Source organism: Sulfitobacter sp. CW3, from assembly GCF_019392245.1.
Lineage (GTDB): Bacteria > Pseudomonadota > Alphaproteobacteria > Rhodobacterales > Rhodobacteraceae > Sulfitobacter.
The window spans coordinates 1-459,185 of the sequence record NZ_JAHXRL010000004.1 but is presented as its reverse complement, the minus strand read 5'-3'; the positions used below and the strand labels follow the sequence as shown (position 1 = coordinate 459,185).

441 protein-coding genes, 2 pseudogenes and 2 riboswitches (1 of these 445 running past the window's edge) are annotated in these 459,185 nt (G+C 56.7%); of the genes and pseudogenes, 218 read left to right on the top strand and 225 right to left on the bottom strand.

Features of this window, described 5'->3' with window-relative positions; translation table 11 throughout:
• From KZZ06_RS12300 to KZZ06_RS12270, 7 genes are all read right to left on the bottom strand, one after another.
• Nucleotides 1-902, bottom strand: partial view of a pitrilysin family protein gene (locus KZZ06_RS12300; protein ID WP_219580348.1) — the 5' portion only. Its footprint begins 415 nt before the window's first position; only the first 902 of its 1,317 coding nucleotides appear in the window; its start codon is at nt 900-902; the stop codon falls past the left edge of the window.
• Nucleotides 899-2,242: a pitrilysin family protein gene (locus KZZ06_RS12295; protein WP_219580346.1), complete on the bottom strand. Its 1,344-nt coding sequence runs from the start codon at nt 2,240-2,242 to the stop codon at nt 899-901. The genes KZZ06_RS12300 and KZZ06_RS12295 overlap by 4 nt, the downstream gene beginning before the upstream one ends.
• A 124-nt stretch (nt 2,243-2,366) precedes the next feature.
• Nucleotides 2,367-2,870, bottom strand: a complete 504-nt coding sequence (locus KZZ06_RS12290) for a DUF3035 domain-containing protein (RefSeq protein WP_219580344.1) — start codon at nt 2,868-2,870, stop codon at nt 2,367-2,369.
• A gap of 51 nt (nt 2,871-2,921) precedes the next feature.
• Nucleotides 2,922-3,419, bottom strand: coding sequence for a signal peptidase II (gene lspA, locus KZZ06_RS12285; RefSeq protein ID WP_219580342.1), 498 nt, complete (start codon nt 3,417-3,419; stop codon nt 2,922-2,924).
• Between the two features lie 29 nt (nt 3,420-3,448).
• Nucleotides 3,449-5,035, bottom strand: a complete 1,587-nt coding sequence (gene purH / locus KZZ06_RS12280; RefSeq protein ID WP_219580341.1) for a bifunctional phosphoribosylaminoimidazolecarboxamide formyltransferase/IMP cyclohydrolase — start codon at nt 5,033-5,035, stop codon at nt 3,449-3,451.
• A gap of 15 nt (nt 5,036-5,050) precedes the next feature.
• Nucleotides 5,051-6,799 carry a heparinase II/III family protein gene (locus KZZ06_RS12275; RefSeq protein ID WP_219580339.1) on the bottom strand — a complete coding sequence of 583 codons (1,749 nt, stop codon included), beginning with the start codon at nt 6,797-6,799 and terminating at the stop codon, nt 5,051-5,053.
• Between the two features lie 114 nt (nt 6,800-6,913).
• Nucleotides 6,914-8,185: an RsmB/NOP family class I SAM-dependent RNA methyltransferase gene (locus KZZ06_RS12270; RefSeq protein WP_219580337.1), complete on the bottom strand. Its 1,272-nt coding sequence runs from the start codon at nt 8,183-8,185 to the stop codon at nt 6,914-6,916.
• 90 nt (nt 8,186-8,275) lie between these two features.
• Between KZZ06_RS12270 and KZZ06_RS12265 the strand changes: the two genes are divergently transcribed.
• Nucleotides 8,276-8,554 carry a DUF1674 domain-containing protein gene (locus tag KZZ06_RS12265; protein ID WP_219580464.1) on the top strand — a complete coding sequence of 93 codons (279 nt, stop codon included), beginning with the start codon at nt 8,276-8,278 and terminating at the stop codon, nt 8,552-8,554.
• A gap of 66 nt (nt 8,555-8,620) precedes the next feature.
• Here the strand turns inward: KZZ06_RS12265 and dapB are convergent, their stop codons facing one another.
• Nucleotides 8,621-9,436 (bottom strand): 4-hydroxy-tetrahydrodipicolinate reductase, encoded by an 816-nt coding sequence (gene dapB, locus KZZ06_RS12260; RefSeq protein WP_219580335.1) that lies wholly within the window; start codon nt 9,434-9,436, stop codon nt 8,621-8,623.
• Nucleotides 9,437-9,515: 79 nt separating this feature from the next.
• Here dapB and rbfA point away from each other — a divergent pair, with 79 nt between their 5' ends.
• From rbfA to KZZ06_RS12215, 9 genes are all read left to right on the top strand, one after another.
• A complete protein-coding gene (rbfA, locus tag KZZ06_RS12255) occupies nt 9,516-9,950 on the top strand; it encodes a 30S ribosome-binding factor RbfA (RefSeq protein ID WP_219580463.1) in 435 nt (144 codons plus the stop codon).
• A complete protein-coding gene (locus tag KZZ06_RS12250; RefSeq protein ID WP_219580334.1) occupies nt 9,947-10,687 on the top strand; it encodes a phosphodiester glycosidase family protein in 741 nt (246 codons plus the stop codon). The genes rbfA and KZZ06_RS12250 overlap by 4 nt, the downstream gene beginning before the upstream one ends.
• Nucleotides 10,688-10,808: 121 nt before the next feature.
• On the top strand, nt 10,809-11,726 hold the full coding sequence (gene truB / locus KZZ06_RS12245) for a tRNA pseudouridine(55) synthase TruB (protein WP_219580333.1): 918 nt from the start codon (nt 10,809-10,811) through the stop codon (nt 11,724-11,726).
• Entirely contained in the window at nt 11,723-12,232 is a 510-nt protein-coding gene (locus KZZ06_RS12240) for a DUF1643 domain-containing protein (RefSeq protein ID WP_219580332.1), read from the top strand. The genes truB and KZZ06_RS12240 overlap by 4 nt, the downstream gene beginning before the upstream one ends.
• A gap of 109 nt (nt 12,233-12,341) precedes the next feature.
• Nucleotides 12,342-13,295 carry a calcium-binding protein gene (locus KZZ06_RS12235; RefSeq protein WP_219580330.1) on the top strand — a complete coding sequence of 318 codons (954 nt, stop codon included), beginning with the start codon at nt 12,342-12,344 and terminating at the stop codon, nt 13,293-13,295.
• 201 nt (nt 13,296-13,496) lie between these two features.
• Nucleotides 13,497-13,766, top strand: coding sequence for a 30S ribosomal protein S15 (gene rpsO / locus KZZ06_RS12230; protein ID WP_093916536.1), 270 nt, complete (start codon nt 13,497-13,499; stop codon nt 13,764-13,766).
• Nucleotides 13,767-13,891: 125 nt separating this feature from the next.
• Entirely contained in the window at nt 13,892-14,371 is a 480-nt protein-coding gene (locus tag KZZ06_RS12225; RefSeq protein WP_219580329.1) for a GNAT family N-acetyltransferase, read from the top strand.
• A 258-nt stretch (nt 14,372-14,629) separates the two neighbouring features.
• Entirely contained in the window at nt 14,630-16,765 is a 2,136-nt protein-coding gene (gene pnp, locus KZZ06_RS12220; RefSeq protein WP_219580328.1) for a polyribonucleotide nucleotidyltransferase, read from the top strand.
• Nucleotides 16,766-16,900: 135 nt separating this feature from the next.
• On the top strand, nt 16,901-17,617 hold the full coding sequence (locus tag KZZ06_RS12215) for a glycosyltransferase family 25 protein (protein WP_219580327.1): 717 nt from the start codon (nt 16,901-16,903) through the stop codon (nt 17,615-17,617).
• Between the two features lie 7 nt (nt 17,618-17,624).
• On the opposite strand, the gene KZZ06_RS12210 is transcribed toward KZZ06_RS12215, so the two are convergent.
• Nucleotides 17,625-18,278: a peroxiredoxin gene (locus tag KZZ06_RS12210; protein WP_219580326.1), complete on the bottom strand. Its 654-nt coding sequence runs from the start codon at nt 18,276-18,278 to the stop codon at nt 17,625-17,627.
• 163 nt (nt 18,279-18,441) lie between these two features.
• On the opposite strand from KZZ06_RS12210, the gene KZZ06_RS12205 reads away from it, so the two are divergent.
• Nucleotides 18,442-19,881: an aldehyde dehydrogenase family protein gene (locus tag KZZ06_RS12205; protein WP_219580324.1), complete on the top strand. Its 1,440-nt coding sequence runs from the start codon at nt 18,442-18,444 to the stop codon at nt 19,879-19,881.
• A gap of 131 nt (nt 19,882-20,012) precedes the next feature.
• Complete coding sequence (locus KZZ06_RS12200; protein WP_219580322.1) at nt 20,013-20,849, top strand: alpha-1,2-fucosyltransferase; 837 nt, start codon at nt 20,013-20,015, stop codon at nt 20,847-20,849.
• 13 nt (nt 20,850-20,862) lie between these two features.
• On the opposite strand, the gene KZZ06_RS12195 is transcribed toward KZZ06_RS12200, so the two are convergent.
• Entirely contained in the window at nt 20,863-21,510 is a 648-nt protein-coding gene (locus KZZ06_RS12195) for a pseudouridine synthase (RefSeq protein ID WP_219580321.1), read from the bottom strand.
• A 58-nt stretch (nt 21,511-21,568) separates the two neighbouring features.
• Here KZZ06_RS12195 and KZZ06_RS12190 point away from each other — a divergent pair, with 58 nt between their 5' ends.
• Nucleotides 21,569-21,979 carry a nuclear transport factor 2 family protein gene (locus KZZ06_RS12190; RefSeq protein WP_219580319.1) on the top strand — a complete coding sequence of 137 codons (411 nt, stop codon included), beginning with the start codon at nt 21,569-21,571 and terminating at the stop codon, nt 21,977-21,979.
• Nucleotides 21,980-22,007: 28 nt separating this feature from the next.
• Here KZZ06_RS12190 and rarD read toward each other — a convergent pair whose 3' ends face one another.
• The 9 genes from rarD to KZZ06_RS12145 form a co-directional block, all read right to left on the bottom strand.
• Nucleotides 22,008-22,928 carry an EamA family transporter RarD gene (gene rarD / locus KZZ06_RS12185; RefSeq protein WP_219580318.1) on the bottom strand — a complete coding sequence of 307 codons (921 nt, stop codon included), beginning with the start codon at nt 22,926-22,928 and terminating at the stop codon, nt 22,008-22,010.
• A 52-nt stretch (nt 22,929-22,980) separates the two neighbouring features.
• The gene (locus KZZ06_RS12180) at nt 22,981-25,425 is read right to left on the bottom strand and encodes an FAD-dependent oxidoreductase (protein ID WP_219580317.1); all 2,445 of its coding nucleotides are present in this window, start codon (nt 25,423-25,425) and stop codon (nt 22,981-22,983) included.
• Nucleotides 25,426-25,437: 12 nt separating this feature from the next.
• Nucleotides 25,438-26,328, bottom strand: coding sequence for a homocysteine S-methyltransferase family protein (locus KZZ06_RS12175; protein ID WP_219580315.1), 891 nt, complete (start codon nt 26,326-26,328; stop codon nt 25,438-25,440).
• A gap of 62 nt (nt 26,329-26,390) precedes the next feature.
• Entirely contained in the window at nt 26,391-28,838 is a 2,448-nt protein-coding gene (locus KZZ06_RS12170) for an FAD-dependent oxidoreductase (protein ID WP_219580314.1), read from the bottom strand.
• On the bottom strand, nt 28,831-29,214 hold the full coding sequence (locus tag KZZ06_RS12165) for a GFA family protein (protein WP_219580313.1): 384 nt from the start codon (nt 29,212-29,214) through the stop codon (nt 28,831-28,833). The genes KZZ06_RS12170 and KZZ06_RS12165 overlap by 8 nt, the downstream gene beginning before the upstream one ends.
• A gap of 2 nt (nt 29,215-29,216) precedes the next feature.
• Entirely contained in the window at nt 29,217-29,840 is a 624-nt protein-coding gene (locus KZZ06_RS12160; protein WP_219580312.1) for a LysE family translocator, read from the bottom strand.
• Nucleotides 29,840-30,412: a helix-turn-helix domain-containing protein gene (locus KZZ06_RS12155; RefSeq protein ID WP_219580311.1), complete on the bottom strand. Its 573-nt coding sequence runs from the start codon at nt 30,410-30,412 to the stop codon at nt 29,840-29,842. The genes KZZ06_RS12160 and KZZ06_RS12155 overlap by 1 nt, the downstream gene beginning before the upstream one ends.
• Before the next feature lie 67 nt (nt 30,413-30,479).
• Nucleotides 30,480-30,938: a GAF domain-containing protein gene (locus KZZ06_RS12150; RefSeq protein ID WP_219580309.1), complete on the bottom strand. Its 459-nt coding sequence runs from the start codon at nt 30,936-30,938 to the stop codon at nt 30,480-30,482.
• A gap of 77 nt (nt 30,939-31,015) precedes the next feature.
• Nucleotides 31,016-32,188, bottom strand: a complete 1,173-nt coding sequence (locus KZZ06_RS12145) for an acetyl-CoA C-acyltransferase (RefSeq protein WP_219580308.1) — start codon at nt 32,186-32,188, stop codon at nt 31,016-31,018.
• A gap of 88 nt (nt 32,189-32,276) precedes the next feature.
• Between KZZ06_RS12145 and KZZ06_RS12140 the strand changes: the two genes are divergently transcribed.
• From KZZ06_RS12140 to ggt, 3 genes are all read left to right on the top strand, one after another.
• Nucleotides 32,277-32,612 carry an STAS domain-containing protein gene (locus tag KZZ06_RS12140; protein ID WP_219580307.1) on the top strand — a complete coding sequence of 112 codons (336 nt, stop codon included), beginning with the start codon at nt 32,277-32,279 and terminating at the stop codon, nt 32,610-32,612.
• Between the two features lie 2 nt (nt 32,613-32,614).
• Complete coding sequence (locus KZZ06_RS12135; protein ID WP_219580306.1) at nt 32,615-33,121, top strand: ATP-binding protein; 507 nt, start codon at nt 32,615-32,617, stop codon at nt 33,119-33,121.
• A gap of 280 nt (nt 33,122-33,401) precedes the next feature.
• Nucleotides 33,402-34,979, top strand: coding sequence for a gamma-glutamyltransferase (ggt, locus tag KZZ06_RS12130; protein ID WP_219580305.1), 1,578 nt, complete (start codon nt 33,402-33,404; stop codon nt 34,977-34,979).
• Between the two features lie 43 nt (nt 34,980-35,022).
• Here ggt and hspQ read toward each other — a convergent pair whose 3' ends face one another.
• A complete protein-coding gene (hspQ, locus tag KZZ06_RS12125; protein WP_219580304.1) occupies nt 35,023-35,349 on the bottom strand; it encodes a heat shock protein HspQ in 327 nt (108 codons plus the stop codon).
• An 84-nt stretch (nt 35,350-35,433) separates the two neighbouring features.
• Between hspQ and KZZ06_RS12120 the strand changes: the two genes are divergently transcribed.
• Entirely contained in the window at nt 35,434-36,315 is an 882-nt protein-coding gene (locus tag KZZ06_RS12120; RefSeq protein ID WP_219580303.1) for an AEC family transporter, read from the top strand.
• A gap of 71 nt (nt 36,316-36,386) precedes the next feature.
• The gene (locus KZZ06_RS12115; protein ID WP_219580302.1) at nt 36,387-36,980 is read left to right on the top strand and encodes a lytic transglycosylase; all 594 of its coding nucleotides are present in this window, start codon (nt 36,387-36,389) and stop codon (nt 36,978-36,980) included.
• A gap of 331 nt (nt 36,981-37,311) precedes the next feature.
• Here KZZ06_RS12115 and KZZ06_RS12110 read toward each other — a convergent pair whose 3' ends face one another.
• From KZZ06_RS12110 to KZZ06_RS12095, 4 genes are all read right to left on the bottom strand, one after another.
• A complete protein-coding gene (locus KZZ06_RS12110) occupies nt 37,312-37,917 on the bottom strand; it encodes an outer membrane lipoprotein carrier protein LolA (protein WP_219580301.1) in 606 nt (201 codons plus the stop codon).
• A 158-nt stretch (nt 37,918-38,075) separates the two neighbouring features.
• Nucleotides 38,076-40,937, bottom strand: a complete 2,862-nt coding sequence (locus tag KZZ06_RS12105; RefSeq protein WP_219580300.1) for a DNA translocase FtsK — start codon at nt 40,935-40,937, stop codon at nt 38,076-38,078.
• Nucleotides 40,938-40,954: 17 nt separating this feature from the next.
• Nucleotides 40,955-42,139: an aminotransferase class I/II-fold pyridoxal phosphate-dependent enzyme gene (locus KZZ06_RS12100; protein ID WP_219580299.1), complete on the bottom strand. Its 1,185-nt coding sequence runs from the start codon at nt 42,137-42,139 to the stop codon at nt 40,955-40,957.
• Nucleotides 42,140-42,246: 107 nt separating this feature from the next.
• Nucleotides 42,247-43,575: an amidase gene (locus tag KZZ06_RS12095; RefSeq protein WP_219580298.1), complete on the bottom strand. Its 1,329-nt coding sequence runs from the start codon at nt 43,573-43,575 to the stop codon at nt 42,247-42,249.
• Nucleotides 43,576-43,661: 86 nt separating this feature from the next.
• Between KZZ06_RS12095 and KZZ06_RS12090 the strand changes: the two genes are divergently transcribed.
• Nucleotides 43,662-44,888, top strand: coding sequence for an FAD-dependent monooxygenase (locus KZZ06_RS12090; RefSeq protein ID WP_219580297.1), 1,227 nt, complete (start codon nt 43,662-43,664; stop codon nt 44,886-44,888).
• Nucleotides 44,889-44,892: 4 nt separating this feature from the next.
• Here the strand turns inward: KZZ06_RS12090 and KZZ06_RS12085 are convergent, their stop codons facing one another.
• The 5 genes from KZZ06_RS12085 to KZZ06_RS12065 all read right to left on the bottom strand — a co-directional run bounded on the left by KZZ06_RS12085 (nt 44,893) and on the right by KZZ06_RS12065 (nt 48,425).
• Nucleotides 44,893-45,078 carry a Trm112 family protein gene (locus KZZ06_RS12085; protein ID WP_257884323.1) on the bottom strand — a complete coding sequence of 62 codons (186 nt, stop codon included), beginning with the start codon at nt 45,076-45,078 and terminating at the stop codon, nt 44,893-44,895.
• Nucleotides 45,075-45,719, bottom strand: a complete 645-nt coding sequence (locus KZZ06_RS12080) for an LON peptidase substrate-binding domain-containing protein (protein WP_219580296.1) — start codon at nt 45,717-45,719, stop codon at nt 45,075-45,077. Before KZZ06_RS12080 ends, KZZ06_RS12085 begins: the two co-directional genes overlap by 4 nt.
• Before the next feature lie 27 nt (nt 45,720-45,746).
• Nucleotides 45,747-46,661, bottom strand: a complete 915-nt coding sequence (gene trxA / locus KZZ06_RS12075; protein WP_219580295.1) for a thioredoxin — start codon at nt 46,659-46,661, stop codon at nt 45,747-45,749.
• Between the two features lie 52 nt (nt 46,662-46,713).
• Complete coding sequence (locus KZZ06_RS12070; protein ID WP_219580294.1) at nt 46,714-47,502, bottom strand: exodeoxyribonuclease III; 789 nt, start codon at nt 47,500-47,502, stop codon at nt 46,714-46,716.
• Nucleotides 47,503-47,738: 236 nt separating this feature from the next.
• A complete protein-coding gene (locus KZZ06_RS12065; RefSeq protein ID WP_219580293.1) occupies nt 47,739-48,425 on the bottom strand; it encodes a response regulator transcription factor in 687 nt (228 codons plus the stop codon).
• Nucleotides 48,426-48,591: 166 nt separating this feature from the next.
• Here KZZ06_RS12065 and ribA point away from each other — a divergent pair, with 166 nt between their 5' ends.
• Nucleotides 48,592-49,680, top strand: a complete 1,089-nt coding sequence (gene ribA / locus KZZ06_RS12060) for a GTP cyclohydrolase II (RefSeq protein WP_219580292.1) — start codon at nt 48,592-48,594, stop codon at nt 49,678-49,680.
• Nucleotides 49,677-50,171 carry a L,D-transpeptidase gene (locus tag KZZ06_RS12055; protein WP_219580291.1) on the top strand — a complete coding sequence of 165 codons (495 nt, stop codon included), beginning with the start codon at nt 49,677-49,679 and terminating at the stop codon, nt 50,169-50,171. The genes ribA and KZZ06_RS12055 overlap by 4 nt, the downstream gene beginning before the upstream one ends.
• Before the next feature lie 41 nt (nt 50,172-50,212).
• Here KZZ06_RS12055 and KZZ06_RS12050 read toward each other — a convergent pair whose 3' ends face one another.
• A complete protein-coding gene (locus KZZ06_RS12050; RefSeq protein WP_219580289.1) occupies nt 50,213-50,866 on the bottom strand; it encodes a YggS family pyridoxal phosphate-dependent enzyme in 654 nt (217 codons plus the stop codon).
• 100 nt (nt 50,867-50,966) lie between these two features.
• Nucleotides 50,967-51,857: a porin gene (locus tag KZZ06_RS12045; RefSeq protein WP_219580288.1), complete on the bottom strand. Its 891-nt coding sequence runs from the start codon at nt 51,855-51,857 to the stop codon at nt 50,967-50,969.
• Between the two features lie 296 nt (nt 51,858-52,153).
• Between KZZ06_RS12045 and KZZ06_RS12040 the strand changes: the two genes are divergently transcribed.
• The 5 genes from KZZ06_RS12040 (at nt 52,154) to KZZ06_RS12020 (ending at nt 57,375) form a co-directional block, all read left to right on the top strand.
• Nucleotides 52,154-52,651, top strand: a complete 498-nt coding sequence (locus KZZ06_RS12040) for a DUF3576 domain-containing protein (RefSeq protein WP_219580287.1) — start codon at nt 52,154-52,156, stop codon at nt 52,649-52,651.
• A gap of 87 nt (nt 52,652-52,738) precedes the next feature.
• A complete protein-coding gene (gene leuS / locus KZZ06_RS12035; RefSeq protein WP_219580286.1) occupies nt 52,739-55,285 on the top strand; it encodes a leucine--tRNA ligase in 2,547 nt (848 codons plus the stop codon).
• A complete protein-coding gene (gene lptE / locus KZZ06_RS12030) occupies nt 55,272-55,757 on the top strand; it encodes an LPS assembly lipoprotein LptE (RefSeq protein ID WP_219580285.1) in 486 nt (161 codons plus the stop codon). Before leuS ends, lptE begins: the two co-directional genes overlap by 14 nt.
• Complete coding sequence (gene holA / locus KZZ06_RS12025) at nt 55,754-56,752, top strand: DNA polymerase III subunit delta (RefSeq protein WP_219580284.1); 999 nt, start codon at nt 55,754-55,756, stop codon at nt 56,750-56,752. Before lptE ends, holA begins: the two co-directional genes overlap by 4 nt.
• A 32-nt stretch (nt 56,753-56,784) precedes the next feature.
• A complete protein-coding gene (locus tag KZZ06_RS12020) occupies nt 56,785-57,375 on the top strand; it encodes a glutathione S-transferase family protein (RefSeq protein WP_219580283.1) in 591 nt (196 codons plus the stop codon).
• Here KZZ06_RS12020 and KZZ06_RS12015 read toward each other — a convergent pair.
• From KZZ06_RS12015 to KZZ06_RS12005, 3 genes are all read right to left on the bottom strand, one after another.
• The gene (locus KZZ06_RS12015; protein WP_219580282.1) at nt 57,372-58,571 is read right to left on the bottom strand and encodes a TIGR03862 family flavoprotein; all 1,200 of its coding nucleotides are present in this window, start codon (nt 58,569-58,571) and stop codon (nt 57,372-57,374) included. The two genes, KZZ06_RS12020 and KZZ06_RS12015, sit on opposite strands and share 4 nt — an antisense overlap.
• A gap of 192 nt (nt 58,572-58,763) precedes the next feature.
• Nucleotides 58,764-59,396, bottom strand: coding sequence for an enoyl-CoA hydratase/isomerase family protein (locus KZZ06_RS12010; RefSeq protein WP_219580281.1), 633 nt, complete (start codon nt 59,394-59,396; stop codon nt 58,764-58,766).
• Nucleotides 59,393-60,142: an SDR family oxidoreductase gene (locus KZZ06_RS12005; RefSeq protein ID WP_219580280.1), complete on the bottom strand. Its 750-nt coding sequence runs from the start codon at nt 60,140-60,142 to the stop codon at nt 59,393-59,395. Before KZZ06_RS12005 ends, KZZ06_RS12010 begins: the two co-directional genes overlap by 4 nt.
• Before the next feature lie 206 nt (nt 60,143-60,348).
• Here KZZ06_RS12005 and KZZ06_RS12000 point away from each other — a divergent pair, with 206 nt between their 5' ends.
• The 6 genes from KZZ06_RS12000 to lpxK all read left to right on the top strand — a co-directional run bounded on the left by KZZ06_RS12000 (nt 60,349) and on the right by lpxK (nt 66,614).
• Nucleotides 60,349-61,890, top strand: coding sequence for a DUF2125 domain-containing protein (locus tag KZZ06_RS12000; RefSeq protein ID WP_257884322.1), 1,542 nt, complete (start codon nt 60,349-60,351; stop codon nt 61,888-61,890).
• An 88-nt stretch (nt 61,891-61,978) separates the two neighbouring features.
• Nucleotides 61,979-63,325, top strand: coding sequence for a TldD/PmbA family protein (locus KZZ06_RS11995; RefSeq protein ID WP_219580279.1), 1,347 nt, complete (start codon nt 61,979-61,981; stop codon nt 63,323-63,325).
• Nucleotides 63,312-64,091, top strand: coding sequence for a 3'(2'),5'-bisphosphate nucleotidase CysQ (locus tag KZZ06_RS11990; protein ID WP_219580278.1), 780 nt, complete (start codon nt 63,312-63,314; stop codon nt 64,089-64,091). The genes KZZ06_RS11995 and KZZ06_RS11990 overlap by 14 nt, the downstream gene beginning before the upstream one ends.
• 54 nt (nt 64,092-64,145) lie before the next feature.
• Nucleotides 64,146-64,388, top strand: coding sequence for a DUF4170 domain-containing protein (locus KZZ06_RS11985; protein WP_037228020.1), 243 nt, complete (start codon nt 64,146-64,148; stop codon nt 64,386-64,388).
• A gap of 7 nt (nt 64,389-64,395) precedes the next feature.
• Complete coding sequence (locus tag KZZ06_RS11980) at nt 64,396-65,625, top strand: 3-deoxy-D-manno-octulosonic acid transferase (protein ID WP_219580277.1); 1,230 nt, start codon at nt 64,396-64,398, stop codon at nt 65,623-65,625.
• Nucleotides 65,622-66,614 (top strand): tetraacyldisaccharide 4'-kinase, encoded by a 993-nt coding sequence (lpxK, locus tag KZZ06_RS11975; protein WP_219580276.1) that lies wholly within the window; start codon nt 65,622-65,624, stop codon nt 66,612-66,614. The genes KZZ06_RS11980 and lpxK overlap by 4 nt, the downstream gene beginning before the upstream one ends.
• A gap of 60 nt (nt 66,615-66,674) precedes the next feature.
• On the opposite strand, the gene KZZ06_RS11970 is transcribed toward lpxK, so the two are convergent.
• Genes KZZ06_RS11970 through KZZ06_RS11960 form a run of 3 tightly spaced genes read right to left on the bottom strand, consistent with a single transcriptional unit; the run spans nt 66,675 to nt 68,999 of the window.
• Nucleotides 66,675-67,793, bottom strand: coding sequence for a CaiB/BaiF CoA-transferase family protein (locus tag KZZ06_RS11970; RefSeq protein WP_219580275.1), 1,119 nt, complete (start codon nt 67,791-67,793; stop codon nt 66,675-66,677).
• Nucleotides 67,793-68,476, bottom strand: a complete 684-nt coding sequence (locus KZZ06_RS11965; protein WP_219580274.1) for a DsbA family protein — start codon at nt 68,474-68,476, stop codon at nt 67,793-67,795. Before KZZ06_RS11965 ends, KZZ06_RS11970 begins: the two co-directional genes overlap by 1 nt.
• A 13-nt stretch (nt 68,477-68,489) precedes the next feature.
• On the bottom strand, nt 68,490-68,999 hold the full coding sequence (locus tag KZZ06_RS11960) for a DUF721 domain-containing protein (RefSeq protein WP_219580273.1): 510 nt from the start codon (nt 68,997-68,999) through the stop codon (nt 68,490-68,492).
• Between the two features lie 106 nt (nt 69,000-69,105).
• Here KZZ06_RS11960 and mutY point away from each other — a divergent pair, with 106 nt between their 5' ends.
• The 3 genes from mutY (at nt 69,106) to KZZ06_RS11945 (ending at nt 71,894) form a co-directional block, all read left to right on the top strand.
• Nucleotides 69,106-70,170 (top strand): A/G-specific adenine glycosylase, encoded by a 1,065-nt coding sequence (gene mutY, locus KZZ06_RS11955; RefSeq protein WP_219580272.1) that lies wholly within the window; start codon nt 69,106-69,108, stop codon nt 70,168-70,170.
• 74 nt (nt 70,171-70,244) lie between these two features.
• Complete coding sequence (locus KZZ06_RS11950; protein WP_219580271.1) at nt 70,245-71,396, top strand: alkane 1-monooxygenase; 1,152 nt, start codon at nt 70,245-70,247, stop codon at nt 71,394-71,396.
• A 60-nt stretch (nt 71,397-71,456) separates the two neighbouring features.
• A complete protein-coding gene (locus tag KZZ06_RS11945) occupies nt 71,457-71,894 on the top strand; it encodes a response regulator (protein WP_219580270.1) in 438 nt (145 codons plus the stop codon).
• A 129-nt stretch (nt 71,895-72,023) separates the two neighbouring features.
• On the opposite strand, the gene KZZ06_RS11940 is transcribed toward KZZ06_RS11945, so the two are convergent.
• The 3 genes from KZZ06_RS11940 to KZZ06_RS11930 form a co-directional block, all read right to left on the bottom strand.
• Nucleotides 72,024-73,124, bottom strand: a complete 1,101-nt coding sequence (locus tag KZZ06_RS11940) for a site-specific DNA-methyltransferase (protein WP_219580269.1) — start codon at nt 73,122-73,124, stop codon at nt 72,024-72,026.
• Nucleotides 73,125-73,225: 101 nt separating this feature from the next.
• Nucleotides 73,226-73,843 carry a ribonuclease HII gene (locus KZZ06_RS11935; protein ID WP_219580268.1) on the bottom strand — a complete coding sequence of 206 codons (618 nt, stop codon included), beginning with the start codon at nt 73,841-73,843 and terminating at the stop codon, nt 73,226-73,228.
• A 176-nt stretch (nt 73,844-74,019) separates the two neighbouring features.
• Nucleotides 74,020-74,526, bottom strand: a complete 507-nt coding sequence (locus tag KZZ06_RS11930; protein WP_219580267.1) for a hypothetical protein — start codon at nt 74,524-74,526, stop codon at nt 74,020-74,022.
• A gap of 186 nt (nt 74,527-74,712) precedes the next feature.
• On the opposite strand from KZZ06_RS11930, the gene KZZ06_RS11925 reads away from it, so the two are divergent.
• From KZZ06_RS11925 to KZZ06_RS11905, 5 genes are all read left to right on the top strand, one after another.
• Nucleotides 74,713-75,006 carry a hypothetical protein gene (locus tag KZZ06_RS11925; protein WP_219580266.1) on the top strand — a complete coding sequence of 98 codons (294 nt, stop codon included), beginning with the start codon at nt 74,713-74,715 and terminating at the stop codon, nt 75,004-75,006.
• Nucleotides 74,978-75,682: a hypothetical protein gene (locus tag KZZ06_RS11920; RefSeq protein WP_219580265.1), complete on the top strand. Its 705-nt coding sequence runs from the start codon at nt 74,978-74,980 to the stop codon at nt 75,680-75,682. Before KZZ06_RS11925 ends, KZZ06_RS11920 begins: the two co-directional genes overlap by 29 nt.
• Before the next feature lie 127 nt (nt 75,683-75,809).
• Nucleotides 75,810-76,586: an aldolase/citrate lyase family protein gene (locus tag KZZ06_RS11915; protein WP_219580264.1), complete on the top strand. Its 777-nt coding sequence runs from the start codon at nt 75,810-75,812 to the stop codon at nt 76,584-76,586.
• Nucleotides 76,583-77,758, top strand: coding sequence for an MFS transporter (locus tag KZZ06_RS11910; RefSeq protein ID WP_219580263.1), 1,176 nt, complete (start codon nt 76,583-76,585; stop codon nt 77,756-77,758). The genes KZZ06_RS11915 and KZZ06_RS11910 overlap by 4 nt, the downstream gene beginning before the upstream one ends.
• A 76-nt stretch (nt 77,759-77,834) precedes the next feature.
• Entirely contained in the window at nt 77,835-78,857 is a 1,023-nt protein-coding gene (locus KZZ06_RS11905) for an aspartate-semialdehyde dehydrogenase (protein WP_219580261.1), read from the top strand.
• Between the two features lie 106 nt (nt 78,858-78,963).
• Here KZZ06_RS11905 and KZZ06_RS11900 read toward each other — a convergent pair whose 3' ends face one another.
• Both KZZ06_RS11900 and KZZ06_RS11895 read right to left on the bottom strand, forming a co-directional pair.
• Nucleotides 78,964-79,560 (bottom strand): hypothetical protein, encoded by a 597-nt coding sequence (locus KZZ06_RS11900; protein WP_219580260.1) that lies wholly within the window; start codon nt 79,558-79,560, stop codon nt 78,964-78,966.
• Nucleotides 79,561-79,634: 74 nt separating this feature from the next.
• Nucleotides 79,635-80,285: a carbonic anhydrase gene (locus KZZ06_RS11895; RefSeq protein WP_219580259.1), complete on the bottom strand. Its 651-nt coding sequence runs from the start codon at nt 80,283-80,285 to the stop codon at nt 79,635-79,637.
• Nucleotides 80,286-80,432: 147 nt separating this feature from the next.
• On the opposite strand from KZZ06_RS11895, the gene KZZ06_RS11890 reads away from it, so the two are divergent.
• The 3 genes from KZZ06_RS11890 (at nt 80,433) to KZZ06_RS11880 (ending at nt 83,056) form a co-directional block, all read left to right on the top strand.
• A complete protein-coding gene (locus KZZ06_RS11890) occupies nt 80,433-80,810 on the top strand; it encodes a hypothetical protein (RefSeq protein ID WP_257884320.1) in 378 nt (125 codons plus the stop codon).
• Nucleotides 80,811-80,879: 69 nt separating this feature from the next.
• A complete protein-coding gene (locus KZZ06_RS11885) occupies nt 80,880-82,262 on the top strand; it encodes a M17 family metallopeptidase (protein WP_219580258.1) in 1,383 nt (460 codons plus the stop codon).
• Nucleotides 82,259-83,056, top strand: a complete 798-nt coding sequence (locus tag KZZ06_RS11880; protein ID WP_219580257.1) for an NlpC/P60 family protein — start codon at nt 82,259-82,261, stop codon at nt 83,054-83,056. The genes KZZ06_RS11885 and KZZ06_RS11880 overlap by 4 nt, the downstream gene beginning before the upstream one ends.
• Nucleotides 83,057-83,086: 30 nt before the next feature.
• On the opposite strand, the gene KZZ06_RS11875 is transcribed toward KZZ06_RS11880, so the two are convergent.
• Nucleotides 83,087-83,437: a DUF2794 domain-containing protein gene (locus KZZ06_RS11875; RefSeq protein WP_219580256.1), complete on the bottom strand. Its 351-nt coding sequence runs from the start codon at nt 83,435-83,437 to the stop codon at nt 83,087-83,089.
• Nucleotides 83,438-83,554: 117 nt separating this feature from the next.
• Here KZZ06_RS11875 and paaI point away from each other — a divergent pair, with 117 nt between their 5' ends.
• The 8 genes from paaI (at nt 83,555) to KZZ06_RS11835 (ending at nt 90,371) form a co-directional block, all read left to right on the top strand.
• Nucleotides 83,555-83,992, top strand: a complete 438-nt coding sequence (gene paaI, locus KZZ06_RS11870) for a hydroxyphenylacetyl-CoA thioesterase PaaI (RefSeq protein WP_219580255.1) — start codon at nt 83,555-83,557, stop codon at nt 83,990-83,992.
• A complete protein-coding gene (gene paaK / locus KZZ06_RS11865; RefSeq protein WP_219580253.1) occupies nt 83,989-85,299 on the top strand; it encodes a phenylacetate--CoA ligase PaaK in 1,311 nt (436 codons plus the stop codon). Before paaI ends, paaK begins: the two co-directional genes overlap by 4 nt.
• Before the next feature lie 112 nt (nt 85,300-85,411).
• Nucleotides 85,412-86,386 carry an iron exporter MbfA gene (gene mbfA, locus KZZ06_RS11860; protein WP_219580252.1) on the top strand — a complete coding sequence of 325 codons (975 nt, stop codon included), beginning with the start codon at nt 85,412-85,414 and terminating at the stop codon, nt 86,384-86,386.
• 48 nt (nt 86,387-86,434) lie between these two features.
• Entirely contained in the window at nt 86,435-87,364 is a 930-nt protein-coding gene (locus tag KZZ06_RS11855) for an AEC family transporter (protein WP_219580250.1), read from the top strand.
• 103 nt (nt 87,365-87,467) lie between these two features.
• A complete protein-coding gene (gene fghA, locus KZZ06_RS11850; protein WP_219580248.1) occupies nt 87,468-88,301 on the top strand; it encodes an S-formylglutathione hydrolase in 834 nt (277 codons plus the stop codon).
• Between the two features lie 8 nt (nt 88,302-88,309).
• Nucleotides 88,310-88,759 (top strand): YaiI/YqxD family protein, encoded by a 450-nt coding sequence (locus KZZ06_RS11845; RefSeq protein ID WP_219580247.1) that lies wholly within the window; start codon nt 88,310-88,312, stop codon nt 88,757-88,759.
• 74 nt (nt 88,760-88,833) lie between these two features.
• Complete coding sequence (locus tag KZZ06_RS11840; RefSeq protein ID WP_219580245.1) at nt 88,834-89,454, top strand: HAD family phosphatase; 621 nt, start codon at nt 88,834-88,836, stop codon at nt 89,452-89,454.
• Complete coding sequence (locus tag KZZ06_RS11835) at nt 89,451-90,371, top strand: ornithine cyclodeaminase family protein (protein ID WP_219580244.1); 921 nt, start codon at nt 89,451-89,453, stop codon at nt 90,369-90,371. Before KZZ06_RS11840 ends, KZZ06_RS11835 begins: the two co-directional genes overlap by 4 nt.
• A gap of 37 nt (nt 90,372-90,408) precedes the next feature.
• Here KZZ06_RS11835 and KZZ06_RS11830 read toward each other — a convergent pair whose 3' ends face one another.
• Nucleotides 90,409-91,650 carry an MFS transporter gene (locus tag KZZ06_RS11830; protein WP_219580242.1) on the bottom strand — a complete coding sequence of 414 codons (1,242 nt, stop codon included), beginning with the start codon at nt 91,648-91,650 and terminating at the stop codon, nt 90,409-90,411.
• Nucleotides 91,651-91,777: 127 nt separating this feature from the next.
• Here KZZ06_RS11830 and zapE point away from each other — a divergent pair, with 127 nt between their 5' ends.
• Nucleotides 91,778-92,836, top strand: coding sequence for a cell division protein ZapE (gene zapE / locus KZZ06_RS11825; protein ID WP_219580241.1), 1,059 nt, complete (start codon nt 91,778-91,780; stop codon nt 92,834-92,836).
• Here the strand turns inward: zapE and KZZ06_RS11820 are convergent.
• From KZZ06_RS11820 to KZZ06_RS11800, 5 genes are all read right to left on the bottom strand, one after another.
• Entirely contained in the window at nt 92,833-93,540 is a 708-nt protein-coding gene (locus tag KZZ06_RS11820; RefSeq protein ID WP_219580240.1) for a hypothetical protein, read from the bottom strand. The two genes, zapE and KZZ06_RS11820, sit on opposite strands and share 4 nt — an antisense overlap.
• A 94-nt stretch (nt 93,541-93,634) precedes the next feature.
• Nucleotides 93,635-94,909, bottom strand: coding sequence for a folylpolyglutamate synthase/dihydrofolate synthase family protein (locus KZZ06_RS11815; RefSeq protein WP_219580239.1), 1,275 nt, complete (start codon nt 94,907-94,909; stop codon nt 93,635-93,637).
• Nucleotides 94,906-95,850: an acetyl-CoA carboxylase, carboxyltransferase subunit beta gene (accD, locus tag KZZ06_RS11810; protein ID WP_219580458.1), complete on the bottom strand. Its 945-nt coding sequence runs from the start codon at nt 95,848-95,850 to the stop codon at nt 94,906-94,908. The genes KZZ06_RS11815 and accD overlap by 4 nt, the downstream gene beginning before the upstream one ends.
• A 57-nt stretch (nt 95,851-95,907) precedes the next feature.
• Entirely contained in the window at nt 95,908-96,798 is an 891-nt protein-coding gene (locus KZZ06_RS11805; RefSeq protein ID WP_219580238.1) for a CPBP family intramembrane glutamic endopeptidase, read from the bottom strand.
• Nucleotides 96,798-99,896 carry an ABC transporter transmembrane domain-containing protein gene (locus tag KZZ06_RS11800; RefSeq protein ID WP_219580237.1) on the bottom strand — a complete coding sequence of 1,033 codons (3,099 nt, stop codon included), beginning with the start codon at nt 99,894-99,896 and terminating at the stop codon, nt 96,798-96,800. The genes KZZ06_RS11805 and KZZ06_RS11800 overlap by 1 nt, the downstream gene beginning before the upstream one ends.
• 151 nt (nt 99,897-100,047) lie before the next feature.
• Between KZZ06_RS11800 and ilvD the strand changes: the two genes are divergently transcribed.
• From ilvD to KZZ06_RS11780, 4 genes are all read left to right on the top strand, one after another.
• Complete coding sequence (gene ilvD, locus KZZ06_RS11795) at nt 100,048-101,814, top strand: dihydroxy-acid dehydratase (protein ID WP_219580236.1); 1,767 nt, start codon at nt 100,048-100,050, stop codon at nt 101,812-101,814.
• Nucleotides 101,795-102,397 (top strand): hypothetical protein, encoded by a 603-nt coding sequence (locus KZZ06_RS11790; protein WP_219580235.1) that lies wholly within the window; start codon nt 101,795-101,797, stop codon nt 102,395-102,397. Before ilvD ends, KZZ06_RS11790 begins: the two co-directional genes overlap by 20 nt.
• A 95-nt stretch (nt 102,398-102,492) precedes the next feature.
• Nucleotides 102,493-103,266 (top strand): DUF6478 family protein, encoded by a 774-nt coding sequence (locus tag KZZ06_RS11785; protein ID WP_219580234.1) that lies wholly within the window; start codon nt 102,493-102,495, stop codon nt 103,264-103,266.
• A 10-nt stretch (nt 103,267-103,276) separates the two neighbouring features.
• Nucleotides 103,277-103,648, top strand: a complete 372-nt coding sequence (locus tag KZZ06_RS11780; protein WP_219580233.1) for a hypothetical protein — start codon at nt 103,277-103,279, stop codon at nt 103,646-103,648.
• A gap of 203 nt (nt 103,649-103,851) precedes the next feature.
• Here the strand turns inward: KZZ06_RS11780 and KZZ06_RS11775 are convergent, their stop codons facing one another.
• From KZZ06_RS11775 to gpmI, 3 genes are read right to left on the bottom strand one after another with little or no spacing between them, the layout of a single operon-like run.
• Nucleotides 103,852-105,189 carry a S41 family peptidase gene (locus KZZ06_RS11775; protein WP_219580232.1) on the bottom strand — a complete coding sequence of 446 codons (1,338 nt, stop codon included), beginning with the start codon at nt 105,187-105,189 and terminating at the stop codon, nt 103,852-103,854.
• Nucleotides 105,190-105,193: 4 nt separating this feature from the next.
• On the bottom strand, nt 105,194-106,324 hold the full coding sequence (locus KZZ06_RS11770) for a murein hydrolase activator EnvC (protein ID WP_219580231.1): 1,131 nt from the start codon (nt 106,322-106,324) through the stop codon (nt 105,194-105,196).
• On the bottom strand, nt 106,321-107,841 hold the full coding sequence (gene gpmI, locus KZZ06_RS11765; protein WP_219580230.1) for a 2,3-bisphosphoglycerate-independent phosphoglycerate mutase: 1,521 nt from the start codon (nt 107,839-107,841) through the stop codon (nt 106,321-106,323). Before gpmI ends, KZZ06_RS11770 begins: the two co-directional genes overlap by 4 nt.
• 184 nt (nt 107,842-108,025) lie before the next feature.
• On the opposite strand from gpmI, the gene KZZ06_RS11760 reads away from it, so the two are divergent.
• From KZZ06_RS11760 to polA, 3 genes are all read left to right on the top strand, one after another.
• The gene (locus KZZ06_RS11760) at nt 108,026-108,205 is read left to right on the top strand and encodes a zinc-finger domain-containing protein (protein ID WP_219580229.1); all 180 of its coding nucleotides are present in this window, start codon (nt 108,026-108,028) and stop codon (nt 108,203-108,205) included.
• A 23-nt stretch (nt 108,206-108,228) separates the two neighbouring features.
• On the top strand, nt 108,229-108,876 hold the full coding sequence (locus KZZ06_RS11755) for a TIGR02117 family protein (protein ID WP_308340018.1): 648 nt from the start codon (nt 108,229-108,231) through the stop codon (nt 108,874-108,876).
• A gap of 126 nt (nt 108,877-109,002) precedes the next feature.
• Nucleotides 109,003-111,801, top strand: a complete 2,799-nt coding sequence (polA, locus tag KZZ06_RS11750) for a DNA polymerase I (RefSeq protein WP_219580228.1) — start codon at nt 109,003-109,005, stop codon at nt 111,799-111,801.
• Between the two features lie 168 nt (nt 111,802-111,969).
• On the opposite strand, the gene KZZ06_RS11745 is transcribed toward polA, so the two are convergent.
• From KZZ06_RS11745 to KZZ06_RS11735, 3 genes are all read right to left on the bottom strand, one after another.
• Entirely contained in the window at nt 111,970-112,203 is a 234-nt protein-coding gene (locus tag KZZ06_RS11745; RefSeq protein ID WP_219580227.1) for a DUF2798 domain-containing protein, read from the bottom strand.
• Nucleotides 112,200-112,955, bottom strand: coding sequence for a hydroxypyruvate isomerase family protein (locus KZZ06_RS11740; RefSeq protein WP_219580226.1), 756 nt, complete (start codon nt 112,953-112,955; stop codon nt 112,200-112,202). Before KZZ06_RS11740 ends, KZZ06_RS11745 begins: the two co-directional genes overlap by 4 nt.
• Before the next feature lie 74 nt (nt 112,956-113,029).
• Nucleotides 113,030-113,608 (bottom strand): DUF1285 domain-containing protein, encoded by a 579-nt coding sequence (locus KZZ06_RS11735; protein WP_219580225.1) that lies wholly within the window; start codon nt 113,606-113,608, stop codon nt 113,030-113,032.
• Between the two features lie 70 nt (nt 113,609-113,678).
• Here KZZ06_RS11735 and KZZ06_RS11730 point away from each other — a divergent pair, with 70 nt between their 5' ends.
• From KZZ06_RS11730 to KZZ06_RS11710, 5 genes are all read left to right on the top strand, one after another.
• A complete protein-coding gene (locus KZZ06_RS11730) occupies nt 113,679-114,686 on the top strand; it encodes a MoxR family ATPase (RefSeq protein WP_219580224.1) in 1,008 nt (335 codons plus the stop codon).
• Complete coding sequence (locus KZZ06_RS11725; RefSeq protein ID WP_219580223.1) at nt 114,683-115,567, top strand: DUF58 domain-containing protein; 885 nt, start codon at nt 114,683-114,685, stop codon at nt 115,565-115,567. Before KZZ06_RS11730 ends, KZZ06_RS11725 begins: the two co-directional genes overlap by 4 nt.
• Entirely contained in the window at nt 115,564-118,326 is a 2,763-nt protein-coding gene (locus KZZ06_RS11720; protein ID WP_219580222.1) for a DUF4159 domain-containing protein, read from the top strand. Before KZZ06_RS11725 ends, KZZ06_RS11720 begins: the two co-directional genes overlap by 4 nt.
• Complete coding sequence (locus tag KZZ06_RS11715) at nt 118,323-120,368, top strand: hypothetical protein (protein WP_219580221.1); 2,046 nt, start codon at nt 118,323-118,325, stop codon at nt 120,366-120,368. The genes KZZ06_RS11720 and KZZ06_RS11715 overlap by 4 nt, the downstream gene beginning before the upstream one ends.
• A 97-nt stretch (nt 120,369-120,465) precedes the next feature.
• Nucleotides 120,466-122,637: a response regulator gene (locus tag KZZ06_RS11710; protein WP_219580220.1), complete on the top strand. Its 2,172-nt coding sequence runs from the start codon at nt 120,466-120,468 to the stop codon at nt 122,635-122,637.
• On the opposite strand, the gene yaaA is transcribed toward KZZ06_RS11710, so the two are convergent.
• The 4 genes from yaaA to KZZ06_RS11690 form a co-directional block, all read right to left on the bottom strand.
• On the bottom strand, nt 122,622-123,401 hold the full coding sequence (yaaA, locus tag KZZ06_RS11705; protein WP_219580219.1) for a peroxide stress protein YaaA: 780 nt from the start codon (nt 123,399-123,401) through the stop codon (nt 122,622-122,624). The genes KZZ06_RS11710 and yaaA overlap by 16 nt on opposite strands.
• A 30-nt stretch (nt 123,402-123,431) precedes the next feature.
• A complete protein-coding gene (gene recQ / locus KZZ06_RS11700; protein ID WP_219580218.1) occupies nt 123,432-125,477 on the bottom strand; it encodes a DNA helicase RecQ in 2,046 nt (681 codons plus the stop codon).
• 108 nt (nt 125,478-125,585) lie between these two features.
• The gene (locus KZZ06_RS11695) at nt 125,586-125,873 is read right to left on the bottom strand and encodes a YggT family protein (RefSeq protein WP_219580217.1); all 288 of its coding nucleotides are present in this window, start codon (nt 125,871-125,873) and stop codon (nt 125,586-125,588) included.
• A gap of 76 nt (nt 125,874-125,949) precedes the next feature.
• On the bottom strand, nt 125,950-126,429 hold the full coding sequence (locus KZZ06_RS11690; protein WP_308340017.1) for a BLUF domain-containing protein: 480 nt from the start codon (nt 126,427-126,429) through the stop codon (nt 125,950-125,952).
• A 28-nt stretch (nt 126,430-126,457) separates the two neighbouring features.
• Here KZZ06_RS11690 and KZZ06_RS11685 point away from each other — a divergent pair, with 28 nt between their 5' ends.
• The 6 genes from KZZ06_RS11685 (at nt 126,458) to KZZ06_RS11660 (ending at nt 132,136) form a co-directional block, all read left to right on the top strand.
• Entirely contained in the window at nt 126,458-127,831 is a 1,374-nt protein-coding gene (locus KZZ06_RS11685) for an MFS transporter (RefSeq protein WP_219580215.1), read from the top strand.
• The gene (gene mepA / locus KZZ06_RS11680; RefSeq protein WP_219580214.1) at nt 127,828-128,763 is read left to right on the top strand and encodes a penicillin-insensitive murein endopeptidase; all 936 of its coding nucleotides are present in this window, start codon (nt 127,828-127,830) and stop codon (nt 128,761-128,763) included. Before KZZ06_RS11685 ends, mepA begins: the two co-directional genes overlap by 4 nt.
• A gap of 65 nt (nt 128,764-128,828) precedes the next feature.
• Nucleotides 128,829-129,629, top strand: coding sequence for an esterase-like activity of phytase family protein (locus tag KZZ06_RS11675; protein ID WP_219580213.1), 801 nt, complete (start codon nt 128,829-128,831; stop codon nt 129,627-129,629).
• Between the two features lie 90 nt (nt 129,630-129,719).
• The gene (locus KZZ06_RS11670; RefSeq protein ID WP_219580212.1) at nt 129,720-130,340 is read left to right on the top strand and encodes a queuosine precursor transporter; all 621 of its coding nucleotides are present in this window, start codon (nt 129,720-129,722) and stop codon (nt 130,338-130,340) included.
• A 380-nt stretch (nt 130,341-130,720) separates the two neighbouring features.
• On the top strand, nt 130,721-131,143 hold the full coding sequence (gene arfB / locus KZZ06_RS11665) for an alternative ribosome rescue aminoacyl-tRNA hydrolase ArfB (RefSeq protein WP_219580211.1): 423 nt from the start codon (nt 130,721-130,723) through the stop codon (nt 131,141-131,143).
• Nucleotides 131,144-131,224: 81 nt separating this feature from the next.
• A complete protein-coding gene (locus KZZ06_RS11660) occupies nt 131,225-132,136 on the top strand; it encodes a DMT family transporter (protein ID WP_219580210.1) in 912 nt (303 codons plus the stop codon).
• Here KZZ06_RS11660 and pncB read toward each other — a convergent pair.
• A complete protein-coding gene (gene pncB / locus KZZ06_RS11655) occupies nt 132,126-133,418 on the bottom strand; it encodes a nicotinate phosphoribosyltransferase (RefSeq protein WP_219580209.1) in 1,293 nt (430 codons plus the stop codon). The two genes, KZZ06_RS11660 and pncB, sit on opposite strands and share 11 nt — an antisense overlap.
• A 124-nt stretch (nt 133,419-133,542) precedes the next feature.
• Between pncB and KZZ06_RS11650 the strand changes: the two genes are divergently transcribed.
• Nucleotides 133,543-134,202 carry a MarC family protein gene (locus KZZ06_RS11650; protein WP_219580208.1) on the top strand — a complete coding sequence of 220 codons (660 nt, stop codon included), beginning with the start codon at nt 133,543-133,545 and terminating at the stop codon, nt 134,200-134,202.
• Here KZZ06_RS11650 and pncA read toward each other — a convergent pair.
• Nucleotides 134,183-134,785 carry a bifunctional nicotinamidase/pyrazinamidase gene (gene pncA / locus KZZ06_RS11645; RefSeq protein ID WP_219580207.1) on the bottom strand — a complete coding sequence of 201 codons (603 nt, stop codon included), beginning with the start codon at nt 134,783-134,785 and terminating at the stop codon, nt 134,183-134,185. The genes KZZ06_RS11650 and pncA overlap by 20 nt on opposite strands.
• A gap of 105 nt (nt 134,786-134,890) precedes the next feature.
• On the opposite strand from pncA, the gene KZZ06_RS11640 reads away from it, so the two are divergent.
• From KZZ06_RS11640 to KZZ06_RS11630, 3 genes are all read left to right on the top strand, one after another.
• Complete coding sequence (locus KZZ06_RS11640) at nt 134,891-135,790, top strand: rhodanese-related sulfurtransferase (RefSeq protein WP_219580206.1); 900 nt, start codon at nt 134,891-134,893, stop codon at nt 135,788-135,790.
• Nucleotides 135,791-135,886: 96 nt separating this feature from the next.
• A complete protein-coding gene (locus KZZ06_RS11635; protein ID WP_219580205.1) occupies nt 135,887-136,708 on the top strand; it encodes a flagellar motor protein MotB in 822 nt (273 codons plus the stop codon).
• A 101-nt stretch (nt 136,709-136,809) separates the two neighbouring features.
• A complete protein-coding gene (locus KZZ06_RS11630; RefSeq protein WP_219580204.1) occupies nt 136,810-138,168 on the top strand; it encodes a flagellar hook protein FlgE in 1,359 nt (452 codons plus the stop codon).
• Here the strand turns inward: KZZ06_RS11630 and KZZ06_RS22660 are convergent.
• The 4 genes and pseudogenes from KZZ06_RS22660 to KZZ06_RS22730 form a co-directional block, all read right to left on the bottom strand.
• Nucleotides 138,129-138,215, bottom strand: a pseudogene (locus KZZ06_RS22660) (flagellin); the annotation flags it as partial. The gene KZZ06_RS11630 and the pseudogene KZZ06_RS22660 overlap by 40 nt on opposite strands.
• 199 nt (nt 138,216-138,414) lie before the next feature.
• Nucleotides 138,415-138,771 (bottom strand): flagellar biosynthesis protein FlgN, encoded by a 357-nt coding sequence (locus KZZ06_RS11625; RefSeq protein ID WP_257884319.1) that lies wholly within the window; start codon nt 138,769-138,771, stop codon nt 138,415-138,417.
• A complete protein-coding gene (locus KZZ06_RS11620; protein WP_219580203.1) occupies nt 138,755-139,039 on the bottom strand; it encodes a rod-binding protein in 285 nt (94 codons plus the stop codon). The genes KZZ06_RS11625 and KZZ06_RS11620 overlap by 17 nt, the downstream gene beginning before the upstream one ends.
• 385 nt (nt 139,040-139,424) lie before the next feature.
• Nucleotides 139,425-139,559, bottom strand: a complete 135-nt coding sequence (locus tag KZZ06_RS22730; protein WP_368858719.1) for a (2Fe-2S)-binding protein — start codon at nt 139,557-139,559, stop codon at nt 139,425-139,427.
• Nucleotides 139,560-140,422: 863 nt separating this feature from the next.
• Here KZZ06_RS22730 and KZZ06_RS22725 point away from each other — a divergent pair.
• Both KZZ06_RS22725 and KZZ06_RS11605 read left to right on the top strand, forming a co-directional pair.
• Nucleotides 140,423-141,028 carry a flagellar hook-length control protein FliK gene (locus tag KZZ06_RS22725; RefSeq protein ID WP_368858720.1) on the top strand — a complete coding sequence of 202 codons (606 nt, stop codon included), beginning with the start codon at nt 140,423-140,425 and terminating at the stop codon, nt 141,026-141,028.
• Nucleotides 141,029-141,040: 12 nt separating this feature from the next.
• Complete coding sequence (locus KZZ06_RS11605) at nt 141,041-141,706, top strand: flagellar hook capping FlgD N-terminal domain-containing protein (protein WP_219580200.1); 666 nt, start codon at nt 141,041-141,043, stop codon at nt 141,704-141,706.
• On the opposite strand, the gene KZZ06_RS11600 is transcribed toward KZZ06_RS11605, so the two are convergent.
• The 6 genes from KZZ06_RS11600 to KZZ06_RS11575 form a co-directional block, all read right to left on the bottom strand.
• On the bottom strand, nt 141,703-143,022 hold the full coding sequence (locus KZZ06_RS11600; RefSeq protein ID WP_219580198.1) for a UDP-glucose/GDP-mannose dehydrogenase family protein: 1,320 nt from the start codon (nt 143,020-143,022) through the stop codon (nt 141,703-141,705). The two genes, KZZ06_RS11605 and KZZ06_RS11600, sit on opposite strands and share 4 nt — an antisense overlap.
• A gap of 61 nt (nt 143,023-143,083) precedes the next feature.
• Nucleotides 143,084-144,412, bottom strand: a complete 1,329-nt coding sequence (locus KZZ06_RS11595) for an FAD-binding oxidoreductase (protein ID WP_219580197.1) — start codon at nt 144,410-144,412, stop codon at nt 143,084-143,086.
• Entirely contained in the window at nt 144,409-145,230 is an 822-nt protein-coding gene (locus tag KZZ06_RS11590) for an ABC transporter permease (protein ID WP_219580196.1), read from the bottom strand. The genes KZZ06_RS11595 and KZZ06_RS11590 overlap by 4 nt, the downstream gene beginning before the upstream one ends.
• Entirely contained in the window at nt 145,227-146,102 is an 876-nt protein-coding gene (locus KZZ06_RS11585) for an ABC transporter permease subunit (RefSeq protein ID WP_219580195.1), read from the bottom strand. Before KZZ06_RS11585 ends, KZZ06_RS11590 begins: the two co-directional genes overlap by 4 nt.
• A 2-nt stretch (nt 146,103-146,104) precedes the next feature.
• Nucleotides 146,105-147,232 carry an ABC transporter ATP-binding protein gene (locus KZZ06_RS11580; protein ID WP_219580194.1) on the bottom strand — a complete coding sequence of 376 codons (1,128 nt, stop codon included), beginning with the start codon at nt 147,230-147,232 and terminating at the stop codon, nt 146,105-146,107.
• Nucleotides 147,233-147,316: 84 nt separating this feature from the next.
• Nucleotides 147,317-148,402, bottom strand: coding sequence for a polyamine ABC transporter substrate-binding protein (locus KZZ06_RS11575; protein WP_219580193.1), 1,086 nt, complete (start codon nt 148,400-148,402; stop codon nt 147,317-147,319).
• 146 nt (nt 148,403-148,548) lie between these two features.
• On the opposite strand from KZZ06_RS11575, the gene KZZ06_RS11570 reads away from it, so the two are divergent.
• The gene (locus KZZ06_RS11570; protein ID WP_219580192.1) at nt 148,549-149,229 is read left to right on the top strand and encodes a GntR family transcriptional regulator; all 681 of its coding nucleotides are present in this window, start codon (nt 148,549-148,551) and stop codon (nt 149,227-149,229) included.
• A gap of 93 nt (nt 149,230-149,322) precedes the next feature.
• Nucleotides 149,323-150,753, top strand: coding sequence for an aspartate aminotransferase family protein (locus KZZ06_RS11565; protein WP_219580191.1), 1,431 nt, complete (start codon nt 149,323-149,325; stop codon nt 150,751-150,753).
• Between the two features lie 33 nt (nt 150,754-150,786).
• Here KZZ06_RS11565 and argE read toward each other — a convergent pair whose 3' ends face one another.
• Entirely contained in the window at nt 150,787-151,941 is a 1,155-nt protein-coding gene (gene argE, locus KZZ06_RS11560) for an acetylornithine deacetylase (protein ID WP_219580190.1), read from the bottom strand.
• Nucleotides 151,938-153,119 carry a M24 family metallopeptidase gene (locus KZZ06_RS11555; protein WP_219580188.1) on the bottom strand — a complete coding sequence of 394 codons (1,182 nt, stop codon included), beginning with the start codon at nt 153,117-153,119 and terminating at the stop codon, nt 151,938-151,940. Before KZZ06_RS11555 ends, argE begins: the two co-directional genes overlap by 4 nt.
• Before the next feature lie 253 nt (nt 153,120-153,372).
• Here KZZ06_RS11555 and KZZ06_RS11550 point away from each other — a divergent pair, with 253 nt between their 5' ends.
• From KZZ06_RS11550 to KZZ06_RS11535, 4 genes are all read left to right on the top strand, one after another.
• The gene (locus tag KZZ06_RS11550) at nt 153,373-154,473 is read left to right on the top strand and encodes an ABC transporter ATP-binding protein (RefSeq protein ID WP_219580187.1); all 1,101 of its coding nucleotides are present in this window, start codon (nt 153,373-153,375) and stop codon (nt 154,471-154,473) included.
• Between the two features lie 110 nt (nt 154,474-154,583).
• Nucleotides 154,584-155,699: an extracellular solute-binding protein gene (locus tag KZZ06_RS11545; protein ID WP_219580186.1), complete on the top strand. Its 1,116-nt coding sequence runs from the start codon at nt 154,584-154,586 to the stop codon at nt 155,697-155,699.
• 98 nt (nt 155,700-155,797) lie between these two features.
• Entirely contained in the window at nt 155,798-157,495 is a 1,698-nt protein-coding gene (locus tag KZZ06_RS11540) for an ABC transporter permease (protein ID WP_219580185.1), read from the top strand.
• A gap of 4 nt (nt 157,496-157,499) precedes the next feature.
• The gene (locus KZZ06_RS11535) at nt 157,500-158,678 is read left to right on the top strand and encodes an ABC transporter permease (RefSeq protein ID WP_219580184.1); all 1,179 of its coding nucleotides are present in this window, start codon (nt 157,500-157,502) and stop codon (nt 158,676-158,678) included.
• A 71-nt stretch (nt 158,679-158,749) separates the two neighbouring features.
• Here KZZ06_RS11535 and KZZ06_RS11530 read toward each other — a convergent pair whose 3' ends face one another.
• The 5 genes from KZZ06_RS11530 to dapE all read right to left on the bottom strand — a co-directional run bounded on the left by KZZ06_RS11530 (nt 158,750) and on the right by dapE (nt 164,499).
• Complete coding sequence (locus KZZ06_RS11530) at nt 158,750-159,979, bottom strand: lytic murein transglycosylase (protein WP_219580183.1); 1,230 nt, start codon at nt 159,977-159,979, stop codon at nt 158,750-158,752.
• A gap of 82 nt (nt 159,980-160,061) precedes the next feature.
• The gene (gene rnr / locus KZZ06_RS11525) at nt 160,062-162,329 is read right to left on the bottom strand and encodes a ribonuclease R (RefSeq protein ID WP_219580182.1); all 2,268 of its coding nucleotides are present in this window, start codon (nt 162,327-162,329) and stop codon (nt 160,062-160,064) included.
• A 3-nt stretch (nt 162,330-162,332) separates the two neighbouring features.
• Entirely contained in the window at nt 162,333-162,914 is a 582-nt protein-coding gene (locus KZZ06_RS11520; RefSeq protein WP_219580451.1) for a TIGR04282 family arsenosugar biosynthesis glycosyltransferase, read from the bottom strand.
• Nucleotides 162,915-162,934: 20 nt separating this feature from the next.
• A complete protein-coding gene (locus KZZ06_RS11515) occupies nt 162,935-163,357 on the bottom strand; it encodes a GNAT family N-acetyltransferase (protein WP_219580181.1) in 423 nt (140 codons plus the stop codon).
• Nucleotides 163,354-164,499 carry a succinyl-diaminopimelate desuccinylase gene (dapE, locus tag KZZ06_RS11510; RefSeq protein WP_219580180.1) on the bottom strand — a complete coding sequence of 382 codons (1,146 nt, stop codon included), beginning with the start codon at nt 164,497-164,499 and terminating at the stop codon, nt 163,354-163,356. Before dapE ends, KZZ06_RS11515 begins: the two co-directional genes overlap by 4 nt.
• Nucleotides 164,500-164,864: 365 nt before the next feature.
• Here dapE and KZZ06_RS11505 point away from each other — a divergent pair, with 365 nt between their 5' ends.
• Nucleotides 164,865-165,959 (top strand): Hint domain-containing protein, encoded by a 1,095-nt coding sequence (locus KZZ06_RS11505; protein ID WP_219580179.1) that lies wholly within the window; start codon nt 164,865-164,867, stop codon nt 165,957-165,959.
• Here the strand turns inward: KZZ06_RS11505 and KZZ06_RS11500 are convergent, their stop codons facing one another.
• From KZZ06_RS11500 to dapD, 3 genes are all read right to left on the bottom strand, one after another.
• Nucleotides 165,960-166,298: a hypothetical protein gene (locus tag KZZ06_RS11500; protein WP_219580178.1), complete on the bottom strand. Its 339-nt coding sequence runs from the start codon at nt 166,296-166,298 to the stop codon at nt 165,960-165,962. It lies immediately after the preceding gene.
• A gap of 61 nt (nt 166,299-166,359) precedes the next feature.
• Nucleotides 166,360-166,611 carry a GlsB/YeaQ/YmgE family stress response membrane protein gene (locus KZZ06_RS11495; RefSeq protein ID WP_219580177.1) on the bottom strand — a complete coding sequence of 84 codons (252 nt, stop codon included), beginning with the start codon at nt 166,609-166,611 and terminating at the stop codon, nt 166,360-166,362.
• Between the two features lie 64 nt (nt 166,612-166,675).
• On the bottom strand, nt 166,676-167,503 hold the full coding sequence (gene dapD / locus KZZ06_RS11490; protein WP_219580176.1) for a 2,3,4,5-tetrahydropyridine-2,6-dicarboxylate N-succinyltransferase: 828 nt from the start codon (nt 167,501-167,503) through the stop codon (nt 166,676-166,678).
• A 140-nt stretch (nt 167,504-167,643) separates the two neighbouring features.
• On the opposite strand from dapD, the gene KZZ06_RS11485 reads away from it, so the two are divergent.
• Nucleotides 167,644-168,486 (top strand): LOG family protein, encoded by an 843-nt coding sequence (locus KZZ06_RS11485; protein WP_219580175.1) that lies wholly within the window; start codon nt 167,644-167,646, stop codon nt 168,484-168,486.
• A gap of 24 nt (nt 168,487-168,510) precedes the next feature.
• On the opposite strand, the gene KZZ06_RS11480 is transcribed toward KZZ06_RS11485, so the two are convergent.
• The 3 genes from KZZ06_RS11480 to KZZ06_RS11470 form a co-directional block, all read right to left on the bottom strand.
• Entirely contained in the window at nt 168,511-168,723 is a 213-nt protein-coding gene (locus tag KZZ06_RS11480; RefSeq protein ID WP_219580174.1) for a hypothetical protein, read from the bottom strand.
• A gap of 187 nt (nt 168,724-168,910) precedes the next feature.
• The gene (gene rlmN, locus KZZ06_RS11475) at nt 168,911-170,086 is read right to left on the bottom strand and encodes a 23S rRNA (adenine(2503)-C(2))-methyltransferase RlmN (protein WP_219580173.1); all 1,176 of its coding nucleotides are present in this window, start codon (nt 170,084-170,086) and stop codon (nt 168,911-168,913) included.
• Nucleotides 170,087-170,258: 172 nt separating this feature from the next.
• Complete coding sequence (locus KZZ06_RS11470) at nt 170,259-170,789, bottom strand: invasion associated locus B family protein (RefSeq protein ID WP_219580172.1); 531 nt, start codon at nt 170,787-170,789, stop codon at nt 170,259-170,261.
• Between the two features lie 174 nt (nt 170,790-170,963).
• Between KZZ06_RS11470 and KZZ06_RS11465 the strand changes: the two genes are divergently transcribed.
• Nucleotides 170,964-171,944 carry an asparaginase gene (locus tag KZZ06_RS11465; RefSeq protein WP_219580171.1) on the top strand — a complete coding sequence of 327 codons (981 nt, stop codon included), beginning with the start codon at nt 170,964-170,966 and terminating at the stop codon, nt 171,942-171,944.
• A gap of 69 nt (nt 171,945-172,013) precedes the next feature.
• Here KZZ06_RS11465 and serB read toward each other — a convergent pair whose 3' ends face one another.
• Nucleotides 172,014-172,889 carry a phosphoserine phosphatase SerB gene (gene serB, locus KZZ06_RS11460; protein ID WP_219580170.1) on the bottom strand — a complete coding sequence of 292 codons (876 nt, stop codon included), beginning with the start codon at nt 172,887-172,889 and terminating at the stop codon, nt 172,014-172,016.
• Nucleotides 172,890-173,045: 156 nt separating this feature from the next.
• On the opposite strand from serB, the gene KZZ06_RS11455 reads away from it, so the two are divergent.
• A complete protein-coding gene (locus KZZ06_RS11455) occupies nt 173,046-174,185 on the top strand; it encodes a phosphoserine transaminase (RefSeq protein ID WP_219580169.1) in 1,140 nt (379 codons plus the stop codon).
• 81 nt (nt 174,186-174,266) lie between these two features.
• On the top strand, nt 174,267-175,862 hold the full coding sequence (gene serA, locus KZZ06_RS11450; RefSeq protein WP_219580168.1) for a phosphoglycerate dehydrogenase: 1,596 nt from the start codon (nt 174,267-174,269) through the stop codon (nt 175,860-175,862).
• A gap of 53 nt (nt 175,863-175,915) precedes the next feature.
• On the opposite strand, the gene KZZ06_RS11445 is transcribed toward serA, so the two are convergent.
• A complete protein-coding gene (locus KZZ06_RS11445) occupies nt 175,916-176,503 on the bottom strand; it encodes a LysE family translocator (RefSeq protein WP_219580167.1) in 588 nt (195 codons plus the stop codon).
• A gap of 139 nt (nt 176,504-176,642) precedes the next feature.
• Between KZZ06_RS11445 and KZZ06_RS11440 the strand changes: the two genes are divergently transcribed.
• Nucleotides 176,643-177,377, top strand: a complete 735-nt coding sequence (locus KZZ06_RS11440) for a metallophosphoesterase family protein (RefSeq protein ID WP_219580166.1) — start codon at nt 176,643-176,645, stop codon at nt 177,375-177,377.
• Between the two features lie 59 nt (nt 177,378-177,436).
• Here KZZ06_RS11440 and tdh read toward each other — a convergent pair whose 3' ends face one another.
• From tdh to ubiE, 5 genes are all read right to left on the bottom strand, one after another.
• A complete protein-coding gene (tdh, locus tag KZZ06_RS11435) occupies nt 177,437-178,480 on the bottom strand; it encodes an L-threonine 3-dehydrogenase (RefSeq protein ID WP_219580164.1) in 1,044 nt (347 codons plus the stop codon).
• On the bottom strand, nt 178,477-179,664 hold the full coding sequence (locus KZZ06_RS11430; protein ID WP_219580163.1) for a glycine C-acetyltransferase: 1,188 nt from the start codon (nt 179,662-179,664) through the stop codon (nt 178,477-178,479). The genes tdh and KZZ06_RS11430 overlap by 4 nt, the downstream gene beginning before the upstream one ends.
• A 94-nt stretch (nt 179,665-179,758) precedes the next feature.
• Entirely contained in the window at nt 179,759-180,325 is a 567-nt protein-coding gene (locus KZZ06_RS11425; RefSeq protein ID WP_219580162.1) for a helix-turn-helix domain-containing protein, read from the bottom strand.
• 114 nt (nt 180,326-180,439) lie between these two features.
• Nucleotides 180,440-181,972 carry a 2-polyprenylphenol 6-hydroxylase gene (gene ubiB, locus KZZ06_RS11420; RefSeq protein WP_219580161.1) on the bottom strand — a complete coding sequence of 511 codons (1,533 nt, stop codon included), beginning with the start codon at nt 181,970-181,972 and terminating at the stop codon, nt 180,440-180,442.
• A gap of 1 nt (nt 181,973) precedes the next feature.
• The gene (gene ubiE, locus KZZ06_RS11415; RefSeq protein ID WP_219580160.1) at nt 181,974-182,726 is read right to left on the bottom strand and encodes a bifunctional demethylmenaquinone methyltransferase/2-methoxy-6-polyprenyl-1,4-benzoquinol methylase UbiE; all 753 of its coding nucleotides are present in this window, start codon (nt 182,724-182,726) and stop codon (nt 181,974-181,976) included.
• Nucleotides 182,727-182,815: 89 nt separating this feature from the next.
• Here ubiE and mutM point away from each other — a divergent pair, with 89 nt between their 5' ends.
• The 8 genes from mutM (at nt 182,816) to gyrB (ending at nt 192,339) form a co-directional block, all read left to right on the top strand.
• The gene (gene mutM / locus KZZ06_RS11410; RefSeq protein WP_219580159.1) at nt 182,816-183,667 is read left to right on the top strand and encodes a bifunctional DNA-formamidopyrimidine glycosylase/DNA-(apurinic or apyrimidinic site) lyase; all 852 of its coding nucleotides are present in this window, start codon (nt 182,816-182,818) and stop codon (nt 183,665-183,667) included.
• A 65-nt stretch (nt 183,668-183,732) separates the two neighbouring features.
• Nucleotides 183,733-184,509, top strand: a complete 777-nt coding sequence (locus KZZ06_RS11405) for an enoyl-CoA hydratase (RefSeq protein WP_219580158.1) — start codon at nt 183,733-183,735, stop codon at nt 184,507-184,509.
• A 167-nt stretch (nt 184,510-184,676) separates the two neighbouring features.
• Complete coding sequence (rpsT, locus tag KZZ06_RS11400) at nt 184,677-184,940, top strand: 30S ribosomal protein S20 (protein WP_093916616.1); 264 nt, start codon at nt 184,677-184,679, stop codon at nt 184,938-184,940.
• Between the two features lie 519 nt (nt 184,941-185,459).
• Nucleotides 185,460-186,818, top strand: a complete 1,359-nt coding sequence (gene dnaA, locus KZZ06_RS11395) for a chromosomal replication initiator protein DnaA (protein ID WP_219580157.1) — start codon at nt 185,460-185,462, stop codon at nt 186,816-186,818.
• 134 nt (nt 186,819-186,952) lie between these two features.
• On the top strand, nt 186,953-188,071 hold the full coding sequence (dnaN, locus tag KZZ06_RS11390) for a DNA polymerase III subunit beta (protein ID WP_219580156.1): 1,119 nt from the start codon (nt 186,953-186,955) through the stop codon (nt 188,069-188,071).
• 60 nt (nt 188,072-188,131) lie between these two features.
• Nucleotides 188,132-189,229 carry a DNA replication/repair protein RecF gene (gene recF / locus KZZ06_RS11385; protein ID WP_219580155.1) on the top strand — a complete coding sequence of 366 codons (1,098 nt, stop codon included), beginning with the start codon at nt 188,132-188,134 and terminating at the stop codon, nt 189,227-189,229.
• Nucleotides 189,226-189,846 carry a LysE family translocator gene (locus KZZ06_RS11380; protein ID WP_219580154.1) on the top strand — a complete coding sequence of 207 codons (621 nt, stop codon included), beginning with the start codon at nt 189,226-189,228 and terminating at the stop codon, nt 189,844-189,846. Before recF ends, KZZ06_RS11380 begins: the two co-directional genes overlap by 4 nt.
• A gap of 78 nt (nt 189,847-189,924) precedes the next feature.
• The gene (gyrB, locus tag KZZ06_RS11375; RefSeq protein ID WP_219580153.1) at nt 189,925-192,339 is read left to right on the top strand and encodes a DNA topoisomerase (ATP-hydrolyzing) subunit B; all 2,415 of its coding nucleotides are present in this window, start codon (nt 189,925-189,927) and stop codon (nt 192,337-192,339) included.
• Between the two features lie 71 nt (nt 192,340-192,410).
• On the opposite strand, the gene KZZ06_RS11370 is transcribed toward gyrB, so the two are convergent.
• Nucleotides 192,411-193,058, bottom strand: coding sequence for an acyltransferase (locus tag KZZ06_RS11370; protein ID WP_219580152.1), 648 nt, complete (start codon nt 193,056-193,058; stop codon nt 192,411-192,413).
• Between the two features lie 134 nt (nt 193,059-193,192).
• Here KZZ06_RS11370 and KZZ06_RS11365 point away from each other — a divergent pair, with 134 nt between their 5' ends.
• The 3 genes from KZZ06_RS11365 to KZZ06_RS11355 are packed head-to-tail and all read left to right on the top strand — an operon-like array spanning nt 193,193 to nt 197,192.
• On the top strand, nt 193,193-195,700 hold the full coding sequence (locus KZZ06_RS11365; protein WP_219580151.1) for a glycosyltransferase: 2,508 nt from the start codon (nt 193,193-193,195) through the stop codon (nt 195,698-195,700).
• On the top strand, nt 195,700-196,434 hold the full coding sequence (locus tag KZZ06_RS11360) for a CatB-related O-acetyltransferase (RefSeq protein ID WP_219580150.1): 735 nt from the start codon (nt 195,700-195,702) through the stop codon (nt 196,432-196,434). Before KZZ06_RS11365 ends, KZZ06_RS11360 begins: the two co-directional genes overlap by 1 nt.
• Nucleotides 196,431-197,192 (top strand): sulfotransferase family 2 domain-containing protein, encoded by a 762-nt coding sequence (locus KZZ06_RS11355; RefSeq protein ID WP_219580149.1) that lies wholly within the window; start codon nt 196,431-196,433, stop codon nt 197,190-197,192. The genes KZZ06_RS11360 and KZZ06_RS11355 overlap by 4 nt, the downstream gene beginning before the upstream one ends.
• 8 nt (nt 197,193-197,200) lie before the next feature.
• Here the strand turns inward: KZZ06_RS11355 and KZZ06_RS11350 are convergent, their stop codons facing one another.
• Nucleotides 197,201-198,124 carry a glycosyltransferase gene (locus KZZ06_RS11350; protein WP_257884317.1) on the bottom strand — a complete coding sequence of 308 codons (924 nt, stop codon included), beginning with the start codon at nt 198,122-198,124 and terminating at the stop codon, nt 197,201-197,203.
• Between the two features lie 81 nt (nt 198,125-198,205).
• On the opposite strand from KZZ06_RS11350, the gene KZZ06_RS11345 reads away from it, so the two are divergent.
• From KZZ06_RS11345 to KZZ06_RS11330, 4 genes are read left to right on the top strand one after another with little or no spacing between them, the layout of a single operon-like run.
• The gene (locus tag KZZ06_RS11345; RefSeq protein ID WP_219580148.1) at nt 198,206-199,564 is read left to right on the top strand and encodes a capsule biosynthesis protein; all 1,359 of its coding nucleotides are present in this window, start codon (nt 198,206-198,208) and stop codon (nt 199,562-199,564) included.
• 9 nt (nt 199,565-199,573) lie between these two features.
• Nucleotides 199,574-200,230 (top strand): ABC transporter ATP-binding protein, encoded by a 657-nt coding sequence (locus tag KZZ06_RS11340; RefSeq protein ID WP_219580147.1) that lies wholly within the window; start codon nt 199,574-199,576, stop codon nt 200,228-200,230.
• Between the two features lie 28 nt (nt 200,231-200,258).
• Nucleotides 200,259-201,176 carry a sulfotransferase gene (locus KZZ06_RS11335; RefSeq protein WP_219580146.1) on the top strand — a complete coding sequence of 306 codons (918 nt, stop codon included), beginning with the start codon at nt 200,259-200,261 and terminating at the stop codon, nt 201,174-201,176.
• A gap of 52 nt (nt 201,177-201,228) precedes the next feature.
• Entirely contained in the window at nt 201,229-201,984 is a 756-nt protein-coding gene (locus tag KZZ06_RS11330; protein WP_219580145.1) for an ABC transporter permease, read from the top strand.
• A 30-nt stretch (nt 201,985-202,014) separates the two neighbouring features.
• Here KZZ06_RS11330 and KZZ06_RS11325 read toward each other — a convergent pair whose 3' ends face one another.
• Nucleotides 202,015-204,507: a calcium-binding protein gene (locus KZZ06_RS11325; RefSeq protein WP_219580144.1), complete on the bottom strand. Its 2,493-nt coding sequence runs from the start codon at nt 204,505-204,507 to the stop codon at nt 202,015-202,017.
• A 122-nt stretch (nt 204,508-204,629) separates the two neighbouring features.
• Nucleotides 204,630-206,030, bottom strand: a complete 1,401-nt coding sequence (locus tag KZZ06_RS11320; RefSeq protein ID WP_219580143.1) for a DUF2793 domain-containing protein — start codon at nt 206,028-206,030, stop codon at nt 204,630-204,632.
• Nucleotides 206,031-206,171: 141 nt separating this feature from the next.
• Here KZZ06_RS11320 and KZZ06_RS11315 point away from each other — a divergent pair, with 141 nt between their 5' ends.
• The 4 genes from KZZ06_RS11315 (at nt 206,172) to KZZ06_RS11300 (ending at nt 209,999) form a co-directional block, all read left to right on the top strand.
• Nucleotides 206,172-206,945 (top strand): enoyl-CoA hydratase-related protein, encoded by a 774-nt coding sequence (locus KZZ06_RS11315; protein ID WP_219580142.1) that lies wholly within the window; start codon nt 206,172-206,174, stop codon nt 206,943-206,945.
• Between the two features lie 10 nt (nt 206,946-206,955).
• A complete protein-coding gene (locus KZZ06_RS11310) occupies nt 206,956-208,101 on the top strand; it encodes a CaiB/BaiF CoA-transferase family protein (protein ID WP_219580141.1) in 1,146 nt (381 codons plus the stop codon).
• Between the two features lie 187 nt (nt 208,102-208,288).
• Complete coding sequence (gene idi / locus KZZ06_RS11305; protein WP_219580140.1) at nt 208,289-208,807, top strand: isopentenyl-diphosphate delta-isomerase; 519 nt, start codon at nt 208,289-208,291, stop codon at nt 208,805-208,807.
• Nucleotides 208,808-209,075: 268 nt separating this feature from the next.
• Nucleotides 209,076-209,999, top strand: a complete 924-nt coding sequence (locus KZZ06_RS11300; protein WP_219580139.1) for a carbohydrate kinase — start codon at nt 209,076-209,078, stop codon at nt 209,997-209,999.
• Here KZZ06_RS11300 and KZZ06_RS11295 read toward each other — a convergent pair.
• The 5 genes from KZZ06_RS11295 to KZZ06_RS11275 all read right to left on the bottom strand — a co-directional run bounded on the left by KZZ06_RS11295 (nt 209,985) and on the right by KZZ06_RS11275 (nt 214,308).
• On the bottom strand, nt 209,985-211,400 hold the full coding sequence (locus KZZ06_RS11295; protein WP_219580138.1) for a hypothetical protein: 1,416 nt from the start codon (nt 211,398-211,400) through the stop codon (nt 209,985-209,987). The two genes, KZZ06_RS11300 and KZZ06_RS11295, sit on opposite strands and share 15 nt — an antisense overlap.
• Nucleotides 211,401-211,414: 14 nt before the next feature.
• Nucleotides 211,415-212,182, bottom strand: coding sequence for a class I SAM-dependent methyltransferase (locus tag KZZ06_RS11290; RefSeq protein ID WP_219580137.1), 768 nt, complete (start codon nt 212,180-212,182; stop codon nt 211,415-211,417).
• The gene (locus KZZ06_RS11285) at nt 212,179-212,583 is read right to left on the bottom strand and encodes a GtrA family protein (protein WP_219580136.1); all 405 of its coding nucleotides are present in this window, start codon (nt 212,581-212,583) and stop codon (nt 212,179-212,181) included. Before KZZ06_RS11285 ends, KZZ06_RS11290 begins: the two co-directional genes overlap by 4 nt.
• Nucleotides 212,583-213,533 (bottom strand): glycosyltransferase family 2 protein, encoded by a 951-nt coding sequence (locus KZZ06_RS11280; protein WP_219580135.1) that lies wholly within the window; start codon nt 213,531-213,533, stop codon nt 212,583-212,585. Before KZZ06_RS11280 ends, KZZ06_RS11285 begins: the two co-directional genes overlap by 1 nt.
• Before the next feature lie 217 nt (nt 213,534-213,750).
• Nucleotides 213,751-214,308 carry a TetR/AcrR family transcriptional regulator gene (locus KZZ06_RS11275; RefSeq protein ID WP_257884316.1) on the bottom strand — a complete coding sequence of 186 codons (558 nt, stop codon included), beginning with the start codon at nt 214,306-214,308 and terminating at the stop codon, nt 213,751-213,753.
• Between the two features lie 59 nt (nt 214,309-214,367).
• Here KZZ06_RS11275 and KZZ06_RS11270 point away from each other — a divergent pair, with 59 nt between their 5' ends.
• A complete protein-coding gene (locus KZZ06_RS11270; protein WP_219580134.1) occupies nt 214,368-215,414 on the top strand; it encodes an alcohol dehydrogenase family protein in 1,047 nt (348 codons plus the stop codon).
• 190 nt (nt 215,415-215,604) lie between these two features.
• Here KZZ06_RS11270 and KZZ06_RS11265 read toward each other — a convergent pair whose 3' ends face one another.
• The 3 genes from KZZ06_RS11265 to KZZ06_RS11255 all read right to left on the bottom strand — a co-directional run bounded on the left by KZZ06_RS11265 (nt 215,605) and on the right by KZZ06_RS11255 (nt 219,649).
• Nucleotides 215,605-216,795, bottom strand: a complete 1,191-nt coding sequence (locus KZZ06_RS11265; protein WP_219580446.1) for a polysaccharide biosynthesis/export family protein — start codon at nt 216,793-216,795, stop codon at nt 215,605-215,607.
• A 77-nt stretch (nt 216,796-216,872) separates the two neighbouring features.
• Nucleotides 216,873-217,532, bottom strand: coding sequence for a YjbF family lipoprotein (locus KZZ06_RS11260; RefSeq protein ID WP_219580133.1), 660 nt, complete (start codon nt 217,530-217,532; stop codon nt 216,873-216,875).
• Nucleotides 217,529-219,649 (bottom strand): YjbH domain-containing protein, encoded by a 2,121-nt coding sequence (locus tag KZZ06_RS11255; RefSeq protein ID WP_219580132.1) that lies wholly within the window; start codon nt 219,647-219,649, stop codon nt 217,529-217,531. Before KZZ06_RS11255 ends, KZZ06_RS11260 begins: the two co-directional genes overlap by 4 nt.
• A gap of 140 nt (nt 219,650-219,789) precedes the next feature.
• Here KZZ06_RS11255 and KZZ06_RS11250 point away from each other — a divergent pair, with 140 nt between their 5' ends.
• Together KZZ06_RS11250 and KZZ06_RS11245 are read left to right on the top strand one after the other, a co-directional pair.
• The gene (locus KZZ06_RS11250; RefSeq protein ID WP_219580131.1) at nt 219,790-220,515 is read left to right on the top strand and encodes a metallophosphoesterase; all 726 of its coding nucleotides are present in this window, start codon (nt 219,790-219,792) and stop codon (nt 220,513-220,515) included.
• A gap of 95 nt (nt 220,516-220,610) precedes the next feature.
• Nucleotides 220,611-221,282 (top strand): sugar transferase, encoded by a 672-nt coding sequence (locus KZZ06_RS11245; RefSeq protein ID WP_219580130.1) that lies wholly within the window; start codon nt 220,611-220,613, stop codon nt 221,280-221,282.
• Between the two features lie 35 nt (nt 221,283-221,317).
• Here the strand turns inward: KZZ06_RS11245 and KZZ06_RS11240 are convergent, their stop codons facing one another.
• Nucleotides 221,318-221,587: a hypothetical protein gene (locus KZZ06_RS11240; RefSeq protein ID WP_219580129.1), complete on the bottom strand. Its 270-nt coding sequence runs from the start codon at nt 221,585-221,587 to the stop codon at nt 221,318-221,320.
• A 115-nt stretch (nt 221,588-221,702) separates the two neighbouring features.
• On the bottom strand, nt 221,703-224,381 hold the full coding sequence (gene secA / locus KZZ06_RS11235) for a preprotein translocase subunit SecA (protein WP_219580128.1): 2,679 nt from the start codon (nt 224,379-224,381) through the stop codon (nt 221,703-221,705).
• Between the two features lie 175 nt (nt 224,382-224,556).
• Between secA and KZZ06_RS11230 the strand changes: the two genes are divergently transcribed.
• The 5 genes from KZZ06_RS11230 to KZZ06_RS11210 all read left to right on the top strand — a co-directional run bounded on the left by KZZ06_RS11230 (nt 224,557) and on the right by KZZ06_RS11210 (nt 229,069).
• On the top strand, nt 224,557-225,405 hold the full coding sequence (locus KZZ06_RS11230; RefSeq protein WP_219580127.1) for a peptidylprolyl isomerase: 849 nt from the start codon (nt 224,557-224,559) through the stop codon (nt 225,403-225,405).
• A 6-nt stretch (nt 225,406-225,411) separates the two neighbouring features.
• Nucleotides 225,412-226,638, top strand: coding sequence for a bifunctional glutamate N-acetyltransferase/amino-acid acetyltransferase ArgJ (gene argJ / locus KZZ06_RS11225; protein WP_219580126.1), 1,227 nt, complete (start codon nt 225,412-225,414; stop codon nt 226,636-226,638).
• Nucleotides 226,635-227,033, top strand: a complete 399-nt coding sequence (gene mutT, locus KZZ06_RS11220) for an 8-oxo-dGTP diphosphatase MutT (protein WP_219580125.1) — start codon at nt 226,635-226,637, stop codon at nt 227,031-227,033. The genes argJ and mutT overlap by 4 nt, the downstream gene beginning before the upstream one ends.
• Before the next feature lie 327 nt (nt 227,034-227,360).
• Nucleotides 227,361-228,281, top strand: a complete 921-nt coding sequence (locus tag KZZ06_RS11215; RefSeq protein WP_219580124.1) for a diacylglycerol kinase family protein — start codon at nt 227,361-227,363, stop codon at nt 228,279-228,281.
• Nucleotides 228,278-229,069 (top strand): metallophosphoesterase, encoded by a 792-nt coding sequence (locus tag KZZ06_RS11210; RefSeq protein ID WP_219580123.1) that lies wholly within the window; start codon nt 228,278-228,280, stop codon nt 229,067-229,069. The genes KZZ06_RS11215 and KZZ06_RS11210 overlap by 4 nt, the downstream gene beginning before the upstream one ends.
• A 12-nt stretch (nt 229,070-229,081) precedes the next feature.
• Here KZZ06_RS11210 and infB read toward each other — a convergent pair whose 3' ends face one another.
• The 6 genes from infB to pip form a co-directional block, all read right to left on the bottom strand.
• Nucleotides 229,082-231,568, bottom strand: a complete 2,487-nt coding sequence (gene infB / locus KZZ06_RS11205) for a translation initiation factor IF-2 (RefSeq protein WP_219580122.1) — start codon at nt 231,566-231,568, stop codon at nt 229,082-229,084.
• 9 nt (nt 231,569-231,577) lie between these two features.
• Nucleotides 231,578-232,198, bottom strand: coding sequence for an RNA-binding protein (locus tag KZZ06_RS11200; RefSeq protein WP_219580121.1), 621 nt, complete (start codon nt 232,196-232,198; stop codon nt 231,578-231,580).
• 21 nt (nt 232,199-232,219) lie between these two features.
• Nucleotides 232,220-233,845, bottom strand: a complete 1,626-nt coding sequence (gene nusA / locus KZZ06_RS11195; protein WP_219580120.1) for a transcription termination factor NusA — start codon at nt 233,843-233,845, stop codon at nt 232,220-232,222.
• Entirely contained in the window at nt 233,846-234,424 is a 579-nt protein-coding gene (gene rimP / locus KZZ06_RS11190; RefSeq protein WP_219580119.1) for a ribosome maturation factor RimP, read from the bottom strand.
• A 149-nt stretch (nt 234,425-234,573) separates the two neighbouring features.
• Nucleotides 234,574-235,428, bottom strand: a complete 855-nt coding sequence (locus KZZ06_RS11185; protein ID WP_219580118.1) for an ABC transporter substrate-binding protein — start codon at nt 235,426-235,428, stop codon at nt 234,574-234,576.
• The gene (pip, locus tag KZZ06_RS11180; protein WP_219580117.1) at nt 235,425-236,396 is read right to left on the bottom strand and encodes a prolyl aminopeptidase; all 972 of its coding nucleotides are present in this window, start codon (nt 236,394-236,396) and stop codon (nt 235,425-235,427) included. The genes KZZ06_RS11185 and pip overlap by 4 nt, the downstream gene beginning before the upstream one ends.
• Before the next feature lie 48 nt (nt 236,397-236,444).
• Here pip and ubiG point away from each other — a divergent pair, with 48 nt between their 5' ends.
• Nucleotides 236,445-237,191 carry a bifunctional 2-polyprenyl-6-hydroxyphenol methylase/3-demethylubiquinol 3-O-methyltransferase UbiG gene (gene ubiG, locus KZZ06_RS11175; protein ID WP_219580116.1) on the top strand — a complete coding sequence of 249 codons (747 nt, stop codon included), beginning with the start codon at nt 236,445-236,447 and terminating at the stop codon, nt 237,189-237,191.
• Here the strand turns inward: ubiG and KZZ06_RS11170 are convergent.
• The 4 genes from KZZ06_RS11170 to KZZ06_RS11155 are packed head-to-tail and all read right to left on the bottom strand — an operon-like array spanning nt 237,188 to nt 239,486.
• Complete coding sequence (locus tag KZZ06_RS11170; RefSeq protein ID WP_093916315.1) at nt 237,188-237,625, bottom strand: MarR family winged helix-turn-helix transcriptional regulator; 438 nt, start codon at nt 237,623-237,625, stop codon at nt 237,188-237,190. The two genes, ubiG and KZZ06_RS11170, sit on opposite strands and share 4 nt — an antisense overlap.
• 7 nt (nt 237,626-237,632) lie before the next feature.
• Nucleotides 237,633-238,463 (bottom strand): carbon-nitrogen hydrolase family protein, encoded by an 831-nt coding sequence (locus KZZ06_RS11165; protein ID WP_219580115.1) that lies wholly within the window; start codon nt 238,461-238,463, stop codon nt 237,633-237,635.
• Nucleotides 238,463-238,720 (bottom strand): glutaredoxin 3, encoded by a 258-nt coding sequence (gene grxC, locus KZZ06_RS11160; RefSeq protein WP_219580114.1) that lies wholly within the window; start codon nt 238,718-238,720, stop codon nt 238,463-238,465. Before grxC ends, KZZ06_RS11165 begins: the two co-directional genes overlap by 1 nt.
• Nucleotides 238,721-238,757: 37 nt before the next feature.
• Nucleotides 238,758-239,486, bottom strand: a complete 729-nt coding sequence (locus tag KZZ06_RS11155) for a ComF family protein (RefSeq protein WP_219580113.1) — start codon at nt 239,484-239,486, stop codon at nt 238,758-238,760.
• 18 nt (nt 239,487-239,504) lie between these two features.
• On the opposite strand from KZZ06_RS11155, the gene KZZ06_RS11150 reads away from it, so the two are divergent.
• Together KZZ06_RS11150 and hemH are read left to right on the top strand one after the other, a co-directional pair.
• The gene (locus KZZ06_RS11150) at nt 239,505-240,323 is read left to right on the top strand and encodes an SAM-dependent methyltransferase (RefSeq protein WP_219580112.1); all 819 of its coding nucleotides are present in this window, start codon (nt 239,505-239,507) and stop codon (nt 240,321-240,323) included.
• 53 nt (nt 240,324-240,376) lie between these two features.
• A complete protein-coding gene (gene hemH, locus KZZ06_RS11145; RefSeq protein WP_219580111.1) occupies nt 240,377-241,423 on the top strand; it encodes a ferrochelatase in 1,047 nt (348 codons plus the stop codon).
• Nucleotides 241,424-241,554: 131 nt separating this feature from the next.
• Here the strand turns inward: hemH and KZZ06_RS11140 are convergent, their stop codons facing one another.
• Nucleotides 241,555-241,734, bottom strand: a complete 180-nt coding sequence (locus KZZ06_RS11140) for a hypothetical protein (protein WP_219580110.1) — start codon at nt 241,732-241,734, stop codon at nt 241,555-241,557.
• Nucleotides 241,735-241,874: 140 nt separating this feature from the next.
• Nucleotides 241,875-242,480 carry a L,D-transpeptidase gene (locus tag KZZ06_RS11135; RefSeq protein ID WP_219580109.1) on the bottom strand — a complete coding sequence of 202 codons (606 nt, stop codon included), beginning with the start codon at nt 242,478-242,480 and terminating at the stop codon, nt 241,875-241,877.
• Between the two features lie 171 nt (nt 242,481-242,651).
• Here KZZ06_RS11135 and KZZ06_RS11130 point away from each other — a divergent pair, with 171 nt between their 5' ends.
• Nucleotides 242,652-243,161 carry a CAP domain-containing protein gene (locus KZZ06_RS11130; RefSeq protein ID WP_219580108.1) on the top strand — a complete coding sequence of 170 codons (510 nt, stop codon included), beginning with the start codon at nt 242,652-242,654 and terminating at the stop codon, nt 243,159-243,161.
• Between the two features lie 39 nt (nt 243,162-243,200).
• On the opposite strand, the gene KZZ06_RS11125 is transcribed toward KZZ06_RS11130, so the two are convergent.
• The 8 genes from KZZ06_RS11125 to KZZ06_RS11090 form a co-directional block, all read right to left on the bottom strand.
• On the bottom strand, nt 243,201-243,701 hold the full coding sequence (locus KZZ06_RS11125; RefSeq protein WP_219580107.1) for a murein L,D-transpeptidase family protein: 501 nt from the start codon (nt 243,699-243,701) through the stop codon (nt 243,201-243,203).
• 85 nt (nt 243,702-243,786) lie between these two features.
• Nucleotides 243,787-244,560 carry an ion transporter gene (locus KZZ06_RS11120; protein WP_219580106.1) on the bottom strand — a complete coding sequence of 258 codons (774 nt, stop codon included), beginning with the start codon at nt 244,558-244,560 and terminating at the stop codon, nt 243,787-243,789.
• Nucleotides 244,561-244,572: 12 nt separating this feature from the next.
• The gene (locus tag KZZ06_RS11115; RefSeq protein WP_219580105.1) at nt 244,573-245,811 is read right to left on the bottom strand and encodes a class I SAM-dependent RNA methyltransferase; all 1,239 of its coding nucleotides are present in this window, start codon (nt 245,809-245,811) and stop codon (nt 244,573-244,575) included.
• Nucleotides 245,812-245,850: 39 nt separating this feature from the next.
• The gene (locus KZZ06_RS11110) at nt 245,851-247,680 is read right to left on the bottom strand and encodes an ABC transporter ATP-binding protein (RefSeq protein ID WP_219580104.1); all 1,830 of its coding nucleotides are present in this window, start codon (nt 247,678-247,680) and stop codon (nt 245,851-245,853) included.
• A gap of 2 nt (nt 247,681-247,682) precedes the next feature.
• Entirely contained in the window at nt 247,683-249,518 is a 1,836-nt protein-coding gene (locus tag KZZ06_RS11105; protein ID WP_219580103.1) for an ABC transporter ATP-binding protein, read from the bottom strand.
• A 67-nt stretch (nt 249,519-249,585) separates the two neighbouring features.
• A complete protein-coding gene (locus KZZ06_RS11100) occupies nt 249,586-250,770 on the bottom strand; it encodes a CCA tRNA nucleotidyltransferase (protein WP_219580102.1) in 1,185 nt (394 codons plus the stop codon).
• Nucleotides 250,749-251,291, bottom strand: coding sequence for a CoA pyrophosphatase (locus KZZ06_RS11095; RefSeq protein ID WP_219580442.1), 543 nt, complete (start codon nt 251,289-251,291; stop codon nt 250,749-250,751). Before KZZ06_RS11095 ends, KZZ06_RS11100 begins: the two co-directional genes overlap by 22 nt.
• A gap of 43 nt (nt 251,292-251,334) precedes the next feature.
• Entirely contained in the window at nt 251,335-252,321 is a 987-nt protein-coding gene (locus tag KZZ06_RS11090; protein WP_219580101.1) for an Hsp33 family molecular chaperone HslO, read from the bottom strand.
• Between the two features lie 77 nt (nt 252,322-252,398).
• Between KZZ06_RS11090 and KZZ06_RS11085 the strand changes: the two genes are divergently transcribed.
• Nucleotides 252,399-252,845, top strand: coding sequence for an NUDIX hydrolase (locus KZZ06_RS11085; RefSeq protein ID WP_219580100.1), 447 nt, complete (start codon nt 252,399-252,401; stop codon nt 252,843-252,845).
• On the opposite strand, the gene KZZ06_RS11080 is transcribed toward KZZ06_RS11085, so the two are convergent.
• Entirely contained in the window at nt 252,832-254,094 is a 1,263-nt protein-coding gene (locus KZZ06_RS11080; RefSeq protein WP_257884314.1) for a PP2C family protein-serine/threonine phosphatase, read from the bottom strand. The genes KZZ06_RS11085 and KZZ06_RS11080 overlap by 14 nt on opposite strands.
• Nucleotides 254,095-254,246: 152 nt before the next feature.
• Between KZZ06_RS11080 and KZZ06_RS11075 the strand changes: the two genes are divergently transcribed.
• Nucleotides 254,247-254,579: an Hpt domain-containing protein gene (locus KZZ06_RS11075; RefSeq protein WP_219580099.1), complete on the top strand. Its 333-nt coding sequence runs from the start codon at nt 254,247-254,249 to the stop codon at nt 254,577-254,579.
• Nucleotide 254,580: 1 nt separating this feature from the next.
• Here the strand turns inward: KZZ06_RS11075 and ilvA are convergent, their stop codons facing one another.
• On the bottom strand, nt 254,581-255,813 hold the full coding sequence (gene ilvA, locus KZZ06_RS11070; protein ID WP_219580098.1) for a threonine ammonia-lyase IlvA: 1,233 nt from the start codon (nt 255,811-255,813) through the stop codon (nt 254,581-254,583).
• A 124-nt stretch (nt 255,814-255,937) separates the two neighbouring features.
• Here ilvA and KZZ06_RS11065 point away from each other — a divergent pair, with 124 nt between their 5' ends.
• Nucleotides 255,938-257,158: an argininosuccinate synthase gene (locus KZZ06_RS11065; protein WP_219580097.1), complete on the top strand. Its 1,221-nt coding sequence runs from the start codon at nt 255,938-255,940 to the stop codon at nt 257,156-257,158.
• Nucleotides 257,159-257,246: 88 nt separating this feature from the next.
• Here KZZ06_RS11065 and KZZ06_RS11060 read toward each other — a convergent pair whose 3' ends face one another.
• Together KZZ06_RS11060 and KZZ06_RS11055 are read right to left on the bottom strand one after the other, a co-directional pair.
• On the bottom strand, nt 257,247-257,939 hold the full coding sequence (locus KZZ06_RS11060) for a sulfotransferase (protein WP_219580096.1): 693 nt from the start codon (nt 257,937-257,939) through the stop codon (nt 257,247-257,249).
• Nucleotides 257,939-258,847, bottom strand: coding sequence for a D-amino acid aminotransferase (locus tag KZZ06_RS11055; protein WP_219580095.1), 909 nt, complete (start codon nt 258,845-258,847; stop codon nt 257,939-257,941). Before KZZ06_RS11055 ends, KZZ06_RS11060 begins: the two co-directional genes overlap by 1 nt.
• 147 nt (nt 258,848-258,994) lie before the next feature.
• Here KZZ06_RS11055 and msrA point away from each other — a divergent pair, with 147 nt between their 5' ends.
• Complete coding sequence (gene msrA / locus KZZ06_RS11050) at nt 258,995-259,660, top strand: peptide-methionine (S)-S-oxide reductase MsrA (RefSeq protein ID WP_219580094.1); 666 nt, start codon at nt 258,995-258,997, stop codon at nt 259,658-259,660.
• On the opposite strand, the gene KZZ06_RS11045 is transcribed toward msrA, so the two are convergent.
• On the bottom strand, nt 259,650-260,537 hold the full coding sequence (locus KZZ06_RS11045) for a ribokinase (protein ID WP_219580093.1): 888 nt from the start codon (nt 260,535-260,537) through the stop codon (nt 259,650-259,652). The two genes, msrA and KZZ06_RS11045, sit on opposite strands and share 11 nt — an antisense overlap.
• The gene (locus KZZ06_RS11040; RefSeq protein WP_219580092.1) at nt 260,534-262,792 is read right to left on the bottom strand and encodes an NADP-dependent malic enzyme; all 2,259 of its coding nucleotides are present in this window, start codon (nt 262,790-262,792) and stop codon (nt 260,534-260,536) included. The genes KZZ06_RS11045 and KZZ06_RS11040 overlap by 4 nt, the downstream gene beginning before the upstream one ends.
• Before the next feature lie 253 nt (nt 262,793-263,045).
• Here KZZ06_RS11040 and mutS point away from each other — a divergent pair, with 253 nt between their 5' ends.
• The gene (mutS, locus tag KZZ06_RS11035) at nt 263,046-265,667 is read left to right on the top strand and encodes a DNA mismatch repair protein MutS (protein WP_219580441.1); all 2,622 of its coding nucleotides are present in this window, start codon (nt 263,046-263,048) and stop codon (nt 265,665-265,667) included.
• Nucleotides 265,668-265,734: 67 nt separating this feature from the next.
• Here mutS and KZZ06_RS11030 read toward each other — a convergent pair whose 3' ends face one another.
• Both KZZ06_RS11030 and hrcA read right to left on the bottom strand, forming a co-directional pair.
• Nucleotides 265,735-266,298 carry a nucleotide exchange factor GrpE gene (locus KZZ06_RS11030; protein ID WP_219580091.1) on the bottom strand — a complete coding sequence of 188 codons (564 nt, stop codon included), beginning with the start codon at nt 266,296-266,298 and terminating at the stop codon, nt 265,735-265,737.
• Nucleotides 266,299-266,307: 9 nt separating this feature from the next.
• On the bottom strand, nt 266,308-267,342 hold the full coding sequence (hrcA, locus tag KZZ06_RS11025; RefSeq protein ID WP_257884313.1) for a heat-inducible transcriptional repressor HrcA: 1,035 nt from the start codon (nt 267,340-267,342) through the stop codon (nt 266,308-266,310).
• A 129-nt stretch (nt 267,343-267,471) separates the two neighbouring features.
• Here hrcA and rph point away from each other — a divergent pair, with 129 nt between their 5' ends.
• Genes rph through hemW form a run of 3 tightly spaced genes read left to right on the top strand, consistent with a single transcriptional unit; the run spans nt 267,472 to nt 269,943 of the window.
• Nucleotides 267,472-268,185: a ribonuclease PH gene (gene rph / locus KZZ06_RS11020; RefSeq protein ID WP_219580089.1), complete on the top strand. Its 714-nt coding sequence runs from the start codon at nt 267,472-267,474 to the stop codon at nt 268,183-268,185.
• The gene (gene rdgB, locus KZZ06_RS11015) at nt 268,182-268,793 is read left to right on the top strand and encodes an RdgB/HAM1 family non-canonical purine NTP pyrophosphatase (RefSeq protein WP_219580088.1); all 612 of its coding nucleotides are present in this window, start codon (nt 268,182-268,184) and stop codon (nt 268,791-268,793) included. Before rph ends, rdgB begins: the two co-directional genes overlap by 4 nt.
• Complete coding sequence (gene hemW, locus KZZ06_RS11010; RefSeq protein WP_219580087.1) at nt 268,786-269,943, top strand: radical SAM family heme chaperone HemW; 1,158 nt, start codon at nt 268,786-268,788, stop codon at nt 269,941-269,943. Before rdgB ends, hemW begins: the two co-directional genes overlap by 8 nt.
• Here hemW and KZZ06_RS11005 read toward each other — a convergent pair.
• The 7 genes from KZZ06_RS11005 to KZZ06_RS10975 form a co-directional block, all read right to left on the bottom strand.
• The gene (locus KZZ06_RS11005; protein WP_219580086.1) at nt 269,940-270,827 is read right to left on the bottom strand and encodes a ParB/RepB/Spo0J family partition protein; all 888 of its coding nucleotides are present in this window, start codon (nt 270,825-270,827) and stop codon (nt 269,940-269,942) included. The two genes, hemW and KZZ06_RS11005, sit on opposite strands and share 4 nt — an antisense overlap.
• Nucleotides 270,828-270,837: 10 nt before the next feature.
• Nucleotides 270,838-271,638 (bottom strand): ParA family protein, encoded by an 801-nt coding sequence (locus KZZ06_RS11000; RefSeq protein WP_219580085.1) that lies wholly within the window; start codon nt 271,636-271,638, stop codon nt 270,838-270,840.
• Complete coding sequence (rsmG, locus tag KZZ06_RS10995) at nt 271,631-272,239, bottom strand: 16S rRNA (guanine(527)-N(7))-methyltransferase RsmG (RefSeq protein ID WP_219580084.1); 609 nt, start codon at nt 272,237-272,239, stop codon at nt 271,631-271,633. The genes KZZ06_RS11000 and rsmG overlap by 8 nt, the downstream gene beginning before the upstream one ends.
• Nucleotides 272,236-274,107 (bottom strand): tRNA uridine-5-carboxymethylaminomethyl(34) synthesis enzyme MnmG, encoded by a 1,872-nt coding sequence (mnmG, locus tag KZZ06_RS10990; RefSeq protein WP_219580083.1) that lies wholly within the window; start codon nt 274,105-274,107, stop codon nt 272,236-272,238. Before mnmG ends, rsmG begins: the two co-directional genes overlap by 4 nt.
• A gap of 5 nt (nt 274,108-274,112) precedes the next feature.
• Nucleotides 274,113-275,399 carry a tRNA uridine-5-carboxymethylaminomethyl(34) synthesis GTPase MnmE gene (gene mnmE / locus KZZ06_RS10985; protein WP_219580082.1) on the bottom strand — a complete coding sequence of 429 codons (1,287 nt, stop codon included), beginning with the start codon at nt 275,397-275,399 and terminating at the stop codon, nt 274,113-274,115.
• Nucleotides 275,400-275,429: 30 nt separating this feature from the next.
• Nucleotides 275,430-276,701: a transcription termination factor Rho gene (gene rho, locus KZZ06_RS10980; protein WP_219580081.1), complete on the bottom strand. Its 1,272-nt coding sequence runs from the start codon at nt 276,699-276,701 to the stop codon at nt 275,430-275,432.
• Between the two features lie 125 nt (nt 276,702-276,826).
• A complete protein-coding gene (locus tag KZZ06_RS10975) occupies nt 276,827-277,276 on the bottom strand; it encodes a CopD family protein (protein WP_219580080.1) in 450 nt (149 codons plus the stop codon).
• A 402-nt stretch (nt 277,277-277,678) separates the two neighbouring features.
• Here KZZ06_RS10975 and KZZ06_RS10970 point away from each other — a divergent pair, with 402 nt between their 5' ends.
• Genes KZZ06_RS10970 through dnaQ form a run of 4 tightly spaced genes read left to right on the top strand, consistent with a single transcriptional unit; the run spans nt 277,679 to nt 280,377 of the window.
• Nucleotides 277,679-278,278, top strand: a complete 600-nt coding sequence (locus tag KZZ06_RS10970) for a nucleoside triphosphate pyrophosphatase (RefSeq protein WP_219580079.1) — start codon at nt 277,679-277,681, stop codon at nt 278,276-278,278.
• The gene (locus KZZ06_RS10965) at nt 278,275-279,108 is read left to right on the top strand and encodes a shikimate dehydrogenase (protein ID WP_219580078.1); all 834 of its coding nucleotides are present in this window, start codon (nt 278,275-278,277) and stop codon (nt 279,106-279,108) included. The genes KZZ06_RS10970 and KZZ06_RS10965 overlap by 4 nt, the downstream gene beginning before the upstream one ends.
• The gene (gene coaE, locus KZZ06_RS10960) at nt 279,108-279,698 is read left to right on the top strand and encodes a dephospho-CoA kinase (protein ID WP_219580077.1); all 591 of its coding nucleotides are present in this window, start codon (nt 279,108-279,110) and stop codon (nt 279,696-279,698) included. The genes KZZ06_RS10965 and coaE overlap by 1 nt, the downstream gene beginning before the upstream one ends.
• A complete protein-coding gene (gene dnaQ, locus KZZ06_RS10955) occupies nt 279,691-280,377 on the top strand; it encodes a DNA polymerase III subunit epsilon (RefSeq protein WP_219580076.1) in 687 nt (228 codons plus the stop codon). Before coaE ends, dnaQ begins: the two co-directional genes overlap by 8 nt.
• Here dnaQ and secB read toward each other — a convergent pair.
• The gene (gene secB / locus KZZ06_RS10950) at nt 280,374-280,865 is read right to left on the bottom strand and encodes a protein-export chaperone SecB (RefSeq protein ID WP_219580075.1); all 492 of its coding nucleotides are present in this window, start codon (nt 280,863-280,865) and stop codon (nt 280,374-280,376) included. The two genes, dnaQ and secB, sit on opposite strands and share 4 nt — an antisense overlap.
• A gap of 63 nt (nt 280,866-280,928) precedes the next feature.
• Nucleotides 280,929-281,426: an FxsA family protein gene (locus KZZ06_RS10945; protein ID WP_219580074.1), complete on the bottom strand. Its 498-nt coding sequence runs from the start codon at nt 281,424-281,426 to the stop codon at nt 280,929-280,931.
• Nucleotides 281,427-281,528: 102 nt separating this feature from the next.
• Here KZZ06_RS10945 and KZZ06_RS10940 point away from each other — a divergent pair, with 102 nt between their 5' ends.
• The 3 genes from KZZ06_RS10940 to KZZ06_RS10930 are packed head-to-tail and all read left to right on the top strand — an operon-like array spanning nt 281,529 to nt 283,797.
• Nucleotides 281,529-282,188: a Tim44/TimA family putative adaptor protein gene (locus tag KZZ06_RS10940; RefSeq protein ID WP_219580073.1), complete on the top strand. Its 660-nt coding sequence runs from the start codon at nt 281,529-281,531 to the stop codon at nt 282,186-282,188.
• A 20-nt stretch (nt 282,189-282,208) separates the two neighbouring features.
• Entirely contained in the window at nt 282,209-283,219 is a 1,011-nt protein-coding gene (locus tag KZZ06_RS10935) for a murein transglycosylase A (protein WP_219580440.1), read from the top strand.
• Complete coding sequence (locus KZZ06_RS10930) at nt 283,216-283,797, top strand: Smr/MutS family protein (protein WP_219580072.1); 582 nt, start codon at nt 283,216-283,218, stop codon at nt 283,795-283,797. Before KZZ06_RS10935 ends, KZZ06_RS10930 begins: the two co-directional genes overlap by 4 nt.
• Here KZZ06_RS10930 and KZZ06_RS10925 read toward each other — a convergent pair.
• From KZZ06_RS10925 to regB, 11 genes are all read right to left on the bottom strand, one after another.
• Nucleotides 283,788-285,014: an MFS transporter gene (locus KZZ06_RS10925; RefSeq protein WP_219580071.1), complete on the bottom strand. Its 1,227-nt coding sequence runs from the start codon at nt 285,012-285,014 to the stop codon at nt 283,788-283,790. The genes KZZ06_RS10930 and KZZ06_RS10925 overlap by 10 nt on opposite strands.
• Before the next feature lie 38 nt (nt 285,015-285,052).
• The gene (gene hslU / locus KZZ06_RS10920) at nt 285,053-286,360 is read right to left on the bottom strand and encodes an ATP-dependent protease ATPase subunit HslU (RefSeq protein ID WP_219580070.1); all 1,308 of its coding nucleotides are present in this window, start codon (nt 286,358-286,360) and stop codon (nt 285,053-285,055) included.
• On the bottom strand, nt 286,357-286,914 hold the full coding sequence (gene hslV, locus KZZ06_RS10915) for an ATP-dependent protease subunit HslV (RefSeq protein ID WP_219580069.1): 558 nt from the start codon (nt 286,912-286,914) through the stop codon (nt 286,357-286,359). The genes hslU and hslV overlap by 4 nt, the downstream gene beginning before the upstream one ends.
• Nucleotides 286,915-287,082: 168 nt before the next feature.
• Entirely contained in the window at nt 287,083-287,403 is a 321-nt protein-coding gene (gene trxA, locus KZZ06_RS10910; RefSeq protein ID WP_219580068.1) for a thioredoxin, read from the bottom strand.
• A 37-nt stretch (nt 287,404-287,440) separates the two neighbouring features.
• Entirely contained in the window at nt 287,441-290,818 is a 3,378-nt protein-coding gene (addA, locus tag KZZ06_RS10905) for a double-strand break repair helicase AddA (protein ID WP_219580067.1), read from the bottom strand.
• Nucleotides 290,815-293,778 (bottom strand): double-strand break repair protein AddB, encoded by a 2,964-nt coding sequence (addB, locus tag KZZ06_RS10900; RefSeq protein WP_219580066.1) that lies wholly within the window; start codon nt 293,776-293,778, stop codon nt 290,815-290,817. Before addB ends, addA begins: the two co-directional genes overlap by 4 nt.
• Nucleotides 293,771-294,463, bottom strand: coding sequence for a nucleotidyltransferase family protein (locus tag KZZ06_RS10895; RefSeq protein ID WP_219580065.1), 693 nt, complete (start codon nt 294,461-294,463; stop codon nt 293,771-293,773). Before KZZ06_RS10895 ends, addB begins: the two co-directional genes overlap by 8 nt.
• Entirely contained in the window at nt 294,439-295,443 is a 1,005-nt protein-coding gene (locus tag KZZ06_RS10890) for an aminoglycoside phosphotransferase family protein (protein WP_219580438.1), read from the bottom strand. Before KZZ06_RS10890 ends, KZZ06_RS10895 begins: the two co-directional genes overlap by 25 nt.
• On the bottom strand, nt 295,440-295,910 hold the full coding sequence (tsaE, locus tag KZZ06_RS10885) for a tRNA (adenosine(37)-N6)-threonylcarbamoyltransferase complex ATPase subunit type 1 TsaE (protein ID WP_219580064.1): 471 nt from the start codon (nt 295,908-295,910) through the stop codon (nt 295,440-295,442). The genes KZZ06_RS10890 and tsaE overlap by 4 nt, the downstream gene beginning before the upstream one ends.
• Nucleotides 295,911-295,960: 50 nt before the next feature.
• Complete coding sequence (locus KZZ06_RS10880; RefSeq protein WP_219580063.1) at nt 295,961-297,472, bottom strand: PAS-domain containing protein; 1,512 nt, start codon at nt 297,470-297,472, stop codon at nt 295,961-295,963.
• A 96-nt stretch (nt 297,473-297,568) separates the two neighbouring features.
• The gene (gene regB / locus KZZ06_RS10875) at nt 297,569-298,960 is read right to left on the bottom strand and encodes a sensor histidine kinase RegB (RefSeq protein WP_219580062.1); all 1,392 of its coding nucleotides are present in this window, start codon (nt 298,958-298,960) and stop codon (nt 297,569-297,571) included.
• 100 nt (nt 298,961-299,060) lie between these two features.
• Between regB and KZZ06_RS10870 the strand changes: the two genes are divergently transcribed.
• Nucleotides 299,061-299,678, top strand: a complete 618-nt coding sequence (locus KZZ06_RS10870; RefSeq protein WP_219580061.1) for an SCO family protein — start codon at nt 299,061-299,063, stop codon at nt 299,676-299,678.
• A 78-nt stretch (nt 299,679-299,756) separates the two neighbouring features.
• A complete protein-coding gene (locus KZZ06_RS10865) occupies nt 299,757-300,311 on the top strand; it encodes an ActR/PrrA/RegA family redox response regulator transcription factor (RefSeq protein WP_219580060.1) in 555 nt (184 codons plus the stop codon).
• 3 nt (nt 300,312-300,314) lie between these two features.
• Here KZZ06_RS10865 and KZZ06_RS10860 read toward each other — a convergent pair whose 3' ends face one another.
• Nucleotides 300,315-300,800 carry a GNAT family N-acetyltransferase gene (locus KZZ06_RS10860; RefSeq protein ID WP_219580059.1) on the bottom strand — a complete coding sequence of 162 codons (486 nt, stop codon included), beginning with the start codon at nt 300,798-300,800 and terminating at the stop codon, nt 300,315-300,317.
• Nucleotides 300,797-301,393 carry an HD domain-containing protein gene (locus tag KZZ06_RS10855; protein WP_219580058.1) on the bottom strand — a complete coding sequence of 199 codons (597 nt, stop codon included), beginning with the start codon at nt 301,391-301,393 and terminating at the stop codon, nt 300,797-300,799. The genes KZZ06_RS10860 and KZZ06_RS10855 overlap by 4 nt, the downstream gene beginning before the upstream one ends.
• 186 nt (nt 301,394-301,579) lie before the next feature.
• Here KZZ06_RS10855 and ahcY point away from each other — a divergent pair, with 186 nt between their 5' ends.
• Complete coding sequence (gene ahcY / locus KZZ06_RS10850) at nt 301,580-302,968, top strand: adenosylhomocysteinase (RefSeq protein WP_219580057.1); 1,389 nt, start codon at nt 301,580-301,582, stop codon at nt 302,966-302,968.
• A gap of 166 nt (nt 302,969-303,134) precedes the next feature.
• Nucleotides 303,135-304,295 carry a pyridoxal phosphate-dependent aminotransferase gene (locus KZZ06_RS10845; RefSeq protein WP_219580056.1) on the top strand — a complete coding sequence of 387 codons (1,161 nt, stop codon included), beginning with the start codon at nt 303,135-303,137 and terminating at the stop codon, nt 304,293-304,295.
• Here the strand turns inward: KZZ06_RS10845 and KZZ06_RS10840 are convergent.
• Complete coding sequence (locus KZZ06_RS10840; RefSeq protein WP_219580055.1) at nt 304,292-305,407, bottom strand: aminotransferase class V-fold PLP-dependent enzyme; 1,116 nt, start codon at nt 305,405-305,407, stop codon at nt 304,292-304,294. The two genes, KZZ06_RS10845 and KZZ06_RS10840, sit on opposite strands and share 4 nt — an antisense overlap.
• A 120-nt stretch (nt 305,408-305,527) precedes the next feature.
• Between KZZ06_RS10840 and KZZ06_RS10835 the strand changes: the two genes are divergently transcribed.
• From KZZ06_RS10835 to KZZ06_RS10820, 4 genes are read left to right on the top strand one after another with little or no spacing between them, the layout of a single operon-like run.
• On the top strand, nt 305,528-306,319 hold the full coding sequence (locus KZZ06_RS10835; RefSeq protein ID WP_219580054.1) for a cyclase family protein: 792 nt from the start codon (nt 305,528-305,530) through the stop codon (nt 306,317-306,319).
• Nucleotides 306,320-306,375: 56 nt separating this feature from the next.
• Entirely contained in the window at nt 306,376-306,858 is a 483-nt protein-coding gene (locus tag KZZ06_RS10830; RefSeq protein ID WP_219580053.1) for a MarR family winged helix-turn-helix transcriptional regulator, read from the top strand.
• A gap of 10 nt (nt 306,859-306,868) precedes the next feature.
• A complete protein-coding gene (locus KZZ06_RS10825) occupies nt 306,869-309,007 on the top strand; it encodes an indolepyruvate ferredoxin oxidoreductase subunit alpha (RefSeq protein WP_219580052.1) in 2,139 nt (712 codons plus the stop codon).
• Nucleotides 309,004-310,536 carry an indolepyruvate oxidoreductase subunit beta family protein gene (locus KZZ06_RS10820; RefSeq protein WP_219580051.1) on the top strand — a complete coding sequence of 511 codons (1,533 nt, stop codon included), beginning with the start codon at nt 309,004-309,006 and terminating at the stop codon, nt 310,534-310,536. Before KZZ06_RS10825 ends, KZZ06_RS10820 begins: the two co-directional genes overlap by 4 nt.
• Here KZZ06_RS10820 and KZZ06_RS10815 read toward each other — a convergent pair.
• The 6 genes from KZZ06_RS10815 to xylF all read right to left on the bottom strand — a co-directional run bounded on the left by KZZ06_RS10815 (nt 310,510) and on the right by xylF (nt 317,217).
• Nucleotides 310,510-311,202: a DUF1045 domain-containing protein gene (locus tag KZZ06_RS10815; RefSeq protein ID WP_219580050.1), complete on the bottom strand. Its 693-nt coding sequence runs from the start codon at nt 311,200-311,202 to the stop codon at nt 310,510-310,512. The genes KZZ06_RS10820 and KZZ06_RS10815 overlap by 27 nt on opposite strands.
• Nucleotides 311,203-311,233: 31 nt before the next feature.
• Complete coding sequence (gene xylA / locus KZZ06_RS10810) at nt 311,234-312,532, bottom strand: xylose isomerase (RefSeq protein WP_219580049.1); 1,299 nt, start codon at nt 312,530-312,532, stop codon at nt 311,234-311,236.
• A gap of 22 nt (nt 312,533-312,554) precedes the next feature.
• On the bottom strand, nt 312,555-313,988 hold the full coding sequence (gene xylB / locus KZZ06_RS10805) for a xylulokinase (RefSeq protein WP_219580048.1): 1,434 nt from the start codon (nt 313,986-313,988) through the stop codon (nt 312,555-312,557).
• A 21-nt stretch (nt 313,989-314,009) separates the two neighbouring features.
• Complete coding sequence (locus tag KZZ06_RS10800; RefSeq protein WP_219580047.1) at nt 314,010-314,753, bottom strand: ATP-binding cassette domain-containing protein; 744 nt, start codon at nt 314,751-314,753, stop codon at nt 314,010-314,012.
• A gap of 1 nt (nt 314,754) precedes the next feature.
• On the bottom strand, nt 314,755-316,068 hold the full coding sequence (locus tag KZZ06_RS10795; protein WP_219580046.1) for a sugar ABC transporter permease: 1,314 nt from the start codon (nt 316,066-316,068) through the stop codon (nt 314,755-314,757).
• 126 nt (nt 316,069-316,194) lie between these two features.
• A complete protein-coding gene (gene xylF / locus KZZ06_RS10790) occupies nt 316,195-317,217 on the bottom strand; it encodes a D-xylose ABC transporter substrate-binding protein (protein WP_219580045.1) in 1,023 nt (340 codons plus the stop codon).
• Nucleotides 317,218-317,497: 280 nt separating this feature from the next.
• Here xylF and KZZ06_RS10785 point away from each other — a divergent pair, with 280 nt between their 5' ends.
• A complete protein-coding gene (locus tag KZZ06_RS10785) occupies nt 317,498-318,697 on the top strand; it encodes an ROK family protein (protein WP_219580044.1) in 1,200 nt (399 codons plus the stop codon).
• The gene (locus KZZ06_RS10780) at nt 318,694-320,208 is read left to right on the top strand and encodes a CRTAC1 family protein (protein WP_219580043.1); all 1,515 of its coding nucleotides are present in this window, start codon (nt 318,694-318,696) and stop codon (nt 320,206-320,208) included. The genes KZZ06_RS10785 and KZZ06_RS10780 overlap by 4 nt, the downstream gene beginning before the upstream one ends.
• Here the strand turns inward: KZZ06_RS10780 and KZZ06_RS10775 are convergent.
• Nucleotides 320,205-321,557 carry a cytochrome-c peroxidase gene (locus KZZ06_RS10775; protein ID WP_219580042.1) on the bottom strand — a complete coding sequence of 451 codons (1,353 nt, stop codon included), beginning with the start codon at nt 321,555-321,557 and terminating at the stop codon, nt 320,205-320,207. The two genes, KZZ06_RS10780 and KZZ06_RS10775, sit on opposite strands and share 4 nt — an antisense overlap.
• Nucleotides 321,558-321,783: 226 nt before the next feature.
• On the opposite strand from KZZ06_RS10775, the gene KZZ06_RS10770 reads away from it, so the two are divergent.
• A complete protein-coding gene (locus KZZ06_RS10770; protein ID WP_219580041.1) occupies nt 321,784-322,125 on the top strand; it encodes a DUF2853 family protein in 342 nt (113 codons plus the stop codon).
• A gap of 253 nt (nt 322,126-322,378) precedes the next feature.
• On the opposite strand, the gene KZZ06_RS10765 is transcribed toward KZZ06_RS10770, so the two are convergent.
• Genes KZZ06_RS10765 through tsaD form a run of 4 tightly spaced genes read right to left on the bottom strand, consistent with a single transcriptional unit; the run spans nt 322,379 to nt 325,107 of the window.
• A complete protein-coding gene (locus KZZ06_RS10765) occupies nt 322,379-322,798 on the bottom strand; it encodes an EVE domain-containing protein (protein ID WP_219580040.1) in 420 nt (139 codons plus the stop codon).
• Complete coding sequence (locus KZZ06_RS10760; RefSeq protein WP_219580039.1) at nt 322,798-323,070, bottom strand: YciI family protein; 273 nt, start codon at nt 323,068-323,070, stop codon at nt 322,798-322,800. Before KZZ06_RS10760 ends, KZZ06_RS10765 begins: the two co-directional genes overlap by 1 nt.
• A 1-nt stretch (nt 323,071) precedes the next feature.
• On the bottom strand, nt 323,072-324,025 hold the full coding sequence (locus KZZ06_RS10755) for an NAD(P)H-dependent glycerol-3-phosphate dehydrogenase (RefSeq protein WP_219580038.1): 954 nt from the start codon (nt 324,023-324,025) through the stop codon (nt 323,072-323,074).
• Nucleotides 324,022-325,107, bottom strand: a complete 1,086-nt coding sequence (tsaD, locus tag KZZ06_RS10750) for a tRNA (adenosine(37)-N6)-threonylcarbamoyltransferase complex transferase subunit TsaD (RefSeq protein WP_219580037.1) — start codon at nt 325,105-325,107, stop codon at nt 324,022-324,024. Before tsaD ends, KZZ06_RS10755 begins: the two co-directional genes overlap by 4 nt.
• An 80-nt stretch (nt 325,108-325,187) precedes the next feature.
• On the opposite strand from tsaD, the gene KZZ06_RS10745 reads away from it, so the two are divergent.
• Nucleotides 325,188-325,892, top strand: a complete 705-nt coding sequence (locus KZZ06_RS10745; protein ID WP_219580036.1) for a uroporphyrinogen-III synthase — start codon at nt 325,188-325,190, stop codon at nt 325,890-325,892.
• Here the strand turns inward: KZZ06_RS10745 and KZZ06_RS10740 are convergent.
• Nucleotides 325,884-326,465, bottom strand: a complete 582-nt coding sequence (locus tag KZZ06_RS10740; protein ID WP_219580035.1) for a hypothetical protein — start codon at nt 326,463-326,465, stop codon at nt 325,884-325,886. The two genes, KZZ06_RS10745 and KZZ06_RS10740, sit on opposite strands and share 9 nt — an antisense overlap.
• On the opposite strand from KZZ06_RS10740, the gene KZZ06_RS10735 reads away from it, so the two are divergent.
• The 6 genes from KZZ06_RS10735 to KZZ06_RS10710 all read left to right on the top strand — a co-directional run bounded on the left by KZZ06_RS10735 (nt 326,431) and on the right by KZZ06_RS10710 (nt 333,262).
• On the top strand, nt 326,431-327,369 hold the full coding sequence (locus KZZ06_RS10735; protein ID WP_308340016.1) for a mitofilin family membrane protein: 939 nt from the start codon (nt 326,431-326,433) through the stop codon (nt 327,367-327,369). The genes KZZ06_RS10740 and KZZ06_RS10735 overlap by 35 nt on opposite strands.
• 10 nt (nt 327,370-327,379) lie before the next feature.
• Nucleotides 327,380-328,888 carry a heme biosynthesis protein HemY gene (locus KZZ06_RS10730; RefSeq protein ID WP_219580034.1) on the top strand — a complete coding sequence of 503 codons (1,509 nt, stop codon included), beginning with the start codon at nt 327,380-327,382 and terminating at the stop codon, nt 328,886-328,888.
• A gap of 164 nt (nt 328,889-329,052) precedes the next feature.
• Nucleotides 329,053-331,299, top strand: a complete 2,247-nt coding sequence (locus tag KZZ06_RS10725) for a heavy metal translocating P-type ATPase (protein WP_308340015.1) — start codon at nt 329,053-329,055, stop codon at nt 331,297-331,299.
• Between the two features lie 70 nt (nt 331,300-331,369).
• A complete protein-coding gene (locus tag KZZ06_RS10720; RefSeq protein WP_219580033.1) occupies nt 331,370-332,074 on the top strand; it encodes a fumarylacetoacetate hydrolase family protein in 705 nt (234 codons plus the stop codon).
• Nucleotides 332,071-332,718, top strand: a complete 648-nt coding sequence (gene maiA, locus KZZ06_RS10715) for a maleylacetoacetate isomerase (protein WP_219580032.1) — start codon at nt 332,071-332,073, stop codon at nt 332,716-332,718. Before KZZ06_RS10720 ends, maiA begins: the two co-directional genes overlap by 4 nt.
• 76 nt (nt 332,719-332,794) lie before the next feature.
• Nucleotides 332,795-333,262 carry a cytochrome c family protein gene (locus KZZ06_RS10710; protein WP_219580031.1) on the top strand — a complete coding sequence of 156 codons (468 nt, stop codon included), beginning with the start codon at nt 332,795-332,797 and terminating at the stop codon, nt 333,260-333,262.
• 68 nt (nt 333,263-333,330) lie between these two features.
• Here KZZ06_RS10710 and KZZ06_RS10705 read toward each other — a convergent pair whose 3' ends face one another.
• The 8 genes from KZZ06_RS10705 to KZZ06_RS10670 all read right to left on the bottom strand — a co-directional run bounded on the left by KZZ06_RS10705 (nt 333,331) and on the right by KZZ06_RS10670 (nt 341,245).
• Nucleotides 333,331-334,707 carry a tetratricopeptide repeat protein gene (locus KZZ06_RS10705; protein WP_219580030.1) on the bottom strand — a complete coding sequence of 459 codons (1,377 nt, stop codon included), beginning with the start codon at nt 334,705-334,707 and terminating at the stop codon, nt 333,331-333,333.
• Nucleotides 334,704-335,510, bottom strand: coding sequence for an alpha/beta fold hydrolase (locus KZZ06_RS10700; RefSeq protein WP_219580029.1), 807 nt, complete (start codon nt 335,508-335,510; stop codon nt 334,704-334,706). The genes KZZ06_RS10705 and KZZ06_RS10700 overlap by 4 nt, the downstream gene beginning before the upstream one ends.
• On the bottom strand, nt 335,503-336,498 hold the full coding sequence (locus KZZ06_RS10695) for a P1 family peptidase (RefSeq protein ID WP_219580028.1): 996 nt from the start codon (nt 336,496-336,498) through the stop codon (nt 335,503-335,505). Before KZZ06_RS10695 ends, KZZ06_RS10700 begins: the two co-directional genes overlap by 8 nt.
• Before the next feature lie 65 nt (nt 336,499-336,563).
• Nucleotides 336,564-337,310 carry an SDR family oxidoreductase gene (locus KZZ06_RS10690; RefSeq protein ID WP_219580027.1) on the bottom strand — a complete coding sequence of 249 codons (747 nt, stop codon included), beginning with the start codon at nt 337,308-337,310 and terminating at the stop codon, nt 336,564-336,566.
• A gap of 116 nt (nt 337,311-337,426) precedes the next feature.
• Nucleotides 337,427-337,891: a GNAT family N-acetyltransferase gene (locus KZZ06_RS10685; RefSeq protein ID WP_219580026.1), complete on the bottom strand. Its 465-nt coding sequence runs from the start codon at nt 337,889-337,891 to the stop codon at nt 337,427-337,429.
• Entirely contained in the window at nt 337,888-339,489 is a 1,602-nt protein-coding gene (locus tag KZZ06_RS10680) for an ABC transporter ATP-binding protein (RefSeq protein WP_219580025.1), read from the bottom strand. The genes KZZ06_RS10685 and KZZ06_RS10680 overlap by 4 nt, the downstream gene beginning before the upstream one ends.
• Nucleotides 339,486-340,301 (bottom strand): ABC transporter permease, encoded by an 816-nt coding sequence (locus tag KZZ06_RS10675; RefSeq protein ID WP_219580024.1) that lies wholly within the window; start codon nt 340,299-340,301, stop codon nt 339,486-339,488. The genes KZZ06_RS10680 and KZZ06_RS10675 overlap by 4 nt, the downstream gene beginning before the upstream one ends.
• Nucleotides 340,298-341,245, bottom strand: coding sequence for an ABC transporter permease (locus tag KZZ06_RS10670; protein WP_219580023.1), 948 nt, complete (start codon nt 341,243-341,245; stop codon nt 340,298-340,300). The genes KZZ06_RS10675 and KZZ06_RS10670 overlap by 4 nt, the downstream gene beginning before the upstream one ends.
• Before the next feature lie 179 nt (nt 341,246-341,424).
• Between KZZ06_RS10670 and KZZ06_RS10665 the strand changes: the two genes are divergently transcribed.
• Nucleotides 341,425-341,871, top strand: coding sequence for an HdeA/HdeB family chaperone (locus KZZ06_RS10665; RefSeq protein ID WP_219580022.1), 447 nt, complete (start codon nt 341,425-341,427; stop codon nt 341,869-341,871).
• Between the two features lie 195 nt (nt 341,872-342,066).
• Here KZZ06_RS10665 and KZZ06_RS10660 read toward each other — a convergent pair whose 3' ends face one another.
• The gene (locus KZZ06_RS10660) at nt 342,067-343,545 is read right to left on the bottom strand and encodes an ABC transporter substrate-binding protein (RefSeq protein ID WP_219580021.1); all 1,479 of its coding nucleotides are present in this window, start codon (nt 343,543-343,545) and stop codon (nt 342,067-342,069) included.
• A gap of 146 nt (nt 343,546-343,691) precedes the next feature.
• On the opposite strand from KZZ06_RS10660, the gene KZZ06_RS10655 reads away from it, so the two are divergent.
• A complete protein-coding gene (locus tag KZZ06_RS10655; protein WP_219580020.1) occupies nt 343,692-344,963 on the top strand; it encodes an Hsp70 family protein in 1,272 nt (423 codons plus the stop codon).
• Nucleotides 344,964-344,966: 3 nt separating this feature from the next.
• Here the strand turns inward: KZZ06_RS10655 and KZZ06_RS10650 are convergent, their stop codons facing one another.
• Complete coding sequence (locus KZZ06_RS10650) at nt 344,967-346,247, bottom strand: acetylornithine deacetylase/succinyl-diaminopimelate desuccinylase family protein (protein WP_219580019.1); 1,281 nt, start codon at nt 346,245-346,247, stop codon at nt 344,967-344,969.
• A 100-nt stretch (nt 346,248-346,347) separates the two neighbouring features.
• Entirely contained in the window at nt 346,348-347,598 is a 1,251-nt protein-coding gene (locus KZZ06_RS10645; RefSeq protein ID WP_219580018.1) for an aminotransferase class V-fold PLP-dependent enzyme, read from the bottom strand.
• A 145-nt stretch (nt 347,599-347,743) separates the two neighbouring features.
• Here KZZ06_RS10645 and KZZ06_RS10640 point away from each other — a divergent pair, with 145 nt between their 5' ends.
• Entirely contained in the window at nt 347,744-348,595 is an 852-nt protein-coding gene (locus tag KZZ06_RS10640; protein ID WP_219580017.1) for a formate/nitrite transporter family protein, read from the top strand.
• A 79-nt stretch (nt 348,596-348,674) separates the two neighbouring features.
• Nucleotides 348,675-349,595 carry a YihY/virulence factor BrkB family protein gene (locus tag KZZ06_RS10635; protein WP_257884312.1) on the top strand — a complete coding sequence of 307 codons (921 nt, stop codon included), beginning with the start codon at nt 348,675-348,677 and terminating at the stop codon, nt 349,593-349,595.
• 83 nt (nt 349,596-349,678) lie between these two features.
• Here KZZ06_RS10635 and KZZ06_RS10630 read toward each other — a convergent pair whose 3' ends face one another.
• The 4 genes from KZZ06_RS10630 to KZZ06_RS10615 form a co-directional block, all read right to left on the bottom strand.
• A complete protein-coding gene (locus KZZ06_RS10630; RefSeq protein ID WP_219580016.1) occupies nt 349,679-350,056 on the bottom strand; it encodes a hypothetical protein in 378 nt (125 codons plus the stop codon).
• Complete coding sequence (locus KZZ06_RS10625) at nt 350,056-350,373, bottom strand: YqjD family protein (protein WP_219580015.1); 318 nt, start codon at nt 350,371-350,373, stop codon at nt 350,056-350,058. The genes KZZ06_RS10630 and KZZ06_RS10625 overlap by 1 nt, the downstream gene beginning before the upstream one ends.
• A 133-nt stretch (nt 350,374-350,506) precedes the next feature.
• The gene (locus KZZ06_RS10620; protein ID WP_219580014.1) at nt 350,507-351,409 is read right to left on the bottom strand and encodes a glycosyltransferase family 2 protein; all 903 of its coding nucleotides are present in this window, start codon (nt 351,407-351,409) and stop codon (nt 350,507-350,509) included.
• Nucleotides 351,410-351,551: 142 nt separating this feature from the next.
• On the bottom strand, nt 351,552-352,361 hold the full coding sequence (locus KZZ06_RS10615) for a response regulator (protein ID WP_219580013.1): 810 nt from the start codon (nt 352,359-352,361) through the stop codon (nt 351,552-351,554).
• 103 nt (nt 352,362-352,464) lie between these two features.
• Between KZZ06_RS10615 and KZZ06_RS10610 the strand changes: the two genes are divergently transcribed.
• The 4 genes from KZZ06_RS10610 to KZZ06_RS10595 all read left to right on the top strand — a co-directional run bounded on the left by KZZ06_RS10610 (nt 352,465) and on the right by KZZ06_RS10595 (nt 355,359).
• The gene (locus KZZ06_RS10610) at nt 352,465-352,620 is read left to right on the top strand and encodes a NepR family anti-sigma factor (protein ID WP_219580012.1); all 156 of its coding nucleotides are present in this window, start codon (nt 352,465-352,467) and stop codon (nt 352,618-352,620) included.
• On the top strand, nt 352,617-353,174 hold the full coding sequence (locus KZZ06_RS10605; protein WP_219580011.1) for an RNA polymerase sigma factor: 558 nt from the start codon (nt 352,617-352,619) through the stop codon (nt 353,172-353,174). The genes KZZ06_RS10610 and KZZ06_RS10605 overlap by 4 nt, the downstream gene beginning before the upstream one ends.
• 2 nt (nt 353,175-353,176) lie before the next feature.
• Nucleotides 353,177-354,898 carry a sensor histidine kinase gene (locus KZZ06_RS10600; RefSeq protein WP_219580010.1) on the top strand — a complete coding sequence of 574 codons (1,722 nt, stop codon included), beginning with the start codon at nt 353,177-353,179 and terminating at the stop codon, nt 354,896-354,898.
• Between the two features lie 302 nt (nt 354,899-355,200).
• Nucleotides 355,201-355,359, top strand: a complete 159-nt coding sequence (locus tag KZZ06_RS10595; protein WP_219580009.1) for a hypothetical protein — start codon at nt 355,201-355,203, stop codon at nt 355,357-355,359.
• Between the two features lie 19 nt (nt 355,360-355,378).
• Here the strand turns inward: KZZ06_RS10595 and KZZ06_RS10590 are convergent, their stop codons facing one another.
• A complete protein-coding gene (locus KZZ06_RS10590) occupies nt 355,379-355,930 on the bottom strand; it encodes a cupin domain-containing protein (protein WP_219580008.1) in 552 nt (183 codons plus the stop codon).
• Between the two features lie 179 nt (nt 355,931-356,109).
• On the opposite strand from KZZ06_RS10590, the gene gabT reads away from it, so the two are divergent.
• Entirely contained in the window at nt 356,110-357,495 is a 1,386-nt protein-coding gene (gabT, locus tag KZZ06_RS10585) for a 4-aminobutyrate--2-oxoglutarate transaminase (protein ID WP_219580007.1), read from the top strand.
• Nucleotides 357,496-357,615: 120 nt separating this feature from the next.
• Here gabT and KZZ06_RS10580 read toward each other — a convergent pair whose 3' ends face one another.
• Nucleotides 357,616-359,232: an FMN-binding glutamate synthase family protein gene (locus KZZ06_RS10580; RefSeq protein WP_219580006.1), complete on the bottom strand. Its 1,617-nt coding sequence runs from the start codon at nt 359,230-359,232 to the stop codon at nt 357,616-357,618.
• Nucleotides 359,233-359,677: 445 nt separating this feature from the next.
• On the opposite strand from KZZ06_RS10580, the gene KZZ06_RS10575 reads away from it, so the two are divergent.
• The 7 genes from KZZ06_RS10575 (at nt 359,678) to KZZ06_RS10545 (ending at nt 371,443) form a co-directional block, all read left to right on the top strand.
• Complete coding sequence (locus KZZ06_RS10575) at nt 359,678-360,637, top strand: TAXI family TRAP transporter solute-binding subunit (protein WP_219580005.1); 960 nt, start codon at nt 359,678-359,680, stop codon at nt 360,635-360,637.
• 126 nt (nt 360,638-360,763) lie between these two features.
• Nucleotides 360,764-363,532 (top strand): TRAP transporter permease, encoded by a 2,769-nt coding sequence (locus KZZ06_RS10570; RefSeq protein WP_219580004.1) that lies wholly within the window; start codon nt 360,764-360,766, stop codon nt 363,530-363,532.
• Nucleotides 363,533-363,701: 169 nt separating this feature from the next.
• A complete protein-coding gene (locus tag KZZ06_RS10565) occupies nt 363,702-364,814 on the top strand; it encodes a carbon-nitrogen hydrolase family protein (protein ID WP_219580003.1) in 1,113 nt (370 codons plus the stop codon).
• Between the two features lie 78 nt (nt 364,815-364,892).
• On the top strand, nt 364,893-367,631 hold the full coding sequence (locus KZZ06_RS10560) for an aminotransferase class I/II-fold pyridoxal phosphate-dependent enzyme (RefSeq protein WP_219580002.1): 2,739 nt from the start codon (nt 364,893-364,895) through the stop codon (nt 367,629-367,631).
• Between the two features lie 17 nt (nt 367,632-367,648).
• A complete protein-coding gene (locus tag KZZ06_RS10555) occupies nt 367,649-369,109 on the top strand; it encodes a biotin carboxylase (RefSeq protein ID WP_219580001.1) in 1,461 nt (486 codons plus the stop codon).
• A gap of 18 nt (nt 369,110-369,127) precedes the next feature.
• Nucleotides 369,128-370,099, top strand: a complete 972-nt coding sequence (locus KZZ06_RS10550; protein WP_219580000.1) for a C45 family autoproteolytic acyltransferase/hydolase — start codon at nt 369,128-369,130, stop codon at nt 370,097-370,099.
• Between the two features lie 21 nt (nt 370,100-370,120).
• Nucleotides 370,121-371,443 carry an aspartate aminotransferase family protein gene (locus tag KZZ06_RS10545; RefSeq protein ID WP_219579999.1) on the top strand — a complete coding sequence of 441 codons (1,323 nt, stop codon included), beginning with the start codon at nt 370,121-370,123 and terminating at the stop codon, nt 371,441-371,443.
• A gap of 54 nt (nt 371,444-371,497) precedes the next feature.
• Here the strand turns inward: KZZ06_RS10545 and KZZ06_RS10540 are convergent, their stop codons facing one another.
• Nucleotides 371,498-372,058 (bottom strand): type 1 glutamine amidotransferase domain-containing protein, encoded by a 561-nt coding sequence (locus KZZ06_RS10540; protein ID WP_219579998.1) that lies wholly within the window; start codon nt 372,056-372,058, stop codon nt 371,498-371,500.
• 166 nt (nt 372,059-372,224) lie between these two features.
• Between KZZ06_RS10540 and KZZ06_RS10535 the strand changes: the two genes are divergently transcribed.
• From KZZ06_RS10535 to KZZ06_RS10505, 7 genes are all read left to right on the top strand, one after another.
• The gene (locus tag KZZ06_RS10535) at nt 372,225-372,872 is read left to right on the top strand and encodes a paraquat-inducible protein A (RefSeq protein ID WP_219579997.1); all 648 of its coding nucleotides are present in this window, start codon (nt 372,225-372,227) and stop codon (nt 372,870-372,872) included.
• 11 nt (nt 372,873-372,883) lie between these two features.
• Nucleotides 372,884-373,489, top strand: a complete 606-nt coding sequence (locus tag KZZ06_RS10530) for a paraquat-inducible protein A (protein WP_219580430.1) — start codon at nt 372,884-372,886, stop codon at nt 373,487-373,489.
• Nucleotides 373,482-375,566, top strand: a complete 2,085-nt coding sequence (locus KZZ06_RS10525; RefSeq protein ID WP_257884311.1) for an MlaD family protein — start codon at nt 373,482-373,484, stop codon at nt 375,564-375,566. Before KZZ06_RS10530 ends, KZZ06_RS10525 begins: the two co-directional genes overlap by 8 nt.
• A gap of 3 nt (nt 375,567-375,569) precedes the next feature.
• Entirely contained in the window at nt 375,570-376,133 is a 564-nt protein-coding gene (locus KZZ06_RS10520) for a membrane integrity-associated transporter subunit PqiC (protein ID WP_219579996.1), read from the top strand.
• A 233-nt stretch (nt 376,134-376,366) separates the two neighbouring features.
• Nucleotides 376,367-378,496, top strand: coding sequence for a polysaccharide biosynthesis tyrosine autokinase (locus tag KZZ06_RS10515; RefSeq protein WP_219579995.1), 2,130 nt, complete (start codon nt 376,367-376,369; stop codon nt 378,494-378,496).
• A 115-nt stretch (nt 378,497-378,611) separates the two neighbouring features.
• Entirely contained in the window at nt 378,612-379,619 is a 1,008-nt protein-coding gene (locus tag KZZ06_RS10510; protein ID WP_219579994.1) for a hypothetical protein, read from the top strand.
• Nucleotides 379,620-379,635: 16 nt separating this feature from the next.
• Nucleotides 379,636-381,198, top strand: a complete 1,563-nt coding sequence (locus KZZ06_RS10505; RefSeq protein ID WP_219579993.1) for a substrate-binding domain-containing protein — start codon at nt 379,636-379,638, stop codon at nt 381,196-381,198.
• Here KZZ06_RS10505 and KZZ06_RS10500 read toward each other — a convergent pair.
• From KZZ06_RS10500 to dnaK, 4 genes are all read right to left on the bottom strand, one after another.
• Entirely contained in the window at nt 381,195-381,803 is a 609-nt protein-coding gene (locus KZZ06_RS10500; protein ID WP_306664392.1) for a hemerythrin domain-containing protein, read from the bottom strand. The two genes, KZZ06_RS10505 and KZZ06_RS10500, sit on opposite strands and share 4 nt — an antisense overlap.
• A 45-nt stretch (nt 381,804-381,848) precedes the next feature.
• Nucleotides 381,849-382,610, bottom strand: coding sequence for a DNA repair protein RadC (gene radC, locus KZZ06_RS10495; protein ID WP_219579992.1), 762 nt, complete (start codon nt 382,608-382,610; stop codon nt 381,849-381,851).
• Between the two features lie 97 nt (nt 382,611-382,707).
• The gene (gene dnaJ, locus KZZ06_RS10490; protein ID WP_219579991.1) at nt 382,708-383,859 is read right to left on the bottom strand and encodes a molecular chaperone DnaJ; all 1,152 of its coding nucleotides are present in this window, start codon (nt 383,857-383,859) and stop codon (nt 382,708-382,710) included.
• Nucleotides 383,860-383,936: 77 nt separating this feature from the next.
• Complete coding sequence (dnaK, locus tag KZZ06_RS10485; protein ID WP_219579990.1) at nt 383,937-385,844, bottom strand: molecular chaperone DnaK; 1,908 nt, start codon at nt 385,842-385,844, stop codon at nt 383,937-383,939.
• Nucleotides 385,845-386,054: 210 nt separating this feature from the next.
• Between dnaK and KZZ06_RS10480 the strand changes: the two genes are divergently transcribed.
• On the top strand, nt 386,055-386,657 hold the full coding sequence (locus tag KZZ06_RS10480) for an alpha-ketoglutarate-dependent dioxygenase AlkB (protein WP_219579989.1): 603 nt from the start codon (nt 386,055-386,057) through the stop codon (nt 386,655-386,657).
• A gap of 1 nt (nt 386,658) precedes the next feature.
• Here the strand turns inward: KZZ06_RS10480 and KZZ06_RS10475 are convergent, their stop codons facing one another.
• Nucleotides 386,659-387,483, bottom strand: coding sequence for an ABC transporter permease (locus KZZ06_RS10475; RefSeq protein ID WP_219579988.1), 825 nt, complete (start codon nt 387,481-387,483; stop codon nt 386,659-386,661).
• Between the two features lie 113 nt (nt 387,484-387,596).
• Between KZZ06_RS10475 and cysQ the strand changes: the two genes are divergently transcribed.
• The 9 genes from cysQ (at nt 387,597) to KZZ06_RS10430 (ending at nt 397,826) form a co-directional block, all read left to right on the top strand.
• A complete protein-coding gene (gene cysQ / locus KZZ06_RS10470; protein ID WP_219579987.1) occupies nt 387,597-388,394 on the top strand; it encodes a 3'(2'),5'-bisphosphate nucleotidase CysQ in 798 nt (265 codons plus the stop codon).
• The gene (locus tag KZZ06_RS10465) at nt 388,394-389,194 is read left to right on the top strand and encodes a 3-deoxy-manno-octulosonate cytidylyltransferase (protein WP_219579986.1); all 801 of its coding nucleotides are present in this window, start codon (nt 388,394-388,396) and stop codon (nt 389,192-389,194) included. The genes cysQ and KZZ06_RS10465 overlap by 1 nt, the downstream gene beginning before the upstream one ends.
• Entirely contained in the window at nt 389,191-390,423 is a 1,233-nt protein-coding gene (locus KZZ06_RS10460) for a glycosyltransferase family 2 protein (RefSeq protein WP_219579985.1), read from the top strand. The genes KZZ06_RS10465 and KZZ06_RS10460 overlap by 4 nt, the downstream gene beginning before the upstream one ends.
• A 108-nt stretch (nt 390,424-390,531) precedes the next feature.
• Nucleotides 390,532-391,425, top strand: a complete 894-nt coding sequence (galU, locus tag KZZ06_RS10455) for a UTP--glucose-1-phosphate uridylyltransferase GalU (RefSeq protein ID WP_219579984.1) — start codon at nt 390,532-390,534, stop codon at nt 391,423-391,425.
• Between the two features lie 20 nt (nt 391,426-391,445).
• Nucleotides 391,446-392,429 carry a UDP-glucose 4-epimerase GalE gene (gene galE, locus KZZ06_RS10450; RefSeq protein ID WP_219579983.1) on the top strand — a complete coding sequence of 328 codons (984 nt, stop codon included), beginning with the start codon at nt 391,446-391,448 and terminating at the stop codon, nt 392,427-392,429.
• A 1-nt stretch (nt 392,430) separates the two neighbouring features.
• Nucleotides 392,431-393,627 (top strand): glycosyltransferase family 1 protein, encoded by a 1,197-nt coding sequence (locus KZZ06_RS10445; protein ID WP_219579982.1) that lies wholly within the window; start codon nt 392,431-392,433, stop codon nt 393,625-393,627.
• Between the two features lie 64 nt (nt 393,628-393,691).
• Entirely contained in the window at nt 393,692-394,702 is a 1,011-nt protein-coding gene (locus KZZ06_RS10440) for a glycosyltransferase family 2 protein (protein ID WP_219579981.1), read from the top strand.
• Nucleotides 394,699-396,396, top strand: a complete 1,698-nt coding sequence (locus KZZ06_RS10435; RefSeq protein WP_219579980.1) for a beta-1,6-N-acetylglucosaminyltransferase — start codon at nt 394,699-394,701, stop codon at nt 396,394-396,396. The genes KZZ06_RS10440 and KZZ06_RS10435 overlap by 4 nt, the downstream gene beginning before the upstream one ends.
• Before the next feature lie 2 nt (nt 396,397-396,398).
• Complete coding sequence (locus tag KZZ06_RS10430) at nt 396,399-397,826, top strand: sulfotransferase domain-containing protein (RefSeq protein WP_219579979.1); 1,428 nt, start codon at nt 396,399-396,401, stop codon at nt 397,824-397,826.
• An 8-nt stretch (nt 397,827-397,834) separates the two neighbouring features.
• On the opposite strand, the gene KZZ06_RS10425 is transcribed toward KZZ06_RS10430, so the two are convergent.
• From KZZ06_RS10425 to cobO, 16 genes are all read right to left on the bottom strand, one after another.
• Complete coding sequence (locus KZZ06_RS10425; protein ID WP_219579978.1) at nt 397,835-398,299, bottom strand: PTS sugar transporter subunit IIA; 465 nt, start codon at nt 398,297-398,299, stop codon at nt 397,835-397,837.
• A 43-nt stretch (nt 398,300-398,342) separates the two neighbouring features.
• Complete coding sequence (gene raiA / locus KZZ06_RS10420) at nt 398,343-398,909, bottom strand: ribosome-associated translation inhibitor RaiA (RefSeq protein WP_219579977.1); 567 nt, start codon at nt 398,907-398,909, stop codon at nt 398,343-398,345.
• 252 nt (nt 398,910-399,161) lie between these two features.
• Entirely contained in the window at nt 399,162-399,920 is a 759-nt protein-coding gene (gene lptB / locus KZZ06_RS10415) for an LPS export ABC transporter ATP-binding protein (protein ID WP_219579976.1), read from the bottom strand.
• Nucleotides 399,920-400,405, bottom strand: a complete 486-nt coding sequence (locus KZZ06_RS10410; protein ID WP_219579975.1) for an LptA/OstA family protein — start codon at nt 400,403-400,405, stop codon at nt 399,920-399,922. Before KZZ06_RS10410 ends, lptB begins: the two co-directional genes overlap by 1 nt.
• Before the next feature lie 5 nt (nt 400,406-400,410).
• The gene (lptC, locus tag KZZ06_RS10405) at nt 400,411-401,019 is read right to left on the bottom strand and encodes an LPS export ABC transporter periplasmic protein LptC (protein ID WP_219579974.1); all 609 of its coding nucleotides are present in this window, start codon (nt 401,017-401,019) and stop codon (nt 400,411-400,413) included.
• Between the two features lie 5 nt (nt 401,020-401,024).
• On the bottom strand, nt 401,025-401,987 hold the full coding sequence (locus KZZ06_RS10400; protein ID WP_219579973.1) for an SIS domain-containing protein: 963 nt from the start codon (nt 401,985-401,987) through the stop codon (nt 401,025-401,027).
• Entirely contained in the window at nt 401,984-402,598 is a 615-nt protein-coding gene (locus KZZ06_RS10395; RefSeq protein WP_219579972.1) for a ribonuclease D, read from the bottom strand. The genes KZZ06_RS10400 and KZZ06_RS10395 overlap by 4 nt, the downstream gene beginning before the upstream one ends.
• 55 nt (nt 402,599-402,653) lie before the next feature.
• Nucleotides 402,654-403,424: a PaaX family transcriptional regulator C-terminal domain-containing protein gene (locus KZZ06_RS10390; RefSeq protein ID WP_219579971.1), complete on the bottom strand. Its 771-nt coding sequence runs from the start codon at nt 403,422-403,424 to the stop codon at nt 402,654-402,656.
• Nucleotides 403,414-405,438 carry a phenylacetic acid degradation bifunctional protein PaaZ gene (gene paaZ / locus KZZ06_RS10385; RefSeq protein WP_219579970.1) on the bottom strand — a complete coding sequence of 675 codons (2,025 nt, stop codon included), beginning with the start codon at nt 405,436-405,438 and terminating at the stop codon, nt 403,414-403,416. The genes KZZ06_RS10390 and paaZ overlap by 11 nt, the downstream gene beginning before the upstream one ends.
• Nucleotides 405,439-405,448: 10 nt before the next feature.
• Complete coding sequence (locus KZZ06_RS10380; protein WP_219579969.1) at nt 405,449-406,513, bottom strand: ferredoxin--NADP reductase; 1,065 nt, start codon at nt 406,511-406,513, stop codon at nt 405,449-405,451.
• A 3-nt stretch (nt 406,514-406,516) separates the two neighbouring features.
• The gene (paaD, locus tag KZZ06_RS10375) at nt 406,517-406,984 is read right to left on the bottom strand and encodes a 1,2-phenylacetyl-CoA epoxidase subunit PaaD (RefSeq protein WP_219579968.1); all 468 of its coding nucleotides are present in this window, start codon (nt 406,982-406,984) and stop codon (nt 406,517-406,519) included.
• Entirely contained in the window at nt 406,978-407,700 is a 723-nt protein-coding gene (gene paaC / locus KZZ06_RS10370; RefSeq protein ID WP_219580426.1) for a 1,2-phenylacetyl-CoA epoxidase subunit PaaC, read from the bottom strand. Before paaC ends, paaD begins: the two co-directional genes overlap by 7 nt.
• A gap of 29 nt (nt 407,701-407,729) precedes the next feature.
• Entirely contained in the window at nt 407,730-408,023 is a 294-nt protein-coding gene (gene paaB / locus KZZ06_RS10365) for a 1,2-phenylacetyl-CoA epoxidase subunit PaaB (protein ID WP_219579967.1), read from the bottom strand.
• A 6-nt stretch (nt 408,024-408,029) separates the two neighbouring features.
• Nucleotides 408,030-409,022, bottom strand: coding sequence for a 1,2-phenylacetyl-CoA epoxidase subunit PaaA (paaA, locus tag KZZ06_RS10360; RefSeq protein WP_219579966.1), 993 nt, complete (start codon nt 409,020-409,022; stop codon nt 408,030-408,032).
• A gap of 30 nt (nt 409,023-409,052) precedes the next feature.
• The gene (gene pcaF, locus KZZ06_RS10355) at nt 409,053-410,258 is read right to left on the bottom strand and encodes a 3-oxoadipyl-CoA thiolase (RefSeq protein WP_219579965.1); all 1,206 of its coding nucleotides are present in this window, start codon (nt 410,256-410,258) and stop codon (nt 409,053-409,055) included.
• 225 nt (nt 410,259-410,483) lie between these two features.
• Complete coding sequence (cobO, locus tag KZZ06_RS10350) at nt 410,484-411,095, bottom strand: cob(I)yrinic acid a,c-diamide adenosyltransferase (protein ID WP_219579964.1); 612 nt, start codon at nt 411,093-411,095, stop codon at nt 410,484-410,486.
• A gap of 37 nt (nt 411,096-411,132) precedes the next feature.
• Nucleotides 411,133-411,340, top strand: a riboswitch (cobalamin riboswitch).
• 93 nt (nt 411,341-411,433) lie between these two features.
• Between cobO and KZZ06_RS10345 the strand changes: the two genes are divergently transcribed.
• Genes KZZ06_RS10345 through cobJ form a run of 7 tightly spaced genes read left to right on the top strand, consistent with a single transcriptional unit; the run spans nt 411,434 to nt 419,456 of the window.
• On the top strand, nt 411,434-411,841 hold the full coding sequence (locus KZZ06_RS10345; protein WP_219579963.1) for a DUF1636 domain-containing protein: 408 nt from the start codon (nt 411,434-411,436) through the stop codon (nt 411,839-411,841).
• A 1-nt stretch (nt 411,842) separates the two neighbouring features.
• Nucleotides 411,843-412,901, top strand: coding sequence for a cobalamin biosynthesis protein CobW (gene cobW, locus KZZ06_RS10340; protein ID WP_219579962.1), 1,059 nt, complete (start codon nt 411,843-411,845; stop codon nt 412,899-412,901).
• A gap of 6 nt (nt 412,902-412,907) precedes the next feature.
• Complete coding sequence (cobN, locus tag KZZ06_RS10335) at nt 412,908-416,225, top strand: cobaltochelatase subunit CobN (RefSeq protein WP_219579961.1); 3,318 nt, start codon at nt 412,908-412,910, stop codon at nt 416,223-416,225.
• Nucleotides 416,174-417,346, top strand: a complete 1,173-nt coding sequence (locus tag KZZ06_RS10330; protein WP_257884310.1) for a cobalamin biosynthesis protein CobG — start codon at nt 416,174-416,176, stop codon at nt 417,344-417,346. The genes cobN and KZZ06_RS10330 overlap by 52 nt, the downstream gene beginning before the upstream one ends.
• Nucleotides 417,347-417,352: 6 nt before the next feature.
• Nucleotides 417,353-417,982, top strand: coding sequence for a precorrin-8X methylmutase (locus KZZ06_RS10325; RefSeq protein WP_219579960.1), 630 nt, complete (start codon nt 417,353-417,355; stop codon nt 417,980-417,982).
• Entirely contained in the window at nt 417,979-418,707 is a 729-nt protein-coding gene (gene cobI / locus KZZ06_RS10320; RefSeq protein ID WP_219579959.1) for a precorrin-2 C(20)-methyltransferase, read from the top strand. The genes KZZ06_RS10325 and cobI overlap by 4 nt, the downstream gene beginning before the upstream one ends.
• The gene (gene cobJ / locus KZZ06_RS10315) at nt 418,704-419,456 is read left to right on the top strand and encodes a precorrin-3B C(17)-methyltransferase (protein ID WP_219579958.1); all 753 of its coding nucleotides are present in this window, start codon (nt 418,704-418,706) and stop codon (nt 419,454-419,456) included. Before cobI ends, cobJ begins: the two co-directional genes overlap by 4 nt.
• Here the strand turns inward: cobJ and KZZ06_RS10310 are convergent.
• Nucleotides 419,429-420,184 carry a cobalt-precorrin-6A reductase gene (locus KZZ06_RS10310; RefSeq protein ID WP_219579957.1) on the bottom strand — a complete coding sequence of 252 codons (756 nt, stop codon included), beginning with the start codon at nt 420,182-420,184 and terminating at the stop codon, nt 419,429-419,431. The two genes, cobJ and KZZ06_RS10310, sit on opposite strands and share 28 nt — an antisense overlap.
• Between KZZ06_RS10310 and cbiE the strand changes: the two genes are divergently transcribed.
• The 11 genes from cbiE to KZZ06_RS10255 all read left to right on the top strand — a co-directional run bounded on the left by cbiE (nt 420,183) and on the right by KZZ06_RS10255 (nt 429,176).
• The gene (gene cbiE / locus KZZ06_RS10305; RefSeq protein ID WP_219579956.1) at nt 420,183-421,382 is read left to right on the top strand and encodes a precorrin-6y C5,15-methyltransferase (decarboxylating) subunit CbiE; all 1,200 of its coding nucleotides are present in this window, start codon (nt 420,183-420,185) and stop codon (nt 421,380-421,382) included. The genes KZZ06_RS10310 and cbiE overlap by 2 nt on opposite strands.
• Entirely contained in the window at nt 421,379-421,741 is a 363-nt protein-coding gene (locus tag KZZ06_RS10300; protein ID WP_219579955.1) for a cobalamin biosynthesis protein, read from the top strand. The genes cbiE and KZZ06_RS10300 overlap by 4 nt, the downstream gene beginning before the upstream one ends.
• On the top strand, nt 421,738-422,532 hold the full coding sequence (gene cobM, locus KZZ06_RS10295) for a precorrin-4 C(11)-methyltransferase (protein WP_219579954.1): 795 nt from the start codon (nt 421,738-421,740) through the stop codon (nt 422,530-422,532). Before KZZ06_RS10300 ends, cobM begins: the two co-directional genes overlap by 4 nt.
• Nucleotides 422,525-423,859 (top strand): cobyrinate a,c-diamide synthase, encoded by a 1,335-nt coding sequence (locus tag KZZ06_RS10290; RefSeq protein ID WP_219579953.1) that lies wholly within the window; start codon nt 422,525-422,527, stop codon nt 423,857-423,859. Before cobM ends, KZZ06_RS10290 begins: the two co-directional genes overlap by 8 nt.
• Nucleotides 423,856-424,581, top strand: coding sequence for a uroporphyrinogen-III C-methyltransferase (gene cobA, locus KZZ06_RS10285; protein WP_219579952.1), 726 nt, complete (start codon nt 423,856-423,858; stop codon nt 424,579-424,581). Before KZZ06_RS10290 ends, cobA begins: the two co-directional genes overlap by 4 nt.
• Nucleotides 424,578-425,351 (top strand): precorrin-6A synthase (deacetylating), encoded by a 774-nt coding sequence (gene cobF, locus KZZ06_RS10280; RefSeq protein ID WP_219579951.1) that lies wholly within the window; start codon nt 424,578-424,580, stop codon nt 425,349-425,351. The genes cobA and cobF overlap by 4 nt, the downstream gene beginning before the upstream one ends.
• Nucleotides 425,352-425,410: 59 nt before the next feature.
• A riboswitch (cobalamin riboswitch) is annotated at nt 425,411-425,610 on the top strand.
• Nucleotides 425,611-425,751: 141 nt separating this feature from the next.
• Entirely contained in the window at nt 425,752-426,537 is a 786-nt protein-coding gene (locus KZZ06_RS10275) for a DUF4198 domain-containing protein (protein ID WP_219579950.1), read from the top strand.
• Nucleotides 426,538-426,544: 7 nt separating this feature from the next.
• On the top strand, nt 426,545-427,162 hold the full coding sequence (gene cbiM / locus KZZ06_RS10270) for a cobalt transporter CbiM (RefSeq protein WP_219579949.1): 618 nt from the start codon (nt 426,545-426,547) through the stop codon (nt 427,160-427,162).
• Nucleotides 427,159-427,743, top strand: coding sequence for a cobalt ABC transporter permease (locus KZZ06_RS10265; RefSeq protein WP_219579948.1), 585 nt, complete (start codon nt 427,159-427,161; stop codon nt 427,741-427,743). The genes cbiM and KZZ06_RS10265 overlap by 4 nt, the downstream gene beginning before the upstream one ends.
• 3 nt (nt 427,744-427,746) lie before the next feature.
• Nucleotides 427,747-428,535 carry a cobalt ECF transporter T component CbiQ gene (cbiQ, locus tag KZZ06_RS10260; protein WP_219579947.1) on the top strand — a complete coding sequence of 263 codons (789 nt, stop codon included), beginning with the start codon at nt 427,747-427,749 and terminating at the stop codon, nt 428,533-428,535.
• On the top strand, nt 428,526-429,176 hold the full coding sequence (locus KZZ06_RS10255) for an energy-coupling factor ABC transporter ATP-binding protein (protein WP_219579946.1): 651 nt from the start codon (nt 428,526-428,528) through the stop codon (nt 429,174-429,176). Before cbiQ ends, KZZ06_RS10255 begins: the two co-directional genes overlap by 10 nt.
• 10 nt (nt 429,177-429,186) lie before the next feature.
• On the opposite strand, the gene KZZ06_RS10250 is transcribed toward KZZ06_RS10255, so the two are convergent.
• From KZZ06_RS10250 to KZZ06_RS10180, 15 genes are all read right to left on the bottom strand, one after another.
• Nucleotides 429,187-430,425: an MFS transporter gene (locus KZZ06_RS10250; protein ID WP_219579945.1), complete on the bottom strand. Its 1,239-nt coding sequence runs from the start codon at nt 430,423-430,425 to the stop codon at nt 429,187-429,189.
• Nucleotides 430,426-430,487: 62 nt separating this feature from the next.
• Nucleotides 430,488-431,237, bottom strand: a complete 750-nt coding sequence (gene cobS, locus KZZ06_RS10245) for an adenosylcobinamide-GDP ribazoletransferase (protein WP_219579944.1) — start codon at nt 431,235-431,237, stop codon at nt 430,488-430,490.
• A complete protein-coding gene (gene cobT, locus KZZ06_RS10240) occupies nt 431,234-432,244 on the bottom strand; it encodes a nicotinate-nucleotide--dimethylbenzimidazole phosphoribosyltransferase (RefSeq protein WP_219579943.1) in 1,011 nt (336 codons plus the stop codon). The genes cobS and cobT overlap by 4 nt, the downstream gene beginning before the upstream one ends.
• Complete coding sequence (gene cobU / locus KZZ06_RS10235) at nt 432,228-432,752, bottom strand: bifunctional adenosylcobinamide kinase/adenosylcobinamide-phosphate guanylyltransferase (RefSeq protein WP_219579942.1); 525 nt, start codon at nt 432,750-432,752, stop codon at nt 432,228-432,230. Before cobU ends, cobT begins: the two co-directional genes overlap by 17 nt.
• 82 nt (nt 432,753-432,834) lie before the next feature.
• Nucleotides 432,835-434,988 carry an ATP-binding protein gene (locus tag KZZ06_RS10230; RefSeq protein ID WP_219579941.1) on the bottom strand — a complete coding sequence of 718 codons (2,154 nt, stop codon included), beginning with the start codon at nt 434,986-434,988 and terminating at the stop codon, nt 432,835-432,837.
• A gap of 162 nt (nt 434,989-435,150) precedes the next feature.
• Nucleotides 435,151-436,257 carry a pyrroloquinoline quinone biosynthesis protein PqqE gene (pqqE, locus tag KZZ06_RS10225; protein ID WP_219579940.1) on the bottom strand — a complete coding sequence of 369 codons (1,107 nt, stop codon included), beginning with the start codon at nt 436,255-436,257 and terminating at the stop codon, nt 435,151-435,153.
• Entirely contained in the window at nt 436,254-436,529 is a 276-nt protein-coding gene (gene pqqD / locus KZZ06_RS10220; RefSeq protein ID WP_308340014.1) for a pyrroloquinoline quinone biosynthesis peptide chaperone PqqD, read from the bottom strand. Before pqqD ends, pqqE begins: the two co-directional genes overlap by 4 nt.
• A gap of 1 nt (nt 436,530) precedes the next feature.
• Nucleotides 436,531-437,280, bottom strand: a complete 750-nt coding sequence (gene pqqC, locus KZZ06_RS10215; protein ID WP_219579938.1) for a pyrroloquinoline-quinone synthase PqqC — start codon at nt 437,278-437,280, stop codon at nt 436,531-436,533.
• 1 nt (nt 437,281) lies between these two features.
• Nucleotides 437,282-438,175, bottom strand: coding sequence for a pyrroloquinoline quinone biosynthesis protein PqqB (gene pqqB / locus KZZ06_RS10210; RefSeq protein ID WP_219579937.1), 894 nt, complete (start codon nt 438,173-438,175; stop codon nt 437,282-437,284).
• A gap of 24 nt (nt 438,176-438,199) precedes the next feature.
• A complete protein-coding gene (pqqA, locus tag KZZ06_RS10205) occupies nt 438,200-438,304 on the bottom strand; it encodes a pyrroloquinoline quinone precursor peptide PqqA (protein ID WP_093916145.1) in 105 nt (34 codons plus the stop codon).
• A gap of 101 nt (nt 438,305-438,405) precedes the next feature.
• Entirely contained in the window at nt 438,406-439,089 is a 684-nt protein-coding gene (locus KZZ06_RS10200) for a response regulator transcription factor (RefSeq protein ID WP_219579936.1), read from the bottom strand.
• Between the two features lie 9 nt (nt 439,090-439,098).
• Nucleotides 439,099-440,700, bottom strand: a complete 1,602-nt coding sequence (locus KZZ06_RS10195; RefSeq protein ID WP_308340013.1) for a HAMP domain-containing sensor histidine kinase — start codon at nt 440,698-440,700, stop codon at nt 439,099-439,101.
• Between the two features lie 4 nt (nt 440,701-440,704).
• On the bottom strand, nt 440,705-441,496 hold the full coding sequence (locus KZZ06_RS10190; RefSeq protein WP_219580421.1) for an ABC transporter permease: 792 nt from the start codon (nt 441,494-441,496) through the stop codon (nt 440,705-440,707).
• A gap of 2 nt (nt 441,497-441,498) precedes the next feature.
• Nucleotides 441,499-442,218: an ABC transporter ATP-binding protein gene (locus tag KZZ06_RS10185; RefSeq protein WP_219579935.1), complete on the bottom strand. Its 720-nt coding sequence runs from the start codon at nt 442,216-442,218 to the stop codon at nt 441,499-441,501.
• Nucleotides 442,219-442,413: 195 nt separating this feature from the next.
• A complete protein-coding gene (locus KZZ06_RS10180; RefSeq protein ID WP_219579934.1) occupies nt 442,414-443,628 on the bottom strand; it encodes an MFS transporter in 1,215 nt (404 codons plus the stop codon).
• Nucleotides 443,629-443,829: 201 nt separating this feature from the next.
• Between KZZ06_RS10180 and KZZ06_RS10175 the strand changes: the two genes are divergently transcribed.
• The 13 genes from KZZ06_RS10175 (at nt 443,830) to KZZ06_RS10115 (ending at nt 456,129) form a co-directional block, all read left to right on the top strand.
• Nucleotides 443,830-444,747: a hypothetical protein gene (locus KZZ06_RS10175; protein WP_219579933.1), complete on the top strand. Its 918-nt coding sequence runs from the start codon at nt 443,830-443,832 to the stop codon at nt 444,745-444,747.
• Between the two features lie 96 nt (nt 444,748-444,843).
• The gene (locus KZZ06_RS10170) at nt 444,844-445,800 is read left to right on the top strand and encodes a MoxR family ATPase (RefSeq protein ID WP_219579932.1); all 957 of its coding nucleotides are present in this window, start codon (nt 444,844-444,846) and stop codon (nt 445,798-445,800) included.
• A complete protein-coding gene (locus KZZ06_RS10165) occupies nt 445,797-446,702 on the top strand; it encodes a DUF58 domain-containing protein (RefSeq protein WP_219579931.1) in 906 nt (301 codons plus the stop codon). Before KZZ06_RS10170 ends, KZZ06_RS10165 begins: the two co-directional genes overlap by 4 nt.
• Entirely contained in the window at nt 446,699-447,067 is a 369-nt protein-coding gene (locus KZZ06_RS10160; RefSeq protein WP_219579930.1) for a hypothetical protein, read from the top strand. Before KZZ06_RS10165 ends, KZZ06_RS10160 begins: the two co-directional genes overlap by 4 nt.
• Nucleotides 447,060-448,022 (top strand): VWA domain-containing protein, encoded by a 963-nt coding sequence (locus tag KZZ06_RS10155; RefSeq protein WP_219579929.1) that lies wholly within the window; start codon nt 447,060-447,062, stop codon nt 448,020-448,022. The genes KZZ06_RS10160 and KZZ06_RS10155 overlap by 8 nt, the downstream gene beginning before the upstream one ends.
• The gene (locus tag KZZ06_RS10150; protein ID WP_308340012.1) at nt 448,004-448,918 is read left to right on the top strand and encodes a VWA domain-containing protein; all 915 of its coding nucleotides are present in this window, start codon (nt 448,004-448,006) and stop codon (nt 448,916-448,918) included. The genes KZZ06_RS10155 and KZZ06_RS10150 overlap by 19 nt, the downstream gene beginning before the upstream one ends.
• Nucleotides 448,915-449,589, top strand: coding sequence for a hypothetical protein (locus KZZ06_RS10145; protein ID WP_219579928.1), 675 nt, complete (start codon nt 448,915-448,917; stop codon nt 449,587-449,589). Before KZZ06_RS10150 ends, KZZ06_RS10145 begins: the two co-directional genes overlap by 4 nt.
• Nucleotides 449,586-450,809, top strand: a complete 1,224-nt coding sequence (locus tag KZZ06_RS10140) for a hypothetical protein (RefSeq protein ID WP_219579927.1) — start codon at nt 449,586-449,588, stop codon at nt 450,807-450,809. Before KZZ06_RS10145 ends, KZZ06_RS10140 begins: the two co-directional genes overlap by 4 nt.
• A gap of 115 nt (nt 450,810-450,924) precedes the next feature.
• Nucleotides 450,925-451,644 (top strand): response regulator transcription factor, encoded by a 720-nt coding sequence (locus KZZ06_RS10135; RefSeq protein WP_219579926.1) that lies wholly within the window; start codon nt 450,925-450,927, stop codon nt 451,642-451,644.
• Between the two features lie 2 nt (nt 451,645-451,646).
• Nucleotides 451,647-452,813 (top strand): FIST N-terminal domain-containing protein, encoded by a 1,167-nt coding sequence (locus KZZ06_RS10130; RefSeq protein WP_219579925.1) that lies wholly within the window; start codon nt 451,647-451,649, stop codon nt 452,811-452,813.
• Nucleotides 452,814-452,815: 2 nt separating this feature from the next.
• Complete coding sequence (locus KZZ06_RS10125) at nt 452,816-455,053, top strand: PAS-domain containing protein (RefSeq protein ID WP_219580418.1); 2,238 nt, start codon at nt 452,816-452,818, stop codon at nt 455,051-455,053.
• A gap of 63 nt (nt 455,054-455,116) precedes the next feature.
• Nucleotides 455,117-455,779 (top strand): hypothetical protein, encoded by a 663-nt coding sequence (locus tag KZZ06_RS10120; protein ID WP_219579924.1) that lies wholly within the window; start codon nt 455,117-455,119, stop codon nt 455,777-455,779.
• Nucleotides 455,776-456,129, top strand: a complete 354-nt coding sequence (locus KZZ06_RS10115; RefSeq protein WP_219579923.1) for a hypothetical protein — start codon at nt 455,776-455,778, stop codon at nt 456,127-456,129. Before KZZ06_RS10120 ends, KZZ06_RS10115 begins: the two co-directional genes overlap by 4 nt.
• Nucleotides 456,130-456,182: 53 nt before the next feature.
• Here KZZ06_RS10115 and KZZ06_RS10110 read toward each other — a convergent pair whose 3' ends face one another.
• A complete protein-coding gene (locus KZZ06_RS10110; protein ID WP_219579922.1) occupies nt 456,183-456,998 on the bottom strand; it encodes a quinoprotein dehydrogenase-associated SoxYZ-like carrier in 816 nt (271 codons plus the stop codon).
• Between the two features lie 126 nt (nt 456,999-457,124).
• Here KZZ06_RS10110 and KZZ06_RS10105 point away from each other — a divergent pair, with 126 nt between their 5' ends.
• A complete protein-coding gene (locus KZZ06_RS10105) occupies nt 457,125-458,222 on the top strand; it encodes a quinoprotein relay system zinc metallohydrolase 2 (RefSeq protein ID WP_257884309.1) in 1,098 nt (365 codons plus the stop codon).
• 10 nt (nt 458,223-458,232) lie between these two features.
• Here the strand turns inward: KZZ06_RS10105 and KZZ06_RS10100 are convergent, their stop codons facing one another.
• Nucleotides 458,233-458,817, bottom strand: a complete 585-nt coding sequence (locus KZZ06_RS10100) for a hypothetical protein (protein WP_257884308.1) — start codon at nt 458,815-458,817, stop codon at nt 458,233-458,235.
• A 204-nt stretch (nt 458,818-459,021) separates the two neighbouring features.
• On the opposite strand from KZZ06_RS10100, the pseudogene KZZ06_RS10095 reads away from it, so the two are divergent.
• Nucleotides 459,022-459,185: pseudogene (locus KZZ06_RS10095) on the top strand (S-(hydroxymethyl)glutathione dehydrogenase); the annotation flags it as partial.

The window sequence follows — 459,185 nt, the reverse complement described above, 5'->3', positions numbered from 1 at the left end:
CGTTTTTCACGCACCTCAGCCATCAGACGGCTTTCAAACGATCCCCCGCCCAAAATGTGGTTCATCACGGTGGCCGCAAACCAATCCTCGTCTTTATGCGCGATCCCCTTTTGCGCAAACAGCGCCACGGATTGCGGCGTCGGGAAATCAACGACCGTAACACCGGATGGTATGTTCACATCCGCAGGCGCTGGCAGCGGCGCGCCTGTTTCAGGCAACCCGCCCAGCAAATCATCCAGCAACAAGCCCAATGCCTGAGGCGTAATATCCCCCGCAACCCCGATAAAAATACGATCACGGGTAAGAACATCGCGATGCGCCGCGACCAGATCATCGCGCGTCAAAGCTGACACTGTATTCACCGAACCACTTAACGAAGAGCCGTAAGGATGATCCCCATAAAGCAACCCATCCATGGTTTTACGGGCAATATCGCCGGGGTCTTTCGCGCTCGACCGGATGCTCAACAGCACTTGATCCCGCACCCGTTCAATCGCATCGGCATCAAAGCTGGGGTTTTGCAGGGCCTCTTTTAACAGGGCCACCGATGCGTCCTGATTTTCGGTCAGAAACCGCGCCGACACATTCAGCTCATCATCATCGACGCTGAACCTAAAACTGGATGCCAGCCCCTCCGACGCCCGTGCGAACTCTCGCGCATCCATGCTGCCCGCGCCTTCTTCCAGCAGGGCAGTCATCAAGTTGATCGCGCCGCGTTTGCCAGCGGCTTCAGGGGACGCACCGCCACGAAACGATATATCCAGCGCCACAAAGGGGATCGACGGTTCTTCTACCAGCCACGCCTTCAGGCCGCCGGGGGATGTGACCTCCTGAATATTCACCTCGGCCCGGGCGGGCACGGCCACCAGCACGGTCAGAATAAATGCGTAAATCAGTCTCATTGGGTCACCTCTTCGCGCATCAACCATCCCGTGACAGATGCCTCGGGGTTAAAAACATCGCGGGCTGCTTGCATGATGTCCTCGGCTGTTACGGCCTCAAGAACATCCGGCCAATCCTGCACATCCTGTACGCTCAACCCGATTGCCAATGCACCGCCATAGCGGTTGGCGACTCTTTCTGCGTTGTCGCGAGAATAAACCTGTTCGGCACGCATTTGCGCTTTGATCCGCTTCAACTGCTCGGGATCGACACCCTCTTTCATAAAGGTCGAAATGGCGGCATCCATCGCGTTTTCGGCGGCCTCCAGCGTCACATCGGGGCGCGGTACAACGACCAGATCAAAGGTTGTGTCGTCCAACGACCGACCTTGGTAATAAGCCGAAGAATATGTAACGATCTGCGCATCAAACTGCAGCTTTTCCGCCAGATAGGATGTTGTCCCACCCCCCAGAATTTCTGCCAGCATCGTCAAAGCGGCTGCTGTTTTTTGGTCCCCCGGATCGCGTTCCTGTGCCAGATAGGACCGGCTGACATATTCCTGTGCGACACGCGGATCGCGAAAGATGACGCGCCGTTCGGCAGTTTGCGGCGGCTCTTGGGTACGCAGCCGCTCTGGAAGGTGCGGGTTGGCAGGGATCACGCCGTAATATTGTTCGGCCAGGCGGTGAACCTCTTTTGGTTCGACATCACCGGACACCACCAAAATTGCGTTGTTTGGCGAATAATACAGCTCATAAAAGCCAAGCGCGTCTTCCAGATCAAGCGCCTGCATTTCGTGCATCCAGCCAATCACTGGCGTGCCATAGCGATGGTTCAGATATTGCGCCGCGTTCATTTGCTCTTGGAACAGCGCACCGGGGTCATTCTCGGTACGTTGGTTACGTTCCTCGATGATGACATCGCGTTCGGTTGCGATGTTATCAGGCGTCAGGCGGATGTTTTTCATCCGGTCCGATTCCATTTGCATCATCAGTTCCAGACGGTCCGCCGCGACACGTTGGAAATATGCCGTGTAATCGTAGCTGGTAAATGCGTTGTCACGGCCACCGTTCTTGGCGACCGTCGCTGAAAATTCACCCGACGCCATTTTATCGGTCGCTTTGAACAATAGATGCTCAAGGAAATGCGCGACACCTGATGATCCCTTGGGTTCGTCCGCAGATCCTGCCCGATACCAGACCATTTGCTGAACCGAAGGGGATCGGTGATCCTCGATGACCACGACCTCCATCCCGTTGTCCAAGGTGAAATGCGTTACGGCTTCATTCTGGGCCGCAACAGCGAACGAGGCGGGCAGCAAAAATGAAACGAACGCGGCCAAAGCCGGAAATCTGATCATGGTTGGTCCTTTGAGCAGGGTCCTGTGTGACCCTACTTACGCCACCCCACCGTGCAATCAAGAGACCTAACAGATTTGTAATTTCGCCGCACCCGCCAGACGGCGGCATGACGCGCGTATTTGATCAATCAGCCGGTGGTGCAGAAGGTGTGCGTGCGCCTGCACTGCGCCAGCGCGCGGCCTCGGCCTCGGCATCAAGAGACTGCCCGCGGTAGGCCTGATTGTAGCGATCCGTCGGGACGATCTTGAACTGCGTGAACCGCGCCTTGCGTTTGCGGAATGCCGCGTCCGATTCAGCCAGCTCTTGACGGATTTCAGGTGTCACGCCAAAGCGGCTGGCCTGCTGGACCAAGGCCCCATCGCTGGCCGGAATACCGCCCGCTGTCGCCTCGGGTCGGCCGCCAAAGGCTGCGATACCTTCGGCAATGGCATTGCGATCCGTCAGGTTTGCCTGTCCGGGTGTCGGTGTCGGAAGATCGGTATAATTGGCAGGTTCCACCAAGGGTTTCACAGGTTGAACCATGAATTCATCAGGCCCCATGGCCGATCCACGAATTTCACGCAAGCCATCGTTGGCGCAGCCAGCAAGCGCAAGCGATATCAAAACAAGAGCGGCGACAATGCGCATGACGGGTCTCCTTGAGGTCTGCACATACCTACCGCAGGCAGGCGGCAAATGTCACTGGCCTTTTTTAAGGGGTTTATTGGACGCAGTCTTGGAATCGGACGTAAAGAATATCAATCCGAAAGCACCCGCAAAGATAAACACATCCGCGATGTTAAAGACGAACGGGTTGTTGATCCCGCAGCAGGACATGTTCAGAAAATCAAGAACATAGCCATATAGCAGCCGGTCCACGACATTCGCCAATGCACCGCCGATCAGCAAGCCCGCGCTAACCTTGGCCCAATAGCCCATGGCGTGCCGGTAGGCCCAAACCAGAATACCCAGACATATCGCGCAAGCCAGCGCGATCAAAATCCACCGGCTTGCGTCAGAACCGTCGCCAAACAAGCCAAAGTTGATGCCCCGGTTTTCCCCGTAGCGGAAATTGATCAAGGGCGGCAGCACATCAATCGTGCGGATACGGCTTAGCTCCATCGCGTGGATCACGATGTATTTGCTAAGCTGATCCAGAATAAAGGCCGTGAAACCAGCCCAGAAAATGATACGCATACCGACCCTTGTAACCTGTACTTTGACCCTTAGTGCCGGAAATGACGCATGCCGGTAAAGACCATGGCCAGCCCTGCCTCGTCCGCCGCTGAAATCACCTCGTCATCGCGCATGGAACCACCGGGCTGGATCAGTGCTGTCGCACCGGCCTCGGCTGCGGTGATCAGACCGTCCGCAAAGGGGAAGAACGCATCGGATGCCACAACCGACCCTTGGGTCAATGGCGCGGGCAGGCCCATGACTTCGGCCATGTCTTGTGCCTTGCGTGCCGCGATACGCGTGCTGTCAACGCGGCTCATCTGGCCGGCACCAACGCCAACGGTCGCACCGTCTTTGACATAGATGATCGCGTTGGATTTGACGTGTTTGGCAACGGTCCATGCAAACATCATATCGGCCAGTTCCTGATCCGACGGCTGGCGCTTGGTCACGATCTTCAGATCGTCCATGGTGATCCGGCCAACGTCCTTGTCCTGCACCAGATAGCCGCCCGAAACCTGACGGAACGCCAGCGCAGCCACTGTCGGGTCCGCCAGACCGTTGCTGGTCAGCAAACGCAGGTTCTTTTTCTTGGCAAAGATCGCCTTGGCGTCGTCGGTCGCACCGGGGGCAATCACAACTTCGGTAAAGATTTCGCTGATCGCTTCGGCGGTTTCGCCGTCCAGCGTCTGGTTCAGCGCGATAATCCCACCAAAGGCCGACGTGCGGTCGCAATCGAATGCACGGGAATAGGCATCCACCATCGACGTACCACGCGCCACACCGCAAGGGTTCGCGTGCTTGATGATCGCGCAGGCAGGCCCTTGGGCCGGATCAAATTCGCTGACCAGCTCATAGGCTGCATCCGTGTCGTTGATGTTATTATAGGACAGTTCTTTGCCCTGATGCTGGGTTGCCGTCGCAACGCCGGGGCGGTTCGAGCCGTCTGTGTAAAAGGCCGCCGACTGGTGCGGGTTTTCGCCATAGCGCAAGGTCTGCGCCAATGTGCCACCAACAGTGCGACGCCGCGGCGTGCCGCCAACCTGTGCTGCCATCCATGTGCTAACAGCTGTGTCATAGGCCGCTGTGCGGGCATATGCTGTCTGTGCCAACCGCTGACGCAGGGCGTAAGATGTCTGGCCGTTGTTCTCGCCCAGCTCCTTGATCACGACCGCGTAATCTTCGACATCGACGATCACGTTAACAAAGCCGTGGTTCTTCGCGGCAGAACGGATCATCGCAGGGCCACCGATGTCGATGTTCTCGATCACTTCACCGTATTCGGCACCTTTGGCGACTGTTTCTTCGAACGGGTACAGATTGACCACCACCAGATCGATTGCGCCGATTCCGTGCTTGTCCATCGCCGCGACATGTTCGTCATTGTCGCGCAAAGCCAGCAAACCGCCATGCACCACTGGGTGCAGGGTCTTGACCCGACCGTCCATCATTTCGGGAAATCCTGTAACCTCGGATACGTCCTTTACGGCCAGACCGGCGTCGCGCAATGCTTTGGCGGTGCCGCCGGTGCTTAGCAATTCAACCCCGTGGGATACCAACGCCTGACCTAGTTCGACCAATCCGGTCTTGTCAGAAACAGAAAGAAGCGCGCGGGATACGGGGTACAAATCGGGCATAAGGGGTTCCTTGGGTCAGTCTTGGTCATCATACGGATCGTCTAGTGACAGATCTCGCACGCCAATCGCAGTTTCCTGCGCTTTGGACAAGGACCACCTGACCCGCGTTGCATATGTTGTGGCGCGCCCGGCAAGCACAATTTGCAAAGATGCGCGCGGTCTTAGGCGATTGCGTTCAAGGTAAACGCTTGGTTCCAAAGACAGTTTATGGGTGCCATCGTGACGGAACACCCAAATCTCTCCGCTTTTCTGCGCCATCGAAATTGCAGCCCCGCCCAGATCAAGCGTCGCATCAACGTCGGGATGCAGATGGAAACGAATCTCGAACGGGATGCCCTTCAGCTTTACCGCGTCCATTTCACGGTCAAACTGGCGCTTTTCGGAATCTTTGAGGGCCAGCAGCATATCTTCGCCCGCGACGGCACGGCCATCATAGGTCAGTTCGATCGTGCGGGCGTGGGTCAGCCCAAAGCCCGCGACATACCCATTATGTGCGCCCTGAAACTTTGTGCCATCGCCCATAGCCTCAATTTCAACGGGGACATATGTCGGGCCTTCGATCAATGCCTCTTGGCCGGTGTGGCGATCCGGACCGGCCAGTCGCGCGCTGGAATATCCCCCCAGCGACAGCGCAGAATGCGATGGTGTCGCGCGCCCGGCCCTGCGCCACTCAGCGCCGAACGAAGCGCCCGAACCGCAGTTAACGATCAATGGCCTGCGCCCCGATGTCAGCTCGAACGCGAGGGCAGAGGCATGGGCATTAACCGATTCTTCCCCAGTGGGCGGCGTGCTTGCGTCAATGATCACACTGGTGCGCCCCGCAGAAAGCCGCGCATAGCCCATCGACAGCCCATCAGGCTGCCGCGTTTTGATCTTGGCCGTTGATAGCGCATGATCCAACCAGCCCTCTGCCCCGCGCCCACCACCGTGAAACCGTGCCAGACTGCCATCCGAATGGCGCAAGGTCCGCAAGGTCGGCGCGATACGCTCGATCGCGGCCATATGCGCCTTGGGGGTGCCGCGCCCTGCATCGCTCAGCGCGGCTGCGGCCCAGCTTAGCAAGGTAAATACCTGTAACAACTCTTCGGGGTTGCGCGTTGGCAGCCCGCCCTGTTCGTCGATCCGGGCATCGCATTCACGTGCCAACGCCTTGATCGCCGGATCGGCCAGATTTTCCAGCCCCTCCAATGAAAGCGCCGCATAAATCAACCCGGTCAACGCCTCAAACCGCGGCAATCCGGGGGCCGCAGCCTGCCAGCGGCGCGACAGAAAATAGGTCTGGCTGGCCAAAGACCGATAGAAGGCGTCACTTTCGTCTTGCTCGGTGCCGCGCAACACAAACAGGGCATGGTTGATCCAGCGGATCAACCGCCGCCCGGTCAGATCAGGCGTCCAGCCGATCCCGCGCCCTTTTCCGAACTGGTCAATCCAGCCCCAAAGCCACTTCTGGGCCGTTTCGCGGGCTTTGTGATCACCGACAGCGGCCAGATCATCCAACCATGCAAAGCCGTGCAATTCCTCGGCAAAATCGTGATCCGGGATGGCAACGTCCCAAAGTGCCACCCCATCAGGTGCCTGGATCAGCGTACCCGAAAACAGCAGGTTTCCTGCAATAAGCTGCCTGCCACGGGCAAAGGATCCAATCGTACGCGGTTCGGGCGACGACACGAAACCTTTGGCTTGCACGCGCATTTTAGACGCTGAGCGCGCGTGCCAACGATTTAAAAAGCGTGTTTTTCGTGCCTGAAAACTGGTACTCATCATACTGCTGTCCCTGTACGCTCTGGTGGCGTTTGGGAAACCATACGCGCAGATTTCCCCCAAGTCACCGCATTTTGACCAACAGTTTTTGCAGCCTTGCCATTTCAGGCAAAACCGTCAGCCCGCTTTGCGCAAACACGCAATATAAAAGCCGTCCATGCCACCGCGGTCAGCCCAATAATCAGGCCGCAACCTTAGCCCCCCTTCGGAGCTGATCCACGCAGGATCAACGCCGTCGATATCCAGTGCTGTGCGATCAACCGACATATCAGGATGCCGCTCTAGCGCCTCGTCGACTTGGACTTCGCCCTCGTCCGGCAACAGTGAACAAGTACAAAACACCAAGCGTCCACCGGGATTCAGCAAGGACCACGCGTGATCAATCATCTCGGATTGCAGCTCGATCAGCTCTGCGAATTCGGAACCGTCTTTAGCGTGCGGCAGGTCGGGGTGGCGGCGGATCGTTCCGGTCGCGGAACAAGGCGCATCCAGCAAGATCGCATCAAACTGCCCCTCGAACTGGCGCGCATCAACGACGACGACCTTGGCGGGCAGATGCACACGGGCAAGGTTTTCACGCACGCGCTGCATCCGTGGCTTTGAACTATCAACGGCAGTGACCTGCGCCCCTGCGGCGGCCAGTTGCATCGTTTTACCGCCGGGTGCGGCGCATAGATCCAGAACGGCCTCGCCTTTTTGCGGGGCCAGTATTTTGACGGGCAAGGCAGCAGCGGCATCCTGTACCCACCAGTCACCTTCGGCAAATCCGGGCATTGCAGTCACTTGCCCCGCATCCGTCACGCGCACCGACCCTGTGGGCAACACCACACCGCCAACAGCCTCGGCCAAGGCTGCGGGGTCTTTTTTGGCCGTCAGATCAAGCGGCGCACCCGCAAAATGGGCGGCTTCGATACCTGTCATGGCCTCGGCTCCCCAGGCTTCGACCAGCGGGCCGCGCAGCCACTTGGGCAAACGGGGGGAGCGCAATGCCTCCCACGCCTCGGGCCCTTCTGTTGCGATCTTGCGCAATACGGCGTTGGTCAGCCCCTTGAGGTGACCCAGCTTTTTGTGGCTGGCGACCAGTTCGACCATCGCATTCACAACACCATGCGCCGCACCACCTTGGCATAATTCAACCGTTCCGACCCGCAACGCATTGCGCACGGTCAGCGGCGGGTATTTCGACAGATGTTTTTGCAACAACCGATCCGCGCGTTCCATCCCGCGCAAGGTATCCAGCGCCAGCCGCTGTGCGCGGGCGCGATCATCGGGGGGCAGCTTGTCCAAGGCCCCTGCGGCCAACAGCTCGGACATCAGGCTTTCTTCTCCTAAAATCATATCCAGAAGATAAACCGCACTTCTGCGGGCCTGAACGCCGGTATCTGACATGCGAAACGCCTTTTTGCTTGGACCGCCCGGGTTGTCTGAGCGCATGTACGGCGTATATCAAGGGGGCCGTAGCCTCAAGAGGATGAGATGATGACCACAGCTGGCCAAAAACCGATGCCGCGCCCGCCCCATGATCCCCAGCCGATGCCGGAACCCGGCCCGGATTTACCGCCAACGCCAACACCGGGGCCGCTGCCCATGATCACACAAGAGCTGCCCCCGGCGGCGCAACGCGCGTTGGCCGAGGCAGCAGAGCGCCGCAAAAAAGCGCAAGAGATGGAACTGCCCCCCGAGCTGGGCGGCAGAAACGGACCAGAGCCCGTGCGCTATGGCGATTGGGAGAAAAAGGGAATCGCTGTCGATTTTTAACCAACAGCGATTCTAGCAAAGCAAAGGTGCAAAGCGTTTAGGGTTGCTTTGAACCAATGGGACGTTTCAGTCGTTCAGGCCCAAGACATCCAGCATATCATATTGGCCGGGTGATTTGCCCTGCCCCCAAAGCGCCGCCTTTATCGCGCCGCGCGCGAAAACCGCGCGATCAGATGCGATGTGCCGCAATATGATCCGCTCGCCTGCCGCAGCAAATAACACGTCGTGTTCACCGACGATGTCACCGCCGCGAATCGCGGTAAATCCGATATCGCCCCGTTTACGCGCGCCCGTGATGCCATCGCGGCCCCGATCCGAGACATCGGCCAATGCAACGCCGCGCCCCTCGGCCGCGGCTTCGCCCAACATCAGGGCAGTGCCGGAAGGGGCATCAACTTTCTGGTTGTGATGTGCCTCGATGATTTCGATATCGAAATCTTCGTCCAACGCGGCTGCGACACGTTTTGTAAGTTGCGTCAGCAAATTAACGCCAAGGCTCATATTGCCTGCACGAACGATCACTGCCTGATGCGATGCGGGTTCAAGCTGGGCGATCTGCGCATCGGTCATGCCCGTCGTGCCGATCACATGAACCGTGCCCGCCTGTGCAGCAATCGCCGCAAATGCCAGCGTCGCCTCGGGCGCGGTAAAGTCGATGACAGCCTGCGCAGGGGCAATCGCCGCCTGCGGATCATCTGTGACAATCACACCCAAGGCCGCACCGCCCATGGCCACGCCAACGTCCTGACCGACCCAAGGATGCCCCGCACGTTCAAGCGCGCCCACCAAATGCACACGGTCATTGGCAGAAACCTGCCCAATCAACATCTGGCCCATCCGGCCCGAAGCGCCTGTAATCGTGATGCCGGGTGTATTGCTCATGCTGTGCTCCTCTTTCATGCTTGGTTTAGCGCGTGGCGACCTGCTTGGCAAAACCTCAGCGACCCCTTAGATGAAGCATATGGCAAAGAACAAGACTCATGAGGGCTCGGGCCCCACTCAACGGCAACTCCGCGTCGGCGAAACCATTCGCCGCGCCTTGTCTGATGTATTGGCGCGCGGCGATGTCCACGACCCAGAACTCAACCGGCTGTCGATCACAGTAGGCGAGGTCCGCGCGTCCTCGGACCTCAAGATCGCCACCGCCTTTGTCTTGCCTTTGGGCGGCGAAGGCCGCGAGGACGTTCTAAAGCTGCTGGCCCGCAACAAGGGTGAACTGCGGCGACTGCTCTCGAAGAAACTGGTCCTGAAATTCGCGCCCGATCTGCGTTTTCAACTGGACGAGACCTTTGACCGGATGGACGACACCCGGCGCATGCTGGCACAAGACGTGGTCCGCCGCGATGCAGATGCCCCTGATTCGGATCCAGACGATACGAACCCAGACGCGTCATGACACGCCTGCTGGCCATCGCTGTGCTGCTAGGGTGGACGGCATGCCAAGCTGGCGCTGAAACCTGCCGCAACGAGATCTATGAAGGCAACAAGTACAGTGTCTGCGAGGTCGACCTGAACAGCGATAAGCTGGGGCTGTTTTTATATGCTGCCGATGGCAGTCCCTACGGGTATTTCAGCACATTGGACAAGGCGCTGAAAGAACAGGGCAAACGGCTTGGCTTTGCTATGAATGCCGGCATGTATCACGAAAATCGCGCGCCGGTTGGCTATTACCTAGAAAACGGCGAACAAGTGCAGCGGGTGATCAGCAGCGCAGGGCCGGGCAATTTCGGCTTGGTTCCCAATGGCGTTTTATGCCTGCGAGCAGGCCGCGCTGATGTGTTTGAGACCAAACGGTTCATGCGCCAAGCCCCCAAGTGCACAAGCGCCACTCAATCCGGCCCGATGCTGGTGATCGACGGCAAATTGCATCCAAAGTTTCTGAAAGACGGGACCTCGCGCTATGTGCGCAATGGTGTCGGGACCAGCGCCGATGGAAAGAAAGCATATTTCGCGATCTCGAACGAGGTGGTGAACTTTTATGATTTCGGTGTGTTCTTCCGTGACGGGCTAAAGCTGCCCAACGCGCTGTATTTTGACGGGAACATCTCGCGGATGCGCGCGCCCGAACTGGGGCGCAACGACATTGGGTTTAGCCCGCTGGGGCCGATTATTGGCGTCGTGGCCGATCAATAGGGCCGCGAAACAAGAACTTTTATGCCTTCGGCGAGGATTTTTTTCCATTTGGAATGAAGTCGGTCTGGGCAAATATGGCAGCACTTTGATAGGACGCAGCCAAATCAGATAGGGTTAAAACATGGCGCGCAGACGCAAGGGACGGGATATTTCAGGTTGGTTGGTGGTGGACAAACCTGCCGGACCGACATCGACCACTGTGGTGAACAAGGTGCGGTGGGCGCTGAACGCCAACAAAGCCGGGCATGCGGGCACGCTAGACCCTGATGCGACAGGTGTTTTGGCGATTGCCTTGGGCGAAGCGACGAAAACCGTTCCCTTCATCACCGATGCATTGAAAGCGTACGAGTTCACTGTGCGCCTAGGTGTGTCGACCAATACCGATGATGCGGAAGGCGAAGTGCTGGAAACCAGCGACCTGCGCCCAGATGACGAGACAATCAAGTCGGCATTGGCGGGTTTCATCGGTGATATCGAACAGGTGCCACCCCAGTTTTCAGCCGTAAAAGTGGACGGGCAACGCGCCTATAAGCTTGCCCGCGAGGGTGAGACCATGGACCTTGCGGCACGCCCCCTTTGGGTGGAAAGCCTTTTGTTGATCGACCGGCCTGACGCCGATCATGTGACGTTGGAAATGGTCTGCGGCAAAGGCGGCTATGTCCGGTCTATCGCACGTGATTTGGGGCAAGCCTTGGGATGTCTGGGCCATGTCCGTGAACTGCGCCGCATATGGTCTGGACCCTTCGATGCCAGTGACGGGCTGACCATGGAACAGATCGAAGAGATGGCCCGCACGGATGCATTGGATGCGCATCTTTTACCGCTGGAGAAAGGGTTACAAGATTTGCCCGAGGTGAAAGCAACTGCGGAAGGGGCCGTGCGCCTGCGCAACGGCAACCCCGGCATGGTGATCGCCCATAACGTGGAATATGGCGACGAGGTTTGGGCGTCCTTCGAGGGGCGCGCGGTGGCTGTTGGCCGTTTCAAAGCGGGCGAACTGCATCCCTCTCGTGTGTTCAACAATCCCCAGGACACGTGATTACCCGCCGCCATATCAAAGGCGACGCGCCATCGGTCGCGGTTTATTCCGACTGTGAAAGATACCGTTACAGCCTCAGCCGGGTTTGGGATCCGGCGGGGTCCAAAGTCTTGTTCGTGATGCTGAACCCGTCAAAGGCGACCGAGGCGGCAAATGACCCCACCGTCGAAAGATGTGAACGCCGAGCACGTGCTTTGGGGTTTGGTGCATTTCAGGTGACGAATATTTTTGCGTGGCGTGAAACCAGCCCGCATTTGATGCGCAAGGCACAAGCGCCGGTGGGCGCGGATAATGACACCATATTGCTGCAAGCTGCGGCGTGGGCAGATACCGTGATTGCAGCCTGGGGCACACATGGCGCGCATCTGGGTCGTGGCCCTGCCGTTAAGGGTTTGCTCAGAAATCAGGGCATACCCATGTTCCATCTGGGGCTGTCCAAAGACGGCCATCCAAAACACCCTTTATATATTTCCTATGCGCAGCAACCGGTTGCGTGGCTGGATTAGGACGGCCTTAACCATAAAGTAGTTTTGATTTTGACCTGAGGACGGGAATATGGGCATTTCTTCTTGGGGTGATGCGTCTTGCGCGGGTCAATGAAATTGGAATTCTGCAATGTTGTTCTTGGCCGGTTTGATGGGTTTGGTGGCAGTGGGGGCGGCGGCCTTTGTCGATATCAGCCCCGATGGTGATCAGGACGAGGAATCCTTATCCGAAGATACGAATGATACAAACGGGATGGTACTCTCGGGAGGGAGCGGGGCAGACCTGTTGAGCGGCGATGCCGGTGATGACCAAATCGGTGGGAACGCGGGTGACGATCTGATCGCGGGTCAAAGCGGCGACGATTATGCACGTGGCGACGCGGGCAATGATACCGTCACGGGCGACGCGGGAAATGACGATCTGCATGGTAATGATGGTGATGACCTGATCGAGGGCGGCAGCGACGATGACAGCCTGTTTGGCCATAACGGCAATGATGTATTGTACGGTGGTACAGGAAATGATTCGCTCGTGGGATCCGCAGGCGAGGACGTGCTGTTTGGCGATGACGATGACGACACGCTGCTTGGTGGTTTGGACGATGATACCCTCATCGGTGGGCAGGGTGCGGATGCGCTGTTTGGCGGCTGGGGTAATGATCTGATCATCGGGGTCGAGGATGATCCGGATGTTGATGGCATTACCGACGACGATGCGGGCGATTTTCTGAATGGTGGCGGCGGCGACGATACCATTGTTGCGGGCCAAAATGACATTGTCACAGCCGGGGACGGCGCTGATAAAATTATCATTGGTGATTGGATCACCGACGGGAATGCCCCCCTGATAGAGGATTTCGAGCGCGAGGATGACAGCCTGTTGCTGGTTTGGGACGACCGCAGCGCAGACTATGACGAGCCCGAGGTTTCAGTCGATCCTGACCCAGACTATCTGGATCAAACGCTGGTGCGCATGAACGGGGTAATTGTAGCGTCTGTGAAAAGCGCGAACATTTTGACCGCCGCAGATGTTTCGATTGTCCCGCTGACCTCCGCCATTGCAGCCGGGCTCGCCTTGAGCTGATCTGACGCGCTTGGCTGGCGTAAATCTGATTTCAACCATTGTCGAAAGCGGCATCGCAATAAAGTCTTTGCCAAGCATCCAAAACTTTCCTATACGCGCCCATCGCCCGCTGATTCAAAACGGTGGGGATACTCCATGGGCCAGTGCTGGACGACATCCCGGCCTGCGCCATTACCTTAACCTTTTGAAAAGGAGACCCCGATGTCGATTACGCTAGAAGAAAAAGCACGCGTCATGAAAGAATTTGGCACCAAAGAAGGCGACACAGGTTCGCCCGAAGTACAGGTTGCCATTCTGTCCTCGCGCATTGCAACGCTGACCGAGCACTTCAAAACCCACAAGAAAGACAACCACGGTCGCCGTGGTCTGTTGAAAATGGTTGCGACGCGCCGGAAGCTTTTGGATTACGTCAAAGGTAAAGATGACGCCCGTTATCAAGACCTGATCAAACGTCTGGGCCTGCGCCGCTAATTTAGCACTGCATTCCTATTACGAATTGAACCGCACCTTGGAGACAAGGGGCGGTTTTTTCGTTAAAGCGGGTCTGCTGAACAGTCCGTTCAGCCTTCAATCACCAGCACGCGCATTAGGCCAAAATGACCCGGAACATCATCAAGATCAGGCCATTGGAGCCAACAGACGGCCCCCAAGCCGTGCAGGTATTTTTCGACGCAATTCACCGCGGAACGGCAGATGTGTATTCAGCTGAACAACGCCAAGCCTGGGCGGGCACCAGCCCCGACACAGACGGGTGGCGGAACAGGTTTGTCGGTGTGCAGGGGTTTGCGGCGGAAACCGCCGGTCAATTGGTGGGGTTCATGACAATTGATGAAACGGGTTACAGCGATCTGGCTTTTGTCAGCCCCAATGCAATGGGTCAGGGCATCGGCCGTAAACTATATGATGCAGTGGAACAGCGCGCACGCGCGTTTGGCGTGAAGCTCGCGACCACTCAGGCCAGCAAAAAGGCGAGACCGTTTTTTGAACGCATGGGCTGGTCGGTCGATTGTGCCCAAACTGTTGAAAAGGGCGGAGTGACGCTGACAAATTACAAAATGTCCAAGGCGCTGTCGTAAACGCCTTTCCGTTCGCACCCTGCAAAACAATTACGCCCGCTTGCTCATAGAATTCAGGGGCGCGGCGCAAACGCTGCCTTTCAGCGCAGATAATCGCCAGATCAACGCTTCTCTTCCCATCGCATGCAAACTCCTGTATGGCCGCACAATCTGAAAGCCGGCGCCCGGACTCCAGCGCCCGACAAAGAAGATACCGGAGTCAGGGGGAATATGCCCCCTACGCAAATGGCCCAACGCGGGCCGAAACAGGAAACGTAGATGTTTAATGTAACGACAAAATCCATGCAGTGGGGCGAAGAAACGCTGACACTGGAAACAGGCAAAGTGGCCCGTCAGGCAGACGGTTCGGTTATCGCGACACTGGGCGAAACCAGCGTCATGGCCAACGTCACTTTTGCACGTCAGCAAAAGCCCGGTCAGGACTTCTTCCCGCTGACCGTTCACTACCAAGAGAAATACTATGCCGCCGGTAAAGTACCGGGTGGCTTTTTCAAACGTGAGGCCCGCCCCACCGAGAAAGAAACACTGACAGCCCGTTTGATCGACCGTCCGATCCGCCCGCTGTTCGTTCCCGGCTTCAAAAACGAAGTTCTGGTGATGTGTACCGTTCTATCGCACGATCTGGTTAACGACCCCGATATGGTCGCCATGATCGCTGCATCCGCAGCGCTGACCATTTCCGGCGCGCCGTTCCGTGGCCCGATTGCCGCGTGCCGCGTTGGTTTTGAAGATGGCGATTACATCCTGAACCCGACCGTTGACGACATGCAGGACCTGCGCCTGAAGCCTGAACAGCGTCTTGATCTGGTGGTTGCCGGTACCAAAGAAGCCGTGATGATGGTTGAATCCGAAGCCTACGAGCTGTCGGAAGAAGAGATGCTGGGTGCGGTTAAATTCGCCCACGAGCAGATCCAGCCTGTTATCGACCTGATCATTGATCTGGCCGAAGACACCGCGAAAGAGCCGTTTGATTTCCAGCCTGTTGACTATTCGGACCTGTCCGCTGCCGTCAAAGCCGCTGGCGAAGACGCAATGCGCGCTGCCTTTGCAATTGCCGACAAGCAAGAGCGCACCGCCGCTGTTGCAGCCGCACGCGAAACCATCAAAGCAGCCCTGACCGACGAGCAAAAAGACGATGCGAACCTTGGTTCCGCTTTGAAAAAGCTTGAAGCGTCTATCCTGCGCGGTGACGTTGTTAAGACAGGCACACGCATCGACGGTCGCAAGACTGACGAAATCCGTGAAATCGTATCCGAGACAGGCATCCTGTCGCGCACACACGGTTCCGCCCTGTTCACACGTGGCGAAACTCAAGGTCTGGTTGTGACCACATTGGGCACCGGCGACGACGAACAGTTCATCGATGCACTGCACGGCAACTTCAAATCCAACTTCCTGCTGCACTATAACTTCCCTCCCTACTCGGTTGGTGAAGTTGGTCGCGTGTCCGGCCCTGGCCGTCGCGAAATCGGTCACGGTAAGCTGGCTTGGCGTGCGTTGCAGGCAGTTCTGCCGGCTTCCACCGACTTCCCTTACACCATCCGCGTTGTGTCCGAGATCACTGAATCGAACGGCTCTTCCTCGATGGCGTCGGTTTGTGGTGGTTCCTTGTCCATGATGGACGCAGGTGTACCGTTGAAAGCGCCAGTCGCTGGTGTTGCCATGGGTCTGATCCTCGAAGAAGACGGTTCCTATGCGATCCTGTCCGACATCTTGGGTGACGAAGACCACCTTGGCGACATGGACTTTAAAGTGGCCGGTACCGAAGCAGGTATCACGTCGCTGCAAATGGACATCAAGATCGCAGGCATCACGCCAGAGATCATGGAAAAAGCCTTGGCCCAAGCCAAAGCTGGCCGCGTTCACATCCTTGGTGAGATGAACAAAGCACTGTCCGGCGCGGGTGAATTCTCGGTCCACGCACCACGCATTGAAACGATGCAGATCCCAACCGACAAGATCCGTGAAGTTATCGGTTCCGGTGGTAAAGTGATCCGCGAAATCGTTGAAGTGTCCGGTGCCAAGGTCGACATCAACGACGAAGGCATCATCAAGATCGCATCGCCAAACGGCGACTCGATCAAGAAAGCCTATGACATGATCTGGTCCATCGTGGCCGAGCCTGAAGAAGGTGCGGTTTACACCGGTACCGTCGTCAAGATCGTTGATTTCGGTGCATTCGTGAACTTCTTTGGCAAGCGCGACGGTCTGGTCCACGTGTCCCAGATCGAAAACCGCCGCCTGAACCACCCTTCGGATGTTCTGAAGGAAGGTCAGGAAGTGAAAGTCAAACTTCTGGGCTTTGACGATCGCGGCAAGGTGCGCCTGTCGATGAAAGTCGTCGATCAGGAAACTGGCGAAGAAATCAAAAAAGAAGAAGGTGCCGAGGAGTAATCCTTAGCCGCTTTCGAAAACGACAAAGCCCCGGTGGAAACGCCGGGGCTTTTTGCTTTTGCGCCCTGGGCGTAGACATTCCGACCCGCCATATCAAAGCTTTGAAAACCCCATAAAACGGGTTATTCCACGCCAATGAACACACTTATCATCCACATGCCCGGCAGCACTGAACGGCGTCCCAATGCCGAAAAGCTGCTACGCGATTTCCCCGATGCACAGCTTGTTGACGCCGTCGATGGTCGTGATCCGGCCCAAGTGGCTGATCTGCGGATTTTTCCCGGCAACCTGCAAAAGCCGGCCTATCCCTTTGCGATGAAGGGCGGCGAGATGGGGTGTTTTGCCAGCCACCGCAAATGCTGGCAGATGATCGTGGATAACGGTTGGGACTATGCAATCGTGGCCGAGGATGACGTGGCAGTTTCATTGCCAGACTTCGCCCGTAGCCTGTCGATGATCGCGGCCCACATGACCCCCGAGATGTTCATCCGCCTGCCCTTTAAGAACCGCGAGAAGACAGGCACCATCATTGCCGTTGACGGCGACACTCGGCTGCTGCTGCCGCGAAAAATCGGTTTGCAAACAGGCTGTCAGGTCGTGGGCCGCGAGGCAGCAAAACGCCTGCTGGCGAAATCGGAACAGATTGACCGCCCCATTGATACATGGTTGCAAATGCACTGGGTCACCGGACAGCCGGTCCACACGCTGCTGCCGAACGGGCTAACCGAGATTGCAGGGCAAATCGGCGGGTCCACCATCCAACAAAAAACCCGCACCAGCGGTAAGCTGATGCGGGAAATCAAGCGCGCGTGGTATCGCGCGCAGGTCAGACTACGGCCACAACGACCCTAAGCTGCCCTTATTTGGGTGCTTTGGTTGTGCGCAGATACGGCAGAACCGTTGTGAATTCACCAAACTTGGTCTTGGCATCGCTATCCGAGACAGATGTCGGGATGATCACGTCATCGCCCACATTCCAGTTCGCAGGCGTTGCCACGCCTTTGCCAGACGACATTTGCAAACCGTCGAGCGCGCGCAGGACTTCGGCAAAGTTACGGCCAACCGACATCGGATAAGTCATCGACAGCTTCAGCTTTTTGTCAGGCCCCACGATGAACACGGCGCGCACAGTCGCGCTGTCGTTTGGTGTGCGACCATCGGGCATGTAAGCTTCGGCTGGCAGCATGTCGAACGCCTTGGCGACCTTCAAATCTTCGTCAGCGATAATCGGGAAACCCGCTTTGGCTTTGGCGAAACCTTCGATGTCGTTCTTCCATTTCTTGTGCTCTTCGGCACTGTCCACGGAAATACCCATCACTTTCGTGCCCCGCTTGGCCCATTCATCGGCCAGTTGCGCCACGGCACCGAATTCGGTCGTGCAAACCGGCGTAAAGTCCTTGGGATGCGAGAAAAGGATCGCCCAGCTGTCCCCAACCCATTCGTGCAGATTGATCATGCCCTGATCGGTTTCGACGGTCATGTCCGGGATTGTATCGTTGATACGCAAAGCCATTTTAAAGTCTCCTGTCGTTGTTAAACTTCATATTCTATAATCTATATATGTCTTTCTCAGACCTGTGAAAGGCCTCACTTGCAGGTGCGACACTGTGGTGACATGGTGTGCGCAAATGGCAAGGGCAACCCCCGTGCTGCGATATCATAAAAGGAGCTTTCCAATGCTAGAGAAACGCGAGTTCTATATTAACGGCGAATGGGTTTCGCCCGCAAAGCCAAATGATTACCACGTGATCGACCCGTCCACCGAAGAACCCTGTGCGGTTATTTCCCTTGGTGATCAGACAGATACAGATGCAGCAGTAGCCGCCGCCAAGGCTGCGCTGCCCGGTTGGATGGCCACCCCACCTGCCGAACGTATCGCCCTGCTGGAAAAGCTGCTTGAGATTTATCAAGCCCGCGCCGAAGATCTGGCCACAGCCATGAGCACCGAAATGGGTGCCCCGCTTGAACTGTCCCGCACATCGCAGGTTGGTGCCGGCACATGGCACCTCAGCAACTTCATCAAGGCCGCGAAAGAGTTCAAATTCGAACAGCCTCTTGGCGATCACGCCCCGAACGACCGCATCATCCGCGAGGCGGTTGGCGTTGCAGCGCTGATCACCCCTTGGAACTGGCCAATGAACCAGGTCACCCTCAAGGTCGGTGCCGCCGTCGTTGCGGGGTGCACCATGGTCCTGAAACCGTCCGAGGAAAGCCCGCTGGACGCCATGATCTTTGCCGAAATGATGGACGAAGCGGGTTTCCCCAAAGGTGTGTTCAACCTTGTGAACGGTAACGGCGTCGGTGTCGGCAGCCAGTTGTCCTGCCACAAAGATATCGACATGGTCAGCTTTACCGGCTCCACACGCGCGGGCACGCTGATTTCCAAAGCTGCTGCAGATACGCTTAAGAAAGTGCATCTGGAATTGGGCGGCAAAGGCGCGAACCTGATCTTTAACGATGCGGATGACAAGGCGGTCAAACGCGGCGTTCTGCACATGATGAACAACACCGGCCAGTCGTGTAACGCGCCCAGCCGTATGTTGGTGCAGTCCGATGTCTATGACAAAGCCGTCGAAGAAGCGGGCAAAGTGGCAGCGCAAGTGACCGTAGGCCCCGCATCCCAAGAAGGTCGCCACATTGGCCCCGTCGTTAACGAAACCCAGTTCAACAAGATTCAGGACCTGATCCAAAAAGGCATCGACGAAGGTGCGCGTTTGGTCGCTGGCGGCACGGGTCGCCCTGACGGGTTGAACCGTGGTTTCTTTGTTAAACCGACAGTGTTCGCTGATGTGACGCCAGACATGACCATCGCCCGCGAGGAAATCTTTGGTCCGGTTCTGTCAATCATGAAGTTCGACACCGAAGAGCAAGCCGTTCAGATCGCGAATGACACGGTCTATGGCCTGACCAACTATGTCCAAAGCCAAGATGGCGCACGTCGTAACCGTCTGGCCCGTCAGCTGCGGTCCGGCATGGTCGAAATGAACGGCCAAGGCCGTGCAGCAGGGTCGCCTTTTGGTGGCATGAAACAGTCCGGCAACGGTCGCGAAGGCGGCATGTACGGGATCGAGGATTTCACCGAAATCAAAGCGGTCTCCGGCTGGGCTGCTGAATAAAGACATGTGATTTTAAGGGGGCCGCCTATACTGGGTGGCCCCTTTTCTTTTGGCGGCGCGTGATGTCGCCAATGATTTCCTATCCAGACGTCTTTTGGTAAAAGCCATCTAAATCATATCAGGGGATCGCGATGATCTACGCACGACTGCATGGCCGTTTGGGAAATCAGATGTTTCAATACGCCGCCGCCCGGGGATTGGCGGCGCGTCTTGATGTGCCGTTCACGCTGGATACCCGCCGCGCTGTCCACAAAGGCGAAGGCGGGCTGACCCGCGTATTTGATCTGGACCTGACGACACCGCAGAACCTGCCGCCCGCACAGCATGAACGGCCCCTTGCGTATTACATCTGGCGTGGCCTTGGCCTTGCGCCCAAAATCTACCGCGAGAAAGGGTTGGGCTATAATCCCGCCTTTGAGGCCCTGCCCGATGGCACCTATCTGCACGGCTACTGGCAATGCGAACGCTACTTTGCTGCCATTGCCGATGATATCCGCGCGGCCTTTGTACCGCGCCACCCGATGTCGTCACAAAATGCCGAGATGGCACAGCGGATCGCCTCGGGCCCGTCTGTATCCCTGCATGTACGGCGTGGGGATTACCTTGCTTTGGGGGCGCATGGCACCTGCGATCAGGCCTATTACGAGGCGGCTCTTGCCGCTGTCACGGACGGGCTGGAAACGCCGACAGTTTATGTTTTTTCTGATGATCCGCAATGGGCCAAAGACAACCTGCCACTGCCTTTCGAAAAGGTGGTCGTCGATTTCAACGGCCCCGATACCGATTACGAAGACCTGCGGCTGATGTCGCGGTGCCAGCACAATGTCATCGCGAATTCATCGTTCAGCTGGTGGGGGGCGTGGTTGAATACGAACCCTGATAAACGCGTCGCAGGACCTATCAAATGGTTCAACGATCCAAAGCTGAACAACCCCGATATTCTGCCCGACCGCTGGATCAAAATCTGATCACGCAGCCTTGCTAGAATGGTGCGGGTGCCCTGACTTTGGTGGATCGCCCGCCTTGCGGATGGTTGAAGCGCAGTTCCTCTGAATGCAGCATCATGCGCGGAAAATCCAAGGCAGGACCCGTGGCGTAAAACGGATCACCCAGTATCGGATGGCCCAAGCTGAGCATGTGAACCCGCAACTGATGGCTGCGGCCGGTTTTGGGCGACAGGCGGATGCGCGATGTGTCGCCTTCGTCCTTCAAAAGCCGCCAGTCCGTTTGCGCGGATTTGCCGGTTTCATGGCACACCATCTGAAGCGGCCGGTTCGGCCAGTCCACGATCAGCGGCAGATCAATCGTTCCCGACTTTTCCTCGGGCACGCCCCAGACACGTGCGACATAGGTCTTGCGGGTCATGCGCTTTTCGAACTGCAACCCCAGATGCCGCTGCGCATAGGGCGTCAGCGCAAAGATCATCACACCCGATGTGTCACGGTCCAACCGGTGCACCAGCAAGGCGTCCGGAAATACCGCCTGCACACGTGAAATCAGGCAGTCGGCCAGATGCGGCCCCTTGCCGGGAACCGACAGCAAACCTGCGGGTTTATCGACCAGCAATACTTCGGCGTCTTCGTGCAAAACCACCAAAGGATCTTGCGGCGGGTTATATTCTGTTTCCATACCTGTCCGTCTCAGATGTAGGGTGGTTTTTCAACCCACCTGCTGCAAAGGACCGACCATGCACCCTACAATTACCAATATGATCGACGTCGTCGCCAAAGGCGAAGCCGACAAGATCGCGCCGCTACTGGCAGAGGACGTCACATTCATGCCGCCGACCTATTACAAGACATGGACAGGCCGCGCGCCTGTTGCAGCTGTATTGGGGCATGTGGGGCAAGTGTTCAGCGATTTCAAATACCGTCGCATTATGGGTGAAGGCAACGACTGGGCGCTAGAGTTTCAATGCAAGATCGGCGATCTGGATGCCGTAGGCGTTGATCTGATCACATTGGGCGACGACGGGTTGATCGCCAAGTTCGAGGTCGCCATGCGCCCGCATAAATCCATCGGTGCGTTGCGTGATGCAATGAATGCACGGGTGATGAAAGACCCCAGTTTCCTCGCCTTCAAAGACGCGCTTTCATGAGGCGTTTGGGGGGCGGTAAACGGCCCCCCTATTTGTGCCGCATCTGACGGAACAACGAGATCGAATAGATCACCAGCGCCGCCCAGATCATCGGAAACGCGATCATCCGCGCGCGGCCAAAGGGTTCATCGAATACCAGCACCGCACACAGAAAGATCATCGTCGGCGCGATATATTGCAGGATGCCGATTGTGGACAGGCGCAACCGCTTGGCCCCGTTGGCATACAGGATCAACGGCACAGCCGTGACCAGACCGCAGCCAAACAGCATCCACGTGTCAAAAGGTGTCCCTTGCAAGAAATGCGTTTGACCCGTGGCACTAAGATACCCCAGATAGATCAATGCCGGGATCAACAGGATCAACACCTCAAGCAAGAACCCTTGGTTCGGGCCGATCGGCAGCCGTTTCTTGGCCAACGCATACAAGCCAAAGGTCAACGTCAAGCTAAGCGCCACCCAAGGGAATTTCCCTGAATCGACCGTCAAAATCCCCACGGCAACCGCCGCCAAGGCAATCGCGGCCATTTGCAGTTTTGACAGGCGTTCGCCCAGTAATACCGACGCTAACAAGATGCTGAACAACGGGTTGATATAATAGCCCAACGACGCATCCAGCGCGTGGCCCGAATTGACCGCCCAGATGTAGATGCCCCAGTTGATCGAAATCAGCGACGCCGTCACGCAGCCCATCAGCAAGGTGCGCGGGGACCGGAATGCCTCGCGCAGGGTGGCCGTGCGGCCCAGCAGGATCAGCACCAGCGCACCAACGGGGACCGACCAGATGATCCGATGCACAACGATTTCGGCAGCAGGGATATGGGCAATCGCCTTCATATACAGCGGCAAAAACCCCCACATGACATAGGCCCCGACCGCAAAGCCAAGCCCTTGGGGCGTGTCCTCTGACGTTGGCTTGTGATCGGCAGAAAGCGTATCCGGGTTGCGCATTTTTGGTCTCCTATGTCCCTTGCTTACGCGTCGGGTCAGCAGACCGCCACCCTCAAACTTTGACGCGTTCCGACGATGGATCATACATCGGTTTTAGCGACACTTCGGCCTTAACCCGCGTCCCCGCGATGTCGATCTCATACCCGGATGCCAACACCTGCGCTGGCGTCTCTGTCGCGCAGGGGACATAGCCCAGACCGACAGCCGCGCCCAAATGGTGCCCATACGCACCCGACGACAGATATCCGACAATCTGGCCGTCCCGCAAAACCGGCTCGTTGTGATACAGCAGCGGTTCGGGGTCGGTCAGTTTGAACTGCACCATCCGCCGTTCCAGCCCGCTTTCCTTTTTGCGTAACACCGCATCGCGCCCGATGAACGCTGGCTTGTCGGTTTTCACCGCAAAGCCAAGCCCGGCCTCTAGCACGTGATCCTCGCTGGTGATGTCGTGACCGAAATGGCGGAACCCTTTTTCGATGCGGGCGCTGTCCATCATGTGCATCCCGCACAGCTTTGCCCCGATGTCCTGCCCCGCAGCCATCACTGTCTCGAACGCGTGGGCGGCCATGTCGGCACTGACGTAGACCTCCCACCCCAATTCCCCCACATAGGTCACGCGGTGCACGCGCGCGGTGCCCATGCCCAGCTCGATCTCTTGGGCCGTGCCAAAAGGGTTCACCGCGTTGGTAAAATCATTCGGGCTGATCGCCTGCATCAGCTTGCGCGCGTTTGGCCCCATGACGGCCAGCACGGCCTCGCCCGCCGTCACATCGGTGATGACCACATTAAAATCGCCCTGATGGCGACGCATCCAGGTCTCATCTGCCAGACGTGTCGCGGCAGGGGTGACCACCAGATAGGCCGTATCTGACAGGCGCGTGATTGTGACATCCGCCTCGATCCCGGCGCGGTCATTCAGGAACTGCGTATAGACAATCTTGCCCACCGGCACGTCATATTGACCGCCCCCGATATGGTTCAGGAACGCCGTCGCATCGCGCCCTTCGACACGGATTTTGCCAAATGATGACATGTCATAGAGACCGACATTGCTGCGCACCGCCGCAAGTTCATCAGCCACGTTGCCAAAGAAGTTTTGCCGCTTCCAGCTATACTCGTATTCAGGCGTCTGGCCGGGGTTTGCGAACCAGTTGGCACGTTCCCACCCTGCCAGTTCCCCCATCACGGCGCCATGTTCCAGCAATTGGGTATGAAACGGCGTCCGCCTGATCCCGCGCGCGGTGGCCTTTTGCCGATAGGGGTAGTGGTCGGCATATAGCAGGCCGAGCGTCTCGCGCGCACGTTCCACGAGATAGGTTTTGTTGCCCTGAAACGGTTGCATCCGGGCAATATCGACATCGCCCAAATCAAAGGGTTTTGCCCCCTCGTCCATCCATTGCGCCAACGCCATACCCGCGCCACCAGCGGACTGAATACCGATTGAATTGAACCCCGCAGCGACCCAGACATTGTCCATCTCGGGGGCCAGCCCCAGATGATAGGCATCGTCAGGGGTAAAGCTTTCTGGTCCGTTAAAGAACGTATGAATCCCGGCCTCTGCCAACATCGGCATACGGTTTACGGCGGCCTCTAGGATCGGTTCAAAGTGATCGAAATCCTCGGGCAGTTGGTCGAATTCGAAACTGTCAGGAATGCCCTGCATCCCCCATGGTTTCGAGACCGGTTCAAACGCCCCCAGCATGATCTTGCCCGCGTCATATTTATAGTAGGCGCATTCATCAGGCACCCGCAGCACCGGCAACTGCTCAAGCCCCTTGATCGGCTCGGACACGATATAGAAATGTTCGCAGGCTTGCAGCGGGATGCTGGTCCCCAACATGCGGCCAACATCGTGGCCCCACATGCCCGCGCAATTGACCACATGATCGCAGGTGATCTCGCCCTCGGTGCCGTCGTCTGTTGTATAGGCAACACCCGTAACACGCCGCCCCGAGCGCAACGCTTTGGTAACCTTGACCCGTTCGAATATCTGCGCCCCGCGTTGCCGCGCGCCTTTGGCCAGTGCCAGCGCGATATTGCCCGGATCACCCTGCCCGTCCTTGTCCAGATATACACCGCCCGTCACGCCATCCGTGTTCAGATGCGGATAGCAGGCTTTGACGTCGTCGGGTCCGATTTCCTCTACGTCCACGCCAAAGGCCCGCGCCATCGCCGCCGAGCGAAAGATTTCCTCGCGACGTTCATCCGTCAGCGCCACCGTGATTGACCCGCAGCGTTTGAACCCCGTAGCGACGCCTGTTTCGGCTTCCAGATCGCCGTACAGCTCTTGGCTGTACTTTGCCAATCGCGTCATATTCGCGCTGGCCCTAAGCTGCGCAATCAAACCCGCAGCATGCCAAGTCGTCCCCGATGTGAGCTGCTTGCGTTCCAGCAGAACCACATCTTTCCACCCCAGTTTGGTTAGGTGATAGGCGACAGAACATCCAATGACGCCCCCCCCGATGATAACAACACGCGCATGAGAGGGGAGAGCCATAAGATGATTTCCTTAGACGATGGTGTGACCCGCCGCGCGCAACCGCCCGGCGATTTCTTTGATATGGGCGGGGCCGACTTCGCAGCAACCGCCCACGATGGTGGCCCCTTGGTCGATCCAGCCCATGACGTGATCGGCATAGGCGGCGGGCGTCAGATCGCGCCGCGCGCTTAGGGCATCGACAGTGGGCTTGTCTTCCAGAAATTCCTGCGTGATCTTTTCGAACCCGTTGGCATAGGCCCCGAAAGGCAGACCAGCGGTTTTCAGAATATCCAAGGCAGGCTTGATCGCTTCGGGCGCTGAGCAGTTGATCAACACCGCTGAAGCCTTGCCAATATGGGGCAACACATCAGCCAAAGGTTCGCCCGAGCGCAGGCGCGTGCCGTCTTGGTCATCGACCGACAAGGCCACCCAGACCGGCAAACCCGTTTCCAACGAAGCATCAAGAATGCTGCGTGCATGGGAAACGGACACGACCGTTTCGCACAGGATCAGGTCCGACATCGGCGCAGTCATCTGTGCCTTTTCGCGGTAAATTTTGACCGCTTCATCATAATCCGGGTGCAGATCCGGACGGTAGCTGGCCTTGATCGGTCCAATCGCACCGGCAACGCGCGCGCCATCAAAGTCTGCCGCAGCGGCCTTGGCTTCGGCCATTGCAGCGTCATTCAATTCGGCAAAGCGGCTCTCGTAGGGTGTGCCCTCCAGCCGGTCACAGAAGATCGCGTAGGTGTTGGATGTCGCGATGGTGGCCCCTGCGGCAAAGTAATCGCGGTGCACGGTCTCGACCATACCGGGGTGGTCGACCATGACCTGCGTGCCCCAAAGCGGCGTTGCCTTGTCGCCGGCACGGTGGACCAGTTCTTGGCCCATGCCGCCATCAAGAAGGGTGATTTCTGTCATAACGTCTCCTGCTGAGCGGGAATTTTTCAAAAATTCCGACCCGTTTTCTTCAAAGAAAACGACTACGCCCGCAGGCGTTCGTTTTCCGGATCCCACAGCGGTTGGTCCGCCTGAACAATTGCGCGACACTTGGTGCCGAAGATATCCACGTAGACCTCTGTTCCGACGCTCGCAAGGTCGGCCCGCAGCATCCCGAAAGCGATTGATTTGTTCACACGGTATCCCCAATCACCCGAGGTCGTTTCGCCAACCACCTCGCCGTCGTGCCAGAGCGTAGACATATAAGGCGCATCCTGATCACCCGCTTCGACAACCAACGTGACAAAGCGTTTTGAAACCCCTTGCTGCTGTTCATTTTGCAAAGCGGCTTTGCCCGGGAAGTCTTGCGGTTTGTCTAGTTTCACGAACCGGTCCAGCCCGCCTTGCAGCAGGGTATAATCCGTAGACAAATCGCCCTTCCACGCGCGATAGCCTTTTTCCATCCGCAGTGAATTCAGCGCCCACATGCCAAACGCCTTTGCCCCGGCGGCAATCACCGCATCATAAATCACTGGCATGTCTGCGTTGGCTGCGTGGATTTCCCACCCCAGCTCGCCGGCAAAGCTGACCCGCACCAAGGTGCAGTTTATGCCGGCGACAGTCGCAGTTTGATGCGACAGCCATGTGGCAGACAGGTCGGCCTGCGTATCCAGCACCACGAACAGATCACGTGACTGCGGGCCTGTAACGATCAGCGTCGAGAAGTCACGGTTATGGTCCATCAGCGTCAGGCCAGCGTCCTGCGCGGGGCGCAGCACATCGAAATCGTGCCACTGTGCCGAAGCGGCGGTGATCAGCGTAAAGTCATCATCGCCGTGGCGCAGGCAGGACATTTCGGTCACAACCCGCCCGCGGTCATCTGCGAAATAGGCAAGGTTCATGCGCCCGATCTTGGGCAGCCCGCCTGTAATCCGTTCCCGCAGCCATTCTGCAGCGCCTGCACCGGACAAGCTGAAGCGCGAGAACCCCGGCAGGTCCAGCACACCGACATGATCGCGCACGGCCTCGCATTCCTCGCGGATGCGCTGTGCCCATGGGCCATTGCGGTCCCATGTCTGTGTCGCTTCTTCCGACACATCATCGCCCGGTTGCGCGAACCAATTGGCGCGTTCCCAGCCGTTGTAGGGACCCATTTGCCCGCCTTGGGCGATGATCCGGTCATGCACGGGCGACAGTTTTTTGTTGCGGCCTGCGGGCCATGTATGCCGCGGGAAATGCATGGCGTATTCGTGGCCGTACACCTCGATCGCTTTTTGGTTCGCGTAATCCTGATCGGTGTAGTCGGTATAGCGGCGCGGGTCCGTTGCCCACATATCCCATTCGGTCTGGCCTTGGGTGATCCATTCGGCCAGCACTTTGCCCGCGCCACCACCTTGGGTGATGCCAAAGGTAAACACGCAAGCCTCGTACGCATTGGGCACGCCGGGCATGGGCCCAAGCAGGGGCAGACCATCCGGCGCATAGGGGATCGGGCCGTTGATCACGCGCCCCACGCCGGCCGTCCCAAGAAGCGGCACACGCGCCATTGCGTCCTCGATGTACCATTCCAGCCGTTCCAGATCGTCGGGATATAGTTGGAATGAGAAATCATCAGGCATCGGATCATCGGGTTGCATCCAATGGCCTTTGCAGTTCCGCTCGTAGGGGCCAAGGTTCAGGCCGTATTTATCCTGCCGCAGGTAGTAAGAGCTGTCGACGTCGCGCAACAGCGGCACCTTGTGGCCGTGCGCTTGGGTCCATTCCTTAAGCTCGGGGATGTCATCGGTCAGGAAATACTGATGGCTCATCGTCGCCATGGGGACCGTGCGCCCGCCATAGGGTTTGAACCATTCGCCCACGCGCTGCGCATAATACCCCGCCGCGTTCACCACCTTTTCGCAGCGGATATCGCCCTTGGCCGTGTGTACGATCCATTCGCCATTCTCGCGGCTTACGCCCGTCGCGGGGCAAAACCGTTCGATCCGTGCGCCCATGTCACGGGCCCCTTTGGCCAATGCTTGGGTCAGCTGAGCGGGGTCAATATCCCCATCATCGGGGTCATACAGGCCGCCCGCCAGATCATGGGTTTCGATAAAGGGGTATTTTTCCTTGATCGCGGCAAGGTCCATCATCTCGAGGTTTAGACCCTGATAATTGCCCATGGAGCAGGCGCGCTCGAACTCCATCATGCGGTTTTTGCCGTGGGCCAACCGGACCGATCCGGTGACGTGGTAATTCATCGGATAATCGACTTCGTCTGCCAGCCCCTTGTACAGTTCAAGCGAATAGCGCTGCATGTTCATCACGGCCCATGAAGTGCTGAAACTCGGGCAGTTCCCTGCCGCATGCCATGTCGATCCGGCGGTCAGTTCATTCTTTTCCAGCAAGACGCAATCCGTCCAGCCCATTTTGGCCAAATGGTACAGGGATGACACGCCGACGACACCGCCGCCGATGATGACAACCCGTGCTGTGGTTGGAAACTCAGCCATCTTCTTGCTCCTCTTGGGGGACACCATCGATGATGTCGTAATAATCGCCCTTGTCCGCGACAAAGATATGCCGCGTCAGATGCAAACCTGTGGGTCCATCAACCGCGCCAAGGGAAACGCCCATGTCCGGGTCGGCGTCTGATTTCCAGAACAGGAAGCTGCCACAGGTTGGGCAAAATCCGCGACGCACGCCGGGCGAAGACGTGTACCACTTTGGTGACCCTGATATTTTCAGCCCGTCGTCCAAAACCTGAACCGCCGCCCAATAATGCCCCGACTGCTTGCGACACTGGGTGCAATGACACGCAGCAGGGTCCCGCGCTGGCGCGTCAGCCTGAAACGTGATCGCACCACATAGGCAGCTTCCTTGAAGCATCGTCATCCCCTGCCTGCCGGCGCAGATGCGGCACCCAGCAAGATGCCATACAGGATAAAGCTGCCAGCCATCACACGGCGCACCCATACATTAAGCACCGCGCCCATCGCTGCGCGTCCCAGGCCCGCACCAAGGGCGGTAAACCCGGTATAGCTAAGGGCCGTGAGCGTCAGTGCGGTGGGCACAATCACCACCATTTGTTCCCAGATCGGAACGTCTGGCTGCACGAACTGACTGAACGCCGCCAAGTAGCCTGCAACCGATTTGGGGTTGATCGTGGCGATGGCAAAGGCGCGAAGGTAGATTGACCGCGTAGGCCGGTCCACGATGCTAACGGCCTTTTTTGCGTTCATCCATCCGCGAATGCCAAGGTAGATCAAAAACCCCGCACCAATCAGTTTCGCCACATTAAATGCAGTCTCGGACGCCGCAATCAGGGCGGTGATGCCAAACGCCGAGAGAACCAAAAACAACGAGGCCTGTGTCAATATCCCCAAGACGCCGATCATCGCGCGCTTGAAACCCAAGTTCATGCCGTTGTTGATACAATTGACCGCGTTCGGGCCAGGTGTGGTCACGAACACCACCCAGAACAACGCGAATATGATCCATGCCTCAAAGCTCATTAATACACCGGGGGGGCAATGACCCATATCGCAACAGCGGGGTCAGGGTTGGGGTTTGCCCAGCGAAAAGGCTCTCCGCGTACGCGGAAACTGTCGCCGGGGTTAAGAGTGTGGTTCGTGCCGTCGATCTCGATCTCAAGGCTGCCTGCGATCAGATATCCAACCTCTTGGGTGGGACGCACGACCAGATCCTTGATCCGACTAAAGGGCAGAAACGTCGAATGGACCATTTCAAAGTCATCGGTCAGATCAGGGGACAGCAATTCTTCGACCAGCCCTGCCACTGAGGATCCGATAGGGCGGCGGGCACCCTTGCGCACAATGAACCCCGCCTCGTTTGCGGGGGCGGCCGCATGCCGAAACAGCATCGACACGGACACCCCTAACGCTTTTGCGATATGGCGCAGGTCGGTGATGGAAGGCTCGGAGAGGTCACGTTCAACCTGGCTCATCCAGCCAACAGAACGGTTTAGGGTCTCGGCAAGATCATGCAGCGTCAGCCCACGTGCCTTGCGCAAAGCGCGCAAATCGGCACCGAGCGTTTGGGACGTGGAAAGAGGTGCGTGTTGCACTGTGCTGCATCCGTGAAATTGCTGCTTGTTTTTTCACGCTGCCCCAGCTTCGTGAAAAAATCCAGAACTATTTCACGGCAGCAAAGCAGTTTTTTAAGATGGCTTGGAATTGGTCAGCATCTGTTTGGGTAAAGGCATCGGGTTGATTGCTGTCGATATCGAAAACGCCGATCAAGCCACCGGCACCGTTCCAAACCGGCAGAACCAGCTCTGACCGCGTGGAGCTTGCGCAGGCAATATGCCCATCAAACGCATCGACATCGGCAACCAACTGGGTCTGCCCCGTGCGCGCCGCAGCACCGCAAACACCACGGGAAAACGGAATGACCAAGCATCCATGCCCACCTTGATACGGCCCGATCTTCAACAGCTCTGGTTCGGTCACCCGATAAAACCCCGTCCAATCGAACCTGTCATCGGCGTGGTGAACCTCGCACGCGACTGTGGCCATCAAGGCGACCGCATCGGTTTCGCCATCGGTCAGCGATTGCAGCGTTGTGGCGAGGGTAGCGTAGTCGATATTCATGTGACACCTTTTGAAACAACGGTTGAAGGGGGCTGTCTGCCCCCCTATCCCCCCGAGGATTTTTATCCATTTGGAAATTAAGGGCGCTCAATCGCGATGGCCGTTCCTTCGCCACCCCCGATACAAATCGCCGCGATGCCACGTTTAAGACCACGCTTTTCCAGTGCATTCAGAAGCGTGACGATAATGCGAGCCCCTGACGCGCCAATCGGGTGGCCCAGCGCGCAGGCACCACCGTTCACGTTCACGATATCATGGGACAGGCCCATCTCGTGCATGAAAGCGAGCGGGACAACGGCGAAGGCTTCGTTAACCTCCCACAGATCTACGTCTTCTTTTTGCCACCCCAATCTGTCGAGCAGTTTTTGTGCGGCGGGCACTGGGGCGGTGGTGAAAAGACCGGGGGCCTGAGCGTGGCTGGCGTGGCCCATAATATGGGCGCGAACGGTCAGCCCTTGATCAGCTGCCGCTTGTTCGGAGGCGAGCACAAGAGCCGCCGCACCATCGGATATCGACGAAGAGTTTGCGGCAGTGACCGTGCCACCCTCGCGAAAGGCCGGCTTGAGGTTCGGTATCTTCTCGGGCCGCGCATTCGCAGGTTGCTCGTCTGCGCTGACGGTCGAGCTGCCTTTGCGCGTGACAAGCTCCATCTGCGCGATCTCGTCATCGAAAGCGCCGCTGGATTGTGCCTCTAGCGCGCGCGACAGGGACGCGAGGGCATAGTCATCCTGAATGGCGCGGGTAAATTGAAACGTCTCGGCGCAGTCTTCGGCGAAGGTGCCCATGAGGCGACCTTTGTCATAGGCGTCTTCGAGACCGTCGAGAAACATATGGTCGATGACCTGAGCATGGCCCAAGCGGGCCCCGCCACGCATTTTCGGCAAAACGTAAGGCGCGTTTGTCATGCTTTCCATGCCGCCCGCGACCATCACATTTGTGTGGCCCAATGCAATCTGATCAAAGGCGATCATCGCGGCTTTCATCCCGGAGCCACACATCTTGTTGAGCGTCGTGGCGGGCACCTCTTCGCCAAGGCCAGCCTTGAAACCGGCCTGACGCGCAGGTGCTTGGCCTTGGCCGGCGGGCAAAACGCAGCCCATCAGAACCTCGTCTACGGTTTTAGCCCCGGCACCGTCCAACGCGGCCTTGATCGCGTGACCGCCAAGGTCGGCGGCGGTCATATCTGCGAAAATACCCTGAAACCCACCCATTGGCGTGCGCGACGCACCTGCAATGACAACTTTTTGCACTTTGAACTCCCCCCAAAGAATTAAAAACCGAATCGTAAGACATCTGCCGTATCCAGCGGGGATACTGCATTATCTTTGGGACCAGAATATGAGACTTTCGGCCGAAACAGAAGAGCTACTGCAAGTGGTGACGGTTCTTGACGATCGAATTGACGCTGCCGTCGCGTTAGAGTTCAAGGAAAATGTGCGGCAAATAACCGAAACCGCGCCAGCAACGGTCATATTGGACCTAAGTGCGGTGGTATTCATTGATTCCAGCGGGTTGGGCGCAATCGTCGCCACGATGAAACACCTTGCACCCCAGCGCACCCTCGTACTTGCCGGGCTTACAGCGCCTGTGGACCGTGTCTTTCGTCTGACGCGCATGGACAGTGTGTTTTCGCTGTATCCGACACTCAGCCACGCCCTGGAAGATCTATCGTAGCAATGGTCGCACGCAATCAAGGGGATAAAGTTGGTCGTGACAACGCGTTTGTGGGCGTATTCGAGATGTCGCTTGCGGGCAGAACGCAGGCCGTCAGGGATGCCCTAACGACGTGTCGGGCACATCTGTCCACGATCTGCAGAAACTCAGAAAAATTAGATGACATCGAATTGGTGATCGCGGAGACGCTCAATAATATTGTTGAGCATGCTTTGGCAGAGCGACAAGACGATGCACCGATCCAGATATCCTGTACGCAAGACGGCGATCTGATCTCGCTTGTTTTCAAAGATTCCGGCATCCCGTTTGCCAATCATACACCGCCGGGCCCGAAGCAAGTCGGAACCATCGCTCACGCGAAATCGCTACCGGAAGGGGGATACGGCTGGGGCCTGATCCACCACTTGGCGCACGACATCTCTTATGTCAGGGTGAACCAGCACAATGTGCTAACCATCGTCTTTGATGGGGTCACATCCATCACTGACAACGCGCAAAAGCCTTCTTAATAAGGCTGCGCTTGCAGCACCCGTCCGCACACTGCGGCACAAATGGACATGCTGTTCCACCCTTTCACCCCAAAAGTGCCGCGGCGGCATCATAGTTTTGCCCAGCTTTGAGGTCATACGTAGCGGCGTAGCTGCAACAAAGCTTCCCTCAGCATCGTGTTTTATAGCCCCCACCCAGTGCGCGATGCTGAGGACTTACCCATCCAGAAAATATTGGTTTTCCATCCTGCAGCGCGCTAGGTTCCGTAAAAAGAACCACCGCAACAGGAACAATTTCATCATGCGCGACTTTCAACTTCCCGGACGGTCCCCCGTTCTGGCGACAAATGGCATGTGTGCCACGTCCCATCCCTTGGCCGCCAAAACAGCGATCAACATTCTGGAACAAGGCGGCAATGCGATGGATGCCGCCATTGCTGGTGCCGTTTTGTTAGGGATTTGCGAACCGCAAATGACAGGAATCGGCGGGGATTGCTTTGTGCTGTATTCCCCTGCTGGCAGCGACGATGTGCATGCGCTGAACGGTTCGGGCCGTGCGCCACAAGCGTTGAACGCGGCGATCTTGCGGGACGCAGGCGAAACAACTGTGCCTTTGACCAGCCCGCATGCTGTATCAATTCCCGGCGCGATGGATGCATTCTGCACGCTGTCCAACGATATTGGTAAACTGGGCCTTGATACGCTGCTCGCACCTGCAATTCACTATGCTGAAAATGGCGTGCCGGTCGCAGCACGCGTGGCATTTGACTGGGCCAATGACGCGGGCACATTGCAGGGCAAGGCACGCGACGTTTACCTCATGAACGGCAAGGCCCCGCAATCTGGTGCAATCTTTCGCGCGCCCGGCCAAGCCGAAGTGCTGCGCCGTGTTGCCAAAGATGGCCGCGACGCATTCTATACCGGCGAAATCGCAGAAGACATGGTTGCAGCACTTGGCAAGCTAGGCGGTCTGCACACGACCGAAGATTTTGCCAATACCGCCTGCACCTATGGTGACCCCATTGCGGCGACCTATAAAGACCTCGAAGTGTTGGAACATGCGCCAAACGGCCAAGGGGCGACCGCGCTTTTGATGATGAATATGCTGAGCCATTTCGACATCGCATCAATGGATCCGCTAGGTGCAGAACGTGTGCACATCGAGGCAGAGGCCGCCAAGCTGGCCTATGACGCGCGCAACCGTTTCCTTGCCGATCACGATCACACATCGCGTCTGGAACACATGCTGGACCCGGCAACCGCACAGAAACTGGCCGCGCTGATTAATCCGGCCAAGGCGATGGCCGACCCAAAACCACTGTCCGAAGCCGTTCACAAGGATACCATCTATATCACTGTGGTCGACAAGGATGGCATGGCGGTTTCGCTGATCTATTCGATTTTCCACGGCTTCGGGTCCGGCATTGCGTCCGACAAATTCGGCATCTTGCTGCAAAACCGTGGCGCGGGCTTTACCCTTGAAGAAGGGCACGTGAACGAGCTGCAAGGCGGCAAGCGCCCAATGCACACGATTATTCCCGGCATGATCCGCCAGAATGGCAAGGTGATGATGCCGTTCGGCGTCATGGGCGGGGCGTATCAACCCAACGGTCACGCGCGGTTGGTCTCAAACCTGATCGACTTTGGCATGGACCCACAGACCGCCATTGATGCGCCCCGGGCGTTCACCGACAAGGGCATCTTGAGCGTCGAAAGCGGATATTCCGACGATGTCCGCGCCAAGCTGTCGGACATGGGCCATAGGGTCGCGATTCCCCGAACAGCGATCGGCGGCGCACAGGCGATCAAGCTGCGCAGCGATGGTGTTCTAGAAGGTGCAAGTGACCCGCGCAAAGACGGCTGCGCATTGGGGTACTAAACAACAGCGGAGGGCGTGGAAACGCGCCTTCCGGCTTACCGGCTTAGTTCAGCTGGAAATGCAGGGGGTATGCGCCATCGGTCAACGGGCCGAACAAATCGGGGATGTCAGGATGTTCAACAGGTTCGCCAGAATAATCCGCGACCAGGTTCTGTTCTGACACATACGCCACGTAATAACTTTGGTCGTTTTCAGCCAGCAGATGATAGTACGGCTGGTCTTTTATCGGTCGGCTGTCTTCGGGAATCGCTTCGTACCATTCATCGGTATTGGCAAATTCAGGATCGACATCAAAAATCACGCCGCGAAACGGGTGTTTTTTGTGGCGAACGATCTGGCCCAGATGATATTTTGCGCGTGTTCTAATCATAACATTGATGCACCTACCTTTCGTTAGTAGTCCCTTCAAGGGGCATTTGTCCAATGTCCGAGCCCAAAGATAAGGAAACAGTGCGTGAACCTAACGCTAACAGTGCTTGAGATCGTCGCCCCGGTGTTCCTGCTTGCCGGGATTGGCTTTGCGTGGGTGAAGCTTGGCTTTGAATATCGCATCCAATTTGTCACCCAATTGGCGATGACCCTATCCGTGCCCTGCCTGATCTTTGTGTCCCTCATGAACACACAGATTGAACCCGCTGCGCTGACCGCTTTGTCGCTGGCGACAGTGGTTGCCTATGGTGGTGTCACATTGACGGCGGCGGCAGTTGTCTGGGGCATGGGTCTAAATCGCCGGACCTATCTGGCACCGTTGATTTTTGGCAATACGGGCAATCTGGGCCTGCCTTTGGCGCTGTTTGCCTTTGGGGATGCGGGGCTTAGCTATGCGGTGGTTGTGTTCGCGGTCATGGCAATATGGTCGTTCACCTTTGGCATTTGGCTGGTCGCCGGCGCAGGGTCATTCGGCAAAGTCATGCGCGAACCGCTGGTTTGGGGCACGCTACTGGGCGCGCTGTTTCTGGTGCAAGGCTGGCAAACGCCCAAGTTTCTGACAAACACGCTCAGCCTGTTGGGGCAGATGGCGATCCCGATGATGCTGATCACCTTGGGCGTTGCCGTGGCGCGATTGACGCCCGGCGGCATTGGTCGTGCGGTTGTACTGTCGGCGATCAAGCTGGTTATTTGCGTCGCAATCGCGTGGACAGCAGGCATGTATTTTGAGCTGGATCACACGGCGCTTGGCGTTCTGGTGCTGCAGGTTGCCACCCCCGTCGCCGTCACGTCATATTTGCTGGCTGAAAAATACGGTGCCGACGCGCAATCGGTGGCAGGGCTGGTTGTCGCATCGACATTGATGTCGGTGGCCGCCTTGCCAATTCTGCTAGCGTTTTTGTTATAAATTTTCAGTGGGCGCACCCGTGGAAATCTGGTAAACTATCCAAAATAATAAAACGACAAAGCGAGAGGCCGATGAGCAGAACCTTTTGCGCCCTAATAATTGCTGTGTTTTTAGCATCTTGTGGTGGAGGCGGTCCCTCCAATGCCCCAAGGGAGTTGGATAACGCGTGTACGATTCTTAAGGAGCGCCCGAATTACTACAAAGCTTTCAGGAAAAGCGAACGCCGTTGGGGCGTTCCTGTGCACGTCCAGATGGCCACGATCCATCAGGAAAGCAGATTCGTCGCCGATGCGCGCACACCGTTTCGCTATGTGATCGGTGTGATCCCGATGGGGCGCCAGTCCAGCGCCTTTGGCTATAGTCAGGCGCTTGATGCCACGTGGGACGAGTATTTGAGGGAAGCCGGACGCCGCTTTGCCAAGCGCGACCAGATTGATGACGCGGCCGATTTCATGGGCTGGTACATGACCAAAAGCCGTACAAAAAACGGTATCGGCTTACATGATGCGCAAAACCAGTATCTTGCGTATCACGAAGGCAACACCGGTTTTGCGCGCCGTACCTATAACTCAAAGCCATGGCTGATCGAGGTCGCACGCAAAGTACAAATGCGCGCCGATATGTATCAAGGTCAAATCGAGAGTTGCCGCCTGCGTCGTTGGTAAAGCAAAGGGCCCGGGGAATCGATTGGTGAGCTCTGATACCAGGACCATCGGTCTGGTATCAGAGCAGGGCTGAATCCACGCGTTGTCCCGGCAGCCCGGTGCTGGCACATCACGGTGCACCACTTCGCGCTTTGCCTCTCGCCGTGTTATTGGGTTCGTTCATGCTCGTGTCGGGCATGGTTATGCTTGTCCTACGCGGACATCGACAAGGCCGAAATCCCCCGCGCCAGAGTAAAGAAACCTCGTCCCGACCCGTTGAAATTGCGAGACGGCACGAGGCTCTAGAACATAAATTGCAAGAGGGTTTAGTGTATCCCCCCGGCCCTTTTGGTTAGCGATTTACGGGAGGTGCCTTGCCGCTGACATCAAATATACTATTCGCCAGCGCGCCGCCCTTTTTCAGCTCGCCCAGAACAACAGTGGTCTGGCTGCCATTGCCGTCATTGATCACCCACTGGCGCAGTTCGACGGGATTACCCGTAAACTTAAGTTCAATATTGCCATATTCAGGGTGTTCAGGGTCTTGGGCCCGCACGGTTGTCGATGTCCCATCATAGCTGTGGCCCGTCACCATTTTCGCCTGCCCCAAGTTCACATCTGCCGCCAAAATTATCGAAAGCGGCGTCTTTGACAGCGGATATGTTTCCGCCGGTTGGTTCGACTTTTTGTCGTAGATGACAACGGTGTTGCTACCTGCGATCACGATGCCCGTATCAGGCGCGTTATATTCAAAACGCACTTTGCCGGGACGTTTGATATAAATTACACCGGTGCTGATCGATCCATCATCGTTGATCTGGGTGAAATCGCCCTGTGCGGTCTTCATCGCGTTCAGATAGCTTGAAATCGCATTCAAGGGCAGCTTTTCGGCAGCCGCAGGAAGTGCTGCCGCCAGACCAAGGCCGAAAGCCAGAACAGTGGTGGTCACAAAACGCATCTAAGTATTCCTATTATTATTCAGGTGCCTCACCCCAGACATAGGGTTTTGTGCGATGATATGCGATATCACGCGGCATGATATCGCCTAACAGCCCATAAACGAAACGGGGCCAGCCCGTTTCCAAGCCAACCCCGCATCCAAGTCTTTCGTTCCGGTTACCCTTGCTCGGGTACCAGTATTTCGCGTTTACCGACGTGGTTTGCAGGGGAAACGAGGCCCTGCTCTTCCATCTGCTCGACCAGCCGTGCGGCTTTGTTATAGCCGATCGCCAGTTTGCGCTGGATGTACGAGGTCGAACATTTGCGATCTTTTATCACGATCGCGACGGCGGTGTCATACAGCGCGTCTTCACCATCGGTGTTGCCACCCAGACCCAAAACGGCATCAATGCTGCCCTCTTGATCGTCAGATGGTCCTTCAACCACGCCCGAAACATAGTCCGGTTCGCCATAAGCCTTCAGGTGGTTCACGATTTCTTCGACTTCTTCATCGGATACGAACGGCCCGTGGCAACGGACAATTTTGGACCCGCCCGCCATGTACAGCATATCACCCATACCCAGCAGTTGCTCTGCGCCCATTTCACCAAGAATGGTCCGCGAGTCGATCTTGGACGTTACCTGAAACGAAATCCGCGTTGGAAAGTTCGCCTTGATCGTACCGGTAATTACGTCAACCGACGGGCGTTGCGTGGCCATAATCAGGTGGATACCCGAGGCACGCGCCATCTGCGCAAGCCGCTGAATACAGGCTTCGATCTCTTTGCCCGCAACCATCATCAGATCGGCCATCTCATCGACGATGACGACAATATAAGGCAATGTTTCGGGCTTGAATTCATCCGTCTCGAAGATGGGTTCGCCGGTTTCTTCGTCAAATCCAGTTTGCACTGTGCGGCTGAACAACTCGTCTTTGGCCAGCGCTTCGCGCACGCGGCCATTATAGCCTTCGATATTGCGCACGCCCATTTTGGACATTTTGCGATACCGTTCTTCCATCTCGCCCACTGTCCATTTCAGCGCGACAACAGCCTTTTTCGGGTCGGTCACAACGGGGGACAGCAAATGCGGGATACCGTCATAAACCGACAGCTCCAGCATCTTGGGATCGATCATGATCATCCGGCATTCTTCGGGTGTCAGCTTGTACAGCAATGACAAGATCATCGTATTGATCGCCACCGATTTACCCGACCCCGTTGTACCCGCAATCAACAGGTGGGGCATCTTGGCAAGGTTCGCGACCACAGGATCGCCACCAATATCTTTGCCCAAGGCAAGCGGCAGGCGCATGGTGCTGTCGCCGAAATCACGGGCGGCCAGAATTTCACGCAGAACAACTTTCTCGCGGTTTTCGTTTGGCAATTCGATACCGATGACGCTGCGACCCGGAACAGTCGAAACACGGGCGGACAATGCGGCCATGGACCGGGCGATGTCATCCGCCAAACCGATCACACGGCTGGCCTTCAAACCGGGTGCCGGTTCAAGTTCGTACATTGTGACAACGGGGCCCGGACGCACGGCAACGATTTCGCCCTTAACGCCATAGTCATCCAGCACGTTTTCCAGCATGCGCGCATTTTCTTCCAGCGCGTCATCGCTCAGGTGCAGCCGTTCAACGACATCCGGGCTTTCAAGCAGGTTCAGCGGTGGCAATTCGAAACCGGGGTGCGTGTCCTCAAACGTCAGGCCGGGCTGGGCCTCGGCTTGGGCTTTTTTGCTGGGTTGGATCGCTTTGCGGATCGGTTGCTGGACAACTTTCCGCGGTGCCGCGACAGGGATACTCATCGCGTCATCGACCGCTGCCTCTTGCAGTGGCAAAGCCTCGTCTTCGCGGTAGGCCATAGTATCCGCGGCGATATCCGTTTCGTGCTGGAACTGCGCATTGGACAGGCCCGAAACCGTCAAAGGCGGCTCGACGCGGGCCGCACCTGTCAGGGGCGGCTCTTCGCGCATGTGATTGCGCGGGGTCGGATCAAGAACGAGCGGATCAGGGCCACGGCCGCGACCACGTGTCAGCGGTGTTGTTGTCGGTGTGTGCACCGCATTGGCAGTGCGAACGCGGCTTTTGATGACATCAGCGATCTTTGATTTGATCCGGTCATCACTGGGGGCTTGGTCGATTTCAACATCGGACCAATCCTCGACCAGCTCGGGTTCCGGCATTGGACCGGCCCGTTTTACCAGCGCCGGCATTTTGGCCAGCAGGCCGGTTTTCGGGGCTGCAAACGGGGTTGGCGCTGTCGCATATTGTGCCTGCGACGCTGCAAATTCCGCGTCTTCTTCTGCCTCGACCCGGTTGCGTTCACGGCGCTCGGATTGGCGCGCTTGCACCTTTTGTGCGGCCACAACCGCGCCAGACGCCCCACGGCCCAGCAAATTCATCAAACCCGCATAGACCATAATCACACCCACCAGCATGAACCGGAAAATGCGGCTCAGCTCGGCCTTGGTGAAACCCATAACAAACGCGCCAAGCGCAAGGATCGCCGGCCCCATCAGCACTGACATCATTTTGATCGTAAAGATCGACCCGATAGGCAAGATCGTCAGGATCGCCCCCATCACCGTATCGCCAAACAGCCCGCCCAGACCAAAGCTGTGGGTCTGAAGCCACTGTGCATCGGGGGTCAAAGTTGCCCCATAGATCGAACAAAGTGCCACCGCGATCGGCGCAAAGATCAAGCGCCCCATCGCGCGATCAGCACCACGGTGCAACGCAAACCGCGCACCCCAGGCCAGCAGGATCGCGGCAACAGCCCACGCGCCCCAACCCACAATCATAAACAACGGTGCAGCCAGCGATGCGCCCATGCGGCCCAGCCAGTTTTGTGCAGGCGCGTCGGTGGACACCATCCAGTTGGGATCATCCGGCGTGTAGCTGCCGATCATCATTGCCGCCATCAGACCCAGCACAATCAGCCCGACGCCCAGCAATTCCTTGCCGCGTTTTTCAATCGCCTCGGCCATCTTGCTGTCCAGCAGGGGGTCGCGTCCGCGTGTCTGATATGCCATTGCTCTGATCCCTCGTCTTATTCTGGATAGAGACAATCACGGATCGCTTGGATCCCGCGCGTTGTCTCTTCTATTGGGGCGACCATGGCCACCCGGATATATTTCTTGCCGGGGTTTTCCCCGTTCACGGTCTGCGCCAAATAGCCGCCGGGCAGTACCCGCACACCGGTTTCGCGCCACAGTTTCAGCGCCGCGGCCTCGTCATCCTCGACCGGAAGCCAAAGAAAGAACCCCGCCTCGGGGCTGACGTATCCGGGCACATTGCCCAAAATGCGGTCGGCCACTTCGTATTTCTCGATATAAAGCGCACGGTTTTCCGCCACGTGTTCTTCGTCTGCCCACACTGCTGCAGCAGCGGCCTGCAAAGGCAACGGCAACGGCGCGCCTGCATAATTGCGCAGCTGCTTGATCTCGCGCATGGTGTTCGGCCCGCTCGCGACAAAGCCTGCCCGCAGGCCCGGCAAGTTCGACCGTTTTGACAGCGAATGGAAAATCACAACGCGGTCGGGGTCAGCGCCAACTTCTTGTGCGACCTGCAAGGCACCGACGGGCGGCGTATCGCGGTAAATCTCGGAATAGCATTCATCGGCGAAAATCTTGAAATCGTATTTCTCGGCCAGCGCCAGCAATTCGGTCCAGTATTCACGGCTTGCCACTGCGCCCTGCGGGTTGGCGGGCGAACAAATATAGGCGGCCGTGGTCCGGTTCAGCACGTCCTCCGGCAGGTTGGCAAAGTCAGGCAGATGGCCGGTTTCCAGCGTTGCCGGGACCATAACCGGATCAGCGGCACCGGAAATCGCCGCGATCATATAGACCTGATAAAACGGGTTCGGCATCAAAATCGCCGGCTTTTGGCCGTTCTTGGTTTCAGGGCAAACAGCCATCACAGCATTATACAGCCCTTCGCGCGTGCCGTTCAGCGCCATGACTTGCGTGTCGGCATCCACCGTCACGTCATAGCGGCGCTTGATCCAATCAGCGATGGCGCCACGCAATTCTGGCGATCCATCGTTGGGGGGATAGCTGTTAAATCCGGCGGCGTTTTGCACGATGACATCAGTAACCCAGGCCGGAAACGCATGTTTCGGCTCGCCTATCGTCATATGAATAGGCACACCGCCACCTTCATGCACGTCAAGCAATGCACGTAGACGCGGCCACGCATGGGCCGGAAGGTTCGAAAACCGCTCGGGGTACAACATCAAAACTGCCTCGGGTTCGGGATCATAAGCGCCCCGTTTCTTCCAAACTACCCAAGGGCTTGCCTCACGTCCAGAGAATCTAGGACATCAGGCAGCTTTTGTGTCTTTTAGGCCAATGCCTCTTGTGCTGCTGCCGCCAGACGTAACAGGCGTTCCTCGGCACCCGGTGCTGCCATCATCATCAACCCGCAAGACGCAGTGCCGGTCGGCAAGGTCATTGCGCAGACCCCCATCAGGTTGCCGATACGCGTGTTGCGCAATGCCAACAGGTTGGCCGACACGTAATAGTCGTGGTCGTCCTCCAGCCTTTCCAACTTGGGCGGCAGGATCGGGGCGGTCGGCAAGATCACCGCGTCAAAGCCGGCGGTCGCACGGGCATAGAGCTTGCGTATCGCCTCCAGCTTGGCCCAAGCGGCAACATAATCGGGGCCGGAATGGCTTTTACCCAGCCGGAACCGCTCAAGGATTTCCGCAAACATCGCGTCCGGATTTTCCTCGATTACGTCGCGCCACAGGCCATAGGCTTCGGCGGTGAACAAACAGCCACTTAGCGGCATCGCGTTTTCCAGATCGGCGAAGTTCAGGTCCTCGACAATGGCACCGGCGTCCTTCAGTTTTTCGACCGCGGAGGCAAAGGCGGCTGCGGGTATGTCCGCCACATCATCCATCGCGACTGTGCGCAAAACCCCGAACCGGCGACCTTCCAGATCAACGCTGGATAAATCAGCCGGTTTCGTCCCCTCAAGCGCGGCTAGCAAAAGGCCCGCATCTTCGACCGACCGGCACAGCGGCCCCACCGTATCGAATTGCTTGGCAAGGGGCACAACGCCCTCCAACGACACACGACCTGCCGTGGTTTTCAGCCCGACCAGATCATTCCACGCCGCCGGAATGCGCACCGAACCGCCCGTGTCAGACCCGATCGCCGCAGCAGCCAGACCAAATGCGACCGATGCCGCCGCCCCCGACGAAGACCCCCCCGAAACGGCCCCATGATCGTTCACACATGGGGGCGTTGCGGTTGACGGATTGTGGCCCAAACCCGAAAATGCCAGCTCGCTCATGTGGGTTTTGCCAAGGCAGACCAACCCCATCGCCGTCGCGTTTTTCAAAACTTCGGCATCGTCCTGCGGAATGCGGTCTTTCAACAGCAAAGACCCCGCTTCGGTCGCCACATCGGCGGTATCGAACAAGTCTTTCCAGCTGATTGGTACACCATCCAAAGGCGACAACCGCTGCCCTGCCTTAGCGCGAACCGATGCGGCGCTGGCCTCGGACATGGCGCGGCCGGCTGTGACGCGGGCGTAAATCTGGTCTCGCAACGGGTGCGCTTCGATTGCATCCAGATATGTTTTGCACAAACCAACCGGATCAATTTGTCCGTCCTCAATGCCCCGTCCCAAATCCGCCGCAGTCATTGTAAGCCAGTCTTGCATATCGATCCCTCGTTAATGTGCTGAAACGAACGGTAGCGGCGGTTGCACGCATGGACAATCCCTGACGCAAGACCATATTGAAGCACATGGAGTTTGACACAGATATCGCAATCGTTGGCGGTGGGCTGAACGGCCCCGCCTTGGGTTTGGCACTGGCCCAGATCGGCCTGCGGGCAACCATTATTGACCGGTTGGAAAGCGATGTGCGCAAAGACACCGGTTTCGACGGGCGATCCTATGCGCTGGCACTGACATCCACGCGGTTGCTGGACGGTATCGGTGTCTGGGGCGACGTGGCAGAAAATGCCCAGCCGATGCTTGAGATCAAAGTAACCGACGGGCGCGCAGGCGAAGGGCCATCGCCGTTTTTCATGCATTTCGATCATGCCGAGATCGAAGAAGGCCCGATGGGTCATATGGTCGAAGACCGCTATTTGCGCCGCGCATTGGCCGATGCAACCCAAGCCGCCGAAGGTATTACGCTGCTGAATGGCGAAGACGTCATAGCGCAGGATGTGGACGCATCGGGTGTCACGCTGACATTGGCCAGCGGCAAAACCGTGCGGGCAAAGCTGCTGGTTGGCGCGGATGGCCGCGGTTCGGGCACAGCCATGCGCGCAGGTATCAAACGTATCGGTTGGGGCTATGCGCAAACTGCGCTGGTCTGTGCGATTTTGCATGAAAAACCCCACGACGGGGTCGCGCATCAGTTCTTTATGCCCCCCGGCCCGCTTGCGATCTTACCGTTGACCGAAAATCGTTCTTCTATCGTTTGGAGCGAAACCACAGATAACGCCGCCCGGATCAATGCGTTGCCCGATGACGCCTATCTGAATGTTTTGCGCCCGAGGTTTGGCGACTTTCTGGGTGAAATATCACTGGCTGGCGCGCGCTTTACCTATCCGCTGAGCCTGTCACTGGCGCACGCCATGGTCGCCGACCGCGTTGCGCTGCTGGGCGATGCGGCGCATGGCGTCCACCCAATCGCGGGCCAAGGGTTGAATGCGGGGATGCGCGATGTCGCGGCCTTGGCCGAGGTGATTGCAGACGCGCTGCGCCGTGGTCAGGACGTGGGTAGTGCTACGGTTTTGGATCAATACCAAATCTGGAGACGCTTTGATAACACCGCGCTTGCGCTAGCTACTGACAGCTTTAACCGGTTATTCTCAAACGATAATTCATTACTTCGAATCGCGCGTGATGTGGGGATGGCAGCCATCAATGCACTGCCCGGTGCGCGGCGCGGATTTATCCGCGAAGCTGCGGGATTAACCGGGGAACTGCCCCGTTTAATGCGGGGCAAACCGCTATAGGTGGCTAGTCCAACACCCGCGCTTCGTCGACCAGCATGACCGGGATGCCGTTGCGGATCGGATAGGCCAGCCCTGCCGCCTTGGACACCAGTTCTTGGTTTTCGGCGTCATAGATCAGCGTGGTTTGCGTGCGCGGACAAATCAGCGCCTCCAGCATACGGCGGTCAAATTGTATCTCTTCGCGGCTCAATTCATCATCTCCCCTTCATGGCCACCACGCAGGGTGTATTCAATCAATGTCAGCAGTGTTTCACGGCGCGTCGAAAGCGACGGTGCCTCGAGCAGGGCCTGCTTGTCCTCGGATTCGAGGTCCAGCATCATCGACAGTGAATTGATCAGCAATTCATCATCCGCTTCTTGTAACGTATCCCAATCCGCCGACAGGTTGCGCGCATCGAAATAGCGGCCAAGCGTGTCGAGAAAGTGATCGCGGTCAAAATCGACGTCTTCTTCGTCTTTGCCCAGATCCCGTTCAAACCCGTCCCAGCTTACGTCGCAGCGGCGGTAGGGTGTGAACCCTTCGACCTCTTGCACAACACGGAAACGAGATACCCCGCCAAGGGTAATCATATAGCGCCCGTCTTCCGTCTCGGAGAACTGGGTAATCCGGCCCGCGCAGCCAATGGTTTGTAGACCGGGCCCGTCGCGGCCCGGCACAACATTCGGCTGAACCATCCCGATCAGGCGGCCAGACGTCTTCAAGCTGTCCTCGATCATTTGCAGATATCGGGGCTCAAAAATATGTAGCGGCAACCGCGAGCGGGGCAACAACAATGCCCCGCCCAGCGGAAAAATCGCGATCGTATCTGGCAGCTCTGATTGCTTTATCATGAGGCTCTATCTAGTGCGTGAGACACCTTAAGCAAATATCATCGAGCTAAGCTTGCGACGGCCATTCAGCGCGATCGGGTCATTTGCCTTCAGTGCATCGAATATGGTGAAAAGCTGTGTCTTGGCGGCCCCGTCATTCCATTCACGATCCTTGCCAAACAAGGTCAGCAAATGGTCAACGGCACCCTGAACTTCACCATGCGCATAAAGCGCTGTGGCCAGATCAAACCGCGCTTGCAGATCATCGGGGTTGGCATCCACAGCCGTCTGCAATTCGGCAACAGGACCAGCACCGGCAGCCTGACGGGCCAGTTCCAGCTGCGCATGCGCCGCTTCAAGCTCGGGTGATGTCGAGATTTCAATGGGCGCACCGTTCAGATGCGCTTCGGCTTCGTCCAGCTTATCCAGCGCGATATAGGCGCGCACCATGCCGCCGTAAGCACCTGCGTGGTTGGGGTCTTCGCCCAGAATGGCAGCAAAGGTATCAGCGGCGTCCTGCGCTGCGCCCTCGGCCAGCATGTCTTCGGCAGCGGCAACGGCCTCGTCCAACGCGGCACCGGGGGCCTCCCCGCCACTGGCCTTGATCACACGTTCGATAAAGGCTGTGATCTCGGACTGTGGCTGTGCGCCTTGGAAGCCGTCAACCGGTTGGCCCTTGTAGAACGCATAGACCGTTGGCAGCGATTGAATTTGCATTTGCCCGACGATTTGCTGGGCTTCGTCCGCGTTGATCTTGACCATCTTGACCGCGCCCTTGGCTGCGCGCACCGCGTCTTCCAGCATCGGGCCAAGCGTCTTGCAAGGGCCGCACCACGGCGCCCAAAAATCAACGATAACCGGAACGTCTTGCGATGCCTCGACCACATCGGCCATGAACGTCGCCTCGGTCGTGTCTTTGATCAGGTTTGCGTCTTGCGCAGGCGAAAGGTTCAAATCCATCATATCAATATCCTCACTTGGGGTTGCTCTCTATATGTGAGCACGCCCCGCTATTTCAAAGGTCGAATGTCGCAAAGACTGGTACGTGGTCGCTGGGTTTTTCCCAACCGCGCACATCACGCAAGATTTTGCTGGAATGCGCTGCGTTGGAAATATCAGGTGTCGCCCAAACATGGTCAAGCCGCCGGCCCTTGTCGGCGGCATCCCAATCCTTGGCGCGATATGACCACCAACTGTACAAATTGCCCTCGGGGATGTCTTGGCGCGTGATATCGACAAAACCGCCCGCGTTCTGCGTTTCGGCCAGTTTTTCCACCTCGATCGGGGTGTGGCTGACCACCTTAAGAAGCTGTTTATGCCCCCATACGTCATCCTCGCGCGGGGCGATGTTCAGATCACCAACAAGGATGGATTTCTGCGGCTTGTCGCTGTGAAACCAGTCCCGCATATCCGCCAGATAATCCAGCTTCTGGCCAAATTTCTCGTTCACTTCGCGGTCGGCCACATCGCCACCTGCGGGAACATAAAAGTTCTGGATGGTCACGCCGTTTTCCAGTCTGGCCGCGACATGACGCGCATGGCCTAATGTCGCAAAATCCTGATCACCCGCATCCTCAAGCGGCAGACGCGATAGAATGGCAACGCCATTATACCCCTTCTGCCCGCGGGCAACCATGTGGGTATAGCCCGCTGCATGAAACGCTTCGGTCGGGATTTTATCAACCGGGCTTTTGCATTCCTGCAAGCACAGCACATCCGGCCCGTGGTCTTGTAGCAGCTTCAGCACAAGCGGCTCGCGCAGTCGAACCGAGTTAATATTCCATGTCGCTAGCGTAAATGGCAAAGAACCGTCCCCCAAATCAGATCGCGCGCACCCTAGCGCGAAACCGGCCGTGGCCACCATGGCGAATTGATCGGGATGCCGGACAAAAAAAGACCGGGCACAAAGGCCCGGCCTAGTCCAACAGGGAGGTATGTATCAATTCCCGGATACAATAGTCGGGTTCAAACCGATTGGCGGGTCATGAAAACCCCGCCACTCGGGATTATAACGGCCACAAGGCCGCTTTGGTTCCGCCGTCAGGAAATTAATCTATAACCACCTGATTCAGTTACCAGAATTCGTGCATTCGAGGGGTCAGGCTCGATCTTTTGACGCAACCGGTAAATATGGGTTTCAAGCGTGTGCGTGGTGACGCCCGCATTATATCCCCACACCTCGTGCAACAGGGTATCGCGCGGCACGACGCCAGCCGCAGAGCGGTACAGAAACTTCAAGATATTGGTTTCTTTTTCGGTCAGACGAATTTTCTTATCGTCCTCGGTTATCAGCAGTTTCGCAGAGGGTTTGAACGTATACGGGCCAAGCTGGAAAATCGCTTCTTCGGATTGTTCGTGTTGGCGCAGCTGTGCGCGAATGCGGGCCAGAAGGACCGGAAACTTGAATGGCTTGGTGACGTAATCATTGGCACCCGCGTCCAGACCCATGATCGTATCCGCGTCGCTGTCATGGCCCGTTAGCATCAAAATCGGGCTTTTCACGCCTTGGGTACGCAGATCACGGCACAAATCACGGCCATCAATGTCGGGCAGTCCAACATCAAGGATCACCAGATCATACAGCGCCTCGGCGGCCCGAGACTTGGCATCAGCCCCGTTGGCAGCTTCGAAAACGTCAAAGTCTTCGGTCAGCAATAATTGCTCGCTCAACGCATCGCGCAGGTCGTCATCATCGTCGACAAGCAGGATTTTTTTCAACTGGGCCATATTCGCTCATCCTCTTTAACTTATCTAAAGGTGTGTTCACAAACCTGTGTGACAAGGGGCACAGCCAATTATTCACAGGACCGTGCACAAAACACGGCAAATGTTTCAATTTGGGGGCAACTCACTTAAGTATCTTAAAATAACCGATGCGAAAGATTACACGAAGATGGCATTTAGTCCCGATATCACCGAACAGCTGGCCCGGGCGCGGGCAGATCTGCGTATGGGCGTGCCTGTCGTTTTTCTGGGCGATGCCCCCGTTCTGGTAATCGCCGCTGAAACATTGACACCGCAACGCTTGTCCGACCTTCTTGCGCTTGGCGGGGAACCGGTTTTGGCAATCACGTCGCGGCGCGCCGAAACCCTCAAGGCACGTGCCTATGATGGTACCCTCGCCCGTGTTGTGCTGCCGCCTGATGCAACGCCAAGATGGGTGCAGTCTATCGCCGATCCGGCGGACGATCTGCGCAGCCCGATGAAAGGGCCGCTGAAATGCGCGCGCGGCGGGGATGCCACGGCCCATGGTGCTGCGCTGCAACTGGTCAAATCGGCGCGCTTGCTGCCCGCCGCCATCGTGCTGGACCTGCCTGATGCTGCCGGATTTGCGGCCACACACGGCCTGACAACACTGTCATTGCGCGCCGCGCTGCCCGTTCTTGCCGCCCGCAGCCCCTTGCATCCTGTGGTTAACGCACGTCTCCCGATGGAGGCGTCAGAGGCCGGACGACTGCATATTTTCCGTCCCGATGATGGCGGCGAAGAACATTATGCCATCGAAGTTGGCCGCCCAGATCGCGCCAAACCGGTGCTGGCACGGTTGCACTCTGCCTGTTTTACCGGCGATGTGATGGGCAGCCTAAAATGCGATTGCGGGCCGCAGTTGCACGCAGCACTTGCCCAAATGGGGGCCGAAGGGCACGGCGTCTTACTATACATGAACCAAGAGGGTCGCGGCATCGGGCTGGCGAATAAAATGCGCGCCTATTCCTTGCAAGATCAAGGGTTTGACACCGTTGAAGCAAACCACCGCTTGGGCTTTGAAGACGATGAGCGCGATTTTCGCCTTGGGTCTGACATACTGAAATCTTTGGGCTTTTCGGCTGTACGGCTGTTGACGAACAACCCCCGCAAAGTCGAGATGATGGAGGCCAGCGGCATCAAAGTGGCCGAACGCGTTGCGCTAAAGGTGGGGGAAAACCGCCATAATACCGCATATCTTGCGACCAAGGCTGCCAAGTCCGGGCATCTTCTGTGACATCTGATGATATGGTCCTGACCCCCACGGGGCTGCGGTTTCAAGGCAACGTCTATCCCTGCACAATCGGTAAAACCGGCATCACCTCACATAAAAAAGAAGGCGACGGGGCGACCCCGCGCGGCGTCCACAGGATCGTTGGCATGCTGTATCGTCCTGATCGGCTGGCCCGGCCCACCGATTGGGCGAAACCGATTGGACCGCTGGATTTATGGTCTGATGACGTCAATGACAGCGACTATAACAAAATGGTCCGGGCGCCATATGCGCACCGCCATGAACAGCTTCGCCGCGCTGATCCGTTATATGACCTGATCATTCTGACCGACTGGAACTGGCCTATCGCCGTAAAGGGACGTGGTTCGGCGATCTTTATTCACCAATACCGCAGACCCGGCTTCCCGACCGAGGGGTGTATTGCCCTCTCACGGGCGCATCTGCACAGCATTGCGCCAATGATCAAACAGCACACCCGTCTGATCGTCGCGTAGGGTGGGTGCTAATCCACCACCCGCTTAACCCGCCAAGCCCGTTAACCAGCCACCCGTTCACCAAATATCGCCGATCCGACACGAACATGCGTCGCACCCAATGCGATCGCTTTCTCAAAGTCGCTGCTCATACCCATTGAAAGGCCATCCAGCCCGTTGCGCGCGGCGATCTTGGCCAGCAGCGCGAAATGCAAAGCTGCTTCTTCGTCCACTGGCGGAATACACATCAAGCCGCGAACGGGCAGGTCAAGCCCCTGACATTCCTTGATAAATGCGTCAGCTTGCGCTGGCATGACGCCCGCCTTCTGATCTTCTTCGCCGGTGTTCACTTGGATAAACATATCGGAACATTGACCCAGTTCTTGGGCCAGTCGGGCTAGGCTTGTGGCCAGCTTTGGACGGTCCAACGTGTGAATAGCATCGAAAAGCGCCATCGCAGCACGCGCCTTGTTCGATTGCAGCGGTCCGATCAAATGCAGATCAACCCCGTCGAACTGCTGTTTGAAATCGGGCCATTTTCCTTCGGCTTCTTGCACGCGATTTTCGCCAAAGCAGCGATGGCCCTGTTCAAGTACGGCCTGAACCCGCGCATTTGGCTGAACTTTGCTAACAGCTATCAATGTGACGCTGCCCGGCGCGCGGCCTGCGTCTTTTTCCGCGTTCTCAATACGTGTGGTAATGTCGTGCAAGCTCATATTTCGCCCTCTGTTTCTGATCGCACAGAACAACAGCTATGCACAAAAGAAAAGGGGCAGACCAAAGGCCTGCCCCAAATCGATAAGTATTCAGATCAACTTAGAAGTTGAAGCGAACACCCAAGTCTGCGCGTGTAGCACCGGTCAGACGCTTCGCAACACCACCACGCAGCGATGTACCGCCGCCCAGGTCGTGGTTAAAGTCGATGCCGTAGCCTGTGTCGGGCTGGTTTTCGGCGTCTGCAACATATGCTTCGATGTTCGTGGCTGCGCCAACGTCAAAGCTTGCGGCCAGAACGATGTGGTCACCGTTTGTGCCGTTGTCAGCATAGGCCAGAGTTACGTCTGCCATGCCCAGCTTGCTGCTTACAGTAGCTGCCAGCTCGGTGTCTGTTGCCAGGTTGGAGTCTTGTGCACCCAAAGCGAACGTGAAGCCAGCCATGGAGTAGGAAACATAGCCCGCAACGCGGTCATTGTCGTCGGACGCGGACAAGTGCATGCCCCAGTCACCCATGGAGTACATCAGTTCGAAACCGTTGGCACCGGCTGCGCCGTCACCACCGGAGGAGTATGCATCGGCGTTGTAGGCATAGGCTGTGTAGTCATAGCCCAGACCGGTCAGACCGAGGTCGATTGGGTACATGCCAGGCATGAATTCCAGAGCGCCGAAGATGTTACCAACGCCAACTTCCAGACCACCGGTGCGCGCGAAGAAGCGTACGCCGTTGAGGCCTGTGCCCGATGGGCTGAATGCGTTGTCGGAGTTGTTTTGCTGAATGCGAGCACGTGCACCGAATGTGACGCCTGCGTCAGATTCTGCAGTTGCGTCGATTTGCAAACGGAAACGGCTTGTTACGTTTGTGGTGCTTACGCCAGCTACGCTGTCGTCATACTGCACACCAAAACGTGCGTAGCCACCAAATGTTACGTCTGCTGCTGCTACGCCGGCGGTCGCGACCAGGGCTGTTGTAGCGAAGAGAACTTTTTTCATGAGTTATCCCTCGGTTTGAATTCATATGCCCAGACCGGGGAATCCGGAAAGGGTATGAGGGGTCTTGTCCGCCTTTGCCCCTGTTTTGGCAAGGATCGTGCTTGGGTTTGCCACAATGTTGGAGACTCTGATGCAGCTTTGCCACAGTGCCAGGAACGCGTCACTTAAGCAAACGGGGCGGCCTCTCAACACCAAGCACGGCGAAACGCCTTATACTATTGACGTGATTACATTGCGCTTGCCGATAGTACCCTGCTTGTTTAGACCAGTGTCCAAATAGGCAAAGGACGGCTGGAATGGCGCACGCTTCGGTATTTAAATCCACAATCGCCTTTATGGCGTTGGCAACCTTAGGTGCTTGCAGTGGCTTCGGCTTTGGCCCGCCCCAAGGCCCCTCTGCAGAAGAAAGAGCGGGCGCGAACGTTCCGGGTAATATTGAGACAAACACCGAAAATACGATTTGGTCGATATTCAACCGCAAGAACACTGACACCAGCGTATCTGTTAACAAATACCTGTGGTCCGCATCGCTAGAAGTGCTGAACTTTTTGCCGATCCAGTCGATTGATCCTTACACAGGTGTGATTGTCACAGGATACGGTACGCCACCCGGCAGCGGCCAATCATACCGCGCAACTGTTCTGATCGATGATCCGGCCCTTGATGGGCGGTCTTTGAACATCGCGCTGCAAACACGCGGCGGCCGCATGGTAAACAAAGCGACGTCTCGCGCTGTAGAAGATGCTATTCTGAGCCGCGCCCGCGAGATGCGGATTGCCGATAACAAATTCTAAGCCCGCACTTAACACATTCTCCATTCCAACGCCGGGCCACGCGCTAGTCGCTCGCTCGGCGTTTTTCGTTTGATAAGGTCTGCCAAGATGTCCCGCTATTCCCCCGCCGAAATCGAATCCCGCTGGCAAACCGCCTGGGAAAAAGACGATATATTCAAAGCTGTCCGTTCTGCCGACAAGCCAAAGTATTACGTGCTTGAGATGTTCCCCTATCCGTCGGGGCGCATCCACATGGGCCACGTGCGCAACTATACGATGGGTGACGTGATCGCGCGCTACAAGATCGCAACGGGCCACAACGTATTGCACCCAATGGGCTGGGACGCCTTTGGGATGCCCGCCGAAAACGCGGCGATGGCCATCGGCGGCCACCCCAAAGACTGGACATATGGCAACATCGCCGACATGCGCGGCCAGATGAAACCGCTGGGACTGTCCATCGACTGGTCTCGCGAATTTGCCACATGTGATCCGGAATACTATGGCCAGCAACAAGCGTTGTTCCTTGATTTCCTTGAGGAAGGTCTGGTCTACCGTAAGAACGCCATCGTGAACTGGGATCCGGTCGACATGACCGTTCTGGCCAATGAACAGGTCGAGGCCGGTCGCGGCTGGCGGTCAGGCGCGCTGGTTGAACGGCGCGAGCTGACGCAGTGGTTCTTCAAAATCTCGGATCACTCCGAAGAATTGCTGAACGCGCTTGATACTCTTGATAACTGGCCCGCCAAGGTCAAACTGATGCAGGCCAACTGGATCGGCAAATCGCGCGGCCTGCAATTTGCGTTCTCGACCATTGATGCGCCGGACGGTTTTGACCGGATCGAAGTCTACACAACCCGGCCCGATACGTTGCTCGGTGCCAGTTTCGTCGGCATTTCACCCGATCACCCGCTTGCCAAGACGCTTGAGAAAGATAACCCCGAAATCGCCGCGTTCTGCACGGAATGCCGCAAGGGGGGCACCACCGAAGAAGCGATTGAAACTGCGGAAAAGCTGGGAATGGATACCGGTCTGCGCGTGCGCCATCCCTTTGATACGTCATGGGAATTGCCGGTTTATATCGCTAACTTTATCCTGATGGATTACGGCACGGGTGCCATCTTTGGCTGCCCTGCGCACGATCAGCGTGATTTTGAATTCGCAACGAAATATGGTTTGCCCATCACATCGACCTTCCTGCCCTCCGAAGACGCTGATCCCAAAGTGACCGAAGCCTACGTTCCGGCGAAATCGGAACGCGTATATTACAACGGTGGCTTTGCAGGCGAGCAATGGCAAACCGGAGACGAGGCCATCGCGACAGCGATTGAGGCATGCGAAGCAAAAGGCGTCGGTCAAGGCGTGACCAAATACCGTCTGCGCGACTGGGGCTTGTCCCGCCAGCGCTATTGGGGCTGCCCGATTCCCGTTGTGCATTGCAACGATTGCGGCGTCGTTCCCGAAAAGAAAGAGAACCTGCCGATAGAACTGCCCTATGACGTCAGCTTTGATGTGCCGGGCAATCCGCTGGACCGCCATCCGACATGGCGCGACTGTGCCTGCCCGTCCTGTGGCGCGCCCGCAAAGCGTGAAACCGATACAATGGACACGTTCGTCGATTCGTCGTGGTACTTCGCCCGCTTTACCGCGCCCCACGCCGATACCCCGACTGTCATGGAAGACGCTGAATATTGGATGAACGTCGATCAATATATCGGCGGCATCGAACACGCGATCCTTCACCTGCTTTATTCGCGCTTCTTTGCCCGCGCGATGCAGATCACGGGGCACCTGCCAGAAAAGGCGATTGAGCCCTTTGATGCGCTGTTCACCCAAGGCATGGTGACCCACGAGATTTACCAAACCAAAGGCGAGAACGGCCGCCCCGTCTATCACCTGCCCGAGGACGTAACCGACGGCAAGCTTGCCGATGGTACCCCGGTAGAGATCATTCCGTCAGCGAAGATGTCGAAGTCGAAAAAGAACGTCGTCGATCCGCTGGGCATTATTGCCAGCTATGGCGCAGATACAGCGCGCTGGTTTGTTCTGTCTGATTCCCCCCCAGAACGGGACGTGGAATGGACAGCTTCCGGTGCCGAAGCCTCGTATAAACACCTTGGCCGGGTCTGGAATATCTCGAACCGGATCACCGAAATGGCGCAAGATGCCAGCGGCGAAGGCGATGACGACCTGCTGCGCGCCATGCACAAAACCATTCACGATGTGACAATGGGCGTCGAATCCTTTGGCTTTAACGCAGCCATTGCCAAGCTTTACGCTTTCACTGCGGCGCTGCATAAATCCAAGGCCGGACACGCCGCACAGCGCGAGGCCATCATGACCCTTGCACAGCTTATGGCCCCGATGACCCCGCACCTGTCGGAAGAAATCTGGGCTGCACAAGGCGGCGCGGGCCTGATCACCACGTCCCCATGGCCCAAAGCGTCAGAAAAGATGTTGGTTGATGATACCGTGACGCTGCCGATCCAGATCAACGGCAAACGGCGCGCCGAAATTCAGGTGCCCGCCGATATGTCGAAAGAAGAGGTTGAAAAGATCGCGCTGAGCCACGAAGCTGTTATTCGTACCCTTGATGGTGCCACGCCTAAAAAGGTGATCGTAGTGCCCGGACGGATCGTCAATGTCGTTGCCTAACCGCCGCCTTATGCTGGCGCTGCCCTTGCTGGCGCTGGCCGCTTGCGGGTTTCAACCCGTCTATGGCCCCGGTGGCGCGGGTACAGCCTTGCAAAACAGTGTTGCAGTGGACGCGCCAGACGATGCGTTCACCTATACGCTGGTCCGCGAGATCGAGACGCGGTTGGGCCGCCCTGCTGCGGCCAAATACGGACTGGCGCTAACCGTGACCACCAGCGAGGAAGGTCTGGCGATTGATACCGCCGACAACACCAGACGCTACAACCTGATTGGCAAAGCCGACTTTGCGCTGCGCGACCTTGGTACCGGGCAAATCGTTTCGTCCGGTAACGTCGAAAACTTTACCGGCTATTCCGCGACCGGGTCCACCGTTGCGACCCTTGCCGCTGAACGCGATGCCCAGGTGCGCTTGATGACAATGCTGGCCGACCAGATCGTGACCCGGCTTTATGCGGCTGACCTGACCCAATGAAACTGCCGCCCCGCGACGCCACTGCCTATTTCAAAAAGCCCGACCCGAACAAAACAGGGCTGCTGATCTACGGCAGCGATGCGATGCGCGTCGCCCTGAAACGGCAGGAATTCCTTAAGGCGTTGCTGGGTGCCAATGCCGAAGAAGAAATGCGGCTGACCCGTATCCAAGCCGCCGACCTGCGCCGTGATCCGCCAATGCTGCTGGATGCGTTAAAGGCGGTTGGCTTCTTTCCCGGCCCCCGCGCTGCTTTTGTCGAAGACGCGAACGACAACATTGCCAAAATACTGATCGACGCGCTGGCCGATTGGCAGCCGGGCGATGCGCAAATCGTGGTGACCGCTGGCGATCTCAAGAAAACGTCAAAGGTTCTTAAGGCGTTCGAGGCGCATAAAACCGCCTTTGCTACGCCCATTTATGACAATCCACCCGACCGTGCCGAGATCGAGCGTATATTGTCCGAGGCCAAGCTAAGCCCCGAACCCGATGCAATGGGATCGCTCAGCGAACTTGCCCGCGTGCTGGACCCCGGTGATTTTCGCCAGATGGTCGAAAAGATCACCCTATACAAGATCGGCGATCATGGCCCCCTGACCGCCGAAGACGTTGGCAATTGCGCGCCCACCTCAACCGAGGCCGAAGTTGACGATATCCTGCACGTCGTGGCCGAAGCCCGTGCTGGCGACATCGGGCCGGTGATGGCAAAACTGCAAGCGCAAGGCGTGAATGCCGTTACCTTGATCATTATGGCCACGCGCCATTTTCGCACACTTTACCGCATCGCCAGCAACCCCGGCGGGCAGATATGGGGTGTCCGCGACCGCGACCGCGCCATGCGTCAGGCCAAAAGCTGGGGCGCGGCCAAGCTGGAAACCGCGTTGACCGTGTTGACGGATACCGATCTGACGCTGCGGTCAGCGGGCCAACATGCGCCCACGATGGCGCTGGTTGAACGTGCCTTTATCCGGCTGGCAATGTTGGGCGCGCAACGCTAACTTTGGTCGAAATTCCTAGGGGGGACACGTAAATGTACAAAGTCATCGGAGCCACCAAATCCCGCGCGATGCGCGTCATGTGGATGTTAGAAGAACTGGGTCAACCCTACGAGCAGGTCGTCTGCGGCCCAGGGTCGGACGAGGCGAAGAAATACAATCCGTCCGGGAAAATCCCCGCATTGGTCGATGGCGATGACGATCTGACGGATTCCGTGGCGATCATGCAGTATCTGGCCGACAAGCACGGCCAACTGACAGCCCCAGCAGGTACGCCCGCACGCGCCCGCCAAGATGCCATGACCTTGTGGCTGATTGATGAAATGGACGCGATCCTGTGGGCCGCGGCCAAACACAGCTTTGTCTTCCCGGAAGAGCACCGCGTTCCCGAAATCAAGCCCAGCCTGAAAGCCGAATTCGCACGCTCGGCCAAGGTATTGTCAGACAAAATTGACGGACCATTCTTAATGGGTGACACGATCACCGTGCCCGATCTGCTGGCCACCCATTGCATCAACTGGTCCATCGGCGCGGGGTTCGACCGCGTGGATGATAAACTGGGTGCCTGGGCGAAATCGATGCGCGACCGCCCCGCGTTCAAAGCGGCCGCAACCAAAGAAGGCTAGTCCTTTTGCGCCCAAGCGGCGGCATGTTGCCCCGCCCATCGGCCTGTCGCAAGGCAGGCCGAAATCAGATAGCCGCCTGTCGGGGCCTCCCAATCCAGCATCTCGCCAGCGACGAAAACACCGGGCCGGCCACGCAGCATAAGCGTGTCATCCACGGCATCGAATTTCACCCCGCCCGCCGTCGAAATCGCCTGATCCATCGGGCGCAAACCCTCGTGTTTGACCGGTAGCGCCTTGAGCAGTCTGGCCAGTTTCTTGCTATCCTGTGGCAAAGGCCGCGCCATTTCCTGCAATACAGCGATCTTGACCGGCTCAAGCTTCAGCGCTTTGCGCATGAAGTTTGCCGTGCTCATCTTGCCGCGCGGCTGGTCCAGCTTTGCCGTCAATGCCTCGACCGTTTGATCGGGCAAAAGGTCCAGCATCAAGGGGTGCCCCTCGCGCACGCCGCGCGACACAGTATAGACGCCGCCGCCCTCAAACCCGTGACGCGAGATCATCGCCTCGCCCCGTGAACGGTAGGTACCCGACTTAAGCGCGATTCCCTTGAGGGCCGTACCGAAATGCGCCGCCATATGTGATGACCATTCCATCGCAATGCCAGCGTTTGCGGGCGCAAAGGGGGTGAACGGCGTATCGCTGGCCAGAACCTTGGCCCATTCACCGGTTGACCCAAGCCGTGCCCAGCTGGCCCCGCCCATCGCCAAAACAGTCACATCGGGCTGCAACATCTGGGTGCCTTCCGGTGTGTCGAAAACCAGCTTGTCGTCGTCCCAGCCGGTCCAGCGCCAACGCGTGTTCATCTGAACACCGGCCTGTGACAGGCGCACAAGCCAGGCCCGCAACAGCGGCGATGCCTTCATCACGGTTGGGAAAACGCGGCCCGTTGAACCTGTGAACACCTCTTGCCCCAGCCCGGTGCCCCATGCCTGCACAGCGTCCCCGTCAAACGCTGATATGATCGGCGCAAGCGGGTCTTTGGCATTCGTGAAAGCGTTCATAAACGTATCATGGGGTTCGACCTTGGTCAGGTTCAGCCCGGATTTCCCCGCCATCAGAAATTTACGTCCAACCGACGGTTTGTGATCGCAAACAGTGACCGACATCCCCGCCTCTGACAGCATTTCGGCGGCCATCAGCCCCGCAGGACCCGCGCCAATTACGACAGCCTGCTTTTGTGTCTGTGCTACAGTGGTCATAAAGATACCTTTGCGGAAAATACGAACCTAAGGACTTGCCTTAACCCGAGTGAAAGCTGATTGCACGATGATGCTGATGAATGACCCCCACCGGGAGAACACCGATGCGACTTTTCTTCATTCTGACGACCTTGGCCGCCCTAACTGCATGTGGCGTGCCCTTCGTACCGTTTATCTAAGGGACGAACGGCCCTAGCCGTCTAACAATCCGGGCTGTGCTGCGCACATTGCTTTGATGCCCGCCGCAATCTCGGGTGTCGCCGCAATAGTGTCAGCGGCGATCTGATGCGCCGTCTCTAGCAGGGCTTCGGGTTCGACAATGCGGTCGACCAGCCCAAACAACAACGCATCCTCTGCGGTGATCTTTTGGCCACCCATCAAGATCAGCTTGGTCCGGGCAGGCCCGATCAAAGCAGCCATGCGACCAGGATCACTGGGTTGCGGCAAAAACCCCAGCTTCATCACCGGATAGAAGAACTTGGCCGTGGGCACTGCAATGCGCAGATCACTGGCCAGCGCCATCCCCATCGCCCCGCCAGCAAGCGTGCCGTTCATCGCGCAGATACTAAGCCCCGGCAGCGCCGCAATGGCCCCCGACAGCCGTTCCCAAATGTCGGATACGGCAAGACCCGCGCGGGCTTCGTCCAGATCGGCACCTGCGCTAAAAACCTTGCCTTGGCCGGTCAGGATCACAGCGCGTGCCGCCTGTGCATCCTCCATAAACTCGGCCAATGACACCAGCATGTCATGCGTCAGGGAATTGGCCTTTTCGGGCCGGTTCAGGGTTGCCGTCCAGATGTCACCCTCGCGGGTATAATCGATCATATCAGCCCGATCTCTTTGCGCAGGCTCTCGTCACGCAGGGATATTTCCTCGCCGCAGAACCGATCTGCTGCGGGGCTGCACATCCAAAGCAGCGCGCGGGCAGGCCAATCGGCGGGAATGTGGTCTTCCCATGCCAGTTCACTGACCGGATTGATGCCGCTTGCCTTGATCTCGCGTTGCATTTGGGTGGCGACGGTGCCGGGTGACAAACCAATGACGCGAATGCCATTGGCGCTTTCCTCAAGATGGGCGGATCTGCCCAGCATATTCACCGCAGCTTTGGACGCGCAATAAGCGCTCCATGCCTCGATCGCGTTATGCGCGGCACCGGAACTTACGGTCAAAATCGTCCCGCCACCGGCGTCTTTCATCACGGGCAACGCGGCGCGCATCCCGTTATAAACACCCTTGAGGTTGATATCGATGGCCAGCCCCCATTGGTCAGGGTCGGAATCTGCCAAATGCGTGATCGGATCGATGACACCGGCATTGTTGATCAGCACATCCAGACGACCAAACTCTTGCATCGTTTTATCAACCGCTGACGCCATTTCCCCAAAGCGGGCAACGTTGCAGGGGATCGCGATGGCCTGATGGCCGATCTCGCCTGCCAGATCAGCGATGGCATCTTGGGATCGCGCCAACAGCACCACATTCGCCCCTGCTTTGGCGAAACTGCGTGCAGCTTCTGCCCCGATACCGCGGCTTGCGCCCGTGATCATCACTGTCTTGCCTGTCATTTCCATGTCAATTCTCCCAAGTTTCAGCGTTTTATGGCTCGTAAATTTACCAATCAAATGTATTTAGTCGATACTTAGCACCTGCATAAACCGATACCAGCCCAAAGCCCAACCTTGGCCAAAAACTGCTTTGCCTTGTATGGTGGCCAATGCCAATTATCTATTAGGCGTAGACGAACCGGCACCGGTACGCATTCGACAAAGGAATTTTAATGATGATCCGAGTTCACACCATTTTGGGCTGTTCAGCTCTTGCCCTTTTGTCGACGGCGCAGATCGTAGCGGCAGATATCACCCCCAAGGACGTATGGCAGGATTGGCGCAGCCATATGCAGGGCACGGGCTACCTGCTGACGGCGAACGAAAGCATGGCAGGTAACAGGCTGACGGTCAGCGACCTGCGGCTGGAACCGGTCACCAAGGACGAACAGGGGCAAATGTCCCTGTCCCTTGGCAGCATCAGCTTTGAACAGAATGACGACGGTAGTGTCGCCGTACTGCTGCCCTCCGTGATGCCCTTCTCGTTTACCACGACCCCGACAACGATGGATGCGGAGCCCGTCAATATGACGTTGACCATCACCCAGTCGGGCCAAGCGATGACAGTCAGTGGCACGCCCACCAATATGACCAGCATCTATACCGCCGGAACTGTCGGGCTGAGCATTGATCAGATGACAGTGGGGGATGAAACGCTGGACGCTGACACGATCCAGATGACCATGGCGATGCAGGATGTTCAAAGCAGAACAGAAAGCACATTGGGCGCAATGCGCGATTACGCGCAAACTGCGACGATCGGTTCCATCATCTATGACCTGAAATTCAAGAACCCTAATGAACCCGCGACCGCTATGGCCCAAGGCACGTCGGCCGACCTCAGCTTTAAGTCCAACGGTCTTTTGCCGCTGGCGCTGGCACAGGTCAGCGATATGACGGGGCTGTTGCGTGCGGGAATGGACGTTGCAGGCACCATGACTGCAGGCAACAGCACCATGACCGTAGATATTGAAGACCCAAATAGCGGGAATATGGCCATCGCGATGGCCGCCGAAAGCGGCACGCTTACCTTTGAAACCAGCGCCGAGGGGATCAGCTATGCTGGCACCCGCGAAGGCATGACCGTTTCGGTGCAGCCGGCGGAATTCCCGTTCCTGCTGTCCTTTGCCATGGAAAATGCCTCCTTTAACCTAAGCGCGCCAGCGATGAAGTCAGACACACCGCAACATTTTGCCTTGGGTCTGAACCTGACCGATTTCACCATGTCGGATATGGTCTGGGGCATGCTAAATCCCCAAGGCACCTTGCCGCGTGACCCGGCCTCTGTTGCGCTGGATATGACGGGAACGGCGACGATGCTGTCCGATTATCTGGACATGCAGAATGCAGGCCAAATGGCTGGCACCATGGAGATGCCCGCCCTACCGGAAAGCGTTAAGCTGAATTCGCTGATCGTTGATGCGCTTGGCGCGCGACTGACAGGCTTTGGTGCTGCGACCTTTGAAAACGCAGGCCCCACCGCACAAGATAGCACGCCGAAACCCACAGGGGCTGTTAACCTCAAACTGGTTGGCGGGAATACCCTGTTGAATACGCTGGTCGATTCCGGGTTGTTGCCCGCGCAAACCGCGATGGGCGCGCGTATGGTGATGGCGATGTTTGCGATACCCGGCGACGGGGATGACACGCTTGAAACCAAAATCGAATTCACCCGGTCCGGCGCAATTCTGGCGAATGGCCAACGGATTAAATAGGCCGCTCTGTCTTTGCCCCGCAGCCCGGTCCCTTGCAGACAGGGACCGGGGCCGATAGCTACCCTGTGAAAGCTCAAGGAATATCCAAATGTCGCAATCCATTGATGCGCTGACCAAAGCGCTCTTGCATGCAGCCAAAAACGCTGGTGCCGATAGTGCTGACGCCATGGCCGTACGCGGCACATCGGTTAGTGTCGACGTGCGCGGCGGCGCATTGGAGCAGGCTGAACGGGCCGAAGGGGTAGACATCGGCCTGCGTGTTTTCGTGGGCAAGCGGTCGGCCAATGTGTCCGCGTCCGACACATCCACTCGCACAATCGAGGAAATGGCCACCCGCGCCGTCGCCATGGCGAAAGAAGCGCCAGAAGACCCCTATTCCGGTTTGGCCGATCCTGATCAACTATCCACAAGCTGGGACATCGACGCGTTAGAGCTGTCCGACCCGACCCCCGAACCATCGCCACAGACGTTGCAAGATGACGCAGCGCGGGCCGAAGCCGCAGGTCTAGGCGTCAAAGGGATTTCGCAAATACAATCCGCCAGCGCGGCCTATGGCGAACAACAGGTGTACCTAGCCGCCAGCAACGGTTTTGAGGGGGGATACACCCGCACGGATCGGGGGCTGTCTTGTGTCGCGATTGCGGGCAGTGGCACCGCGATGGAACGTGATTATGATGGCGACAGCCGCATTTTTCAGGCCGATCTACGCAGCCCCGAAGACATCGGCACCTTGGCCGCGCAACGCACACTAGAACGGATGGATGCGCGCAAACCGCCAACAGGTGCCTATCCGGTTTTGTTTGACGAACGTATTTCCTCGACACTGATCGGGCACCTTCTGGCCGCTGTCAGCGGGTCGGCAATTTCGCGCGGTGCGTCGTGGCTGCGGGATGCGATGGGCGAACAGGTGTTGCCTGACGGCCTTTCGATTATCGAAGACCCCCATCGCCCCCGCACATCCGGATCACGCCCCTTTGACGGCGAAGGCCTGCCCACAAATCGGCGCGTCATCGTTGAAAACGGGACATTAAAAGGCTGGACGCTTGATCTGGCAACGGCACGCAAGCTGGAAATGGCCCCGACAGGCAACGCCGCACGCGGCCCCGGATCAAACCCCAGCCCCGCTGTGTGGAACATCGAACTGACCCAAGGCGATGCGACACGGGACGACCTGATCAAACAGATGGGAACCGGCTTGCTGGTTACCTCGATGATTGGGTCCACGATCAACCCGAATACCGGCGATTATTCGCGCGGTGCGTCCGGCCTGTGGATCGAAAATGGCGAAATCACCCATGCGATCAACGAATGCACCATCGCAGGCAATTTGCGCGACATGTTGGGCAGCATTATCCCCGCAAACGACGCACGCACGCATCTGAGCCGCGTTGTGCCGTCGCTTCTGGTTCCGGGAATGACCCTTGCCGGTGCATGATCTTGGCCTTTTGATCGACTGCGCCCGCAAGGCTGGCCAGATTGCCACGTCCTTTGCGGGGCAAACAGCGAAACGCTGGGACAAGCCGGGCGATGCCGGCCCGGTCACCGAGGCCGATCTGGCCGTGAATGCAATGTTGCATGAAACCCTGACGGCAGCACGCCCCGATTATGGCTGGCTGTCCGAGGAAAGCGAAGATGGCGCAGGGCGGCTGGATCAATCCCACGTCTTTATTGTGGACCCGATAGACGGCACGCGCAGCTTTATCGAGGGCGCCGATACGTGGTCGCATTCCCTTGCCATCGCGCGGGACGGCGAAATCACCGCCGCTGTGGTGTTTCTGCCAATGCTCGATAGGCTTTATGCCGCCTCATTGGGCGGTGGTGCCACGCTGAACGATCAAACGATCATCGCGTCTGGGACCAAAGGCCTTGAGAACGCGACCATACTTGCCACGAAACCCGTCATGGAAAAGCAGCATTGGATCGCCGGCGATCCCGGCTTTAAACGTGCGCATCGACCGTCATTGGCCTACCGGCTGGGGCTTGTGGGGCAAGGGCGGTTTGATGGCATGGTGACATTGCGCCAAAGCTGGGAATGGGACATCGCCGCCGGGGCTTTGATCGTAACCGAGGCGGGCGGGCACTGCACCGACAAATCCGGGGCATCTTTACGTTTTAACAACCCTGATCCGCGACTAAATGGCGTATTGGCGGCCGGTGCGTCGATCCATGCGGATTTGCTTGCTAGCCTTGCCCAGACGTGACCCATTGCCTTAGATAACGGCATCGGCATTCATCCGAGAACAAAGGACTGCACTATGACCCAACGCCTACACCTCGTCTTTGGCGGAGAACTGGTTTCGCCAACCGGAACAGCGTTTAAAAATGTAGATGACATTCACGTGGTCGGCATTTTCCCGAATTACGCCAGCGCCTATGATGCCTGGAAGAACGAGGCGCAGCGCACCGTAGATAATGCCCATATGCGGTACTTTATCGCGCATCTGCATCGTTTGCGCGACGAAGAAGCCGCTGCATCCTCGACCGAAGAACTGGGTTAAGCCACACATGGCGCGGTCGCTAGGGCTGACAGCGTATCGCGCCTATTCGGGGCGGGGTTCCCCATCGCCGTTCACCCCTGTGGCCGAACGCCCGGAGGATGAACTGGTGTGGTGCCACGCGCCCGAACCCGGCAGCTTGCTGGCCATTCAAGACCTTGCCACGCGCCTGTGTCGCAGCCGTTCAGGACTGCGCGTGTTGATCACCCTGCCGAAAGACGATGCCGGAGCCAAACGCCCGGCATCTACACATGCTGATGTGATCATTGACGATCTGCCTGACGATCACCCCACGTCCGTGGCTGCATTCATGGATCACTGGAAACCCAATGCATGTATCTGGGCCTGGGGAAAACTGCGTCCGAACCTGATTTTGGCGGCGGCCCAGCGGCACTGTCCATTGTTTTTGATCGATGCGGACAGCGGCGGGTTTGACGGGCGCCGCGACAGATGGATGGGCGATCTTACCTTCGATTTACTGTCGCATTTCTCGGCTATTTTCGCGCGGTCCGACGCTGGCTTTACACGGCTGGTCCGTCTCGGCCTTTCGCGTGATCACATCGAAATGACCTCTGCGCTTCAACCAGGCGGGCAGGCGCTTCCTTGCATCGATTCTGACATGGCGGATCTGTCTGCCACCTTGGTCGGGCGGCCCGTCTGGTTTGCCAATCAGATCCTAGAAGACGAGCTTTCCACCGTTCTGAGGGCACATCGTCAGGCGTTGCGGTTATCCCACCGGTTGCTGTTGATTGTGATGCCCGCCGACCCTCGGCAGGCCGACAGTTTTGCCAAGACCATGACCGATCAGGAATTCCGCGTTTTCAGGTGGGGGGATCAGGGATACCCGGACAGCTCGACGCAAATTATGCTGGCAGATGATCCGGCTGAAATCGGGCTGTTCTATCGTCTGGCACCGGTGTCTTTTCTGGGCAGCTCCCTACACAGCGGTCCCGGCGGCTGTGACCCGTTCGAGGCCGCAGCCCTTGGATCAGCGGTTCTTTATGGTCCAAAGGTGCGGCGGTTTTTACCCTCCTACACCCGTCTTGCAGCGGAAGGGGCAGCCCGGATTGTGAACGACGCAACGGCCCTTGGGACTGCCGTCAGCCGTTTGATCGCGCCGGATCAAGCGGCGGTCATGGCCCACGCAGGATGGGACGTGATCAGCCGGGGCGCGGCCCTGACGGACAAGGTGATTGATCTGGTCCAAGAAACCCTTGACCAGCAAGAGGCCCACAGATGAAGCGCGCACCGTCATTTTGGCATCTGCCCAAACCCGACTGGCGCGCGCGCCTGTTGCAGCCTCTTGGCGCGTTATACGCCAAAGCCACGGCGCGGCGTCTGGCAAATGGATCGCCCGTGCAGCTGGATATTCCTGTGGTTTGCGTTGGTAACATCAATGCAGGTGGCACGGGCAAGACCCCGACCGTGATTGCGGTGGTCGAACATCTACGAAATATTTACCACACCCCGCATGTGGTTTCCCGCGGGTACGGGGGCACCGAAAAAGGGCCGCTTTTGGTTGATCCGTCAAAACATTCTGCAGCGCAGGTCGGGGATGAACCGCTGCTGCTGGCAGCCTTTGCGGATGTCTGGGTTTCGCAGGACCGCGCTGCAGGGGCCCGTGCAGCAGCGGCTGCAGGGGCAAGCGTTGTTGTGCTGGATGACGGCTTTCAGAATCCGGCACTAAAGCAGGATCTAAGCATCGTTGTGGTGGATGCGGCCAAGGGGTTTGGCAACGGGCTTTGCCTGCCAGCCGGCCCCCTGCGCGAACCTGTGCAAACGGGGTTGGCAAGGGCAGACGTGCTGCTTTCCATTGGTACGCCAACGGATCAGGCAACGTTTGAAGGCACCCCGCTTCCCGCCGGTCTGCCGCATGTGCAGGCGGAACTCGCGCCGTTGCAAACCGGCATGGACTGGTCTGATACACGGGCGTTGGCCTTTGCCGGAATTGGCCACCCGGAGAAGTTTTTTGCCACCCTGCGCGCGCTTGGTGCTGACATTGTCCACGCCGAGGCACTGGATGATCACCAGCCGCTGACACGCGCGCTGATGACACGCTTGGAAGCAGATGCCGCTGTTAGGGGCGCGCAATTGGTGACCACGGAAAAAGACGCCGTTCGCCTGCCGGCGGCATTCAGGATGAAGGTGATCACCCTGCCGGTGCGGTTGAAGATGGCCGACGATAACGCCATCATCCAAGCCTTGAACGCACTTCCCAAGCCCACGTAGGGAGCCGGAATTTTCAAAAAATTCCGACCCGTTTTATTTCAAAGAAAACGCCCGCGCGGCCTAGCCAATATCATCTTCACCTAGCTTGGGTGCCGCGCGATGCAGCGCCAGTTCGGCCCCTGAAAACACGAAGGGGGATCTGATGCCCGGCACGCCGTCCAGTTCGACTTTCATGCCACGTGCGATGACCTGAGGATCGTTGAACATATCCTCCATGTCGTTGATCGGCCCGGCAGGCACGCCTTTTTCCTCGCAGGCGGCCAGCAGATCATCGCGGGTACGCTGGCGCGTCGCATCATTCAACCGGCGGATCATCTCGGGGCGGTTCGCCACGCGATCGGCATTCTTGGCGTAATCCGGGGCGACGGCCATGTCATCCAGCCCAAGCATGCGGCACAGACGTTGGAACTGACCATCATTACCCGTCGCGATAATCAGATGACCATCTGAGGATTCGAACACTTCGTAGGGTGTCAGGTTGGGGTGCGCGTTGCCCATGCGATGCGGGGCCTTGCCCGTGGTCAGATAGTTCATCGCCTGATTGCCCGTGACGGCCACAGCGCAGTCCAGCAATGCCATATCGATATGCTGGCCAACGCCGGTTTGGCTGCGCTGATGAACGGCGGCAAGGATCGCGGTCGTCGCGTAGATACCCGTGAAAATATCCGTGATCGCCATGCCGTGTTTTTGGGGCTGGCCGTCCGCTTCTCCGGTGATCGACATCAGGCCGGACATCCCCTGGATGATAAAGTCATAGCCCGCGCGATGCGCATAGGGGCCGTCTTGGCCGAAGCCAGTGATCGAACAATAGATAAGCTTGGGGAATTGTTCGGACAGGCTGGCGTAGTCCATGCCATATTTTGCCAATCCGCCGGTTTTGAAATTCTCGATCAGAATATCAGCATCGGCCAAAAGCTCTTTCATTTTGGCCTGACCCTCGTCTGTGGTCAGGTCAACGACAACCGAGGCCTTGCCCCGGTTGGCCGAATGAAAATAGGACGCCGATTTATCATCGCCCCGTTCAATAAAGGGAGGACCCCACTGCCGGGTGTCATCGCCCGCAGGGCTTTCCACTTTGATGACTTCGCAGCCAAGATCCGAGAGTGTCTGACCGGCCCAAGGGCCTGCCAGAATGCGCGCCAGCTCAATTACCTTGAGCCCTTCGAGTGGGGCCGCCATCAGTCAGCCAAGGCTGCGTCGATGATTTCCTTCATCTCGGCATAGGGCATGTTCGAATATTTTTTGCCGTTGATGATAAAGCTTGGCGTGCTGGTAATATCGTCGGTCTTTTGGTTCTCTTCCCACCAGGCGACCAGCGTTTGTGCTTTTTCGCCGTCCTGCAAACAGGCCTCGAGCGTATCGTTTTCGATCCCTGCAAGGCGGCCAATTTTACGCAGCTCTTCCACGATTGCGGCAGGTTCACCCGCGCGGACCCATTCGGACTGACCCTTGTAGATCAGATCGGCAATGCCGTGGAATTTTTCCTGACCACCGCAACGCGCCACCATGGATGCCCACAAACCGTAACGGTCAAAATATACTTCGCGGTAGGTAAAGCCGATTTTATTGGTATCGATATAATCAGCCTTCAATTGCTTGTACGCGCCTTGGTCGAAAGCGGCACAATGCGGGCAGGTGAACGACGCGTATTCGACGATCTGCACAGCAGACTCTGGATTGCCGAGGCTCATTTCCTGAATCGTTGATGTATCCACATCGGCTGCTTCTGCTGACTGTGCATTTGCGGCCCCCGCAATGGGGTTAAGCTGGGTACTGTTCGTCGCGTCTGTACCGCTAAATACGAACCAGCCGCCCACGGCGACGGCAGCCACAGCCGCAAGAATAGGGAAAGTGCGTTTCATCTGATTTCCTTTGTCAGCGTTTTGTCTTGTTCAATATGTTCTCGCCCAGACGTGCAAGGGCATCGCGCAGGCTTTCGTCGCCCATTGCGCCAACCGCTTCGGTCGCGCGCTGGCGAATGATCGGGTCATCCAGTTGTTCTTTGCGGGTTTTGGGCTTTGCCTCGAATGCAACTTGTCCTTCGGCAAATCCTGTCGCCGCCGTTTGCGTGACCCGCACGCGGGCGATCGCGTTATAGCCGTAGACCGCGTTCACCTTGGCGCGCAGTTGTTCCTTTTGCATTTCCAGCATCGGCGCGTTCGACCCTGTCGTAAGCAAAGTCAGCGTCGCGCCCATACCAGCGCGCCCATAGCTCACCTCGACCGGTCTCGAGATCGACGAGACATCCTCGCCCACGATCTCGGCCCATTGGGTCAATAAACGCGATTGCGCGAATCCACGGGTTTCGCTGGCCTGACGGATCTTGGCCGAAAGCAGGCTATCTGTGCGTTTAAACCCTTTTGTACTGGAACGCCGCGGCGGCATGACTATCTTTCTTTCGTGAATAACGGCTAACACTATAGCGATGTGCCACAACATAACGATACTGCGCCGCATCGCCAGCCCATCCCCACCGCAAAGGCCATAAAGATTGCGTGACACTAACGAAACAAGCGACCTACCGCACATCTTGCTGAAGTGGTACGATGTTCATGCCCGCACAATGCCGTGGCGTGTCGCTCCGGCGGACCGGAAAGCAGGCCAGCACCCCGATCCCTATCGCATATGGTTAAGCGAGGTGATGCTCCAGCAAACCACTGTGGCCACAGTACGCGACTATTTTCAGCGATTTATCGCGCGTTGGCCCACGGTCGCTGATCTGGCTGCCGCACAAGATGCAGATGTCATGGGGGAATGGGCCGGGTTGGGCTATTATGCACGTGCGCGAAACTTGCTGAAATGCGCCCGCGCTGTGGTTGCCGATCATGGCGGACAGTTCCCCGCCGATCACGCCCAGCTGCTTAAGCTGCCCGGCATTGGCCCCTACACCGCAGCCGCCATTTCATCGATTGCGTTTGATCTGCCCCACGCGGTTCTTGATGGCAACGTAGAGCGCGTGCTGGCCCGTATTTACGATATTCACACGCCGCTGCCCGCAGCCAAGCCCGAACTGATGGACCACGCCATCGCCCTGACCCCAACAGACCGTCCCGGCGACTATGCACAAGCGGTGATGGATTTGGGGGCCACCATCTGCACCCCGAAATCCCCCGCTTGCGGCATATGCCCGTGGCGCGCCCCTTGTCTTGCGCGGCAACGTGGCACTGCGCCCGAACTGCCGAAAAAGACCCCGAAAAAACCCAAACCCATCCGCCACGGCACCGTGTATTTAACCCGGCGTTATGATGGCGCATGGTTGCTGGAAACCCGCCCCGACAAGGGGCTGCTGGGTGGTATGCTGGGGTGGCCCGGTTCCGACTGGATCGACGCCGGCGAGGACCGACCCCAAGGCACGCCACCCGCCGCCGCCGATTGGCAGACCGTGCCCGGCGAGGTGCGCCACACCTTTACCCATTTCCATCTGATGCTGACCGTCATGTATGCCGCAAACCCGCAAGACATCTTGCATCCCGATGCCCAATTCATCGCACCCGATCAATTCCGCCCGTCCGACCTGCCCACGGTCATGCGCAAGGCATTTGATTTAATCCGGTAGCGGCAGCAAGCCACAGTGACAGTGCATGATCAAATACGTTATGATGAGACAGTGATTTTAAAGGCTACACCAGCATGACCACAAAGATCCCCGACATCAGCCCCCAGCAGTTGGCTCATATCAAACGCGCCGTGCCGTTTGCGTTGTCCTTTCTGCTGGTGCCCTTGGTGTGGATCACCGCCTTTATCGGCGGCTGGACTGTTGTGCTTTTGCCAATTGTTACGTGGTATTTGTTTTCAATAATCGACAGTTTTCTGGGGCTGAACCTAGATAACGCCGACCCCGAAGCAACGGATGACGATCTTTTTTGGTATCGCATGATCACGCTGCTTTGGATGCCCGCGCAATTTCTGACGCTGTTCGGGCTGCTTTGGTATGTGCCACAGGCCGACCATTTAGGCGGCTGGGAGAAATTCTTTGTGTTTTTTGGGGTCGGTGTGATGACCGGAACCATTGGCATAAATTACGCCCATGAATTGATGCATCAAAAGAACAAGATCGAACGGTTTTGGGCCGATGCGCTTTTGGCGATGGTTCTATATTCGCATTTCCGGTCTGAACATTTGCTAGTGCACCACCGCTATGTGGCCACGCCCCGTGATCCCGTAACGGCGCATTATAGCGAAGGATTTTATCGGTTTTTCCCACGCGTATTGCGCCAAAGTTTGCGGTCCTCATTTCGCGCTGAAAAGGCGATGTTGGCCCGCAAAGACCGCCTTTGGACCGACCGGCGCAACCCGTTTTTCAGATACTGGGCGTTGCAAGCAACGTTCCTATTTCTGGCGATCCTATTGGGCGGCTGGGTCGGTCTACTGTTGTTCTTGGTACAGGCCGGCACCGCGATCTGGCAGCTTGAGTTGGTGAATTACGTTGAACATTATGGCCTGACCCGCAAACATCTAGGCGACGGCAAATATGAACACGTGCACCCGCGTCATTCGTGGAATGCGGCCCACCGCGCCTCGAACTGGCTGCTGATCAATTTGCAGCGTCATTCGGACCACCATTACAAACCTGATCGCCGGTTTCCGGTGCTGCAAAATTACGGCCAAGAGGCTGCGCCACAATTGCCCTATGGGTATCCGGTGATGACCGTCATGGCGATGATGCCTCGGGTCTGGCGACGGGTGATGAACCCGCGCGTTCGTAAGTGGCGCGAAATGTATTACCCCGAAATCACGGACTGGACGAACTACAACAAAGGGACGACCCCCTACCCGCGTTGACGCCTTTTTAATCTGCGTCTGCCATAGCTGAAACCATTCTGGGTCATGGTGGGGGTTTTCATGCCACGTCAGCAAAACGCACAATTCATCGAACGCACAAAGGTGCCGCCTGCCTGCTTGATCATCGAAGACAGCACATTCGATCAAATCAAAATGACCCGTATGATCAACAAAAACATATCGGGCACGCAGATCTATGTGGCAACGACGCTGCGAGAGGCGCGGCAGACATTGGCAAAATACCCGATATCGGTGATCTTGCTCGACAATCACTTGCCCGATGGCCTTGGCGCGGATTTCGCCGTCGAACTGGCAGAGCTCAAGATTTTCTCGCATATCGCTGTGGTCATGGTCAGCGATTGGCCGACCCCCTTTATGTGGGCCAAGGCGGCGACAGCTGGCGTTCTGCATGTCGTGAACAAGTCAGAGTTCGGCCAACAATATGTGCTGGATGCCTTCAAACATGCCCAGAAAAAGACAAAACCGCGTCTGCACTAGGGTGCCGCACAACGAAAAAGACCCCGCCAAACAGGCGGGGCCAAGGTGAGTGCTCCCTGAGGCGTGCATTCATACAGAAGGACGCGGGGCACCGGCGGTGTTCATAAAACTTGTGTGAAAAGGCGTGGCCTAGTTGGCCATTTCCGCCCTGATTTGCTGGCGCAAGATATCGATCGGCACGCGTTTGCCGTCTTTCTTGTAGCACCAGTATGTCCATCCATTACAGCTGGGTGCCTTCTCATAGGCGGCCCCCACTTGGTGAATGGATCCTTTGACCTCGTTACCGATCAACGTGCCATCAGCACGAACCTTGGCCGAATAACGACCATTCAACGAATATAGCTCTTCGCCCGGGCGCAGCATGCCGCGTTCAACCAACTGGCCAAACGGCACACGCGGCTCGGCCCGCTTGGATGTTGTGGTCTGCAACGCTTCTTTGTCGAACTTGCGAACAGACTTGATGCGCTTTTCAGCAACCTTACGGTACGCTTCTTCACGCTCGATCCCGATGAAATCACGGCCCAGCATCTTGGCGACAGCACCGGTGGTACCCGTGCCAAAAAACGGATCCAGAACAACGTCGCCCGGGTTGGTCGAACCCACCAAGATACGGTGCAGCAGGCTTTCGGGTTTTTGCGTTGGATGTGCTTTGTCACCGGCGTCGTCTTTCAGACGCTCATGGCCATTACAGATCGGCAAAACCCAATCGCTGCGCATCTGGATGCCTTCGTTCAGCGCTTTCAACGCCTCATAGTTAAACGTGTATTTCGCGTTCTCGTCTTTCCCCGCCCAGATCATCGTCTCGTGCGCATTGGTAAAGCGTTTGCCGCGAAAGTTCGGCATCGGGTTGGATTTGCGCCAAACAACGTCATTCAAGATCCAGTACCCTTGGTCTTGCAACGCAGCACCGACACGGAAGATGTTATGATAGCTGCCGATAACCCAGATTGCGCCATTCGGCTTTAGCAACCGGCGTGCGGCCTTAAGCCAGGCGCGGGTGAATTCATCATATACTGCAAAGCTCGCAAACTGGTCCCATGCGTCATCGACGGCATCAACCTTCGAGTTGTCAGGGCGATGCAAATCACCCCGCAATTGCAGGTTATACGGCGGGTCCGCAAAGATCAGATCGACTGATCCCTCGGGCAGCGCATTCATCGCATCAATGCAATCGCCCGCAATAATTGTATTCAAGGGAAGTGCCTCAGCACCCTTTGTCATCGTCTTCATAATATCTGCCTCTGCCCCGGCACATTGTGTGCTCTTGGTTAAGACTAAGATGCCCTGACAGATGATTCGTGGTCAATTTCTTTTTTGAATCAACTAGTTAGTTATTTTCCTTGATACAACATATTGTGTACGGGCTTGAACAAACGTCTATGGTGTGGGGTTACCCCAAGATTTCGAAGCGCCTCTATGTGTCTTTTTGACCCGTATCCCATGTTGGTTTCCCATCCATAGCCCGGGTGCTGTTGCGCCAATGACAACATGACATGATCCCGACATATTTTCGCCATGATTGACGCCGCCGAAATCGATTGAGACCGCGCATCCCCTTTGATGATGGTCTGCGCTTTGATCTTCAGGTCGCGCGGCAGCATATTGCCATCAACCAGTGCAAAGTCAGCGGGCTGTTTCAGCCCATCCAACGCACGCACCATCGCAAGATGGCTGGCCCGTAAAATATTCAGCTCTTCAATTTCCGCGACCGATGCATGGGCAATGCTCACATCAGCGACTTGCATGATCTCCTCATACAAACGCTCCCGCGCCTTTTTGCTCAGCTTCTTTGAATCGTTCAATCCATCGGGGATACGGGACGGGTCCAATACAACAGCTGCCGCGGTCACGGGCCCGGCCAATGGCCCGCGGCCAACTTCGTCTACTCCTGCAACGCGCATATATCCGCGCGTATAGGCGTCACTCTCGAATTCAAAATCTGGTCCCATCCCGCCCTGAAACCCCAGACGTCACCGATTCTCAACCCCTAGGTCTTCTCTGGCTCAACAATATCCTCGCCGAAGGCGCACATCCGCGCCACGGACTAACGTTAAAAAGGGAGAAGTGCCCGAACACCTCTCCCTTCAATCCGGATGAACTCAAGGTTCCCCGGCTTTAGCGCGGGTTACCCCCGCGCCAAACTGTATCCAGCACCGCGCAGACACCGGGCATCATAGCCACTGCGGGTGCCTTGGAACGTTCTGATCGTCTGCGCACAATGCTGCGGCAACCGGTTCGCATGACGGAAATTCTTCTGCAGACAGCGGCTGCCAAACATCACCACCTGACCGCGACGGGTGTCATAGCTTCGAAAACAGCTTTGCGGCAAAAGCTTGCTGTCTTGCCGCTGGTGGCGTTTCTGCTCGCGGTACTTCTGCGGCAACGGCCGTGGTTGTACCCTATCGCGCGTTACGACGTGGCCGCGGTTTACGTGACCTTGATTGGCATGCTCACGATTTTGACGGTCTTTGTTATTGTCGTGAATAATCTTGCCGACAATTGCCACGCCCAACACGCCCGCCGCTATTCGCGCCAAATCACGGTTTCGATCCCCTGCCGCGGCTGATGTCGCACTTAAACCGGTGATCGCGATTGAAAGCGCGGCGATGGTTGCAATAAATTTATGGTACATGGTCTGATCCTTTCAAAACGGGCACGGGTCCAGACCCATGCAAAGCCAAAACTGTTTTCGGCCTCTGGGGTCAAATTGGGCTCTCCTCCATCAGACAGGCAATAACAGCCCGATGTTATCGGATATCAACGCGCCCAGCCCCGATGGATATTGAATACCCAAGCATAAAAGCGCACAGTTTCAGGCATGAAACACACGCTATATACCTTGGTGATAACCGCCGCCCTTAGCTTGGCCGCTTTGCCGGTTCAGGCTGCCGGGTGCTATGCGGATTATAAGGCGAAACAGGAAAACCCGCTGCGGCTCCACTACGGCGTCGCGCAAATCACGGGGGAGTGCAGCATAAACTCTGCCCACGCCCAACTGTCACAACGCCTCGCGGCCAACGGCTGGACATTGCTAAACATCGTCTCGGTGTTTGGCGATGATGGACTAACCCAAAGGAAAGACAGTGCCGGACCAAACTTCCTCCGCTTCTGAGATGCGCCGCGCCGGTGGCCGGTTTGTCGGCGGTGGAATTGCCGCCGTTACGCTGATTTTGCTGATCGGTGCAGGGCTGCTACTCTGGGCCCTGCCCGATGCCAATGCGTTTAATGCGCAGGTCGAACGCATCTTTGTCGAAAACGATGACCTGACAACCCAAGCCGAAATCAAGTTGCTCGAAATCCTCGCGCAATCCGGCACCGCATTTTCCGAGACACTGGCCAGCTACCGCATTGTCATCATCGTCTTGCTCGTGTTCGCCACAGCAATGCTCATCGCCGCCCTCGTTTTTCTGATCATGCTCGTCGGCTTCAACCGCCGTATGGCCCAAATCGAACGCGTCGGTATCCAAGTAAACTCCCTGCTCATCAGCCGCGAGGAAAACACCGTCTATCTTAACAACCTCGGCTTCAAGCTGACAGCCGCCGCGATGGAAACCATGTCCGTCCTTGCCGAAGCGCGCATGGACGATGATGTTCTGTCAGGGTCAGAAATCGAAGGCGTCATCTCAGGCCGCAACGCTTCAGACTGTGACGAAGCAGCAGGTGCCACGCGGATCAAGCGGTTGCGCGACACACTTGGCAATCAGATTGTATCGGAACTGCTGGTTAAAAACATCGCCCGCCGAGGCTATATGCTGGCCATCGACAAGGACGTGATCAAGGTTCTCTGACCTTTTCATTTTGCCAACTAAACTCCGGGGGAGCCGCCAAATGGCGGCGGGGGCAGCGCCCCCACTGGACAGTGGTCAATTCATCACCCTAGTGTGCGTTTGAATTACATTGCCAAGGAACACGCCCATGCCAGCCCCTCATAATCCGTTCAAGCAAGCGCTCGAAAACGGCAAAACGGTTTTCGGCTGTTGGCTGGGCCTTGCCGACCCGTATAGCGCCGAACTGATGGGGACAGCGGGCTTTGATTGGCTTGTGATCGACGGCGAACATTCCCCCAACGATTTGCGCTCAATTCTCGCCCAGCTACAAGTTCTCGAAGCGTCGTCCAGCCATCCTGTTGTCCGCGTCCCGATTGGCGAAACCTACTTGATCAAACAAATCCTTGATGCAGGCGCGCAGACCATTTTGGTCCCCATGGTTGATAATGCCGACCAAGCCAGACAGCTCGTGCGTGACGTTACCTATCCGCCCCATGGCAACCGTGGTGTCGGCTATGCCTTGTCCCGCGCGGCACAGTTTTCAAAGATCGCCGATTACGGGCTGACCGCAGACGAACAGATTTGCCTTTTGGTGCAGGTAGAAAGCCGCAAAGGTCTTGAGAACCTTGATGAAATCCTCGCAGTTGACGGGATCGACGGCGTGTTCATCGGCCCCGCCGATCTTGCCGCCGATATGGGGCATATGGGCAATGCAACACATCCTGATGTGATGGCCGCAATTATGGGGGCCATTGCCAAGATTGATGCCTCGGGCAAAGCTGCCGGCATCCTATCGACCCAAGACGACATGACCCATGCCGCGATCAAGGCAGGCGCGCGCTTTGTCGCTGTTGGGGCTGATATCCTGATCCTTAGCCACGCAGCGCAGTCCTTGGCCACAAAATGGAATGATACACTCAAATGACACGCGGCATCGCCCTGCTGGGCTTGGGCTATATCCTTAGCCAGTTTTTTCGCGCCTTTCTGGCTGTCCTTAGCCCTGCGCTCAGGTCCGATATCGGTGCCGGGCCAGAGGACCTCGCCTTTGCGTCGGGGCTGTGGTTCTTTGCTTTCGCCGCCATGCAACTGCCCGTCGGGTGGGCGCTGGATACCGTCGGGCCGCGCCGGACGGCCGCAGCGCTTTTGTTGATCGGCGGCGGCGGTGGTGCTGCTGTGTTTGCTTTGGCGACGGTACCCCTGCACATCCACATTGCAATGGTTTTGATCGGGATCGGCTGTGCGCCTGTCTTGATGGCGTCTTACTATATCTTTGCCCGTGAATATCCGCCCGCCCGTTTCGTGGTTCTGGCGTCTGTCATGGTCGGCGTAGGGACCTGCGGCAACCTTGTGGCGTCCTATCCCATGGCCATTGCCGCGGAAACAATCGGCTGGCGCGCGTCGTTGTGGGCGCTTTGCGCCATCACCAGCCTGACAGCCTTCGGCATTTGGGCGGTGGTGAACGACCCGGCCACCCCCGAAGGCGAAGCGCGCGGCAGCCTTTTGGCGGTTTTCAAGATCAAAGCGTTGTGGTTCATTTTTCCGATTATGGCCGTCAGCTATGCCCAAGTGGGCGCGCTGCGGGGCCTTTGGATCGGTCCCTATTTCGAAGACGTGTTTGGCGCGGATGCGCATCAAATCGGTTTGGCGACGTTGTTAATGGGGGCGGCCATGGTTGCCGGTACATTCGCCTACGGCCCGCTTGACCGCATGGTGGGCAGCACGAAATGGGTCGTCGTCGCAGGCACCACCCTGAACCTATTGGCCTTGTTGGGACTGATCTTTTTCCCAGCAAGCGGTGTGATACTGGCAACGTTCCTGATGGCCGCTATCGGCTTTTTCGGCGCAACCTATGCTGTGATCATCTCGCACGGGCGCAGCTTTCTACCGCCTCAGCTTATCGGGCGGGGCATGACCTTGTTGAATCTGTGCAGCATCGGCGGCGTGGGCGTGGCGCAGTTTTTATCAGGTCGCGCCTTTGGTGCCAGTCAACCTGCAATCACCGCGCAGGCACCGTATGTCGTGATTTTCACCTTGTTCGCCGGGATGATGGCCGCAGGGTTGTTTGTCTATCTGTTTTCGCGTGACACAACCCATTAACGCGCACCCCCTTTCCCCGCCCCGCCAAGCGGTATAAGACGCGCGCACCATCACATTTTAGTATTGGAGTTTTAAGATGGGTTATCGCGTCGTCATCGCGGGTGCCACTGGTAATGTGGGCCGTGAAATGCTGAACATTCTGGCCGAGCGCCACTTCCCTGTGGATGAGATCGTGGCACTTGCCTCGCGCAAATCTATGGGATCCGAAGTCAGCTTTGGCGATAAGACACTCAAGACGAAAGACCTTGATACGTTCGATTTCACGGGCTGGGACATGGCGTTGTTCGCCGTAGGGTCCGAGGCGACCAAGAAATACGCACCCAAGGCCGCCAAGGCTGGTTGCGTGGTCATCGATAACTCGTCGCTGTACCGCTATGATGCGGATATTCCGTTGATCGTCCCCGAGGTAAACCCGCAGGCAATCCACGGGTATTCCAAGAAAAACATCATCGCGAACCCGAATTGTTCGACTGCTCAGATGGTTGTTGCCCTCAAGCCGCTGCATGATCGTGCCACGATCAAGCGCGTTGTCGTGTCGACCTATCAGTCGGTGTCCGGTGCGGGCAAAGACGGTATGGACGAGCTGTGGGATCAGACAAAATCGATCTACAACCCGACCGATGACAAGCCTGCGCGCAAGTTCACCAAGCAGATTGCATTCAACGTGATCCCGCATATCGACGTCTTTATGGACAGCGGCGATACGAAAGAAGAATGGAAGATGATGGTCGAGACGAAGAAAATCGTCGACCCCAAAATCAAAGTCACCGCGACTTGCGTCCGTGTCCCTGTCTTCGTCGGCCACGCCGAATCGATCAACATCGAATTCGAAGACCACCTGGACGAAAACGAGGCCCGCGACATCCTGCGCGAAGCCCCCGGCGTCATGGTGATCGACAAGCGTGAAGACGGTGGATACGTGACCCCCGTTGAATGTGCCGGCGATTTCGCGACGTTCATCAGCCGCATCCGTCAGGACAGCACAATCGACAACGGCATTAACCTGTGGTGCGTTAGCGACAACCTGCGCAAGGGCGCTGCGTTGAACGCCGTGCAGATCGCAGAACTGCTGGGCCGTGAAGTGCTGAAAAAAGGCTAAGCGCCTAGGTTATTTGACAATCAAGGGCTCGCGTATTTCGCGGGCCCTTTTGCATTTTGCGAAACACAGGGCGGGGTTATCGGCCGCCTCAGCAAGCCCGCCAGCCCTAGGCCGCTTGTTGAGCGATTTCGTCTGTGGCGAAGTCGAACCAAAGTTCACCCTGTCTGTATTCGCCTTTGATAAGATGCCCAGGTCGGTGCACTTCGGGAAAATCATCCGCCCAGTCACGGAAACGGTCATTCGTCAGGATAACGGCACCCATGTCGCGTGCGGCATTCAAGATGTATGGGTCTGCGGGCGTCCCTTTTGGCACAACCATCACGTTTTCCAGTGGTAAGTTCAGCAGCCGGCTCATCGCCTTGTCATCACGATACTCACCAGAAAAAAGATAGCCCGCATTTGCGTCAAACATGACGCCCAGATGAAAGCCCTGCTTTTTCAGATGATTAACAACGTCCTGCACGCATTCGACACGCGGCGTGCCGTCGCGCCAATACATCACGTTAGACCCGTCAATCACGATTAACCTGCCCGCCGATGCGGCCTGCCTCGTGCGCCATTTCCGCGTTTCGCTAAACAAAATGACGATGCTTGCAACGGCGCAGGGCCCCGCGATCAGAATAGCATCCGACCAAACGGGGGAAGACATCGACAAAACGACGCCACCCAAAGAGACGAGAAGCAATACAACGGATACAATCATAACGCGAGAAAACCACCCCGCGCGTTCATGGGCAAGTACAAATAAATGTACTGCCCATTTTCCGCCGATCGCAGTTATACGGGCAAGAACACTTCCTTGTCCGCGCTATAACACTCAAGCCCGCCTTCGCCGATGTCCGTCCACAATCCGTGCACCGTCAGCTTGCCGTCTTTGACCTTTTCCGCAATCCACGGAAAGGTCATCAGGTTCTCAAGTGACGTCATAACGGCGTGTTTCTCAAGCTGGCGTACCTGTTCCGCACGGTCCTCGATGTCAGCGACAATCTCATATTTCGGGCGAAGGATATCCATCCAACGGCCGACAAAGCTGCTTTTTTCATCCAGTTGCGGGGCTTTGCCCTGACACATATCGATGCAGCCCTGCACGCCGCCGCAGTTGGAATGCCCCAATACGATCAGGTGCGCGACCTTGAGCGATTGCACAGCATATTCCACCGCCGCAGAGGTCCCGTGCTGCTGGCCATCGGGGCTGAACGCCGGCACCAGGTTCGCAATATTGCGGTGAATAAAGAATTCGCCCTGATCCGCGCCGAAAATCGACGTGACGTGAACGCGGCTGTCACAGCAGGAAATTACCATCGCGCGCGGATGTTGTCCGTCGCTGGCAAGACGCCGATACCACGCTTGGTTTTCGGCATAAGTGGTTGCTTTCCAACCATGATATCTTTGCACTAGATAAGATGGCAGTGGTTTCGCGTCATCCATAATATAGCTCAATCCTTTTAGGTCTCGCCGTAACTACACTGAATTTGCATCGTATTCGAGCAAAAAGGCGCTTTGACCTCAACGATTTGAACACGACTTACCACATATACAAGACCGGTCGTGGGGACATTTTTACGGGGTGATGAAATGCAAGTTCTGCAAATGCGACCGACCGAACAGGTCTGTGTCGACCAAGAACGGTTAGGTACGCTTTACAAGCAACTGGGCGCAACTGACGCTGAAGACGTGGTTTGCCGCGCGATGGAGGAGCTGGCTTTGCGAATCTCGCATTGTGACCGACTGTACCGCACGTCCGATTGGCTGGAACTGCGCAAAAACAGTCGATCCTTGATCGCCATTGCCGAACAGGTTGGTTTGCAAAAACTTGCAGCCGTCGCGCATGATGTCATGCAATCGGTCGACCAGAATGACGAAGTCGCAATTGCCGCGACCCTGACACGGCTTGTCCGCGTGGGGGAACGTTCATTGACCGCCATTTGGGATACGCAGGACATGTCAATCTGACGGGCTTGCGGCTGGCTGGGATACCACTAGGCTGCTGCGAAAGCTGCATGTCCAAAAAGGTAGTACTCAATGCTCGCAAAATTCGCCGACCCGAAATCTCATGCCATTCCGCTGCACCTCGTATCCGAGGACCAGCTTGATAATTGGCTGGGCGGCCAACCTGCATCGGTATCCAGCTGGATTGCGGCAAACAGTTTCACTGGTGCCTTGGGTCAAGCATTGGTTTTCCCAACGGCTGATGGTTCGGTTCAGATGGCAATCGCCGGATATGGCACCGAAACATCGCGAAAGCGGGGGCGTTTTCACCTCGCAGGGGCCGCCGCGAAGCTGCCTAAAGGCGCGTATCAGTTAGAAACGGATTTACCTCAAGAAACGCTGGCAAACGAAACTTTGGGCTGGCTGCTTTCGGCGTATCGCTTTGACCGCTATGCGAAGTCCGCCACCACGCAAGCCGAACTAATCGCCCCGGATGGGGTAAATGCCGACCTGCTGGTTGCGCTCGCCAGTGGGGAAATGCTGACCCGCGATCTGATCAATACCCCCGCCTCTGACATGGGGCCACCAGATCTGGAGAAAGCGGCGCGTGACCTTGCGAAGGCGCATGGCGCAGATATCAGCGTTGTCACTGGCGATGATCTGCTCACCCAGAACTTGCCGATGATCCACGCCGTTGGTCGCGCCGCCGACCGCGCGCCGCGGCTGATCGACATGCGTTGGGGGAAATCCGGCAAAAAACTGACCTTGGTGGGCAAGGGGGTGTGCTTTGACACCGGCGGGCTAAACCTGAAACCATCCGCCTCCATGGGATTGATGAAAAAGGACATGGGCGGTGCTGCGGCAGTGCTAGGTCTGGCCCATATGATCATGGCAACGGGCATGAATATTCAACTGCGCGTGCTGATCCCTGCGGTCGAAAACTCGGTCTCCTCCAATTCGTTCCGGCCCCAAGATATCTTAACATCGCGCAAGGGACTGACGGTCGAGATTAACAATACCGATGCCGAGGGACGCTTGGTTCTGGCAGATGCCCTTGCCCTCGCAGACGAGGAAAAGCCCGATCAAATCATTTCAATGGCTACCCTGACGGGCGCTGCGCGGGTCGCTGTCGGCCCCGATCTTGCACCCTATTTCAGTGACAGCCCGACATTCGTTTCAGCCTTGGAAAAAGCCGCAGAAACGCACGCGGATCCGGTTTGGCGGATGCCCTTTCACACCCCCTATGAAACCATGATTGAACCGGGTGTTGCCGATCTTGATAATGCGCCTTCCGGTGGTTTTGCCGGTTGTATCACTGCGGCTTTGTTCTTGCGGCGCTTTGTAACGGACAGCCCTTATGCGCATTTTGACATCTACGGCTGGCAGCCAACCGCTGCCCCGGCGCGCCCCAAAGGGGGAATGGGCCAAGCCAACCGCGCCTTATATGCAACCATTGAGACACTGTTCCAGAAATGACCGACTTTCGCCTGACGCCAGACCCTACCCTCGTTCGTCAAGACCACCCCGGCCAAATCGGGGCACCCCTAGCCGATCTATGCCGAAGCCCGGAAGGGGCACGGGACCGTCAGGCAATCTTTGGGGACCCTCTTACGATTTTGGCCAGGGTTGATGGTTGGTGTTATGTCCAACTTAGCAAAGACGGCTACTGCGGGTTTATCAACGAAACCTTCATCGGGGCGAAAACCCAACCCACCCATGCCGTGACCGCCCCTGCCACTCACGCGTATCTTGCGCCTGATTTCAAATCGCCGGATCAAACATCGCTGACGTTAGGCAGCCAGATCACCGTTCTGGAACACGATGATAGTTTTGCGCAGACGGCACTGGGGTACATCCCGATGCAACACCTCAGCGCGGCCAGCACTGTTGCGCCAGACCCCGGCAATGTCGCCGAACTGTTTTTGGGCACGCCGTATCTTTGGGGTGGGAACAGCCGCTGGGGTATTGATTGCTCTGGCCTTGTTCAGGCAGCCTCCCTTGCCTGTGGCATTCCCTGCCCCGGCGATAGCGATCAACAACTGGCGATGTTTGGCGATCACTTACCGCTGCATTCAGACTTCAAACGCAATGATCTGTTGTTCTGGAAGGGGCATGTCGCGCTCGTGCTTGAACCTGATCTACTGATCCACGCGAATGCCCATAAGATGGCCGTAACGCTAGAGCCGATCTCAGCAGCGATTGACCGTATCGCCAAAACCGACGGTGCGATGACAGGGCACAAACGTCTCACGTCTTCCAAATGGCCTTAAATCCATAGTCGCTGTCGACCAAGTGCACCGCTAACTGTCAATCGCACGGATCAGCTTGCGCTCTAACACGCGCAGCACCGCGCTTAATTCCTGCCCACGGCGCAGCACCTGCCCGTTAGGGCCAAGCACGGAATACATCCCTTGCTTCAGCCGCATCTTGGGCCGCTTTTCGATACGGTACAGCGGCATTTCTGCGGTCCTGCGAAACACCGAAAATATTGCAACATCCTGCAAACATGAAATGCCGTAGTCACGCCATTCACCCGCAGCAACCATGCGGCCATATAGTGACAATATCGGAGATAGCTCGGTCCGGTGAAACGCAACTTGCTCGGGCGTGCGTTCGTTTTTGGTGTTTGAGTGGTGTAAGTGCAACGTCATACTTTAACAGTTGCGTCGATCACGGCCCAAATCAAGCTTTATGTCAGATGAAATATCTTGAATGTGTTACAATATCTGTGCAACGAATGTAATTATGAAACATAAAGGCCGCCCAACATGACACCCCAAACCCGTGCCGAGAAATCTGCAGCTGCAATGTGGGCCACCGATAAGGCCAGCCAAAATCTGGGCATGCGGATCGATCATATTGCGCCCGGTACGGCGCATCTTTCGATGATGGTGACGGATAACATGTTGAACGGACACGGAATTTGCCATGGCGGCTATATCTTTACACTGGCCGACAGCGCCTTTGCATTTGCCTGCAACAGCTACAACCAGCTTGTCGTGGCCCAGCAGAATCAGATCACTTATCTTGCCCCCGGCAAGCCTGACGAGCGCCTGACGGCTACAGCGGCTGAACAGTCAAAGACCGGGCGATCCGGTGTATATGACGTGACTGTCACGGGGGAGGATGGCCGCATAATCGCGCTATTCCGTGGCTTGTCACGCACCATAAAAGGCCAGCATTTCGAGGAGGAAATGACCACATGAAAGACCTCACCCCCGCCCGTGAAAGCCTTGATCCTATTGAGATTACCAGCCGGGATGAGATAAGCGCGTTGCAGTTGGACCGTCTGAAATGGTCCTTGCGGCATGCCTATGACAACGTGCCGTTCTATCGCAAAAAATTTGATGATGCGGGGGTGCATCCCGACGATCTGCACGACCTCAGCGATCTGGCCAAATTCCCCTTTACGGTCAAAACCGACCTGCGCGACAACTACCCCTTTGGCATGTTTGCCGTCCCGCGCGAACAGCTTGCGCGCATCCATGCGTCCTCTGGCACCACGGGCCAGCCGACGGTCGTTGGATACACGAAAAACGACCTTGAAAACTGGGGCAGCGTCGTTGCCCGGTCCTTGCGCGCCGCTGGTTTGAAACCGGGCGACATGCTGCACAATGCCTATGGGTATGGGTTGTTCACAGGCGGTTTGGGCATTCATTTAGGGGCCGACAAGCTGGGTATCAGCACGGTTCCCATCTCGGGCGGGATGACCCCGCGCCAGGTCCGCCTGATCGAGGATTTCAAGCCCAATGGCATCACGGTCACCCCGTCCTATGCCCTGTCTATTTTGGACGAATACGCCCGCCAAGGCATCGACCCGCGCCAATCCTCGCTAGACGTGGGGATATTTGGGGCCGAACCGTGGACCAACGCCATGCGGGTCGAGATCGAACAAGCCTTTGATATGCATGCCGTTGATATATATGGACTATCCGAGATTATGGGGCCGGGTGTTTCCTGCGAATGCGTCGAGTCCAAAGATGGCCTGCACATCTGGGAAGACCATTTTTACCCTGAAATCATCAACCCCGAGACCGGTCAGCCCGTTGCAGACGGCGAAAAAGGCGAGCTGGTTTTTACGTCTCTGACGAAAGAGGCGTTTCCGATTATCCGCTACCGCACCCGCGATCTGACCCGCCTTTTGGCCGGCTCCGCCCGCAGCATGCGCCGGATGGAAAAGGTCACAGGGCGCAGCGACGACATGATTATTCTGCGCGGGGTCAACGTATTCCCCACACAGATCGAAGAAGCGTTGATGACCATCACCGATCTCGCCCCGCATTTCCAAATCGAACTGTCCAAACCCGACCGCATGGACCAGATGCGCGTGTTATGTGAGTGCGCCCACCTTGATATCAACGAAAACGCCCGCACTGCCGCCGCCGCGGCCTTGGCGGTGCAGATCAAGGAAACCGTGGGCATCAGCGTCAAAATTGACGTCAGCGATGTGGGCGGCATTCCCCGCTCCGAGGGTAAAGCAGTGCGGATTATCGACAAACGGCCAAAACCCTAACCCGCGACATCATAGAAACGATATGTCGCGATCCTTCGCCGAGATGGAAATGGAACTTGAAACAAGGAGCCATCAAGTTTAGAATTATTCTAAACGAAATTGCAGGTGCCACATGCTATTTTCACTTAATCGCAAGCGTTTCAAAGATTTGTCCGAGCAGGAAATCATCGCCCTCGCGATCTCTTCCGAGGAAGACGATGCGCGTATCTATCGCGGGTACGCGGAAAACCTCCGCGAAGAATTTCCCGACAGCGCTGCCATTTTCGAAGGCATGGCAGCCGAGGAAGACGGTCACCGGCAACGGTTGATCGACCTGCACACCAAACATTTTGGCCCGACAATTCCCCTGATCCGCCGCGAACATGTGTCGGGCTATTATGCCCGCACACCCGTCTGGCTGATCGAAAACCTTGGCCTTGACCGCATCCGCGCAGAAGCCGCCGCAATGGAAAAATCCGCCGAGAATTTCTACCTACAGGCTGCTGCCCGCACGACCGACGCTTCCACGCGCAAACTGTTGGGCGATCTGGCCGCCGCAGAAGCGGGCCACCAACGCACGGCCGATGACCTCGCCGCGACCCACCTGAACGAAGACATCATCAGCAAGGAAGACAGCGAGGCACACCGTCAATTCGTGCTGACTTGGGTGCAGCCGGGTTTGGCGGGCTTGATGGATGGCTCGGTCTCGACCCTCGCACCGATCTTTGCCACAGCATTCGCGACACAGGACACTTGGACGACATTTCTGGTGGGCCTCGCTGCCTCGTTGGGGGCAGGCATCTCAATGGGCTTCACCGAAGCGGCCTCGGACGATGGTCAGATTTCGGGTCGCGGCTCCCCGATTAAACGCGGCTTATCCGCTGGCATCATGACGGCACTTGGCGGCTTGGGCCATGCATTACCCTATTTGATCACCGATTTCTGGACAGCGACAATCATCGCCTTCGCCGTTGTATTTGTTGAACTTTGGGCCATTGCATGGATCCAAAACCGCTATATGAACACGCCGTTTTTCCGGGCGGCCTTTCAGGTGGTCTTAGGCGGTGCATTGGTCTTCGCGGTCGGCGTCGTGATTGGGTCAGGTTAACCGCAACACGCAGTTGCACCTGCCCCGGTTGCCCGCTACCAATTTCATATGTTGGCGATCCTCCTCAAAACACTGCCGTTTTTCGCGCTGATCGGTCTGGGCTACTGGGCCGGGCGCACACGTTTCTTCACAGCCGAGGCAACGGCCTACCTGACCAAATTCGTATTCTACTTTGCCCTCTCCGCGATGCTCTTTCATTTCTCAGCAAACCTGTCCCTGGCCGAGGTATGGGACAGCCGCCTTGTTGCGGCGTATTTATGGGGAACGGCATTTGTCTATGGCATCGCAACCATCGTCGGCTTCCTGCGCAATCTGGACATCGCCAGTACCGCGATGGAAGCCCAATGCGCCGTCATCGGTAACACCGGTTTTCTGGGCGTGCCCATGCTCACCCTTCTTTTGGGGCCACAGGCGATCGGCCCCGTCGTGCTGGCCCTCGCCGTCGACCTGATCGTCTTTTCCAGCCTGATTGTCATCCTTATTACGGGCAGCCGCGATGGCCAGATGAGCCTGCGCATTTTACGAACAATCAGCATCGGCCTTGTGAAAAACCCGATGATTGTCGCAATATCCTTGGGCTTCGTCTGGTCCGGCCTGCGCATCCCTATTCCAGCACCCATGAACGATTTCCTGGTCATCTTGGGTGGTGCCGCGACCCCCGGTGCGCTTTTCGCAATCGGTGCTTCGCTTGCCTCAAAATCGGCGGAAAAACTGCAGGTGGCCGGATGGCTGACCTTTTGCAAACTGGTGCTACACCCAACCTTTGTTGCCATGGCTGCTCTGTGGTTCTTTAAGGTCGACCCGTACAAAGCCGGCGTTATCATCGCGGCGGCCTCCCTACCCGTTGCGGGCAATGTCTATATGCTAGCCCAACACTATAACGTCGGCCCTGCCCGCGTATCCGCCGCCATCTTGGTATCGACCGTGCTCAGTATCGGGACAGTCAGCGCAGTCATCGCGTGGGTGACGACATTCTGATCTTCACCCTTTTTCAAATACTCATGGCACAACGCCGCCCCCTTGCCGCATCGGACAATGCAAGTTAGCCATAACCCAACAGCGCATTACAGGAGTAAGCCCAATGAAAACCATTTCAGAGAACGCCAGCTTCCACGGCAAACAAGGCGTCTATTCCCACGCCTCGACGTCCTGCAACTGCGACATGACCTTCGCGCTCTTTCTCCCCGAGGAAGCCGAGCATGGGCCTGTGCCGCTGCTTTGGTTCCTCTCGGGGCTGACCTGCACCCATGAAAACGCCATGACCAAGGCCGGCGCGCAGGCTTGGGCGGCCGAGCACGGCATCGCCGTCGTTTTCCCCGACACCTCCCCAAGGGGGGATAACGTGGCAGATGATGATGCCTACGATCTGGGTAAAGGGGCGGGGTTCTATGTAAACGCGACCCAAGAGCCATGGCAGCCGAACTTCCAAATGTGGAGCTATATCGCCGATGAGTTGCCCGTCCTTCTGGCTGAAAACTTCTCGCTGGATATGGATCGCCAAGCCATCTGCGGACACTCAATGGGCGGACACGGCGCGCTGACCTTGGCGATGAATATCGAAGGTCGCTTCAAATCCGTGTCGGCCTTTGCCCCAATTGCAAACCCTTCCGACAGCGACTGGGGCCGCAAACAGCTCACCGCGTATCTCGGATCAGACACGGCCACGTGGGCCAAACATGATGCAACACTTTTGATGGCCGAAAAGGGCTTTGACGGGCCGGTTTTGATCGACCAAGGTACGGATGACCAATTCCTTGACCTGCTCAAGCCCGAAGCTTTAGCCGCCGCGATTGCCAAGCGCCGTCAAAACGCGATCTTCCGGATGCAACCGGGCTATGATCACAGCTATTTCTTCATCTCGACCTTCATGGAAGACCATATCGCCTTCCATGCTGATGCGCTCTACGCGGATTGAACCCTACCATGACAGCCCTCTATATTGACGCAGACGCCTGCCCGGTAAAAGCCGAAGCCGAACGTGTGGCCACCCGTCACAAAATCCGGATGTTCATCGTTTCAAATGGCGGCTTGCGGCCCTCACAGAACCCGCTGGTTGAGAACGTCATCGTGCCAGACGGCCCCGACGTTGCTGATATCTGGATTGCGGATCGCTGCGGTGCCGGCGATGTGGTTGTCACGGGTGATATCCCCCTTGCCGCGCGCTGCGTCGAAGCGGGGGCGCGTGTGCTAAAACATAACGGTGAGGCACTGACGGCGGCGAATATCGGAAACGTCCTAGCAACCCGCGATCTGATGGCCGATCTGCGCGCCGCAGATCCCTTTCGCCAAGGCGGCGGTAAGGGCTTTACAAAAGCGGACCGCTCCCGTTTTCTGGAAGCATTGGAGCGGGAAATTCGAGCGGCTCAGCGGTAGCGCGGGCCGTTTTCTTCAAAAGAAAACGCACCGGAATTTTTGAAAATTCCGCCTTCAACCCAAAGGGAAAGCGCATGCAGCCAACCGCAGTCGTATTTGATATCGGAAATGTCTTGATCGAATGGCAACCCGAAAGGTTTTTCGATTCCGTCATTGGCGAAACCCGCCGCAAAGAGATGTTTGCCGCAGTTGACCTGCACGCGATGAATGACCGCGTCGACAGTGGTGAACATTTTACCGACACGATATATGCCACCGCCGATGCGACCCCGGCTTGGCGCGATGAAATTCGGCTTTGGCATGACCGCTGGATTGAAATGGCCGCACCGGTCATTCCCCATTCCCTTCGGCTTATGAAGGCGCTTCAAGCCAAGGGTGTTCCCGTATTTTCGCTGACCAATTTCGGCATCCAGTCTTATGATCTGGCGGCCATACACTATCCATTTCTACGCGAATTCGACCGCGACTTTATCTCGGGTCACATGCGCATGATCAAACCCGATCCGAACATCTATGCCATGCTGGAAAATCAAAGCGGTTTGGCCCCTGAAAACCTGATCTTTACCGACGACCGGCCAGATAACATCGCCGCTGCGGCGGCCCGTGGATGGCACACGCATCTGTTCACTGATCCTTCAGGCTGGGCCGCGCGTCTGGTATCCGAAGGGCTGCTCTCTCAAGAAGACGCAGCATGACACGGATCGACATCATCCCTTTCGCCGAAGGTGAGGCGACCCTCGACTGGATCGGCCTGACCGACGCGTTGGCGGCTGGCCACACACTGCCCAAGGCCGAAATCGCCGATACTTTTCTGTACCGCGGTGATGATACGCTTTTGAACCGTGCCGCCTGGATCGATGGTCTGGGCCTCGCCGTTAAATCCGCCACCATTTTTCCCGGTAACCCGGCAAATGGCGATCCAATGGTGAATGGCGGCGTTTCGCTTTATTCAGACAGCAACGGCACGCTAGAGGCGCTGGTCGATTTCCATCTTGTCACCAAGTGGAAAACGGCTGGTGACAGCCTGCTTGCCGCGCGTAGGCTGGCGCGCCCGGACAGCCGCAATATCCTGATCCTTGGCGCAGGCACCCAAGGGCGGGGCCTGCATTCAGCATACTCCGCCGCTTTTCCCGATGCGGAATTTACCGTCTGGAACCGTACAGCTGACAACGCCAAAGCGATGGCCGCCGAGATACCTAACCTAACGATTGCTCAGGACCTTGAGCAGGCAGTACGGCACGCTGACATCATCACCTCTGCCACGATGGCCACCAGCCCGTTTATCAAAGGGGAATGGCTACAACCCGGCCAACACCTAGATCTGATCGGTGCATATCGCCCCGACATGCGCGAAGCAGATGATGCCGCACTGACCCGCGCGCGCATCTTTGTCGATAGCCTGGACACGACAGTCGACCATATCGGCGAGTTGAAGATTCCCATCACCGACGGCGTCATTTCGCGCGATACAATCATCGCCGACTATTACAATCTGGATAAATTCACCCGAACTTCGGATGATGAAATCACCCTGTTCAAAAATGGCGGCGGGGCACATTTGGATCTGATGACCAGCCGCTATATCCTTGATCGCTGGCGCACCCGCCGGTGATTTGATTGCTCTGACCCTGATATGACGTGCCGCCAGCCTAGGCGGTCACCAACCCATCAAGCCGCTTTTCACGGATCGGCAGATGAACAATTGCGCTGAACGCACCCACGGCAACGCCGATCCACCAAACCGTCGTGTATCCACCATAGGCATCATACATCCGCCCCCCAAGCCATACGCCCATAAAACTGCCCAGTTGGTGGCTGAAAAACACGATGCCATACAGCGTCCCCATATAGCGCAGCCCATAAATATGAGCCACCAATCCACTGGTCAGCGGCACGGTCGCCAACCAAAGCGACCCCATCGCGATCGAGAACAGGATCACGGACAGCGGTGTTATCGGCAACAAGATAAAGGCGGCCGAAACCAGGGTACGCGCTGTATAAATGCCTGCCAACAGATATTTTTTAGAATACCGCTTGCCCGCCCAACCGGCCAGCAGCACCCCCACGATGTTCGCCAATCCAATCAAGGAAATAGCGATAGCCCCCAAGGCGGATGTCGTCGTGATTCCGATGCTGTGCAAAATGCCACCGACCATAATCGGGCCGCAAAGCTCGGTCACGAAAGCGGGAAAATGTGCTGTGATAAAGGCCAACTGATAGCCACACGAGAAAAATCCGACAAAAATCAACGTGAAAGACGGGTCTTTAAACGCCTTAACCAAAATCTGACCCAAGCTTTCCTCAAGCTCGGCTTTGCTGGCCAGCTCTGGTGCCCGCATAAGCGGCAGGGTCAGGATCATCGCCAAAATCGCGCCAGCAAACACCATGAACGTGGTTTGCCACGTCAAAAACCCAAGCATCCATTCAGCCACAGGGGCACCGAACACCTGCCCCGCACTGCCCGCCGCCGTTACAATCGCCAATGACATAGACCGGTTTTCGGCCGTTGATGCGCGCCCGACCACCGCGAGGATCACGCCAAAACCCGTGCCCGCGATACCAAAACCAACCAGCCAAGCATAAGTTTGATGTTCAATCGGGGATACAGAATTGGCCGAAAGCACCAAGCCGACGGCATAAACGACTGAACCAATGACGATGGCGCGGCGATCGCCGATCTTTTCCGCCAACGCGCCAAAGATGGGCTGCCCGAAGCCCCAAGCAAGGTTCTGGATCGCAATCGCCAGTGAAAACTCGCTCCGAAGCCAGCCGAACTCGGCCGCAATCGGAATCTGGAACACGCCGAACGACGCGCGGATGGCAAAGCTGACCATGATGATCAAGCACCCAACAATCAAAACCGGGGTGAATATCGATGGGTTCTTTTCCAAGTGCGTAATCCTTTTTGCGATCAACGGCACCCTACATTTGCGCGGGCGGGCGTCAATTCAAATTGGACGTCGGTCGTGATGCATCCACGTTCTTTTCAAACGCTTGGGCAGCATGTAAGCCTCTGTCATGACAGATTTGCGTACTCTTTACGATCAGCGTGTAGCCGACGGCACCCTGGCCCCCGATCCCGCCCAAGAAGCGGTGCTGCCCGAATTTGACCGCATAAGAAATGCCCTGCTTAACCCTGAAAAAAAGGGGTTCTTCAAACGCGCACCCGAGCCGCCTAAAGGCCTTTATCTTTGGGGTGGTGTTGGGCGCGGCAAATCAATGCTGATGGATATGTTTGCAAATAACATGGGCGGTATACCCGCCCGGCGCGTCCATTTTCATGCGTTTATGCAGGAAATACACAGCGCAATGCACGAAGCGCGCAAAACCGGCGTTGATGATGCAATTGCCCCCGTTGCCGCGGATGTTGCCGCCTCCGTCAAAGTTCTGGCATTTGATGAAATGCAGATCACCGACATCACCGACGCCATGATTGTCGGGCGGCTGTTTCAGGCGCTTTTTGCTGCAGGTGTTGTGGTTGTGACCACATCGAATCGTATACCTGACGATCTTTACAAAGACGGGCTGAACCGCCAACTTTTCCTACCCTTTATCGAGCTTATCAAGGAAAAGATGGTGGTTTGGGAGCTGACCAGCCCACGCGATTACCGGCAAGACAGGCTGGCGGGATCGCAATCTTATTTCACGCCGGTTAACGCAGAAAGCCGTGCCGCGATGGATGCTGTTTGGGATGATCTGACAGGGGGTGACGGCGAAGAGCTAACGCTGCGGGTCAAAGGCCGCGATGTGGTTATCCCCCAGTTTCGCAATGGCATCGCCCGTGCGGGATTTCATGCATTATGCGGCCAACCGCTGGGGGCAGCGGACTATCTAAGCCTTGCCGAAGCGTGCCGCGTTTTGCTGTTGGACAACATTCCGTCCTTGGGCCGCGCAAACTTTAACGAAGCAAAGCGTTTCGTCACCCTGATCGACGCGCTTTATGAGGCCAAAGTACGTCTGATCTGCTCTGCTGCCGCCAGTCCGGAGATGTTGTACCTAGAAGGCGAAGGCACTTTCGAGTTTGAACGGACAGCATCGCGCCTAAGGGAAATGCAGGCAGAGGGTTGGGGCGGCTAAAACCCCGGAATTTCAATCATTTGGCCGACCTGTGCTTCGGCTATTCGGTTAAACGTGTCATTTGCCCCAGCGATACGCATATGGTCCAGCGGATCGCCATAATAGGCCAGCGATAGCCCTGCCAGACTATCCGATAAACGAAGCGGATGCTGTTGAGAGGCCTGCAAAGCGGCAGTTGATAGTGGCTTATCTACTGCGTCATTGTGTTTTGCAGCGACCAGAACAGACCGAAGCAAGCTTGGTGTATCCAGCCGCCCGGATAGAGTTGCGAGCGGCGGCGGAACTTCAAAGTGGCCTTTGGATGCGGCACTGTTTAGCAGGGAATCTATATATGCATCGGATTTTCCAGCCGTGATGGCCCAGACCAAGTAGGATTCCAGCGCATAACCCGATCGGGTATCATCAAACGCCCGTGTAACCGTGCTGATTAAGCCAGCCACGTCCGTTTCCGATTTGGAATGCATCTTGTGCAAAACGACTGCGGGCTGCGAACCCATCCCAGAAATGCGTGCGGCATGTAGCGGTAGATCTGGATCAGACAGCGCCGTTTCAGTGATGGATTCCGGAAACGGGACTGCGGCCAGATGAAGAGAAGATAGATCACGATCCGACATCAAGACACCGCTGGCAACGATGAAGATCAAGCAGAGCAGGGCCGCAAAAATCAGCCGGCCCACATTATGCTTTTCTTGAAATTCCACCATCAGATCGGCCCCAAAGACAAAGAAAACTGTCTTTGAACCCTACGGCCTCAAGCGCAATAAACTGTAAACACTCTCAATTTTAGAGACGACAATTCTAACCGTTTTCGCGCAATACACCGCCAGCAAGATACAGTGATCCGCAGATCAAAACCCGCGCGGTAGGGTCATCGGCTAGAATATCAACAAGGGCCTGATACACCGAAGGGGCTTCCTCTGCCTGCATCCCCACCGCACGGGCCGCTTGCGCGGTTTCATGCGCGGGCAACGTGGCAGCTTCGCCCGGAATTGACACCGCGACCAGCTTTTCCGCCTGCATCGCAAGGGGGCGTAGATAGCCTGCAATGTCCTTGGTGTTCAGCATACCGCAGATCAAATAGGTCGCACGTTTGGGCATGGACCCCAACAGATCGGCAATTGCCTCTCCGGCTGCAGGGTTGTGCCCACCGTCCAACCAAAGTTCAGCGTTTTCAGCGGTTTCGACCAATGGCCCCGACTTGAGGTGCTGCATGCGTGCGGGCCATTGCGCGCGGGTGACTGCAACCTCGCAGTGGTCATCCGCGATGCCAAGCAGGCGCAAAGCGGCAAGGGCTGCCCCTGCATTGTTAATTTGATGCGCACCCAGCAAGTTTGGCCTTGGCAGATCCAGCAAACCTTTTTCGTCCTGATAGACCATGCGCCCGGCCTCCGGCCCGACATGCCACTGCTGGCCGTAAGCCAACAGTGGCGCGTGGTGGCGCGCCGCCTCGGCTTCGATCACATCCATCGCTTCGTCTTGCTGAGGACCGACGACACAAGGCACGCGGCGTTTTATAATGCCCGCTTTCTCACCCGCGATCTGACCCAAGGTATCGCCAAGATATTGCTGATGATCGATCGAAACCGGCGTGATCACCGTCAGGGCGGGGGTATCTACCACGTTGGTGGCATCCAAACGCCCGCCCAGCCCGACCTCGAGCAACGTATAATCCGCAGGGGTACGTGAAAACGCAAGCAAGGCCGCGCAGGTCGTGATTTCGAAATAGGTGATGTTACCACCGCCATTCGCAGCATAACATTCATCAAGCACGGCGGTCAGGTCGGCTTCGGTAATCAGATCGCCGGCGACCCTGATACGTTCATGAAACCGCGCCAGATGCGGCGACGTATAAGCATGCACACGATGACCTGCCGATTCCAGCCCGGCGCGGATCATCGCCTGAGTTGACCCCTTGCCATTCGTGCCCGCGATGTGAATCACGGGCGGCAGGTTATTTTGCGGATTGCCCAATGCATCCAACAGTCGCCACATCCGATCAAGGGTCAAGTCGATGATCTTTGGGTGCAGCGCCATCATCCGCGCCAGCACGTCATCAGATGTCTGTTGGATCATTTTTTGGGTGCTTCTGCCTTGCCTTCCGACGTCAACGCGTGGGGCAAATCGCCGCCCTCTGTGGGCGCAGGCAGGTCACCACGCACGGCGGGGGGCAGCCCCAGCAGCATACGCGTGATGGTGATCAGTTCCTCCCGCAGCTGAGGCCGCGGCGTCACGCGGTCCAGCATACCATGATCCAGCAGATATTCAGCGCGCTGGAACCCTTCTGGCAGTTTCTCACCGATGGTCTGTTCAATCACGCGCGCACCGGCAAAGCCGATCAATGCGTTGGGTTCAGCGATATGAACATCGCCCAGCATCGCATAGCTGGCCGTAACACCACCCGTCGTCGGATGGGTCAACACCACGATATAGGGCAAACCCGCCTCTTTCAGCATCTGCACGGCGATTGTCGTGCGCGGCATCTGCATCAGGCCCAGAATGCCCTCTTGCATGCGCGCGCCGCCAGCAGCCGAAAACAGGATCAGCGGGCGCTTAAGCTTAACCGCCTCTTGGGCGGCGGCAATGATCGCGTTGCCGACATACATACCCATGGAGCCGGCCATAAAGGAAAAATCCTGACCGGCGGCAACGATGGGCGTGCGGCCGATTTCACCTGTCACAACAAGCATGGCCTCGGCTTCGCCGGTCTGCTTTTGCGCGGCTTTCAAACGATCAGGATATTTCTTTTGATCGCGAAAATGCAGCGGGTCGGTGACGGGTGCCGGCACTTTGACCTCGGTGAAAATGCCGCCGTCAAAAAGCGCCTGAAACCGTTCACGCGGCGTGATCGCCATGTGATGGCCGCAGTTGGTGCAAACGTTCAAATTGTTCGACACCTCACGGTGAAACAACATGGTCCCGCATTCATCGCATTTCGTCCAAAGATTATCCGGCGTCTCGCGGCGCGAGAAAATCGAATTGATGCGTGGGCGAACGTAGTTATTGATCCAGTTCATGGTGAACCTCTGCTCCAGTTTCATTCCCGAGATATGCTGCTCTGGCGTAAATTGCAATCAACGGCGGATCGCCAACCTTGCCGCCAGCCAACTGATCAACATCAACACAAAATCAACCGGAAGCCACGCCCGTACTGCTTCGGCGTCCGCCATACTGAAAGGGGTCAGATACAGCGCAAGCCCAGACAGATCATCCGGCATGGATGTGATAAGAATGGCCGTCACGTTGTTGCAAAAGTGCACGGCAATCGCGGGGCCAAGGCTGCCCGAACGTGCAGTCAGGTCTGCCATCAACATCCCGAACACCCCCGCCCACAGTGCGACGATCAACGCATTTTCACCTGCGTCATTTGGCAAATAGTGACCAAGCGCAAAAAGAAAGGACGGCAGGACCATCCATACAAGCGGTGAATTGAAACGTGCCGCCAACTGTTGCTGGACATACCCGCGAAACACGATTTCTTCGGCGCTGGTCTGTAAAAACACCGCCGCAAGCGACAAAGGCAGCAGTAACAGCCATTTCCCCAGTTCCAGATTGGGAACGTAGGGTTCCCCCAAATCCCAAGGGGGCAATACAAAGACGACCGCGCCGACAATCACCAGCATGCGCACAACCGCAGAGAACTGCGAAACCGCAAGGCCAAGCGGCCCGATCAAACTGGCGAACGACCGACGATGAAGAACCCGCGCCACAATCGTGACGCCCAGCGTCATCAACCCAAAGCTGCCCAACAACAAAAACATCGCAGCCGGTGTTTTGCCTGTCAGCAGGTCATCAAAAAACGCGCTGTTTTGCGGGCCAACCATGTTGAAAACCAGCGTGAACAACATGTTATTTAGCAACAGATAGATGGCCGAGGCCGCTAAAAACCCAACCAGAACACGCCACAACGCGGCAGTCGGAACCGCTGCTGCAATGAAATTCCGGTGCGGGGCATAGGCGCGCATCAACTGCTTTCCCCTTTGGTGGGTTGCTGCTCTCTTTGCTCTCGGGGGATATCAATAGCCGCGGCACGCAACAGATCTGCCGCGCCCGACAAGTGCGAAGAAACCGTTCGAAGCAAGCTTAGCAAAATCACTTTGTCATTCTCAACAACCGACCGGAACTGTTCGCCGCCAATCCGCATGAATTTACTATCCTCAAGGGCAATAAAATCGAACTGGCGCGGCTCGTCCATAATGACGGCAAGATCGCCGATCAGGCGGCCTTCTTCAACCGTTGATACATGGTGCATTTCGCCGTTTTCATCCTTCCAGAACAGTTCGCTTGTGCCTGAAAGGCATAGATAAACCGCATCAGGCCGTTCACCCTGACTAAAGATCGTTTGCCCCTTTGCCACTGCGAACCATTGTGCGGCAAACGCCAAAAGCCGTTGATTTCGGGGGGTAAGGTTTTTGAACAGCTCATTATGCGAGACTATTTCCAGCTTGCGGCGCAAATCACCCGATATGCTATCGCCGTGATGCGGTGCCTCGCTTTTCGCCACACCATCAATGCGCCCGCCTTTGATCTCGATAAACATATCGAATTCCTCTGGCCGAGAGAACGTAGCATCAAGGTAAATCTGCGTGGTGTCCGGCAACAAAGTGCTAAGTCTGTCGCGCACGATGGACAGGCGTTCCCCGTCCTGCTCGGCAAGCGATTGATCCAGAACCATTATGTCTGGTCTCTTAATCGCGGCACGGCTGAACGCCGCCCTTTCCTGAAATTCGGTCGAGATATTTGACCCGGCAATTTGGGTCGGGATATTGAATGCGTTGACCGTCACATCCTGTTTCATACCATGTTCCTTGAACACATCCGACACGACATCCATCACCAGATCAGCCCGCAACCCTGCGACCTGTGATATCCGCCCATAGAGCGCATTTTCCAGAATGCTGAAACGCGGCAGATACGTTTCAGGCGCGATTGGCACAAACATATCTTTGGTTCTCTCGCGCATCTTCTGGCCCTGATGCTTGCGAATTTCCAAAATTTCACGCTTGAACGGTTCGGGGAAAGCCGGGCCGATCTGTTCAGCGGTAAAGGCGAACGGAACGGTCAATAACAGTGCGAATTCATCCTCGTTTAGCGCCTCATCCCCCTGATTACGCCGCCGCAACGCGATATCGACCAATTTTTCGTACAGCTCTTCATCGATGTCTAGCGCTGTAAACAACGGGTGATCCGTGCCGTCGTGCCCAAAGGTGTGGTGCAACGCCTCGACCACGGTTTGCGAGATTGCGATACCTTGTTCGGCAAGGCCCAGATCAAAAACCATCGCCAGAAAGCTGCGTTCCATTGCAAGCGCGGTCTGGGAAATACTGCGTATAGGGGCCGCGAACATCAGGTTGCCACCCAAGGGCAGCGACGGGTTGAATTCATCAGGGTCGAACCGGTAAATGGCCGTATCAAGCCCCTGTTTTTTAAGCCTTTCATAGATTTCATCTCGCAAGCCAACAATTTTCTCAGCAAGCTCGGGTCGGTCGTTCGGGTCCATATAATCCGTGACCATGCGTCTGAACATGATCTCTTTGGTCCCGATAGAGCTGACCAGTTGGTACCACCAGTGATTGATGTCCTCGCGCGAATTCAGTTCTGCCAGTCCGGGGTCCAGCCAATCTGCTTGGGTGCTATCCGGGCTGTTGCCCGCGCGGATAGCTTCGATCGCATCCCAGTTCTTTTTCTTGGGGTCCCACGGCACGGTTTTCGGGCTGGTACGCAAAGACATCAACAGGTTGTCGCCGATCGTCCCCTGGAACAGATAAGGGTGCGCATGGGCGTAACCGATACGCGCCGCCAGAACGGCCTGATGCAAATCGGCCAGATCATGCCCGGCCAGCGTTATCGATCCGCGCGTCGGGCTGATCTCTCGGGTTAGTAATTCGGCCAACGCCCTGCGTTCGGATTGGTTGGGCATCTGGATGGCAACGCGCGCGCCCATTGGAATGTCCAAGTTAATGTCGTCCAGCAGCAAATTCCCGTCCGGACTGCGCACCGACACATGGTTCAGAGTGATCGGCCCTTTTAGATGCGGAATTTCCTTGGGCTCGCCCTCGAACAGATGCGCGGGGATCATGTTGTTCGGGGCAAAGCGTTCGGTCACGGTCTCCCAGCGGATGGCCATATCCTGCGTCTGGTTGTAGTAGGTCAGCAGCTCTTTCCACGGGCTTGATAGGTCTTTGTACGCAGCAAGCGCAGCCACAAGCGCGCCCACCGTAATGCTGCCGGCGATGACCAGATAGCCGCCCACGGCGTAAAAGAAGAACGGCGTCAGCTGGGTAATGAAGTTATTGAGAAACTTCATGAAAAACTTTTTCTGGTAGATCTGGAAACGGATATTGAACAGCGATCCTAGACGGTCGGTAAATTTGGCCAACCTAAACCGCCAGCCCCCATTTGTTCGCAAATCGGTGATACCCGCCGCTGTTTCACCGATCTCGGATGACAGGGCGCGTACCTCTTTGATCCGCGCCTTGTTCAACTGGTTGATCTGCCGTTGCAGCATCGGAATCAGATAGGCCTGCAATGGGATCAGCGCCACACCAGCCAGACCGAACCAAAAAGATTGTATAAACAAAAACAACAAGATGATCAGCATTTGACCCGCTTGGAACACCGGTTGGGCAACCGCGTCACCCATCAACCCGCCCATCGGCTCGGCCTCTGATGTGACCATCGACACCAGCTCGCCTTGGCTTGTGTTGCTGTAATAGCTGCGCGGAAACCGCATCATCCGTGAAATCAGCTGATACCGGAACCGCCGCAAAAGCCGCTCGGACAAAACGCCCTTCATCGTGTTCAGCCGCATTTTCATCAGACCGTGCACCAAGACTGATGCCAGATAAGCAAAACACAAAGTCAGCAGGAACTGCACCTGAGTCAGTTCAACGCCAAAGACGTTGATCGCGTTCGATTCTGCACCGATGGCATCGTTGATAATGCGCTTGGGCAGCTCAAGTGTGATGTAAAGAAAGGGGAAGGTGACAAGTGTCAGGATCAAAAGAACGATCTGATCTCGGCTAGAATATTTCCATATAAAGGAAAAAATCGATCGCTCCATGCGGGTCCACTTTCGCTGGGCAGGCGTCACGCCTGGGGGTCCGAGAGAACCTAAGGCCACACGGCACTCTATTCAACCGACCGCTTGAGCCTTGCAGCGAAACGGCTGGATGGCTATTCCGGTGTAAATGTCCAATCAGGGAGGCGTGCTGATGTCCACCAACAACCGTTTTGATAAATCCAAATTGCCAAGCCGGCACGTAACCGAAGGACCAGAGCGCGCGCCGCACCGGTCATATTACTATGCTATGGGGATGACCGAAGAAGAAATTCACCAGCCGCTTGTTGGCGTTGCCACCTGCTGGAACGAGGCCGCGCCTTGTAACATCTCGCTGAACCGTCAGGCCCAAGCGGTCAAAATCGGCGTGCGCGCCCAACAAGGTACGCCACGCGAATTCACCACCATCACGGTAACCGACGGTATCGCGATGGGCCACGAAGGCATGCGGTCATCGCTTGCTTCGCGCGAGGCGATTGCCGACACGGTCGAACTGACCATGCGCGGCCACTGTTATGACGCGATTGTGGGTCTTGCCGGTTGTGACAAATCCCTGCCGGGCATGATGATGGCAATGATCCGTCTGAACGTTCCGTCTGTCTTTTTGTACGGTGGGTCGATCCTGCCGGGCAAAGCGCCCGAAGGTGCAGACGTGCCTGCAGATTTCGCAAGCCGCGATTTGACCGTCCAAGACATGTTCGAAGCGGTTGGTAATTTCCAGAACGGCACCATGTCACAGGCCGCACTTGAGATTCTTGAGCGTGTCGCCTGCCCGACCGCAGGTGCCTGTGGCGGTCAGTTCACCGCCAACACAATGGCCTGTGTGTCCGAGGCAATCGGCCTTGCGCTGATGAATTCGTCGGGCATGCCAGCCCCTTATGTTTCCCGCGATGCCTATGCCGAAGCGTCCGGCGAAGCGGTCATGAACCTGATCGAAAAGAATATTCGCGCCCGCGACATCTGCACCCGCCAAGCGTTCGAAAACGCGGCGCGTATCGTCGCGTGTACTGGCGGTTCGACCAATGCTGGCCTGCACCTGCCTGCGATGGCACACGAAGCTGGCATTGATTTCTTCCTTGATGACGTTTGCGAAATCTTCCGCGACACCCCTTACTTTGTCGACATGAAGCCGGGCGGCTCGCATGTTGCAAAAGACCTGTATGACGCGGGCGGTGTGCCCGTTGTGATGAAAGAACTGCGCAAAGCGGGTCTGATCCACACCGATTGTATCACAGCTTCGGGTCGCTCCATCGGCGAAGAGCTGGACATGATCGAACGCGAGGCAGACGGCAAAGTCATCCACGCTATTTCCGATCCCATCAGCAAGACCGGCGGCGTTGTCGGCCTCAAAGGCAACCTTGCCCCCGAAGGTGCCATCGTGAAAATCGCTGGTATGTCCGAGGAAGACATCGTCTTTACCGGCCCTGCGTTGATCTTTGAGTGCGAGCAAGACGCGTTCGAAGCCGTCCAAAACCGCGCCTACAAAGAGGGTGACGTGTTCGTTATCCGCAACGAAGGTCCGGCTGGCGGCCCCGGCATGCGTGAAATGCTGGCGACAACAGCGGCCCTGTCCGGTCAGGGCATGGGTAAAAAAGTCGCGTTGATCACCGACGGTCGCTTCTCGGGGGCCACACGCGGCTTTTGCGTGGGCCATGTCGGACCCGAAGCGGCATACGGAGGGCCTATCGCCCTGCTGCAAGAGGGCGATATGATCACCCTGAACGCCATCGAGGGGTCCATCAGCGTTGACGTAAGTGACGAGGAAATGGCCAAGCGCAAAGCCGCATGGCCGGGTGCACGTAAAACCAACTACCAAAGCGGTGCATTGTGGAAATACGCGCAGCTTGTTGGCCCAACCTATCTGGGTGCCGTGACGCATCCCGGTGCAAAGGCGGAAACCCATGACTACATGGACCTTTAAAGGTTCGGTAGCCGCGATTGGATTTATGACCCTGACAGCTTGCGAAGCTGATCAGGGTCAATTCAGCCTCGTTTCAAAAAACACATCCACTGCGCCCGTGACACGGGGTGTGATGGCCGGGGGCGCGGTTCTGGTCGCGCCATCCGGGTTTTGCATTGATCAGGCCAGCCTAACCTCCGACTTTCTGGTGATGATGGGCTGCGATCTTTTGGGGGCGCGTGCCGCTGCCGGGTCTGCGCCGCTTGGGCTGATTACCATCAGCTTGGCGGATACCGATACTGGAACGCTGCCCTCGGCAAAAGAGATCGCCGCTGCCAGCGGGCTAAAAAACATCACCACCGTTAAGGCGACCAAGGATATAGTCACCTTCCGCGCCGTCGGAAAAATACCGGTTGGGGGTCTTTCACCGACCCATTGGCGTGGTGCTGCGCGCATCAGCAACAAGATTGCAGGGATTGCGGTTTACGGACCCGAAAATGGCGTGATCACCACCAATGCCGGCCACGATATCTTGATCAAACTGGCAGAGAACAGCATCCAAGCAACACCGAAGACTGCGAAAGAAGCACCGCTCGGAAACTGACCACCCAACCCATGCGGCAATTCATTTGAACCAATGCGCTTCAAAGGATAGAGTTCTGCGACATCGACTACCGAAAAACGGGGCAGCAGGCACATATGGCCAAATTTGGCACTCAGCTTTTGAACGCCGCATTATCTAAATGGGTTTTGCGGAAATGGGCGCGTAATGCCCAGAAAGCGACCGATGTTCCCTTGGAAACACTACGGCGGCAAACTCAGGAAGCTTGGGCATTAAAGACGCGGCTGGACAGCTTTATTCAAGCCGCCCAAGAACGCACGGCACTGCCCATCGTGGGCTCTACAAAGTTCAGCAAGCCACATGATACGGACTGGTTTTGGCGTCCTATGTTGTGGCGTGTCCCGCTGCCTGTGCAGGGTCTGTCCTCGGTTAAACCAAAGGCAAAACTCGGCGATGAAGTAACCGTTTTCCACGATTGCTCATTGTCAGAACTGGGCATCCGGCAATTGCGCAACCTGCGCGAGGAAGACCTGGCCCCTTACGGCCTGCGCCTTGATGTTTTTCGATTTGACGGGTCGTTCCTTTCGATTGTTCTGGATCTGCCGGATGGCTGCGTCGAAGGTTTGAAACGCACACATCTTTTGCAGATGCGCACCATCGTCGAGATGGAAAAACCAATCGAGATATTTGCGCGATTGAATATTCGCCATGGGCCGAACACCGAACAAATCGTCCGCGAACTACCCGTTCATCAACCGGACGTGATGGTCGAATTCGATCTGGCCTATTCCACCATAAACGAAAAGCGGGTGGAAAAGGCGTGGATCGATCTGATTTTTGAGGGCCCCGAAATGAACGAAATCATTTTGCGTGATCTAACATTCTCGCGTCGGCCCCGCGCCCAGCTTTAGGAGTTTTTGGATGAGCACTTTGAAACTGACCAAAACCCGCATGCTTGAAGGGATGTGGCAGGGCATCATCTCTGGTTCGGGTGACGACAAGCCCGACATCGCCGTCACCCATGACAACGTGAATGTACCGGATTTCAAACTGGCCAAAAGCGACACGGCAGACCACTGGTCTTTGACCATCCCCGTGCCTGCGACCGCGATTGCGGATGGTATTCACGTTATTCTGGTCACCGACAGTGAGGCCGGTCAGAAAATCGGCGACATCGTCATTATCGGGGATGACGTGACCAACATCGATCAGCGGGCAGAGCTGGAACTGCTCCGCGCCGAGCTTGAGATGTTGAAACGCGCATTCCGTCGGCATTGCATCGAAACAACCTAAGGGGCCGTATCGCGCCCCTGACCCTCCCAATTTAGTCCCTCGGCTGCGCTATGCAGAAGGCGAATTTCGTCGCTTCGCAAGCTGTCTGACCGCGCAAAATGCTGCGCAGCATTTTTTCTATGCCGCGCAGCGAAAAGGCCGCCCTATCATGGGGCGGCCTTTCGTTTTCATTCAACCTGCAAAGGCTATCGTGCCCTTGAGGATCAGTTCTTGGGACCCAAAGCGGACAGCCCCTTGAGGATGTCAATCGCATAGGCCAATTGGTAATCCTCTTCCCGCAAAGCCGCCGCTTCTTCGGCCTTTTCACGATCCGCCATGATCTGCTCGATCTCGTCTTCTGTCAGGCTGTCGTTGTTCAGGCTCCCGCGCAGGTCGGCCTCTGACCGCAGAGGGCGGCTGTTTGCGGCATCATCCTCTTCACCAGCAGGCTTGAGCGGAGGCTGCGCGACAACGATATCAGGCGATACACCAACTGCCTGAATAGACCGGCCCGACGGCGTATAATACCGTGCGGTGGTCAGGCGCATGGCGCTATCCCCGCGCAATGGCATGATGGTCTGAACCGACCCCTTGCCAAAGCTTTTGGTGCCCACAACAATCGCGCGATGGTGATCTTGCAACGCGCCCGCGACAATCTCGGACGCGGATGCAGACCCGCCGTTGATCAACACAACAATGGGTTTGCCTTGCGCCAGATCACCGGGTGTGGCGTTGGTCCGGTCACTGTCGGCTGCGTCGCGGCCACGTGTGCTGACGATCTCGCCTTCCTCAAGGAACGCATCCGAAACGGCGATGGCCTGGTTCAGCAAACCGCCCGGGTTGTTGCGCAGATCGATGACGATGCCGCTGACCTTGTCGATACCACCGGCGGCTTCGATCTGTTCTTCCAGACCTTCCTTAAGCTTGGGATAGGTTTGTTCGTTGAACGTCGTGACACGCATCACGACCGCGTTGCCGACCGTGCGGCTGCGTACGGCAGTCAACTGGATCGTGTCGCGGATCAGGGACACGTCAAACGGCTCGCTCTCGCCTTCGCGCACGACGGTGATAACGATTTCTGAGCCAACCGGCCCGCGCATCAATTCAACCGCATCATCCAACGTCAGACCCAGCAGGCTTTCTCCGTCGACATGCGTGATAAAATCACCAGCCTCGATCCCCGCCTCAGAGGCAGGTGTTTCGTCAATCGGCGAGACGACTTTGACAAAGCCTTCCTCCTGGGTGACCTCGATGCCCAACCCGCCAAATTCACCGCGGGTCTGGTCGCGCATCTTCAGCGCGTCCTTGGGCGACAGATAGCTGGAATGCGGATCAAGGGACGTCAGCATCCCGTTGATCGCAGCCTCGATCAGTTCCTCTGTGTCGACTTCCTCAACATATTGGGCGCGGATGCGTTCGAAAATGTCGCCAAACAAATCGAGCTGCTCATAGACATTGCTGGTTTTAACGGCTTCCTGCGCCAGCAAAGGGCCCGCGATTTGCGTCGTTGCGATCACGCCTGCCAGCGTGCCACCAACGGCGGCCATCACAAATTTCTTCATATGCTCATTCATCCTTGTCGGTTAGGAACCATTCTGCCGGGTCCTGTGGGATATTATTCTCTCTTACTTCTATGTAGAGCGTTTCTGAACGCTCGACACCAGCCCCATCACTAATAGGTGACAAGGCATTATCACTGCTTAACGACGGTGCCCCCATCAGACCAATCGGCGTTCCCGCCGCGATCACCTGACCCGCCGTACCATAGACCGTATCCAAGCCTGCCAACACAAATAGGGTATTTGCGCGCGGCTCAAGGATGATCACGTTGCCAAGATCCAAAAGCTCGCCAGTATAGCGGATTGTTGCTGCTGTCGGAGTGGTCACAATGGCACGGGGCCGCGTTGCCAGTATCATGCCGGGGCGGACGACGCCTGCCGCGTCCGCCTCGTTGGCAGCGCGCAAAACAAGGCCTTGCACCGGCAAAGGCAACTCTCCCACTTGGCCATCGATGTGCAAGGGGGCGGGTGCAATCTGGTCGGTCGTCATTTCCGATAGACCGCTGGCAAAGCCTGACAACGTTTCCGACGTCGAGATCAAGATCGCCGTGCGCACCGGGTCTTCTGTGAACCGCGTGGGCAGCTCGGTGCGGTTGGCCATGGCTTTGTTCAGCTCGGTGCGGGCGCGCTGTATTTCCGTCAACCCGTCTTGAAGCCGCTGCGCAGCATCCGTTTGCAGCGCCCGCAGGGTTTGCACGTCTTCCAAATCCTGCCGCAGCTTGTCAGCGCGGGCATTCAATGCAGGCGTCAATTCGGCCAGCAACATGCCAGCGCGGGCCGTGCCAATGGGGCCGGCGGGATGCAAAAATAACGTTGGCGATGGATTGCCACCGATGCTTTGCAACACGCCCAGCAACTGCGCCACCTCGCCGTCGCGGGCCTCCAGCCGTTTGCTAAGCTGGGCCTCGTTTATCGCGGCTTGGCGCAGCCCTTCACGCATGGCACCCAATCCGACCTCGAACGCTTGGATCGTTTGAGTCAACGCCTGAACCCGGTCACGGGCACCCTCTGCGGCATCCAGTTTCGCGGATGCCCGTTCAAGATCGCCCATCGCACGGCGCGCCTGATCGGCCGCCTGGGTCTGCGCAAAAGCACCCAAAGGCCAGATCAGCAGAAAAAGGACGGCAATCCGCATCATTCCAACAGGGACTTTCCAGTCATCTCGGCAGGCTGTTCCATCCCCATCAATTGCAAAACCGTCGGGGCCAGATCGGCCAACCGCCCGGTGCGCAATTGGGCACCAGCAGGGCCGCCGACAACGGCGACCGGTACGGGGTTCAATGTATGCGCCGTATGCGCCCCACCCGTTTCGGGATCGATCATCGTTTCGCAATTGCCATGATCCGCGGTGATGATCATCGCACCGCCCACGGCATCTAGCGCCTTCAAAACGCGGCCCAACCCCTGATCCACGGCCTCGCAGGCGGTGATCGCAGCCCCCAGATCGCCCGTGTGCCCGACCATATCGGGGTTCGCGTAATTGACCACAATCAGATCATAGCCGTCTGTGATTGCGTCGACCAAACTGTCCGTTACCTGTGCCGATGACATCTCGGGTTGCAAATCATAGGTCGCGACATCGGGCGACTTGGGCATAAAGCGGTCTTCACCGGTGGCGGGGGTTTCCTCGCCTCCGTTCAAAAAGAACGTCACGTGAGGGTATTTTTCCGTCTCTGCCAACCGGAACTGACGCAAACCATGCTGCGCCACCCAAGACCCTAGCGTGTTCACGATCTGCGGCTTGGGATACATCGTCGAGGTATAAATGCTGTGCGCTTCTGAATATTCGGCCATCCCCATCAAGGCAGCCCAGTCCGGTCTGACGCCTGTCGCAAACACCTCGAAATCAGGGGCACCGATGGCCGCCATAATCTCGCGGGCGCGATCGGCGCGGAAATTCAGACAGAATACCCCGTCGCCACCCTTGGCACCCGCATAGCCGGCAATAACCGTTGGCTGAATGAATTCATCGTTTTCGCCACGCTCATAGGCCGCATTTACCGCCTCAATCGCCGTAGCGGCCGTTGTTTCGCCCTGCCCCTGAACAATCGCACGGTAAGCTTTGGCAACGCGGTCCCAACGGTTATCGCGGTCCATGGCGAAATAGCGGCCCGTGACAGTCGCGATTTGCACGCCGCCGGGCAGTTGTTCATTCAACGTCTCAAAATACCCGAGCGCCGATCTTGGGGCCACATCGCGGCCATCGGTCAAGGCATGAATCACCACGGGAATGCCTTGGTCGTGCAACGCGTTTACAGCGGCAATCATGTGGGACAAATGACCATGCACCCCGCCATCCGACACCAAGCCCATCAGATGCGCCGTGCCGCCGGTTTTTTTCAGCTTGTCGATAAAATCCAGCAGCGGCGGGTTCTTGGCAAAGCTGCCCTGCTCGATCGCGAGGTCGATCTGGCCCAAATCCATCGCCACAACGCGCCCAGCACCAATATTGGTGTGCCCGACCTCGGAATTGCCCATCTGCCCCTTGGGCAAGCCGACATCAGGCCCGAAAGTGGTCAACGTGGCATTGGGGCAATTCTGCATGATCCAATCAAAATTCGGGGTTTTCGCCAGCAAAGGCGCGTTACCCTCGGCGTCGGCGCGCTGCCCCCATCCATCCAAGATGCACAATACGACGGGTTTGGGGGGTGCCATGTGACGATTGCTCCGAAAATTAAAGATGTTTTGCATCTTTTAACTGTAGATTACCCTATGGTGAACCCAATTCATTCTAGATTACAAACTTGTAGAGTTCAGCCGCCCAAAACATGGCCCACCCCTTGCCCTGACGGCTTGGTTTGGTCATAACGATAGCGCATCCAAAGCCAAGGACGACCACATGACATTGCAAGCCCCCGAAACCCGCATCGTGAACACATGGCGCGTCGCTTGCGACGGCGGCGAAGGCGCTTTGGGCCACCCGCGCGTCTGGCTGCAAATCCCGCATGACAAAGGCTGGGTTGAATGCGGCTATTGCGACTGCAAATTCATCCACCAAGATTTTGAGGGCAAAGTCTGAGGCAACACGCAAGATGGTTGGGCGTGCTTGCACTTGTGCCCGCCCTCTATGTGATGGCCGCCATTTTTGGCGCAGTTATCCCCGGCAGCGTAACGCCTGACAGCTCTGAAAAAACACGCAATATTTTGCTGGTCAGCGGCCCGATCCACTATGATCTGGTGCTGCCGCTTGACGAGATGTCGCTGAAACGGTTCGCCCCGCTGGCGGCCAAAGGCATCTGGCTGGATCATCCTGCCGCCGAGTGGCTGGTGGTTGGTTGGGGCGCACGTCATTTCTATACGCAGACCCGAACCCTGAGCGATCTAAATCTGCCCGCGATCTGGCGTGGCATTATCGGGGATAGCTCTGTTTTGCGCTTTGACATTGCAGGCGCGCTTGCTGACGATCTGGATGCAAGACATCTGAAGCTCTCCGATACGGAATACGCGGCCCTGCTGGATGAGGTTTGGGACAGTTTATCGACCGACACAGATGGCCAGCCTGTCAGTGCCGCAGTCGATGGATTTAATCAGACCGATGGTTTTTTCGCCGCCAAGGGGCAGTTTAACATTCTGCGCACCTGCAATGTCTGGATCGGTGACAGACTGCGGGCCGCCGGCCTGCGGTTCGGCATCTGGACGCCAATGCCCCTGTCGGTCAGTCTCTCCTTTGATCTTTACCACGCGGAATGACGTAAGGACCGGACGCTCCGCGGGGAGTTTATTTGGCAAAATGAAATAGGCACCTGAGCAGAATGGCGGCTGGCAGGCGCGGATGCTTCGTGGCAAAAGGGGGCAATCACCAAGGGGAGCACTGATATGTCCGGCACATTTGGCAAGGGTCACCATCTGCATTTGATCGACGGATCGGCGTTTATTTTTCGCGCCTATCACGCGCTGCCCCCGTTGACGCGCAAATCGGACGGATTGCCAATCGGCGCGGTCGCTGGTTTTTGCAACATGCTGCACCGCTATGTTGAAGGGAACACTGGCCCAGATGCGCCGACACATGCCGCTGTGATTTTTGACAAGGGCAGCCACACGTTTCGCAACGACATGTACGACCTGTACAAAGCCAACCGCGAAGCCATGCCCGAGGATTTGCGCCCCCAGATGCCTCTGACCCGCACCGCGACAGAGGCCTTTAATATCGCGTGCAAGGAAAAGGAAGGCTATGAGGCCGATGACATCATCGCGACCTTGGCTGTTCAGGCCCGGGCCGCTGGCGGGCGGTGTACCATCATCAGTTCGGACAAGGACCTGATGCAACTGGTGGGCGGCGGTGTGGAAATGCTGGACGCCATGAAAAACAGGACCATCGACCGCGAGGGCGTGTTTGAAAAGTTCGGCGTTTATCCTGAACGCGTCGTTGATGTGCAGGCTTTGGCAGGTGATTCAGTCGATAACGTGCCGGGCGCGCCCGGTATCGGCATTAAAACGGCGGCGTTGCTGATCAATGAATACGGTGATCTGGATGCTCTGTTGGCGCGGGCCGAAGAGATTAAACAGCCCAAACGGCGCCAGACGTTGATTGACCATGCGGATCAAATTCGCCTGTCGCGCAAGCTGGTCTTGCTGGACGACAACACGCCGCTCGACTTTACGCTCGACGACCTTGAGGTGCGCGAACCTGACGCTGACAAGCTGCTGGGCTTTTTAGCTGAAATGGAATTCCGCACGCTATCCAAGCGCGTCGCAGAAGTGCTGGGCAAAGAGGCCCCGGTGATTGAGGATCCGAAGGTCGATGAAAATCGCCCCGAAGTGGCGGAAGTCCCTTTTGATCAGGCAGGTTATGAACAGGTAAGCGACGCCAAAACGTTGCAAGCTTGGATCGACCGGATTTACGAGTTCGGCTATGTCGCGGTGGACACCGAGACGACCGGCCTTGATGAAATGGTCGCCGATCTGGTGGGCATTTCCCTGTGCGTTGAGCCGGGCAAAGCCTGCTATATCCCGTTGATCCACAAAACCCATTCCGCTGACGATTTGTTCGGCTCGGATGATCTGGCTGAGGGGCAGATGCAGACCGAGGAAGCCCTGCGCATGCTGACGCCGGTGCTGACCGATCCATCGATCATCAAGATCGGCCAGAACATGAAATACGACAGCAAGATTTTCGCGCAGGTCGGTATTGCGGTCGCGCCGATTGATGACACGATGCTGATGTCCTACGTCATGCATGCCGGATTGCATGGGCACGGGATGGACACGCTATCGGAACGCTATCTGGGCCACACCCCGATCCCGATCAAACCGCTGCTGGGGTCCGGTAAATCCGCGATCACCTTTGACAAGGTGCCGCTTGCCGATGCGGTGCCTTATGCCGCCGAAGATGCCGATATCACGTTGCGTCTGTGGCAATTGTTCAAGCCGCAATTGCACCGCGTACAGGTAACCAAGGTGTACGAAACCCTTGAGCGCCCCTTGGTACCGGTTCTGGCCGCGATGGAGCGGTCTGGCATCAAGGTTGACCGCGATACACTTAGCCGGATGTCCAATGCCTTTGCCCAGAAAATGGCGGGCTTGGAAGACGAGATCTACGAGATGGTCGGGCGCAAGTTCAATGTTGGATCGCCCGCACAGGTCGGCGAGGTTCTATTCGACGACATGGGCCTTGAGGGCGGAAAAAAAGGTGCGAACGGGAAATATTCGACCGGCGCGGACATATTGGAAGACCTTGCCACCGAACATGATTTCCCCCGGCGCATTCTGGATTGGCGGCAACTGTCCAAGCTGAAATCGACCTATACGGACGCGCTTCAGACGCACATCAACAAGGACACGGGCCGCGTTCACACGTCTTATTCGATTGCAGGGGCATCGACGGGCCGATTGGCATCGACGGATCCAAACCTGCAAAACATCCCCGTCCGATCCGAGGAAGGCCGCCGCATCCGCGAAGCATTCGTTGCCGAAGAAGGTAAGGTTTTGGTCGCACTCGATTATTCGCAGATCGAATTGCGCATTCTAGCCCATATCGCCAACATCCCTGCCCTAAAGCAAGCGTTCAAAGACGGCCTGGATATCCACGCGATGACCGCGTCCGAGATGTTTGATGTTCCGTTGGATGAGATGACGCCAGATGTGCGCCGTCAGGCCAAGGCGATCAACTTTGGTGTAATTTACGGCATTTCCGGCTTTGGTCTGGCGCGTAATCTGCGCATTCCACGCGCCGAAGCACAGGGGTTCATCGACCGCTATTTCGAACGTTTCCCCGGCATTCGGACCTATATGGACGACACCAAAGCATTCGCCAAAGAGCACGGGTACGTTCAGACGCTCTTTGGTCGCAAGATCAACACGCCCGAGATTGCTGCCAAAGGACCCCGCGCCGGTTTTGCCCAGCGCGCGGCGATAAACGCCCCGATTCAAGGGACCGCCGCCGATGTCATTCGCCGCGCCATGATCCGCATGCCCGATGCGATCAAGGATATCCCTGCAACGATGTTGCTACAGGTTCACGATGAACTGCTGTTCGAGGTAGAAAAAGGGGCCGAAGACGATTTGATCAAGGCGGCCCGTGATGTGATGGAGAACGCAGCCGATCCGGTGGTCAAGCTGGATGTAAAGCTGACCGTTGATGCTGGCGTCGGCGCGAATTGGGCCGAGGCGCATTAATTTGCGCCCGGCTAGACGGAACTGAACCCAACTTGGCGTGGTAACGTCGCAGTTTTTTGGAAAGGATCAGGGCGGTTGAAAGATCGGCCATCGGGACTGCGTCGGCCTAAACTGTCAAAGCACGTATAAAGGGGCCGCAGCATTCTGGATGCTGTGGTCTTTTGTGCATTAGGCGGGCCCGTCTTTGAGCAACTTGGCAACGATGCGCCGCGTTAGGGGTGCGACGACCAAGACGGTCGGGAACGCCACCAGCCAACTGGTGATCCACGCACCAATCCACAAACCAAACAGACCCTCAGCAAATCCTGCTGTGCGCAAAATCGCGATCCCTGAAACGATAAAAGACATCAACCCAGATAGGATAAATCCAAAAACAACCGGGGCAAATCTTGCGGGTATCATAGCATTTTCATCCAGTTCAGGCTGTCTTCGGTTTTGGGGTCCGGGTTGTATTCACCGCTGATCCAACCATCATATCCCGCGCCAGCCATCGCTGCAAACAGCGCAGCAAAATCGATATCACCGCTGCCAGGCGTACCACGGTCCGGGCTGTCGCCGATCTGGACATGAACGATATCAGCGCAATACGCGTTGAAGGTTTCAATCGCATCACCGTGGATCATAGCCGCATGATAGCTGTCGTATTGCAGGCCGACATTATCCATCGACACCGCGTCCAGAACCCGTTCGGCCAACGCATAATCGTTCAAAAAATATCCCGGCATCGCCACAGGGTTTAGCGGTTCGATCGTCAACGTCAGGCCGTCTGGCGCAGATTTTGCTGCCCAGATCAGATTGCGGTAAAAGGTATCAAACGCTTCGTCACCTTGTGCATTACCGGCCATCACATGCACAAACCGGGCATCCAACGCCTCGGCATAGCGGAACGCACGTGCCATATCTTTGCGAAAGGTATCAACAAGATCGGGAACCGCAGCGAACCCACGCGGCTGCCCCTCCGAGGCCCGCGGCGGCGCGTTGATCAAAACAAGCTCCAGCCCGTTCGCCGCACAGGCGGCTTTGGTCTCGGCCAGTGGTTCATCATAAGGAAAGAGCACCTCGACCCCTTTAAACCCTGCACGTGCCGCAGCGTTGAACCGGTCAAGATAAGGCAGCTCTTGCCACAAAAGGCTTATATTTGCGGCAGGTTTCATGGATTTCAGGCTCGTTTTATGTTGCGTTAGCCATTGCTAGCAAAATCACGTGAAAAGGCAAACGTAACACGCATCTATTCGGGTAATTCATTTGACGGGATCAGCCCGAAAAACTGGCCACTCGACCAAACGCCAAACCAGCCGTCGTGATGTTCACCCAGATCCACAAGCCGGTAAAAGCTTTTGCGATCGATCAGCGCCTCCAGGTTACGGCGGACACGGACATAGGGCGACGGCTCTCCGGTCTCGGGATCGCGTACAACACGGATCGGCAGATCCTCACTGGCCGTCGCGATATCATCAAGGTTGGTCTGAAATGTAAGCTTCTGTGCGCGCCCTTTGCCTTCGACCTCGAAATCAATGGCAATGAATGGCGCATCCTCGACACGAATCCCTACCTTCTCCACCGGCGTGACAAGGAAGTATTTGTCGCCCTCACGGATCAAAATTGACGCAAACAGCTTGACCAGACCCCGCCTTCCAATGGGCGTGCCTTCGTGAAACCAGGTACCGTCGCGCTTGATCTCCATGTCGATATCGCCACAAAATGGCGGGTTCCAGCTCTCTACTGGCGGCAATCCGCGTGTTTTTGCAGCAGAAACAGACGCAGCAAGGCCCGCCGCTGTCGGGGTCACGGTTTTTTGTCCATTCATTGCTTTTGCCATTCCCAGTTCACAAGATACACTTACATCTAACCTATATAAATCAGAGGACGCAAAAGTCATGACCGAAGCCAGCGATATGGTAGCAGATATTGAAGCCCTCGGCGACAAGCTGGCACAGGCCAAGGCGTCGATCACCAATCGCTTTATCGGGCAAGAGCGCGTTGTCGACCTGACATTGGCCGCGCTGCTGTGCGGCGGCCACGGCTTGCTGATCGGGTTGCCCGGTCTTGGCAAAACACGTTTGGTCGAAACCCTAGGCACCGTGATGGGCCTGGATGCCAACCGCGTGCAGTTCACGCCCGATCTGATGCCGGCCGATATTCTGGGGTCCGAGGTGTTGGATACAGCCGCCGATGGCAGCCGCGCGTTTCGTTTCATCGAGGGGCCGATATTCTGCCAATTGCTGATGGCCGACGAGATCAACCGTGCCTCGCCGCGCACGCAATCCGCCTTGTTGCAGGCGATGCAGGAGAAGACCGTGACCGTCGCTGGACAAGACCGCCCGCTTGGCGCGCCTTTTCATGTTCTGGCCACGCAAAACCCCATTGAGCAAGAAGGTACCTATCCCCTGCCCGAAGCCCAGCTTGACCGTTTTCTAGTGCAGATCGACGTTGCCTATCCTGATCGCAAGACCGAGCGTGAGATTTTGCTGGCCACAACCGGCGAAGGTGATGCGCAGGCAAGTCAGGTGTTCTCGGCAGCGGAATTGTTGGCCGCGCAAGCCTTGTTGCGCCGCATGCCTGTCGGTGACAGCGTGGTGGAATTGATCCTTGATCTGGTCCGGGCCTTCCGCCCAGACGAGGCAGACGCAAGCGCGCGCGTGCGCGAAACCGTCGCCTGGGGCCCCGGCCCCCGTGCCGCGCAGGCGTTGATGCTGACAGTACGGGCCCGCGCCTTGTTGCAGGGGCGCTTGGCCCCCTCTGCAGAAGACGTGATTGATATGGCGCGTCCGGTCCTAAGCCACCGGATGGCATTGAACTTTGCGGCGCGCGCACGTGGCGACAGCCTGAACGAGCTGATTGACAGCACCGCGGCCAGCCTGACCGGGAAAAAGGCCGCAGCGTGATCACCCCAGCAACCCTTCGCGCAAATGCTGAAGATCAGGCAGCCCGTTTTCCTGACCTATTGGCACGCGCGGAACATTTGGCCGGTGCTGTGCTGCTAGGATCGCACGGGCGCCGGCGCGCAGGGGGCGGCGATGATTTTTGGCAGTACCGCCCCGCACAGGCAGGCGACAGCCGCCGCCGCATTGACCATCGTCGTTCAGCACGGGGCGATCAGGAATTCGTGCGCGAACACGAATGGCAAATCGCGCAATCGGTCATGTTATGGATCGACCAAGGGGCCTCGATGCGCTTTTCCTCGGACCCGAACCTGCCGCAAAAGGCAGACCGCGCACGGTTGCTGGGCCTTGCTGTCGCGATTCTGTTGCAGCGCGGCGGTGAACGCGTGGGCCTGACAGGAACCGCCTTGCCCCCACGTTCCGGCAGGCCCCAGTTGTTGCGGCTTGCCGAATTGCTGTCTCAGGACAGCGCCGACGATTATGCCCCGCCCGAACACCGTGCCATGATCCCCCATGCGCGGGCCGTGTTTATCTCGGATTTTATGGGTGACCTTGACGGGATAACCCTTGCGTTGACCAAGGCCGCGGATCGGGGTGTTCGGGGCGTATTGTGCCATCTACTTGACCCGTCCGAGGAAGCTTTTCCGTTTTCGGGCAGAACCATATTTGAAAGCGTTGGCGGGACGCTGCGCCATGAGACACTCAAGGCCAACGATCTGAAATCCCGCTATCTTGAACGTCTTGCCGAACGTAAATCCGAACTTCAGCGCCTATGTGCGGTGACGGGTTGGCACTATGGCCTGCACCATACAAACACCTCTGCGCAATCCGCACTGCTGTGGCTATATTCTGCGCTGGATACACGCGTGGGGGCGGCAGCATGACGATTTTGGGCGGCATCGGGTTTTCGGCACCATGGCTGTTGCTGGGGCTTATCGCGCTGCCTATTCTTTGGCTTATCCTACGCGCCGTTCCCCCTGCGCCAATCCGCCAACGGTTTCCCGGCGTTGCATTGCTGCTGGGGCTAACCGACGACGAAAGCGTTTCTGACCGCACCCCGTGGTGGTTGCTGCTGTTACGCATGTTTGCCGTTGCGGCGATTATCATCGGACTGGCTGGCCCCGTTTTGAACCCCCACGACCAGCAGGCCGACGGGTCCGGCCGCTTGCTGATTGTGCTGGACGGATCATGGGCCGGTGCAACGCGCTGGCAGCAACAGTCGCAGGTCATCGACGCGCAGCTCACCCGTGCCGCCCGTGCCAACCGGACCGTGGGTTTTTTGACCCTCACCCGCCCCGAAGAACCCGCGTTCCAATCCGCAAATGTGTGGCGCACGCGGTTGGCGGGGTTGCAGCCCGCACCTTGGCAACCGTCAGATGCCGACGTGATCCGCGCGATTGAAATCACCAAGGCATTAGACGGGTTCGACACGCTTTGGTTCAGTGACGGTCTGGAGTACCCAAGCCGAAATGACATGTTGGATGCGCTTCAAAACCAAGGGTCGGTCGATGTCTATCAAACCGGCGCAAATGTGCTGGCTATGGTCCCTGCCAGCTACAAGGACGGCGCCATTACCTTGACCGTCAAACGTGCTGTCGCGGGTCCAACCAGCGAAGTTACGTTGAACGCCCAAGGTCGCGACCCCGCGGGCAATGCCCGCATCCTTGCCACCGTGCCCGCCCAATTCGATGATGGCGCAACCCAAGCCACTGCCGCGCTGTCCTTACCCGCCGAACTGCGTGCCCGGATCACGCGCTTTGACATCGCGGGGCAACGATCGGCCGGGGCGACAACGCTGGTGGACGACGGATTGCGCCGCCGCGAGGTTGCCCTGATTGCAGGCCGCGAAAACCGCGAAGGGTTAGAGCTGCTGTCGCCCTTGCACTATATCGAACGCGCCCTTGCCCCGACCGCCGACATCATTGACGGGTCTCTTGCCGAAGTTCTGCCCGCCAACCCCGATGTGATCGTGCTGGCCGACATCGCCACCCTGTCCGAGGCTGAACAAGCCCCCTTGCAGCAATGGATCGAGGCCGGAGGCATGTTGGTGCGTTTTGCCGGCCCGCGCATTGCCGCCAGTGATATTTCGCGCGACACCGAAGACCCGCTGATGCCCGTTCGTCTGCGCGCGGGTGGCCGCAGTGTCGGCGGCGCGATGAGCTGGGGAGAGCCGAAGTCACTGGATAGTTTCCGCGAAACCTCGCCCTTCTTTGGCCTAGATATCCCTGACGATGTGGTCGTTTCGGCCCAAGTCGTCGCGCAGCCGGACCCGACCCTTGCCGACCGGGTCATTGCGTCGCTCAGCGACGGCACGCCGCTGGTGACGCGCAAAGCGTTGGGTCAGGGCCAAGTCGTCTTGTTCCACGTCACGGCCACCGCCGAATGGTCAACCTTGCCGCTGTCTGGGGTGTTCGTTCAAATGATGGAAAGGCTGGCAATCTCCTCCTCTGCCGCCTCTGTTGAGGCGCAGGATTTACAGGGCACAACATGGACGCCCTTGCGCATAATGGACGGGTTTGGCCAGCTAGAAGACGCAGGCAACCTGCCCGGTGTTGATGGGGCTGATCTGGCATCAGCCGCCGCCGGTCCCGACCTGCGGCCGGGCATCTACGCCTCAGGCGACCGCCGGATCGCCCGCAACGTGGTCACTGACGATACAGCACTGACACCCACCACTTGGCCCGCCGATGTGCCCGTCCACGGCCTGTATGTCGCGCCCGAAATGCCGCTCGCCGGGTGGCTGCTAAGCCTGTCACTGTTGCTGCTGCTGGCCGATGTCGTCGCATCATTGGCCCTGTCCGGACGGTTGTTGAAACGCAGCAATATTGCCGCCATTCTTTTGGTTCCGTTGATGCAAATCCCAGCCCCTGCCGATGCTCAATCGGCAGACGACTTTGCCCTGAACGCGACCGCAGAAATGACGCTGGCCTATGTCATCACCGGAAGCCCCTCCATCGACACGCTGTCAGAGGCGGGATTGCGCGGGCTTTCGGATACGTTGTTTTTCCGCACATCGGTTGAACCCGCGAACCCCATCGGCGTGAACCTTGAGACTGACGAGCTGGCGTTTTTCCCGATGCTGTATTGGCCTATCACCCCCGACCAACCCCGCCCGTCGGGGGATGCCTATGCGAAACTGAATGCTTATCTGCGGTCCGGGGGGCTGATCCTGTTCGATACGCGTGACGCTGATATTTCGGGCTATGGCGGGGCAAGCGCGAACGGTCGCAAACTGCAAGACCTTGCTGCACCGCTGGATATTCCACCGCTTGAACCGCTGCCCAGTGACCATGTGCTGACCCGCACCTTTTATCTGCTACAGGATTTTCCCGGCCGCTATACGGGCCGCGATATCTGGGTCGAAGCGTCCCCCCCTGACGCCGAACAGGTCGAAGGAATGCCCTTTCGCAACCTGAATGACGGCGTCACACCGGTTGTGATCGGCGGCAATGATTGGGCCGCAGCTTGGGCGGTTTCATCCAATGGCGCACCGATGGTGCCCGTGGGGCGCGGCTTTGGTGGCGAACGTCAACGCGAATTGGCGTACCGCTTTGGTGTCAATCTGGTCATGCATGTGCTGACCGGCAATTATAAATCGGATCAGGTCCATGTGCCTGCGCTGTTGGATCGGTTGGGCCAATGACGTCGGCCATCGTTTTCAATCCAATGATCCCCATGCCGTTGCTGGCCATGGTTGCCGCGATTGCCCTTGCTGCGGTCATCTTGGCCGTGATGCGTGGCTTGCAAGGCTGGGCGTTGCGCGGGCTTGCCATGCTGGTTGTGCTTGCCGCGCTGTCTGGCCCGTCCTTTCAACAAGAAGACCGCGCGCCGCTGAGCGACATCGTGATCATGCTCGAAGACAGCAGCGCCAGCCAGAAGCTGGGCGGGCGTGAAGAGCAAAGCGTGCAGGCAGCAGACGCCTTGGCTGCGACAATCGCCGCACGCGACAACACCGAATTGCGCCGCGTTCAAATCCCCGACGGCCCCGGCGATACCGGCACACAGCTGATGACAGCACTTGCCGACGCATTGGCCGAAGAACCCCGCGCCCGGATTGCCGGCATTCTGGCGGTCAGCGATGGCCGCATTCACGACGCGGATTTACCCGTTGATCTGCCTGCCCCCCTGCATCTACTGATGACTGGCAAGGAAACCGATTGGGATCGCCGCCTGACCGTTCGAAATGCCCCCGCCTTTGCGATTATTGGTGAACCTGTAACCCTGACCCTGCGGATTGATGATCTGGGCGCGGCCCCCGATTTGGGCGGCCTTGCGCAGCTGGACATATCAGTTGACGCACAAGAGCCGCAGTCGTTTCGGGTGCCCATTGGTCAGGACCTCGACCTGCCTGTCACGCTGCCCCATGGCGGGCGTAACGTGATCCGGTTTTCCCTGCCAGAAGCAGAAGGAGAATTGACGGACCGCAATAACGCGGCGCTGATCCAGATGAACGGTGTCCGTGACCGCTTGCGCGTGTTGCTGGTCAGCGGCGAACCGCATCCGGGCGGGCGTACATGGCGCAATCTGCTGAAATCCGATAGCTCTGTAGATCTGGTGCATTTCACCATCCTGCGCCCCCCAGAGAAGCAAGACGGCGTGCCGGTTGACGAGCTGTCTTTGATAGCCTTCCCAACCCGCGAATTGTTTATGGAAAAGATTGATGATTTCGATCTGATTATCTTTGACCGATACAAGCGGCGCGGCATTTTGCCGGGGCTGTATCTTGAAAACGTTGCCAATTATGTACGTCAGGGCGGTGCCGTTTTGGTGGCCGCAGGGCGCGATTTCGCGAGTGCCGACAGTCTGTTCCGGTCGCCCCTTGGCACTGTTCTGCCCGCGACCCCATCGGCCCGCGTCATCGAAGAACCGTTTCTGCCCCTCGTATCCGATCTGGGTGACCGCCACCCCGTGACGGCCAACCTACCCGGACGCGGTGACTGGGGGCGTTGGCTGCGCCAGATTGAGGTCTCCAACACCAAAGGCTCTGTCGTGATGACAGGTCAGGGCGACCGCCCTTTGCTGATCTTGGACCGGGTGGAAAAGGGCCGTGTGGCGCTGCTGGCCTCGGATCATGCCTGGCTTTGGAACCGCGGTTACGAGGGCGGCGGCCCGCAGCTTGAATTGCTGCGCCGCCTTGCCCACTGGATGATGAAAGAACCCGAGCTAGAAGAAGAGGCGCTGACAGCCACCGCCGACGGGCAAACCATGCGTATCATCCGCAGGACATTGGGTGACGCGGTTCCTCCGGTCACCATCACGACCCCCGATGGGACCACCGTTGAGATGACGTTAACGGAAACAGCGCCCGGTGTGTTTGAAGGGATGTTCGAGGGGCCGGAAATCGGGCTGTACCGCCTTGAGAACGGCGATCAGGTCAGCGTCATTGGTCTTGGCCCTGCCGCGCCGCGTGAATTCATTGATACAATTGCCAGCGGTGAAACGATGGCCCCGATACTGGCGGCAATGCGCGGGGGCGTGGCCCGCATCGAAGACGGGTTGCCCCGTATTCGCGAGGTCAGGGCCGGACGCCCAGCTGCAGGGCGCGGATGGATCGGCCTGACCCCGCGCGACGCCTATGAGACCCGCGATGTGCGGCAGACGCCGATCCTGCCCGGTTGGCTGGTCCTGTTGCTAAGCGCGGCCCTGATCATCGCGGCATGGCTGCGCGAAGGGCGGCGGAGCTAAGGAAAACGACCTGCATCCTCGCACGTCTTAAACAGTTGTTCACCTCGTTCGCTGAATGTCTGTTACCTAACAGAACACCACGGATTCGGAGCGGGGCATGAACCTGGCAGACAAGCTGACGCAGGAGCGGCGCGGACGTCTTGCGGCGGAGCGGATGCTTGAGCTGAAACAGGCCGAGCTATTTGCGGCAAATCGCAAGCTGGGTCTGCACGCGCAGAAACTAACCGATGAAATTGTCGAAACCCGTGCCGAAGTGGAAAACATTCGCGGCGAAAACCAGCGCGTGAAATCCGACCTGAGCGCCGCGCGCGAAAAAATCGAACTAACGGAACGCAGGCTTTGGCAATCGATTGAGACGATCAAAGACGGCTTTGCTTTGTTCAGCGTAAACAATGAATTGATCATGGCCAACCGTGCGTATCTAGCGGTTTTTGACGGGCTGGAATTGATCAGCGCAGGGGTGAATTACGTGACGATCCTGCAGGTCCTGACCGAGGAAGGGATCGTGAATACCGGCGATCTGTCCACGAAAAGCTGGCGACGTCTGATGACAGAGCGGCTGCAGGATTCCGACCCCGAACCTACCGTAATACAATTGTGGAACGGCCGGCACATTAAGCTGGTTGACCAGCGCGGGCCAAGCGGCGACATGGTTTCGCTCGGGCTCGATATCACTGCAACCGTCGAATACGAACGCCAACTGCAAGAGGCCAGCGCCATTGCAGAAAGCGCCAGCCGCGCGAAATCGGCATTCCTGGCCAACATGAGCCACGAAATCAGGACCCCGATGAACGGTGTTGTGGGTATGGCCGATGTTTTACGCGACACTAAACTGGACGAAGATCAGCAACTATACGTCGATACGATCAAAAACTCGGGCGAAGCATTGTTGGTGATCATCAATGATGTTCTCGATTATTCTAAAATCGAAGCTAAAAAGCTGGATCTCCATCTCGAGCCCTTCGATCTGGAACGTACGATCCAAGAAGTGATCATGCTGTTGCAACCGCTTGCCCGTGAAAAAGATCTGGGCCTTGCATTGGACTATGATTTATTCATGCCCACACAACTGGTTGGCGATCCCGGGCGCATCCGGCAGGTTTTGACCAACCTTATGGGGAACGCGGTGAAATTCACCAGCGAGGGTCACGTTCTGGTTCGTGTGACAGGCGTACCGGACGCCGAAACCGGCAAGGTGATGGTCAAAATCGCGATCGAAGACACAGGTATCGGCATCGCACCGGCCATGATTGATCACATATTTGGCGAATTCAATCAGGTCGAAAACGAACGGAATCGCAAGTTTGACGGAACCGGGCTGGGCCTGGCGATCTGTCAAAGGCTGATCCAGATGATGAACGGCGATGTATGGGTCACCTCGCAAGAACAGGTTGGATCGTGTTTTGGGTTTGAACTGCCGCTAAAGGCCGCAGGCCAGATCAACACCTCGCATCCGCCACTGCCCAAAAAATTGCGGCATGTCATGGTGGTCGAGACTGAAACGATAAACCGTTCTATTTTGCTGAAACAGCTTGAACAGCTTGGCCTTAAGGTAACCTGCTGTGACACCGGTGAAGCGGCATTGGAACAGATTGGGCCCGACGTCGATCTTATCCTCGCCGATCACATCATGGCGAATATGGATGGGTTCCAGCTTGCGACCGAAATGCGCGCACGCGACCACCAGTGCGACATTATCATTGTCAGCTCGAACTCGGGGCGTGCTGAAAAAAATCCTGCACGCAAACTGATAAAGTCGGTTCTGAAAAAGCCAATTCCACACAGTGATCTGCTCGCTCAACTGGCTACCGTCAGTATATCCCCCGGCGGCACCGTCCAGACCGAGCCGCGCAAAATGCGCATCTTGGCGGCCGAAGACAACAAAACCAACCAGCTTGTTTTCTGCAAAATGATCCAACATCTTGATGTCGATCTAAAGCTTGCCAACAATGGCGAAGAAGCCGTCGCTTTGTTTGAAACCTTTGAGCCCGATATGATATTTATGGATATCTCGATGCCCAAAATGGATGGCAAAGAGGCGACTGCCACCATTCGCAAGCTTGAAGAGAAAATGGACCGCCGCTGCCCTATCGTTGCGCTAACTGCACACGCGATGGAGGGCGACGACAAAGGTATCTTGGCCGCCGGGCTGGACCATTATCTGACAAAGCCGCTGCGCAAACCTGACATCACCGCCCAGATCATGGAGCATCAGCCCGAAAACACATTACCGCTGATCATAGAAAGCGATCATCAGGAGGCGGGGTAAGGCCGCAGGAATACCGGTTTTTCAGGTGTCGACAGATCTTGTTGCCATTCATATCCGCCGATATCGAAATCGCTGAGAGATTCTGGATCTTTCAAACGGTTCTGGATGACAAAACGCGCCATGGCCCCGCGCGCTTTCTTGGCGTAGAAGCTCACGATTTTTGGGCCCTTAGCGTCGCCTTTATCCTCCATGAACTGGGGGGTAATGACGTCCAGCTTGAGCGCCTTTAGGTCGACAGCCCCGAAGTATTCCTGACTGGCACAATTGATCAATGCACTGCTGCCCGTCGTTTCAGCCTGTTCATTCAACGCCAACGACAGCTTGGCCCCCCAATATTCGTACAGGTTTTTGCCCCGTTGGGTCTTGAGCCTGCTGCCCATCTCAAGGCGATAGGGCTGGATACCGTCCAAAGGGCGCAACACACCATAAAGCCCTGAAAGAATGCGCAAATGCTCTTGGGCATAGGCCAGCTCATCCTCCTCAAGGCTCGCCGCTTCGAGGCCTTGATAGGTGTCACCGGCAAATGCCAATGCGGCCGGGCGCAGGGCGTCACCACTAGGGCTGTCTTGATAACTGGCGAAACGATCACGGTTCAGCTTGGCCAAATTATCACTGAGATGCATAAGCGATTTCAGTTCACCCACGCTAAGATCGCGCGCAGAACGCACCAAATCTGCCGCATCACCCAACATATCAGGCGTCGTCATTTGCACATCACGTGCGTCCCAGTTCATCTTTTTGGCAGGCGAAATAACAGTGAGCATGGTCATCCTCTTTTTGGCACACCCCGTGACTTAGCCCGCCTCCCTCAGAACGTCCAGAAATGCGGGGCCAAACCTTTCGGCACGCTTATCCCCTAGCAGACGTTCAAGAGCGGTGTCGTCGGCGTTTCGCAGTTGCGCAACCTTGGCCAACAGCGAAGCAGAGCAACTCAGCGGCTTGTCGGTTCCGGCAGCACCCCGCGCCAATTCCGCCTGCACCTCCAGCAAGCGGTCATAGACTGTTCCGGCCTCGCGCCCGGCCAGTTTGCGACGGGTCGGATGCATCTCTTGAGACGCCCCGTTGATCACGTCCAGAAACGCACGCCCGTAGCTTTCCAGTTTCTTTGCACCGACACCACCAACACGGGCCATGGCATCCAAACTGTCAGGCCGCTTTTCGGCCATTTCGATCAAAGTGCGGTCATTGAAAATGATATAGGCGGGTACTTTGGCAGCTTCTGCCAGCCCGCGCCTTTTAGCCTTCAACGCGGAAAGCAGCGGCGCGTCTTCCTCACTGACCAGCATCTTGACGGCTGGGCGGCGCGTGGCACCCGCAGCGCGTATGCTATCACGGCGCAGGGAAATCTGCGCTTCGCCCCGCAAAATAGGCAACGCAGCATCCGTCATGCGCAGCGCCCCGTGGCGTTCTGCGTCGGGGCGCACCAAATCATGCCCCATCATTTGCCGAAAAACTGCCTGCCACTGCCGTTTGTCATATTCAGTCCCCACCCCGTAGGTTGGCAAGCTGGTATGACCTCGTTCGCGAATTTTGTCAGTCTCATTCCCAAGCAAGATATCGATCAGATGACCGGATCCAAACCATTCATCCGTGCGCAGCATCGCGGACAGCGCTTTGCGCACCGCAGTCGTACCATCGAAAACATCTGCTGGGGTATCACATAGATCGCACCGCCCGCAGGAAATTTCGGTTTCGTCGAAATATCCCAACAAGGTTTTGCGCCGACATTCCAACGCTTCTGCGAGACCTAACAGCGCATTCAGACGGCCATGATCGGCGGTCCGCCGTTCTGGAGGTGCTATCCCTTCGTCAATCTGGCTGCGGCGCAATCGAATGTCATCCGACCCAAAAAGCGTGAGCGTCTCGGCGGGGGAACCGTCCCGGCCTGCGCGGCCAATTTCCTGATAATACGCTTCGATCGATTTCGGCAAATCGGCGTGCGCGACCCATCTGATGTCCGGCTTGTCGATGCCCATGCCAAACGCAACCGTGGCAACAACAATCAGCCCGTCTTCTTGCTGGAAACGCCGCTCGGCAATACGGCGGTCCTCGGCTTCCATACCGCCATGGTAATGCAAGGCAACATGCCCCTCATCCCGCAAGGCCTTGGCAAGCCCTTCAGTTTTGGCACGTGTCCCGCAATAAACAATGCCCGACTGGCCCTTTCGCCCTGCCGCGAAATTCAGAATTTGCGCACGCGGGGAGTTTTTAGCCGCAAATGCCAGATGGATATTGGGGCGATCAAAACCCCGCAAAAATGCACGCGGGCCCGCGCCGTCGAACAGCTTTTGTACGATCTCGACCTGGGTCTCAGCATCGGCCGTCGCCGTGAATGCCGCCAAGGGCACATTCAATGCCCTGCGCAATTCCCCGATGCGCAAATAGTCAGGGCGGAAATCATGACCCCATTGGCTGACGCAATGCGCCTCATCTACCGCGATCATTGACACGCCAACGCGCTTGAGCATGCCGATCACAGATCCTGCCGCCAACCGTTCCGGCGCCATATAAAGCAGCTTCAGCGTCCCCGCCTCGAGCCCCTCCCAGACCGCATCGGTTTCTTCTGGCGTATTCCCCGAAGTAAGCGCCCCCGCACCAACACCAAGTTCTTGCAGCGCCCTGACCTGATCGCGCATCAATGCAATCAGCGGTGAGATAACAACCGTTACCCCCTCGCGAAGCAGCGCAGGCATTTGAAAGCAAAGGGATTTACCGCCCCCCGTCGGCATGATGGCAAGAACATTTTCGCCCGCAGTTACCGCCTCGACGATCTCTTGCTGGCCGGGGCGGAATCCGTCGAAACCGAATACGTCACGTAAAAGCGTGGCAGCGCCTGACATGGAAAACCTAACTATGTTCTGCTCGTTGGGCGCAGACTCCCACACTCAGAAACAAGGGACAATACCCATGCTTCTCTGGCTTTCCAAATATCCTCCCCGAAGGGTCGTTTAGTAAAACAGTGCTGCGTTATTTATCAAAAGGATACGTAAAATCGCGACCGAGATCAAAACAACCAGCGGTGCAAGATCAAGCCCGCCCATCACTGGCAAAAAGCTACGTACGCGGCGATAGACCGGCTCTAGCAAGCGGTTTAGCCCGTCCCAAATCTGCGCGACCAGTGGCTGCCGCAAATTCAATACCTGAAAGTTGATCAACCAGCTCATGATCACATGGGCGATGATGACGAACCACACGATATTCAACAGCAGCATCAGAATTTGGAACAACGATGTCATGGCTCGACCTTTTTATTGACTGGAATGCAGTTAAGCAGCCCCCCGCGAAAGAGCAAGGGCAGCGATAGACCTATCATTACATCGAATTAATCACGACTGAAAAATCCAGCTCGCTCACCAGTTCCATCGTCCACTCAGGGAAATAGCGCTCTGATATCTGCTTTTCGTCAAGTATCTTGAAGCCGCTATGCCGTTCATCGGCACGGATTTTCTCGATAAGGTCTCGTACCTTAGCCTCTTCACCTTCTAACGCCTGGCAAAAATTGCGACCGTTATAAGCCAATGCGCCGGTGATCCCCAGCTCGCGGTTTTTCACTTGGGATTTTGCCGCAATCTGATTGACCGCTTCTTTCGAAACGGAAGGGCGGGCGGTGCTAAAGTATAAAATACGGATCATATAAAGCTCGAAATAACTCAGATACTCCAAATGGAATATAGACGCGTCCCAAAAATGCAAACCGCTTTTGCCCGATATATCCACCCGGGTCTTCGTTCTACCTCTTAGTGTTATGCGCGGCACACAAAACGTTCCTTGCGCGGCGGCACCCCACTGCACTACCGTCCCTCAAAACCGGAGAGCACAAATGGCGACGATTTCATCACGGAAAAAAATCTGGGGCTGGTATTTCTTTGATTGGGCAAGCCAGCCATTTAATACGCTGCTTTTGACCTTTATTTTCGGTCCCTATTTCGCACAAACAGCCACTGCATCTTTGATTGATGGCGGGATGCCCGTGGATTTGGCCAAGGCGCAGGCGCAAGCATATTGGGGCTATGGGCTTGCCGTCGCGGGTATTTCCATCGCAATTCTTGCGCCCCTGCTGGGTGCTGTGGCGGATTCAACCGGCAAACGCATGCCATGGATTTGGCTGTTCTCAGCCCTCTACGTGATCGGCTCCGCAGCCCTTTGGTGGACCGCGCCGCAGGATTTCTCGGTCATTTGGGCGCTGTTATTCTTTGGTATCGGCCTCATCGGAATGGAATTCGCCACGATTTTCACCAATTCCTATCTACCCGAACTTTCGCCCGATCCCGCTGAGAGAGGGCGCATTTCAGGATCAGGCTGGGGGTTTGGATATGTAGGCGGTGTTGTCGCGCTGATCGTGATGATTTTCTTGTTTCAGGCCGGTGACACTGGAAAGACGATGCTGGGGCTCGACCCTGCTTTCGGCCTTGATCACACCACCAAGGCCGACACACGGATCGTTGGGCCGCTCACCGCAATCTGGTACGTTGTGTTCATGATCCCCTTCTTTTTGTACATTCGCGATACGCCAAAGCCGGATGCCGAAAAATACATTGTGGGCAAGGCGTTGTCTGACCTGAGCCGCACCCTTAAAAATTTACCGCAGCATCCCTCGCTTCTGGCCTATCTTGGGTCGTCCATGTTTTACCGCGACGCGTTGAACGGCATGTACACGTTTGGCGGCATCTATGCACTTGGTGTGTTGAATTGGTCGATCATCGACATCGGCATCTTTGGTATCCTTGCGGCTGTTTCAGGTGCCGTTTTTTGCTGGATTGGCGGGCGTGTTGACCGCGCAATCGGGCCTATGCCGGTCATCGTTGTTTGCTGTATTATCCTGATCGCAACGGCTTGTTTGATCATTTCGCTTACACCGACGTCGGTTATGGGCTTTGCCCTAAGCGACGGGTCGGCCCTGCCTGACATCTTGTTCTACATTGCTGGTGCATTGATCGGTGCCGCGGGCGGCGCGTTGCAGGCATCCTCTCGCAACATGTTGACCTGGCAAGGCAACCCTGACCGCATGACCGAAGCGTTTGGTCTTTACGCGCTTTCTGGCAAAGCAACAGCGTTTCTGGCACCGGCGCTGATTGCGATTGCAAGCGATTTAACCGGAAGTCAAAGGTTAGGCATTACACCCGTGGTTGGGCTCTTCATACTTGGCCTAATTCTGTTAATATGGGTCAAACCGAATGGAGATTTCGAAAAATGATCGTTTCCCGTTTTTTGGCCGGTATAACCCTGGCTTTGGCAATAACCGCATGTAGCGGGACACCGTCCCAGCCAAACCGGCAGGCATCCCAGATTTTGCCGACCATCGGATCCTCCGGCGGTGCGCTAAGCAATGTTGAGGCCAAGAAACTTTTCGGTGCAAAAAGCGGCGGATCACGGCAAAGCCCGGCGGCCTTTGGCAGCTATGCCAAGGGGTGTGTAGCGGGCGCACAGCAATTGCCGGAAACGGGGCCCACGTGGCAGGCCATGCGTTTGTCGCGCAACCGGAACTGGGCCCACCCAGAGACGATCGATTTTGTCAAAAAATTAAGCGCAAAAGCGGCGCAGCAGCCCGGCTGGAACGGGATTTATGTGGGCGACATGAGCCAACCACGTGGCGGCCCGATGCTGACCGGCCATGCCAGTCACCAGATGGGTCTGGACGCCGATATCTGGATGTTGCCGCCCCAGTCGCTGAACCTAAGCCGCGCTGAGCGCGAAGAAATTTCGTCGATCTCGATGCGCCGAGCGAAAGGGGCCTACGTCAACAGCAGCTGGACCCGACAACACCACGAAGTCTTGAAAGCAGCGGCATCCGACCCCCGCGTCGCCCGTATTTTCGTCTTTCCCGGGGCAAAGGTCCAAATGTGCGCGGATGAAAAAGGCGACCGCAGCTGGCTGCGCAAAATTCGCCCGTGGTATGGGCACCATTATCATTTCCATGTTCGCCTAAGCTGCCCAAATGGGGCACGCGGTTGCGTAGATCAAGCGCCGCCCCCTGCCGGTGATGGGTGCGCCGATGCGCGGCAATGGCAGGCGAATATCCTGAACCCACCACCGCCAAATCCCAATCCGCCAAAACGCAAACCTAAACGCGAACTGGTCTTGGCCGATTTGCCTGCGCAATGCCAATCAGTACTGGAAGCGAACTGAACCTTATCAGCCTCATGCTTACCCTACTTCTAACCTCGGCCGTTTTCGCGGCCGGGGATAAACCTGTGTTGCATCTCGAGTCAGAATTTATCTGGTACGACAACGCATCTTGGTTCGGCGGCTTTTCTGGGGTGGAGCTTTCGCCTGACGGCCAGTCGTTGACCATTGTCACGGATCGCGGTCGCATTGTTCAGGCCACCCTGCACCGAGAGGCGGGTTCAATCACATCGGCCGAGATCACCCATTCTGTCGCGATCCGGGATGAGGCTGGCAAGATATTGCGTAAACCTTTCACCGATGCAGAAGGATTGGCGATTGCACCCGATGGCCAACACTATGTCAGCTTTGAAGGGCAGCACCGAATCGTAAAACTGGACATGGAAAATGGCGTAACAACACCTTTCGTCACTTTTCCCGCATCAGATTTCGACGCTGAAAATAGCGGTCTTGAGGCATTGGCCGTCGGTGCAGACGGTACGATCTACGCCATCGCCGAACAATCGAAAGGTGATCATTTTCCGCTCTTTGCCTTTAAAGACGGGGAACAGGTAGTCGCGGCTCAAATCCCCAGAAACGGCCCCTTTCTGCCGGTTGGGGCGGACTTCGATGCAAATGGCCGGCTCTATCTGCTGGAGCGTACCGTGACGCCGCTGGGGTTTAGAACCCGGATCAGACGCATCGATCTTGATGCCCCGACGCCGCACAGCGTTACGCTCATTCAGACCTTGCCGGCGCGGTATGATAACCTCGAAGGTATCTCCGTTTGGGCGGATGCATCCGGCAGAACCTACCTTACGCTTGTCTCAGACGACAATTTCATGCCGTTCCAGAACACCCAGATCATCGAGTTTTCGGTCATCGATTAGCTTGCAAGACTCAGATCAACCCCTTAAGGCGGCTTTGTCTGCGATCCCCGCAGGCCAAGTCGCCGCACCCTTGCAAAAAACGGTTAACACATGACACGCACATATCTTCCCGGCATTATTGCCATGGCCGCCATTGTTGTGGCCTCCAATATTCTCGTTCAATTCCTCTATGGGCAATGGCTCACTTGGGGCGCGTTTACCTATCCTCTCGCCTTTCTGGTGACGGACATCATGAACCGCGTTTACGGCCAAGCCGCCGCACGGCGCGTGGTTCTGGTGGGTTTCGTCGTTGGTTTGGTCTGCTCTTTGATCGGCACACAGATCATGGGCGAGTTTGGCCCGCTGGTGACAATCCGGATCGCCATCGGTTCCGGTGCTGCCTTTCTGGTGGCACAGCTTCTTGATGTCGCGATTTTTTCGGCCCTTCGGGACGGTAAATGGTGGCGCGCGCCGCTTGCCAGCACATTGATCGGCAGCACCGTCGATACGGTACTGTTCTTTTCGATCGCATTCTCGGGTGCGTTGACGTTTATCAGCCCCTTAACAGACGTATCTTGGGCGACCGAAGCGCTGCCATTGCTTGGCAGTGGGCCTGTTGCACCGCTGTGGGTATCGCTTGCTGTGGCTGATTGGGCGGTGAAACTTAGCCTCGCGTTGATCGCCTTGGTCCCTTTCCGCTTGATCACTGCACGGCTGCTGCCCGCGCGCTAGACCACGTTCAAACGACCCCTGCGGGCGCAAAGATGATGCCAAAGACTGGCCACATCTTTGCGCCCGCATGCATTTCACGACCTCAAAAAACGTTTTGCCTTTTGCCCATCCTGTGCAAAGCTTTGGGTGAGTTCAACAAATGTAAAGGAGGTGATCCAGTGTCAAGAACGGTATTGGAGCGAGGTGTCGGAACAGCTTGGGAGGACAACCGCTAGGGCAGCCCTTAGTGGTCAGAACCTTGGGTGGATCGCTGATCTAACCGATCCCACCTCCGTAAACCATTCGATTGGGCCGCTCTTTTCGGGGCGGCCCTTTTCGCATTCTTCGGGCTCTTTCACTTGGGAACTTGCGATGCGATACTGCCCCCAAGGAGACCGCCCGTGCTGCACATCACCGACGATATTGCCATTCAAGACTGGGAGCTGACCGAAAGCTTTATGCGGGCGTCCGGCCCCGGTGGGCAGAACGTGAACAAGGTCTCAAGCGCGGTTGAATTGAGGTTCGAGGCCGCGACCTCGCCTTCGTTAACCAACCCCGTGAAAACCCGTCTGCGCAGGCTGGCGGGTCGCCGGTGGACCAACGAGGGGGCGTTGGTCATCCAATGTGACGAGACGCGAAGCCAAGCCCGCAACCGCGAAATCGCGCGTGACCGGTTGAAAGAACTGATCAAATCAGCGCTGACCCCGCCCAAACGTCGCATCCCGACCCGGCCAACACTGGGGTCGAAAAAGCGACGCCTGAAGGAAAAGAAAGTCCGCGGAGAAGTTAAGGCCCTGCGTGGCAAGGTTGATCCGGCCAAGTGATCCAATGCGCCAAGCAGATTGCGATGGTGATACGGCGGCTGTCTGCTAGGGTTGGTCCGAGCCCATTTTAGGATCGACATCATGCCGAGGAACCGCACCACCCTCGCGATCACCTTTTCGCTGATCGCTTTGGTTTTGTTCGATCTTATGGGTCTGATCATCAAACATCTGTCACCACATTACGGCGCTGCGGAATTGTCAGCCTACCGGAATATTGCGGGCCTGATCCCCGCAGGTATTGCGCTTTGGATGTCGTCAGGCTGGCATCAAAACGGGCGCATTCTAAAAATACGTCAGTGGCGGTTTGCCCTTTTGCGCGGCATTATCCTGACCTTTGCGCAGTATTTCTTTTATCTGTCGCTGGGGCTGCTAAGTTTTGCGACCGCATCAACGATCACATATGCCAATGCACCGATTATGGTGGCGCTTGCGGTGGTACTGCTTGGTGAAAAGGTTGGCGCGCTCAGATGGGGTGCGGTGCTTTTGGGTTTTGCAGGGGTGATTATGGTCGTCGGACCGGGCAGCGACAGCTTTCGGCCTGCGGCCCTTTTACCGCTTGCGGCGGCGGCATGCTATGCGTTGGTGGCGGTGACGACCCGCATGATGGACGACGATGTGCCCAGCGCGCTGATCAATCTTTATTCTTCCGGTCTTGCAGCGATCGGATCGCTGGCGCTTGCGTTTTTCACGGCCGGCTTTACCCCGCTGGCGTCGGGCACCGACCTGCTGTGGATTGTCGGCATGGGCGCGTTTGGCGGAACAGCCGTGTTATTCCTGATCATGTCTTACCGACTGACTGAACAAAGCAATCTGGCCCCGTTCAGCTATTTCGGCATCCCGCTGGCGTTTGCCCTTGGCTGGATTTTCTACGATGAGGCACCGTGGTCCGATCTGTTCCCCGGTGCCTTGTTCATCGTCGTCGGTGGATTGCTCATCGTGTGGCGCGAACGCAAAATCAGCCAAATGAGGCAACGATCATCGCCTAAACGATGACCTTTTGCGCATCCTGTTCACCAACCTGAAAAACACGCTTGTAGCGGTCGATCTCGCTTTGCGGGCCCATCGCCTTGTTGGGGTTATCCGACAGTTTAACCGTCGGTTTCCCGTTCGCAGCGACAGCCTTGCAGACAAGGCTAAAGGGGGCCAGCGCGTCATCAGGCACCAGGTTTCGGAAGTCATTGGTCAACAAGGTGCCCCAACCGAATGATACCGTCGCCTTATTCGCAAATTGCGTGTGCAGCTCTTTGATTTTGGCGACGTCTAGGCCGTCGCTAAAGATGATCCGCTTGCTGCTTGGGTCCTCGCCCCGCGACTTCCACCAATCGATGGCAGTCTGTGCGGCCGTGGCAGGATCGCCGCTGTCGATGCGAATGCCGGTCCAGCCAGCTAGCCAATCAGGCGCGTTGTCCAGGAACCCTTTGGTCCCGTAGGTGTCAGGCAGGATGATCCGCAGATTGCCATCATGTTCTTCGTGCCAATCTTGCAATACATCATAGGGGGCCTGCGCCAGTGCGGCATCATCTTTAGCCAATGCGGCGTAAACCATCGGCAGTTCATGGGCGTTGGTCCCGATCGCCTCGACCTCGCGCTCCATCGCGATTTTGCAGTTTGATGTACCGGTAAAGGCCTTTCCCAGCCCTTCTTGCATGGCCTGAACACACCAGTCCTGCCACAAGAATGAATGACGGCGGCGTGTGCCGAAATCAGCGATGGATAGGCCCGGAATCTTGCGAAGTTCCTCGATCTTTTCCCACACGCGGGTCATGCCGCGCGCGTAAAGAATTTGCAGTTCGAATTTGCCCATTCTGCCCAGAACCGCACGGCCTCGCAGCTCCATCAAAACCGCAAGGGCTGGGATTTCCCACAGCATCACCTCGGGCCATGTTCCCTCGAACGTCAGCTCGTACTGGTCGCCTTTGCGTTCCAGATGATAGGGCGGCAAACGCAGCCCCTCGAACCACTCCATGAAATCGGGGCGGAACATCTGGCGTTTGCCGTAAAACGTGTTGCCCCGCAGCCAAGTGCTTTCTCCGCGGCTTAGGGAGAGAGAGCGGATATGATCCAATTGCTCGCGCAACTCGCCTTCGTCAATCAGGTCAGCAAGGGGAATATGCTTTGACCGGTTGATCAGGCTGAACGTAACCTGGGTTTCTGGCTTGTTGCGAAATACCGATTGGCACATCAACAATTTGTAGAAATCCGTATCGATCAGCGACCGAACAATCGGGTCGATCTTCCACTTGTGATTCCAGACGCGGCTGGCGATATCGACCATGATCTTAGGCTCCGTTAGGCGGTGTGTTTGTGACGCATCCCGATTGACGGGGCAAGGGAATAGCCGCTGACATGGCCATAAACCTATGTTATCGCAGGAAGCATCCCCCAAATAGGTCCGCGTTATGCTGGAATGGCCCAATCTACTACGAGAACTGATCACACTGTTTGTTGTGATTGATCCCATCGGCAGTTTGCCGGTCTTCCTTTACGCGACGGCGCATGTACCCAAAGAGCTGCACCGCAGTTTTGCCCTGCGCGCGGTCTTGGTGGCCGGGGTTGTGTTGCTGGCCTTCTTGATCGGCGGGCAGTTCTTGTTGGAATCTCTGGGGTTGCGGCTTGGATCGTTTCAGGTGGCCGGCGGCATCGTGCTGTTTCTATTCGCGCTTAGTATGATTTTTGGCGAACCCAAACCGACACAAGAGATAGAAGCCGCCGAACGCGATCACCTTGCCGGTGCGGTGTTTCCTTTGGCAATGCCATCTATCGCGTCGCCGGGTGCGATGCTGGCCATTGTCATTTTGACAGATAATCACAGCAACCCCGTATCAGATCAGATCATCACGGCGGCGCTTTTGCTGCTGGTACTGGCCGTTACTTTGGCGCTTTTGCTGATGGCTGGCAAAATTGGGCGGCTGATGGGCACCACAGGGGCCAGCGTGATCAGCCGCGTTATGGGGATTATTCTGGCGACTGTGGCGGTCGACGCCACCTTGGGTGGCCTCGACGCGCTTGGCATTCTAAATCTATCGCCGGTGGCCCAACCTACGCTTGGGTCAGGGTAACCCCGGCAGCGACCATCCCATCGATGGCGGCGGCAAGGGACCCGTTTAGATCAATCGCACGGCAAAGATCCTGCCTGACCTCGACGTTAAAGCCCAATTTTGCGGCATCAACCGCCGAATAATTAACGCAGAAATCCAAGGCCAGACCTACGATTACCAAATCCGTTATGCCACGGCTCCGCAGATAGCCATCCAGCCCGGTTGGCGTGGTGTGATCGTTCTCAAAGAATGCTGAATAGCTGTCGATGTCAGGATTATAGCCCTTGCGAATGATCAGATCGGCCGCTGTGTCATTCAGGTCGGCGTGAAACTGGCCCCCATTGGTGCCCTGAACACAATGATCCGGCCAAAGAACCTGTGGGCCATAGGGCATTTCGATCATCTCATACGGCCCTTTCCCCGCATGCGAAGACGCAAAAGACGAATGCCTCGCAGGATGCCAGTCTTGGGTGAGAATGACCGCGTCCACATCCGCCATAAGGTCATTGATCCGCTCGATGATCTCATCCCCTTGGGGAACCTCCAGCGCTCCGCCCGGGCAAAAGTCATTTTGGACGTCGATCACGATCAATGCTTTGGTCATACTGATTTCTCCTTGTCATAGCTCGCGATACCATATCTTCGCGATCACGTCAGGGTCGAAAGCCCCCTCTTGCCTGAGGCGCGCAGGGGGCGTATCTGAGCGCCCATGTATATCATCGCCGCTCTTTATCACTTTACCCGCTTCAACGATCCTGATGGCCTGCGCGCGCCGCTTAAGGCGCTGTGCGATGCGCAGGACGTCAAAGGCACCTTGCTGGTCGCTGGCGAAGGGATCAATGGCACCATCGCCGGCCCACGTGCCGGAATTGATGTGGTGATCGCACACATCAAATCCTTGCCGGGTTGCGACGGGTTGGAGTGGAAGGAAAGCACCGCGAAAACCCCGCCTTTCGGCAAAATGAAAGTCCGCCTGAAGCGTGAAATCGTCACCATGGGGCAACCTGATGTCGATCCAACCGACCGCGTCGGCCACTATGTCGAAGCCGCTGATTGGAACGATTTGATCAACCGTGATGATGTCGCTGTGATCGATACCCGCAATGACTATGAGGTATCTATCGGGACATTTGACGGCGCGATTGACCCGCAAACCAAAAGCTTTGGTGAGTTCCCCGCATGGTGGCAGGAAAACAAACACCGTTTTCACAATAAAAAGATCGCGATGTTTTGTACCGGCGGTATTCGCTGTGAAAAATCAACAAATTACCTTGTTGGTCAGGGCGTCGAAGATGTGTTCCACCTCAAGGGCGGCATTCTGAAATATCTTGAGAATGTACCCCAAGAAGACAGCAGCTGGCAGGGCGAATGTTTCGTTTTTGACAACCGGGTAAGCGTAGGTCACGGGCTGAAAGAGGGCCCTCATATGCTGTGCCACGGCTGCCGTAGGCCAATATTGCCGCAGGATACAGCCCGCGAGGGGTATGAGGCCGGCGTGAGCTGCCACCAATGTGTCGACGAGACATCTGACGCCGACAAAGTCCGCTTTCGCGAACGCCAGCACCAAATCATGTTGGCGCGCGACCGCGGTGAGGACCACCTTAGCTAGTCAAAACCCGGCCAGAATACTGACAATTAAAGATGTTAAGCCGGCTGTAACACCTCCTCTTTAGACCTGACCTTGGGTGAAAAAAGGGTAGTGAGAATGGCGGCGCAAGCAAATGCGGCACCAGTCATCATTAAACGTAAAAAAGTAATCAAAGGCGGCGGGCACCATGGGGGTGCTTGGAAAGTCGCTTATGCGGACTTCGTGACCGCAATGATGGCCTTTTTTATGTTGATGTGGCTGCTGAACGCGACAACAGAACAACAACGTAAGGGGCTTGCTGATTATTTTTCCCCTTCGATCCCTATCATGCGGGTTTCCGGTGGTGGTGACGGTGCGCTGTCTGGTGATAGCATTTTCACAGAAATGACTGTGCCCAAAAATGGCACCGGCGCGTCAGGTGCAGAAGACCAAGCCAAAGGCCAAGACGCGAATGCCGGACCAGACAGCGAAGGCGAGAACGAGCGTTTCAAAGTGGTGGATGAAACGCTCATGGGGCGCGGCGGTGAATCCATGGTGATGGACGAGCTGAAACGCCACGTGATCACAAAGGTCACCGACGAAGGCATGATTATCGAGCTGTTCGACGTCGAGGACACAACCCTGTTCAAACCGGGTACGGATACGGCGTCTCCGCTTCTTGAACAGCTGCTCTATGTCATCGCCGACGCGGTCAAAGTTGTTGTGAATGACATTTCAGTGGCTGGATATGTCCGTTCCAATCCAATTGTAGCGATTGAGAACCCTGTTTGGGATCTGTCGTCGCGGCGTGCGACCGAAACCCGGAAGCTGCTTGAAAAACATCTGGACGATCCGAAAAGGGTACAAAAAGTAATAGGTTACGCAGACAGGAAGCCAGAAACCGAAAACACAATGGATGTGCGCAACAACCGGCTACAGGTGATTTTGCTGCGGGAATAACGGCCGAGAACTATAGTGTATTTTATCTGTTAGTCAGGCGTTAAGTCAGAAGCGCCTATGTGTTGAACCAACATCGATTGGAACAACAGAAAGGCTAGCGCATGACAATTTCATCTTCGCTCAACGCAGGGGTTGCAGGATTACAGGCCAACGCAACGCGTTTGGCCGCCGTTTCGGACAACATCGCGAACTCATCCACATATGGCTATAAGCGTGTCGTCACTGACTTTAATTCATTGGTGCTCAGCGACGGCATCAGTGGCTATACCGCAGGTGGTGTGCGTGCCTCTTCCAACCGATTGGTAAGCGAAAGCGGGGCTGTAATCAGCACGTCGAACTCAACCGATCTGGCAGTCCGAGGACGTGGTTTTCTGCCGGTCACCACAAAAAGTGCCTTTGAGGCCGACCCAAACGGCGACAGCAGCGGTCAGATGATGCTTGCCACGACCGGTTCATTCCGGCTGGATTCAGATGGATTGCTAACGACCGAAACTGGCCTTCTATTGCTTGGGTGGCCCGCAAATCAGGATGGGAGTGTTCCAAACTTCCCCCGCGATACGAACGACGGGCTAAGCCCGGTCCAATTCGCACTGAGCTTAAGTGGCGACCCTACTACCAAAGTTAATATGAGTCTGAACTTGCCAGCAACAGCGACAGAGGCGAACGGCTCAGGCGAGTCGCAGGTGCTGTCGATCGAATACTTCGACAACCTAGGTACCTCGAAAAGTATCTCGATGGAGTTCGCCCCGACCGTTCCAGCGTCGGGCGCATCTAATGAATGGACCGCGATTCTGACAGACTCGGCCCAAGGTGGCGCAGTGGTCGGTGAATACGTCATTACCTTTGACGACAGTCGCACGTCCGGGGGCACAATTGGCTCTGTCACGACAGTATCAGGTGGCGGCTACGACCCTGTTACCGGCGCGATGATTATCAATGCTGCCAGCGGTCCGATCGAATTCAACATCGGTGCCGTCAACAGCGGAACCGGGCTTTCTCAACTCTCCGACAGTTTTGCGCCGATTGCACTTACTAAAGACGGGTCCCCGGTTGGTAATATGGCATCGGTCGAAGTCGACGCGAATGGATACGTGAATGTTCTGTATGACAATGGATTGCGCAAGACGATCTATCAGATCCCATTGGTCGACTTGCCAAACGCCGAAGGGCTCGTTTCTCTGGACGCTCAAACTTACATGATCTCCCCCGAAAGTGGCGCATACTTTCTTTGGGATGCGGGTGACGGACCTACGGGTGACATCAAGAGCTATGCCCGAGAAGAATCCACAACCGATGTGGCAACAGAGCTTACCACAATGATCCGTACACAGCGCGCCTATTCGTCAAACGCAAAAGTCATCCAGACCGTTGAGTTGTCTTTCGCTGTGTTGATGTCTTTACCTGTCGAAATTGCGCTTTGTGTCGCAGACAGGTCCTTATTGATGGAACGAAGAGTTTGAAGCGCAACCATTGCGCCGTTGTTTGTGTTAATGCTCGACATGAACATGTTCCTTTAGTCAATGACGCTTTGCGTCCGTTTGCGGCCCTCCCCCCTGGGGCTGGACCAAAATGCCATTCTGACCTGTGCACACATTCAACTACAAAATGGTGCGCCATCCGACCTCGGATGCACGGCCACCATGTTCTTGTTCCGCTTAACAGCTCCCTAATAAAGGCGGGCCCAATGACCCGCATTTGATTCAAAATCAGGCGCGCCTCTCGACCGACGTTTTGGGCGCGACCTCTACAATGCATTTGTCGCCATTTTTATCGTATGTCTCGAGGGACGCCTGAACCCGACGAAAAGCCGCCATCCGGCGCGTGACTTTTCGGATACCCTCAAGCGCATTATTCAAAAGCTCTTGGTTCCGCTTCACCTTCACATCCAACAGCTTGAGTTGCGTGTCATCATCCACCTCTGCACTATTCAATGCCTCAATGAGGGCCTCTTTTCTATCCGCCATACTTGTTAGCAGGTCTAGTTTACCCTTAATCAATGCAGACCGCTCGGCCTCCAAAACGTCGTCTAGTGACTCAATTAATGTATCAATCTGTTTGGTCATGGGTTCTGTCTCTCAATGCTTCAAATAGGGTTTCCGTGAGGCCAATACCGCCGGCTTTAACAATTTGCATCGCCTGCTGTTGCAGCAAAAATGACCCAAATTGCTCTTCTCCTGCCCCCCCTCCGAAACTGTCCCGGGATTTTCCAAGCCCGGCAGATTTTAGCATTTCAGCCAGAAACGTCGCTTCAAGTTTTTGGGCAGTTTCATAAAGACGTTTCTGCGGGCCAACCTTGTGGCCTGATCCGCCCCGTATCTCCGGGATATCCATGTCATTATTCCTTAAATTGCACCTACTTTCCTGATCATGCTCAGAAAGCGGTAAACAACCGGTAACTATCTCTCGTCATAGTCACGACAAACCGAAATACCATTTTGGAGAAGATAGATGCAGTTGTCAGATGCTCTCAGTCCCGTGAAAAGCAATGGGGCAAAAGCAGATCGCCAATCAGCAGGGTCAAACAGCGCTGTTCAGACTGTGCCCCCTGCGACAGGTGCCAAGACTATGCAATTCTCAGCGATATTTTCAGGGCTGTCTCAAGCGGATGAAGCACGTGAGACGCGTGATACTTCAACTGAAGACGTAAGCGCTAAAGACAATGAAACTGATGAAACGCACCCTAAAGAGCGTGGTGGTGCCGACGTCGAAACGGCGTCTACTTCCCCGGAAAAACGGGCTCAGGGTGAGCTAGACGATAATACAAGCAACATGATTGACGAGGCCCCGCTGGAAATTGCCGCTCGCGCCTCGAAAGCGCAGTCAACCACCGAAAAGAGCATACCAAAGGCACACCGCGTCCAAAGCCTTGCCGAGGTGTCACTGTGGCCTAAAGCTGATCAAATCCAGAAGCATATTGGGCCTGCTGCCAATAGTTCCAGCCGCTTAGACGGGGATGGCACTGTTCACGCACCCCATCTGGTCGCCCCCCCGCCCGCCGCCACATCAGTAAGTGAATATGGGCTGCAAAAGGAGCCAGCAAAAAGTTTCGACTTTGACAAAGCTCTATCACAACCTGCTGATCGAGAGCCAAAATCTACTGAAAATGCCCCCGCCCCAAAATCCGTGGGCCGTGACGAGGCGATTCCTCGGTCAGTTCCAACAAACAGCCGCGGCTCCGAAACACCGCGCCAGAATCAGACGCGCCCGACAATAAATCCCGTTGGTGCCCGCCTTTTGAACGTACCTGCGGGCCTAACATCAAAAGAAACCGAGCATTTTAGTGGCAACCCGATAAAGCAGGTTTCAAAGACCTCAGGCACGCCAGACGTGCAAAAAGCGGAAGCCTTGCCAAACACTTTGGATGAGAAAAAACCCTCGCTGACGGGGCCAATCTCTCCTCGGGCTGCTTCAAACGCAAACACTGCACTTAACCTGACATCTGGACAAACGACCTCTCGGAGAGAGGTGCGAATCCCAACCACGGCACCACAGCATGATGGCCAAACGGAAATTCGGCTTGATCACCCTCAGTCAGCACAAGCCGGGGCCGCACATCGTACCTTAAGTGCCGGTCATATTCTTTCGACCGTCCCCGACGGGCAATTACCGCCCACTCTTACGTCGGGAACAACCGCGGCAAAGACCGGTCGCGAAGCGCGAGATAGCTTACCCAATACGGATGGATCTGAGCCCGAAGCCGTCGCAATTGACAAAATGCGGGCCCCTTTGGCTGCGGTCCAAACGCGTGCGCCGCTCATGGCAAGATCATTCGCACTCCCTCATCAATCAAGCGATACGGCGACGAGCCTCGGATTGGGGTCGTCCGATGAAAATCCGGAAAGTGAGCTGATACAAACTCAGCTGACAGAGCAGTCTCGTAACGTTTCGCAGACGCCAACCCAAGTAGCGGCGAAAGCTGGCATCCCGCAACATATCCCGCGGCAATTGGCCGAGGTTATACACACGAGCGGAAGCAAATCAGTGGATGTCGCACTGAACCCCGAAGAGCTTGGCCGCGTTAGATTGTCGATCAGCCAGGCCGAAGGGGGTCTTGTCGTGAATGTTCAAGCTGAACGCCCCGAGACTCTCGATATGCTGCGACGAAATATTGATCAGCTGGACCAAGAATTGAAACTACTTGGGTATGCCGATCCTGGTTTTTCTTTTAGCCATGAAGGCGGCGACGCAAACCAAGAACGTGATGGCATAGGCACCGAAAACTCAATTGCAGCAGATCAGCAAGAGGCACCCGTCGATGATGCCGTTGCTGATAATCGGTCAAGTCCGCTGAATAACGCCGGCCTTGATATCCGCTTATAAGGAAAGATTTACATGACAGTCACCGAAACAACCTTCACCGCGCCTACAAATCAAGCCTCAGCAACTGCCGTAAAACCCAAAAGCGTCATATCGTCTGACTTTGAAACGTTTCTGCAAATGCTGACCACCCAGGCGCGCTATCAAGATCCGCTGGAACCAATTGATTCATCTGAATACTCGGCACAGCTGGCGCAATTCTCTATGGTCGAACAGCAAGTCCTTTCCAACGACCTGCTGACCGCATTGTCAACACAGCTTAGCGGTGGCGGCATCAGTCAGATCGCAAGCTGGATCGGGATGGAAGCACGAACAACTGCCCCTGTCGAATATAACGGATCGCCCATTACTGTCCTGCCGACCGCAACAGCGGGTGCAGATCGCGCGGAGCTCGTGGCTTACAATGCCCAAGGTGCAGAAGTGCAGCGCGGCCTTATCCCCGTCTCTAACGATCCTGTTCAGTGGGCCAGTGTTTCTTCAACTGGCGCAGCTTTGCCCAACGGGAATTACAGCTTCAAGGTAGAAAGCTTTAAAGCCGGGGAATCGATCGGCGAAACCGATGCCACAACATATTCACGTATCACCGAAGCGCGAATTGAAGGGGGTGCCACGCATCTGGTCCTTGCAGGGGGTAGTAAGATCGCAACAACCGACGTCACTGCGTTACGAGAAGCTGATTAAACCCCGAAACCTTCGCGACCAATCGAAACATAGGCGCTAAAACCGGCGTTTTTCGCGTCTTTGGGGGAATAGATGTTGCGCAAATCGGCCATGGTTGGCGTCGCCATGCGTTCAGCCATTCGATTCAGGTCTAGCGCCCTGAATTCATTCCACTCGGTCAGAATAACCAACGCATCAGCATTTTCCACAGCCTGATACGCGTCTTCGATCCATGAAACACCGGGCAGCAATGCCTCGCCTTCGTGCTTGCCTTGCGGGTCCACCACACGAACCTTTGCGCCGTTCCCGACAAGCGCCGGAACGATAGTCAGGCTTGGTGCATCGCGCATATCATCTGTGTTGGGTTTAAAAGTAACGCCAAGAACGGCAATTGTTTTGCCATTTACCGATCCGCCACAGATATCGACCACTTTATCGACCATTCTGCGCTTTACCTCGTCGTTCACCTTGATCACTGTTTCGGTCAACTGCATCGGGACTGAATGATCCTGGCCCATGCGCGCCAGTGCCTGAGTATCCTTTGGAAAACAGCTCCCGCCATAACCGGGTCCGGCATGCAGGAACTTGGAGCCAATCCGGTTATCAAGGCCCATCCCCTTGGATACCATTTTAACATCTGCACCGGTACGCTCGCAAAGCGATGCGATCTCGTTGATGAATGTGATTTTCATCGCGAGAAAGGCGTTAGCCGCATATTTTATCATCTCGGCGCTTTCGAGATCCGTAAACATGATCGCAAATTCACGCAGCGACAACGGGCGATAGATCGCGCCCATTACTTCGGCTGCCCGCGCGTCTTCAACGCCGACAACAACACGGTCCGGGCGCATGAAATCATCAATCGCGGCACCTTCGCGCAGAAACTCGGGGTTCGACGCAATATCAAACTCGGCACTGGGGTTTGCCTTGGAAATCGTCTCTTGGACCTTACGGTTTGTCCCGACTGGGACTGTCGATTTAGTCACGATCACCGCATACTCGGTGAGCGCATTCGCAATCTCGGTCGCAGCGGCCATGACATAGGTCAGATCAGCATGTCCATCGCCCCGGCGCGTCGGCGTACCAACCGCGATGAACACAGCATCGGCACCGTCAACTGCGGCCTGCAAATCTACGGAAAAGGAAAGGCGGCCAGCACTCACATTCTTGGCCATCAGATCATCGAGGCCGGGCTCGTAAATCGGAACGATCCCTTGTTCAAGCTGCGCTATCTTATTGGGGTCTTTGTCGACGCAAACAACATCGTGACCAAAGTCTGAAAAACAAACACCAGAAACCAAACCAACGTAGCCCGTGCCAATCATCGCAATTTTCATCGGTCTAACCCCGTAAACTCAATTGATAAAAGTTGATAAGAAGCACGTTAGGAAAAATGCTCTATCGATCCGCGAGCCCATACCACAAATAGGCGAACGGCAACAACGCCCGCCGAAAGCCGCCCAGCTCAAATCGGGTTAATGGCGTTTTAATCGCGATCGGGAAAGGTAACTTGTCGGTCTCTCCGAGGATCGTGTGGGCCGCGAGCGCGCCACAATAGGTACCCATCGCAACGCCGTTTCCATGATAACAAAGGCTTGCAAACATCCCTTTATTGTCAGGTACTTCCCCAACAAACGGCATATGTTCGCGGGAAAGACAGACCATTCCCGACCAGCTGTGCGGTGTCTCAACATGTCGCCACGCAGGAAAGAACTGTTCAAAATCCCGCCTGACATTGGCAATCGCATACTTTTCTGCCGACGGGCCTGTCATTAATCCACCACGCATCCCAAACAGCATCCGGCGGTCCGGCATCAGCCTGAAATAATGCAGCAGGTATCGGCTGTCATAGACCATTTGATTGCTAAACCAGCCTGCGGCCTTGATCTCTTCGTCGGTCAACGGACGGGTGACGATCACGCTTGATTGCGCAGGCATATACCGGCCCGCCATCCAATCTGGCAGGTCTTCCGAGGAATATCCGTTCGTGGCAATCAGCAAATTCTTGGCTTTGACGGAGCCGCTTTTCGTCTGAACCTGATAGCCGCTTGATGTCTTGACGATGTTTTGCGCCGTCGTTTCATGGTAAATGACCGCGCCTGCCTGCCCGGCTGCGGCTGCCAAACCCGTTACATATTTTCGCGGGTTCAGGGCAAAACCAGCGGGAATTGTAAGTCCGCCGTGAAAATCGCCACGCAGCCCGTGATCTGCAAGCTCGCGCTTCTCGATCAGCGTCGCCTCAAGGCCGTAGTTCTCTTTGATTTCCGGAACGCGGGCACGCAAAGCCGTCATATCTTTGGCGCGATGCGCCAGCTCTGTTTCGCCGTCAGAATGGCGGTCAATCTCGATATTGTGTTCTTTGGTTAACGTATCCACCAAATTGATCGCAGCCAGTTCAGCGCGCCGAAAGGCAAGCCGGCTGTCGCGACCGAACTTCCGGTCAAGCGCTTGATCGCTTAACCGGCCCCCGCCAAGACAACAAAAGCCGCCGTTGCGCCCCGAGGCACCCCATCCGACATAGCGGCTTTCTAGAACAAGGACCTTTACACCCGCCTGCGCCAGATGCAGGGCCGCAGACAACCCCGTGAACCCACCGCCGATGATCGCGACGTCGCAGGTTTCATCCCGGTCCAAAGCGGGGCGTTCGACAGCCTCGCAAGTTTCATCCCACCAACAATTCGCCCGTGGCGCATCGCTATAAGCGAACTCGTCGTAAATATGCTTCACGTTGCCCCGCGTTCCGCTGCCTGCATGTCTTGTTGTGCTTTGACTGCATTACGTTTGGAAATCAACGAAGCACTAATCACGCCCACTGTCACGATACCAATCATCAGCGTCGATAATGCGTTGATCTCGGGGGACACACCCAAACGTACCGCGCTCCAGATCTTGATCGGGAGGGTAGTTGACGACGGGCCAGTGGTAAACGACGCAATCACCAAATCATCCAGCGACAAGGTGAACGCAAGCAACCAACCCGAAATCACGGCCGGTGCGATGATGGGCAACGTCACAAGGCGAAACGCATCGAACGGCGAACACCCCAGATCAAGGGCCGCTTCCTCGAGCGAGCGATCGAATGACACCAGGCGCGATGAGACAACGACCGACACGTAACACATTGAAAACGTTGTGTGTGCCAGAACGATGGTGAGCACGCCGCGGTCCAATCCTATTCCGATGAACAACAGCAAAAGCGACAGGCCAGTGATCACTTCGGGCATTACGAGCGGCGCATAAATCATGCCCGAGAATAAAGTACGGCCCAAGAACCGACCGCCCCGTACCAACACATAGGCCGCCATTGTACCCAGTATCGTCGCCAAGGTTGACGACGCCACAGCTACCTTAAGCGTGACCATCGCGGCATCCAGAAACGCGTCGTTCTGGACCAGCTCGCCATACCATTTGGTCGAAAACCCTGCCCAGACTGTCACCAGTTTCGAGCTGTTGAAGCTATAGATGACCAACAAGACCATCGGCAGGTACAAAAACGCGAACCCAAGGGTCAGCGACGTGACGTTGAACCAGCTTGTACGTCTCATGTTTCAGCCTCCGCTTGGCGCTGCTGGTTGCGCTGGAACAGGATGATCGGCACGATCAGGATCAGCAACAAGATCACAGCGACAGCACTGGCCACCGGCCAATCGCGGTTGTTAAAGAATTCCTCGAACAGCACCTTGCCGATCATCAATGTACCAGAACCGCCCAAAAGCGATGGGATAACGAACTCGCCCAACGCCGGGATAAAGACCAGAAAACAACCCGCGATGATGCCGTTACGAGACAGCGGAATTGTCACCAGCCAGAACGCCTTGATGCGCGAACATCCCAGATCTTCGGCCGCTTCGATCAATGATTCATCCAACCGGTCAAGCGCGGCGTAAATGGGCAGGATCATAAACGGCAGATAGGTATAGACGATCCCGATGTAGACAGCAGTTGTCGTGTTCATGATGGTCAGAGGCGCGGAAATCAGGCCCGTCCACAACAAAAACTGGTTAAGGAAACCCTCGTTGCTCAGGATGCCGACCCACGCATAAACGCGGATCAAAAAGCTGGTCCAGAACGGCAGGATCACCAGCATCATCAAGGTGGGCCGCCACTCTTCGGGGGCGCGCGCCATTCCATATGCCATCGGATACCCGACCAACAGCGCCAGAACCGTCGAAATCAATGCGATCTTAAGGCTGCTTAGATAGGCCTTCCAATACAGATCATCCGTCGTCAGAAAAACAAAGTTCTCAAAATCAAAGGCTTTGATCATCTGCCCAAAGCCGTCTTTCATCGTCGGCGTATAGGGCGGAATTGACAGCGCCAAATCAGATAGCGATATCTTGAACACAATAAAGAACGGGATCAGAAACAGCGCCAACAGCCAGGCATAGGGCACCGCGATCAGGAAAAAGCGCCGCATATTCATTGCTCTAGCAGCACGCCAGCGGTCGCGCTCCACGAGATCCAGACTTTGTCTTCCCAGGTGATACTGCGCCGGGAAAGACGACGGGTATTTGCTGTCTGCGCCTTGATGATTTGCCCACCCGTCAGTTGAACGTGATAGGTGCTGAGGTTGCCCAGATACGCGATATCCAACACGCTGCCCTGTACGGCATTCTTTGCATCTTCGGGCTTTTCGGTCGTGATCGAAATCTTTTCCGGCCTAATGGCAAGATGCGCTTTTTGCCCATCGCTGAACGGCACATCCGAGGTCGCCATAAACGGTGCCTCGTTCTCGGCCCAAGCAAGAGAATACACACCATCACCCGTAGGTTTGGCCGTTCCTTCGATAATGTTCACGTCCCCGATAAAATCAGCAACGTAAACTGAATTAGGTGCCTCATAGATACCATCGGGCGTCGCGACCTGAATAATGCGCCCTTCGTCCATCACCGCGACCCGGCTTGCGACGGTCATCGCCTCTTCTTGGTCATGGGTCACGATAACAAATGTCGTGCCCGTGCCCTCTTGAATATCCATTAGTTCAAATTGGGTATCTTGCCTCAATTTCTTGTCCAACGCGCCAAGCGGTTCATCCAACAGCAACAACTTTGGAGCCTTCGCCAAGGACCGCGCAAGGGCCACGCGCTGGCGCTGGCCACCTGAAATCTGATGCGGCTTCCGACCTGCAAATTTGGTCAATCGCGTCAGCTTGAGCATCTCTTCGACACGGGCCGCAATGGAGCGTTTGTCCATATCGCCCCGCTTGAGGCCAAAGGCGATGTTCTCCCAAACGCTAAGATGTGGAAACAATGCATAGGACTGGAACATCATGTTCACGGCCCGCTTGTTGGGTGGAATACCGGCAATATTCTTGCCCGCCAGTTCCATTTTGCCCGATGTCGGGTTTTCGAAACCTGCCAACATACGCATCATCGTTGTCTTGCCGCAGCCCGATGGCCCCAGCAAAGCAAAGAATTCTTTCTCGTAGATGTTCAGTGTCAGATCATCGATCGCGGTGAAATCACCAAACTTCTTGGTGACGTTTTCAAACCGGATCAACGGCTTTTCATTCGGGTCATCCCAAGGGGCAAATATTTTCTGGCTCACTTAGGGGCATTCCTTTGAACAGTCCGGCAGGCGGCGGGGGCAGCAAAGGGCAAGGCCGAATAGCCCTGCCCCGTTATAATCGGCTTAGGTGCCGGATTTAACCTTGGTCCAAAGACGCGTCACAACACGTTGGACTTTGGGCGCATAGGGCGACGTGGTATAAAGGTTTTCCAGTGTCGCCGCGTCTGGGTAAATCGCTGGATCCCCGATCACGTCTTCCACCAGAAACTCCTGGCTCGCCTTGTTGCCGTTAGCATAATAAACATAGTTCGACGCTGCGGCCATGTTTTGTGCATCCATGATGAAGTTCAGGAATTTATGCGCAGCGTCCGGATTGGGCGCGTCCACAGGGATCGCCATGTTGTCAAACCACATCAAAGCACCTTCTTTCGGTGCATAGTATTCGATCTCGACGCCGTTATCGGCCTCTGCTGCGCGGTCGCGCGCCTGCAAAATGTCGCCTGACCATCCAAAGGCCACACAGATATCACCGTTGGCCAATGCGTTAATATATTCAGAGCTGTGGAATTTTTGTACGTACGGTGCCACGGCAGCCAGTACAGGTTCGGCCTTGGCGATGGTTTCCGGATCTTGCGCATCGGGGTCTTCGCCCAGGAATTTCAGCGCAGCGGGGATCATTTCAGCCGGCGCATCCAGGAAATGAACGCCGCATTCGGCTAGCTTTTCCATGTTCGACGGATCCAGCACCAATGCCAGCGAATCTACTGGTGCATCTTCGCCGAGAACTTCTTTGACCTTGTTGATGTTCACGCCGAAGCCAGTGGTGCCCCACATATAGTTGATCGCATATTCGTTACCGGGGTCATATTTTGACACGCGATTATCGATCACGTCCCACATGTTGCCGATGTTCGAAAGTTTGGATTTATCGAGCTTCTGGAACGCACCCGCCGAAATCTGACGTTGCAAGAATGTGCCCGATGGCACGACGACATCATAACCCGACCCGCCAGCCAGCATTTTGGTTTCAAGCACCTCGTTGCTGTCAAAGACATCATAGATGAGATCAATGCCAGTTTCGGTTTCGAATTTCTCAAGCAGCGATTCGTCGATGTAGTCGGACCAGTTATAGACCCGCACTTCTTCGCCCAGCGCGCTTGTGGCGATCATTGCAGTGGCCGCAACGCCACCTAGAATACGATATTTCATTCTTTGCTCCCGTTAGATAGGCTTGGTTGATCCAGGCCTTTGATCAATTTGATCAAGTTTTGCGTCTTACGACAAGATAATTTATGATTTCACGCAGGCGCAGATAGCGCAAGCAACACGAGCTGAACAGTTTTTGGGCATATTGAATGATCCGTTCTGACGTACAAACACCACCGGTGCCAATCCAAGTTGAGGGCGCAAGAATTCCGGCACATCAACATGTCTATCAGCAGTTGCGCAGTCAGATATTGTTTGGCGATCTGGCACCGGGGCAACCCGTGACGATTCAAGGGCTGATCACGGCGCTGGGCGCAGGCATGACCCCGGTCCGAGAAGCATTACGCCGCTTGATTGCCGAAGGCGCGTTAGTGCATCAGGGAAACCGCCGTGTCTCGGTACCTGTCCTGTCGCCAGATGGCGTTGAGGAGCTTGGTTTTATGCGAAAAACGCTAGAGGCCGAGCTTGCTCACCGTGCAGCAACCCGCATGACCAAAGATATTTTGGAAGCCCTAAAGCAGACCGATGATGCGCTGAATGATGCCATTTTGCGCGGCGATATTGGCGAATATTTGACGCAAAACTATCAGTTCCATTCCGATATTTACCGCTGTGCAGATGCACCGATAATGGCCGAAACCGTTGATCGCTTGTGGCTGCGCTTTGGTCCTTCCTTGCGGGTCGTATGTGGGCGCTTTGGAACATCCAACCTCCCCGACAAACACGCCGACCTACTGGACGCTTTTCGCGTGAAAGACCCTGATGCTGCCGCCCAAGCAATGGCCGAGGATGTCAGCCAAGGTATCCGTCAAATTCAAGCTTCTGTCTAATCCACCACTGATTTGACGTGATTCGATTGACTCCGCATAATTTGATCATATTCTGCGCTTAATCGTCCCCCCACACTTCTGAGGTGCATATCTATGTCCTATATTACCAATCACTTGCCCACGGCTGAATTGCAGACGCTGGACGCCGCGCATCACATGCACCCTTTCACGACGAATGATGAATTGGCCGCCAAAGGCGCGCGGATCATCACCAAAGCCAAAGGCGTTTACCTGACCGACAGCGAGGGAAATGAAATCCTTGACGGGATGGCTGGCCTTTGGTGCGTGAACATTGGCTATGGCCGTCAGGAAATGGCCGATGTCGCAGCGCGCCAGATGCTTGAACTGAACTATTACAACACGTTCTTCATGACCTCGCATGTGCCTGCAATCGCATTGGCCACAGAGATCGCGAAACTTGCCCCCGGTGATCTGAACCACGTGTTCTTTGCCGGTTCCGGGTCCGAGGCGAACGATACCAACATCCGCATGGTGCGCACCTATTGGGCGATGAAGGGGAAACCGGAAAAATCCCACATCATCAGCCGCAAGAACGCTTATCACGGGTCGTCGATGGGTTCGGGATCGCTGGGCGGGATGACCTATATGCACGAACAAGGCGGCATGCCGATCCCTGGCATCCACCACATCAACCAGCCCGATTGGTGGGCCGAAGGCGGCGATCAAACACCCGAGGCATTCGGCCTTGCCCGCGCGCAGGAGCTTGAGGCGAAAATCCTTGAACTGGGCGCAGACAATGTTGCCGCATTTATTGGCGAACCCATCCAAGGTGCCGGCGGTGTTATCATACCCCCCAGCACCTACTGGCCCGAAATCCAGCGCATTTGCGACAAATACAACGTTCTGATCATCGCAGACGAAGTAATCTGCGGATTTGGTCGCACCGGCAATTGGTTCGGCTCGCAAACCATGGGGATCAAACCCCACATCATGACAATCGCCAAAGGCCTCAGCTCTGGCTACCAGCCCATTGGTGGATCGATTGTTTGCGATGAAATCGCCGAAGTTATCGGTTCAGGCGAATTCAACCACGGCTACACCTATTCCGGCCATCCGGTTTGTTCCGCCGTCGCGTTGGAAAACCTGCGCATCATGCAAGATGAGAAAATCCTGGATCACGTCAATAACGTGGCTGCGCCCGCCCTGCAGGAAGGGTTGGACAAACTGGCCGAACACCCACTTGTGGGCGGCGTTAACGTATCGGGCATGATGGCATCCCTGCCCCTTAGCCCACGCAAGGAAACGCGGTCAAAATTCGCGGGGGCCGCTGGCACCGTCGGCTATATGTGTCGGGAACGCTGCTTTGCCAACAATCTGGTGATGCGCCATGTTGGTGACCGGATGATCATTTCCCCACCGCTGGTCATCACGCCCGAGGAAATCAACATCTTTATGACCCGTGCCACGAAAGCGCTGGATGAAACCTATACCGCGCTCAAGGATGAAAATCTGTTTCATGCGGCCGAAGACCACATCCACGATGCTGATTCGCCTTTGGGCTAAACGGCATTCGGGGCGCGAGGTATCCTTGCGCCCCTACACCAATTTCTGACCAAGACGTTCCAACATTCCCAAGCAGGCACCAAGCTGATCCAGGCTGACGAATTCATCGGGCTTATGCGCCTGTGCAATTGATCCTGGCCCGCAAACGACCACATCCATGCCCATTTGCTGAAACAGGCCTGCCTCGGTTCCGAACGGGACAACGTCAGCCCCGTTCGCCCCTACCAAACCCGCCACAAGATCACGCGCGGCATTTTCGCTCATCGGCTCAAGGCCCACGACCTCGCCCAATGTTTCGGTCGAGATATCGGCCAACGGGTACACCGCGCGCATTTGCGGCAGCAAATCCTGTTCGACAAACGCTTCCATCGTCTCTTTGACAAAGCGCAAGTCATGCGTTTGCACCGGGCGGAACTCCCAATCGACCTCGGCCTTTCCGACAATCACGTTATGCGCATGACCACCTTGGATCCGGCCAATGTTGATTGTGGTATAGGGCGGGTCAAAGCGGCTGCCGTCGGGGACACGGGCGCGCAAATCCTCGCGCAGCGCCATCAACCGTGTGACATAGCGCACCGCATATTCGGCGGCATTTACCCCCAGATCGGGCGAGGATCCGTGCCCCTCAAGCCCTTCAAACCGTGTCGTATATTCACAGCAGCCTTTATGGCCCTCGATCACGCGCATCTCGGTCGGCTCGCCGATAATGGCGATGTCGGGTTTGATCCCAAGGCGATTCAGCTCGGGTATCAACGCCTGCGCGCCCAGACATCCGGTTTCCTCGTCGTAGGTAAAGGCGAAATGCACGGGGCGTTTCAGGGGCAGCGTGGCGTAATGTTCCGCCATCACAACGCTTGCTGCAATGAACCCCTTCATATCGCAGGTGCCGCGCCCATAAAGCCGCCCTTCGGCCTCGCGCATCTGGAACGGATCGCTTGACCAATCCTGATCGGTCACCGGCACCACATCGGAATGCCCCGACAGCAACACGCCGCCCGGTACATCCGGCCCCAATGTCGCGAACAACGTAGCCTTGGATCCGGTTTCGTCGCCAAAGATATGAGTCCGCGCGCCCAGCGATTGCAGCCGCCCCGACAAATCGATGATCAGCTCAAGATTGCTATCGGTCGAAACGGTCGGGTAGGCGATCAACCGGTCCAGCAGATCAACGGTGGCTTGCAACGTCATTTAACGAACATCTGCCGGGGTCGGTTACAGAAGGTTTCCGCAGCGCCATCTTCGCGGATGCGGATGCTTTCGGTGATCTCGATCCCCCAATCCTTCATCCAAAGGCCGGGCATGAAATGGAAGGTCATATTCGGCTCAAGCACGGTTTCATCCTCGGCGCGCAGCGATATCGTGCGTTCGCCCCAATCAGGCGGATAGCTAAGACCGATGGGATAGCCGCAGCGCGCGCCGCGTTCGATCCCAGCCTTTTCCAGCGGTGCCGCCAGCGCATTCGCCACGTCACATGCCCGATTACCAGCACGGGCTTTGTCCAACCCGGCCTCCAACCCTTCGACCAGTGCGGCCTCGGCCCGTTTCAGGAAATCGGGCGGCGTCCCAAGGAACAGCGTCCGGCAAAACGGTGCATGATAACGGCGATAGCAGCCTGAAATCTCAAAGAATGTCGCCTCGCCCGTTGCGAAGGGTCTGCCATCCCATGTCAAATGCGGCGCGGCTGCGTCTGACCCAGACGGCAAAAGCGGGACGATCGCCGGATAATCACCCCACGCCCCGTCAACGCCGCGGATCGCATCGCGGTAAATCTCGGCAACGATTTCATTTTTGGGAACACCCGGTTCAACCCGTTCGATCAAACCGTCGACAATCTTTTCCGAAATCAACGCCGCTTTGCGCATGAACGCCAGTTCCGGTTCAGATTTAACCGTCCGCTTCCAATTCACCAAAGCAGTCGCATCAACGACTTGCGCTTTGGGCAGGCTCTCACAAAGTGACGCATGCGCCTTGGCTGAGTAATAGTAGTTGTCCATTTCGACGCCAATGCGCCCCGCCTCTACCCCTGCGGCGGCCAGATGAACCGCCAGATCCTGCATCGGGTGCCGTTCCGTGGATTGCACAAAACCGTCTGCGTAACCCCGTACAGAATCGGGGGCCATCCAGACGGTGCGCAACGCGCCATTGGTGTCTTGGTTGCGGCCCCACCAGATCGGATCGGCGTCCGGCAACACGATTACGCCTTGATGCACATAAAATGACCATCCGTCGTATCCTGTCAGCCACGCTTGGTTGCTGGGGTCAGTCACAAACAACGCGTCCAATCCCCGCGTCGCCATTTCGCTGCGCACCAGTTCAAGGCGGCGGCTGTATTCTATTGCGGTAAACGGAAGGTCGATGGCGGGCATTATTGATATCCTTAAACAACGTATCACGCAGCAGCTTGGGCCAGCTTTTTCGTAGCGGCAATGAAATAACGAAACCGGACCTGCCTAATCTGCAGTCAGATCAACTGAATTTGCTAAAATAGCGGGAATTTGTCCTGCAATTGCCCGGATTTCCATCAAACTGGTGATAATTGGTTGCAAACCACGACTCGGACGGTTTTAACTTTCTGTCAACAAGGGCGCATGAACGTCAAAATAAACGGGGAGCCAGCTTTTGGCAGATACTTCAGCAACGAATGCGTTTGTAGAATTCGAACGTGTACAGAAAAGCTATGACGGTGAAAATCTTGTCGTCAAAGACCTGAACCTATCGATGCCAAAGGGCGAATTTCTGACAATGCTAGGGCCATCGGGATCGGGCAAAACGACCTGTCTGATGATGCTTGCAGGGTTTGAAACGGCCACCCACGGCGATATTCGCCTTGATGGGAAATCGATCAACAACATCCCGCCACACAAGCGCGGCATTGGCATGGTGTTCCAAAACTATGCGTTGTTTCCGCATATGACAGTGGCCGAAAACCTTTCGTTCCCGTTGGAAGTCCGCAAGATGGGCAAGTCCGACCGCGAGGAAAAGGTTAAGATCGCACTGGACCGCGTGCAAATGGGCGACTTTGGCGGTCGCCGCCCTGCCCAGCTTTCTGGTGGTCAACAGCAGCGTGTCGCCTTGGCGCGCGCCTTGGTGTTTGAACCCGAGCTGGTCTTGATGGACGAACCGCTTGGTGCCTTGGACAAACAACTGCGTGAAACCTTGCAGTTTGAAATCACGCATCTTGCCCACGAATTGGGCATCACCGTGGTCTATGTGACCCACGACCAGACCGAAGCCCTGACAATGTCAGACCGCGTGGCCGTTTTTGAAAATGGTCGCATCCAGCAATTGGCCCCGCCGGATTTGCTGTATGAAGAGCCTGAAAACAGCTTTGTCGCGCAGTTCATTGGCGAAAATAACACGCTGGAAGGCGTGGTAAAAGAAATCAAAGGCGGCACATGTCTGGTGCAGCTGGACGGTGGCGGCCTGATCGAAGCGAAACCGATCAACGTGACCCAAGCAGGCGAACGCACCCGCGTTTCGATCCGCCCCGAACGCGTTGAGTTCAACAAAGATCGCATGCCCGAAGGCGCGCACACGCTGAAAGCCGAAGTGCTTGAGTTCGTCTATATGGGCGACATTTTCCGCACCCGGCTGCGCGTTGCTGGCACTGATAACTTTATCATCAAAACCCGCAACGCACCCGATCAGGTGCGCTTGAAGCCGGGCCAACAGATCGAAATCGGTTGGCTGGCAGAGGATTGCCGTGCGCTTGACGCCTAAGTCAAGAGACGGACTGTGGCCCTAAAATAGGGCCGCACACCAAGAGGCTGTGGTTAAGCCCGTTATCACATCCTCAAGAACTAAACGGGCAATAGTTGGGAGACTATCTAATGAAATTTACAACAACGCTACTCGCTTCTTCCGCGATTGTTGGCGCTGGTACATTGGCCTTTGCCGATGCACACGGCAACATGGCAAAAGATATGACACTTGTTTCCTGGGGTGGCGCATACCAAGCCAGCCAAGATAAAGCATATGTTCAGCCCTATCTGGGCATGCACTCCGATGTGACAGCAGTATGGGACGAAAGCTCGGCTGAAGCCGTGGCCAAACTGCGCGCCATGAACGAAGCTGGCAACGTGACATGGGATCTGGTCGACGTCGTAGCGGCCGATGCCATTCGTCTGTGTGACGAAGGCTTGGCAATGGAAATCGACGCCGACGAAGTGCTGGCAGCAGCACCCGATGGCACATCCGCATCCGACGACTTTGGCGACCTGTTGGTCAGCGACTGCTTTATTCCGCAGATCGTTTATTCGACCACATTCGGTTACCGCACAGACATGGTAGGCGACACGCCTCCTTCGAAAATCTGTGACGTGTTCGATCTGGAAGCATACCCAGGCAAGCGTTCCTTGGAAAAGCGTCCAATCAACAACATGGAATGGGCGTTGCTTTGTGACGGCGTTGCAAAAGCCGACGTATATGACGTTCTGGCCACACCAGAAGGTCAGGAAAAGGCTCTGGCCAAACTGGATACCATCAAAGACGACGTTATCTGGTGGTCCGCTGGCGCTGACACGCCCCAACTGCTGGCCGATGGCGAAATCGTTATGGGTTCCACCTACAACGGTCGTCTGTTCAGCGTGATCGAAGAGCAAAAGCAACCCGTTGCAATGCTTTGGGACGCACAGGTGTTTGACCTTGACGGTTGGATCATTCCAGCAGGCCTGCCAGCAGATCGTCTGGCCCGCGTCATGGACTTTGTGAAATTCGCGACAGACACACAGCGTCTGGCCGATCAATCGCAATACATCAGCTACGGTCCTGCCCGTTTGTCCTCCGCTCCTATGGTTGGCAAGCACGCAGATCTGGGCATCGACATGGCACCACACATGCCAACAGATCCCAACAACGCACAGAACACGTTCCTGTATAACTACGAATTCTGGGCTGACTACCGCGACGATATCGACGCGAAGTTCCAGGCATGGTTGGCGCAATAAGCGTCTAGACCTACCGGGAGAGGGCCAGCACGGCCCTCTCCACCTCTATCGTTTCTACCTTTCCGACTTTCACGACGATCCAACCCCATGGGGCCGATATGAGCGATGTAAACAACGCGACCACAGCACCAAATTCCGCCCTTGCCGCGGAACGCGCCGAAGATGAATACACCGGCCCAATGCTTGCCGCCGATGGCACACCGCTCAAGCGCAGCTTGAACCGCGCATTACGCCGCCAAAAGATCAGTGCGCTTTTGCTAATCGCGCCTTTGTTGATCTTTGTGTTGGTCACGTTCGTTGCACCAATCGCAGATATGTTATTTCGGTCTGTCGAAAACAAGATCGTCCAAGATACCCTTCCCCGCACCACGACCGAGCTGAAAAACTGGGATAGTGAAGGCGGCGAATTACCCGATCAAGCGGTCTATAAATCGTTGTACCAAGACATATACGTCGCCCAGGAACGCAAGTTGCACACCCGTCTGGGGTCTCGTCTTAACTATGAACTGACCGGTGCGTCGTCCTTGTTCCGCAAATCCGGCCGCGGCGTTGATGACATCGGCGAAGTCTACCAAGACCAGTTCGAAGACCTGAACGCCTTTTGGAAAAAGGGCGAAAACTGGAACGACGTCCTAGGCTCCGACGCATGGCTTGCCACCATGAAAGACTGGAAGAAAGCCTCGGGCGATGCACAGCCACCCTTTGAAATGCGCGACGGTATTGCCGACATCCTGCCGCAAACCGCCAACTACTATCTGATCTTCGCCGATTTCGTCCAAAACGAAGACAACGATAACCTCTACAAAGAAGATCCATGGCCGCTGGTTTATTCCGCTTTCTATGATGATTTGACCGGGCCGACAGCCGAACAAATCGCCGCCTATGCGGGCCCCGGTGCCACAGAATTGGCCCAAGCCGCCGCAGCCGCGCCAAGCTTTGACAGCGTCGATTACGCACAAGCCTTTGCCGATATCGACAAAGACTGGGTGGAACTGCCGATCTGGCAAACGATTGCGACCTATAGCCCTCGGTTCACCAACGGGTATTTTCTGAATGCAGTCGACATGCAGAAAACCCCCGACGGCCCTGCCCTGCGCCCCGACGACGAACGCATTTACTGGACCCTGTTCAAGCGGACCCTGTTCATGTCAGTTTGCATTACGCTTAGCTGTATTTTGCTGGGCTATCCCGTGGGCTGGATCTTGGCCAACCTGCCCGCACGCACGGCAAACCTGCTGATGATCCTTGTGCTGTTGCCGTTTTGGACATCGCTCCTTGTGCGCACCTCGGCTTGGAAGGTCATGCTGCAACAACAAGGGGTCATCAATGATACGCTCGTCTGGCTGGGCGTCGTCGCCGATGACAGCCGTCTGGCGCTGATCAACAACCAGACAGGCACGATTATCGCGATGACGCATATCCTGCTGCCCTTCATGATCTTGCCGCTGTATTCGGTGATGAAAACAGTGCCGCCCAGCTATCTGCGCGCTGCAAAATCGCTGGGTGCCACCAATTGGACGGCGTTCTGGCGGGTCTACTTTCCACAATCCGTGCCGGGTATCGGTGCCGGGTCGATCCTCGTGTTCATCCTGTCCATCGGCTATTACATCACCCCTGAAATCGTGGGCGGCAGAACCGGTACATTCATCTCGAACCGTATCGCCTATCACATCTCCAGCTCTCTGAACTGGGGTCTTGCGGCGGCATTGGGTGCCATCCTGCTCGCGGTCGTTCTGGGTCTCTACTATGCCTATGACAAGATCGTCGGCATCGATAACGTGAAACTGGGGGGCTAAGGACATGGTCGCACTCACACCAATCTCTCGCAAACCCGTCTCGTTCTATGTGCCCGTGGCCGCCGCGGCAGGGGCCATTGCTGGTCTCTTTGTTGGCACTGCTAATGGCAGCGGTTTTCTAGGTGTTATCATCGGTGCCATCATCGCCGGCGCGCTGGCCTTTTTGCTCACGCAGATTGTCAAAAACGAAAAGCTAGGCCGCTGGGCCACCACGATCATCGTGGCGGGTGTCGGCTATTTCATGGCAGGCATTCCCGGCCTGATCATCGGCGCTGCCTTTGGGTGGTTCTTTGGCTGGTTCAGCTTTTGGCTCTACGAGGGCCGCTACCGCGCCAAAGTCGCACCCTATCTGACCCCCGGTCAGGTGCTGTGGCACTTTGCATTTCGGGTCATCTGCGGGGCGATCTTTGTCTTCCTCATCACGCCAATTCTGGTGGTGATGCCCCTCAGCTTCAACGCCGAGAATTTCTTTACCTTCACCCCCGAAATGCTCAGCTTTGACCCCGCAGGATACTCGCTCAAACATTACCGCGATTTCTTTAATAGCTCGGACTGGCAAGGGGCCGTGTGGAACTCGATCAAAATCGCACCTGCCGCGACATTCCTTTCCGTCTCCTTCGGCACACTCGCGGCAATCGGGCTTAGCCAGCAACACGTGCCTTTCCGCCGCGCGATCATGGCAATCCTGATCTCACCAATGATCGTACCGCTGATCATTTCTGCGGCAGGCATGTACTTCTTCTACAGTCGTGTTGGCCTGCAAGGTACCTATCTGGGCGTGGTGCTGGCGCATGCCGCGCTTGGCATCCCCTTTGTCATCATCACAGTCACGGCAACCCTCGTGGGCTTTGACCGCTCACTTACCCGCGCTGCGGCAAACATGGGCGCGAACCCGGTAACAACCTTCTTCCGCGTGCAAATGCCACTGATCTTGCCCGGTGTGATCTCGGGTGGCCTCTTCGCCTTCATCACCTCATTCGACGAAGTCGTCGTGGTTCTCTTCGTCGGCTCAGCTGGCCAGAAAACACTACCGTGGCAAATGTTCACGGGCCTGCGTGAACAGATCAGCCCAACCATTCTGGCGGTTGCAACCATTCTGGTGGGTATCTCGATCTGCTTGCTGACTGTGGTCGAATTGCTTCGTCGCAGATCGGAACGCCTGCGGGGCATGTCCCCGACCTAAGGTCTTCCAAATGGACTAAAATCCTCGCCGAAGGCATGCCCAAAACCCTCTGGGGTTTTGGGTTTTCTTTTCTAGCGGACCGCCCGAACCCTCTCCAACAACCTAAGCGACGCATAGCCGTCTGGCAAAAGCCCCTGTGCTGTTTGAAAATTCCGTACAGCATTGATCGTCAACGGGCCGATTTTGGCGTCAACCTTCACCGTATCAAACCCAAGCGCGGTTAGCTCCGTTTGCAGCTCAATCCGCTCATCATAGGTCAGCGCACGATCTTGCAGCGGCCAGCCATGTGCAATCGGCGGCCCCCCGACGATCCTGTCGCTTAAATGGCCGACCCCGATCACATAGGCATCCGCAGTATTATACCGTTCGATCACCGCGAAATTCGAAAAGATCATAAATGCAGCACCCTCCGCGCCGCCGGGCAGCAAAATGGACGCAGGCCCGTGATTGGGAATGGTGCCGCCGCTCATATCCGTGATGCCAATCGCTGCCCATTCTGCCGGGGTTTTCAAAGTCTCGCGATCTGCCAGCAGGTAATCGAACCCGTCGGGCAGCGTCACCTCGACACCCCAGGGCTGCTGATACGTCCAACCAAAGTGTTTGAGATAGGCCGCCGTCGATGCCAGCGCGTCGCGGGGGTCATCACCCCAAATATCACGCTTGCCATCTTTGGTGAAATCGACCGCGTGGCGTTGAAACGACGATGGCATGAACTGCGTATGCCCCATCGCCCCAGCCCAACTGCCGGTCATCTTGGCAGGGCTGGTATCGCCCGCCTGCAAAATTCTCAACGCCTCCAACAGTTCGGCTTCAAAGAATGCCTGTCGCCGCCCGTCATACGCCAATGACGCCAGTGATCCGATCACCCCGTCCCTGCCACGGAACGTCCCATAGGCGCTTTCCAGCCCCCAAATGGCGACGACGACTTCTTTATCGACGCCGTATTGCGCTTCGATGTCAGCAAGTGCTGCGCTCTGACGTTCAAGCGCAGCTTTCCCGTTCGCGATCCTTAAATCTGAGGTCGCCGTTTCCAGATATTCCCAAATGGTTTTGGTAAACTCGGACTGGTTGCGATCTCTGCGAATGACATTTTCATCATAGGTAATGCCCTTAATCGCCGCATCGAATACATCGGGTCTAATCCCCGCATCCAAGGCACGCGGGCGAAAATCAACCAACCAGTGTTGAAGACCTGCATCATTTCCGGCCACGCTATGATCCGGCGCAGTTTGGGCCGCAACAGGTGCCACCCCCTGCCCCAAGGCAAACAACGCGGCCAGCACCAAAACCCGAGCATTCATTATCAGTCCCCTACGCTACTTCTCGGCACGAGCGTATCGATTAACTAACGCCCCAGAAAGCCCCGCCAAGATGATGCGCAGGCTACCGCCGTGTCCGTTTGACCTTGCGTTTGACCTTGTCAGCTTTGCGCTTGGCTTTGACGCCTTTGCGTTTGGGGTTTGTCCTTCCGGCTGGCCCGCGACCCCCGCGCCCGCCTTGCGGCAGCGCCTTGCCTTCCAGCGTCAACAGCTCAAGCGCGATGCCACCGGTGACAGGCACCGCTTCGGTCAGGCGCACCGTCACACGTTGACCGATGCCGATCAAAATCCCGGTGTCAGACCCCATCAGAGTGTTCGCCTCGGGATCGAAATGGAAATATTCGCGACCCAAGGACCGCATGGGCAACAACCCATCCGCACCAGTTTCATCCAGTTTCACAAAAGCCCCGAACCGCGCGATCCCGCTGATCCGGCCCGAGAATTCGTTGCCCACACGCTCGGACAGATAAGCAGCCAGATAGCGGTCCGTTGTGTCCCGTTCCGCCGTCATTGAACGACGTTCGGTATCCGAAATATGCGCGCCCGTTTGTTCGATCTCTTCGATGTCTTGGGGCGACAGGCCATCCTTGCCCCAGCCATGCGCCGTGATCAATGCGCGGTGAACAATCAGATCGGAATAGCGCCGGATGGGCGAGGTGAAATGCGCATAAGACCGCAACGCCAAGCCAAAGTGCCCGATATGTGCGGGGCCGTAATAAGCTTGGGTCATCGACCGCAACGTGGATAGGTTGATCAACTCGGCGTCATCCGTGCCAGCCGCGTCGTTCAGCAGCTTGTTCAGATGGCGTGTGTGCAGCACTTGGCCCTTGCCCAGCGTGAATCCAGACGCCTGCGCCGTTTCACGCAAGGCATCCAGTTTGGCCAATGTCGGTTCTTCGTGGATGCGGAACAACAGCGGCGTTTTCTTTGCCACCAAGGTTTCGGCGGCCGCGACATTCGCCAGCACCATGAATTCTTCGATCAGACGGTGCGCATCCAAACGCTCCTTGAAATTCACCGATTTGACTGTCCCGTCCGGGCCCAGTTCGATCCGCCGCTCCGGCAGGTCCAGATCAAGCGGCTCGCGCTCGGCTCTGGCCGTTTTCAGCGCGGCATAAGCGGCGTAAATCGGTTTCAGAACAGGCTCTAACAAAGGGCCGGTGCGATCGTTCGGGCGACCCTCGATTGCGTCTTGGACTTCTTCATAGTGCAGCGACGCAGGGGAACGCATCAAGCCGCGGTGAAAGCTGTGGCTAATCTTTTGACCCTTTGCGTCCAGCACCATGCGCACGGCGATACAAGGCCGCGGTACGCCTTCGTGCAGGGAACACAGATCACCCGACAGGCGGTCTGGCAACATCGGCACCACACGGTCGGGGAAATAGGTGGAATTGCCGCGTTTGCGCGCCTCGCGGTCCAACGCCGATCCGGGTGTGACATAGGCCGCCACATCCGCAATCGCGACCCAAACCACATGGCCGCCCTCGTTCTTGGGGTCCTCATCCGCATGGGCATAGCACGCGTCGTCGTGATCCCGGGCATCGGACGGATCGATCGTAATCAGCGGCATGTCACGCAGATCTTCGCGACCTTTCAAGCCAACGGGCTTGGCCGCGTCTGCTTGGGCGATCACATCATCCGGGAATGCATCTGGAATACCGTGCTGATGGATGGCGATCAACGATACGGCTTTGGGTGCTGACGGATCGCCTAAACGGTCCACAATCCGCGCGCGGGGCAGACCCATGCGGCCCTTGGGGCCAGCTTGTTCGGCCTCGACCAGCTCGCCGTCCTTGGCCCCATAGGTCGCGTCTGATGCGACAGTCCATTCCTTGTCGCCGCCTTTGTCGATGGGAACAATCCGGCCGCCTTCGGTTGTCTTGCGAAAGATACCCAGCACCTTTTGTGGATTGGACCCAATACGGCGGATCAATCGCGCCTCGTAATGATAATCCTCGCCGGTTACCAAAGCCAGGCGCGCCAGAATGCGGTCGCCCGCCCCCAATGCGGGGTCCGAAGCGCGGGGGATGACCAACACGACAGGTTCCACCCCCTCGCCCGCCCATTCCATCGGCTTGGCAAATAGATCACCATCATTGTCAGGGCCAGTGATCTGCAAAACAGACACCGGCGGCAGGCGATCAGGATCGCTATAGCTGCGTTTGCGCTTTTCCAGATGGCCTTCGGCTTCCAGCTCTTTTAGCACACGCTTTAGATCGATACGCGCAGCACCTTTGATCCCGAAGGCCTTTGCGATGTCACGCTTGGCGGTCAGGGTTGGATTGGCGGCGATCCAATCAAGGATCTCGGGCTTGGATGGTATTTTGCTCATGCTTTAGCAGGTAGCACGCGCACCCCGGTTCGTCATGGGCAAATCGTCGATTGTATCTACGTCTTGCAAAGTCGCGACTTGGGCAATGCGGTGATCTGGTAGCGTCGCGATGGTATCAGCCAGCGCATGTTCCGACGACCAACGCACGCCATCAAACAAACCGGGCGGCACAGCGCGGGCGCGTTTCAACCCGATCAACCAGTACCCGCCGTCCGGTGCGGGCCCGAAAACGGCATCATGCCCGCCCAACGCATGAAACGCCTTGGCGATTTCTGCGCGGTTGATGCCGGGAATATCCGCACCAATCACACAGACAGGCCCCGCAGGTGCCCCCCGCAACATCCGCGCCATACGGTCCCCCAGATTGCCCTGCCCCTGCGGTGCCCGCGCAATATGCTCGGGCCAAACGCGACTGCTAAGGCCCGCGCGATCAGGTGTCACAGCAAGCACGACGTTCCAGCGCGGGTCTTGGATATTGCGGATCAAGCGACGGGTTTGATGACGAAACCACCACGCGGCTGCGGTCATCCCCAGATCACGGCCCAAGCGGGTTTTCACCCTACCGGGACGTGGTTCTTTGACCATGACAACCAGCGTGCCCCGTTTCACAGGGACAGCACCATTTCACGGTGGTCGATCCCCGCATCGTCAAAGACCGGCCCCTGCGCGACAAAGCCAAGTTTTTCATAGAAACCCAAAGCATGAAGCTGCGCGCCCAGCTTGACTGTTTTGACAGCTGCGTGTTGGCGTGCCTCGTCAATGGCAGCGTGGATCAAGGCGGCCCCAAGCCCGGTGCCGCGATGCGCTTTCAATACGCAGACGCGGCCAATTTTGGCGACTTCACCTTTGATATGCAGGCGGGCCGTCCCGATGGGAATGGCGTTTTCCGTCGCGAGGATGTGAATGCCCCCAGCATCCAGATCATCCATTTCCTCTGCTTCTGAAACGCCCTGTTCTTCGATAAACACGATCCGCCGCAGCAGATGGCAACTGGCCAGATCATCGCTGACTGCAATCTCTACGCTCATGCGAAATAATCCGTCAGAATCCGTGTGTAGATCGCCTTGAGCTGGTGAATCTGCGCAATCTCGACGTTTTCATCCACCGCATGCATGGATTGCCCGACAAGGCCGAATTCAACGACCGGACAGTGGTTTTTCACAAACCGCGCGTCAGATGTGCCACCTGTCGTCGACAGTTCGGGGGTAACGCCTGTTTCGGCGGCGACCGCCTTGGACACCAGATCAGACAACGCACCCGGCGGAGTGATAAAGCTTTCGCCGGAAATCTTTACCTTCAGCTCGACAACCACGCCGAACGCCTCGCGAATGGCGGCAACCTGTTCTTCCAGCCATTCCGTCAGGCTGGCACCCGAATGAGTATCGTTGAACCGGATATTAACCGTGCCACGGCATTCCGCAGGAATAACATTGGTCGCCGGATTTCCGGTATCAACCGTGACCACCGCCAGCGTGGACGGGTCGAAATGGTCGGTCCCCTCATCAAGGGTGTGCGACGCAAGCTGATCCATCAACCGCACCATCGCAGGCAGCGGGTTATTGGCGCGGTGCGGATAGGCCGAATGGCCCTGTTTGCCGACGATACGGAAATGCGCATTCAGCGATCCACGGCGGCCAATCTTGATCATTTCGCCCATTTTATTGGGGCATGTCGGCTCACCTACCAGACAAACATCCATTCTCTCGCCAGCCTGCGCCATATAGTCCAGCAAGGCACTCGTGCCATCGATGCCCTCGGCTTCCTCGTCGCCAGTGATGGCCAGCACGATCGACCCGTCCGGGGGCGTATCGCGCACGAAATCCACTGCAGCCGCGGCAAAGGCCGCAACACCGGATTTCATATCCGTTGTGCCGCGCCCGTACATAACCCCGTCTTTGATTTCTGCACCAAAGGGCGGATAGGTCCAATCCGCCTCGTTCCCGATTGGCACCACATCGGTATGCCCGTTGAACCCGAAACAGCGCGTATTGCCCTTGTTCCCCCAGCGGGCAAACAGATTGCGAATACCGCCACGGTCCGCCCACGCGCATTCAAAACCTGCGCCGCTTAGCAAATCATACAGAATATCCAAGGCCCCTGCATCCGCAGGCGTCACCGAAGGGCATTTCACCAGCTTTGCGGTAAGATCAACGGGGTCAATATTCGGCATTTTCGGATCCTTTAGGTATGATTTCTATTGGTTTCCTTACACTTGTGGCGAAAAAGGCGCGGTGCCAAGGGGGATGACCATGAAAATGATAACAGTCGACCAATTTCCGTGCTACCTTGGGCACAATAATATTACCCGAGGCAGGGCATCAGCAGGCATGACACCGGAAAACCGGGTCATCCATCAATACCAGATTTGACCATTTGCGGGCGTAGACCGTGTGGGTCGTGCTGACATGTATCGTCTCAACTACAGATTAAGGTGGCAAGCATGGTATCAGCGTCAAAGCATCCCATAAGAACGGTCCAAGGATATCGCATTGCTACACCGCCATTACATTATTCGCTAACATGGTGGTCTAGCCGATGACGTGGATTGCACTGGCACATAACGAGGATCGGCGGTTTTCGCCGTTAGGTCTGGGAACCGACAAACGTGACGCCCCTGTTTGCGGCACCAGCCAAGACGACCTGCTCACGCGCGGCAGTATCATGTTCGAAACTCGGCAAGCCCCCGATGGCAAACCAAAGCTGTTGCTTGGGTATAAATCAACCTTTCCATGGCTGCGCAGCCTGACATTTCAGGCCATTCCAGGTGGCGGCGTCGCCTTGGTTCAGGTGCAGGGCGATGACATCGCCCATGCCGCGATCCAACACAAAGACAGCGGCCGTAACGATGTTATGCGCATGACCTATTCATGGGACAGCACCGCGAAATGGGGACGCCTTGCGATGGAGGACCCTGAAAACAACCGCATCGCGACGGTTGCCGTTCCCAACCCCAAACCGATCTTGGTCGATGACCTGCGCAATATGATATTGGGTCGCGGTGATCAGGAAATTGCATCCGACGTGATCTTTGCGGCAGTTTCCGACCAGATTGAACCCATTGGCCCCATGCCGTCGCTTTTGCCGTCGACGCCGCTTGCCACGCCGTGGGGGTTCAAACCGCTATCCACCCTCAAACGCGGCGACACTGTCACCACGCAGGGGTCTGGCGTTGTGCCTGTGTTGGAAACCGTCTTTAGAACCGTGCCAGCCTGCGGCAGTTTCGCGCCGATCCGGTTGCGCGCGCCCTATTTCGGGCTGCAACAGGATATCATTGTCGCCCCTGATCAACGGTTGGTCATTGATGGGCCCGAGGTCGAATATCTGTTTAGCAAAGAGGCTGTGCTGATCCCAGCGCGCCATCTGGTCAACGGGTTCGCCGCCATGCGAGAAACCTGCGGGCCGACGATTACCTATGCGCAGATTTTACTGCCGTCTCATGAGACAATGATCGCCGCCGGCACACCCGCAGAAAGCCTGTATATCGGACGCCTGCGCCGCCAGCCCGATCAGATGGCCAACAGCGTTCTGGCCGGCTTTGACCGGAGCCTGCTGCCCGAACATGGCCAGCCTGCCCATACTGTATTGAAACGGTTTGAAGCGATCACCTTGGCCAGTCGCCGCGCAGCCTGATCAGTCGAAAAACGGTGTCATCTGCGCAATAATGACCGAATTTTCGTCCAAAGCCCGTGCCATCAAGGCGCGCTCTTCTTCGTCGATCTCGTGACCTTCGGCCTCGCGTTCAGCCAATGTGCCGTATCCGGTCACATCCAGCGGGTTGGTGTCCGCCTGCTTTAGGATCGCCACTGTTTCACGCACGGCTTCGGCCTCGTCGATACCAGAGGCAAAGCACATCAATGCGGCACCAGTTGCCTTGTCTGGCAACCCGTCACCGTCTTTGCGCCCGATCTCGACCAGCAAGGTATAGACTTGCTGACGTGATGGTTTCTTGGTTTTTTTCTGGTCAGACATAAAAAGGGCCACCGCATAAAGATGTGGCAGCCCTAGCGTGTTCTGACCTGTCTGAAAAGGGTCAGCTGCGTCCGCGCAGGGCGCGCCAGCTCCAAATCACCAAACATGCACCGACCAAACCAACGAAAAGCTGGGTCAACCATGCATCAGCGGCATAGATATCAAGCAAGCCAAGAATAAAGTTCAGCACCACGGCACCGACGATGCCCAAACCGATGTTAGTCAGTATTCCGGTGTTCGCCTTCATGATCATGCTGGCAATCCAGCCTGCCATGCCGCCGACAAAGATAGAGCCGATAAATCCCAAACCCATAACTGCTTTCCCTTTTCTGATGCCTTTGGCGATTCAATCGCCAAAGGTATTGTTTCGTTCCGTTTTAGTCGCGCAACAGTTCGTTGATCGACGTTTTTGAACGGGTCTTTTCGTCCACGCGCTTAACGATCACGGCGCAGTACAAGTTCACGCCGTTTTTCGAAGGCATGGAACCCGCGACGACGACCGAACCGGCTGGCACTTCACCATACATGACTTCGCCGGTGTCACGGTCAAGAATTTTGGTGGACTGACCGATGAACACGCCCATGCCCAGCACAGACCCTTCGCGCACGATGCAACCTTCAACCACTTCGGAGCGCGCCCCGATAAAGCAGTTGTCTTCGATGATTGTCGGGCCAGCCTGCATGGGTTCCAGCACGCCGCCGATACCAACACCGCCGGACAGGTGGACGTTTTTACCGATCTGGGCACAGGATCCAACCGTGGCCCAGGTATCAACCATCGTGCCACTGTCGACATAAGCGCCAATGTTCACAAAGGATGGCATCAACACAACGCCCGGCGCGATATAGGCCGATTTGCGCACAACGCAGTTTGGAACGGCGCGGAAACCGGCGGTTTTCCATTCGTCATCGCCCCAGCCTTTGAATTTGCTATCGACCTTATCCCACCAGCCTGCGCCTTGTGGGCCGCCCGACTGATGCTCCATGTCTTTGATGCGAAAGCCCAGCAAAACGGCCTTTTTCGCCCACTGGTTCACATGCCAATCGCCGTTTTCCTGCTTTTCAGCGACGCGCAGTTTGCCGCTGTCCAGCGCGGCCAATGTGGATTCGATCGCGTCGCGCTGTTCGCCTGTGGTGGCGGACGTAATGGTGTCGCGGGCATCCCACGCAGCTTCGATTGCAGTTTCAAGTTGGGCGTTAGACATAGGGTAAGCTCCGGAATATGGGATCAGGTGTTGGGCATGGCTATACCCCCGTCACGTTGTTCACGCAATCATAACGGCTGGCGTGGTCATTTGCACTGAACGCAGGCATGTTAGCGACAACGATCAGACCGGAGAATTTGATGACCGAAGACATACGCCACCCTTTGCGCGACGCTGTCGCCGACAGCGCCAAAGCCAAGGAAGTCCCAGATACGCCGCAAACCCGTGCGCCCGCCTATCGACTGGCATTTACCGACCAGGAATTCATGGGCCGCGATGCTTTGCGTCCGGTCAGATTGCAGCTGGAACTGCTTAAGCCCGAGATGGGGCTGGACGCCCACGGCATCACATCAACGATTGTGCTGTTCGGTGGCGCACGCATTCCAAAACCAGCCGACAAAGACAAGGCGCGGACCAAAACACTGGCCGATCTATCGCATTTCTACGAGGAAGCACGTGAATTTGCGCGCCTGATGACGCTGAAATCACTGGAAACAAATGGTTGCGAAAATGTCATCGTGACGGGCGGTGGCCCCGGCGTGATGGAGGCAGGCAATCACGGGGCCGTTGACGCGGGCGGGCGGTCCATCGGATTGAACATCGTGCTTCCGTTTGAACAGGCCCCAAACGCTTATGTCACGCCAGAGCTGTGTTTTAACTTTCACTACTTCGCGATCCGCAAAATGCATTTCCTAATGCGGGCGCGTGCGATTTGCGTTTTTCCAGGGGGCTTTGGCACCATGGATGAAACATTCGAGGCGTTGACCCTTATTCAAACCGGCCGCATGTCGCGGGTGCCGTTTTTGCTATTCGGGCGCGCCTTCTGGGAAAAGATCATAAACTGGGATGCACTGGCCGACGCCGGCACCATCTCAGCCGAGGATCTCGACCTATTCAGGTTTGTTGAATCTGCTGACGAAGCGATGCACGTGATTGATAATTGGGAAACCGCACCAGCACGGGATGCTTTGCCCGGCAGGTAGTCCCCCAAGGCTGCGACCTGTCAATCAGGCGCACAGCTCGGCAGGCAACGTACATACTTTTACGTGATGCGGAAGGGTCTCAAGGATATGACCGTTTTCCGTATCACGTACGCTGTAGCCAAACCCGGCCAACCGATGCTTCCATTCGCGAAAAGACAACGCGCGCTCGCGTTCACGGATGATCAGATCCATCACTTCGGCAGTGATGAAGGCGTCATTTTGGATGATGATAGCCATTTTTAATGCTCCCAATTGTGAGGTTGATGGAAGCATTATCTTTGGGACGATGTTTTAACGTCTGCTAAACGATGGGGGCGCAATGCACGGTCAACAGCATCGGCACCTACATTTAATATCGCTGAATTTAGTTAACTTTCGCCGCGTCATTAGCAGATCATCATCAGCACTTGATCGGGTTTCAAGCTTACAAACCTGCGTCTGCCTCGATCTGCTTGCGCGATTTGCGCGCCCGTTCGGTCGCTGATTTCAACTGCCCGCATGCCGCCATGATGTCTTCACCCCGTGGTTTACGAACGGGCGACGCATAGCCTGCCTTATAGACGATCTCGGAGAACGCACGAATACGGTTGTTCGACGATCGTTTATAAGGCGCACCGGGCCATTCGTTGAACGGGATCAGGTTGATCTTGGCCGGTATCCCACGGATCAATTCGATCAGACGATGCGCATCAGCGTCACTGTCGTTCACCCCGTCCAGCATCACATATTCAAAGGTGATCCGCTCGGAATTGCTGACCTTTGGATAGGCGCGCAGTGCCTCGACCAATTCGGCAATGTTCCAACGTTTGTTGATCGGCACCAACTTGTCGCGCACTTCGTCCGTGGTCGCGTGGAACGAGATGGCCAGCTGACAGCCGATTTCCTGCGCTGTGCGGGCGATTTCGGGCACCACACCTGACGTCGACAAGGTAATGCGGCGGCGCGACAGCTGGATGCCTTCTGGGTCCATCGCGATTTTCATCGCATCGCGCACATTCTCAAAGTTATACAGTGGTTCGCCCATGCCCATCAGAACAATATTCGACAACAACCGTGGCGCATCAGTAATCGTACCGGGAACAGGCCATTCGCCCAGATCATCCCGCGCGACCATCACCTGACCAATAATTTCGGCCGCGGTCAGGTTGCGCACCAGTTTCTGTGTGCCGGTGTGGCAGAACGAACAGGTCAACGTGCACCCAACCTGAGAGCTGACACACAATGTGCCGCGCCCTTCTTCGGGAATATAAACCACCTCAACCTCGTGCCCGCCTGCAATGCGGACCAGATACTTGCGTGTGCCATCTTCTGACACCTGCTTGGTCACCACCTCTGGCACGGCGATCACGAATTTCTCAGCCAGCTCAGCGCGAAAGGCCTTGGACAGATTGGTCATGTCCGCAAAATCACGCGTACCCCATTGATAGATCCACTGCCAAATCTGGCCGACCCGCATCTTGGCCTGCTTTTCCGGCATACCATGGGCAATCAGAACCTCGCGCATCGCGTCGCGCGTCAAACCGACAACGTTAATCGGCCCCTCCGGCAACTTGCGCGGAATGGTCATAACATCTTGGGTGATCGGCGCGGTCGCAGACATGGGGATTCTCCGGGATGTGTGTTTCAGCGCTCTATATAGGCATTCGCGCCCAGATCAAAAGGAAAGGCATCGTTCCGGTAAACTCGGGCCAAGCACGACGTGCCGTTTTAGCCCCCAAAACGTGAAAAGGCCCCGCCAACCCGCGAGGCCCCTTTAAAAATTGTCTAAGGTCTTAGCCGCCGCAACGCTTAGCCGCGTCTTCTACTGCCGCCGTAAAGCCAAGCAGCGAAAATGTATCTTTGGTTTGCGTACCGCGACCGGAACGCCCGGTCATAACCGCATCCGCGCCGCGTTTCATCGCTGTGATGATTTTCGTGTCATCCTCTGCGGTCGCAGGCCATGCCCACTCGCCGTCGGTAAACAGCTCGAACGTGGTGCCGCTGATATCCATGTTCACGGTAGATCCAGATGCGAACGGGTACCCGCCCGTAAACGCAACCTGCCCCTTGGCCCCTGCGCTTGGACGGTAAAATACCATCAACAGCGTCTGCCCACGGTTCACAGCAACAACCCGCCCATCGCGCGAGTTCACCATTTCCTTGGGCGTTGAAACACCCCAGCATTCGGTTGGATTGTCTTCGACGAACACGCTCCAATCGGTTTCCGCGGCGACACGATTTGTGCTTTGCGACTGCGCCAACGCGCTACCAGCAGCGAACCCTGTCAGAGCCACGGCAAAGCCAATTGTTCTCAATTTCATCATTTACCTAGGCCTCCAGCCGCCATGATCCTCAACATTTTACCAACTCCATCGGCAGCCTTTCAGGAAGCGCTCTTTAAAGGAACTGTATTTCTCTCGACAACAAGCATATTAACGCCAAACAGGCGACCTGCGAAACCCTGATTGGCAGGAATTCGCCCAAGAAAAGGACGAAACATGACCCAACCAGCCCCCTTTGCAGAGATTTGGCGCGGTGCTTTCCTTGAAAGCGTACATTCAGGCCATGCGGTTGTGTGTGATGACAGCGGTGAAATCCTCCACGCATGGGGAAACCCCGAGACGGTTATTCTCCCGCGGTCTTCGGCCAAGATGATCCAGGCATTGCCGCTTGTCCGCTCTGGTGCCGCAGATGCCATGGGGCTGGGCACCCAACACCTTGCCCTTGCTTGCGCCTCACATCAGGCGGCCGACCTGCACACCGGAATTATCGGGAAATGGCTGGATACGATGGGGCTGTCTGACAGCGATTTTCGCTGCGGGGCCGCGGTTCCGGGCGATATCGATGCGCGTGACGCCCTGATCCGCGCCTACGAACAGCCGTGCCAAATTCATCACGAATGCTCTGGCAAACACGCCGGGTTTCTCACCGTGAACAAACACTTGGGCGGCCCTGCGGACTACGAAAAACCCGATCACCCCGTGCAAAAAGCCTGCCTCGAGGCGTTCGAAGAGGTCACAGGCCGCAGCACATTCGGCTACGGGATCGACGGATGTTCCGTGCCCAACTTTTCAACCACCCTGCATGGTATGGCCCGCGCGATGGCCCATTTCGCAGCCGCACCTGATGGCTCAGCCGAGGCACGCCTGCATCAAGCAATGCGCTTACATCCGGAATTGGTGGCCGGCGAAACCCGGTCTTGCACGGATCTTATGCGCGCGATGGATGGAAAAGTCGCAATCAAAACAGGGGCCGAAGGGTTCTTCATCGCGATCCTGCCCGAACAAAAAATCGGCGTCGCACTCAAAGCAGCCTGCGGCACCCCGCGCGCTGCCGCCTGTGCAATCGCGTCCATTCTGGTGAAACTCGGAGCCCTCGACCCGAACCACCCCGAAGCGCTGAAATACCGCAATGCCCCCATCGTAAACCGGCGTGACATTATCACAGGCAGCCTGAAACCAGCGCCGACATTCGCCTGAAAAACGCGCGCCCCATTCCAAATGGTCTAAAATCCCGGGGTATGGGGCAGCGCCCCATGCACCCATCAACTATGCGATAAATTCGTCTTTGGCATAGCCCTGCACGTATAACAGCGCCGTAAGATCGCCAAAGTTGATCCGCACATCGCATTCCGCAGCCACAGCGGGTTTGGCATGCAGGGCAACGCCCATGCCAGCGCGGTGCAACATGCCCAGATCATTCGCACCGTCGCCAACCGCCAGCACATCGGCCTCAGCCAAACCCAGCCGCGCCGTGATCGCTTCCAGCGCATCCACCTTGGCCTGCTTGCCCAAGATCGGGTCGCGCACATGCCCCGTCAGCTTGCCACCATCAACCAACAGCGTATTCGCCCGGTTTTCATCAAAACCTAATGCCTGCGCCACAGATGCTGTGAACGCTGTAAATCCGCCTGACACCAGTGCCGCATAGGCCCCGTTCGCCTTCATCGTCGCCAACAGTGTTTTGCCACCCGGCATATAGGTAATCCGCTGCGCCAGAACCTGCCCGATGACAGTCTCGTCCAACCCGGCAAGCAACCCCACGCGTTCACGCAGCGCGCCCTCGAAATCCAGCTCGCCGTTCATGGCGCGCGCTGTGATATCCTTGACCCGCTCACCAACGCCCGCCTCATCGGCCAGCTCGTCAATGCATTCTTGCTGGATCATCGTGCTGTCCATATCGGCCAGCAGCATTTTCTTGCGCCGCCCTTCTGCAGGCACAATAATCAAATCAACGCCCATCCCCTGACACTCGGCCCAGATATCCCAGCGATTTCCAGGCATGCGCATCATGTCAAAACTCGCCGCCTCGTCCGGGGCCAGCCAAACCGCATCACCGCCCCCCCATGCGTTACGCAAACTATCGACCAATGCGGCGTCCAGTCGTGGTCGATCAGGGGAGGTTAACAAAGTCACACTATGCATCGTCGAGTTTCCGATCCGCGTCAGAGCTGTCGTAAAAAGGCAATCAAGCGGCGTTCTAGCGATACTTTCCGGCTTGTGCCAGACCGTCTGCACCTCTAGATGCAGCGGTGGGACACCCTTCCCCAACGAAGGGCGCTTATCTGAAAGGGTAGCTAAATGGCTATTACGACACCGACCTCGCGGCCTATGAATCCGCGTTTTTCCTCTGGCCCGTGCGCCAAACCCCCCGCATATGATCTGACCAAGCTTGCAAGCGCGCCTTTGGGCCGCAGCCACCGCGCTGCACCGGGCAAAGCAAAACTGCTTGCCGCGATCGAAACCACCCGTGAAATTCTGGGCGTACCTGCTGATTATAAAATCGGCATCGTGCCCGCATCCGATACTGGTGCCTACGAGATGGCCATGTGGACCATGCTGGGCGAACGCCCCGCTGAAATGGTCGCGTGGGAATCATTCGGCGCTGGCTGGGTGACCGATGCTGTCAAACAGCTCAAAATCGAACATACCGTCCACACCGCTGATTACGGTCAGATCGTGGATATGGCGTCGCTCAACTATGACAACGACGTTTGTTTTACTTGGAACGGCACCACCTCCGGCGTGCGCATGCCCACCGGTGACGTGATTCCCTCAGACCGCAAAGGCCTGACCCTGTGTGATGCGACATCCGCTGCCTTCGCCATGGACCTGCCATGGGACAAGCTGGATGTGACCACCTTTAGCTGGCAGAAAGTTCTGGGCGGCGAAGCGGCACATGGCATGCTGATCCTCAGCCCGCGCGCTGTTGAGCGGTTGGAAAACTACACACCTGCATGGCCCCTGCCCAAGATTTTCCGCCTCACCAAAGGTGGCAAGCTGGTCGACGGCATCTTTAAGGGCGAAACCATCAACACGCCTTCCATGCTTTGCGTCGAAGATTACTTGCTGGCGCTGGATTGGGCGAAATCCGTTGGTGGCCTGCAAGGGTTGATCGGCCGCGCCGATGCCAACACCGCTGCAATTGCCAAGTTTGTGCAAGACCATGACTGGATCGATTTCCTTGCCACCGATCCGGCGACACGGTCCAACACATCTGTCTGCCTCAAGTTCACAGATGACCGCATTACAGACGGTGCCGCATTCGCCAAGGCCGTTGCAAAACGCCTTGCCGACGAAGACGTAGCACTGGACGTTGGTGCCTACCGCGATGCCCCTCCCGGCCTGCGCATCTGGTGCGGCGGCACGGTTGAAACCTCGGATATCGGGGCGATGCTACCGTGGCTTGCTTGGGCTTTTGAGTCCGAAATCAACGCATAATTCCGGGTTCCCCACCCTGCGTCGCGCGTAGGGTGGGTGCCAACCCACACCCCCATTCTATCTCATAAAGGAGCGCCAATCATGGCCCCCAAAGTTCTCATTTCCGACAGCCTGTCCGAAGCCGCCGTTCAAATCTTCAAAGACCGCGGCATCGAAGTCGATTTCCAACCCAACCTGGGCAAAGACAAAGAAAAACTGGCTGCCATCATCGGCGACTACGATGGCCTTGCCATCCGCTCGGCGACCAAAGTAACCGAAGCGATCCTCGCGAACGCGACCAACCTCAAGGTTATCGCCCGCGCCGGTATCGGCACCGACAACATCGACAAAGACGCCGCATCGAAAAAAGGTGTGATCGTCATGAACACGCCTTTCGGCAACATGATCACCACCGCCGAACACGCCATCGCGATGATGTTCGCCGTGGCGCGTCAAATCCCCGAAGCATCCGCATCGACACACGCCGGCAAATGGGAAAAGTCCAAGTTCATGGGCGTCGAGCTGACCGGCAAGACACTTGGCGTGATCGGCGCGGGCAACATCGGTGGCATCGTCTGTGACCGTGCGCGCGGCCTGAAGATGAAAGTCGTCGCCTATGACCCCTTCCTGAGCGAAGAAAAAGCCCAGAAAATGGGTGTCGAAAAGGTCGAGCTTGACGAATTGTTGTCCCGCGCTGATTTCATCACGCTGCACGTGCCCTACACCGATCAAACCGCCAACATCCTGTCCAAGGAAGCCTTGGCCAAGACCAAGAAAGGCGTACGCATCATCAACTGTGCCCGCGGTGGCCTGGTGGACGAAGAAGCATTGGCCGAAGCGTTGAAATCCGGCCATGTCGCTGGCGCTGCCTTTGACGTTTTCAAGGAAGAACCCGCAACCGAAAACGTATTGTTCGGCTTGCCAAACGTGGTCTGCACCCCGCACCTTGGGGCTGCCACGACCGAAGCACAGGAAAACGTGGCCCTGCAAGTCGCCGAACAAATGTCCGACTACCTGCTGACAGGCGCTGTTTCCAACGCGCTGAACATGCCATCGGTTACAGCTGAAGAAGCCAAAGTTATGGGCCCGTGGATCACACTGTCCGGCCACCTTGGTGCATTCATCGGCCAAATGACGGACGAGCCGATCAAGGCGATCAACATCCTGTACGACGGCCAAGTGTCTGAAATGAACCTGAACGCGCTGAACTGTGCAGTTGTTGCAGGCATCATGAAACGCGCCAACCCTGACGTGAACATGGTCAGCGCGCCCGTGGTTGCCCGTGAAAAAGGCATCCAGATCAGCACCACAAACCAGGACAAATCCGGCGTATTCGACGGCTATGTCAAGGTAACGGTTGTGACCGAAAAGCGTGAACGGTCGATCGCTGGCACGGTCTTCTCGGATGGCAAACCACGGTTCATCCAGATCAAAGGCATCAACATCGACGCCGAAATCGGTGCGCATATGCTCTACACCACCAACGAAGACGTCCCCGGCATCATCGGCACCTTGGGCCAGACGCTTGGCGCAAACGGCGTGAACATCGCGAACTTTACCTTGGGCCGCTCGGCCGCCAAAGGCGAAGCGATTGCACTTCTGTATATCGACGATGTGGTCCCACCAGCGGCGATCAAAGAATTGCAGGCCACCGGGCTCTTCACCCAAGTCAAAGAGCTTGAATTCGACGTCGCCTAAAATTAGCTACCTTAAACATCGAAAGCGCCCCCACCCAGGGGCGCTTTTTGCATTCAACCCATCAGCATCCAGATTGCGACGCTGGCCAAGGTTACCCCGAAACAGATGTTCAAAACCCGTGCTGATCTGCCATCGCGAAAATGCAAAGCAATACGTTCACCAAGAATCGTCCAGATCAGGAACGCGACAAAGTTGTTCAGCGTAAATATGACTGCGATCCAAACGACGTCGGTCCAATCGGCTGATGCCGGTAAAAACTGCGAATACATCAATGTCATGATCACATAGGCCTTGGGGTTAAGCGCCAACAATGCCGCGCCACCGACGAACCCAACCGGCACGCCATCCAGCGCGGGGTCACTGGACTGCGCCCTTAGGAACGTCATCGCGAGATATAAAACATACGCCGCCCCCAACACCCGGATCAGGTCAAACAAGCGCGGAAACTGCTCCATCGCTGCGGCAAACCCCAGCCCCACTGCCCCCGCCACGATGATTGTCGCGACGTGGTAGCCAAAATTGGCAGGCAACGTCGCACGAAGCCCATAGCGTGCACCAGTCGCTGCGAAAAAGATATTGCCGGGACCGGGGCTGTAGGCCAGCGGAAATAGAAATAGTAAAAGCGCGATCAGCATTTCCATGGGTCGGGCTCCTTTTAACCCTGTTTACCCGAACCAGCGTCCCAGTATCGACCCGTTTCTTGCTGGGAAAGCGCTGGCTTGGCTTTCCCTTTCCAAGTGGATCAGGCATCATAGAGCCAAGCAAAAAGGAAACGCGTTCATGTCCACGCCCATCTATGCCGTCGGTGATATCCACGGCCAACTCGACGATCTGCACCGCGTTCTGGAACTGATCGAAACCGACGGCGGCAAAGACGCCGAAATCGTGTTTCTAGGTGACTACGTCGATCGCGGCCCCGACAGTAAAGGCGTCGTTGATTTGCTAATGACAGGCATCAACGCGGGCCGTAACTGGACCGCAATACGCGGCAATCACGACCGCTATTTTACGCGGTTTCTCGACGATCAAACGGTGTTTGATCCCGCCACACGGGCCGATCTGTTCTGGATGAACCCACGTTTGGGCGGTGATAAAACCCTGCTCTCTTACGGCGTCGTCGGAGAAGACTACGCACCCGTTGATCCAATCCACAAAGCAGCGCTCGAGGCCGTTCCCCAATCACATCGTGATTTCTTGGACAATCTGCCGAACATCCACACAACAGATCACCTGATTTTCGCCCACGCAGGCTTGCGCTACGGTGTCCCGATCGAGGACCAAATCGAAGACGATCTGATCTGGATACGCGGCGATTGGCTGACTGAACATCATGACTTCGGCCGCCCTGTTGTGCATGGACATACCGCCGTCGACTACCCCGAACACCATGGATACCGCATCAACCTCGACGCCGGTGCGGGCTATTTCAAACCGCTCCAAGCCGCTGTTTTCGAAGGGTCGGACGTGCATGTTATTTCCGAAAAAGGCAGAGCCCCGCTCCGTCCGGGAACCTAATTCCAAATGGACCTAAATCCCGGGGGAGTCTCGGCATCGCCGGGACGGGGGCTGGCCCCCTAAACCCCGGTCCAATCCAGAATGACCTTGCCGGACAAACCCGATTTCATCGCCGCGAAGCCAGCTTCAAAATCATCCGCGCCAAACCGGTGCGTAATGATTTTTGACACGTCCAAGCCATTTTCCAGCATGGCAATCATCTTGTACCACGTCTCAAAAATCTCGCGGCCATAGACACCTTTGATGGTAATCGCCTTGAAAACGATACGGCTCCAATCGACTGGGGATTTGCCCGGCGGAATGCCCAGCATGGCGATGCGACCACCCATGGTCATCGCCTCAACCATTTGATCGAACGCCATCTGATTGCCAGACATCTCCATCCCGACGTCAAAACCTTGCTTCATTTTCAGCTTTGCAATCACATCGCGCAGGTCTTCTTTGGCGACGTTAACGGGCGTCACATCTGCGACCTGTGCCGCCAATTCCAACCTTGCCGCATTCACGTCCGTGATCGCAACATGACGCGCACCAACATGACGCGCGACGGCGGCGGCCATGATTCCGATGGGCCCAGCCCCTGTAATCAAGACATCCTCGCCCACCAGATCAAAGCTAAGCGCGGTGTGAACGGCATTGCCAAGCGGATCAAGAATAGCCCCGATGTCGTCAGGAATTTCATCTGGCAACGGCACGACGTTAAAGGCAGGCAAACGCAGGTATTGCGCAAATGCCCCTTGTTCATTCACCCCGATGCCACGTGTCGCCGGATCAAGATGGAACTTACCTGATCGTGACTGCCGCGATGTCTTGCCGATCAAATGCCCCTCGCCGGAACACCGCTGACCGATGCTCAGATCGGTAACATTGCGCCCAAGCTCCACAATCTCTCCGGCAAATTCATGGCCGGTGATCAGCGGCACAGGCACGGTGTCTTGCGCCCAATCATCCCAGTTCCAGATATGGATGTCGGTCCCGCAGATGCCGGTCTTGTTTATCTTAATCAGCACGTCATCTGGCCCGATTTCAGGCACAGGCGCACGGGTCATCCACAACCCTTCGCGTGGCTCTGACTTGCACAGCGCTTTCATCTGGTTGCTCATGACAAGACACCGCAGGCTTTGCCCGCCACCTCGAACGCCACCAACGCGCGGTCCAGCTCGTCCTTGGTTAACGCCGCATTCATTTGCGTCCTGATACGCGCCTGCCCGCGGGGAACGACCGGGAAAAAGAAACCGCTGACATAGACCCCTTCGTCGAACAAGCGGGTGGCCATGTCTTGTGCCAATTGGGCCTCGCCCAGCATCACGGGAATGATCGGATGTTCGCCGGGCAACAGGTCAAAACCCAGTTCGGTCAACCCTTTACGCCAATACGCTGCGTTCTCGAATAGCTGCGCGCGCAGGTCATCGCCCTGCTCTACCAGTTCCAGCGCTTTGATGCCGGCCATCACAATCGACGGCGGCAACGAGTTCGAGAACAGATAGGGCCGCGCGCGCTGGCGCAACAGATCAATCACCGGCTGCGGGCCTGCGATATAGCCGCCAATCGCACCGCCAAGCGCCTTGCCCAGCGTACCGGTCAGAATATCCACATCGACGTCGAAATGTGCCGGCGTCCCCGCACCCTTTGGCCCCATGAATCCGGTCGAATGGCAATCATCGACCATCACCAGTGCCTCGTATTTTTGGGCAAGGCGGGTGATGTCGGGCAGGTTGGCCAGATAGCCATCCATGCTGAACACGCCATCCGTTGCGATCATAATGAAACGCGCACCTTCTTCACGGGCCAGTTTCAGCTGCCCCTCAAGATCGTTCATATCAGAGTTCGCATAGCGATAACGCTTGGCCTTACACAGGCGGATGCCGTCAATAATCGACGCATGGTTCAGGCTGTCTGAAATAATTGCGTCTTCGGGCCCGAAAAGCGGCTCGAACAGCCCGCCGTTTGCATCGAAACAGGCCGCAAACAGAATAGAATCGTCCTTGCCCAGAAACTTTGCCAGCTTCTGCTCAAGCTCGCGGTGGATGTCTTGGGTGCCGCAGATGAACCGGACGGATGCCATGCCAAAGCCCTTGGGGCCCATCGCATCTTGAGCGGCTTTGATCAAATCGGGATGGTCCGCCAAGCCCAGGTAATTATTGGCACAAAGGTTGATAACCTGATGCCCAGCGACGGTGATGTTCCCCGATTGGGCAGAGGTGATTAACCGCTCTCGCTTCATCATCCCGTCGGCGTCGATCTGCGAAAGTGTGGTCGCGATGTGATCTAGATAGGTTTGGGTCATGGCAAAGCTCCTTTTCTAAAGCCTCTACCATAACGGAATGCAATCCGGGAATAGAGAATATCCCATATGGCGGAAAATTTCCTATATTTTGGAATTACGCATCCTGAACAACCAAAAACGCCCGAACCGAACCGTTGATTGCTTTAATCGCATGAGGCACATCGGCTGGGTAGCGTGCCGTGTCGCCAGTGTGGATTATGCTTTCGGCATCCCCGCTTTGCAGGCCAGCCGTGCCTTGGATAATCGTCAGATGCTCGCGCGCACCACGGGTATGGGGCTGGCTGTCCAGAATGCCGCCCTCATCAATCAAAAGCTCGTAAACCTCGTGTTTTCCTGCCTCTTCGGGCGGAGAAAGGATGCGGATGTGGCAGCCTGATCCTAGATTATGGATCGTAGGCACCTCGGCTGCGCGCAGCACTTCGATCTGAGCCGGGCTTTGCGTATTGCCCAAAAGGCCAGCAAAATCCACCTGCAGAGCCCGTGTCAGGTTCCACAGCGTGGCAATGGTTGGGCTGCTTTCACCCCGTTCGATTTGACTGACCATTGACCGCGACACGCCGGAAAGTTTGGCCACTGCATCAAGGCTAAGCCCCTGACCGGTACGGGCCGATTTCAGGCGTGCAGGCAATTGGGTCAGAATGGCGTCAGATTTATCCGTCATAGTGGATAACTGCACATTGAGGGTCACCACTGTCAATGGGCGTGTTTTTTGCAAAGCGCCGGGGGTTTTGCACCCCCGGACCCCCGCAGGATATTTATGAGCCAGAGAAGAGGGTTAGAAGAACCAATCGGCAAGTGCGGCGATAGAGAGCGCGCCAATCGCACCGAGGACAGCGGCAAGGGCGACCCAGCGTTTAAAGCCGTTTCTTGGCGGTTCCGCTTCGTTTTGTTGGCGGATCAATGCCGCTTCGACCAGGCTGGGCAAGCGGGGGCCAAAACGCGCCAGAACAAGCGCGGTATTGGTCAGATCGCGCAGGACGGCCTTAGGACCGATGGATTTTGAGATGTAATCGGTGACAATCGGGCTGGAAACTTGCCAAATGTTTATATGCGGGTTGAGCGAACGCGCCACCCCTTCGACCACAACCATTGTGCGTTGCAGCAAGATCAGTTCGGTTCGGGTTTCCATGCCAAAACGTTCAGTGACTTCGAACAGGTATGTCAGCAATCGGGCCATCGAAATGCGCGTGGCGTCCATGCCGAATATCGGCTCACCCACCGCACGCAGGGCGCGGGCGAATTCATCGACGTCTTTATCTGCTGGTACATAGCCCGCTTCGAAATGGACCTCGGCGACGCGTTTGTAGTCTTTGCGGATGAAGCCAAACAGGATTTCGGCGTAAACACGACGGGTGTATTCATCGATGTGGCCCATGATGCCAAAATCATAGGCGATAATATTGCCGTTCGGCGCGACCTTGAGGTTGCCCTGGTGCATGTCTGCGTGGAAATAACCGTCGCGCAATGCGTGGTTCAGGAACAGCTGCAACACACGATCGCCAAGCGCCACACGGTCATGGCCGGCAGCATCAATCGCCGCATTGTCGCCCATCGGAACACCGTCGGCCCATTCAAGGGTCATCACCCGGCGCGCCGAAAATTCCCAATTGATCGCGGGAAGTTGAAAGCCCGCGTCGTTCTTGGTGTTCGCTGCAAATTCCGAAGCAGCTGACGATTCGAGCCGCAGATCAAGTTCGCCACGCACGACACCGTCGAAATGTTCGATGACCTCAGTCGGGTGCAAACGGCGCGACCCGGGCGAGAAAATTTCGACCATGCGCGCGGCGAGGTAAAAGGCGTCGATATCCTTGCGAAACGCCTTTTCGATGCCGGGGCGCAGAACCTTGACCGCGACGTCCTGTCCGGTTTCGGCCACCGTGGCGCGATGGACCTGCGCAATTGATGCGGCGGCAACGGGTTCGCTGAAATCGGAAAAAATCGCATCGACAGGCAGGCCAAGTTCTTTTTCGACCTCGGCTTTGGCCTTTTCAATCGAAAACGGCGGCAGTTTGTCCTGGAGCACGCGCAATTGCACCGCCAGTTCATCGCCCACAACATCAGGGCGGGTCGACAGGACCTGACCGAACTTGATGTAAGCAGGCCCAAGCGCGGTGAGCGCGCGGGTCGCGGGAGGCATAGACGGATCACCCGCGTAGCCCAGAAACTTGAACGGTTTACCAAGCGCCTTAGCAACGAAACGCAGCGCAGGGGTGGCATCAAACGCGTCCAGTACGACGTTCATCGCGCCTGTGCGTTCAAGCGTGGCACCGGTGCGGACAAGCCGCCAAATATTGTGAGGTCCGCGCATTTTACAGCTTCCAGCCAGAGTGCAGCGCCGCGACGCCCATTGTCAGGTTGCGGTATTTTGCCTGCTCGAATCCGGCTGTCTTGACCATGCCCAGGAATATTTCCTGATCGGGGAAGTTTCGAATGGATTCAACAAGGTACTGATAGCTGTCACGGTCATTGGCAATCAACTGACCCATGCGGGGGATCACATTAAAGCTGTAGAGATCATAGGCTTTTTGCATCATCGGGTTCGGCAATTGGCTGAACTCAAGCACCATCAGGCGGCCACCGGGGCGCAGCACGCGGTAAGCTTCGTTCAGGGCCTCTTGGGGGCGGGTAACGTTGCGGATTCCAAAGCTGATTGTATAAACATCGAAGGTGTTATCCTCGAACGGCAGCGCCATCGCGTCACCGACAACCCAGTCAAGGCTATCGACCATAGCCGCCGCTTCGGCACGTTTGCGCCCTTCGACCAGCATGGGTTCGGTCAGATCCAGAACAGTCGCATGGCCCGATCCGGCGCGTTCAAGGAACTTGAACGACACGTCACCGGTACCACCAGCGACATCCAGCAGCTTTTGACCGGCACGCGGGGCCAACCAATCCATCATCGCCTCTTTCCAGATACGGTGGATTCCGACGCTCATTACATCGTTCATCACATCGTATTTGCTGGCAACAGAGTTAAAGACACCCTGCACGCGTCCGGCTTTGTCGCCTTCGGCCACGGTTTCAAAGCCAAAATGGGTGGTTTTGTCGCTATCGTTTGTCATGGGGTCTTGTGGTCCTTTGATCTGCACCTTTGTTATAGGGCGTGCGGGGCCGTGTACAATGCGCCCCTTTTGTCACAGGGGAATGAACCATGCCTGAACTACCCGAGGTCGAAACCGTCCGCCGCGGCCTGTCCCCCGTGATGGAGGGACAGGTGATCGCGCACGCCGACATCAACCGCCCGGATCTGCGCTGGCCCTTTCCACCCGATATGGCCGCACGGCTGACCGGCTACAAGGTTGAGCGGCTGCGCAGGCGGTCGAAATACATCCTTGCTGATTTATCATCGGGGGAATCACTGCTTATTCATCTGGGCATGTCTGGGCGGATGCTGATTTCGGGCGATCCATTGGGGCAATTCGTGCATGACCATCCGTCACCCGAAAAGCACGATCACGTGGTCTTGCACATGGCAAACGGGGCGCGGGTGACGTTCAATGACCCGCGGCGTTTCGGTGCGATGGATCTGCTGGATACCCAAACCGCCGATGCCCATAAACTGCTGTCTTCAATCGGGCCTGAACCGTTGGGCAACGACTTTCACGAGGCGCATTTGGTTGCTGCGTTGAACGGTCGGAACATGCCGATCAAATCCGCGCTTCTAGATCAACGCATCGTTGCTGGTCTTGGAAATATCTATGTCTGTGAAACGCTTTACCGGGCGGGTATTCACCCCGCGCGCAAAGCCGGGCGTATATCGGCAGCGCGTGTTGCGGGGTTGGTGCCGATTATTCGGCAGGTATTGGAAGAAGCCATTGAGGCGGGCGGATCAACCTTGCGGGACTTTAAACAGGCGGATGGTGAATTGGGGTATTTCCAACACAGCTTTGACGTCTATGGCCGCGAGGGTGCGCCCTGCCGAAGGGAAGGCTGCGACCACCAGATCAGTAGAATCGTTCAGTCCGGCAGATCGTCCTTCTACTGCGCGCAATGCCAAAGATAACTTGAAACGGCCCGCTCCCGTGATATTCACATGTTTCAAAGTGTAACAAGCGAAAGCATTTCTTGATGGCTTATGAAACGATCACGGTCGATGTAGATAATCACGTAGCATTGGTTACGTTGAACCGACCGGACGCAATGAATGCCTTGAACGACGTGCTCATGAAAGAGCTTGCTGATGCGCTGACGGCCGCGCAGGAAAACGAAAAAGTTCGCTGCATCGTCATCACAGGATCCGAGAAAGCATTCGCCGCCGGTGCCGATATTGCGATGATGCGCGACAAAAGCTTTGTCGACGTCTTTACCAATGACCTTTTTACGCCGGAAACAGATCAGATCCTGCGCGTGCGCAAGCCGATTATTGCGGCCGTTTCGGGTTATGCCCTTGGTGGCGGCTGCGAGCTGGCGATGATGTGCGACTTTATCATCTGCTCTGAGAGCGCCAAATTCGGCCAGCCCGAGATTAACCTGGGCGTTGTCGCCGGTATCGGTGGCACCCAGCGTCTGACCCGCGCGATCGGTAAATCCAAAGCAATGGATATGAACCTGACGGGCCGCTTTATGGACGCCGCCGAGGCAGAGCGCGCAGGACTGGTTTCGCGGGTCGTACCCGTTAAAAAGCTGATGGAAGAAGCCTTGGCTGCCGCGGCCAAGATCGCCGAGAAATCAATGATCTCGACCATGGTTGTCAAAGAATCGGTAAACCGCGCATTCGAAGTACCGCTGCGCGAAGGCCTGCTGTTTGAACGCCGTGTTTTCCATTCGCTTTTCGCCACCGAAGATCAAAAAGAAGGCATGTCCGCCTTCCTTGAAAAGCGCGAGGCGCAATTCCGCGACAAGTAAAAACACCTTGCGGGTTTGCAAAGCCCGCATTGTTCGACTATAGGCCACCTTATACATGCGCGTGCAGCCCGCTCTGGCTAGAATCACCTTATCGGATAATGGCTCCGGTCTTTGGGTTTGTGTCGCGTATTCGCAATTTGAACAGACCAAGATGAAGGATGATCCTCATGGCAAATACACCACAGGCAAAAAAACGCGCTCGTCAAAACGAAGCACGTTTCCAAATCAACAAAGCACGTCGTTCGCGCATCCGCACGTTCCTGCGCAAAGTTGAAGAAGCTATCGAATCCGGCGACAAGGAAGCTTCCGTAGCGGCACTTCGCGCAGCTCAGCCAGAATTGATGCGCGGCGTTACAAAAGGTGTGTTCCACAAAAACACAGCCTCGCGGAAAATGTCGCGCCTTGCCTCGCGCGTCAAAGCACTGGGCTAAATCACAAAACTTTCAGCTAAGTTGTTGAAAGAATAAGGCATCGCTTTGCGGTGCCTTTTTTTTGTTCTAGCGACACGCATTACGGGAAAGAGATTCTTTTCGACCAATCACTGAGTCAAGTTTGAAGATGTGTTGAATGAACGCCTTTTACATTGCTAGAAGTGTTGAGCGCGATTCACTTCGCATGGGGGGATAGGCCCGAACGGACCTTTGCATTTGCTAGGATGCAGTGGTTCAAACGGGGATATTTTGGACGGCCTTGCTAGGGGCCCCCAAAAACTTTGCAGATGCTGCTCACCGCACATTTGCCCTGTCTTTGATACTTCGAACGGTGCGTTCGACAGCAATGCTTGTTTTTTTGAACAGGCATCCATGTCGAAATGAACCTTGTAATATTTGTCCGAAGGACGTTTGGCCGGTTTTCTGATGGGACCGGGATAGCGGTCTGCTGCCTTCTGACAAGAGTAATACGTGCGGTCAGCCTTCCGGTGGTCGCTGACGATTGGGACAGTTGGGTAAATGACGCAAGAGCAGTGGGCAAAAATCAGAAACCGCCTGTTAAAGACGGTAGGACAGAACAACTTTACAACTTGGATCGACCCGCTTTCTTTGGGTGCCACGGATGACGGCGTAAGCACGCTGTTCGTCCCTACAAATTTTTTCGGCAACTACGTCAGCCAGAATTTTGCTGATCTTATTTTGCACGAAATGCAGAACGAAGAAGACGGAATCACACGTCTGAAATTTGCCGTGGGGAATTGCGAAAAACCAGCCGCGCCCGAGGCTGCGAAACCAGCCGTCAGGCCCGCGCCCGTGCAGGCTGCCAATAACAACACCTTGAATACTGCCCCGCTGGATGCCCGCTTTAGCTTTGACAACTTTGTGGTCGGCAAACCGAACGAACTGGCACATGCCGCCGCGCGCCGTGTCGCCGAAGGTGGCCCCGTCACATTCAACCCGCTGTTTTTGTACGGTGGCGTTGGTCTGGGTAAAACACACCTGATGCACGCGATCGCTCAGGAATTGAGCATCCGCAAACCAGAACTGAACGTGCTTTATCTGTCAGCGGAACAGTTCATGTACCGCTTTGTCCAAGCCTTGCGGGATCGTAAGATGATGGATTTCAAGGAAATTTTCCGATCCGTTGACGTTTTGATGGTGGATGACGTTCAGTTCATCGCAGGCAAAGACAGCACTCAGGAAGAGTTCTTTCACACCTTCAACGCGCTGGTTGATCAGAACAAACAGATCATCATTTCCGCCGATCGCGCCCCCGGCGAGATTAAGGATCTAGAAGACCGCGTGAAATCGCGTCTGCAATGCGGTCTGGTCGTCGATCTGCACCCCACCGACTATGAGCTGCGCTTGGGCATTCTGCAAAGCAAGGTAGAAAACCAGCAAAAGAACTACCCCGGCCTAGAGGTCGAAGCCGGCGTTCTTGAGTTTCTTGCCCACCGGATCACGACAAACGTGCGTGTCCTTGAGGGCGCACTGACCCGCCTGTTTGCTTTTGCGTCGCTTGTGGGCCGCGAAATCAACATGGACCTGACCCAAGATTGTCTGGCCGATGTTCTGCGCGCCTCGGAGCGTAAAATCAGCATTGAAGAAATCCAGCGCAAGGTTTCCGATCATTACAATATCCGCCTGAGCGATATGGTCGGCCCAAAACGTCTGCGCAGCTATGCCCGCCCCCGTCAGGTGGCGATGTATCTGTCGAAAAAGCTGACCAGCCGGTCATTGCCAGAAATTGGCCGTCGCTTTGGTGGACGCGATCACACGACCGTCATGCACGGCGTAAAACGCATAGAAGAGCTTAAGCAAAGTGACGGTCAAATCGCTGAAGATCTGGAATTGCTGCGCCGCGCTTTGGAGGCGTAAACCCTATATCCTTGGCAGAACACGCGCGAAGGCCTTGACGGGCCTTTGTTTCGCGCTGAAAAGTCAATAAAACCCTTGTGAATACATTGGTATCGGGTAATTTGCCCTCCCGGACTGCCGGAATGGAGATGGATATGAAATTCAGCATCGAACGCGCCGCGCTGCTTAAAGCTGTGTCACAGGCCCAATCAGTGGTCGAGCGCCGGAATACCATTCCGATCCTTGCCAACGTACTGATCGAAGCGGAAGGCAGCGATGCCTCGTTCCGCGCCACCGATCTGGACATCGAAGTCGTGGACAAGGCCCCCGCTCAGGTCGAGCGCGCAGGTGCCACAACCGTTTCCGCCACAACCTTGCACGAGATTGTGCGCAAACTGCCGGATGGTGCGCTGATCACGTTGACGTCCGACAGCGCCGCCGGTCGCCTGACGGTCGAGGCGGGCCGCTCGAACTTCTCGCTTGCGACATTGCCCCGCGAAGATTTCCCGGTGATGGCAACATCCGAATACCAATCGAACTTCAAGGCCCCCGCCCCCGTGCTGCGCCGCCTGTTCGATAAATCGAAATTCGCCATCTCGACCGAAGAAACGCGGTATTACCTGAACGGCGTCTACATGCACATTTCGGAAAGCGAAGGCAGCAAGGTTTTGCGCTGCGTCGCCACCGATGGTCACCGGCTGGCCCGTATTGATGCACCGATGCCCGATGGCGCGGCTGAAATGCCCGGCGTGATCGTACCGCGCAAAACCGTCGGCGAATTGCGCAAGCTGCTGGATGACGACGAGATGGAAATCGCAGTATCGGTATCCGAGACCAAGATCCGCTTTGCGACACCCGATATCACGCTAACCTCCAAAGTGATCGACGGTACGTTCCCCGATTACACGCGCGTTATCCCGCAGGGAAACACCCGCAAAATGGAAGTCGACGCCAGCGATTTCGCCCGCGCCGTTGACCGTGTTGCAACGGTTAGCTCCGAGCGGTCCCGTGCCGTCAAGCTGCAACTGGACGAAGACCGTCTGGTTCTGTCGGTAAACGCACCTGACAGCGGTGCCGCCGAAGAAGAACTGGTGGTGGCCTATGCAGACGAGCGGCTAGAAATCGGTTTCAACGCGAAATACCTGCTTGAGATCGCAAGCCAGGTAGACCGCGAGAACGCTGTATTCCTGTTCAACTCATCCGGTGATCCGACGTTGATGCGCGAAGGCAACGATATGTCTGCCGTCTATGTCGTTATGCCGATGCGTGTATAACGCGCCGGAATTTTTGAAAAATTCCGGTCCGTTTTCTTTGACAGAAAACGGCACTGAACGATGACACAGCTTTATATCTCAAATCTGACGCTGTCACATTTCAGGTCCCATAAGCGGGCTGTGATCGAAACTGATACGCGCTCCGTTGCGATACACGGGCCCAATGGTGCGGGTAAAACCAACATCCTCGAGGCTGTCTCCCTTCTGTCGCCCGGGCGTGGCCTGCGTCGTGCCAGCGCCCTAGACATGACGCGCCGGCCAGAGGCTCTTGGCTGGAAGCTGACCGGAATCGTGCATTCGCTAGGTCAGGTTCACGAGATCGAGGTTTGGTCGGAGAACGGTGCCGCACGGCAAGTCCGCATTGACGGCAAAGCCACCCCGCAAACCGGGCTTGGTCGTATCGCACGCGTGCTGTGGCTGATCCCCTCAATGGACCGGTTGTGGATCGAAGGGGCAGATGGCCGCCGCCGTTTTCTAGACCGGATGACCCTCAGTTTCCTGCCAGATCATGCGGAACAGTCCCTCGCCTATGAAAAGGCCATGCGCGAACGCAATCGTCTGCTCAAGGATATGGTGCGCGAACCGTCTTGGTACATCGCGCTCGAACAGCAACTTGCCGAAGCCGGGGCCGCGATCCACGCCAATCGACTGGCCGCACTCGAGGCCATTACCGAAGCACAAAGTCAGGCCGAAACGGCATTCCCAACCGCCGCGCTAACGCTTGTGTGCGACATGCCCACATCCGCAGCCGACCTACGTGCAGCACTGGCCGATAACCGGATGCGCGATCTGTCGGCGGGGCGTACGTTAATCGGCCCGCACCGTGCAGATCTTGAGGGCGTGTATGCCGCCAAAGACGTGCCCGCACGTGACTGTTCCACAGGCGAACAAAAGGCGTTGCTTGTGTCGCTGATCCTTGCGAATGCCCGCGCGCTGGCGGCTGACTTTGGTGCCCCGCCCTTGCTTTTGCTCGACGAGGTCGCCGCCCATCTGGACGCGAGCCGCCGCGCGGCGCTGTATGATGAAATCGCGGCCCTTGGTGCGCAGGCGTGGATGACCGGTACCGGCGTCGAATTATTTGACACGCTGGGTAACCGGGCGCAAACCCTTGAAGTGACTGAAACCAATGGTATTTCAGAAGTTAGGATGCTGCCATGACAATCGCCTTGCCTGATCTGCTGCTTTATTGTGGTGCTTTGGTCATCCTGTTCCTGACACCCGGCCCGGTCTGGCTGGCGATCATGGCGCGCGCATTGTCGGGCGGATTCAAATCAGCGTGGCCACTTGCCTTGGGTGTGTCGGTCGGCGACATGGTTTGGCCCTTGGTCGCGGTGCTGGGCATCAGCTGGATTCTTTCCGTCTTTGATGTTTTCATGCTTGGCATGCGCTGGATCGCCTGCGGTGTTTTCATTGTCATGGGCGGTTTGCTGATACGCCATGCGGGTGACAAAATCGACCGCGACAGCCGCCTGACAAAACCCGGTGCCTGGTCAGGTTTTGCCGCCGGGTTGCTGGCAATCCTGGGCAATCCCAAGGCGGTTCTATTCTACATGGGTGTCTTGCCCGGCTTTTTCGACCTGCGCGTGATCACTTGGCCGGACGTCGCCGCGATTATCCTAGTCTCCGTCGCAATACCGCTGATTGGCAACCTCGCCATTGCCGGATTTGTCGGCAAAATGCGCACCTTCATGACCAATCCGGCGACCCTGAAACGCATCAATATTGTGGCTGGCACTCTGCTTATTTTGGTGGGCCTTGTGATCCCTTTCCTTTGACACAAAATCTTGTGTCAAAGACGTGACAGTAGCGGCAAAAACCACTATAAAATGGGCAACAAAAGAAGGTTTCCCAGAATGTCCGACCAAGAGCAGATTCCAGAGGAATACGGCGCAGATTCTATCAAAGTTCTCAAAGGGTTAGAAGCTGTCCGCAAGCGTCCCGGTATGTATATCGGTGACACGGATGATGGCTCTGGTCTGCACCACATGGTGTACGAGGTTGTCGATAACGGCATCGATGAGGCATTGGCCGGTCACGCCGACGCTGTGAACGTGACAATTCACGACGATAACTCGGTTTCTGTCAGCGACAACGGGCGCGGTATTCCCGTCGGGATCCACCAAGAAGAAGGCGTTTCCGCAGCCGAGGTTATCATGACCCAGCTGCACGCTGGCGGTAAGTTCGACAGCAACTCCTACAAGGTTTCCGGCGGCCTGCATGGCGTTGGCGTTTCGGTTGTGAACGCCCTGTCCGATTGGCTGGAACTGCGCATCTGGCGCGAAGGCAAGGAACACGTTGCCCGCTTCGAAGGCGGCTTTACCAAAGAACACCTGTCCGTTGTCGGGCCAACCGATCGCACGGGTACCGAAGTCCGCTTTATGGCGTCGACCGATACATTTTCGAACCTCGAATACAGCTTTGAAACGCTTGAAAAGCGGCTGCGCGAACTGGCGTTTCTAAACTCCGGTGTGCGGATTATCCTGACGGATGAACGTCCTGCCGAACCCCTGCGCACCGAGCTGTTTTATGAAGGTGGCGTTAAGGAGTTCGTTAAATATCTCGACCGCTCCAAGTCCCCCGTCATGCCGGAACCGATTTTCATCACCGGAGAGAAAGACGACATCGGCGTCGAAGTGGCGATGTGGTGGAACGACAGCTATCATGAAAACGTCCTGCCCTTTACCAACAACATCCCACAACGCGACGGCGGCACGCATATGGCCGGTTTCCGCGGGGCGCTGACCCGTACGATCAACAACTATGCGCAGTCCTCCGGCATCGCGAAAAAAGAAAAAGTCACCTTTACCGGCGATGACGCCCGCGAGGGGCTGACCTGCGTGTTGTCGGTCAAAGTGCCGGACCCGAAATTCAGCTCGCAAACCAAAGACAAGCTGGTCAGCTCCGAAGTACGCCCCGCCGTTGAGGGTTTGGTGAACGAAAAACTGGCCGAGTGGTTTGAAGAGAACCCCCAAGTCGCGAAGATGGTGGTCAGCAAGATCATCGAGGCCGCCCACGCCCGCGAAGCGGCACGCAAGGCACGCGATCTAACCCGTCGCAAAACCGCGATGGACGTGAATTTCCTGGCCGGCAAGCTCAAGGATTGCTCGGAGAAAGACCCGTCGAAAACCGAACTGTTCCTCGTGGAGGGCGATTCCGCTGGTGGCTCTGCTCAAACCGGGCGTGACCGCCAAACACAGGCAATTCTGCCCCTGAAGGGTAAGATTCTAAACGTCGAACGTGCACGGTTCGACCGGATGCTTGGAAGCCAAGAAATTGGCAACCTTGTCATGGCCCTTGGCACCGGTATTGGCCGCGACGAATTCAACATCGATAAGCTGCGCTATCATAAGATCGTCATCATGACCGATGCTGACGTCGACGGCGCGCACATCCGTACATTGTTGTTGACGTTCTTTTATCGTCAAATGCCGCAGCTTATTGAAAACGGTCACCTTTATATTGCCCAGCCACCACTTTACAAAGTGTCGCGCGGCAAGTCTGAAGTGTACCTGAAAGACCAAGCGGCCATGGAGGATTACCTGATCCAACAAGGCATTGATGGCGCAATGTTACGGCAAGGCAACGGCGAGGAAATCACTGGTCAGGATTTGGCACGCGTTGTAGATCTGGCACGTCAAATGCGCCGGGTACTTGAAGCATTTCCAACGCACTACCCCCGTCACATTCTGGAACAAGCCGCGATTGCGGGCGCTTTTGTACCGGGTGCCGTGGATGCCGATTTGCAGGGCGTCGCCGACAAGGTCGCAGAACGTTTGAACCTGATTGCGCTGGAATGGGAACGCGGCTGGCAAGGTCGCATTACCCAAGATCACGGCGTCCGTCTGGCCCGCATCCTGCGCGGCGTCGAAGAGGTGCGTACCCTTGATGGCAGATTGCTCCGCTCGGGCGAGGCAAAGCGTTCAGGCGGCTTCACGCAGCACCTGCAAGACGTCTATAACCTGCCCGCGAAACTGGTCCGCAAAGACCGCTCGCAGATGATCTATGGCCCGATGGATTTGCTTGATGCGATCCTAGCCGAGGGTGAAAAAGGCCTGTCATTGCAGCGCTACAAAGGTTTGGGAGAAATGAACCCAGACCAGCTGTGGGAAACGACGCTGGACCCCGATGCCCGCACCTTGCTGCAAGTCCGCGTCGAGGACATGGCCGAAGCCGACGACCTGTTTACCAAACTCATGGGCGACGTCGTCGAACCACGCCGGGAATTCATCCAACAGAACGCGTTGAACGTCGAGAACCTCGACTTTTAGGCGTTCAGCCACTGAGCGTATAATTGCGTGTTTCCTTGCACGTTTATCACAACACCCTCGCCGGATAGCTGTCAAAGCGGCTCTTCGGCGGGGGCACCTGCGGCAGCTGGCGACAAGGGTAAACGCCTGCGGTCCCAAGTGACGCCGCTGCGCATCACGCGTGCGGGCATGCCCACGGCAAGCGAGTTTGCCGGGATCGCGCCACACACCATAGCGCGGCTTCCGATAATGCAGTCTTGTCCGATCTGCGCGCCCTTCATGATCCGCACGCCCTGCGCCAACCACACGTGATCACCAATCAAAATATCACGTGGCGGGTTTAGCCGTATGCCGGTTTCAACATCCAAGATTGAATGCATATCACTGACATCCATGGTGATATCACCGGACAACATACAGTCGTCCCCAAGCGTAATATAACCGGCCTCATGCAGCGATATATGCGCCATCATCATGGTGGTTTTGTCGCCTATCCGGATATGGCTGTCTCCGGCGCGACACCGAAAGCTGCCGTTTAGAAAACAATTCTCCCCGATCTTTACTGAACACGCGTTGTTTCTCAGCTCAATCATTCCGCTGCCAAGAACCGTATTTGCCCCGATAGCAAGGTGATTATCGCGGCCCTTGATGTGGATCTGAAACCCGTCGTCCAGCTTTACCGACGCATCGATATCAACCTGATTATTCAAACCACTGTCGGTAATCTTTGGCGCATTCATGGCAGTGCGATGCGCCGAACTGAGGCTCCTGCTCTTCCTAAAACGGCCGCTAGTTGCACTTTTAACCTCCCCTTAAGCACGCGCGTGCTGATCTGAAATCCAATCTAAAGAACTTAGAATCGAAAAGACTGATTTTGTATAAACAGCTCGCCGCTCTTTTTGCCCGCTATGCGACCGCGCACCTAAAGGCGCAGGGAAAACCGCATGCATTCTATGCAGCCGATGGTCAAATCATTGGCGCGATCGACCTTGTGACGGTGGCCGATGGTCATATTCGGCTGGCTGGTTGGTCTTCCGCGACCGAGATCGTTTTACACATGAATGGGATCACAGCCAGCACCTGGCCCGACCTTCTGCGGGATGACGTCGCCAAAGCGTATAAGCTGGATGCCCACTTGGGGTTTGATTTTTCCGTGCCGCTGGGGCCCTTGGGTTTGGCGGAAATCGCCCGCTTTGGCATCGAACTTCACGGTGCTGATCCTGCCCAACCCACGATTAGCCGTCCGCTGCCGTTGAACTATATTCGATGGATCCAACTGCGCGTTCTCTTCAGCTTTATTCTGGCAATGCTGGGTCAGCTACCCTCGGCAATCGGCTGGCTCGCGACCCGTGATCCGAAATACCGCGCGCGGATCAAACAGGGGCTGCACCTCACGACGCTCCCCACATCGCTCAAGCTGGACCCCGCGCTGTTTCGCGAGGATGACAGCCCGCCACTGTTCCAACCAGACGACAGCATTACGATTATAATGCCTGTTTTCAATGCTTTCGACCTTCTTCAAGATGCGCTTGCCCGCGTTAAGGACCATACCGATTTACCGTGGCGTTTGATCTTGGTCGAGGACGCATCAACGGACAGCCGCGTGCTTCCGTTTCTGAGGCAATGGAAAGCCGCGAACACAGATCAGGTTATCTTGCTGGAAAATAAAGAGAACCTTGGCTTTATCCGCAGTGTAAACCGCGCTTTCGAACAGGCGCTATTGTGGTCCGATCCAGTGATACTGCTGAACTCTGACGCGTTGGTTCCTGCGGGTTGGGCGTCCCGGCTGATTGCGCCCTTTAAGCTGCGCAAAAACGTTGCAACGGTCACCCCCATGTCCAACAACGCCGAGGTTTTCTCGGTCCCTTTGATCTGCCAGCCCCAAGAATTAACCAGTGGCCAAGGCGACATAATTGATCGAACGGCCGCGTCCTTAAACCAAGCGGCCGGATTGATTGAAGCGCCCACCGGCGTGGGTTTCTGCATGGCTATCAATTTCACATATCTTGCGAAAAACCCAAGTTTCGACACCGCATACGGGCGTGGCTACGGGGAAGAGGTTGATTGGTGTCAGCGGGTTAAGGCAATGAGCGGCCAGCATCTAAGTGCTGGCAACCTGTTTGTTGAACACCGCGGCGGTGAAAGCTTTGGGAGCAAGGAAAAGCAAAAGCTTATCGCGGAAAACAACATGAAAGTCGGGCAAAGGTTTCCACACTTTGACAATGATGTTCAACGCTTTGTTCAGTCAGATCCGCTTCGTTCAACGAGGCTGGCACTTGGCCTTGCTTGGCTGGGGGCGCAGGATGTGTATCCGGTATCAATCTATCTTGCGCATAGTATGGGCGGCGGTGCAGATGCGTATCTTTCCAACCGGATCACCAGCAAACATCACGCCCTAGGGCGGTCGGCCGTGATACTGCGGGTCGGCGGCAAACAACGCTGGCAGATCGAACTTGTTACCCCCCATGGCACGATAGCCGGTCACACAAATAGCCTTGATTATGTTTTGCAAATGTTGGCTCCGATCTCGTGCCGCCGCATCGTCTATTCCTGCGGCGTTGGCGACCATGACCCTGCATCTCTGCCCGATGCACTATTCAAGCTCAGCAATAATGGCCGCCACACGATCGAAATTCTACTGCACGATTATTTTGTCATATCGCCGTCCTATACCCTGCTGGATGACGCCGGGATCTACCACGGCGTCCCGACAGTGCAGCACACCCCGGACCCTTTAGTGCCATCAGACGATCCGAAATTGTCACTGCAAGACTGGCAAACGGCCTGGGCCACCCCGCTAGACCACGCAAAAGACGTTATTGTTTTCTCGTCCAGCAGCGCAGAAATTCTGAAAACCGCCTATCCTGCGATCTCAGACAAAATTTCAATCAACCCGCATCAATTGTTGCAACAAGTCCCCGTTATCCAACCGCGCCCTGCAGGGGATCGGCGGGTTATCGGCGTGCTCGGTGATATTGGCCTGCAAAAAGGTGCGGGGCTTATCCAGGGTCTTGCGGTGATTCTTGGGCAAAATGATATTGGGCTTGCCATCATCGGAAATTTTGACGCCACATTTCCGATCCCGTCCACCATTCCGATACATGGCGGCTATCGAATTGAAAACCTTCAACATATTTGCGACCGATACGGCATTACAGACTGGCTTATCCCTTCGATCTGGCCAGAGACGTTTTCTTTTACAACACACGAAGCGTTGGCCACAGGCCTGCCGGTTCACGCCTTTAACCTAGGTGCCCAAGGCAAGGCCGTCAGCGATGCCAGCAACGGTTGTCCGATCCCATTCACGAAAGGTGAATGCCAAAGCGCGAACCTGAGGGATCATTTCAACAAAACACCCTATTCGATAGAAAGCGCAGCCTGATGGCCCAGATATCTGTACCAATCAAAAAGCTGCAAGCGGCAGGGATTGAGGTCTTGAGCAGGGGCGGCCCCAATGTGAGCCTCCCGGAGCACAGTATCTTGGAAATCCCGGCCAGCTTGAAGTGGACCCAGTACGAGCATTCCGTCGAATTGGGCGCATTCTCCTATCAGGTTTCAGGGTACTGTTTTGCTGCGCGCATCGGGCGATATTGTTCGTTCGGCGAGGGCGTTCAAATCGGACGGCAAAACCATCCGACACATTGGGCATCGACCAGCCCGGCCTTTTATTTGGGTGACAAGCTGTTTGATCTTGGCGACGGGTTTGATGCGGCTGAACATTATCATAACTATAAATTCACCTTCAAAGGCCCCCCAACCAAGGTGAAAATCACGCGAATAGGGAACGACGTCTGGATCGGCCACGGCGCATATATTGCCGCTGGGGTTTCGATCGGTGACGGTGCCATCATCGGTGCCCACGCTGTTGTAACGCGCGATGTTCCGGCGTTTTCAGTCGTCGCTGGAAACCCCGCAAGCATCAAAAAGATGCGGCTGCCGGCCACGCTGATCACCCCCATGCTGCGCAGCCGGTGGTGGCAGTTCGCCCCTTGGCAAATGGACCATCTTGACCCGTCAGAACCCGCCGAATTTTGCAAAGGTATCCACCAGATGCTTGACGGTACGGCCCCCTACAAACCGGAGAAAATCGATCTGAGAAAAGGTATTCCCGCGTGAAGAAAATCATCTTTCTTCACATCCCAAAAACCGCTGGCCAAACCGTCCATTCCGAGCTTTCCCGTGTGATCGGTGAAGATCAGACATCACCGATCCGAGTTCACACCCAGGCCCCCGACGACGGGCAGTTTCCGCCGGGGTACACGCTGTACTCCGGACATTTGGATTGGGCTAATCTGGGTCAGTTTAACGCGAATCGTTTTGCCTTTACGATCCTGCGCGATCCATTCGAAAGGATTGCCTCCTTCTATTTCTATCTGCACCAAAAATCACGAGCCTTGGATGCCGAGGCGCTGCATCACCCGTCGAATATCGGGCTAAAGAAGATCAAGGAACAAACCGTCGATGATTATTTCTTTGGGGGTGACGCGCATTGGCAGCAATTTATTCGTGATCACTATGACAATTTCTATTGCTCTTATTTCGCGACACGCAAAGTTCGCGGGGCCGCACAGATTGCGGATATTCCGACAAGCGAGCTGATCGACTTGGCCCAAAATGGCGCGGAACAGCTTGACCGCATCTATTCAATTGAAACCCTAGGGGCGCTTGAACAAGATATTGCCCAGCTTACCGGCCAACAGATTTCAATCGTCGAAAAGCGGGTGAATGCCGGGCCTAAATCGCTGGGCACCAAACGATGGCCGCAACTCCTCGAACGGTTGGAAAGTGACGCAAACAAACAAAAGCTTGCGGATTTTTCCGCCAATGATGTCGAGCTTATGCAGCAGCTTCGCATTCAGGGGGTGCTGTCATGAACAGCGCTTCACAGCTTTCCCAGCCGTGCGAGAATCCGCAGGGCAATATCGCCACTCAGACTTTGGCGGTAAATGCCAATCGACTGCGGGGTCGCCCGCCAATCCGAAGCCGGTTGCGCCCGCCAATCGATAAAGTCGAACAAAACCCGGCGACTTTGACGGGTCAAGACCGGCGACAAATCAGACAGGACACGTACATTCCGGTCAATCCACTCTGCAAACACACGGCGCAACAAAATGGCGGCGCGGTGCCCAGCATGGGTACGGCTGGACCCCAGCAGATTGTTATCATGCTGCCGGTAAAACAGCCCGGGCTTGGCGTCGTGAATGACATCGAACCCGGCACCCGTCGCTGTCTGGTACACCCACCAATCATGGAAAGGGACGCCCGCATTCAGCGCAAACGGCAAGGTACTGACCAAAAATTCAGTCACGTCCGGTGGCATCACCAGCGTGTTGCCACGCAAAACATTCTGCACCAACGCATTTCCAAACTCAAACGGGCGCTGGTAATCTGGCGACATGCCGATTGGGTTCAGGGCGGCATCGGTATATATGCTGCGGCTGGCATAGATTTGGGCACCGGTCCCGCGCCAAATCATATCTACCGCGCGCGTCAATTTATGGGGCATCCACACATCATCCTGATCGGCAAATACGATCCACGCACGGGTCAATTCCGGGCGGGCCAGCAGCGTCATAAAGTTTTGCGCGCACCCCTTGCCCGGCCCCGTCACCACACGGATATCACGATCAGAATGTGCGGCAATAAAACGGTTCACACTGGGCAACGTTTGATCGGTCGACCCGTCGTCGCTGATCCAAAGGGTCCAATCCTGATGGGTTTGGGCAAGAATGGATTTCAGCTGCGCCTCAATATATGGCCCGCCATTTTTAGTGCACAGCAAGATGTGAATATGTGGCAAACTCAAAACCCAGAACCCTTTACAGCGACAAACCTCGTGTCCCCAGAGAACACAGATCGCTTAATAATCGGTGATCGGATTTAGCGAATGGCACGCACGCCCCCCCTTCGCAGCCAAGTCGCCGAGCGCGCCCGAAATCTGCCCCATGATGTTCGCAAAGCTTTGAAAGTCCGGGAGCGCAAGGAAGCCTTGGCACGCATAGAAGAGCAGCGCGGCGTCAAAAAAGCAGCAATCGCCGCGAAAGGGCAGCAATTTGATATTGTGAAACCGCATGGAAATCTGCCCGCGGTCCCTCAGAAACCGAATATCGTTACCCCCCCGGTGCCTGCCGCCCGTATTAAGCCGCGGCACCGGATCATCTTTCTAACCTTTGTAATCTGCGTCTTGGGCACAAACTTTCTTTCTGCATGGTACCTGTGGGAACGCGCGGCCGATCGCTTTGTGTCTGTCGCGGGGTTTTCGGTCCGTACCGAGGATTCGAGTTCAGCAATTGAGCTGTTGGGCGGTATGGCAGAGCTGTCTGGATCGGGTTCCCCGGACGAGGATATTTTATACGAATTCATCCAAAGTCAGGATTTGGTGCGCACTGTCGATGAAGCGCTTGATTTACGCCAACTGTGGTCAAAGGCTGACCCCGACATCGACCCCGTTTTCAGCTATCACCCCCCCGGGTCGATTGAAGATTTAACGGATTATTGGTTGCGCATGGTCAGCGTCTATAATGACAGTAGCACCGGATTGATTGAGCTTGAGGTGCAGGCATTTACGCCGCAAGACGCCCAAAACATCGCGCGTTTCATCTATGACGAGAGCAGCAGGCTGATCAACCGGTTGTCCGATATCGCCCGTGAAGACGCGACACGCCTCGCTCGCGAGGACCTTGAGACGGCCGTTCAGAGGCTCAAAATTGCCCGGTCCGATATGACCAAATTCCGCAACCTTAACCAAGTGGTGTCACCGGAATCGACGCTTAAAATTCAGACGGGGTTGCTCTCCTCTCTCGAGATGCAATTGGCTGAAACGCTTATTGATCTTGATATGTTAGGCCAGATCAGTACCCCGACCGATCCCCGTATCAGACAGGCCATAAGGCGTCAGGGTGTGATCGAAGCGCGCCTGAAACAGGAGCGCGCAAAGTTAGGGATCGGTAGCGGAAACGGTACGGCTGACAGCGCGTTGGTCGATCTGGTCGGCGAATTCGAAAGCCTTATGGTAGATCGCGAATTCGCTGAACAATCCTATGCCGCGGCCCTTGTTTCGTATGATGTTGCGGTTGCTGAATCGCGCCGCCAAAGCCGATATTTGGCGGCCCATATCAAGCCAACCCTTGCAGAAACATCGATATACCCTGACCGGTTGCTCACCATGGCGCTTGTCGCGCTGTTCAGCCTGTTGATCTGGGCAATTCTGGTGATGGTTGGCTATTCATTAAGGGATCGGCGCTAGAAAAAGGCGATGATCCTTCTGCAAAACCTATCGAAATTCTATCATCTGAACGGCAATCGAAAGGTGGTCGCGGATCGCATAAATGCGACCTTTCCCAGCCGGGTATCTGTGGGTTTGCTGGGGCGCAACGGCGCGGGGAAATCGACCTTGTTACGTATCATTGCGGGCACTGCCGACCCCACATCAGGCGAGGTGTTAAGCGATGGAAATGTTTCGTTTCCGGTCGGGTTTGCCGGGTCATTTCACCCCGATATGACCGGCGCGCAAAACACCCGTTTTGTCGCGCGGATATATGGCGCGAATAGTGACGCGCTTATGGATTATGTCGCTGATTTTGCCGAGCTTGGGCAACAGTTTCACGCGCCGATCCGGTCGTATTCATCGGGTATGCGATCCCGTCTGGCCTTTGGTGTATCGATGGGTCTGACCTTTGACACCTATCTGATTGACGAAATTACTGCCGTAGGCGACGCCGCGTTCAAACGAAAAAGCAAAAGCGTTTTTGCCGACCGGATGTCGCGCGCGGGGTCGATTTTCGTAAGTCATTCCATGGGCTTAATCCGCGAGATGTGTGACGCAGGTGCCGTGCTTGAGAATGGTAAACTGATTTACTTTGACGATATTAACGAAGCGATAGAATTGCACAGCTACAACATGAAACCCTGACCTCATGCTTTTGGACAAGGTGACTTTCATGCCCAACACTGCCTTTCCATCAACGGCCACAATGGTTTTTTGCATCGGCGCGCAAAAGGCCGGGACGACGTGGCTTTATGATGCGTTGCGGCGCAGCGAACAGGTGCATTTTTCCCGCAACAAGGAACTGCATTATTTCGACGTCATCGCTGGCAAAGCGCAGCAGGTATTTGACATGCGTGTGCAGGCAACCGAAATTTTGGCAAAGCGACTGATCCCCCAACTTGGTAAACGCAACCGCGCGCATCTACGGCAATTGCGCGACCTCACCGACCTTTTGGAAATCTACACATGTGAACCGGGCGATCATTCCGCCTATCTGCAATACCTGCTTGAGCATTATAAAAATCAGCCCGTTGTCTGTGATATCACCCCGGCCTACGCGATTTTGGACGGTGAAATGTTCACGCAAATGGGTCAGATTGGATCAGCCAAATTCATTTTTATCCTACGTGACCCGATCGATCGGATGTGGTCGCAGATCAGAATGGCAGTTAAAACAGCCTCGCCGTCTCCGACCTCGTTTCAAGGCGCGTGCATCGCGCGTGCGCAACAGTTGATCGAAACCGGTCGTTTGGCCACAATTGAACGGGCAGATTACCGCCGTACGATAACCGAATTAGAGGCGGCGATACCCCCAGCGCGCATCAAGTATCTATTCTACGAAGACATGTTCAACCCGGGCAGCATGAACAGCCTGTGCAACTTTCTGCAGATTGAACCAATAGCGACGGACCCCGAAAACCATAGCAACCCAGGCGCTGTGGCGGCGATGCCTGCAGACATTCGCGCGGGTTTCTGTGATGCTTTTTCCGCGCAATATGCATTCATTCATGACCGGTTTGGCGGGATGGTTCCAGATAAATGGGCCCCGGAATTCCAGCCGGATCTTACCTTGAACAGATCTGCCGGATGAGCACCAAGTTCCCAGCCCTCCATTGCGCCGTATCAGCCGCCCGCAACATTTCATGGCTGCGCGGACAATCAGCGCCCTAATACTGCGCGAAATGACGACAAGCTATGGGCGGTCCCCCGGTGGCTATCTGTGGGCGTTGGCGGAACCGGCACTTGGCGTCGCACTTTTGTCAGCGATCTTTTCAATCGGGTTCCGTAACCCGATGCTGGGCACAAACTTTGCGATGTTTTATGCCACCGGTCTGCTGCCATTTTTGATGTTCAACGATCTTAGTACGAAAACAGCGCAGGCTATTAACTACTCGAAACAATTACTTGCCTATCCCCGCGTTACATTCATCGACGCAATCGCGGGGCGGTTCATTCTGAATTTCCTCACTCAAATCCTTGTCAGCGTTATCGTATTTTCTGGTATCGCTCTGTGCTTTGAAACCCGCACCACGCTTGAATGGGAAACGATCATGTCGGCGCTGGCGATGACCGCTTGTTTTGGTCTGGGGATCGGGACGTTCAACTGCTTCCTGATGTCCATGTTCCCAATTTGGCAACGCGTTTACAGCATTCTAACCCGGCCGCTGCTGCTGATTTCCGGCGTGATTTTCACATTGGAAGCCGTGCCGCAGCCCTATCAAAACTGGCTTTGGTATAATCCACTGGTCCATATTATCGGGACCGTGCGCGCCGGGTTTTACAATAGCTATCACGCAACCTACGCAAACCCGACCTATGTCTATGCGATTTCAATTCTGCTGGGGTTCTTTGGGCTGGTTTTCCTGCGACGCTATCACCGCGACATTATGGAGCTTTGATAACGGCAAATCCCGATAACCCTTAAGCAATCACATGATGTCCAGATCGTTGTCCAAGACATTGGCGGATGTCACATTCAGCAACTCAAGAGTGTTGCCATTGCCAAAGTCAAAAGTAACGAACCCGTCGTCATTCAAGCTGACATATTCGGAGAGTTGCGACAGGCTGCGGTCGCCACCGCCCCACAACATTGCATCCAGAACCAGCGTATCAATGTCGTCCTGAAAATCGACAATCTGATCCTGGCCAGACCCAAAGGAAAACTGGTCGGCACCAATCCCCCCAGAAAGGATATCGTCGCCATACCCACCGTCCAAAGTATCATGGCCTGCGTTACCTTTCAGCAGGTCATTTCCCGCCCCACCATCAAGCCGGTCTGACCCGTTATCGCCTTGCAAACGATCATTTCCATCACCGCCATCAAGGGTATCGTTGTTGATCCCCCCCGCAAGCTGGTCATTGCCGCTTTCGCCCAGCAACTTGTCGGCACCCGCGTTGCCGTACAGCTTATCCTTTCCACTTCCCCCATATAATTCATCGGAACCTGCGCTGCCTGACAGCGTGTCATCGTCACCGCCGCCCCACAGATGATCCGAATTCAACCCGCCCGTCAGCTTGTCATTGCCGGCATCGCCATACAGTCGATCGGCACCATTATTCCCGGTGATCACATCATTGCCATCCCCCCCACCGATGGCATCATATCCGTCGCCCCCCCAGATGAAATCGTCGCCGTCGTCGCCGCGCAAGGTATCCCAACCGATACCGCCCCATATCTGATCAACGCCCGATCCACCCTCGACCACGTCGCTGCCGCCATTCCCGTACAGGTCATCATCCCCCGCATCGCCCCTGATCGTATCATCGCCACCCATGCCATATATGGTGTCATTCGCGGCCTGCCCCTGAATAAGGTCCGACGCGCTATCGCCCTCCAACCGATCATTCGCTGCGGTCCCCATCAGGTTCAGTGCGACGGGATTTGCCGGGGTAACCGGGCTGTCGGGCTCGTTAGGTAGCACCATGTTTTGCGGGATATACGACGTTCCCAATGTAATCTGGGGGAGTAGGTCGGCGTAGGTGATCGCCTTACCATCCGCGCTTTTAAGGGTCAGGCTTTCATCACCAAGCGTCAGCACCGCGCCCGTATTTGTCGACTGAAATGCTGATTGTGGAATGCTGCGCACAAGGGACCAGCCCGACAGATCAAGCGTGTCCTGCGCCGTATCGAAATCGCTGATCGTGTCGGCGGTCCCATCTGCGGTCATGATAAATCGGTCAGCCCCGACACCGCCAGTCAACAGGTCAGTCCCGGTACCATCCACCAGAAAATCATCGCCTACACCGCCAGATAATGTGTCGTTTCCCGCCTTCCCCGTCAGAAAATCATCACCTGCCGTACCGTTCAGGGATTCTGCGGCGCTCGTCCCATAAACGGGCGTAGCCCGGCCCGAAATATCCAAGGTAAACGCGCTTAACCCCGCTTCGGCACCGGATGCCATAACAAGGTGCAGCGCATCGTTTTGGACCGAAAATCTAAGCGAGGAAGGGGCATCAAGGGTCGTATCCACTGCATCGGCAATCGTACTTAGATGCAAAAGCCGCCCATCTGGTGACAGCTCAAAAATCGACACACCATCATCCGCGCCCGCCGCTGCCAGATAGGCGCGATCATTGTGAACCACTGTCTCTAAAAGAGTCACGTCATCAAAGCGCGTATTCAACGTATCAAGCAAATGATCGGTCAGCTGCATCGTTCCGTCAGCACCCAACCGCACCACGGTAAGGGACCCGCTGGCAGAGGACCCCATCACGCCAAAAGACTGATCGCCAATCTCAACGAACGAGACAACACTGGGGCCCGCAATGCCCACACCATCCTCGGCAGAGATACGAGCGACCTCGGTCGGCCGTCCGCTGATGTCCAACGTCATTCTGATCAATGCATTTTCAGAGGCAGAGGCCACCAAAAGCTGCGGCATGCCGCCGACATCAGCAATGCTAATCCCGGTCAGGGCGGTCTGCGATTGTGATCCTACGCCGCCATTCTGTATCTCGGTGACCGACCCGTTATCATTGATCCGCCAGACCCCGACCGCGTCAGACCCCCTTGTTATTCCGTATAAATAGGGTTGCCCGCCAACGATCGCGACCTCGGCCCCCAGCATTTGCTGCGGCAATGTTGCACCTGTTACCGCAGAAACGGCGGAAAACTTGCCGTCCGCTGCAAGGTCGATTTTCGTCAACGCCGCGTTCTGCACGCCGGTCAGGTACAGACTGTCGCCAACAAGCGTCAGTTTGTTGACAGATCCGGATTGCGCAGCGCCTGCGATGGCACGGCTGTCCAACTGGGTCAGCCCCCCGTCCGCACCGATGCGATACGCCAGCAGATCGCCGCCGCCAAAGCGCGAAGTAGTATACAGAATAGACCCAGAAGGCGTATCAAAAACCACCATGTCGGTGACGCCGGTCAGAAAGGAATCCGATCTGCCCGGCAATGTTACTTTGTGTTCGAACGCCATTTGAACCAGTCCCCGGATGCTTACCGGGGATGATATTGATCAAAATTCGTTAACCGCGGATATTAGCTCTGTGGCAACTTAGTGGCGTTCTTATCCAATTCTATCAATTCGCGCAGGTCCGATTATAGATAGACACCCCCGGTTTGCGTCGATCCCGCAACGTCGCCCGGCAAGACCACACCGCCGCTATCAATCACAGCATTTGCTGACAAATCGTACCGTGTGCCGGTGGCGCTGCCCGCAAATCTTTGCCCGGCAAAGCGCGCAACACTGGCATGTGTACAAACGCAAAACGCATCTACAAAATCAGGTGCGCCGGCTAACGTTACGGTCTGCCCGTTGCCATCAAATTGCGCACCGTCGGACAGATGCAGGTGATACCCCGCATCACCATCGATCAGACAGGCACCTGCCAACGTCAACCGCGCGCCCCGTGCCTCGATATGCCCGCCCGCTTCGCCAAAGGTAACACTATCCAGCAACAGATGGCTGTTCCCACGCGCCGAAATCGTAGCGACGGAACTACTGTTATTTTGCAGCTTAAGCCCGCGCAACAAAACTTCTCCCTGCGCGACGGTAAACACCTGATCCACCGCATCCATCACGACCAGATCGGGTGCGCCGGGGTCGCCTTCAACAACCAACCGCCCGCCACCGGCCAAGGCGAAATCCACGTTGACCGGTTGCGCCAGATTATAGGTTCCTTGCGCCAGCTTTAGGGTGATGTCGTTGCCACCTGTGTCGATCATCATCGCCGCCTCAACCGCCTTGCCAATCGATGCAAACGCGCCTGCGCCAACGCTCAGACCATCATTTCCGTCATTCCCCAACGACTGATCAACGAAATAGCTGCGCGGTGCCGTCAATACCTCGCGCCAACCGGCCACTGCGGTTTGAATACGCCCGGTCAGGGCATCCACACGCAGTGCTTCGACCCAGTTTGACCCATCAGCACTGACCTTCAGCGCGAAATCATCGCTTCCGGCGATGCCCATTTCAGCACGCCCGCCATACCCGGTCTGGAACAGCAGACTTGCCGTATCCCCTTGGCTGGATTTGTTAATCTTTAGCTGATGCCCCCCGCCTGCATGGTTCAGCAACACCGCATCCGATGACACGGCCAGCTTGTTATAACTGTCAAAGTTGGTGCCGATTCCAATCCCCGGAAGATTATTCAACTCGGGCACTTGGCCCGCCCACGCCGCACCGTCAAAGACGACAGTGGTACTGATATCACGCACATGCGCGCTCCACCCTGCAAGCGGCGCGATAAACTGCCAGTTGGCGTCGACGAATACAGCGATATTGCCGCTTTGCCCGGCCCAGTCAGCCTGGCCATTCGCGGCGACCAGATACCGGTCCCCTTCAACGGCAGTGCTGGGCGGCACGGACTGGTCCGCCGATAGGACAGCCAGCTGCACGATCATATCCAAAAGCCTGAGCGCCTCGTTATGGGTCACATGCTTTTGCGCTTGCGCGGGTTGGATGTAGGGCATCGAAAGGATTGGCGAAGTATCAGACATGTGCGGGCTCCGTGGGTTGGGCATAAGATCGCGGCCAAGCTGCGCCAAGGCAGTTAACGTGCCGTAGAACCACCGTACGCTCAGCACCCGTTTGCCTATCCCCGCAATCAATGATTTGCTGCCCATAATCAGGAGGAACACATGACAGACGGCCTAAAGATCGAAACCTTGGACGGCGTGACAACGATTGCGCTGAACGACCCCGCCACCCTTAATGCGTTGACCCCGGAGCTGGCAGTGTCGCTGACCGCCGCGCTAAAGAAGGCGGCCCAAAACAGCCGGGCGATCATCTTGACCGGCTCGTCGCGTGCATTTTGTTCGGGCGCGAACTTGCAGGCCAGCCCCGCCGCGAAACCCGGCGATATCAACGCCGGGTCCGCGCTGGATCAAGCATATAACCCTCTGATGATGGCAATCCGTAATCTGGACGTGCCCCTGATCACCGCAATCAACGGCCCCGCCGCAGGCATCGGCGCGTCCATCGCCATGGCCGGTGACATCATCATCGCAGGCGAAAACAGTTACTTCCTCGAAGCGTTTTGCCATATCGGCTTGGTCCCTGATGGCGGTGCCACATGGATGCTGGTGCGCAATGTCGGGCGTGTGCGCGCCGCTGAACTTGCCCTGCTTGGCGAAAAGCTCCCTGCGCAACAGGCCTTTGACTGGGGCATGGTCACCAAGGTTGTAGCGGATGACGCCGTGATGCCCACCGCCCATGAATTCGCGGCCCGCCTTGCAAACGGGCCGACCCACGCGCTTGGCTTGATGCGGAAACTGCTCTGGCAAGCGGGCGATGGCACCTTCCAAGACCAGCTTTCCGAGGAACGAGATGCCCAAGCCTCAGCCGGAAAGCATCCGCATTTCGCCGAAGGCGTCGCCGCATTCTTGCAAAAACGCAAAGCCAATTTCGAATAGGAGCAACCCCATGCCCGGTCCTCTTGACGGTTTGCGGATTATTGAGTTTGCAGGCCTGGGCCCCGGCCCTTTCGCCTGCATGATGCTTGCCGATCACGGGGCCGAGGTGATCCGAATAGAACGCCCCGGCGGCACCAAAGGTGGCCCCGAAAGCGACGCCCGCACCGATATTTTGCTGCGATCCCGCAAACGCATCGCCATTGATATGAAATCTGACAGCGGTAAGGCAGTTCTGCGCGATCTGGTCGCGACCGCCGATGGCCTGATCGAAGGGTTCCGCCCCGGCGTGATGGAAAGGCTGGGCCTTGGTCCAGACGAAATGCTGCTGCTGAACCCCAAGCTGGTGTATGGCCGCATGACGGGGTGGGGCCAGACCGGCCCTTATGCCCAGATGGCCGGCCATGATATCAACTATATCGCGCTATCCGGCGCATTGCATGCCTTTGGTCGCAAAGGGGAAAAACCGACCCCGCCGATCAACATGATGGGGGATTTCGGCGGCGGTGCGATGATGCTAGCCTTTGGCATGGTTTCTGCCCTTTTGCATGTCCAACGCGGCGGCGACGGCACCGTGATCGACGCCGCAATGACCGATGGATCTGCCCTTCTCATGTCGATGATCTACAGCTTTCACGGCCAAGGCTGGTGGAAGGATGAACGCGGCGTCAACATGTTGGACACCGGGGCGCATTTCTATGACGTCTATGAAACCCGTGACGGCAAATTCATCTCGTTAGGTCCGATTGAGCCGCAGTTTTATGCACGCATGCTGGAACTGACCGGCCTTGCCAATGATCCTGCAATGGCAGCCCAAACCGACCCGAACAAATGGGACGAGATGCGCGATAAGTTAACCAAGGTGATCGCAGAAAAAACCCGCGATGAATGGGATGCAATAATGACCGGCTCGGACGCATGCTATGCGCCTGTATTGTCCCTGACCGAAGCACCAAACCACCCACACAACCAAAGCCGCGCAACATTTACGACGGCTGGCGGTGTGCGCCAACCTACCCCTGCGCCGCGCTATTCATCAATCGCAACGACGCCCCCGGAAATGCCTGATGGGCAAACACACACGCGACAGATTCTCGCCGATTTGGGTTACTCCGACGGCCAGATCGAACAAACTCTCGCGCAGGGCGGGGTATCCTAGCAGTCTGGATCGTGGGCAACAGCGAACCGCGCGCGTTCAAATTCGCGCGCGCCCGATGTTAAGTATACAAATTCCAGAAACGTGGGCGTATATATCAGATACCCAAGATGCCTTGGCCCGTGCCCGGCACCGAATCTAGGATCAGAAAATTGGCAAACCTAACCCGCCAAATTATACAGGCATCGCTATGCGCACGATGATCCCGGCATGGGTTAACGGCGTATTGACCCCTGTTGAAAAGCTCGAGGTGCACCAACGCGGGTTGCGCCACAAAGCCATCTCCGTTTTCGTGATGCGCGGCAGTGAAACCCTGATCCAACGCCGTGCGCTGTCGAAATACCATACCCCCGGCCTATGGGCGAACGCCTGTTGCACCCACCCGTTTTGGGATGAACCCGCATTGGCCTGTGCCAACCGCCGCCTAGACGAAGAACTAGGGATCACCGGGCTGCGCCTAATGCACCGCGACCAGATCGAATACCGCGCGGACGTCGGCAATGATCTGATCGAACACGAACTTGTTGATATCTACACCGCGGATGCAATCGCGCTGACCAGCGTCACGCCAAACCCCGAAGAGGTGCTGGACACCGCCTGGATCGAGCTCGAAGAACTGGCACGCCAAACCCGCGAAGAGCCCCAGAAATTCACCCCCTGGCTTCGCATCTATCTGGCCGAACATAGCGACAGCATATTTACCCGCTGATCCGATAATTTTCCCTCATATAAGACACTAAACCGCGGTTTAGAGACTAAGTACGAGCCGGATTCCCCTCAGAAACCTTTCTTGAAAATCCGACAAAGAGCTATCGGCATACCCACCTAAAGCTGTCGGTCTATTGGTTAAATGGGTCTCTAAACCGCTACTTTGGCATATCTGGTGGCACGACGGACCGAAGATGATAGCCAACTTTTCTCTGGACCGTTAGCGCTCACACCCTTATCAAACTCCAAAGCCAGCGGTTGGAGGCAGTATGATACTGTGTTGCGGAGAAGCATTGATCGACATGATCGAAGGGGATGGTGCGTTCACACCCCATGTCGGTGGCGCAGTATTCAACACGGCCCGTGCCTTGGGGCGGCTCGAACAAGGGGTTGGTTTTGTCTCTGGTCTGTCGACCGATATGTTCGGGACACAACTGCAAGACGCGCTGCACGCCAGCAATGTTGACACGTCGCATGTGATTTTTTCGGATCGCCCCACCACGCTGGCTTTTGTCCAACTATCCGGCGGGAACGCGACCTACACTTTCTACGATGAAAACACGGCGGGGCGTTCCCTTGATATGGCAAACCTTCCGGTTATCCCCAACACCGCCTGCGCGCTTTACTTTGGTGGCATCAGTTTGATCGGGATGCCCGCCGCCGATTTTTATGCCGCGCTAGCCGTCGATCAGGCTGACAGTCGCGTCATTATGATTGATCCCAACATCCGCCCACAATTCATCACCGATCCCGCAGCATATCGTGCACGCTTGGCCAAAATGATCACCGTTTGTGACATCCTCAAAGTGTCGGACGATGACCTGAAATGGATCATCGATGGCGACGCCACGCTGGATGACAAGGCGGCGGAAATCTTGGCTCAGGGGCCGAAACTTGTGATTGTTACCAAAGGCAGCGACGGGGCGAAGGCATATCTTGCAAGCGGCCAAAGCACCGAATCTGCCGCCCGCAAGGTAGATGTCGTTGATACCGTTGGGGCCGGCGATACCTTTAACGCCGGGGTGCTGGCCAAGCTGTCGCAAATGGGATGCCTGACGAAACAAGGGATCGCGTCCCTATCGGCCGATGATGCGCAGGCAGCTTTGCGTTTGGGTGCAGAAGTGGCCGCAATAACCGTGTCACGCGCGGGCGCAAACCCACCCCTGCTGTCAGAGCTGTCAGTCCCGATCTGATTGAGGTTCCTCAATCGGGGTGAAAATCACAAACTGGCCCGCATCCGTGGCCCGCAGGTGAATTTCACCTTGATCTGCTGCCCCCAAATCTGGACGTGCCGGACAGTCAGCAGGTGTCAAATCACAGTTGACGACTTTCCGATCCGTAAAATGCCTTAACCGCAGCGAAAATGCTTCGCGTGACTGAATGCTCGCCTTTTTGCCTGACGCGATGTGCATCGGATTGCCGTAAACGAAAACCTCACCGCCAAGTGGCCCAAGATCCTGGGCAATCGCTTTGGTGTCGGACTGCCAAGCCCGAAATTGACCATAAAACAGAAAGATTTGAATAAAATAGACGCCAATGACCAGCATAATGGCATTCCGGCCGAGACGGCTTGGCAAACTACTTTTTACGCCAAGCAATTGAACAGCCCGGACAATCGCCAACACGGCAAATACCCACATAAAGATAAAGGCGCGCGGCGGCACAATAACGCCGATCTTTAGAACCTGCACTGTCACCAGCGCAATCCCAACGGCCAACCCGGCAAGGATATACAACGCCTCAAGGGGCGCGCGCTTGAATAGTATCACGAATGAAACGACCGTGAGCGCAGGGAAAAACAGGATCAAAGGCAAGAAGCCAAACCCGTTGCGGTGAAAGATAACCTGAAACGATTCGCGTAACTTGGGCAGGTTCTCCACGATCCCGGATATACCGCTTGCCGATGTCGCCTCGCGCCACTCGGCCATGGGCACACCGAAGATGCCATGCACCTGCCAGTTCAGGGCATAAACGGTAAGAACCGCCGCGATAAAACTGGCGCAGAACAAAAACAGCAGCCCAGCCAGATCCCGCAGGGAACGGTCCTCGGTCTTGGCGATACAGATAGCCAGCAAAAGCAGCGGATACGTCGTATAAGCCATAAAGCTGACGATCACGAACCCCGGCAAAAGCACACGCAACATGCGGCTTGAAACCTTGCAGGCCAGCAGCCCGAACAGAGCAACCACAGCAAGGCCGGGAATCAACGTGTTGAACCATACCGAAATCAACATCGCGGATGGTGATACCATCAGCATCAACGCCATCAGCACCGTGAACACATCGGTGCCTTTGCGCCCGCTTGCCACCACCGCGATGGATGCAACGAACAACGCCCACAGCCCTTGGTACACGACAAAGTTCACCCAAGGCGGGGTGACGAACGGGCGTAGGTGCCAGACATAATTCAGCCAGCGCCCTTCGTGCAGGGTCTTGTTCCAGAACATCGGCGCATCGGCGAATAGCGCAGGATAATCGTCGTGGCGGATCATCGGGTCGGCCAAGTTCATCGCTGACATGATCATCACCGCAATGAACGCCATCACGAAGGTGCGCCAGAGCCGTAAGTTATTGGCTGTTGGGGGTGTCGGCATCGCTGCGGTACTGCCTACGCCGCGCCAACTGTCTTTGTCCGGCGCGCGCGGATGGCCAGAACCAAAGCCCGGGCCTGCGCAATAAAGGTCACCGCAGGACGCGGCAGCAGTTTGACCAGCGCCAACCGCATGCGCCAGCCCAGATGACCCGTGTTCCTGACAGGCTGACCGGCAGCGATTTCGGTATCCAGAATATCCCGAGGCAGCCCATCACGACCGGCAGCGTTCACATACAAGATCGTGTTATAGCGGTACCAAGGCGCGACATTCTTGTTGTTCTTCAGGCCAGGGCGCACACAATCAAATGCAACATATCCGCGCGCGGCAAACAAATCTTGCCAGAACGACAACGGCTGTTCATTCACATGAAACTCCCCACCTTGGCCCGTTACCGCTGCTGAAAACAACACCCGGTCCGACCCATTTGTCAGACTATCCACAAGGGTGTCAGACGCCTCTGTTGGCAGATGCTCACCTACCTCAAGGCTTTGCGCCAGATCGAAACGGCGACCCGTTTCCACAGGTTTCGTCAGATCGGCAGCTAGAAAATCCTCGGGTGCGACGGCAAGTTGATCGCGGTTCACATAATCGCCATCGACGGCCAAAACATCCCTTGCGCCAGCGCGCTGCCATTCATCCATCCAGACACCCCGGCCACTGCCCAGATCAATGACGCTTTGCGGCTGAAGCTTGGGAAACAGCAAAGCAATCAAAGGCGTGGCCGAGGCCCGCGCGCTTTGGTTGATGTAGTCGAAAAACGTATCGTTATAGATATGGCTCATGATGTGATTTCCGTTCTGGAGAAAGGCAGTGCAAAGACCCACAGTGTCATGAATACAAAGTTCTGAACTGGCAAATATATCGCAACAAAGACGGCAGCGGCCCAATCAGGCATGCCGGTCATCGTGGGCAATATCGACGTAATCAGGGCAGAGCTGACGAAACCCAAAATGACCATCACCGTAAAACGCAGGATCTGGCCAAGGTCGTTCAACTGGCGGCCAAAGGTGAACGCGGCCTGGCCTGCATATTGCAGCATCACTGCCATCACAAAGGCAAACCCGTTGGCCAACACCTGCGGCAACTCCGCTGCCAAAAACGCTAGGTACAACAACACATAGACCAAAGCCGTGCCGCCCCCGACGAGGCAGAAGCGAACCAGTTTATGCTGTAATATCAGCATTAGGCACGCAAACGCTGGGGGGATTGTTCAACGTCACGGGTATCTTCGCTCACGAAATACATCGGGCGGTTCTTGGCCTCGACATACAGGCGGCCAATATATTCCCCCAATATCCCCAAGGTCAGCAATTGCACTCCCGAGAAAAAGCTGACAGCCAGAACGACCGACGCCCAGCCCGGGGCTGTTTGATACACAACAAGAGAATAGATCACATAGACGGCCATAAGCCCCGCCATCAACAAGCTGATGAATGACAGCCGTGTCGCGAGTTTAAGCGGTTTAGTTGAAAACGCCGTCATCGCATCAATTGCGAACCGCATCATGGCGCGCAGGGGGTATTTGGTTTCGCCCAGTTCACGCGGCGCACGGATATATTCGATGCCGACCTGCTTGAAACCGGCCCATGCAAACATTCCGCGGATAAACCGCGCTTTTTCCGGCATCGCCAAAACAGCATCCAGCGACCGGCGATTCACAAGACGGAAATCACCCGTATCCTGAGGGATCGGCACATCAGACATTGCATTCAAAAAGCGGTAGAACAGATGCGCGGTGGCTTTCTTGAACATTGTCTCGCCACGGCGTTCGCTGCGACGGCCATAGACAACGTCAAAACCGCGATCCATCATGAACATCATATCGGTCAGCAGTTCTGGCGGATCTTGAAGATCGGCATCCAGCATAAAAATACGGTCGCCCTGCGATGCTTCCAGCCCAGCGGTCAACGCGATCTGGTGGCCCCTGTTTGCCGATAGTTTCACACCAACAAGCTGGGGGCAGGTCAGTTGCGCGGCCTCAATTGCCTTCCATGTTGCATCCGTAGACCCGTCATCGACCAAGATGATTTCGGCCTGATCTTTCCAAGGCTTAATAGCTTGCGACAGTCGCACCACGAGACCCGGGATCGACTCTTCCTCGTTCATGCAAGGGACAACAACTGAAAGATACATTCCGACACTCCGTCAGGATCAACGATCTGTTCAGAGATAAATTGGATATGTGTCCGAAATTGGGCGGTTATTGGTCTAAACTAGGGGTCAAGCTATTCAGTGTTGCCGAAATACACAGATTAGGTACCCCGTTTATCCGCAGAATGGGGTTCGAGCTGGCCAAAAGATCGGCGGAACTCAGACGGTAAAATTGCTGCTCGTAATAACAATGCAGCTTTCACGAATTCTCAGAACCACTGCTAGGGCGGTTTACCTGCAATAGAATTGCGCACAATGTCTTTGCCGCCGTGACAGCCTCGGGGCCGCGTAATGGCCAGCTTTGCATCAATCCCTCGATGATGATCGAGATTTCGCCTTCGTGTCCCTGCAAGCCTGACACCTCAGCGGTGCGTTGGGCCATCTCGGCCTTGTGCCGGTCCAGTAACGCGCGCAGCTTTTCATCCTGCGGGGCCGAGGCAACAGCCGCGTGAAACAGGCAGCCATGCGTCGCTTCCGCCTTCATCCACTGGTCAACACGGTCAACGATGCCCTCCAAGGACATCCCGTCTGGCTGCGTGGTTTCGGCGAACACATGCGCCATATAGCGGTGATGCCGATACTCCAACGCCCGCAGGATCATCTCCTGACGCGAGGGGACATACTTATACAGCGTGCGAAGGCTCACCCCGGTCGCTTTGCGCAGGGTTTCTATGTTGGGTTCGGCAAAGCCATAGGTCGCGAAGGCCTGCTCGAGCCCGGCATCAATTTGGCTCTGGTAATCTGTCATTCTTGACATAATAGAGCGATCCCTCTACCTCAGCAAGTAGAGAAATCATTCTACCCAAGGAGAACTCCATGTCATTACCCACCAAGATGAGCGGCGGCGTGTTGACGGGACATGGGGGGCCTGAGAAACTGCAATGGCGTGACGACTTGCCCGTTCCAAAGCCCGGCGCGCGCGATGTGATCGTCAGGGTCGGTGCAGCCGCGGTGAATAATACCGATATCAACACCCGAACGGCGTGGTATTCCAAAAGCGAGGCCGATGCCGAAGACGCGAGTTGGTCTGGAAAACCGTTGTCGTTCCCGCGCATTCAGGGGGCTGACGTCTGTGGACGTATCGTTGCCGTGGGCGAACAGGTCGATCCGGCCCGTATCGGTGAACGGGTTCTAATCGAACCTTGTATCCGCGAGGCAGACGGAGAAACGTTAGAGACGCCGTGGTACTTTGGATCAGAATGCGATGGCGGCTTTGCAGAATTCGCACGTGTTGCGGCGCGGCATGCCTATCCGGTAAATAGCGACCTAAGCGATATCGAGCTGGCATCGTTTCCCTGTTCCTATTCTACCGCCGAAAACATGCTGACACGCGCTGCCGTAAGGGCCGGTGAAACCGTTCTGGTGACAGGGGCGTCCGGCGGGGTCGGATCGGCGACAGTGCAACTGGCATCGGCCCGCGGCGCAAATGTCATTGCGATCACGAGTGCGGCAAAGGCCGACAAACTGAAAGCCCTCGGAGCAAGCGAAACGCTTGACCGTAACGACGATTACCTCTCCGTTCTCGGTGGAAAACAGGTCGATGTCGTCATTGATCTGGTCGCAGGTCCGCAGTGGCCCGCATTGCTGGACGCGTTGCGCCCTGGTGGCCGCTATGCCGTTGCTGGCGCGATTGGCGGGCCTATTGTCGAGCTGGACGTGCGCACGCTCGACCTCAAGGATTTAAGCTTCTTCGGCTGCACCGTGCTGGAGCCACAGGTCTTTGGCAATCTTATCGAACGAATTGAACGCAGCGAGATCGCGCCCTTGGTGGCCGAAACATATCCGCTTCGAGAGATCAGCGCCGCTCAGAAAGCGTTTGGAGAGAAGGGACACATCGGAAAGATCGTTCTGGATCTGAACTGATCCGGTGCCGTGTCTGCGAAAACCGACCTAGGGATTAGATTGCGCAACGGCAGTCTTGTTCCGCCAAGCGGTCATACGGTTATCGCGTTCGGCCCAAGTATCTTTTCGGGGATCATAGGGATTACTTACGTCGCAGAGATGCAAAAGGCCGGGTCAATGCCCGGCCTTTTGTGTTCTAATGCGCCGAGGATTAATCGGTAATCGAAGTACCGAGGCTCAAGATTTGCGGCAGGATTTGCGACACGGCACGGCTCCACTTGGTGACAGGCTGCTGCGCGACAAAGATGATATCATCAGGGCGCAGTTCAAACCGTGGGGCCAAAGCAAAATTCGCTGCATTGCGTGCGTCAAGGTGCCATGCGGTGATCGCCCCGAATTCACGCGGGTCAGACGAAGACCGCAAAACATAGATTTGCGACACGTCACCTGTCAAAGATGCGATCCCATCGGATTCGTACATTGCGTCAGCAAGACTTGCCTTGCGTTCGAATGGCAACGCAAACCGCGATTGTTTTCCGACCTCACCAGCGAGGTAGACATACTGTCGGTCATCGACCCCCAACTCCACGCGCGCTTGGTAATTTTCACGCGCCTGCGATAGGTCGTATTCTGTATCAACAAATACCGAATCCCCCGGTAACAGGCGCGTCTTGGTCAGGCTGACACGCGAATAAAGCTGGTTGAGGGGAATCTGGTACATTGTTCCATCGCGGTACAAACGGATTGCCGCATAGTCTTGGTCCTCGACGGTGATACCACCTGCCGCGGCAAGCGCCTCTTCGAGGTACAGCGGCGATAGTGTCACAGGAATTACCGTTGGTAGCGCAACAGCCCCCCCGATCGACACTTTACGCGAGTTAAACTCAGAAATTTCCAAACTAAAGATGGGATCAAGCTGGTTCTCAACAAGCCGCTGAAACAAAACGACTTCAGCATCCTCAATCGTCAAACCAGCAATCCGAACACGACCAACATTAGGGATGTTAATCGCCCCATCGTCTTGAACGGTGTACCCTTGCCGGGCATTCTGCGCGGCCAGCAAACCCGAAAGCTGCTCAACTGACGATTGGGCACGTGGTGTCGCAAGCAACACAACATCGCCGACGCCAATTTCATACGGTCCGGGGTTCACCTTTGGTGGCAAGCGCGTTGCAAGCGCGGCCGGGCGGGCTGCCGGGGTAGAAAATGCACCCCCGCTTGATGCCTGCGAAAAGAATGCCGGAAGCGTTTTTGGCGAATAAGGCGACCGATTGGCCTGAATAACCGTTTCAGGGTTCAGATCAAGAACCCGAACATTCGCCCCGCCTGCAGCGCCTTCGACAACTTTAGGTGTGCGATAAACGGTACCACAACTGGCAAGAACGAGACTCAATACTGCCATTAAAAGGTATTTCACGAAACGTCACTCCCAATCCAATACTCGATGTCAGCAGCGATGCGCCCCCGACCTAATATAATTTAACGGACACCGACTTGGATAATCATATATCCAACGTCATCCCCAGCCCATTGGCGCGATTGTACAATCGCACCTGTCGTCGAGCTCACCCAATAGGTGTTTGTAAACGACTGGTCCATACTTTTACAATCTTCAGTCATAACCCGTGTCGCTACGCGACCTATCTCAAGATTGATCACATCCGACCCTTTGGTTTCGACCAAACAACGGTATGTGCGCGTCCTGATTCTATCATCACCCCCAAGGTTACTCGTGAAACGGTCCGAGTACCCCGTATTTCCAGACAATATCAGGTTCATTGGCTCTGAAATATCAGACGCGAATAGTTCACTTCCGACGCCCCGCGTCCCACGAATGATGCCATTTTGGATCATCAAAGCGCTCATATCCGCGCTTAGCCATGTCTCTACATCATTAACTGAATTCTCCAACAGCAAACGGCCACCCTGCTTGCTGCTTTCGATGGTAACAACCAGCAACGGCACAGATGTGTCAGCGACCAGCGCGGCGAAGCGGGGCGGGAACTGGCCAGCCGGCAATGCTACTCGTCCGGGCTCGTCCTCGACCATTTCAAGGCCACGGTAGATCAGGCTTTCCCCAGCGGTACAGGCGGATAAAAGCACAGTCGTAAGAAGTGTCACCACAACATGTCTGATCATCTCAGATATCTCCCCCAACCGTCGCTCAGCTCTTTTCCACGATAGTCTCTCACATAACCATGCAAGCGGTTTTGAACATTCAACCGTGCGCCACCATCTCGGGTAATCGGACTGATGGTTTGGGCAATGGATGTTCGCGATGGTCTGCCCGTAATCCAAGAGAATGGAATTTCGATCCGCAGGCCTTTATCAAACGAGCCTTCGCCGAACGTATCAAACGGCACATCCGTTAATGTAAAATAGCCGCCAACCTTGAACCCGTTGTTGAACTCTCGGTCGATGGAAATCGTTGCACCATAATCGCCGGCCAAATACCGGCCGACATCCAACTGCCCGTAAAACCCATTGCCAAAATCGTAATAGGCAGAGGCGTGGCCTGTCAGAACCTCATAGTCCTGAAAGCCAAAAAGCATATCAAAATCACGTTGCTTTACATAGTTGATCTCGGCACCCAAGGCCAAACGGCTTGACGTCGGATACCAAAGAACCTCTGCCGATACGCCGCCAAACATATTTTCCAGATATCCTGCGGAAACGCGGCCAAACAGATCCTGACCCGGACGAAATATGTATTCAGTAGTTAGCCGGTTAACTTCTAGATCAGATTCCTGCGCATACCGCACCGCATTGGTGCGCACAGGCTCGATAAGCGAATTTGAAACCCGCGTGGAATCGTCAATATTACCGACCAACGGATACCGAAGCTGTCCCGCAAAAGTCAGCCCCGGCGTCGGGCGATATGCCAGCCTTAACTGCAAGCCCAGATCTGCCCGGATCGGACTATTGGGGTCAAAATATGATGTTGCCATATACGGCCGGAACGAGGATTCAAAAACCGGAAATGCGTCTTCGATTGTACCCACGCGGCTTTCGTCATACGCATCCTCAATCGACGCACGCGCGAGTGTTCGCCAAGGACCATCATAGTCGAATTGCAATTCTTCAAGGTCAGATCGCTGCGTCACGACACGGCTAATCGGCACCCCGTTCTTTTGGAATACAACGTTAAGCTCTTCGATCTCGGGGGGCAGCGTTGTCGCCATAACCCGCGCGGCGCGGCCAGCAGCCTGCGCCTCCACACCCCAACGTTTATTATCAACGCGCACAGTCGCCTGCGTACCACTCATCGTAAAGCCTTGAAGCTCGATGCCGTCAGCAGCCAACCGCGACTTAAGAACACGTTGCACAGCGTCTTTGCCGCCGCCCTTCTGGGTGTTGTTCCAATCCGCGATAGCCAGTCGATTACGCGCGCCCACTGACCGCGGCGCATTTTCCATACCGCCCGGCACGCTTGGCTTGAGTGGCTGGAGGATATAGCTCAGCTGTGCGCCAATTTCGTTACCGCCAACAATAAACCCTTTCAGGTTCACGCCATTTTTAAATCGGTATTCAAGCCCGAGGTTAAGCGGCGTTGAAATGTCGATCCCGGTATTTGGCAATTCACGCGTATACAGATCAGGAGAATATTCAGCGAAGAAGGTTGCCTTTTCGTTGATCTTCCACTTCACACCACCAAACAACGATGCCGGCCCGCGAAACCAATTCCCGGTTTCTAATTGCCCGCCCCTATTGGCACCCTTCTTCCGGGTATCAAAGCTGTCCGAAAAAACGCTCAGCGGGTTCGAGAATGACCCACGGCCAGCCAAACGGCCCCAGCCCATGCCACCTGTAATCTCGATATTTGACCCAAGGCTTTTGGTAGCGACGATATATTCGCTGCTTAGAATGCCGGTCCCCAAGAAATCCCGCAGTCCGATTGCCATAGCAGGGCGATACCTTGCCTCGTCGAACATTTGAAAATGGATGTCGAAACTACGGTCATATGTATCCCCACCGTAAGCAGCGGTAGGGGGGCTAATATTGCTGATCTTTGAATACCTAAAAGCGCCATAGACCCTCGGCAAAACTTGGAAGGCTGCCGTGTAGCGGTAATTGGGGCCAAATGCGCTTGCGGTAATGGCAAAGTCGCCATCACTCATCACTTCGGCTGTTGGCATTTCAACCAAACCCGGCGTGCCATATGTCGTCAGCGACTGACCGGAGAGCGTTGAAGCCCCCGTTACAGCAACCAGAAAAAACCCCGTAGCATATGTTATTCTTTTGGTCCGCTCTTGCATCTGCGGTCCTTCTTATTATTTAAGCAGCATGGGCAAACCGTACCTACGTTTACGGGTGAGTTCACTTGGCTGGGTTAATTATCACAGCTTTTAGAACGGCTTTGCGCCAGTTTTGCAACACAGATTGATGGGCAGAATAAATGTTGGGAAAATGGTTTAAACGTTCCAAGAAAACCACCGCGCATTTTGACCCGATCTGCCCAGATGAACCCTTTGTCGCGATTGGCGACATTCATGGCCGCTTTGATATTCTTCAACGACTTCCGGTAGAGCAACCTGGTTCACAGCTTGTTTTTCTAGGGGATTTGATTGATCGGGGCGAACAAAGTGCCGATGTATTGAAAGCCGTATTTGCCGCTTCCGGTGCGATTTGCCTCATGGGGAACCATGAAGAGATGATGCTTGATTTCATCGCAAACCCCGCTGATCGTGGCGCGCGTTGGCTCCGGTTTGGCGGGCTGCAAACCTTGGCCAGCTTTGATGTCTCAGGCATTTCCCAAACCTCCTCAGGAGCCGAACTTGAGCGTGCACGTGACGAGCTGGTTGATGCGATGGGGCAGGATCTTTTGGACTGGGTCACGAATCTCCCCAAGTCCTGGACCTCGGGGAATGTTGCATTTGTGCATGCTGGCGCAGACCCTGCGCTGCCAATTAATGCCCAAGACAAAAGCGCCCTGCTATGGGGACACCAGGATTTCGGAAATGTGGAACGGACTGATGGGACGTGGATCGTCCACGGTCACACCATCATCGACGCGCCAGAAATGAAACCCGGCGTCATCTCTATCGATACCGGCGCTTACGCGACAGGAAACCTCACGGCCGCGACGATCGTGCCGGGTGATGTTTCGTTCAAGTATATTTAACCTTGATACTCGGCCCGACTTAACCCGAATTTAGTATCCGCTGCGCATGATCCGCCAATCACCTCTTGATTGGAAAAGGGCCACGCGGGCAGATTATGGCGTTTCTCGACCATACTTCACGACACATCAAAGTCTTACGCACCTCGCCCCGTCAGGGGGCCTATGCACGGGGTGGGAAGCGCCTGTTTGATGTTACGGTATGCGTGGCCTTATTGCCCGCCGTCGGGCTGACGATTCTCGTGTTGTGGATGATCGCCAAAACCCGCGCGCACTCGGGGTTTTTCACTCACCCACGTATCGGGAAAAATGGTGTCGTATTTCAGTGCTGGAAGATTCGTACGATGATCGAAAATGCAGATCAGGCGCTGTTGGAAATATTGGAAAATCACCCGGAAAAGAAATCTGAATGGGCCACCAACCGAAAGCTTTCTAACGACCCGCGCATCCTACCTTTTGGCAAATTCTTACGCCGAACAGGCTTGGATGAACTGCCCCAGATTTGGAACGTATTGCGGGGGGATATGTCATTGGTCGGCCCGCGCCCTGTGACCCGACCCGAACTGTCATTATACGGCGAGGGCAAGGCAGATTATCTGGCGATCAGGCCCGGCATTACAGGATTATGGCAAGTAACGGCGCGCCGCGCGCCCTGCTACATCCGCCGGGTAAAGCTTGACCGCCAATATGTGCATAACGTCACGTTTATGGGTGATTTGCGCATTTTGCTTTCGACGCTTCCCGTGCTTTTTCGTCCCACGGGCCAATGACCCGCGGCATCCAGCCACGGGAATTTACATCGCAGCTAGACAAGCCCCTTGATACCAGATGCGGTCGTTCCGGTATCCAAAACGCGGGCAATCCTGAATGGGTAAACGACGCCAGCCATAAGATTTGGCAGCGTCATCGTATCCCCGCTTTTTAACACCACCGAAAGATCGCCAGCGCCTGAAACCATGACGGCGCGTGTCACCTGCGCGATATCTGCGGCGTCATCGGGCGTGATCGAAAACCCACCACAAATGGGCCCCGTCAGACCGGCGCTATAATCGTGGAAATTATCAGTGGTAGGCATATCGTTCTCCGTAATGAGGTTGGGCAACCATCCTTTACGAAGATTTATCTATCCTTAATCAAACGCGCGCCGTGCAAAGCAAGACGCGCGTTTAATTCTAAGCTCTGGTTAGATGTCAGACGACACGACCATGGCAATGCTTGAACTTTTTGCCCGACCCACACGGGCATAGATCATTGCGCGATGGATCGCCCCAAGTCGTCGGGTCATCCTCTTTAAAACCCTCAATGGCTGCGTCGTTTTCAACTGCGGCCTCGGCAGCGGGTGCCTGGTTTGCCTGCATCTGGGCAACCATCTCGCGCTGTTCGTCCTCGGTCATTGGCCGTATCTGGCCCAGTTTTTGCGTAACGTCCGTCCGAAGACTGTCGAGCATTGATTCAAACAACTGAAAGGATTCGTTCTTGTATTCGTTCAGCGGATCGCGCTGCGCGTAGCCACGAAAGCCAACAACCGACCGCAGATGTTCCAGCGTCAGCAAATGATCGCGCCATTTCGCGTCGATCGCTTGCAAAAGAACCTGCTTTTCAATGTTGCGCATGTTCTCGGCACCGAACTGTTCGGTCTTTTTCGCCATCTGTTCATCGCAGGCCTCGGTCAGACGTTCGCGGATCACTTCGTCATCCACGCCTTCTTCCTCGCACCATGCGGCAACAGGCACATCGATGTTCAGCTGTTCAAGAACAGCTTGCTGAAAACCGCTTGCATCCCATTGATCGGCATAGGTTTTCGGGGGCATAAACTGGTCAATAAGATCGTCGATAACCTGCTCGCGCATGTCCGAAGTAATCTCGGACAGGTCAGCGGCTTCCATGATGTCACGGCGCTGGCCAAACACCACTTTGCGCTGCTCGTTCATCACATCATCGAACTTCAACAGCTGTTTGCGAATGTCAAAGTTGCGGCCTTCGACCTTTGCCTGTGCACGCTCAAGCGACTTGTTGACCCATGGGTGAATAATCGCCTCGCCCTCTTTGAGGCCCAAGGTTGTCAGCACTTTCTCAAGCCGCTCGGACCCGAAAATACGCATCAGGTCATCTTCTAGCGACAGATAGAAAGACGAACGACCGGGGTCACCCTGACGGCCGGACCGGCCACGCAATTGGTTATCAATGCGGCGGCTTTCGTGGCGTTCGGACGCTAGAACATAAAGACCGCCAGCCTCAATCACTTTTTGCTTTTCATCCGCGTGCTCTGCTTCGATCTTGGTGCGAACGGCAACCGGATCAGCGTCGGGATCAGCGTCCAACGCTTCTAGTACTTTCAATTCGACGTTGCCGCCCAACTGAATGTCGGTCCCGCGACCGGCCATATTGGTCGCGATTGTCACGGCACCCAGTTTACCCGCGTCTGCAACGATCTGCGCCTCTTGCTCGTGCTGGCGCGCGTTCAGAACATTATGCGGAATGCCGGCTTGCGTCAGCATCTGGCTTAGCATCTCGGATTTTTCGATAGATGTCGTACCAACCAAGCAAGGCTGACCCTTGGCATGGGCAACCTTCACCTCTTCGATCATCGCCTGATACTTCTCAAGCGCGGAACGGTAGACTTGGTCGTCTTCGTCGATACGGGCCACGGGGACGTTTGTAGGAACAACAACCACACCCAAGCCGTAGATTTCCGAGAATTCTTCAGCCTCGGTTTCGGCCGTACCGGTCATACCGGCCAGCTTGTCATACAAACGGAAATAGTTCTGGAATGTCACCGATGCCAGCGTCACGTTCTCTGGCTTGATATCGACATGTTCCTTGGCTTCAATCGCCTGATGCAGGCCGTCGGACAACCGGCGCCCAGACATCATGCGGCCGGTGAATTCGTCGATCAGCATGATTTCGCCATCACGCACGATATAGTCTTTGTCCCGCTGGAACAGCTTATGCGCCCGCAGACCTTGGTTCACGTGGTGCACAATCGACGTGCTTTCGGGGTCATACATGGTCAACCCTTCCTCAAGCAGGCCGCGTTTATGCAGCTCCGCCTCAAGGAATTCGTTACCCTCGTCGGTAAAGGTCACGTTGCGGGTCTTTTCGTCCAGCTCGTAGTGGTCTTCTTGCAGCAGCGGGATAACGTCATCGACGATCTTGTACATATCAGACCGGTCTTGCGACGGACCTGAAATAATCAACGGTGTACGCGCTTCGTCGATCAAGATGCTGTCGACTTCATCCACAATCGCAAAGTTATGGTGATGTTGGAAAATCTGGCTTAGCTCAGATTTCATGTTGTCACGCAGGTAATCGAAACCCAATTCGTTATTCGTCGCATAGGTGACATCGCAATTATAGGCGGCGCGTTTGTCTTCTTCGGTCATGTTCGACACGGCTGCACCGGTTGTCAGACCCAGCGATGCAAACACCTTGCCCATCCAGTCAGCGTCGCGCTGCACCAAATATTCGTTCACGGTAACGATGTGCACGCCCTTGCCCGTCAGCGCATTCAGATATGCGGCCAGCGTCGCGGTCAGTGTTTTACCTTCGCCGGTCTTCTGCTCAGAGATATTGCCCTGATGCAGAAAAATCGCCGACATCAGCTGCGTATCGAACGCCCGCAAGCCCAAGGTGCGGCGCGCGCCCTCGCGGCAGTTGGCAAAGGCTTCGGGCAGCAGGTCGTCCAGGCTTTCGCCATCTAACGCCCGCTTGCGCAGCTCTTGGGTTTTTTCCTTAAGACCTTCATCGGTCAAAGCAAGAAATTGATCTTCCAGCGCGTTGATTTGTTCAACCAGCGGGCGAGTCGCCTTGATTTTGCGGTCGTTGGGTGTCCCAAAGACTTTTTTGGCGAGTGTTCCGATGCCCAGCATGTAATCTCCTGCCGAAGTTATGATGTATAGCGCCGATCTGCTTGCCGAGCCGCCGGACAACCCCTAGATACATGGCTGAACCAGCGCCAAAGCCGCGCCCATAGGGCGATGTAAGGGCCGTACTATACCGTGTCAATGTGCAGCCCCCCGTGGCGGCCAAACCTAGGACAGATACATGCAGAAAACCCTCACTTTCCTGGCACCCTTCGTGGTTGCCGCCTCGCTTGCCTTGCCCGTCGCCGCCCAAGACGAGGTCAAAGCCGATACTGTTGTCGCGACTGTCAACGGCACGGAAATCACTGTCGGTCACATGATTATTGCCCGCGCGACCCTGCCCGAACAGTATCAGCAGCTCCCACCCGAAGTGTTGTTCAAGGGGATTCTTGACCAGCTGGTGCAACAAACCGCACTTTCGCAAAGCTTTGAAGGCAGCCTGCCTGCCCGCGTGACCATGGCAATCGAGAACGAACAGCGCCAACTGGTTGCTGGTGAAGTGATCGAAAAGAACATGGCCGCCGAAGTGACCGAAGAAGCCCTGAAAGCGGCCTATGAGGAAACATACGGGTCTGCCGGTCCAACTGATGAATTCAATGCCGCGCATATTCTGGTCGAAACCGAGGAAGAGGCGCTCGCCATTATTGCCGAAGTCGAAGCTGGTGCCGACTTTGCTGAGGTCGCAAAAGAGAAATCAACTGGTCCGTCAGGCCCCAATGGCGGCAGCTTGGGTTGGTTTGGCCCCGGCATGATGGTCCCTGAATTTGAAACCGCTGTGGTCGCACTGGATGTCGGTGCCTTGTCCGCACCGGTTCAAACCCAGTTCGGCTGGCACGTGATCAAGCTGACAGACAAACGCCTGAAAGATGCGCCCGCGCTGGAAACAGTGAAACCCGAGCTTGAAACCCAAATCCGTCAGATCCGCGTGCAGCAATCGATCGAAGAGATCACAGCCGCCGCCGATGTTGATCGCTCCGCCTCCGAAGGGATCGATCCGGCAGTTCTGATCAACCTTGGCTTGCTGGAGTAACTCAAGATGGGCAAGGTAACTGCCGTTTCCCCGCTCGCACCTGCGCAATTTCCCGACCTTCCCGTCATTGACGGGGTTCGGTTCGCAACAATCGCCGCAGGTGTCCGGTATCAGGGGCGCACCGATGTGATGCTAGCCGAGCTGGCACCGGGGTCGACCATCGCCGGCACGTTTACCAAGTCCGCGACACGCGCGGCACCTGTTCTGGATTGTCAGGCGAAAATCGGCGGCACCTCTGATGCGGGTGCTGCCATTTTGGTGAACTCGGGCAACGCCAATGCCTTTACCGGCAAAGGCGGGGTCACCGCGGTCGAAGCGATCACCAAGGCTGTTGCGCAAGTCTGTGACATCCCCCAATCGCGGGTTTTCACATCCTCCACCGGCGTCATCGGTGAACCCTTGCCCCATGATCGGGTGACGGCAGTGTTGTCCGATCTCAAGGCCAAGCTTGCTAAAGACGGCATTGCCGAAGCCGCCAAATCGATTATGACCACGGACACCTTCCCGAAAGGGGCCAGTGCCAAGGTCACGATAGGGTCTAAAACAGTCTCTATTGCAGGGATTGCCAAGGGTTCCGGTATGATCGCACCCGATATGGCCACGATGCTGGTGTATATCTTTACCGACGCGGTCGTCAGCCAACCCGCGCTTCAGGAGATGCTGTCCAAACACACCGATAGCACGTTCAACTGCATCACTGTCGACAGCGATACATCGACCTCTGACAGTCTGATCTTTGCCGCGACAGGGGCATCTGGCGTCGATGCCAGCGACAGCGCCGAATTCTCGGAGGCGCTGCATGATCTGATGCTGAATCTTGCGCATCAGGTCGTCCAGGACGGCGAAGGTGCGACCAAGTTCGTCGAGATTGCGATCACGGGCGCTGCAACAGACGACGACGCCAAAATCCACGCCATGGCCATCGCAAACTCTCCGCTGATCAAAACGGCGATTGCGGGCCAGGATCCGAACTGGGGTCGCGTTGTTATGGCCATCGGTAAATCAGGTGCCGCTGCCGACCGTGACCGTTTGTCGATCCGTTTCGGCGATATCGAAGTGGCCAAAGACGGCTGGCGCAGCCCCAACTACTCAGAGGAGGCCGCCGCCGCCCATATGAAAGGCCAGAATATCGTGATTGGTGTTGATTTGGGTCTTGGCAAAGGCAAATCCACGGTTTGGACCTGTGATCTGACGCATGGCTATATCGACATTAACGCGGATTACCGTTCGTGAAGACAGTACTGGTTTCGGCTGTCGCCCTAATCGACGTGGATGGGCGCGTGCTTTTAGCACAGCGCCCAGCCGGCAAATCTATGGCGGGCCTATGGGAATTCCCTGGCGGCAAGGTCGAACTGGGCGAAACGCCCGAAGCTGCCCTGATCCGTGAACTGCAAGAAGAGCTGGGCATCGACACATGGGCATCCTGTCTCGCGCCGTTAACCTTTGCCAGCCACGCCTATGACGATTTTCATCTCTTGATGCCCCTTTTCGCCTGCCGCAAGTGGGATGGAACGCCCCAAGCGCGCGAGGGGCAAACGTTAAAATGGGTGCGGGCAAATGCTCTAAAAGAGTACCCTATGCCCGCGGCAGACGTACCACTGATTCCAATCCTCAGAGATTGGCTATGAGTCCTGCGCCCGGATGTTGATGTTTTCGCTCAACTTTTGTTTCTATTCGTAATTTTTTTCTAGACAGCTTAATCATTCCACTTATAAGTGAAATAGTTAACACTTCTGGGGGGAAATGGGATGCTACGCACAATCACAATCGGGTCGACAGTGTCTGTTCAAGGTATTTTTGTTTGCGACATGCCTGATGGCCGAGTGTCGGTAAAGGTTGATAGCAACGTTTACACTGGCAAGCCGATCACTGCCAAAAACTGAACCGGGTTCACTAAACTTTGAACTATTTGATGTGGCTGCGCGTTAAAGCCGAAGCACATCAACAGGTTCATCATGAAACCCGACAACGTAACGATTATCCTAAACAGTGGGTCTGGCCGCCAAGACGGCGAAGCCCGCAGAGAATCGATTGAAGATCGGTTCAAGCATCACGGTATCAATGCCAAGTTTGTTGCATTTGAACCGAACAGCGATCTGGCAAAGATCGCCAAAGACACAGCCGAAAACGACCCCAATACCGCGATTATTGCCGCTGGCGGCGATGGTACAATCTGCGGCGTGGCGGCGGGTTTGCGTGGCCAGCCCAACCAGATGGGGATCATTCCCTCGGGCACGTTCAACTATTTCGCGCGGTCGTTGAATATCCCTGAAACCGTGGACGAGGCCGTAGATGTGATCGCAGCCGGCCTTACTCGTGACACCGACATTGGCATGATCAACGATAGGGTTTTCCTGAACAATGCCAGCATCGGTGCCTATCCCGCGATCTTGCAAACCCGCGAGGGGGTGTATGAGAAATGGGGCCGCAGCAGAATTGCTGCTTATTGGTCGGTCGCCAAGGCATTGGCGCGCTTTCGGTCGCCGCTAAAGCTGACCATCACGGTTGATGGAAAATCCTTCAAACATCGGACGTCCCTTGTGTTTGCGATCACCAACGCGTTTCAGCTTAGGGAAATGGGCCTGAATGGCGAGGAATGTATCGAAAACGGGGGTATGGTGCTGCTGATCGCGCCGGATACGAACCGTTGGAAATTGTTCAAACACGCGGCATCATTGGCCTTGGGGATCGCAAAGCCAGAGACCGATTACGAAATGCACTGCGGAAACGATATTGATCTCGACCTGCGCAGCCGCGCACGGCCTGTCGCCTGTGACGGTGAATTGTCGCGCATGAAGGGCCCCTTCAAGCTGCGTATGCAACGCGAGGCGCTGACGTTGATTGTGCCTGCCGGATCGGAAACGGCGGTAAGATGAGCAGAATAATCCACCTGTCTGACCTGCATTTTGGCCGGGATCGCCCCGACCTTCTTGGCCCCTTGTTGGCCAGCGTTAATGGGCTGAACGCTGATCTGGTGGTGATATCCGGCGATCTGACGCAGCGCGCACGCCATCACCAGTTTGAAGATGCGAAGCAGTTCATCGACAAGATCACCGCGCCCGTTTTAACTGTGCCGGGTAATCATGACATCCCATTGCACCGACCGATCACCAGGTTTCTGGGCCCCTTTCGGCGCTATAAACGCTGGATCAACGCAGATCTGACGCCGCGATTCGAAACCGATGATATGGTCGTCATTGGCATCAATTCCGTCGACCGTTTCGCGTGGCAGGCCGGTCGCCTGTCAGCGCGGCGGCTGAAACATGCCTGCGCTGCGATGGAGCGCGCGCCCAAACACCACGCCCGTATTATCGTGATGCACCATCCGCTTGAGCATCCTGTTGACACAAAAAAGAAACCCGCGCGCGGGGCCATGCAGGCGTTGGATCAATTGCTATCAGGCGGGGCCGACATGATTTTGTCGGGGCACCTGCACGCGTGGCATGCGGAAAACTTCAAGGTGACGTCGGGCACGCACAGCGCTGTGCAGCTCCATGCAGGCACCACCCTATCGACCCGCCTGCGCGGAGAGCCGAATGATTTCAACGTGATAGATATTTCGCCAACGTCATTCGATATTCAACGGCTTAGCTTTGATGAGGAAAACCAACGGTTTGAAACGACAGAAGCCCGACAATTCAGCCGGGCTTCTCTCAAATCTTGATCTCAACTGTGATTAGTCGAGCGTGCGAACAACTTCTTCACGGGTGAAGATTTCGATAACATCGCCTGCGCGAATATCTTCGTAGTTCTCGAACGCCATACCACATTCCTGACCTGACGGTACTTCGGAGACTTCGTCTTTGAACCGCTTGAGCGTTTTCAACGTGCCCTCGTGGATCACAACGTCGTCGCGCAGCAAACGTACACCAGCGGCGCGGCTTGCCTTGCCTTCGGTGACCAAACAACCTGCGACCTTGCCAACACCGGTCACCTTGAACACCTCTTTGATCGACGCGTAGCCGATAAAGTGTTCGCGGATTTCGTTGCTGAGCAAACCACTTGCGGCAGCTTTTACATCGTCAACCATGTCGTAGATGACCGAGTAATACCGAATCTCGACGCCTTTTTGGTTGGCTGTCGCGCGGGCCGATGCGTTGGCACGTACGTTGAAACCAATGATTGGCGCGTTCGATGCTTCGGCCAGACCAACATCCGTATCGGTGATGGCACCAACACCCGAATGCAGAACCCGCACGCGGACTTCTTCGTTGCCGATTTTTTCCATCGCCTGAAGGATCGCCTCGGCGGAACCTTGAACGTCGGCTTTGATCAGCAATGGCAGCTCGGACACATCTGCATCAGCCTTGGCATTCGCCATCAGCTGTTCCAGCGTCGTTGCGGCACCCGCAGCAGCACGTTTGTCTTTGGCGGCTTTCTCGCGATATTCAGCGATTTCGCGTGCCTGTGCTTCGGTATCGGTCACGTTCAAAACGTCGCCCGCAGCAGGTGTACCGTTAAGGCCAAGAACCTCAACCGGGACAGATGGGCCCGCTTCTTTAACGCGCTCGCCTTGGTCGTTGATCAGCGCACGGACCTTACCGTACTGTTCACCGACAACAAAAATGTCACCTTGGCGCAACGTACCATTCTGAACCAGAACAGTCGCAACAGGGCCGCGGCCAACGTCAAGCTGCGCCTCGATCACGGCACCAACGGCAGCGCGATTTGGGTTGGCTTTCAGTTCCAGCAATTCGGCCTGCAGCGAAATCGCCTCAAGCAGCTCATCAAGGCCCTGACCTGTCGTGGCCGAAACCTCGACGTCCTGAACTTCACCGGACATCTTTTCAACGATGACTTCGTGCTGCAACAGATCGGTGCGCACTTTGTCTGGGTTGGCTTCGTATTTGTCGATCTTGTTGATCGCCACGATCATCGGCACTTTGGCCGCTTTGGCGTGGTTAATCGCCTCGATCGTTTGGGGCATCACAGCGTCATCCGCCGCAACAACCAGCACAACAATGTCAGTTACCTGCGCACCGCGCGACCGCATCGATGTAAACGCGGCGTGGCCGGGCGTATCGAGGAAGGTAAGCGCCTGACCATTGTCGGTTGTCACCTGATAGGCACCGATGTGCTGCGTGATACCGCCCGCTTCGCCGGACTGAACTTTGGCTTTGCGGATCGCATCCAGCAACGATGTCTTACCGTGGTCAACGTGACCCATGATCGTGATGACCGGAGGACGTGTGACCAGATCTTTCGGATCGTCGATCTCTTCCTTGATCACGTCTTCAACGTCAGCATCAGAAACACGGACCACTTTGTGGCCGAATTCTTCGATGATCAGTTCTGCAGTATCCGCATCAATCGTTTCGTTCTGCGTTACCATCATGCCGTTGGTCATCAGCGCCTTAACTACAGCACCAACACGTTCGGCCATACGGTTTGCCAGCTCGGAAACCACAATCGCCGGAGGCAGGTTCACGTTGCGCACGACCTTTTCGCGCTCAACAGTGCCACCCATCGCCTTTTGACGCTGACGTTCCTGCTTGCGCTTCATCTGCGCCATAGAACGTTGACGGCCACCTTCGCCACCAGTCAACGCTTGGTTCACTGTCAGCTTGCCAGAGCGACGATCGTCATTGCCCTTGTTACGCTTGTTGGTTTCCTCGCGGTCACCTTCTTTCTTGCGTGCAACGGGTGCTGGCGCGCCACCTTTGGTGTTCGGCAGTTTGGCAGACGCAGGTTGCGCCGCTGGTGCCGGTGCGGCGGCCGCAACAGCTGCTGCTTCGGCCTCTTCCTTGCGGCGGGCGTCTTCTTCGGCTTTCGCCTTCAGGCTTTCCTCGCGCTGGCGTTCCTCGGCCTCTTTGGCTTCGATCTCGGCACGACGGCGCTCGCGGTCTTCGGCGCGCGCTTTTTCTTCTGACGCACGCGCTTCCGCTTCCTCAGTCTCGCGGGCCCTGGCGGCTTGAACAGCCTTCAGGCGGCGTTCCATTTCGGAATCTGTGATACCTGCTGGGCGTTTCTTGGGATCCCCAAGAGACGGGTTTGACCCCGTGCCGGTTTTGGCACCCACAGGTTTAGGCACCACAACGCGCTTGCGCTTGGTCTCGACCACGACGTTTTTGGTACGCCCGTGGCTAAAGCTTTGCTTTACGTTACCCGGGCGCGCAGGCGCGCCACGCAGGCCCAATGTCTTTTTGCCGTCACTATCGCTCATCTAGCTCGTCTATCCTTTCGGGTGACCGTTGCCACCCTCGTTTATGCGTACGCCTCTTAGCCGTTGGGCCTCCTCTACAACACGAGAGGTGAGTCCACCAGAGGCGAGCGCCCCATGTATCACAGTTTGGCGTCCGAATGCCAAACCCAATTCGTCTGCCGTCAGCCAACCAATGTAATGGCCAAAGTGCGGCGTGCTTAATTTCGACTTACCGCGACCGGACCCATCCACTGCTTGGATCAGAACTTCGGCTTCTTCCATCTGCAGCCAACCTTTGACCTTTTCGTATCCCGCGACGGCCTTACCGGCCTTGCGTTGCAGCGAAATCAGATCAACCACACGGCGGACAAGTTGCTTTTCAACCTCGTCTACCAATCCTTCATCAACCTTAACAGCCTGTTTAGCTGCCCGGGCAAACAGCCCTTTTTTTACAGCCAGCAACAAGGCGTCACGGTCAGCCGCCACATACATCCCCCGACCGGGAAGTTTCCCCAGAATATCCGGGAAAACCTGCATGTCAGGACCAACAACGAAGCGGATCAGTCCGTTCTTGGGCTGCACTTCGCCAGTGGCGATGCATTTCCGTTCAGGACCGTCTTCTCGATCTTTAGAAGCGCCACCACGCACCATATCGTTCCCCAAGGCCTACGATCAGGCCTCGGCCTCCTCGTCTTCTTCGCCGTCAATGTCGTCTTCTTCGACTTCGGCGACCTCAAGCTCGGCCGGATCAACCCAACCCAGCAAAACGCGGGCTGTCATGATCAGGTGCTGCGCTTCTTCCAGCGACATGTCAAACGGTTCCAACGTGCCGTCATCTTTGGTCCGCACGCCATCAACTGTGGTCCAGCCACCGGCCAGCTCCCAATCTGCGCATGTTGCAAAGTCTTCCAGCGTTTTCACATCGTCTTTTGCCAACGCCTCAATCATTTGGGGTGTCAGGCCTTCGAATTCAATAAGCGTATCATCAACACCCAACGCACGGGCTGCATCCAGCGCCGCTTTGTTTTGTGCTTCCAGCACATCACGGGCACGGGCCTGCAATTCGCCAGCAGTTGCTTCGTCAACACCGTCGATCACCAGCAGTTCGTCAACTTCGACATAGGCGACTTCTTCAAGGTTGGTGAACCCTTCGGAAACCAGCAACTGAGCAAAGAATTCGTCCAGATCAAGGTTGTCCATGAACAGCTTGGTACGCAATTCAAACTCGGCCTGACGGCGCGCGCTTTCTTGCTCTTCTGTCATGATGTCGATGTCCAGACCGGTCAGCTGCGACGCCAGACGCACGTTTTGACCACGACGGCCAATCGCAAGGCTCAACTGCTCTTCTGGCACGACAACTTCGATTTTGCCGGCTTCTTCGTCCAGAACAACTTTGGACACTTCGGCAGGCTGAAGCGCGTTCACCAGGAATGTTGGCTGGTCTTCGTTCCACGGAATAATATCGATCTTTTCGCCCTGCAATTCGTTCACGACGGCCTGAACGCGCGAACCACGCATACCAACGCAAGCGCCGACAGGATCGATGGAGTTGTCATAGGAAATCACAGCAATCTTGGCACGCGAACCGGGGTCACGGGCAACGGCTTTGATCTCGATGATGCCATCATAGATTTCTGGCACTTCCATCTTGAACAGTTCGGCCATGAATTCAGGCGCGGTACGGCTCAGGAAGATTTGCGGGCCACGCTGTTCGCGGCGCACATCCTTGATGTAAACGCGGATACGGTCGTTCGGGCGATAGGATTCGCGGCCGATTTTCTCGTTGCGGCGCAGGATCGCTTCGCCAGCGCCCACATCGACGATAACGTTGCCGTATTCCTCGCGCTTGACCAAACCGTTGATGATCGTGCCTGCGCGGTCTTTGAATTCTTCGTACTGACGGTCACGTTCTGCTTCACGGACCTTTTGCAAGATCACCTGCTTGGCGGATTGTGCTGCAATACGGCCCATTTCAACTGGCGGAACTTCCTCAGAGAATTCCTGACCCACTTCTGGGTTGGCCATGTATTGCTTGGCCTGCTCAACAGTGAACTCGGCTTGATAGTTCTCAAGCTCGTCATCGGCCACAACGGTGCGGACGCGGGTGAATGTTGCGCGACCTGTCTTGCGGTCAATCGCCACGCGAATGTCCATTTCAGCGCCGTAGCGGGATTTCGCCGCCCGAGCGAGCGATTCTTCCATCGCTTCGACCACCAGATTGGGGTCGATCATCTTTTCGCGGGCAACAGCCTCGGCGGTTTGCAGCAGTTCAAGCTGGTTGGCAGATGTAATGGCCATTTAGTCGTCTCCCTCGGTGGACCCTTCGGTCTCGATGTCATCGAATTTGGTTTCGTCAATTGCGCCCGACGCTTTGCGCTGGCGCAGCATTTCTTTGATCAGATCGTCGGTCAGGACCAGTTTCGCGTCCGTAAGCCAGTCGAATTTCAGGCCAATTGTGCCTTCTTCGACGTTAATCAATACTTCGTCCCCGTCGATTCCGGCCAGCTCGCCCTTAAAGCGGCGGCGGCCATCAATCAGTTCACCGGTCTCAATCTTGGCCTCATAGCCTTCGAACATGTCGAAATCCTTGAGACGCGTCAGGGGCCGGTCGATACCGGGGCTGGAAACCTCCAGCGTGTATTCTTCGATAATCGGGTCTTCTACGTCCAGCACGGCGCTGACAGCCTGACTTACCAAAGCCAGTTCATCAACTTCGATCCCGCCATCGGGGCGGTCGGCCATAATCTGCAACGTGGTCTGTTTTCCCGACATCAGGCGGACGCGTACCAGTTCAAACCCCATATCCTCGATCACCGGTGTGATGATCTCGGCCATGCGGCGGTCAATGGCGGCTTTGGCAATCAGGTCGTTGTTCATAGTCTCTCTTATCATCCTGCAATTTTCAGCAGGCATAAAAAAACGGGCGCGCGGCCCGTGTTCAAGATCGGTGGAGCATCTGGTGTGGACCCGGATGCGCCGCTGTTACGATGGGATATACGCCTTGATCCTCGAAACTGCAAGCCCCGTTAGGCGAACCACCAGCGTTCGGCCGCGCGTAGGTTGTCTAGCGGGCGATGCTGACCGGTTCTGACAGGCATCGCAACGCTACGAGACACAGCATGGGTCATGCCACGTGAAAACGGCAGCGGGGCGATGTCATCAAACCCGTGAACCAAACCGGCATCCTCCAGATCCGCCGCATCGACCAGATATTCCGCCAGCGCCTGCGCCCGCACAGCGTCGGACGGAATCGAAACCAGCTCGACCGCGTCGAACCACCCGGCGGTTTTCCCCTTGTAGTGATCCGCCACACGTTCCGCCAAAAGCTGCTGACCCGGTGCGAACCGTTTCAAACGATAAAGGCCCGTTCCGATCCCCAGATCGGCGGCATGACGTGGCCGGATGACATGGTCAGGCGCCGCCAAGGTAAAGGGTAAATCCATCGCAGGCTGATCAAGGGCGATACATATCTGATGGTCATTCAGAACCTCGACCCGCCCGTTCAGATGCAACGACGCGGCAACATCCCGCGCTGTCATCGGGCGACCATCATGAAATGACACATCCTGGCGCAGATCGAACATCCACACCCGGCCATCATCCGACCCCTGCCAATCGGTGGCCAGTTCCCCACGCAAGGTGCCGTCGGCGGCAACCTCGGTCAGGGTGTCATAGATCAACCCTTGGCGCGCGACCTTCATGAACAGACCATCACCACTGGCCCAGCTATCGCTGCGCAATGCACCCGACAGCGCCATGCGCAACCGCCCGCCCTGTTTTGGCAAGGCAGCGGCAGACACACCCGTGGCCGCCAGCAAAGCTGCGGCGGCACCCGTGGCAAACAGCGCACGGCGATCCATCAAGGAACGGGTTTTGGTCATAGGGCGGCAATCCTGTCCATCGTGCGCACCAGTTCGGCACTGATCCCCGGCTCTGACAAGGCATGACCTGCATTCCGCACCATCTTTAGTTCGGCATTCGGCCAAGCCTGCGCAAGGTGATAAGCGCTGGTCGGCGGACAAATCAAATCATAACGCCCCTGAACGATCACCCCCGGAATATGTGCGATACGTGGCATATGCGCAAGAATCTGCCCGTCAAACTCAAGAAAACCGGCGTTGGTGAAATAGTGGTTTTCCAGCCGCGAAAACGTCCGCGAATATTCCCCCGGTCCCTCGTGGCTGCCGCCTGACGAATGGATCGACGCCAGCGCGTTTTCCCATGCGGCCCATGCCTTGCCGTATTTAATCTCGGTCTGTCTATCACCGCTAAACAGCCGCCGGTGATAAGCCGCGATCAGATCATCGCGTTCATCCAGTGGAATCAGGTCTACAAAACGCGCCCATAAATCCGGCCAGAATTTCCCGGCGCCGCCCCCATAGAACCAATCAAGTTCGGATTGCGTCATGGTGAACACGCCGCGCAGCACCATATTACGCACGCGGTCGGGATGGGCCTGCGCATAGATCAACGCCAATGTCGCGCCCCAGCTGCCGCCAAAGGCAATCCATTTGTCGATGCCCAGCGCCACGCGGATACGTTCAATATCTGCAACCAGATCCCATGTGGTATTGTTGATCACCGACGCAAATGGCTTGGACCGCCCACAACCGCGCTGATCAAATAGAATCACCCGGTATTTCTCGGGGTTAAAATAGCGCCGCATCGACGGGCTGCATCCGCCACCGGGGCCGCCATGCAGCACCACAACAGGTATCCCGTCAGGGTTTCCGCATTGCTCAAAATACACGCTATGACCGTCGCCAACGTCCATCATCCGCTGATCAAACGGATCAACGGGGGGATAAAGATATTGAACTGCGCGCTTTTGGTCCGGGGTTTTGTCCATTACAGGCCTATATAGTCTTTGGACCTAAAAGAGCACAGAGAGATCAGAATGCAAGCGCCACTAAGCACCGTTGACCCCGCCGAGATTGAAAAGTTTCAGGCCATGGCCGCCGAATGGTGGGACGAGAATGGCAAATTCAAACCGCTGCACATGCTGAACCCGTGCCGGTTGGATTATATCACCAAACAGATTGCAGGCGAATTTGACCGCGACCTAAAAACGCCGTTGCCATTCAAGGGGCTGCGTATTCTGGATATCGGCTGCGGTGGCGGGTTGCTCTCTGAGCCGATGGCGCGATTGGGGGCGGATGTGATCGGGGCTGACGCGGCCGCAGGGAACATTCCTGTCGCGCAGGTTCATGCAGAACAATCCGGCCTGACAATTGATTACCGCCACACCACAGCCGAGGCTCTGGCAGAAGCGGGCGAACAGTTCGATGTGGTGCTGAACATGGAAGTGGTTGAACACGTCGCATCGCCCATCGATTACCTGACCGCGTGTCGCCAGTTGTTGAAACCCGGCGGCTTGCAGATTTGTTCGACGCTGAACCGCAATCCAAAATCCTTTATGGTGGCGATTGTGGGGGCTGAACATGTGATGCGCTGGTTGCCAAAGGGCACGCATGAATGGTCAAAATTCATTACACCCGATGAATTGTTCGATCTGCTGCGCAATGCGGGGCTGACCCCCGTCGATCGCAAAGGGTTTGTGTTTAACCCCATCACATGGTCCTGGCGTCTGTCTGATCGTGATCTTAGCGTGAATTACGTCACCGCCAGCACAAAGCCCGCTTAATCCTCGGAATGTCTGCGCAATGCGCGCAGCGTTTCAAGGGTGGCGCGCACCTGATCCTCGCCCAGTTCATCAGCCACATCGTTAATCAACGGCGTGATCGAACGGATCGCATCATCACGGGCATTCCGTCCGGCGGGGCTGATCGCCACCATCTTGCGACGGGCATCATCCCAATCGGGCCGGATGTGCACATACCCCGCCCACAACAGTTTGTTCAGCGTGTTGGTCATAGCCCCGCGTGTGACATTGAACGTCTCGGCCAGTTGGGCAGGTGTTTTTTCACCATCGTGCCACGCGAGGTTATTCAGCACGGAAAAATGCGAAATCTCCATGCCTTTGGGCAGCACCCGCGTCAGACGGTTGCGCATGCGTTGATCGGCGGACAACAGCTCGCTGATCAATGTAATCGCCAATGAATTCCGGTTTTCACTCATACGTTAACTAAGGTGCCTGAAATTCACGCCGGTTGGCAAGGCTTGGTACGCGCCGGCGCGCATCTGCAAGGCGGGTCATGTCCATCTCAAAGGGATAAACCCCCGGCGCATCCCCCGCATCCAGGATCACCTCGCCCCAGGGGGCAACCGCCTGTGAATGGCCATAGGTGGACCGCGATTTGTTGGTATCGCTTAGATGTTCGCCCGTTTGCGCAGGGGCTAGAACAAAGCAGCCGGTTTCAATCGCCCGCGCGCGCAACAATGTATGCCAATGCGCGGCACCTGTGACCGGCGAAAACGCGGCAGGCATCGTCAGAATGTCAGCGCCTGCATTCGCCAACGCCTGATACAACATCGGAAACCGCATATCATAGCAGACGGTCATCCCAACGCGCCCAAAGTCGGTATCAGCCACAACCGCCCTATCCCCCGGACGGTACCCGGCTGATTCGCGGTAGCTTTCGCTGGTATCAATATCGACGTCGAACATATGGATTTTGTCGTAACGGGCCACGATCTGCCCCGTAGGATCAATCATGAACGACCTATTGGCAAACCGCCCGTCGGCATCATCCGTCTTGAGCCCCAGCGACCCGATCAGCAACCAGATGCCTGCGTCCCGCGCCACATCGCGCAGGGCGGCAAGGGTTATATCATCCGCCTCATGGGTCAGCACTGCGCGTTGATGGTCTCGGCTGGTCGACACACAATTCGTAACCTCGGGCGTCAGAACAAACCGCGCGCCCTGATCCGCCGCATCCCGCACCATTTCGACCGTGCCCGCCAGATTGCGGGCCGGATCATCCGTGACATTCAACTGGATCAGGGCGGCTTTCATCAGGCGGCCAACAACGCGTCGAGCTTGCCCGCGCGTTCCAGCGCGTACAGCTCGTCACATCCGCCAACATGTGTGTCGCCGACGAAAATCTGCGGCACCGTACGACCACCATTTGCGCGTTTGATCATTTCGGCCTTCCGTTCGGGGTGTGCCAGAACGTCCACCTCGGCAAAGCTGACACCTTTTTCATTCAGCAACCGCTTGGCCGCGTGGCAAAATCCGCAAAGCGGCGAGGTGTAAATCTCAACGGGTTTCATAGCTGTGTCCTTTTCAGCAAATCAGTTGAACACAGACTTAGGTGTCTTTGGCCACTCTTGCCAGTGTAACGACGCGTATCGGACCTGCGCCTGCGTCAATACAGGCCCGTGCCGCCGCATATAACGTCGCACCAGACGTCATGACATCGTCAACAATCAGCACAGATCGGCCCTGCATCATGTGTCGCCGCTTTGGATGGGCGCAAATCGCGTTATCCAAAATCTCGAACCTCTGATGACGGGTTTTACCCCCTAACGACGCAGTTCTGCGCACCCGCTGCAACAGATCGGGGCACCAACCCAACCCTGTTTCCAAGGCCAACGCACGCCCCAGCAAGCCCGATTGATTGTAGCGCCGTTTGACCAGCCGCTGCCAATGCAGGGGCACCGGCGTAATCAACGTATCAGCGGGCAATTGGCCACCCCAAGCGCGGGCCATCCAGACCGCCGCAGGTTTTGCGATTTCCTGCCGGTCGCCATGCTTGAGCGCGAGAACCATTTTACGGCCCATATTCGCATATAACAGCGCCGAACGCCCCTGTACCCAAGGCGGCGGATGGGCAAGGCAACTGTCGCAATGCGCCACCTCGCCCGCGTTACCGCCGGGCAACGGGATACCACAGCTGTCACATATCACACCGCAAACAAAGGCCGTATCGCGCCAACATGGCCCGCACAGGCCAGCATGCGCATCGACGGCCCCGCCGCAGCACAGACAGGCAGGCGGATAAATCAGACCAACAGCGGTTTGTAACTGGGCCAGCATGACCTTATTATTCCTTGCATGAACGCACAAAACATCCTCACCGACATCTCCGCCCTATCCCGCAGCCGCAGCCGTGCCAGCGATGATGGATTATTCCTGCACCGTGCCGCCCTGGACGAGGTTCAGGATCGGCTAAGCTTGGTTAACAGGACGTTTAACAAACCGGCAATTGTCACCGGATTTCCGCAGGTCTGGGGGGATTTGTACCCGGATGCACCCGTCGTGCAGGATACAGACACACTGCCGCTGGACCAAACGGCGCATGATCTGGTCGTGCATGGGCTGGGTTTGCACTGGGCGAATGACCCCGTCGGCCAGATCATCCAGTCGCGCCGCGCGCTTGAACCTGACGGGTTGTTTCTATCGGTCAGTTTCGGCGGGCAAACCCTGAACGAACTGCGCGCCTGTCTGGCACAGGCCGAAGCGCAAATTACCGGCGGTCTGTCCCCCCGCGTGGCACCCATGGCCGAACTACGAGATATCGGTGGGCTGCTGCAACGCGCGGGCCTTGCCTTGCCCGTCGCTGATTCCGTGACGCTTAAGACCGAATATCGCGACATCTGGCATCTGATGCGCGACCTGCGTGCAATGGGCGAAGCAAACGCCATGCAGTCACGCCTGCGCAAGCCGACGCGCCGCGCCGTCTTCAACGCTGCTGGCCAACTATACCAAGACAACTTTGCCACCGACACGGGCCGCATTTCGGCAACCTTTGAAATGATCTTTCTGGCCGGGTGGGCCCCGTCCGACAGCCAGCCCAAACCGCTGCGCCCCGGCTCCGCGCAGCAACGGCTTGCCGATGCCCTTGCCACTGATGAAACGCCGCTGAACGATTGACCTGCCAGACAAACCGTCTATCTGACGGTTCATCACGCGAAAAGGATACACCAATGACCAAGACCTGCCCAGTTCATGCCCAGCCGGATCATCCAAAGATACCGACACCCAAAGTGGGCATTCTGCTGGCCAATCTTGGCACGCCAGATAACTATGATTACTGGTCAATGCGCCGTTATCTAGGGGAATTCCTGTCAGATCGCCGCGTCATCGATTACAGCCCGTGGCTGTGGCAACCGCTGTTGCAACTGGTCATTTTGACCAAACGCCCCTTTACCAGCGGTGCCGCGTACAAATCGATCTGGAATGAAAAAGACGGCGAAAGCCCGTTGATGACCATCACCAAAGCGCAAACAGCCAAGATCAAAGAGACGATGCAGGCGCGGTATGGTGACGCAGTTATGGTCGATTTCTGCATGCGCTATGGCAACCCGTCGACCGAATCCAAGGTCAAAGCGATGGTCGAAGCAGGCTGCCAAAAGATCCTGTTTTTCCCGCTTTACCCGCATTACGCCGGGGCCACATCTGCCACCGCAAATGATGCGTTCTTTGCCGCTTTGGCCAAGGAAAAATGGCAACCCGCCGCGCGCACGGTTCAACCCTATTTCGATCGCCCCGATTACATCGAAGCGCTGGCCACCTCGATCGAGCAGGCCTATGCGAAAATGGAAACCAAGCCGGACAAACTGCTGTGTTCATACCACGGCGTGCCGCAGCGCTATCTGATGGAGGGCGACCCCTATCACTGCCAGTGCCAGAAAACGACGCGCCTTCTGAAAGAACGGCTGGGCTGGGACGACACCCAGATCATGACGACCTTCCAGTCGAAATTCGGCCCCGAGGAATGGTTGCAACCTTATACTGTCGAAGAGGTCGCCCGTCAGGCCGAGGCTGGCAACAAAAAGATCGCCGTTTGCGCCCCCGCTTTTTCAGCGGATTGCATCGAAACGCTGGAAGAGATCAACGAAGAGATCAAAGAAAGCTTTGAGCACGCAGGTGGCGAGGAATTCCGTTATATTCCATGCCTTAACGACGACGAGCTGCACATCAAAGCGCTGTCTAACGTGATCGAGGAAAACCTGCAGGGTTGGATCGACTAGGCAAAATTTGCCGGATCATTACGCGCTGTCCGCCTGAATACGGGGACCGGGTAGCGTGTGATCTTTCTCAGAAAAAAAGACAAAAAAAAGGCGGTGCAAAACACCGCCTTTTAATTAGTCACGTGACTAAATTAGTCAGCAACAGCGGCGGCTACGAGAACCAGCAGCGCCAAAGGAATCAAAACACCGGAAGAAGAAGAGGTGGACTCTTCAACGATTACGGGTGCTTCGATGATTGGATCTGCCAGCGAGCCAGCAAATGCATTCGATGCAGCAGCTGTCAACGCAGCGGCGAGAACGAGTTTCTTCATATCATAACCTCCAGAAAAGGCGTACCTCACAGTGTGATAGCACGCGCCCAAGACTTACCTCGTAAAACTTTCTAAACAGCATCTGCTTACGATTGCAAACCCGGATTCAGTGTTTTGCCCTCACAAACACGCAAATATCGTCAAATTAGCAACACTTGTGTGCCAACATTAGTCAGTTCGAAAAGCTCGGCGATATGTTCGTTGTACAAGCCGATGCAACCATTCGACGACCGGCGGCCAATCTTGCGTGTGTCATGGGTGCCGTGGATACGGTAATACGTCCAGCTTAGATAAAGCGCATGCGTGCCCAAAGGGTTGTCCGGACCCGGCCCAATAACGGCTGGCCACTCAGGGTTGCGCTCGAGCATTGAGGGTGTTGGCCGCCATGTTGGGCCTGTCACCTTTTGAATAACACTTGTCCGGCCACGGCGCGTCAACTCAGCCGTAAGTGGAACGCTCGACGGGTACAGTTTGTAAACCGTCTGGTCTTCAGACCAAAAATGCACGGCACGGCTGTCGATATCAACCAGTACAGCGCCCTTGTTGGTGTCGCTGAAATATGGCCGCCAGTCCAACGTGCGAAAGCTGGAAATATTACGCCGCACAGTCTCTGTTATGTCCCGCTCGGTTTCTGTGGTTTCAGCACCGTTCACATTGCTTTGAGCAAACGCAGGGCTCGCCAGCATTGCAGCGCTACCTGCCAAAAATGCACGCCGCGACGAGAGATTAAACTTTTGGTCAGACATTGAATGTCTCCTGGGATTGGTAAAAGCCATTTATTGTTACACATATATGACCCGAAAGTCGCAGTATCAAATCAAACCAACGTCAACTGGCGCACTCACGCCGATGTGCGTTTGATCTGCAACGCAGGTCGGGTTAAGGCATCAAGACACTCAAATGCGTGGAGCTGCGCCATGATCCGTTTATTTTCCGTTCTGATTGCCCTGTCCGTGGCCCTAGCCGCCTGTGCGCCCGCCCCGACGACAATGGGGACCGACGGCAAAGCATTACCAAAACTATACCGCATCAGCCGGAGCGATTCTGGAAAACTGCAATTCCGCATGCTTGATTCCGTAAATGCATTGCGCGGCGCATCCGGTCTGGCCGAGGTTCAACTGGATGCAGCCTTGAACGCTGCTGCCGCAACCCATTCGCGTGATATGGCCAACCAGAACCGTCCTTGGCACTTTGGCTCTGACGGGTCATCCCCCGTCGATCGTATCCAGCGCGTGGGATACACCGGCGCATTGGTCGGCGAGGTGATCTCGGAAACCTATGAGACCGAGCTTGAGACCCTTGCCGCGTGGATGGAACAACCTGACACGCGCCGGATCATTATGGCATCCGATGCCCAGAACATGGGTTTCTCCTGGCATCAGGAAAGCAGTGGCAAAATCTGGTGGACGATGGTCTTGGGCAAATAACCGACAACGGTTATTCGCCACCACATTTCCAACCGAATATCAGGGATTTAACGCGATCGGTGTGCCATCACCCACCATCGCGTAAATATCCTCGATATCTTTGTTAGAGACCGAAAGACAGCCCCACGTCCAATCGTTGCGGTTCTTGTCACCGGGCTTTTTCTGCCCGTGAATAAAGATATCGCCGCCGGGCTTTTTATCCAGCAAGGCTGCCATCGCACGGTCCGCTTGGTTCGGATATGAAATGCCCAACGACAGATGGAATTTGCTGTTCGGGTTGCGACGGTCAATCAGATACAACCCCTCGGGCGTTTTGCCGTCGCCTTCGAACCTTTTGTGGCCAACCGGGGCGAACCCCAGCTTGAAGTCATAGGATTTCAGCACTTTGTCTTTGTGCATCAGATACATACGGCGATCCGCCTTGTTCGCGATCACATAGGTGACCTGCGGGCCGTTATACCGTTTGAATTTACTCTCGCCGCCACACGCACCAAGGGCCACCAACGCGGTGCCGCCCAGAATCAGATTTCTGCGTTTCATTCTCATGCCTCGTTTCGCCATGGCCTTTTCGACCTTTATCAGCTTCGCCTAGCATGTAGCAAAAATTTTGGACGTCAAAAAGCCGTTACTGTTGCTGTTTTTCCGCCAACTGCTTCTCAATCAGCACTAACTTGCGCATGACTTCCTCGCGGTAGACATCGGTGCGCTGTACCTCGTCGGCCTGATGGGCGTCTTGCATCGAATTCACGATCAAACCCACCAAAAGGTTCACCACCGCAAAGGTGGTCACCAAAATGAACGGCACGAAGAACATCCACGCATAGGGGTAGACCTCCATCACCGGGCGCACGATCCCCATGGACCAGCTTTCCAATGTCATGATCTGGAACAGCGAATAGGCGCTTGCCGGAAGCGATCCAAACCATTCAGGGAACGCGCCTGCAAACAGCTTGGTCGCGATGACAGAGCCGATGTAGAAAATGATCGTCATCAGCAAAAACACCGATCCCATGCCCGGCAATGCGGTGATGAACCCTTCGACGACGCGGCGCAAACGCGGTGCGACCGAAATCACCCGCAAGATACGCAAAATACGCAGCGCGCGCAGGACCGACAGCCCCTGCACAGCCGGAACAAGCGCGATTCCCACGACCGCAAAGTCGAATAAATTCCAGCCGTTTCTGAAAAACCCCGTGCCCCGCGCAATAATCTTGATCGCAATTTCGACAATAAAGATCGCAAGACAGACGGTATCAAGAAACAAGATCGCCGGGCCAAACGCCTCCATCAGCGCAGGCGCGGTTTCCATGCCCAGCAGTGCGGCATTAAAAATGATCACACCAATAATGAAATTGCTGACCATTGGGCTTTCGACCCAATCACCTAAACGTTCGCGCATGAATATGCTGCCCTATTTCCGTTTGCGTTTGACCTCGGGGGCAGTGAACTGCGCCGCAAGCTCCACATGGGAAGACCAGCGGAATTGGTCAACAACCTGAACCCAATTCAATGCATATCCCGCAGCAATCAAAACTGCGGCATCCCGCGCAAAGGTCACGGGATTGCACGACACATAGGCCACGACAGGGGGCATCGCTGTGACGATCTCGGCCACTTGTGCCTCGGCCCCGGCGCGGGGCGGGTCCAAAACGACCGCATCGGTTTTTGCCAGCTCATCCGGCAGCAGTGGACGGCGGAACAGATCGCGCGCCTCGAACGTCACGGGCTTTAGCCCCTTCGCCATCCGCCAGCCGTGATCCAGCGCCGCAGTCATCAGCACATCACCTTCGACGGCGTGGACTTCGGCGTTTTCGGCCAGGGGCAGACTAAACGTGCCGCAGCCCGCGAACAGATCAATAACGTGACGCGCAGACCCTACGGCCTCACGCACGGCAGTCACCAACGATGCTTCGCCCTGCGGTGTGGCCTGCAAAAACGCGCCCGGTGGCGGCGTTACCTTGGCAACACCAAAGCGTTGGATAGGCGGTGTGCGCATAGCAATCACGTCACCATCCCACGTCAGACGGGCAAGGCCCAGACTATCGCACAGATGCGCAAGCTCCTGACGCAAGGGCCCATCCAGCGCTTTGCCGTTCTGAACCGAGATGTCCAACCCCGCACGCGACGTTGTCACGGTCACCGCCAGCGGTGCCTTGCGGCTGGTGCCCATGATGGCCAGTTGTTCAGCGATCGGTATCGCCGCCAAGACCGCAGGATCCAGCAATTTGCAGTCCGGTATTTCAATCACCACATCTGACCCACGCCCGTGGAACCCGGCCATCGCGCCCTTTTTGGTGCGTTTGGCGGCAAAGGTCGCCCGGCGGCGCGATTGCGGCGGCGAGGTTTGGATCGGCTTGAAAACAGTCTCGATGCCGTGGGCATCCAGCGATGCCTTAACCACACCCATTTTGAAATCGGCGACATATTCATCCGACGCGTGCTGCAATTGGCAACCGCCGCAGGCCTTGAAATGGCGACACGGGGCCGCAACGCGGTTCTCCGACGGCTTGACGATGCGGATGTCCGTCAGGGTTTGGCCAACAGGCGTCCCTGTGACAACTTCCCCCGGCAAAGTCATGGGGGCAAAAAACGGGCCAGCGGCAATGCCGTCGCCCAGGTGACCAAGTCGCTGAATTACATATTCTGTCATGCACCGCGCATAGCGCGAAGAAAGCGCCAGCAAAAGCCCCTATTCAGCGGCCTTCATATCCAGAAACCCGCCCGACTGCCGCCGCCAATACCGCGCATAAAGCCCGTTTTTCGCCAACAGCGCGTCATGCGTTCCCATTTCAACGATCCTGCCGGCGTCCATTACGGCGATCCTATCCATCTCGGTCAGGGTCGACAGGCGGTGCGCAATGGCCAGAACGGTCTTGCCCTCCATCACGCGGTTCAGCGCGGATTGAATGGCGGCTTCAACTTCGCTGTCCAGCGCGCTTGTCGCTTCGTCCAGGATCAGGATCGGCGCGTCTTTCAAAATCGCACGCGCCAAGGCGATACGCTGGCGTTGACCGCCAGAAAGTTTGACGCCCCGTTCGCCCAGATGCGCGGCATAGCCCTTGCGCCCTGTGTGATCTTGCATGTCCTTGATAAACTCATGCGCCTCGGCCTTGGTGGCGGCGGCGATTACCTCGGCCTCGGTGGCGTCGGGTTTCCCATAGCGGATGTTGTCCAAAGCCGACCGGTTGAACATCGCGGTTTCCTGCGTGACCATGCCGATCTGACGCCGCAGGCTTTCTTGGGTAACGCCCGAAATATCCTGACCGTCGATCAAAATGCGCCCTTCCTCTAGCGCATAAAGCCGAAGAAGCAGGGAAACGAGGCTGGATTTACCGGCACCAGACGCGCCCACAATACCCAGTTTCTCGCCCGGTTTAATATCAAGCGTCAACCGTTCAACACCGCCAGTTTCGCGCCCATAGGTGAACCGGATATCATCAAAGTTGATTGCACCATTGCCCACGACCAGATCCTGTGCGCCGTCGATATCGCGCAGCTGCTGGCGTGGCGTCAGCGTGCGCATGCCGTCTTCGACCTCGCCCATATTTGCGTATAGCGCCATCAACGTGAAACTGACCCAGCCGGTCATCTGCGCCAACCGCAACGATACCGCACCCGTCGCCGCGATATCACCCGCCGTGACCAGACCCAGCGACCAATACCAAAGCGCACCACCGACCAGCAGCACGGGCAAAAGCCCCGCGATCGTCATCAGCCAAAACCGGAAAGCGACACTAACACGGCCAAAATCAAGGCTCGTATCCAGAAACTTGTGCATGGCACCCAGCGCTGCACGGTCTTCGAAATCGGCGTGGGCGAACAGTTTCACCGTCTTGATATTGGTGATCGTATCAACCACCTGCCCCGTGACCATCGCCCGTGCCCCTGCCCGCGCCTGCGAGAATTTGCGGATCCGTGGCATGAAATAACGGATCAGAAAGATATAGCCGACCATCCACAGAACCAGCCCTGCCGCGATCCGCCAATCCACCGTTCCCAGCAACATCACAGCCCCGACAAACGACGCCGCCGCGAAAACAATGGTGTGGATCATTTCGACCACGACATCGGTCAAGGCACGGCTGGTTTGCATTTCCTTTTGCGAAATCCGGCCTGCGAAATCATTGTCAAAAAACGTGACCGCCTGACCCAACGTATACCGATGCAACCGCGACAGCGAGATGTTGAGTACATTCGGCCCGATAACAATCGACTGCATATAGGATGCCATCCCAAAAAGCGCTGGCCGCAGGATCAAGAAGAACGCCAAACAGCCGATCATCAAGCCGATTTGGTCGCTGAAAACGGCACTTGGCGTCGATGACAGCGCCGCATCAACAACCCACCCCAGCACAAGCGCGGCCAACACCTCGACCACACCCGCGAGCATGGACAAGGCAGCCGCCAAAGCCAGCGCAAAACCGCACCCCTTTAGCGCCCAACCGAAAAAGGCCAGCAAGCGTTGCGGCGGCTCACCATCTGCAGGGGCAAAAGGATCAATCAAATTGGCAATCTTCATCTTTATTCGTCTTCCGTCTTGAGGAACCCGCCGGATTGCCGGCCCCAGAAATCAGCATATAGCCCGCCATTCGCCAAAAGCATGTCATGGGTGCCTTCCTCTACGATGCGCCCGTCGTCCATCACCAAAATCCGGTCCATCTCGGCGATGGTGGAAAGACGATGCGCGATGGCGATGACGGTTTTCCCCTCCATCATGCCATAGAGCGTTTCCTGAATGGCGGCCTCCACCTCACTATCCAGCGCACTTGTCGCCTCGTCCAGCAGCAGGATTGGGGCATTTTTGAGGATCACACGAGCAAGCGCTATCCGTTGGCGTTGCCCGCCAGACAGTTTCACACCCCGTTCACCGACCTGCGCATCATAGCCAGACCGCCCGTCAGCATCCGCCAGATCATTAATGAAATCATGCGCTTGGGCCTGTTTGGCGGCCGCGATCACCTCGGCGTTTGTCGCGTTGGGCCTGCCGTACAAGATATTTTCGCGAATGGTGCGGTGCAACAATGCGCTGTCTTGTTGCACCATCCCGATGTTCTGCCGCAGACTGTCCTGCCTCACCTTGGTGATATCCTGACCGTCGATCAAAATCTGGCCGGATTCAGGATCATAGAACCGCAACAGCAGCTTGACCAAGGTCGATTTCCCCGCGCCAGACCGCCCGATCAACCCGATCTTTTCACCCGGTTTGACGATCAAATTAACGTTGTCCAAACCACCAGACCCACGGCCATAGTGATGGGACAATCCGATCATTTCGACCCGCCCGTCGGTCAGATCAAGCGGCCGTGCATCTGAATCATCCACCAGCGCAATGGGTTGGGCAATCGTCTCCATCCCTTCGGCCACGACGCCAAGCTGCTGAAAGAATGTTGAAAGCGCCCACATGATCCAAGCTGTCATTGAATTCAGCCGCAAGGTGAGCGCCGCAGCGGCCGTTACGGCCCCAACGGTGGCGTGGCCAGCGGACCACAAATAGAATGCCCAGCCCACGACGCCAACGATCAAAAGCCCGTTCAACATGACCAAACACACATCCATCACCGTGAAAATGCGCATCTCTTTCTGAAACGTGCTGCGCGCGTTTTCGATCGCGGATTTGGCATAATTCACCTCGCGGTCATGATGGGCAAACATCTTGACCGAATGAATATTGGTATAGCTGTCAACGACACGACCTGTGACCTCGGACCGGGCATCGGATGCCGCTTTTGATGCGACGCTGACACGTTTTACCGTCCAACGGGTCAGCACCGCATAAAGCGCAAACCAAATGACCAGCGGAATAAGCAACTGCCAATCCGATGTGGTCAGCAAAATCGCGGCACCGATCAGATAGGCCAGCGAATACGAAATTGCGTCAAAAACCTGAAATATCACCTCGCCCGCGGCGGGGGGCGTTTGCATGATTCGGTTGGCAATCCGCCCGGCAAAGTCATCCTCGAACCAGCCGACGGATTGCCGCAAGACCTGCCGATGCGACCGCCAGCGGAACAACGCCCCGTAATTTGGCAAAATCGCGTTGTTCAACAACAACACGTCTATGCCCTGCATCACGGGCCGCAATAGCACGATGAACAGGGCGACCAGAATGAATTCGGTCCCATAGGTTTGCCAAACTTCAGCGGGTGATCCATCCAGCAAATCCACCAGGCGGCCCATGTAATAGATCAGCCCAATCTCGATCCCGGCAACAATGATCGACATGATCCCTGCCAGCACAAACAGCTTTTTGAACGGCTTGCTATAATCCACAAAGAACGCCCACAGCCCGGTCGGGGGCGTGTCCTGTTCGAGGTATTCGACATAAGGGTCGACAAGGTTTTCAAAAAAACGAAACATTATGAAAGTCTTTCAAATATATGGGTCGAGATATTCAGACCCGGCGGCACAAGTCCACCTTTTGCGGTCAGCTATCCGGCGTATCCAACAACGTCGCGCGATCAGCGGCAAAGCCCGACGCGATCCAAACCGCCTCTAGCTGTTTGATACGTTTGCCCAGCGCGGGGCCGGAATAGTCAGGCATCAGGTCGGCTGACTTAATCGGAAAAACGGCTTTACTCGCGTTATGAATCGTCTCTAACCCGTGCAAATCCGGCGGAGTTTCAGCGATGCAGGCGCGCAGTAACCAAGCACCTTGCGCGATTTTTGCGCCATGACGATAGGCAAGCTCGGCTAGGGGTTTTCCCTCAAACGCGGCATCTTTCAAACGGTCAAGATCACGGGCATCGGCTTTGCTAAGCCTCAGACGGTCGGCTAGGCCCTCACCCCCAAGCGCCGCCAGCCGCCACAACCACGTGACCGGCACCCCCGCAAGGGTTTCGAAATGCACCAGCATAGCGATCCAGCGGTCGTCTGATCCGGGCAATACCGCGCCTAAAACGCCCGTCTGGCGCATCGCGGCCAAGGCGGGGGCAGGATCTGGGGCGCGCAAAATCTTTTGCATCTCGGCACCAACCCGCTCCGCCGAAAGTGTCTCTAACCCATCGGTATTCGATGCGATTGCGGATAATGCGTCGGTATCAAACCCTTCGGCAGGGTCCGAATACCACGCGCAAAACCTGAAAAACCGCAACGTCCGCAGATAGTCTTCGCGAATGCGCGCGTCGGCGTCTTCGATAAACCGCACCCGACGGGCACGCAGATCGGCCATCCCCTCAAGCGGGTCAATAACGCGACCCTCGGCATCAGCATAAAGCGCGTTCATCGTGAAATCACGACGGCGGGCATCGTCACCGATATTGTCCGAAAATACGACGACCGCGTGGCGACCGTCGGTTTCTACGTCCCGACGAAAGGTCGTTACCTCGAACCCTTTGCCGCCGCTGACGACGGTCACCGTTCCATGTTCAACACCCGTGGGGACGGCTTTCAGCCCGGCACCGCGCGCCAATGCCATCACCCGTTCGGGCAATGCATCTGTCGACATGTCCACGTCACTATCCGGCAGGCCCAACAACGCGTTTCGCACGCACCCCCCGACAAAGTAAATACGGTGGCCGCCCGCTTCGATCGCTTGGCAGACCGCTTGCGCATCCGCATCGGCAAGCCAGCTGGTATCGCCGGGAAGGGTTATGTCATACGTTCGCACCATGCCCGCAGCATACGCGCGGTTGCCCCCCAAATGTAATAGGGGCCGTAGGGAACAACGTAATAATGCCGCTGTTTTCCGCGCCAGCGACGCGATTGCACCAGATAATTATCGGCATTCAACACATGGCTTAGCGGGACGGTAAACACTTCCTCGACCTCTCCGGGTTCGGGAATGATGTCAAAAACGTCTCTAACAAGGCCAACAACCGGGGTCACATGAAAGCTGGTGACGGTTTCATGGGCCGGCAGGGTTCCCAAAACCTCGACCAGCTCGGTCGGCAGCCCGATCTCTTCTCGGGCCTCACGCAGAGCGGCGGCAATCACATCGGCATCGCCATCGTCCTGCTTGCCCCCCGGAAACGCGATTTGCCCCGGATGATGCTTAAGCGCCGAGGAACGCTTGGTCAGGATAAGTTCAAACTGTCCGTTTTTCTCAATGATCGGTGCAAGCACGCCAGCAGGCCGCAATTTGCGGTCTTCCGGCAGCAACACATCCTTGTTCAGATCAAAATCGGACGACATGACACCGGTTTGCGCCAGCGCCGTCCGAAAATTGTTTATCTGGTCACTCAGCACGGGCGGATTCGGCGTCAAACCCGACTGTTTTCGGGTCCAGATCGTAATGGGCACTACAGAACTGGCAATCTGCGGTCACGCGCCCGTCTTCGGTTGTCATCTTTTCTATGTCTTTGGCCGAATAAATCGACAGACTTTGGCGCACGCGATCTTCTGAACAGGAACACCCGAAACGGACCGCCTGCGCATCATAGACACGCGGTGTTTCCTCGTGGAACAGACGCAACAACAGATCCGTGGGCGGCAAGCTCGGGCCGATCAGCTCCAGCTCATCAACCGTATCCAGCAGAACATTGGCACGCCGCCAGTTCTCGCCCTCTTCGCCGTCAACCAGATCATCAGGCGTCAGGATTTCACCTGTACCTTCGGTTTTGGCGGCAAATGGCGATGCTTTGGGCATGTGCTGCAACATCACGCCGCCGGCGCGCCAATGTTCGGCCTCGCCCGGCATAGACGATTTACCAAAGCTGAGTTGAAACCGCGTTGGCAGCTGTTCGGACTGCGCAAAATATGCTTCGGCACAGGCCGACAGCGACCCGCCCGCAAGCGGCGTGATCCCTTGATAGGGTGTCATTCCTTGGCCTTGGTCGATCATGACGGCAAAATAACCCTTGCCGACCTGATCAAACGCAGGCGCGTCGGTGATGCGATCCGCATCAAAGCTGGCATAGGCGCGAATACGGGCCGGGGCACCTTCCTCGGTCGGGCCATAATAATCGACGGCAATCATGCGCACGGGGCCATCTGACTGGACCTGCAACTGCAATTTCCAACGCAGCTTGATCGTTTGGCCGATCAACGCCGCCAGCAACGCCATCTCGGCGACCAAAGCTTCAACCTTCTCAGGATAGTCGTGCTGACGCAAAATCCCCTCGAGGACGCCATCCAAACGGGCCACACGGCCCCGGATGTCGGACGCATCGAGTTGAAAGGGTAGGACGGTGTCGTCCCACGCGATTTTATTTCCTTGGTTCATCAGACTTTCCTTACAGGCGGGCACTTGGCATACCGCGTCTATATAAGGGCAACAAGCCACACGAAAAGGGGTGTTATATGATGCGAAGATTCGGCGCGCCGCCATTGGCTGGAAAAAACTATACAATTCGACCCGGTGCATACGCGATTTTGCCGTTGAAAAACCGGTTCTTGATGACGGCACAAATGTCGCCCCAAGTCGATGTACAGCTGCCCGGCGGCGGTATTGATCCCGGCGAATCCCCCCTACAAACACTTCACCGCGAGGTAATGGAGGAAATCGGCTGGTCGATCGCGTACCCCCGGCGGTTGGGCGCTTTCAGACGGTTTGTATATATGCCGGAATATGAACTTTGGGCCGAAAAACTATGCCATGTCTATGTTGCGCATCCGATCCGCCAAATCGCTGATCCGATTGAGCCTGATCACACGACGGTTGTGCTGTCTGCCGATGAATCCCTGGCCGTATTGGGCAACGACGGTGACCGGTCATTTTTACAGCAATACTGCGCTAACGCCCTGTAAATTCGAATAATATGCCGGACACATCGTCGGGAAACTCATCATGACCCGAAAACTCTGACAGCTTCCACAAGATCGCCTCGAGCAAGGGGGGGCCTGACACATCGCGCAGCGAAAAGAGCATTTTTGCAAGGCCCTCTTCCTCCATCATGGTGCCGTCGGGATCGGGGCATTCGGTTACCCCATCCGACAAGACCAACAACCGGTCGCCGGGCGATAAAGTTACCTCGAATTTTTCATATTTAACCTTGGCCATCAGTCCAACAGGGAAACCGCCAGGCCCATTTTGTTCAATTTCGCCATTGCGTCGCTGTACAACGGGGTAAGGGTGCCCCGCCTGACACATCAAAACATGGCCCGACTTCAAATCAACCTCTGCCAAAAGCAGCGTAAAATAATGTTCGGTTTCCATCTCGCTCAACACCAGATCGTTTAGTTCGGAAACGACCTCTTCAGGGGAACGCATTGTATAAGCCCCATCGCTATCGCGGCTTAGGGCGATATTCTGGTCAGGAACGGCGGCAGATAAATACCCTGCCAAACGCGCCGTCATAAGCGCAGAGCTGATCCCATGGCCCGAAACATCGATGCCAAAAAGCCCCAGTTTTGTATCGTTAACCGGAAAGAACCCAACCAGATCCCCGCCAACATGACCGCTGGATCGCAGCAACAATGACAGCTTTCCGCCGTCAAAATCGCGGGTACGTTCGCGCACCAGCGATTGCTGAAGTTTCTTTGCCTCGATCAAATCCTTATCCAGCAGGTCATAAACGCGCTGCAATTCATCCAATGTGTGGGTAATAATCAGGTTTTTATCCGTCAGCTGTCGCTGCATTTCCAAAATACGTTCGCCTGCCGCAATCCGGGCGCGCAGCTCGTGCACATCGACCGGTTTACTAAGAAAATCATCGGCCCCACTGTCCAAGCCCTTGGCGACTTCGGCCTTTTCACTTTTCGAGGTCAGCAAGATAAAATAGCCGTATTGCGTTTCGGATAACGCACGGAATTCGCGGCAAAATTCAAGGCCCGACATTCCCGGCATCACCCAATCGCTAAGCACGAGATCGGGAAGCCGGTCTTTGCACTTTTCGATGGCTTCGGGTCCCGATGCGGCCTCGACCACCGAAAAGCCCCATTTTTTCAATGACGCCCCCAGAATACGGCGCTGCAACTTGCTATCGTCCACCACCATAGCAAGCTGCATGACGCCATCGCGCTGCGGCTGTTCTGAAATTTGTGGGTTATGGTGCATTAAAAATCGACCGATCAGAGGTTTGAAAGCACCGCACTACCGCACAGCTGTTTAACAGCCCATGAAACCTAAAACTTGAACAAACAATCGCCGCTGGGCCACCTCACGTTAATCCCCATCCTTTATCGTGATAAACGAAAGGAAGCTTCACCATGATCGACTGGGCACAGGTCAACACCTTGCGTGATGACGTTGGAAAAGATGACTTTGCTGAAATCATCGACATTTTTATCGATGAGGTGGAAGGCGTGATCGAAAAGCTGCGCAATGTGCCCGACCTGAACACGCTGGGCGACGATTTGCATTTTCTCAAGGGCAGCGCGCTGAACCTCGGGTTCTCGGCCTTTTCTGAACAATGCCAACTGGGGGAAACCAACTCGGCGGCAGGGCATGCCGATCAGGTCGACATTTCCGCGATTATTGCTGCCTATGATTCATCGAAAACAAAATTCATTGCCGAAATGCCCGACGCGCTGAACTCATGAATCACAGTACAAACTGGGCCAGCGTTTCGTCATTAGTAATGTCGGTATAGGTAAATCCCGCGTCTTTCAGCTGGGACAGGAATGGGCCAAAACTGTCCGGGCTGCGGGTTTCGATCCCTATCAGAACCGAGCCAAAGTTACGGGCCGATTTCTTGAGGTATTCAAACCGGCAGATATCATCGTCAGGCCCAAGGATGTTCAAAAACTCCTTTAGGGCACCGGGGCGCTGCGGCATGCGTAGGATGAAATACTTTTTCACGCCAGAATACCGCTGGGCGCGTTCCTTAACCTCGGGCAGGCGTTCGAAATCAAAATTGCCGCCAGACGCGACGCAAACAACGGTTTTTCCTTTGATTTGATCCGCGACATCGCCCAGCGCCTCGATCGACAGGGCACCGGCGGGTTCCAGCACGATCCCTTCAACATTCAGCATTTCGATGATGGTCACACAAATGCGGTCTTCTGCCAGATTTATCACGTTTGCCGGATCAACACCCTTGAGGCGGTCAAAATTCCGCTGCCCGATCTTGGCCACGGCGGCACCGTCTACAAAGCTGTTGATCGGCGAAATATCAACCGGCTCCCCTTTCGCCAGCGCGCCGGCCAGACTTGGTGCGCCTTTGGGTTCGACAAAGGTATAATCGCAGGATTCCCCGAAATAGCTGTAAATGCCCGACGATAACCCACCGCCCCCGACAGGCAAAATCACGCGATCAGGAATGCGGCCCAACTGCTGCTCAATCTCGACCGCGACAGACGCCTGGCCTTCGATCACATCATCATCGTCGAAAGGCGACAGAAAATGCGCCCCTTCGCTGGCACAAAAATCCTGCGCCGCCGACAGGGTTTTGTCGAAATAGTCGCCCACCAGCCGCACCTCGATCTGGGCACCGCCAAACATCTTGGTTTTCTGAATTTTCTGCTGCGGCGTGGTCACCGGCATGAAAATCACACCTTTTACCCCGAAATAGCTGCACATAAACGCGACGCCCTGCGCGTGATTGCCCGCACTTGCACACACAAACAGCGATTGCTCCGGGATAACCTTGCGCATCGCATTGAACGCACCGCGCAGCTTGTAGGACCGAACGGGGCTCAGGTCTTCACGCTTGAGCCATATGTCGGCCTCAAACTTTTCTGACAGATGTTCGTTGCGCATCAGCGGTGTCGGGGGGAACACATCGCGCATCGCTTTGGTCGCATTTTGCGCCAAGATCTTGAAATTATCGGTCATCAACGGCCTCATAAGGTGGATATCCTTCGATACGACCCCAAACCGGGGCGGTCAACGCAGCCTTCAATCTTGCTCACGCCTGTAAAACCCGATACCTCGCGATGCAAACCGCAAAGGAAATAACATGTCCGCGCCCAAAAAAGTTGTGCTCGCCTATTCCGGTGGGCTTGATACGTCGATCATCCTGAAATGGCTGCAAACCGAATACGGTTGCGAGGTGGTGACATTTACCGCCGATCTTGGCCAAGGCGAAGAGCTGGAGCCAGCCCGCGCCAAAGCCGAAATGATGGGTGCCTCCGAGATTTATATCGAAGATGTTCGCGAAGAATTCGTGCGCGATTTCGTTTTCCCGATGTTCCGCGCCAACGCGTTGTACGAAGGGCTGTATCTGCTGGGCACATCCATCGCGCGGCCGCTGATTTCCAAGCGCCTCGTTGAAATTGCTGCCGAAACCGGTGCTGACGCTGTGGCCCACGGTGCGACCGGCAAGGGCAACGATCAGGTTCGTTTCGAACTGGCCGCCTATGCGCTGAACCCCGACATCAAAGTGATCGCACCTTGGCGCGAATGGGATCTGACCAGCCGCACCAAACTGCTTGAATTCGCTGAGAAAAACCAAATTCCCGTTGCCAAAGACAAACGTGGCGAAGCACCGTTCAGCGTTGATGCGAACCTGCTGCACACGTCCTCCGAAGGCAAAGTGCTGGAAGACCCCGCAATTGATGCACCAGAATACGTCTATCAGCGCACCGTCGCACCGGAAGACGCGCCAGACACGCCCGAATACGTCGAGATCGGGTTTGAAGCAGGCGACGCCGTCAGCATCAATGGCGAAGCAATGTCGCCCGCCACGATCCTGACCAAGCTGAACGAACTGGGCGGCAAACACGGCTGTGGCCGTCTTGATCTGGTCGAAGGTCGTTTTGTCGGGATGAAATCGCGCGGGATTTACGAGACCCCCGGCGGCACATTGCTGCTTGAGGCCCACCGCGGAATCGAATCGATCACGCTGGACCGTGGCGCTATGCACCTGAAAGACGAATTGATGCCGCGCTATGCCGAACTGATCTATAACGGTTTCTGGTTCAGCCCCGAACGCACCATGTTGCAGGCCGCAATCGACGCGTCACAAACCCACGTCACCGGCACCGTGCGCCTGAAACTGTACAAGGGTCACGTGCGCACTGTTGGCCGTTGGTCTGATCATTCGCTCTATTCCGAAGCGCATGTGACGTTCGAAGACGACGCTGGCGCCTATGATCAAAAAGACGCCGCCGGGTTTATCCAGTTGAACGCGCTGCGCCTGAAATTGCTGGCAGCCCGTGACAAACGCCTGAAAAGCTAAGCGATAAAGATAGAAAAAGGGCCCGAACAGAATGATATCTGTTCGGGCCTTTTTTTGTGGGTGGTCAAGATTTCAGATCGGATAAACCTTACGTAACACGTTGATTATAAAGAGTCTCATAGTGGGGAAGCGCTTCCTCAAGAAGCTGCTTTTCATCCCCAGTCAGCATCGGCAGCGGCCCCTCGGCACCCGCGAACCCTGTGCTTTGATGCACAGCGCCATACCAATGCGACGCCCAGATACCATCCTCACTCCGGGTGCCGGCTGGCCATGACAGCATCGCGGGATCAAAAGGCAGATCGATCTCCCTGCACAGCTTGCGCAACATGCCCTCGGGGTCGGCGCGAATATCGGCGGAATCGATGACCAAGCCGCCAATCTGATCATAAAGCGCCGTCTGCTGACCAAATCCAATATCCGCAAAGCTGGGCGCCTCGCGTTTTGCGGCATAGCTGGCGATGACACGGGCCGGATGCCGGATCAGGTGAATATTCACGCAATCCTTGGCCCAGTCCATCGGAAACCCGTCCAGCATGTGATGCGGCATATGTTTCATATAGATATGCGGGCTTCCCGGCTGTTGGCACAGCGCGCTCACCTTTTGCGGATCGGCTTCGTGCGCTGCCAAAATTTCGGCGCGCATCGGGTGATCCTCGCCTGTGGTGGCAAGATAGGCCGCATAAAACGGCTCATCCATCACCGAAAAATCAGCGCGATTGCCAAAGCTGTACATCATCGCCGTGCTTAGATTGCGCGGGCCGGACCACATCGCGATACGCATCAGGCGCACTCCTGCTTGATCAAATCCTTATAAAGATCACGCAACCGCTGGGTCATCAGCCCCATTTCGCCCGTGCCAATTTGACGCCCATCAATGGATGCAACGGGCGTCTGCGCACCGAATGTACCGGTCAAAAACGCCTCGTCCGCGCCATACGTATCAACGAGCGAGAAATTGCGCTCAAAAACCAGAATATCATTGGCGCGGCACAGATCGATCACCTTTTGCCGGGTGATACCGTTCATACAATAATCCCCCGTGCTGGTCCAAACCGCCCCCTTGCGCACGATGAAAAAGTTACAGGCGTTGGTCGTGTTCACAAAGCCATTGATATCCAGCATCAGCGCCTCGTCTGCGCCCGCTTTTTCAGCAGCGATACAGGCCAGAATGCAATTCAGTTTGGAATGGCTGTTCAATTTGGGGTCTTGGGTCATCGGCAAACCACGCAGGTGGGGCACTGTCGCCAACCTGATCGGGCGCGGGATACTGGGGCGTGAATGCTCCATAATAATCGTGATCGTCGGGCCGGATTGCGACAGTGACGGATGCTGAAAGGGGCGCGTTTTGACGCCGCGCGTGATCATCAAACGCGCATGGGCATCTGTGGTCATCCCGTTGGCTTTTTGCGTCTCTAACACGGCGGAAATCAACGTTTCACGGGTCATTCCGATGTCGATATCAATGGCTTTTGCGGCCTCGAACAGGCGATCAAAATGTTCATCCATAAAGGCCCAGCAGCCATCATACAGGCGCAGCCCTTCCCAGATGCCATCGCCCAACATGAACCCGCTGTCATACACGCTGACCACCGCTTGCGCCTTGGGAACGATCTGGCCGTTCAGGTAAATCAGTATCTCGTTGTTGCGCGCATCTTCTTCAGCTTGGTGTGTGGTCACGTGATCTTGCATCGTTAATCCCCTTTTCACCGCGACGCTAAGAACTTCGCCAGCCCGCGCCAAGCCTGAAATTGAAATCAACAGCGCGTGAGATGGCCAAGCTGTGTGTTGCGCGGCGCTGCGAACCACGTCACCGTTTCCCAAAAGAGGAGACCCCCAATGCGCATGTTAGCCAATTTCAAGCTGATCGCCCTGTCTGTCACCATTGGTTTGGGCCTAGTCGCCCAAAGCACCAGCGCAAAAGCCGCCGGAACCGAGACGCTTTTGGTCGCTGGCGGGTGCTTTTGGTGCGTCGAATCCGATTTCGAGAGCGTCAAAGGCGTGCAAGACGTCGTTTCCGGTTTTGCGGGCGGGTCGGTCAAGAACCCCACGTACAAGCAGGTCGTCGCAGGCGGCACCGGGCATTATGAAACGGCGCAGATCCAATATGATCCGGCAGTGGTCAGCGCCGATCAACTGCTGGCAATGTTTTTCCGGTCGGTCGACCCGACAGATGCTGGCGGTCAGTTTTGTGATCGCGGCGACAGTTACCGCACAGCGATTTTTGCCGATGGACCTGTAGAAAAAGCAGCCGCGCAGAAAGCCAAAGCAGATGCACAAGCCGCGTTGGGAAAAACAGTGGTGACACCGATTCTGGGTAAAGCCGCGTTTTATCCCGCCGACGATTATCACCAGAATTACTATAAAAGCAGCGAGCGACTGGCCTTTAGCAGCGTTGGTCTGGGCGTCAAGAAATCCGAGGCCTACAAACGCTATCGCACCAGATGTGGCCGGGATCAGCGCGTGAAACAATTATGGGGCGATGCCGCGCCATTTACGCATTAGGATCGCCGTCAAAGTTGTGATCCTGAATTTCCTTTAGGTCCGGGATCACATCTGCGGTTCCCTGCCGCATCACCATCAAAGCGGCGGCCTGCATGGCCAGGGTGATTGCATCTGTCATGGTAAGGTGTCGATCAAGCGCGGCGATCAAATAGCCGGTAAAGGTGTCGCCGGCACCTGTCGTGTCGACAGCCTTGACCGCATAGGCAGGGAAAAATTGTTCGCTTTTCCCCGTGTTAGAGACCCATTTACAGCCGTTTTCACCCAAGGTGACAATGATATCGTCGATGGGAAGCTGATCCAGCGGTTGCCCCAGCGCCTGAACCAGATCTGCCGCTTCGCCCTCGTTCAAGACCAGCAAATCGACATCATCCATCACGTCAGCCACGACTTCTGCCTCGAACGGGGCGGCGGCATAGGCCACGCGAAGCCCTAGCGTTTTCGCGGTGCGGGCTGCAAATTCCTGACCCAGGGTTTCGTTCTGCATCAGCAGGAAATCACCGGGCGACGCTTCGGACAGGGCAGCGCCGATGATCCTATCGTCAACCTCGTAATTTGCACCGGCGAGTAGAACGATATTATTCTCGCCATCGTCGGCGACACAAATATTTGCGTGACCAGTCGGCACGTTGATCATGTGAATATGTTGCGTCTCAACCCCATATTCCAACAGACGTTCAACCGCCCATTTCCCGTCAGGCCCAACCGCGCCGATATGCATGACACGGGTGCCAGCGCGGGCGGCGGCGACCGACATATTGGCGCCCTTGCCACCTAAACCTTGGTTAAAACCCTCGGCTGCGATCGTTTCGCCGGGTTTCGGCAAATGACGCAGATAATAGAAATTATCCGCGTTGATCGAGCCGAGGTTCCAGATCATTCGCCGACCTTACACGCCGCCAAGATCGCCATGTTCAGAATATCATTTGCCGTCGATGTTGTTGAACAAATCTGGATCGATTTATCCAAGCCCGTCAAAATCGGGCCAATCACCGTTGCACCAGCCATTTCCTGCATCAATTTAACCGAGATGCTTGCCGAATGCCGCGCCGGAACAACCAAAATATTCGCAGGGCCGGTCAACCGCGAGAACGGATAGTTCTTTTGGCTTTCGGCATTCAGCGCGACATCAACGGTCATCTCGCCTTCGTATTCAAAGTTAACGCCACGGGTATCAAGAACGTTTGGCGCGCGTTGCATTTTCTCGGCACGCTCGGAAATTGGATAGCCGAATGTGGAAAAGCTGACAAAAGCCACACGGGGTTCAAGCCCCAGATGCCGCGCAACTTTGGCGCCGCTTTCAGCGATGTTCGCCAGATCATTTTCATCAGGCCATTCATGCACCAATGTATCGCCGATAAACACGATCCGGCCTTTGTGCAGAACGGCGGTAATGCCGACGGCGCCATGTTGGGCGTCAGCGTTGAAAACGTGGTTAATACGTTCGAGCACATGTGCTGATTTGCGCGTCGCGCCTGTGACCAGACCATCACCATGCCCATGCGCCAACATCAAAGCTGCAAAAACATGGCGGTCGCGCGCGGCAAGACGGTGAATGTCTTTGCTGTCGAAACCCCGACGTTTCAGGCGATCATATAGAAACGTTTTATATGCTTCCAAGTGGGTTGTATTGGCCGCATTCACGACCTCCAACTCGCGATAGGCATCTTCCAAACCGGCGGCGGCCAGTTTGGCTTTTACGTCATCGGCACGCCCGACAACCAACGCCTTGCCCAGACCGGACCGTTGATAGGTCACGGCGGCGCGCAGCACCTTGGGGTCGTCGCCTTCGGCAAAGATCATCCGCGCTTGGTTCGCACGGGCACGGGCGTTAATCCCGCGCAAGATGTTCGCCGTCGGGTCCATCCGCGACTTCAGGCTCAGCTCGTAGGCGTCCATATCGATGATCGGGCGCCGCGCCACGCCAGTGTGCATACCGGCGCTGGCCACGGCGGGCGGAATGCGGTGGATCAAACGGGGGTCAAACGGCGTAGGGATGATGTAATCACGGCCAAAGCTCAGGTTTTTACCATAGGCCAACGCGACCTCGTCCGGCACATCCTCGCGCGCTAGGTTTGCCAACGCATGGGCGCAAGCGATCTTCATCTCGTCATTGATGGCGCGGGCGTGAATGTCCAACGCACCACGGAACAGATAGGGAAAGCCCAACACGTTGTTCACTTGGTTCGGATAGTCACTGCGACCCGTGGCAACGATGGCGTCAGGGCGAACTTCGTGGGCCTCTTCCGGTGTAATTTCAGGATCGGGGTTCGCCATTGCGAAAATCACCGGATTATCCGCCATGCTGGCAACCATTGCCGGGGTTACAGCACCCTTGACCGACACGCCCAAGAACACATCGGCGTCTTTCATCGCCTCTTCCAGACTACGCAATTCGGTTGCCGCAGCGTGGGCCGATTTCCACTGGTTCATACCTTCGGTACGACCCTGATAAATAACGCCTTTGGTGTCACACATGATGCAGTTGTTATGCTGTGCGCCCATCGCTTTCAGCAGCTCAAGACAGGCGATCCCGGCAGCCCCTGCACCGTTCAACACAATGCGCACGTCTTCGATTTTCTTGCCGGAAATATGCAGCGCGTTCAGCAGACCGGCCGCACAAATCACTGCCGTCCCGTGTTGGTCATCGTGAAAGACGGGAATATCCATCTCTTCTTTCAGACGCTGTTCAATGATGAAACATTCCGGCGCCTTGATATCCTCAAGGTTAATGCCGCCAAAGGTCGGGCCCATCAATTTAACCGCATTGATGAACGCTTCGGGGTCTTCGGTATCCAGTTCAATATCGATCGAATTCACATCCGCAAACCGTTTGAACAGAACCGCCTTGCCTTCCATCACCGGCTTTGACGCCAACGCGCCCAGATTACCCAAACCCAAGACAGCCGTCCCGTTTGAAATCACCGCGACCAGATTGCCCTTGTTGGTGTAATCATACGCCAATTCAGGGTTTTCAGCGATGGATTCACAGGGCACAGCAACGCCGGGCGAATACGCAAGGCTAAGATCGCGCTGCGTTGTCATAGGGACAGTCGCCGAAATCTCGAACTTGCCGGGTGTTGGCTCTAGGTGAAAGGCAAGCGCCTCTTCGGATGTGATACGGTTCTTGGACACTGGAGAAGCTTCCCTGTTGTTTTAGGGCTTAATATCGACGAACCGCCCTGCGTACAATCATGATGGCGCTCACAGTCGGACGACGTAGCGCACCCAGTCGCGTTAACTGGTGTATATGCCATGCGTATTTGGGAAATCCGGCCATAAACGCGCCTTGGCTGATCAGGATCGCCCCTTTCATGCCAGCCCTTGTTTTTGTAGACAGACATATGCCGAACAGGGGTTTGTAGTGAGCGACGAAAAAATCACGCCAATGATGGCGCAGTATCTCGAGTTGAAGGCGCAATATCCTGATGCCTTGCTGTTTTACCGCATGGGCGACTTCTATGAGATGTTTTTTGATGATGCCGTCGCCGCAGCCGAAGCGTTGGATATTGCGCTAACCAAACGGGGCAAGCATGGTGGCGAAGACATCGCAATGTGTGGCGTTCCGGTTCATGCCGCCGAAGGGTACCTGCTGACGCTGATCCGCAAAGGGTTTCGCGTCGCCGTCTGCGAACAAATGGAAAGCCCCGCGGAAGCCAAAAAACGTGGATACAAGGCGATCGTCAAACGCGATGTGGTGCGTTTGGTAACGCCCGGCACATTGACCGAAGAATCCCTTCTCGACGCGCGGCGCCATAACTTCCTTGCCGCTTTTGCCGAGGTGCGCGGCCAACATGCCCTGGCTTGGGTGGATATTTCCACCGGTGCATTTCACGTGATGCCCTTAACTTTGGCCCGGCTCGGCCCGGAACTGGCGCGCCTGTCCCCCTCGGAACTCATCGTATCCGAAACTAAAGAAGACGATCTCCGCGAGTTGGTTGCCGACTTTAATCTATCGCTGACGCCCCTCGCCCGCTCCGCCTTTGACAGCACCAGCGCCGAGAAAAGCGTTTGTGATCTGTTCGGGGTCAGCTCGCTTGATGCCTTTGGCAGTTTTGAACGCGCTGATATTTCGGCCATGGGTGCCGTCATCGAATATCTTGAAATCACCCAAAAGGGTAAACTGCCCCTGCTGCGCCCGCCGCAAAAGGAATCCGAGGCCCGCAGCGTTCAGATTGATACCGCCACGCGCCGCAATCTTGAACTGACCCACGCCCTTTCTGGTGGCCGCGCCGGTACGCTTCTGTCTGTCATGGACAAAACCGTTACCGCTGGTGGCGGGCGTCTGTTGGAACGACGTATTTCATCCCCATCCCGCGTATTAGAGACAATTCATGCCAGATTAGACGCGATAACCTTTGCCCTTGAAAACAGCCGTTTGCGCCATGATATCCGCGAACATCTGCGCAATGTTCCCGATCTCGAGCGCGCATTGTCACGCCTGTCGCTAGACCGCGGCGGTCCCCGTGATCTGGCCGCAATTCGCAATGGCCTCGCAGAAGCCAGCCAACTTGCAGACAAGACCGACAGTAGCGACATGCCCGAGCTTTTGTCTCAAGCAATCAAAGGGTTGCGGGGTCATGACGCGCTTATTGATCTGCTGGATCAGGCGCTGATTGCCGAACCACCGCTTTTGGCCCGCGATGGTGGGTTCATCGCCCCCGGCTATAATAGCGAACTCGACGAAGTCCGCACCCTGCGCGACGAAGGCCGCAGCGTTATCGCGCAAATGCAGCAGGAATTCGTTTCGACAACGGGGATTTCCGCCCTCAAGATCAAGCACAACAACGTCTTGGGCTATTTCATCGAAGTTACCTCGACCCACGCCGAAAAAATGCTTTCAGCGCCGCTATCCGAAACCTTTATCCACCGGCAAACCACCGCAAACCAGGTCCGCTTTACCACCGTAGAACTGTCCGAAATGGAAACCAAAATCCTCAACGCGGGCAATCACGCGCTTGAGATTGAAAAACGGCTCTATGAAACGCTAAAAGCCGCAATTCTGGCGGAGGCAGGTCCGATTGGTGTCGTCTCTGCGGGTCTCGCCGAGATTGATTTGGCCACCGCGCTGGCCGAATTGGCGCAGTCCGAAAACTGGGCCAAGCCACGTGTCGATAACTCTCGTGCTTTTGATATTTCAGGCGGACGTCATCCCGTCGTGGAACGTGCTTTGGCGCAGCAATCCGGTGCCGCCTTTATCGCCAATGATTGCACATTGTCCGCAAGCGGCGAAAACGCGCAAATCTGGTTGCTGACCGGCCCGAACATGGCGGGTAAATCCACCTTTCTGCGCCAGAACGCATTGATCGCCCTAATGGCGCAAATGGGCAGCTATGTCCCGGCGACCGCCGCACATATCGGGTTGGTCAGCCAAATTTTCAGCCGCGTCGGCGCATCTGACGATCTTGCCCGCGGGCGATCGACCTTCATGGTTGAAATGGTCGAAACCGCAGCAATCCTTAATCAGGCAGATGATCGTGCCTTGGTCATTCTGGATGAAATCGGACGTGGCACAGCAACCTATGACGGGCTTTCGATTGCATGGGCAACATTGGAACATCTGCACGATGTGAACCGCTCGCGCGCACTGTTCGCCACGCATTACCACGAGATGACCGCGCTATCGAACAAACTGGACGGCGTCGAAAATGCGACCGTCACGGTCAAAGAATGGGAAGGCGAGGTTATCTTTCTTCACGAGGTCAAGAAGGGTGCCGCTGACAGATCATACGGTGTTCAAGTGGCCCAGCTCGCGGGCCTGCCGCAATCCGTAATCGCCCGCGCCCGCGTTGTTCTAGAAGCGCTTGAAAAAGGCGAACGCGAGGGCGGGGCCACACAAAAAACGCTGATCGACGACCTGCCACTGTTTGCCGTCAGCCCCACCCCGCCACCAAAACCCGCAAAGGTATCCAAAGTTGAAACGGCCCTCGCTGATATCTTGCCGGATGAACTTACGCCCCGCGAAGCCCTTGATCTGCTTTACAAACTAAAAGAGGCGGCCAAAGATTGACCGCCTCCCTCGTATTCCAAATGGAAGTAAATCCTCCCCGAAGGGTCCGCAGCTAGATCAAAACGCCTTAGCTTGCGGGCATTGACGAAACGCCAACTTGCGCAGGGCGCAGCAGGCGGTCGTGCAGCATGAATCCCTCGGTCGCGACCTGAATGATCTCTCCGGCTACGGTGCCAGGAACCGGCGCTTCGAACATCGCCTGATGCTGCTGCGGGTCAAACTTGTCACCAACCTCGGGGGCGATAACTTCAATGCCGTGCTTTTTGAACACGTTCAAAAGCTCGCGCATTGTCAGTTCGATGCCTTCCAACAGCGGCCCGGAAATCACGCGCTGCTCTTCCGTCACGGCTTCCAACGCGCGCTTCATGTTGTCGTACACTGGCAGCATGTCGCGGGCCAGTTTGGACCCGCCATAGTTTTCTGCTTCACGACGGTCTTTATCCGACCGCTTGCGCGCGTTTTCGGCATCGGCCAGCGCGCGCATAAAGCGGTCTTTCAATAGGTCACGCTCGGCGCGCAGCTGATCCAGCTCCAACGCTTCATCGCCAATCTCTTCCATTTCATCCGCATAGGCTTCGGCCTCTGCATCATCAATGTTATCCAAAAATTCGTTGTCTCTCGGCTCTGCCATATTCCACCTCTAGCTGCGGTTCGAGATAAGTTTCCCAACCAGCTGCGCCGTGTAATTCACAATCGGCACGATACGTCCATAATTAAGGCGGGTGGGGCCAATCACGCCGACGGCACCAATCACCTTACGATCAGCGTTCATATAAGGGGAAACGACCAGAGAGGAACCCGAAAGTGAAAAAAGTTTGTTCTCAGACCCAATAAAAATGCGCACACCGTCCCCACCATCCGCAAGTTCGAGAAATTCAGCAATATCCCGCTTACGTTCCAGATCATCAAACAATTGCCGGATCAGCTCTACATTCTCGGCCTCACCCTCGGTGTTGATCAAATTCGAACGGCCCCGCACGATCAACCGCTCGGGGTGCTCTCCGTCGTCTTGCCACAAGGCCAACCCGCTTTCGACCAACTGCCTGGCCAGAATATCAATCTCTTGCCGGCGCTGGTTGATCTGAACCGTAATGGTCCGCTGAAGTTCCGATATGGTTTTGCCTTCAACCAAAGCATTCAGGAAATTTGCCGCCTCTCGCATGCTGCTGGGCGTCTGACCGGGCGGTGGCGTGAACAGGCGATTTTCCACATGGCCATCCGAAAACACGAGTACGACTAAGGCTCTATCCTGCGAAAGAGAGACGAATTCGATATGTTTGATCGGTGCTTCGTGTTTCGGGGTCAGCACCAAAGATGCGCCTTGTGTCACGCCAGACAACGCTGATCCGACACGGTCCAATATGCCGCCAACATCGGCACCATTATCGCCCATGGTCGCATCGATTTTTTCGCGGTCGATATCCGTCGGATCCCCGATTTCGATCATCCCGTCGACGAACATCCGCAGCCCCATTTGCGTCGGAATACGGCCAGCGCTGACATGGGGACTGCCAAGCAAACCCATATACTCCAGATCCTGCATCACATTCCGGATCGTCGCGGCGCTTACCTTTTCGCTGAATTCCCGTGTTAGCGTGCGTGACCCCACCGGATCGCCATTCGCCAAATATCCTTCGACCACGCGGCGAAACACCTCGCGCGACCGATCATTCATTTCATCTAGAACTGTAGGTATTTTTTCCATGATGACTTAGTAGAAGGGCTAGAGCCCGAAACGTCAATCGGGGTTGCATCAGCACAGCGTGCGGCGTTATCCCCGATGTAAATCAAAAAGGATAATCTTATGCGCCCCTCTGGTCGGAAACTTGACGAAATGCGTGCCGTGTCTGTTGAAACAGGCTTTACCAAACACGCCGAAGGCTCTGCCCTGATCAAGATGGGTGATACGCATGTCCTGTGCACCGCCACCATCGAAGACCGCGTGCCGCCATTCATCAAAGGGTCCGGTCTGGGCTGGGTCACTGCAGAATACGGCATGTTGCCCCGCGCCACGAACACCCGCATGCGCCGTGAATCTGCGATGGGCAAACAAGGCGGGCGTACCGTTGAAATCCAGCGCCTAATCGGCCGTGCCCTGCGCGCGGGCGTTGATCGCAGCGCCTTGGGCGAACGTCAGATCACCATCGACTGTGATGTTTTGCAGGCCGACGGCGGCACACGCTGCGCGTCCATCACGGGTGGTTGGATCGCGTTGAAACTGGCCGTGAACAAACTGATGAAAGCCGGCGACGTTACCAGCGACCCTTTGGTTGATCCGGTCGCCGCGATCAGCTGCGGCATCTATGCCGGTCAGCCGGTTCTTGATCTCGACTACCCCGAGGATTCAGAGGCAGGCGTTGACGGAAACTTTATCATGACCAGCACCGGTCGGTTGATTGAAATCCAGATGAGCGCCGAGGGATCGACCTATTCCCGTGACCAAATGAACCAGTTGATGGACCTTGCTGAAAAAGGCGTGACCGAGCTGGTTAATATTCAAAAAGAAGCCACTGCATGACACGTAAATTCACCGGCGATCAAATCCTGATCGCCACCCACAACGCTGGCAAGCTCAAGGAAATGGCCGAACTTTTCGCGCCCTTCGGTGTGCGCGTTGTCGGTGCCGCCGAGATGAAGCTGGCCGAGCCGGAAGAAACTGAAGACAATTTTATCGGTAACGCCCGGATCAAAGCTGTTGCCGCGGTAAAAGCCACCGGCCTGCCTGCACTCGCGGATGATTCCGGCATCGAGGTCGAAGCACTGGATGGTGCCCCCGGCGTCTATACCGCTGATTGGTCCGAGACCCCCAATGGCCGCGATTTCGTTATGGCGATGACAAAAACCCATAACTTGCTCGAGGAAAAGAACGCCCCTCACCCGCGCCGCGCACGATTTTGCGCGACTTTGGTGCTCGCGTGGCCCGACGGACACGAAGAGATTTTCGAAGGCCGTGTAAACGGAACCCTGGTTTGGCCCATGCGCGGCCAGATCGGCCATGGCTATGACCCCATGTTCCAGCCCGATGGCTATGATCAGACATTTGCCGAAATGTCCCATGTCGAGAAAAACAAAATCAGCCACCGCGCTGATGCGTTCACCAAACTGACGTCGGCCTGTTTTGACTGAGGACTGGCGTCAGGGCGGTTTCGGGCTCTATATCCACTGGCCCTTTTGCGAGGCTAAATGCCCGTATTGTGACTTTAACAGCCACGTTAGTCGCAAAATTGATCAACGCGCTTGGCGCGACGCCTATCTGCTTGAGCTTGAGCGCGGTGCCGCAGAAACCAAGGGGCGCGTGCTGAATGCGGTGTTTTTTGGCGGCGGCACACCCAGCTTGATGGACCCCGAGATCGTCGCGGATGTCATTGCTGCGATCTATCGGCTTTGGCCCGTCGCAAATGACATGGAAATCACCCTCGAGGCGAACCCTGGATCGGTCGAGGCCGGACGTTTCAAAGGGTTTCGTGACGCAGGCGTGAACCGCGTATCGATGGGCATTCAAGCGTTAAACGATGCCGACCTCAAAAGGCTTGGCCGCATTCACACCGCCGCCGAGGCATTAGCCGCATTTGATATCGCCCGTTCAACATTCGAACGGGTCAGTTTCGACCTGATTTATGGCCGTCAGAACCAAACGCTGTCCGATTGGCGGACCGAACTGAAACAGGCACTATCGCTGGCGATAGACCATATCTCCCTTTATCAGCTGACCATCGAACAGGGCACCGCTTTTGGTGATCGCTATGCGATTGGCAAGCTGCGCGGACTGCCTGACGATGATCTGGGCGCGGACATGTACGCCGCCACGCAAGAGATTTGCGACGAGATGGGAATGCCATCTTATGAGGTTTCAAACCATGCTAGTGACGGCGCGCAGTCGCGGCACAATCTCATTTATTGGCGCTACGGCGATTACCTGGGGATCGGGCCCGGCGCGCATGGGCGGCTGACGCAAAACGGCAACCGATATGCCACGGAATGCTTTAGCAACCCCAAGCGGTGGCTCGACGCTTCCACCTCTGGCAAGACCGAAAAGCCCCGAGAGATGCTCGCCTCTGCGGATCAGGCCAGCGAATTTCTGATGATGGGCTTGCGCTTGAAGGAAGGCGTTGACCTAAAACGCTACACCGCGCTGGCTGGTGCGCCCCTCGCAAAGAAAAAGATCATCCGGATGCAAGACATCGGGATGATCAATTTGGTTCAAGATCAGTTAACCGTTACAAACCAAGGTTTTATGGTTCTTAACGCAATTTTGGCAGAGCTACTCTCCGACTAGCTGCCAGAGATCAGCCGGCACAGCTCGTCCAGCTCATCCATTGTCTTGTAGCTCAGCACCATCTGGCCCGATTCTTGGCCGGGCTTGTGGTTCAACGTCACCTTCATACCCAAGCTGGCAGACAGATCGCCCTCAAGCGCGCGGGTGTCTGCGTCTTTCTCGGCCATCGTTTTCGGAGCTTTTCTCTCGCCGGTATCACTGCCGCCAGCTTGATCCTTTTTAACCAATGCCTCTGTCGCGCGAACCGACAAGCCACCAGCGATAATCTGCTTGGCCAGCTTTACCGGATCATCCGCAGGGACCAGCGTCCTGGCGTGACCTGCAGTCAAATCGCCGACCCGCACCATCTCAAGCACGCTTTCAGGAAGGTTCAATAGCCGCAACAAGTTCGCGATATGACTACGGCTTTTGCCAAGCGCCTCGGCCATTTTCTCTTGGGTGTGGCCGAATTTGTCCATCAGCTGACGGTAACCGGCGGCCTCCTCGATCGAGTTCAGGTCAGCGCGTTGGATGTTTTCGATAATCGCGACCTCAAGGACCTCAACATCGGTAAACTCGCGAACAATAACAGGAAGTTCATGCAATTTCGCCATCTGGGACGCGCGCCAGCGGCGCTCGCCTGCGACAATCTCAAACGTTCCATCCTGCCTTTGGCGCACGATCAACGGCTGGATGACGCCCTTTTCCTTGATCGAATTCGCCAAATCATCCAGATCTTCAGGGTCAAACCGTTTTCTTGGCTGCTCCGGATTAGGCGAAATCTTTTCAATTGGTACATACCGTTCGGCGGCACCTTCGGATGCAACCGACTGCGTCTCGGCCACATCTGCCATCAATGCCGAAAGGCCACGCCCAAGCCCGCGCCGTTTTTCTTTGTCTGCCATCACTCTGCCCCTAGATTACGCCATTTTCCAAAATCTCTCGCGCGAGATCGCGATACGCTTTTGCGCCTTTGGACCCGCTATCATAGCTTAACACCGGCATCGAAAAACTGGGTGCTTCGCTCACGCGCACATTTCGAGGGATCACTGTTTTGTAAACAAGTTCTCCCAAATTCGCGCGCGCATCCTGCTCAACTTGTTGAGACAGATTGTTACGCTGATCGTACATCGTCAGCACAACCCCTTCAATCCGAAGGTTTTTATTCCCGCTTTGCCGGACTTCTCGTATCGTCAGCATAAGCTGCGAAAGCCCCTCAAGCGCAAAAAATTCGCTTTGCAGCGGCACCAGAACGGAATGTGCTGCAATCATCGCGTTTACGGTCAGCAAGTTTAGCGACGGTGGGCAATCGATCAAAATGTAGTCGAATGCATAGCCATCCATCTGGGTCTGACGCAGCGCATCGTGCAAAAGAAAGCTTCGCTTCTCATTTGAGATCAATTCCAGGTCAGCAGAACTAAGGTCCACCGTCGCCGGTACGATATGCAAGCCTGGCGTCTCGGTCTCTAAGATCACCTTATCCAAGCCAATATCTTCGAGGAGAAGCTCATATGTTGTGTATTCCCGGTCATCAACATCAATACCTAGGCCGGTAGACGCATTTCCTTGCGGATCAAGATCGACTACCAGAACCCGCATATCCTGCTCAGCAAGGGCCGCGGCAAGGTTAATTGTCGTTGTCGTCTTACCTACTCCGCCTTTCTGATTTGCCACCGCTATAATCTTGGGGCCCACAGGGCGCGAGAGATCAGACATGGGAAATATCCTTGATTCTAAGTACAGCCGCCGAAGGGTTCGTTAAACTAGGAATTGGCTCACAGGTATAGTGCCAGAGGGCTTTAGCGTCAGCGTCTTCAGTCTTCCAGTTTTCGCCCTTCGGGAACAGTGCGATACCGTCTTTTCTTAGGTGCAGATCAGCGTATCCAAGCAGCGTAGACAAGTCAGAAAGCGCGCGGGCGGACAAAATATCCGCCTCAAGCCCCGGAATCTCCTCAATCCGCTTGTTAATCACCTCGCCGTTCAATCCAAGTTCGCGAATTGCAGTGCGCAGGAAAACACACTTGCGCTGATCGCTTTCCACCAAAGTGAATTTCGTATCGCGTCCGTCTTGCTTGGATAAGATCGCCAATACAATTGCTGGGAACCCTCCACCGCTGCCCAGATCAACCCAGCTATTCACTTGGGGCGCATGACGATAAAGCTGGACAGAATCGTTGATATGACGCTCCCAAATATGGGGAACGCTGGGCTTGGAGATCAGATTGATCTTTGCCGTCCATCTTTCGACGAGCTGGGCGAACTGAGTAAGCTGATCGAATGTTTCACGTGAAACATCTTCCCCCTCAAAAGCACTCACGCCGATTTCTTTCTGCTGCCGCGCTTCAGATGCGACAGAATAAGCGTCAAGGCGGCCGGCGTCATACCGTCAATCCGCGCTGCCTGAGCAAGGTTCGTTGGTGCAGTTTTCTCAAGCTTTGAAGTAAGCTCATTCGAAAGGCCATCAATGATACCATACTCAAAATTCGATGGAATAACATGGGCTTCGTCCTTCTGAAGTAGGTCAATATCCCGCTGTTGCCGGGCAATATAGTTCGCATAAAGCGCGTCCCGCTCCACCTGACGACGAATATCATTCGCAACATCAGCGAGCGCCGGATTCAAGGTGATGAGATCTTCGAACACAACATCTGGGAAAGCCAAAAGCTGGAAGCCCGTCCGCTTTGTGCCGTCTTGATTGATCTTAATACCCGCTTCTGCAATTTCCTTAGGCGACCATTCCGTGTTTGAAAGAACCCGCATGGCTTTCTCCATCCGGCTCATCTTGTCCGTAAACACCTCCGAGCGCTCCGTTGACACGCACCCAAGCTGCATCGCAATTGGTGTTAAGCGTTGGTCAGCGTTGTCCGCACGCAAAGACAGTCGGAATTCTGCCCGAGATGTGAACATCCGATAGGGTTCTGTTACGCCGCGTGTCGTCAGATCGTCGATCATCACACCAATATAGCTTTGCGCGCGGCTGAAAATAACAGGCTCCTTGCCTTGGGCGACCAGCGCGGCGTTCAAACCAGCGACAAGGCCCTGCGCGGCCGCTTCCTCGTATCCGGTCGTGCCGTTAATTTGGCCAGCAAGAAAAAGCCCGGGAACACTGCGCACCCTTAGTGTCAGGTCCAGCGCCCTTGGATCAACATAATCATATTCGATCGCATAGCCCGGCTGGAGGATTTCGACGTTTTCCAATCCTGCCATCGAACGTACATATTCAAGCTGCACATCTTCGGGCAGCGACGTGGATATTCCATTCGGATAGATCGTGTGGTCGTCGGCCCCCTCAGGTTCAAGAAAAACTTGATGCGACGTTTTATCGGCGAAGCGTACAACCTTATCTTCGATTGAGGGACAATACCGCGGCCCGACGCCTTCGATGTGGCCGCCGTACATCGCCGATCTTTCAAGGTTACGCTTGATGATCTCGTGCGTTTTCTCGTTCGTATGCGTTATGCCACAAGATATCTGCTTGGCCGATACGCCATGGGACATAAAGGAAAAAACAACAGGCTCATCATCGCCTGGCTGCATTTCAAGGTTGGTCCAGTCAATTGTGCGGCCATCCAAGCGTGGGGGCGTGCCTGTTTTCAAACGACCCAAAGGGAGATTGAAGGAATCGATACGATTCGCCAAATCAACAGACGCTTTATCGCCCATCCGCCCACCGGAGCGCGAAACGTCGCCGATGTGGATGACGCCGCGCAGAAAAGTCCCCGTCGTAAGAATGACCGATTTCGCGCGGATCGACGTACCATCCGCAAGAATGGCACCGCACACTCTGTTGTCTTCAACAATAAAATCAACAACCTCGCCTTCGACAATCTCGAGGCTTTCGCGTTTCTCCGTCTCGGCAAGCATTTCGGATCTATAGATGCCACGGTCTGCTTGGGCACGTGGGCCTTGAACCGCTGGCCCTTTACGCCGATTCAGCAGTCGGAATTGGATGCCCGCCTTGTCAGCGACGCGCCCCATCACACCATCCATTGCATCGATCTCGCGAACGAGGTGACCCTTACCCAAGCCACCAATGGCCGGATTACACGACATAACGCCGATGCCATCACGCGACATCGTTATCAGCGCGGTCGACGCACCCATTCGAGCAGAAGCATGTGCTGCCTCCGCGCCAGCGTGCCCGCCGCCAATAACAATGACTTCAAAATGTTTCACGTGAAACACTCCATCTATTTACCCAAGCAAAAGCTGGAAAATATTATATCCAGCAAGTTTTCGACGTCGATACGACCGACCAATGCTTCTAGTGCACGAATCGAATGCCGTAGTTCTTCTGCAGCTATATCATATTGATCCGGCCCGTGATCCAGAACTGACATAGCAAATGCTAACCCATCAGCGGCTTTCTGCAAGGCCACCCGGTGACGTTCATGCGTCGCAAGCCCTGCGGTCAAGCTCCGGGTCTTTAAAACAGACTGAACCCGTGTGATCAGGTCCGATACGCCCTGCCCAGTTATACCAGAGATAGAACCCGAGGTATCATCTCGCAAGTCCGCCTTGGGCAAAAGGCGAATATCATCCGGTTTCGCCCTGATAGGAAGCTCCTCCCCCTCCTCCACCAAAAAAACCCGCAAATCGGCGGCCTCTGCCCGCGACATGGCGCGGTCGATTCCGATTGCCTCGACCTCATCAGCGCCTTCTCTTAGGCCGGCAGTATCCAGCAAAGTCACCGGAAGACCGCCCATATCCATACGAACTTCGATAACGTCACGGGTTGTGCCTGCAATCGAAGACGTAATTGCAGCGTCCCGACCGGCTAAGGCATTCAAAAGCGTGGATTTTCCCGCGTTTGGCTTACCAATGATCGCGACCTCGAACCCTGTCCGGATACGCTCGGCGGTGTGAGTGCCCTTAATCTCGTTCAGTAGATCGTCATTGACCGAAGTCAGCAGTTCCCTGACTTCTGCGGAAACATCTACGGGAACGTCTTCGTCCGCGAAATCGATTGTCACTTCTAACAGAGCTGCGGCGCGGATCAGCTTTTCCCGCCACGCGTCTACGCGTTGACCCAAATGGCCAGATAAAACCCTAAGCGCTTGTTTACGTTGTGCTTCTGTTTCGGCCTCGATCAAGTCACCCAGCCCCTCGACTTGGGTCAGATCAAGCTTGCCGTTTTCCATCGCGCGGCGGGTGAACTCTCCCGGGTCGGCGAGCCGCGTATCAGGGAAAGTTGACAGCAGTTCAAGAACCGCTTTTACGACGGCGATGCTGCCATGAAGATGCAATTCAACAACGTCTTCGCCCGTAAAACTGCTTGGCCCTTTGAAGGCCAAGACCAACGCACTGTCGATCGTATCACCATTCAGATCGACGATCGGTCGCACCGCAGCCTGACGTATTGCGGGCAGCGGATGTGCTATTTTTTCGGCGATTTCAAAAGCATTGGGACCAGAGATACGAATAACGCAAACCCCAGCACGCCCTTGCGCTGTGGCCTGAGCAAAAATCGTATCCATTTGTCTAACCCACTGTTATAATTTGATAACTTAGGTATTCATTGAGTCGAAGAAATCCGAATTCGTCTTGGTTTGCTTCAGCTTTCCAATCAGGAATTCGATCGCGTCGGTCGTACCCATCGGGTTCAGAATACGGCGCAGAACAAAGGTTTTCTGTAGGTCGATTTTATCAACCAGCAGATCCTCTTTGCGTGTACCTGATTTCAGAATATCAATCGCAGGGAACACACGTTTGTCCGCAATCTTGCGATCCAGAACGATTTCAGAGTTACCAGTACCTTTGAATTCCTCAAAGATAACCTCGTCCATGCGGCTGCCGGTATCGATCAACGCGGTCGCGATGATAGTCAGCGATCCGCCCTCTTCGATGTTACGAGCGGCACCAAAGAAACGCTTGGGGCGCTGCAAGGCGTTCGCATCAACACCACCGGTCAAAACCTTGCCCGACGATGGCACAACGGTGTTAAACGCGCGACCCAGACGGGTGATCGAATCAAGCAGGATGACAACATCACGCTTGTGCTCGACCAGACGCTTGGCCTTTTCGATAACCATCTCGGACACCGCAACGTGACGGGTGGCGGGTTCATCGAAGGTCGAGGAAACGACTTCGCCCTTAACTGACCGCTGCATGTCGGTAACTTCTTCCGGGCGTTCATCAATCAGCAAAACGATCAGGTAACATTCCGGGTGGTTCTGTTCGATCGAGTTGGCAATGTTCTGAAGAAGAACGGTTTTACCAGTCCGCGGCGGCGCAACGATCAAGCAACGCTGGCCTTTACCAATCGGGGAAACCAGATCGATAATCCGGGAGGACCGGTCTTTGACGGTGGGGTCGTTAACCTCCATCGTCAGACGTTCGTCCGGATACAGAGGCGTCAGGTTTTCGAATGCGACTTTGTGACGAGCCTTTTCAGGCTCTTCAAAGTTAATTTTGGTGACCTCGGTCAGGGCGAAATAACGCTCTGTATCGTCGGGTGCCTTAATCAACCCTTCGATGGTGTCGCCGGTGCGCAGCGAATGCTGGCGGATCATTTCAGGTGAAACGTAAATATCATCGGGGCCCGGCAAATAGTTTGCTTCGGGGGACCGCAAAAATCCGAACCCGTCTTGCAGCACTTCCAACACACCGTCGCCCGAGATTTCCCAGCCCTCGTCCGCGCGTTCACGCAGAATCTGGAACATCATCTCGCCTTTGCGCATGGTCGACGCGTTTTCGATCTCAAGCTCTTCGGCCATCGCCAAGAGGTTCTTGGGGGTCTGCGCCTTAAGATCAGCGAGGTTCAGCGTTTCGGTTGTCATGGAAATATCCTGTACCGGCCCAATCAAATCAGGCGGGTCGTATCGTTAAATTTGGCAGACGGATGCATTCCCAGAACTGGGTGCGAGGCGATACATAGTCAGATAAGGCGCTTTCGTCAATCCGGTTAGAATTTCACGACCACTGACAGGACAATGATGATCATTAAAACAGTCGGGACTTCGTTCATCATGCGGTATTGTTTGCCTGTTAGGGTATTCTGACCTGCGGCGAACCCTTTGACCCGCGCGTACAGCCATTCATGGAACCCTGTCATTGCGATCACGGCACAAGCCTTGGTCCAGGGCCATATCATCGACCAATCAACGATGCCGGGCGTAAAAACCAAGCATAGGCCAAAAATCCACGTGGCGATCATTGCCGGGCGCATGATCACATTGGCCAGTTTAAACTCCATCATCGTAAACAGATCATGCGTCTCGCCCGTTAGGCCAACGCGTTCGGTATGGTGAACAAGCAAGCGCGGAAGATAGAACAGCGCGGCCATCCACGATATCACCGCCATGATATGGATCGACTTTGTCCATGGGTAAGCGAGGGCCAGAAGGTCAGACATATCACACTCCGTTCATTGCCTTCTTTCTAATATAAATAAGAAAAGAAGAAAGATGATGATGTAAGTAGGGAACGTGATTTCTGTGGATTATCGAGATATGCTAATGGTTATCCACCTGTTAACTTTACAAACGGGTTAGGGCTAACAAAAACGGTTGGATGTTAAAAATATTTAAAAATCAGTATGTTAATTGACAAATATCTGATATCTGCCCTGTACAAAACTGTGGATCATTTGAGGGGAAAGGGAAAACACCCGCTTTCCAAGTTATCCTTATCCCACCCCGTACAAAATTGAATAGTCGGGCTGGAAATCTAAGATATCCGTGGGCGGTGTACTGTCTCTCGCATTCTCGGGGATAAGTCCTTAAAAACTCCTAAACATCGCACACAGGTTATCCACATGGTTCAAACCCTCATCCTTGCCTCGGGGTCGTCGATCCGGGCGCAGTTGCTGACGCAGGCAAATATTCCATATCAGGTCAATGTTGCACGAATAGATGAACAGATGATCAAGGCCGCCTTGCTTTCTGATGGTGCCCCGCCCCGCGATATCGCTGATACACTGGCCGAGATGAAGGCCCGCAGGGTCAGTGACAAAATCCCCGGTGCCTTGGTTTTGGGCTGTGATCAGGTTCTTGATCACCGTGGGGCGTTGTTGTCGAAACCCAAAACCCCGCAGGATGCCATCGATCAGCTGACGAGCTTGCGCGGCGATCGCCATAGTTTGTTGTCCGCTGCCGTCATCGTTGAGGATGGTAAACCGATTTGGCGCCATGTTGGTCAGGTCCGTTTGCGGATGCGTGATGCTTCTGACACCTATATTGCCGATTACGTCGACCGGAACTGGGATAGCATCCAGCACGCCGTTGGATCATATAAATTGGAAGAAGAAGGTGTGCGCCTGTTCAGCGGGATTGAAGGGGATTACTTTAATGTCCTAGGATTACCCCTGATCGAGCTTATCAATTACCTAACGATCCGAGGGGACCTGCCCGCATGAGTTTGCCGAAAATACCGCTTGCTGCTGTGATAGGGTCGCCGATTGCGCAATCGAAATCCCCCCAAATTCACGGCCACTGGCTAAAGACTTTGGGCCTGCAAGGGGCCTACATCCCGATGGATGTTGCGCAACAGGATCTGGAGCAGGTGCTGCGGACCATGCCTAAAATGGGTTTCGTGGGTGCCAATATCACCGTCCCGCATAAAGAGGCGGTGATGAATTATGTCGATACAGTCACGGATCGCGCTGCCTTGATCGGTGCGGTGAATACGCTGGTGTTTAGCGACGATGGCAGAATTATTGGCGATAATACAGATGGTTACGGGTTTCTAGAGAACCTGAAAACCGGTGCTCCGAATTGGAATCCTGCCGACGGCCCGGCGGCGGTCTTTGGGGCGGGCGGTGCCGCACGTGCGGTTATTTCGTCGTTGCTGGATGCAGGTGTGCCGGAAATTTTGCTGTCCAACCGGACGCGCGTGCGTGCTGAAAACCTTCAGTCGGTGTTTGGTGCCCGTGTCACCGTGTATGACTGGACGCATGCGGGTAATATGCTGGATCATGCCGCGCTGGTGGTGAATACGACCTCTCTTGGCATGGTGGGCAAGGCTGATTTGCGCGTGCCGTTGGATGGCTTGCGCCCGCAGACCGTTGTGACCGATCTGGTTTACAACCCGCTCAAGACCGATCTACTGGAAACTGCCGAAAATGTCGGCTGTGTCACCGTTGACGGGCTTGGCATGCTTTTGCATCAGGCGGTTCCTGGCTTTGAACGGTGGTTCGGCACCCGTCCTGTGGTCGATGATGCGACCCGCGCGGCGGCACTGCGCTGATGTTTTTGCTGGGACTAACAGGGTCAATTGGCATGGGAAAATCGACAACCGCGACCATGTTCGCCGATGCAGGATGCGCCGTGTGGGATGCCGATGCCGCGGTGCATCGTCTTTATGCCAAGGGCGGTGCCGCCGTGCCCGCATTTATGGACGCTTTTCCCGAGGCGGTGGTTGATGGCGCTGTCTCGCGGCCTGCGCTCAAGACGATTATTGCTAATGATCCCAATGCGTTGAAAAAGATCGAAGGGATTGTGCATCCCTTGGTTGGTAAGGACCGGACCGCCTTTTTGGAGAATGCGAGCGCTGACATTATCGTTCTGGATATTCCGCTGATCTTTGAAACAGGTGGTGATAAACGCATGGACGCGGTTGCATGTGTGACTGTTTCAGCGGAAACACAGCAAGAACGCGTTATGGCACGGGGCACGATGACGCTGGAACAATTCGAAAATATACGGTCCAAGCAGATGCCAAATGATGAAAAATGCGCGCTGTCGGATTATGTGATCGAGACAGATACCCTTGAACACGCCCGCGCCCAGGTATTGGCCATCATCGACGACATCAAAGGAAAACTGACCCATGCGTGAGATCGTTCTTGATACTGAAACCACCGGTTTTGATCCCGAAAGCGGCGACCGCATCGTCGAGATCGGTGCCGTTGAGCTGATGGGTCACGTGGCGACCGGCGAAACCTATCACCAGTATATCAACCCGGAACGCGGCATGCCGGACGAAGCGTTTCAGGTGCACGGGCTTGGTGATGAATTTTTACGCGATAAACCCAAGTTTGCGCATATCGGGCAAAAGTTCCTTGATTTTATCGGAGATTCGAAGCTGATCATCCATAACGCGGCATTCGACATCAAGTTTTTGAATGCTGAACTTAGATGGATGGGCCTGCCGCAGATTCCGTGGGAACAGGCGCTGGATACGCTGGCGATTGCCCGCAAACGGTTCCCCGGATCGCCGGCATCGCTGGATGCATTGTGTCGCCGCTTCGGAATCGACAACACCTCGCGGACGCTTCACGGCGCTTTGCTGGATAGTGAAATTCTGGCCGAAGTGTATCTGGAGCTGATCGGCGGGCGCCAACCGGACTTTGGCCTGTCAACCAAGCCTGAACGTAAAGCCGGTGATTTGTCCCAAGACTGGATGCCAAAGCCGCGGCCCAATCCCCTGCCCTCGCGGATATCGCAGGAAGAAGCCGCCGCCCATGCTGAGTTTGTCAGCAAGCTGGGCGACAGCGCGCTTTGGAAGACGCTTTAGGCGTCTGCTTTTGGTGGGTTTTCTGCCTGACGGCGTGCGATTTCGTTGCGGTAAAGTGCAACAAAATCAATGTTTTCCAAGTTCAGCGGCGGGAAGCCACCATCGCGCGTGATGTCGCTGACAACGCGGCGCAGGAACGGGAAAATCATCCGGGGGCATTCGATCAACAAGAACGGGTGCATCTGGTCTTCTGGCACGCCTTCGATGTGGAAAATGCCGACATAATCGATCTCAAGCAAGAACAGCATCGCGTCGCCGTCTTTGGCCTTTGATGTCACTTTCAGCTTGATCGCGGATTCATATTGGTTGTCGGCTGAACGCTTTTTCGCATCCAGATTTACCTGAACCTGTACGTCTGGCTGCACATCGGTCGGTGCGCCTTTTTGGGCCATAATATTCTCGAACGACATGTCGCGAATAAACTGACCCATGATGCGCATCTGCGGCTGGGCTGCTTGTGTTGGTTGTGGTGCTGCTTCTTCAGCCATGTTGCGGGCTCCTTGAGAGAAAAAAATGCGTTTGGCTGGCTTTATCAGACCTGGGGGCGGCCCTCAATGCTTTGTCCAGCCTGACGGACGCTTGCCCCTTTTTTCATCGTCGGACAGCTCGTGATATTCGCCATCAATCACGTCACCCTGCATCGGGCGGTGTGGTTGTTTGCGGGTGTTGGTAAACCCGCCGCTGACATTCATAGACCCGCTGACGCTAACCCGCGACCGGATCGCCTGAAACACCACTGACCGGATGCCCGGTACCAAAAGGGAAAAACCGATCGCGTCGGTGAAAAACCCTGGCGTCAGCAGCAAAGCGCCTGCAAACAGTATCATCGCGCCGTTGACCAAGGGTTCGGTCGGATCGCGAACCTCGGACAGGGACGATCTGATCTGGCTCATCGCCATGGCACCCTGCGCGCGCATCAAGGATGTGCCGATCAGCGCCGTCAGCACAACAATGGCAAGCGTCCAACCGAGGCCAATTGCCCCACCTATTTGGATAAACAACGCAATTTCAATCAAAGGTACGGCAATAAACGCCAAAAACAGCCACATGGTGCGGGTCCTTTCATAAGGGCCACAGTGGACTTGGCCCGGTTCACACCCTACATAAGGGCAACAGACCCACGTTTCCATGTTTCTCACCAAGAGGTCCCTATGAATTCGCCCCTAATACAGCTTCTGGTGCTTGCCGGCATTGCAGTATTCCTGATTTTGCGTTTGAAAAATGCATTGGGAACGCGCGAGGGGTTTGAAAAAACACCTGAGGTGGATGGCCCGGCCAAGAAATCCGTTGGCCCTGCGTTCGAAGTTATCGAAGGTGGTCCTGATCTGGATATCACCGACCACGCGGCCGAAGGGTCGGACACGGCGATTGCCCTAGCAGATATGAAACGGATCGAGCCGTCCTTTGGCGTAAGTGATTTTCTGGGCGGCGCACGCGGTGCCTATGAGATGATCGTCATGGGGTACGAGCATGGAAATCTGGACGAAATCAAACCGTTCCTGTCCGACGACATCTTTGAAAGCTTTGTCGATGGTGTTGCTGACCGCGAAGATCAGGGCCTGACGGTTGAATCCCATTTCATCGGTATCCGTGAAATGGAACTGGATAACGCGACGATGGACAGCGCCACCAACGAGGCTGAATTGACCATCCGGTTTGTCGCGGAAATGACATCGGTTGTGAAAGACAAAGACGGCAATGTCGTCGAGGGCAGCCCAACCGAAGTGATACGTCAAAAAGACACGTGGGTATTCTCGCGGGTCATGGGCTCGGATGATCCAAATTGGTTGCTCGTTTCTACAGACGGTTAATTCGTGCCTGTGCGGGTACGATGCTGTGGGCGGGCCTGACGGTGCCGCCCGCATTTGCAGATGTGACCTATACCGTTATGGAATTCGGGCAGTTGGATGCGTGGGAAACCGATGACCACGCCGCCGCGCTTGCGACATTCCTGAACACCTGCCGCGATATGGAAGACGTCGACTGGCGCAACCTGTGCAGCTTTGCTGAGGCCAACCCAGATCCGCGTCAGTTCTTTGAGCTGTTCTTTCGCCCAGTCCTGATCGAAGACGGCCAAGACGCGATGTTTACCGGCTATTTTGAACCCGAACTGGATGGCGATCTGTATCCGTCGTCGCGGTTTAAATACCCCATCTATTCGATGCCGAAAGAGGCAAAAGCGAATAATCCCTGGCTGCCGCGTCGGGATATTCTGGACACCGACGTGATGAAGGGCCGCGGCCTTGAGATCGCGTATGTTGATGATCCGGTTGAACTATTTTTCCTGCAAATTCAGGGTTCTGGCCGTATCCGTTTGCCAGATGGGAGGTTTATCCGCGTTGGATACCGTGGCGCAAATGGGCATCCGTATCGGTCTATCGGTGTCGAACTGGTACGGCGCGGCGTCTATGATGCGCATCAGGTCAGCGCCGAGGTGATCAAGAACTGGGTGCGCCGCAACCCCAAGGACGGGCGTGATCTGCTGTATCACAACCCGTCTTATGTTTTCTTTCGCGAGGTCAACCAAGTGCCCGCAGACAAGGGGCCGCTTGGCGCGATGAACCGGTCTGTCACGGATATGCGCACGGTTGCCGTTGATCCAAAATTTGTCCCCCTAGGCGCACCTGTCTGGATCGAGAAAGAAGGCGCATTGCCGCTGCACCGTCTGATGATCGCCCAAGACACCGGGTCCGCAATCAAGGGCGCACAACGTGCCGATATTTTCTTTGGCACGGGCGAAGATGCGGGGCGCGCGGCTGGAAAACTGCGTGATCCGGGCCGGATGATGGTATTGATGCCGATCCAACGCGCCTATGCCCTACTGCCAGAGCCGTTGCTATGACGCGTAAACGATTGAACAAAGACGATCTTTCGCTTTGGCAAAAGGTGACGGAGCGTACCGAAAAACTGGACGTGAACCAGTTGTTTCGCGCTGAAATCGATGGCCCTGCCCCAAGCGCCCCGCAGATCCGCAAAACCACGTCGGTCCTGCTGGGGAAACCTGTGCCGAAACCGCGCCGTTCCACCCATGATCTGATGCCGTCCCTGCCCGATCAGATCCGCAAATCGCCTGTGCAGATGGACAACAAGGCGTTTACCAAGCTCAAGCGCGGCAAGCTAAGCCCCGAAGGCCGGATCGATCTGCATGGTATGACGCTGGACCGTGCCCACCCTGCCCTAACGCGGTTCATTCTGGGCGCGCATAAAAACGGCAAGCGGTTGGTGCTGGTGATCACCGGCAAGGGCAAGATGCGCGACGAAGGCGGGCCCATTCCTGTGCGCCACGGTGTCTTGCGCCATCAAGTGCCGCAATGGCTGTCGATGCCGCCGCTGGCCAGTGCTGTTTTGCAGGTCAGTCAGGCCCATATCAGCCACGGTGGTGGCGGCGCCTATTACGTCTATCTGCGCCGTCAGCGCTGAGCGCGGGCAAGCCTGCCCTGATATTTCAAGACGCCAGTCGTCGCCATGGCGGCAGCAATCACATAATAAATCGAAATCGGGATCATTTGTTCAGGGAAATCAACACCCAGATCAATGAACAGACCCGTGATCCCCGGGCCAATCGCCGATCCGAACACCATCAGCGCCGCGGCAACCGCCTTGATCGATCCGATATAGCGCGTGCCGTAAAATTCGGCCCAGAAAACCGATGTCGCGGTGGCCTGCATCCCCTGCCCGACGCCAAAAATCATCAGCCCAACACCCGCCATCGCAATCGTGTCCGCAAAGGCGAGAACCGCAAAGGACAGTGCAAAGGGCAGCATTTGCACGGGGGTGACACGGTTCACCCCGAAACGGTCAACCGCCCACCCCGATACGAATGTCGAAATCACCGATGTGACGGTATAAAGCGGCATCAACGCGACAAAACTAACCAGCGACCAACCTTTGACCTCGGTCAGGTGGACCTGCTGGAAAAACAGCGCGGTGCCCCATGACGCCGGTCCGATAATCATCGGGATCATCAGCCAGAACAGCCCGTGGCGCATCATCTGCATGCGTGTCCAATGCACGCCGTCCATTCCCGCCACCTGCGTGGTTTCGGCCATCGATTGCGGGGTACGTTCCTGACGTAACAGGGCCAGCATCACCGGCATGGTGATCAGCACCAGAATTGCGGCCAATACCCACAGGCTGCGCCAATGGAAACTGGCGAAAAGTGCCACAAAAACAACCGGTAAGATGGCTTGCCCAGCTGCGAAACCCATTGACGACAGCGAAAGCGCCTTGCCGCGTGTCGCCTCGAACCAGCGGACCATGGCGACCGACCCCAGCTGCGACATCATCCCCTGTCCGGTCAGCCGCAGCGCGTAAATAACAAAGATCAGCGCGATCCAGTTTGGTACAGCCGCCATTGCCAGACAGGCCGTGGCAAGCGCAATCATCACCCAGAATGACAGACGGCGGACGCGAAACCGGTCCGTCAGCACGCCGGCCCATACCATCGTGATCGCCGACAGCGTTGTGCCGATGCTATAGATGCCGCCCCATTTGCCATCGCTTAGGCCGAAACTGCCCTTAATCTCGCCCGCAAACAGCGAAATAAAGTACGTCTGGCCGTAGGACGACGTAAAGGTCAGCAGAAAACCTGCCAACAAAAACAACCAATTGGTGCGGATGAATTGAAAATATGCCATGCGCCATCATTCTCAGGCGCATGACAGAAAGAAAAGCGCTAAAGCACGTAGCGCGACAGGTCGGAGGAACGGACAAGTTCACCGAGGTTCTTTTCGACAAAATCGCCATCCACGGTGATTTTTTCACCGCTACGGTCCGGCGCGGTGAAAGACAGCTCTTCGAACACGCGTTCCATCACGGTGTACAGACGCCGCGCGCCGATGTTTTCAATCGATTGGTTCACATCGGCGGCGATCTTGGCCAGTGCCTTGATGCCTTCATCGGTGAATGTAACCTCGACTTCTTCGGTGCCCATCAGCGCGGTGTATTGCAGCGTCAGCGCATTGTCGGTTTCGGTCAGGATGCGCACGAAATCGTCTTCGGTCAGGGCGCGTAGTTCAACACGGATCGGCAAACGACCCTGCAATTCGGGCAGCAAATCCGACGGTTTTGCGATGTGAAACGCGCCTGACGCGATGAACAGAACGTGGTCGGTTTTCACCGGGCCATGTTTTGTGGAAACGGTCGTGCCCTCGATCAGGGGTAACAGATCACGCTGGACCCCTTCGCGCGACACGTCGCCGCCACGGGCATCAGACCGCGCGCAAACCTTGTCGATTTCATCCAGAAACACGATACCGTTTTGTTCAACCGCATCAATCGCCGCACGGTTAACGGTTTCATCATCCAGCAGTTTGTCAGCCTCTTCGCTGATCAGAATTTCATAGCTTTCTGCAACCGACAGACGTTTCTTGGTTTTGCGACCGCCCATGGCTTTGCCAAACAGATCGCCAAGGTTCATCATCCCCATGCCACCGCCGGGCTGGCCGGGGATATCCATGGTCGGGAACGGGCTAGAGGTATCGGTGACCTCAAGATCGATCATCGTGGCGTCGAGTTCGCCAGATTTCAGCTTTTTGCGGAACATTTCGCGGGTACCTTCGCGGGCGTCTTCACCGGCGATGGCGTCAATCACGCGTTCTTCGGCGGCCTTGTGTGCGCTGGCTTTGACGTCTTCGCGCATGTGTTCGCGGGTCATCAGGATGGCGCTGTCGACCAGATCGCGGATGATCTGTTCAACATCGCGCCCGACATAGCCGACTTCGGTGAATTTCGTCGCCTCGACCTTAAGGAACGGCGCGCGGGCCAGCTTGGCCAGGCGGCGGCTGATCTCGGTTTTGCCGACGCCTGTCGGCCCGATCATGAGGATGTTCTTGGGATACACTTCTTCGCGCAGGTCATCGCCCAACTGTTTGCGGCGCCAGCGGTTGCGCAACGCCACAGCGACGGCGCGCTTCGCGTCATTCTGACCGATGATAAAGCGATCAAGCTCGGATACGATTTCGCGGGGGGTTAGATCGGTCATGGTTTGATTTTCTCCACCGTGAGGTTGCCATTTGTGTAAACGCAGATGTCCGCTGCAATCTTCATCGCGTCACGGGCGACAGCTTCGGCATCGCGGCCGCTGTCCATCATGCCGCGGGCCGCGGCCAACGCGTAGTTACCGCCGGATCCGATGGCGGCGACGTTATGTTCGGGCTCAAGCACGTCGCCGGCACCTGTGATGATCAGCAATTCGGTACCATCAGTGACAATCAACATCGCTTCAAGCTTTTGCAGGTATTTGTCAGTCCGCCAGTCTTTGGCCAGCTCAACGCTTGCCCGTGCCAACTGCCCCGGCGTCGCCTCAAGCTTGACCTCTAGCCGTTCCAGCAAGGTAAACGCGTCTGCCGTCGATCCGGCAAAGCCCGCGACCACATCAAAGCCACCGGGGCTAAGCCGGCGGACCTTGCGGGCGGTGCCCTTGATCACGGTTTGGCCCAGACTGACCTGACCGTCGCCTGCGATGACCACTTCACCGTCTTTTTTGACGCCGATGATCGTGGTTCCGTGCCATCCGGGAAATTCTTGGCTAGACATGCTCGGTCTCCTTCTTTGAACTTCTATATGGTCGCCGGAACCGCGCGGGGCAAGGGTGCGGCCATTGGCACCGGCGGGTGTTTGCGGGTTTGGGCGCGTCTTGGCAGGACCATGCACAAAGGGCGCCCCGTTTCCGGTGCGCCCTTGGCTAAACTACATGAGTTTGGTTCAGATCGACTCTTCGATCCAGCTTTGGATATTGGTCTTTGGACGTGCGCCGGACAGGTTGGAAACGACTTCGCCACCTTTGAAAATGAACAAGGCGGGGATACCGCGAACACCCATTTGCGCCGGGCTGTTCGGGTTCTCGTCAACGTTTACTTTGACGATTTTTACCTTGCCGGCCATTTCAGCGGAAAGCTCTTCCAGGGCCGGTCCGATTTGCTTGCAGGGACCGCACCATTCTGCCCAGAAATCCACCACTACGGGGATATCGGAATTTTTAACTTCAGCGTCGAATGTTGCGTCTGTGACTGCGACCGTGGCCATGATGCTCTCCTGCACAAGGAATGATTAGAATTGGAACCTATGTAGCCACTGTGCCTTCGTCAAGATCGACAGCGCGGGACAAGGCATTTGTGATCATATCGCCGGGCAGCTCCATCAGCTGTGCATTCCGCGTCCATAGAATTGCCGTGCGAATACGGTGGTTTGGAAATACCTGCGCCAGCGCTGCGGCATAAGCACCCATCTGGCGCAAAATCCCATCGGGGCAGGCGGCAGGCGTGACCGGGACAACGCGGTTTGTTTTGAAATCAATCGCCAACACATCCGTATCGGACACCAGCAAGCGGTCAATCGTGCCATGAATACGCCACTTTGGAAGTTGCGCGGTAACTGGCACCTCAAGCAACGCGTCGGGGGCAAAGATGTGGCTGATCTCCGGTTTGGTCATAACGCCCACGGCCTCTTGAAGGGCGCGGTTGGCGATCGTTGGATCATAGCCATCGCTGATGCTGCGCAGCGGATCGTCCCAGTTGTCAGTGGGCAAGGCGGGCATGGTTTCAAGCAGTTTATGGACAAGTGTACCATATGCTTTGGCCTCGTCCTCGGTCATGCCGTCCTCTCCCGGAAGCGCCTTGGCACCGCCAAGATCCGAGGGGGATTTGGTTTCAGGCCGATGTGGAATATCGGTAAGCTTGTTCAAGAAAACAGGCTCTAGCAATGGGGTATTCGGCGTATCGGCCTTGTGATCCCGAATGGGCAGCCCGTCCCAATCACCATACTGAAACCGCAGTTTGCCGGTTTCTCCGACAGGGGTGGCACCGGCCTGACCCATGGCGGCACCGATCATTTGGTACCAACTGCTGTCATCCTTGGGCAGGTCACCAGCAGCGGCCACGATCAGCCATTTTTCCGCCCGCGTCATCGCCACATATAGCAGGCGCAAACGTTCATCGCGTTCACGGTCTTTGCGCGCGTCCAATGCATCGCGCATGGCAGCTGGCATATCCGTATCGGACATTTTCCAAACCGGTGTGTCGCCCATTTTGATAATCTCGTCGCGGATAACAAGATTGCGCTTGCCGGTATCGGGCAGGATCACGATCGGCGCCTCAAGTCCCTTGGCACCGTGCACCGTCATCACCCTGATCTGGTCGGATGCGTTGTCGATCTGGCGCTTGATCTCAAGGTCGTCGGTCTGCATCCACACCAAAAACCCCGTCAGACTGGGGATCGCGCCGCGTTCATAGGACAGCGCTTGGGCAAGCATCGCGTTAATGCCATCCTCAGCCTCTGGCCCTAAACGTGCCAACAGTTTTCGACGCCCCTCGTGACGCGTCAAAATACGTTCGATCAGGTCATAGGGCCGCAGAAAATCGACTTTATCACGCAAATCACGCAGGATTTCGACGGTTTCGGGGTATTCAGGGTTGTCGCGCAACGCCTGCCACAGGTGATCTTCGGTCCGGTAATGCGACAGCTTGAACAGCATCTGTTCTGACCACCCGAACAAGGGCGATTTCAGCGCGGTGGCCAGTGACAGGCTGTCTTCGGGGGTGGCAAGGAATGACAGCAGCGCCGCCAGATCCTTGACTGCCAGTTCGGCACCGACCTTGAGGCGGTCAGCGCCCGCAATGGGCAAGCCCGCGGTTTTGCAGGCGCGAATGATCTCGGAAAACAGGGCGCTGCGCCGTTGCACAAGGATCAGAAAGTCACCGGCCCGAATGCGGCGGCGTTCAAATCCGCCCGGCACATCGGCATCAACCGGCAGATAATGTTCGCCTTGGGTCAATGTCTTGATCTGTGCGGCAATTTTATCGGCCAGAACCACGGTGTGATGGTGGTCTGATTGCTGGTCGACCGGATCGGACCATTCGCGATCATCGGGTTCTTCTGATTTTTCGACCAAGGGCCACAGATCAACGCGGCCGGGCAGGGCGGATTTGAATGCGATATGCTTGCCATCGGCGGCGAACCCGGCACTGGCATGCGGGGTAAAGCTGGTGTCGACCAGTTGCAAAATCGCGGATGACGACCGGAACGAATAATCCAGACTGCGCCGTTGGAAAACCTGTCCGGCGTCGGTGATCTTGCCCTCGAACAGGGTTTGTTTGTGGTCAAATTCGCGCGGGTCGGCCCCCTGGAACGAATAGATCGACTGCTTTTTGTCACCCACTACGAACAAGGTGCGCGCATCGCCGTCGTTGGCACCATCGCCGCTGTAAAATTCATCCGTGAGCCGTTCGATCACGTCCCATTGGCGCGGGCTGGTATCTTGGGCCTCGTCCACCAGAATATGGTCGATGCCGCCATCGATGCGGTACAAAACCCACGCAGCAACGGCAGGATCGGTCAACAAAGCGCGCGCTTTCAGGATCAGATCGTCGAAATCCAGCCAGCCCCGTTTTTGTTTTTCCAGCGCATAGCGTTTCAGGAACGCATGGGCGAACTGATGCAAAACGAATGTTCTTTGCGCCGCTTTCAACGACAGCCGCGCGTTGCGGGCGCTTTCAACCCGCGCCATCAGATCATCAACCTGTGACATGATATGCGACAACGCTTTTTGCGAGGCCTTGGTGGGCACGCTGCCGATTTTCGCACTAAAGGGGGATGCAGCAGACCCGCCTGTCAGAAATACCCCTTCGAGAACGGGCAGGGCGGTGATGTCCAGCACGCCAATCGACCGCAGCTTTTCGGCGTTCTTTTGATCCGTAACGCCGCTGTCTTTCATGACGCTGACCATCTGATCGATGATGCTGCTCTCTGATCCCATAAATACCGACGACGCGATGTTTTCTTCGGTCAGATCGGCGGGCTGATCGAACAGCGCCAACGCATCGCCCCACGCCAAACGGGTTTCAAACCCTTCGCGTTCGCCAACAATGGCGCGGGTCAGTTTGCTAAAATCCTCGCCGGTATAATGGCGGGCAAGGGCGACCACATATTGCCCATCATGGCCTTCGACCATTTTATCGACAATCTCGGCCCGCAGCAGATCGGCAGCGCGGTCTTCGATTTCAGTGAATTGCGGGCTTACCCCGGCCTCAAGCGGAAAGCGCCGCAGCAAAGACGCGCAAAACGAGTGGATCGTTTGAATTTTCAGCCCGCCGGGCGTTTCAATCGCGCGGGCAAACAGCGTGCGGGCCATGCGCAGTTTTTCAGGGGTAAATGCGTCTGTGACACCCAGTTCGGCCAATGACGCGCGCAGATCGTTATCCTTGAGCATCGCCCAAGCGCCCAGACGTTTGAACAACCGGTTCTGCATCTCTGACGCGGCGGCCTTGGTGTAGGTCAGACACAAAATATGCTGCGGTTCGACCCCGTTCAGCAACAGACGCGCAACGCGGTCGGTCAGAACCCGCGTTTTGCCGGACCCCGCATTCGCGCCCAACCATGTGGACGCATCGGGCCGGGCGGCATCAATCTGCGCGCGGGTTGCATCATCAAAATGCGCGGTCATGTCAGATCCTCCGGCACGGGGTCATTCGTGCCATCCCATTCGCCAAAGCGGGCAAGCTGATCATAATCGCCCGCGAAATCAGTGGTTTTGACCATGCGGCGGGATGTGAACCCCTGATCATCCGACAGATAGCTGGTCATCAGCGCGTGCAGCTTGGCCAGCACCTCGTGCGGTGGCTCTTCCTCTAGCGGGGCGGACAGCTCGACGGGGTTGCTGCCCAGCCCGATATAGGCGGCATTGGCCACATGGGCGGGGCCGATCTGCTCGAAACCGCCTTCTTCGACCATCGCGGCCTCAAGAAGCAGTTGTTTATCAAAGGCTTTTTGTTCCGCCTTGCTGGGGGGCGCGCCGGTTTTATAGTCATAGATCAAGATGTCGCCGTCATCCGTCCGGTCGATCCGGTCGGCAAAACCGGTCAGGGTAAAGCCAAGATCGGCAAAGCTGTGTCTGCCCTTTGCGGCCTTTTCAAACGCGGCGGGGCTGGAATAGCTTTGGCGCTTGGTCTCGTTCTCGATGAACCAATCCGCGATGCGTTCGATTTTGGTCAGCCACATAACGTGGGCGGCAGGCCAGGGGGCTTCGGCCTCAAGAACTTGCGCGGCAGTCTCTAACAAGTGGGATTTCGTGAGGTTTGCAAGGTCAGCGGAGACCGATTTGATGAACCGTTCCATGATTTCATGCACGATAATGCCGCGCACGGGTGCGTCGGGCGATTGCACCAGCGGGTTCAGGGCGCGCAGTTTCAGGCTGTGTTTGGCATAAACCGCATAGGGGTCGCGGATCAGGCGCTTGATCTCGGTCACCGACAACGCATGTGGCCGCGCGGCCCGTGGTGGCCGGGGCGAGGGGCGCGTGGCAGGGTCGACACGCGTAACCGTTTCCAAGGCGCGCGCCTGTTCCAGCCAATGATCGCCACGTTTGATCATGGCGTTCCACGCCGTGTTGCCACCCTGTTCGGGCAACCCGTTCAGCAGGTTTCCCAATCGGTTCAGCCAACGCGACGGCACGGTTTCAGCCTCGTCCGACCGGATGGCGCGGGTCAGGCAAACCTCGGGCGCGGCGATGGATTGCTGATAGTCGTGGGCAGACAGACCAATGCGCCGTTCCGGCAACAGCAATCCGGCCTTAAGGCGCATTTGACGGTTCAGCCACGGATCAGGCGGCGGCGCCTCGGGCCAGGTGCTGTCGTTCAACCCGCCCATAATGATCAGCTCGGCCCCTTGAACGCGGGCCTCCATCGTGCCCCAGATCATCACATGAGGGTGGGGGGCGTCGCGTTCGCGGATCTCGCCGTTTTGCAACAGGGCACCGACCAGATCGGCGTAATCAGACGCAGACATGTCGCCGCCATATTGCGCATTCTCCGCCAGATCGGTCATGACTTTGTTGGCTTCTTCGCCCGCCGTGTGCTGCCAAAGCCAGCTGTCCGATGTCGGGTTCGACCCATCTGCGATGGCTTTTGCCTGACCTACATGCTGCGCGACCCAAGTTTCGAGCGGCAGGTCGTCCGGAATTTCGAGGTTGGTGAAGTTGTCTCCGACCCAAGTCGCCCAAACGTCCATCTGTTCGGGCTGCTTTGACCGCGCCACTGACTTCTGCGCCAACCGCAAGATGCCTTCGGCGTCAGGATAGGGCAGTCCGTCGCGCCGCAGCTGCAACTCTAACCGTTGAGTATTAAGCTGATGCAGGTTCCGGTCGCCGCCACTGTGGGTCAGCGGATGTTTTAGAATGGTCAGCAGCGCTTCGGAATCCAGTTTGCGCAAAAACAGATCGGCAATGTGACGCAGGAAACGGCCGGGGGGCGATAGGTGCAGGGGCGATCCCGCGCTGTCATCAGGCAGGATATTCCAGCGATCCAAGGCCGATGTGACCTGCCGTGACAGCATCCGGTCCGGCGTGATCAGTGCTGCGGTTTGGCCGTCTTCCACCGCCTGGCGCAGACGCATTGCAATGGCCAATGCCTCGGCCCGGGGGGTCGGGGCTTGTATCAGGGTTAACCCTTGGGTCGCGCGGTGCAAATCCGGCAGTTTCGGCCCCTCGGTCAGCCACACATGGGTCACGGGGGCAGGGCGCAAAGACAATGATACCAATGCGTTACGTTCGGGTGACGGGGGCGGTTGATCTGTCCAAGCGGTGACTTCTCTGTGGGATACATCAAGCGCGCGCAACATATCGCGGAACCGGTATTGCGGGTGGTCTTGCGACAGTTTTTCCTGATCGTCGCCCAGATCTGTCCAGACATTTCCGGGCATGTCAAAATCGAAACCCGGCAAGATGATAGCGCCCTGAGGCAGCCGGGAAACCGCCTGCATCAACAGCGCCGACGTGCCACGTGATCCGGTTGATCCCGCAACGATAATAGGGTGCTGGGGCGGGTTTTCCTGCCAGCTTGCAATCAGCTGCGCCGCGACCTGACGTTGACGCGCGCGCGGGTCCGGGCGGGTTACGCTTTCCCCCAGATAGCGGTGCGCGATGTCCAAAAATTGCTTGGCACGTTCCCAATGTCCCGACTGATCGCTGACATCCAGATTTGTGACGGCCTCTACCGGGACACCTTCGCCCTGCATTTCATCGATCAACCCGGCCAGACTGTCCGACAGATCATAAAGCGATGCGCGCGGGGCCAGATCGGGCGCTTGATCCAGCAGTTTCGACACCAGTGTGATCAGTTCCAACCGCCGCCGCAACGCGGGGCTGGGGCGCGGCAGAGCAACGCCGGATGACAATGTATCAAGGTTATCGATCATGTGAATGCGCGGCAGCAAGCTGGCAGGGCCGGTATCAAAAAACCCGCGCAGCCGGCGTTGCATCCGGCGGGTGTTCACCACCAGATCAATGCGCGCAATGGCCTGCGGGGGATGACCCTGCAGCCGGTCCAGCAACCCGTTCAGCAGCTCTTGGGGGAAATCCACACCGGGGGCGAGGCCGAAAATACGTGGCGTGTCAGTGGGTTCAAACATCGGCATCCCCTAGCATGTTTTCCGCAAGGGTTATCCCCTCGGGGTGGCCCACGTCACACCATTTGCCAGTATAGCGCACCCCGTAGATGCGGCCCATCGTCAGCATCTTGTCCCACAGCAGGTTCAGGGAGAATGCGCGGCCGGGAATCGTCTCTAACAAGTCGGTTTTTATGATTTGCACACCGCCATAAATCACACCGGGGCCACGGGTCAGCTGCCCGTTTTGACCCATGACAAAGTCGCCTTTGCCGGAATGGCCGACGGCCTGCGCGGTGGGGATGCCGATCAACAGCGCATCCATGATGTCGGGGTTCCATGCGTCTTGCAGCATCGCCAGCGGGTTTGGCCCGGCCCAGATGGCATCGGTGTTCATGGTGAAAACCGGACCCGTGCCCAACATCGGCAATGCATTGCGCAACCCGCCGCCGGTTTCAAGGATATCCGGTTCTTCCACAATGGTTTGAACCTTGCTGTTTTTAAGATGCGCCAGCAGGGGTTCGGGTTTGTAATGCAGGTTCGCGACAATGCGATCCGGCGCGATCCCGTTCGCCAGATCAAGCGCGTGATCAATCAGGGCGCGCCCTGCGACCTTGACCATCGGCTTGGGTTGGTCCTGCGTCAAATGCTTCATCCGCGTGCCAAAGCCCGCGGCGAACATCATCACGGATTTGGGTGTGTCGCGCATCGTGCTTTCAAATCCTCAAGGAAATCGGGGCTTGGGTAGGGAAGGGTTTTGGCCAAAAACTGTGCCAGCTCTGCCAGATCGGGGTGTTCAAGATTACGTTGCAGATAGCCCCAAACGCGGGGGATGAAATCCACATAATGCGCCTTGCCGTCACGCAGACAAAGCCGTGCGAATATCCCCAGAATGCGAAGATTTCGTTGAACACCCAGAATGGCATAGGCCGTCTGGAAATCGGCGGCGTCTGTGCGGGTGTTGGCACTGTAACGGGCGATCATGTCGGTCTCGATTTCAGGGGCAACATCGCGGCGGGCGTCTTGGAGGATCGACACCAGATCATAGGCCGGATGCCCCAGCAGCGCGTCCTGAAAATCAAGCACACCAACACGGGCAATGCCTGTCCGTTCGGGCAGCCACAGCAGGTTTTCAGCATGGAAATCGCGGAGGATCACGACGCGGGGGACATGATCAAGTTGCTGCGCCAAGGGTCGGAACAACGTATCAAAACGGGCGAAACCCGCGCCATCATCTGCGTACCAGTCAAAAACCAGATCGGTCATACGGACCAGCCAATCGGAATCGCAGATTGGCAATTCCAGTGGTGCCGCCTTGTGCAACGCAACCAGCATATCGGTGGCGGCGGTGTAGAGCGGGCGGGTCATGCCCGGCTGATCGACCATCAGCCGCGCAAATAACGCGTCACCCAGATCTTCGATCAATAGAAACCCGTTTTCGGGGTCTTGCGCCAGAATGCGCGGGGCGCTTAGCCCGTTTTGGATCAAAAATCCGGCAACGCGCACAAAGGGGCTGACGTCTTCGCCCTTGTCCGGGGGGGCATCCATGAAAATGGCGGTGCTGCCGTCTGCCGCGGTCAGGCGGTCATAGCGGCGGTTCGATGCATCCCCGGCCAGCAAGGATTGCCGGGCCTGCGCCCAACCAGCGGCGTTGATAAATTCTTGTGACGCGATAATCCGGTTGGTCATTTGCGCCAGCTTTTCAATTTCGGCATCCATTTATCCGCATCCCAGGATGCGGTCAGCACCCGGCTGTCATCGCCCGCTGTTTCCAGCGCGATTTCCAGCGCGCCCTCGGGTTTCAACTCTCCCAGTCGATCGGGCCATTCGACCAGACAAATCGCATCTTGAAACGCGTCTGACAGGCCCAGTTCTTCGATCTCGAACGTGGATGTCAGACGGTATAAATCCGCATGCCAAATCGTGCCGGCCGAGGTGTCATAGGTTTGCACCAGCGTGAATGTGGGCGATGGCACGTCTTCGGGCGTGGTGAGCAGTGATTGGATCAACGAGCGTGCAAAATGCGTTTTGCCAGCACCAACGTCGCCGGTTAGCAAAATGGTATCGCCAACGGTCAACGCAGCGCCAAGGGCGCGCGCGGCTTGGCTTGTTTCTTCCGCGTTACGCAGATCAAGGGAAATTGTGTGGTCAGACATGCGCCCAAGCTACTTGGCCGGGCAGGTGCGCCGCAAGGCGAAAGCGGACCTTAGATGTCGCGCGACATATCTTGGGGTGATGCACGTCTTGCTTGGATGTCAGACCGTTTGATGATGTGAAATCTGATAAGCGTCGCCCCGGCAACGATAGGCGAAATCAGGCATGTCATATGGGTACCGTCGGTCAGGTAGACAGGAATGCTCCAGCTTTTGCGATCTACGAAACTGCGCACAAAACTTTCAATCTCTGGCCACATGGGGTTTTCCGCCGCCTTTCGTTTCCAATCCTGAATGGCATCATGGATCGTTACATCGGCAAAGCTGGTATCGGGGTCAACTTTCCACAGGCTTTGATACGCCTTGTTCGAGAAGGTCAGAACGCCGGTGCCGGAAAACACGGCAATGCCATCATCCAACGTGTCGAAAATGGATTGCCCCAGCTCAAGCTCGGCCCGGAAATGACGTGTCAGGCTGACCTCGGCGGTGATGTCTTCGATCAGCAGGGCCGTGGCCCCATCGGGGTGCGGGCGGCCCTTTACCCGAAAGGTCTGACCTGAATCCAGCGACCACGTGTCATCATATCTGCCATCATTCGCCGCGTTTACCAGTTCGGAAATCGCTGTGCGCCAATTTGCATAGTTCTTTGGCTCGGGCATTTTGCGGGTTTCACGCAGGCGGTCAAAGAAGGTTTGCAGGGTGGGTCTGGTGCTTAAAAACTGCGCGGGGAGGCCGGTCAGATCGACCAGTGCCGGGTTGAACAACGCCAGCTGCCCGTTCCGGCTAAAGATCGCCAGCCCAATCGACAATTGCGCAAATGTCTTGGTCATGGTTTGCACAAAATTGCGCTGTGCCTCTTCGGCGTGGACAAGGTTGCTGATGCAGATGGCCTGATAATTCAGCATGCCGTCAACCTCGCGGTAGGAGACGTCAAACCACTCTTTCTTACCGGTTGATACGTCGCGCAGGGAAACCCGCTGACATGTTGTTTCGTCTTCTGGCGAGAAAATCGGCTTTTCTTCGACAGGAAGGGTGGGATAGACGCGTGCGTGCAGTGCCTCGTAGGCGGGGTTCCACCAGATTAATACGCCATCTTTACATACCTGCCAGACGGGTATGGTCAGGCTTGACGTCAGCCCATGCGACATGATCCGGCTTTCAAGCGCCTCTGACGGTTGATCGCCCTCAAGCCCCAGAAATTGCACCCAGTTTAGCCCGTTGTCCCAGCTGATGTTGATCTGCGTCGGCCCGTTCAGGTCAATAGCATCAAGGGTCATGCTGCCTGTGCCGTAAAGCTTGGGCTGCTTTGGAAACAGGGTAAACCGGTCTATGATCTTTTCGCGCAGATCGGTCCATTCATGAAAACCTGCCTCAAGCGGGAGAAAATTCTGGGTCGCTTCGGAGGCATGTTGCAGGACACCTTGATCAAAAAGGTAAATTTGATCGGCTGGCGTTTCTGTCTGGTTTGGCGTGCGTTGCGGGTTTGGATCGTTCAGCCAGGCAAAGGCAAAGGCACCGCAAACAGTGGCAACACAAAAGATCAAAAAGATATCAAACGGCTGCATCAACCGATACTCCACACGACTTTAACTGAATGTTAGGAGCTCAGATATTAACTTTTCGTTAATCGGATGGGTGGTGTAAGGTGCTTGAATACACGCTCAGATAGTTATTGGCGTGTTTTCGCCGGTCGGTATGGGTGTTTCACCGGCCACTGCGTCAATCTTGCTGCGGGGCCATACGACCTCTACCACCGCGCCCAGTTTGCGCAGATCGGCACGCGATGTGCGGTCTGATCCATTGGCAAAGTGAAGCTCGGCACCCGAGCGTTCCAGCAAGGTCTTTGCGATGAATAAACCTAGGCCCATCCCCTCGTATTCGGGGCGCTGGGTGGCACTGCGTCGCGACCGGCGCCTGCGCATTAACGGGTCGCCAATCCGACCCAAAAGATGCGGGGGAAACCCCTTGCCGTCGTCAAAAATCCGTATCGAAATCTGTGTGTCGGTCCAGTTCGCTTCGACCCAGACGGTGCTATCGGCAAAATCGACAGCATTTTGTATCAAATTGCGCAGACCGTGAATGATCTCGGGTTTGCGCAGGATCGAGGGTTGGTTAATCGTGGCACCTGCGGCTTGGCCAAAGGCAAACTCGATCGTTTTTCCACGGCCCATATGGGGTTCCGCTGCTTCTTCTATGACGGCGCTCAGGGGGGCCTGCCGCAGGTGCAAATCGTCTTTGCCCGCGCGGCCCATATCCCGCAAAATATCGCGACACCGGTCCGCCTGATTGCGGATCAACGCGGCATCTGCGGCCAGCTCCGGATTGTCCTTTAGTTCATCCAGCAGTTCTGCGCTGACCAGTTTGATCGTGGCAAGCGGCGTACCCAGTTCATGCGCGGCAGCGGCCACAACCCCACCCAGATCGGTCAGCTTTTGTTCGCGTGCCAGCGCCATTTGCGTGGCAACCAAGGCGTCTGACATCGAATGGATTTCTGTCGTCACCCACCGCGAATAGGAGGTCGAAAACAAGATCGATATGATCAGGGCAATCCAATGGCCGAACACAAAAATGCCCGGCATCATCAACACCCCGCCACTTTGGGTGTTCAACGGCAGGTGATAGACAGCGATCAAGCTAACAAGAACAATGGCCGTGCAACACAAGATCACCGTCGATCTAAGGCTAAGCGTCGTGGCTGAGATGGTTACCGGCCCCAACAGCAGCAAGCAGAACGGATTGTGCAAGCCGCCGGTAAGAAACAACAAAAAGCCAAGCTGGCACAGGTCGAACAGAACCATCGACAGGTTTTCAAGCTCTGACAGCCGTTTGTTTTCGGGAAAAACAAACATCGCAACCAGATTGCCCACAACCGAAATGCCAACGGCAAAATAGCAAAGTCCCAGTTCAAGCTGGAGCCCGAACAGCCGATCCGCTACGGTAATCGCAGTAAGCTGCCCCGCGATGGCCACCCAACGCAGTACGATCATGGTGCGCAGTCTGATCCAATTCGCACGGGTGCGATCGCCCAAAGGTTTGATTGTGGCCTGCGTCATTGGCGCGCCTTTTCAAGTTAGCCCATTGCATAGATAGGAGAGAAGCGTAGGTCTGCTCTTATCAGTGATCAAGAGCGGCGTTTGTCGTAGGAGAATGAAGATGAACAAGATACTTGCAATAAGTGCCGTCGTCGTGGCGATCGGATTCGTAGCTGTTAGTTATGTTATGGGACTGAATGGCGATAGTGACGACAAGTATGCGCAATGCAAAAACTCTGCGGTTGCTGGCGGAAATGAACTGGGCGGCCCTTTCGAGCTGGTGAATGCCGAAGGTCAGACCGTGACCGATACGGATGTTATCACAGAACCTAGCGTTCTGTATTTTGGATACACGTTCTGCCCTGATGTTTGCCCCCTTGATGTGGCGCGCAATGCAAGTGCCATTGATGTGCTGGCCGAACGCGGCATGTCTGTCACGCCGGTGTTTATTTCGATCGATCCCGCGCGGGACACCCCCGAAGTTGTGGGTGAATTTGCTGAGAACATGCACCCCAAGATGATCGGGCTGACCGGGTCGCCGGAACAGGTAAAAGCCGCAAGCGAGGCATACCGGACCTATTACAAAGCCCATGATACAAGCGACGAATTCTACCTCGTTGACCATTCTACCTTTAGCTATCTGGTGATGCCCGGCGAAGGGTTTGTCGATTTCTTTCGGCGCGATGTCACGCCCGAGCAGATGGCGGACAAAATCGGCTGCTTTATCGAAAACCAGTAGAAAAGTTGACATAAACTAGGCAGCATTACATAGCTGCTTGGGCATTTGACGACGAACCCGATGACTGCGAGGCAAAACATGGCTGAGAATAGCGCGCTTGATCTAGGTGAAGACCCGACGTTGCTGTTGGTGGATGACGACGAACCGTTTCTGCGTCGTCTGGCCAAAGCGATGGAAAAGCGCGGGTTTTCCGTTGAAACCGCGGGCTCTGTCGCTGGGGGTCGCGCCATCGCAACCGCGCGTCCGCCTGCCTATGCAGTGATCGATCTGCGGCTTGAAGACGGCAATGGCCTTGACGTGGTCGAGGTGCTGCGCGCCAAGCGCCCGGATGCGCGGGTTGTTGTGTTGACCGGATATGGTGCAATCGCGACGGCTGTGGCGGCCGTAAAAATCGGCGCGACCGATTACCTGTCGAAACCTGCGGATGCGAACGACATTACCAATGCCTTGCTGGCCACCGGTGATGATCTGCCACCACCCCCCGAAAACCCGATGAGCGCGGACCGCGTGAAATGGGAGCATATCCAGCGCGTGTACGAGCTGTGCGACCGCAACGTGTCGGAAACCGCGCGACGCCTGAACATGCACCGCCGCACATTGCAGCGTATTCTGGCCAAACGAAGCCCGCGCTAGGGTTTAGATGTCGTACCGCTTGCTGATCTTGTCCACGATCTGCCCCGAGGCCAGCGCGACCCCTTCGTCATAGTGCCAGTCCCGAAAGCCGCGACTTTGGTAATAGGTCAGACCGCCCGTATTATCCGCGCGGATGGTTGCGTTGATCCAGATATATCCCAGCTGATTTGCCGCGTCAGATGTTGCGCTGAACAGTGCTGATCCAATGCCAAGACCGGTCCGCCCGACCTGCACAAATGTCGCGATATCGCAGGCCTCGGTTGGCAAATCGGGGTGCGGGCTGATCCATTGAAAGCCCACGACCTTTTCATCGCTATCCAAGGCAACATGCCACGCGCTTTGATCCGGGTTTGATGCCATCCACTGTTTAAGATCATCGCCGGTGACCGCCCGCGTCATCGCCGTGGTGCCGCCAATTTTGATAATCTCGTTCAGCAGCCGCGCCATATCGGCGGCGTCCAGCGCGATGGGGCGTCTGACCTTGATCATGACATATCCAACAGAAGGGCCGCGTGGCGGGCGGTGAAGTCATTGCGGGTTTCAACTGGCGGGCGCAGAACGATTGTCAGGTCTTCGATAATGCTGGTATCGGGCTTGCCGAAAAACCGGGTTGCCTCGGCCTCGGCAAAGCCGGCGATTTGGGTGGCTTCCATCCAGGCACTGATCCTGTCGGCCTTTTTGATCTGCTGCTTAACCGTTTTGGGGATCGCCGCAGGCAGGCCAAAACGGATGTGGATCGCTGCGGTCAACCGTTCGTCCAATGCGCCATACCCTGGCCCAACCGCCGATTTGACCGGTGAAATCATATCGCCGATCACATATTCCGGCGCGTCATGCAAAAGCGCGGCCAGCTTCCATTTCGTCGGTGCCTTTGGGTTCAGCCGTGCAAACAGCGTTTCCACCAACAGCGAATGTTCAGCAACGGAATAGGCGTAATCCCCGTGGGTTTGGCCATTCCAACGCGCAACGAACGCCAGCCCATGTGCGATATCTTCGATCTCGATATCGACGGGGGTTGGGTCCAGCAGGTCGAGCCTGCGACCCGAAAGCATGCGTTGCCACGCGCGGGGCTGCTGCGCCATATCGGTTCTCCGTTTCTGTGTGCCTGTCCGTTCTTCCCACGAAGTCTGCGATCATGGAACCGTAATTACACCCGGCATCGGCGCAAAATAGCGGTCGTTTACCCGCATTCCCATCAATCGTTGAGATTAAAGATTTAAAGTGCTACGCGCGTGGCAAATATCCGATCTTTTGAAAAGGGATGCCAAATGGCCAACGATTATATCGTTAAAGACATTAGCCTTGCCGCATATGGCCGCAAGGAACTTGATATTGCCGAAACTGAAATGCCGGGCCTGATGGCGTTGCGTGCCGAATATGGCGAAAGCAAACCGCTGACGGGGTCGCGCATCGTTGGGTCCTTGCACATGACGATCCAGACCGCTGTTTTGATCGAAACGCTGGTTGTGCTGGGTGCCGATGTGCGCTGGGCGTCGTGCAACATTTTCTCGACCCAGGATCACGCGGCTGCTGCAATCGCCGAGAGCGGCACACCCGTTTTCGCTATCAAGGGCCAATCGCTGGAAGAGCATTGGGATTATCTGGATAAGTCGTTCCAGTTCCCCGAAGGCCCGAACCTGATTTTGGACGATGGCGGCGATGCGACGCTGTATATCCTGCTGGGTGCCCGCGCCGAAGCAGGCGAAGACGTGATTTCGGTCCCGACATCCGAAGAAGAAGTCGCGATCAAAGCGCAGATCAAAAAGCGCATGGAAGCGTCCCCCGGTTGGTTCACCAAGATGCGCGACCAGATCAAAGGCGTTTCCGAGGAAACAACAACCGGCGTTCACCGCCTGTATGATCTGGTCAAACAGGGCCAGCTGCCTTTCCCCGCGATCAACGTGAATGACAGCGTGACCAAGTCCAAATTCGACAACAAATACGGCTGCAAGGAATCGCTGGTCGACGGCATCCGCCGCGCCACGGACACCATGATGGCCGGTAAGGTCGCCGTGGTTTGCGGTTACGGTGACGTGGGCAAAGGGTCGGCGGCGTCGCTGGCCGGTGCCGGCGCACGGGTCAAAGTGACCGAAGCCGACCCAATTTGCGCGCTGCAAGCCGCAATGGACGGTTTCGAGGTGGTGCTGCTCGAAGACGTGTTGGACACGGCTGACATCTTTATCACCACCACTGGCAACAAAGACGTGATCCGGATCGAGCATATGCGCGAGATGAAGGACATGGCGATCGTTGGCAACATCGGCCACTTTGACAACGAAATTCAGGTTGCCGCGCTGAAGAACCACAAATGGACCAACATCAAAGAACAGGTAGACATGATCGAGATGCCTTCGGGCAACCGCCTGATCCTGCTGTCCGAGGGCCGTTTGCTGAACCTTGGTAACGCGACGGGCCACCCGTCCTTCGTGATGTCCGCGTCCTTTACCAATCAGGTTTTGGCGCAGATCGAACTGTGGGAAAACACCGGCAAGTACAAAAACGAAGTGTACATCCTGCCCAAGCATCTGGACGAGAAAGTCGCCCGCCTGCATCTTGCGCGCATCGGCGTAAAGCTGACGCAGCTGAGTAGCGAACAAGCGGCTTACATCGGCGTCAAACCCGAAGGTCCGTTCAAGCCGGAACACTACCGCTACTGATTTCGGGCCATCCCGCCCGAGGTTGCGCCGCTCCGACATCTGTCGGGGCGGCGTTTTTCGTTTCAGAGTGCTGCAATTCCCACGTGCCCTTTAAGCTTGGCTTTTGATCCCGGACCGCGTTATCAAAATAGGTGCAAACGCATGTATTTCATGCAAGGAGAGATTGATGCCCATACGCCCCGCCCGCCGGATCACCGACACCAGCCCGAAAAACTTTGGGATGTTCGCCAAAGCGGTTGGGATGTCGGGGGATTTGATCCATCTGGAACTGGGCATGCCCGCCGAGGATACGCCTCAGCACATCAAGGACGCGACGATTGCGGCCTTGCAAGGTGGGGCCGTGCATTATTCCGATCTGCAAGGCCTGCCCGAGTTGCGCGGCGCGCTGGCGACCAAGCTGCGGGATCAGAACAAGCTGGATGTCACAGCCGATAATGTGTTGATCACCAACGGTCTGACCCAAGGATCCTTTGCGGCCTTCATGGCATTTCTGGATGACGGCGACGAGGCGCTTTTGCTGGCGCCCTATTACCCCCAACATATCGGCAAAGCCGAGCTGGCCGGGGCCAAAGTCACCATCGCGCCCTTGGATGCAAGCAACGGGTTTTCCATCAATCGCACCTTGATAGAGCCTCATATCACCCCGGCGACCCGTGTGATCGCGTTGATCAACCCCTGCAATCCGACGGGCCGTGTCTATACCCGCGCAGAGCTGCAAATCATCGCCGATCTCGCGCAGGAGCACGATCTTTTGGTGATCTCGGATGAGGTCTACGAAGAGATCACCTATGGAGAAACGCATATCTCGATCGCGTCCTTGCCCGGCATGAAAGAGCGCACGATTTCGATGTTCGCCTTTACCAAAGCCTATGCCATGGACGGTTGGCGGCTGGGGTATGTGGTGGCGGACGCGGCATTGATGGGCCCGTTGATGAAAATCACCACGAACGAAGTCACCCATGTGAACACATTTATCCAGCACGGCGCGCTTGCGGCGGTGACGGGGGACGCGTCAGTTCTGGCGGGTATGGTCGCGCGGGATGGGGCCCGCCGTGATCTGGTGGTCGGACGTTTGAACCAGATGCCCGGCGTAACCTGCGTGCCTGTTGAGGGCACGATTTACGCCTTTCCCAACATCGCCGCGACAGGCCTAAGCGCGCAGGATTGCGCGGATCGTTTGCTGGGTGAAACCGGTGTCGTGGTCGAGGCGGGCAGCTTTTACGGGGCCGCGGGCGAGGGGCATTTGCGCGTGTGTTTCGGCTGTGCCGAGATTGACGTGCTGACCGATGCGATGGACAGAATGCAGCGGTTTTTTAACGCGCTTTAGATCACCGCACTTAGCGCCCGAAACAGACCCTCCACATGGGTCGCTGATGTAATCGCCCCCGGCGACAGACGCAAAATCTGGCCGCGACAATCCACGTGGATATTCTGCGCGCGCAACGTGCCAACCAGCGCCTGCGCGTCAACGGTTTGCGGCAATTGCACCATAACAGATCCGCCGCGCTGCCCTGCATCCCGAGGGGTGGCAAGGGTTAGCCCGGCATCATCCGCAGCCTTGATGATCATATCAGTCAGCGCGCGATTATGGGTCAACAGATCGGTCTGCCCCGCATGCCAACGCAACGCGGGAATCGAGCCTAAACAGGCCAAAACCGATGGTGTTCCATGGTCAAACCGCCGCGCATCGGGGGCGTAGTCAAAACTGTCCAAGTCCCATGAAAACGGGTTATCTTGCGAAAACCAGCCGCGCAGTTCGGGCGTTACTTGCTCCATCAAATCGCGGCGCATCTGGATAATACCAGCGCCCGGTGTTCCGCACAGCCACTTCAAACTGCTGGAAATCACAAAATCGGCGGCATAGTCGTTTAGCGAAAACGGGATGATCCCGATCCCTTGGGTCAGATCGACGCCGATCAGCGACCCCATCGCGCGCCCATGCGCAATCAAACGTTGTAAATCGCAGCGATGCGAGCTGGTCGAGGTGACAAACGTCAGCAGGGCTAGACCAACGTCCGCGCCCCAAGCATCTAGCAGATCATCGTCCGTTACCCAAAATGCGCCGTCCCGTATCGGGACCGTGTGCAGGGTGAACCCCATGCGATCTGCCAGCCCGTTCAGCAGAAAATGCAGCGAGGGAAAGCAATCTGCCCCGATCAACACCCGCTTGCCGCGCAACTGCCCCGCTGGCAGGCCGCCAAGGATCGAAAACAGCGCCGTGGTGACGTTCTCGGCGCTGGTCAGGGTATTGTCCGGCGCGTCTATCAGATCACGCCAAAGGGTCAGAAACTCTTGTCTTTTGCCCAAAACAGACGGCCATTGACCGTCATCCGGCGTACCCCAGACATCTGAAAAATCAGCCAAAGCGGCGGCCATATCCTGTGCTTTTCCCGGATATTGACCGATGGAATGATAAAGAAAGTAGCCGCGATCAGGCATAAGTCCCTCAATTTATTGCGTAACATCGTTGGTACGCTAATTTTGTTGCAAATGCATATAACCCTACGTAGCATTCTTTATCAACAACAGTGCAACAGTATAACCACGGGAGATATGATGATGAGCGGCGCAGATACCCTGACGAACCTTGCAATGATGTTGGCGACCGGCGGAGTTGAGGTAATTGACTGTTCAAGCAGTCTTGGCCCCGATACGCCGCTTTTACAGCTGCCCGAAGACTTCGCCAAGAACACCCCAAAGATCGAAATTCACAAGATCAGCGAATATGACAGCGACGGCCCGTTTTTCGCGTGGAACTGGCTGAAGCTGGGCGAACATTCCGGCACGCATTTCGACGCGCCGCACCATTGGATCACCGGCAAGGATTACGAGGACGGTTATACCGACACGTTGGATGTGCAGCGGCTGGTCGCACCCGTCAATGTCATCGATTGCGCCGCCCAATCCGCCCAGAACGAAGATTTCCTGCTGACCGCTGATGGTGTGAAAGCGTGGGAAGCTGAACACGGGGCGATCGGCAAGGGCGAATGGGTTGTGATGCGCACCGATTGGGACAAGCGCGTGAACGACGCCGAAAAATTCCTGAACGCTGACGACACTGGCCCGCACAGCCCCGGCCCGACGCCTGATTGTATCGAATACCTGCTGTCCAAGGGGATTGTTGGTTGGGGCACACAATGTATCGGCACGGATGCTGGCCAAGCGGGCGGGATGGAGCCGCCATACCCCGCTCATAACCTGTTGCATCGCGACAATTGCTTTGGCCTCGCCTCGCTTGCCAATCTTGACAAGCTTCCTGCCAAGGGGGCGATTTTGATCGCCGCACCGCTGAAGATCGAGCACGGCACAGGCAGCCCGATCCGCGCGCTTGCGCTTGTCCCAAAAGGTTAATTCATACATCAATTTCGGCCCCATCATCGGGTCGAGATCAGGGAAAGGACCCTTGAATGGAAGGCACAGACAGCCTGGCAAAACGCGCTGATACGACCTTGGGGCAGGTGGGGCTTGACCAGTTTCCGCCCTATCTGATGAACCGGATTATGGGGCGCTATAATGCGGCCATGCAGGAAGAAATGGCCAAGCTGGGCCTGACAACCCCGCAGATGCGGTCGCTTGCGGTATTGTCCGTGCACGACGGTATTTTGATCCGTGAACTTGCGGTTTTCGCCGTGGTGCAGCAATCGACGCTAAGCAGGGGTTTGGACGCATTGGCGCAAAACGGGTTGGTCGAGCGCCAGCCTGATCCCGATGACAGCAGGGCCACCCGTATTTTTCTGACCGACTGCGGACGCGAGGCATTCGAGCGGCTTTGGCCACATATGTCTGACGCCTATCAGGCGATGTTCGCGGGCATTGGTGCTGCGGAAAAACAGGCCTTTGTCGGTACCTTGCAAAAGATGCTTAAAAACATCCGTAAGCACGACTTTTGAAAGGGTCCAGATGGCCGAACGTTCCTTCAAAAAAGAGGTAGAGCACCTGCGCAAAGGCGACGGTGATGTGTTTACCGGCGAAGGCATTCTGGCCCTGACCAAGGCGCTGTTGGAAAACGGTGTGGGCTATGTTGGCGGCTATCAGGGCGCGCCGATCAGTCACTTGATGGATGTGCTGGCAGACGCGCAGGATGTGCTGGGCGAACTGGGTGTCCGGTTCGAGGCAAACGCAAGCGAAGCCGCCGCCGCCGCCATGTTGGCCGCCTCTGTCCAATATCCCATCCGGGGTGCTGTCACCTTTAAGGGGCCGGTCGGCGTCAATGTCGCGTCTGACGCGTTGGCCAACCTCAGCTCCTCGGGCGTCACCGGCGGCGCGCTGATTATCGTGGGCGAGGATTACGGCGAAGGGTCGTCGATCATGCAAGAGCGGTCCCACGCCTTTGCTATGAAATCACAGTTCTGGATGCTGGACCCGCGCCCGAATTTACCCAGTATTACCAAGGCCGTAAAAGACGGGTTCGAGCTGTCAGAAGCGAGCAATACCCCTGTGATGCTGATGGTGCGGATCAGGTCGTGCCATGTGACGGGCAGCTTTGAAACCCGCGATAACGTCCCGCCGCCGCTGACCGTGCGCGACGCGCTGTCGGCCCCGCGCAGTGATTTCGCCCGCGTTGTGCTGCCCCCAATGAGCTATCTTCACGAGCAGGACAAAATTCAAAACCGCTGGCCGGCGGCTGAAAAGTTCATTGTTGAAAACAATCTGAACGAAGTGTTCGGCCCCGAACGCGCGCTTTTGGGAATTGTGGTTCAGGGGGGAATGTATAACGGCGTTGTGCGCGCGCTTCAGCGGCTTGGGCTGGCCGATATCTACGGCAACAGCGATGTGCCGCTTTATGTTTTGAATGTGACATACCCCTTGGTCAAAGGCGAATTTGATGAGTTTTGCCAAGGCAAAGAACATGTGCTGGTCGTCGAGGAAGGGCAGCCCGATTTTATCGAACAGCAGCTTGGCAGCTTTCTGTACAAATCGCGCAGTTCGGTCGAATTGCATGGCAAAGGTATGTTGCCGATGGCGGGCGAATACACCGGGCAGGTTCTGCTGGATGGGGTGACCGCGTTCCTCAAGGTCGCCGGCCCCGAGATGCTGCCGGGAACGGTTCGTGCGCCAAATGCCAAAGCGCCGCAGATACCGGATCTGTCCAAAACCGTTCCGATCCGTCCGCCGGGGTTTTGCACAGGTTGCCCTGAACGGCCCATTTTCGCAGCGATGAAGCTGACCGAGCACGAGTTGGGCAAACACCAGATCAGCGGCGACATCGGCTGCCACTTGTTTGCCGCGCTCCCCCCGTTCGAGATCGGCGGCGCGACCATGGGCTACGGGCTTGGCCCGGCCTCGAACGCGGCGTTTGATGGCGGCGGGGAACGGCGCGCGATTTCGATCCTCGGCGATGGCGGATTTTGGCACAATGGGCTTAGCTCTTCGATCGGGAACATGGTTTTCAACAAATCCGATACGGTCGCGGTGATCGTCGACAACTATTATTCCGCCGCAACAGGCGGTCAGGACGTGCTATCGAGCCGCGCAAATAACGACACTAAATCGACGAATAACCCCATTTCCGCGGCGCTAAAGGGGGTTGGCGTTGAATGGGTGCGCCAGATCGACCGCACCTATGATGTTGGCAAAATGCGCGAGGTCCTGCGCGAGGCGCTGACGACGGAATATGACGGGCCCAAGGTAATCGTCGCATCGTCTGAATGTATGCTGAACAAGCAGCGCCGCGAAAAACCGCAGCGCACTCAGGCGATCAAGGAAGGTCGCCGCGTTGATATCCCGCGCTTTGGCGTTGATCCTGATGTGTGTACCGGCGATCACGCCTGTATCCGGCTATCCGGCTGTCCGTCGCTGTCGCTGAAAAAGCTGGATGACCCGCTGCGCGATGATCCGGTGGCCCATATCGATCAAACCTGCGTCGGTTGCGGTAATTGTGGCGAGGTGGCGGATACTGCGATCTTATGTCCGTCGTTCTATCAGGCAGATGTTGTGCATAATCCGACGCGTTTCGAATCCTGGCGTACCAAGCAGCGCAGCAGGGCGATTGGCTGGCTGCAATCCAGACGCGACGCCAAACGGTTGATGCTGCAATGAACGCGATATTTCCCGAACAACCCGTTGATCCGCGTGCCGCGCAGATCACCAAGCTGGCGGTCATGGCTGTGGGCGGGCAGGGCGGCGGCGTTCTGACCGGCTGGATCGAAGCATTGGCCCGGGCCCAAGGCTATGCGGTGCAGGCGACCAGCGTCGCCGGTGTCGCGCAACGTACTGGGGCCACGATCTATTATGTCGAAATGACGCCAAAAACGGATCACCAGCCGATCTTTGCCTTGGCCCCTTCTGCTGGCGACGTTGATATCCTGATCGCAGCCGAGATGATGGAGGTCGGGCGCGCCGTCATGCGCGGCTTTGTCACGCCGGACCGGACCGTGCTGATCGGGTCAAGCCACCGCGCATTGGCCGTGTCGGAAAAGACGGTTCCGGGCGACGGGATCGCAGATGCAGAAGAAGTCCGCGCCGCCGCTGAAATAGCGGCACAGACACTGATTTTGGCCGATATGGAGCAGTTGGCCGTCGGTCAGGGATCGGTCATTTCGGCCAGCCTTTTTGGCGCGCTTGCAGGGGTTGACGCCTTGCCCTTTCCGCGCGCCGCGTTCGAGGATGCAATCCGGCAATCCGGCAAGGCTGTCGATGCCAGTTTGCGTGCCTTTGATGCAGGGTTTGACGCTGCCCAGAATGGCGATGCGGACACAGTGCACACCCCTGACACCCCGCGCGAAATTACCGGGCCACAGGATTTGTTGCGCGAATATCAAAGGTTGCTGGACCGTATCCATGCGATGCCGCCTGCGGTTCAACAAATGGCCACCGCCGGTTTGCTTAAGGTCGTGGATTTTCAGGACTACGCTTACGGTGCCTCCTATCTGGACCGCGTGAATGGGATTATCGGGCGTGACAGCAGCGAACGGGGTTGGCTATTAAGTATCACGGCGGCAAAATACATCGCCAATGCAATGGCTTATGATGATATCATCCGCGTCGCCGACATCAAAACACGTGGCCCTAGGTTTGACCGCATCCGCGCTGAAATGGGGGCAAAACCGGATCAGGTGATGCAGTTGACCGAATATTTCCACCCCCGAGCCGAGGAAATCGCGGGGTTGCTGCCAGCCAAACTTGGTGCGTGGGTCGAAGGGCGACCAAAGGCGATGGCGTGGCTGGATCGGAGGTTTGGCAAGGGGCGGCGATTGCGCACCGACAGTTTGCCGGCCTTTGTGATGCTGTATGTCTTGGGCGGCTTGAAATCCTATCGTCTGAAAACCCGCCGTCACGCGATAGAAGTCGCACATCTTGAGGCTTGGCTAGACCGCTGTCTTGCCCCGCTTGAAGAAGATTACGCGCTGTGCGTCGAGATGCTGCGCTGCCGACGTTTGATCAAGGGGTATTCCGATACCCATGCGCGCGGGCTGACCAAATTTGACAGCGTAATGAACGGGGCGCAGATGGTGAAGGGGCGCAAAGACGCGGCCGACTGGGTTGCCCGCCTGCGCGAAGCGGCACTGCAAGACCCCGAAGGAAAGGCGCTTTCCGGCGCGTTAGAGACTATTCGCAGCTTTGCCTAACGCAAACCGTTCGATCTGATGAAACCTGCCATCCATGTCTTCGGCGCATAAGGTCAGGCTATCAATGTCGAATGGTGCGGGGATCGCGGGCATTAGGTTGGCCTCAATCGCTTGGCGCACTTGCACCATTTCCGCATCGGGGACTGGCCCCGTCAGGGTGATATGAAAGCGAAAGAATTCTTCCACATGGGGGTATCCCCATTGCCGCAACAATTGCCGCTGCCGATCTGACATGTTGGGCCTGTTTTTGCGGTTAAACTCTGCCTCATCAAGCGGTGCGCGAAAACCATCCAGCGACTGCATTGCCGCCGATGCCAACCCGTTCAGCGCTGATGTGTCGCCCTTGGGTGTCAGCGCCATAAACCGGCCGATCTGGGTCAGGGCCAACCCGTCAAGGATAACGGAAGGACGTGCCGCACAAAACGCGGCCAGCGCATCGGTTAAACCCTGTGCGGTCGCGCCATCTGCAAGGGTAAACGGTGCTTTGATCGTTGCATGCAGCCCGTATTTGCGCGGCCGTTCGGTGATGGCAGCGACATTAACCCCTGCGATATCGGGATGCGGAACGGTGCAGCCCTGCGCCAGATCCCACCCCAGCCAAGCGGTCCCCAATCGGGTAAAACCACCGGGCGGAGGCGTGAAATATATGGCGTAGCGCTTGAACATACGGGTCAATTACCCTGCCACTGGCGATACGTCAAAGATATCTGTTTACCAGATTTTCCAACGCTTCTTGGCGGCCCGATGCGGGTTGCGGGTTCAACGCGTCGGCCTTGACCTGTGCGTTGATCGTCTCGAGGTCGCTGTTCAACAGTCCCTGACCGCGTGCCGATCCCCAACCAGCGTAACGGGCCTCGCGGGCGTCTTCCAGCTTGCCATCCTCCAGCATCGCGGCGGCGGCTTTCAACCCGCGGGCGCAGACATCCATCGCGCCGACATGGGCTAAGATCAAATCCTGCGCATCCAGCGACTGGCGGCGCAGCTTGGCGTCGAAATTGGTTCCGCCGGTCGTGAAACCGCCCGCTTTCAGCACTTCGTAATAGGCAAGTGCGACTTCGGGCACGGAATTGGGGAATTGGTCGGTGTCCCAGCCCGATTGGTAATCGTTGCGGTTCATGTCGATGGACCCGAAAATCCCAAGCGCAGAGGCCAGCGCCAGTTCATGTTCAAACGAATGCCCGGCCAGGATCGCGTGACCCTGTTCGATGTTGACTTTCACCTCGTTTTCCAGCCCGAAATCCTTGAGGAAACCGTACACGGTCGCGACATCGTAATCATACTGATGTTTGGTGGGTTCCTGCGGTTTAGGCTCGATCAGGATGCCCCCATTGAAGCCGATCTTGCGCGCATATTCGACGGACATTTGCAGGAAACGACCGGCCTGTTCACGCTCGCGTTTCATGTCGGTGTTCAGCAGCGTTTCATAGCCTTCGCGCCCGCCCCATAGCACATAGTTTTCGCCACCCAGCTTGTGGGTGACGTCAATGCATTCTTTGACGGTCGCGGCGGCATAGGCGAACACGTCAGGGTCGGGGTTCGTTGCAGCACCTGACATATAGCGGCGGTTTGAAAACAGGTTCGCGGTGCCCCACAGCAGCTTGGTGCCTGACTGTTCCATCTTTTCGCCGAAATAATCGGTAATCTCGTGCAGGCGCGCGGTGCTTTGCACAAATGTATCGCCTTCGGGGCGCACATCGGCGTCGTGGAAACAGAAATACGGCTGGCCAAGAATCTTGAACATGTCAAACGCGGTGTCGGCCTTGATTTTGGCGTGGTCCATCGTGTCGCCAAACCAAGGGCGCTCGAACGTTTGACCGCCAAACGGGTCGCCGCCCTCCCAGGCAAAGCTGTGCCAATAGGCAACGGCAAAGCGCAGATGTTCGGCCATGGTTTTACCCATCACCACCTCGTCAGGGTTATAGCTACGATAGGCGAAATCATGGGTCGCATCGGGGTCATAGGTGATCGTTGGGATACCAGCGAAAAAATCAGTCATGGGAGTCGTCCTTATCTTTAGGTCAGCGCAAAGATTTGATTGCGCGGTATGTCTCGGAATAGCGGGCGTGCGCGTCAGAAAAGGCTGGAACAAGTTTTGAATCAGGCTCTATTACGCGGGAAATCGGGGGGGCAACGGCGATTTCTGCCCCTGCGCCAGTCGCTGCCATACGGCCCAATCGCGCCGCGCCAAGGGCTGCGCCAAAATCACCTGCAGTGGGCAGTTGAATGGGCATATCCAGCGATGTCGCGATCGCCCGAAGCCAATAATCGGACTTTGACCCGCCACCGACCGCCATCAGGCTGTCGATCTTGGTGCCGGTCATCGCCATCGCATCAAAACTGTCGCGCAGGGCGTGGGTGACCCCCTCAAGGACCGCGCGGACCATGGCGTTGCGGTCGGTTGCGTGGCCAAGATGCAGGAAACCCGCACGGATTTGCGCATCGTTGTGCGGGGTACGTTCACCGCCCAGATAGGGCATGAAAATTGTCCGACTAGGTGCCTGTAACGGCCCCAGATCACTGGTCAGCGTTTGCGCATCTTCTTGCAACACGCCCGCCAGCCAGTTCAGCGCGTCGGTCGCAGATAGGATCACCCCCATCTGGTGCCAAAGCCCGGGCAAGGCGTGGCAAAAACTGTGCAAAGCGCTTTCGGGTGCGGCGGCATAGTTGGGCGTCGCGGCGAACAACACGCCAGAGGTGCCTAGCGACACAAACGCCTGCCCCGGTTTCACAACACCCATCCCGATGGCAGAGGCAGCATTATCGCCACCGCCCCCCGCAACAGGAATGCCCGCAGGCAAGCCAAGCTTGGCGGCGATTGATCCGGTCAGGGTGCCTGAAACGTCGGACCCTTCGACAAGGCGGGGCATTTGCGCCCGAGACAGGCCAGATAGCGCCAGCAATTCATCAGACCAATCGCGCGCGCCGGTATCCAGCCAACTGGTGCCAGCGGCGTCGGACATTTCTGAAACGGCCTCGCCTGTTAACCAAAACCGCAATGCGTCTTTGGGCAGCAACACCTTGTCTATATTGGCAAATATTTCGGGTTCGTGCCGCCGTACCCATTCAACCTTGGGTGCGGTAAAGCCGGGGAATACGATGTTGCCAGTCACCTGCCGCCAGATCGGATTGGCGTCGAATTCAGCGGCCTCAACAGCCGCGCGGGTGTCATTCCACAGCATACAGGGGCGCAACGCCGCGCCATTTGCATCAATCAGCGTCGCGCCATGCATGTGACCGCTTAGCCCGATGCCCTGAACGCCGCTTAGATCGGTGCCAAGACCGCGAACAGCAGCCGCGCAGGCGGTGAACCAGTCATCGGCGGTTTGCTCGCTCCACCCGTCATGGGCGCGCGATACTTGCAATGGCGCGCTGGCTTCGGCGATGATATTTTCATCACCGTCCATCAGCAGCGCTTTCAGGCCGGAAGTGCCCAAATCAAGACCTAGAAACATGCGATATCCCCGTATTAGAGCCTATGCAGCGTCGCGCGCTTTGCCCATGATGATCATGCTCAGGATGTCATCCTCGGTCACGTCACCGACCTTTTCAGTGCCGATCAACGTGCCGTTTTTCATCACAGAAACCCGATCACACAGGTCCAGCATTTCGCGGGTGTCGTGGCTGATAAGGAAGATACCCAGACCTTGGGCTTTCAGCTCTTTGATCAGGTCCGCGACCATTTTGCTTTCATGGACACCCAAAGCGGCAGTGGGTTCATCCATGATCAGGATTTTGGCGTTGAAATACACGGCGCGTGCAATCGCCACCGATTGCCGCTGACCCCCAGAAAGCGCCGAAACAGGCTCGCTTATCTTTTTGAAGTTGGGGTTGAGGCGGGCCATGATCTTGCGGGTCTCCGCCTCCATCTGGGCATCGTCGACCAGACCGAAACGGTTGGTCAATTCGCGCCCCAGAAACAGGTTGCTTGCCGCATCAAGGTTATCGGCCAGCGCCAGCGTTTGATAAATCGTTTCGATGTTGTGACGGCGGGCGTCGCGGGGCGAATGAATGTTGGCTTTCTTGCCTTCAATCCAAATCTCGCCCTCGTCCATCTGATAGGCACCGGCAAGGATCTTGATCAGCGTCGATTTGCCCGCGCCGTTGTGGCCCAGCAGGCCGACAACTTCGCCCGGATACAGATCAAGCGACACGTTATCGACGGCGCGCACACCACCAAAGGACAGCGAGATATTCTTGAGCTCTACTAAAGGTGTCATATCATTTCCCTCCTGTGCGGCGGCGATAGACAATGTCGATCCAGACGGCGAGGACAAGAACAGCCCCCACAACGATGTTTTGCAGCGGCGCGTCGACGCCCACCATGGCCATGCCGGATTGTAGCGATTGCATGATCAGCGCACCCAATATCGCGCCGTGAATGGTGCCGATCCCGCCTGCAAGGGCGGTGCCCCCGATGACGGCCGCGGCGATGACGCGCAATTCATCCAATGTGCCGATGTCGTTGGAATGGTTGGTCAGGCGTGCCGATGCGACAACCGCAGACAGCGCCACCAATGCACCCATCAGGGCAAATACCTTGACCGTTAGCAGGCGCGTGTTGATGCCGGACAGTTCTGCCGCATCAGGGTTGCCGCCCGTCGCAAAGATATAGCGCCCCAGCCGCGTGCGTTTGGCCATCACGGTCATGGCGATTGCAATCGCGATCAGCAGCAAGACGGAATAGGGAATGCCATATGCAGCGGTAAAGCCGTCTGGCATCGCCTCGCCGCGCGCTTTGAATTCGCGGATCAGACGGGCGGTTGGCACCTCGTAAGCATTCAGGATCGCGACAAAACCAAGGATACCTGCGGCGATGATCAACCCGACAATGGCTTCGGCCCAGACGGGTTTGACAGGAAAGCCATGCCCGATCTTGTTGCGCCGCGCGGACCACAGCGCCCAAAGAGCCAGCACCACAGCGATAAGTCCAACGATCCACGACCATGTTTCACCCAAAGTGCCGTTGATACCGCCAAACTTGCGGAATGTTTCGTCAAGCGGGCCAATGGTTTGACCGTCTGTCATGTACCACGCCACGTTGCGCCAGATCAAAAGACCGCCCAGCGTCACAATAAAGGCGGGGATGGTCAGATATCCGACCAGCCACCCCTGAAGCCCGCCGATCATCGCACCGATCAGCAGACCGACCGCAATAGTGATCCAAGGGATCAGCGGATGCCCAAGGCCAAGCCCCAGCATCTTGGGCAGAATGTCGGTTTGGGTCATCGCCATGGCAGCAGAGCATGTCGCCAGCATGGCCCCCACAGACAGATCGATGTGGCGGGTGACGATCACAAACACCATGCCCGTGGCCATAATGGCGACACTGACGGTTTGGATGGTTAGGTTGAAAATATTGCGCGGCGTCAAAAACCGGCCATCGGTCAGCACGTTAAACACCAGACAAACCAGTACAAAGGCACCGATCATGCCCAACAGGCGTGTGTCGATTTCAAGCTGCGTGAGCAACGAACGTTTGGGGGCAGTCGGTGACGGATGTGTATCTGTCCCGGGTGTCGATGTGTCTGTCATGTAATTGGCTTCCGGATTGGATCGCGATGTCTTTCAGCGGTGGGGGCTATGATCAAGCCGACGGCCAGCGCGTGAAAGGAAAACGGGGCGTGCATCCCGACCAATGCCGGGATGCTGTTGTTGTGATTATTCGCAGGCTGCGACGTCTGTAACACCTTGGCAAAGCGCCTCTTTGGTGATCCAGCCAGCGTCAAGCACAGCGTTCAGGTTGTCGATGGTAACCGGCACAGGTGCCAGAAACTTGGCCGACAATGTTGTGCCACCGGGTGATGTCCACTCGGTCGCACCATCAACGGCACCCATTTCAGTACCACTGGCAAGGGCAACTGCGATTTCAGCAGCGTTCTTACCCAGATCGCGGGCGTCTTTCCAAACGCTAACGGTCTGTGTGCCTTTGGCAACGCGGTTCAACGCAGCGTGGTCGCCGTCTTGGCCAGACACAGGCGTGCCTTCCATGCCTTGGGCTGTCAGGGCTGCAACTGCACCGCCGGCTGTACCGTCGTTGGATGCAACAACCGCATCAACCTTGTTGTCTTGTGCGGTCAGGATCTGTTCCATGTTGCGCTGCGCGTTGGCAGGCAACCAACCGTCTGTGTACGCTTCGGCAACGATGGTGATGTCGCCCGCGTCAATTGCGGATTGCAGCACTTCTTGTTGACCGCCACGCAGGAAATCGGCGTTTGGATCGGTGGGCGACCCCTTGATCATGACGTAGTTGCCCTTGGGCATGGCTTCGTAAACAGCGCGGGCCTGCATGCGGCCAACTTCGACGTTGTCGAATGTCAGATAGAACGCACGTGGGTCTTCGATCAGGCGGTCATAGCCGACAACCGGAATACCTTCGTCAGCGGCGGCTGTGATGGCGGGGCCAATCGCTTGGCTGTCTTGTGCCAGAATGATCAGCGCATCAACGCCTTGGGCGATCAGGCTTTCCACATCGGACAATTGCTTGGACGCGGATGATTGCGCGTCAGAGCTGATGTATTTTGCACCAGCAGCGTCCAAAGCAGCTTTGATCGCGGCTTCGTCGGTTTTCCAACGTTCTTCTTGAAAGTTGGACCAGCTTACGCCGACTGTGATGTCTTGCGCCGTGGCGGCATGGGTGAATCCGGCAGTGGCGACAGCCGCTGCCATAAAGAGTTTACGCATTTCTTTCCTCCCAGATGAAATGATTCCGATGTCCTAGGCGGCATCGATTTTTTCCGTGTACTGAGGTTGCGCGTTTTAATTCAGTTGTCAAAATAAATTTTCAAAAACCGGACAAATAATTTGACAGGCATCGGCAAAATGAGGCCTATTTCCGGGGATCTAGGGAGAAGTGATTAGATCGAGGGATTTCGCGGGGAGATAAAGTTTGGCCAGCAAACTAATTAGACAGGGCAGCCTTGAGGGCAGTGAAACAGCGGCTTCTGGCTGCGGACCGCGGCTTATGCTGTTAAAAGACGACACTCGCCCTCTCCGCCAACAGGTGTTTGAACAGGTGCGCGCCGCCGGGCATATGCCCCGTATGGATGTTGCCCGCACCCTTGATATCAGCCCCGGTTCGGTCACCACCATCACATCCGATCTGATCACGCGCGGCCTGCTGCAAGAGGTCGAGGACAACCAGCGCGGACCCAGCCGTGGCCGCCCGCCGATCGCATTGCGTGTTGCACCCTCCAGCCGTTTTGTGATCGGGATGAAGCTGTCGGACGAACGTCACACCGCTATTTTGCTGGATTTAGCGGGCAACGTCATCGCTGAGGCACATCTGGCCAGCGGTGCATTACGGCAGACAACCACCGAGGTGCTGGCCGAAGTGTCGACCCTGATCCGGAAGCTGTTGCATAAAGCCGGTCAAACCCATGATTCGATTAGCGCCATCGGTATCGGGCTGCCGGGGATCGTGGATGCGTGCACCGGTATTGTGCAATGGTCGCCTGTGTTGACCGACACCAACATTCCCCTGCGTGAAAAGCTGATGCAAGAGCTTGATCTGCCGGTATCGTTGGACAATGACACCAACCTGCTGACGCTTGCCGAATTGTGGTTCGGGGCCGGGCGGGGCACGTCGAATTTCGTTGTGGTGACCATCGAACGGGGCGTTGGCATGGGGCTTGTGCTGAACAACCGCTTGTTCCGTGGCGCGCTGGGCCCGGGGATGGAATTGGGGCACACCAAGGTGCAGCTTGATGGTGCGCTGTGTCGCTGCGGTCAACGTGGCTGTCTTGAGGCCTATGTCGCCGATTACGCTTTGGTCCGAGAGGCCGGAACCGCGCTGGATAGCGACCCCAGAGCCAGCAATTCCGCCGTGACCATGATCGAAACCCTATATGACGAGGCCAATGCCGGAAACGAGGCCGCGCTGGCGATATTCAGACGCGCAGGGCGGTTTTTAAGCGTGGGGTTGGCGAATATCGTTCAGCTGTTCGATCCCGAACGGATCATCCTAAGCGGTGAGCGGATGCGCTATGACTACCTGACCACCGACGACATGCTGGCCGAAATGAACAGCATGATCCTGCCTGCTGGCCGCACGCCCACCCCTGTGGATATCCACGCGTGGAGCGGTTCTGTCTGGGCGAAAGGCGCTGCGGCGCTGGCGTTATCCGAGGTCACGGATGCTTTGCTGGGTGAAAACGCAGCATGATCCGCTGTCTGTCCCTGATCTGGGTCATGGTGGCTGGATCGGTTCAGGCAGACCCGATATTCGAGGACATCACGGACAGGGTGCCACAGCACCAATATACCGGCGGTTGGGAGCATTTCGTGGGCGGCGGTGTGTCGGTCTTTGATTGTTCAAACGATGGGTTGCCAGATATCGTGGCCGCTGGTGGCGCGTCGCCGATGATCTTGCTTAAAAACGTCTCTGATAATGGGGAAATTGCATTTGAGCCGATGGCCTCGTTGGGCGATTTAACCGGTGTGACAGGGGCCTATCCAATCGACATGGATGGCGACGCGGTTCTGGATTTATATGTATTGCGTGTCGGACCTGACCGTGTGTTGCGCGGCGGGCCAGATTGCAGCTTTGACGATGTGACCGAACGCTGGGGCATTCCACAGACAGATCAATGGACGACAGCCTTTACCGCGTGGTGGGACGCGGGCGCGCAGTTTCCCACGCTTGCCGTTGGTCACTATGTGGATCGGGCGAACCCCGAAGGGCCGTTTGGCACCTGCGATACCCACACCATCCTGTCGCCCTCTGCAGGAAATACGCCAAGTTACACCGCCGAAACGCTTGCGCCCGGATATTGCACCTTGTCGATGTTGGCCGCCCAAGACGCGCGCGGGGTGATGTCGCTGCGCATATCGAATGACCGGCATTACTATCTGACCGGCGGGGCAGAGCAGTTGTGGGACATGCGCGAACGCCGCTTTCTAGGTCCTGATGACGGGTTTCCGGCGGTGTCTTTGTGGGGCATGGGCATCGCCAGCCGGGACCTGACTGGCGATGGCCGGGACGAGCTGATGCTGACGTCTATGGGGGATCAGCTGATGCAGATTGCCCAGCCGGACGGCACATATGTGAACGCGCCCTATGACATCGGAACCTATGCGCATATCCCTTATCTTAAGGGCGATGGGCGGCCATCAACGGGATGGCACGCAACATTCGGTGACGTAAATAACGATGCCATGCCTGATTTGTTTATCGCCAAGGGCAACGTGGATCAGATGCCGGGCATGGCCACGCGCGACCCGAATAACCTGCTTGTCCAAGGGAATGATGGCAGGTTTACCGAGGCCGGAGAAAGTGCGGGCATCGCGGATGTTGCGCGGTCACGGGGGGCCGGGCTGGCCGATTTTGACGGCGATGGCCTGCTTGATCTGGTGGTGGTCAACCGCCGTGCGCCGATGCGGCTGTATCAGAATATGACCCAAGGGGCGGGCAATGCCGCGTCGGTGCAGTTGCAAGGGGCAGGTGGCAACCGCTTTGCCATCGGGGCGCGGGTTAGCATCAGCGCGGGGGATATGCAGCAAAGCCAACAGGTTACCATCGGTGGTGGGCATGCCGGTGCCGTCGCCCTGCCGCTGCATTTCGGCCTAGGGGATGCGGATAAGGCGCAGGTGAGTGTGCGCTGGCCGGACGGATCACAAAGTGACGGGTTTACGGTGAAGGCTGGCGGAACGCTGACCATCCGCCAAGCTGATTAATCCGCGACACCACCGACTGCCAAACCACTGGGCACGGCGTCGGGAATGCCCATGCGCCCGTTTAGCGCCGTGTCGTCGTCCAAGCTTCGCAGGAACGCCACTATGGCTGCGATATCCGGCGGATTCAGGGTAACAGGCGCACGGATCAGCGCCGCCTGAACAATACGATCACGTGCCACCGGATCATCCATTTCGCGCCAGTCATCGGCCTTTAGCGGGGGCAACTGCACAGTGCTGCGCGCCCCGGCATCTGGGGCGAACCGGTTTGCGGCTGCTACCGGATCTAGGTGATCGCGGATGAACTCATCAATCTTGCTGTGGGCACCGGCATGGCCCCACGGCCCGGTCTGCATGACATTGCGCAAAGACGGCGTGCGAAACGCAAACGCATCCGCCGGATCGCCGGTTACCCTGTTCCTGCCCAGATCATTGGCGTGATTTTCGAACACGGCCGCCTTACCCGGGCCAAGTTGCGGCGCGCCCATGGGGTGAAAGCTGTGATCTGTCTGAAAAGGCCCTTTATGGCAGCTGCTGCATCCTGCATCCTCGTAAAACAGGTCCATCCCGTGGGCCGCATCTAGGGGGTAGGCCGCATCAGGGTCGCGCAGATAGGCGTCAAATACCGACGTGTCCGACCGCCATTCATGGGCAACAAATACCGCAATTGCATTCGAGATATCGGTAAAGGCGATTTGGTCGGGGTTGTCGATATGATCGTAAACGGCCTGAAACCGCTGGGCATAGTCGGGCAGGGCGGCAACCCTGCGCGCCAGTATATCCCATGCGCCCCCGTCGCCGGTGATCAGCCCCTGCCGCACGGCCTTGGAGACGTCATTCTCAAGCTCTTGGCCAGCCATTTCATCGGGACTTAGAACAGGAAACATCGTTTGCGCCGACAAAAGCGAGGCAAAGCCGGCCAGCATGTCGTCATCCAGCGGCGTCCGAAAGCCAGAGCGCGTGGTATCGTCGACCTCGATCCGGCCATCGTGAAACATGACCGTAAATTCAGCAGCGCCAAGGTTGAATAACGCAGGCGAATTACGCGGAATCCGGTGGGGCGGCATGTTATCGGGGTTGCTGCGCCGTTCCATCCCCAGCCCGATGCCGCCCTCGCCGATGCCCAGCGACAGCCCGTCGCTGGTGGCAAATTTCGGATGGTGGCAGGTGGCGCAGGCGATATTCTTGTTGCCCGACAGAATAGGATCGTAAAACAGTAGCTGGCCCAGTGTGGCTTCGTCCATGTTTACAGGGGCATAGGCCGATGCGGGGATCGGATCAGGCAACGGTCCGGCAAAGGCACCAAAGGCGCTGGTGATCGCGATGAAAGCGGCGGGGCGAAGCAAAATCATGGGGCCAGCATCGCTTAGTTTCATTCGTTCAACAAGGTGATCTGCCGGTTCATTTCGCGGCGATGTTCGGGTGCTAAAACCGGCAATCGTTAAGGAATCGTTAAGAATCGGTTGGCCCTATCCTACGTCAGCGGGACAAAAATATCTTTTGCCAACGCAAATTTCTGACTAGGGTCTAATTCAAGGCCGCAATACATCGGTCAGGAACAAAACTGGGAGCCAAGTAATGGGCAAGAGAGACGAATGGATCGCGAAATACGCGGATGATCTGACGAACAAATGTGGCATGACACCTGATATGCCTTTGTTGACCAAAGTGACGATTGGCTGCGGCCCGTCGATCTACAATGCGGATGCACAGACCGTCGCAGCGGGCCAAGAAAGCGAACTTGAGCTGGTTAAACAGAACTTTCTGATGAAAAAGCTGGGCATGGCCGATGGCCCCGAGCTGATGGAAGCGATCCATAAAGTAGTCGAAATCTACGGAAAATCCGAGCGCAACAAATACCGCGCCGTCATCTATTACATGCTGACCAAACACTTTGGCAAAGAGGCTGTGTACGGCTAAGTCGCGCGCCCGTTACCAACGTGAACCCGAGAGAGGAGCGCCCAATTGGTTAATTGGGCGTTTCTTTATTATATCCCCTTTGAAATACTAGATTCTTGCACTGAATCGTTCGGGGGAGTACCACATACAAGTCGGTCAGGATGGCCAGAACATATTTCGATACACGCGAGGTGGCCTTTCGGGGAACGCGTGGGGTGAGAAAGGGTTCTGGCACTGTGCCGGAACCCTTTTTACATTTCATAGGCTTAATAGTTTACGCTTCGGTGTCGCCCATCGCGCAAATCCGTTGCCATTGTTGATCCGTGACAGGCTGCACCGACAACCGCGGGCTTTTGACCAAGGGCATATCGTCAAACCGGCCATCAGCCTTGATCTGGTCCAGCGTGACCGGGTTTTTGAACGGGCGGACGGCTTTGATATCGACACAGGTCCACCGCGCATCATCGGTAGAGCTGTCCTGATGCGCCTCGGCGCAGACCTCGACGATGCCGACAATGGCGCGTTCCCCTTGCGAATGATAGAAAAACCCACGGTCGCCTATCGCCATATCGCGCATGAAATTACGCGCCTGATAGTTGCGCACGCCGTCCCATTCCTCGCCCTCGTCGCCTTTGGCGACCTGATCATCCCATCCCCATGTTGATGGTTCGGATTTGAACAACCAATAGGCCATCAGCCGATGACCCTGTTCCACGCGACCAGTTGTACATCCACAAACAGATCGGCCTTGGCGTAGGGGTCATTATCCGCCCAGCTTTGCGCGGCGGCCATATCAACGACGTCCAAAATCACCAGCGATCCGCACATTTGCCCGTCTGCGTCCAGCAAAGGGCCGGCCTGCGCGACGCAACCGGTTGATTTCAGGTAATCGACATGGGCCGGGCGGTTTTCCTGACGCACTGGCAATGCGCCGGGTTTGTCATGGGCAAATAGGGCAACGAGCATATTATTCTTCCTTTAGCGGACGGGTCAAAAGCGATTTCATAGCGCTGGGAACATCTAAACGGTTCTCGACCAGCCCTGCAACGGCCGCGGTGATCGGCAGATCCAACCCGCGTTCCCGGGCAAGCGCATCAACCGCGCGGGCTGTGGCGGCCCCTTCGACGGTTGTGGTGCTGTCAAAGGGCTGGTTTTCACCGAAAGCGAGGCCCAGCCGGTAGTTCCGCGATTGCGCAGAGGTACAGGTCAGCACCAGATCGCCAAAGCCGGACAGCCCGGACATGGTTTCAGGCCGGGCTTTTAGATGTTCCGCCAGCCGTTGCATTTCGGCAAAGCCCCGGGTCATCAACGCGGCGCGCGCGCTTTCCCCCAGACCGGCACCCATCGCGGCACCGCAGGCAATTGCGACCACGTTCTTTAACGCGCCGCCCAGCTCAGCGCCAATCGTATCGGTCGTCCGATAAAGCCGCAGATTGTCTGTCGTTAGCGCGGTTTGCAGCGTTTTGCCCACGTCCGCATCTGCACAGGCCAAGGTCAGCGCCGTCGGCAACCCCCGTGCGATATCGGCACCAAAGCTGGGACCAGTCAGAATGGCCGGCACCGCATCCGCCAGCGTTTCGCGGATCACGGCAATGGGACCAAGCCCGGTTTGCAGCTCGATCCCCTTGCAACAGGCGATGATGGTTTTGCCATCCAGAAAACCGGCGTTCTGGGTTAGAAACCCGCGCAGTTTTTGCATGGGCACAGCGATCAAAATAATGTCGGCCTTTGTCGCGTCTGCAATCGCTTCGGTCACGAAAAGCGCGTCAGGAAAGGGGCAGCCGGGCAGTCGTTTGGTGTTTTCGCGCGCTTGCGCCATGCTGCCGCTGTCACGCGCCCACAGTGAAACAGGCCCTTTATGTGCCAGCGAAATGGCCAGCGCTGTTCCGAATGCGCCAGCGCCAAGAACTGCGATGCTCATGCTTTGGCCCCTTTTTTACCGCTGCCCAACATGGACGGCTGATTGGTATCCAGCGGCCACCGTGGGCGGGCGGATAATGTCAGATCGTCCGGCCCGCGCAGGCTGCTTTGCTCTGCCGCGGCATATGCGATCATGGCGGCATTGTCGGTACAAAGCGCAAGCGGCGGCGCGATGAATCTGGCAGCGTTTTCGTTCGAAACAGTCTCTAACCCGTGGCGAATGGCCGTGTTCGCAGCAACACCACCAGCAACGCACAAGGCAGGATCGGCGGGGGCGTGTTCCATATAGACGGTCATGGCGCGCCGTGTCTTCTCGGCCAATACATCCACGACCGCAGCTTGAAACCCGGCGGCTAGGTCGGCCTGATCCTGAACGGTCAGCCCGCCTTTTTCGGCAATCACCTTGTCACGGGCGCGCAGCACGGCGGTCTTGAGCCCCGAGAACGACATGTCGCAATCGGGTCTGTCCAGCAGAGGGCGCGGCAAGGCAAAGCGTTTCGGATTACCGTTCAACGCCGCCTTTTCAATCTCGGGGCCACCGGGTTGAGATAGTGAAATCAGGCGCGCGACTTTGTCAAATGCTTCGCCCGGGGCGTCATCAATTGTGCCGCCCAGCCGTTCGAACCTGTCAGCGCCGTGCACCAGCAGAAATTGGCAATGCCCGCCTGACACCAATAGCATCAGATAGGGATAGGATACGTTATCGGTCAGACGCGGCGTCAGCGCATGCCCCGCCAGATGGTTAACGCCGTACAGCGGTTTGCCCGTCGCGGCCGATAGCCCCTTGGCGCACATCACGCCCGACAGGACCCCGCCGATCAAACCCGGCCCGGCCGTCACCGCGATTGCGTCGATTTCACCCAGTGTTAGAGCCGCTTTCTCCAGTGCCTGTTCAACACACAGGTCAAGCTTTTCCGCGTGGGCGCGGGCGGCGATTTCAGGGACAACCCCGCCAAAAGCCGCGTGTAAATCGGTTTGCCCAACCACGACAGACGACAAAACAATCCCATCTGCGTCGGGCGAATGGCGCACTATGGCGGCAGCGGTATCGTCGCAGCTGCTTTCTAATCCTAGAACAATCATGGCCGTTTCCGTTGCAAGGGTGACCTTCGCCAAGTAACACCTTGGGACAGACGGAACAATCCTTGGGGTACTGCTGCCGAATGTCGCTGCCTGTGCTGATCATGACCCGACCTGCGCCAGATTCTGTGCGGTTCATCGACGGGATCAAGCCCGATGTGCGGGCAAAGCTGTCGGTTCTTATCAGTCCGTTGCTGGAAATCGTGCCGACTGGGGCGGTTGTGGATATGACCCGCTATCGCGGCGTGATTTTTACGTCGGCAAACGGTGTGGATCACGCAGAGCCGGGGAATGGGCGCACGGCTTATTGCGTGGGCGAACGCACGGCCCGTGTCGCGCGGGAAAACGGCTGGAACGCCAGCGTTTCGGGCCAAAATGCAGAAGAATTGATTAAAGAGCTGACCAAGATGTCGCCCCGTGGCCCCTTGGTTCATATCAGCGGCGTGCATCAGCGGGGCGATATCGCCGCACGTTTGTCAGATATCGGCGTACAGACAGAGGCCATAGCGGTTTACGACCAACAGCTTTTGCCGCTGTCACCCGAGGCACAACAGGCGCTATCCTCGGGAATACCTTGGATTGTAACGGTTTTTTCACCCAGGACCGCGATGCACTTCGCAAGTTTTTGCGCAAATATCGAAAATCTCGTTATAATTGCGTTTAGTGACGCGGTTGCGAAACCGCTTGCACATTGTGGCGCAAGGAAATTGATAGTGGCTGATGCGCCCACCAGCGCATGCATGTATACTGCGCTTGAAACTGCACTGGATTGGGCCACGTTAACTTGAAGACCAACCCAAATGCTGTCTAAGGTTGTAAAACACTGCCTTACTTATAACGAGAATCGGAAAGGTGCGAAGCGTGGCGAAAGCGAATACTCCTAGCTCGAGCGGGGAGAAACCTGCGGAAAATCCAACGTCGCGTGCATCCACTGCCGCAGCCAAGCCAAAACCCGCCCGTAAAACGACGGCAAAAAAGGCCAACCCTGCGGTGAAGGCTGACGCTGCCAAAACACCTGCGACACCAGCAAGCACGTCGTCAACGTCTTCGGTGGCCGCTAAGGCTGCGCCGAAAACCGCAACATCTTCGACTTCACCCTCGACTGCGCAGACAGGGACCGGGGCAAAAACATCGAGCACGGCCAAAACTGCGCCGAAAGCCGATGCGCCCAAAACGGACAGCCCAAAACCAGCCACGGTCGCGGAAACGCAGGCCAAGACCGAAACAACTTCGACCGGCACAAAGGTTGAAAACACGGCGACCGAGGCGAAAACTGCCACACCCGCTACACCTGCCACCCCATCCAGCGCCCCTGTGGCCAACGCGGTGCCAGAAAAACGTGACCCGGAAAAACGGGCCAATGTGTTTTTCCCGTTGCTGCTGGGCGGTATTGTTGCCGGCGGGATCGGTTTTGCTGCGGCGGAATTGAACCTTTTGGGACTGCGCGGTGAAACAGACACGCAAGCCGCCATCGCGCAAAACCTTGCTGCGTTAGACGGGCGTATTGCCTCGCTTGAACAATCAACCCCGGCAACGGCACCAGCGCCTGACACCTCGGCGATTGACGCCGCGATTGCAGACCTTACCGCCCGTGTTGAAGAAATCGCAAACCGCCCGGCACCCATCGCGGGTGAGGCTCCGCAGATTGACACCTCGGGTTTTGAGGCGGAACTGTCGGCGCTGAAATCATCCGTTGAAACCCAACGCGAAGAGATCCAGAAAATGCTGGATAATGCCCTAAGCGTTGAGGAAGCCACAGCAAAAGCCGCGCAATCCGCTGCGGCCCAAACCGCCATCGCGCGGATCGTTGCGGCACTTAGCAGCGGCCAGCCCTTTACCGCTGAGATCGCCGAATTGCAGGCCAATGGCATCCAAGATGTACCACCTGTATTGACTGATGCTGCTGAAACCGGTGTCGCGACCATGACCAGTTTGCAAACGCGGTTCCCGGATGCGGCGCGCGCTGCATTGACTGCAGTACGCGCTGATGCACCTGCAGGTGCCGGCGGCGGGCTGGGGCGTTTCCTGCAAAACCAGCTTGGTGCGCGGTCTGTTACCCCTCGTGAAGGGGATGACGCTGATGCGATCCTGTCACGTGCGGAATATGCGATGCACCAAGGTCAGCTGGCAGAGGCATTGGCCGAGGTCGACGCCTTACCCGATGGCGCAAAAGCGCCCCTTGCGGACTGGATGGCAGATGCGCAAACACGCCAAGCTGCACAAGATGCCGTAGATACCCTGTCGCAGCGCCTGACGGCAAACTAAGGAAACTAATATGCTTTGGTCACTGATTAAGATCGTTTTGTTCGTTGTGGCGATTGCTGCGCTGACATGGGGTGCTGGCTTCTTGCTCGAAAGTTCGGGCGGGTTGCAGGTTACGGTCATGGGAACCGAATACAGCTTTGGTCCGCTACAATCTGTCATCGCCGTTATTTTGTTGGTGGTTGCGGTTTGGCTGCTGCTCAAGGTTATCGCGCTTTTGATTGCGACCTGGCATTTCCTGAATGGGGATGAAACGGCGCTGTCGCGCTATTTTGACCGCAACCGTGAAAGAAAAGGCTACGAGGCGCTATCCCAAGGGCTGATGGCATTGGCCAGCGGTGAAGGTAACGTTGCGCTGACCAAGGCAGCCAAGGCCGAAAAATATCTGGAAAAGCCCGAGCTGACCAATCTGCTGATTGCGCAGGCCGCCGAGATGGCTGGCAACCGTCGTTTGGCCGAAGCATCCTATCGCAAAATGGTGGAAAATGACGCGACTCGTTTTGTCGGCGTGCGCGGCATCATGAAGCAAAAGCTGGCAGATGGGGATACCGACACGGCGCTTAAACTGGCGCAGAAAGCCTTTGCGCTAAAGCCCAAGCACGAAGAAACCGGCGACGTTTTGTTAAAGCTTCAGGCCGAAAAAGAAGATTGGAAGGGTGCCCGCGAGACCCTGAACACCAAACTGAAAAATGGCCAGCTGCCCCGTGATGTGCACAAGCGTCGCGATGCCGTTTTGGCCCTGTCCGAAGCAAAAGACGTGTTTGCCGTCGGCAACAGCATCGAAGCGCGCGAAGCCGCGATCGAGGCGAACCGCCTGTCGCCCGATCTGATCCCCGCCGCCGTGATGGCCGCGCATGGGTTTATTGATGAAGGCAAACCAAAATACGCCGCGCGGCTGCTGAAGAAAGCATGGGGTGTTCAACCGCACCCCGATCTGGCCGCCGCCTTTGCCGCAATCGCACCAGACGAAACCCCCAGCGAGCGGCTGAAACGGTTCGCGGCGCTTACCAAAGTGCAGCCGGATCACCCCGAGACAAAGATGCTGTTGGCCGAACTGAACATCGCCAACGAGGATTTCCCACAAGCGCGGCGGTCCTTGGGCAATCTGGTCGAGACCGATCCAACAGCGCGGTCCGTCACCCTGATGGCCGCGATTGAACGGGGCGAAGGCGCGTCTGACACGGTCGTCAAAGGCTGGCTTGCCCGGGCGTTGACCGTTTCGCGCGGTCCGCAGTGGATTTGCGAGAATTGCCAACATATTCACGCGGCATGGGCCCCGACCTGCGAAAACTGCCACAGCTTTGATACCTTGGCGTGGAAAACGCCGCCCATGTCCGAAATGGCGATGCCCGGCGGGCTGCAAATGTTGCCGCTGATTGTGGGCGGCCTCGAGGATAAATCGGGCGCAGATGCCAAACCTCCGGTTGCGACCCGATCTGACATCGAAGACGCCGAATTGATCGACGATACAGATGTAACAAGCGACGACTTGAAAGACCCAGAAACCACTGTTGAAAAGTAACAGCTAAGGTTCGCACGATATAAAACCGGCGTCTGTGGTAATCACGGGTGCCGGTTTTTCTATGCGCGTGGCTGGTGGTTCTGCGACTGGTTCTGCGACGGCCCCTTCACCTTTGCTGCTGACTGTCTATATCTGCTGTGAACCCCAAAGTTAGGATGCAGGTCGTGGCGTCGGATCAAATACAAACCCTTTCGGTCAATGGTATGACATGTGGCGGCTGTGCTGCCCGCGTCGACAAGGCGCTGCGCGCGGTGCCCGGCGTGACCGAGGTCAGCGTTAATCTGGCGGATGACACCGCAACGGTCACCCATCAGCAGGGGGCCGTGACGACCGAAACCCTGACCAAAGCTTCGGGTGATGCGGGCTATCCCGCGACGGCCGCAACCAAGGCCACCACGCAAGACCATGCCATCCACAAACGCGAAGAGGCCGCCGAAGTCGGGCGGGCGTTCTATTTTGCCGCTGCTTTGGCCTTGCCGGTCGTGGTGCTGGCCATGGGTACCCATATGTCCCACGCGGTTCATATGTTGGTTGCGGGGACAATCGGGCAGCAAGGCAGCTGGATGATCCAGTTTGTGCTGACCACCCTCCTGATCCTTGGGCCGGGCCGCCGGTTTTACACGGTCGGCATCCCTGCGATGTTGCGCGGTGCGCCTGATATGAACAGCCTTGTCGCCTTGGGGACTGGGGCCGCGTTTACCTATTCAACGGTCGCGTTGTTCGTGCCCCAGCTTTTGCCCGCCGCCGCCCGCGAGGTGTATTTCGAGGCCGCAGCCGCAATCATTGCGCTGATCCTGCTGGGCCGCTGGCTTGAGGCGCGCGCAAAGGGGCGCACGGGGCTGGCGATCCAGAAACTGATGGGGCTGCAACCGAACACAGCGCGGGTCAAACGCGGGGCGGATTGGGTCGATGTTGATATCGCGGATCTTGCCGTTGGCGATGAAATCCTGATCCGTCCGGGCGAAAGGCTGCCAACCGATGCCATGATCATCAGCGGTGATTCTGGTATCGACGAAAGCATGATCACCGGCGAACCCATGCCGCTGCGCAAGACGGCGGGTGACCCCGTCACGGGCGGTACGGTGAACGGTACTGGCAGTCTGACCTGTCGGGTGACGTCGGTGGGGGATGATACGACCCTGGCGCAGATCATCCGGATGGTGCAGCAGGCCCAAGGCGCGCGACTGCCGATCCAAGGGTTGGTGGACCGCGTGACGCTTTGGTTTGTGCCGGCTGTTCTGGTCGTGGCGCTGCTGACCGTGGCGGTGTGGGCAATATTTGGGCCATCGCCTGTTCTGTCGCATGCCTTGGTCGCGGGTGTTTCCGTGCTGATCATCGCCTGCCCCTGTGCCATGGGGCTGGCGACGCCGACATCCATCATGGTCGGCACAGGCCGCGCGGCTGAATTGGGCGTGTTATTTCGCAAAGGCGATGCTTTGCAGGGGCTTGGCAGTGTCGATATCGTAGCCTTTGATAAAACCGGCACGCTGACCCAAGGACGCCCTGCGCTGACGGCATTGATCCCCGCACCGGGTCGGTCGCGCGACAGCCTGTTGGCGCAGGTTGCAGCCGTGGAAATGCAATCAGAACACCCTATTGCAAGCGCGATTACCGCCGCCGCCAAGAACATGACCCTGCCCGAGGCAACCGGTTTTCAGGCAATCAATGGTCAAGGTGTCACCGCATCGGTGAACGGGCAGGACATACACATCGGTAACGCCCGGCTGATGGACGGATTGCAGGTGGATACATCACCTTTCGTGGCTGAATTTGATGCCCGTACGGGACAGGGCGAAACGGTATTTTATGTCTCTATTACAGGGAAGATTGCCGGTTTAATCGCGATATCTGACCCGATCAAACCCGATAGCAAAGCCGCGATAGAGGCGCTGCACCGTCGCGGAATCAAGGTTGCGATGATCACCGGCGATGACCCCAAAACAGCGCAAAGCGTTGCGGCGTCGTTGGGCATAGATCACGTGGTCGCAGGGGTTTTGCCCGATGGTAAAATCGCGGCGTTAGACCGGTTGCGCGGGCAGGATGGTCACATCGCCTTTGTCGGGGACGGGATCAATGACGCGCCTGCCTTGGCCCATGCTGATGTTGGGATCGCGATTGGTACAGGCACCGATGTCGCCATCGAATCGGCTGATGTGGTGCTGATGTCGGGCAGTTTGACGGGCGTGAACAGCGCCATTGCGGTATCTCAGGAAACCCTGCGCAATATCCGTCAGAACCTGTTCTGGGCCTTTGGGTATAACGTGGCGCTGATCCCTGTTGCGGCTGGCGCGCTGTATCCGCCGTTCGGCATCTTGTTATCGCCGATCCTTGCCGCGTCGGCGATGGCGTTTTCGTCGGTTTTCGTGCTGACCAACGCATTGCGGCTGCGGCGCATTAAAGTGCAGGTTTGATCCTTAATCAGATGACGCCAGCAGAATTGGGCGCTATCCCTTGGCCTAAAAGGTTATAAAGGATCCGCCCATGACATCCGATATCTACGCATTCGCGCCCCCAAAACAGGCAAGCCTAGCCATCGAGGGATCAGACGCGCGGTTTCCGATACGGCGCATCTTTTGCGTCGGGCGCAATTACGAGGCTCACGCGATTGAAATGGGCAAAGACCCAAGCCGCGAGGCCCCGTTTTTCTTTACCAAACCGGCAGACGCGGCTGTTGATACGCCTTGCACTGTTCCTTATCCGCCGCTGACCGAAAACCTGCATTACGAGATCGAATTGATCATCGCGATTGGCAAAGGTGGCCGTGATATCGCCGAAGACGATGTGATGGATCATGTCTGGGGGGCGTCGGTCGGGATCGACCTGACCCGCCGCGATTTACAAAACGAGGCCAAGACGATGGGCCGTCCGTGGGATTGGGGCAAAGCCTTTGATCACTCTGCCCCTATCGCGCCGATTGTGCCGATTGCTGATGTGCCTTCGGTGGAAACCGGGCGCATCTGGCTGGCCGTAAATGGCGAGACGAAACAAGACGCCGATCTGGCCGATCTGATCTGGTCAGTACGCGAACATGTGTCGATCTTGTCGCGTTCGATGACATTGGCACCGGGCGATATCATCATGACGGGCACACCGGCCGGGGTTGGCGCAATCGTCGGGGGCGATGTGGTCACGGGGGGCGTTGACGGCATCGGAACGCTTGAGGTCACCATCGGCCCGCGCGCATGACCGATCTGGCGCTGCACAATTATTTTCGCAGCTCGACCTCGGTTCGGGTGCGCGCCGCGCTGAACCTCAAAGGGTTGGCATTTGATTATATCCCCCTGTCGTTGCTCAAGGGGGAACAGGCCAGCGCCGAGCATCTGGCGCTCAACCCTTCGGGGTTGGTGCCAACCTTGGTGACGCCGCAGGGCGCATTGCCGCAATCGCTTGCGATTATCGAATGGCTGGACGAGGTGCACCCCGAACCACCGCTGTTACCAGCCGATCCGTGGGGCCGTGCACGGGTGCGCAGCCTTGCGCATATTGTCGCATTAGATATCCATCCCGTGAACAACCTGCGCATCCTAAAACATCTCGAGGCCGAGTTTGGTGCCGATGCAGAGGGGAAGGCCGCGTGGTTTCGGAAATGGGCCAGCGCTGGCATGGATGCGTTGGAAACACGCCTGTCTTCTGACCCTGAAACAGGTGATTTTTGCCATAAAAACAAGGTCGGATTGGCAGATTTATGTCTGTATGCTCAGGTCTTGAACAACGCCCGGTTTAATGTGGATATGACCCCCTATCCAACGATCCGGCGCATCCATGAAAACTGTTTGGCGATCCCTGCGCTGAACGATGCATCGCCCGAATTCCAGCCCGACGCAGGCTGAAATCTGCCGAACGGCTGATGTTGACTAGTGCAATTCCACGCTATCTAAAACGCCTAGGTTTCTAGGGAGATTACTGATGAAATTGATCTATACAGCACTGGTGGCAACTGTCTTTGCCGCACCCGTTTTTGCAGACAGCCACAGCGCAGGCGATGTCGCCGCTGGCGAAAAGAACTTTGGCAAGTGCAAGGCGTGCCACGCAATTGTGGATGATGCAGGCGAAGTTATCCAAAAAGGCGGCAAAACCGGCCCGAACCTTTTCAACATCGTTGGGCGTCAGGCGGGATCGGTTGATGGCTATAAATACGGTAAATCACTGGTCGAAGCAGGCGATGCCGGCCTGATCTGGGACGAGGCCTCCTTGGCCGCCTATATGACCAACCCCACTGAATTTTTGCGTGAAACGCTGGACGATAGCAAAGCGCGGTCCAAGATGTCGTTCAAGCTGCGTAAGGGTGGCGAAGACGTCGCGGCCTATCTGGCAAGCGTGTCCCCCGCAGCGACCGAGGACATGGGTGAAGAAGAAGCACCCAAAAGCGAATAATCGACCCTAACACGTCGATAAAGCCCGCCCGTTGGAAAACTTGGGCGGGCATTTTAGTGCGCTATAGCTTACCGCGACGCCACTGTGGAACGTGTGTTTTCAGCACGCGCGCGGGCCTTGGCCGCCTGTTCGGGCAGGCCGGATTTCTCGTAAATATCCCCCAGCAGCAGATTTAACGGAACGCCGTCAGGATCATAGGTGCGGCGCATTTCAAGCACTTGTTGCGCGGCGGATGCGCGGCCATCCTGAACCAAGGCATCTAGATGGATCTGCTCAAACAGATCACGCTGCGCATGGCTGCCGCCACATTCGGCCATGCGGGGCAATGCCTGACCCAATTGCGTGATTGCGGTGGGCCAATCCCCCTTGCTGTGGGCGATGATCCCCCGTGCCGCTGGCAGGGCGACCTCGGCCCATGCAACGTGGTCATAGGGGGCGGTATCCGCCGCCCGCGCTTCGATTGCGGCCATCAAGGATTGCACTTCGGGGCGGGCCGTGCGGCCAAGCGCGTATAGGTATTGCAGCGTTAGAAAGGCGCTGACCGTGTCCTGACCGCGCATCGCGATGTGATCTGCCACATCGGCCCAACGATCGCCGACGCTGACGCCTGCAAATTCCATTCGGGCCAGCATCGACACTGCACCAACCTGATCCTGCGAATAATCCTTTTCGAGGCCCCAAATATGCGTGTCATAGGCGCGGCACACATCGTCGTGACGCCCCTGCGACAAGTAAAACAACGCCAAATGCCACCAGTTATGGCTGCGCATAAAGGAATTCAGATTTTGCCAGGTGCCTGCAACGCTTTCCAGAAACGCGGCCCCTTCAGCGACGCGCCCTTGGGTCAGCATGACGTGGGCCAAGGCATGATGCGCCCAAGGCTCATCGCCCCGCAAGAACATCGCCTGCCGCGCGGCGGTTTCGGCGTCCTCCAGCAGGTGACATTGCTCATATCCGAACGCGATCATGCCGTGCACATAGGGAATATCCGCGGCATCTGGCAGCGCCTTGAGGGCAAAGCGCAACATGCCAGCGGCATCGCCTGTGTTGAACAGATGATACTGCGCCAGCTTTAGCATGACGACATCGCGGGGATGGTCGGTTGTGATGGCATCACATCCCGCCAGCATCGCGGGGATATCGCCATCAACCCAATGGCCGATGGTGTCGATCACCTGCGCCTCGCGCGGGGTGCCCGGTCTCGCAGCGCGTGCGCGTGCCATATAGGGCGCGGCCTTTTGGGGGGCGACGGGGGCCTCAAGAAACATCCACAGCATTGCGGCATAAGCATTGGCCAGCGCGCAGTCAGGGGCCGCATCGGCGGTCGGGATGATATTGGGGGCCTTGGTTTCATAGGCGATAAAACCGTGGATGAAATCGTTGATCCCTTGAACCGTCTGCGGGTTTTGCGTGGTAATTGGCAGGCCATAAAGATCGGTGGTCATAACGCGCCCCTTATCGGATGGGTTTGTGCGATGGTTTTGACGTGATCCGCCACGGTGTTAGCGGCGTCCCAATGTATCGAATGCCCCGCGTTAGGGACGATATGAACCGGTAATCCAGACAGTGCCGATTGCGCCAAGGGCAGCGGGATTAGCATGTCATCCGCTGCCAGCAACGCCTGGGCAGGGACGGGCCATTCGGGTGGCAGATGTGCGGGCTGATAGCTATCCAACGCCTGCAACTGATGCGCCATGCCCTGAACCGTTTGCGCGTGGGCATAGGCCAGCGATGCGGATGCGGCATCATCAACAGCCCCGGGAATATCGTAAACGGCAGGGGCAAAAAGCCACGGAAAGAACGCGCGCAGCCAGGTGTCAGGGGCGGCATTGCTTTGCCGGATCGCAAGCAACGCGTTGAACAGGGCCAAGTTGCGGGTCAAACGGATGGGTGCGCTGGCGGCAAGGGTCAGGCTGGCGATTTTGGCGGGAACAGATTGCATCATCTCAAGCGCGATCATACCGCCCATTGAATGACCCAGAACATGGGCCTGCGGCATGTCCAGATGATCCAACAGCGCGGCGCAATCCTGCGCATAGATGCTGACCGAGACGGGTGCATCAACCGGCGTGGTCCGGCCTGTCGTGCGGTTGTCGGGCCGGATCAGAGTGAAAAAAGGCTCTAACAAGGGGATTACCGGTGCCCAGCTTGCGCTGTCACTGACCATTCCTGCGATCATCAACAGCGGCGGGCCGGTGCCGCTGACCTCGTAATGCAGTGTTATGTCTGGCAGGGACAGTTCAGGCATTCAGGTCTCTCCAGCAGGGCAGCAGATCATTGGGGGCTGGGGTGGCCTCGTATGCGGCGCGGGCAATTGCGCGGGCAAGGCACAGGGATGCGGCGTGCCCGATGAGAGGCAGCATGCGGTCATCTACCTCGTGATCTGCGGTGCTGAGCGCGAACACCAGATCACCATCATGGGGCGTGTGCGCGGGGACGGTTGCGCGGGCGATGCCATCATGTGCGGCAACGGCCATCCGCTTGCATTGCGCCTTGGTTAGGGTCGCATCTGTCGCCACGATCGCGATGGTGGTGTTTTCACGCGGCGACATCGCGGCTGTTTTACGGCTGTCCAGATTAAGGCCCAAACCGCTGTTCATATCAGGCCCAAACCCGCCAAATTCGCCGTTCATTTCAAAGGGTGCTGCATAGAAATGGCGATCCCCCGGGGTCGTCACGGCCCCCACGGGATTTGCGGCAACCAACGCACCCACCATCGTCCCGTCCGGGAGTTGCAGGGATGCAGAACCTAGCCCGCCTTTGACCATCGCGCTAAGCGCGCCGGTGCCTGCGCCCACTGTGCCAAGCATGAAACTGTCGCTGGCGGCATCCAGTGCGGCACGGCCAAGGGACCTGTAAGGGTTATCGGCCCAGTCTTTCTGCCCGCCGTTCAGCAGGTCGAACAGGATCGCACCGGGCACCAGGGGGATTGTCGCGGCACCCACTTGAAACCCGCGGCCCGCAGCGCGCAGCCCGTCCACCACACCTGAGCAGGCATCCAGACCGTAAGCTGATCCCCCGGACAACACCAAGGCATCAACGGCCGCGACAGATTTGTCAGGTGCCAAAAGGTCAGTCTCGCGGGTGCCGGGCGCGCCGCCCATCACATGAACAGATGCGGTAAAGGGATGGTCGCCCAGCAGAACGGTCGTGCCGGATTTCAGCGCATCATCCTGGGCGTTACCAACATAGAGACCAGCGACGTCGGTAATCAGGTTTTTGGGCCCGGTTTTCATAAGTAGTTGCCTGTTAAGAGGACGGAACGCTCCGCGGGGAGTTTATTTGGCAAAATGAAAGACCCTTAGATACAACGGCCGCCGTCGACTTCCATTGCGACGCCGGTGATCATGCTTGCCTCGTCCGAGCAGAGGAAGAGCGCCGCGTTGCCCATGTCTTCGGGTTGGCTGAAGCGGCCCAGCGGGATGGTGGACAAGAACTTGGCGCGCATTTCGGGGGTGTCTTCGCCCATAAAGGTTTTCAGGAGGGGTGTTTCGCCCGCAACCGGGTTGATCGCGTTGACGCGGATACCTTGGGGGGCAAGTTCAACGGCCATGGTTTTTGTGGCGGTGATCATCCACCCTTTCGAGGCATTATACCAATTCAGATTGGGCCGCGGGGACACGCCTGCGGTGGACGCCACATTCAGGATCGCGCCGGATTGACGCTGTTTCATATGGGGCACAATGCTGCGGGCGGTGAGGTAAACCGATTTCATATTCACCAAAGTGACCCGGTCAAAGTCTTCCTCGGTGATGGTTTCAAGCGGGGCAGGCATGTGTGATACGCCGGCGTTGTTGATCAGGATGTCGATATGGCCCCAAGCATCAAGCGCTGCATCGGTCATGGCCTGAACGGATGGGCCGTTGCCGACGTCAACCTGTTGGGCGATGGCATGATCGCCCATTTCGGTCGCGAACTGCTGGGCGGCGTCGCCGTTGATATCGGCCACCATGACGCGCGCGCCTTCTTGGAGAAAACGGCGTACGATGCCCGCGCCAAAGCCGGAGGCACCTCCGGTCACGATTGCGGTTTTTCCTGTCAGTCGCATGTTGGGGGCTCCTTTATTTGGTGGATGTCAGGTGCATGCTACGCAGGTTATTGGCCCCCGCCAAGTGGCGTAAACAAGAAGTTAACACTGAATCCGACGTTCGGTTGTGGTCTAAGCTATTGGCGTTCAATCCGAAAATTGAAGCTGCCACATTGATGGGGCGTTTTGGGCGGGCCTGCTGTAATCTCGCAGGCGTTTTCGCAATCCGTCAGGCATTGTTCCCAGAAGGCCATACTGCCGGGTGAGTTTTGGACGACGCCCAGCGTCCAATCCCCGCCAAGCGCGTTAAAAACCAGATAGGCCGCCTGCGTGCCGATCCCTTGACGCCGATGATCGGGTTGGATCGTAAATTCAGCCAGTTCATGGGTGCCATCGGCGTGGTTCCAGACCAGCGCAAACCCGATGGGCGCACCGTCAAGATTGATCACATAGGGATGTCGGCCCTCTTCTGCCCAGTACCGGTTCAACGCCGCGGGGTAATAGTTGGGGCCATCGGGAAAAATTTCGGCGAAATATGCCTTGGCCATGCCATCCAGCACGGCGCGATCTTGTTCAGGCACGGGTGCAATGGACAGCGTCATGGGTCAACATTCCCTAATTCAGGCAGGACAGGTGCCGCCGCAAGGAGAGCCTGCGTGTAGGGGTGTTGCGGGGCTTCGAATACGGTTTTTGTGTCGCCTTGTTCAACGATCTGGCCGGATTTCATGACCAGCACGCGGTCTGTGATGGTGCGCACCACGGATAAATCATGCGAGATGAACAGGTAGGTTAGATCGTAGGCCTTGCAAAGATCGGCCAGCAGATCGAGGATTTGCGCGCGGACCGACACATCAAGCGCGCTCACGGCCTCGTCAAACAGGATCAGGTCGGGGCGGATGATCAGGGCGCGTGCGATGGCGATGCGTTGCCGTTGGCCGCCCGAAAATTCGTGAATGTATTTATGCGCGTCATCCGGGGTCAGACCGACGGCTGTCAGGGCCTCGGCGATGGCAGTGTCGCGGGCGGCACCTTTGGGCGGGTCGGCCAGCAGGTGAAACGGTTCGGTAATCAGACGGTCGACGCGGTGGCGCGGGTTGAAGCTGCCAAAGGGGTCTTGGAACACCACCTGCATCTTGCGACGTACGGCGAGGTTTGGCTTGTTTGCGGTGAAAACCGGTTCGCCGTCCAAGGTGATTGTGCCGTCTTGCACCTGTTCTAACCCCAATATCGCCCGTGTTAGGGTCGATTTTCCGCAGCCGGATTCACCGACAAGGCCCAAACGTTCGCCGCGCTTGAGCGTAAAGGATACGTTATCGACGGCCCGGAATGTGCCGGGGCTGCCAAATACGGTGGTGCGTGGTAGGCGGTAATCCCGGCTGACATTTTGCACCTCAAGCAGCGGCGAGGGTGCGGGCGCGGCGGGCAGTGCGACCTTGTGATTGGATGCAGCGAACAGCATTTTCGTATAGGGGTGGTGCATCTCGCGCAGAAGCGCTTGGGTCTCGCCCTGTTCGACGATCTCGCCCTTGCGCATGACGATAATCCGATCGGCCATGTCGGCAACAACGGCCAGATCATGGGTGATCATCAGCAGGCCCATATTGTCAGCTTTGGCCAGTGATTTGAGCAGGTCGAGAATTTGCGCCTGCGTGGTGACATCAAGCGCTGTTGTGGGTTCATCCGCGATCAGCAATCGGGGGCGCAGGGCGATGGCCATCGCGATGACAACGCGCTGACGTTGGCCGCCAGACAGTTCGTGGGGATAGCGGGTGAGCGGGAATTTGGCTTGGGGCAGGCCAACACGTTCCAAGGTTTCGGCGGCGCGGGCCAGCGCGTCCCTGCGGGATACAGACCGGTCATGCACACGGATCGTTTCGGCGACCTGATCGCCAATGGTTTGCACGGGGTTTAGCGCAGTCATCGGTTCTTGGAACACCATGCCGATGTCGTTGCCGCGGATGCCGCACAGTTCCTGTTCGGACAGTTTCAGCAGATCCTGATCGCCCAGCATGATGTGACCGGTGGCTTGCGCGCCTTTGGGAAGCAGTTGCATCGCGGCTAGGGCGGTCATGGATTTACCGGACCCGCTTTCGCCAGTCACAGCAACAATTTCGCCGGGGTTCACGCAAATCGTTACATCATGCAAGATCGGGTACATATGGATCGCGATCGACAGATTGGTGATGTTCAGCAATGTCATACGCGTGTCACCCGCAGCCGCGGATCAAGGTAATCGCGCAGCCCGTCGCCCATCAGGTTCAGCCCCAGAACGGTTAGGATGATCGCGAAACCCGGGATCAGTGCCATATGGGGTGCGATTGACACCAGCGTTTGCGCGTCGGCCAGCATCCGGCCCCAAGACGGCGTTGGTGGTTGGGCACCCAAACCAACGTAGGACAGGCCAGCCTCGGCCAGAATACCCAGACTGAATTGGATGGTGCTTTGGACGATCAACAGATTGGTGACGTTTGGTAGAATATGTTCGACCGATATCCGTGCGGCGGATTTTCCGGCAACGCGGGCGGCTAAGATAAATTCGCGTTCCCACAGGCTTAGCGCGGCACCGCGGGTGATGCGGGCAAACACGGGGATGTTGAAAATGCCGATGGCGATGATGGCATTGATGGCGCTGGCCCCGAATATCGCTGTGATCAAAATGGCAATGACGAGTGAGGGGAAGGCAAAGATCAGATCGTTGCCGCGCATGATGATTTCGTCCACCAGCGACCCCCGCCGCGCGGCAGCCCATAGGCCCAGCGGGATACCCAACCCCATGCCGATGCCAACCGCCACCAGCGCCACGGCGATGGACGTGCGCGCGCCGACCATAATCATGCTTAGAATATCGCGGCCAAAATGGTCGGTGCCCAGAATATGTTCACCACCGATCCCTTGAAGTTTATTGGGGATGTCCATCGCGGTGTGATCAAAGGGCGTCCAGATGAACGACACCAATGCGGCCAGAATGAACACGCCCGTAAGGGCCGCGCCAAGGATCAGATTGCGGTTCATGTGCGTGACCTTAGGCGCGGATCGACGGCGGCATAGGCCAGATCGACCAGAAAATTAACCACGATCACGGAAAACACCAACAGCATCACGACGGATTCGACGACAATCAGATCGCGTGCCGAGATTGATTGGAACACCAGCCGCCCCAGACCCGGCAGGTAAAATACCTGTTCAATGATGATCGCCCCGGCCAGCAGGAACGAGAACTGCAAACCGATGATCGTCAGCACCGGGATCAACGCATTGCGTAGCCCGTGCCGCCACAGCGCCTGACGTTCGGTCAGACCTTTGGCGCGGGCGGTACGCATGTAATCTTCGCCCAACACATCCAGCAGCGCCGACCGCATGACCCGTGCCAAAATGGCGGCTTGCGGCAGGGCCAAGGCGATTGCGGGCAAGGTCAGGGCGTGTAGCCCGGCCCATAACCCTTTGTCCCATCCGACAAATCCGCCAGCTGAAAACCAGCGCAGGTTGATGGCAAAGATCAGCACCAGCATCATCGCAAACCAGAAATTAGGGACGGCAACGCCCAGCTGCGTGGCCCCCATAACCCCCAGATCGCCAGCACTGCCCCGGCGGGATGCGGCGTAAATCCCTGCCGGAAACGCGATCAGTGTGGACAACACCAACGCATAAAGCGCCAGCGGCAACGATACCCACAAACGCGCGGCGATCATATCAGCGATGGGGGTGCGGTAAGTGTAGGAGGTGCCGAAATCACCCGTCAGCAACCCGCCAACCCAAGACAAATACCGTTCAACCTTGGAGGCATCCAAACCCAGTTCGGTGCGCAGAGCGGCCAAGGTTTCAGGCTGTGCGTTGATGCCCAACATAAACGACGCAGGATCACCGGGCGCAATTTCAATGACAGCAAAAATGACAAGTGAGGCCACAGCAAGGCTGATGCAAAGAGAGATCAATCTTTTGATTGTGTAGCGCAACATTCGGGTAGGTTAGGCGCGGATTTTCGATGCGTCCAGATAAGAAAGGCCTGAACGCCGCTGAATTGTCGTCTTTTAACCGACTGAAATAAAATGAGATATCAGAATAGGCAATAAAATCCGGAACCATTGGACAAACGGTCGAGTTGAGACGGCAGCAACGAGTGATAAGGAGCTTAACGATGAATACTACTTTTAAAACAATCGCAATTGCCGCCCTGATGGGTACCATGTCCGCACCAGCATTTGCCGCTGCGCACGCCGATCCAAACATGAGCTGCGCTGACTTTAACCAGTTGTCCGCAGATGATCAGGCGACCATCGCCGCGCTGGCAATCGCCGAGATCGATGATGGCTACAACGGTGAGTCCATGGAAGATACTTCCAAGGCGACCGAGCTGTCCACAGACGTAACAGCAAGCCAAGCCACTGATGGCACATCCGAAGAAGGGTCGCTGATTGATGGCGATGCCAAGGCCGTTGCAGCGACCGGTGGTAACACCGCAGAATCGAATGCAACAGCTGAAGCCAAAGTTGTGACAGCGACAGAACAGCTGTACCGCACTTGCCAGATCAATCTGGACGCGACAGTGGGCGAAGCCGCAGCTGGCCTTCCCGGCACCAAGTAAGTGTAACTGAGTAACGAGTATCAACGGGCGCATTTATTGCGCCCGTTTTGCTGTGGAAAGCGGCATGTTTCAGGTGGGCTGGTATTAAGCGCGGATCATGTTGGCACCCGCTAGGGGGTCTATGTGTGCCCTGAAACGAAAAACGCCCCCGCAAAGCGGAGGCGTTCAATTCATTTTGCAAAGCCCAGCGGCGTCTTATTCAGCCCAGGATACCCCGGTCAAATCTGTCGCTTGCGTGGGTGCGTTTGTCCAAAGACCTTGAACGCCGGCTTTGGCAACACCTAGTGCTGCAAGCTGGAACAGATACCCGTTCACATAATCCTGCGAGATGATATGCTGCGCTTCGCCCAGCATTTGTGTGCGCATATCTTCGTCAGTCGTTGCGTTCAGTTTGGTCATCAACGCTTGGAAATCCGGGTTGTTATATTGGAAGTAATAATCCGGATTGGCGTAAACACCGATGTCCATTGGTTCGGTGTGGCTGACGATGGTCAGACCAAAGTTCTTGCCCTTGAACACGGTCTCAAGCCATTGAGCCCATTCAACATTGTTGATCTTGGCCTTGATCCCCACATCGGCCAGCTGTGCGGCGATAATTTCACCACCACGGCGCGCATAGGATGGCGGCGGCAGGTCAAGCGTTGTCTCGAACCCGTCGGGAAAACCGGCCTCGGCCAGCAGGGCCTTGGATTTTTCAGGATCAAACGCACTGATCGCGGTTTCATCGACATAGGCCGGGTTGTGCGGCGCGAAATGGGTGCCGATGGGGGTGCCATAGCCGAACATCGCGCCGTCAATGATTGCCTGGCGGTTGATCGCATGGGCAACAGCTTCGCGTACCTGGACGTTGTCGAACGGCGCTTGCTTGTTGTTCATCGCCAGAATGGTTTCGCCTTCGGTCGATCCGACCAGCACCTGAAAGCGGGGGTCAGCGTCGAACTGGGGCAGGTTTTCCGGGGCAGGGAAACCAACGAACACATCCACATCTTCGGCCATCACCGACGCAAAAGCGGCGGTCGGGTCCGAGATGAATTTGAACGTCGCCATGTCCAGCGCGGCAGGCGCACCCCAGTAGTTGGGGTTCTTTTCGATCATAATGTTGTCGCCTTGGGTCCAGCTGGTGAACTTGAAAGCGCCAGTGCCGATGGGCAGCTGTTTGATGTTGCTAATGCTTTCGGGGGCCACGATCACTGCATCCCCCCAAGCAAGGTTGAACAGCATGTTGCCGTTCGGCGCGCTTAGCTTGATTTCAACCGTTGTGGGATCAATCACGTTGACCTCGGAGATCGCGCTGAACAGGGCCTTTTGAGCGTTGGCGCTGTCTTGGGCGTTGATCCGGTCAAGGCTGAACTTTACATCATTGGCGTCCATTGTGGTGCCATCATGAAAGGTCACGTTGTCTTGCAGGTGGAATAGATAGGTCAGCCCGTCTTCGGAGATTTCCCAAGATTTAGCGAGACCGGGAACAACCGAACCGTCACCCATAAAACGTGTCAGCCCTTCAAAGACGTTTGAATAGAGAACTGAATCGATTGCGCCAGCGGCGGCGCTGGTGGGGTCAAGATGTGGCGGTTCTAGCTGCATCGCGACGGTAATGTCGCTTTTTGCAGCGGCACCGCCGGCCATCAGCGCGGCAGCACATGTGCCAAGAATAAGTGAGCGAAGATGGAACATCGGTGTCTCCTGTTAACTGTCTGGATCGGAGCCTACTCAGTTCGATACTGTTTGGCCAGCGCTGGCTTGCGCCTTACAGATTTGTATTGTGCCGCCTGTTCTGTCGGTTTATGCGCCAGCTTCGCTTTATCTGGCAGGGGTGCATTATGGCCGCGGTATCTTCCACTTTGGGCATTGATTTCGGCACGTCGAATTCGGCGGTGGGCTATGCCATCGATGGTGTGCCACATCTTATTGATGTCGAAGCAGGCGAGAATACCCTGCCCACAGCGCTGTTTTTCGACGTTGAAGAAAAACGGATCATCTACGGGCGCGGTGCCCAAGAGGCGCTGATCGGCGGGGATGAGGGGCGGTATATGCGCGCGCTCAAAAGCTTGCTTGGGACATCGTTGATGCGCGAAAGCCGGATGTTGCTGGGCAAGCGGATGGATTTCATCGCCATCGTTGCCAGTTTCCTAACCGAGCTGAAAAACCGTGCCGAGGCCGCAACCGGGCAGACCTTTGATCGTGCGTTGTCGGGCCGTCCGGTCATGTTTCACAGCGCCGATGCTGCGCGCAACGAACAGGCGCTGGTTGATCTGACCGAATGCTATCACTTGGCCGGGTTCAAAGACGTGCGTTTCATGCCCGAACCCGAAGCCGCAGCCCTGGCCAACCGCGCAGTGCTAGCGCCGGGCGATCTGGGGCTGATCGTGGATATCGGCGGCGGTACGTCGGATTTTACGCTTTTCCGCCAGCAGGGTGACGCGGGCATTGATATTCTGGCCAGTAAGGGCCTGCGCATGGGCGGTACCGATTTCGACCGAGAGCTAAGCCTGCATCACGTCATGCCACATCTGGGGATGGGCAGTCAGATCAAACATGTGTTCGGCAATGAGACCCATGCAGCACCCCATGCTGTTTTCACCGATCTGGCGACATGGCAAAAAATCCCGTTCCTTTATACCCGCGAACAACGCCGCGCGGTGGATGATCTGGCGAAATATGCGGTTGAACCTGATTTGTTGAACCGTCTGGTCAAGGTGCTTGAGGACGAGCTGGGCCACGACATTGCCTTTGCCGTCGAGGCGGGCAAAATCGCGGCGAATGATACGGCTGCGACGGCCCCGCCCGAGATCAAGCTGGATATCCTTGAACGTGGTTTGCGTGTGCCACTGCCCCCCGCGATGATGGCGGCGACACTGCATGAAATGGCAAACAGCATCGCGCAGGTTGCGACCGACCTTGTGGCGCAGGCCGATCTAACGCCGACGGATGTGAACAAACTGATTTTCGTTGGCGGATCAAGCCTGATGGGCGTGATCGACATGGCGATGCGCCGCGCCTTTCCGCAGGCGGAACTGCATCGGGGTGCTGCGATGACCGCCATTGTAGACGGGCTGGCCATCGCAGCATCAGATGCGTTTTCTACGGGTTAGCGCCTAATCTTTCGGCAAAAGCAGCGTTTCCAAAGCCGCACCCATCACGCAGGCGCTGTCGATCATGTCATCGATGCCGATATATTCATCCGGCTTATGCGCCAGCTCCAGCAGGCCGGGGCCATAGGCAATACAGTTCTTGAGCTTGCCGATCCGGTCGATGTGTTTCTGGTCATACGACCCGGGCGAGGCGACATATTCAGGGGCTTTGCCCATGATATCCTGGATTGCGTTGGCCACCGTTTGAACGACAGGCGCGTCCCGGTCGGTCATCGAGGGCAGAACCGAGTTTAGTTCGGTCAGTTCATAATCGAAATCGACCCGCGTTTCACGCAACCCTTCCAGCAATGCGCGCACTTCGCCGCGCACCTGATCAAGGGGCTCTTCGAGCAGGAAACGTCTGTCGATGGTGATCCGGCAACTGTCAGGCACGCAATGGGCGGGCAGACCGTCGAAATCAGCGTCGTTTTCCTTTTGCCCGCCGTGGATCGAATTGATGTTCATGGTCGAACTGCGCGCCCCTTCGGGCACGACGGGCATATCTGTGTGCCGCGCGGCCATGGCGGGGAACAGCTTGTTTTCGAATTCGGACAGGACGGCCCCCATGTGCCGCACCGCGCAATCGCCCAGAAACGGCATCGACCCGTGGGCAATCTCGCCTTTGGTTTCAATCTCGGCCCACCAACCGCCACGGTGGCCCAGGCAAATGCGGTCTTTCTGGAGGGGTTCGGGAATGATCACATGCTGGACACGTTCAGGGTTAAAAAAACCCTGTTCCGCCAGATACGCCACACCGCCATAGCCGCCGGATTCCTCATCTGCGGTGCCGGAAATTTCAATCGCGCCGGAAAATTCGGGATGCGTTTCGATAAACGCCTCGGCGGCGATGATGGATGCGGCCAGCCCGCCCTTCATGTCGCAGGTGCCACGCCCGTAAATCTTGCCATCCGAGATTTCGGCCCCGAACGGATCAAAGGTCCAGCCGGCACCGACCTCGACCACGTCGGTGTGGCTGTTGAAATGCACGGTTTCGCCTGCGCGGGTGCCTTCACGCCGCGCGATGATGTTCCAACGCGGGTATTTCGCGCTGTCGCCGGGCGTGCCATGGGCGCGGATCAGCTGTGTCTCGAACCCGTGCTTTTTGAGGCGCAGGTCAAGGTATTCGCATATCAATCGGTAGTCGCGGCCCGGCGGGTTGAGCGTCGGAATGCGAATTAAATCTTGGGTGAGTGCGATGAGGTCATCGCGCTTGGCAGTAATTGCTGCGGAAAGTGTGCTTGTCATGGGCGCATGTTTGAACGGACGCGCCGATATGGCAAGCGGTGTCGTGGGATGCACCGCCGGATTTGAGTTTATTTTGCAAAATGAAGCATATCGGGCGTGATTATTCAGCGATGTCCTTGATTGCAGTGAGAAATGCGCGGACTTCGTCGAGCGTATTATAGTGGCACAGCGACACGCGCACGGCGGCATCAAGGCCAAGCGGCGTCAGGATGTTGCCCGAGTAATGATCTGCCTTGCGCAGGTGGGTGCGGATGCCTTGGGCGTTCAGCCGTTCCACGATTTCGGCGGCGGGAACGGATTTGAGGGCAAAGCAGACCAGCCCTTCGCGGTCGGGGTTGTCGGTGCCGCCCAGGATGGTGACATCGGGCAGGTCGGCCAGACCGGCAAGGTTACCTGTGCCAAACAGCAAAGCATCGGTGAGCTGTTTTTCGTGGTCGTGGATTGCGGCACCTGCCGCTTCGATCTGGGCGCGGGGGGCGGTTTCATCCGATACCTGCTGCCCCAGCCATTCGAAATACCGCACCACATCGCTGAAAGTGGCATAGGACCCGGTATCGCGGGTGCCCATTTCCCAATTGCCAGCCGGGCCGCCCTGAAGCGTTTCGATTGGCAGCGCGCTAAGGCGATCAGAAGCCCAAGCGATGCCGTAGCCGTGGCGGGAGAACAGTTTATAGGGCGAGATCACATAGCCGTCGATGTCATAGCTGGCGATGTCGATGCGCCCGTGGCTGGCGTGCTGAATGCCATCAACAAAGATAAACGCATCGGGGGCCACTGCGCGGATGGCTGCACTGATACCTGCCACGTCATTGGCGATGCCGGTAACAGGCGATGTGTGCAGGATCGTCGCGACCCGGACATCCGGTGTCATCAGCGCGGCATAGGCGGCGGGCGTGACCTGCCCCGTGGCATCGTCATGGGGGACGCTGATATAGGGTTTGCCTGCCATGCCCGCCCAATGTTGTGCTGCACTGCGCGAGGCGGGGTGTTCAACGGTCGAACCGATAACAGCGCCATCGGGGGTGCCCATGATGGCGGTGCGGATCAGACGGAACGTCAGCTCTGTCCCGCTTTCGCCGACAAAGAACTGGCCGCTGGGGGCATTAAAGAACACTGCCATATCCGCCTTGGCCTGTTTGATTTTCGCAACAAGCGCATGGGAGGCTGGGTTGTCACGGCCCTGATTGTCGGGGATCGCGGCAAACAGAGCGGAGGTTTCAACGACCGCATTCAACGTCAAAGCACCACCTGCGTTTTCAAAGAAAATGCGCGGCCCTTGGAACGGACAGCTGTCGACATGCGCGAATTTAGTGCGGATTGCCTGCGTGAGTTCTGGATTTTCGGTGAACATTCTCGGCCCTGTCTGCGTTGGCTTATGTGATTTTGTGATTTCTGCGCTAGATTAACGCTAAATCACAACCACAATTATTTGCTTTGGTCATATGCATCTGCGCGCGACCGGGCGCGGAACGTAACCTTTTTGCGGGAGCAGCCAAATGGCCCCTTTGATTCAACGCAGCGTGTCGCGGAAAAAACGCCAAGAGGCTGAGGATGACGAGCGTTCCGTATCGCAGGCGACATCTCTGTCGCCAAAGCTGATCTATGAGGTGATCCGCCGCGAAGGCGAAGAAGAGCTTTCGCGCACCAAACGGTCCTTGATCTGGTCGGGCATTGCGGCGGGCATCATGATCAGCCTGTCGGTGTTGGGCGAAGCGATCCTAAGGACCTATCTGCCTGACACGCCCTACCGGTTTTTGGTCGAAAACCTGGGCTATTCGCTGGGCTTTCTGGCTGTGATTATGGGGCGGATGCAATTGTTTACCGAAAACACGATCACCACTGTTTTGCCCGTGATGCGCGCCAAATCGTGGCATTCATTTATGTGCATGCTGCGTCTGTGGGGCATCGTTTTAAGCGCGAATGTGGTTGGCGCTTTTGCTGCGGCGGTGTTGTTTATCTGGACGCCAGCATTGTCGCCAGACATCATTCCGGCGATCTTGGAACTGTCACACCATGCGACGCATATGGGGGCATACGAGGGGTTCTGGCGGGCTATTCCGGCGGGCGTGATTGTCGCGTTGATTGTGTGGATGCTACCCCAAGCGGACGAGTCTTCGTTCTTTCTGATCTTGATATTCACATGGCTGATTGCTGCGGGGGATTTCGCGCATATCGTCGCCGGATCGGTCGAGATGGCCGTGATGATCCTGGATGGTCAGTTGGGCATTGCCGGGGCGCTGTTTGGCTTCTTTATTCCGGTGCTTGCGGGTAATATCGTCGGGGGCACGATCATCTTTACGCTCGTGGCTTGGGGTCAGGTGCGTGACGAGGTAGAAGAAGAGGAATAGATGGTATCGGGCGCGGTCGCCAGTCGAGGGACAAAGAGCGACCCAATCAGAAAAGGCACGGCTTTTGGGACTTATTTCGTTGAATATAGTCAGGCGATATTGGGCAGCCTTCAAGGCAACGATCACCGATATCGGCGAACTAAATATCGGAATGGTTGCTGCTGGGGTCGCCTTCTATGGCATGCTGTCGCTGTTTCCGGCGCTGGCGGCTTTGGTCGCGCTCCTTAGCTTGATATCTGACCCTGTCGTTGTGATCGCCCAGCTTGAAGAGATGCGCGGCCTGCTGCCTGATGACGTTTACAAGATCATGAACAAGCAGATCGTATCATTGGTCACCACCAGTTCTGAAACGCTGGGTTGGGCGGGTGCGATATCGGTTCTTGCTGCGCTTTGGTCGGCGCGGGCAGGGGTTGGCGCGATGATGATCGGCTTGAACAGTGTCTATCACCAGCGCAACCGTAACTTCGCGCGGCATTATCTGCAGGCTTTGGTGCTGACATTTGGGTTGGTGATGGTTGGGATCATCGCATTGCTGACTGTGGTGATCGCGCCCATCTTTTTGTCGTTCATCCCTTTGGGCACATTTGGGGTCATTGTCGCGGATCTGATCCGCTGGACCATTGCGATAACAGTGTTGCTGGCGGGGATCGGCGTTCTGTACCGTTTCGGGCCAAACCGGCGTGGCGCGCGTGCGCGTTGGCTGACCGTTGGTGCTGTGTTCGCCGTCGTGTCCTGGGCGGTCGTGTCATACGTGTTCAGCTATTATGTCGCCAATTTCGGGAATTATAATCAGGTTTACGGATCCATTGGTGCGGTTGTAGCGATGTTGGTTTGGTTGTGGATCAGCAGCTTTTTGGTGCTGGTGGGGGCGTCGTGGAATGCGCAGGTCGAAATGCGCACGCTCGTCGATACGACTACAGGGCCATCGCGCCGGTTGGGGAAACGCGGGGCTGTCGTTGCGGATGATTTCGTCGCACCTGATGGCAGCGACCCCTCATAAAAGGCATCATCCTCAGGGTTTTGAGGATTTTGTATCGGCTTTGATGTCCCGCCCGATACCGGACGGGGCTTTGATGCAAGAGATTACAGTCTCGTGTTTTTGCCTGCGGTAAAGCCATTGATCAGCGCCACGGCGATGCCGATGAGGCTTTCAATCCCGCTGGGGCCTTGTGCCTTGCGCTGGGCTTCTAGGCGCAGCATTTCGAGTTCTCTTTGACGTTGCAGGCGGCGCGACCGGATGCCGATTGCAGCGAACATCACCAGACCTGCGCCAAAGAACACGCCACCCATAATCAGGCATGCCGTCAGTGCGGTGGTGATTGTTAGCAAGAAAATCCAAGCCGCAGCAGCCAAGAACACCGACCCGACCAGCAGGCAAATGCCGGCACCCAGACCGATTGCTGCGGTCTGGGCTGTCTCTGTTGCCCGTTGGGCAACTTTATCTACGATAACGTCCAGCATTAACGACGTGCCGCAATCAGCCCGATCAGAAATCCGACGCCGGCTGCGATACCCATCGCGGTTGCGGGTTGCGTGCGAATGAAATCCTCAGCGTTTTGCTGTGCTTCGGCGGCTTTTGCTTTGCCAAGGTCCGCATAGTCATGTGCGGCTGTTTTGGCTTGGTTTGCAGCGTCGCGGGTTGCGGTTTTGCCATATGTGCTGACGGAACTTGTCAGGGCTGCGATGTCATCCTTGAGGATCGAAATCTGCACAGAAAGATCCTCTACGGTGACGTCTTTAGCCGCTTGCACGTTCTTTGCTGCCATTTCCTTAACCATTTCTTCTCTCCATAATTAACTGATCATCTTGCGTTACAAACGCGTCGGGAATGATTCAGTTCCACCCTATCATAGTTGTTCGGCCGCTCGAACATAATGTGACGGACCGCCGCGCATGGGGTTGGGTGCGTGTTCAGCTTGCGTCGGTTGTCAGGTCTTGGTTGGCACCGAATTGCGTTTTGAACCAGCTTGGCAATGCCACCCGGTGCTTAAAGACTTTGGAGGGGCTTCTTAGCACATGTTCTTTTTCGTCACGGAATGGTTCGGATGTGATGGCTTGATACGCTTCGTCCCGGGCGCTGGCCCAGTCTTTGTCGCCAAAGCGCACAAGATGCAGGTAAAACCGCGCCGCGACTTTGTCTGCTTCTTTCCAGGCGGCACCGGGCAGCCCTTTGCCTGCAGTGTTACCAATACCTATGCGGTGCTGATTGGCGATCTCAAGCGCCTTTAGGTTGGCGTATTTCAGATGTGCCAAGTACACTCCTTGAGGCAGGTCAAACGGGACCGAATTCAGCTTGTCGGGATCAACCTTAATACCGTGGCGCCACAGGGCCGTGCCGCATTTGGTTGCCCAAGCTTTGCTGTAATGTCCGGTAAATACAGCTGTTGTCCGATGACCCAAGGCCATCTCAACATCTTCCAGAACCCGATCATTAATCGTTTCGGCGATATTTAATCCCAAGGCGAAAACGGCATCTGACGTCGATCTGTCAAAGATATCATCGAAAGACGCATAGAGTGCCGGATCAAAGCAGACCAGTTCGTCGGCATCGGTTCGGATCACCCAATCGTATGTCTGGCCCAAATCATCAGCGAATTCATTTAGAAACTTACCGCGTTTGCGGTCGAACCCTTCTAGGGTGTCGCGCGGAATTGTGGTGATACTTGCACGCGGGCACAGCGTGGCGATCATCGGATCATGACCATGCGCGACGATGTAGAGGTGTTCGTATCCTAGCAAGCGACCATAATGCGTATACCACTGGGACAGGGCCCAGTAATCTTTGTAAACCATCGTGATCGCACAGGTGCTCATGGTGTCCTTTATGCCGTCTGCAAAACTTGTGACAAGGTTTTTTGCACGGCACCGCTGGCCAAACGAAACCGCCCCGCGGCCGCAGACGCAAAAAGGCCGCGCAGTGATACGCGGCCTTTTAAATCCGATCCGTATTAAAGGATCAGGAGTTGAGCGTTTCCGTCGACGAAAAGAACATTGCCTGCGAAACAGCCGATATAACCTGATCGACGCTATAAGGTTTCGAGATCAAGAATGCGGGCTCGGGCTTGTCACCGGTCAGCAGACGTTCGGGGAACGCGGTGATAAAGATAACGGGGCGCTGGCCCAGATCGGCCAGCAGATCGTTAACCGCATCAATTCCCGACGAATTATCCGCAAGCTGGATATCGGCAAGGATCAGGTCAGGCACATCGGCCTTGCCCAATTTGACCGCTTCGTCACGGGTGCGGGCGATGCCCGTTACGCGGTGACCCATGTCAGCAACAATGGATTCGATGTCCATCGCAATGATCGCTTCGTCTTCGATGATCATCACAGAACCCATGACGCTATCGGCCATCTCACGGCGGGCGATTTGCACCAGTTGGCTTGCCTCATGCTCGTCTACGGCGATGATCTGTCCGATTTCAGCGAAAGAGAAACCTTCGATGGTGTGCAAAAGCAATGCTTCGCGGCTGTGGTTGGTCAGTTTCGCTAGATGTTTCTGCGCGCGCGCCCGCGGTCCGGTTTCGCCTTCTTCGATCGGGGCACCGGCGCTGGACCAGATACCGTATAGAACTTTGAAAATCCCTGTGCGCACATCCATCCCGTCCAACATGGACCGATCTACCAGAATGGCCTCGAGTGCTGCCGCGGCAAACGCATCGCCGCTGGTTTGACTGCCTGTTAGTGCGCGTGCATAACGACGCAGGTATGGAAGGCATTGACCCAACGCATCGCTGACACTCGTGTTCTCTTTGGCGTCCGTCATTTATCGTTGTCCTTTTAAAATAATTATGGAACCAAACCCCGCAGGTGAGTGTTTAGTTCCGTACCGTGTGCAGAAATTTAAGTTAAAGTCAGGAAAAATGTCGATGAAGTTGGGCAAAAACGATGAAAATGAACGTTTTATCGACGAAAATCTTCGGCGCGTCTACGAACAGACTGTTGATGAGGGCATTCCTGACAAATTTAAAGATTTGCTCAACAAATTAAAAGAACAAGAAAAAAACTCTGGGCAGCCGGAATGAGTAGGTCAGACCCGCGCGATGAACTGGTCGAGCATTTGCCGGCCATGCGCGCCTTTGCCATCAGTTTGACCCGAAACGGCGCCATCGCGGATGACATGGTACAAGATACCGTGGTGAAAGCCTGGACAAATATTGATAAATTCGAAGTTGGCACCAACATGCGGGCCTGGCTTTTCACGATTTTGCGCAACACGTATTATTCGTCGCGCCGCAAGTCGAACCGCGAAGTTGCTGATGTTGATGGCGTGTTTACCGAAAGCCTGGCTGAAAAACCTGCACATGACGGTCACATGCAAATGACGGACTTCCGCAAGGCCCTGGGCGAGCTGAAAGACGAACAACGCGAGGCGCTGCTTTTGGTCGGTGCATCGGGGTTTTCCTACGAAGAAGCCGCTGAAATGTGTGGCGTCGCTGTGGGCACAATCAAAAGCCGGACCAACCGCGCCCGTGCTCGCATCGCCGAGCTGATGGGCCTGCGGGATGACGAGAGCCTTGAGATGACAGATGATGCGACAATGTCTGTCATTTCTGCATCAAAAGTTTCGTCTTTTTAACGATGACGTCGGGCTTTCCTGGCACTGACGTCTTTCGGGGACTGACCTTTCGGGTTCTGCTGTTTCTGTCGCTCGCCTTGTTGCCGATCGGGTTAATCTCGGTCGTGCAAACCCGCGAGATCGCGGAGCAGGCCATGGTCAACGCCGAGTTGTCATTGCTCGCGATTACAGAACAGGCATCCTCTACCGAAAGCAGTCTTATTCAAGAGGCGTTCGGCGGGGCCGATGCGCTGGCGTCTGTGGTGAATCTTATCAAGGCCGATAATTTCTCGTGCAGTGCCTTTTTGCGCGAATACCAGAAAACGTCCAATCTCTATACGCTGGTCAGTTTTTCCACAATTGACGGAAAGATCGAATGTGTATCCTCGGGCATCGCCTCTGACGTGAGCGAAAACCCGATCTTCAAAAAGCTGGTGAAGGGCCAAAAACGCACAGCGAATATTTTCCTGAAACCGTCCTATAGCAAGGAAGCGGTGTTGATCGTCAGCGTGCCCCTAAGGGTCGAAGGCGACTTGCTGGGGTTTGTGAACATGTCGATCCCAGAACGTGTTTTCCGCGAAGTTGTGGAACCCGATCTAGAGATCAGACCGACCGCCATGGTGACCTTCAACGCAGACGGCGAAATTCTGACAACCGAAAATGACCGCGCCATGGCAAGCAAAGAAATGCCAGCCGTTCAAGAGCTTAAGTGGTATGCGGGCCAATCCGGCCGCGTGATCCGCGCCACAAGCTTGCAAGGTGATGACCGCGTTTATGCGATTTTGCCAATTGTTCCGGGTGTCATCTACGCGATGAGCGTCTGGCCAAAGGATTCCCCGCTTCTTGCGGCGGGCGCATCGACGCGGCTGAATCTTGTGCTGCCTGTTGTGATGTGGATCGCCAGCCTGATCGTCGCATTCTGGGCGCTGAACCGGCTTGCGATCAAACACATCCGTAAATTGGGCCGACAGATGCGCCACTTTGCGTTGAACAGAACGTTGCCGCGCACCGCGCTTGGCGGGGTTGTTCCGACTGAAATCGTGAACATGGAAGAAGCGTTTGTCGGGATGGCTGAATCGATCCTGCGAGACGAGGCCAAGCTGGAAGATAGCCTGCGTCAAAAGAACATTCTTTTGAAGGAGGTCCATCACAGGGTTAAAAATAACCTGCAACTGATTTCATCGATTATGAACATGCAGATCCGGCAGGCCTCTACTGCTGATGCAAAGCGTGTGTTGCAACGTCTGCAAGACCGCATACTTAGCCTCGCGACCGTGCATAAAAGCCTGTACCAAAACGATAATTTGACCCGCGTTGACGGCGGCGTTCTGATGCACGAGATCGTTAACCAGTTGCTAAGTGTCGGGCTTCCCAGCGGGTCCGGGATCACGGTTTCGCAAAAATACGAGGCGATCCAACTGGACCCCGACGATGCCGCACCGCTGACGTTGCTGGTCTCGGAGGCGGTTACAAACGCGCTGAAATACGTCGCAGCTGGTCAAGCCGACAAAGGTTGGATCGAGGTTAATCTAAAGTACACCGGTCCTGAAATGGCCTTGCTGACGGTCAGCAACTCCACCGGACATGGTGAAGTGGAAAAAGGCACCGGTTTGGGATCGCGGCTGATCACCGCGTTTTCGCGGCAGCTGAACGGTCAATTCGAAATCATAGAAAATCCGGGCAGCTACACCTTGTCGGTCGAATTCCCCGTGCCGCTGAAATCAAAGATCGTTTACGATTACTAACGATCCTTTTGACGCCAGCGGGTTCGCAAATCCCCTTACGCGACATTTTGACACGTAAGCGCATCTGTGACGGCGCGAAGTGGGCCGGAGTTTAGAAACCATTAACCCCAAGTGCCATATAATAAGGGATATTTCGGGTAATCGGGGCTTAGTGGAGGTTGTCAGATGGTATGTTTTGCCGGTTGTCCTTCTTGCGACTTCACGAAAACGGCCGTGAAACGTGATCGCCGCTGTGGAACATTACACAGTTAGCGCCGTTGACCCCCCGACAAGCGAAACACATTTTTTGAAAGGAGGTAGCTGTGACGATAGATCTGTTCATAGGATCGTTGATGATCCTGACGCTAGCTGCCATCGCGATAGTATCTTTGACGACGCGCAAACGGGATGATGAGAAAAGAAACAAATGGTCGGATTTTCGATCTGACGATGACGATCAAAACAACCTGACCGGCACGTGATCCCTGTAGGTTTCTGTTATTAGAAACTTGGCGGCGTACAGGCGCTGAACACCACGCAAACGGTGCCGCTGATGTTTCTGAACCGATGCGGCAGACGGCTATCAAACAGATAGCCATCGCCGGGGGCAAGCACCTCGACTGTGCCATCGACCGTCACCTCGACCTCGCCTGATATCACAATCCCTGCCTCTTCCCCGTCGTGTACGATCCACTCGGGACCGGTGTCTGCGCCGGGCTGATATGTTTCATACAAGACTTGCAGGGTATGCTTTTCCGCGTTGCCAAGCTGGCGCAGGGAAACCTGTTCTTCGCTCGACGGGGAAACTTCGGTAAACTCATGTTTGCGATAGAAAACTTTGGGGGTCTGTTGGTCTTCCAATGTGGCAAAAAACTCGGCCATGCTAATCGGGATCGCGTCCAGCAAGCTTTTTAGCGACGCAACAGACGGGCTGGTTTTGTTTTTCTCGATCAGTGAAATCGTGCCGTTCGTTAGCCCGGCCAAATTGGCCAGCTCGCGCTGTGAAAGCCCACGTTCTTCTCGAATCGTTCTTAGCCTTTGACCTATGTTCACGTCTGGCCCCCGAATTTTTCTTTTTTGATCTCTAGCCTGTATCTCTGTGCGATCACAGGCAAATTTTGGCGCAGCTTTGATATGTGGTATTGTTTGAATTGAAACATGATTGACAATTAAATTAAACGCAATAATAGGATTTTAAACGCACGACCTGCGTCTTACAAAAGGAATTGTATATGTCCAGCACAGTCAAAAAGCAGTCCCGCAAAGGCGCTGCAAAGAAATCGACCAAAAGCACGGTGGTTCCAGATATGCTCGAAGCGAATGTGACAATTGAAACAAATGCGCAGTTGATCGCCCGCCGCGAGCTTGCTGTGCCGCGTGGTGTTGCCTCTGCCGCGCCGATCTATGCAAAATATGCCGAGAACGCAGAGCTTTGGGATGTAGATGGCAACCGCTACATCGATTTTGTTGGCGGTATTGGCGTGTTGAACACGGGCCACCGTCACCCCAAAGTGGTCGCAGCCGCGAAGGCGCAAGAAGATCACTACACGCACACCAGCTTTCAGGTTGTGCCTTACGGCCCCTATATCGAGCTGGCCGAGAAACTGAACGCGCTTGCCCCCGGTGATATGCCGAAAAAGACGCTTCTGGTGACCACGGGTGCCGAAGCTGTTGAAAACGCAGTCAAAATCGCACGCGCTGCGACAGGTCGCCCCGGTGTAATCGCCTTTACCGGCGGGTATCACGGCCGCACATTGCTGACACTGGGCATGACCGGCAAGGTATCCCCCTACAAAAAAGACGTGGGCCCGTTCCCATCCGACATCTTCCGCGCGCCTTTCCCGTCGCAGCGTGATGGCATCACTGTTCAAGACGCAATTACCGGCCTGAAGAACCTGTTCCTGACAGATGCGCAGCCCGAACGTGTTGCGGCGATCATCATCGAACCGGTTCTGGGCGAGGGTGGCTATACCCCCGTTCCCTTCGACATGATGCAGCAGCTGCGCGACATCTGCGACGAACATGGCATTCTGTTGATCGCTGACGAAGTGCAAGCCGGCTTTGGCCGCACCGGGACATGGTTTGCAATCGAACATTCCGGCGTTGTGCCAGACTTGATCACCGTGGCGAAATCCATGGCGGGCGGCTATCCTTTGGCGGGCGTGATTGGCCGTGCCGACGTGATGGACGCAATGGCACCAGGCGGTTTGGGCGGCACATATGGCGGCAACCCCGTTGCCTGCGCCGCGTCCTTGGCAGCCATCGCCGCAATCGAAGAAGAAGGCCTGCTGGCACGTTCAACATCGATGGGCGAACACATCAAGGCACGCTTTGCCGAGATTGGTGCACGTTCGGCACCGTTCCGGATGTGGGACATCCGTGGTTTGGGTGCGATGATTGCTGTTGAATTCGTGACAGACTTTGACACAGCCACACCTGATGGTGATTTCACCAAACGTGTTATCGCCCACGCCCTTAAGCGCGGCCTGTTGCTGCTCAGCTGCGGTATGCACGGCAATGCGATCCGCGTGATGGTGCCGCTTACCGCGTCGGACGAGATCGTCGAAGAAGGTTTGGCCATTTTCGAAGAAGCAGTTCAGGCTGCAATGGCTGAATAAGCCCCAGTCTTATCAATTTGTGAAAGGCGCGCCGGGAAACCAGCGCGCCTTTTGCGTTTCACGTGGCGTTTTCTTGCAAAGAAAACGGGCCGGAATTTTTCAAAAATTCCGCCGCGTGTATCAATCGAAGGGCACAAAACTGGATGCCTGAGCGCGGCTCCAACGAGTCTTGTTTCCCTTATAATCCAGCGCCTTGTCATCCAGCAGATACCCTTCTGGCAGATAGCCATAGACCTCGTCCCCCTGCACCATGCTTTTGTCGCCTTGGCGCAGCATCAGATGGCGGGGCAGGAATTCACTTGGGTCAGTGAGGCCAGCAGCGCCTGTCATCTCACCCAATGCTTTCAACGTATTGCGGTGGAAACGGGCGACGCGTTCGCTCTTGTGGCCGACATCCAACGCGCGTTGGCGGGTCGGATCCTGGGTCGCGACGCCAACAGGGCAGTGGTTTGTGTGGCACGCCTGCGCCTGAATGCAGCCGATCGCAAACATGAACCCGCGCGCGGAATTGCACCAATCGGCACCCATCGCCAAGCAGCGTGCAATGTCAAAGGCAGACACGACTTTGCCTGCGGCACCCAGCTTGATCTGATCGCGTATGCCCGCACCCCGAAGGGTGTTGTGTACGAAGGTGAGGCCCTCGACCATCGGCATGCCCACGTGGTTCGCGAACTCAAGCGGTGCAGCCCCGGTGCCCCCTTCGGTGCCGTCGACAACGATGAAATCCGGTACGATCCCTGTTTCCAGCATCGCCTTGACCATGCACATGAATTCACGCTGGTGACCGATGCACAGCTTGAACCCCACAGGCTTTCCGCCCGAAAGATCACGCAGCTGGCCCAAGAACGCCATCATCTCGATGGGGGTGGTAAAGGCAGAGTGCGCGGCGGGTGAAATGCAATCCTGACCCATCGGAATATCGCGCGCTTCGGCGATCTCTGCGCTGATCTTTGAGGCAGGAAGCATCCCGCCATGTCCGGGTTTCGCGCCTTGGCTTAGCTTGAGTTCGATCATCTTGATCTGATCACTGCTGGCCTGCTCTTTGAACTTTTGCGGGTCAAACTGACCATCCGCTGTGCGGCAGCCGAAATATCCCGACCCCACTTCGTAGATCAGGTCACCGCCGCCGGCGCGATGATAACGACTGACCCCGCCTTCGCCGGTGTCATGGGCAAAGCCGCCCATCTTGGCACCCGTATTCAGCGCGCTGATCGCATTGGCAGAGAGGGATCCGAAGCTCATCGCGGAGATGTTGTAGATCGACGCGTCATAGGGCTGCTTGCAGGCATCATTGCCGATCCGCACGCGGAAATCCGTGTTCGTGATGTGGATGGGCTGGACGGAGTGGGTCACCCAAGAATAGCCTGCATCGTACACACGCATCCGGGTGCCAAAGGGGCGCGCGTCTTCTTGACCCTTAGCGCGTTGATACACCAATGACCGGTCGTCCCGGCTAAAGGGTTCTTCGTCTTGATCGGATTCAATCAGGTACTGCCGGATCTCTGGGCGTATCCCTTCAAAGAAGAAACGCATATGCCCCATCACCGGATAGTTGCGCAGGATCGAATGTTTTTCCTGAAAAATGTCGTAGACGCCCATCAACGACAGCACCCCAAAAACTGCGAGCGGTATGATGAACCAGATCGACCAAGCTATCAGAAATACGAGCGAAAGGATGGCTAAAACCAGCACCCCCGCAAACGTTCCAAAACGGGCGAGGGACGAGATTCTTTTCATACATGCTCCTGCGGATGCGCCCATTTTGGGCAGTTTTTCGGCGTTGGCATAGCCTATAGCATAAATACTTCAGATTTCACGACCGGATCACAATTTATCCGATATAAGTCAAAAATTCATCGTTTGATTTTCTCAACACTGTTGACGCTTTTGTAACCACTCCTCTCGGATGCTGTAATTAAATTGTTTAAAAATAGATAATTAGATTGTATCTTTTGCGGAAAAATTGGCGGGCGGGCATTAAATCCAACGCTTGCACACCAATAAGATGCGCGCCCGCGTTATAGGCAGACGGGGGTGGAACCCATGATTTTGACGTGCAATCAAGTGCCAAAATGCAATTAATTGGCTTGTTTTACGCAGGAATATCTGCGCTCATTTCAGGCATTCATGACACCTCGCGCTGAATGACGGGGGGTCTGGGAAAAAGTTGGGAGACTATAAAATGACAATTTTCAAGTCCATCGCCATTGCTTCCGCGCTTGTCGCGGGCACGGCGGCGACAGCACAAGAAAAGTTTATCACCATCGGCACCGGCGGCCAAACTGGCGTTTACTTTGTTGTGGGTCAGTCGATCTGCCGTCTGGTAAACCGTGACAGCGCCACAACGGGTCTGAAATGTACAGCGCCTTCGACAGGTGGTTCCATCGCCAACATCAACGCCATCAAAGCGGGTGATATGGATATGGGCGTTGCCCAGTCTGACTGGCAGTTCCACGCCTATAACGGGACCTCAAAGTTTGAGGGCGAGAAGTTCGACAAAGAGCGTGCGGTATTCTCGGTACACTCCGAACCGTTCACTGTGATTGCACGCGCCGATGCGGGCATCGAAAGCTTTGACGACCTTAAAGGCAAGCGCGTTAACGTCGGTAACCCCGGTTCCGGTCAGCTGGCCACAATGGAAGTCGTTCTGGACGCCAAAGGCTGGTCCATGAGTGATTTCTCGCTCGCTTCCGAACTGAAGCCAGCCGAGCAAGCCGCCGCATTGGGCGACAACAAGGTTGACGCGATCATCTATACCGTGGGCCACCCGAACGGGTCGATCCAAGAAGCGGTTTCCACCGTGGACGCCAAGCTGGTTCCAGTTGAAGGCGAAGCCATCGACAAGCTGGTCGCTGACAACCCGTTCTACGCCTATGCGACCATTCCCGGTGGCATGTACAAAGGTACAGACAGCGATGTGAAAACATTCGGTGTGAAGGCAACATTTGTGACATCTTCGGATGTTGACGATGCTGTGGTTTACGAAGTTGTAAAAGCTGTGTTCGACAACTTTGACCGCTTCAAAAAGCTCCACCCTGCCTTTGCGAACCTCACCGAAGCCGAGATGATCTCGGGCGGTCTGTCCGCACCTCTGCATGATGGTGCTGTTAAGTACTACAAAGAGCGCGGTTGGATCGAATAATCTAACCCAAGCTAACCTAGAAAGCGGGTTCGCCCCGCTTTCTACGGGCCCAAAGGCCCACCAGTTATCTACCCAAAGACAAAAATGGGCACTCGTCCTAAGACGGGGCCGCCAGGGGGACTAAACATGTCAATCAATGATCAACAGCAAGCCGCTGCCGTCGAAGCCCAAGCCGCAGGGCGCGGGGGTCTAAGTCAGGCTGAGCTGGACGAACTTGTCGCGTCTTCTGACACAGGTGGCCGGTCTGCGACGGGGGGCGTTGGCTTTTTCCTCGCGATGGTTGCCCTTGCGTGGTCGATGTTCCAGCTATGGATCGCGTCACCCATTCCGTTTGTTGTTGGTTGGGGTGTGTTTAACGACACTGAAACCCGGTCTATCCACCTTGCGTTTGCCTTGTTCCTTGGGATCACCGCATTCCCCGCCGCCCGCACCAAAGTACAACTGGGCCTTGGTCTGATTGTGCCGATTGTGCTGGCCTATCTGTTTATGGTCGGTGCCAAAGACGGCACGCCAACATGGTGGATCCCGCTGGTCGCCCTTGGGATTGTTGCCACCGTTCTGCTGGGTTCCCCCAAAGACCGCGTGCCGGTTTGGGAATGGATTCTGGCAATCGTCGGTGCCGCCGCAGCGCTGTATTTGTTCGTTTACTACCGCGAGATTTCAGGCCGTGTTGGTGCGCCCAACATGCAAGATACCGTGGTTTTCGTTATCGGCATCATGATCCTGCTTGAGGCAACGCGCCGCGCGCTTGGCCCGGCTTTGATGATCGTCGCCTCGGTTTTCCTGATCTACAACGTGCTTGGGCCGATCATGCCCGACATCATCGCGCACAAGGGCAACAGCCTGTCCGAGATCGTGAACCACCAGTGGATCACCACCGAAGGTGTGTTCGGTATCGCGCTTGGTGTTTCGACCTCGTTTGTTTTCCTGTTCGTTTTGTTCGGCGCGCTGCTGGATAAGGCCGGGGCGGGCAACTACTTTATCCAAGTGGCGTTCAGCATGATGGGTCACATGAAGGGCGGACCTGCGAAGGCTGCCGTTGTGTCCTCTGCGATGACGGGTCTGATCTCGGGTTCGTCCATCGCGAACGTGGTGACCACGGGTACATTCACCATTCCCTTGATGAAAAAGGTCGGGTTCAGCTCTGAAAAGGCCGGCGCGGTCGAGGTTGCCTCGTCGGTGAACGGTCAGATCATGCCACCTGTTATGGGCGCTGCGGCGTTCTTGATGGTTGAATACGTGGGTATTCCCTATTTTGACGTGGTGACGCATGCGTTTCTGCCTGCGGTAATCTCCTACATTGCCTTGGTGTATATCGTGCATCTTGAGGCCCTGAAGGCCGGTATGGTCGGCCTTGAACGTCCCTATACGCCCAAGCCGATTGTGCAGCGTCTGCTGGTCACCGCCTTTATCGTCGCGGCGATCTGCGCGATTAGCTTTGCGGTTTACTATGGCATGGGCTGGTTGCGCCCTGCATTCCCGAACAGCGCAGGCTACATCATCTTTGCTGTGCTCACGGTTGTTTATGCGGCCCTGCTATACGTCGGTTCCAAAGAAGAGCCGCTGAAGCTGGACGATCCCAACGAGCCTGTCACGCGTCTGCCAATGCCTGGTCCTACGGTGCGTTCCGGTTTGCACTTTATCCTGCCGATCGTCGTGCTGGTTTGGGCGCTTATGGTTGACCGTCTGTCCCCCGGCCTGTCGGCGTTCTGGGCGACCACCTATATGGTGTTCATCCTGGTTACCCAGCGTCCGCTGATGGCGATTTTCCGGGGCGAAAGCCAGTTCGCCAATGACGTGGTTGAAGGTGTCAAAGATCTGATCGACGGCTTAGTCGTCGGTGCGCGCAACATGATCGGTATCGGCATTGCCACGGCGACTGCGGGTATCATCGTGGGCGTTGTCAGCCAAACCGGTGTTGGTTCGGCTTTGGCCGATGTGGTCGAGGTTCTGTCGGGCGGTAATATCCTTGCCATTCTGTTCCTGACGGCGATCTTGTCGCTGATCCTTGGCATGGGTCTGCCGACCACGGCGAACTATATCGTTGTGTCCGCGCTGCTTGCCCCTGTCATCGTGACCTTGGGCCAGCAGAACGGGTTGATCGTGCCGTTGATCGCTGTGCACCTGTTTGTGTTCTACTTTGGCATCATGGCTGATGTGACGCCGCCTGTGGGTCTGGCCAGCTTTGCCGCTGCTGCTGTATCTGGCGGTGATCCGATCAAAACCGGTGTGGTTGCATTCTTCTACAGCTTGCGCACCGCCGCCTTGCCGTTCCTGTTTATCTTCAACACCGAATTGTTGCTGATCAACGTGACGATGGTCCAAGGTATATTCGTGTTCATTGTCGCGACCTTTGCGATGCTGCTGTTCGCGGCAGCAACCCAAGGGTGGTTCTTGGCCAGAAACCGTTTCTACGAAACCATTGCCCTGCTGTTGATCGCATTCACGCTGTTCCGGCCCGGTTTCTGGATGGATATGGTGTTCCCACCGTATCTTGAGGAAGCACCAGCCGAGATCGTGCAAGCCGCAGCTGATACACCAATTGGCGAGAATTTGCGCCTGCGGGTGTCCGGTGTTGGTGATCTGGGTGATCCGATTGAATTCGTGGCGCTGCTGCCAATGGGCGAAGGCACCACGGGCGAGGAGAAGCTGGAAGCAGCAGGTATCGTGACACGCATGGATGGTGACAAGATGATCATCGATGATGTGCTGTATGATTCCTCTGCGGCAGCTGCCGGTCTGGACTGGGATCAAGAGGTCCTGCGCGTTCTCAAGCCGGTGTCGGTGCCCAGCAAATACTGGATGTTTGTGCCTGCACTATTGTTGCTTGCTCTTGTTGTGATGCTGCAAAGAGGCCGCAATGCGCGTGGCCTTCGCAAGACGGCAACAGGGTAAGAAACAGGACAATGCGCGCGCTACGCATACAAGCCATGCACGTGGCGCTTGAGGGACCAGCACCTCAGCTGTTTAGTATCCTGAACAGACCGAGTAAGGACTGTCCAATTCGGGCTTCTGGCGGGAATATGTCCTGCCAGAAACGCCCCTTTGGACGGAGTAACCACTTATGACACCTTTTGCGATTGCAGGCGTACAAATGTACGTCAATGCCTTGGAATCCAATGTTGATGGGATGATCCAGCGACTTGATATTCTGATGGCGCGTTTCCCTTGGACCCAGATGGTTCTGTTTTCCGAGCTGGCCCCCTTTGGCCCGCTGGATCGCTTTGCCTTGCCACCGGAAAACGAGGCGCTTGAGAAGTTTCAGGCCGCCGCGCGCAAACATCGCGTTTGGCTGATCCCCGGATCGATGTTTCTGAAAAACCCCGAAGACGGGCGCGTTTATAACACGGCCGTGGTGATCAACCCTGAGGGCGAGATCATTCGCCGCTACGCCAAGATGTTCCCGTTCCGGCCCTACGAATCCGGCATCGCGGCGGGTACTGAATTCTGCGTGTTTGACGTGCCAGAAGTCGGCCGTTTCGGCATGTCGATTTGCTATGATATCTGGTTCCCCGAAACCACGCGGCAACTGACCAGCCAGGGTGTCGAAGTCCTGTTGAACCCGGTTTTGACGGGCACCACCGACCGTGACGCAGAACTGGCCATCGCGCGCGCAACGGCAGCGCAATTCCAATGCTATGTCTTTGCGGTAAACGGTCTTGGGGCCGGCGGCGTCGGCAAATCCTTGGTTGTTGATCCCACATCGATGGTGCTGCACCAATCCGCAGGCCAAGAAGACATGTTCCCGATCGAAGTTGACCTGTCGATGGTCCGCCGCCAGCGCGAAACCGGCATGAAGGGTTTGGGTCAGGTTCTGAAATCCTTCCGCGACCGTTCGACCGATTTTTCGGTGTATGATCGCAGCAGCGGAACAGACGCCTATTTGAACACGCTCGGCCCGCTTGAGGTGCCACACCAAGGCACCCGCGCCGGTCTGCATGTCGATGTACCGGCCCAACGCGTGCCCGATGTGCCTGCTTTCAAAGGACAAGAAGCCGCACCCGGTTTCGCGTCGCCTCAGCCTGGTTTCGCACCCGAGCCTTTGCCAAACCCGACGGCAGGGATCGCTGTAGCCCCTGTCGCACCACATGCCCCTGCGGCCCCGGCCGCAGAACCACATAACCCACCCGTAAAACCCGGCGCACCCGCCGGAAGCGGTCCAACATCCAGCGGCTAAGCTTTTGCTTCTTGGCCCGGCCAGTCTTTGGCCGGGTCACAGGATGCAGAACTGGACGCCCTAAGCGGAGTACGATTGATGCATTCTATGAATAACTATTCGTCGGCAATTCAGTTGCGGTCGGACAGGTGGAGCGCACTGCGCGGGGCGGCCACGGCCCTGACGCGCGAGAAAAAGCCAGCAGAGATCGAAAAGCTGCGGGCCACCTGCCAAGAGCTGTTCGCGTCGCTTGCGCTGATCGAGCCCTATTGGGCGTTTCCGGGCGTATCTGCGTTCGAACATTTGCAGCGGATGCTGAACCACGACAACTTTGAAGATATGGCATTCGCCATTAACCGCATCGCCCGTGGGTTGACGACGGGGGCCTATCGCCGTCGGTCCATCCCGCTCGAACGCGATAGCATCGACAACGAAGAACATGATGACGAGGCAATGCTCTCCCCCGAAGCACGGGCGCTGACGAAACCTTATTTCGAGGTGCTGATCGTTGATGATGTGAGCGAACAGCAGGAACGCTGGCTGAAATCCAACGTCAGCCGCATGCGCCGCTCAGAAGACCCGTTTCACTACGAGGCGGTGGTCGTCAAATCCATCGAAGACGCACTGATTGCCGTGCTGTTTAACTACAACATCCAAGCCATCGTTGTGCGCCCCGGTCTGACGCTGAAATCCAAAATGGATAAACAGATTTTGACCCGCTATCTGGCCCGTGCGGGCGGCGAGGAAGAGATCGACAAACTGCAGCCGGAAAACTATGGCCCCGAGCTGTGCCGGATGATCGCCAAGGTGCGCCCGGAACTGGACGCCTATCTGGTCACCGAACGATCAGTCGAAGACATTGCCGGTCTGGATCTGGGTATTTGCCGTCGGGTTTTCTATAACCAAGAAGACTTTATGGAGCTGCACTTGAACATCCTGCGCGGTGTTCAAGCCCGCAATAAATCGCCGTTTTTCACGGCGCTTGTCGAATATTCCAAACAGCCGACCGGCGTTTTCCACGCGATGCCGATCAGCCGCGGTAAATCAATAACGCGGTCGCACTGGATTCAGGATATGGGCGCGTTCTACGGGCCTAACATCTTCCTTGCTGAAACCTCTGCCACGTCGGGCGGGTTGGACAGTTTGCTGGAACCTCACGGCCCTATCAAAGAAGCACAAGAACTGGCGTCGCGGGCATTTGGGTCAAAGCAAACGTTCTTTGCGACCAACGGCACGTCCACCTGTAACAAGATCGTTGTCCAAGCGCTGGTGCGCCCCGGCGACATCGTGTTGGTCGACCGCGATTGCCACAAATCGCACCACTACGGCATGGTGCTGGCGGGCGCGCAGGTCTGTTACCTTGATAGCTATCCGTTGAACGAATATTCCATGTACGGTGCCGTGCCCCTGCGCGAGATCAAGCACCAACTGCTGACGCTCAAGGCGGCGGGCAAGCTGGATCAGGTGCGCATGCTGTTGTTGACCAACTGTACCTTTGACGGTCTGGTTTATAACGTCGAACGCGTCATGGAAGAATGTCTGGCGATCAAGCCTGATCTGGTTTTCCTGTGGGACGAAGCATGGTTTGCCTTTGCCCGTTTCAACCCGACCTATCGCCAGCGCACTGGCATGAATGCCGCGAACACCCTGCGCGACAAGTTCAAGACGGCCAAACATGCCGAAGCCTACGAGGCACAGCAGGCCAAACTGAAAGACGCAGATGACGAAACGCTGCTGAACACACGGTTGATCCCGCCGCCAACGTCGCGGGTTCGGGTCTATACCACGCAATCGACCCATAAAACGCTAACGTCTCTGCGCCAAGGATCGATGCTGCACGTCAACGACCAGGACTTTAAGGGCGAGGTCGAACAGTCTTTCCACGAAGCGTATATGACCCACACGTCAACATCGCCCAACTATCAGATCATTGCGTCATTGGATGTCGGGCGGCGGCAGGTCGAACTTGAAGGGTTCGAATTTGTCCAACGTCAGATCGAAGCGGCCCTGTCGATGCGCCGTGCGATTGCCGACCATCCGCTGTTGTCGAAATACTTTAAGGTGCTGACCGCCGGCGACATGATCCCCGAAGAATACCGCGAAAGCGGGGTCACCAGCTATTACGATCAGGAACAGGGCTGGACCGACATGTGGGACTGCTGGGAGAAGGACCAGTTCGTTCTGGATGCCAGCCGTGTGACCCTTCTGGTTGGTGGTACGGGCTGGGACGGTGACACGTTCAAAACCGATATCCTGATGGATAAATACGGTATCCAGATCAACAAAACATCGCGCAACACCGTGTTGTTCATGACCAATATCGGCACGACCCGGTCCAGCGTTGCCTATCTGATCGAGGTGTTGGTAGAGATCGCCAAATCGCTGGATGATCTGCTGGATGACGCAAGCAAGATGGAACGCCGGTCGTTTGACAATCGTGTGTCGAACCTGATGGAAAACTATCCGCCGCTGCCTGACTTCAGCCGCTTTCACGATGCATTCCGCGCCGATGACGTGACCTCGGAAGGGGATATTCGAACTGCGTTCTTCCTCGCTTATGATGAAAAGAACACCGATTATCTGGACCTTAACGGCACCCTGCGCGAGGCCATGGATGCGGGCGAGACGGTCGTATCGGCCAGCTTTATCATCCCCTATCCACCCGGCTTTCCGATCCTTGTACCGGGGCAGGTCGTCAGCCAGGAAATCCTGTCATTCATGCGCGCCTTGGATGTCAGCGAAATCCACGGCTACCGGCCCGATCTGGGGCTGCGTGTCTTTACCGATGCTGCGTTGAAACGTGTGCGCAAGAAAAATCTCTCGTCTTCACCTGAATAAGAAAAGGAACCAAACCTATGACCACGACTGTTCTCAAGAATATCTCGGAAATCCGCCGGTTCTTTCACCGTAACGAAGACCCGATCTATTTCATTTCGGCCACCAACTTTAACCTGTTGGGTCTCGATGAATGGGTGAAGAACTTTAAATATATCTGCTACATCGACTGTTACGGCGGCAAGCATCCCAACGTGTTCTGCCCGTCCGAACAGCCGCACGCAGAATTCCAAAGCATCGAAGACATCAACAACTATCTGTTGCAGCACAAAGAGGTGATTGATTTCATCAAGCGCCGCGGCGGCAAGCCCAAGTTTGTGTTCCTGATGTTTGATGAGGAAACCGAACGTCTGTCCAAAGAGCTGGGTGCCGATGTCTGGTTCCCCAAGGCCAAGCTGCGCACCAAGATGGACAACAAGATCGAAACCGTCCGTATCGGTAACAAGGCTGGCGTGCCATCGGTGCCAAACGTTCTGGCCGAGGTCAAAAGCTATGAAGATCTGAAAAAGACCTGTGACAAAGCGGGCATCGGTCACGATCTGGTGCTGCAATCTGCCTTTGGTGACAGTGGCCACACCACGTTCTTTATCAAATCCGAGGCCGATTTCCGCCGTCACGAATCCGAAATCGTCGGCGAGGGCGAGATCAAGATCATGAAACGTATTGATTGCCGGGGTTCCGCGATCGAAGCCTGCGCCACCAAAGAAGGCACAATCGTTGGCCCGCTGATGACCGAGCTGGTCGGCTTCAAAGATCTGACACCCTATCGCGGCGGCTGGTGTGGCAACGAAATTCTGTCCACAGCCTTCCCACCCAAGGTCCGTCAAAAGGCCCGCGAGCTGACGTTCAAGTTCGGTGAACAGCTCCGCAAGGAAGGGTATCGTGGCTATTTCGAGCTCGATTTCCTGATCGACAAGAAAACCGGCGATCTGTGGTTGGGCGAATTGAACCCGCGCATCACCGGCGCGTCGTCCATGACCAACCATGCCGCTTTTGCCCATGCAGATGCGCCATTGTTCCTGTTCCACCTGCTTGAGTTCTCGAAAAAGAAATTCAATCTGGATACGGCCGAGCTGAACGATCGTTGGGCTGATCCGTCGATGATCGACGGCTGGTCGCAGATGGTCATCAAGCACACCGAAGACAGCGTTGATATCTGTAGCGATGCGCCTGAAACCGGTATTTACAAGATGCTTGAAGACGGTCGTGTGGTGTTTGACCGCTTTGATTATCACCGCCGTGCGGTTGAATCCGAGAACGAAGCGTTCTTTTTGCGCATCCTTCAACCGGGCGATTACCGCTATGAGGGGGCAGACATCGGCATCCTTGTGACCCGTGGCCGGTCGATGACCAAATCATTCCAGTTGAATGAGCGCGCGAAAAAGTGGATTCACGGCATCAAGCAGTCGGTTCACGGTCGGCCTTTGCCAGTGGCAGAGGCAGGTCCAGCGTTTTCAGACCCGGCTTTTAAAATCCTCTAAGGTTCGAGAGGCCAGCACATGCTTTGGCGTGCTATATCAGAAGAAACGCCCGGTCCTAAATGGGCCGGGCTTTTCGCCGACTACTGGCCTTACTACCGTAAATGGTGGCTGAAGGAGGGCGAATCCGTGCGCCCGACCTATGCGGAATGTGTGCGGGCGCTGAAAAAGCACATGCCCGAGATGATACCGCTGTACGAAGAACTGTGTGAACAGGCCGGCGGCGGCGATCTGGCCGCGCGGTTCCTAAGCTTCTACTGCCCGCCGCCCTATCTGTCGGGATGCAGCCAAGCTGTCTGGGGTGGCAAAGAACCCGTTTTGGTCCGCAATTACGACTATAACACAAACGCCTTTGACAGTTTGGTTTTGCACACGGGATGGCAAGGCCGCAAAGTTATGGGCACCTCGGACGGGTTGTTCGGGTTGGTCGACGGTGTGAATGACGCCGGTTTGTCGATCTCGCTGACCTTTGGAGGCAGGCGCGTTGTGGGTGTGGGATTTGGCGTTCCATTGATCCTGCGCTATGTTTTGCAAACCTGTGAAACCACGGAACAGGCAGGCAAGGTGCTGGCACGGGTGCCAACGCACATGAGCTATAACGTCACCGTGCTGGACCGCAAACGCAAGTACCTGACGGCGTTCATGGCCCCCGACCGCGAGACGTTGATTACCAATGCAGCGGTGGCAACCAACCATCAAGAAACGGTCGAATGGATCAGTCACGCGCGTTTCACGGCCACAGTTGAACGCGAGCGGTATTTGCTGCAACGGCTGCGTTTCCACCGCGACCCCGAAGAGAAATTTATCGGGGCTTTTCTAAAGCCGCCCTTGTATTCGCATGCCTTTAGCGCCGGTTTTGGAACATTATACACGGCTGTGTACCGGCCCCGTAAACGCCAGATGGAGCTGCGTTGGCCCGGAACAATCTGGTCGCAAACGATTGATAACTTTGAGGAAGGGGCACGCAATGTATTGCTGCCCGGTGCCGCTTAACCCTGAACCACGGATGGACCTATGTCGCATATTTTTCCCCGTCACACCCGCAACCTGCCCCCCGTCGCTGTCAGCGGCCAAGGGTGTTACCTGACCGACGCCAGCGGCAAACAGTATCTGGATGCATCAGGCGGCGCGGCTGTGTCGTGCCTTGGCCATGGCGACGTTGAGGTGATCGACGCGATCAAGGCGCAGTTGGACAGTCTGGCCTATGCGCATACGGGGTTCTTTACCTCTGAGCCTGCTGAAACCCTTGCCGATCTGTTGATCGAACACGCCCCCGGCGATCTGGATCGTGTCTATCTGGTGTCCGGCGGATCAGAGGCAGTCGAGGCCGCGCTAAAGCTGGCCCGTCAATATTACGTTGAGCGTGGCCAACCCGACCGTGGCCGTATCATCGCGCGCAAGCAAAGCTATCACGGCAATACCATCGGTGCCTTGTCAGCGGGGGGCAACGAATGGCGGCGCGCACAATTTGCGCCGCTGCTGCTGGACATCAGCCATATCGACCCCTGTTATGAATACCGCCTTATGCATGATGGCGAAACGCCCGAAGAATACGGTATCCGTGCCGCGAACCTGCTTGAGGAAGAATTGCTGCGTGTTGGCCCAGAAACCGTCATGGCGTTCATTGCCGAACCTGTGGTGGGGGCGACGTCTGGCGCGCTAACCGCTGCGCCGGGGTATTTCAAACGCATCCGCGAGATCTGCGATCAATACGGCGTGTTGCTGATCTTGGACGAGGTCATGTGCGGCATGGGGCGCACGGGCGCATTGTTCGCCTGCTCGCAAGAGGGCGTGAACCCGGATATTTTGTGTATCGCCAAGGGGTTGGGCGGTGGATACCAGCCCATTGGGGCAATGCTGTGCACCGCTGAGATTTACCGGGCCATCCAGGACGGGACAGGTTTTTTCCAGCACGGCCATACCTATGTGGGCCATCCGACGGCCGCGGCTGCCGGTGTCGCGGTGGTTTCTGCCGTACTGGGGCGCGATCTGCTGTCCAACGTGCAACGTCAGGGGGACAAGCTGCGCAGCGCGTTAAACGCCGCCTTTGGCCAACATCCGAACGTGGGCGATATACGGGGTCGCGGGTTGTTCATGGGCGTCGAAATGGTTGCGGATCGCGGTACGAAAGCACCGTTTGATCCATCCAGAGGCATCGCCGCAAAGATCAAGAAACACGCGTTTGAGAACGGTCTGATTTGCTATCCGATGTCTGGCACGATTGATGGGAAAACCGGTGACCACGTGTTGCTGGCACCGCCGTTTATCATCACTGACGCCCAAATTGATGAACTGGTTGAAAAGCTGGCCAAAAGCATCACGCAAGCATTGGGTTAGAAACAAAAAGGCAGGGCGCTAACCCTGCCTTTTCCATCCGATACGAAAGCTGGTTCAGGCAGCTTCGCGGTCGTGTTTGCCTTCTTCGACCTCTTCAACGATCTTCGCGATGAACGCGTCCAGATCTTCGGGCGAACGGCTGGTGATGATCGCTTGATCCACCACAACTTCGCTATCCTCAAAATGCGCGCCGGCATTTTTCAAATCGGTGGCGATCGACGCATAAGATGTCGCTTTGCGTCCTTCGATCAGGCCCGCCTCAATCAGCAACCAAGGGGCGTGGCAGATGGCGGCAATCGGCTTGCCAGAAGCGCCAAATTCTTTGATCAACGCAACAACGTCTTTGTTGGCGCGCAGAATGTCAGGGTTCATTTGACCGCCCGGCAGGACGAGGGCGTTGTAATCAGCGACACTTACGTCAGCCAGCGCCTTGTCGGCGGGAACGGTGTTGCCCCAATCCTTTTGATCCCAGCCTTTGATATCCTCGCCGTCTGGGGTCACGACATGTACGGTCGCACCTTTGGCGCGCAGGTCGTTCAGGGGGCGTTCAAGCTCGGATTGCTCGAAACCGTTGGTTGAAAGGATCATGATCTTTGCGTTTGAAATCTGTGTCATCGTTACTCTCCTTTTATGCTCGTTACTTGCTTGTCCGTCCCAACACTTGCGCGGCGAAATCGTTCCAGCCCGCAATCAAGGAATGCCCGGTCAGAGCCGTGTTTTCATGACTATTTCGTGTGCGGATTTGGATATCATATGCCGAAATACACTGTATAAACACGCTATGAAGGACACTGTTGATCATGACACACAAATTCCCCTGACAGAGCTTATCGTCTGTCCGAAATGTGATGCCGTGTATCATCTGAAAATCCCGAAAATGGGCGAAAAGGCCGTTTGCGAGCGATGCCACGCCCTGCTGATTGCGCCGCGGCACAAAGCGGGTCTGATTATCATCGCCATCTCAATCGCGACGTTCATTTTGATCATCGGTGCTGCGTTTTTTCCGTTCCTTGATATCGACGCGGCGGGCAACAAAAATTCGGTTTCGGTTATCGATGCTGCATTGGCGTTTTCCAGCGGGCCGCTGTTGTTGCTGGCATTGGCAACCGCCGGTTTGATCCTGTTCGTGCCGTTGATCCGGGTGATGATTACGCTGTACGTGCTGGTGCCTATCGTGCTGGATTTACCCCCGGCCCGATACGCAATGCAGGCCTTTCGCGCATCCGAAGCTTTGCGTCCGTGGTCGATGGCCGAAATCTTTGCACTGGGCTGCGCCGTTGCACTGATCAAAATCGCAGATTTGGCAACGGTCGGGTTTGGCCCGGCGTTCTGGATGTTTGGCGGTTTGGTGGTTCTGGTCGTCGCCCAAGAGAACTTTATTTGTAGATGGTCAGTATGGAATTCACTGGAACACCCCAAAAAATCCTGAGCGCGCGCCAGATGGGCCTTGTGGCCTGTACCCGTTGCACCAAAGCATGGCCGGTTGGCACCCAAAACTGTGGGCGCTGCGGGCATAAACTGGTGTCGCGTGACTATGGCAGTCTGCAACGCGTCTGGGCATTCTGGGTCGTGGGTCTGATGTGTTATATCCCTGCGAATGTTTACCCGATGCTGCGCACCAAGACGCTGTTTCAGAACGAAGAAAGCACGATTATTGGTGGTGCCGTCGACCTGGCCCACCATGGCGCAATTGGAATCGCGTTTATCATTTTGCTGGCTTCGGTCGTCATTCCGCTGGCCAAATTCTGGGCCATTGCGTTCCTTGCGATCAGCGTCAAAAGCCGCCGTATGGCATCAAACCATGCGCGGCATTTCATGTACGAAATCGTCGAATACATTGGCCGCTGGTCGATGATCGATATCTTTGTGGTTGCGATTTTATCATCTCTGGTGCAACTCAAGACACTAGCCACTATCAATCCCGGTCCGGCGAGCATGTTCTTCGCAATTTCGGTGATTTTCACTATGCTTTCGGCGCAGGCTTTCGATTCCCGTATGATCTGGGATGACCAAGCAGAGGATGGGGATTCCACGCAATATGACTAATACACCACCCGACGTGCCGATCAAATCCGCGCGCAAGATATTTCTAAGCGGCGCTTCGATTGTCTGGATCATCCCACTTCTCGCGCTTTTGGTTGCATTGGGCGTCGCTTGGCAAAGCTATAACGCGCGCGGGCCGCAAATTTTCGTTGAATTCGAAAAGGGTGCCGGCATCAAGGCGGGTGAAACTGAATTGCGGTTCCGCGATGTGACCATTGGCCGGGTCGAGGCAGTCGGGTTTTCCGAAGGGTTGGGCAAGGTGGTCGCAACGATACGCGTCGACAAGGATGTTGCCCCATATATCGACAACAGTGCCTCGTTCTGGATCGTCCAGCCCGAAGTATCTGCCCAAGGCATCACCGGCCTAAGCACCGTTTTGAGCGGTGTTTATATCGAAGGGTCTTGGAACGATGAAATCGGCACATTTGCAAATCGTTTCAGCGGTGCCGATTCTGCGCCCCTGATCCGCACTGGACAAACCGGTTTGCAGATCGCGTTTCGCACAGTGGGGAATGGCCAGCTGACCGATGACGCGCCGATCCTGTATCGCGGCATCGAAGTGGGCCGTCTGGGCAAGGCCGAGATTGCGCCTCGTGGTAATTTCGCAATCGTCGAGGCGCTGATTTATGAAGAGCACCGCAATCTGGTGAACAGCTCTACCCGGTTTTGGGATAGTTCGGGGTTCAGTGTCTCAATTGGTCCCGGCGGTGCCGAGATTGATTTTGCATCGATCGCCACGCTGATCGGTGGGGGCGTCACCTTTGATACCTTTGTTTCTGGCGGCGGCCGTGTTCAAGACGGTACGGTTTTCGAGATTTTCCCAAGCAAAGAAGAAGCACGCAACGCCGTGTTCAATTCGTCCGCGGTTGAGCCGGTCGAGCTGAGTGTGATCTTTGACGAGAATATTTCTGGTCTGGCGGTTGGTGCCGTGGTTGAGCTGAGCGGCTTGAACATTGGTCAAGTCGAAGCGCTGTCTGGGATTGTGGATTATAACCAGTTTGGCGACAGCCGGGTTCGGTTGAACGCGACCCTGTCTATTCAGCCTGCGCGCCTTGGTTTGCCGGGCGAAGTATCCGCAGAAAGCGCGTTGGAGTTTTTGCAAGATCGGGTGGCCAACGGATTGCGGGCACGTCTGGCCAGCGCCAGCTTGCTGACGGGTGGCCTTAAGGTGGAAATGATCGTGGTCGAGGATGCCCCGTTTGCGCGGCTGGAAGCGACGCCGGATAGTTTACCTGTCATGCCAACCACCAAGAACGAAACGTCCGACGCTGCCGCAACTGTCGAAGGTGTCTTTACCCGTATCAACAACCTGCCTATCGAGGAATTGCTGAACAGCGCAATCGGGCTGATGAACTCCGCTCAGGCGTTTATTGGCAGTGATGAATTGCAGCAAACACCGAAAGATGTGCGGACCTTGATCAATGAAGTCACCGGGTTGGTGTCGTCCGATTCAGTTAAGAATATTCCGGTCTCGTTGAATGCGACATTGTCGCGGGTGGAAACACTGGTTGCAACGCTTGAGCAAGAGCAAATGGCAGCGCGCTTGTTGGATGCGTTGGACGCGGTGTCGACCGCAGCGGATGGGTTTTCAACATCTGTCGAAGGCGTGCCCGATCTCATTACAGAAGTGCAAGCGGTTGCCGCCAAAGCCAGCGAGCTTGAGCTTCAGCAATTGGTGGATGAGCTAACCAATTTGACCCGCTCGGCAGAGGCTGTCGTTGGCACGCCAGATGCAGTTGCCCTGCCGGGATCGCTGAAAAATGCCTTGGATGAACTTAACTATACCTTGCAAGAATTGCGCGAGGGCGGCGCGGTTGAAAACGTCAATCAAACATTGGCGTCTGCACGCAATGCGGCGGATAATATCGCTGTGTCTGCAAAAGATTTGCCGCAGATCGTTGATCGGCTATCGTCCCTGTTCGATCAGGCCAGCCGTACGATCGAAGGCTATGATCAAGGCGAGAAGATCAGCCGTTCCGCACAGGAAACCTTGCGGGATATCCAAAAAGCGGCTGACGCGCTTGCATCTTTGGCCAAGACAATTGAACGTAATCCAAACTCGCTATTGCTGGGACGGTAGAACATGAACGTCGTAAAAACTATCGCAACTCTGGGGCTGCTCTTGACGGTGGTCGCATGCGGGTCCGCGGACCGCTATGCCGTAACGCTGCCCCCCATAACAGAAACCGTGCGCATCGCATTCCGGTCAGTCGAGGTGCGCGATGTATCTTTGCCCAGCTATGCAGCCGCTGACGAGATCCACATCCGTCAGAATGATGGCACCTTGGTCAGCTCGACTGACACGCTATGGGCAGATGCCCCTGAACGGGCAGTCGCACTTGAGATCAGCGAAAGCTTGTCCCGGTTGACCGGCAGACCAATCGCGTCAGAGCCATGGCCCTTTGAAGCCTATCCAGACGCCCGGTTAGAGCTGCGCTTTACCGAGCTATTGGCGACCGAAACAGGACAGTTCCGCGCGGCTGGGCAATACTTTGTCGCGGTTTCAGGGGGCGGTAGAGAACGGTCGGGTCTGTTTGATCAAAGCGTACAGTTCGATCCCAAAAGCGGCCCTGCAGGCATTGCCAGCGCCCGCGGTCAGCTGATCTTTAAGCTTGCAGAATTTATTGCCAAAGAAGGATTGAAGTAAAAGGATGGATTATGCGCGGCGAGCAAATGCGCATAATATAACTTTATGTTGAAATTCTCGCCTAACCCGTTAGTAGTCCGTCAAATATTTAGGGGTGTCGTAATCGTAGACACCCGATGGGATTGCACGGCTTGTGCGGGCGAAATTTTATCAATTGAGCTTTTGTTTAAATGATTTGGTAGCGGCTGGCCTCCACCGAATTGGCTTATGATTTTAAGGACGACAGGAATACGATGAGCGACACTTTGCAAAAAAACCACGGCGGCAATGAAGTCGAAGAAGGCACGATCGACATTACCGCCCTGATTAGAACGCTGTGGCGGGGCAAGTGGATCATCACCCTCGTTACCATATGTGCTGTCGGTTTGGCGATATATTACGCCTATTTCAAAGCTGTTCCCATGTACCGTGCTACGGCTGTCGTTATCATGGAGACCGCACAGGAGAACGTTGCTGGCCTGCCATCAATCGCGGGTGGTCTTTCTGGTGAGAGTACTGGAGTCAATACCGAGGTCGAAGTTCTGAGATCGCGCGGCCTTGCCGAGAAAGTAGTCAAACGTCTGAACCTTATCGATGATCCGGAATTTAATGCCGAACTCAGAGACCTGTCGCTTATAGAGAGTGGAGTTAAGGCGATCAAATCCGTTATCGGGTCGGGTATGTCCGATGAGATGGCACAAGATGTGACGTTACAGAAAAATAGAATTCGCGATAATGTCACAGAGCAATTGCTGCGCCAAATATCCGTCAGCAATATACGCCAAAGCCTGGTCTTCAATATCTCAGCGGAAACTCAGTCGCCCGTGAAATCTGCTGAGATCGCGAATACATTCGCCGAGACTTATATTCAGAATCAGCTCGAAGTGAAATTTACCGCTACTGAGCAAGCCACAGAATGGTTGAGTAATCGCGTATCTGAACTGCAAATCGAACTTGAGACCGCCGAAAAGAAGGTAACGAGCTTTACAGCTCAGACGCAGCTTGTGTCGAGCGAGGGTCTGCAAGTGCTTGAACGGCAAATCAAAGAAATGCGAGATCGGATTTCGGATGCGGAAATAACGAAGGTGGAGCTCGAAAGTATGTTGAGCGCCTTGAATTCCGCCCAAACCGTCGATGAAAAACTGGCCGCTGCCAAAGACACCACACTGAGCCGGATCGCAGGTGATGGCTTGACGTCGGAAGCAACCCGAAAAACGTTTGATCTGCGCTACCAGACAATTTTGAACCGCGTCCAGAACGATATCATGAGATCCGAACAGCAATTGGCCGCGATGCGGCTTTCCGAAACTGATTTGGGTGTGCAGGTCGAAAGCCAAGGCCAAGACTTGATTGTGTTGCAGCAGCTAACCCGTGAATCTGAGGCAACCCGCCTTTTGTACGAATATTTTCTGACTCGCCTGAAAGAGACCTCCGCACAGAAAGGCATTCAGAAAGCTGACAGTCGCATTTTATCCAATGCCGTTGTGCCTGCGTTGACAAGCGCGCCGAAGAAAGCGCAGATCGGTGTTATGGCTTTGGTCCTCGGGGCCATGATTGGTGCGGGTTTCGTATTACTGCGCGAATTTACGATGAACACATTCCGCACGGCAGATGACCTTGAGAGCCACACAGGCTTTAACGTTTTGGGGCAAGTGCCGCTTATTCCGACACGAGGGCGTCAAGATACTTTGCAGTACCTTTCCGACAAACCGACTTCGGCTGCGGCGGAGGCAATTCGCAACCTGCGGACGTCTTTGATGCTTTCGAGTGCGGATAAGAAACCTCAGGTCATTGTGTCGACCTCGTCCATTCCGGGCGAGGGCAAGACAACTGTCTCGCTCTCTTTGGCGAAATTTCTGTCAGGCCTTGGAAAGTCGGTTCTGTTGATCGAGGGCGACATCAGGCGTCGGACATTGAACGAATACTTCCCCACGCTGCCGACAACAGGTATCGCATCTGTTTTGAACCGAGATGTTGATTTTGCGGATGCTATTCATCGCCCAAAAGGCTTTGACGTCGATGTTCTGGCCGGAGAAAAGACGAATGTGAATGCGGCTGATGTCTTTTCGTCTGATACGTTCAAAGAGTTCATTGCCGATATGCGCAAACGATATGATTATATCATCATCGATACCCCACCCGTATTGGTGGTTCCTGATGCACGTATCATTTCTGAAAATGCCGACGCGATCCTATTCTCGGTGAAATGGGATAGCACCAGCAAGGCGCTTTTGGACGAATCTATGCGCGTTTTCAACAATTCAAACCAACGTATTACCGGGTTTGTATTGAGCCAGATAAACGAAAAAGCGATGCGCAAATATGGTCATGGCGGCAAGGGTGGTGCCTTTTCTCAGTACGGAAAAGGGTATTACGATATCTAACCCTCCACGGTGGATCTGCCCAGAAAAAGACAGATTCATACCTTTGCCCCGCCTTAGGTTCGACGCGGTTATGTACAATATTTAGCTGGGAATCATTCCCAGTGAGGTCTTGAACATGGCACGTACGAAAGAAATCCTTACCGCTGCAGGCACCTTTGGCTGTGCCTTGGGCATAGGTTTTATCATGCAAAACTCTGACGCTGCCAATGAACGGTATGGGGCGGCGTCAGCGGTGGAAGCCCGTGAAAGCTCACTCCAATCATTGGATGCTGAAACGTCGATCCTCGAAGTACAGGACATCGAACTGACATCGGCTACTTTTGATGTCCAAACGGATCAGATTGACGGTGTGGCACCCAGCTCAGACACCCAAGTAACATTGGCTGCGGTATCCGGGACAGAGGATCCTGCGGTCGAACTAACACCACAACCCGCCCCCGCTGCATGTGAAATAATTGCCGATGCGCGCCCCATGGCCGCTGCGATGGTAAACCTTACGCTTGATGCGGCTTGCCTACCCAACGAACGGATCACCATCCACCACAGCGGCATGATCTTCACGCAGACGACATCGCCTACTGGCAGCCTGAACATCAATGTTCCCGCGCTTAGCGAAACGGCGGTTTTCGTCTTCGCTTTTGGTAATGGGGATGGGGCCGTTGCACAGGCCAAGGTCGAAGACCTAGCAGATTTTGACCGGATGGTTCTGCAATGGAAAGAGGCGGCTGGTTTCCAAATGCACGCGTTCGAGTTTGGCGCTGGCTATGATGACGCTGGGCATGTCTGGTCCGGTAATCCACGTGATATGGCGTCTGCAATCACTGGCGCAGGTGGCTTTGTCACGCTGAACGGTGACATCAACGCTACTGCGCCGATGTTGGCCGAGGTGTATACATTTCCTGTCGACAGCGAAGGTCACGATGGCATCGTCGTGCTGACCGTTGAGGCCGAGGTAACGAACGCCAATTGCGGGCAAGAAATCGAAGCCCAGACGCTGGAGCTGAATTCGAACGATAGCATCCGAACACGCGATTTAACCTTGGCTGTCCCGGATTGTGACGCATTAGGCAGCTTTCTGGTGTTGAATAATCTGTTCGAAGACCTGAAAGTTGCCAGCAACTAAACAAAGCTGAGGTCACATGCTCACTTCTTTACGTGCGGCGGTTTTCGCCGCACTTTTCCTATTTGGCGGTGCAGTACAGGTGGCCGCGCAAGATGTGGCGCTCACCTCACGTGATGGCAAAATTGAACTTAGCGGTACGCTGCTTGGCTTTGATGGCGAATTCTACCGGATCCAAACTGAATATGGCGAACTGACCGTAGATGGCTCAGGTGTTCAATGCGCGGGGCCAGGGTGCCCAAACCTTGAGAACTATGTCGCTGAACTGCAACTGTCTGGATCTGCGACGATGGGGCAGGTGTTGATGCCGGCGCTGATTGACGCCTTTGCAAAACGCAGCGGATACCGCGCTTCGCGTCATGACGGCGAAGACAGCCGTTTTACCTATCAATTGGAAGACGAAAAAACCAACGAGACCGTCGGGCGGTTCATGTTTCACGCCAGTAACACGGACGAAGGGTTTGCAGATTTATTGGCAGATGAAGCCGATATTGTGATGTCGTTGCGTGAAATGCGCCCGCATGAACGGCAACGTGCCCGCGAGGCGGGGTTTGGCGATATGACAGGCCTGAACCGCAGTCGTGTGCTGGCCCTTGATGCGGTCGTACCCGTCGTGTCGCCGTCCAATCCGGTGAAATCGATTTCTCCGGCGGTATTGGCCCGGATTTTTGCGGGCGAAATTACAAACTGGCAAGCCATCGGAGGCCCCGATGCGCCTATTGATCTGCATTTGCCCAGCGACAGCAGTGGCTTGGCACAGGCGATTACGGATCAGGTTTTGCACCCCGCTGGTCTTGTGCTTTCGGCGGATATTACCCGCCATGCCTTGCCCGAGGATCTTGCGAACACCGTGGCGGGCGATACTTTTGCCTTGGGGATCACAAGCTATGCCGAGCGGCGTAAAACTGATGTTCTGACGCTCACAGGTGGCTGTGGTTTTGCGCTGGATGTGTCCCGCAGGACCATTAAAACCGAAGATTATCCCCTGACCGCGCCGATGTTTTTATACTTCCCAGCACGGCGTTTACCGCAGCTGGCACGGGATTTCCTGTCCTTTACCCGCAGCCCCACGGCACAGATCGTGATCCGCCGTGCGGGATTTGTGGATCAAACCCCCGAAGAAATCCCGATCGACGCTCAGGGTAATCGTTTTGCCAATGCAATCAGCGTGGCAGGGCCGGAAACCACCTTGGAAGAACTGCAACGTATGACCGCGACATTGACCCCGATGGCGCGCCTGTCCACGACGTTCCGTTTTGAGGCCGGGTCGGTTCGGCTGGACGCACAATCACGATCCAACGTGCAGCAACTGGCGCGCGCGCTGGAGCTTGGTCAATATGATGCGCGTCGTTTGTTGTTTGTGGGGTTCAGCGATGGCGAAGGCGCTGCGCGTGCGAACCGTGAAATTGCCCTGCGCCGCGCCGAGGCTGTGCGCCGGGCCGTGACAACCGCCGCGGTGACCGTCAATCTGGACCGCGTGACACTGGATGTAGATGCCTTTGGTGAAGCGATGCCAATGGCCTGCGATGACAGCTCTTGGGGGCGTCAGGCAAATCGGCGCGTCGAAGTATGGGTGCGTTAGCGAAACTGCGGCGGGTCGTATTTCAATAACACCGGCACAACTAATTCTTCCTCGTCGGTAAGGTGACGGTTCAACATCGGACGAAAGGCATCAAGCTGTCCCTTCAGGGTCGCCGTCGCATCGATAAACCCGCCCGCTGCGCCGTCATGTTGCAAGACGGTATTGGCGCTGTTTGCCAGATTTGACAGGATGCCATCAAGGCTGTGATGGTCCGCATCCAGAATATCAAAGCCCCTCTCGGCGCTTTTCTCGAGCTTTGCCATCACGGGGAAATACTGGGCGTCTTCGATTTGGTGATGCCCGTGCAGCTGGTTGATCAGCATCCCGCCAAACCGATGCAGTTTACGCTTGTATTGCTCGGGCGCTTCAAGCCCGTCTAGCGCCGATTTTGCATCACTGTCCAATTGATCCAGCAGCCGGCGGAACATCAGGTGCCGGTCCAGCCAGAACGCGATCAGCTGTGAATAATTGGGGTTTTGCACCCATCCGGCACGCGGGTACGCCTCGATCAGGCTGCGAAGCGCATCAGGCAGGCCGCTGCGTTGCGATAGGGATAATTCGTCCGGAACTGGCATATCAATCATACTATCGGTCATATCGGGCATAGCGGATGCCGTAAATTCTGCATTTCTGAACAGACCAGTCGCGGTTTATAGATACCCTTCGGCCCGAAAGCTAAGCTCGGTTGATTTGCCGATTATTAGGTGGTCGTGCAGGGTCATTCCGAGGGCCTCACATGCTGCCAAAACCTGCCCGGTCATATCGATGTCCGCTTGTGACGGGGTCGGGTCGCCTGACGGATGATTATGCACCAAAATCAAGGCGCTGGCATTCAGCTCAAGCGCCCGCTTTGCAACCTCGCGGGGGTATACGGGGACATGGTCAACCGTCCCTTTGGCCTGTTCTTCGTCGGCTATAATGACGTTCTTGCGATCCAGATATAGCACGCGGAATTGCTCGGTCTCGCGATGGGCCATCACCGTGTGGCAATAATCCAAAAGAGCATCCCAGCTGGAAACAACATGTTGCTGCATGATTTTTGATCGGGCCATGCGGTGGGCCGCTGCCTCGAGTATCTTGAGCTCTACAATCACGGCATCCCCAATCCCCGGAATGTCGCGCAAACGTGCCTCGGGGGCGGTGATGACACGGTTAAAATCGCCAAAGCGGTTCATCAGCGCATTGGCAAGCGGTTTGACGTCGCGCCGTGGGATGGCGCGAAACAAGACCAGTTCCAGCAGTTCATAATCCGGCAGCGGATCCGCCCCGCCTTGCATGAAACGCGCCCGCAACCGTTGGCGATGATTGGCAATATAGGAGGGCTGCTTGCCCGAAACGGGCGTTGTTTGCACGGCCTCGTCCCGTAGAAACGGGAACACAGGGTCAGCAAACGAGGGTATATTTTTCCGCATACCAGCACCATTTCGCAAGGGTGGTTAGGATTGCGTTAATTTGCGCTGTATCACAGCGCGCGGGAGGGTCAGGTGGGGCAAGCGCCCCACCTTGTTGTTAGCCCTTCATCGTATCCCAAAAGGATTTAACCGACGAAAAGAAGCTGCTGGATTCCGGGTTGTTGTTCTCGGATTCCTTTTCGAACTCTTGCAGCAGTTCCTTTTGGCGGCCGGTCAGGTTCACGGGTGTTTCGACGGCCAGTTCGATAATCATATCGCCTGCGCCACCGCCGCGCAGGGGCGGCATGCCCTTGCTGCGCAACCGCATTTGACGGCCCGATTGGCTGCCTGCCGGGATTTGCACACGCCCGCGACCACCATCGATGGTGGGCACTTCGATGCTGCCACCCAAGGCTGCCGTGCTCATCGAGACGGGCACGCGGCAGAACAGGTTGGGGCCGTCACGTTCAAACAGCTTGTGATCCTGCACTTCGATAAAGATGTACAGATCGCCGGAAGGACCGCCGCGCAAGCCGGCCTCGCCTTCGCCAGCAAGACGAATGCGTGTACCAGTTTCGACACCCGCGGGAATGTTTACAGACAGCGCACGTTCTTTTTCAACGCGGCCCGCACCCCGGCAGGATTTGCATGGGTTTTTGACGATCTGACCCATGCCGGAACAGGTCGGGCATGTCCGTTCAACCGTAAAGAAACCCTGCTGCGCCCGTACCTTACCCATACCCGAACAGGTGGGGCAGGTTGTGGGTTCTGCGCCGCCTTCTGCACCCGATCCTTTACAGGAATCACATGCAATTGATGTGGGTACGCTGATCGATTTTTGCATTCCCTTGAATGCTTCCTCGAGGGTGATGCCAAGGTTATAGCGCAGGTCAGCACCGCGCGCGGCACGGCGTCCACCGCCCCCGCCACCGCGTTGACCCATAAAGTCACCGAAAAGATCGTCGAACACGTCTGAAAAGGCAGACGAGAAATCGCCCTGACCGCCGCCATAACCACCGGGCCGCTGGCCGCCGCCCATGCCACCTTCGAAAGCGGCGTGACCATAGCGGTCATAGGCCGCTTTTTTCTCGGCGTTCTTTAGAACCTCATAGGCTTCGTTCGCTTCTTTGAACTGTGCCTCGGCTTTGGGATTGTCAGCATTGCGATCAGGGTGCAATTCCTTGGCTTTGGTACGATAGCCTTTTTTGATCTCGTCGGCAGATGCGCCTTTGGCAACGCCAAGTATCTCGTAATAATCACGTTTGGCCATGAATTAGCTCCTACGCTGAAACGTGACGGGCCGGCCCAGCAATCGGACCGGCCCCATCAGTGGTTTCAATGGCACACTTACGTGCGCTTGTTGTCGTCCAGATCTTCGAAGTCGGCATCAACGATGTCGTCATCGCCGTGGGGCTGGTCTGCCGCCTCGGCCACGTCTTCGTTGCTGTCCTGCGCGGCCTTATAGATGGCTTCGCCCAGTTTCATCGCAGCTTCCGATACGTTCTGAATGCCCGACTTGATCTTATCGACGTTGTCGGTTTCCAGCTCATCGTTCAGGGCCGCGATGGCCAGTTCGATTGCTTCGACGGTGGTTGGGTCAACCTTGTCAGCATGCTCTTCCAGCGACTTTTCGGTCGAGTGGATCAGCGATTCCGCTTGGTTTTTCGCTTCGATCAGCGCGCGACGTTCTTTGTCTGCATCGGCGTTGTCTTCGGCGTCTTTCACCATCTGTTCGATATCCGCGTCGGACAAACCACCAGAAGCCTGGATCGTGATCTTTTGCTCTTTGCCTGTGCCCTTATCCAGCGCGCCAACAGCAACGATACCGTTCGCATCAATGTCAAAGGTCACTTCGATCTGGGGCATACCGCGTGGTGCTGGCGGGATGTTTTCCAGGTTAAAGGCACCAAGGATCTTGTTGTCCGCAGCCATTTCGCGTTCGCCTTGGAACACGCGGATGGTCACAGCATTCTGGTTGTCTTCGGCGGTCGAGAAGACCTGAGACTTTTTGGTCGGGATCGTGGTGTTACGATCGATCAGACGGGTGAATACGCCGCCCAATGTTTCGATACCCAGCGACAGCGGTGTCACGTCAAGCAGAACAACGTCTTTCACGTCGCCTTGCAGAACACCGGCCTGAATGGCCGCACCCATGGCAACAACCTCGTCAGGGTTCACACCCTTGTGCGGCTCTTTGCCAAAGAATTTGGTCACTTCTTCGATGACGCGCGGCATGCGGGTCATACCACCAACCAGAACGACTTCGTCGATCTCAGAGGCCGAGATACCAGCGTCTTTCAACGCGGCGGCACATGGCTTCATCGATGCTTTGATCAGGTCGCCAACCAACTGTTCCAGCTTGGAGCGGGTCAGTTTCATAACCATGTGCAACGGCGAACCGTCTTTGCCCATCGAAATGAACGGTTGGTTGATCTCTGTCTGGCTTGCGCTGGACAGTTCGATCTTGGCTTTTTCTGCCGCTTCTTTCAGGCGCTGAAGCGCCATCTTGTCTTTGGTCAGGTCAACGCCGTTGGACTTTTTGAATTCATCCGCAAGGTAGTTCACGATGCGCATGTCAAAGTCTTCACCGCCCAGGAACGTGTCCCCGTTGGTGGATTTAACTTCGAACAGACCGTCGTCGATTTCCAGGATGGTTACGTCGAATGTACCACCACCAAGGTCATAGACCGCGATTGTTTGTGTTTCTTTTTTGTCCAGACCGTAAGCCAGGGCCGCCGCTGTCGGTTCGTTGATGATCCGCAGCACTTCGAGGCCGGCAATCTTGCCCGCGTCTTTGGTGGCCTGACGCTGGGCGTCGTTAAAGTATGCAGGCACAGTGATAACCGCTTGGTTAACTTCTTCGCCCAGATACGATTCTGCTGTTTCTTTCATCTTACCAAGGATGAACGCAGAGATTTGCGAAGGAGAGTATTTCTCGCCCTTGGCTTCGACCCATGCGTCGCCGTTGCCGCCGTCGATGACGTTGAACGGCAGGTTCTTTTTGTCCTTGGCCAGATCAGGGTCATCATTGCGACGACCGATCAGGCGCTTAACGCCGAAAATTGTGTTTTCTGGGTTTGTGACCGCTTGCCGTTTGGCAGGCTGGCCGACCAGACGTTCATCGTCGGTAAAGGCGACGATGGATGGTGTTGTACGTGCACCTTCTGCGTTTTCAATAACGCGAGGCTGGCTGCCGTCCATAATGGCGATACAGCTGTTGGTGGTTCCTAGGTCGATACCAATTACTTTGGCCATGATTTGATCCCTCATTGAGTTAAGGCGATGACACGAGACTAGGGCCCATTGTGGCGCCCGCGCCCCGATCTTTGTACGCTAAAGGCCGGATGCCGTCAGCGGTTCGATGGGTATATAAGGAGCAGTTCTGGACCCTGCAACCGTTGCATGAGAAAGGAATAGGAGAATCTGCGTGGATTTTTCCGTATTCGGGCTAGGAGAGGCAAATAAATGACGGTTTTGCGTTTGCGTGGCTTTGAAATCCACAAAGCGTTGCTTGATCCCGATGCGCAGCGGGCTGTGCTGGATGATGTGCGCAAGGTGGTCAAAGCGGCCCCATTCTTTCGTCCTGTCACGCCGGGTGGGCAAAAAATGTCGGTCCGGATGACATCAGCCGGTAAATACGGCTGGATGACGGATGCTGATGGGTATCGCTATGCAGAGACGCATCCAAACGGTCAGGTCTGGCCCGCGATCCCGGATACCGTACTGGCGATTTGGGACCAATTGACGGGTTTGGACCGCCAGCCCGAATGTTGCTTGATCAATTACTATGCGGCTGATGCCAAAATGGGCATGCACCAAGACCGCGACGAGGCCGATTTCAGATGGCCTGTCGTGTCGGTTTCGCTGGGCGACGAGGCGATGTTTCGCATCGGCGGGCAAAAACGCGGCGGCAAAACCGACAGCGTTTGGCTGCAATCGGGGGATGTTGTTGTGATGGGGGGCGAGGCGCGGTTGAACCACCACGGTGTTGATCGCATCCGGGCAGGATCGTCCAAGCTTTTGCCCAAGGGCGGCCGGATCAACCTGACACTGCGGGTGGTGGAATAACCTAGCGGCGGGCGTTCCAGCTGGCCGAGGCATGCTTGCGTGTATAAAATTCGCCCATCAGGCCGATAACCATCAAAACCACACCCACCCAGACGGCATATTCCCAGTTACTGTAACGCGGGTTGTAATTGATAAACGCAAATCCGCGCGCCTGATCAATGATATGAAACAGCGGGTTCCAGTCAAACATCGTCAGCATAAAGGTGGGCAATGTATTTGCCAAAAACATCTTGCCTGACGCGATCATGTTGGCCCGTTGGTAAAGCGACGTAAAAATGGTCGTGAACGAAGGGGCCCAGGGTTTGATCGCCAGCAAAACCATGCCCACCGCCACGCCGGTAAACCATGCAACCATCATCATACCAAACACGCCGGACCAGTCGTAGATATCCACCGGATTAAACGCGAGGTGATAAACAGACATGATCATCACCAGCGAAAGCATCTGAACATAAAGCGACCCCAACGCCGACGCTGCCAGCGCGATCATGGTTGTCATGGGCGCGTGTTGCATCATGGCGCTTGCCGGTCCTTCGGACCCGACCACCGCTGTCACCGTTTTGGTGTGCATCATATAAAGGAAAATGCCGCTCATGATGTAGATGACGAAATCGCCCCGGATGGCCGAACCGCGCATCCCAAGGACCGTAAACATCACATAAAAGACGCCAACGAACATGACCGCCTGAAAGATGTTGATCCCGATGGCGGCAAACGCATTATTGTGCTGCTTGCGCACCTGCCGGACAACCGAATGATACACCAGTTCTGCCATGGACAGGGCAGCTGCAAATGGCCCTTGGGCCGTGCGTCTGGGTTGGAACATCTCAAAAGCCTCTATGCTTTAGGTCTTAGCACGGAATTCTTGCTGTTCCGTCAAACTGTAATCATAAGGGGTTTGCGTAAAGTAATCAACGAAACTCAGGGGATCGCGTCATTATGGATTATCAAAAACTGGTGACAGTTATGCGGCGTCTCTCGCTTGAGGCTGGCGACAAGATCATGGAGATCTATGGCTCGGATGATTTCGAGGTAAAGACCAAGTCGGACGAAAGCCCGGTCACCATCGCTGACGAAGCCGCAGACAAAATTATCTCAGATGGTTTGCGCGCTGCATTTCCCGATGTGATGCTGGTCACCGAAGAACAATCCGCCACACATACCGCCCGTGGCGATACGTTTTTGATCGTCGATCCGCTGGACGGCACCAAAGAATTCATTAACCGTCGGGGGGACTTCACCGTGAACATCGCCCTTGTCGAAGGGGGCGTGCCGACCCGTGGCGTCGTCTATGCGCCTGCGCGCGGACGCATGTTCTTTACGCTGGCAGATGGCAGTGCGGTCGAAGAAACCGGTGATTTCCCAAAGGATGAAGTGGGACCGGTCACGCCAATAACAGTCTCTAACCCGGACAACTTGGCGCTGATGGTTGTGGCGTCAAAGTCGCACCGCGATCAGGCGACCGATGATTACATCGCCAAGTACAAGGTGCAGGACATGAAGAGCGCGGGTTCGTCTTTGAAATTCTGCCTGATCGCGACGGGCGAGGCTGACCTGTACCCACGCGTCGGCCGCACGATGGAATGGGACACAGCTGCAGGTCACGCGGTATTGGCTGGCGCAGGCGGCGCGGTTGTCCGCTTTGATGATCTGACGCCGCTGAAATATGGCAAGGCCGATTTCGCCAACCCGTTCTTTATCGCCCACGCGCCCGGCGTAGACCTAAAGGCGTCCTGATGTCTGTTCTTATTGTTATTCCCGCCCGCTATGCATCGACCCGCTATCCGGCGAAACCTTTGGCGATGCTCAAAGGGGCCAGCGGCATTTCACGCAGTCTGATTGAACGCAGCTGGCGCGCCGCCTGCGAGGTGCAGGGCGTCGATAAGGTGGTTGTCGCAACCGACGACGACCGGATCAAAACCGCCGCCGAAGCCTTTGGTGCCGAGGTCGTCATGACCTCGGTCGATTGCGCCAACGGGACGGAACGTTGTGCCGAGGCGCACACGGTGCTGGGCGGCGGGTATGACATCGTTGTGAACCTTCAGGGCGATGCACCCCTGACGCCGCATTGGTTCGTCGAAAGCCTTGTACAGGGTCTGAAAAACGCCCCCAAAGCTGGTATTGCGAGCCCCGTGCTGCGCTGTGATGGTGCTGCGTTGAACAGCCTGCTGGCCGACCGCAAAGCGGGTCGCGTGGGGGGCACAACATCGGTTTTTGCCGCCGATCATAGCGCGATGTACTTTTCGAAAGAGGTGGTGCCATTCACCTCGAAAACCTATGGCGATGCTGATCCGACACCGGTTTTTCACCATGTTGGTGTCTATGCCTACCGCCCCGATGCACTGGCTGCATACCCGTCGTGGCCTGTCGGCCCGCTCGAACAGCTCGAAGGGTTGGAGCAGCTTAGGTTCATGGAAAACAGCCACACGGTTCTATGCGTCGAGGTCGAATCCAAGGGCCGCCAGTTCTGGGAGTTGAACAACCCCGAAGATGTGCCCAAGATCGAGGCGATGATGGCGCAGATGGGTCTGGAATGACCGATCTGCCTGTCAGTGTTGTGATCGTCAGCCGTGGACGTCCACAATCGCTGGCACGCACGCTGACAGGCATTTCTCAACTGCAATACTGGAACTTCGAGGTCGTGGTGGTGGCGGACCCCGAAGGGATCGCGTCTGCCGCGGCGTTGCCCTTTTCTGATGACTTAAAACTGGTGCCGTTTGACACGCCAAATATCTCGGCGGCGCGCAATCTGGGGCTTAGCCATGCTGCTGGCGAAATTATTGCCTTTATCGACGACGATGCTGTGCCCGAACCGATGTGGCTGCGCCATCTGGTGGCACCGGCCAGCCAAGGCGACGTCGCCGCGATGGGGGGGTATGTCCGGGGCCGCAACGGGATTTCGTTTCAGTGGAAAGCCGCCAGCCTAGATCAACACGGCATGCCCCAGCCGCTGACATTGGACACGGATCAAGCGACGGTTATGAGGCCGCCAAATACCCGCGCTATCAAAACCGAAGGCACTAATATGGCGTTTAGGCGCGATGTGCTGGTCGATCTGGGCGGCTTTGATCCGGCATTTCATTATTTTCTGGATGAAACCGATCTGAACATGCGGCTGGCAAAGGCGGGTTATGCCACGGCGATTGTCCCTGTGGCCGAGGTCCACCATGGATACGCAGAGAACCGAATGCGGACATCGGCGCGGGTGCCGACCGACCTGTATGATATCGGTGCAAGCTGGGCGGTCTTCCAACGCAAACATGTGGCCGAGGGCGCAAGGCCTGCTCAGTGGCGCAGCCTGCGCGATGAACAACGCAAGAGGGTGCTAAGGTTTCTGCAATCCGGCCAGTTGGAACCGCGCGATGTTACGCAGCTGATGAAGCGGCTGGATCTGGGATATGCCGACGGACAACACCGAAAAGAGGTGCCAACCAAGCCGCCCAAACACGGGATTGACCCTTTCAGGCGGTTTTCCGCTGTGCCCAGACAGGCCAAAATGATCGTGAGCAGGCCGTTCACCGCTACCGTTGATCGAAATCGTGCGCTGCGCGAACTGGCAGCGGGTCACATTGTTACATTGCTCATTATTTCACCAACCGCGATTTTCCACCGACTTTCCTTCGCAAATGACGGATTGTGGGTGCAAGCTGGCGGGCTGTTCGGTAAGGTCGAGCGCACCGATAAGTTGATTAGCTTTGCGTCTAGAGTAACAAAAGCAGAGCGCGAGATGCGACGCGTGGCTTTGCAAAGAGGTTTTCACCAATAGACGACACCAAGGTCCGTACTATATTAGAGCCAAGCTATTTAAACCAAACGGATATGGCATTTTGCTTTTCGCAAAACAAAGCCAATAACGGATAAGGAAGACTGCCGCATGGGCAAGAAGGTAACGAAAGCAATTTTCCCTGTGGCGGGTCTGGGCACGCGGTTTTTACCGGCGACCAAATCGGTGCCAAAGGAAATCATGACGTTGGTCGACCGCCCCTTGGTCCAATATGCGATTGATGAGGCCCGCGCGGCAGGCATCAAAGAATTCATCTTTGTCACTTCGCGCGGCAAAGGCGCTTTGGAAGATTATTTTGACCACTCTCCCGTGCTCGAGCAGGAACTGCGCTCCAAGGGTAAAACCGAGCTGTTGGAGATTTTGAAGAATACCAACATGGACAGTGGTGCGATTGCCTATATCCGCCAGCACAAGGCGCTTGGTTTGGGGCACGCCGTTTGGTGCGCGCGCCGTCTGATTGGCGACGAACCTTTTGCGGTCATGTTGCCGGACGACGTGATTGCGGCCGATAAACCGTGCCTGCAGCAAATGGTCGAGGCGTATAATGAAACCGGCGGTAACATGGTTGCCGCGATGGAGGTCGCCCCGGATCGCGTGTCGTCTTATGGTGTGCTGGATGTGGCCGACGATCAGGGTGAACTGGTCAAGATCCGCGGCATGGTTGAAAAACCCAAGGCCGAAGATGCGCCATCGAACCTGGCTGTTATCGGCCGGTATATTCTGTCGCCCAACGTGCTGCGCAATCTCAACCAACTTAAATCCGGATCGGGCGGTGAAATTCAGCTGACCGACGCCATCGCCGCCGAGCTGACGCAGGGCCACGATGTTTACGGCTACAGGTTCAAGGGGCAACGTTTCGACTGCGGGTCGAAATCTGGCTTCTTGCAGGCCACCGTGTCCTTTGGTCTGGCCCGAGAAGACCTGCGCGATGATCTGCACGGATATTTGCAAGATATCATGAGCGTCGATAAAACTGCCCATTAGGGTCTAGCAAAGGCAAGCTGATGGTTAATGTATTGGTGACAGGCGGCGCGGGCTATATCGGCTCACACGCTTGCAAAGCGCTTGCCGCTGCCGGGTTCACACCGGTGACGTTTGATAACTTTGTCACCGGCTGGCGTGATGCGGTTAAATTTGGCCCGATGGTCGAGGGTGACCTGCTGAACCGGGCCGAAATTGACGCAGCTTTCGCTGAATACAAACCTGTGGCCGTGATGCATTTTGCAGCACTTAGCCAGGTGGGCGATAGCATGACGCAGCCGGGTCTTTACTGGCGCAACAACGTTCAAGGGTCGCTGAACCTGATCGAGGCAGCAGTCGCGGCCAATTGCAAAAACTTTGTATTTTCATCGACTTGCGCCACCTACGGTGACCACGACAACGTCGTTCTGGATGAAGACACTGTGCAGCTGCCGATCAACGCATATGGCGCCTCCAAACGCGCGATCGAAGACATCCTGCGCGATTTCGAGGTCGCACATGGCCTGAAAAATGTGATCTTTCGCTACTTTAACGTGGCAGGGGCCGATCCCGACGGCGAGGTCGGCGAATTTCACCAGCCCGAGACCCATCTTGTGCCGCTGATGTTGGATGCAATTGATGGCAAGCGGGATGCGTTAACCATCTTTGGCACCGATTATGACACGCCCGACGGCACATGTATTCGCGATTATGTGCATGTCTGCGACCTGATTGATGCGCATGTTCTGGGGCTGAACTGGCTGCTGGATGGCAAACCCAGCCGCGTTTTCAACCTTGGCACGGGCACGGGTTTTTCAGTGCGCGAGGTGATTGATCGCAGCCGCGAGGTAACCAATCGCGCAGTCCCTATCAAAGAAGGTGTGCGGCGTCCGGGCGATTGCACCAAGCTGGTTTCAGGGTCTACCCGCGCCGCCGCAGAACTGGGATGGGCACCAAAGCGGTCGACCATGTCGCAAATGATTTCTGACGCGTGGAGATGGCATCAAACTGGCCACTACAATTCATAATATGCCTGCCGCACGCTTGCTGGATGTCACGCGGACCTTGCGCCGCGCTGGACGTATGGCAACGGGTGTGGATCGGGTCGAACTGGCCTATCTGGCGCAGTTTCTGTCTGATGATACCCCGTGTTTCGGCCTTGCGCGCACGCCGCTTGGCTATCTGTTGCTGGACCGCGCTGGTTTGCAGGGCGTTCAAGACCGCATTGAGGGGCGCATTGATTGGGGTGCGCCTGATTTACTGTCGTGGTCGCTGCGCGGCAGGTCGACGGTTGGCAGGCGCGCCGAGGCGGATTTCAGGCGGCTTGCCATTGCGCGCGCGGCTGCATGGCGTTTGCCGCGACTGATCAAGAAACTGCCGGTGCCGTGCCGATATTTCAATGTGGGCCACAGCAATCTTTCACGGCGCGTGTTATCGACCCTTAATGCCAACGGGATCGATATTAGCGTTCTTATTCATGATGTTATCCCCCTTGAATACCCGCAGTACCAACGTCCCGGTTCCGTTGATCCGTTCCGGGCTAAACTGAAATGCGTGCAAGAATGGGCTGATCTGGTGATCTATAATTCAGCCGATACCAAGGCCCGAGCCGAGGCGCAGATGGCGGCGTGGGGCAAAATACCAGCAAGCATTGTTGCGCATCTGGGAACAGTTCCCCCGCAATCTGACCCGTCGAAGCTGCCGTCTGGTCTGCCGCCGACAGAGCCATATTTTGTTACTGTCGGAACAATCGAGCCGCGCAAGAACCATAAATTCCTGCTCGATATATGGGATGAACTGGGCCCTGATGCGCCGCTTTTGCTGATCTGTGGTGGACGCGGTTGGAATAATGACGCGGTGTTTGCGCGTCTTGACGCCATGGGGCCGGACAGTCGGGTACGTGAAATCTCAAACTTGTCTGATCCCGCTCTTGCGGCGCTGGTGCAAACCGCATCCGGCAGCCTGTTTCCCAGCTTCGCAGAAGGCTTTGGCCTGCCGCCGCTTGAGGCGCTGATGCTGAAAACAAGGGTCCTATGTAACGATCTGGGTGTTTTGCACGAGTTTTTGGGCGATATGCCTGTTTACGCAAGCGTTTCCGATCAGTATCAATGGACGAGGATCATAAAAGAATGGGCAAACACACCCGAAATGCAAGAGACCCCGACGGCGTTCCAAGGGCCGACGTGGAAAAACCATTTCAACTTAGTGTTAAGTCCGAGAGCATAGGCTGTCCGCTCGTGGGCAACTCTGGTAAAGACAGTAGGCACACCCCGAGAATGAAGGGCGGTTTTTGGGTATAATTCAATCATATCGGCTTCGACTGCAGCGCAAGAGATGGCGCATTCGCGCGTTTCGTAAACGCCGCGAGCTAAAGCAGATTGTAAACCGCACCAACCAGATCAAGCCCGATGATATTTTGCTGTTTTGCACGCAGCGAAACGAGAAAATCCGCCTGCCGTATTTTCTGGATTATTACCGGAAAATGGGTGTCGGCCATTTCTTTTTCGTGGACAATGACAGCGACGATGGATCGGCTGAATATCTGGAACAGCAACCGGATGTATCGGTATGGGGTGCGCGGGCCAGTTATAAACGTGCACGTTTTGGGGCGGACTGGCTGAACTGGCTGCAGATGAAATATGCGCACGGGCATTGGACGCTGACGGTCGATCCTGATGAATTTCTGATCTACCCGTTTTGTGACACACGCCCTTTGCGTGCGTTGACCGATTGGTTGGACGCGTCGTCAATCAAATCCTTTTCTGCGATGTTGCTCGATATGTATCCAAAGGGGCGGTTGGACGAACAGCCCTACCAGTCTGGCCAGAACCCGATGGAAATCGCGTCTTGGTTCGACAGTGGAAACTATTCGATGTTCCGCAATTTCCGTTTCGCAAACCTGTGGATTCAGGGCGGTCCGCGCGCGCGGGTCTTCTTTAAGGATGATCCTGAAAAAGCGCCCGCTTTGAACAAGGTGCCACTGGTCAAATGGGACCGGCGCTATGTCTATGTCAGTTCGACCCACATGTTGCTGCCGCGCGGTTTGAATCAGGTCTATGATGAATGGGGCGGGGAAAAAGCATCGGGCGTGCTGTTGCATGCGAAATTCCTCGATACCTTCAGCGCCAAAGCTCTTGAGGAGCTTGAGCGCGGACAGCACTATGCCGCGTCGGTCGAATACAAAGCCTATGCCGATAATTTGCAAACAGACCCCCAGCTTTGGTGTAAGTGGTCCGAGCGTTATATCAATTGGCGCCAGCTGGAAATTCTTGGCCTCATGTCCAAGGGGAACTGGGCGTGACCGTCGGCGTCGTTATGTTGGTGCACACGGCCCTTGGTCGTGCGGAACAGGTTGCCCGCCATTGGTCGGCCGCCGGATGCCCCGTGGTGATCCATGTCGACAAAAGCGTGCCGCGCAAAGTTTATGATACCTTCGTAGATAGTCTGGCCGATGTGCCGGATGTGGCGTTTTGCAAACGGTTCCGGTGCGAATGGGGGACTTGGGGCATCGTTGCCGCATCGCAGGCCGGATCAGAGATGATTCTGGCCCAATTCGAAGATGTGCGCCACGTCTACCTTGCATCAGGGTCGTGCCTGCCGCTGCGCCCGGTCAAAGAATTGGTTAACTATCTTGCCGCGCGGCCAAGGACCGATTTTATCGAAAGCGCCACAACCGCTGATGTCCCCTGGACTGTCGGTGGTCTGGACGAAGAACGTTTTACCATGCATTTTCCATTCTCTTGGAAAAAGCAGCGGTTTTTGTTTGATAAATCAGTCGCGGTCCAGCGGACGCTAAACCTGAAACGCAAGCTGCCCAACGAGATTGTCCCGCACATGGGCTCGCAATGGTGGTGTCTGACCCGCCAGACGTTGTCGGCGATCCTTCAAGACCCTGACCGCGGTGCATATGACCGCTATTTCCGTCATGTCTGGATTCCCGATGAAAGCTATTTCCAGACGCTATCGCGGCTATATTCGATCCAGATCGAAAGCCGGTCGCTGACCCTCTCCAAGTTCGACTTTCAGGGAAAGCCACATATTTTCTATGATGACCACTTGCAGCTTTTGCGGCGGTCGGATTGCTTTGTCGCGCGCAAGGTCTGGCCCTATGCTGATCGTCTGTACGACGCGTTTCTAACGGATGAGGATAATGCGCTAAGCAAAACCGAACCGAACCCCGGCAAGATCGATCGCATTTTCGCCAAAGCGGTCGAGCGCCGGACCCGCGGGCGTTCGGGTTTGTATATGCAAAGCCGGTTCCCGAACGAAGACTGGGAAAATGGCGTGACGGCTGCACCCTATTCCGTGTTTCAGGGCTTTGCCGAACTCTTTGATAACTTTGAGCCGTGGCTGGCAAAATCCACAGGGTCGCGCGTGCATGGCCATCTGTTTGCCCCCGACAGGGTTCACTATGCCGACAGCCAAACCGCAATCAACGGCGCGCTAAGCGACAGTGCGACGGTACGCGATTACAATGCCAATGCGTTTCTGACGAACCTGATCTGGAACACGCGCGGCGAACGTCAGTGTTTCCAATTCGGGCCGGGCGACAATCAGGATGTTTGCTGGCGGATCGCAAAAGACCCCAATGCGCAGGTTTCGGTGATCACCGGCGCGTGGTCCGTGCCCTTGTTCCGGTCAAACAAGGATTTCTCGGTCATTCGCCGCACGGCGGCCGCGTTGCAGAAGATCGAAAACGAACACATGAATATCCTCCGCTCGCCCTACACCAAGGCGCGGGTGCGGATCTGGAACATGGCCGAATTTATCGAGGCCCCGATGGAGCCGCTTCAGGGGATATTGGACGAGATCGGCCACGTGAAGCTGAAGCGCATATCCGAAGTGCCGCAAATGGTTGATCTTTCAGGGTTCGGGCAATTCTTGCAGAACCTCAAGAACCAAGGGATGCACCCACATCTGATGGGCGATTTCCCGGTTGAACGCGGCGTCGCTGCAACCCAACCGTCGCCCCGCAAGCCCTATTTGGTGAGATAGCGATGTCGCCCGATTTCAAAAGCTTTGTCGTCTTCGCCGAGATGCGGACCGGGTCAAATTTTTTGGAGGCGAACCTGAACGCGTTCGAGGGGATCAGCTGCCACGGAGAGGCGTTTAACCCGCATTTTATCGGCTATCCGAACGCCACTGATATCCTGGGCGTCGATCAGGAAACACGCGACACCGACCCCAATGCGCTGCTGTCGGCCATACGCAATACATCAACGGGGCTGGGCGGGTTCCGCTATTTTCACGACCACGACCCCCGTGTGTTGGATACGCTGATGACCGATGACAGTTGCGCCAAGGTTATTCTGACGCGCAATCCCGTCGACAGCTATGTCAGCTGGAAGATTGCCCGCGCCACCGGCCAGTGGAAGCTGACCGACATGAAGGCGCATAAATCCGGCCAAGCCTTGTTTGATGAGGCAGAGTTTTCCGCCCATCTAGAGGCTTTGCAGGCGTTTCAATTGCTGTTGCTGAACCGTCTTCAGGTCTTGGGGCAAACTGCGTTCTATGTGGCCTATGAAGACCTGCAAAACGTCGATGTGATGAACGGGCTTGCACGGTTTCTGGGCGTGGACGAGACGTTGGATGGCTTGGACAAAAGCCTGAAAAAGCAAAATCCCGAACATATCTCGACCAAGGTTAGCAATTACGATGAAATGCTGGCGGCGCTTGGGCGGCTCGACCGTTTCGATCTGACCCGCACGCCGAATTTCGAACCGCGCCGTGGGCCGGTGGTGCCATCGTATGTCGCCGCAGCTGACGCACCGTTGCTGTATTTGCCCCTGCGCAGCGGGCCCGAACCGCAGGTTCTGGATTGGTTGGCTGCTGTCGATGGCGTTGGCCGCGACGATTTGCGCAGCAAGATGAACCAAAAGGACCTGCGCCAATGGAAACGGCGCAATGTGGGCCATCGCAGCTTTACCGTGCTGCGCCACCCAGTAGACCGTGCCCATGATGCGTTTTGCCGCCACATCGTCACGACGGGCAAGGGCAGTTATACCCAACTGCGCGCCAATCTGATCCGGCGCTATAAACTGCCCCTGCCCGAAGGGGAGCCGGATGCAAGCTATGACGCAGATGCACATCGTTTGGCGTTCAAGGCGTTCTTGGTTTTCCTCAAGGGGAACCTGAACGGGCAGACTGCTATTCGTGTCGATCAGGCGTGGTGTAGCCAAGCGCAGGCGTTGCAAGGCTTTGGCGAATTTGCCTTACCAGACCGTATTATTCGCGAGGCCGATCTGGCGCATGATCTGACCGAATTGGCCGTGTCTGTGGGGATATCGACGCCGCCGGCCATAGCGCCACGCCCCGCAACCACACCGTTTGATCTGTCAGTCATCTACGACGCCGAGATCGAGAAGCTCGCCTCGGATGCGTATCAGCGCGATTATATGATGTTTGGCTTCGACAGCTGGCAATGACGCGGCCCCTAGGCCGCTTGCGTGGCCTGTGCTTCGGTCAGAATTGTGTACAGCGTTGCTGGCTCCGGGTTTGCCCGCAGCTTTGAGCAGACAGACGGATCGCGCAGGGTCCGCGATACCAGCGCCAACGCTTTTAGATGCTCGACCCCGGCATTTTCGGGCGCGAATAGCGCAAATGCGATATCGACGGGCTGCCGGTCGACAGCATTGAAATCAATTGGTTTATCCAACAGAACGAATGCGCCTAAGACAGAATCCAACCCCTCTAACCGCGCATGCGGAAGGGCAACCCCGTGGCCAACGCCTGTCGGGCCAAGGGATTCGCGTGTTTGCAAGGCATCGATAACCGCACCTGAATCCAAATCATACGCGTGAAACGCCAGCTCACCAATATCATGGAGCAGGCGCTTCTTGCTTGATGCAGACGTCAGGACTTTGACCGCCGACGGCTTTAGGAGTGTCGCAAAATTCATTCTGCTCGCTCAGTTCTGGGCCGCCTTCATGCGATCCGTTGTGTTAGGACGGGTCGATCCAGCCGATGTTTCCGTCATCACGACGGTAAACAACGTTTACGCCTTCTTTACCCTCTTTGCGAAACACGACGACAGGTGATCCTGAAATCTCCATCTGCATCACGGCTTCTCCGACAGACAAGTTTGCGATCTTGGTCTGCATTTCGGCAATGATCATTGGTTGGAGAGTTTCTGGTTCCTGCGCATCTGAATCGCTTTCTGAGGCGAGGATATACGAGGATGCGCCGAAAAGTTCAACCGGCTCCGGTCTTTCACGGTGGTGATCTTTCAACCGACGCTTGTAGCGCCGAAGTTGCTTCTCCATTTTGGCTGCGCAGGAATCAAAAGATCCATAAATATCAGTAGCATGAGCTTTTGCCGAAGCGGTCAGCCCAGTCGAGAGGTGAACTGTTGCCTCGCAAACGAATTCATGGCCGGACTTGGAAAAGATGACATTTGCATCCGTCGGGCGCTCTGCGTATTTTTTGACCGCTTCGCCCAGTTCCGTTTTCACATGAGTCTGCAGGGCGTCGCCGATGTCGATCTGTTTGCCACTGATTTGGTACCGCATATACTCTCCTTATTCATATCGTTCTGAACAACGTCCCAAACCGCGAAAATTCGCGGTGTGGGGCGGGGTCAGATGCGGGTGAATGACGATCCGTTCAGATTGAATGCTATCGGCCCTTTGTTGCAAGGGTCAGATAGGACAAACATGGAACGTGGTGTCGCCATGTCCCCATTGAGCGCCCGAAAGGCACTGTTTGTCAAATGAATCTGGCAGGAAGTTGTGCGAAAATCAGCTGAGCAATTTCATCAAAAATTAAGAAATACGAAAATTGTCACCCAGATAGACACGGCGCACGTTCTCGTTTTGAACGACTTCTGACGGGGTGCCAGACATCAGGACTTTGCCCTCGTGCAGGATATAGGCGCGATCCACGATCTCGAGGGTTTCGCGCACATTGTGATCGGTGATCAGCACGCCAATGCCACGTTTTTTCAGATCAGCAACCAGATGCCTGATGTCATCAACCGAAATCGGGTCAACCCCGGCAAACGGTTCATCAAGCAAAAGGTATTTGGGATCAGCGGCCAGACAACGCGCAATTTCAACGCGGCGACGTTCGCCACCCGACAGCGCCAGCGCAGGGGCGCGGCGCAGGTGTTCGATAGAGAATTCGGACAGCAATGCCTCAAGTCGTTCGCGGCGCTTTCGCACGTCTGGCACCGAAATATCCAAGATGGCCGAGATGTTATCCTGCACGCTCAACCCGCGAAAAATGCTCATCTCTTGGGGAAGATAGCCGATGCCCAGTTGCGCGCGGCGATACATCGGCAGGGTGGTGACATCCTTGCCGTCGATGGTGACGGTGCCGCCTTCGGGCATGACCAAACCGGCCACGGCATAAAATGTCGTCGTCTTGCCCGACCCGTTGGGCCCGAGCAAAGCAACAACTTCGCCGCGGTCCAGATGCATCGAAAAATCGCGGATCACGGTTTTCTTGCGATAGGACTTGCGCAGATGTTCAATCCGCAGACCGCCGCCGCCGTTTTCTATCGTCAATGGTGGGGTTGGCATCAGTTTTTGGTACCCGTTTGCAAGACTGTCTTAACGCGTCCCGTCATTTGCGCCGTGCCGTCAGACAGATTGACGCTCATCTTGTCAGAGCTAAGCGCGTTGCGCCCCTGAACCAGTAAAACATTACCAGACATGACGATCGTTCCGGTGTCGATATTGTAATCCGCACGATCCGATTCGGCGGCATCTGGGCCAGATACCAACGTTACGCCGCCTGTCGCTTCAAGCCGTGCAATACCTTCGGATTCAGCACGGTAAACGACCAGAACGCGCGCTGCCGTGAGCCGCATTTCACCCTGACCGATCAATACATTTCCGGAGAAAATCGCTGTATCTGTGGTCTGATCGACAGACAGATCGTCGGCTGTGATCTCAACCGGGAGGCCGGTATCCTGACGGATCGTCCCAAAGGCGACATTGGCCCCTTGGGCCGCCACGGATACGGCAGTGAATAGCAAAAATAGCGGCAGCAGAAGATATTTCACGCAGGTTACTCTATTAAAGGTTTCGGTTTATATATCAGCTTCACCCGATTTGTGAAAAACAATTGGGTGGCACCGCCGTTTTCTGTTTGTGACAGGGTCATCGAACCGGCCTCGAGCGTGCCTTCGGGGGCTGTGCCGTACACACGCCCGGGGGATTCGATGTCCAGTGACGACAGGCCGGATGTCATGAAATCGCTGGTCAGGCGGTATCCGTTCGACGTCATGATCACCACGTCATTGGTTAATTGGGCACTGTTGCTGGTCAGGTCAATCTCGGCCTCGCCAGACTGAAGCCGATAGGTGCCACCTTGCGCCGTTTTAATGGTCACGCGGATGTTTTCGGCTTTGTTCGCGCCAATTTTGCCTTCGGGTGTGGTCAGCACATCGGCATAGAATGTCAGTTCGTCCCCTTGCGCCGTTGATCCGGTAAAGAAGGGGGCCGTTATCTGTTGGTCGCGCAGCCGCTCCTGGATCTCTTTTTCGGCGAACGGGATCGCTTCGCCGGGGTCAATGACGCGCGAGAGCAAGAACAAGGTCGACAGCAGCGCCAAGGCCGCGAGCGGGAACAGCACCTTTAGCCAGGACACTGTTCTGGTGTAGCGGTCACCCTTCACTGTGGTTAACCCAATCCGACGCGCAGGCAGTCGTGAATGTGGATCAGGCCGGCTGGGATGTTTTTACCATCGGGTTCGACGACCAACAGGCATGTGATCTTGCGGGCGTTCATAATGGCGACCGCCTTTTCGGCCAGCGCATCGGGGGCGATTGTCACTGGCGTTGTCGTCATCACGTCGCGCGTGGTCTTGGACATCAGACCGTCCAGATGACGGCCCAAATCGCCGCTGGTGATGATCCCGGCAAGGGTGCCAGCGGCGTCGGTCACAATGACCACACCGAATGATTTACTGCTCATCATCATCAACGCGTCAGACATCGGCGCATCGTCTTTGACCATTGGCAGGGCATCACCGCTGTGCATCAGATCGGCCACACGGCTTAGCCGCGCACCCAATTTGCCGCCGGGGTGGAATTCGCGGAAATGTTCGGCCGTAAAGGACCGGTTTTCCATCAGTGCAATCGCAACCGCATCGCCCATGGCCAGCGTCATTGTGGTGGATGTCGATGGCACAACGCCGGTGCCGCAGGCCTCGGCCAGTTGGGGCAGCAACAAAACCACATCGCATTGCGCGCCAAGGCTGCTGCCCTCGCGGCTGGTGATGCCGATCAAGGGAATGGAAAAGCGCCGCGAATAGGCGATCAGGTTGGCCAGTTCAGGGGCCTCGCCGGAATTCGAAATCGCCAACACCACATCATCGCCGGTGATCATGCCCAGATCGCCGTGGCTTGCTTCGGCGGGGTGGACGAATTGCGCAGGCGTGCCGGTGCTGGCGAGGGTCGCCGCGATCTTCTTGGCGATATGGCCGGATTTGCCAATGCCGGTGACGATCACACGGCCACGGGTGGCGACCAACACGTCAATCGCCTGACGAAAACGATCATCCAGACTGTCAGCCAATGCCACCAGCGCGTCAGCCTCGGTGCGGATAACGCGCCGGGCAGTATCTAGGAATGGGGTGCTCATACGTGTGCAAAAATATCCGTGTCGGGCCAGCCTGCCAGATCTAGTTGGGCACGGGTGGGAAGAAAATCAAAACACGCTTGCGCGATGTCCATGCGATCTTCGCGCAAGAGCATCACGTTCAACGCATCGCGCAGCTTGTGCAGGTGCAAAACATCTGACGCGGCATAATCAATTTGCGCTTTGGTCAGCTTTGCCGCGCCCCAATCGCTGGATTGCTGCTGCTTGGAAATATCGACGCTTAGCAATTCCTGGCACAGCTTTGCCAGCCCGTGACGGTCCGTATAGGTGCGCACAAGGCGGCTGGCGATCTTGGTACAATAGACGGGTGCGGCCTTGGCCCCGAACCGGTTCAGCATCGCGGCAATGTCGAAACGGCCAAAGTGAAACAGCTTGAGCACATCAGGATTTTCCAGCAGCGCGCATAGATTGGGCGCGGTGGTCTGGTCCTTGGCGATCTGAACCAGATGCGCGCGGCCATCATCGCCAGAAAGCTGCACAACGCACAGCCGGTCACGGTGCGGATGCAGGCCCATAGTCTCGCAATCAATCGCGACGATTGCACCCAGATCAAGGCCGTCTGGCAGGTCGTTTTGGTGAACTTTATGTGTCATGCCTTCCCTATATCGCCCTCGCGCGCTTTGGGAAAGCACCGCTTTTGGGCAAAGGTTAAGCGGTGGCAATCAGTGTTGGGTCAGGCCGCGGATAGCGCGCCAGCAGATCAGCGACCAGAATATGGGCTTTCAACCCGACCCAATCGTCCCTGATCAACGGTTTTGGCAGTGCCGGATGCTTGAGCGCCAGCCGCCGCCAGTTATGCACGATCAAACAGCGCAGCGTCGCGATTTCAAGCGGGGTCAACGCATCTTGGGCGGGGAGGTTCTGTGCTGCATGGGCCAATGCCGCGTGCAACTGGCTGTACCCTTCGGCTAGGGTTTGCGGCTCTAACTCGGCCTGCAGCCAATCAGCGGCGTCCCTACCGGCTGTCACATAGGCATCTTTCGGCGGCGCGATATTCGCCGGGCCGACAAAGACACGGGGCTCGACTTGGGTGAACCCCTCGAGATCAAGGCCGTCGATATCTGCGGATTTCAGCAACAGCATTTGCCAGTTTGGGTGCAAATCATTCGGGGGCGTGTAGATGCGCGCGCTTGCATCATCGGCTTGGGCGCGACCATCGGGGGTCAGGCTGTGCAGGCTGATGCGCCCTTGCTTTACCGATGCGATCCAGTTGTCTTTGCGCAGGCGGTGCAGTGCAACGCGGGCGGCCTCGGGCCGTACATCCATCGCGGCCATGATGGCAGATAACACAGGCCCGTCGATCACATCGCCCTCGCGTCGCGCAAGATCACCGAACAGGCTGATCATCAGGGACCAGACCCGCTGACCGCCAAGTTTTTTCAGCGCAGAGGTCGCATGGGCGAAGTCATCAGTAAGCATTCATCGTCAGCAGTTCATATTCGGCCACAGCGGCATCATCCTGATTGGTCAGGGTCACGTGCCAGCGTACCTCACCGTATTCATCATTACGAGGGGTCTTTGCCTTGACGCTAAGCCGTACCTTGATGCTGTCGCCCGCCTGAACAGGGGCCATGAACCGCAGGTTGTCCAATCCGGTGTTCGCCAATACCGGGCCGGGATCGGGTTGCACGAACAGGCCCGCGGCAAAGCTTAGCAACAGATAGCCATGGGCAACACGACCGGGGAAGAACGGGTTTGCCTTGGCGGCGTCTTCGTCCATGTGGGCATAAAACGTATCGCCAGTGAAATGCGCAAAGGTTTCGATATCGTCCAGCGTGATGGTCCGGTTGGCGGAATTGAACGTCTCGCCCAGATCAAGATCGCCAAAGACCCGCGTAAACGGGTGATCGCGGTCGGATATCTCGGCAGCGCCCGGCACCCATTGTTTGCCGATGGCGGTCAGAATGTCGGGGCTGCCCTGAATGGCGGTGCGCTGCATGTAATGCATGACGCCGCGAATGCCGCCCAATTCTTCGCCACCGCCCGCGCGGCCCGGTCCGCCATGCACCATATGGGGCAGGGGGGCACCGTGGCCTGTCGCTTCGGCCATGGATGTGCGGTTGTTGAAATAGAGCCGCCCGTGGAACGCGCCCGCACCCATCGCCATCTGCCGCGCGATGTCTCCGTCGCTGGTGATGATCGAGGCAACCAATGATCCGTTGCCCTTGTTCAGCAATTCGATTGCATGGGCGGTGTCGCGGTAGGGCATGATGGTCGAGACGGGGCCAAACGCCTCGGTATCGTGAACGCGGACCGCAGTGTCAGGATCGGCGCAATGGAACAGCATTGGCGGGACGAAGGCCCCTTTTTCGCGGTCGGCCCCATCAACTGCAAAGTTTTCAGGGTCACCAAAGACACGCTCTGCCTCCGCCCCGATAAGTGCGGCCTTTTCCAGCACATCGCGGCGTTGCGATTGTGAGACTAACGCGCCCATTTTCGTGGTTTCCAACCGCGGATCACCGATGGTGACCTTGGCCAGCCGTGCAGAAATCGCGGCGATTGCTGCATCGACATGGGCCTCCGGCACCATGATCCTGCGAATTGCGGTACATTTCTGACCTGCTTTCGCGGTCATCTCGCGCTGGACTTCTTTCACGAACAGATCAAATTCGGGCGTTCCGGGGGCCGCATCAGACCCTAACACGGACGCATTCAGGCTGTCCTGCTCGGATGCGAACCTGACCGACCGTTCCAACAGTGCCGGATTGCTGCGCAGTTTATTGGCGGTTTCGGCTGATCCGGTAAAGCTGACAACGTCCTGACAATCCAGATGATCCAGCATATCACCCAATCCGCCGGTCACCAGCTGGATCGCGCCATCGGGCAGGATGCCGGACTGGATCATCAGGCGAAAACACGCCTCGGTCACATAGCAGGTCGCGGTCGCGGGTTTCACGATGGCAGGAACGCCGGCCAGCAGGGTCGGGGCCAGCTTCTCCAGCATGCCCCAGACGGGAAAGTTAAACGCATTGATATGTACGGCGACGCCTTGCAACGGTGTGCAAATATGGCGCCCCATAAACTGACCCGAGCGGCCCAATTGTTCGGGCGGACCATCCAGAAACACCTGATCGTCCGGCATCTCGCGGCGACCCTTGGCGGCGTAAACCTGCATGGTGCCGATACCGCCATCCACATCGATCATGTGATCCGATTGGGTGCCACCGGTGTCGAAACTCAGGTCATATAGGCTCTGTCTATGGTCTTTTAGGTAACCGGCAAGCGCCTTGAGCATCTTGGCACGGTCATGAAACGTCAGTTTGCGCAGCGCTGGGCCGCCAACGTCATGGGCGTAGGCGAGCATGGCCTGAATATCCAAAGCGTCATTGCCCGCCTGCGCGATCACATCGCCGGTAATGGCGCTTGCGATACTGCGCGAACCGGCCCCCGGATTGATCCACTGACCGGCGGCAAAGCTTTGAATATCGCGCATAATGTGTTCCTTAGTGATGGTCGTAGTCGATGGAAAGTTTGTCGCTGATCGGGTAGCTCTGGCAGCTTAACCGATAGCCGCGTTCAACCTCGTAGTCCTCCAAAGCGTGGTTCGACAACATCTCGACCTCGCCCTCGGTGACCTTGCACATGCAGGTCGAACAGACACCCGCCTTGCAGGCAAACGGCGCATCAAGGTTGTTTTCCAACGCAGCTTCAAGCACGGACTGGCCTTTGGTCATGGTGAAACTGTGGGCGGCCCCGTCGATGGTTACGGTCACTTGGGTCAGTGCTTGATCTTCGCTGCGCTTGGCCATTTCCTGCTTGGCCAGACGCCCTTGCTGGCTTTCGCTGAACAGCTCGAACTTGATTTGATCAGGCTCTAATCCGTGGGTTTTTAGCGCTTCTGCAATGGCCAGCATCATCGGTTCCGGCCCGCAGATAAACGCGGTGTCGATGTTTTTGATATCGATCCATGTTTCGAACAGGGCATCGCATTTGGCTTGGTCAATGCGGCCTGTGAACAGGTCGATATCCTGGCCGGATTCCAGCATATGGATCACACTCAACCGCCCCATAAAGCGGTTCTTGAGGTCTTCGATTTCTTCACGAAACATAATCGTGTTCACAGCGCGGTTGGCATAGACCAGCGTAAAGGTTGACTGCGGCTCGCGTTTCAGCACGGTTTTCAGGATCGACAGCACCGGCGTGATCCCCGACCCGCCCGCAAAGCCAAGGTAGTTTTTGGCTGTATTAGGCTCTAATTCCGTGAAGAACTTGCCCTGTGGCGGCATCGCGTGCAGCGTATCGCCGACCTTGAGGGTTTCATTGGCAAAGGTCGAAAACGCCCCGCCATCTACGCGCTTGATCCCGACCTGCAACACACCATCGTCCAACCCCGCACAGATCGAATAGTTGCGACGCAGTTCGGTGCCGTCGAAATCCTGCTTGAACGTCAGATATTGGCCTTGGGTGAACGCAAAGGCATCGGCGTCCTCGGGCTTGAGCGTCAGCACCACAGCATCGCGGATCGTGTGGTGAATATCAGTCACTAATAAGGGGAGAAATTGGGCCATAGGTCAGATACACTTAAAATAATCGAAGGGTTCCAGACAGTCGGTGCAGCGCCATTGCGCCTTGCAGGGGGTCGATCCGAACTGGCTGATCTTTTCCACATGCGTGGATTTGCAGCGGGGGCAGTGTTGTGGGCCACCTGCGGGTTGGGGCGGGGCGATCCCGTAGCCTTCAAGCTTGGCGCGGCCGCTATCCGTCATCCAATCCGACGTCCAAGCAGGCGAAAGTTGCCGCTTTAGAGCGAGTTTTTCGATCCCATGCCCGCGCAGCGCAGTTTCGATATCAAGGTTGATGATGGTCGTGGCGGGGCAGCCGGAATAGGTGGGCGTTACCGTCACCTCAAGCGTATCATCCTGCCATTGTACATCGCGGATGATTCCCAGATCGGTCAGGGATATGACAGGGATTTCAGGGTCTGGCACAGTGTCTAACCAGCTCCAAATAGTCTCTAACGTGGGTCTTTCGGCTACCATGTGGCATCCGGATAGGCACGTTGCAGCCATTGCATTTGCGCCAGCATATGACCCAGATGTTCGGAATGCCGCTTGCCTGATTTACCACCCTTGTGGCCAAAATCATCCTGCGGCCTGACCAGCGTGGCGGCGGCGAAAACGTCGTCCAGCAGGGCATCATAGGCCGGGCGCAGGGATGCAGGATCGGGCGCAATACCCGCATCAAACATTGCGGCATCCACATCATCGGATACGAACATTTCCCCGACATAGGGCCACAATTTATCCAATGCGGCCTGCATCCGGTTGTGGCTTTCCTCGGTTCCGTCGCCCAGACCAATCACCGTGTCGGTGGCGCGTTCCAGATGATAGGTCACCTCTTTCGAGGATTTTTCAGCAATGGCGGCGACCTGTGCATTGCTGCTGCCCATCAGCGCCTTGAGCTGCAACAGGTGCCACGCATCAAACAGAAACTGCCGCATCATCGTTTGGCCGAAATCCCCGTTGGGCTGTTCGACCAGCAACAGATTGCGGAAATCCCAAACGTCGCGGTGAAACGCCAGCTTGTCGGCGTTGCGGCCTGCGCCCTCAACCTCTCCGGCCAGATCCAGCCACAGGGTTGTTTGCCCGATCAGATCAAGCGCCGTATTGGCCAGCGCGATGTCTTCCTCAAGCACGGGCGCGTGGCCGCACCATTCCGACACGCGATGGCCCAGCACCAAAGTGTTGTCGCCCATGCGGCACAGGTATTCAAAGAGGTGGTCGCTCACATTGCACCCACTTCGTCAGGGATATCAAAGAAAGTCGGGTGGCGATAAACCTTGTCATTGGCAGGCTCGTAAAGCGACCCTTTTTCCTCGGGCGAGGATGCGGCGATGTCAGAGGCTTGGACGACCCAGATGCTGACGCCTTCGTTGCGGCGGGTGTACACATCGCGGGCGTTTTTGATCGCCATTTCGGCGTCAGGTGCGTGCAGTGATCCGACGTGGCGGTGGCTTAACCCGTGCTGACCGCGAATGAAAATCTCGAACAGGGGCCATTCTTGTGTTGCGTTGGTCATGTCAAATTACTCCGCTGCCAGTTTCGCTGCGCGCTTTTTCGCGGCGTGGGCCATCAGCCCATCGCGCACCCAAGCACCATCATCCCACGCCTTGTTGCGCGCTTCGAGCCGTTCGGTGTTGCACGGGCCATTGCCGCGCAAAACGTCAAAGAATTCATCCCAATCGGGCTGTGTGAAATCGTAATGTCCGCGTTCCTCGTTCCATTTCAGTTCGGGGTCGGGGACGGTCAGGCCCAGATATTCAGCCTGCGGAACGCATTCATCGACGAACTTCTGACGCAGTTCGTCATTGCTGTTCATCTTGATCTTCCACGCCATGGATTGCGCCGAATGGACCGAGTTTTCATCAGACGGGCCGAACATCATCAATGCGGGCCCCCAGAAGCGGTTCAGCGCGTCCTGCGCCATCTTTTTCTGCGCCTCTGTGCCTTTGGCCATCTTCATCATGATGTCGTAGCCTTGGCGCTGGTGGAATGATTCCTCTTTACAGATGCGCACCATGGCGCGGGCATATGGCCCGTAGGATGTGCGCTGCAATGGCACCTGATTCATGATCGCGGCACCGTCAACCAACCAGCCCACGGCACCCATATCCGCCCATGTTAGGGTCGGATAATTGAAGATCGACGAATACTTCATCTTGCCCGACAGCAAGTCGCGGGTCAGTTGGTCGCGGGTAACGCCCAATGTTTCGGCGGCACAATAAAGATACAGACCATGGCCTGCCTCGTCCTGCACTTTGGCCAGCAGGATCGCTTTGCGTTCCAGCGTGGGCGCGCGGGTGATCCAGTTGCCCTCGGGCAGCTGGCCGACGATTTCAGAGTGGGCATGTTGGCCGATCTGCCGGATCAGGTTCTTGCGATACCCGTCCGGCATCCAGTCTTTCGGTTCAATCTTGCCGCCTGCATTAATCCGTTCCTGAAAGGCGCGCTCTTGCGGATCCATCTCGTCCAGAGATTTGACACCTTCGCCGGTGGATTTGATCATCTGTGCATACATCGTTCAGATCCTTTCAGGGGGATTTAACAGTTAGCTTGCGCGTTCAAGAATGATGGCGACACCTTGGCCGACACCGACGCACATGGTGCACAAGGCATAGCGGCCGCCTGTGCGTTTCAGTTGCAGCGCGGCAGTCATGACCAACCGTGCGCCGGACATGCCCAGCGGGTGACCGATGGCAATCGCACCGCCATTTGCGTTCACGTGAGGCGCGTCATCCGCGACCCCAAGGGCGCGCAGGGTGGCGATGCCTTGGCTGGCGAATGCCTCGTTCAGTTCGATCACGTCCATCTGGTCGATGGTCAGACCGGCGCGGGCCAGAACTTTTTGGCTGGCGGGTACAGGGCCAATACCCATCACGCGCGGTTCAACACCGGCGGCTGAGATACCAACGACACGGGCAATCGGGGTCAGGCCGTGCAGGTTTGCAGCGGCCTCGGACGCCATCAGCATTGCTGCCGCACCGTCATTGACGCCAGACGCATTGCCGGCTGTGACTGTCAGGTCGGGGCCATTTATGGGGCGCAGTTTGGTCAGCGCCTCCATCGACGTGCCGGGCCGGGGGTGTTCGTCGCGGTCAAAGACAATCGGATCGCCCTTGCGCTGCGGGATCGTCACTGGCGCGATTTCGTCCGCGAAAATACCGGCCTTATCGGCGACATCCCAACGATCCTGGCTGCGCTTGGCAAATGCGTCTTGATCGGCGCGGCTGATGTCATAGTCGGTCGCGACGTTGTCACCGGTTTCAGGCATCGATTCGACGCCGTATTTCGATTTCATCTTGGGGTTCACGAACCGCCAGCCGATAGTGGTGTCATAGACGGCATTATTGCGCGAAAACGCGGTTTCGGCCTTGGGCATTACAAACGGCGCGCGTGTCATGCTTTCAACGCCGCCAGCAATCGCTAGATCCATATCGCCTGCCTTGATCGCGCGGGCGGCGGCACCGACGGCATCCATGCCCGACGCGCACAAACGGTTGATCGTGGCACCCGGCACATCCACTGGCAGCCCAGCAAGCAATGCGGCCATACGCGCCACGTTACGGTTATCTTCGCCCGCTTGGTTGGCACAGCCAAAGATCACATCGTCCACCTTTGACCAATCCAGATCGGGGTGGCGTGCCATCAGCGCGGCGATCGGCACAGCCGCCAGATCATCGGCCCTAACCGATGACAAAGCCCCTCCAAAACGGCCAATGGGTGTGCGCTGCGCGTCACAAATGAAAGCGTCCATGAAAGTCTCCCTTGATTAATGAGCTTAGGGATAGTCGCGATTCGCTGCAACTTAAATGTTACTTAAATATCAAGCATTGTGATAATATGTAACACAATAAAGACGTCAATATATAGCAGCATTCGCGCGGTCCCGGAGGGCCGAGGCCACGCGTTTAGGGTCGCTGGACGCGACGTAAGTATATGAAAGAAGGCAGGATAAGTGGCAGCCGCTTAATGCTGTGGCTTACATCTCCACGCCGTTTTGCGCTTTGATACCATCGCGGAACGGATGCTTGACCAAGTTCATTTCGGTGACCAGATCGGCAGCTTCGATCAGTTCGGGCTTGGCGTTGCGGCCGGTCAGGCAAACATGGGTCATCGCCGGTTTTTGGTGCAGCAAGAAATCTACCACCTCGTCGATGTCCAGATAATCATAACGCAGGGCGATGTTGATCTCGTCCAGCAGAACGAATTGGATTTCCGGGTCCAGGATCTGCTCTTTGGCGATCTTCCAACCGTTTTGCGCGGCAGCGATGTCACGTTCGCGGTCTTGCGTTTCCCAGGTGAACCCTTCGCCCGACACGAAAAACCGGCATTCATCGGCGAAACGTTCGGTCAGGAACTTCCGCTCTCCGGTGACCCAATTGCCCTTGATGAACTGCACCACGGCGCAGGGCATACCATGCGCAATGCAGCGCATAATCATACCAAACCCCGAGGATGATTTTCCCTTGCCTGCACCGGTATGCACGATGATCAGACCCTTTTCGTCGGTCTTGGTCTGCATCATCTTATCGCGCGCGGTTTTAATTTTGCGCATCTTTTCGGTGTGGCGGGCGTTGATGTCCTCGGTCATTGGGTGTCCTCGTTCTTGACAAGTCTTATCGATTAGGACCATCTGCCCTTATGCTGGTTCCTGTGTAAACAGGTGAAAAGGGAATGTGTATCCGGTTTTGTACCGGCAAATACAGCCGCCCCCGCGACCGTGAACGGATTGAGGAGGATCAACGCCACTGGCCAAAGGCTGGGAAGGCAGATCCACCGTGGGCCACCGCCCGACAACCGTGAGCCGGGAGACCTGCCAGCACGAGATGCCAAGACCGGACGGGGTGTTCCGGTGTCGGGGTTTGTTCCGCGTGCCGGTTCGCCTCGTCATCAGACCCGCGTTCCATTTACCAGATGGGACCGAGGACCATGAAAGATACTGAACAAAACGCCGGCGGCGGGCAGCCAACACAGCTTTTGGTTTGTGTGAAATGTCGTCGGGGCCAAGAAACGCCGGAAGACGACCGGCGGCCCGGCCAAGCGCTGTATGACCGGATCGTAGCGCTTGATCTGCCCGATGGGGTTCAGGTCGCCCCTGTTGAATGCCTGCAAAACTGCGATCACGGGTGCACCGTTGCCCTGCGCGGGGACAGCGACAAATGGACCTATGTTTTTGCCAATGTCGATGAAGCCGACCACCCCGAGATGATCTTGGACGGGGCCGCGCGTTATCATGCGACCCGCGATGGTCTGATCCCGTGGCGCGAACGCCCCGAACATTTCAAACGCAATTGTGTTGCCCGTATTCCCCCTCTTTCCCAACCGCTGGAGCCCTGAGATGACTGATTTTGCAAAATTGCCTGTAACCGTGATCACCGGCTTTCTGGGGTCAGGTAAAACAACATTGATCCGCAACCTGATGCAAAACCCCGGCGGCAAACGTCTGGCGATTATCGTCAACGAATTTGGCGACGTGGGTGTTGATGGTGATATCCTGAAAAGTTGCGCCATACCCGACTGCCCCGAGGAAAACATTCTGGAGCTGGCGAATGGTTGCATTTGCTGCACCGTTGCCGATGATTTCATTCCCACGATCGAGGCTTTGATGGCGCTGAACCCGCGCCCCGATCACATCTTGATCGAAACCTCTGGTCTGGCACTGCCCAAGCCGCTTTTGAAAGCGTTTGACTGGCCTGATATCCGGTCGAAAATCACTGTTGATGGCGTTATTGCGCTGGCCGATGCCGAAGCCGTCGCAGCAGGGCGTTTCGCGCCCAATGTTGCAGCCGTTGATGCGCAGCGTCTCGCGGACGAAAGCATTGACCATGAAACGCCATTGTCCGAAGTCTTTGAAGATCAGATTTCCTGTGCCGATATCATTCTGCTGACCAAGCCTGATCTGGCTGGCCCCGAGGGCGTTGCCAAAGCCAAAGCATTGATCAATGCAGAAACGCCGCGCCCGTTGCCCATCATCGAGGTGGCCGAAGGTGTGGTTGATCCACGGATCATTCTGGGCCTTGAGGCCGCAGCAGAGGACGACATGGACGCCCGCCCCAGCCATCACGACGGGCATGATGATCACGAACATGACGATTTTGAATCAATTGTTGTGGATATTCCTGAACAGACCGACCCTGCCGCCTTGGTTACGGCCATCGAAGGGTTGGCACGTGACCACAACATTCTGCGGATCAAGGGATATGCCGCTGTAACCGGCAAGCCGATGCGCCTGTTGGTGCAGGCCGTCGGCGCGCGGGTGCGGCATCAATATGACCGGCCATGGGGCGCGGACGAGGCCCGTCAGGGCCGCCTTGTCGTGATTGCAGAGCATGATGATATCGCCCCCGATGTGATCCGCGCCGCCTTGGGTGCTGTGCAAAGCCAGGCTGCCGAGTAACCACATATGCATGTCATATTTCGGGAAAGCCATGGGTTGGAGGAAACCGACACACCAACAGATCTGGGGCAGGACGCCGCAGATTTGGTGGTGCTGTCGCTTTCTGATTCCGATCTGGGGGCCTTTGCCGAAGGGTGGCATCGTGGCGGCGGTGCCGAGGGGCGTCTGCCGTCTTTGCGACTGGCAAATATCGCCGCGCTAAAGCATCCGCTGTCCGTTGATACCTATGTGGAAAATACGCTTTCGGGCGCGAAGGGCATATTGATCCGTCTGATTGGCGGGGTGCCCTATTGGCCCTACGGGCTGCAACAGATACGCGCGTTGGCGCAATCACGCGGGATCGCGCTGGCGGTGTTGCCTGCCGATGGTCGCCCCGATAGCCGTCTTGATGAAATGTCGACATTGCCTGTCTCGACGCTGCGCAGGTTATCGCATCTGTGCACAACGGGCGGCGTGGTCGCGGCGCAGGCCGCGTTGGCGCAGTTGGCGTTGGCGGCAGGGTTATATGCGGGGCCTGTGCAGGGGGCCAAAGGATTGCCGCCTGTTGGCGCTTGGACGCCTGAAACCGGGCCCGCCTGCCCGTTGGTCGCACTCGGGCACCCCCCCGCTTTGGCAGGACAATCACGGATCGTGATCGTGTTCTATCGCTCATATCTGGTGGCGGCTGACCTTGCGCCGATCACCGCGCTGTTTGACGCATTCCGCCAGCGCGGTTGTGATGTGATCGCGTTGTTCGCCCCCTCGCTCAAGGCACCTGACGCGGCGGGTTGGCTGCGCAGGCAAATCGCGCAACTGGCCCCCAGTGCCATCGTTAACGCCACCGCATTTTCCGGCAAGGGCGACGATGGCAACTCGCCCCTTGATGCCGGCGGCGTACCGGTGTTTCAGGTGGCGCTGGCCACCTCGACCCGCGACGCATGGCAGGAAGCCGAACGCGGTTTATCCCCCGCTGACCTTGCGATGCATGTTGTCCTGCCCGAGGTCGACGGCCGTATTCTGGCCGGTGTCGCGTCGTTCAAACAACCGGGCCTGCGCGATGATCATCTGCAATTTTCCCGCTATGCCCATCAGCCCGACCCCAGCCGGATTACCGCGATTGCCGGGCGCGTCATGGGCTGGCTTGATCTGGCCGCCAAGGCCCCGCAGGCGCGACATGTGGCGTTGGTCCTGTCGACCTATCCGGGCAAGGATTGGAATATGGGCCATGCAGTTGGTCTGGATGCCCCCCAATCGGCGACGGCTATTCTGGAAGACCTGACCGCTGCCGGATATCAGACCGGATCGCCGCAAGAACCTGCCGAACCATCGTTGCAAGACGCCCTGCTGGCCCGCAGCGCCCGCTGGCCATTGGACGATTACAAAGCCGCGTTGGCGCGCCTGCCGCAGCAAATGATCGATGATCTTGAGGAAGCTTGGGGTGCCCCCGAGGAAGATACAGAAGTCAAAGACGGCGCATTTTGCTTTGCCGCCGTTCAGCGCGGGCACATATTCATGGCACTGCAACCCGAACGAGGTAGCAGTCAGGGGCGCGAGGATAGTTATCATGATTTGTCACGGGTGCCGCGCCATGCCTATGTGGCCTTTTATCTGTGGCTGCAGCAGGAATGCGATGCGCTGATCCATATCGGTGCCCATGGCACGCTGGAATGGCTGCCGGGTAAATCTGTGGCGTTGTCGGACGCCTGCTGGCCCGAAGCGCTGACCGGATCGCTGCCGGTGATCTATCCGTTTATTGTCAACGATCCCGGCGAGGCCGCGCAGGCAAAACGGCGCATTGGGGCCGTGACGCTGGGCCATATCCCGCCGCCGATGCAGGTCAGTGAAACACCGGATCGTTTGGCCCGGCTCGAGGCGTTGCTAGATGAATTTTCGAACGCGGATGGGCTGGACCCGCGCCGCCGTGACAGGTTGCAGGGTGATATCCGCGCCGAAGCACAGGCGCAGGGTGTCGAAGCCGATCTGGGGTTGGATGACGCGTCGTGCAGCGCCGAGGCGATTGGCCGGATTGACCGCTTTGTCTGTGATATCAAGGAAAGCCAGTTCGGCGTTGGTCTGCACATCTGGGGCCGCCCGCCTGCAAGTGGTACGGCGTTTGCGACTGAAACCTCGGTTCAGGGGGAACGCCGCGCGCTTTTGGATGCGCTGGACGGGCGGCGCATTGCCCCCGGTCCGTCAGGATCGCCCTATCGCGGGCGGCGCGATGTACTGCCCACCGGGCGCAATCTGTTCACGACCGATCCGCGCGCGGTGCCCACGCGGGCGGCTTATGCCCAAGGTGTGGTGCTGGCGCAGGAACTGGTGCGGCGGCATTTACAAGACGAAGGCGACTGGCCGCGCGGCGTGATCGTTGATTTGTGGGGGTCGGCCACCATGCGCACCGCAGGCGAGGAATTCGCCATGGCGCTGGCGCTGCTTGGGGTACGCCCGATCTGGGACGCAGGATCAGAGCGCGTTTCCGGGATCGAGGTTCTGCCGATCGCCGAGTTGGACCGCCCCCGTGTTGACGTGACCCTGCGGGTGTCCGGCCTGTTCCGTGATGTGTTTCCGACGTTGTCCGCGCTTTATGCGCAAGCGGTGCGCGCCCTTGCCACCCGCGAAGAGGCGGCGGATTGGAACCCGTTTGCCGGGCGTGCCGATCTTGCCCGTGTGTACGGGCCTGCGCCGGGCCAGTTCGGGTTCGGCATGGGGGCCGCGCTGGAAACCTATGACGATGCCAGCAGGCGCGCGGCGGGCGAGGCGTGGCTCAAGGCCAGCAGTTGGGCGCTGGATGGCGACGCCGCAGTGCAAGACCCCAGCGGGATCGCGAGCCGCGTGGCGGGTGCCGACAGTTTTGTTCATCTGCAGGATTTGCCGGAAACCGATCTGTTGTTGGCCAGCGATTACGCCACCCACGAGGCAGGCTTTGCCGCAGCTCAGCGGGTCACCGGCGGGCAGGCCAAGCTGTATCATCTGGACAACACCGACCCCGATCACCCCCGTGCGCGGGGCCTGACCGAAGAAATTGCCCGCGTCGTTCATGCTCGTGCGGCGCATCCCGGCTGGATTGCGGGGATGAAACAGCACGGGTTTCGCGGCGCCGCCGAGATGGCGGCGACCTTGGATCATATGGCCAGCTTTGCCCATCTGGCGGGGGCAGTACCGCCGCATTTGTTTGATTTGTACCATGATGCCACCTTGGGCGATCCTGAAACCGATGACTTCTTGCGTGATGCGAACCCGCAGGCTCATGCGGCGATGCAGGCGCGGTTTGCGGCCTTGCTGCAGGCCGGGCTATGGCAAACGCGACGCAATTCGGTGTTGGCGGGTCTGGAGGCATTGCCGTGACCCAAGCGCCCATGGTCAAAGGTTGGTGCCCCGGTGCCTATCAGCCAATGATGGCAGCCGATGGGCTGGTCATGCGGGTGCGGCCTAAACTGGCGCGGATCACGGTCGATCAGGCGGCGGGGCTGTGTGATATCGCCCTGCGCTATGGGTCGGGCCATATTGATCTGACCAACCGTGCTAACCTGCAAATACGTGGTGTGGCCGAGGCCGATCATGACGCCGTTTTGATGGCGTTGGGCGGGCTTGGCCTGTTGGACGAAGACCCCGCGATGGAACGTCGCCGAAATATCCTGGTCGCGCCATTTTGGACAACCGGCGATATGACTGCGACCCTGACCGCGCAGCTTTTGACGCGTCTGGGGGATTTGCCGGACTTGCCAACCAAGGTGGGTTTTGCCGTTGATTGTGACCCCGTTGGCCCGCTGCTGACAAATGACCCCGCCGACATAAGGCTGGAGCAGGGCGAGGGCGGCCTGATCCTGCGGGCCGATGGCTGTGCCACTGGCCGCCCCGTGACGGCGCACACTGCAATTCCTGCGTTGATCGAAATGGCAGTTTGGTTGGCGGATCACGTCACACCGCAGGCCCGTCGCATGGCGGCTGTTGTGGCTGGTGCCCCCTTGCCCAAGGCATGGACGGTTAAGCCCCCTTTAACACCACAGCCGCGCCCGGAATTGGGCGCGACGTCCGGTGGGCCGTTGATCGGCGCGCCGTTTGGACAAATCGATGCGCGCGCCTTGGTGCGGGTGCTTGGCGATGCGCAAGGGCTGCGGGTTACACCATGGCGGGCTTTTGTGCTTGAAGGGGCGGCACCGCCCGACGATCCCGCCTTTGTCACCACCGCAGATGATCCGCTGATGCGCGTTGACGCGTGTCCCGGCGCGCCGCTTTGTGCATCGGCCAGTGTGGAAACCCGCGATCTGGCGCGGCGACTGGCACCGATGGTCACGGGCAGCTTGCATGTGTCGGGCTGCGCCAAAGGCTGCGCGCGGGCGCGGCGGGCTGACCTTACCCTCGTCGGGCGGGACGGGACATTTGATCTTGTGCGGGGGGGCCACGCAGGTGATACCCCCCTTAAAACAGGGCTAAGCCCTGATAAATTGCTGACCGGAGAATTCTGAAACCTCATGTCTTACAGCTATGAAATGGATGGCGCGGCCATCTACAAACAATCCTTTGCCATGATCCGCGCCGAGGCCGATCTGGACGCGTTTTCACCCCAAGAAGAACCCATTGTCGTGCGCATGATCCATGCCTGCGGGATGGTCGGGCTGGAAAAACACGTGCGCCTGTCGCCGGGTTTTGCCGATGCGGCGCGGGCGGCTTTGGCGAATGGCGCGCCGATCCTGTGCGATGCGCGCATGGTGTCCGAAGGGGTGACCCGCACCCGCCTTCCTGCGGATAATCAGGTGATTTGCACGCTGCATGACAGCGCCGTGAAAGATATGGCAGCGCAGATGGGTAACACCCGCTCTGCTGCCGCGCTTGAACTGTGGCGGCCCCATTTGGCGGGTGCGCTGGTCGCGATCGGGAATGCACCCACCGCGCTGTTTCATCTGCTGAACATGCTCGAAGATCCCGATTGCCCGCGTCCGGCGGCGATCATCGGCTGCCCTGTCGGCTTTGTCGGCGCGCGTGAAAGCAAGGATGCTCTGTGGGAGGATCAACCCGTACCCAGCTGCATTGTCGAAGGGCGTTTGGGTGGCAGTGCCATCACCGTCGCGGCGATCAATGCAATCGCGAGCTATGCCGAATGACCGTCGGCACGGTTCATGGTGTCGGCCTTGGCCCCGGCGATCCGGATCTGATGAGCCTGCGCGCCCATCGTTTGCTGACTGGCGCGCGTCATGTCGCGTTTTTCCGCAAGGCCGGGCGCGACGGGCAGGCCCGCAAGATCATCGACGGGTTGCTGCGCCCTGACGTGGTCGAATTCGCGATGGAATATCCCGTTACCACGGAAATTCCGCTGACCGACCCGCGCTATAATGAAATCCTGTCCGGCTTTTATGCGGACTGCGCCGCGCATCTGCGCGGGCTGGCAGAGGGCGGCGAAGATGTTGTGGTGCTCAGCGAGGGTGATCCGTTCTTTTATGGATCGTTCATGCATGTCTATACGCGTTTGCGCGATCACGTGCCGGTTCAGGTCGTGCCTGCCATCACCGGTATGTCTGCCGCGTGGACAGCCACCGGCGCGCCGATCACGTGGGGCGATGATATCCTGACCGTGCTGATGGGCACCTTGAATGCGCAGGAGCTGACAGAGCGGATGAAGACCACCGATGCGCTGGTGGTGATGAAAATCGGACGTAACATCGACAAGGTCCGCGATGCGCTAAAGGCGGCGGGCAAATATGACGATGCGTGGCTGGTCGAATATGCCAGCATGCCGGGCCAGACCATGCAGCGCCTGTCAGAGGCCGAGGACCGCGTGACGCCGTATTTTTCCATCATTGTCGTGCATGGGCAGGGGCGGCGGCCATGACGGGTTGGGTCAAAATCGTCGGGCTTGGCCCCGGAGCGGATGATCTGGTCACCCCGCAGGTGGCGGATGCCTTGGCCCAAGCCACGGATGTGATCGGCTATATTCCTTATGTTGCGCGTGTCGCAGCGCGCCCGGGCCTCACCCTGCACCCCAGTGACAACCGGGTCGAGCTGGACAGGGCAGCTCACGCATTGACCTTGGCAGCAGACGGGCAGCGCGTTGTGGTGGTATCGTCTGGCGATCCGGGCGTTTTCGCCATGGCCTCGGCCGTCTTCGAGGCGCTTGAGGACGGGCCAGCTGAATGGCGTGAGCAAAAAATCGACGTGCTGCCGGGGATCACGGCAATGCTTGCTGCCGCCGCGCGTGCGGGCGCCCCCTTGGGGCATGATTTTTGTGCCATCAACCTAAGTGATAACCTCAAGCCGTGGGATTTGATCGAAAAACGTCTGCGTCTGGCGGTCGAGGGCGATTTCGCCATGGCGTTTTATAACCCGCGATCAAAATCGCGGCCCGATGGCTTTGTCCGCACGCTTGAGGTGTTGAACGAGGCCTGCGGCGATGCGCGGCCCATCATCTTTGCGCGAGCGGTGTCGACACCGGATGAAAATATTCGCGTTGTGGCGTTGCCCGATGCCCGGCCTGAAATGGCCGATATGCGCACAGTTGTTATTGTCGGCGCATCAAACACGCGGGTGATTGAAGGGGCGGATGGCCCTATCGTTTATACCCCCAGATCGGTCTTGCCATGATTGATCCAGTCCAGAACCGCAGCCACATCATGGGCCTCGTGGCGGCTGGGCAATGCGGGTCGGTCGATCATGATCACAGGGATTCCAAGGGTACGGGCGGCCAACAGCTTGGCCTGCGCGCCGGCACCACCAGAGTTTTTGGAAACGGCACGGGTGATGCCGTGACTGCGCATCAGAGCAAGATCACCCTCGGCGGTAAAGGGGCCGCGATCCAGCACGATCTTATGATCGGGAAAGGGCAACGGTCCGTCGGGCGCATCGATCAGCCGCAGCAGATAGAAATGCTGCGGGTTGGGCGCGAATTCAGCCAGATGCATCCGGCCGACGGCGAGAAAGATACGCTCGGGCGGGCCGTTCAGCGCGGCAACGGCACCTTTGATGTCGGGCACATGGGTCCAGTTATCTTGTGCGGTTGCCAGCCACGGCGCGCGGGTCAGCGCGATCAGCGGTGTGCCGGTTTGCGCGCTGGCGATAACGGCGTTGTGGCTCATCTGCGCGGCAAAGGGATGCGTCGCGTCAATCACGTGGGTGATGTCGTGGTCGCGGATGTAACGGGCCAGCCCCTCGGCCCCGCCAAACCCGCCACTGCGTTGCGGCAACGGTTGGCGGATTGGTCTCGCAACACGGCCCGCCAGCGATACGGTACCGGACAGCCCGGCGCGGTGCATCGCGTTGCACAGGGCTGTGGCCTCGGTCGTGCCGCCCAGGATCAGGGGGTTGATGTGCATGGCTGACTCGCTTTGGTTGACCATCATTGGACTGGGCGAAGATGGCGCAGATGGCCTTAGCTCTGCAAGCCTTGCGGCGTTGGCAGAGGCAGAAATCGTCATGGGGGCGGGGCGTCATCTGGATTTACTGCCTGACGTGCAAGCCGAACGGATCGTTTGGCCCGTGCCCTTTGCCGATGGGATTGAACAATTGCTGGCGCTGCGCGGTCGGCAGGTGGTGATGCTGGCGTCGGGTGATCCGTTCTGGTTTGGTGCGGGCAGTAGCATGATGCGCCACCTTGTCCCGGAAGAATGGCGTGCCTTGCCGGGCATATCGACGTTTTCACTGGCGGCAAGCGCGATGGGCTGGCGGCTTGAGACCACGACATGTTTCGGCCTGCATGCCGCCCCTTTGACCCGGCTGCGTCCGACCCTTGCCCAAGGCGTGCGTCTGATCGTGCTGCTGCGCGATGGGGCTGCGGTTACGGCGCTGGGTGATTACCTGACAACACAGGGTTGGGGCGCTTCAAAGGTCAGCGTTCTTGAGGCGCTGGGCGGACCGCGCGCGCGTCGCAGTGATCTGACCGCAGCCGATTTGGACGGCGCTGAATTCGGGCATCCTGTCTGCGCCGCTGTGCATGTTTCGGGCGATGGTGTTCCGTTGCCGCTTGCCAGTGGCCGACCGGATGAATTCTTTGACAGTGATGGCACCATGACGAAACGCCCCGTGCGCGCGCTGACCTTGTCGGCGCTGGCACCGCGCCCGTTTCAACATCTGTGGGACATCGGCAGTGGGTCCGGTTCAATCGCCATTGAATGGCTGCTGAGCGACCCGAGCCTAAGCGCCACAGCGATCGAGCTAGACCCTACCCGCGCCGCGCGGATCGTGTCAAACGCTGCCGCGCTTGGTATGGACCGCCTGACCGTGGTCGAAGGTGCTGCGCCGGATGTTTTGGCACCACTTCCGATGCCCGACACGGTTTTTGTCGGCGGCGGGCTGTCGGCGTCGCTGCTGGATTGGATTTACGACAATGTACCAATCGGCACGCGGCTGGTGGCAAATGCGGTGACGCTGGAAAGCGAAACGCTGTTGATGCGGGCGCAATCGGCCCGTGGTGGTGATCTGCTGCGTATTGAGCTGGCCCAAGCGGCACCGCTGGGCACAAGGCGCGGCTGGAAATCCAGCTACCCCATCGTGCAATGGAGCGTGATATTATGATCGTTGCAGGTTTCGGGTTTCGCAAATCGGCTGACGTGACCAGCCTGCGCAGTGCCCTGGCGTTGTATGATGTCGCACCCGATCTGATTGCCACGGCGGCGGCTAAAGCCGGTGATAAACCCTTTGCCGATCTGGCGCGGGCGCTTGGCGTGCCTGCCGATGCTGTGCCGCCTGAAAGACTGACCACGCAACCGGTGCTGACCTGCTCGGCGGCATCACAGAAAACCTATGGCACCGGCAGCGTCGCCGAAGCGGCGGCCCTTGCGGCGGCCGGCCCGGGTGCACGTTTGCTAGGCACCCGCTTGATTTCACCTGACACGTTGGCAACCTGCGCCATCGCTATTGGAGACCCAATATGACCATTCATTTTATCGGCGCTGGACCCGGCGCACCCGATCTATTGACCCTGCGCGGGCGCGATATCATCGCATCCTGCCCTGTGTGCCTTTATGCCGGATCGCTGGTGCCCGAGGCGATACTGGATCATTGTCCCGAAGGGGCGACGATCATTAACACTGCATCGTTGGATCTGGATGCGATTGTCGCGCATATGCAAGCTGCCCATGCCGCTGGGCAGGACGTGGCGCGGCTGCATTCGGGGGATTTGTCGGTCTGGTCTGCCATGGGCGAACAGATGCGCCGTTTGCGCGCGCTGGACATTCCCGTTTCGGTGACCCCGGGTGTGCCGTCCTTTGCCGCTGCTGCGGCGGCTCTTGGTACCGAATTGACCCTGCCGGGGTTGGCGCAATCTGTTGTGTTGACCCGCACACCGGGCCGCGCATCAAGCATGCCAAAGGGCGAGACGCTGACCAATTTCGCAGCAACGGGTGCGACGCTGGCCATTCACCTTTCGGTGCAGAACATCGCGTCTGTTACCGCCGATCTGACCCCGGCCTATGGGGCGGATTGTCCGGTCGCCGTGGTCTACCGCGCAAGCTGGCCGGATCAGCAGATTATTCGCGGTACGCTGGCCGATATCGGTGGGCGGCTTGGCGCGGATATTACCCGCACAGCATTGATCCTTGTCGGGCCTGCGCTGGCGGGCGAAGGGTTCGACGAAAGCTGTCTGTACTCGGTGGATTATGACCGGCGCTATCGCCCGCAAACGGCCGATAGCCCGTGGGCAGGTTGGAGCGAAGGCGATGACTGATACCGCAGGTTTCCCGCCCGGCCTTATGATATCGGCCCCGTCTTCGGGAACGGGCAAAACAACGGTGATGCTGGGCCTTTTGCGCGCCTTGTCCGAGGACGGGCTGACGGTGCAGCCCTATAAATCAGGTCCCGATTACATCGACCCCGCGTTCCACCGCGCCGCCTGCGGGCGGGCGTCGTTCAATATGGACACATGGGCCATGGGGCCGAATTTGCTGGGTGCGGTTGCGGCGCAATCCCAAGGTGCCGATATCTGCATCGCCGAAGGGTCCATGGGCCTGTATGACGGTGTCGCGACGCGCGGGCAGATCGGATTTGGCAGCAGTTCCGAAACCGCCGCGCGCATGGGTTGGCCGGTTATTCTGGTGGTTGACGTCAGCGGGCAGGCACAGTCGGCGGCGGCAACGGCATTGGGATTCAAGACCTATATGCCCGATCTGCCCTTTGCTGGTGTGATTTTGAACAGGGTCGCATCGCCACGCCACGAACGGTTGGCGCGCCTAGGGATGGAGAAAGCAGGCCTGACGGTACTGGGCGCTTTGCCCCGGCGTGGCGATCTTGCCCTGCCCGAACGCCATCTGGGTTTGATCCAGGCGGTCGAACATCCCGATCTTGAAGAAGCGATCAAAGGTTACGCCAATTTCCTGCGTGACCATATCGATTTGGCAGCGATCCGCGCTGCGGCTGATGGCAAGCCGGGGCAGGCGGGCGCGTTCAATCTGCCCAAGCCGCCGGCGCAACGCATTGCCTTGGCACAAGATGCGGCGTTCTCGTTTACCTATCCGCATTTGCTGGAAGGCTGGCGCGCTGCGGGTGCCGAGATATTGCCATTCTCGCCCTTGGCCGACGAAGCCCCTGATGCCAGTGCCGATCTGGTCTGGCTGCCGGGCGGGTACCCCGAATTGCACGCCGGACGCCTGGCAAGCGCCGACCGTTTCCGTGCGGGATTGATAAAGCACGCGCAAGACCGCCCCATTCATGGCGAATGCGGTGGGTACATGGCGCTTGGCGCTGCGTTGATCGACAAAGACGGGATATCGCACCAGATGGCGGGGCTTTTGGGGCTGGTGACCAGCTATGAAAAGCGCAAGTTCCACTTGGGTTATCGGCGCGTTGAACTTGTCGCCGGGATGCCGGGCTTTGACACAGGTGACAAGCTGTTCGGTCATGAATTCCACTATTCGACGATTCTTGAACAGCCCGATGCGCCGCTGGCCAAAGTGTCGGATGCTGATGGCAACCCTGTGCCGGAAACCGGATCGCAAAACGGGCATGTGACGGGCACGTTCTTCCACCTGATTACGCCACAAGAGGCCTCAACATGACCGGATTTGTCAGCTTTGTCGGATCGGGTCCGGGGGATCCGGAGCTGTTGACGTTAAAGGCCGTTGACCGGTTGAAACGCGCCGACGCTGTTTTGTTCGATGACCTTAGCGCCGGGCCGATCCTTGAATATGCGCGCAACGGCGCGGATCTGATCGGTGTGGGCAAACGCGCCGGGCGGGCATCGCCCAAGCAGGATCACGTCAGCCGTCTTTTGGTGGATTACGCGCAAATCGACCAACGGGTTGTGCGGCTGAAATCCGGCGATGGCGGGCTGTTTGGCCGCCTTGAGGAAGAGCTGGTCGCGTTGAGAGCTGCCGGCATTCCTTACGAGATTATCCCCGGCATTCCGTCGGCGGTGGCGGCTGCGGCGGCCATCGGCATTCCACTGACGCGCCGGTTGACTGCGCGGCGGGTGCAGTTTGTGACGGGCCACGATGTGACAGGCAAATTGCCGGGGGATGTGAACCTGCTGGCGCTTGCCGATCCGGCGGCATCGACGGTTGTCTTTATGGGCAAACGCACGTTTCCGGCCCTACTGGAAAAGCTGCTGGCCCATGGGTTGCCCGCCGACACCCCTGCCATTCTGGCCGAGGATGTCAGTCGCCCCGAACAGCGCATCACACGGGCGACGGTCAGCGATCTGGCCGAGCAATTGGCGCTTGAGGTCGGTGATAGCGCGGCATTGATCCTATACGGCCCCTTGGCGCATGAACTGCCATGACCGCCGCACCGCACCATACAATCGAAGACCTTTGGCTGATTGGTATCGGCACGGGCAGCCCCGCCCATGTTACTGGCGAAGGCATGCAGGCGTTGCGCGATGCGGCAGTGATCCTTGTGCCCGACAAGGGGGATGACAAGGGCGATCTGTTGGCCCTGCGCCACGGTATTTTGACGCAAAGTGGCACAGCAGCACAGATCATCCGGTTCGAATATCCGGTGCGAGATCCGGCGTTGCCCTATCAGGATCGCGTCGCGCAGTGGCACGACGAAATCGCGCGCCGTTGGCAGGCGGCTATGGCCGAGGCTGATCGTGCGGGGCCGGTGGCGTTGTTGGTGTGGGGTGATCCGTCGCTTTATGACAGCACCCTGCGCATTGCGGGCAGGCTTGCCCCGTCGCCGCGTTTACGCGTTGTGCCCGGTATCACCGCCATTCAGGCGCTGACAGCGGCGCATGCCTTGCCGCTGAACACGGTCAACGGCCCGGTAACGATCACCACGGGGCGCCGCCTGAGAGACCACGGATGGCCCGAGGGGGCCGAAACAGTGGTGGTGATGCTGGACGGCGATTGCACATTTCGGGACTTGCCAGCGGACACATTGATCTGGTGGGGGGCTTTTCTGGGCATGCCCGAACAGCTTCTGGATCACGGCAGTATCGGCGATGTGGCAGATCGGATTGTCCAGACAAGGGCCGACGCCCGCGCGCAGCATGGCTGGATAATGGATACCTATCTTTTGCGCGCCGGGGCAGAGCGGACTGGGCAATAGGTCGATGCGCCGGTTTCTGTGTGCCGCATTAATGATTGACGTTGCCCGCACCGATCTGCCAAGACTGAGCTATGACCGGTCCCGATCTTTTTCGGGCGAAAGAGGGAATGTAGTGCGGCGCATTTGCGTCAAATCTACAGCTGCCCCCGCAACTGTCAGCGGCGAGCAGGGCCAAATACGTCACTGGAGCAATCCGGGAAGGCTGGCCCAACGCATTGACCCGCAAGCCAGGAGACCTGCCGGACACGCACCCCATGGTAAACGGGGTGCATCCACTGGGCGCCGGGGTGTGCGTTTGGCCGTGGCAACCGCGCGCCAATTGAGTGTGTCGTCCCGGTCCAACCATATCCTTGCGGTCGAATTTATACGCGCCGGGTGTGGCGCCAAGATGAGACGACTGATGAAAAAATTACTGCTCGCCAGCGCCGTTGTGCTGACACTGCCTGCGATGGCCTCTGGCCATTTCTTGTTGGAATATACCACCGATACCATGATCGACCGGCCGGGTGATGTGCCGGTCAAGCTGATCTTTTGGCATCCGATGGACAACAGCCATGTGATGGATCTGGAACGTCCGCTGGAATTCTACATGATTCACAACGGCGACAAAACCGATCTGATGGATGGTCTGGAGCCTGTGCAATTCACCGGCGGTCAAAATACGGGGGCGGCGTTCAAGGGTCACGTGCCTGTTAAACGGTCGGGTGACTATGTTCTGGTCACAGTGCCCGCGCCTTACTACGAAGAATCCGAGGATATTTATATCCAGCAGATCACCAAGGCCTTCCTGAACCGTAATCAACTGCCGACCGACTGGATGAATCCGGTTGGCCTGCCCACGGAAATTGTACCGCTCAACAAGCCCTATAACATCATCGCCGGATCGACGTTTACCGGACAAGTATTGGCCGATGGTCAGCCGGTTTCGGGTGCCGAGATCGAGATCGAATATATGGCGGCAGAGCCGGACATAAACAGCGCATCGTCCAGCACGCCCGTTGTCAGCGCCATGCCCGGTGGGGCGATTGTCGCGATATCGGATATGAACGGGTATTTCTCGTTTGGGGTGCCACGGGCCGGCTATTGGGGTTTTGCCGCGCTTGGGTCTGGACCCGTCACAGAACATGAAGGTAAGGACCTGAGCCAAGACGCCGTGATCTGGATCCGCGCGTGGGACATGGAGTGATACACCGATGCATATCGTAGACGGAGCGCTGTCCAATACTGTTGTGATCGCCGGGGCAGTTGCTGCGGCGGGCGGCATCGCGATGGGTCTGCGCAGCCTGACGTTGGAACGTATTCCAACGGCGGGCGTGCTGTCCGCCAGCTTTTTCGTGGCGTCGTTGATCTATGTGCCTGTCGGGCCGTCTTCGGTGCATTTGATAATGAATGGTCTGGCCGGGATTTTGCTGGGCTGGGCCGCCTTTCCTGCACTGTTTGTCGGGCTTGTCCTTCAGGCGATATTCTTTGGCTTTGGCGGGCTGACCGTGCTGGGCGTCAACACCGTCAATATTGCCCTTCCGGCGGTTTTGGTGGGCTTGATGCTGCGCAGGCTTGTGGCGTCGGGCACACCGACTGCGGGGGCGATCTGGGCCGGGATTGGCGGCGCTTTGGCAATTGCGCTGACAACCGGGGTGGTCGCTATTTCGCTGGCGGCCTCGGGCGATGAATTCATTCCGGCGGCCAAGTTGGTGTTCTTTGCGCATATACCTGTCATGGTCATCGAAGGGCTGTTGACCGGTTTTGCCATCTTGCTGGCCCGCAAGGTGAAACCGGAATTGTTCGAAACCGCGAAAGGAGCAAATGCATGAAACGTCTTGTCCTGATCTTGATGCTATGTGCGGCTCCGATCCCTGCAATGGCGCATAAAGTTCTGCTTTCGGTTTTTCCGTCCGGCGATGTAATCGAAGGCGAGATCGGATTTTCGAACGGGGTCATGGCGGTTGATCAGTTGGTTACCGTGACCGGCCCTGATGGCGCGGTGCTGGGCGAAACAAAGACAGATGCCGACGGCTTTTTCCTGTTCAGGCCGGAATTGCCCGTCACGCATATCTTTCGTGGTAATCTGGGCGCGGGGCATGTCGCAGAGGTGACGATGCCCGCCCAAGAGGTCGCGACCATTCTGGGCAAACCCCGGCCAGCCTCTGATACGGCTACCGCATCTGGTGTCGTTGCCCCGGCGAATGTCGCCACGACCACCGCATCACTAACAGCCGAGGAACGCGCCGTGATCGCGGCGGCAGTGCGCGATGAAATTCGCCCGCTGCGCCGCGAGATGGCCGCAACGCGCGAGCATTATGATTTGCAATCCATTCTGGGCGGCATGGGATATATCTTTGGTCTGTTCGGCCTTGGGTTTTATCTGGCGGCACGCCGCAAGCTGGCGGCCTAGGCTTTGGCGCATGTGCTAGAGCAAGGGGACACGACGCTGACCGAAACCGGTGCGGCGCAAGTGTCAGGCCTGATTGGCAGCTTGGACCCGCGGGTGCGCATTCTGGCAGCCATCGGGTTTGGTATCGTGGTGGTTGGCCTATCTTCGCTGACCGCGCTTGGTGCCGCGATGGTGCTGTCGGCCGCGTTGCTGTGGGCGTCGCGCCTGCCTTTGGGTCCGACCCTGAAACGCATGGCAATGATGGATGGTTTTATCATCTTTATGCTGGTGCTGTTGCCCTTTTCCATTCCCGGCGACCCGATCTTTACCCTTTGGGGGGTTGCTGCCAGTTGGCAGGGGCTGTGGCGTGCCGTGGAAATTGCCCTGACGGCCAATGCGGTGATCCTTGCGCTGATGACGCTGGTCGGCACGATGGAACCCGTGACGCTGGGCCATGCCTTGTACAAGATGCGGGTGCCGGAAATCTTGGTGCATCTGTTGATGTTCACCATCCGCTATATCGAGGTTCTGCGCGAAGAATACTTGCGGCTGCGGGGTGCCATGAAGGTGCGCGGTTTTCGACCCGGCACCAACTGGCACACCTACCGCAGCTTTGGCTATCTGGTGGGCATGATGCTGGTGCGCGCGATTGAGCGATCTGAACGGATACTGGGCGCGATGAAATGCCGTGGTTTTTCCGGACGCATCTATCTGTTGCAAAATTTCGTTCTAACAGCAGCAGACAGGCGCTTTTCCGTATTGTTCGTGATAGCGATGGGCCTGCTGATTTGTCTGGAGCTGGTATGGCGCTGATCGAGCTTGATGATATCCATTTTTCTTACCACGGGCAGCCGCCAATTTTGTCGGGGGCGTCGTTGCGGCTGATGCCGGGCCAACGTCTGTCGCTAACCGGGCCAAACGGGTCCGGCAAATCGACGCTTTTGCGGGTGATCCTTGGTCTGCAAACCCCGCAGCAAGGGACCGTGCGTGCCTTTGGCACAGAGCGCAGCCAAGAGGCCGACTTTCACGAGGTCAGACGCCGCATCGGGTTGGTCTTTCAGGATGCCGACGACCAGTTGTTTTGCCCTACCGTGGCCGAGGATATCGCCTTTGGTCCGCTGAACCTTGGCAAATCCAAAGGTGAGGCGATTGAAATCGTGGATCTCCTGTTAGAGCAGTTGCGCCTGTCGCATCTGCGCGACCGGATCACGCACAAGCTGTCGGGGGGCGAAAAACGTCTTGTGACCTTGGCAACGGTTCTGGCGATGGAGCCTGAGGTGCTGTTGCTGGATGAGCCCACAAATGCGCTTGATACGCAAAACGAGGCGCGGCTGGTCGAGATTTTGCAAGGCTTGCCGCAGGCGATTTTACTGGTGAGCCATTCCACCGAATTCCGCACCCAGATCACCCATGAGCAGGTCGAGATACGCGCAGGTCAAATTCACAGCGCCTGAACCTGAACCGTCAGGTGGTAGACTGATCTGGGCGATCCTGTGTGACGATATCAACATCCGGATTGGGCCAAAGCCGCCAGCCGACCATCATCGCGACCAGTGTCAGTACGCCGAGGCAAAGCAAGCTGGTGATCAACCCGAATTTCGTCATCAAGGCCCCCGCCAGCGGATAGCAGACCAGCCAACACGCATGGGAAAGCGCGAATTGTGCCGCGAATAATGCGGGGCGGTCGCTTGCATTTGACGATTTGCGCAAAAGCCTGCCGGTTGGCGTGAGCACGGCGGAATACCCCGCCCCGACAGCCACCCAGCACACCAAAAGCGCGCCCCAGCCAAGTCCGATAACGCCGGTCCACACGGCCAAGGCGATCAGCGACAGGCCCATGATCGCAGCGCCGGCCAAAATCACAGGCCGGTCTCCAACACGGCCCAAAATACGTGGAAGCGCCATGGCGACGACCACAGATCCAAACCCGAACGCGGCCATTGCAATCGCGACAGCTGATTGCGGCAGCCCCAGCCCGCCACGTACAATAACAACCGTGTTCACAAGAACCATCGCACCCGCCGCCGAAACAGCAAAGCTAAGCGCGAGCAGGGCGCGCAGACGCGGGGTGTCCAGATATATCCGGATACCGCGCGTGGTGCGTTCGTAAATCGGGCGGCTAGGGCCGGGTACTACGGCGGGCAGCAGCACCGTGCCGACCAGCAGTGCAGACCCGGCAAAGCCAAAGGCGGTGCCGACAAACAGCGCATGAAAGCTGACCACGCCCAGCAGGGCCGCTGCCAAAAGCGGACTGATCAGAGATTCCAGATCATAGGCCAGCCGCGACAGCGACAGCGCGTTGGTATAGTCGTCTTCATCCGGTAGCAGGTCGGGGATTGTGGCCTGAAACATCGGGGTAAAGGCGGCTGATGCGGCCTGTAGTATAATGATCAAGCTGTAGATTTGCCAAAGCTGCGTCACAAAGGGCAAGGCCAGCGCCACCAACGCGCGGATAATATCCAGCGTCACCAATGTCCCGCGTCGGGGCAGGCGGTCGGCAAAGGCCCCGGCAATCGGTGCTACTGTCACATAGGCGATCATTTTGATGGTAAAAATTGCACCTAGAACCAGCGCTGCGTTGCCGCCCGCAATGTCATAGGCCAACAGACCCAAGGCAACTGTGGCCAGCCCGGTACCCAATAGCGCAATGATTTGCGCCATAAACATGTGACGGAACGGCCTGTGCAAAAGCACTTTGCGCATTTGGGTGTCTTCTCTCTGTATCGGGTAACGGGGTGTCGTTGCGGTCTGGGTTAATCAGACGATCAACCGGCCATTATTGCAAGCGTTGCCCATGCGCTGGTTTCAGATAAGAACTGTACCGCCCCTAACACATCACCGGTTTGGCCACCGATGCGGCGGCGCGCGATGCCTGCCACGAGCGTGGCAACCAACGCGACCACAGCCAGAACAACCAGCCCCTGCCAGCCAAGCAGGACAACAGCAATAAATGCCAGTCCTGCCCACAACATCCAGTTCGAATCCCCGCCGCTGGATAGCACGCCAAGCCCGTCAGTTCTGGCCAAGGGCAGCGTGGCAGAGCAGATCGTCATCGCAATACGGCTGAGAACGCCGATGGCCAAAAAGCTGAGGATACCGGCCTGTCCGGCAAGTTGAGACAGGGCAGAAATCCAAACGGCGCAGCATAGGATAAGCGCCAGTACACCATAGCTGCCGATTGCGCTGTCGCGCATAATCTCAAGGCGGCGCGTTCTGTCGTGACCGCCCCAAATACCATCCGCAAAATCGGCAAGCCCGTCCTGATGCATCGCGCCCGTGGTCAGTATCACGGAACCCAGCGTCACGACCGCAGCAAGGGTAGCACTGGCCCCGATACACATGATTGCGCTGTGGATGCCCCATGCGATCAGACCGACGATCAGACCCACCAGCGGATAGGCCCAACGGGCCGCCGCCAATGTCGGTGCGGGGTCTTGCAGATGGCCGACGGGCAGACGCGTTAGCATCATCACCGCCAGCCGTACCTCAGCAAGTCGCCCCGCGAAACGTGTCATCCGCCGGAAACTCCGGCCTGCGCAAAGGTGGCCATACCGTTGTGGCATTCCAATGCAGCGCGCAACACGCCAAGCGCCAATGCGGCACCAGAGCCTTCGCCAAGGGCCATATTCATGGACAGGATTGGCGTCTTTTGCATCGCGTCCAACATCAGCTTGTGACCCGGTTCGGCGCTGGCATGGCCAACTAGGCAATGATCCAGCAATTCGGGTGCAGTATCATAAAGCGGCGCAACCGCTGCCGTGCAGATATACCCGTCAAGGATAACGGGGATCGAACGGGCCCGTGCCTCAAGGACGGCACCGCAAATAGCCGCTTGTTCACGGCCGCCCAATGCTGCCAGCATCGCCATGCCGCGTGCCTTGTTGTGCAGCGCGACACCAGTGTCGACAACCCGCGCCTTGAGGGCCTGACCATCGCTGTCCGACCCGGTTCCACGTCCGACCCATTGCGCTGCGGCCCCGCCAAAGGTGGCACAAGCCAAGGCGGCGGCGATGGTCGAGTTGCCAATCCCCATCTCGCCCAAGATCAATACCGACGCGTCAGGATCAACGGCCGCGGCACCGCTTTGCAACGCTTTGATTGTTTCGGCCTCGGTCATCGCGGGGCCTTGGGTGAAATCTTGCGTGGGCTGATCCAGATCCAATGCAACAACCGACAAATCCGCCCCGTTGGCGCGACACAGCTGGTTGATCGCAGCGCCCCCGGCTTGGAAATTTCCGACCATCTGGGCGGTGACTTCTTGAGGGAACGGATTGACGCCTTGGGCACAAATGCCGTGATTGCCAGCAAACACGAGGGCCTGCGCCTTGTTGATCACGGGCATCTCGCTGCGCTGCCATCCCGCCATAAAGATCGCCAGTTCTTCAAGCCGGCCCAGCGATCCGGGTGGCTTGGTCAGGCTGTTTTGGCGTTCGGATGCAGCGGTCGCGGCGGCTTGGTCTGTTTCAGGAAGCACCAATTTGGCGACGTCATCAAGGGACGTCAGATCAGTCAGGATGGTCATTGGATTTTACTTTCATTGGATAGCCAGCAACACACAGCACAACAGAGCCGCACGCACGCGCAATAGTTTGATTGACCCAGCCAGCTGCATCACGGAAATCGCGGGCCAGTTTATTTTCCGGAACGATTCCGCCGCCCACCTCGTTTGTGACAAAGATCACCGGGGCAGTTTGGGCCGCAATTGTATGAACAAGGGTTTCAGTCGCGGCGCGCCAGTCCTTGTCCGATAGCATAAGATTGGTCAGCCAGAGCGTGAGACAATCAACCAGACGCGGGTCGCCGCCATCCGATTGAGTTAGCGCGTCAACCAGATCAAAGGGGGCTTGAATGGTTGTCCATTCAGGGCCGCGCCGTTTTTGATGTTCAGCAATACGTGCAGCCATTTCCGCGTCATGTGCTTGGGCGGTTGCGATGTAAACAGCTTTGCCCGTCGGCTCCAAAGCGTAGCCTTCCGCCAGTGCAGATTTGCCTGATCGCGCCCCGCCTGTGATCAATAATGACTGTCCCATAGCTATGGGAAAAAGCAGGTTTCGACATGAAAGGGAAGCCGAAAGGCACGGGAAAATAGTGCCAAAAAGCCGGTGCGCTGTTTCAGCCGTTGTCCGTGTCGCTATTTGAATCAAGCGCACCTTTGATCGCGGCCAACAGATCGCGGCGCATCACCGGCTTCATCAGTCTGATATCTTCGGGGCGCAGGCCGTTTCCGTGCACCGTTGCCTCGGATGCGTAGCCGGACATAAACACAACCGGCAGCGTGTTTCGTATCTCTCGCAGCTCTTTGGCAAGGCCGGTGCCCTGAAGTCTTCCGGGCATGACGATGTCGGTGAGCAGCAGGTCATACGTCGGGTCTTCTTCGAAGATTTGCTTAGCCTCGTCGCCTGACTGGGCGGGTCGAACGGCATAGCCTGATGCTTGCAGCATTGCGGTCAGAACCGACCGGACTTCTTCTTCGTCCTCAGCAAGCAAAATACGTTTGCCTTGGGGTCTCTGCCTGATCTCATCGGGGTGGTCCGGTGCCGTGGCCGGTTGGTCGGTGGTTTCTGCCGGGAAATACAGTTTGAATGTCGTGCCGATGCCGACCTCGGAATAGACTTGGACCGTGCCACCGGACTGCCCCATAAAGCCCATAACCATAGGAAGGCCCAACCCGGATCCGTGGCTTACTGATTTGGTGCTGAAGAATGGGGTGAAAATACGCTCGAGGTCTTCGTCGGCGATCCCGTGCCCCGTATCGGACACGGCAACCAATACGTATCTGCCGGGTTCCAATTTCTCGTGGCGGCCGTCGATATAGCCTGCTTCGACCCTGACATTGGACGTTTCAATGGTCAGCCTGCCACCCAGCGGCATGGCATCACGGGCATTTAGGATCAGGTTCAAAAGTGCGCTTTCCGCGGCAACGGGGTCGGCTTTGACTTTCCACAATCTGGCCAAAAGCGATGTCTCGATCTCGACATTGGAGGGGAGCGTGCGCCCCGCCCAGTTTTTAGTGTCGCGCACCAACTTGTTAAGGTCCATGATTTTGGGCTGCAACGGCGCACGGCGCGAATAACTCAGCATGTTCCGGGTCAGCTCTGCCCCGCGTAGGGTCGCGTCGATACAGGGCTGGATCATCATTCTCAGCTCTTCATCGGCGCATTCTTCCTGCATCAGTTCCAGATTACCCAGAATGACAGCCAGCAGGTTGTTGAAATCATGGGCCACGCCGCCCGTTAGCTGCCCGATCGTCTCGAGCCGCTGTGACGCTGCTAATTGGGCCTGCAGTTCCTCGCGTTGTTTTTGCTCGGCCAGCCGTTTGGTGATGTCGGTAATATTCGCGCGGATCAGGGTCCTGTCATACGGGGGAACTCGCAACAGGGTCACTTCGCATTGGAATTCTTTTCCGTTCACATCGAAATACGACCAATCAAATGTCGGGTGGCCACCTGCAACGGCGTCTTCCAGATTTTTTTTAGCCAGTTCTTTGCTGTTTTCGCCTGAGGGTTGCAGCTCTGGGGTGAACTCTGCCACTGTCGTGGTGTGTAGCAGCTTGTCGCGCGAAACCCCGAACATCCGCTCTGCCTGGGCATTAACAGAAACGAGATGTCCCTTTTCCACATCAAGGATCAGGATCGCACTGGGTGCGTATTCGACGAGCGTTTGAAATTTTTTGTGGTTGTCTGCGACCTCGTCAGAGGATTTTTCCCAAAATTCGCTGATGTGACGGATGAGGGTAATCATCAAGGCGCTGACCAGACAGCTGGTGACGATGGCGACGACCCAGTTCTGCGGGTCCTGGTTCCACTGGGCGATTGCATCATCAGGGCTAACCAGGATTTCTGAAACAAATAGATAGGCAAAAACCGTGAGTACAACGGCCAAACCGGCCAACGCAATATAGGCGATCCGTCGGGTGTAAAACGTTGCAAGCATCGCCAAAATACTTGGGAAACCATATAATGCAGCAGCCGACAGGCCAAGGTTGGCAACCCCCACGAACATGGCGACGGTCAAACCCGATATGGTCAGTAAGCCCCTGAGTTCTAGATGTTTATCGGCCCTAAGGAACAGCGTCGGCAAGACGCTAAACGACCCCAGCAAAACCACCATCGGGGCATATATCGGCCCGAATTGGGTGGCTCGAAGGACCGCGAGGAAAAATGCTGCAATGACGAACAGTGAAACGAAATCTAATATCCGCCGAAGCGTTTTGCGCAATCCTGTGTCGAACGGGTCGGTGGGTTGGATTTCGTCTGTGTTGGGCATTAAGCGTCCTTGTCCCCTGACGGGTCTGCCCTTGCTATCACAATCTTTGGCCAGAAGATCAATTAATTTACTATGGTGGCACCTCATACCAATAGAGGGCACGCAAAGCAGCGCGGCCAAAACGCATTGGACCCGCAGGAATGCAGCATTCTCGGGGCGGTTTTATTCAGCCGGTTCGGAGGTTTTTGCAGGGGCATCGCGGTAGACAAGCGGTGCGTCATCCCGTCCTGAAAATGCGTCCGCTTGGGTTTGCAGGTCCTTGTGGTGTGGCGACTTGATGCACACAGGATCGGTTGCCGACGGGTCGCCAACCACTGCCATAGCCTGACAGCGGCAGCCCCCGAAATCGATGGTCTTGCGGTCGCAACTGGTGCAGGGATCCTGCATCCAATCGGTTCCGCGATATGCATTAAAGGCCGCACCGTTGTGCCAGATGTCACTTAGCGGTTTGTCTTGAACACGGTCAAACGTCAGTTGAGGAATGGTTTGCGCCGCATGGCAAGGCAGCACCAATCCGTTCGGGGTGACGTTCAGACCCGTGGTACCCCAACCGCCCATACAGCGTTTGGGATAGCTTTCGTGATAATCCGCGGGAACATAGTCGATCACCAACCGTCCCTTTAGCCGCGTCCGGGCCTCAATAACGATTTGCGTGGCTTCTTGGGCCTGTTCGCGGGTGGGCATCAGGGCATCGCGGTTTTTTAAGGCCCAACCGTGAAACTGCACGGTTGCGACCTCGATCCGTCGGGCACCCATTTCCTCGGCCATCTCGATTGCGCGGGGCAGTTGGTGCAGGTTGCGCCGGTGCAAAACAGCATTCAGGGTCAGCGGGAAACCGATTTTACCAATCCATTCCGCGACCTGCATTTTGCGCGCAAACCCGCCGCGATATCCGCCGATTTCATCAGCCATTTCGGGGCTGGTGCCTTGCAGGGATAGCTGCACATGATCCAGCCCCGCCGCATCAAGTTGCATCAGCCGCTTTTCCGTCAGCCCAATGCCCGACGTGATAAGGTTGGTATAAAGACCGGCCTCGCGGGCGGCGGTCACCAGCTCTGTCAGATCGCGCCGCGATGCAGGTTCCCCTCCGGACAGATGCAGTTGTAGCACGCCCATTTCCGCCGCCTCGCGGAACACACGTGCCCAGGTTTCCGTGTCCAACTCGCTGTCGATGGCGGCCATTTGAACGGGGTTCGAACAATACGGGCACGCCAGCGGGCAGCGATAGGTCAGCTCTGCCAGCATGGCGATGGGGGCAGGCGCAGTCATTGCGAGACATCCAGAAACCGGCGGCTGCGCAACGCGTCAAGAAAACCGGAACTGTCGTTGCGGATTTCATCGACGGGCGCGCTATAGCGTTCGGCCAGTGCACCCGTGATTTCACCAAAACTGCGGGTGCCGTCGACCTCGGTCAGGATTGCATGGCCAACCGCATCCAGCGTGATCGCGCGTTCAGGGGCCAGCAGCACCCAGGCATCACGAACTTTGTCATGATGCAGTCTTACGCCGCGAGGCAGGGTGGGGATATCGGTGGTCTGCACGTCAGGACGCCTTTTGCAGCGACAGACCCTGATCGGGTTGCCATGCGCCCGGCGGAATGCGGGCGGGCGTGACATAGGCGGCCGAAAGCGCATCAAGCTGCGACCACAAAACATCGGTTTTAAAGATCAGCGCGGCAGCGGCGGCATCTTGCTTTTCAGCGGTGTCCGCATTGTCCAGCACCCAAGCAAGGCCAAAGGCGACATCTTTGGGGGCTTCCTTCAGGCGGTTCTTGAAATACGACAGCGAACTGTCGTCGGCAAAGTCATAGTTCTTTAGCAGCCCTTCGATCCGGTTCGCATGGATCTTTGGGGCGAAAAGCTCTGTCAGGGATGCGGCAACAGCCTCAAGCAGGGTTTTCTCGCGCACAAATCTTACATAGGCGTCCACGGCAAATTTGGTCGCAGGCAGAACGCCACGGCACGACGCCACATAGTCAGGATCAAGACCAACCGCTTCGGCCAGACGCAGCCAACGGCGAATGCCGCCTTCGTTGGTGTCGGTGCCATCGTGGTCTTCGATACGGGACCGCCATTGCCGCCGCAGCGCCGGATCTTCGACCCGAGACATAAAGGCGGCATCCTTCATCGGGATCGAATGTTGATAATAATACCGGTTAATGACCCATGCGCGCACCTGATCAGCGTTACACGCGCCGCCATGCAGCATGTCGTGAAACGGGTGTAGATCGTGATAACGCTCGGCACCGATCTGGCGCAGGCGGGCCTCAAATTCACTACGGGTTTGGGTCATGTCAGGTGATCTCCATTCCGTCTTGTCCGATTGTCCAACCTGCCGCTTCGGCCATGGCTTTTTCAGCCGAATCTGGGCGCAAGACGGGGTTGGTGTTGTTCATATGCACATAGACTTTTTGTGCGATATTCAGCGGATCAAAGGCGGCCAACGACCCGTCTGGACCATCCATCGACATATGCCCCATCCGCTTGCCGGTTTTTTGGCTTAGCCCGGCGCGGACCATTTCATCATCCTGCCAAAGCGTTCCATCAAAGAAAAGCAGGTCGGCCCCGTCAAGCCGCTTGCGCAAATCGTCGTTCAGCAGCGCGCAGCCAGGGATGTAAAATACCGTCTTGTCGGCTGTTTCAAGTTTAACGCCAACAGTTTGGTCCCCCATCAGATCGGTCTGCACCTCGTCGCCCTCAAGATACAAAGGTACCTTACCGGGGACGGCAAATAGCGTCGCGGTCATGCCGGGTAGCAACGGAAACGGGGTATCAAGCGCGATGGTCTGACGTGTCACCACATCACGGTTCAGGGCATCAAACATTGGATTTTGGGCCAATACATCATGAATACCCGCTGTCGCGAACAGGGTAAAAGGCTGCATTTCGCGCAGGGTAAGCAGACCTGCGACATGATCGATATCGCCATTTGTCACCAGCACGGCGCTTAGCGGTAGGCGGCGCAAATCGGTTGGGTGAAGTGGCGGGGCGGCAGCAAGCTGGTGCCTAATGTCGGGAGAGGCATTCAGCACAGCCCACGAAGTTCCATCCGCCGTAACAGCTAGCGAAGACTGAGTTTGAGATGGGATTGCGCCGTCCCGCGCAAGATTGCAGTTTTCGCAACCACAATTCCACTGGGGCAATCCGCCACCTGCGGCCGCCCCTAGGATATGCGCGCGGAAAGTCATAGCTGCCACCGCGCGCTGTCTGTCTTAGAACAATACGCCGCCAGCGTCTTCGCCGTCGCCATCTGGTCCGTACATGTTGATTTCCATGCCGCATTCAATTTCGCGGATGATTGGTTTGGTCCATGCCATAGTCGTGTCCTCCTCCTGATTGAAATATATCCCCACGCTGACAGAGAGATGCTGTTCAAGCGACTCTTATTTACTAAGAGCGCCTTAGACTTTGGTGGGTATCAGGTATCGTTCAGGATCGGGGCCTGACCGGCAAGAACAAAACCTTTGTTTCGTAATGTTTTGATTTCAAATGGAAAATCATCGTGGGACAGTTTCTTGCGCAAATACCCGATATAGACATCTACGACGTTTTCGTTGCCCGATCCGTCACTGACCCACAGGGTGTCAAACAGCGATCCGCGCGAAATTGGCGTGCCAGCATGCTGTATCAACAGCTCCAAAAGTTCGAATTCGCGTTCTGTCAGGGGGGTCTCGGACGCCCCGTTTTTCAGGATACGGGTCCGGCGTGACAGTTTGCACGGGGCGGGCCGTTCGGTGCTGACCCGGTGTTCCTGCACCCGCAACCGCGCCACCAATTCGTCAAAGTCAAACGGCTTGACCACATAATCATCGGCCCCGGCGTCCAGACCTGCGGTGCGGTGTTCTACGTCAGATAGGGCGGACAGCATCAGGATGGGCAGGTTCGCCCCGGTCGCACGGATCGTGCGTACAAGGTCGATACCACTGTCGGCCCCCAGCATGACATCAACGATCGCGCTGGAATACCGACCCGTCTGAAGCCGCTCTAGGGCGCGGTCGGCACGGTTTTCAGTTTCGGCGGCATAGCCATGCAGCGCCAGCCCACGCGCCAGGGCAGACGTGATTTCGGGGTCGTCATCAATGATAAGCAAACGGCCGGGCATGGGTGCAGTTTAATCCTTGGCGATGGGAAGGCGAACCGAGATTTTAGTACCGGCTGCGGGGCCAAGTGCGTCGGATCGGGGCAGCGGGCTGGTCAGGCTGATTTCGCCCCCCTGTTCTGTGATCACCCAGCGGGCAAGGGCCAAACCAACGCCAAACCCCTGTTTGCTGGATTTCGATGATCCCTGCGCGAAACGGTCGAACACGCGCGACTGGTCTTGCGGGTCAATGCCGGGTCCGTTGTCTGTGACCGACAGCCCCGCCAAGGCCGTGCCGATTTCCGGTGCCAACCGCACGGTGCCGCCGTCGCGGGCATAGCGGATGGCGTTTCGGATCAGGCTGACGATCACTTGCCGGATCCAGTTGGGATCGCTGTGCAGCGCAATATCGGGCATCTCCACCACTTCAAGCGTCATGCCTGCGTTGTCGATTTCGGCCTGTATTTCGGTCTGCACCTCGGCGACAAGTTCGGGCAGGCGTACGGACTGTGGGTCCAACGCCAGCTGGCCGGTATCAGAACGCGCCAGCCGCAACAGATCATCGATGCGCCGGTTCAGCCGCCGTGCCTGACTTTCGATGGTCGAAAACGCGGCATGGGTATCATCGGGGCCTTTCTTGCCGATCTGCGCCTCCATCAGCATGACGGTCAGCGGGGTGCGCAATTCGTGGCTGACATCGGCAAAAAACCGACGTCTGTTGCTGTCGATCTCTTCCAAAGCAGTATTTGCAGCGCGCAATGCTTCGGTGCGGTCGGCAATCGTTTCGTTCAAACGCGCCCCTTCTGCGGCGACCTGCTGTTGGCGTTCGTGCAATGCGGCGGCCATCCGGTTTGTCTCGGTGGCCAGCAAACCGATTTCATCCTGCCGCGATACAGGCAGGGCGACGGCAAAATCCCCTGCGCCAATTTGCTGGGCGGCGGCGCGCAGTTGATCCAGCCGCCGGAACTGTGGGCGGATCAAGCCCAAGTAAAAGGCCGCAACCAAAACAACCGCGGCAGCCGCAATCAACACAGCAAAAAGCGCCAGCCGCTGCCGTAATGCGTCGATCCCGGCCAGAATGGTGTTGCGGAACATGACTTCGGTATTGATGGCCTGGCCCAGCAGCGGGTCAAAGCCGGAGGCAAAACTGTCGATATAGGCGCGCAGGTGTGACGTGTCCGCCGTATCGGTCGCCAACCCTTTTAACGTCCTGTCCAGCAAGGCCTGCATCCGCGCCAACCCAAGCGACTGGGTCCCGTATCGGGATTGTTCATCAAGGCCGAGCGTTTCGGCGGCGGCGACCGCTTGGGCCACATCGTCATGCAGTTGAACAAAGGTGCGTTCCATCTGGTCGGCGATGGGGGAAATACGTTCAGTTCGGGTGGTCAGGGGCAGGCCCCTTTGCACGGCCTCTGTGGCGACAACCAGAAATGTCGCCGCCTGTGTCGACAGGCCAGCATAGCGTGACATCCGCGTTTCCGAGGCAAGGGCGGTGTCCAGCCTGCGCCCGACCTCGCCCAGCCCCAGATACAGCATCAAGGCGATCAGGATCGTCGCAAACCCCAGCAATGCGGCCCCAATCGCAAGGCGGAGCTTTAACGAGATTGCCGGTTTGAGCGGGACACCTGATTGCACCGGATCAGCCCTTGCGTTTGATCAGACCGCGCGCCGGATCATACCCCCAGACGGCGATCAGGCTGAGCACCAATGTGCTAAGAACCACCCATACCAAGGCATGTAGGTTCAATTGCAGATACAGTAGAAACCGGATCAGTTCGACCACATGGGTAAAGGGATTGAACGCGCAGATATCGCGCAACAAGGGCGAGCTTTCTGCCATTTTCCAAAGCGGATAAAGTGCGGAGGACAAGAAAAACATCGGGAAGATGACAAAGTTCATGACGCCCGCAAAGTTTTCAAGCTGCGAAATAAAACTCGATAGAACCAGCCCAAGCGCACCCAGCATCAGCCCCCCAAGGATCAAGCCCGGCAATACGGCAACATAGCCCCATGGCGGCATGGTGATGCCAAAAAGCGCAGCAATGCCAAGGAACGCATAGACCTGCAAAACCGATATGGTGGTGGACCCGAAGAGCCTGCAAAACAACAGCCACCATCTGGGATAGGGGCTGGTCAGCAGCAACCGCATGGACCCCATTTCACGGTCATAAACCAGACTAAGCGAGCTTTGCATGCTGTTGAAAAGCAGCACCATCGCGCACAGGCCGGGCACGATATAGGTCTCGTAGGTGATGTAGGTGTCATAGGGTGGAATAATCGACAGGCCGAGGGCCGCGCGAAAACCCGCAGCAAAGATGAACAACCAGACAAGCGGCCGCACCAGTGCTGCGATGAACCGTTCACGTTGATGCACGAACCGCAAAAACTCGCGAATGACAATTGCGCGGGTAACGCCCCAATAGCCGATCATGTTCATGCCGGAACCCCGGTGCGGGCCAGAAACCAATTCGACAGTGGGGTATCGCCGCGCAAGCTGCCCGCTTGCCCCTCGTTGATGATCTGACCCTGGTGCAGGACCAGCAGCGCGTCGGTATCGCGGACTTCGTCGGTTAAATGCGTTGTCCAAAGGACGCTTAGCCCTTGGTCCGCCAGATCATGAACGTGGTCCGTAATCGACTGACGTGCGGCAGCGTCCAGACCCACGGTGGGTTCGTCCAGCAAAAGCACCTTGGGATCGTGGAGCAGGGCACGTGCCAGTTCCGTCCGTCGGCGGTGCCCGCCATTTAGATCGCGCGCCTTTTCGTCGATGCGTTCGCGCATGCCCAATTGTTCCAGCGCGGCATCAATCCGGCCGGGGACTTCGCCGCGCGGCAACCCGTGCAGGGCTGCGAAATATGACAGGTTTTGACGAACGGTAAGGCTCAGATCGAGGGTGGGTTGCTGGAACACCACACCCAGTTCAGCCATCGCGCGGCGCGGTACGCTGCGCAAATTATGCCCGGCGATTTCGATGTCACCGGCCGGTGCCACCAGCAGACGCGTTAACAACGATATAAGCGTGGATTTCCCTGCCCCGTTCGGGCCCAGCAAGGCACAGAACTGCCCCGGTGCCACGGAAAATGACACATCTTGCAGCGCTTTCTTTGCGCCGTAGTTAAAGCTGAGCCCCCGAACCGATAGACCTGTTGTCATTGTATTTCATACACAAAATAGATCGTTGCCATGCTGCACCTTTGGTTTTTGTGTCCTTGCAGATACTGTGCCCCGAAAGCATTCGCACGACAAGCCACGTCGCGCGACCGGGTTTTTACGGCGCGGTTAGGGCGAATTTTGACGCCCGTTTTACAATGCCGCTGATCCCGAATGCGAACCGAAAGGGCGGGCGATCTAGGCTTTGACCGCCGATCTGAGGTCTTCATAACTTTTGACGTCGCGCAGGCCACTGACGGTCGCCGCCAAGAAGGACAGCACGAAGGCCACGAACACCAGCACCAGACCCGCCTGCGGTGATGAACTGCCAACAAATGCGCCTGCAAGTACCGCAGCCAGCGGACGGACACCGTAGATTGCCGTCTGGATGACCGCGTTGACACGCCCAAGCATATGGCTTGGTGATACGATCTGCCGGACCGAGTTTTGTGCAATCAGCCACATGGACGGGCCAAATCCGATGATAAAGAAGGCGGCACAGATTGGCAGGAATGACCCTTGTGCTGGCACCAGATACAGGATTACCGGAGCCACCACAGAAATGCCCGGTCCGAACAGCAAGACAATATTTGGCTGTATGCGCGCGCCGTATCTGCGGCTGATCCACGACCCCATGATTGCGCCTGCGCCAAATGCGGCAAGCGCTATTCCGAAGGTTCCGGCCCCGATCAAATAGACGTCACGGATCAAAGGCACCATCGTCACCAGCAGCGCTGAAAATGCAAAGTTCCAGAAAATCGCGCAAAGCAGGATGGCCCGCAAAAGGCCATGCCCCACCACGTATTTCCCACCTTCCAGAACCCTGCCGAAGACGGTTTCTGTCGCCGTGGTCGGCGTGATTTCAAATCGAGGGAGCTGCACAGCGAAGATGCAGGCCGCCGCCGCTCCAACAGCGGCGAGAGGGAATAACCAGCCTGCGGACACGTACGAAATAGCAATGCCGACAGTGAGCGGCACGGCAACGGACGCCAGTGCACGGGGTAATTCTATGCCTGCGTTAGCTGTGCCCAAGTCCTTTTGGGCAACGGTTTTCGGGATGATGGAAAGCGTCGTGAGCATAAACAGCACGATGCCAAATCCCGACAGCACGACGAACAGACCGAACCAGAACAGACTGCCGAAAGCCACGGCTATTGCCGCACCGCTAAACCCCACAAGCGACAGCAATGTTGCGGCAATAGCCAAGGTTCTTTGCTGATAGGTGTCGACCAATATCCCGAACGGAATCGACCCCAAAAGATGCGCCATCGACTGACATGCGACAAGTAATCCGATCGTTTCTGCCGGGGCATCGAAGATCAGGGCGGCAACCAGCGGAACCGACACCAGCGCGATCTGGTCCGCAATGTGGATGCCATAAGCTGCGCGCGTTAATTGTCTGACCGGTGTCATGTCTGATCTCCTGGTTTTGTTTGGGACAGCAATACAATCGGGTGCCCTGCAATCGACCCGAAACATGCGGTAAAGGCGGCGCGATACAGGCCCTTTGTGTACGAATCAAAGCTCAGCATCACGAAATATAAACACGCCCTTATAATAATGGACGCAACCGGCTGTGTGACCTACGCTTGGCCAAACCTACAGGACAAGATTATGCAACGGTTGATAATCACCCTGCTGCTTGCTTTGGGCATCGCCACAGAAGGCAGCGCAGATCGGGCGCGGTATATCGAACTTGCCCGCCGTGGCTGGGGGTATGAACTGCGCACGGCACTGCCGATGCGCGCGTTTCCTGCGCCAGTCCACATCAACGGGCGCGATCTGGCGGGGTCCAGTCTTTGTGTGGTCGGCGAACGTCCCCATCCCAGTTCGCTCAAAACCCTCAATGCGTTTCGCGCGCTGATTGCGCATACATTCGGCAAACCGCTGACCATGCGCCATGCCGGACGATCGGCAGAACAATGCGGGTCAGGGCGGACTGTCATTCTAAGGCTTTATTCAGGGTTTCCGCCAAACCGCGCGCTGACGGCCGACCTTGCCTGGATGAACGATGTGCATGTGTTGGGGTTGCCCAAGAGGAGTTATTATACGGCAACGTCGCCCGCGATGGCGCAAACCTTTTTTGGTAAGCGCGGGCAGGGGACACATATCATGGTCAAGCAACCCGCGTTTCCCCGGCCGGGTACCTTGGAAACCGCGTTCTATAAATCGATTCTGATCGAAGAGCTGTTCCAGTCCTTTACCTTTGGGATGGACATCATGCTGTTTGACCGCGCAGCCGCATTTGAATCAAAACTGCAAGAGACACCGGTTAACCTGCACCGGCTTTCGTGGGAATCGCGGGATTTCATGCGCGCGCTTGTGAATTCAAACCCGGACGGTCTGTGCTTTTTCGACGTTTTCATGCTGCACGCCGTTGCCCAATCACCTGTGGACCAGACGGTCGATCCTGAGTTCATCTCTTTCATTGATCGCGCCTATGACAGCCTTTTGATGCAGACGCAGGACACCGTGGCTGACCCCCGATTTGCCGATCTTCTTGCGCCGGGATGTGCCTATTTAACCCCGTGAAACCTGCATGATTCCGGCCCGATACTTTCGGGGGTGTATGCGGAGGCGGCTGTTCTGGCTATTTTGAGGGGGCGGAATGCGCGCCGGGGGGGAACCATGAAAACAGGATCGGATAATGCACAAGCAGGTGTGGCTGGGCTTTCGGCGCATCTTAAGCAGGGTCTGGTCGGGCATGACGCCCTGATCGAGCGGCTGTTGGTGGCGTTGCTGGCAGGCGGGCATTTGCTGGTCGAAGGGCCGCCCGGTCTGGCCAAAACCCGCGCCGTCAAATGGTTGTCAGATGCGGTCGAAGGGTCCTTTGCGCGCATTCAATGCACGCCCGATTTGATGCCATCCGATCTGACGGGCACGCCGGTTTATCACCCCCAAGACGGGAGTTTTGAATTTGTGCCCGGTCCGGTTTTCAACAATCTCGTGCTGGTGGACGAAATCAACCGCGCGCCGCCCAAGGTACAGTCCGCCCTGCTTGAGGCGATGGCCGAGCGTCAGGTAACGGCGGGCAACGACACGCATCCGCTGCCTGATCCGTTTCTGGTGGTGGCGACGCAAAACCCCATCGAACACGACGGGACCTTTCCCTTGCCCGAGGCGCAGCTGGACCGGTTCTTGTTGCATGTGATATTGGAACTGCCGGGTATCGAAACAGAACGTCAGATCCTCGACCTGGTCGAGGCCGAAGCCCAAGGTGCCCCGTCGCCCGCGCTGTCCCTGTCACTGACCGATCTGGCAAAAGCCCGCGCGCAGGTGCAACAGGTTCATCTGGCACCAGAGCTGCGCGATTATATTGTGCGGCTGGTGATGGCGACGCGTGAGGGGCCATTGGCGCAGGACATAGAACACGCCGTTTCGCCGCGCGGTTCGCTGTCCCTTGCCGCGGCCAGCAAGGCGCGTGCATTTTTGCATGGCCGCGATTTCGCCTTGCCCGAGGATGTCGCGGCATTGGCGGGTGACGCGCTGGCCCACCGCATGGTGCTGAGCTGGCGCGCCGTAGCAGACGGGCGTCGCGCCCGCGACATCGTGGCGGATATTGTCAACGCAGTCGAACCGTTGTGACTGCGGCGCTGGATGCCCCCGGCGTTGCCCTTTACTCTGCGGCGCTGATCGCGTTGCGCGGGGTGGCGTTGAACGCGGATGCGGCCCCTGTACTGGCGGCTTTGCCCGGCGGGTTCGCCACACGGCGCAAGGGCCACGGGCTAGAGGTCGCATCAACGCGGGAATACGCGCTCGGCGATGATCTGCGGCATCTGGATCGCGGCACAACGGCCCGGACCGGTCGGTTACATGTGCGTCAGTTTCAGGAAGAACGCGATCGCGTCACCTTGCTGATCGCTGATTTTCGCCCGGCGATGTTCTGGGGGGTCCGGCGGGCGTTCCGGTCTGTCGCGGCGGCCGAGGCCCTGACGCTGGTGGGCTGGAACGTGGTGGAAAGTGGCGGCCGTGTCGGGCTGTTGGCACTGACAGCGGCGGGCCCTGTCATTGCAATGCCGCGTGGGCGCACCCGTGGCATGTTGGATGTGATCGGTGCGATGGTGCAGGCCCATGCCAGTGGATTGGCAGCGATGATCAACGGGCAGGTTGACGATACCCCGCTGGATCAAGGGTTGGCGCGGGCCGACCGTCTGGCCCCGCCCGGTGCCGAATTGGTGATTGCGTCGGGTTTTGATGCACCGGGTACCGGATTGGCGGACCGCCTGAACGCCTTGGCCCGCCGACGGTCCCCTCGATTGTTGCTGATCACAGATGCCGAGGCAGGTGATCTGCCGCGCGGGCGGTATCCGATCCGACTGCCGGATGGTCGCAGGATCAGGGTGCATCTGGGCGGACAGGATCACCGTCAGTCCGACCCCCTGCGCCAGATCGCCGGGCGCAATGCGCTGGTGTTGGATGCAGGCGAAGCAGTTGAACAGACAGCCCGGCGGCTTGCCGCTGTGTTTGTGGCGGAGCGGGCGGCATGAGCGATCAAGCGATGAGCGAAGCCGCGATGCTGATCAGCCTGCGCGATATCACGCTGCCGGTTGATGCTGCGGGCGGGGCTGTGGCAGATATCGCTGTCACGGTGGGCCTTGCCGGGGTTCTGGCGTTGATCATCGCTGCGGTATTGCGTTTGTTTTCCATGCGGCGACCGGCGGCGGGTTCAAATGTGCAGGCGCAGATATTGGCGATGACCGACATGCCGGATGATACACGCCGCGTCGCGTTGCTGCACCTATTAAGGGAGGCACAGCCCGAGCGTTACGCCGCCATCAGGGGCGCGCTTTATCAGCCGGGGGGCGGCGTGGATATCGCCACGCTGGAGGCGGAGGTCGCGCACCTTGTTTGAGCTTGCCGATCCATGGTTCCTGGTGCTGCTGCCGCTGCCCTTGTTGGTGATGTGGCTTTTTGGGGCGGCACCGATGGCTGGGGGCGCGATAAGGGTGCCGGGCAGGATCGGCGACGCCCTGTTGGCTGCGCAGCAGCGCCAGACGCTGGACGGTGGCTTGCGCCTGCGCTTTGGTGTTTTGTGGGTCATTTGGGGGCTGTTGATCCTTGCGATTTCCGGCCCGCGCGACCTTGCCCCTGTGTCGGCGCTAAAGGTGACGGGGCGCGATCTGGCGATTGTTCTGGATCTGTCAGGGTCGATGGTGCGCGATGATTTCCATTTGGGGGGCGAACCGCTGACACGGCTTGAGGCGGTAACCACCGTTGGCGCTGATTTTGCCAGACGGCGCGGGGGGGACCGTGTGGCGTTAATCGTATTCGGGTCCGAGGCGTATTACGCCGCGCCGTTTTCCTTTGACGTCGAAGCGGTCGCCCGCCGGATCGAAGAAGCGCAAATCGGGATATCGGGCCGCGCGACCAATATTTCAGACGGGCTGGGTTTGGCGCTTAAACGGATGGCGCAAAGCAATGCGGCGTCACGGGTTGTGATCCTATTGTCTGACGGGGTCAACAATGCAGGGGCGACGAACCCGCGCGGTGTCGCGGAACTGGCTGCGGAAATGGGGGTGCGGGTCCATACGATTGCGCTTGGCCCCAAGGATCTGACAACCGCCGAGGCAGGCGAACGTGGTGTCGTGGATGCGGCAACCTTGCGGGCGATTTCCGAGATTTCGGGTGGTGAGAGTTTCCGCGTCAAAACCACAGAAGACTTGGCGCAGGTGGCGGATGCGCTGGACCGGCTCGAATCCACCGACAGCGACGGATTGGCCGCAGAGGTGTTTCGGGATTATTGGCCGTGGCCCGCCAGCATCGCCGCATTGCTAGGGCTTTGGCTTGCGTGGAGAGAACTGTCGTGACCGGTGTGGACATCATCCTTTTGCGGCCTTGGTGGTTGCTCGGCTTGCCGATTTTGGCGCTGGCGGGGTGGTGGCTTTTGACGCGGCGGGGCGGGCTGGGAGACTGGCAAAAAGCCAGCGATCCGGCGTTGCTGCGCGCCATGGCCGCTTTGGGGCGGATCGATACATCGTCAAGCCGCGCGCCGGTGTTGGCGATGCTGGCTATGGTGACGGTTACGGTGGTGGCGCTGTCCGGCCCCGCGGTTGAGCGGCGCGATACGGTGTCGTTTCGAAACCTCGACGGTGTGTTGTTTGTGATCGATACATCGGCCAGCGTCACAGACGACCCGCGTTGGCAGCAAATGCAGGCGCTGGGCCGCTTCGGGTTGGCGTCACTGGGCACACGCCCCGGCGGGCTGATCGTCTATGCGGGCGATGCCTATGTCGCGGTGGATATGACGCTGGACCATCTACAACTGGGCCAGACGCTATCGTTGATTGATGCCAAGACCGTGCCGGATGTGGGCACCCGCCCCGAGCGAGCTTTGAAGCTGGCCGCCGACATGCTGCGCGAGGCACAGGTGATCGCGGGAGATGTGGTCCTTTTTACTGACGGCGATGGGTTGGACGCGGCATCATTGCGCCAAGCGGCCGCCATTGCAGGACTGGGCGCGCGGCTATCTGTGGTGTCCCTGAATACGCCGGTTGCGGCGATTGATACCCATGCCGCAGCAGGCGCTGGCAGGGTCTTTACGCTGGATCAAAGTGATGCTTTCGCCGCGTGGATCGGTGAAACAGCCCGCACGCGGCTGGAGGCCCAAGACCATCCGCTGTTGTTTTGGAAGGACATGGGTCGCTACCTTTTGTTGCTGGCCCTTTTCCCGTTACTGCTTTTGTTTCGCAGGCAAACCGCATGAGGGTGGTTGTTTTAATAACCGCACTGGCCTTGACCCTTGGTCTGATAACTGGGGGCACTGCGCCTTTCGGGCGGGTGTTTTTGGCGATGGGTTTGCCAAAACTCGCCACGCCGTTTTTCGATGATCCGGCGTGGCAGGGGGCCGCGTTGTTCCGGGCGGGCCATTTCGACGCCGCGGCGGATCGGTTCACGCAGGCAGACGCCTACTATAACTTGGGAAATGCAGCGGCACATGCGGGCCACTACGCAGCGGCGCTTGAGGCGTTTGATATGGCCCATGCGCGCGGCCACCCGGATGCGCAGGCCAATTTCGATGTGGTCGCGGCGTTCTACGCGGGGCTGGGCATCGATCCAGAGGCGCTGGCCCTGTTCGAGCGACAAAAAGACGGTGCCCAAGCGGACAGTTTTGTCGCGCGGGGCAATGCGCGGGCTGCGGGGACGGGCAGCGATGTGACGAATAACAATACAATGTTGGGATTGGCCCAACTGGACAGCCGGGGCCGCCAAGGCGTGCGGCGGGTGTTTGATGACAAGTTCATGCTGGCCGATACCCGTTGGCTTGCACAGCTTGCTGATGTGCCGGGCGAATACATGGCGGCCCGTATTCTGCATGAGCACAAGCGGCGCGCAAAGCTGGGCCTGTCGCCCCCCAAAGCGGAGGACCCGCGATGAGATGGCTTTTGACGCTGACCATGATGGCGCTGCCGGGGCTGGCGATGGCGCAATCAAAAACGGTGTTGCCGCAAGATTTGGAGCTATGGGTCGAGGTGACCGAAACGGAGCATACGCCGTTTGTGCGTGAAATGGTGCTGATCACGATCAAGGGGATATACCGGCGTCATATCACCCGCGAAAAACTGGTTCAGCCGGATTTCGAGGGGTTCAGCTGGACCCAATTGGGTGATGACACGTGGCGCGCTGAGCGGATCAACGGCGAGCTGGTCAAAACGTTCAAACGGCGCATGGCGGTCTATCCGTCCAGACCCGGCGCGCTGACCATCGGGGCATTCACGCACCAGCTGACCCTGACCGACGACGGGGATGATTGGTTTGATCATCAGATCGTGTCGGCACCGGTCACGATTGATGTTGTCGCGGCACCTACGGGCCAAGATTGGTGGTTTCCGGTCAAATCCCTGAAGGTGTCGGATCAATGGTCGAACGCGCCGGATCAGTTGGTGCCGGGTGAGGGCGTCTTGCGGGTGGTGCGGGTTGAGGCTTTGGGCGTTACGGCAGAAATGATCCCGCCTATGCCAACCTTACATTCGCCGTCGGCGATGATCTTTCCACACCCTGAAAAACGCTTTGTCGAATTGTCGCCCCAAGGCCCGCAAGCATTCGCCTATTGGCGGTGGACCATCCGACCCAGCAACGACACATCGACAATCGTTGAACCGCTAAGTTTCACCTATTTTGACACGGTGAACCGTGTGGATCGGCAGGTCACGATTTCCGCGCAGCGGGTGGCGTATGGGTCGGTCGTGCCGGATCAAGCTGGTAAGCCAGCGGTCGAAACGCGTGCCGTTTCGGCGCAGTTACCGGGTTGGCCGCTGGCTGTGCTGGCCGCCCTGATTTGCGCCGGGGGCGTGTTAGCAGCATCAAGGGGTCACCGGATTGCTGGGATGCCAGCCCTCAGACGGTTTTGGTTGGCCGATCCGCTAGCCCGCCAGCTTCGTCGGGCATCACGGGCTGGACACACGGCGGAAATGCGTGGCTATGCAGCGGCTATTCTGCGGCGCGACGGGATAACCGCGCGCCGCCAAGACCTGTTGCACCAGCTAGATCTGGTGCTGTTTGACCCAAGCGGCCAGCCCGATTCTATGAAGAATTTCGCCCGAGATTTCTTACGTGCTTCGGATGTGCACACCACGGCATACCGGCCGATTTCGTGATTTCCCGATAAAACAGGGGAGATTGGCAGCTTCCCGCATAAATTGAGAAATTTTTGCGGAATTTGTTGAAAAGTTTGTTGTTCCCCGTAGCATCGCGGTTGGGAGGACTATTTTCATGGAACATTGCGGTGTGCCAATACAGCAGGACTTTGTCTCGTCCATGCTGATTGTTGATGACCATCCATTATACAGCGACGCCTTGGAATCGGCGCTGGAACTGGTGTTTGAGGATTGCGATATTCGCAAGTCAAGCACCCTAAAAGGCGCTTTGGAAATGGCGAAAGGCGGCTTTGAACCGGACCTTGTTATGTTCGATCTGAAGCTGCCGGATGTGACGGGAATTTCTGGTTTCCGCACGTTGCGAAAGCATTTTCCAGAGTCGCGTGTATTGGTGATCTCTTCGCTGGCGTCGTTCGAGCTGGTACATTCTTTGCTGCGCGACGGGGCGTCGGGGTTTCTACCCAAAGACACATCCGCACAAGCCCTGCGCGGAGCCTTGGCCGAAATCATGGCGGGCGGCGTTTATGTACCCAAGGGGTTCCAGCAACCCAGCGGCGGTGATCGCGACGGGATTTGGTCAAAATTCGATCACCCCAAACTGGCAGAGATGACACCGCAGCAAAAGCGGATCATGCGGCTGATTTGCCGGGGCAAAGCGAATAAGCAAATCGCCTATGAACTGTCCTTGGCCGAGGCAACCGTCAAGGCGCATATCACGGCATTGTTGCGCAGACTGGGCGTTCGTAATCGCACGCAGGCTGTTGTGATGGTCGAGGGTGCAATCGCCCAGCAATTCGGGGATGAGCCGGAAGCGCGTGCCTTTCTCAGGCATTGAGCATGCTGCACACGCATCCTGAGCAAACCGAGCCTACCTGCGTTCGGGTGGCAGTTTCGCGGGCACCCGACGCAGAGCAAGCCGCACGCGAGGCGGCGGCGCAGATCAAGAATTCTGCGACGTGTTTTGTTTTGTGTTTCGTCCCCGGTCGTCTGGATTGTCAGGTTGTCGCATCCGTTTTGGATGATGCGCTGCATGGTTTGCCGGTCTTTGGCTGTTCGACGGCGGGCCAGATCACAACGCAGGGATACGAGATTGACGCGCTGTTGTTGATGGCCTTTCCCAAAAGCCATTTCCGCTGCTCTTCGGTTTTGTTCGAACCGATGAACCCATTGTCATCGACCGATGTGGCGGCTCAGGCGCAGCGTGCAGATCAACGCTTTCAACACACGGCGGGTTGGCATCGACTGGGGCTGATTTTCACCGACGGGCTATCCAAACAAGAAGACATTCTAAGCTCGACACTGGAAACAGTGCTGACGGATTTGCCGATTTTTGGCGGGTCTGCGGGTGATGGCCTTTTGTTTGAAAAAACCTTTGTGCTGCACAAGGGTAACGCGCTGAGCGACGCGGCCGTGTTGTTGTTGGTGGAAACCGATCTACCTTTCCAAGGGGTCGGGTTTGATCATTTTCTGCCAGCAGGTTCGCATATCATCGTCACCGATGCCGACCCTGAACAACGCAAAGTGTTCGAGATCAACGGCGCCCCGGCGGCGCAGGAATACGCCCGGCTGGTCGGCAGTTCCGTCGAGGATCTGTCGCCCGAAATTTTCGCCGAGAACCCGTTGCTGATCCAATACAACGGCAATCACTATGTGCGGGCCATTTCCGATGCAGATGAAGACGGGGCGTTGTCGTTTCTGGCGGCCATTGATGACGGGCTGATCATGACGCTGGGATTGGGGCAAGAGATCACCAAGACGCTTAAAACCGGTTTGGACATCCGTGACCGGCGGGGCCAGCGACCGGATTTCATCCTTGGGTTCGACTGCGTCCTGCGCAAGCTTGAGATCGAACAAAAGCAACTCGGTGGGGCCGTGTCGGAAATTCTAAGCGAGGCGCGGCTGTTCGGGTTCAATACCTACGGCGAACAGCACTGTGGCGTGCATATGAACCAAACCCTTGTTGGTGTTGCCTTTTTCGGACCAGACGAGAGGACATTCTTTTGACCATGGTTGATCCTCGGGCACCGCTGCCCGAGCAGGTGAAAAGGCAATCGAAAATCATCGACGCGTTGGTGCGCCGGGCCAGCCAGCAAAAAGACGTGGGCCCCTCTGCCTACCGCGCGTTTCAGTCTGCGATTGATCTACAACAGCAGGTCGCGGCACAAACGCTGGAACTTGAAAGCGCCCGATATGAACGCGAGCGCACGCGCAAGGCGCTGGTCGAGGCACTGGCCTCGATGGAGGAAGGCTTTGCGCTGTTCACCGACGGTCGATTGAATATTTGCAACGAACTGTTCAAAGAACTGCTGCCCGATATTTCAGGCATGGTTGTGCCGCAGCTTGAGCTGAAGCTGTATTTCGATCTAATGGTAAACAGTCGTTTTCTGGTTTCGACCAACAGCAAGCTTGATATCGTGTCCAAGGCGCTGGAAGAGGCGGGTCCATCCGATCCCGCGGTGTCTATCGTGGCCGAGCTATTGCGCGATCGCTGGTATCAGCTGAGTGTGCAGAAAACATCGCCCGAAAATACGGTGCTGTTGCTGACGGAAATCACCACGCTGGTGCAGCATAACCGGCGCGAAAAGGAAAACCTGATAGACCAGCAGGAAGATTATCTTCAGGCGGTTTTCCAGAACATGAGCGCGGGGGTCTGCACCTTTTCTGCCGAGGGGCAGGTCATGATGCACAACGGGCGCTTTGGTGATATTTTGGGTGTACCACTGTCGGCCTTGCAGCCGGGAACGCCCGTGCAATCCCTGCTCAGCTATATGACACATCGCAATCTGATCGAAGACAGCGTGCTGGCGCAGATGGAAGCGTGGCAGCAAGACATGGTGAACAAGGGTTCCCTTAGCCGTCGGGTGCCGCACGGAGGAGGCCGGGTTCTGGATGTCTATGCGAACCTTTTACCAGACGGCCATTTTCTGGTTGAGCTAAAGGACGTGACCCTTGAGGCGCGTTCGACCGAGCTGCTGGAAAACCGGGTGATGGAGCGCACCGCAGAATTGACCCGCGCCAACGCAGAGCTGACCTCGCAATACGAAGAAAAAGCGCGGGTCGAAGAAGAATTACGCATCGCGAAAGAGCGTGCCGAAGCTGCGGTGTCTTCCAAAACGCGGTTTCTGGCCGCCGCGAGCCATGATCTGTTGCAGCCGATCAATGCCGCCAAATTGTTGATCTCTACGCTCGAGGAAACCACCCGCGAGACGCGGTTCTTGCCGATGGTGGAACGGTTGGGCGGGGCGTTTGCCTCGGCCGAGTATCTGTTGCATTCCCTGCTGGATATATCGCGACTTGAAAGCGCCGACCCCGATATGGTGTCGCCCAGTGATGTGAACCTTGGGGCGATCATGATGGGGGTCAAATCGGACCAGATGTTGCTGGCCGAGCAGAAATCAGTGCAGCTGGATGTGGTGCCAAGTTCGGTATTCGTGCGTTCTGATCCTGTTTATTTGTTGCGGTCGGTGCAGAACCTTGTGGTGAACGCGATACAATACACCAATGTTGGCGGTCGCGTGCTGTTTGGCTGTCGGCGCAAAGGCGATAAAATTATTCTTGAGGTGTGGGATACCGGGATTGGCATCCGTCGCAGGGATCAAGCGCGGATTTTTGACGAATTCACCCGCGCTGAAAACGTGCCGATCGGGTCGGGCGTCGGGTTGGGCCTGTCGGTCGTTGATCGCGCATGCCGGTTGCTGGGTCATCGTCTAAGCGTAAGGTCCAAACCGGGCCTTGGTTCAGTATTCAGTATCGAAATGGACATTGTGCATAGTGCCACGCCCGTGGCTGCCCAGCATATTCCCGTGCGCGAGCTTGAAGCCGAATCTGTTGATCACATTGTGGTAGTTATCGAGAATGACGCAGATGTTTTATATGGCACCACGCAGTGGTTGGAACAGTGGGGTGCCAGTGTCTTGTCTGCCAGTTCCACACAACAAGCGGTGGAGTTTGTGAAAGACATGGGGATGGCCCCCGACATTATTCTGGCGGATTATCAACTGGATGGCGCGGATACCGGCATCCGTGCAATCGCGGAAATTCGCGCGATGACCGGCACCCAAGTTCCCGCGATTCTGGTTACCGCAGATCGCAGCGAAACAGTCAGACGCACCGGAGAGCAAAACAACATATCAGTCATGACCAAACCGGCGGATTTGCTGCGCCTGCGCGGGCTGATTGAATGGAAAATCCGTTCAAATGCGCCCCCTACCGACCGATCAGGACAGACCAAACAGGAAGTATAGACAAAAGTCGAAGGTGACAGTGATGCGCTGCGCCCGCACACTTGGCCGCGAGAGGATACAACAATGATCATCAAAACCTTGGCCGCTGCGCTTTTTGCGATCGTTATCGCGGGGGGCGGCGTGGCTGCCCCGCTGGGTGGGCAGCAGACCTATGACATGCTGTTCCGCAACGGGACCTTGGATGACGTCAATCGCGACGCGTCACTGGTGTATCGCCGCGTTGTCGTGAACACGCTGAACCCGGAATTCGGCAAACGCGACACGGGCGATATCGCGCTTAGCTTTCGCGAGGGGCAAGCCACAATGGCGATGTTGGAATTCCAGCAAGATGGCAAACATCGCGCGTTGGGAACTTTCCCCGCGAGTGTGGGCAACCCGATGATTATGTATTTTTACGAAGCCGTTGTGCGGGATATGGCGGAATCTGCGGGGGGCAGCCCCTTTTATATTCGCAACCGCGTAAAAGAGGCGCTGATCCAGCCATCGGATGTTGAGGTCGGCGAAGCCCAGTTTGACGGTCGTGTCGTTAAAACCCAGACCATTCGGCTGTATCCGTTTGAAGGTGATGAAAACCAGGGCAGGATGAAGGGTTTTGGCGATCTTGAGCTGCGCGTGACCATGTCTGACGAAGTGCCGGGCTGGTATCTGAGCTTGGTTGCCGAGGCCGCTGGCGGGGCCGTCTTTCGTTCAGAGCTGTCGTTTGATCACCTTGATGGTGCGAAATGAAGGGGCTGGTTTACGCTATTGCAGTAACCGTTGCTGTTACGGGCGGCGCGTCGGCGCAATCGGTGGCTGATCGGTTGAATGACTACCCCACAGCTGCACGGGCCGATTACGTGTTCGCATGTATGGTCACGAATGGGCAAACCCGCGAAATGCTAGATCGCTGCGCGTGTTCAATCGACGAAATCGCGTCGATCCTGCCCTATGCGCAATATCTTCAAGCCGAGACTGTGTTGTCCATGCGTCGCGTCGGCGGTGAACGGATGGCGATATTCCAAAGCGCGTCAATGGCAGAGCATCTCGTTGCAGATATGCGACGCGCACAAGCAGAAGCCGAGATTGTTTGTTTTTGATGTGATCGCTGCCGCGTAGGGCAGGGGATATCTAACGGCAATGATACCTATGATTATCCATTAACGGATTTGGGCAACACAGTTTCGAATGTATTGCCTTCGGTGTCTGTAGCTTTGACCGTAAGAGCTGCCGCACCGTTGTCGTTATAGGCGAAACGGAACACCGGATTTTCTGAAATTGAAATGCCACCATCCATGGTGAACAGCAGGGCATCGCCCTGCCAGACTTCCATGTGGTCGATGAAATGCGCCGGAATAAAAAGCTGCGTGATCTGATCGCGCTGCAGCCCTGAATAGTTGGGGTGGCGGATCATAATTTGCGCCTCGCGGCGTGGGGTCGACATCTGAACGCCATCGCCCGCGAACTGGCGCAGCTTCATAGCGCCCATACCAGCAAGAGCGGCTTCTGGGTCTTTCGTGGCGGGCGCTGAACAGCCACCGGACGCTTTGACATAGCGACCGGTCATAAAAAGACCGTCCTGCGTTTCAGCGATGACACGAATGTTGGAATACTGGTTGACCCGCACCCGCATTTCGAAATCCAGCACGCCCATATCTTTGCCAAAACTGAACACGGCAGCGACGGGCGCGGGGTTTTCGTCAATCACCACAGTTGCGGCGGAAATGCTCGTGGCGTCATCCAGCTGTTTCAGGACAATCGGCACCGTCGCTGCATCATGCGCGCGGTACGGCGCATCAATGCTTAGCAGGCCATCGGCATTTTCCAGTAGCACTTCACCGACGATATCACCCTTTAGATCGTCCCATGTCGCGCTGGTTTGAAGCGGATTTTCCACGGTATCGGTCGACCAAACGGGGGCCGCAAACAGCGTGGCCAGAACAGCCGCAATCGTCAGTTTAAAGCGCATTGCAGTCTCCTTGGGCATCCAATCAAGCAGTTTATCGCATATTCTGACCGAAAAATACATCGAGACCTAAGGCTGATTGGGTCTCACGATTTCGTGTGAAACGATAGTCAGGGCATTGTGGGTGTTATGCTGTGCGTACTGGGGCACGGGATGCGGTGCGATCATCAGGGGGAAATGCATGTGTTTGAAGCCATCGTATCGCTGTGCCTGACGCTTGGCGACGGGCCGTGCCGGGATCAGCTATTGCCAGGTCACGAGGCGTTAACCCGCGAGGCCTGCATCGCGTCGCTTGCGGCATCGGTGCCGTCCTTGGCCAGTTTTGATGGCATGGGCGTTCTTAGCGAACCGACCTGCAAACCCATTGGAACGGCACTGGATGTAACCGAGGTCGCCCCGGGCGTTTTTGTGCATATGGGCCTGATCGAAGAACCTGACGCAGACAACCGCGGGGATGTGGCCAATCTGGGGTTTATCATCGGCACGAACGGCGTTGCCGTGATTGATACCGGCGCAGCGCGCTGGATGGGGGAGGCATTGTGGCGTGCCATCAGGCAGCGCACAGACCGCCCAGTGACCCATGTTGTACTGACCCACATGCACCCCGATCACGCGCTTGGCGCGGCCCCTTTTGCAGCGGCCGGTGCGCAGATCATCGGCCACGCCAATCTGCCGCGTGCGCTGTCGGACAGGCAAGCCAACTATCTTGAAAGTCTGGACCGATTGATCGGCGTTGCGACATTTATTGGAACCCAAACAGTACCGATAGACCAGTTGGTCCAAGATAGGCACGACATCGATCTGGGCGGGCGTGTGTTTGAACTGCGGGCGTGGCCCTTGGCGCATACCGCTGCCGACCTCACGGTGTTGGACAAGACCACCCAGACGCTGTTCGCCGGTGATCTGGTTTTTCACCGACATACACCCGCGTTAGACGGAAGCCTGATGGGGTGGCAGGCCGTGCTGGCAGAGCTGCAAACGATGGAACTGGCTAGGCTGATACCCGGGCACGGCGGGCCTGCGCTGGACTGGCCACAAGGGGTGGCCGCGATGGAAAGATACCTGAACCTGCTGGAAACAGACACGCGCGCGGCGATTGAGGTCGGTACCAGATTGGGGGATGCCGTCGAAACAATCGCACAGGGCGAGGCACCATATTGGGAGCTGTTCGACGCGTACAACCCGCGCAATGCAACGGGTGCCTTTACCGAGTTAGAGTGGGACTGACATCGCCGGATTAACCTTTGTCCGCAACGACCTGTTGCAACATCTGCGCAATCCCGAACAAGCGGCGTTCAAGCAGAACGGGAGTCTCGCAAATATACTGAATGCTGCGCTGCCGATCCGTGTAGATAATCTGATCCCAATCAAGCTGTTCTTCCAATGCGTCGACACGATCATAGTCCGGCTCTGATTTGGCCATGACCGCATCCATCTCGGCACGATTGGCATCGATTTTCTTGGCCAGTGCGATCTGACTTAGGGAAAAGTCACCAATGCCGCCAATGATTCGTGTTCTGCGTTCGGAAAGTGTCTCAAACGCGCGGGAAAACACCAAACCAAGCAGTTTTGCATCGCCAGCATGCGCCTTGGCAAATGCGTCAACCAGCGGCTGAACCTCGTCTAGATCGACCCGCCGCAGGGACAGATGGCTTGCTAGATCGTCAATCTCGGTGCGGGTTTTTGGGTCTTCCGGTGTCGACGCGGGATCAACCGGAAAGGGCCACATCAGCCCCAAGGATAGCGTTTCAACCTTGCGCTGCACACAAGGCCATGTCGGATCTGAAAAATCCGCCGCCTGCCCGGAAAGGGCCGGCACCATCAGAAGAACTGATAAAGAGAGGTGCTTGAGCAAGGTCATCATGGCCCCCGAATTTGTGCTGCAACTATGGCCAAGCATCGCGTGCAAGTCCACTGCACCCAATACCCACCATTGTCCTAGTTGATTTGCAAATCGGGCGGTCACCATACTGATCCAAACGTAAATTTGGCAGCCAATGCCATGAATGCTGGGGGGATTCTATAAATGCGGACACGCGCGGCAGTAGCTGTTGAGGCGGGCAAACCGCTTGAGGTCATGGAGGTGAACCTTGAGGGTCCGAAGCGGGGCGAGGTTCTGGTTGAGATGAAGGCCACGGGCCTGTGTCACACCGATGAATTCACCCGCTCGGGCGATGATCCCGAAGGTAT

Bases quoted from the DNA above. Each gene is read 5' to 3' on its own strand.
- KZZ06_RS11100 (WP_219580102.1), bottom strand. From the start codon at position 250,770: ATGGTGCGAACGTATGACATAACCCTTCCCGGCGATACCAGCTGGCTT.
- KZZ06_RS11815 (WP_219580239.1), bottom strand. From the start codon at position 94,909: ATGATCCAACAGACATCTGATGACGTGCTGGCGCGGATGATGGCGCTG.
- KZZ06_RS11310 (WP_219580141.1), top strand. From the start codon at position 206,956: ATGCCCGGTCCTCTTGACGGTTTGCGGATTATTGAGTTTGCAGGCCTG.
- KZZ06_RS12205 (WP_219580324.1), top strand. From the start codon at position 18,442: ATGCTAGAGAAACGCGAGTTCTATATTAACGGCGAATGGGTTTCGCCC.
- KZZ06_RS11630 (WP_219580204.1), top strand. From the start codon at position 136,810: ATGACAATTTCATCTTCGCTCAACGCAGGGGTTGCAGGATTACAGGCC.
- cobM (WP_219579954.1), top strand. From the start codon at position 421,738: ATGACCATTCATTTTATCGGCGCTGGACCCGGCGCACCCGATCTATTG.
- cobT (WP_219579943.1), bottom strand. From the start codon at position 432,244: ATGACCATCCTGACTGATCTGACGTCCCTTGATGACGTCGCCAAATTG.
- KZZ06_RS10125 (WP_219580418.1), top strand. From the start codon at position 452,816: ATGGTTGATCCTCGGGCACCGCTGCCCGAGCAGGTGAAAAGGCAATCG.
- hslV (WP_219580069.1), bottom strand. From the start codon at position 286,914: ATGTCTAGCCAAGAATTTCCCGGATGGCACGGAACCACGATCATCGGC.
- KZZ06_RS11085 (WP_219580100.1), top strand. From the start codon at position 252,399: ATGATGCGAAGATTCGGCGCGCCGCCATTGGCTGGAAAAAACTATACA.
- xylF (WP_219580045.1), bottom strand. From the start codon at position 317,217: ATGCGTAAACTCTTTATGGCAGCGGCTGTCGCCACTGCCGGATTCACC.
- KZZ06_RS10525 (WP_257884311.1), top strand. From the start codon at position 373,482: ATGACTAATACACCACCCGACGTGCCGATCAAATCCGCGCGCAAGATA.
- KZZ06_RS10780 (WP_219580043.1), top strand. From the start codon at position 318,694: ATGATCCGCTGTCTGTCCCTGATCTGGGTCATGGTGGCTGGATCGGTT.
- argJ (WP_219580126.1), top strand. From the start codon at position 225,412: ATGGGCAAGGTAACTGCCGTTTCCCCGCTCGCACCTGCGCAATTTCCC.
- KZZ06_RS10535 (WP_219579997.1), top strand. From the start codon at position 372,225: ATGAAGGACACTGTTGATCATGACACACAAATTCCCCTGACAGAGCTT.
- KZZ06_RS12235 (WP_219580330.1), top strand. From the start codon at position 12,342: ATGTTGTTCTTGGCCGGTTTGATGGGTTTGGTGGCAGTGGGGGCGGCG.
- KZZ06_RS11735 (WP_219580225.1), bottom strand. From the start codon at position 113,608: ATGAATGGACAAAAAACCGTGACCCCGACAGCGGCGGGCCTTGCTGCG.
- KZZ06_RS11380 (WP_219580154.1), top strand. From the start codon at position 189,226: ATGACAATCGCCTTGCCTGATCTGCTGCTTTATTGTGGTGCTTTGGTC.
- KZZ06_RS11710 (WP_219580220.1), top strand. From the start codon at position 120,466: ATGAACCTGGCAGACAAGCTGACGCAGGAGCGGCGCGGACGTCTTGCG.
- KZZ06_RS11075 (WP_219580099.1), top strand. From the start codon at position 254,247: ATGATCGACTGGGCACAGGTCAACACCTTGCGTGATGACGTTGGAAAA.
- KZZ06_RS10135 (WP_219579926.1), top strand. From the start codon at position 450,925: ATGGAACATTGCGGTGTGCCAATACAGCAGGACTTTGTCTCGTCCATG.
- KZZ06_RS11660 (WP_219580210.1), top strand. From the start codon at position 131,225: ATGCCGAGGAACCGCACCACCCTCGCGATCACCTTTTCGCTGATCGCT.
- hrcA (WP_257884313.1), bottom strand. From the start codon at position 267,342: ATGAATGATCGGTCGCGCGAGGTGTTTCGCCGCGTGGTCGAAGGATAT.
- KZZ06_RS10935 (WP_219580440.1), top strand. From the start codon at position 282,209: ATGCTGTGGGCGGGCCTGACGGTGCCGCCCGCATTTGCAGATGTGACC.
- KZZ06_RS10460 (WP_219579985.1), top strand. From the start codon at position 389,191: ATGACCGATCTGCCTGTCAGTGTTGTGATCGTCAGCCGTGGACGTCCA.
- KZZ06_RS11885 (WP_219580258.1), top strand. From the start codon at position 80,880: ATGCTCGCAAAATTCGCCGACCCGAAATCTCATGCCATTCCGCTGCAC.
- KZZ06_RS10785 (WP_219580044.1), top strand. From the start codon at position 317,498: ATGCTGTTAAAAGACGACACTCGCCCTCTCCGCCAACAGGTGTTTGAA.
- KZZ06_RS10940 (WP_219580073.1), top strand. From the start codon at position 281,529: ATGAATTCGCCCCTAATACAGCTTCTGGTGCTTGCCGGCATTGCAGTA.
- KZZ06_RS10815 (WP_219580050.1), bottom strand. From the start codon at position 311,202: ATGTTCAAGCGCTACGCCATATATTTCACGCCTCCGCCCGGTGGTTTT.
- KZZ06_RS11635 (WP_219580205.1), top strand. From the start codon at position 135,887: ATGGCGGCGCAAGCAAATGCGGCACCAGTCATCATTAAACGTAAAAAA.
- KZZ06_RS11115 (WP_219580105.1), bottom strand. From the start codon at position 245,811: ATGACAGAATATGTAATTCAGCGACTTGGTCACCTGGGCGACGGCATT.
- KZZ06_RS10945 (WP_219580074.1), bottom strand. From the start codon at position 281,426: ATGTGGCTGTTTTTGGCGTTTATTGCCGTACCTTTGATTGAAATTGCG.
- KZZ06_RS11585 (WP_219580195.1), bottom strand. From the start codon at position 146,102: ATGCGGCGCTTTTTCCTGATCGCGGTGCCCTATGCCTGGCTGTTGGCG.
- purH (WP_219580341.1), bottom strand. From the start codon at position 5,035: ATGCCCGATTTGTACCCCGTATCCCGCGCGCTTCTTTCTGTTTCTGAC.
- KZZ06_RS11130 (WP_219580108.1), top strand. From the start codon at position 242,652: ATGATCCGTTTATTTTCCGTTCTGATTGCCCTGTCCGTGGCCCTAGCC.
- trxA (WP_219580295.1), bottom strand. From the start codon at position 46,661: ATGATGGATTTGAACCTTTCGCCTGCGCAAGACGCAAACCTGATCAAA.
- KZZ06_RS12010 (WP_219580281.1), bottom strand. From the start codon at position 59,396: ATGATCGATTATACCCGCGAGGGTGACATCTGGACGGCAACCCTGAAC.
- KZZ06_RS10110 (WP_219579922.1), bottom strand. From the start codon at position 456,998: ATGCGCTTTAAACTGACGATTGCGGCTGTTCTGGCCACGCTGTTTGCG.
- KZZ06_RS11170 (WP_093916315.1), bottom strand. From the start codon at position 237,625: ATGAGTGAAAACCGGAATTCATTGGCGATTACATTGATCAGCGAGCTG.
- KZZ06_RS11110 (WP_219580104.1), bottom strand. From the start codon at position 247,680: ATGAAGATTGCCAATTTGATTGATCCTTTTGCCCCTGCAGATGGTGAG.
- KZZ06_RS10400 (WP_219579973.1), bottom strand. From the start codon at position 401,987: ATGAGCACCCCATTCCTAGATACTGCCCGGCGCGTTATCCGCACCGAG.
- paaK (WP_219580253.1), top strand. From the start codon at position 83,989: ATGAAAGACCTCACCCCCGCCCGTGAAAGCCTTGATCCTATTGAGATT.
- KZZ06_RS10890 (WP_219580438.1), bottom strand. From the start codon at position 295,443: ATGACCAACCGGATTATCGCGTCACAAGAATTTATCAACGCCGCTGGT.
- KZZ06_RS10610 (WP_219580012.1), top strand. From the start codon at position 352,465: ATGAAGTTGGGCAAAAACGATGAAAATGAACGTTTTATCGACGAAAAT.
- KZZ06_RS11045 (WP_219580093.1), bottom strand. From the start codon at position 260,537: ATGATCTGGAACCTCGGCTCGATCAACGCGGATAATTTCTATTATCTG.
- xylA (WP_219580049.1), bottom strand. From the start codon at position 312,532: ATGACTGATTTTTTCGCTGGTATCCCAACGATCACCTATGACCCCGAT.
- KZZ06_RS12215 (WP_219580327.1), top strand. From the start codon at position 16,901: ATGAACACACTTATCATCCACATGCCCGGCAGCACTGAACGGCGTCCC.
- KZZ06_RS10250 (WP_219579945.1), bottom strand. From the start codon at position 430,425: ATGCGCAAAGTGCTTTTGCACAGGCCGTTCCGTCACATGTTTATGGCG.
- KZZ06_RS11200 (WP_219580121.1), bottom strand. From the start codon at position 232,198: ATGGTGCGTGGTGGCGCTTCTAAAGATCGAGAAGACGGTCCTGAACGG.
- KZZ06_RS10175 (WP_219579933.1), top strand. From the start codon at position 443,830: ATGCAACGGTTGATAATCACCCTGCTGCTTGCTTTGGGCATCGCCACA.
- KZZ06_RS11740 (WP_219580226.1), bottom strand. From the start codon at position 112,955: ATGAAACCTGCCGCAAATATAAGCCTTTTGTGGCAAGAGCTGCCTTAT.
- KZZ06_RS11325 (WP_219580144.1), bottom strand. From the start codon at position 204,507: ATGGCGTTCGAACACAAAGTAACATTGCCGGGCAGATCGGATTCCTTT.
- paaC (WP_219580426.1), bottom strand. From the start codon at position 407,700: ATGGGCGACAACACTTTGGTGCTGGGCCATCGCGTGTCGGAATGGTGC.
- KZZ06_RS11945 (WP_219580270.1), top strand. From the start codon at position 71,457: ATGCCACGTCAGCAAAACGCACAATTCATCGAACGCACAAAGGTGCCG.
- secB (WP_219580075.1), bottom strand. From the start codon at position 280,865: ATGGCTGAAGAAGCAGCACCACAACCAACACAAGCAGCCCAGCCGCAG.
- KZZ06_RS10745 (WP_219580036.1), top strand. From the start codon at position 325,188: ATGTCGCTGCCTGTGCTGATCATGACCCGACCTGCGCCAGATTCTGTG.
- KZZ06_RS11855 (WP_219580250.1), top strand. From the start codon at position 86,435: ATGTTGGCGATCCTCCTCAAAACACTGCCGTTTTTCGCGCTGATCGGT.
- KZZ06_RS10795 (WP_219580046.1), bottom strand. From the start codon at position 316,068: ATGACAGACACATCGACACCCGGGACAGATACACATCCGTCACCGACT.
- KZZ06_RS11425 (WP_219580162.1), bottom strand. From the start codon at position 180,325: ATGACGGATAAATCTGACGCCATTCTGACCCAATTGCCTGCACGCCTG.
- KZZ06_RS11270 (WP_219580134.1), top strand. From the start codon at position 214,368: ATGTCATTACCCACCAAGATGAGCGGCGGCGTGTTGACGGGACATGGG.
- KZZ06_RS10640 (WP_219580017.1), top strand. From the start codon at position 347,744: ATGGCCCCTTTGATTCAACGCAGCGTGTCGCGGAAAAAACGCCAAGAG.
- rph (WP_219580089.1), top strand. From the start codon at position 267,472: ATGCGCCCCTCTGGTCGGAAACTTGACGAAATGCGTGCCGTGTCTGTT.
- KZZ06_RS10870 (WP_219580061.1), top strand. From the start codon at position 299,061: ATGAACAAGATACTTGCAATAAGTGCCGTCGTCGTGGCGATCGGATTC.
- KZZ06_RS10530 (WP_219580430.1), top strand. From the start codon at position 372,884: ATGGGCCTTGTGGCCTGTACCCGTTGCACCAAAGCATGGCCGGTTGGC.
- KZZ06_RS11535 (WP_219580184.1), top strand. From the start codon at position 157,500: ATGGTCGCACTCACACCAATCTCTCGCAAACCCGTCTCGTTCTATGTG.
- KZZ06_RS12020 (WP_219580283.1), top strand. From the start codon at position 56,785: ATGTACAAAGTCATCGGAGCCACCAAATCCCGCGCGATGCGCGTCATG.
- KZZ06_RS10105 (WP_257884309.1), top strand. From the start codon at position 457,125: ATGCTGTGCGTACTGGGGCACGGGATGCGGTGCGATCATCAGGGGGAA.
- rpsO (WP_093916536.1), top strand. From the start codon at position 13,497: ATGTCGATTACGCTAGAAGAAAAAGCACGCGTCATGAAAGAATTTGGC.
- KZZ06_RS12140 (WP_219580307.1), top strand. From the start codon at position 32,277: ATGAGACTTTCGGCCGAAACAGAAGAGCTACTGCAAGTGGTGACGGTT.
- addB (WP_219580066.1), bottom strand. From the start codon at position 293,778: ATGTTTGAACCCACTGACACGCCACGTATTTTCGGCCTCGCCCCCGGT.
- KZZ06_RS12135 (WP_219580306.1), top strand. From the start codon at position 32,615: ATGGTCGCACGCAATCAAGGGGATAAAGTTGGTCGTGACAACGCGTTT.
- KZZ06_RS11820 (WP_219580240.1), bottom strand. From the start codon at position 93,540: ATGGTGGAATTTCAAGAAAAGCATAATGTGGGCCGGCTGATTTTTGCG.
- dnaN (WP_219580156.1), top strand. From the start codon at position 186,953: ATGAAATTCAGCATCGAACGCGCCGCGCTGCTTAAAGCTGTGTCACAG.
- KZZ06_RS11625 (WP_257884319.1), bottom strand. From the start codon at position 138,771: ATGACCAAACAGATTGATACATTAATTGAGTCACTAGACGACGTTTTG.
- KZZ06_RS11315 (WP_219580142.1), top strand. From the start codon at position 206,172: ATGACAGACGGCCTAAAGATCGAAACCTTGGACGGCGTGACAACGATT.
- KZZ06_RS11230 (WP_219580127.1), top strand. From the start codon at position 224,557: ATGCAGAAAACCCTCACTTTCCTGGCACCCTTCGTGGTTGCCGCCTCG.
- rimP (WP_219580119.1), bottom strand. From the start codon at position 234,424: ATGAACAACGACCTGATTGCCAAAGCCGCCATTGACCGCCGCATGGCC.
- truB (WP_219580333.1), top strand. From the start codon at position 10,809: ATGGCGCGCAGACGCAAGGGACGGGATATTTCAGGTTGGTTGGTGGTG.
- KZZ06_RS10765 (WP_219580040.1), bottom strand. From the start codon at position 322,798: ATGGCCTATTGGTTGTTCAAATCCGAACCATCAACATGGGGATGGGAT.
- KZZ06_RS12275 (WP_219580339.1), bottom strand. From the start codon at position 6,799: ATGATGAGTACCAGTTTTCAGGCACGAAAAACACGCTTTTTAAATCGT.
- KZZ06_RS10505 (WP_219579993.1), top strand. From the start codon at position 379,636: ATGCTCACTTCTTTACGTGCGGCGGTTTTCGCCGCACTTTTCCTATTT.
- KZZ06_RS10330 (WP_257884310.1), top strand. From the start codon at position 416,174: ATGGCAAACGCGACGCAATTCGGTGTTGGCGGGTCTGGAGGCATTGCC.
- lptE (WP_219580285.1), top strand. From the start codon at position 55,272: ATGTCGTTGCCTAACCGCCGCCTTATGCTGGCGCTGCCCTTGCTGGCG.
- KZZ06_RS10895 (WP_219580065.1), bottom strand. From the start codon at position 294,463: ATGCGCGACACACCCAAATCCGTGATGATGTTCGCCGCGGGCTTTGGC.
- maiA (WP_219580032.1), top strand. From the start codon at position 332,071: ATGACCGATCTGGCGCTGCACAATTATTTTCGCAGCTCGACCTCGGTT.
- holA (WP_219580284.1), top strand. From the start codon at position 55,754: ATGAAACTGCCGCCCCGCGACGCCACTGCCTATTTCAAAAAGCCCGAC.
- recQ (WP_219580218.1), bottom strand. From the start codon at position 125,477: ATGTCAGGCGCTGCCACGCTTTTACGTGACGTATTCGGTTTCGACGGA.
- KZZ06_RS11240 (WP_219580129.1), bottom strand. From the start codon at position 221,587: ATGCCTACCACTGATAATTTCCACGATTATAGCGCCGGTCTGACGGGG.
- KZZ06_RS11245 (WP_219580130.1), top strand. From the start codon at position 220,611: ATGGCGTTTCTCGACCATACTTCACGACACATCAAAGTCTTACGCACC.
- KZZ06_RS10675 (WP_219580024.1), bottom strand. From the start codon at position 340,301: ATGAACCGCAATCTGATCCTTGGCGCGGCCCTTACGGGCGTGTTCATT.
- lptB (WP_219579976.1), bottom strand. From the start codon at position 399,920: ATGCCAACCCCACCATTGACGATAGAAAACGGCGGCGGCGGTCTGCGG.
- KZZ06_RS10510 (WP_219579994.1), top strand. From the start codon at position 378,612: ATGGCACGTACGAAAGAAATCCTTACCGCTGCAGGCACCTTTGGCTGT.
- KZZ06_RS11720 (WP_219580222.1), top strand. From the start codon at position 115,564: ATGACGATTTTGGGCGGCATCGGGTTTTCGGCACCATGGCTGTTGCTG.
- KZZ06_RS10730 (WP_219580034.1), top strand. From the start codon at position 327,380: ATGCTTTGGTCACTGATTAAGATCGTTTTGTTCGTTGTGGCGATTGCT.
- KZZ06_RS11570 (WP_219580192.1), top strand. From the start codon at position 148,549: ATGATCCGTTCTGACGTACAAACACCACCGGTGCCAATCCAAGTTGAG.
- leuS (WP_219580286.1), top strand. From the start codon at position 52,739: ATGTCCCGCTATTCCCCCGCCGAAATCGAATCCCGCTGGCAAACCGCC.
- KZZ06_RS12110 (WP_219580301.1), bottom strand. From the start codon at position 37,917: ATGCGTTTTGTGACCACCACTGTTCTGGCTTTCGGCCTTGGTCTGGCG.
- KZZ06_RS12050 (WP_219580289.1), bottom strand. From the start codon at position 50,866: ATGAGCTTGCACGACATTACCACACGTATTGAGAACGCGGAAAAAGAC.
- KZZ06_RS10860 (WP_219580059.1), bottom strand. From the start codon at position 300,800: ATGATCAAGGTCAGACGCCCCATCGCGCTGGACGCCGCCGATATGGCG.
- KZZ06_RS11260 (WP_219580133.1), bottom strand. From the start codon at position 217,532: ATGATCAGACATGTTGTGGTGACACTTCTTACGACTGTGCTTTTATCC.
- KZZ06_RS11060 (WP_219580096.1), bottom strand. From the start codon at position 257,939: ATGCGTATCGCGATGTGGTCCGGCCCGCGCAATCTAAGCACGGCGATG.
- cobS (WP_219579944.1), bottom strand. From the start codon at position 431,237: ATGACACGTTTCGCGGGGCGACTTGCTGAGGTACGGCTGGCGGTGATG.
- KZZ06_RS10665 (WP_219580022.1), top strand. From the start codon at position 341,425: ATGAATACTACTTTTAAAACAATCGCAATTGCCGCCCTGATGGGTACC.
- KZZ06_RS10690 (WP_219580027.1), bottom strand. From the start codon at position 337,310: ATGCGACTGACAGGAAAAACCGCAATCGTGACCGGAGGTGCCTCCGGC.
- KZZ06_RS10975 (WP_219580080.1), bottom strand. From the start codon at position 277,276: ATGTCTGACCTTCTGGCCCTCGCTTACCCATGGACAAAGTCGATCCAT.
- KZZ06_RS11505 (WP_219580179.1), top strand. From the start codon at position 164,865: ATGACGTGGATTGCACTGGCACATAACGAGGATCGGCGGTTTTCGCCG.
- KZZ06_RS11445 (WP_219580167.1), bottom strand. From the start codon at position 176,503: ATGGAAATGCTGATCGCGCTTTTACTATTTCTATTTCCGCTGGCCTAC.
- KZZ06_RS11290 (WP_219580137.1), bottom strand. From the start codon at position 212,182: ATGAGCCATATCTATAACGATACGTTTTTCGACTACATCAACCAAAGC.
- mutS (WP_219580441.1), top strand. From the start codon at position 263,046: ATGATGGCGCAGTATCTCGAGTTGAAGGCGCAATATCCTGATGCCTTG.
- tsaD (WP_219580037.1), bottom strand. From the start codon at position 325,107: ATGATTGTTCTAGGATTAGAAAGCAGCTGCGACGATACCGCTGCCGCC.
- KZZ06_RS11470 (WP_219580172.1), bottom strand. From the start codon at position 170,789: ATGATGAAATTGAGAACAATTGGCTTTGCCGTGGCTCTGACAGGGTTC.
- KZZ06_RS11935 (WP_219580268.1), bottom strand. From the start codon at position 73,843: ATGGGACCAGATTTTGAATTCGAGAGTGACGCCTATACGCGCGGATAT.
- ubiG (WP_219580116.1), top strand. From the start codon at position 236,445: ATGCAAGCGCCACTAAGCACCGTTGACCCCGCCGAGATTGAAAAGTTT.
- KZZ06_RS12045 (WP_219580288.1), bottom strand. From the start codon at position 51,857: ATGAAAAAAGTTCTCTTCGCTACAACAGCCCTGGTCGCGACCGCCGGC.
- KZZ06_RS10660 (WP_219580021.1), bottom strand. From the start codon at position 343,545: ATGTTCCATCTTCGCTCACTTATTCTTGGCACATGTGCTGCCGCGCTG.
- KZZ06_RS11120 (WP_219580106.1), bottom strand. From the start codon at position 244,560: ATGCGCGAACGTTTAGGTGATTGGGTCGAAAGCCCAATGGTCAGCAAT.
- KZZ06_RS10830 (WP_219580053.1), top strand. From the start codon at position 306,376: ATGGAAGGCACAGACAGCCTGGCAAAACGCGCTGATACGACCTTGGGG.
- trxA (WP_219580068.1), bottom strand. From the start codon at position 287,403: ATGGCCACGGTCGCAGTCACAGACGCAACATTCGACGCTGAAGTTAAA.
- KZZ06_RS11520 (WP_219580451.1), bottom strand. From the start codon at position 162,914: ATGGTCAAAGAACCACGTCCCGGTAGGGTGAAAACCCGCTTGGGCCGT.
- KZZ06_RS10700 (WP_219580029.1), bottom strand. From the start codon at position 335,510: ATGCCTGAACTGTCCCTGCCAGACATAACACTGCATTACGAGGTCAGC.
- fghA (WP_219580248.1), top strand. From the start codon at position 87,468: ATGAAAACCATTTCAGAGAACGCCAGCTTCCACGGCAAACAAGGCGTC.
- radC (WP_219579992.1), bottom strand. From the start codon at position 382,610: ATGCGGAAAAATATACCCTCGTTTGCTGACCCTGTGTTCCCGTTTCTA.
- KZZ06_RS12100 (WP_219580299.1), bottom strand. From the start codon at position 42,139: ATGTTGTACCCCGAGCGGTTTTCGAACCTTCCGGCCCATGCGTGGCCG.
- KZZ06_RS11650 (WP_219580208.1), top strand. From the start codon at position 133,543: ATGCTGGAATGGCCCAATCTACTACGAGAACTGATCACACTGTTTGTT.
- KZZ06_RS10865 (WP_219580060.1), top strand. From the start codon at position 299,757: ATGGCTGAGAATAGCGCGCTTGATCTAGGTGAAGACCCGACGTTGCTG.
- KZZ06_RS10300 (WP_219579955.1), top strand. From the start codon at position 421,379: ATGATCGTTGCAGGTTTCGGGTTTCGCAAATCGGCTGACGTGACCAGC.
- KZZ06_RS10670 (WP_219580023.1), bottom strand. From the start codon at position 341,245: ATGTTGCGCTACACAATCAAAAGATTGATCTCTCTTTGCATCAGCCTT.
- pqqC (WP_219579938.1), bottom strand. From the start codon at position 437,280: ATGACCCAAACCCGTAGTGAATTTGAGGCCCGCCTGCGCCAGATCGGT.
- KZZ06_RS10480 (WP_219579989.1), top strand. From the start codon at position 386,055: ATGACGGTTTTGCGTTTGCGTGGCTTTGAAATCCACAAAGCGTTGCTT.
- gyrB (WP_219580153.1), top strand. From the start codon at position 189,925: ATGTCCGACCAAGAGCAGATTCCAGAGGAATACGGCGCAGATTCTATC.
- KZZ06_RS10820 (WP_219580051.1), top strand. From the start codon at position 309,004: ATGAACGCGATATTTCCCGAACAACCCGTTGATCCGCGTGCCGCGCAG.
- KZZ06_RS10120 (WP_219579924.1), top strand. From the start codon at position 455,117: ATGATCATCAAAACCTTGGCCGCTGCGCTTTTTGCGATCGTTATCGCG.
- KZZ06_RS11715 (WP_219580221.1), top strand. From the start codon at position 118,323: ATGACGTCGGCCATCGTTTTCAATCCAATGATCCCCATGCCGTTGCTG.
- KZZ06_RS10680 (WP_219580025.1), bottom strand. From the start codon at position 339,489: ATGACATTGCTGAACATCACCAATCTGTCGATCGCGATCCATATGTAC.
- KZZ06_RS11485 (WP_219580175.1), top strand. From the start codon at position 167,644: ATGACCGAAGACATACGCCACCCTTTGCGCGACGCTGTCGCCGACAGC.
- KZZ06_RS12150 (WP_219580309.1), bottom strand. From the start codon at position 30,938: ATGAATATCGACTACGCTACCCTCGCCACAACGCTGCAATCGCTGACC.
- KZZ06_RS11900 (WP_219580260.1), bottom strand. From the start codon at position 79,560: ATGATTGTATCCGTTGTATTGCTTCTCGTCTCTTTGGGTGGCGTCGTT.
- KZZ06_RS12065 (WP_219580293.1), bottom strand. From the start codon at position 48,425: ATGGCCCAGTTGAAAAAAATCCTGCTTGTCGACGATGATGACGACCTG.
- galE (WP_219579983.1), top strand. From the start codon at position 391,446: ATGGTTAATGTATTGGTGACAGGCGGCGCGGGCTATATCGGCTCACAC.
- KZZ06_RS11185 (WP_219580118.1), bottom strand. From the start codon at position 235,428: ATGACCAAAACCCGTTCCTTGATGGATCGCCGTGCGCTGTTTGCCACG.
- KZZ06_RS11320 (WP_219580143.1), bottom strand. From the start codon at position 206,030: ATGTCTGATACTTCGCCAATCCTTTCGATGCCCTACATCCAACCCGCG.
- cbiM (WP_219579949.1), top strand. From the start codon at position 426,545: ATGCATATCGTAGACGGAGCGCTGTCCAATACTGTTGTGATCGCCGGG.
- polA (WP_219580228.1), top strand. From the start codon at position 109,003: ATGTCCGGCACATTTGGCAAGGGTCACCATCTGCATTTGATCGACGGA.
- KZZ06_RS11565 (WP_219580191.1), top strand. From the start codon at position 149,323: ATGTCCTATATTACCAATCACTTGCCCACGGCTGAATTGCAGACGCTG.
- KZZ06_RS11620 (WP_219580203.1), bottom strand. From the start codon at position 139,039: ATGGATATCCCGGAGATACGGGGCGGATCAGGCCACAAGGTTGGCCCG.
- xylB (WP_219580048.1), bottom strand. From the start codon at position 313,988: ATGTTTCTAGGTCTTGATTTGGGCACTTCCGGCCTGAAAGCGCTGCTG.
- KZZ06_RS11910 (WP_219580263.1), top strand. From the start codon at position 76,583: ATGACACGCGGCATCGCCCTGCTGGGCTTGGGCTATATCCTTAGCCAG.
- secA (WP_219580128.1), bottom strand. From the start codon at position 224,381: ATGCTGGGCATCGGAACACTCGCCAAAAAAGTCTTTGGGACACCCAAC.
- KZZ06_RS11330 (WP_219580145.1), top strand. From the start codon at position 201,229: ATGGCTGCGCGGACAATCAGCGCCCTAATACTGCGCGAAATGACGACA.
- rlmN (WP_219580173.1), bottom strand. From the start codon at position 170,086: ATGTCTGCGACCGCGCCGATCACCCAAGATGTTATGACCATTCCGCGC.
- dnaA (WP_219580157.1), top strand. From the start codon at position 185,460: ATGACGCAAGAGCAGTGGGCAAAAATCAGAAACCGCCTGTTAAAGACG.
- KZZ06_RS11005 (WP_219580086.1), bottom strand. From the start codon at position 270,827: ATGGCAGACAAAGAAAAACGGCGCGGGCTTGGGCGTGGCCTTTCGGCA.
- KZZ06_RS10190 (WP_219580421.1), bottom strand. From the start codon at position 441,496: ATGATCGGCTATTGGGGCGTTACCCGCGCAATTGTCATTCGCGAGTTT.
- KZZ06_RS11465 (WP_219580171.1), top strand. From the start codon at position 170,964: ATGACCCAACCAGCCCCCTTTGCAGAGATTTGGCGCGGTGCTTTCCTT.
- gabT (WP_219580007.1), top strand. From the start codon at position 356,110: ATGTCCAGCACAGTCAAAAAGCAGTCCCGCAAAGGCGCTGCAAAGAAA.
- KZZ06_RS11800 (WP_219580237.1), bottom strand. From the start codon at position 99,896: ATGGAGCGATCGATTTTTTCCTTTATATGGAAATATTCTAGCCGAGAT.
- mepA (WP_219580214.1), top strand. From the start codon at position 127,828: ATGATCGTTTCCCGTTTTTTGGCCGGTATAACCCTGGCTTTGGCAATA.
- grxC (WP_219580114.1), bottom strand. From the start codon at position 238,720: ATGAAACCCGTTGAGATTTACACCTCGCCGCTTTGCGGATTTTGCCAC.
- KZZ06_RS12005 (WP_219580280.1), bottom strand. From the start codon at position 60,142: ATGGAAATGACAGGCAAGACAGTGATGATCACGGGCGCAAGCCGCGGT.
- pqqB (WP_219579937.1), bottom strand. From the start codon at position 438,175: ATGACTTTCCGCGCGCATATCCTAGGGGCGGCCGCAGGTGGCGGATTG.
- KZZ06_RS11925 (WP_219580266.1), top strand. From the start codon at position 74,713: ATGAAACACACGCTATATACCTTGGTGATAACCGCCGCCCTTAGCTTG.
- KZZ06_RS11125 (WP_219580107.1), bottom strand. From the start codon at position 243,701: ATGAAACGCAGAAATCTGATTCTGGGCGGCACCGCGTTGGTGGCCCTT.
- addA (WP_219580067.1), bottom strand. From the start codon at position 290,818: ATGACCGCGCATTTTGATGATGCAACCCGCGCGCAGATTGATGCCGCC.
- pncB (WP_219580209.1), bottom strand. From the start codon at position 133,418: ATGGTCGATATCGCCAGCCGCGTCTGGAATCACAAGTGGAAGATCGAC.
- KZZ06_RS10630 (WP_219580016.1), bottom strand. From the start codon at position 350,056: ATGCTGGACGTTATCGTAGATAAAGTTGCCCAACGGGCAACAGAGACA.
- KZZ06_RS11335 (WP_219580146.1), top strand. From the start codon at position 200,259: ATGCCCAACACTGCCTTTCCATCAACGGCCACAATGGTTTTTTGCATC.
- KZZ06_RS10965 (WP_219580078.1), top strand. From the start codon at position 278,275: ATGAGTTTGCCGAAAATACCGCTTGCTGCTGTGATAGGGTCGCCGATT.
- KZZ06_RS12225 (WP_219580329.1), top strand. From the start codon at position 13,892: ATGACCCGGAACATCATCAAGATCAGGCCATTGGAGCCAACAGACGGC.
- KZZ06_RS11775 (WP_219580232.1), bottom strand. From the start codon at position 105,189: ATGAAGAAATTTGTGATGGCCGCCGTTGGTGGCACGCTGGCAGGCGTG.
- KZZ06_RS10115 (WP_219579923.1), top strand. From the start codon at position 455,776: ATGAAGGGGCTGGTTTACGCTATTGCAGTAACCGTTGCTGTTACGGGC.
- KZZ06_RS12095 (WP_219580298.1), bottom strand. From the start codon at position 43,575: ATGCAAGACTGGCTTACAATGACTGCGGCGGATTTGGGACGGGGCATT.
- cobF (WP_219579951.1), top strand. From the start codon at position 424,578: ATGACCGCCGCACCGCACCATACAATCGAAGACCTTTGGCTGATTGGT.
- KZZ06_RS11785 (WP_219580234.1), top strand. From the start codon at position 102,493: ATGGCCAAATTTGGCACTCAGCTTTTGAACGCCGCATTATCTAAATGG.
- dnaJ (WP_219579991.1), bottom strand. From the start codon at position 383,859: ATGGCCAAACGTGATTATTACGAGATACTTGGCGTTGCCAAAGGCGCA.
- KZZ06_RS11150 (WP_219580112.1), top strand. From the start codon at position 239,505: ATGAACGCACAAAACATCCTCACCGACATCTCCGCCCTATCCCGCAGC.
- KZZ06_RS11600 (WP_219580198.1), bottom strand. From the start codon at position 143,022: ATGAAAATTGCGATGATTGGCACGGGCTACGTTGGTTTGGTTTCTGGT.
- KZZ06_RS10930 (WP_219580072.1), top strand. From the start codon at position 283,216: ATGACGCGTAAACGATTGAACAAAGACGATCTTTCGCTTTGGCAAAAG.
- paaA (WP_219579966.1), bottom strand. From the start codon at position 409,022: ATGTATGCACAGATGATCAAATCCACCGGCGAAGGTGTCAAATCTCTG.
- idi (WP_219580140.1), top strand. From the start codon at position 208,289: ATGCGCACGATGATCCCGGCATGGGTTAACGGCGTATTGACCCCTGTT.
- lspA (WP_219580342.1), bottom strand. From the start codon at position 3,419: ATGCGTATCATTTTCTGGGCTGGTTTCACGGCCTTTATTCTGGATCAG.
- KZZ06_RS10180 (WP_219579934.1), bottom strand. From the start codon at position 443,628: ATGACACCGGTCAGACAATTAACGCGCGCAGCTTATGGCATCCACATT.
- KZZ06_RS10560 (WP_219580002.1), top strand. From the start codon at position 364,893: ATGCATTCTATGAATAACTATTCGTCGGCAATTCAGTTGCGGTCGGAC.
- KZZ06_RS11845 (WP_219580247.1), top strand. From the start codon at position 88,310: ATGACAGCCCTCTATATTGACGCAGACGCCTGCCCGGTAAAAGCCGAA.
- KZZ06_RS10755 (WP_219580038.1), bottom strand. From the start codon at position 324,025: ATGAGCATCGCAGTTCTTGGCGCTGGCGCATTCGGAACAGCGCTGGCC.
- KZZ06_RS11265 (WP_219580446.1), bottom strand. From the start codon at position 216,795: ATGGCAGTATTGAGTCTCGTTCTTGCCAGTTGTGGTACCGTTTATCGC.
- KZZ06_RS11640 (WP_219580206.1), top strand. From the start codon at position 134,891: ATGTATATCATCGCCGCTCTTTATCACTTTACCCGCTTCAACGATCCT.
- KZZ06_RS11480 (WP_219580174.1), bottom strand. From the start codon at position 168,723: ATGGCTATCATCATCCAAAATGACGCCTTCATCACTGCCGAAGTGATG.
- KZZ06_RS12160 (WP_219580312.1), bottom strand. From the start codon at position 29,840: ATGAGCTTTGAGGCATGGATCATATTCGCGTTGTTCTGGGTGGTGTTC.
- KZZ06_RS11500 (WP_219580178.1), bottom strand. From the start codon at position 166,298: ATGTCTGACCAGAAAAAAACCAAGAAACCATCACGTCAGCAAGTCTAT.
- KZZ06_RS11360 (WP_219580150.1), top strand. From the start codon at position 195,700: ATGGCCCAGATATCTGTACCAATCAAAAAGCTGCAAGCGGCAGGGATT.
- KZZ06_RS12000 (WP_257884322.1), top strand. From the start codon at position 60,349: ATGATGATCCGAGTTCACACCATTTTGGGCTGTTCAGCTCTTGCCCTT.
- KZZ06_RS11760 (WP_219580229.1), top strand. From the start codon at position 108,026: ATGACATTGCAAGCCCCCGAAACCCGCATCGTGAACACATGGCGCGTC.
- KZZ06_RS10555 (WP_219580001.1), top strand. From the start codon at position 367,649: ATGACCACGACTGTTCTCAAGAATATCTCGGAAATCCGCCGGTTCTTT.
- KZZ06_RS10600 (WP_219580010.1), top strand. From the start codon at position 353,177: ATGACGTCGGGCTTTCCTGGCACTGACGTCTTTCGGGGACTGACCTTT.
- KZZ06_RS10775 (WP_219580042.1), bottom strand. From the start codon at position 321,557: ATGATTTTGCTTCGCCCCGCCGCTTTCATCGCGATCACCAGCGCCTTT.
- KZZ06_RS11895 (WP_219580259.1), bottom strand. From the start codon at position 80,285: ATGGATGACGCGAAACCACTGCCATCTTATCTAGTGCAAAGATATCAT.
- KZZ06_RS11970 (WP_219580275.1), bottom strand. From the start codon at position 67,793: ATGGCGGCCCCACTCGAAGGGCTCAAGGTAATTGAGCTGGCGCGCATT.
- yaaA (WP_219580219.1), bottom strand. From the start codon at position 123,401: ATGCTCACTGTTATTTCGCCTGCCAAAAAGATGAACTGGGACGCACGT.
- dapD (WP_219580176.1), bottom strand. From the start codon at position 167,503: ATGTCTAACGCCCAACTTGAAACTGCAATCGAAGCTGCGTGGGATGCC.
- pqqE (WP_219579940.1), bottom strand. From the start codon at position 436,257: ATGACTGCGCCTGCCCCCATCGCCATGCTGGCAGAGCTGACCTATCGC.
- KZZ06_RS10685 (WP_219580026.1), bottom strand. From the start codon at position 337,891: ATGACGCTGTCCATTGCACCCGTGCCTGAACAAGATCGCGCCGTGCTG.
- rnr (WP_219580182.1), bottom strand. From the start codon at position 162,329: ATGAGCAAAATACCATCCAAGCCCGAGATCCTTGATTGGATCGCCGCC.
- serA (WP_219580168.1), top strand. From the start codon at position 174,267: ATGGCCCCCAAAGTTCTCATTTCCGACAGCCTGTCCGAAGCCGCCGTT.
- KZZ06_RS11890 (WP_257884320.1), top strand. From the start codon at position 80,433: ATGCAAGTTCTGCAAATGCGACCGACCGAACAGGTCTGTGTCGACCAA.
- KZZ06_RS10475 (WP_219579988.1), bottom strand. From the start codon at position 387,483: ATGTTCCAACCCAGACGCACGGCCCAAGGGCCATTTGCAGCTGCCCTG.
- raiA (WP_219579977.1), bottom strand. From the start codon at position 398,909: ATGCGGTACCAAATCAGTGGCAAACAGATCGACATCGGCGACGCCCTG.
- pnp (WP_219580328.1), top strand. From the start codon at position 14,630: ATGTTTAATGTAACGACAAAATCCATGCAGTGGGGCGAAGAAACGCTG.
- KZZ06_RS10290 (WP_219579953.1), top strand. From the start codon at position 422,525: ATGACTGATACCGCAGGTTTCCCGCCCGGCCTTATGATATCGGCCCCG.
- tsaE (WP_219580064.1), bottom strand. From the start codon at position 295,910: ATGTCTGACCACACAATTTCCCTTGATCTGCGTAACGCGGAAGAAACA.
- paaD (WP_219579968.1), bottom strand. From the start codon at position 406,984: ATGGTAGCCGAAAGACCCACGTTAGAGACTATTTGGAGCTGGTTAGAC.
- KZZ06_RS11575 (WP_219580193.1), bottom strand. From the start codon at position 148,402: ATGAAATATCGTATTCTAGGTGGCGTTGCGGCCACTGCAATGATCGCC.
- KZZ06_RS12170 (WP_219580314.1), bottom strand. From the start codon at position 28,838: ATGGCTGAGTTTCCAACCACAGCACGGGTTGTCATCATCGGCGGCGGT.
- KZZ06_RS11530 (WP_219580183.1), bottom strand. From the start codon at position 159,979: ATGAATGCTCGGGTTTTGGTGCTGGCCGCGTTGTTTGCCTTGGGGCAG.
- KZZ06_RS11905 (WP_219580261.1), top strand. From the start codon at position 77,835: ATGGGTTATCGCGTCGTCATCGCGGGTGCCACTGGTAATGTGGGCCGT.
- dnaQ (WP_219580076.1), top strand. From the start codon at position 279,691: ATGCGTGAGATCGTTCTTGATACTGAAACCACCGGTTTTGATCCCGAA.
- KZZ06_RS11835 (WP_219580244.1), top strand. From the start codon at position 89,451: ATGACACGGATCGACATCATCCCTTTCGCCGAAGGTGAGGCGACCCTC.
- KZZ06_RS11095 (WP_219580442.1), bottom strand. From the start codon at position 251,291: ATGTCGTCCGATTTTGATCTGAACAAGGATGTGTTGCTGCCGGAAGAC.
- cysQ (WP_219579987.1), top strand. From the start codon at position 387,597: ATGGATTATCAAAAACTGGTGACAGTTATGCGGCGTCTCTCGCTTGAG.
- KZZ06_RS11915 (WP_219580264.1), top strand. From the start codon at position 75,810: ATGCCAGCCCCTCATAATCCGTTCAAGCAAGCGCTCGAAAACGGCAAA.
- KZZ06_RS11770 (WP_219580231.1), bottom strand. From the start codon at position 106,324: ATGATGCGGATTGCCGTCCTTTTTCTGCTGATCTGGCCTTTGGGTGCT.
- KZZ06_RS10845 (WP_219580056.1), top strand. From the start codon at position 303,135: ATGCCCATACGCCCCGCCCGCCGGATCACCGACACCAGCCCGAAAAAC.
- KZZ06_RS10265 (WP_219579948.1), top strand. From the start codon at position 427,159: ATGAAACGTCTTGTCCTGATCTTGATGCTATGTGCGGCTCCGATCCCT.
- KZZ06_RS11140 (WP_219580110.1), bottom strand. From the start codon at position 241,734: ATGAAGAAACTCGTTCTCGCCGCTGCGTTGACAGCTGCTGCATCGAAT.
- KZZ06_RS10380 (WP_219579969.1), bottom strand. From the start codon at position 406,513: ATGGCCCAATTTCTCCCCTTATTAGTGACTGATATTCACCACACGATC.
- KZZ06_RS10655 (WP_219580020.1), top strand. From the start codon at position 343,692: ATGGCCGCGGTATCTTCCACTTTGGGCATTGATTTCGGCACGTCGAAT.
- KZZ06_RS11155 (WP_219580113.1), bottom strand. From the start codon at position 239,486: ATGCTGGCCCAGTTACAAACCGCTGTTGGTCTGATTTATCCGCCTGCC.
- KZZ06_RS12270 (WP_219580337.1), bottom strand. From the start codon at position 8,185: ATGTCAGATACCGGCGTTCAGGCCCGCAGAAGTGCGGTTTATCTTCTG.
- KZZ06_RS11430 (WP_219580163.1), bottom strand. From the start codon at position 179,664: ATGACCCAAACCTATCTAGATCACATCGCGACCACACTTTCGCAGATC.
- KZZ06_RS12105 (WP_219580300.1), bottom strand. From the start codon at position 40,937: ATGGCATATCAGACACGCGGACGCGACCCCCTGCTGGACAGCAAGATG.
- pip (WP_219580117.1), bottom strand. From the start codon at position 236,396: ATGGACAAAACCCCGGACCAAAAGCGCGCAGTTCAATATCTTTATCCC.
- ggt (WP_219580305.1), top strand. From the start codon at position 33,402: ATGCGCGACTTTCAACTTCCCGGACGGTCCCCCGTTCTGGCGACAAAT.
- KZZ06_RS11135 (WP_219580109.1), bottom strand. From the start codon at position 242,480: ATGTCTGACCAAAAGTTTAATCTCTCGTCGCGGCGTGCATTTTTGGCA.
- KZZ06_RS12250 (WP_219580334.1), top strand. From the start codon at position 9,947: ATGACACGCCTGCTGGCCATCGCTGTGCTGCTAGGGTGGACGGCATGC.
- KZZ06_RS11875 (WP_219580256.1), bottom strand. From the start codon at position 83,437: ATGACGTTGCACTTACACCACTCAAACACCAAAAACGAACGCACGCCC.
- cobA (WP_219579952.1), top strand. From the start codon at position 423,856: ATGACCGGATTTGTCAGCTTTGTCGGATCGGGTCCGGGGGATCCGGAG.
- KZZ06_RS11405 (WP_219580158.1), top strand. From the start codon at position 183,733: ATGGCTTATGAAACGATCACGGTCGATGTAGATAATCACGTAGCATTG.
- KZZ06_RS10345 (WP_219579963.1), top strand. From the start codon at position 411,434: ATGAAAGATACTGAACAAAACGCCGGCGGCGGGCAGCCAACACAGCTT.
- ahcY (WP_219580057.1), top strand. From the start codon at position 301,580: ATGGCCAACGATTATATCGTTAAAGACATTAGCCTTGCCGCATATGGC.
- KZZ06_RS11745 (WP_219580227.1), bottom strand. From the start codon at position 112,203: ATGATACCCGCAAGATTTGCCCCGGTTGTTTTTGGATTTATCCTATCT.
- KZZ06_RS11280 (WP_219580135.1), bottom strand. From the start codon at position 213,533: ATGTATCTTTCAGTTGTTGTCCCTTGCATGAACGAGGAAGAGTCGATC.
- KZZ06_RS11030 (WP_219580091.1), bottom strand. From the start codon at position 266,298: ATGGCAGAGCCGAGAGACAACGAATTTTTGGATAACATTGATGATGCA.
- KZZ06_RS11105 (WP_219580103.1), bottom strand. From the start codon at position 249,518: ATGTTTCGTTTTTTTGAAAACCTTGTCGACCCTTATGTCGAATACCTC.
- KZZ06_RS11210 (WP_219580123.1), top strand. From the start codon at position 228,278: ATGAGCAGAATAATCCACCTGTCTGACCTGCATTTTGGCCGGGATCGC.
- KZZ06_RS12090 (WP_219580297.1), top strand. From the start codon at position 43,662: ATGGAGTTTGACACAGATATCGCAATCGTTGGCGGTGGGCTGAACGGC.
- paaB (WP_219579967.1), bottom strand. From the start codon at position 408,023: ATGACCAACGCAACACAAGAATGGCCCCTGTTCGAGATTTTCATTCGC.
- ribA (WP_219580292.1), top strand. From the start codon at position 48,592: ATGGCATTTAGTCCCGATATCACCGAACAGCTGGCCCGGGCGCGGGCA.
- KZZ06_RS10575 (WP_219580005.1), top strand. From the start codon at position 359,678: ATGACAATTTTCAAGTCCATCGCCATTGCTTCCGCGCTTGTCGCGGGC.
- cobU (WP_219579942.1), bottom strand. From the start codon at position 432,752: ATGGGACAGTCATTATTGATCACAGGCGGGGCGCGATCAGGCAAATCT.
- KZZ06_RS11495 (WP_219580177.1), bottom strand. From the start codon at position 166,611: ATGGGTTTGGGATTTATCGGCTCTATCTTTGTCGGCGGCATGGCAGGC.
- KZZ06_RS12180 (WP_219580317.1), bottom strand. From the start codon at position 25,425: ATGGCTCTCCCCTCTCATGCGCGTGTTGTTATCATCGGGGGGGGCGTC.
- KZZ06_RS10170 (WP_219579932.1), top strand. From the start codon at position 444,844: ATGAAAACAGGATCGGATAATGCACAAGCAGGTGTGGCTGGGCTTTCG.
- KZZ06_RS10825 (WP_219580052.1), top strand. From the start codon at position 306,869: ATGGCCGAACGTTCCTTCAAAAAAGAGGTAGAGCACCTGCGCAAAGGC.
- KZZ06_RS10855 (WP_219580058.1), bottom strand. From the start codon at position 301,393: ATGGCGCAGCAGCCCCGCGCGTGGCAACGCATGCTTTCGGGTCGCAGG.
- KZZ06_RS10465 (WP_219579986.1), top strand. From the start codon at position 388,394: ATGTCTGTTCTTATTGTTATTCCCGCCCGCTATGCATCGACCCGCTAT.
- KZZ06_RS12200 (WP_219580322.1), top strand. From the start codon at position 20,013: ATGATCTACGCACGACTGCATGGCCGTTTGGGAAATCAGATGTTTCAA.
- KZZ06_RS11285 (WP_219580136.1), bottom strand. From the start codon at position 212,583: ATGCTGATATTACAGCATAAACTGGTTCGCTTCTGCCTCGTCGGGGGC.
- pcaF (WP_219579965.1), bottom strand. From the start codon at position 410,258: ATGGACGCTTTCATTTGTGACGCGCAGCGCACACCCATTGGCCGTTTT.
- cobI (WP_219579959.1), top strand. From the start codon at position 417,979: ATGACCGTCGGCACGGTTCATGGTGTCGGCCTTGGCCCCGGCGATCCG.
- hspQ (WP_219580304.1), bottom strand. From the start codon at position 35,349: ATGATTAGAACACGCGCAAAATATCATCTGGGCCAGATCGTTCGCCAC.
- KZZ06_RS10200 (WP_219579936.1), bottom strand. From the start codon at position 439,089: ATGCCCGGCCGTTTGCTTATCATTGATGACGACCCCGAAATCACGTCT.
- KZZ06_RS10625 (WP_219580015.1), bottom strand. From the start codon at position 350,373: ATGGTTAAGGAAATGGCAGCAAAGAACGTGCAAGCGGCTAAAGACGTC.
- KZZ06_RS12290 (WP_219580344.1), bottom strand. From the start codon at position 2,870: ATGCGCATTGTCGCCGCTCTTGTTTTGATATCGCTTGCGCTTGCTGGC.
- KZZ06_RS12175 (WP_219580315.1), bottom strand. From the start codon at position 26,328: ATGACAGAAATCACCCTTCTTGATGGCGGCATGGGCCAAGAACTGGTC.
- KZZ06_RS10970 (WP_219580079.1), top strand. From the start codon at position 277,679: ATGGTTCAAACCCTCATCCTTGCCTCGGGGTCGTCGATCCGGGCGCAG.
- KZZ06_RS10430 (WP_219579979.1), top strand. From the start codon at position 396,399: ATGTCGCCCGATTTCAAAAGCTTTGTCGTCTTCGCCGAGATGCGGACC.
- KZZ06_RS10580 (WP_219580006.1), bottom strand. From the start codon at position 359,232: ATGAAAAGAATCTCGTCCCTCGCCCGTTTTGGAACGTTTGCGGGGGTG.
- KZZ06_RS11940 (WP_219580269.1), bottom strand. From the start codon at position 73,124: ATGAAGACGATGACAAAGGGTGCTGAGGCACTTCCCTTGAATACAATT.
- KZZ06_RS10620 (WP_219580014.1), bottom strand. From the start codon at position 351,409: ATGAGCACCTGTGCGATCACGATGGTTTACAAAGATTACTGGGCCCTG.
- KZZ06_RS11590 (WP_219580196.1), bottom strand. From the start codon at position 145,230: ATGAGACGTACAAGCTGGTTCAACGTCACGTCGCTGACCCTTGGGTTC.
- dapE (WP_219580180.1), bottom strand. From the start codon at position 164,499: ATGCCGAATATTGACCCCGTTGATCTTACCGCAAAGCTGGTGAAATGC.
- KZZ06_RS11515 (WP_219580181.1), bottom strand. From the start codon at position 163,357: ATGAGCGTAGAGATTGCAGTCAGCGATGATCTGGCCAGTTGCCATCTG.
- KZZ06_RS11950 (WP_219580271.1), top strand. From the start codon at position 70,245: ATGACCACAAAGATCCCCGACATCAGCCCCCAGCAGTTGGCTCATATC.
- KZZ06_RS11065 (WP_219580097.1), top strand. From the start codon at position 255,938: ATGTCCGCGCCCAAAAAAGTTGTGCTCGCCTATTCCGGTGGGCTTGAT.
- KZZ06_RS11545 (WP_219580186.1), top strand. From the start codon at position 154,584: ATGAAATTTACAACAACGCTACTCGCTTCTTCCGCGATTGTTGGCGCT.
- KZZ06_RS11695 (WP_219580217.1), bottom strand. From the start codon at position 125,873: ATGACATCGTTGTTCCAAATTCTGATGCTGCTGTTGAATATCGTGTGG.
- KZZ06_RS10605 (WP_219580011.1), top strand. From the start codon at position 352,617: ATGAGTAGGTCAGACCCGCGCGATGAACTGGTCGAGCATTTGCCGGCC.
- KZZ06_RS22725 (WP_368858720.1), top strand. From the start codon at position 140,423: ATGCGGGCCCCTTTGGCTGCGGTCCAAACGCGTGCGCCGCTCATGGCA.
- tdh (WP_219580164.1), bottom strand. From the start codon at position 178,480: ATGAGCAACCAGATGAAAGCGCTGTGCAAGTCAGAGCCACGCGAAGGG.
- KZZ06_RS12295 (WP_219580346.1), bottom strand. From the start codon at position 2,242: ATGATCAGATTTCCGGCTTTGGCCGCGTTCGTTTCATTTTTGCTGCCC.
- KZZ06_RS11000 (WP_219580085.1), bottom strand. From the start codon at position 271,638: ATGTCTGATCTCTCGCGCCCTGTGGGCCCCAAGATTATAGCGGTGGCA.
- KZZ06_RS10185 (WP_219579935.1), bottom strand. From the start codon at position 442,218: ATGACAACAGGTCTATCGGTTCGGGGGCTCAGCTTTAACTACGGCGCA.
- KZZ06_RS10835 (WP_219580054.1), top strand. From the start codon at position 305,528: ATGAGCGGCGCAGATACCCTGACGAACCTTGCAATGATGTTGGCGACC.
- KZZ06_RS10545 (WP_219579999.1), top strand. From the start codon at position 370,121: ATGTCGCATATTTTTCCCCGTCACACCCGCAACCTGCCCCCCGTCGCT.
- KZZ06_RS10520 (WP_219579996.1), top strand. From the start codon at position 375,570: ATGAACGTCGTAAAAACTATCGCAACTCTGGGGCTGCTCTTGACGGTG.
- ubiE (WP_219580160.1), bottom strand. From the start codon at position 182,726: ATGACAAACGATAGCGACAAAACCACCCATTTTGGCTTTGAAACCGTG.
- KZZ06_RS10770 (WP_219580041.1), top strand. From the start codon at position 321,784: ATGGGCAAGAGAGACGAATGGATCGCGAAATACGCGGATGATCTGACG.
- KZZ06_RS10720 (WP_219580033.1), top strand. From the start codon at position 331,370: ATGACATCCGATATCTACGCATTCGCGCCCCCAAAACAGGCAAGCCTA.
- KZZ06_RS10645 (WP_219580018.1), bottom strand. From the start codon at position 347,598: ATGTTCACCGAAAATCCAGAACTCACGCAGGCAATCCGCACTAAATTC.
- KZZ06_RS11165 (WP_219580115.1), bottom strand. From the start codon at position 238,463: ATGAAAGCCGCCCTGATCCAGTTGAATGTCACGGATGATCCGGCCCGC.
- KZZ06_RS10880 (WP_219580063.1), bottom strand. From the start codon at position 297,472: ATGCAGCCGTTTGATATCTTTTTGATCTTTTGTGTTGCCACTGTTTGC.
- KZZ06_RS10570 (WP_219580004.1), top strand. From the start codon at position 360,764: ATGTCAATCAATGATCAACAGCAAGCCGCTGCCGTCGAAGCCCAAGCC.
- rarD (WP_219580318.1), bottom strand. From the start codon at position 22,928: ATGCGCAACCCGGATACGCTTTCTGCCGATCACAAGCCAACGTCAGAG.
- paaZ (WP_219579970.1), bottom strand. From the start codon at position 405,438: ATGCGCGATATTCAAAGCTTTGCCGCCGGTCAGTGGATCAATCCGGGG.
- KZZ06_RS11440 (WP_219580166.1), top strand. From the start codon at position 176,643: ATGTCCACGCCCATCTATGCCGTCGGTGATATCCACGGCCAACTCGAC.
- gpmI (WP_219580230.1), bottom strand. From the start codon at position 107,841: ATGGCACCCCCCAAACCCGTCGTATTGTGCATCTTGGATGGATGGGGG.
- coaE (WP_219580077.1), top strand. From the start codon at position 279,108: ATGTTTTTGCTGGGACTAACAGGGTCAATTGGCATGGGAAAATCGACA.
- KZZ06_RS10840 (WP_219580055.1), bottom strand. From the start codon at position 305,407: ATGCCTGATCGCGGCTACTTTCTTTATCATTCCATCGGTCAATATCCG.
- KZZ06_RS12040 (WP_219580287.1), top strand. From the start codon at position 52,154: ATGGCGCACGCTTCGGTATTTAAATCCACAATCGCCTTTATGGCGTTG.
- KZZ06_RS12190 (WP_219580319.1), top strand. From the start codon at position 21,569: ATGCACCCTACAATTACCAATATGATCGACGTCGTCGCCAAAGGCGAA.
- KZZ06_RS10275 (WP_219579950.1), top strand. From the start codon at position 425,752: ATGAAAAAATTACTGCTCGCCAGCGCCGTTGTGCTGACACTGCCTGCG.
- KZZ06_RS11300 (WP_219580139.1), top strand. From the start codon at position 209,076: ATGATACTGTGTTGCGGAGAAGCATTGATCGACATGATCGAAGGGGAT.
- KZZ06_RS10540 (WP_219579998.1), bottom strand. From the start codon at position 372,058: ATGACACAGATTTCAAACGCAAAGATCATGATCCTTTCAACCAACGGT.
- KZZ06_RS12265 (WP_219580464.1), top strand. From the start codon at position 8,276: ATGACCACAGCTGGCCAAAAACCGATGCCGCGCCCGCCCCATGATCCC.
- argE (WP_219580190.1), bottom strand. From the start codon at position 151,941: ATGACGTTGCAAGCCACCGTTGATCTGCTGGACCGGTTGATCGCCTAC.
- msrA (WP_219580094.1), top strand. From the start codon at position 258,995: ATGCGCATGTTAGCCAATTTCAAGCTGATCGCCCTGTCTGTCACCATT.
- KZZ06_RS12165 (WP_219580313.1), bottom strand. From the start codon at position 29,214: ATGCTTCAAGGAAGCTGCCTATGTGGTGCGATCACGTTTCAGGCTGAC.
- cobN (WP_219579961.1), top strand. From the start codon at position 412,908: ATGCATGTCATATTTCGGGAAAGCCATGGGTTGGAGGAAACCGACACA.
- KZZ06_RS11080 (WP_257884314.1), bottom strand. From the start codon at position 254,094: ATGCACCATAACCCACAAATTTCAGAACAGCCGCAGCGCGATGGCGTC.
- KZZ06_RS11840 (WP_219580245.1), top strand. From the start codon at position 88,834: ATGCAGCCAACCGCAGTCGTATTTGATATCGGAAATGTCTTGATCGAA.
- KZZ06_RS11540 (WP_219580185.1), top strand. From the start codon at position 155,798: ATGAGCGATGTAAACAACGCGACCACAGCACCAAATTCCGCCCTTGCC.
- KZZ06_RS12080 (WP_219580296.1), bottom strand. From the start codon at position 45,719: ATGATAAAGCAATCAGAGCTGCCAGATACGATCGCGATTTTTCCGCTG.
- KZZ06_RS11980 (WP_219580277.1), top strand. From the start codon at position 64,396: ATGGCGCGGTCGCTAGGGCTGACAGCGTATCGCGCCTATTCGGGGCGG.
- dnaK (WP_219579990.1), bottom strand. From the start codon at position 385,844: ATGGCCAAAGTAATTGGTATCGACCTAGGAACCACCAACAGCTGTATC.
- rdgB (WP_219580088.1), top strand. From the start codon at position 268,182: ATGACACGTAAATTCACCGGCGATCAAATCCTGATCGCCACCCACAAC.
- KZZ06_RS11275 (WP_257884316.1), bottom strand. From the start codon at position 214,308: ATGTCAAGAATGACAGATTACCAGAGCCAAATTGATGCCGGGCTCGAG.
- rho (WP_219580081.1), bottom strand. From the start codon at position 276,701: ATGACAACCGAAACGCTGAACCTCGCTGATCTTAAGGCGCAGACCCCC.
- KZZ06_RS10160 (WP_219579930.1), top strand. From the start codon at position 446,699: ATGAGCGATCAAGCGATGAGCGAAGCCGCGATGCTGATCAGCCTGCGC.
- KZZ06_RS12015 (WP_219580282.1), bottom strand. From the start codon at position 58,571: ATGACCACTGTAGCACAGACACAAAAGCAGGCTGTCGTAATTGGCGCG.
- pncA (WP_219580207.1), bottom strand. From the start codon at position 134,785: ATGACCAAAGCATTGATCGTGATCGACGTCCAAAATGACTTTTGCCCG.
- KZZ06_RS11555 (WP_219580188.1), bottom strand. From the start codon at position 153,119: ATGCCCGCCATCGACCTTCCGTTTACCGCAATAGAATACAGCCGCCGC.
- cobW (WP_219579962.1), top strand. From the start codon at position 411,843: ATGACTGATTTTGCAAAATTGCCTGTAACCGTGATCACCGGCTTTCTG.
- KZZ06_RS10325 (WP_219579960.1), top strand. From the start codon at position 417,353: ATGTCTTACAGCTATGAAATGGATGGCGCGGCCATCTACAAACAATCC.
- mnmE (WP_219580082.1), bottom strand. From the start codon at position 275,399: ATGGATACGATTTTTGCTCAGGCCACAGCGCAAGGGCGTGCTGGGGTT.
- KZZ06_RS10705 (WP_219580030.1), bottom strand. From the start codon at position 334,707: ATGACCACCGATCTTTATGGCCTGCCAATTACCACGCAAAACCCGCAG.
- recF (WP_219580155.1), top strand. From the start codon at position 188,132: ATGACACAGCTTTATATCTCAAATCTGACGCTGTCACATTTCAGGTCC.
- zapE (WP_219580241.1), top strand. From the start codon at position 91,778: ATGACAGATTTGCGTACTCTTTACGATCAGCGTGTAGCCGACGGCACC.
- ubiB (WP_219580161.1), bottom strand. From the start codon at position 181,972: ATGCGCGGACCTCACAATATTTGGCGGCTTGTCCGCACCGGTGCCACG.
- ilvA (WP_219580098.1), bottom strand. From the start codon at position 255,813: ATGACCGATAATTTCAAGATCTTGGCGCAAAATGCGACCAAAGCGATG.
- cobO (WP_219579964.1), bottom strand. From the start codon at position 411,095: ATGACCGAGGACATCAACGCCCGCCACACCGAAAAGATGCGCAAAATT.
- regB (WP_219580062.1), bottom strand. From the start codon at position 298,960: ATGACGCAGGCCACAATCAAACCTTTGGGCGATCGCACCCGTGCGAAT.
- KZZ06_RS11055 (WP_219580095.1), bottom strand. From the start codon at position 258,847: ATGCAAGATCACGTGACCACACACCAAGCTGAAGAAGATGCGCGCAAC.
- lpxK (WP_219580276.1), top strand. From the start codon at position 65,622: ATGAAGCGCGCACCGTCATTTTGGCATCTGCCCAAACCCGACTGGCGC.
- KZZ06_RS11965 (WP_219580274.1), bottom strand. From the start codon at position 68,476: ATGAAACGCACTTTCCCTATTCTTGCGGCTGTGGCTGCCGTCGCCGTG.
- KZZ06_RS10130 (WP_219579925.1), top strand. From the start codon at position 451,647: ATGCTGCACACGCATCCTGAGCAAACCGAGCCTACCTGCGTTCGGGTG.
- KZZ06_RS12115 (WP_219580302.1), top strand. From the start codon at position 36,387: ATGAGCAGAACCTTTTGCGCCCTAATAATTGCTGTGTTTTTAGCATCT.
- paaI (WP_219580255.1), top strand. From the start codon at position 83,555: ATGACACCCCAAACCCGTGCCGAGAAATCTGCAGCTGCAATGTGGGCC.
- cbiE (WP_219579956.1), top strand. From the start codon at position 420,183: ATGGCTGACTCGCTTTGGTTGACCATCATTGGACTGGGCGAAGATGGC.
- KZZ06_RS11295 (WP_219580138.1), bottom strand. From the start codon at position 211,400: ATGCCGACACCCCCAACAGCCAATAACTTACGGCTCTGGCGCACCTTC.
- KZZ06_RS10390 (WP_219579971.1), bottom strand. From the start codon at position 403,424: ATGCTTACTGATGACTTCGCCCATGCGACCTCTGCGCTGAAAAAACTT.
- KZZ06_RS10145 (WP_219579928.1), top strand. From the start codon at position 448,915: ATGAGGGTGGTTGTTTTAATAACCGCACTGGCCTTGACCCTTGGTCTG.
- hslU (WP_219580070.1), bottom strand. From the start codon at position 286,360: ATGACCGATCTAACCCCCCGCGAAATCGTATCCGAGCTTGATCGCTTT.
- KZZ06_RS11340 (WP_219580147.1), top strand. From the start codon at position 199,574: ATGATCCTTCTGCAAAACCTATCGAAATTCTATCATCTGAACGGCAAT.
- KZZ06_RS11685 (WP_219580215.1), top strand. From the start codon at position 126,458: ATGGCGACGATTTCATCACGGAAAAAAATCTGGGGCTGGTATTTCTTT.
- KZZ06_RS10310 (WP_219579957.1), bottom strand. From the start codon at position 420,184: ATGCACATCAACCCCCTGATCCTGGGCGGCACGACCGAGGCCACAGCC.
- KZZ06_RS11985 (WP_037228020.1), top strand. From the start codon at position 64,146: ATGACCCAACGCCTACACCTCGTCTTTGGCGGAGAACTGGTTTCGCCA.
- cobJ (WP_219579958.1), top strand. From the start codon at position 418,704: ATGACGGGTTGGGTCAAAATCGTCGGGCTTGGCCCCGGAGCGGATGAT.
- KZZ06_RS11995 (WP_219580279.1), top strand. From the start codon at position 61,979: ATGTCGCAATCCATTGATGCGCTGACCAAAGCGCTCTTGCATGCAGCC.
- hemH (WP_219580111.1), top strand. From the start codon at position 240,377: ATGACCAAGACCTGCCCAGTTCATGCCCAGCCGGATCATCCAAAGATA.
- KZZ06_RS10565 (WP_219580003.1), top strand. From the start codon at position 363,702: ATGACACCTTTTGCGATTGCAGGCGTACAAATGTACGTCAATGCCTTG.
- ilvD (WP_219580236.1), top strand. From the start codon at position 100,048: ATGTCCACCAACAACCGTTTTGATAAATCCAAATTGCCAAGCCGGCAC.
- dapB (WP_219580335.1), bottom strand. From the start codon at position 9,436: ATGAGCAATACACCCGGCATCACGATTACAGGCGCTTCGGGCCGGATG.
- serB (WP_219580170.1), bottom strand. From the start codon at position 172,889: ATGCATAGTGTGACTTTGTTAACCTCCCCTGATCGACCACGACTGGAC.
- galU (WP_219579984.1), top strand. From the start codon at position 390,532: ATGGGCAAGAAGGTAACGAAAGCAATTTTCCCTGTGGCGGGTCTGGGC.
- mutM (WP_219580159.1), top strand. From the start codon at position 182,816: ATGCCTGAACTACCCGAGGTCGAAACCGTCCGCCGCGGCCTGTCCCCC.
- KZZ06_RS10760 (WP_219580039.1), bottom strand. From the start codon at position 323,070: ATGCTCGTTGCCCTATTTGCCCATGACAAACCCGGCGCATTGCCAGTG.
- KZZ06_RS10615 (WP_219580013.1), bottom strand. From the start codon at position 352,361: ATGACGGACGCCAAAGAGAACACGAGTGTCAGCGATGCGTTGGGTCAA.
- KZZ06_RS11090 (WP_219580101.1), bottom strand. From the start codon at position 252,321: ATGAACCAAGGAAATAAAATCGCGTGGGACGACACCGTCCTACCCTTT.
- KZZ06_RS11670 (WP_219580212.1), top strand. From the start codon at position 129,720: ATGACACGCACATATCTTCCCGGCATTATTGCCATGGCCGCCATTGTT.
- KZZ06_RS11370 (WP_219580152.1), bottom strand. From the start codon at position 193,058: ATGAATGCGCCAAAGATTACCGACAGTGGTTTGAATAATCAGGTTGAT.
- KZZ06_RS11780 (WP_219580233.1), top strand. From the start codon at position 103,277: ATGAGCACTTTGAAACTGACCAAAACCCGCATGCTTGAAGGGATGTGG.
- KZZ06_RS10925 (WP_219580071.1), bottom strand. From the start codon at position 285,014: ATGGCATATTTTCAATTCATCCGCACCAATTGGTTGTTTTTGTTGGCA.
- KZZ06_RS12195 (WP_219580321.1), bottom strand. From the start codon at position 21,510: ATGGAAACAGAATATAACCCGCCGCAAGATCCTTTGGTGGTTTTGCAC.
- mbfA (WP_219580252.1), top strand. From the start codon at position 85,412: ATGCTATTTTCACTTAATCGCAAGCGTTTCAAAGATTTGTCCGAGCAG.
- KZZ06_RS10515 (WP_219579995.1), top strand. From the start codon at position 376,367: ATGAGCGACACTTTGCAAAAAAACCACGGCGGCAATGAAGTCGAAGAA.
- KZZ06_RS10650 (WP_219580019.1), bottom strand. From the start codon at position 346,247: ATGACAAGCACACTTTCCGCAGCAATTACTGCCAAGCGCGATGACCTC.
- KZZ06_RS10140 (WP_219579927.1), top strand. From the start codon at position 449,586: ATGAGATGGCTTTTGACGCTGACCATGATGGCGCTGCCGGGGCTGGCG.
- rpsT (WP_093916616.1), top strand. From the start codon at position 184,677: ATGGCAAATACACCACAGGCAAAAAAACGCGCTCGTCAAAACGAAGCA.
- KZZ06_RS10445 (WP_219579982.1), top strand. From the start codon at position 392,431: ATGCCTGCCGCACGCTTGCTGGATGTCACGCGGACCTTGCGCCGCGCT.
- KZZ06_RS11960 (WP_219580273.1), bottom strand. From the start codon at position 68,999: ATGCCGCCGCGGCGTTCCAGTACAAAAGGGTTTAAACGCACAGATAGC.
- pqqA (WP_093916145.1), bottom strand. From the start codon at position 438,304: ATGGCATGGACCAAACCAATCATCCGCGAAATTGAATGCGGCATGGAA.
- KZZ06_RS10695 (WP_219580028.1), bottom strand. From the start codon at position 336,498: ATGAAAACCGGGCCCAAAAACCTGATTACCGACGTCGCTGGTCTCTAT.
- rbfA (WP_219580463.1), top strand. From the start codon at position 9,516: ATGGCAAAGAACAAGACTCATGAGGGCTCGGGCCCCACTCAACGGCAA.
- KZZ06_RS11880 (WP_219580257.1), top strand. From the start codon at position 82,259: ATGACCGACTTTCGCCTGACGCCAGACCCTACCCTCGTTCGTCAAGAC.
- KZZ06_RS11215 (WP_219580124.1), top strand. From the start codon at position 227,361: ATGAAACCCGACAACGTAACGATTATCCTAAACAGTGGGTCTGGCCGC.
- infB (WP_219580122.1), bottom strand. From the start codon at position 231,568: ATGAGCGATAGTGACGGCAAAAAGACATTGGGCCTGCGTGGCGCGCCT.
- KZZ06_RS10710 (WP_219580031.1), top strand. From the start codon at position 332,795: ATGAAATTGATCTATACAGCACTGGTGGCAACTGTCTTTGCCGCACCC.
- KZZ06_RS11250 (WP_219580131.1), top strand. From the start codon at position 219,790: ATGTTGGGAAAATGGTTTAAACGTTCCAAGAAAACCACCGCGCATTTT.
- KZZ06_RS10230 (WP_219579941.1), bottom strand. From the start codon at position 434,988: ATGCCCAACACAGACGAAATCCAACCCACCGACCCGTTCGACACAGGA.
- KZZ06_RS11805 (WP_219580238.1), bottom strand. From the start codon at position 96,798: ATGCGCGCCTATGCCCCGCACCGGAATTTCATTGCAGCAGCGGTTCCG.
- KZZ06_RS10100 (WP_257884308.1), bottom strand. From the start codon at position 458,817: ATGGTGCCGGCCCTTTCCGGGCAGGCGGCGGATTTTTCAGATCCGACA.
- KZZ06_RS11345 (WP_219580148.1), top strand. From the start codon at position 198,206: ATGGCACGCACGCCCCCCCTTCGCAGCCAAGTCGCCGAGCGCGCCCGA.
- KZZ06_RS11730 (WP_219580224.1), top strand. From the start codon at position 113,679: ATGACCGAAGCCAGCGATATGGTAGCAGATATTGAAGCCCTCGGCGAC.
- KZZ06_RS11255 (WP_219580132.1), bottom strand. From the start codon at position 219,649: ATGCAAGAGCGGACCAAAAGAATAACATATGCTACGGGGTTTTTTCTG.
- KZZ06_RS10550 (WP_219580000.1), top strand. From the start codon at position 369,128: ATGCTTTGGCGTGCTATATCAGAAGAAACGCCCGGTCCTAAATGGGCC.
- KZZ06_RS11455 (WP_219580169.1), top strand. From the start codon at position 173,046: ATGGCTATTACGACACCGACCTCGCGGCCTATGAATCCGCGTTTTTCC.
- KZZ06_RS11605 (WP_219580200.1), top strand. From the start codon at position 141,041: ATGACAGTCACCGAAACAACCTTCACCGCGCCTACAAATCAAGCCTCA.
- KZZ06_RS10425 (WP_219579978.1), bottom strand. From the start codon at position 398,299: ATGAATTTTGCGACACTCCTAAAGCCGTCGGCGGTCAAAGTCCTGACG.
- KZZ06_RS12210 (WP_219580326.1), bottom strand. From the start codon at position 18,278: ATGGCTTTGCGTATCAACGATACAATCCCGGACATGACCGTCGAAACC.
- KZZ06_RS11790 (WP_219580235.1), top strand. From the start codon at position 101,795: ATGACTACATGGACCTTTAAAGGTTCGGTAGCCGCGATTGGATTTATG.
- nusA (WP_219580120.1), bottom strand. From the start codon at position 233,845: ATGGCCATTACATCTGCCAACCAGCTTGAACTGCTGCAAACCGCCGAG.
- KZZ06_RS10500 (WP_306664392.1), bottom strand. From the start codon at position 381,803: ATGCCCGATATGACCGATAGTATGATTGATATGCCAGTTCCGGACGAA.
- KZZ06_RS11930 (WP_219580267.1), bottom strand. From the start codon at position 74,526: ATGTACCATAAATTTATTGCAACCATCGCCGCGCTTTCAATCGCGATC.
- KZZ06_RS10800 (WP_219580047.1), bottom strand. From the start codon at position 314,753: ATGACACCTTTAGTAGAGCTCAAGAATATCTCGCTGTCCTTTGGTGGT.
- KZZ06_RS10255 (WP_219579946.1), top strand. From the start codon at position 428,526: ATGGCGCTGATCGAGCTTGATGATATCCATTTTTCTTACCACGGGCAG.
- accD (WP_219580458.1), bottom strand. From the start codon at position 95,850: ATGAACTGGATCAATAACTACGTTCGCCCACGCATCAATTCGATTTTC.
- KZZ06_RS10395 (WP_219579972.1), bottom strand. From the start codon at position 402,598: ATGACACATAAAGTTCACCAAAACGACCTGCCAGACGGCCTTGATCTG.